The sequence below is a fragment of the Superficieibacter sp. genome (genome assembly GCF_032071645.1).
Taxonomy (GTDB): Bacteria; Pseudomonadota; Gammaproteobacteria; order Enterobacterales; family Enterobacteriaceae; genus Superficieibacter.
On record NZ_DAMAPU010000001.1, the window covers coordinates 257,916 to 713,646 of the forward strand.

Annotated in this window: 443 protein-coding genes, 13 pseudogenes, 1 riboswitch and 1 other annotated feature (1 of these 458 running past the window's edge); of the genes and pseudogenes, 250 read left to right on the plus strand and 206 right to left on the minus strand. The window is 54.8% G+C overall.

What is annotated here, in order from left to right:
• Positions 1–531 precede the first annotated feature (531 nt).
• The 5 genes from flhB to RT197_RS01400 all read left to right on the plus strand — a co-directional run bounded on the left by flhB (position 532) and on the right by RT197_RS01400 (position 7,133).
• Positions 532–1,680: a flagellar biosynthesis protein FlhB gene (gene flhB / locus RT197_RS01380; RefSeq protein WP_312946516.1), complete on the plus strand. Its 1,149-nt coding sequence runs from the start codon at positions 532–534 to the stop codon at positions 1,678–1,680.
• Positions 1,673–3,751, plus strand: coding sequence for a flagellar biosynthesis protein FlhA (gene flhA, locus RT197_RS01385; RefSeq protein WP_312946518.1), 2,079 nt, complete (start codon positions 1,673–1,675; stop codon positions 3,749–3,751). Before flhB ends, flhA begins: the two co-directional genes overlap by 8 nt.
• Positions 3,751–4,143 (plus strand): flagellar protein FlhE, encoded by a 393-nt coding sequence (locus RT197_RS01390; RefSeq protein ID WP_312946519.1) that lies wholly within the window; start codon positions 3,751–3,753, stop codon positions 4,141–4,143. Before flhA ends, RT197_RS01390 begins: the two co-directional genes overlap by 1 nt.
• Before the next feature lie 262 nt (positions 4,144–4,405).
• On the plus strand, positions 4,406–5,989 hold the full coding sequence (locus RT197_RS01395) for an MFS transporter (RefSeq protein WP_312946521.1): 1,584 nt from the start codon (positions 4,406–4,408) through the stop codon (positions 5,987–5,989).
• Between the two features lie 4 nt (positions 5,990–5,993).
• A complete protein-coding gene (locus tag RT197_RS01400; RefSeq protein WP_312946523.1) occupies positions 5,994–7,133 on the plus strand; it encodes a glycoside hydrolase family 88 protein in 1,140 nt (379 codons plus the stop codon).
• Positions 7,134–7,740: 607 nt separating this feature from the next.
• On the opposite strand, the gene argS is transcribed toward RT197_RS01400, so the two are convergent.
• Entirely contained in the window at positions 7,741–9,474 is a 1,734-nt protein-coding gene (argS, locus tag RT197_RS01405) for an arginine--tRNA ligase (protein ID WP_312947557.1), read from the minus strand.
• A gap of 192 nt (positions 9,475–9,666) precedes the next feature.
• Here argS and RT197_RS01410 point away from each other — a divergent pair, with 192 nt between their 5' ends.
• The 3 genes from RT197_RS01410 to cutC are packed head-to-tail and all read left to right on the plus strand — an operon-like array spanning position 9,667 to position 11,669.
• Complete coding sequence (locus RT197_RS01410; RefSeq protein ID WP_312946524.1) at positions 9,667–10,239, plus strand: VOC family protein; 573 nt, start codon at positions 9,667–9,669, stop codon at positions 10,237–10,239.
• A 41-nt stretch (positions 10,240–10,280) separates the two neighbouring features.
• Positions 10,281–10,907: a DUF2238 domain-containing protein gene (locus tag RT197_RS01415; RefSeq protein ID WP_312946526.1), complete on the plus strand. Its 627-nt coding sequence runs from the start codon at positions 10,281–10,283 to the stop codon at positions 10,905–10,907.
• Positions 10,908–10,919: 12 nt separating this feature from the next.
• The gene (gene cutC / locus RT197_RS01420) at positions 10,920–11,669 is read left to right on the plus strand and encodes a copper homeostasis protein CutC (RefSeq protein WP_312946528.1); all 750 of its coding nucleotides are present in this window, start codon (positions 10,920–10,922) and stop codon (positions 11,667–11,669) included.
• Between the two features lie 81 nt (positions 11,670–11,750).
• On the opposite strand, the gene cmoB is transcribed toward cutC, so the two are convergent.
• From cmoB to RT197_RS01445, 5 genes are read right to left on the minus strand one after another with little or no spacing between them, the layout of a single operon-like run.
• Complete coding sequence (gene cmoB, locus RT197_RS01425) at positions 11,751–12,722, minus strand: tRNA 5-methoxyuridine(34)/uridine 5-oxyacetic acid(34) synthase CmoB (protein WP_312946529.1); 972 nt, start codon at positions 12,720–12,722, stop codon at positions 11,751–11,753.
• Positions 12,719–13,462, minus strand: a complete 744-nt coding sequence (gene cmoA / locus RT197_RS01430) for a carboxy-S-adenosyl-L-methionine synthase CmoA (RefSeq protein WP_312946531.1) — start codon at positions 13,460–13,462, stop codon at positions 12,719–12,721. The genes cmoB and cmoA overlap by 4 nt, the downstream gene beginning before the upstream one ends.
• 41 nt (positions 13,463–13,503) lie before the next feature.
• Positions 13,504–13,899, minus strand: coding sequence for an MAPEG family protein (locus RT197_RS01435; RefSeq protein ID WP_312946532.1), 396 nt, complete (start codon positions 13,897–13,899; stop codon positions 13,504–13,506).
• 52 nt (positions 13,900–13,951) lie between these two features.
• Entirely contained in the window at positions 13,952–14,770 is an 819-nt protein-coding gene (locus RT197_RS01440; RefSeq protein WP_312946534.1) for a DUF72 domain-containing protein, read from the minus strand.
• The gene (locus RT197_RS01445) at positions 14,767–15,333 is read right to left on the minus strand and encodes a hydrolase (RefSeq protein WP_312946536.1); all 567 of its coding nucleotides are present in this window, start codon (positions 15,331–15,333) and stop codon (positions 14,767–14,769) included. Before RT197_RS01445 ends, RT197_RS01440 begins: the two co-directional genes overlap by 4 nt.
• 252 nt (positions 15,334–15,585) lie before the next feature.
• On the opposite strand from RT197_RS01445, the gene aspS reads away from it, so the two are divergent.
• Genes aspS through ruvC form a run of 4 tightly spaced genes read left to right on the plus strand, consistent with a single transcriptional unit; the run spans position 15,586 to position 19,136 of the window.
• On the plus strand, positions 15,586–17,364 hold the full coding sequence (aspS, locus tag RT197_RS01450) for an aspartate--tRNA ligase (RefSeq protein ID WP_312946539.1): 1,779 nt from the start codon (positions 15,586–15,588) through the stop codon (positions 17,362–17,364).
• A 1-nt stretch (position 17,365) separates the two neighbouring features.
• The gene (nudB, locus tag RT197_RS01455; protein WP_312946541.1) at positions 17,366–17,809 is read left to right on the plus strand and encodes a dihydroneopterin triphosphate diphosphatase; all 444 of its coding nucleotides are present in this window, start codon (positions 17,366–17,368) and stop codon (positions 17,807–17,809) included.
• Between the two features lie 28 nt (positions 17,810–17,837).
• Entirely contained in the window at positions 17,838–18,578 is a 741-nt protein-coding gene (locus RT197_RS01460; protein ID WP_312946544.1) for a YebC/PmpR family DNA-binding transcriptional regulator, read from the plus strand.
• Between the two features lie 36 nt (positions 18,579–18,614).
• On the plus strand, positions 18,615–19,136 hold the full coding sequence (gene ruvC / locus RT197_RS01465; RefSeq protein WP_015964021.1) for a crossover junction endodeoxyribonuclease RuvC: 522 nt from the start codon (positions 18,615–18,617) through the stop codon (positions 19,134–19,136).
• A 4-nt stretch (positions 19,137–19,140) separates the two neighbouring features.
• On the opposite strand, the pseudogene RT197_RS01470 reads toward ruvC, so the two are convergent.
• Positions 19,141–19,433: pseudogene (locus RT197_RS01470) on the minus strand (YiiX/YebB-like N1pC/P60 family cysteine hydrolase); the annotation flags it as partial.
• A gap of 27 nt (positions 19,434–19,460) precedes the next feature.
• Here RT197_RS01470 and RT197_RS01475 point away from each other — a divergent pair.
• From RT197_RS01475 to ruvB, 3 genes are all read left to right on the plus strand, one after another.
• On the plus strand, positions 19,461–20,231 hold the full coding sequence (locus RT197_RS01475; RefSeq protein WP_312946546.1) for a hypothetical protein: 771 nt from the start codon (positions 19,461–19,463) through the stop codon (positions 20,229–20,231).
• 183 nt (positions 20,232–20,414) lie between these two features.
• The gene (gene ruvA / locus RT197_RS01480) at positions 20,415–21,026 is read left to right on the plus strand and encodes a Holliday junction branch migration protein RuvA (RefSeq protein ID WP_312946549.1); all 612 of its coding nucleotides are present in this window, start codon (positions 20,415–20,417) and stop codon (positions 21,024–21,026) included.
• An 8-nt stretch (positions 21,027–21,034) separates the two neighbouring features.
• A complete protein-coding gene (gene ruvB / locus RT197_RS01485; protein ID WP_312946550.1) occupies positions 21,035–22,045 on the plus strand; it encodes a Holliday junction branch migration DNA helicase RuvB in 1,011 nt (336 codons plus the stop codon).
• A gap of 48 nt (positions 22,046–22,093) precedes the next feature.
• Here the strand turns inward: ruvB and znuB are convergent, their stop codons facing one another.
• Both znuB and znuC read right to left on the minus strand, forming a co-directional pair.
• Positions 22,094–22,879 carry a zinc ABC transporter permease subunit ZnuB gene (gene znuB, locus RT197_RS01490; protein WP_312946553.1) on the minus strand — a complete coding sequence of 262 codons (786 nt, stop codon included), beginning with the start codon at positions 22,877–22,879 and terminating at the stop codon, positions 22,094–22,096.
• Positions 22,876–23,631 (minus strand): zinc ABC transporter ATP-binding protein ZnuC, encoded by a 756-nt coding sequence (gene znuC / locus RT197_RS01495; RefSeq protein WP_312946555.1) that lies wholly within the window; start codon positions 23,629–23,631, stop codon positions 22,876–22,878. The genes znuB and znuC overlap by 4 nt, the downstream gene beginning before the upstream one ends.
• A 77-nt stretch (positions 23,632–23,708) precedes the next feature.
• Here znuC and znuA point away from each other — a divergent pair, with 77 nt between their 5' ends.
• From znuA to lpxM, 3 genes are all read left to right on the plus strand, one after another.
• Entirely contained in the window at positions 23,709–24,653 is a 945-nt protein-coding gene (gene znuA, locus RT197_RS01500; RefSeq protein ID WP_312946558.1) for a zinc ABC transporter substrate-binding protein ZnuA, read from the plus strand.
• Between the two features lie 15 nt (positions 24,654–24,668).
• Positions 24,669–25,988, plus strand: a complete 1,320-nt coding sequence (gene mepM / locus RT197_RS01505) for a murein DD-endopeptidase MepM (protein ID WP_312946560.1) — start codon at positions 24,669–24,671, stop codon at positions 25,986–25,988.
• Positions 25,989–26,108: 120 nt separating this feature from the next.
• Complete coding sequence (gene lpxM / locus RT197_RS01510) at positions 26,109–27,080, plus strand: lauroyl-Kdo(2)-lipid IV(A) myristoyltransferase (RefSeq protein ID WP_312946562.1); 972 nt, start codon at positions 26,109–26,111, stop codon at positions 27,078–27,080.
• A gap of 98 nt (positions 27,081–27,178) precedes the next feature.
• Here the strand turns inward: lpxM and pyk are convergent, their stop codons facing one another.
• Entirely contained in the window at positions 27,179–28,621 is a 1,443-nt protein-coding gene (gene pyk, locus RT197_RS01515; protein ID WP_312946565.1) for a pyruvate kinase, read from the minus strand.
• Positions 28,622–28,726: 105 nt separating this feature from the next.
• On the minus strand, positions 28,727–29,617 hold the full coding sequence (locus RT197_RS01520; protein ID WP_312946567.1) for a MurR/RpiR family transcriptional regulator: 891 nt from the start codon (positions 29,615–29,617) through the stop codon (positions 28,727–28,729).
• Between the two features lie 358 nt (positions 29,618–29,975).
• Between RT197_RS01520 and zwf the strand changes: the two genes are divergently transcribed.
• The 3 genes from zwf to kdgA all read left to right on the plus strand — a co-directional run bounded on the left by zwf (position 29,976) and on the right by kdgA (position 34,162).
• Positions 29,976–31,451 carry a glucose-6-phosphate dehydrogenase gene (gene zwf, locus RT197_RS01530; protein WP_312946570.1) on the plus strand — a complete coding sequence of 492 codons (1,476 nt, stop codon included), beginning with the start codon at positions 29,976–29,978 and terminating at the stop codon, positions 31,449–31,451.
• Positions 31,452–31,669: 218 nt separating this feature from the next.
• A complete protein-coding gene (gene edd / locus RT197_RS01535; protein WP_312946573.1) occupies positions 31,670–33,481 on the plus strand; it encodes a phosphogluconate dehydratase in 1,812 nt (603 codons plus the stop codon).
• A 39-nt stretch (positions 33,482–33,520) separates the two neighbouring features.
• The gene (gene kdgA, locus RT197_RS01540) at positions 33,521–34,162 is read left to right on the plus strand and encodes a bifunctional 4-hydroxy-2-oxoglutarate aldolase/2-dehydro-3-deoxy-phosphogluconate aldolase (RefSeq protein WP_312946575.1); all 642 of its coding nucleotides are present in this window, start codon (positions 33,521–33,523) and stop codon (positions 34,160–34,162) included.
• Positions 34,163–34,213: 51 nt separating this feature from the next.
• On the opposite strand, the gene purT is transcribed toward kdgA, so the two are convergent.
• Positions 34,214–35,392: a formate-dependent phosphoribosylglycinamide formyltransferase gene (gene purT, locus RT197_RS01545; protein WP_312946578.1), complete on the minus strand. Its 1,179-nt coding sequence runs from the start codon at positions 35,390–35,392 to the stop codon at positions 34,214–34,216.
• 140 nt (positions 35,393–35,532) lie between these two features.
• On the opposite strand from purT, the gene RT197_RS01550 reads away from it, so the two are divergent.
• The 4 genes from RT197_RS01550 to ptrB all read left to right on the plus strand — a co-directional run bounded on the left by RT197_RS01550 (position 35,533) and on the right by ptrB (position 39,169).
• Positions 35,533–35,820: a YebG family protein gene (locus RT197_RS01550; protein ID WP_312946581.1), complete on the plus strand. Its 288-nt coding sequence runs from the start codon at positions 35,533–35,535 to the stop codon at positions 35,818–35,820.
• Positions 35,821–35,899: 79 nt separating this feature from the next.
• On the plus strand, positions 35,900–36,259 hold the full coding sequence (gene yebF, locus RT197_RS01555; protein ID WP_312946584.1) for a protein YebF: 360 nt from the start codon (positions 35,900–35,902) through the stop codon (positions 36,257–36,259).
• A gap of 96 nt (positions 36,260–36,355) precedes the next feature.
• Positions 36,356–37,021 carry a tellurite resistance TerB family protein gene (locus RT197_RS01560; protein ID WP_312946586.1) on the plus strand — a complete coding sequence of 222 codons (666 nt, stop codon included), beginning with the start codon at positions 36,356–36,358 and terminating at the stop codon, positions 37,019–37,021.
• An 87-nt stretch (positions 37,022–37,108) separates the two neighbouring features.
• The gene (gene ptrB, locus RT197_RS01565) at positions 37,109–39,169 is read left to right on the plus strand and encodes an oligopeptidase B (RefSeq protein WP_312946588.1); all 2,061 of its coding nucleotides are present in this window, start codon (positions 37,109–37,111) and stop codon (positions 39,167–39,169) included.
• Here ptrB and exoX read toward each other — a convergent pair.
• Entirely contained in the window at positions 39,166–39,828 is a 663-nt protein-coding gene (exoX, locus tag RT197_RS01570) for an exodeoxyribonuclease X (protein WP_312946589.1), read from the minus strand. The two genes, ptrB and exoX, sit on opposite strands and share 4 nt — an antisense overlap.
• Positions 39,829–39,861: 33 nt before the next feature.
• Positions 39,862–40,092 carry a DNA polymerase III subunit theta gene (locus tag RT197_RS01575; RefSeq protein WP_312946592.1) on the minus strand — a complete coding sequence of 77 codons (231 nt, stop codon included), beginning with the start codon at positions 40,090–40,092 and terminating at the stop codon, positions 39,862–39,864.
• 136 nt (positions 40,093–40,228) lie between these two features.
• Here RT197_RS01575 and yobA point away from each other — a divergent pair, with 136 nt between their 5' ends.
• The 3 genes from yobA to RT197_RS01590 are packed head-to-tail and all read left to right on the plus strand — an operon-like array spanning position 40,229 to position 41,833.
• Positions 40,229–40,603 carry a CopC domain-containing protein YobA gene (gene yobA, locus RT197_RS01580; RefSeq protein WP_312946594.1) on the plus strand — a complete coding sequence of 125 codons (375 nt, stop codon included), beginning with the start codon at positions 40,229–40,231 and terminating at the stop codon, positions 40,601–40,603.
• Between the two features lies 1 nt (position 40,604).
• A complete protein-coding gene (gene copD, locus RT197_RS01585; RefSeq protein WP_312946597.1) occupies positions 40,605–41,474 on the plus strand; it encodes a copper homeostasis membrane protein CopD in 870 nt (289 codons plus the stop codon).
• A gap of 17 nt (positions 41,475–41,491) precedes the next feature.
• A complete protein-coding gene (locus tag RT197_RS01590) occupies positions 41,492–41,833 on the plus strand; it encodes a YebY family protein (protein ID WP_312946598.1) in 342 nt (113 codons plus the stop codon).
• Positions 41,834–42,234: 401 nt separating this feature from the next.
• Here RT197_RS01590 and RT197_RS01595 read toward each other — a convergent pair whose 3' ends face one another.
• The 6 genes from RT197_RS01595 to yebS form a co-directional block, all read right to left on the minus strand.
• Positions 42,235–42,420, minus strand: a complete 186-nt coding sequence (locus tag RT197_RS01595; RefSeq protein ID WP_312946600.1) for a hypothetical protein — start codon at positions 42,418–42,420, stop codon at positions 42,235–42,237.
• Between the two features lie 121 nt (positions 42,421–42,541).
• The gene (locus RT197_RS01600; protein ID WP_312946602.1) at positions 42,542–42,733 is read right to left on the minus strand and encodes a YebW family protein; all 192 of its coding nucleotides are present in this window, start codon (positions 42,731–42,733) and stop codon (positions 42,542–42,544) included.
• A 105-nt stretch (positions 42,734–42,838) separates the two neighbouring features.
• Entirely contained in the window at positions 42,839–43,078 is a 240-nt protein-coding gene (locus tag RT197_RS01605; protein ID WP_312946605.1) for a YebV family protein, read from the minus strand.
• Positions 43,079–43,192: 114 nt separating this feature from the next.
• Positions 43,193–44,629 (minus strand): 16S rRNA (cytosine(1407)-C(5))-methyltransferase RsmF, encoded by a 1,437-nt coding sequence (gene rsmF, locus RT197_RS01610; RefSeq protein ID WP_312946608.1) that lies wholly within the window; start codon positions 44,627–44,629, stop codon positions 43,193–43,195.
• Between the two features lie 75 nt (positions 44,630–44,704).
• Positions 44,705–47,338: an MlaD family protein gene (locus RT197_RS01615; protein ID WP_312946611.1), complete on the minus strand. Its 2,634-nt coding sequence runs from the start codon at positions 47,336–47,338 to the stop codon at positions 44,705–44,707.
• Positions 47,307–48,590: a membrane integrity lipid transport subunit YebS gene (yebS, locus tag RT197_RS01620; protein WP_312946613.1), complete on the minus strand. Its 1,284-nt coding sequence runs from the start codon at positions 48,588–48,590 to the stop codon at positions 47,307–47,309. The genes RT197_RS01615 and yebS overlap by 32 nt, the downstream gene beginning before the upstream one ends.
• Before the next feature lie 144 nt (positions 48,591–48,734).
• On the opposite strand from yebS, the gene RT197_RS01625 reads away from it, so the two are divergent.
• The 4 genes from RT197_RS01625 (at position 48,735) to htpX (ending at position 53,158) form a co-directional block, all read left to right on the plus strand.
• Positions 48,735–49,232, plus strand: coding sequence for a GAF domain-containing protein (locus RT197_RS01625; RefSeq protein WP_312946615.1), 498 nt, complete (start codon positions 48,735–48,737; stop codon positions 49,230–49,232).
• 98 nt (positions 49,233–49,330) lie between these two features.
• Positions 49,331–50,017: an RNA chaperone ProQ gene (proQ, locus tag RT197_RS01630; RefSeq protein ID WP_312946617.1), complete on the plus strand. Its 687-nt coding sequence runs from the start codon at positions 49,331–49,333 to the stop codon at positions 50,015–50,017.
• A 19-nt stretch (positions 50,018–50,036) separates the two neighbouring features.
• Complete coding sequence (gene prc, locus RT197_RS01635; RefSeq protein ID WP_312946618.1) at positions 50,037–52,085, plus strand: carboxy terminal-processing peptidase; 2,049 nt, start codon at positions 50,037–50,039, stop codon at positions 52,083–52,085.
• 191 nt (positions 52,086–52,276) lie between these two features.
• Complete coding sequence (gene htpX / locus RT197_RS01640) at positions 52,277–53,158, plus strand: protease HtpX (RefSeq protein WP_312946620.1); 882 nt, start codon at positions 52,277–52,279, stop codon at positions 53,156–53,158.
• Between the two features lie 44 nt (positions 53,159–53,202).
• Here the strand turns inward: htpX and RT197_RS01645 are convergent, their stop codons facing one another.
• Entirely contained in the window at positions 53,203–54,576 is a 1,374-nt protein-coding gene (locus tag RT197_RS01645) for an MFS transporter (RefSeq protein ID WP_312946622.1), read from the minus strand.
• Between the two features lie 178 nt (positions 54,577–54,754).
• On the opposite strand from RT197_RS01645, the gene kdgR reads away from it, so the two are divergent.
• Positions 54,755–55,546 (plus strand): DNA-binding transcriptional regulator KdgR, encoded by a 792-nt coding sequence (gene kdgR, locus RT197_RS01650; RefSeq protein ID WP_312946623.1) that lies wholly within the window; start codon positions 54,755–54,757, stop codon positions 55,544–55,546.
• A 34-nt stretch (positions 55,547–55,580) separates the two neighbouring features.
• On the opposite strand, the gene RT197_RS01655 is transcribed toward kdgR, so the two are convergent.
• Entirely contained in the window at positions 55,581–55,817 is a 237-nt protein-coding gene (locus RT197_RS01655; protein ID WP_312946627.1) for a YobH family protein, read from the minus strand.
• 160 nt (positions 55,818–55,977) lie between these two features.
• On the opposite strand from RT197_RS01655, the gene mgrB reads away from it, so the two are divergent.
• From mgrB to rlmA, 6 genes and pseudogenes are all read left to right on the plus strand, one after another.
• Positions 55,978–56,121 carry a PhoP/PhoQ regulator MgrB gene (gene mgrB, locus RT197_RS01660; protein ID WP_312946629.1) on the plus strand — a complete coding sequence of 48 codons (144 nt, stop codon included), beginning with the start codon at positions 55,978–55,980 and terminating at the stop codon, positions 56,119–56,121.
• A 72-nt stretch (positions 56,122–56,193) separates the two neighbouring features.
• Positions 56,194–56,481, plus strand: a complete 288-nt coding sequence (locus RT197_RS01665) for a YebO family protein (RefSeq protein ID WP_312946632.1) — start codon at positions 56,194–56,196, stop codon at positions 56,479–56,481.
• Positions 56,482–57,120: 639 nt separating this feature from the next.
• Positions 57,121–57,264: pseudogene (locus tag RT197_RS01670) on the plus strand (DUF2627 domain-containing protein).
• Positions 57,265–57,276: 12 nt separating this feature from the next.
• On the plus strand, positions 57,277–57,486 hold the full coding sequence (gene cspE / locus RT197_RS01675) for a transcription antiterminator/RNA stability regulator CspE (RefSeq protein WP_001062678.1): 210 nt from the start codon (positions 57,277–57,279) through the stop codon (positions 57,484–57,486).
• A 217-nt stretch (positions 57,487–57,703) separates the two neighbouring features.
• Positions 57,704–59,449 (plus strand): peptidoglycan glycosyltransferase FtsI, encoded by a 1,746-nt coding sequence (ftsI, locus tag RT197_RS01680; protein WP_409529664.1) that lies wholly within the window; start codon positions 57,704–57,706, stop codon positions 59,447–59,449.
• 61 nt (positions 59,450–59,510) lie between these two features.
• Positions 59,511–60,305, plus strand: a complete 795-nt coding sequence (gene rlmA / locus RT197_RS01685; protein WP_312946649.1) for a 23S rRNA (guanine(745)-N(1))-methyltransferase — start codon at positions 59,511–59,513, stop codon at positions 60,303–60,305.
• Here the strand turns inward: rlmA and mntP are convergent.
• The 5 genes from mntP to manX form a co-directional block, all read right to left on the minus strand.
• Positions 60,302–60,865, minus strand: a complete 564-nt coding sequence (mntP, locus tag RT197_RS01690; protein WP_312946651.1) for a manganese efflux pump MntP — start codon at positions 60,863–60,865, stop codon at positions 60,302–60,304. The two genes, rlmA and mntP, sit on opposite strands and share 4 nt — an antisense overlap.
• 46 nt (positions 60,866–60,911) lie before the next feature.
• Positions 60,912–61,045: riboswitch (yybP-ykoY riboswitch) on the minus strand.
• 200 nt (positions 61,046–61,245) lie between these two features.
• Entirely contained in the window at positions 61,246–61,701 is a 456-nt protein-coding gene (locus tag RT197_RS01695) for a DUF986 family protein (RefSeq protein ID WP_312946654.1), read from the minus strand.
• A 53-nt stretch (positions 61,702–61,754) separates the two neighbouring features.
• Complete coding sequence (locus RT197_RS01700; protein ID WP_312946656.1) at positions 61,755–62,606, minus strand: PTS mannose transporter subunit IID; 852 nt, start codon at positions 62,604–62,606, stop codon at positions 61,755–61,757.
• Positions 62,607–62,618: 12 nt separating this feature from the next.
• Positions 62,619–63,419: a PTS mannose/fructose/sorbose transporter subunit IIC gene (locus RT197_RS01705; protein WP_312946657.1), complete on the minus strand. Its 801-nt coding sequence runs from the start codon at positions 63,417–63,419 to the stop codon at positions 62,619–62,621.
• Between the two features lie 62 nt (positions 63,420–63,481).
• Positions 63,482–64,450 (minus strand): PTS mannose transporter subunit IIAB, encoded by a 969-nt coding sequence (gene manX, locus RT197_RS01710; protein ID WP_312946658.1) that lies wholly within the window; start codon positions 64,448–64,450, stop codon positions 63,482–63,484.
• A gap of 436 nt (positions 64,451–64,886) precedes the next feature.
• On the opposite strand from manX, the gene yoaE reads away from it, so the two are divergent.
• Entirely contained in the window at positions 64,887–66,452 is a 1,566-nt protein-coding gene (gene yoaE, locus RT197_RS01715; RefSeq protein WP_312946660.1) for a CNNM family cation transport protein YoaE, read from the plus strand.
• Here yoaE and RT197_RS01720 read toward each other — a convergent pair.
• The 4 genes from RT197_RS01720 to pabB all read right to left on the minus strand — a co-directional run bounded on the left by RT197_RS01720 (position 66,449) and on the right by pabB (position 71,646).
• A complete protein-coding gene (locus tag RT197_RS01720; protein WP_312946661.1) occupies positions 66,449–68,047 on the minus strand; it encodes an EAL domain-containing protein in 1,599 nt (532 codons plus the stop codon). The genes yoaE and RT197_RS01720 overlap by 4 nt on opposite strands.
• 128 nt (positions 68,048–68,175) lie before the next feature.
• A complete protein-coding gene (gene sdaA, locus RT197_RS01725) occupies positions 68,176–69,540 on the minus strand; it encodes an L-serine ammonia-lyase (protein WP_312946662.1) in 1,365 nt (454 codons plus the stop codon).
• 162 nt (positions 69,541–69,702) lie between these two features.
• The gene (locus RT197_RS01730; protein ID WP_312946663.1) at positions 69,703–70,281 is read right to left on the minus strand and encodes a CoA pyrophosphatase; all 579 of its coding nucleotides are present in this window, start codon (positions 70,279–70,281) and stop codon (positions 69,703–69,705) included.
• 3 nt (positions 70,282–70,284) lie between these two features.
• Entirely contained in the window at positions 70,285–71,646 is a 1,362-nt protein-coding gene (gene pabB, locus RT197_RS01735) for an aminodeoxychorismate synthase component 1 (protein WP_312946665.1), read from the minus strand.
• Between the two features lie 75 nt (positions 71,647–71,721).
• Here pabB and RT197_RS01740 point away from each other — a divergent pair, with 75 nt between their 5' ends.
• The gene (locus RT197_RS01740) at positions 71,722–71,904 is read left to right on the plus strand and encodes a YoaH family protein (RefSeq protein WP_312946666.1); all 183 of its coding nucleotides are present in this window, start codon (positions 71,722–71,724) and stop codon (positions 71,902–71,904) included.
• A 335-nt stretch (positions 71,905–72,239) separates the two neighbouring features.
• On the opposite strand, the gene RT197_RS01745 is transcribed toward RT197_RS01740, so the two are convergent.
• Positions 72,240–72,584, minus strand: coding sequence for a RidA family protein (locus tag RT197_RS01745; RefSeq protein WP_312946668.1), 345 nt, complete (start codon positions 72,582–72,584; stop codon positions 72,240–72,242).
• A 129-nt stretch (positions 72,585–72,713) separates the two neighbouring features.
• On the opposite strand from RT197_RS01745, the gene RT197_RS01750 reads away from it, so the two are divergent.
• From RT197_RS01750 to rnd, 5 genes are all read left to right on the plus strand, one after another.
• Positions 72,714–74,624 (plus strand): ATP-dependent DNA helicase, encoded by a 1,911-nt coding sequence (locus RT197_RS01750; protein WP_312946670.1) that lies wholly within the window; start codon positions 72,714–72,716, stop codon positions 74,622–74,624.
• Between the two features lie 64 nt (positions 74,625–74,688).
• Positions 74,689–75,384 carry a tRNA (adenosine(37)-N6)-threonylcarbamoyltransferase complex dimerization subunit type 1 TsaB gene (tsaB, locus tag RT197_RS01755; protein ID WP_312946672.1) on the plus strand — a complete coding sequence of 232 codons (696 nt, stop codon included), beginning with the start codon at positions 74,689–74,691 and terminating at the stop codon, positions 75,382–75,384.
• Positions 75,385–75,421: 37 nt separating this feature from the next.
• Positions 75,422–75,997 carry a Slp family lipoprotein gene (locus RT197_RS01760; RefSeq protein WP_312946675.1) on the plus strand — a complete coding sequence of 192 codons (576 nt, stop codon included), beginning with the start codon at positions 75,422–75,424 and terminating at the stop codon, positions 75,995–75,997.
• A gap of 205 nt (positions 75,998–76,202) precedes the next feature.
• Positions 76,203–77,888, plus strand: coding sequence for a long-chain-fatty-acid--CoA ligase FadD (gene fadD / locus RT197_RS01765; protein ID WP_312946676.1), 1,686 nt, complete (start codon positions 76,203–76,205; stop codon positions 77,886–77,888).
• A 70-nt stretch (positions 77,889–77,958) separates the two neighbouring features.
• A complete protein-coding gene (rnd, locus tag RT197_RS01770) occupies positions 77,959–79,095 on the plus strand; it encodes a ribonuclease D (RefSeq protein WP_312946677.1) in 1,137 nt (378 codons plus the stop codon).
• A 43-nt stretch (positions 79,096–79,138) separates the two neighbouring features.
• Here rnd and minE read toward each other — a convergent pair whose 3' ends face one another.
• The 3 genes from minE to minC are packed head-to-tail and all read right to left on the minus strand — an operon-like array spanning position 79,139 to position 80,942.
• The gene (gene minE, locus RT197_RS01775; RefSeq protein ID WP_049840897.1) at positions 79,139–79,405 is read right to left on the minus strand and encodes a cell division topological specificity factor MinE; all 267 of its coding nucleotides are present in this window, start codon (positions 79,403–79,405) and stop codon (positions 79,139–79,141) included.
• A 3-nt stretch (positions 79,406–79,408) separates the two neighbouring features.
• Positions 79,409–80,221 carry a septum site-determining protein MinD gene (gene minD / locus RT197_RS01780; RefSeq protein ID WP_312946680.1) on the minus strand — a complete coding sequence of 271 codons (813 nt, stop codon included), beginning with the start codon at positions 80,219–80,221 and terminating at the stop codon, positions 79,409–79,411.
• A gap of 22 nt (positions 80,222–80,243) precedes the next feature.
• Positions 80,244–80,942 (minus strand): septum site-determining protein MinC, encoded by a 699-nt coding sequence (gene minC / locus RT197_RS01785; protein ID WP_312946682.1) that lies wholly within the window; start codon positions 80,940–80,942, stop codon positions 80,244–80,246.
• A 125-nt stretch (positions 80,943–81,067) separates the two neighbouring features.
• Between minC and RT197_RS01790 the strand changes: the two genes are divergently transcribed.
• From RT197_RS01790 to RT197_RS01800, 3 genes are all read left to right on the plus strand, one after another.
• Positions 81,068–81,343: a YcgL domain-containing protein gene (locus RT197_RS01790; RefSeq protein WP_312946684.1), complete on the plus strand. Its 276-nt coding sequence runs from the start codon at positions 81,068–81,070 to the stop codon at positions 81,341–81,343.
• A gap of 36 nt (positions 81,344–81,379) precedes the next feature.
• On the plus strand, positions 81,380–82,039 hold the full coding sequence (locus RT197_RS01795; RefSeq protein WP_312946686.1) for a fumarylacetoacetate hydrolase family protein: 660 nt from the start codon (positions 81,380–81,382) through the stop codon (positions 82,037–82,039).
• A 94-nt stretch (positions 82,040–82,133) separates the two neighbouring features.
• Positions 82,134–82,580: a YcgN family cysteine cluster protein gene (locus tag RT197_RS01800; protein WP_312946687.1), complete on the plus strand. Its 447-nt coding sequence runs from the start codon at positions 82,134–82,136 to the stop codon at positions 82,578–82,580.
• 99 nt (positions 82,581–82,679) lie between these two features.
• On the opposite strand, the gene RT197_RS01805 is transcribed toward RT197_RS01800, so the two are convergent.
• Positions 82,680–83,174: a GNAT family N-acetyltransferase gene (locus RT197_RS01805; protein ID WP_312946688.1), complete on the minus strand. Its 495-nt coding sequence runs from the start codon at positions 83,172–83,174 to the stop codon at positions 82,680–82,682.
• Between the two features lie 112 nt (positions 83,175–83,286).
• Here RT197_RS01805 and RT197_RS01810 point away from each other — a divergent pair, with 112 nt between their 5' ends.
• Positions 83,287–83,877, plus strand: a complete 591-nt coding sequence (locus RT197_RS01810) for a DJ-1/PfpI family protein (RefSeq protein WP_312946689.1) — start codon at positions 83,287–83,289, stop codon at positions 83,875–83,877.
• A 7-nt stretch (positions 83,878–83,884) separates the two neighbouring features.
• On the opposite strand, the gene RT197_RS01815 is transcribed toward RT197_RS01810, so the two are convergent.
• Genes RT197_RS01815 through RT197_RS01825 form a run of 3 tightly spaced genes read right to left on the minus strand, consistent with a single transcriptional unit; the run spans position 83,885 to position 84,707 of the window.
• Positions 83,885–84,415, minus strand: a complete 531-nt coding sequence (locus RT197_RS01815) for a GNAT family N-acetyltransferase (protein WP_312946691.1) — start codon at positions 84,413–84,415, stop codon at positions 83,885–83,887.
• 12 nt (positions 84,416–84,427) lie between these two features.
• A complete protein-coding gene (locus RT197_RS01820) occupies positions 84,428–84,526 on the minus strand; it encodes a YoaK family small membrane protein (RefSeq protein ID WP_312946695.1) in 99 nt (32 codons plus the stop codon).
• 25 nt (positions 84,527–84,551) lie between these two features.
• Positions 84,552–84,707 (minus strand): hypothetical protein, encoded by a 156-nt coding sequence (locus tag RT197_RS01825; protein ID WP_312946697.1) that lies wholly within the window; start codon positions 84,705–84,707, stop codon positions 84,552–84,554.
• Positions 84,708–85,269: 562 nt separating this feature from the next.
• Between RT197_RS01825 and RT197_RS01830 the strand changes: the two genes are divergently transcribed.
• Both RT197_RS01830 and RT197_RS01835 read left to right on the plus strand, forming a co-directional pair.
• Positions 85,270–85,605 (plus strand): hypothetical protein, encoded by a 336-nt coding sequence (locus tag RT197_RS01830; RefSeq protein WP_312946699.1) that lies wholly within the window; start codon positions 85,270–85,272, stop codon positions 85,603–85,605.
• Between the two features lie 142 nt (positions 85,606–85,747).
• On the plus strand, positions 85,748–85,888 hold the full coding sequence (locus RT197_RS01835; protein ID WP_312946701.1) for a hypothetical protein: 141 nt from the start codon (positions 85,748–85,750) through the stop codon (positions 85,886–85,888).
• A gap of 700 nt (positions 85,889–86,588) precedes the next feature.
• Here the strand turns inward: RT197_RS01835 and RT197_RS01840 are convergent.
• Together RT197_RS01840 and RT197_RS01845 are read right to left on the minus strand one after the other, a co-directional pair.
• Entirely contained in the window at positions 86,589–87,098 is a 510-nt protein-coding gene (locus tag RT197_RS01840) for a ferritin-like domain-containing protein (RefSeq protein ID WP_312946703.1), read from the minus strand.
• A gap of 208 nt (positions 87,099–87,306) precedes the next feature.
• Positions 87,307–87,486: a KGG domain-containing protein gene (locus tag RT197_RS01845; RefSeq protein ID WP_312946704.1), complete on the minus strand. Its 180-nt coding sequence runs from the start codon at positions 87,484–87,486 to the stop codon at positions 87,307–87,309.
• 442 nt (positions 87,487–87,928) lie between these two features.
• Between RT197_RS01845 and RT197_RS01850 the strand changes: the two genes are divergently transcribed.
• The 3 genes from RT197_RS01850 (at position 87,929) to umuC (ending at position 89,927) form a co-directional block, all read left to right on the plus strand.
• Positions 87,929–88,114: a hypothetical protein gene (locus RT197_RS01850; RefSeq protein WP_312946705.1), complete on the plus strand. Its 186-nt coding sequence runs from the start codon at positions 87,929–87,931 to the stop codon at positions 88,112–88,114.
• A gap of 125 nt (positions 88,115–88,239) precedes the next feature.
• Entirely contained in the window at positions 88,240–88,659 is a 420-nt protein-coding gene (locus RT197_RS01855) for a translesion error-prone DNA polymerase V autoproteolytic subunit (protein WP_312946706.1), read from the plus strand.
• Between the two features lie 2 nt (positions 88,660–88,661).
• Positions 88,662–89,927 (plus strand): translesion error-prone DNA polymerase V subunit UmuC, encoded by a 1,266-nt coding sequence (gene umuC, locus RT197_RS01860; protein ID WP_312947559.1) that lies wholly within the window; start codon positions 88,662–88,664, stop codon positions 89,925–89,927.
• 40 nt (positions 89,928–89,967) lie between these two features.
• Here the strand turns inward: umuC and dsbB are convergent, their stop codons facing one another.
• A complete protein-coding gene (gene dsbB, locus RT197_RS01865; protein WP_312946709.1) occupies positions 89,968–90,498 on the minus strand; it encodes a disulfide bond formation protein DsbB in 531 nt (176 codons plus the stop codon).
• Between the two features lie 284 nt (positions 90,499–90,782).
• Here dsbB and fadR point away from each other — a divergent pair, with 284 nt between their 5' ends.
• Entirely contained in the window at positions 90,783–91,502 is a 720-nt protein-coding gene (fadR, locus tag RT197_RS01870; RefSeq protein WP_312946711.1) for a fatty acid metabolism transcriptional regulator FadR, read from the plus strand.
• 54 nt (positions 91,503–91,556) lie between these two features.
• Here fadR and RT197_RS01875 read toward each other — a convergent pair whose 3' ends face one another.
• The 8 genes from RT197_RS01875 to rluE all read right to left on the minus strand — a co-directional run bounded on the left by RT197_RS01875 (position 91,557) and on the right by rluE (position 99,424).
• A complete protein-coding gene (locus RT197_RS01875; RefSeq protein ID WP_312946712.1) occupies positions 91,557–92,678 on the minus strand; it encodes a cupin domain-containing protein in 1,122 nt (373 codons plus the stop codon).
• Positions 92,679–92,764: 86 nt separating this feature from the next.
• A complete protein-coding gene (gene phoQ / locus RT197_RS01880; protein ID WP_312946714.1) occupies positions 92,765–94,231 on the minus strand; it encodes a two-component system sensor histidine kinase PhoQ in 1,467 nt (488 codons plus the stop codon).
• Positions 94,228–94,902 (minus strand): two-component system response regulator PhoP, encoded by a 675-nt coding sequence (gene phoP / locus RT197_RS01885; RefSeq protein WP_312946715.1) that lies wholly within the window; start codon positions 94,900–94,902, stop codon positions 94,228–94,230. Before phoP ends, phoQ begins: the two co-directional genes overlap by 4 nt.
• Before the next feature lie 114 nt (positions 94,903–95,016).
• The gene (gene purB, locus RT197_RS01890; RefSeq protein ID WP_312946717.1) at positions 95,017–96,387 is read right to left on the minus strand and encodes an adenylosuccinate lyase; all 1,371 of its coding nucleotides are present in this window, start codon (positions 96,385–96,387) and stop codon (positions 95,017–95,019) included.
• A 3-nt stretch (positions 96,388–96,390) separates the two neighbouring features.
• Positions 96,391–97,032, minus strand: coding sequence for a high frequency lysogenization protein HflD (gene hflD / locus RT197_RS01895; RefSeq protein ID WP_312946720.1), 642 nt, complete (start codon positions 97,030–97,032; stop codon positions 96,391–96,393).
• 57 nt (positions 97,033–97,089) lie between these two features.
• Positions 97,090–98,196, minus strand: a complete 1,107-nt coding sequence (gene mnmA / locus RT197_RS01900; RefSeq protein WP_312946722.1) for a tRNA 2-thiouridine(34) synthase MnmA — start codon at positions 98,194–98,196, stop codon at positions 97,090–97,092.
• A gap of 38 nt (positions 98,197–98,234) precedes the next feature.
• Complete coding sequence (locus RT197_RS01905) at positions 98,235–98,711, minus strand: NUDIX hydrolase (protein ID WP_312946725.1); 477 nt, start codon at positions 98,709–98,711, stop codon at positions 98,235–98,237.
• 59 nt (positions 98,712–98,770) lie between these two features.
• On the minus strand, positions 98,771–99,424 hold the full coding sequence (gene rluE / locus RT197_RS01910; RefSeq protein WP_312946728.1) for a 23S rRNA pseudouridine(2457) synthase RluE: 654 nt from the start codon (positions 99,422–99,424) through the stop codon (positions 98,771–98,773).
• Positions 99,425–99,540: 116 nt separating this feature from the next.
• On the opposite strand from rluE, the gene icd reads away from it, so the two are divergent.
• From icd to RT197_RS21960, 6 genes are all read left to right on the plus strand, one after another.
• A complete protein-coding gene (gene icd, locus RT197_RS01915; protein WP_312946729.1) occupies positions 99,541–100,791 on the plus strand; it encodes an NADP-dependent isocitrate dehydrogenase in 1,251 nt (416 codons plus the stop codon).
• A 220-nt stretch (positions 100,792–101,011) separates the two neighbouring features.
• A complete protein-coding gene (locus RT197_RS01920; protein WP_312946731.1) occupies positions 101,012–101,479 on the plus strand; it encodes a hypothetical protein in 468 nt (155 codons plus the stop codon).
• 358 nt (positions 101,480–101,837) lie between these two features.
• Positions 101,838–103,661 (plus strand): hypothetical protein, encoded by a 1,824-nt coding sequence (locus RT197_RS01925; protein WP_312946732.1) that lies wholly within the window; start codon positions 101,838–101,840, stop codon positions 103,659–103,661.
• 843 nt (positions 103,662–104,504) lie between these two features.
• Entirely contained in the window at positions 104,505–104,858 is a 354-nt protein-coding gene (locus tag RT197_RS01930; protein ID WP_312946735.1) for a cupin domain-containing protein, read from the plus strand.
• Positions 104,859–104,975: 117 nt separating this feature from the next.
• Positions 104,976–105,236, plus strand: a complete 261-nt coding sequence (locus tag RT197_RS01935) for a DUF2534 family protein (RefSeq protein ID WP_312946737.1) — start codon at positions 104,976–104,978, stop codon at positions 105,234–105,236.
• 240 nt (positions 105,237–105,476) lie between these two features.
• On the plus strand, positions 105,477–105,638 hold the full coding sequence (locus RT197_RS21960; protein WP_409529665.1) for a four-helix bundle copper-binding protein: 162 nt from the start codon (positions 105,477–105,479) through the stop codon (positions 105,636–105,638).
• A gap of 44 nt (positions 105,639–105,682) precedes the next feature.
• Here the strand turns inward: RT197_RS21960 and RT197_RS01945 are convergent, their stop codons facing one another.
• Positions 105,683–106,348, minus strand: a complete 666-nt coding sequence (locus tag RT197_RS01945; protein WP_312946742.1) for an epoxyqueuosine reductase QueH — start codon at positions 106,346–106,348, stop codon at positions 105,683–105,685.
• Positions 106,349–106,593: 245 nt separating this feature from the next.
• Between RT197_RS01945 and RT197_RS01950 the strand changes: the two genes are divergently transcribed.
• Complete coding sequence (locus tag RT197_RS01950; RefSeq protein ID WP_312946745.1) at positions 106,594–106,815, plus strand: cold-shock protein; 222 nt, start codon at positions 106,594–106,596, stop codon at positions 106,813–106,815.
• A gap of 44 nt (positions 106,816–106,859) precedes the next feature.
• Here RT197_RS01950 and yoaJ read toward each other — a convergent pair whose 3' ends face one another.
• Complete coding sequence (gene yoaJ, locus RT197_RS21965) at positions 106,860–106,934, minus strand: protein YoaJ (RefSeq protein ID WP_409529674.1); 75 nt, start codon at positions 106,932–106,934, stop codon at positions 106,860–106,862.
• 70 nt (positions 106,935–107,004) lie between these two features.
• Positions 107,005–108,021: a sensor domain-containing diguanylate cyclase gene (locus tag RT197_RS01955; RefSeq protein WP_312946747.1), complete on the minus strand. Its 1,017-nt coding sequence runs from the start codon at positions 108,019–108,021 to the stop codon at positions 107,005–107,007.
• A gap of 292 nt (positions 108,022–108,313) precedes the next feature.
• Between RT197_RS01955 and RT197_RS01960 the strand changes: the two genes are divergently transcribed.
• Positions 108,314–108,547, plus strand: a complete 234-nt coding sequence (locus RT197_RS01960; protein WP_312946750.1) for a DUF333 domain-containing protein — start codon at positions 108,314–108,316, stop codon at positions 108,545–108,547.
• 57 nt (positions 108,548–108,604) lie between these two features.
• Here the strand turns inward: RT197_RS01960 and RT197_RS01965 are convergent, their stop codons facing one another.
• Positions 108,605–109,114: a DUF523 domain-containing protein gene (locus tag RT197_RS01965; protein ID WP_312946753.1), complete on the minus strand. Its 510-nt coding sequence runs from the start codon at positions 109,112–109,114 to the stop codon at positions 108,605–108,607.
• 177 nt (positions 109,115–109,291) lie between these two features.
• On the opposite strand from RT197_RS01965, the gene RT197_RS01970 reads away from it, so the two are divergent.
• A complete protein-coding gene (locus RT197_RS01970; protein ID WP_312946755.1) occupies positions 109,292–109,996 on the plus strand; it encodes a CTP synthase in 705 nt (234 codons plus the stop codon).
• Here RT197_RS01970 and RT197_RS01975 read toward each other — a convergent pair.
• The 4 genes from RT197_RS01975 to yeaG form a co-directional block, all read right to left on the minus strand.
• Positions 109,993–111,183 (minus strand): CynX/NimT family MFS transporter, encoded by a 1,191-nt coding sequence (locus tag RT197_RS01975; RefSeq protein ID WP_312946758.1) that lies wholly within the window; start codon positions 111,181–111,183, stop codon positions 109,993–109,995. The two genes, RT197_RS01970 and RT197_RS01975, sit on opposite strands and share 4 nt — an antisense overlap.
• 27 nt (positions 111,184–111,210) lie before the next feature.
• On the minus strand, positions 111,211–111,657 hold the full coding sequence (locus RT197_RS01980; protein WP_312946760.1) for a DUF441 domain-containing protein: 447 nt from the start codon (positions 111,655–111,657) through the stop codon (positions 111,211–111,213).
• A gap of 290 nt (positions 111,658–111,947) precedes the next feature.
• Positions 111,948–113,225, minus strand: coding sequence for a YeaH/YhbH family protein (locus RT197_RS01985; protein WP_312946763.1), 1,278 nt, complete (start codon positions 113,223–113,225; stop codon positions 111,948–111,950).
• A 107-nt stretch (positions 113,226–113,332) separates the two neighbouring features.
• Positions 113,333–115,267: a protein kinase YeaG gene (gene yeaG / locus RT197_RS01990; protein WP_312946766.1), complete on the minus strand. Its 1,935-nt coding sequence runs from the start codon at positions 115,265–115,267 to the stop codon at positions 113,333–113,335.
• A gap of 432 nt (positions 115,268–115,699) precedes the next feature.
• On the opposite strand from yeaG, the gene RT197_RS01995 reads away from it, so the two are divergent.
• Entirely contained in the window at positions 115,700–116,446 is a 747-nt protein-coding gene (locus tag RT197_RS01995) for a MipA/OmpV family protein (protein ID WP_312946769.1), read from the plus strand.
• Positions 116,447–116,540: 94 nt separating this feature from the next.
• A complete protein-coding gene (locus RT197_RS02000) occupies positions 116,541–117,395 on the plus strand; it encodes an aldo/keto reductase (protein ID WP_312946772.1) in 855 nt (284 codons plus the stop codon).
• A 38-nt stretch (positions 117,396–117,433) separates the two neighbouring features.
• Here the strand turns inward: RT197_RS02000 and RT197_RS02005 are convergent, their stop codons facing one another.
• Together RT197_RS02005 and gapA are read right to left on the minus strand one after the other, a co-directional pair.
• Entirely contained in the window at positions 117,434–118,318 is an 885-nt protein-coding gene (locus RT197_RS02005; protein ID WP_312946774.1) for a D-hexose-6-phosphate mutarotase, read from the minus strand.
• A gap of 74 nt (positions 118,319–118,392) precedes the next feature.
• Complete coding sequence (gapA, locus tag RT197_RS02010) at positions 118,393–119,388, minus strand: glyceraldehyde-3-phosphate dehydrogenase (RefSeq protein WP_312946776.1); 996 nt, start codon at positions 119,386–119,388, stop codon at positions 118,393–118,395.
• Between the two features lie 341 nt (positions 119,389–119,729).
• On the opposite strand from gapA, the gene msrB reads away from it, so the two are divergent.
• Complete coding sequence (gene msrB, locus RT197_RS02015) at positions 119,730–120,143, plus strand: peptide-methionine (R)-S-oxide reductase MsrB (RefSeq protein WP_312946779.1); 414 nt, start codon at positions 119,730–119,732, stop codon at positions 120,141–120,143.
• 42 nt (positions 120,144–120,185) lie between these two features.
• Positions 120,186–120,461: a YeaC family protein gene (locus tag RT197_RS02020; RefSeq protein ID WP_312946781.1), complete on the plus strand. Its 276-nt coding sequence runs from the start codon at positions 120,186–120,188 to the stop codon at positions 120,459–120,461.
• Between the two features lie 48 nt (positions 120,462–120,509).
• On the opposite strand, the gene yajD is transcribed toward RT197_RS02020, so the two are convergent.
• From yajD to sppA, 3 genes are all read right to left on the minus strand, one after another.
• Complete coding sequence (yajD, locus tag RT197_RS02025) at positions 120,510–120,854, minus strand: HNH nuclease YajD (RefSeq protein WP_312946783.1); 345 nt, start codon at positions 120,852–120,854, stop codon at positions 120,510–120,512.
• Positions 120,855–121,058: 204 nt separating this feature from the next.
• Complete coding sequence (gene ansA / locus RT197_RS02030; RefSeq protein ID WP_312946785.1) at positions 121,059–122,075, minus strand: asparaginase; 1,017 nt, start codon at positions 122,073–122,075, stop codon at positions 121,059–121,061.
• A 51-nt stretch (positions 122,076–122,126) separates the two neighbouring features.
• Positions 122,127–123,980, minus strand: a complete 1,854-nt coding sequence (gene sppA, locus RT197_RS02035; RefSeq protein WP_312946788.1) for a signal peptide peptidase SppA — start codon at positions 123,978–123,980, stop codon at positions 122,127–122,129.
• 168 nt (positions 123,981–124,148) lie between these two features.
• On the opposite strand from sppA, the gene RT197_RS02040 reads away from it, so the two are divergent.
• From RT197_RS02040 to RT197_RS02055, 4 genes are all read left to right on the plus strand, one after another.
• Positions 124,149–124,700 carry an NAD(P)H nitroreductase gene (locus tag RT197_RS02040; RefSeq protein WP_312946791.1) on the plus strand — a complete coding sequence of 184 codons (552 nt, stop codon included), beginning with the start codon at positions 124,149–124,151 and terminating at the stop codon, positions 124,698–124,700.
• A 116-nt stretch (positions 124,701–124,816) separates the two neighbouring features.
• Complete coding sequence (gene selD / locus RT197_RS02045; protein WP_312946794.1) at positions 124,817–125,860, plus strand: selenide, water dikinase SelD; 1,044 nt, start codon at positions 124,817–124,819, stop codon at positions 125,858–125,860.
• Between the two features lie 4 nt (positions 125,861–125,864).
• Positions 125,865–127,802, plus strand: coding sequence for a DNA topoisomerase III (locus RT197_RS02050; RefSeq protein ID WP_312946797.1), 1,938 nt, complete (start codon positions 125,865–125,867; stop codon positions 127,800–127,802).
• 111 nt (positions 127,803–127,913) lie between these two features.
• Complete coding sequence (locus RT197_RS02055) at positions 127,914–128,723, plus strand: hypothetical protein (protein WP_312946799.1); 810 nt, start codon at positions 127,914–127,916, stop codon at positions 128,721–128,723.
• A gap of 40 nt (positions 128,724–128,763) precedes the next feature.
• Here RT197_RS02055 and gdhA read toward each other — a convergent pair whose 3' ends face one another.
• A complete protein-coding gene (gene gdhA, locus RT197_RS02060; RefSeq protein ID WP_312946801.1) occupies positions 128,764–130,107 on the minus strand; it encodes an NADP-specific glutamate dehydrogenase in 1,344 nt (447 codons plus the stop codon).
• 225 nt (positions 130,108–130,332) lie between these two features.
• Between gdhA and RT197_RS02065 the strand changes: the two genes are divergently transcribed.
• On the plus strand, positions 130,333–130,608 hold the full coding sequence (locus tag RT197_RS02065; protein ID WP_312946803.1) for a DUF1496 domain-containing protein: 276 nt from the start codon (positions 130,333–130,335) through the stop codon (positions 130,606–130,608).
• Here the strand turns inward: RT197_RS02065 and RT197_RS02070 are convergent.
• Together RT197_RS02070 and xthA are read right to left on the minus strand one after the other, a co-directional pair.
• Positions 130,568–130,981 carry a pyrimidine (deoxy)nucleoside triphosphate diphosphatase gene (locus RT197_RS02070; RefSeq protein ID WP_312946805.1) on the minus strand — a complete coding sequence of 138 codons (414 nt, stop codon included), beginning with the start codon at positions 130,979–130,981 and terminating at the stop codon, positions 130,568–130,570. The genes RT197_RS02065 and RT197_RS02070 overlap by 41 nt on opposite strands.
• Positions 130,982–130,985: 4 nt before the next feature.
• Positions 130,986–131,789: an exodeoxyribonuclease III gene (gene xthA, locus RT197_RS02075; RefSeq protein WP_312946807.1), complete on the minus strand. Its 804-nt coding sequence runs from the start codon at positions 131,787–131,789 to the stop codon at positions 130,986–130,988.
• A 423-nt stretch (positions 131,790–132,212) separates the two neighbouring features.
• On the opposite strand from xthA, the gene RT197_RS02080 reads away from it, so the two are divergent.
• The 7 genes from RT197_RS02080 to ves all read left to right on the plus strand — a co-directional run bounded on the left by RT197_RS02080 (position 132,213) and on the right by ves (position 139,933).
• Complete coding sequence (locus RT197_RS02080) at positions 132,213–133,433, plus strand: aspartate aminotransferase family protein (protein WP_312946810.1); 1,221 nt, start codon at positions 132,213–132,215, stop codon at positions 133,431–133,433.
• On the plus strand, positions 133,430–134,464 hold the full coding sequence (astA, locus tag RT197_RS02085) for an arginine N-succinyltransferase (RefSeq protein ID WP_312946813.1): 1,035 nt from the start codon (positions 133,430–133,432) through the stop codon (positions 134,462–134,464). Before RT197_RS02080 ends, astA begins: the two co-directional genes overlap by 4 nt.
• Entirely contained in the window at positions 134,461–135,939 is a 1,479-nt protein-coding gene (gene astD, locus RT197_RS02090; protein ID WP_312946815.1) for a succinylglutamate-semialdehyde dehydrogenase, read from the plus strand. Before astA ends, astD begins: the two co-directional genes overlap by 4 nt.
• Entirely contained in the window at positions 135,936–137,261 is a 1,326-nt protein-coding gene (gene astB, locus RT197_RS02095; RefSeq protein ID WP_312946817.1) for an N-succinylarginine dihydrolase, read from the plus strand. The genes astD and astB overlap by 4 nt, the downstream gene beginning before the upstream one ends.
• A 10-nt stretch (positions 137,262–137,271) precedes the next feature.
• The gene (astE, locus tag RT197_RS02100) at positions 137,272–138,243 is read left to right on the plus strand and encodes a succinylglutamate desuccinylase (RefSeq protein WP_312946819.1); all 972 of its coding nucleotides are present in this window, start codon (positions 137,272–137,274) and stop codon (positions 138,241–138,243) included.
• Positions 138,244–138,553: 310 nt separating this feature from the next.
• Positions 138,554–139,075: an ATP-independent periplasmic protein-refolding chaperone Spy gene (gene spy, locus RT197_RS02105; protein WP_312946821.1), complete on the plus strand. Its 522-nt coding sequence runs from the start codon at positions 138,554–138,556 to the stop codon at positions 139,073–139,075.
• A 300-nt stretch (positions 139,076–139,375) separates the two neighbouring features.
• Positions 139,376–139,933: an environmental stress-induced protein Ves gene (gene ves, locus RT197_RS02110; protein WP_312946824.1), complete on the plus strand. Its 558-nt coding sequence runs from the start codon at positions 139,376–139,378 to the stop codon at positions 139,931–139,933.
• Here ves and cho read toward each other — a convergent pair.
• Positions 139,919–140,788, minus strand: coding sequence for an excinuclease Cho (cho, locus tag RT197_RS02115; protein WP_312946825.1), 870 nt, complete (start codon positions 140,786–140,788; stop codon positions 139,919–139,921). The genes ves and cho overlap by 15 nt on opposite strands.
• A 114-nt stretch (positions 140,789–140,902) precedes the next feature.
• Positions 140,903–141,730, minus strand: coding sequence for an ammonia-dependent NAD(+) synthetase (gene nadE / locus RT197_RS02120; protein ID WP_312946826.1), 828 nt, complete (start codon positions 141,728–141,730; stop codon positions 140,903–140,905).
• Between the two features lie 230 nt (positions 141,731–141,960).
• Here nadE and osmE point away from each other — a divergent pair, with 230 nt between their 5' ends.
• The 7 genes from osmE (at position 141,961) to chbG (ending at position 147,821) form a co-directional block, all read left to right on the plus strand.
• A complete protein-coding gene (gene osmE / locus RT197_RS02125) occupies positions 141,961–142,302 on the plus strand; it encodes an osmotically-inducible lipoprotein OsmE (protein ID WP_312946827.1) in 342 nt (113 codons plus the stop codon).
• Between the two features lie 287 nt (positions 142,303–142,589).
• On the plus strand, positions 142,590–142,910 hold the full coding sequence (locus RT197_RS02130; protein ID WP_312946828.1) for a PTS sugar transporter subunit IIB: 321 nt from the start codon (positions 142,590–142,592) through the stop codon (positions 142,908–142,910).
• 80 nt (positions 142,911–142,990) lie between these two features.
• Positions 142,991–144,349, plus strand: a complete 1,359-nt coding sequence (gene chbC, locus RT197_RS02135) for a PTS N,N'-diacetylchitobiose transporter subunit IIC (RefSeq protein ID WP_312946830.1) — start codon at positions 142,991–142,993, stop codon at positions 144,347–144,349.
• Positions 144,350–144,398: 49 nt separating this feature from the next.
• Positions 144,399–144,746: a PTS N,N'-diacetylchitobiose transporter subunit IIA gene (gene chbA, locus RT197_RS02140; RefSeq protein WP_312946832.1), complete on the plus strand. Its 348-nt coding sequence runs from the start codon at positions 144,399–144,401 to the stop codon at positions 144,744–144,746.
• 34 nt (positions 144,747–144,780) lie between these two features.
• A complete protein-coding gene (chbR, locus tag RT197_RS02145) occupies positions 144,781–145,593 on the plus strand; it encodes a transcriptional regulator ChbR (RefSeq protein ID WP_312946834.1) in 813 nt (270 codons plus the stop codon).
• 103 nt (positions 145,594–145,696) lie between these two features.
• Entirely contained in the window at positions 145,697–147,046 is a 1,350-nt protein-coding gene (locus RT197_RS02150; protein WP_312946836.1) for a 6-phospho-beta-glucosidase, read from the plus strand.
• 16 nt (positions 147,047–147,062) lie between these two features.
• Entirely contained in the window at positions 147,063–147,821 is a 759-nt protein-coding gene (gene chbG / locus RT197_RS02155) for a chitin disaccharide deacetylase (RefSeq protein ID WP_312946837.1), read from the plus strand.
• 51 nt (positions 147,822–147,872) lie between these two features.
• Here chbG and katE read toward each other — a convergent pair whose 3' ends face one another.
• Positions 147,873–150,131, minus strand: coding sequence for a catalase HPII (gene katE, locus RT197_RS02160; protein ID WP_312946839.1), 2,259 nt, complete (start codon positions 150,129–150,131; stop codon positions 147,873–147,875).
• A 246-nt stretch (positions 150,132–150,377) separates the two neighbouring features.
• Between katE and cedA the strand changes: the two genes are divergently transcribed.
• Positions 150,378–150,620 (plus strand): cell division activator CedA, encoded by a 243-nt coding sequence (gene cedA / locus RT197_RS02165; RefSeq protein ID WP_312946840.1) that lies wholly within the window; start codon positions 150,378–150,380, stop codon positions 150,618–150,620.
• Between the two features lie 41 nt (positions 150,621–150,661).
• Here cedA and RT197_RS02170 read toward each other — a convergent pair whose 3' ends face one another.
• The 3 genes from RT197_RS02170 to hxpB all read right to left on the minus strand — a co-directional run bounded on the left by RT197_RS02170 (position 150,662) and on the right by hxpB (position 153,590).
• Positions 150,662–152,053 carry an L-cystine transporter gene (locus RT197_RS02170; protein WP_312946842.1) on the minus strand — a complete coding sequence of 464 codons (1,392 nt, stop codon included), beginning with the start codon at positions 152,051–152,053 and terminating at the stop codon, positions 150,662–150,664.
• 128 nt (positions 152,054–152,181) lie between these two features.
• Positions 152,182–152,772, minus strand: coding sequence for a metal-dependent hydrolase (locus RT197_RS02175; protein WP_312946844.1), 591 nt, complete (start codon positions 152,770–152,772; stop codon positions 152,182–152,184).
• A gap of 149 nt (positions 152,773–152,921) precedes the next feature.
• Complete coding sequence (hxpB, locus tag RT197_RS02180) at positions 152,922–153,590, minus strand: hexitol phosphatase HxpB (RefSeq protein WP_312946846.1); 669 nt, start codon at positions 153,588–153,590, stop codon at positions 152,922–152,924.
• Between the two features lie 147 nt (positions 153,591–153,737).
• Between hxpB and RT197_RS02185 the strand changes: the two genes are divergently transcribed.
• Positions 153,738–154,274, plus strand: a complete 537-nt coding sequence (locus RT197_RS02185) for a YniB family protein (protein WP_312946847.1) — start codon at positions 153,738–153,740, stop codon at positions 154,272–154,274.
• Between the two features lie 33 nt (positions 154,275–154,307).
• Here the strand turns inward: RT197_RS02185 and yciA are convergent, their stop codons facing one another.
• Positions 154,308–154,706, minus strand: a complete 399-nt coding sequence (gene yciA / locus RT197_RS02190) for an acyl-CoA thioester hydrolase YciA (RefSeq protein ID WP_312946849.1) — start codon at positions 154,704–154,706, stop codon at positions 154,308–154,310.
• Positions 154,707–154,896: 190 nt separating this feature from the next.
• Between yciA and RT197_RS02195 the strand changes: the two genes are divergently transcribed.
• From RT197_RS02195 to RT197_RS02210, 4 genes are read left to right on the plus strand one after another with little or no spacing between them, the layout of a single operon-like run.
• Positions 154,897–155,895: a LacI family DNA-binding transcriptional regulator gene (locus RT197_RS02195; protein WP_312946850.1), complete on the plus strand. Its 999-nt coding sequence runs from the start codon at positions 154,897–154,899 to the stop codon at positions 155,893–155,895.
• Between the two features lie 47 nt (positions 155,896–155,942).
• Positions 155,943–157,652: an alpha-glucosidase gene (locus RT197_RS02200; protein WP_312946852.1), complete on the plus strand. Its 1,710-nt coding sequence runs from the start codon at positions 155,943–155,945 to the stop codon at positions 157,650–157,652.
• A complete protein-coding gene (locus tag RT197_RS02205; RefSeq protein WP_312946853.1) occupies positions 157,624–157,905 on the plus strand; it encodes a glucose PTS transporter subunit EIIB in 282 nt (93 codons plus the stop codon). Before RT197_RS02200 ends, RT197_RS02205 begins: the two co-directional genes overlap by 29 nt.
• Positions 157,906–157,953: 48 nt before the next feature.
• A complete protein-coding gene (locus RT197_RS02210) occupies positions 157,954–159,051 on the plus strand; it encodes a PTS transporter subunit EIIC (protein ID WP_312946855.1) in 1,098 nt (365 codons plus the stop codon).
• An 84-nt stretch (positions 159,052–159,135) separates the two neighbouring features.
• Here the strand turns inward: RT197_RS02210 and RT197_RS02215 are convergent, their stop codons facing one another.
• The 3 genes from RT197_RS02215 to RT197_RS02225 are packed head-to-tail and all read right to left on the minus strand — an operon-like array spanning position 159,136 to position 160,893.
• Complete coding sequence (locus RT197_RS02215) at positions 159,136–159,675, minus strand: septation protein A (protein ID WP_312946856.1); 540 nt, start codon at positions 159,673–159,675, stop codon at positions 159,136–159,138.
• 44 nt (positions 159,676–159,719) lie between these two features.
• A complete protein-coding gene (locus tag RT197_RS02220) occupies positions 159,720–160,463 on the minus strand; it encodes a YciC family protein (protein WP_312946857.1) in 744 nt (247 codons plus the stop codon).
• A 25-nt stretch (positions 160,464–160,488) separates the two neighbouring features.
• Positions 160,489–160,893 (minus strand): YkgJ family cysteine cluster protein, encoded by a 405-nt coding sequence (locus RT197_RS02225; RefSeq protein WP_312946858.1) that lies wholly within the window; start codon positions 160,891–160,893, stop codon positions 160,489–160,491.
• 270 nt (positions 160,894–161,163) lie between these two features.
• Here RT197_RS02225 and ompW point away from each other — a divergent pair, with 270 nt between their 5' ends.
• Both ompW and RT197_RS02235 read left to right on the plus strand, forming a co-directional pair.
• On the plus strand, positions 161,164–161,799 hold the full coding sequence (gene ompW / locus RT197_RS02230) for an outer membrane protein OmpW (RefSeq protein ID WP_312946859.1): 636 nt from the start codon (positions 161,164–161,166) through the stop codon (positions 161,797–161,799).
• Positions 161,800–161,973: 174 nt separating this feature from the next.
• The gene (locus tag RT197_RS02235; protein WP_312946860.1) at positions 161,974–162,606 is read left to right on the plus strand and encodes a hypothetical protein; all 633 of its coding nucleotides are present in this window, start codon (positions 161,974–161,976) and stop codon (positions 162,604–162,606) included.
• Positions 162,607–162,754: 148 nt separating this feature from the next.
• Here RT197_RS02235 and RT197_RS02240 read toward each other — a convergent pair whose 3' ends face one another.
• On the minus strand, positions 162,755–163,690 hold the full coding sequence (locus RT197_RS02240) for a zinc-binding alcohol dehydrogenase family protein (RefSeq protein WP_312946861.1): 936 nt from the start codon (positions 163,688–163,690) through the stop codon (positions 162,755–162,757).
• Between the two features lie 77 nt (positions 163,691–163,767).
• Between RT197_RS02240 and RT197_RS02245 the strand changes: the two genes are divergently transcribed.
• A complete protein-coding gene (locus RT197_RS02245; protein WP_312946862.1) occupies positions 163,768–164,223 on the plus strand; it encodes a MarR family transcriptional regulator in 456 nt (151 codons plus the stop codon).
• Positions 164,224–164,252: 29 nt separating this feature from the next.
• On the opposite strand, the gene trpA is transcribed toward RT197_RS02245, so the two are convergent.
• From trpA to RT197_RS02270, 5 genes are read right to left on the minus strand one after another with little or no spacing between them, the layout of a single operon-like run.
• Positions 164,253–165,062 carry a tryptophan synthase subunit alpha gene (gene trpA, locus RT197_RS02250; protein ID WP_312946863.1) on the minus strand — a complete coding sequence of 270 codons (810 nt, stop codon included), beginning with the start codon at positions 165,060–165,062 and terminating at the stop codon, positions 164,253–164,255.
• Positions 165,062–166,255, minus strand: a complete 1,194-nt coding sequence (trpB, locus tag RT197_RS02255; RefSeq protein WP_312946864.1) for a tryptophan synthase subunit beta — start codon at positions 166,253–166,255, stop codon at positions 165,062–165,064. The genes trpA and trpB overlap by 1 nt, the downstream gene beginning before the upstream one ends.
• A 10-nt stretch (positions 166,256–166,265) precedes the next feature.
• The gene (gene trpCF / locus RT197_RS02260) at positions 166,266–167,624 is read right to left on the minus strand and encodes a bifunctional indole-3-glycerol-phosphate synthase TrpC/phosphoribosylanthranilate isomerase TrpF (RefSeq protein ID WP_312946865.1); all 1,359 of its coding nucleotides are present in this window, start codon (positions 167,622–167,624) and stop codon (positions 166,266–166,268) included.
• 3 nt (positions 167,625–167,627) lie between these two features.
• Complete coding sequence (gene trpD, locus RT197_RS02265; RefSeq protein ID WP_312946867.1) at positions 167,628–169,223, minus strand: bifunctional anthranilate synthase glutamate amidotransferase component TrpG/anthranilate phosphoribosyltransferase TrpD; 1,596 nt, start codon at positions 169,221–169,223, stop codon at positions 167,628–167,630.
• Entirely contained in the window at positions 169,223–170,785 is a 1,563-nt protein-coding gene (locus tag RT197_RS02270) for an anthranilate synthase component 1 (protein WP_312946869.1), read from the minus strand. The genes trpD and RT197_RS02270 overlap by 1 nt, the downstream gene beginning before the upstream one ends.
• A gap of 22 nt (positions 170,786–170,807) precedes the next feature.
• Positions 170,808–170,902, minus strand: a sequence feature (Trp leader region).
• Positions 170,903–171,020: 118 nt separating this feature from the next.
• Here RT197_RS02270 and rnm point away from each other — a divergent pair.
• From rnm to rluB, 8 genes are all read left to right on the plus strand, one after another.
• Positions 171,021–171,929, plus strand: a complete 909-nt coding sequence (gene rnm / locus RT197_RS02275; RefSeq protein ID WP_312947561.1) for an RNase RNM — start codon at positions 171,021–171,023, stop codon at positions 171,927–171,929.
• A 9-nt stretch (positions 171,930–171,938) separates the two neighbouring features.
• Positions 171,939–172,559, plus strand: a complete 621-nt coding sequence (locus RT197_RS02280) for an L-threonylcarbamoyladenylate synthase (RefSeq protein WP_312946870.1) — start codon at positions 171,939–171,941, stop codon at positions 172,557–172,559.
• Between the two features lie 248 nt (positions 172,560–172,807).
• Positions 172,808–173,269, plus strand: a complete 462-nt coding sequence (locus RT197_RS02285; RefSeq protein WP_312946871.1) for a PTS sugar transporter subunit IIA — start codon at positions 172,808–172,810, stop codon at positions 173,267–173,269.
• Positions 173,266–173,604, plus strand: a complete 339-nt coding sequence (locus tag RT197_RS02290; RefSeq protein ID WP_312946872.1) for a fructose PTS transporter subunit IIB — start codon at positions 173,266–173,268, stop codon at positions 173,602–173,604. The genes RT197_RS02285 and RT197_RS02290 overlap by 4 nt, the downstream gene beginning before the upstream one ends.
• Positions 173,601–174,698 (plus strand): PTS fructose transporter subunit IIC, encoded by a 1,098-nt coding sequence (locus tag RT197_RS02295; protein WP_312946873.1) that lies wholly within the window; start codon positions 173,601–173,603, stop codon positions 174,696–174,698. The genes RT197_RS02290 and RT197_RS02295 overlap by 4 nt, the downstream gene beginning before the upstream one ends.
• Positions 174,699–174,718: 20 nt before the next feature.
• On the plus strand, positions 174,719–177,349 hold the full coding sequence (mngB, locus tag RT197_RS02300; protein WP_312946874.1) for a mannosylglycerate hydrolase: 2,631 nt from the start codon (positions 174,719–174,721) through the stop codon (positions 177,347–177,349).
• 4 nt (positions 177,350–177,353) lie between these two features.
• A complete protein-coding gene (locus RT197_RS02305; protein WP_312946875.1) occupies positions 177,354–179,261 on the plus strand; it encodes a PRD domain-containing protein in 1,908 nt (635 codons plus the stop codon).
• 177 nt (positions 179,262–179,438) lie between these two features.
• On the plus strand, positions 179,439–180,314 hold the full coding sequence (gene rluB, locus RT197_RS02310) for a 23S rRNA pseudouridine(2605) synthase RluB (protein ID WP_312946876.1): 876 nt from the start codon (positions 179,439–179,441) through the stop codon (positions 180,312–180,314).
• Positions 180,315–180,350: 36 nt separating this feature from the next.
• On the opposite strand, the gene cobO is transcribed toward rluB, so the two are convergent.
• A complete protein-coding gene (gene cobO / locus RT197_RS02315) occupies positions 180,351–180,941 on the minus strand; it encodes a cob(I)yrinic acid a,c-diamide adenosyltransferase (RefSeq protein ID WP_312946877.1) in 591 nt (196 codons plus the stop codon).
• Entirely contained in the window at positions 180,938–181,699 is a 762-nt protein-coding gene (locus RT197_RS02320; protein WP_312946878.1) for a YciK family oxidoreductase, read from the minus strand. Before RT197_RS02320 ends, cobO begins: the two co-directional genes overlap by 4 nt.
• Before the next feature lie 243 nt (positions 181,700–181,942).
• On the opposite strand from RT197_RS02320, the gene sohB reads away from it, so the two are divergent.
• Positions 181,943–182,989 carry a protease SohB gene (gene sohB, locus RT197_RS02325; RefSeq protein WP_312946879.1) on the plus strand — a complete coding sequence of 349 codons (1,047 nt, stop codon included), beginning with the start codon at positions 181,943–181,945 and terminating at the stop codon, positions 182,987–182,989.
• A gap of 56 nt (positions 182,990–183,045) precedes the next feature.
• On the opposite strand, the gene RT197_RS02330 is transcribed toward sohB, so the two are convergent.
• Positions 183,046–183,294, minus strand: a complete 249-nt coding sequence (locus tag RT197_RS02330; protein ID WP_312946880.1) for a YciN family protein — start codon at positions 183,292–183,294, stop codon at positions 183,046–183,048.
• A gap of 389 nt (positions 183,295–183,683) precedes the next feature.
• Between RT197_RS02330 and topA the strand changes: the two genes are divergently transcribed.
• The 5 genes from topA (at position 183,684) to acnA (ending at position 190,928) form a co-directional block, all read left to right on the plus strand.
• Positions 183,684–186,281 carry a type I DNA topoisomerase gene (gene topA / locus RT197_RS02335; RefSeq protein ID WP_312946882.1) on the plus strand — a complete coding sequence of 866 codons (2,598 nt, stop codon included), beginning with the start codon at positions 183,684–183,686 and terminating at the stop codon, positions 186,279–186,281.
• Between the two features lie 187 nt (positions 186,282–186,468).
• Positions 186,469–187,443, plus strand: a complete 975-nt coding sequence (gene cysB, locus RT197_RS02340) for an HTH-type transcriptional regulator CysB (RefSeq protein WP_312946884.1) — start codon at positions 186,469–186,471, stop codon at positions 187,441–187,443.
• A gap of 299 nt (positions 187,444–187,742) precedes the next feature.
• Positions 187,743–187,871, plus strand: coding sequence for a YmiA family putative membrane protein (locus RT197_RS02345; protein ID WP_409529666.1), 129 nt, complete (start codon positions 187,743–187,745; stop codon positions 187,869–187,871).
• Between the two features lie 114 nt (positions 187,872–187,985).
• Positions 187,986–188,081: a small membrane protein YmiC gene (gene ymiC / locus RT197_RS02350; protein ID WP_312947563.1), complete on the plus strand. Its 96-nt coding sequence runs from the start codon at positions 187,986–187,988 to the stop codon at positions 188,079–188,081.
• 171 nt (positions 188,082–188,252) lie between these two features.
• On the plus strand, positions 188,253–190,928 hold the full coding sequence (acnA, locus tag RT197_RS02355; RefSeq protein WP_312946888.1) for an aconitate hydratase AcnA: 2,676 nt from the start codon (positions 188,253–188,255) through the stop codon (positions 190,926–190,928).
• 59 nt (positions 190,929–190,987) lie between these two features.
• On the opposite strand, the gene ribA is transcribed toward acnA, so the two are convergent.
• Positions 190,988–191,578, minus strand: a complete 591-nt coding sequence (ribA, locus tag RT197_RS02360) for a GTP cyclohydrolase II (RefSeq protein ID WP_312946890.1) — start codon at positions 191,576–191,578, stop codon at positions 190,988–190,990.
• A gap of 183 nt (positions 191,579–191,761) precedes the next feature.
• Here ribA and pgpB point away from each other — a divergent pair, with 183 nt between their 5' ends.
• The 5 genes from pgpB to yciH all read left to right on the plus strand — a co-directional run bounded on the left by pgpB (position 191,762) and on the right by yciH (position 195,465).
• Positions 191,762–192,526, plus strand: coding sequence for a phosphatidylglycerophosphatase B (pgpB, locus tag RT197_RS02365; protein WP_312946892.1), 765 nt, complete (start codon positions 191,762–191,764; stop codon positions 192,524–192,526).
• 208 nt (positions 192,527–192,734) lie between these two features.
• A complete protein-coding gene (locus tag RT197_RS02370; protein ID WP_312946894.1) occupies positions 192,735–193,043 on the plus strand; it encodes a LapA family protein in 309 nt (102 codons plus the stop codon).
• A 6-nt stretch (positions 193,044–193,049) separates the two neighbouring features.
• On the plus strand, positions 193,050–194,219 hold the full coding sequence (gene lapB / locus RT197_RS02375) for a lipopolysaccharide assembly protein LapB (protein WP_312946895.1): 1,170 nt from the start codon (positions 193,050–193,052) through the stop codon (positions 194,217–194,219).
• Between the two features lie 182 nt (positions 194,220–194,401).
• The gene (pyrF, locus tag RT197_RS02380; protein WP_312946896.1) at positions 194,402–195,139 is read left to right on the plus strand and encodes an orotidine-5'-phosphate decarboxylase; all 738 of its coding nucleotides are present in this window, start codon (positions 194,402–194,404) and stop codon (positions 195,137–195,139) included.
• The gene (gene yciH / locus RT197_RS02385; RefSeq protein WP_312946898.1) at positions 195,139–195,465 is read left to right on the plus strand and encodes a stress response translation initiation inhibitor YciH; all 327 of its coding nucleotides are present in this window, start codon (positions 195,139–195,141) and stop codon (positions 195,463–195,465) included. Before pyrF ends, yciH begins: the two co-directional genes overlap by 1 nt.
• A 90-nt stretch (positions 195,466–195,555) precedes the next feature.
• Here yciH and osmB read toward each other — a convergent pair whose 3' ends face one another.
• The 7 genes from osmB to fabI form a co-directional block, all read right to left on the minus strand.
• A complete protein-coding gene (gene osmB / locus RT197_RS02390) occupies positions 195,556–195,774 on the minus strand; it encodes an osmotically-inducible lipoprotein OsmB (protein ID WP_103750783.1) in 219 nt (72 codons plus the stop codon).
• 253 nt (positions 195,775–196,027) lie between these two features.
• Complete coding sequence (locus RT197_RS02395; protein WP_312946900.1) at positions 196,028–196,777, minus strand: DNA-binding transcriptional regulator YciT; 750 nt, start codon at positions 196,775–196,777, stop codon at positions 196,028–196,030.
• Between the two features lie 51 nt (positions 196,778–196,828).
• Complete coding sequence (locus RT197_RS02400) at positions 196,829–197,011, minus strand: hypothetical protein (RefSeq protein WP_312946902.1); 183 nt, start codon at positions 197,009–197,011, stop codon at positions 196,829–196,831.
• Between the two features lie 152 nt (positions 197,012–197,163).
• Complete coding sequence (gene pdeR, locus RT197_RS02405) at positions 197,164–199,155, minus strand: cyclic di-GMP phosphodiesterase (protein WP_312946904.1); 1,992 nt, start codon at positions 199,153–199,155, stop codon at positions 197,164–197,166.
• A 201-nt stretch (positions 199,156–199,356) separates the two neighbouring features.
• Positions 199,357–201,291: an exoribonuclease II gene (locus RT197_RS02410; protein WP_312946906.1), complete on the minus strand. Its 1,935-nt coding sequence runs from the start codon at positions 201,289–201,291 to the stop codon at positions 199,357–199,359.
• A gap of 84 nt (positions 201,292–201,375) precedes the next feature.
• Positions 201,376–202,524, minus strand: coding sequence for a CMD domain-containing protein (locus RT197_RS02415; protein WP_312946908.1), 1,149 nt, complete (start codon positions 202,522–202,524; stop codon positions 201,376–201,378).
• A 188-nt stretch (positions 202,525–202,712) separates the two neighbouring features.
• On the minus strand, positions 202,713–203,501 hold the full coding sequence (gene fabI / locus RT197_RS02420; RefSeq protein ID WP_312946910.1) for an enoyl-ACP reductase FabI: 789 nt from the start codon (positions 203,499–203,501) through the stop codon (positions 202,713–202,715).
• A gap of 299 nt (positions 203,502–203,800) precedes the next feature.
• Between fabI and RT197_RS02425 the strand changes: the two genes are divergently transcribed.
• Positions 203,801–205,909 (plus strand): ADP-ribosylglycohydrolase family protein, encoded by a 2,109-nt coding sequence (locus tag RT197_RS02425; protein ID WP_312946911.1) that lies wholly within the window; start codon positions 203,801–203,803, stop codon positions 205,907–205,909.
• A 36-nt stretch (positions 205,910–205,945) separates the two neighbouring features.
• Here the strand turns inward: RT197_RS02425 and sapF are convergent, their stop codons facing one another.
• The 6 genes from sapF to pspF form a co-directional block, all read right to left on the minus strand.
• Positions 205,946–206,752 carry a peptide ABC transporter ATP-binding protein SapF gene (sapF, locus tag RT197_RS02430; protein ID WP_312946912.1) on the minus strand — a complete coding sequence of 269 codons (807 nt, stop codon included), beginning with the start codon at positions 206,750–206,752 and terminating at the stop codon, positions 205,946–205,948.
• Between the two features lies 1 nt (position 206,753).
• Positions 206,754–207,746, minus strand: a complete 993-nt coding sequence (gene sapD, locus RT197_RS02435) for a putrescine export ABC transporter ATP-binding protein SapD (RefSeq protein ID WP_312946913.1) — start codon at positions 207,744–207,746, stop codon at positions 206,754–206,756.
• The gene (gene sapC, locus RT197_RS02440) at positions 207,746–208,636 is read right to left on the minus strand and encodes a putrescine export ABC transporter permease SapC (protein WP_312946914.1); all 891 of its coding nucleotides are present in this window, start codon (positions 208,634–208,636) and stop codon (positions 207,746–207,748) included. Before sapC ends, sapD begins: the two co-directional genes overlap by 1 nt.
• Complete coding sequence (sapB, locus tag RT197_RS02445) at positions 208,623–209,588, minus strand: putrescine export ABC transporter permease SapB (protein WP_312946916.1); 966 nt, start codon at positions 209,586–209,588, stop codon at positions 208,623–208,625. Before sapB ends, sapC begins: the two co-directional genes overlap by 14 nt.
• Entirely contained in the window at positions 209,585–211,219 is a 1,635-nt protein-coding gene (sapA, locus tag RT197_RS02450; protein ID WP_312946918.1) for an ABC transporter substrate-binding protein SapA, read from the minus strand. Before sapA ends, sapB begins: the two co-directional genes overlap by 4 nt.
• 102 nt (positions 211,220–211,321) lie before the next feature.
• Positions 211,322–212,308, minus strand: coding sequence for a phage shock protein operon transcriptional activator (gene pspF / locus RT197_RS02455; RefSeq protein ID WP_312946920.1), 987 nt, complete (start codon positions 212,306–212,308; stop codon positions 211,322–211,324).
• A 170-nt stretch (positions 212,309–212,478) separates the two neighbouring features.
• Here pspF and pspA point away from each other — a divergent pair, with 170 nt between their 5' ends.
• The 15 genes from pspA (at position 212,479) to RT197_RS02530 (ending at position 226,872) form a co-directional block, all read left to right on the plus strand.
• Positions 212,479–213,147 carry a phage shock protein PspA gene (gene pspA / locus RT197_RS02460; protein ID WP_312946922.1) on the plus strand — a complete coding sequence of 223 codons (669 nt, stop codon included), beginning with the start codon at positions 212,479–212,481 and terminating at the stop codon, positions 213,145–213,147.
• 52 nt (positions 213,148–213,199) lie between these two features.
• On the plus strand, positions 213,200–213,424 hold the full coding sequence (pspB, locus tag RT197_RS02465) for an envelope stress response membrane protein PspB (RefSeq protein WP_312946924.1): 225 nt from the start codon (positions 213,200–213,202) through the stop codon (positions 213,422–213,424).
• Positions 213,424–213,783: an envelope stress response membrane protein PspC gene (gene pspC, locus RT197_RS02470; protein WP_312946925.1), complete on the plus strand. Its 360-nt coding sequence runs from the start codon at positions 213,424–213,426 to the stop codon at positions 213,781–213,783. Before pspB ends, pspC begins: the two co-directional genes overlap by 1 nt.
• 16 nt (positions 213,784–213,799) lie before the next feature.
• Entirely contained in the window at positions 213,800–214,036 is a 237-nt protein-coding gene (pspD, locus tag RT197_RS02475; protein ID WP_312946926.1) for a phage shock protein PspD, read from the plus strand.
• Between the two features lie 183 nt (positions 214,037–214,219).
• Positions 214,220–215,905, plus strand: coding sequence for a sugar phosphorylase (locus RT197_RS02480; RefSeq protein ID WP_312946927.1), 1,686 nt, complete (start codon positions 214,220–214,222; stop codon positions 215,903–215,905).
• An 11-nt stretch (positions 215,906–215,916) separates the two neighbouring features.
• A complete protein-coding gene (locus tag RT197_RS02485) occupies positions 215,917–217,209 on the plus strand; it encodes an ABC transporter substrate-binding protein (protein WP_312946928.1) in 1,293 nt (430 codons plus the stop codon).
• A 20-nt stretch (positions 217,210–217,229) separates the two neighbouring features.
• On the plus strand, positions 217,230–218,111 hold the full coding sequence (locus tag RT197_RS02490; RefSeq protein WP_312946930.1) for a sugar ABC transporter permease: 882 nt from the start codon (positions 217,230–217,232) through the stop codon (positions 218,109–218,111).
• Positions 218,098–218,940 carry a carbohydrate ABC transporter permease gene (locus RT197_RS02495; protein WP_312946931.1) on the plus strand — a complete coding sequence of 281 codons (843 nt, stop codon included), beginning with the start codon at positions 218,098–218,100 and terminating at the stop codon, positions 218,938–218,940. Before RT197_RS02490 ends, RT197_RS02495 begins: the two co-directional genes overlap by 14 nt.
• Before the next feature lie 26 nt (positions 218,941–218,966).
• Complete coding sequence (locus tag RT197_RS02500) at positions 218,967–220,019, plus strand: zinc-binding alcohol dehydrogenase (RefSeq protein WP_312946932.1); 1,053 nt, start codon at positions 218,967–218,969, stop codon at positions 220,017–220,019.
• Between the two features lie 17 nt (positions 220,020–220,036).
• On the plus strand, positions 220,037–220,825 hold the full coding sequence (locus RT197_RS02505; RefSeq protein ID WP_312946934.1) for a sugar phosphate isomerase/epimerase family protein: 789 nt from the start codon (positions 220,037–220,039) through the stop codon (positions 220,823–220,825).
• A gap of 10 nt (positions 220,826–220,835) precedes the next feature.
• The gene (locus RT197_RS02510) at positions 220,836–221,891 is read left to right on the plus strand and encodes a Gfo/Idh/MocA family oxidoreductase (protein ID WP_312946936.1); all 1,056 of its coding nucleotides are present in this window, start codon (positions 220,836–220,838) and stop codon (positions 221,889–221,891) included.
• On the plus strand, positions 221,888–224,158 hold the full coding sequence (locus RT197_RS02515; protein ID WP_312946938.1) for a glycoside hydrolase family 65 protein: 2,271 nt from the start codon (positions 221,888–221,890) through the stop codon (positions 224,156–224,158). Before RT197_RS02510 ends, RT197_RS02515 begins: the two co-directional genes overlap by 4 nt.
• Positions 224,155–224,814, plus strand: coding sequence for a beta-phosphoglucomutase (pgmB, locus tag RT197_RS02520; RefSeq protein WP_312946939.1), 660 nt, complete (start codon positions 224,155–224,157; stop codon positions 224,812–224,814). The genes RT197_RS02515 and pgmB overlap by 4 nt, the downstream gene beginning before the upstream one ends.
• A 13-nt stretch (positions 224,815–224,827) precedes the next feature.
• Positions 224,828–225,910 (plus strand): ABC transporter ATP-binding protein, encoded by a 1,083-nt coding sequence (locus RT197_RS02525; RefSeq protein ID WP_312946940.1) that lies wholly within the window; start codon positions 224,828–224,830, stop codon positions 225,908–225,910.
• Between the two features lie 59 nt (positions 225,911–225,969).
• Positions 225,970–226,872, plus strand: a complete 903-nt coding sequence (locus RT197_RS02530; protein WP_312946942.1) for an OmpG family monomeric porin — start codon at positions 225,970–225,972, stop codon at positions 226,870–226,872.
• Positions 226,873–226,913: 41 nt separating this feature from the next.
• On the opposite strand, the gene RT197_RS02535 is transcribed toward RT197_RS02530, so the two are convergent.
• Entirely contained in the window at positions 226,914–227,924 is a 1,011-nt protein-coding gene (locus tag RT197_RS02535; RefSeq protein WP_312946943.1) for a LacI family DNA-binding transcriptional regulator, read from the minus strand.
• A 134-nt stretch (positions 227,925–228,058) separates the two neighbouring features.
• On the opposite strand from RT197_RS02535, the gene RT197_RS02540 reads away from it, so the two are divergent.
• The 3 genes from RT197_RS02540 (at position 228,059) to tyrR (ending at position 232,179) form a co-directional block, all read left to right on the plus strand.
• Positions 228,059–229,456 (plus strand): YcjX family protein, encoded by a 1,398-nt coding sequence (locus RT197_RS02540; protein ID WP_312946945.1) that lies wholly within the window; start codon positions 228,059–228,061, stop codon positions 229,454–229,456.
• Complete coding sequence (locus tag RT197_RS02545; RefSeq protein ID WP_312946946.1) at positions 229,453–230,517, plus strand: YcjF family protein; 1,065 nt, start codon at positions 229,453–229,455, stop codon at positions 230,515–230,517. The genes RT197_RS02540 and RT197_RS02545 overlap by 4 nt, the downstream gene beginning before the upstream one ends.
• Before the next feature lie 120 nt (positions 230,518–230,637).
• A complete protein-coding gene (gene tyrR, locus RT197_RS02550) occupies positions 230,638–232,179 on the plus strand; it encodes a transcriptional regulator TyrR (RefSeq protein ID WP_312946948.1) in 1,542 nt (513 codons plus the stop codon).
• 41 nt (positions 232,180–232,220) lie between these two features.
• Here tyrR and tpx read toward each other — a convergent pair whose 3' ends face one another.
• Positions 232,221–232,727, minus strand: coding sequence for a thiol peroxidase (tpx, locus tag RT197_RS02555; protein WP_312946950.1), 507 nt, complete (start codon positions 232,725–232,727; stop codon positions 232,221–232,223).
• A 101-nt stretch (positions 232,728–232,828) separates the two neighbouring features.
• Between tpx and ycjG the strand changes: the two genes are divergently transcribed.
• A complete protein-coding gene (ycjG, locus tag RT197_RS02560; protein ID WP_312946952.1) occupies positions 232,829–233,779 on the plus strand; it encodes an L-Ala-D/L-Glu epimerase in 951 nt (316 codons plus the stop codon).
• On the opposite strand, the gene mpaA is transcribed toward ycjG, so the two are convergent.
• The gene (mpaA, locus tag RT197_RS02565) at positions 233,770–234,483 is read right to left on the minus strand and encodes a murein tripeptide amidase MpaA (RefSeq protein ID WP_312946953.1); all 714 of its coding nucleotides are present in this window, start codon (positions 234,481–234,483) and stop codon (positions 233,770–233,772) included. The two genes, ycjG and mpaA, sit on opposite strands and share 10 nt — an antisense overlap.
• A 145-nt stretch (positions 234,484–234,628) precedes the next feature.
• Between mpaA and RT197_RS02570 the strand changes: the two genes are divergently transcribed.
• The gene (locus tag RT197_RS02570) at positions 234,629–236,245 is read left to right on the plus strand and encodes a peptide ABC transporter substrate-binding protein (RefSeq protein WP_312946955.1); all 1,617 of its coding nucleotides are present in this window, start codon (positions 234,629–234,631) and stop codon (positions 236,243–236,245) included.
• Positions 236,246–236,294: 49 nt separating this feature from the next.
• On the opposite strand, the gene RT197_RS02575 is transcribed toward RT197_RS02570, so the two are convergent.
• The 4 genes from RT197_RS02575 to RT197_RS02590 form a co-directional block, all read right to left on the minus strand.
• Positions 236,295–237,314 (minus strand): YsnF/AvaK domain-containing protein, encoded by a 1,020-nt coding sequence (locus RT197_RS02575; RefSeq protein WP_312946957.1) that lies wholly within the window; start codon positions 237,312–237,314, stop codon positions 236,295–236,297.
• 34 nt (positions 237,315–237,348) lie between these two features.
• Positions 237,349–237,756, minus strand: a complete 408-nt coding sequence (locus RT197_RS02580; RefSeq protein ID WP_312946959.1) for a YsnF/AvaK domain-containing protein — start codon at positions 237,754–237,756, stop codon at positions 237,349–237,351.
• Between the two features lie 452 nt (positions 237,757–238,208).
• On the minus strand, positions 238,209–238,436 hold the full coding sequence (locus RT197_RS02585) for a YgdI/YgdR family lipoprotein (RefSeq protein WP_312946961.1): 228 nt from the start codon (positions 238,434–238,436) through the stop codon (positions 238,209–238,211).
• A 98-nt stretch (positions 238,437–238,534) separates the two neighbouring features.
• On the minus strand, positions 238,535–240,658 hold the full coding sequence (locus tag RT197_RS02590; RefSeq protein ID WP_312946962.1) for an EAL domain-containing protein: 2,124 nt from the start codon (positions 240,656–240,658) through the stop codon (positions 238,535–238,537).
• 440 nt (positions 240,659–241,098) lie between these two features.
• Here RT197_RS02590 and RT197_RS02595 point away from each other — a divergent pair, with 440 nt between their 5' ends.
• From RT197_RS02595 to dbpA, 4 genes are all read left to right on the plus strand, one after another.
• Positions 241,099–242,235: a methyl-accepting chemotaxis protein gene (locus tag RT197_RS02595; protein WP_312946963.1), complete on the plus strand. Its 1,137-nt coding sequence runs from the start codon at positions 241,099–241,101 to the stop codon at positions 242,233–242,235.
• Between the two features lie 92 nt (positions 242,236–242,327).
• A complete protein-coding gene (gene zntB / locus RT197_RS02600) occupies positions 242,328–243,311 on the plus strand; it encodes a zinc transporter ZntB (protein WP_312946964.1) in 984 nt (327 codons plus the stop codon).
• A gap of 275 nt (positions 243,312–243,586) precedes the next feature.
• The gene (locus RT197_RS02605) at positions 243,587–243,769 is read left to right on the plus strand and encodes a hypothetical protein (RefSeq protein WP_312946965.1); all 183 of its coding nucleotides are present in this window, start codon (positions 243,587–243,589) and stop codon (positions 243,767–243,769) included.
• Between the two features lie 27 nt (positions 243,770–243,796).
• Complete coding sequence (gene dbpA / locus RT197_RS02610) at positions 243,797–245,170, plus strand: ATP-dependent RNA helicase DbpA (RefSeq protein ID WP_312946966.1); 1,374 nt, start codon at positions 243,797–243,799, stop codon at positions 245,168–245,170.
• A gap of 39 nt (positions 245,171–245,209) precedes the next feature.
• On the opposite strand, the gene ttcA is transcribed toward dbpA, so the two are convergent.
• Both ttcA and RT197_RS02620 read right to left on the minus strand, forming a co-directional pair.
• Complete coding sequence (gene ttcA / locus RT197_RS02615) at positions 245,210–246,142, minus strand: tRNA 2-thiocytidine(32) synthetase TtcA (protein ID WP_312946968.1); 933 nt, start codon at positions 246,140–246,142, stop codon at positions 245,210–245,212.
• Positions 246,143–246,191: 49 nt separating this feature from the next.
• Positions 246,192–246,650: pseudogene (locus RT197_RS02620) on the minus strand (tyrosine-type recombinase/integrase); the annotation flags it as partial.
• Positions 246,651–246,655: 5 nt separating this feature from the next.
• Between RT197_RS02620 and RT197_RS21970 the strand changes: the two are divergent.
• The 5 genes and pseudogenes from RT197_RS21970 to RT197_RS02640 all read left to right on the plus strand — a co-directional run.
• Positions 246,656–246,769, plus strand: a pseudogene (locus RT197_RS21970) (phage replication protein); the annotation flags it as partial.
• Positions 246,727–247,176 carry a hypothetical protein gene (locus tag RT197_RS21975; RefSeq protein ID WP_409529667.1) on the plus strand — a complete coding sequence of 150 codons (450 nt, stop codon included), beginning with the start codon at positions 246,727–246,729 and terminating at the stop codon, positions 247,174–247,176. The pseudogene RT197_RS21970 and the gene RT197_RS21975, both read left to right, overlap by 43 nt.
• On the plus strand, positions 247,157–247,366 hold the full coding sequence (locus RT197_RS02630; RefSeq protein ID WP_312946969.1) for a hypothetical protein: 210 nt from the start codon (positions 247,157–247,159) through the stop codon (positions 247,364–247,366). Before RT197_RS21975 ends, RT197_RS02630 begins: the two co-directional genes overlap by 20 nt.
• Positions 247,367–247,973: 607 nt before the next feature.
• On the plus strand, positions 247,974–248,135 hold the full coding sequence (locus RT197_RS02635; protein WP_312946971.1) for a hypothetical protein: 162 nt from the start codon (positions 247,974–247,976) through the stop codon (positions 248,133–248,135).
• A gap of 498 nt (positions 248,136–248,633) precedes the next feature.
• A complete protein-coding gene (locus RT197_RS02640; RefSeq protein ID WP_312946973.1) occupies positions 248,634–249,359 on the plus strand; it encodes a hypothetical protein in 726 nt (241 codons plus the stop codon).
• Between the two features lie 617 nt (positions 249,360–249,976).
• Here RT197_RS02640 and RT197_RS02645 read toward each other — a convergent pair.
• The 5 genes from RT197_RS02645 to nifJ all read right to left on the minus strand — a co-directional run bounded on the left by RT197_RS02645 (position 249,977) and on the right by nifJ (position 256,237).
• Positions 249,977–250,294, minus strand: a complete 318-nt coding sequence (locus RT197_RS02645) for a DUF2623 family protein (RefSeq protein ID WP_312946974.1) — start codon at positions 250,292–250,294, stop codon at positions 249,977–249,979.
• A gap of 106 nt (positions 250,295–250,400) precedes the next feature.
• The gene (uspF, locus tag RT197_RS02650; RefSeq protein ID WP_312946976.1) at positions 250,401–250,835 is read right to left on the minus strand and encodes a universal stress protein UspF; all 435 of its coding nucleotides are present in this window, start codon (positions 250,833–250,835) and stop codon (positions 250,401–250,403) included.
• Positions 250,836–250,920: 85 nt separating this feature from the next.
• The gene (locus RT197_RS02655) at positions 250,921–251,139 is read right to left on the minus strand and encodes a KTSC domain-containing protein (RefSeq protein WP_312946977.1); all 219 of its coding nucleotides are present in this window, start codon (positions 251,137–251,139) and stop codon (positions 250,921–250,923) included.
• Positions 251,140–251,260: 121 nt separating this feature from the next.
• Positions 251,261–252,373, minus strand: coding sequence for a porin OmpC (ompC, locus tag RT197_RS02660; protein WP_312946978.1), 1,113 nt, complete (start codon positions 252,371–252,373; stop codon positions 251,261–251,263).
• A gap of 348 nt (positions 252,374–252,721) precedes the next feature.
• Positions 252,722–256,237, minus strand: a complete 3,516-nt coding sequence (gene nifJ, locus RT197_RS02665) for a pyruvate:ferredoxin (flavodoxin) oxidoreductase (protein WP_312946980.1) — start codon at positions 256,235–256,237, stop codon at positions 252,722–252,724.
• A gap of 355 nt (positions 256,238–256,592) precedes the next feature.
• Here nifJ and RT197_RS02670 point away from each other — a divergent pair, with 355 nt between their 5' ends.
• Positions 256,593–256,862, plus strand: coding sequence for a DUF333 domain-containing protein (locus tag RT197_RS02670; protein WP_312946981.1), 270 nt, complete (start codon positions 256,593–256,595; stop codon positions 256,860–256,862).
• Here RT197_RS02670 and hslJ read toward each other — a convergent pair.
• The 3 genes from hslJ to RT197_RS02685 form a co-directional block, all read right to left on the minus strand.
• Positions 256,859–257,296 (minus strand): heat shock protein HslJ, encoded by a 438-nt coding sequence (gene hslJ / locus RT197_RS02675; RefSeq protein WP_312946983.1) that lies wholly within the window; start codon positions 257,294–257,296, stop codon positions 256,859–256,861. The two genes, RT197_RS02670 and hslJ, sit on opposite strands and share 4 nt — an antisense overlap.
• A gap of 107 nt (positions 257,297–257,403) precedes the next feature.
• A complete protein-coding gene (locus tag RT197_RS02680) occupies positions 257,404–258,393 on the minus strand; it encodes a 2-hydroxyacid dehydrogenase (RefSeq protein ID WP_312946984.1) in 990 nt (329 codons plus the stop codon).
• A 129-nt stretch (positions 258,394–258,522) separates the two neighbouring features.
• Positions 258,523–260,328, minus strand: coding sequence for an EAL domain-containing protein (locus tag RT197_RS02685; RefSeq protein WP_312946986.1), 1,806 nt, complete (start codon positions 260,326–260,328; stop codon positions 258,523–258,525).
• 290 nt (positions 260,329–260,618) lie between these two features.
• Here RT197_RS02685 and RT197_RS02690 point away from each other — a divergent pair, with 290 nt between their 5' ends.
• The 9 genes from RT197_RS02690 to RT197_RS02730 all read left to right on the plus strand — a co-directional run bounded on the left by RT197_RS02690 (position 260,619) and on the right by RT197_RS02730 (position 269,523).
• Positions 260,619–263,252 carry a YdbH family protein gene (locus tag RT197_RS02690; protein WP_312946987.1) on the plus strand — a complete coding sequence of 878 codons (2,634 nt, stop codon included), beginning with the start codon at positions 260,619–260,621 and terminating at the stop codon, positions 263,250–263,252.
• A gap of 2 nt (positions 263,253–263,254) precedes the next feature.
• On the plus strand, positions 263,255–263,446 hold the full coding sequence (locus RT197_RS02695) for a YnbE family lipoprotein (RefSeq protein WP_312947565.1): 192 nt from the start codon (positions 263,255–263,257) through the stop codon (positions 263,444–263,446).
• 7 nt (positions 263,447–263,453) lie between these two features.
• Entirely contained in the window at positions 263,454–263,777 is a 324-nt protein-coding gene (locus RT197_RS02700; RefSeq protein WP_312946988.1) for a YdbL family protein, read from the plus strand.
• Between the two features lie 191 nt (positions 263,778–263,968).
• Positions 263,969–264,571: a CDP-alcohol phosphatidyltransferase family protein gene (locus RT197_RS02705; RefSeq protein ID WP_312947566.1), complete on the plus strand. Its 603-nt coding sequence runs from the start codon at positions 263,969–263,971 to the stop codon at positions 264,569–264,571.
• The gene (locus tag RT197_RS02710; protein ID WP_312946989.1) at positions 264,568–265,485 is read left to right on the plus strand and encodes a phosphatidate cytidylyltransferase; all 918 of its coding nucleotides are present in this window, start codon (positions 264,568–264,570) and stop codon (positions 265,483–265,485) included. Before RT197_RS02705 ends, RT197_RS02710 begins: the two co-directional genes overlap by 4 nt.
• A gap of 4 nt (positions 265,486–265,489) precedes the next feature.
• Positions 265,490–266,146, plus strand: a complete 657-nt coding sequence (locus tag RT197_RS02715; protein ID WP_312946991.1) for a lysophospholipid acyltransferase family protein — start codon at positions 265,490–265,492, stop codon at positions 266,144–266,146.
• Positions 266,124–267,878 (plus strand): bifunctional alpha/beta hydrolase/class I SAM-dependent methyltransferase, encoded by a 1,755-nt coding sequence (locus RT197_RS02720; RefSeq protein WP_312946993.1) that lies wholly within the window; start codon positions 266,124–266,126, stop codon positions 267,876–267,878. Before RT197_RS02715 ends, RT197_RS02720 begins: the two co-directional genes overlap by 23 nt.
• A complete protein-coding gene (locus RT197_RS02725; protein ID WP_312947567.1) occupies positions 267,878–269,155 on the plus strand; it encodes a phosphatase PAP2/dual specificity phosphatase family protein in 1,278 nt (425 codons plus the stop codon). Before RT197_RS02720 ends, RT197_RS02725 begins: the two co-directional genes overlap by 1 nt.
• Positions 269,131–269,523 carry a hypothetical protein gene (locus RT197_RS02730; protein ID WP_312946994.1) on the plus strand — a complete coding sequence of 131 codons (393 nt, stop codon included), beginning with the start codon at positions 269,131–269,133 and terminating at the stop codon, positions 269,521–269,523. Before RT197_RS02725 ends, RT197_RS02730 begins: the two co-directional genes overlap by 25 nt.
• Positions 269,524–269,581: 58 nt before the next feature.
• Here RT197_RS02730 and azoR read toward each other — a convergent pair whose 3' ends face one another.
• Complete coding sequence (azoR, locus tag RT197_RS02735) at positions 269,582–270,187, minus strand: FMN-dependent NADH-azoreductase (protein ID WP_312946996.1); 606 nt, start codon at positions 270,185–270,187, stop codon at positions 269,582–269,584.
• A gap of 203 nt (positions 270,188–270,390) precedes the next feature.
• Between azoR and hrpA the strand changes: the two genes are divergently transcribed.
• Positions 270,391–274,293, plus strand: coding sequence for an ATP-dependent RNA helicase HrpA (hrpA, locus tag RT197_RS02740; protein ID WP_312946998.1), 3,903 nt, complete (start codon positions 270,391–270,393; stop codon positions 274,291–274,293).
• Between the two features lie 132 nt (positions 274,294–274,425).
• Positions 274,426–275,016 (plus strand): GNAT family N-acetyltransferase, encoded by a 591-nt coding sequence (locus RT197_RS02745; RefSeq protein ID WP_312947000.1) that lies wholly within the window; start codon positions 274,426–274,428, stop codon positions 275,014–275,016.
• Between the two features lie 27 nt (positions 275,017–275,043).
• On the opposite strand, the pseudogene RT197_RS02750 reads toward RT197_RS02745, so the two are convergent.
• The 4 genes and pseudogenes from RT197_RS02750 to RT197_RS02765 form a co-directional block, all read right to left on the minus strand.
• Positions 275,044–275,358 (minus strand): annotated as a pseudogene (locus RT197_RS02750) (type VI secretion system baseplate subunit TssG); the annotation flags it as partial.
• Positions 275,359–275,468: 110 nt separating this feature from the next.
• Complete coding sequence (locus RT197_RS02755; protein ID WP_312947002.1) at positions 275,469–276,845, minus strand: efflux transporter outer membrane subunit; 1,377 nt, start codon at positions 276,843–276,845, stop codon at positions 275,469–275,471.
• Positions 276,842–277,924 carry an HlyD family secretion protein gene (locus RT197_RS02760; RefSeq protein ID WP_312947004.1) on the minus strand — a complete coding sequence of 361 codons (1,083 nt, stop codon included), beginning with the start codon at positions 277,922–277,924 and terminating at the stop codon, positions 276,842–276,844. The genes RT197_RS02755 and RT197_RS02760 overlap by 4 nt, the downstream gene beginning before the upstream one ends.
• A gap of 19 nt (positions 277,925–277,943) precedes the next feature.
• A complete protein-coding gene (locus RT197_RS02765) occupies positions 277,944–279,596 on the minus strand; it encodes an MFS transporter (protein ID WP_409529668.1) in 1,653 nt (550 codons plus the stop codon).
• Positions 279,597–279,803: 207 nt separating this feature from the next.
• Between RT197_RS02765 and RT197_RS02770 the strand changes: the two genes are divergently transcribed.
• Positions 279,804–280,592, plus strand: a complete 789-nt coding sequence (locus RT197_RS02770) for a YdcF family protein (RefSeq protein WP_312947006.1) — start codon at positions 279,804–279,806, stop codon at positions 280,590–280,592.
• Between the two features lie 60 nt (positions 280,593–280,652).
• Here the strand turns inward: RT197_RS02770 and RT197_RS02775 are convergent, their stop codons facing one another.
• Positions 280,653–281,543 carry an alpha/beta hydrolase gene (locus tag RT197_RS02775; RefSeq protein ID WP_409529675.1) on the minus strand — a complete coding sequence of 297 codons (891 nt, stop codon included), beginning with the start codon at positions 281,541–281,543 and terminating at the stop codon, positions 280,653–280,655.
• A 232-nt stretch (positions 281,544–281,775) separates the two neighbouring features.
• Here RT197_RS02775 and cybB point away from each other — a divergent pair, with 232 nt between their 5' ends.
• From cybB to RT197_RS02805, 6 genes are all read left to right on the plus strand, one after another.
• The gene (gene cybB, locus RT197_RS02780; RefSeq protein ID WP_312947008.1) at positions 281,776–282,306 is read left to right on the plus strand and encodes a cytochrome b561; all 531 of its coding nucleotides are present in this window, start codon (positions 281,776–281,778) and stop codon (positions 282,304–282,306) included.
• A 182-nt stretch (positions 282,307–282,488) separates the two neighbouring features.
• Positions 282,489–283,790 (plus strand): MFS transporter, encoded by a 1,302-nt coding sequence (locus tag RT197_RS02785; protein WP_312947009.1) that lies wholly within the window; start codon positions 282,489–282,491, stop codon positions 283,788–283,790.
• 97 nt (positions 283,791–283,887) lie between these two features.
• Positions 283,888–284,085, plus strand: a complete 198-nt coding sequence (locus tag RT197_RS02790; RefSeq protein ID WP_312947011.1) for a hypothetical protein — start codon at positions 283,888–283,890, stop codon at positions 284,083–284,085.
• A 130-nt stretch (positions 284,086–284,215) separates the two neighbouring features.
• Entirely contained in the window at positions 284,216–284,491 is a 276-nt protein-coding gene (locus tag RT197_RS02795) for a metal/formaldehyde-sensitive transcriptional repressor (RefSeq protein WP_312947012.1), read from the plus strand.
• A 32-nt stretch (positions 284,492–284,523) separates the two neighbouring features.
• Complete coding sequence (locus RT197_RS02800) at positions 284,524–285,642, plus strand: S-(hydroxymethyl)glutathione dehydrogenase/class III alcohol dehydrogenase (protein ID WP_312947015.1); 1,119 nt, start codon at positions 284,524–284,526, stop codon at positions 285,640–285,642.
• A 152-nt stretch (positions 285,643–285,794) separates the two neighbouring features.
• Positions 285,795–287,486: a methyl-accepting chemotaxis protein gene (locus tag RT197_RS02805; protein ID WP_312947017.1), complete on the plus strand. Its 1,692-nt coding sequence runs from the start codon at positions 285,795–285,797 to the stop codon at positions 287,484–287,486.
• Positions 287,487–287,595: 109 nt separating this feature from the next.
• Here RT197_RS02805 and RT197_RS02810 read toward each other — a convergent pair whose 3' ends face one another.
• On the minus strand, positions 287,596–288,519 hold the full coding sequence (locus RT197_RS02810; protein ID WP_312947019.1) for a LysR substrate-binding domain-containing protein: 924 nt from the start codon (positions 288,517–288,519) through the stop codon (positions 287,596–287,598).
• Positions 288,520–288,842: 323 nt separating this feature from the next.
• Between RT197_RS02810 and RT197_RS02815 the strand changes: the two genes are divergently transcribed.
• The 3 genes from RT197_RS02815 (at position 288,843) to rimL (ending at position 292,692) form a co-directional block, all read left to right on the plus strand.
• On the plus strand, positions 288,843–290,186 hold the full coding sequence (locus RT197_RS02815; protein WP_312947021.1) for a VOC family protein: 1,344 nt from the start codon (positions 288,843–288,845) through the stop codon (positions 290,184–290,186).
• 238 nt (positions 290,187–290,424) lie between these two features.
• Positions 290,425–292,080, plus strand: a complete 1,656-nt coding sequence (locus RT197_RS02820) for a glucan biosynthesis protein (protein ID WP_312947024.1) — start codon at positions 290,425–290,427, stop codon at positions 292,078–292,080.
• Positions 292,081–292,134: 54 nt separating this feature from the next.
• Complete coding sequence (gene rimL / locus RT197_RS02825) at positions 292,135–292,692, plus strand: 50S ribosomal protein L7/L12-serine acetyltransferase (RefSeq protein WP_312947026.1); 558 nt, start codon at positions 292,135–292,137, stop codon at positions 292,690–292,692.
• On the opposite strand, the gene ydcK is transcribed toward rimL, so the two are convergent.
• Positions 292,684–293,664: a YdcK family protein gene (ydcK, locus tag RT197_RS02830; protein ID WP_312947028.1), complete on the minus strand. Its 981-nt coding sequence runs from the start codon at positions 293,662–293,664 to the stop codon at positions 292,684–292,686. The genes rimL and ydcK overlap by 9 nt on opposite strands.
• A gap of 78 nt (positions 293,665–293,742) precedes the next feature.
• Here ydcK and RT197_RS02835 point away from each other — a divergent pair.
• Together RT197_RS02835 and tehB are read left to right on the plus strand one after the other, a co-directional pair.
• A pseudogene (locus RT197_RS02835) lies at positions 293,743–293,982 on the plus strand (VapC toxin family PIN domain ribonuclease); the annotation flags it as partial.
• A gap of 30 nt (positions 293,983–294,012) precedes the next feature.
• Positions 294,013–294,609: a tellurite resistance methyltransferase TehB gene (gene tehB / locus RT197_RS02840; protein WP_312947029.1), complete on the plus strand. Its 597-nt coding sequence runs from the start codon at positions 294,013–294,015 to the stop codon at positions 294,607–294,609.
• On the opposite strand, the gene pepT is transcribed toward tehB, so the two are convergent.
• Complete coding sequence (gene pepT / locus RT197_RS02845; RefSeq protein ID WP_312947031.1) at positions 294,606–295,835, minus strand: peptidase T; 1,230 nt, start codon at positions 295,833–295,835, stop codon at positions 294,606–294,608. The two genes, tehB and pepT, sit on opposite strands and share 4 nt — an antisense overlap.
• A 118-nt stretch (positions 295,836–295,953) precedes the next feature.
• On the opposite strand from pepT, the gene RT197_RS02850 reads away from it, so the two are divergent.
• The 13 genes from RT197_RS02850 (at position 295,954) to RT197_RS02910 (ending at position 308,566) form a co-directional block, all read left to right on the plus strand.
• A complete protein-coding gene (locus RT197_RS02850) occupies positions 295,954–297,546 on the plus strand; it encodes an ABC transporter substrate-binding protein (RefSeq protein WP_312947032.1) in 1,593 nt (530 codons plus the stop codon).
• A 140-nt stretch (positions 297,547–297,686) separates the two neighbouring features.
• Positions 297,687–300,293 carry a sigma 54-interacting transcriptional regulator gene (locus RT197_RS02855; RefSeq protein ID WP_312947033.1) on the plus strand — a complete coding sequence of 869 codons (2,607 nt, stop codon included), beginning with the start codon at positions 297,687–297,689 and terminating at the stop codon, positions 300,291–300,293.
• Between the two features lie 112 nt (positions 300,294–300,405).
• A complete protein-coding gene (locus RT197_RS02860) occupies positions 300,406–301,212 on the plus strand; it encodes a sorbitol-6-phosphate dehydrogenase subunit (RefSeq protein WP_409529669.1) in 807 nt (268 codons plus the stop codon).
• Positions 301,213–301,235: 23 nt separating this feature from the next.
• Positions 301,236–301,658, plus strand: coding sequence for a PTS sugar transporter subunit IIA (locus tag RT197_RS02865; protein WP_312947035.1), 423 nt, complete (start codon positions 301,236–301,238; stop codon positions 301,656–301,658).
• Positions 301,651–302,148 (plus strand): PTS sugar transporter subunit IIB, encoded by a 498-nt coding sequence (locus RT197_RS02870; protein WP_312947036.1) that lies wholly within the window; start codon positions 301,651–301,653, stop codon positions 302,146–302,148. Before RT197_RS02865 ends, RT197_RS02870 begins: the two co-directional genes overlap by 8 nt.
• A 2-nt stretch (positions 302,149–302,150) precedes the next feature.
• On the plus strand, positions 302,151–302,888 hold the full coding sequence (locus RT197_RS02875; RefSeq protein WP_312947037.1) for a PTS sugar transporter subunit IIC: 738 nt from the start codon (positions 302,151–302,153) through the stop codon (positions 302,886–302,888).
• Positions 302,889–302,897: 9 nt separating this feature from the next.
• Positions 302,898–303,713 carry a PTS system mannose/fructose/sorbose family transporter subunit IID gene (locus tag RT197_RS02880; protein WP_312947039.1) on the plus strand — a complete coding sequence of 272 codons (816 nt, stop codon included), beginning with the start codon at positions 302,898–302,900 and terminating at the stop codon, positions 303,711–303,713.
• Between the two features lie 12 nt (positions 303,714–303,725).
• A complete protein-coding gene (locus tag RT197_RS02885; RefSeq protein WP_312947040.1) occupies positions 303,726–304,865 on the plus strand; it encodes a hypothetical protein in 1,140 nt (379 codons plus the stop codon).
• A gap of 24 nt (positions 304,866–304,889) precedes the next feature.
• On the plus strand, positions 304,890–305,528 hold the full coding sequence (dhaL, locus tag RT197_RS02890; RefSeq protein ID WP_312947042.1) for a dihydroxyacetone kinase subunit DhaL: 639 nt from the start codon (positions 304,890–304,892) through the stop codon (positions 305,526–305,528).
• A complete protein-coding gene (locus tag RT197_RS02895; protein WP_312947043.1) occupies positions 305,512–306,519 on the plus strand; it encodes a dihydroxyacetone kinase subunit DhaK in 1,008 nt (335 codons plus the stop codon). The genes dhaL and RT197_RS02895 overlap by 17 nt, the downstream gene beginning before the upstream one ends.
• Positions 306,520–306,536: 17 nt before the next feature.
• Positions 306,537–307,169: a 3-hexulose-6-phosphate synthase gene (hxlA, locus tag RT197_RS02900; RefSeq protein WP_312947045.1), complete on the plus strand. Its 633-nt coding sequence runs from the start codon at positions 306,537–306,539 to the stop codon at positions 307,167–307,169.
• Positions 307,170–307,176: 7 nt separating this feature from the next.
• Entirely contained in the window at positions 307,177–307,743 is a 567-nt protein-coding gene (hxlB, locus tag RT197_RS02905) for a 6-phospho-3-hexuloisomerase (RefSeq protein WP_312947046.1), read from the plus strand.
• Positions 307,744–307,900: 157 nt separating this feature from the next.
• Positions 307,901–308,566, plus strand: a complete 666-nt coding sequence (locus RT197_RS02910) for a DUF3313 domain-containing protein (RefSeq protein WP_312947048.1) — start codon at positions 307,901–307,903, stop codon at positions 308,564–308,566.
• Between the two features lie 405 nt (positions 308,567–308,971).
• Here the strand turns inward: RT197_RS02910 and RT197_RS02915 are convergent, their stop codons facing one another.
• Positions 308,972–309,877, minus strand: a complete 906-nt coding sequence (locus RT197_RS02915) for a DMT family transporter (protein ID WP_312947050.1) — start codon at positions 309,875–309,877, stop codon at positions 308,972–308,974.
• Positions 309,878–310,062: 185 nt separating this feature from the next.
• On the opposite strand from RT197_RS02915, the gene RT197_RS02920 reads away from it, so the two are divergent.
• Positions 310,063–310,938: an AraC family transcriptional regulator gene (locus RT197_RS02920; RefSeq protein WP_312947052.1), complete on the plus strand. Its 876-nt coding sequence runs from the start codon at positions 310,063–310,065 to the stop codon at positions 310,936–310,938.
• Here the strand turns inward: RT197_RS02920 and RT197_RS02925 are convergent.
• Complete coding sequence (locus RT197_RS02925; protein WP_312947054.1) at positions 310,915–312,081, minus strand: benzoate/H(+) symporter BenE family transporter; 1,167 nt, start codon at positions 312,079–312,081, stop codon at positions 310,915–310,917. The two genes, RT197_RS02920 and RT197_RS02925, sit on opposite strands and share 24 nt — an antisense overlap.
• A 93-nt stretch (positions 312,082–312,174) precedes the next feature.
• Here RT197_RS02925 and RT197_RS02930 point away from each other — a divergent pair, with 93 nt between their 5' ends.
• Both RT197_RS02930 and RT197_RS02935 read left to right on the plus strand, forming a co-directional pair.
• A complete protein-coding gene (locus tag RT197_RS02930; protein ID WP_312947055.1) occupies positions 312,175–312,702 on the plus strand; it encodes an XRE family transcriptional regulator in 528 nt (175 codons plus the stop codon).
• 73 nt (positions 312,703–312,775) lie between these two features.
• Complete coding sequence (locus RT197_RS02935; RefSeq protein ID WP_312947056.1) at positions 312,776–314,743, plus strand: U32 family peptidase; 1,968 nt, start codon at positions 312,776–312,778, stop codon at positions 314,741–314,743.
• Positions 314,744–315,048: 305 nt separating this feature from the next.
• Here the strand turns inward: RT197_RS02935 and RT197_RS02940 are convergent, their stop codons facing one another.
• The 3 genes from RT197_RS02940 to RT197_RS02950 are packed head-to-tail and all read right to left on the minus strand — an operon-like array spanning position 315,049 to position 317,578.
• Complete coding sequence (locus RT197_RS02940; RefSeq protein ID WP_312947058.1) at positions 315,049–315,168, minus strand: DUF2474 domain-containing protein; 120 nt, start codon at positions 315,166–315,168, stop codon at positions 315,049–315,051.
• Complete coding sequence (gene cydB / locus RT197_RS02945; protein WP_312947571.1) at positions 315,168–316,178, minus strand: cytochrome d ubiquinol oxidase subunit II; 1,011 nt, start codon at positions 316,176–316,178, stop codon at positions 315,168–315,170. The genes RT197_RS02940 and cydB overlap by 1 nt, the downstream gene beginning before the upstream one ends.
• Positions 316,178–317,578, minus strand: a complete 1,401-nt coding sequence (locus tag RT197_RS02950; RefSeq protein ID WP_312947060.1) for a cytochrome ubiquinol oxidase subunit I — start codon at positions 317,576–317,578, stop codon at positions 316,178–316,180. Before RT197_RS02950 ends, cydB begins: the two co-directional genes overlap by 1 nt.
• 168 nt (positions 317,579–317,746) lie before the next feature.
• Between RT197_RS02950 and RT197_RS02955 the strand changes: the two genes are divergently transcribed.
• The 4 genes from RT197_RS02955 to RT197_RS02970 all read left to right on the plus strand — a co-directional run bounded on the left by RT197_RS02955 (position 317,747) and on the right by RT197_RS02970 (position 321,823).
• Positions 317,747–319,156 carry a PLP-dependent aminotransferase family protein gene (locus RT197_RS02955; protein ID WP_312947573.1) on the plus strand — a complete coding sequence of 470 codons (1,410 nt, stop codon included), beginning with the start codon at positions 317,747–317,749 and terminating at the stop codon, positions 319,154–319,156.
• Positions 319,157–319,334: 178 nt separating this feature from the next.
• Positions 319,335–320,759: an aminobutyraldehyde dehydrogenase gene (gene patD, locus RT197_RS02960; RefSeq protein ID WP_312947063.1), complete on the plus strand. Its 1,425-nt coding sequence runs from the start codon at positions 319,335–319,337 to the stop codon at positions 320,757–320,759.
• Positions 320,760–320,848: 89 nt separating this feature from the next.
• Positions 320,849–321,367 carry a hypothetical protein gene (locus RT197_RS02965; protein WP_312947065.1) on the plus strand — a complete coding sequence of 173 codons (519 nt, stop codon included), beginning with the start codon at positions 320,849–320,851 and terminating at the stop codon, positions 321,365–321,367.
• A 9-nt stretch (positions 321,368–321,376) separates the two neighbouring features.
• Positions 321,377–321,823, plus strand: coding sequence for a YetF domain-containing protein (locus tag RT197_RS02970; RefSeq protein WP_312947067.1), 447 nt, complete (start codon positions 321,377–321,379; stop codon positions 321,821–321,823).
• 62 nt (positions 321,824–321,885) lie between these two features.
• On the opposite strand, the gene yncL is transcribed toward RT197_RS02970, so the two are convergent.
• Positions 321,886–321,981: a stress response membrane protein YncL gene (gene yncL / locus RT197_RS02975; RefSeq protein WP_312947069.1), complete on the minus strand. Its 96-nt coding sequence runs from the start codon at positions 321,979–321,981 to the stop codon at positions 321,886–321,888.
• 189 nt (positions 321,982–322,170) lie between these two features.
• Here yncL and RT197_RS02980 point away from each other — a divergent pair, with 189 nt between their 5' ends.
• The gene (locus RT197_RS02980; RefSeq protein ID WP_312947072.1) at positions 322,171–322,344 is read left to right on the plus strand and encodes a GhoT/OrtT family toxin; all 174 of its coding nucleotides are present in this window, start codon (positions 322,171–322,173) and stop codon (positions 322,342–322,344) included.
• 29 nt (positions 322,345–322,373) lie between these two features.
• Here the strand turns inward: RT197_RS02980 and RT197_RS02985 are convergent, their stop codons facing one another.
• Genes RT197_RS02985 through RT197_RS02995 form a run of 3 tightly spaced genes read right to left on the minus strand, consistent with a single transcriptional unit; the run spans position 322,374 to position 328,751 of the window.
• On the minus strand, positions 322,374–324,494 hold the full coding sequence (locus RT197_RS02985; RefSeq protein WP_312947073.1) for a virulence factor SrfC family protein: 2,121 nt from the start codon (positions 324,492–324,494) through the stop codon (positions 322,374–322,376).
• A complete protein-coding gene (locus RT197_RS02990) occupies positions 324,491–327,460 on the minus strand; it encodes a virulence factor SrfB (RefSeq protein WP_312947074.1) in 2,970 nt (989 codons plus the stop codon). The genes RT197_RS02985 and RT197_RS02990 overlap by 4 nt, the downstream gene beginning before the upstream one ends.
• A gap of 4 nt (positions 327,461–327,464) precedes the next feature.
• Entirely contained in the window at positions 327,465–328,751 is a 1,287-nt protein-coding gene (locus RT197_RS02995) for an SrfA family protein (RefSeq protein WP_312947075.1), read from the minus strand.
• A gap of 261 nt (positions 328,752–329,012) precedes the next feature.
• Between RT197_RS02995 and RT197_RS03000 the strand changes: the two genes are divergently transcribed.
• Both RT197_RS03000 and RT197_RS03005 read left to right on the plus strand, forming a co-directional pair.
• Positions 329,013–330,611, plus strand: a complete 1,599-nt coding sequence (locus tag RT197_RS03000) for an ABC transporter substrate-binding protein (protein WP_312947076.1) — start codon at positions 329,013–329,015, stop codon at positions 330,609–330,611.
• Between the two features lie 17 nt (positions 330,612–330,628).
• Positions 330,629–330,862 carry a DUF2526 family protein gene (locus RT197_RS03005; protein ID WP_312947077.1) on the plus strand — a complete coding sequence of 78 codons (234 nt, stop codon included), beginning with the start codon at positions 330,629–330,631 and terminating at the stop codon, positions 330,860–330,862.
• Between the two features lie 4 nt (positions 330,863–330,866).
• Here RT197_RS03005 and RT197_RS03010 read toward each other — a convergent pair whose 3' ends face one another.
• Together RT197_RS03010 and RT197_RS03015 are read right to left on the minus strand one after the other, a co-directional pair.
• Positions 330,867–331,316: a DMT family transporter gene (locus RT197_RS03010; protein ID WP_312947079.1), complete on the minus strand. Its 450-nt coding sequence runs from the start codon at positions 331,314–331,316 to the stop codon at positions 330,867–330,869.
• Positions 331,313–331,831: an N-acetyltransferase family protein gene (locus tag RT197_RS03015; protein WP_312947080.1), complete on the minus strand. Its 519-nt coding sequence runs from the start codon at positions 331,829–331,831 to the stop codon at positions 331,313–331,315. The genes RT197_RS03010 and RT197_RS03015 overlap by 4 nt, the downstream gene beginning before the upstream one ends.
• Positions 331,832–331,998: 167 nt before the next feature.
• Between RT197_RS03015 and RT197_RS03020 the strand changes: the two genes are divergently transcribed.
• The 3 genes from RT197_RS03020 to RT197_RS03030 all read left to right on the plus strand — a co-directional run bounded on the left by RT197_RS03020 (position 331,999) and on the right by RT197_RS03030 (position 336,005).
• Positions 331,999–333,036, plus strand: a complete 1,038-nt coding sequence (locus tag RT197_RS03020; RefSeq protein WP_312947081.1) for an NADP-dependent oxidoreductase — start codon at positions 331,999–332,001, stop codon at positions 333,034–333,036.
• Between the two features lie 260 nt (positions 333,037–333,296).
• Positions 333,297–333,956 (plus strand): GntR family transcriptional regulator, encoded by a 660-nt coding sequence (locus RT197_RS03025; protein WP_312947083.1) that lies wholly within the window; start codon positions 333,297–333,299, stop codon positions 333,954–333,956.
• Positions 333,957–334,094: 138 nt separating this feature from the next.
• On the plus strand, positions 334,095–336,005 hold the full coding sequence (locus RT197_RS03030) for a methyl-accepting chemotaxis protein (RefSeq protein WP_312947084.1): 1,911 nt from the start codon (positions 334,095–334,097) through the stop codon (positions 336,003–336,005).
• A gap of 42 nt (positions 336,006–336,047) precedes the next feature.
• On the opposite strand, the gene pqqU is transcribed toward RT197_RS03030, so the two are convergent.
• Positions 336,048–338,159 (minus strand): TonB-dependent receptor PqqU, encoded by a 2,112-nt coding sequence (gene pqqU, locus RT197_RS03035; protein ID WP_312947085.1) that lies wholly within the window; start codon positions 338,157–338,159, stop codon positions 336,048–336,050.
• A 257-nt stretch (positions 338,160–338,416) separates the two neighbouring features.
• Here pqqU and RT197_RS03040 point away from each other — a divergent pair, with 257 nt between their 5' ends.
• The gene (locus tag RT197_RS03040) at positions 338,417–339,478 is read left to right on the plus strand and encodes a YncE family protein (RefSeq protein WP_312947086.1); all 1,062 of its coding nucleotides are present in this window, start codon (positions 338,417–338,419) and stop codon (positions 339,476–339,478) included.
• 164 nt (positions 339,479–339,642) lie between these two features.
• Here the strand turns inward: RT197_RS03040 and ansP are convergent, their stop codons facing one another.
• Both ansP and RT197_RS03050 read right to left on the minus strand, forming a co-directional pair.
• Complete coding sequence (gene ansP, locus RT197_RS03045) at positions 339,643–341,133, minus strand: L-asparagine permease (RefSeq protein WP_312947087.1); 1,491 nt, start codon at positions 341,131–341,133, stop codon at positions 339,643–339,645.
• 170 nt (positions 341,134–341,303) lie between these two features.
• The gene (locus RT197_RS03050; RefSeq protein WP_312947088.1) at positions 341,304–342,839 is read right to left on the minus strand and encodes a PAS domain-containing methyl-accepting chemotaxis protein; all 1,536 of its coding nucleotides are present in this window, start codon (positions 342,837–342,839) and stop codon (positions 341,304–341,306) included.
• A 455-nt stretch (positions 342,840–343,294) separates the two neighbouring features.
• Between RT197_RS03050 and RT197_RS03055 the strand changes: the two are divergent.
• Positions 343,295–343,399 (plus strand): annotated as a pseudogene (locus RT197_RS03055) (alkane 1-monooxygenase); the annotation flags it as partial.
• Between the two features lie 23 nt (positions 343,400–343,422).
• A complete protein-coding gene (locus RT197_RS03060) occupies positions 343,423–344,544 on the plus strand; it encodes an amidohydrolase (RefSeq protein WP_312947089.1) in 1,122 nt (373 codons plus the stop codon).
• A 63-nt stretch (positions 344,545–344,607) separates the two neighbouring features.
• Here RT197_RS03060 and RT197_RS03065 read toward each other — a convergent pair whose 3' ends face one another.
• Both RT197_RS03065 and RT197_RS03070 read right to left on the minus strand, forming a co-directional pair.
• On the minus strand, positions 344,608–345,918 hold the full coding sequence (locus tag RT197_RS03065) for an MFS transporter (protein WP_312947090.1): 1,311 nt from the start codon (positions 345,916–345,918) through the stop codon (positions 344,608–344,610).
• 77 nt (positions 345,919–345,995) lie between these two features.
• Positions 345,996–347,192 carry an L-talarate/galactarate dehydratase gene (locus RT197_RS03070; RefSeq protein WP_312947092.1) on the minus strand — a complete coding sequence of 399 codons (1,197 nt, stop codon included), beginning with the start codon at positions 347,190–347,192 and terminating at the stop codon, positions 345,996–345,998.
• Between the two features lie 317 nt (positions 347,193–347,509).
• Here RT197_RS03070 and RT197_RS03075 point away from each other — a divergent pair, with 317 nt between their 5' ends.
• The 3 genes from RT197_RS03075 to nhoA all read left to right on the plus strand — a co-directional run bounded on the left by RT197_RS03075 (position 347,510) and on the right by nhoA (position 349,738).
• Positions 347,510–348,514, plus strand: a complete 1,005-nt coding sequence (locus tag RT197_RS03075) for a LacI family DNA-binding transcriptional regulator (RefSeq protein ID WP_312947094.1) — start codon at positions 347,510–347,512, stop codon at positions 348,512–348,514.
• A gap of 60 nt (positions 348,515–348,574) precedes the next feature.
• On the plus strand, positions 348,575–348,802 hold the full coding sequence (gene pptA / locus RT197_RS03080) for a tautomerase PptA (RefSeq protein WP_312947095.1): 228 nt from the start codon (positions 348,575–348,577) through the stop codon (positions 348,800–348,802).
• Positions 348,803–348,892: 90 nt separating this feature from the next.
• Positions 348,893–349,738, plus strand: a complete 846-nt coding sequence (nhoA, locus tag RT197_RS03085; RefSeq protein ID WP_312947097.1) for an N-hydroxyarylamine O-acetyltransferase — start codon at positions 348,893–348,895, stop codon at positions 349,736–349,738.
• Positions 349,739–349,741: 3 nt separating this feature from the next.
• On the opposite strand, the gene RT197_RS03090 is transcribed toward nhoA, so the two are convergent.
• Entirely contained in the window at positions 349,742–350,317 is a 576-nt protein-coding gene (locus RT197_RS03090) for a TetR family transcriptional regulator (RefSeq protein WP_312947098.1), read from the minus strand.
• Between the two features lie 120 nt (positions 350,318–350,437).
• Here RT197_RS03090 and RT197_RS03095 point away from each other — a divergent pair, with 120 nt between their 5' ends.
• The gene (locus tag RT197_RS03095) at positions 350,438–351,937 is read left to right on the plus strand and encodes a SmvA family efflux MFS transporter (RefSeq protein WP_312947100.1); all 1,500 of its coding nucleotides are present in this window, start codon (positions 350,438–350,440) and stop codon (positions 351,935–351,937) included.
• 61 nt (positions 351,938–351,998) lie between these two features.
• Here RT197_RS03095 and RT197_RS03100 read toward each other — a convergent pair whose 3' ends face one another.
• Together RT197_RS03100 and RT197_RS03105 are read right to left on the minus strand one after the other, a co-directional pair.
• The gene (locus RT197_RS03100) at positions 351,999–352,415 is read right to left on the minus strand and encodes a helix-turn-helix domain-containing protein (protein ID WP_312947102.1); all 417 of its coding nucleotides are present in this window, start codon (positions 352,413–352,415) and stop codon (positions 351,999–352,001) included.
• 312 nt (positions 352,416–352,727) lie between these two features.
• Positions 352,728–354,425, minus strand: a complete 1,698-nt coding sequence (locus tag RT197_RS03105) for an NAD-dependent malic enzyme (RefSeq protein WP_312947103.1) — start codon at positions 354,423–354,425, stop codon at positions 352,728–352,730.
• 447 nt (positions 354,426–354,872) lie between these two features.
• Here RT197_RS03105 and RT197_RS03110 point away from each other — a divergent pair, with 447 nt between their 5' ends.
• Entirely contained in the window at positions 354,873–356,096 is a 1,224-nt protein-coding gene (locus RT197_RS03110; RefSeq protein WP_312947104.1) for a hypothetical protein, read from the plus strand.
• A gap of 385 nt (positions 356,097–356,481) precedes the next feature.
• Here RT197_RS03110 and sra read toward each other — a convergent pair whose 3' ends face one another.
• Positions 356,482–356,622, minus strand: a complete 141-nt coding sequence (gene sra, locus RT197_RS03115; protein ID WP_312947106.1) for a stationary-phase-induced ribosome-associated protein — start codon at positions 356,620–356,622, stop codon at positions 356,482–356,484.
• A 229-nt stretch (positions 356,623–356,851) separates the two neighbouring features.
• Here sra and RT197_RS03120 point away from each other — a divergent pair, with 229 nt between their 5' ends.
• Positions 356,852–357,283 (plus strand): OsmC family protein, encoded by a 432-nt coding sequence (locus RT197_RS03120; RefSeq protein ID WP_312947107.1) that lies wholly within the window; start codon positions 356,852–356,854, stop codon positions 357,281–357,283.
• A gap of 34 nt (positions 357,284–357,317) precedes the next feature.
• Here the strand turns inward: RT197_RS03120 and RT197_RS03125 are convergent, their stop codons facing one another.
• Both RT197_RS03125 and RT197_RS03130 read right to left on the minus strand, forming a co-directional pair.
• Complete coding sequence (locus RT197_RS03125; protein ID WP_312947108.1) at positions 357,318–358,097, minus strand: hypothetical protein; 780 nt, start codon at positions 358,095–358,097, stop codon at positions 357,318–357,320.
• Between the two features lies 1 nt (position 358,098).
• Complete coding sequence (locus RT197_RS03130) at positions 358,099–358,293, minus strand: hypothetical protein (RefSeq protein WP_312947110.1); 195 nt, start codon at positions 358,291–358,293, stop codon at positions 358,099–358,101.
• Positions 358,294–358,496: 203 nt separating this feature from the next.
• Here RT197_RS03130 and RT197_RS03135 point away from each other — a divergent pair, with 203 nt between their 5' ends.
• Positions 358,497–359,684, plus strand: coding sequence for a zinc-dependent alcohol dehydrogenase (locus RT197_RS03135; protein ID WP_312947112.1), 1,188 nt, complete (start codon positions 358,497–358,499; stop codon positions 359,682–359,684).
• Between the two features lie 45 nt (positions 359,685–359,729).
• Here RT197_RS03135 and RT197_RS03140 read toward each other — a convergent pair whose 3' ends face one another.
• The 12 genes from RT197_RS03140 to RT197_RS03195 form a co-directional block, all read right to left on the minus strand.
• The gene (locus tag RT197_RS03140; RefSeq protein WP_312947113.1) at positions 359,730–361,229 is read right to left on the minus strand and encodes a protein kinase domain-containing protein; all 1,500 of its coding nucleotides are present in this window, start codon (positions 361,227–361,229) and stop codon (positions 359,730–359,732) included.
• Positions 361,230–361,257: 28 nt separating this feature from the next.
• Positions 361,258–362,835 (minus strand): protein phosphatase 2C domain-containing protein, encoded by a 1,578-nt coding sequence (locus RT197_RS03145; RefSeq protein ID WP_312947115.1) that lies wholly within the window; start codon positions 362,833–362,835, stop codon positions 361,258–361,260.
• A 5-nt stretch (positions 362,836–362,840) separates the two neighbouring features.
• On the minus strand, positions 362,841–363,875 hold the full coding sequence (locus RT197_RS03150; RefSeq protein WP_312947116.1) for a TerY-C metal binding domain-containing protein: 1,035 nt from the start codon (positions 363,873–363,875) through the stop codon (positions 362,841–362,843).
• Between the two features lie 45 nt (positions 363,876–363,920).
• Positions 363,921–364,559 carry a VWA domain-containing protein gene (locus tag RT197_RS03155; protein WP_312947117.1) on the minus strand — a complete coding sequence of 213 codons (639 nt, stop codon included), beginning with the start codon at positions 364,557–364,559 and terminating at the stop codon, positions 363,921–363,923.
• On the minus strand, positions 364,559–365,200 hold the full coding sequence (locus tag RT197_RS03160; RefSeq protein ID WP_312947118.1) for a TerD family protein: 642 nt from the start codon (positions 365,198–365,200) through the stop codon (positions 364,559–364,561). Before RT197_RS03160 ends, RT197_RS03155 begins: the two co-directional genes overlap by 1 nt.
• A 19-nt stretch (positions 365,201–365,219) precedes the next feature.
• On the minus strand, positions 365,220–365,858 hold the full coding sequence (locus tag RT197_RS03165; protein WP_312947120.1) for a VWA domain-containing protein: 639 nt from the start codon (positions 365,856–365,858) through the stop codon (positions 365,220–365,222).
• Positions 365,859–366,023: 165 nt separating this feature from the next.
• The gene (locus tag RT197_RS03170; RefSeq protein ID WP_312947122.1) at positions 366,024–366,491 is read right to left on the minus strand and encodes a tellurium resistance protein TerW; all 468 of its coding nucleotides are present in this window, start codon (positions 366,489–366,491) and stop codon (positions 366,024–366,026) included.
• Positions 366,492–366,505: 14 nt separating this feature from the next.
• A complete protein-coding gene (locus tag RT197_RS03175; RefSeq protein ID WP_312947123.1) occupies positions 366,506–367,459 on the minus strand; it encodes an HpcH/HpaI aldolase/citrate lyase family protein in 954 nt (317 codons plus the stop codon).
• Entirely contained in the window at positions 367,459–368,532 is a 1,074-nt protein-coding gene (locus RT197_RS03180) for a cysteine protease StiP family protein (protein WP_312947124.1), read from the minus strand. The genes RT197_RS03175 and RT197_RS03180 overlap by 1 nt, the downstream gene beginning before the upstream one ends.
• Positions 368,522–369,307: a hypothetical protein gene (locus RT197_RS03185; RefSeq protein WP_312947126.1), complete on the minus strand. Its 786-nt coding sequence runs from the start codon at positions 369,305–369,307 to the stop codon at positions 368,522–368,524. Before RT197_RS03185 ends, RT197_RS03180 begins: the two co-directional genes overlap by 11 nt.
• Entirely contained in the window at positions 369,300–370,442 is a 1,143-nt protein-coding gene (locus RT197_RS03190) for a phosphoribosyltransferase domain-containing protein (protein WP_312947127.1), read from the minus strand. Before RT197_RS03190 ends, RT197_RS03185 begins: the two co-directional genes overlap by 8 nt.
• A gap of 25 nt (positions 370,443–370,467) precedes the next feature.
• Positions 370,468–371,529 carry an ATP-grasp domain-containing protein gene (locus RT197_RS03195; RefSeq protein ID WP_312947128.1) on the minus strand — a complete coding sequence of 354 codons (1,062 nt, stop codon included), beginning with the start codon at positions 371,527–371,529 and terminating at the stop codon, positions 370,468–370,470.
• Between the two features lie 325 nt (positions 371,530–371,854).
• Between RT197_RS03195 and RT197_RS03200 the strand changes: the two genes are divergently transcribed.
• The 7 genes from RT197_RS03200 to RT197_RS03230 all read left to right on the plus strand — a co-directional run bounded on the left by RT197_RS03200 (position 371,855) and on the right by RT197_RS03230 (position 377,777).
• Positions 371,855–372,436 (plus strand): TerD family protein, encoded by a 582-nt coding sequence (locus RT197_RS03200; RefSeq protein WP_312947130.1) that lies wholly within the window; start codon positions 371,855–371,857, stop codon positions 372,434–372,436.
• On the plus strand, positions 372,436–373,608 hold the full coding sequence (locus RT197_RS03205) for a TerD family protein (RefSeq protein WP_312947131.1): 1,173 nt from the start codon (positions 372,436–372,438) through the stop codon (positions 373,606–373,608). The genes RT197_RS03200 and RT197_RS03205 overlap by 1 nt, the downstream gene beginning before the upstream one ends.
• Positions 373,609–373,630: 22 nt before the next feature.
• Positions 373,631–374,086: a tellurite resistance TerB family protein gene (locus RT197_RS03210; protein WP_312947133.1), complete on the plus strand. Its 456-nt coding sequence runs from the start codon at positions 373,631–373,633 to the stop codon at positions 374,084–374,086.
• 22 nt (positions 374,087–374,108) lie between these two features.
• Positions 374,109–375,137, plus strand: coding sequence for a TerC/Alx family metal homeostasis membrane protein (locus tag RT197_RS03215; RefSeq protein ID WP_312947135.1), 1,029 nt, complete (start codon positions 374,109–374,111; stop codon positions 375,135–375,137).
• 54 nt (positions 375,138–375,191) lie between these two features.
• On the plus strand, positions 375,192–375,770 hold the full coding sequence (gene terD, locus RT197_RS03220; RefSeq protein WP_312947136.1) for a tellurium resistance membrane protein TerD: 579 nt from the start codon (positions 375,192–375,194) through the stop codon (positions 375,768–375,770).
• Between the two features lie 66 nt (positions 375,771–375,836).
• Positions 375,837–376,412 (plus strand): TerD family protein, encoded by a 576-nt coding sequence (locus tag RT197_RS03225; protein WP_312947138.1) that lies wholly within the window; start codon positions 375,837–375,839, stop codon positions 376,410–376,412.
• Between the two features lie 120 nt (positions 376,413–376,532).
• Positions 376,533–377,777 carry a VWA domain-containing protein gene (locus tag RT197_RS03230; protein ID WP_312947140.1) on the plus strand — a complete coding sequence of 415 codons (1,245 nt, stop codon included), beginning with the start codon at positions 376,533–376,535 and terminating at the stop codon, positions 377,775–377,777.
• Between the two features lie 41 nt (positions 377,778–377,818).
• Here RT197_RS03230 and RT197_RS03235 read toward each other — a convergent pair whose 3' ends face one another.
• From RT197_RS03235 to ycgZ, 4 genes are all read right to left on the minus strand, one after another.
• Positions 377,819–378,481, minus strand: a complete 663-nt coding sequence (locus RT197_RS03235) for an HAD family hydrolase (protein ID WP_312947141.1) — start codon at positions 378,479–378,481, stop codon at positions 377,819–377,821.
• 136 nt (positions 378,482–378,617) lie between these two features.
• A complete protein-coding gene (locus RT197_RS03240) occupies positions 378,618–378,896 on the minus strand; it encodes a biofilm development regulator YmgB/AriR family protein (protein WP_312947142.1) in 279 nt (92 codons plus the stop codon).
• A gap of 36 nt (positions 378,897–378,932) precedes the next feature.
• On the minus strand, positions 378,933–379,232 hold the full coding sequence (locus RT197_RS03245) for a hypothetical protein (protein ID WP_312947143.1): 300 nt from the start codon (positions 379,230–379,232) through the stop codon (positions 378,933–378,935).
• Positions 379,233–379,388: 156 nt separating this feature from the next.
• Positions 379,389–379,628, minus strand: coding sequence for a regulatory protein YcgZ (gene ycgZ / locus RT197_RS03250; RefSeq protein ID WP_312947144.1), 240 nt, complete (start codon positions 379,626–379,628; stop codon positions 379,389–379,391).
• Positions 379,629–379,965: 337 nt separating this feature from the next.
• On the opposite strand from ycgZ, the gene RT197_RS03255 reads away from it, so the two are divergent.
• A complete protein-coding gene (locus RT197_RS03255) occupies positions 379,966–381,183 on the plus strand; it encodes a diguanylate phosphodiesterase (protein ID WP_312947146.1) in 1,218 nt (405 codons plus the stop codon).
• A 223-nt stretch (positions 381,184–381,406) separates the two neighbouring features.
• Positions 381,407–382,138, plus strand: coding sequence for a MerR family transcriptional regulator (locus RT197_RS03260; RefSeq protein WP_312947148.1), 732 nt, complete (start codon positions 381,407–381,409; stop codon positions 382,136–382,138).
• 8 nt (positions 382,139–382,146) lie between these two features.
• Here RT197_RS03260 and RT197_RS03265 read toward each other — a convergent pair whose 3' ends face one another.
• The 5 genes and pseudogenes from RT197_RS03265 to RT197_RS21980 form a co-directional block, all read right to left on the minus strand.
• The gene (locus RT197_RS03265; protein ID WP_312947149.1) at positions 382,147–383,475 is read right to left on the minus strand and encodes a glycoside hydrolase family 10 protein; all 1,329 of its coding nucleotides are present in this window, start codon (positions 383,473–383,475) and stop codon (positions 382,147–382,149) included.
• 1,214 nt (positions 383,476–384,689) lie between these two features.
• Positions 384,690–385,808 (minus strand): annotated as a pseudogene (locus RT197_RS03270) (DUF2345 domain-containing protein); the annotation flags it as partial.
• Positions 385,799–386,566 (minus strand): annotated as a pseudogene (locus tag RT197_RS03275) (RHS repeat protein); the annotation flags it as partial. The pseudogenes RT197_RS03275 and RT197_RS03270, both read right to left, overlap by 10 nt.
• Positions 386,567–386,670: 104 nt before the next feature.
• Positions 386,671–387,060: a M15 family metallopeptidase gene (locus RT197_RS03280; RefSeq protein WP_312947151.1), complete on the minus strand. Its 390-nt coding sequence runs from the start codon at positions 387,058–387,060 to the stop codon at positions 386,671–386,673.
• A gap of 8 nt (positions 387,061–387,068) precedes the next feature.
• Entirely contained in the window at positions 387,069–387,329 is a 261-nt protein-coding gene (locus RT197_RS21980; protein ID WP_409529670.1) for a phage holin family protein, read from the minus strand.
• Positions 387,330–387,608: 279 nt separating this feature from the next.
• Between RT197_RS21980 and RT197_RS03285 the strand changes: the two genes are divergently transcribed.
• The 3 genes from RT197_RS03285 (at position 387,609) to RT197_RS03295 (ending at position 391,073) form a co-directional block, all read left to right on the plus strand.
• Positions 387,609–388,463 (plus strand): LysR family transcriptional regulator, encoded by an 855-nt coding sequence (locus tag RT197_RS03285; protein WP_312947153.1) that lies wholly within the window; start codon positions 387,609–387,611, stop codon positions 388,461–388,463.
• 987 nt (positions 388,464–389,450) lie between these two features.
• Positions 389,451–390,323, plus strand: a complete 873-nt coding sequence (locus RT197_RS03290) for a YadA-like family protein (protein WP_312947154.1) — start codon at positions 389,451–389,453, stop codon at positions 390,321–390,323.
• A 327-nt stretch (positions 390,324–390,650) separates the two neighbouring features.
• Complete coding sequence (locus tag RT197_RS03295) at positions 390,651–391,073, plus strand: hypothetical protein (RefSeq protein WP_312947156.1); 423 nt, start codon at positions 390,651–390,653, stop codon at positions 391,071–391,073.
• Between the two features lie 38 nt (positions 391,074–391,111).
• Here RT197_RS03295 and RT197_RS03300 read toward each other — a convergent pair whose 3' ends face one another.
• Both RT197_RS03300 and RT197_RS03305 read right to left on the minus strand, forming a co-directional pair.
• Positions 391,112–391,696: a YrbL family protein gene (locus RT197_RS03300; RefSeq protein ID WP_312947575.1), complete on the minus strand. Its 585-nt coding sequence runs from the start codon at positions 391,694–391,696 to the stop codon at positions 391,112–391,114.
• Between the two features lie 182 nt (positions 391,697–391,878).
• Positions 391,879–392,115: a DUF2171 domain-containing protein gene (locus tag RT197_RS03305; protein WP_312947158.1), complete on the minus strand. Its 237-nt coding sequence runs from the start codon at positions 392,113–392,115 to the stop codon at positions 391,879–391,881.
• Between the two features lie 116 nt (positions 392,116–392,231).
• Between RT197_RS03305 and RT197_RS03310 the strand changes: the two genes are divergently transcribed.
• Positions 392,232–392,423, plus strand: a complete 192-nt coding sequence (locus tag RT197_RS03310) for a hypothetical protein (RefSeq protein ID WP_312947160.1) — start codon at positions 392,232–392,234, stop codon at positions 392,421–392,423.
• On the opposite strand, the gene RT197_RS03315 is transcribed toward RT197_RS03310, so the two are convergent.
• Complete coding sequence (locus RT197_RS03315) at positions 392,407–393,267, minus strand: aldo/keto reductase family oxidoreductase (RefSeq protein WP_312947161.1); 861 nt, start codon at positions 393,265–393,267, stop codon at positions 392,407–392,409. The genes RT197_RS03310 and RT197_RS03315 overlap by 17 nt on opposite strands.
• A gap of 105 nt (positions 393,268–393,372) precedes the next feature.
• Between RT197_RS03315 and RT197_RS03320 the strand changes: the two genes are divergently transcribed.
• Positions 393,373–394,269 carry a LysR family transcriptional regulator gene (locus RT197_RS03320; RefSeq protein ID WP_312947163.1) on the plus strand — a complete coding sequence of 299 codons (897 nt, stop codon included), beginning with the start codon at positions 393,373–393,375 and terminating at the stop codon, positions 394,267–394,269.
• 14 nt (positions 394,270–394,283) lie between these two features.
• Here the strand turns inward: RT197_RS03320 and RT197_RS03325 are convergent, their stop codons facing one another.
• From RT197_RS03325 to sad, 11 genes and pseudogenes are all read right to left on the minus strand, one after another.
• Positions 394,284–394,991: a phage antirepressor KilAC domain-containing protein gene (locus RT197_RS03325; RefSeq protein WP_312947165.1), complete on the minus strand. Its 708-nt coding sequence runs from the start codon at positions 394,989–394,991 to the stop codon at positions 394,284–394,286.
• A gap of 99 nt (positions 394,992–395,090) precedes the next feature.
• A complete protein-coding gene (locus RT197_RS03330) occupies positions 395,091–395,555 on the minus strand; it encodes an NUDIX domain-containing protein (RefSeq protein WP_312947167.1) in 465 nt (154 codons plus the stop codon).
• Complete coding sequence (locus RT197_RS03335; protein ID WP_312947169.1) at positions 395,552–395,785, minus strand: DUF1272 domain-containing protein; 234 nt, start codon at positions 395,783–395,785, stop codon at positions 395,552–395,554. Before RT197_RS03335 ends, RT197_RS03330 begins: the two co-directional genes overlap by 4 nt.
• 15 nt (positions 395,786–395,800) lie before the next feature.
• The gene (locus tag RT197_RS03340; RefSeq protein ID WP_312947172.1) at positions 395,801–396,715 is read right to left on the minus strand and encodes a bestrophin family protein; all 915 of its coding nucleotides are present in this window, start codon (positions 396,713–396,715) and stop codon (positions 395,801–395,803) included.
• A 192-nt stretch (positions 396,716–396,907) separates the two neighbouring features.
• On the minus strand, positions 396,908–398,359 hold the full coding sequence (locus tag RT197_RS03345) for a tagaturonate reductase (RefSeq protein WP_312947174.1): 1,452 nt from the start codon (positions 398,357–398,359) through the stop codon (positions 396,908–396,910).
• Positions 398,360–398,610: 251 nt separating this feature from the next.
• On the minus strand, positions 398,611–399,579 hold the full coding sequence (locus RT197_RS03350) for a sensor domain-containing diguanylate cyclase (RefSeq protein WP_312947176.1): 969 nt from the start codon (positions 399,577–399,579) through the stop codon (positions 398,611–398,613).
• 52 nt (positions 399,580–399,631) lie between these two features.
• Positions 399,632–400,625: pseudogene (locus RT197_RS03355) on the minus strand (diguanylate cyclase).
• A gap of 183 nt (positions 400,626–400,808) precedes the next feature.
• A complete protein-coding gene (locus RT197_RS03360) occupies positions 400,809–401,171 on the minus strand; it encodes a DUF4186 domain-containing protein (protein WP_312947177.1) in 363 nt (120 codons plus the stop codon).
• Positions 401,171–402,097: a glutaminase B gene (glsB, locus tag RT197_RS03365; RefSeq protein WP_312947179.1), complete on the minus strand. Its 927-nt coding sequence runs from the start codon at positions 402,095–402,097 to the stop codon at positions 401,171–401,173. The genes RT197_RS03360 and glsB overlap by 1 nt, the downstream gene beginning before the upstream one ends.
• A gap of 62 nt (positions 402,098–402,159) precedes the next feature.
• Complete coding sequence (locus tag RT197_RS03370; RefSeq protein ID WP_312947181.1) at positions 402,160–403,749, minus strand: methyl-accepting chemotaxis protein; 1,590 nt, start codon at positions 403,747–403,749, stop codon at positions 402,160–402,162.
• A gap of 81 nt (positions 403,750–403,830) precedes the next feature.
• Entirely contained in the window at positions 403,831–405,213 is a 1,383-nt protein-coding gene (sad, locus tag RT197_RS03375; RefSeq protein WP_312947182.1) for a succinate-semialdehyde dehydrogenase, read from the minus strand.
• 106 nt (positions 405,214–405,319) lie between these two features.
• Here sad and ptrR point away from each other — a divergent pair, with 106 nt between their 5' ends.
• The 6 genes from ptrR (at position 405,320) to marB (ending at position 409,945) form a co-directional block, all read left to right on the plus strand.
• Positions 405,320–406,183 carry a putrescine utilization regulator PtrR gene (ptrR, locus tag RT197_RS03380; RefSeq protein ID WP_312947183.1) on the plus strand — a complete coding sequence of 288 codons (864 nt, stop codon included), beginning with the start codon at positions 405,320–405,322 and terminating at the stop codon, positions 406,181–406,183.
• Between the two features lie 87 nt (positions 406,184–406,270).
• Complete coding sequence (locus RT197_RS03385) at positions 406,271–407,215, plus strand: L-lactate dehydrogenase (protein ID WP_312947184.1); 945 nt, start codon at positions 406,271–406,273, stop codon at positions 407,213–407,215.
• Between the two features lie 222 nt (positions 407,216–407,437).
• Entirely contained in the window at positions 407,438–408,628 is a 1,191-nt protein-coding gene (locus tag RT197_RS03390; protein WP_312947185.1) for a sugar transporter, read from the plus strand.
• A gap of 243 nt (positions 408,629–408,871) precedes the next feature.
• Positions 408,872–409,306 carry a multiple antibiotic resistance transcriptional regulator MarR gene (marR, locus tag RT197_RS03395; RefSeq protein WP_312947187.1) on the plus strand — a complete coding sequence of 145 codons (435 nt, stop codon included), beginning with the start codon at positions 408,872–408,874 and terminating at the stop codon, positions 409,304–409,306.
• Between the two features lie 18 nt (positions 409,307–409,324).
• Positions 409,325–409,708 (plus strand): MDR efflux pump AcrAB transcriptional activator MarA, encoded by a 384-nt coding sequence (gene marA / locus RT197_RS03400; protein WP_312947189.1) that lies wholly within the window; start codon positions 409,325–409,327, stop codon positions 409,706–409,708.
• Between the two features lie 30 nt (positions 409,709–409,738).
• Complete coding sequence (marB, locus tag RT197_RS03405) at positions 409,739–409,945, plus strand: multiple antibiotic resistance protein MarB (protein ID WP_312947191.1); 207 nt, start codon at positions 409,739–409,741, stop codon at positions 409,943–409,945.
• 43 nt (positions 409,946–409,988) lie between these two features.
• Here the strand turns inward: marB and eamA are convergent, their stop codons facing one another.
• Positions 409,989–410,888, minus strand: coding sequence for an O-acetylserine/cysteine exporter (gene eamA, locus RT197_RS03410; protein WP_312947194.1), 900 nt, complete (start codon positions 410,886–410,888; stop codon positions 409,989–409,991).
• A gap of 181 nt (positions 410,889–411,069) precedes the next feature.
• Between eamA and ydeE the strand changes: the two genes are divergently transcribed.
• Positions 411,070–412,260 (plus strand): efflux MFS transporter YdeE, encoded by a 1,191-nt coding sequence (gene ydeE, locus RT197_RS03415; RefSeq protein WP_312947577.1) that lies wholly within the window; start codon positions 411,070–411,072, stop codon positions 412,258–412,260.
• A 223-nt stretch (positions 412,261–412,483) separates the two neighbouring features.
• Positions 412,484–412,549, plus strand: a pseudogene (locus RT197_RS03420) (Hok/Gef family protein); the annotation flags it as partial.
• A 78-nt stretch (positions 412,550–412,627) separates the two neighbouring features.
• Here the strand turns inward: RT197_RS03420 and urtE are convergent.
• From urtE to RT197_RS03455, 7 genes are all read right to left on the minus strand, one after another.
• Positions 412,628–413,326 (minus strand): urea ABC transporter ATP-binding subunit UrtE, encoded by a 699-nt coding sequence (gene urtE, locus RT197_RS03425; RefSeq protein WP_312947197.1) that lies wholly within the window; start codon positions 413,324–413,326, stop codon positions 412,628–412,630.
• 9 nt (positions 413,327–413,335) lie between these two features.
• Positions 413,336–414,133, minus strand: coding sequence for an urea ABC transporter ATP-binding protein UrtD (urtD, locus tag RT197_RS03430; RefSeq protein ID WP_312947200.1), 798 nt, complete (start codon positions 414,131–414,133; stop codon positions 413,336–413,338).
• Positions 414,133–415,206: an urea ABC transporter permease subunit UrtC gene (gene urtC, locus RT197_RS03435; RefSeq protein WP_312947203.1), complete on the minus strand. Its 1,074-nt coding sequence runs from the start codon at positions 415,204–415,206 to the stop codon at positions 414,133–414,135. Before urtC ends, urtD begins: the two co-directional genes overlap by 1 nt.
• Positions 415,206–416,780 (minus strand): urea ABC transporter permease subunit UrtB, encoded by a 1,575-nt coding sequence (gene urtB / locus RT197_RS03440; RefSeq protein WP_312947579.1) that lies wholly within the window; start codon positions 416,778–416,780, stop codon positions 415,206–415,208. The genes urtC and urtB overlap by 1 nt, the downstream gene beginning before the upstream one ends.
• A gap of 47 nt (positions 416,781–416,827) precedes the next feature.
• Positions 416,828–418,099 carry an urea ABC transporter substrate-binding protein gene (gene urtA, locus RT197_RS03445; protein WP_312947206.1) on the minus strand — a complete coding sequence of 424 codons (1,272 nt, stop codon included), beginning with the start codon at positions 418,097–418,099 and terminating at the stop codon, positions 416,828–416,830.
• 184 nt (positions 418,100–418,283) lie between these two features.
• Positions 418,284–419,387: a cobalamin-independent methionine synthase II family protein gene (locus RT197_RS03450; protein WP_312947209.1), complete on the minus strand. Its 1,104-nt coding sequence runs from the start codon at positions 419,385–419,387 to the stop codon at positions 418,284–418,286.
• A gap of 154 nt (positions 419,388–419,541) precedes the next feature.
• Positions 419,542–419,946 carry a rhodanese-like domain-containing protein gene (locus RT197_RS03455; protein ID WP_312947212.1) on the minus strand — a complete coding sequence of 135 codons (405 nt, stop codon included), beginning with the start codon at positions 419,944–419,946 and terminating at the stop codon, positions 419,542–419,544.
• 68 nt (positions 419,947–420,014) lie between these two features.
• On the opposite strand from RT197_RS03455, the gene ftrA reads away from it, so the two are divergent.
• A complete protein-coding gene (gene ftrA, locus RT197_RS03460; RefSeq protein WP_312947213.1) occupies positions 420,015–421,040 on the plus strand; it encodes a transcriptional regulator FtrA in 1,026 nt (341 codons plus the stop codon).
• Here ftrA and RT197_RS03465 read toward each other — a convergent pair.
• Positions 421,037–421,303 (minus strand): hypothetical protein, encoded by a 267-nt coding sequence (locus tag RT197_RS03465; protein ID WP_312947216.1) that lies wholly within the window; start codon positions 421,301–421,303, stop codon positions 421,037–421,039. The genes ftrA and RT197_RS03465 overlap by 4 nt on opposite strands.
• Positions 421,304–421,655: 352 nt before the next feature.
• On the opposite strand from RT197_RS03465, the gene RT197_RS03470 reads away from it, so the two are divergent.
• Positions 421,656–421,898: a biofilm development regulator YmgB/AriR family protein gene (locus RT197_RS03470; RefSeq protein WP_312947218.1), complete on the plus strand. Its 243-nt coding sequence runs from the start codon at positions 421,656–421,658 to the stop codon at positions 421,896–421,898.
• Positions 421,899–421,952: 54 nt separating this feature from the next.
• Here the strand turns inward: RT197_RS03470 and dcp are convergent, their stop codons facing one another.
• Entirely contained in the window at positions 421,953–424,004 is a 2,052-nt protein-coding gene (gene dcp / locus RT197_RS03475) for a peptidyl-dipeptidase Dcp (RefSeq protein WP_312947220.1), read from the minus strand.
• A gap of 297 nt (positions 424,005–424,301) precedes the next feature.
• Here dcp and ydfG point away from each other — a divergent pair, with 297 nt between their 5' ends.
• Together ydfG and RT197_RS03485 are read left to right on the plus strand one after the other, a co-directional pair.
• The gene (ydfG, locus tag RT197_RS03480) at positions 424,302–425,048 is read left to right on the plus strand and encodes a bifunctional NADP-dependent 3-hydroxy acid dehydrogenase/3-hydroxypropionate dehydrogenase YdfG (RefSeq protein WP_312947223.1); all 747 of its coding nucleotides are present in this window, start codon (positions 424,302–424,304) and stop codon (positions 425,046–425,048) included.
• Positions 425,049–425,134: 86 nt separating this feature from the next.
• Positions 425,135–425,821, plus strand: coding sequence for a GntR family transcriptional regulator (locus tag RT197_RS03485; protein WP_312947225.1), 687 nt, complete (start codon positions 425,135–425,137; stop codon positions 425,819–425,821).
• Positions 425,822–425,860: 39 nt separating this feature from the next.
• Here RT197_RS03485 and RT197_RS03490 read toward each other — a convergent pair whose 3' ends face one another.
• The 5 genes from RT197_RS03490 to RT197_RS03510 form a co-directional block, all read right to left on the minus strand.
• Positions 425,861–427,324, minus strand: a complete 1,464-nt coding sequence (locus RT197_RS03490) for a fructuronate reductase (protein WP_312947228.1) — start codon at positions 427,322–427,324, stop codon at positions 425,861–425,863.
• 156 nt (positions 427,325–427,480) lie between these two features.
• On the minus strand, positions 427,481–428,857 hold the full coding sequence (locus RT197_RS03495; RefSeq protein WP_312947231.1) for an MFS transporter: 1,377 nt from the start codon (positions 428,855–428,857) through the stop codon (positions 427,481–427,483).
• 51 nt (positions 428,858–428,908) lie between these two features.
• Positions 428,909–429,928, minus strand: a complete 1,020-nt coding sequence (locus RT197_RS03500) for a Zn-dependent oxidoreductase (RefSeq protein WP_312947233.1) — start codon at positions 429,926–429,928, stop codon at positions 428,909–428,911.
• An 11-nt stretch (positions 429,929–429,939) separates the two neighbouring features.
• Complete coding sequence (gene rspA / locus RT197_RS03505; protein ID WP_312947236.1) at positions 429,940–431,154, minus strand: starvation-sensing protein RspA; 1,215 nt, start codon at positions 431,152–431,154, stop codon at positions 429,940–429,942.
• Positions 431,155–431,262: 108 nt separating this feature from the next.
• On the minus strand, positions 431,263–431,589 hold the full coding sequence (locus RT197_RS03510; protein WP_312947237.1) for a YnfA family protein: 327 nt from the start codon (positions 431,587–431,589) through the stop codon (positions 431,263–431,265).
• A 154-nt stretch (positions 431,590–431,743) separates the two neighbouring features.
• Between RT197_RS03510 and RT197_RS03515 the strand changes: the two genes are divergently transcribed.
• Both RT197_RS03515 and speG read left to right on the plus strand, forming a co-directional pair.
• A complete protein-coding gene (locus RT197_RS03515; RefSeq protein ID WP_312947238.1) occupies positions 431,744–432,091 on the plus strand; it encodes a DUF1283 family protein in 348 nt (115 codons plus the stop codon).
• A 27-nt stretch (positions 432,092–432,118) separates the two neighbouring features.
• The gene (gene speG / locus RT197_RS03520; RefSeq protein WP_312947241.1) at positions 432,119–432,673 is read left to right on the plus strand and encodes a spermidine N1-acetyltransferase; all 555 of its coding nucleotides are present in this window, start codon (positions 432,119–432,121) and stop codon (positions 432,671–432,673) included.
• Positions 432,674–432,687: 14 nt separating this feature from the next.
• Here the strand turns inward: speG and RT197_RS03525 are convergent, their stop codons facing one another.
• Positions 432,688–433,398: a YnfC family lipoprotein gene (locus RT197_RS03525; protein ID WP_312947243.1), complete on the minus strand. Its 711-nt coding sequence runs from the start codon at positions 433,396–433,398 to the stop codon at positions 432,688–432,690.
• Between the two features lie 103 nt (positions 433,399–433,501).
• Here RT197_RS03525 and RT197_RS03530 point away from each other — a divergent pair, with 103 nt between their 5' ends.
• From RT197_RS03530 to RT197_RS03575, 10 genes and pseudogenes are all read left to right on the plus strand, one after another.
• Complete coding sequence (locus tag RT197_RS03530; protein ID WP_312947245.1) at positions 433,502–433,804, plus strand: DUF1161 domain-containing protein; 303 nt, start codon at positions 433,502–433,504, stop codon at positions 433,802–433,804.
• Between the two features lie 194 nt (positions 433,805–433,998).
• Complete coding sequence (ynfE, locus tag RT197_RS03535) at positions 433,999–436,434, plus strand: selenate/tellurate reductase subunit YnfE (RefSeq protein WP_312947247.1); 2,436 nt, start codon at positions 433,999–434,001, stop codon at positions 436,432–436,434.
• 10 nt (positions 436,435–436,444) lie between these two features.
• A complete protein-coding gene (locus RT197_RS03540; RefSeq protein WP_312947249.1) occupies positions 436,445–437,065 on the plus strand; it encodes a DMSO/selenate family reductase complex B subunit in 621 nt (206 codons plus the stop codon).
• A gap of 1 nt (position 437,066) precedes the next feature.
• Positions 437,067–437,924 carry a dimethyl sulfoxide reductase anchor subunit family protein gene (locus tag RT197_RS03545; protein ID WP_312947251.1) on the plus strand — a complete coding sequence of 286 codons (858 nt, stop codon included), beginning with the start codon at positions 437,067–437,069 and terminating at the stop codon, positions 437,922–437,924.
• Between the two features lie 45 nt (positions 437,925–437,969).
• A complete protein-coding gene (gene dmsD / locus RT197_RS03550) occupies positions 437,970–438,578 on the plus strand; it encodes a Tat proofreading chaperone DmsD (protein ID WP_312947253.1) in 609 nt (202 codons plus the stop codon).
• A gap of 297 nt (positions 438,579–438,875) precedes the next feature.
• On the plus strand, positions 438,876–439,589 hold the full coding sequence (osmY, locus tag RT197_RS03555) for an osmoprotectant ABC transporter permease OsmY (protein WP_312947256.1): 714 nt from the start codon (positions 438,876–438,878) through the stop codon (positions 439,587–439,589).
• 19 nt (positions 439,590–439,608) lie between these two features.
• The gene (gene osmX, locus RT197_RS03560; RefSeq protein WP_312947258.1) at positions 439,609–440,511 is read left to right on the plus strand and encodes an osmoprotectant ABC transporter substrate-binding protein OsmX; all 903 of its coding nucleotides are present in this window, start codon (positions 439,609–439,611) and stop codon (positions 440,509–440,511) included.
• A 9-nt stretch (positions 440,512–440,520) separates the two neighbouring features.
• Positions 440,521–441,168: an osmoprotectant ABC transporter permease OsmW gene (gene osmW, locus RT197_RS03565; protein ID WP_312947261.1), complete on the plus strand. Its 648-nt coding sequence runs from the start codon at positions 440,521–440,523 to the stop codon at positions 441,166–441,168.
• On the plus strand, positions 441,168–442,316 hold the full coding sequence (gene osmV, locus RT197_RS03570) for an osmoprotectant ABC transporter ATP-binding protein OsmV (protein ID WP_312947262.1): 1,149 nt from the start codon (positions 441,168–441,170) through the stop codon (positions 442,314–442,316). Before osmW ends, osmV begins: the two co-directional genes overlap by 1 nt.
• 98 nt (positions 442,317–442,414) lie before the next feature.
• Positions 442,415–442,568: pseudogene (locus RT197_RS03575) on the plus strand (voltage-gated ClC-type chloride channel ClcB); the annotation flags it as partial.
• Here RT197_RS03575 and bioD read toward each other — a convergent pair.
• From bioD to RT197_RS03590, 3 genes are all read right to left on the minus strand, one after another.
• Positions 442,521–443,216, minus strand: coding sequence for a dethiobiotin synthase (bioD, locus tag RT197_RS03580; protein ID WP_312947265.1), 696 nt, complete (start codon positions 443,214–443,216; stop codon positions 442,521–442,523). The pseudogene RT197_RS03575 and the gene bioD overlap by 48 nt on opposite strands.
• A 128-nt stretch (positions 443,217–443,344) precedes the next feature.
• A complete protein-coding gene (gene mlc, locus RT197_RS03585; protein ID WP_312947268.1) occupies positions 443,345–444,565 on the minus strand; it encodes a sugar metabolism global transcriptional regulator Mlc in 1,221 nt (406 codons plus the stop codon).
• A gap of 113 nt (positions 444,566–444,678) precedes the next feature.
• On the minus strand, positions 444,679–445,581 hold the full coding sequence (locus RT197_RS03590; RefSeq protein WP_312947271.1) for a LysR family transcriptional regulator: 903 nt from the start codon (positions 445,579–445,581) through the stop codon (positions 444,679–444,681).
• Positions 445,582–445,709: 128 nt separating this feature from the next.
• Here RT197_RS03590 and RT197_RS03595 point away from each other — a divergent pair, with 128 nt between their 5' ends.
• From RT197_RS03595 to RT197_RS03605, 3 genes and pseudogenes are all read left to right on the plus strand, one after another.
• On the plus strand, positions 445,710–446,960 hold the full coding sequence (locus RT197_RS03595) for an MFS transporter (protein ID WP_312947274.1): 1,251 nt from the start codon (positions 445,710–445,712) through the stop codon (positions 446,958–446,960).
• 129 nt (positions 446,961–447,089) lie between these two features.
• A pseudogene (asr, locus tag RT197_RS03600) lies at positions 447,090–447,422 on the plus strand (acid resistance repetitive basic protein Asr); the annotation flags it as partial.
• A 258-nt stretch (positions 447,423–447,680) separates the two neighbouring features.
• Complete coding sequence (locus RT197_RS03605; RefSeq protein WP_312947277.1) at positions 447,681–448,487, plus strand: serine protease; 807 nt, start codon at positions 447,681–447,683, stop codon at positions 448,485–448,487.
• A 3-nt stretch (positions 448,488–448,490) separates the two neighbouring features.
• Here the strand turns inward: RT197_RS03605 and mdtI are convergent, their stop codons facing one another.
• From mdtI to smrA, 3 genes are all read right to left on the minus strand, one after another.
• Entirely contained in the window at positions 448,491–448,820 is a 330-nt protein-coding gene (gene mdtI, locus RT197_RS03610; protein WP_312947280.1) for a multidrug/spermidine efflux SMR transporter subunit MdtI, read from the minus strand.
• Positions 448,807–449,154, minus strand: a complete 348-nt coding sequence (mdtJ, locus tag RT197_RS03615; RefSeq protein ID WP_312947282.1) for a multidrug/spermidine efflux SMR transporter subunit MdtJ — start codon at positions 449,152–449,154, stop codon at positions 448,807–448,809. Before mdtJ ends, mdtI begins: the two co-directional genes overlap by 14 nt.
• Before the next feature lie 383 nt (positions 449,155–449,537).
• Positions 449,538–450,104, minus strand: coding sequence for a DNA endonuclease SmrA (smrA, locus tag RT197_RS03620; RefSeq protein ID WP_312947284.1), 567 nt, complete (start codon positions 450,102–450,104; stop codon positions 449,538–449,540).
• Positions 450,105–450,641: 537 nt separating this feature from the next.
• Here smrA and ogt point away from each other — a divergent pair.
• From ogt to uspE, 3 genes are all read left to right on the plus strand, one after another.
• A complete protein-coding gene (gene ogt, locus RT197_RS03625) occupies positions 450,642–451,157 on the plus strand; it encodes a methylated-DNA--[protein]-cysteine S-methyltransferase (protein WP_312947287.1) in 516 nt (171 codons plus the stop codon).
• Between the two features lie 196 nt (positions 451,158–451,353).
• The gene (gene fnr, locus RT197_RS03630; RefSeq protein ID WP_312947581.1) at positions 451,354–452,106 is read left to right on the plus strand and encodes a fumarate/nitrate reduction transcriptional regulator Fnr; all 753 of its coding nucleotides are present in this window, start codon (positions 451,354–451,356) and stop codon (positions 452,104–452,106) included.
• A 141-nt stretch (positions 452,107–452,247) separates the two neighbouring features.
• Entirely contained in the window at positions 452,248–453,198 is a 951-nt protein-coding gene (uspE, locus tag RT197_RS03635; RefSeq protein ID WP_312947289.1) for a universal stress protein UspE, read from the plus strand.
• Positions 453,199–453,261: 63 nt separating this feature from the next.
• Here uspE and pntB read toward each other — a convergent pair whose 3' ends face one another.
• Together pntB and pntA are read right to left on the minus strand one after the other, a co-directional pair.
• The gene (gene pntB / locus RT197_RS03640; protein WP_312947292.1) at positions 453,262–454,650 is read right to left on the minus strand and encodes a Re/Si-specific NAD(P)(+) transhydrogenase subunit beta; all 1,389 of its coding nucleotides are present in this window, start codon (positions 454,648–454,650) and stop codon (positions 453,262–453,264) included.
• A gap of 10 nt (positions 454,651–454,660) precedes the next feature.
• Positions 454,661–455,731: the 3' portion of a Re/Si-specific NAD(P)(+) transhydrogenase subunit alpha gene (pntA, locus tag RT197_RS03645; RefSeq protein WP_312947293.1), read on the minus strand. 459 nt of this gene lie beyond the right edge of the window; only the last 1,071 of its 1,530 coding nucleotides appear in the window; its start codon lies off the right edge, out of view; it ends in the stop codon at positions 454,661–454,663.

Consider the following 455,731-nt stretch of genomic DNA (forward strand, 5'->3'; position numbering starts at 1 on the left):
GAGTTCGTGGTAACGCCCGGTTTTCTTCGTCTCCACCAGGACCGGGTTCGTGGTTGCGTCCGGCACCTGTTTTCTCCCTCTCCCTCGAGGGAGAGGGCGGGGAGAGGGGGAGCGTCTGGCCTCCTTGCCTCACGTGAACGCCCTCACCCTGACCCTCTCCCCCGGGGAGAGGGAACCGCCCGCGTTCGTGGTGATGCCGGGTGTCGGCTTTTTGCCAGGGTACAGAGTGGTACAGAGTTAAGCCCGGCACCTGTTTTCTCCCTCTCCCTGAGGGAGAGGGCGGGGAGAGGGGGAGCGTCTGTCCTCCTTGTCTCACGTAAACGCCCTCACCCTGACCCTCTCCCCCGGGAGAGGGAACAGACCGAGTTCGTGGTGATGTCCGGTGTCAGTTTTTCGCAGAATACACACCAACCGTTACATCCAACCCCCATCGAACGCGATAAATCCGACCATTTTTAGGCGTTAATCCGCCCATGACAGCGGCTTACTTTTGGCATCATGCTCCCGACGGAACTGTAATGAGAGTATTGCGTGGCAGAAGATAGCGACGACAAAACAGAAGCCCCCACACCCCACCGACTTGAAAAAGCGCGAGAAGAAGGGCAGATCCCCCGATCCCGTGAGCTAACCTCGCTGCTGATTTTACTGGTCGGCGTGTGCGTCATCTGGATGGGCGGCGAGTCGCTGGCACGCAAGCTGGCGAGCCTGCTGTCGTCCGGGCTGCGCTTCGATCACAGCATCATTAACGATCCCAACCTGATCCTTGGGCAGATTATTCGCCTGATCCGCGAGGCTATGCTTGGGCTTCTGCCGCTGATTGTCGGCGTAGTGCTGGTCGCGCTGGTGGCACCGGTGATGCTCGGCGGGCTGGTGTTCAGCGGCAAATCGCTGGCGTTCAAATTCGACAAACTCAATCCGCTGCCCGGCATCAAAAAAATGTTTTCCGCACAGTCGGTGGCGGAACTGGTTAAGGCGCTGCTGAAATCGGTACTGGTCGGCAGCGTGACCGGTTTTTATCTCTGGTCGCACTGGCCGGATATGATGCATCTGATCAGCCAGTCGCCGCTGACGGCGATGGGCAACGCGCTCAATCTGGTCGGTCTGTGTACGCTGCTGGTGGCGCTGGGCGTGATCCCGATGGTGGGCTTTGACGTCTTCTGGCAAATCTACAGTCACGTCAAAAAACTGCGCATGTCGCGGCAGGATATCCGCGATGAGTTTAAGCAAAGCGAGGGCGACCCGCACGTCAAGGGACGCATTCGCCAGATGCAGCGTGCTGCCGCCCGGCGACGGATGATGGCGGATGTGCCAAAGGCCGATGTCATCGTCACCAACCCGACGCATTATTCCGTGGCGTTGCAGTATGACGAAAAGAAGATGAGCGCACCGAAAGTGGTGGCCAAGGGCGCGGGACTGGTGGCGCTGCGCATCCGCGAAATCGCCGCCGAACATCGCGTTCCGGTACTGGAGGCTCCGCCGCTGGCGCGTGCGCTGTACCGGCACGCAGAAATTGGTCAGCAGATCCCCGGTCAGCTTTATGCGGCGGTGGCGGAAGTGCTGGCGTGGGTCTGGCAGCTTAAACGCTGGCGGCTGGCGGGTGGGCAGCGCCCGCAAAAACCTGAAAATCTTCCGGTGCCTGAGGCGCTGGATTTTATGAATGAGAAGGACACTGATGGCTAACCTGGTAGCAATGTTACGTCTGCCCAACAACCTGAAATCCACCCAATGGCAGGTGCTGGCCGGACCGGTGCTGATTTTACTGATCCTGTCGATGATGGTGCTGCCGCTTCCGGCCTTCGTCCTCGATATGCTGTTTACCTTTAACATTGCGCTGTCGATTATGGTGCTGCTGGTGGCGATGTTTACCCAGCGCACGCTGGAATTTGCCGCCTTCCCGACCATTCTGCTGTTTACCACCCTGCTGCGCCTCGCGCTGAACGTGGCCTCTACGCGTATTATTCTGATGGACGGGCATACCGGCGCGGCGGCGGCGGGTAAAGTGGTTGAAGCCTTCGGCCATTTTCTCGTCGGCGGTAATTTTGCCATCGGTATCGTGGTGTTTATCATCCTGGTGATCATCAACTTTATGGTTATCACCAAGGGCGCGGGGCGTATCGCCGAAGTGGGCGCGCGCTTTGTGCTGGACGGGATGCCGGGCAAGCAGATGGCGATTGACGCCGACCTCAACGCCGGACTTATTGGCGAAGATGAGGCGAAAAAGCGCCGCTCAGAAGTCACTCAGGAAGCGGACTTCTACGGCTCAATGGACGGGGCAAGTAAGTTCGTGCGCGGCGATGCGGTCGCGGGCATCCTGATCATGGTGATTAACGTCATTGGCGGACTACTGGTCGGCGTTCTCCAGCACGGCTTGCCGATGGCAAAAGCGGCGGAATCCTACACCCTGCTGACCATCGGTGACGGTCTGGTCGCGCAAATCCCGGCGCTGGTGATCTCCACGGCGGCGGGGGTTATCGTTACCCGCGTCAGCACCGAGCAGGACGTCGGCGAACAGATGGTGACGCAGCTTTTCAATAACCCGCGCGTGATGCTGCTTAGCGCAGGCGTGCTGGGGTTACTGGGGCTGGTGCCGGGAATGCCGAACTTTGTATTCCTGCTGTTTACGGCGGCTTTACTGGGGCTGGCCTGGTGGAGCCGGGGTCGCGAGACAAACGTCGTCGCCGAGCCGCAACCGGTCAGAATGCCGGAAAACACCCAGGCCGCAGAAGCCACGTGGAGCGATGTCCAGCTTGAAGATACGCTGGGAATGGAAGTCGGCTACCGGCTGATCCCGATGGTGGATTTCCAGCAGGATGGCGAACTGCTGGGGCGCATTCGCAGCATCCGCAAAAAAATCGCCCAGGATCTTGGCTTTCTCCCGCCGGTGGTGCATATCCGCGACAATATGGATCTCTCCCCGGCACGCTATCGCATTTTGATGAAGGGCGTCGAAATTGGCAGCGGCGAAGCTTATCCGGGGCGCTGGCTGGCGATTAACCCCGGCACCGCAGCCGGTACGCTGCCGGGTGAGCAGACCGTCGATCCGGCTTTCGGCCTGGCGGCCATCTGGATTGAGAGCGCGTTGAAAGAGCAGGCGCAGATCCAGGGATTCACCGTCGTTGAGGCCAGTACCGTGGTGGCGACACATCTTAATCATCTGATTAGCCAGTTTGCCGCCGAGCTGTTCGGGCGTCAGGAAGCGCAGCAACTGCTGGAGCGCGTGACCCAGGAAATGCCGAAGCTGACGGAAGACCTGGTGCCGGGCGTGGTGACGCTGACCACCCTGCATAAAGTGCTGCAAAATCTGCTCGAAGAAAAAGTGCCGATCCGCGATATGCGCACCATTCTGGAGACGCTGGCGGAGCACGCGCCGGTTCAGAACGATCCGCATGAGCTGACGGCGGTGGTACGCGTGGCGCTGGGTCGGGCGATCACCCAGCAATGGTTCCCCGGCAGCGGTGAAGTTCAGGTGATTGGCCTTGACACGCCGCTGGAGCGTCTGCTGTTGCAGGCGTTGCAGGGCGGCGGCGGGCTGGAGCCGGGACTGGCAGACCGCCTGCTGGCGCAGACTCAGGAAGCGCTGGCGCGTCAGGAAATGCTGGGCGCGCCGCCGGTGCTGCTGGTGAATCACGCGCTGCGTCCGTTGCTGTCGCGCTTCCTGCGCCGCAGCCTGCCGCAGCTGATTGTGCTGTCGAATATGGAACTGTCGGATAACCGTAACATCCGCATGACCGCCACGATCGGAGGCAAATAATGCGCGCGCTACTGTGGCTGATGCTGCTGCCATTCGGTGCGATGGCGGCGGGCGAGGGGGCGTGGCAGGCCAGCGGACGCGGCGTGACGCTGAATCACCGGGGCGTTGCCGCTTCGTCTGCACCGCTGGCCTCGTCGCAGGCGGTGAGCGGCCTGATCACCCTCGTCGCCTGGCGTTATGAACTGAACGGCCCGACGCCTGCCGGGCTTAACGTGCGCCTGTGTTCACAAACCCGCTGCGTGCCGCTGGATGGGCAAAGCGGTACGACCTGGGGTTTACAGGGCGTACCGGCGGTGGAACCGCTGCGTTTTGTCTGGGATGTGCCCGGCGGTGGACGTCTGCTTCCGGCGCTGAATGTTCGTCGTAATCAGGTGATCGTCAACTACCGCTAATCGCTCTCTTTTTCACCGGCTGTCAGGAAAAACTGATGGCTGGCTCGCATTTTTGACCCCTCCTTTTGATACAAGAGAAACGCTGTTTTATAAATCAGTGAGGTTCGTAGCGCGACTCTTTGCAATTTTGCCATCTGAGGGACGGGCATGGCAAAAACGGAAAGGAATCTCTTTCTGCATACTCTTACTGTAGCCGTGTAATAACTCCCTTTGGCGAAGCCAAATTGCCGGGGGTATCCCAAAATAAAAACAGGGTACGGCAATGAAAACACGTAAACCAGGACTCGCAAACTATCTGGCCTATGGATCGGGCGATTTCCTCGGCGCAGGGACGACCGCGCTCACCGCCGCATGGCTACTGTATTTTTACACCACCTTCTGCGGCTTATCGCCGATTGAAGCCACGTTTATTTTTGCCACCGCAAGGGTACTTGATGCGGTGGTCAGCCCGCTGATGGGCTTTTTGACCGATAACTTCGGCTCTACCTGGCTCGGCAAGCGCTTTGGCCGCCGTAAATTTTTCATTCTGCTCGGCATTCCCTGTGTCTTCAGCTATTCGCTGATGTGGGTCGGGGAGATGAGCTTCTGGTACTACCTGCTGACCTATCTGGTGTTTGACGTGGTGTACACCATGATCCTCGTGCCGTATGAAACGCTGGTGCCGGAGATGACCGACGATTTCAAACAGAAAACCAAATTTTCCGGCGCGCGCATTTCCATGGCGCAGATGTCAGCGATCCTCGCCTCCTTCCTGCCGGGCGTGCTGCTGGCGATTTTCGGCAAAGATAACCCGGTGTCATTCTTCTACGCCAGCCTGGTTTTCTCGGTGCTGTGCGCCATTATGCTCACCCTGGTGTGGTGCTATACCTGGGAGCGTCCGCGCGAAGAGTGGACCGAAGCGGCGCTGCGGGCAGAAGAAGAAAAACGTCATCTCACCCTGGGTCAAAGCCTGCGCCGTCTGGTGACAGAGCTTTCCTCCACCCTGCGAATCAAAATCTTCCGTCAGCATCTGGGGATGTATCTCGGCGGTTATATTGCCCAGGATGTTTTCAACGCGGTATTTACCTACTACGTGGTGTTTGTGCTGATGCAGGAAGCCTCGCTGGCTTCCAACCTGCTGGGCACGATGGCGATCTGCCAGTTCCTTGCGGTGATTGCGATGATCCCGCTGTGCATCCGTTTTGGACCGGCTCCCTCCTACCGGATGGTGGTGGTGCTGTTTGGTCTGGCGTCTGTTTCCTATGCGGTGCTGTATTACGCGGGCTTAAGCGACGTCTACGCGCTGCTGCTGTTGATTTCCGCTATCGCCGGGCTGGGACGCGGTGGCATCAACTATGTACCGTGGAATACCTATACATACATCGCTGACGTCGATGAAGTGATCACCGGCCAGCGCCGCGAAGGCATTTTCGCCGGGATCATGACGCTGACGCGTAAGGCGTCGCAGGCCGGGGCGGTCATGCTGGTGGGCATCATCATGCAGATGTCCGGTTTTGTCTCCGGGCAAAAAACGCAGCCGCCTGAAGTCAGCCACACCATTCTGATGATTTTAAGCTTCGGCACCATTGCGGTACTGGCCTGCGGCTTCCTGGTGTCACTGCGCTTTAAACTGAATCTCCATACGCACAGCGTGCTGCGTGAGGAGACGGCGAAGATGCGCGAGGCCGGACATGCGATCCCGGAAAGCGTGACTCCGGCAGCCCGTGCCACGGTTGAGATGCTGGCGGGTATGCCTTACGAGTCGCTGTGGGGAAATAACAATATTGGTTATCTCAATCGTAATAAACCCGCTGCGCGGCCGCTCAGTCAGGGTGCTCCATTGAATTCGACATATAACAGAGGTTAAGGATATGAAGGTTTGGCCTGTCAAACACAGCGCATTGCTACGTCAGCCGGAGCGTTTTATCAGCAAAGAAGCGCTTCAGACGCTGATTAAGAAAGTGACGCATAATCTGGTCAATATTCACGATGACAGCGGCGAGTTTCTGCTGCGGCTTGACGACGGGCGGGTAATCGATACCAAAGGCTGGGCCGGGTGGGAATGGACGCACGGCATCGGTCTGTACGGCATCTGGCAGTATTATCAACAGACCGGCGATGTGCAGATGCGCGACATCATAGACAGCTGGTTTGCCGACCGCTTTGCGGAAGGCGCGACCACCAAAAACGTCAATACGATGGCTCCCTTTCTGACGCTGGCTTATCGGTATGAAGAGAGTCGCAATCCGGCGTACCTGCCGTGGCTGGAAAGCTGGGCTGAGTGGGCGATGAACGAAATGCCGCGCACCGATCATGGCGGTATGCAGCACATTACGCTGGCCGAAGAGAATCATCAGCAGATGTGGGACGACACGCTGATGATGACCGTGTTGCCGCTGGCAAAAATCGGCAAACTGCTGGATCGCCCGGATTATGTTGAAGAGGCGACCTATCAGTTCCTGCTGCACGTGCAAAATCTGCTGGATCGGCAAACCGGCCTGTGGTTCCACGGCTGGAGCTATGAGGGGCACCATAACTTTGCCAGTGCCCGCTGGGCGCGCGGTAATAGCTGGCTGACCATCGTCATCCCCGACTTCCTCGAACTGCTTAACCTGCCGGAGCAAAGCGCGGTGCGCCGTTATCTGGTGCAGGTGCTGAATGCGCAAATCGCCGCACTGGCGAAATGTCAGGATGACAGCGGCCTGTGGCATACCCTGCTTGACGATCCGCATTCCTATCTGGAAGCCTCGGCAACCGCAGGTTTTGCCTACGGCATTCTGAAAGCGGTGCGCAAACGCTACGTCGGCCCTGACTATGCGGAAATCGCCGAAAAAGCGATTAAAGGGATTGTGGCGCATATTTCAGCGGAAGGAGAACTGCTGCAAACTTCCTTCGGCACCGGAATGGGTTCAGACCTTGAGTTCTATCGGCAGATCCCGCTGACCTCAATGCCCTACGGTCAGGCAATGGCAAACTTGTGCCTGACAGAGTATTTGCGGAAGTATTTTTAATCTGGCTCGCTATACCTGATGGCGCTGTGCTTGCCGGTCATGGAGGGGAACACCTTCCGTCCGTGCAGGCGCAGCGCTATTTTATTTTCCGCCTGCCGTACCGTCCTGTTGATCCTGTGCAAGCAGGAATATAAATCATTCTTGATTAATAAATTTATGTGATGTGGCGTGCCTGGTTATGTGAAAAACAATCACTGCCAATGTTATATATGTTTATATTTTGACTGTGGAGTGTTCTATTTTTCGCTTTAATCTTAATTATTTTGAAGGTGGTGGAATTTGGTTTGGCGAAGGGCCATTGTGTTGTGGTTTAGGTATGGGCGTCAGGGATAAAGTATTAACGCTGGCAGACATTTTTTCAGATGCCTTGCGATAAAGTGAAAATAAAAACTAAAGTCGCAAGTTATGCTGCTGATGCGTTTGACTGGAAAATAACAGAGGTTAACCAGGATTATATTTTGGTGGAGAATGGCGAAAATGTTATGCGGTTGAAAAATTCCTGCGAGCGATTATTTTAACCAATATCTTCATGTCAGTTTGTACTGTTACGCGAAGCATAAAAAACGGTGCCCTCGGGCACCGTATTTGATTTAGTGAAAGCGCGGTATTACATCCGTTCTACCGTCTCAATCCCCAGCATCTCCAGCCCCAGCTTCAGGGTTTTCGCCGTCAGCAGCGCCAGTTTAAGGCGGCTGTTACGCACGTCTTCGCTTTCGGCGGTGAGGATCGGGCAGTGCTCGTAGAAACCGGAGAACAGACCGGCCAGGTCGTACAGGTAGGCGCACATTACGTGTGGCGTGCCTTCGCGAGCCACCACGGTCACCGTTTCTTCAAATTGCAGCAGGCGGGCGGCGAGCTGGGCTTCGCGATCTTCGCTGATTTTCACCTGCGTATTCAGCAGCGCCTGCTCGTCGATTTCGGCTTTACGGAACACGGAGAGCACGCGGGTGTAGGCATACTGCATGTACGGCGCGGTGTTGCCTTCGAAGGCCAGCATGTTGTCCCAGTCGAAGATGTAGTCAGTGGTGCGGTTTTTGGACAGGTCGGCGTATTTAACCGCGCCGATCCCCACTGCATTCGCCAGCTTTTCCAGCTCGTCAGCAGGCATATCCGGGTTCTTTTCGGCCACCAGGCGACGGGCGCGTTCCAGCGCTTCATCCAGCAGGTCGGACAGTTTTACCGTGCCACCGGCACGGGTTTTGAACGGTTTACCGTCTTTGCCGAGCATCATGCCGAACATATGGTGTTCCAGCGGCACAGATTCCGGGACGTAACCGGCTTTACGCACGATGGTCCACGCCTGCATCAGGTGCTGGTGCTGACGGGAATCGATATAGTACAGCACGCGATCGGCCTTCAGCGTTTCATAACGGTATTTGGCACAGGCGATGTCAGTGGTAGTGTACAGATAGCCGCCATCCTTTTTCTGGATGATGACGCCCATCGGTTCACCTTCTTTGTTTTTGTACTCGTCGAGGAAAACGACGGTCGCGCCTTCGCTCTCAACCGCCAGCCCTTTGGCTTTCAGATCGGCGACGATGCCCGGCAGCATAGGGTTGTACAGGCTTTCACCCATGACGTCATCACGGGTTAACGTGACGTTCAGACGCTGATAGGCGATCTGGTTCTGCGACATGGTGATGTCAACCAGCTTGCGCCACATCTCACGGCAGTATTCGTCGCCGCCCTGCAATTTCACGACGTAGCCGCGCGCGCGCGCCGCAAATTCCTCGTCTTCGTCGTAATGTTTTTTGGCATCGCGATAAAAGGCTTCGAGATCGGCCAGCGCCATTTCGCCCGCGTTTTCCTGCTGCTGTTTTTCCAGATAGGCGATTAACATACCGAACTGCGTACCCCAGTCGCCGACATGGTTGGCGCGGATCACGTTATGGCCGAGGAATTCCTGGGTGCGTACCGCTGCATCGCCGATGATGGTGGAGCGTAAGTGCCCCACGTGCATCTCTTTCGCTACGTTAGGCGCAGAATAGTCGATAACGATGGTCTGCTTTTCTGGCGTTGCCACGCCAAGACGGTCAGAGTTCAGCGCGTCGTCCACCAGGACTGCAAGGAAAGTGGGGTCGAGAAAGATATTGATAAAGCCCGGCCCGGCGATTTCCGTCTTGCTGGCGATACCGTTAAGATCCAGATGAGTCAGTACCTGCTCTGCCAGTTGTCGCGGTGCCATGCCCAGTTTTTTAGCGACCGCCATGACACCGTTGGCCTGATAATCGCCGAACTGCACTTTTGCCGACTGACGAACCTGCGGTTCGCAATCTGCGGGTGCGCCTGCCGCGATTAAAGCCTGACTGACTTTTTCTGAGAGAAGAGCCTGAATATTCACCGGAATACCTTTCGTTGGTGGCGATGCGTGAAGTTGTAAACCGTGCAGCGCCGACATGATAAAAATGAGCTCGCCATTATACTGCATTTGCTTCTGAGCGTCAGCATTGTGCCACGCTGAGGTAATCAACATTTGGTTAGCAGGCGCGGTCAGGGTAAATTAACGCTTTGCATTTTACTTCAGGCACTGAGCATGACCCACTGGCAGACAATCGAAGAATTACAGGATATTACGGCAGATTTACCGCGTTTTGCCGGAGCGCTGGCTGCACTCAGCGCGCGGCTGGGGCTGGATGTCGCGCCGCTGGAGGCCGATCACATTTCGCTGCGCTGCCATCAAAACACGACGGCAGAACGCTGGCGGCGTGGATTTGAACAGTGCGCGCAACTGCTGTCAGAAAATCAGATCAACGGCAGGCCCATTTGCCTCTACAAACTGAATACGCCGCTGGTGGTCGGGCACTGGCATTTCTCAGTGGTGGAACTGCCGTGGCCCGGCGAAAAGCGTTATCCGCATGAGGGCTGGGAGCATATTGAAATTGTCCTGCCCGGCGATCCGCAAACGCTGAACGCGCGGGCGCTGGCGCTGCTTTCCGATGACGGCCTTAGCCAGCCGGGGATCGTCGTTAAAACCAGTTCGCCGAAAGGTGAACACGAGCGCCTGCCGAATCCGACGCTGGCGGTGAGCGACGGCAGCGTGACGATTAAATTTCATCCGTGGTCGATTGAAGACATCGTTGCCAGCGAAATGTCGTCTGGCGCGTAACTGGCGGGGCGGTTTAACTTTTTTATGCAAATGGAAATCCTATGACCGTAAAAACTTTGTGGCTGAGGTCCGGCGCGCTATTTCTGTTATTACTCATTATTTATACCGGTGTGGCGACGCAGGACCGGGCAACGTGGCTGATGGAAGTGACGCCAGTGCTAATCATCATTCCGCTGCTCCTGCTGACCCGGCGCCGCTATCCGCTAACGCCGCTGCTGTATACCCTGATTTTTTTCCACGCCATTATTTTGATCGTCGGGGGCATGTATACCTATGCCAAAGTGCCTGTTGGCTTTGACGTGCAGAACTGGCTTGATCTCAGCCGTAATCCTTACGACAAACTGGGGCACTTTTTCCAGGGGCTGGTGCCAGCGCTGGCGGCGCGGGAAATTTTGCTGCGCGGGCGCATTGTGCGCGGCCATAAAATGCTGGCGTTTATCGTTTGCTGCATTGCGCTGGCGATAAGCGCCACTTACGAACTGATTGAATGGTGGGCCGCGCTGGCGATGGGGCAGGGCGCGGATGATTTTCTCGGCACCCAGGGCGACCCCTGGGACACCCAGTCGGACATGTTTTGTGCGCTGCTGGGCGCAATAACGACGGTCGTGGCGATCGGTGGTTGGCACAGCCGCCAGCTTCTGCGGCATCGGCTTATCGTACAGGGATAAAGGAGAGGACGTATGGCGCTACTGGAAATTTGTTGTTACAGCCTGGAGTGTGCGCTTGCCGCACAACGCTTCGGTGCGGATCGTATTGAGCTTTGCGCCGCGCCGCTGGAAGGTGGACTGACGCCTTCATACGGGGTGCTGAAATCGGTGCGCCAGCAGGTCACGCTGCCGGTGCACCCTATCATTCGTCCACGCGGCGGGGATTTTTGCTACAGCGACGGCGAGTTCAGCGCCATGCTGGAAGACGTTCGCACCGTCCGCGAGCTGGGTTTTCCGGGACTGGTGATCGGCATTCTCAGTGAAGACGGGCAGGTTGATATGCCGAGAATGCGCCAGATAATGGCGGCGGCGGGCGATCTGGCTGTCACTTTTCATCGTGCATTTGATATGTGCCAGGATCCACACGAAGCCTTTGATAACCTTGCAGAACTTGGGGTTGCTCGCATCCTGACCTCGGGCCAGCAGCCCAGTGCGGTAAAAGGAGTTTCATTAATTGCGGAACTTATTGCCCGGTCCCGTGTTCCAATCATTATGGCAGGTGCTGGCGTTCGCGCCGACAACCTCGAAACGATCCTTAACGCGGGGGTGGAAGAGGTCCACAGCTCCGCAGGCCAGTGGGTTCCCTCCCCAATGCGCTACCGTAATCCAGGACTCTCCATGTCGACGGACCCGAATGCCGATGAATATCTTCGTTACGCGGTTAACGGGGCATCGGTGGTGGAAATGAAAGCGATCGTCGCGCGTTTCCGCTCGTCGCATTAACGATTTTTACCGCGCATCATGTCGCCCATATGATGCTTGCTTGTACCAGGCCCCTGCATTTACAGGGGCCTTTTTTTATCCTCAGGGCTTGCGGGCGATCAGCACCGCACGCTGCGGAGCCGGATAGCCCTCAACGGTTTTGCTGCTGTCAGCAGGATCGAGAAATTCCGCCAGCGATTCGGTGATCATCCAGTCGGTGCGCCGCTGCTCCTCGGTGGTGGTTACGCTGACATCGGCGATGCGAACATCCACAAAGCCGCATTTCTCCAGCCAGTTTTTCAGCGCCAGCGCCGAGGGAATAAACCAGACGTTGCGCATCTGGGCGTAGCGGTCGCCCGGCACCAGCACCGTATTTTCATCGCCCTCAACCACCAGCGTTTCAAGCACCAGTTCGCCGTCTTTGACCAGTTGGTCTTTTAGCTGCCACAGATGTTCCAGCGGCGAACGACGGTGATACAGTACGCCCATCGAAAAGACGGTATCGAATGCCTTCAGCGCCGGAAGCTGCTCAATGCCCAGCGGCAGCAGGTGCGCGCGCTGGTCATTGCCGATGAGCTTGCGTACCGCCTCAAACTGGCATAAAAACAGGTGCGTCGGATCGATGCCGACCGCCATTTGCGCCCCCGCGCCAATCATCCGCCACAGGTGATAACCGCTACCGCAGCCGACGTCCAGGATGGTGCGACCGCTCAGATCGGACAGGTGCGGCAGCACGCGATCCCATTTCCAGTCGGAACGCCATTCGGTGTCGATATCCACGCCGTACAGGGAAAACGGCCCCTTGCGCCACGGCATCAGATTGCGCAGCAGGGTGTCAATTCGGGTTACATGACCGGGACTGAGCGGAATTTCGCTTTCAGCGCTGACGCCGTGCAGTAAATCCAGACGATACGGCTTCAGTTCCGGCAGAAATTCCACCGCGTTTGACCACTGTTTAAACAGGCCGTGCTGCGACTCACGCTGCCAGGCGGCGATTTGCGCGGGCAGCGTTTCCAGCCAGTGTGCCAGCGGGCCTTTAGCGATTTGCTGATAAAAATTGCCGAACTCGATCATGCCGCCGCTCCTGCTTTCAGCGCGACCAGCGAGCCGAAGTTAAAGCACTGGAACCACAGTTCGCTGTGATCGAAGCCGGCTGCGCGCAGGCGCGCTTTATGGGTTTCTACCGAGTCGGTCAGCATCACGTTTTCCAGCATGCTGCGCTTCTGGCTGATCTCCAGTTCGCTGTAACCATTGGCACGCTTGAAGTCGTGATGCATGTTAAACAGCAGTTCGCCCACGTCGGCATCTTCAAAGCTGAATTTTTCCGATAGCACCAGCGCGCCGCCGGGATTCAGTCCCTGATAAATGTTGTCCAGCAATGCCTGACGCTCCGGGGGAGCCAGAAATTGCAGGGTAAAATTCAGCACCACCATGGAGGCGTTTTCAATTTTGACGTTACGAATGTCACCTTCAATGACCTCAACCGGCGTCGGCGCTTTATAGGCATCAAGATGGCGGCGGCAGCGTTCGATCATCGCCGGAGAGTTATCAATAGCAATGATTTTGCAGCCTGGATGCGCGATATTGCGGCGGATGGAAAGCGTGGCGGCACCAAGCGAACAGCCCAAATCGTACACCTGGGTTCCAGGCTGAACGAAGCGTTCGGCGAGCATACCGATCATCGAGATAATATTGGAGTAACCGGGTACCGAGCGCTGGATCATATCCGGGAAGACTTCGGCTACCCGCTCATCAAAGGTCCAGTCACCGAGGCTGGCGATAGGCGCAGAAAAAAGCGTGTCGCGGTCAGACATAACGTTAAAACCTAAAAATAAAAAAAGTGGCGTATTGTGCGCTAATGCAGGGTGAAAACCAACTCCCACGGCATATACCAGATATTGGCCAGCACCATCAGCACCAGCGCACACCAGGTGGCGCTCAGGCCGGAGCGTTTCCAGCGACCGAGCCGCTGGTGCAGACCGTAATAATGCATCAGGCGTCCGGCAAGCAGCAGCAGGCCGCAAACGTGGACCATCCAGGTTTCCGCGCCGTTCATTTCCATAAACAGCAGTAAGACCAGCGCGATGGGAATATATTCCAGAGCGTTACTTTGAATGCGGATAGCGCTTTGCAGCTCGCTAAAACCGCCGTCACCATAAGAAACGCGATATTGCATACGCAGACGGGCGACATCAAACGAGAACTTGATGAGCAGCAATGCACCCAGCACGGCATACAGCGCGCTTACCATACACATTTCCTTTCAGGCTGGCATGGCGCACAGTCTATGTCAGGTAATGTCATCAGAAAAGAGAAGATTGTTGCGGAATATCAGGAGCCTCACCCAGCGCGGGGATTGCCGCACGCAGCGCAGGCCAGAGGGTATCGACCAGTTCAGGCGCATGGGCAATATCCGGGGTGTGCAAAAACAGCCACGGCGTGGTGGTCTGTTCCCACTGCGGCAGCAGTTTCAGCCACACGTCAAACAGCGCCTGATTTTGCGCCATATCATCACTGCCGATAAACCGCACCATCGGCTGATTGCCGGTGATCACCGCATGGACCGGGACTTTGGGCTTCATGCTTTGCGCTTTAATCACCGCTTCACTGTGCGGCAGGGCGCTGTGCACCGGGCGGCTGTCGAGGATCACCCGATTGACGTTGCGCTGATGAAGACCCCGGTTGAGCTGCTGTTCGGCATCACCTTTGGCGAAAAATTCAGGATGACGAACTTCAACCCCATAGGTGAACGTCGCGGGCAACGTATCCAGAAAATGCCACAGGGCAGGGAGATCCTGCGGACCGAACGTGGCCGGAAGCTGAAGCCAGTATTGGCCGATGCGATCCGCCAGCGGTGACAGACGGCTAAAAAACGCCTGCGTCAGATCGTCGCAATGGCGCAGCGCCGCCTGATGGGAAATGGTCGCCGGAAACTTAAAGCAGAAGCGAAAAGCGTCATGGGTCTGCTCGCGCCAGCGCTCGACGATTTCCGCTTTCGGCAGTGCGTAGAGCGTGGTATTGCCCTCCACGCAGTTAAAATGGCGGGCGTAATCTTCAAGGCTGGTAATTCCCAGTCGTCCCCATTTAGGGTGCGACCACTGCGGCAGACCAATGTAAATCATAATGCGTTTAAAACGTCCTCTGTGCGGCGCACTCGTCCAATGCGCGGGAAAATGTGCGTCATACTGCCCTGATGCTGTTCGGCAGTCGCGGCGCTACAGGCATCTTCCACCACTACCAGGTTAAAACCCAGCTCCCAGGCGTTACGGGCCGTGGATTCCACGCCAATATTGGTAGAGATCCCACAAAGAATAATAGTCTCAATTCCGCGACGGCGCAGTTGCAGCTCCAGATCGGTGCCGTAAAACGCGCCCCACTGCCGCTTGATGACGTTAATATCGCTGCTTTGATGACCAAGCGCCTGCGGATAGTGCCACCAGTTTTCAGGAAGCTGCCCGCCGCCAGTCTGCGCGTCGACCGGTTGCTTAAGCGCTTCGGCAAAATCCGCTGTCCAGCCCACGCGTACCAGTATCACCGGCGCGCCGCGTTCACGGCACTTTGACGCCAGACGCGCGGCGCGCTCAACCACGTCATTTGCCGCATGAGGCCCGCCAGTAAAGGGCAGAATGCCTTCCTGTAAGTCGATGACTACCAGCGCCGTTTTTTTCGCATTCAGTTCCAGCATGTTTATTCCCGTTTTTATGACGTTAGTCGCTAACCATACCCTGCCCGCGTCACAAAATTTGTTAATTTTTGTGAGAATACGCAATAACCGGCCAGCAAACAGGCTTCCGGCGTCTATCGGGCTTATCGCCGGGCAGAAATTCCAGTATAATAGCCCCCTTTTTTCATCCAGTTGTACATTCAGCTAAAGCTGCGACAGTATTGCCTGCAAGGCAGGTGACAATCCGCCTGCGGCTAAGTTAAGGGATATCTCATGCGTACAGAATATTGCGGACAGCTACGACTGTCCCACGTGGGGCAGCAGGTGACTCTGTGTGGTTGGGTCAACCGTCGTCGCGATCTAGGCAGCCTGATCTTTATCGATATGCGCGACCGCGAAGGCATTGTTCAGGTCTTCTTCGATCCCGATCGTGACGAAGCCTTCAAGCTGGCCTCTGAACTGCGTAATGAGTTCTGCATTAAAATCACCGGCACCGTGCGTGCGCGTGACGAAAAAAACACCAACAAAGAGATGGCGACCGGCGAAGTTGAAGTTTTCGCAACTGACCTGACCATCATCAACCGTTCAGAATCACTGCCGCTCGACTCTAATCATGTCAACACCGAAGAAGCGCGCCTGAAGTACCGCTACCTGGATCTGCGTCGCCCGGAAATGGCCCAGCGCCTGAAAACCCGCGCGAAGATCACAAGCCTGGTGCGCCGCTTTATGGACGACCACGGCTTCCTCGACATCGAAACCCCGATGCTGACCAAAGCCACGCCGGAAGGCGCGCGCGATTACCTCGTGCCTTCGCGCGTTCATAAAGGCAAATTCTACGCGCTGCCGCAGTCCCCGCAGTTGTTCAAACAGCTGCTGATGATGTCCGGTTTTGACCGCTATTATCAGATCGTTAAATGCTTCCGCGATGAAGACTTACGCGCTGACCGCCAGCCGGAATTTACCCAGATCGACGTAGAGACCTCTTTCATGACCGCACCGCAGGTGCGCGAAGTGATGGAAGCGCTGGTGCGCAATTTGTGGCAGGAAGTGAAGGGCGTGGATCTGGGCGATTTCCCAATCATGACCTTCGCTGAAGCTGAGCGCCGTTACGGTTCAGATAAACCGGATCTGCGTAACCCGATGGAGCTGGTTGACGTTGCCGATCTGCTGAAAGCGGTTGAGTTCGCAGTGTTTGCTGGTCCGGCTAACGATCCGAAAGGCCGCGTTGCCGCGCTGCGCGTGCCGGGCGGTGCCTCTTTAAGCCGTAAGCAAATCGACGACTACGGTAACTTCATTAAGATCTACGGCGCGAAAGGGCTGGCTTACATCAAAGTCACCGAGCGGGCGAAAGGTCTGGAAGGCATTAACAGTCCGGTCGCGAAATTCCTCAATGCGGAAATCGTTGACGCTATTCTTGAGCGTACCGGTGCGCAGGATGGCGATATGATTTTCTTCGGCGCGGATCATAAGAAAGTGGTTGCTGACGCGCTGGGCGCGCTGCGTCTGAAGCTGGGTAAAGACCTGAATCTGACGGATGAGTCCAAATGGGCACCGCTGTGGGTTATCGACTTCCCGATGTTTGAAGACGACGGTGAAGGCGGCCTGACCGCGATGCACCACCCGTTCACCTCGCCGAAAGACATGTCCGCCGCTGAACTGAAAGCCGCGCCGGAAGACGCGGTTGCCAACGCCTACGATATGGTGATCAACGGCTACGAAGTGGGCGGCGGTTCGGTGCGTATTCACAGCGGTGAAATGCAGCAAACCGTGTTTGGCATTCTTGGCATTAACGAGCAGGAGCAGCGCGAGAAATTCGGCTTCCTGCTGGACGCGCTGAAATACGGTACTCCGCCGCACGCGGGCCTGGCGTTTGGCCTGGATCGTCTGACCATGCTGCTGACCGGCACCGATAATATCCGTGACGTTATCGCGTTCCCGAAAACCACCGCCGCTGCCTGCCTGATGACCGAAGCACCGAGCTTCGCCAATCCGGCCTCGCTGGGCGAGCTGGGGATTCAGGTTATCGCTAAAGAGAAGCCGGAGAATCAGTAACATGCCGTATAAGCGTCCCGTCTCGGTGCTGGTGGTGATTTATGCCCAGGATACGAAACGGGTGCTGATGTTACAGCGACGCGACGATCCTGAGTTCTGGCAGTCGGTTACCGGCAGCCTGGAGGAAGGAGAAACTGCGTTGCAGGCCGCCGTGCGTGAAGTACATGAAGAGGTCACGATTGATGTTGCGTCTGAGCATCTGACCCTAATCGACTGTCAGCGCACGGTGGAGTTTGAAATTTTTTCGCATTTACGTCATCGCTATGCGCCGGGCATAGAGCGCAATACGGAATCCTGGTTCTGTCTTGCGCTCCCGTCTGAGCGGGAAATCGTGTTCACTGAACATCTGACCTACCGCTGGGTTGATGCGGCGGATGCCGCCGGATTAACCAAGTCCTGGAGCAACCGGCAGGCGATTGAAGAATTTGTTATTAACGCTGCCTGAGAAGGCAAAGCCATTCGGAGATATTTTTATGGCAGGTCATAGTAAATGGGCCAACACCAAACACCGCAAGGCTGCGCAGGATTCCAAGCGCGGTAAAATCTTCACTAAAATCATTCGCGAGCTGGTCACGGCAGCGCGTCTGGGCGGCGGTGATATCGGTGCTAACCCGCGTCTGCGTGCGGCGGTAGATAAAGCCCTGTCCAACAACATGACTCGCGACACCCTCAACCGCGCAATTGCACGCGGCGTGGGCGGTGATGAAGGCGCGAACATGGAAACCATCATTTATGAAGGTTACGGTCCTGGCGGCACGGCGGTGATGGTGGAATGCCTGTCTGACAACCGCAACCGTACCGTTGCCGAAGTGCGTCACGCCTTCAGCAAAACCGGTGGCAACCTCGGCACCGACGGTTCCGTAGCTTACCTGTTCAGCAAGAAAGGCGTGATTTCCTTCGAGAAAGGCGACGAAGACGCAATTATGGAAGCGGCGCTGGAAGCCGGTGCTGAAGACGTTGTGACCTACGACGATGGCGCAATTGACGTGTACACCGCCTGGGAAGATATGGGTGCCGTGCGTGACGCGCTGGAAGCGGCTGGCCTGAAAGCCGATGAAGCCGAAGTGTCGATGATCCCGTCCACCAAAGCCGATATGGATGCCGAAACTGCGCCGAAACTGCTGCGCCTGATCGACTTGCTGGAAGACTGCGACGACGTGCAGGAAGTTTATCATAACGGCGAGATCTCCGACGAGGTCGCGGCGACTCTGTAATGGTGTCGTCAAACGCCTGCGGGCAGGGGGCATAACGTGTCAATTATTCTCGGTATTGACCCCGGTTCGCGCATTACCGGCTACGGTGTGATCCGTCAGGTGGGCAGGCAACTGACCTATCTCGGCAGTGGATGCATTCGTACTAAAGTCGATGATTTACCGTCGCGGTTAAAGCTGATTTATGCGGGCGTATCGGAAATCATCACCCAGTTCCAGCCGGATTTTTTCGCCATCGAACAGGTGTTTATGGCGAAAAATGCCGACTCGGCGCTGAAGCTGGGGCAGGCGCGTGGTGTCGCCATTGTCGCCGCCGTTAATCAGGATCTGCCGGTATTCGAATACGCGGCGCGTCAGGTTAAGCAAACCGTCGTCGGCATCGGCAGCGCAGAAAAAAGCCAGGTGCAGCATATGGTGCGCACGCTGCTGAAGCTGCCTGCTAATCCGCAGGCGGACGCCGCCGATGCGCTGGCGATTGCCATCACCCACTGTCACGTCAGCCAGAACGCGATGCAAATGAGCGAGTCGCGGTTGAATCTGGCGCGGGGACGGCTGCGTTGAATGACACCGCCCCGGCTTTTTCAGGCAGGGGCGTTTTTATTCCATTCGCGGTGACTAAAGTTAATCGGGGATGATGCCACAGGCTGGCGGCGTTACGGTTTTCCGATCCTACGGAATCGATCCTGAAAATCCGAATTTCCAGAACGTCAGTTTTGCATCCGGGTTGTTAAGCAGAAGATGTTCAAAGGTTTGAATATCGCCAATTGAAGTACACAGCGCCTCTTTATAAATATCGAACACAAACTTTGAGCAAAACTGGCGGGATGAGTCGTATTTAAAGTCGGTGTGATACAGCTTATAACATCATGGAGCAACAGCATTAATATGAATTCCGGCATCCTGACCTCGATATTTTATGCATTGCTGCTGATTTCAGGCGTCTGGGCTGTCCTTAACTATTTTAATGTCCTCAAAAAGCCGCTCGCCGTATTTTATGTCTTGCTAATGATATTCACCGGCTATGCCGTAGTGATGGAATATCACTACCATCGCCAGAGCATCACCACGACCGCCGACGTCTCGGCAATACGCTACACCAGCAGCGCCGAGCGCAGGATGACCGACACCTGTAACCATTTTCGCGGCAGAACCAACTGCGCCGCGCTTTATGACTATGACCTGACCTGGCGGGTGGGCGACAAAACCTGGACGTACCACGTTAAGGATAAACGCGTGCCGCCTGGCAGCGTGATGTGCATGAACGTCGTTAAAGATAAACCCGCCGTGGCTAAGCCGTGCGAAAATATCTTTTTTAACGTCAGCCCGCTGCCGGTTGTCATCGCGATTTGGGCAATCAGCGCATTTATCTTTTTGACGTTGCTTCTTTACCGTTTTAAACAGCGGCGGATGGCGGTGCCTTCAGCCGTAAACTTATACCGCGTATATAACACCTCCAGGCAGCTATTGCTGGAAACGGAAAAGCGGGAGGAGGCTTTACAGTTTATAAGTCGCGGTTATCGTATTCGGAAACACGTTAAAACGACAGAACACATAACGTCCGGGCGGGGGAATAACCCGATCAACTGTATGCACTATTATGTCCGTCCACGAAAGGCGCGCAGGAAAATGGGACCCGGCGCAAGTAACGACGGGTGACTTGTGCGCCGCTTTCGTGCCCGTCCGAATGATGCCACCACCGGCATGGATCGCCTGTCAGCGCTACATTCCGCCAGCGCACCGCACCACTAAAACATTTTAATTTCATCACTCGCTGGATATCTATCCAGCCTTTTTTTATGATACAGCCTTCATCTTCAGATCTTTACGCAGGAGCGTTACGTGATAGGCAGACTCAGAGGCATCATTCTCGAAAAACAACCCCCGCTGGTACTGCTGGAAACGGGCGGCGTCGGCTATGAAGTGCATATGCCGATGACCTGCTTCTATGAGCTGCCGGACGCCGGACAGGAAGCCATCGTCTTCACTCACTTTGTGGTGCGCGAAGACGCGCAACTGCTGTACGGGTTTAACAACAAACAGGAGCGCACCCTGTTTAAAGAGCTGATTAAAACCAATGGCGTTGGGCCAAAGCTGGCGCTGGCAATTCTGTCCGGCATGTCAGCGCAGCAGTTTGTGAATGCGGTTGAGCGCGAAGATCCTGCCGCGCTGGTCAAACTGCCGGGCATCGGTAAAAAAACCGCCGAGCGCCTGATTGTGGAAATGAAAGACCGCTTTAAGGGTTTACACGGCGATCTGTTTACACCAGCCGCCGATCTGGTGTTAACCTCTCCGGCAAGCCCGACCAACGACGATGCGGAGCAGGAAGCCGTTGCTGCGCTGGTGGCACTGGGCTATAAACCACAGGAAGCCAGCCGGATGATCAGCAAAATTGTTCGTCCGGGTGCCAACAGTGAAACATTAATACGTGAAGCGCTTCGCGCCGCGTTGTGAGGTAGAGGATGATTGAAGCAGACCGCCTGATCTCAGCAGGCAGTACCCTTGTTGAAGACGTTGCGGATCGCGCTATTCGTCCCAAACTGCTGGCAGAATACATTGGTCAGCCGCAGGTGCGCTCGCAGATGGAGATCTTCATTCAGGCCGCGAAGCTGCGCGGTGAGGCGCTGGATCACCTGCTGATTTTTGGTCCGCCGGGGCTGGGTAAAACCACGCTTGCCAACATCGTGGCGAATGAAATGGGCGTTAATCTGCGCACCACTTCTGGCCCGGTGCTGGAGAAGGCGGGCGATCTGGCCGCGATGCTGACCAACCTTGAGCCGCACGACGTGCTGTTCATCGATGAAATCCACCGTTTATCGCCGGTAGTAGAGGAAGTGCTCTATCCGGCGATGGAAGATTATCAGCTTGATATCATGATTGGCGAAGGGCCAGCCGCGCGCTCAATCAAAATCGACCTGCCGCCGTTTACCCTGATTGGTGCGACCACCCGCGCAGGATCGCTGACCTCACCGCTGCGCGACCGTTTCGGCATTGTGCAGCGGCTTGAGTTTTATCAGGTGCCGGATTTGCAGTATATCGTCAGCCGAAGCGCGCGTTTTATGGGGCTGGAGATGAGCGAAGAGGGCGCGCTGGAAGTGGCTCGCCGGGCGCGCGGTACGCCGCGTATTGCCAATCGCCTGCTGCGCCGGGTGCGTGATTTTTCCGAAGTGCGTCACGACGGCACCATTTCACTGGACATTGCTTCACAGGCGCTGGATATGCTGAACGTGGATGCGGAAGGCTTCGACTATATGGACCGCAAGCTGCTGCTGGCGGTACTGGATAAGTTCTTTGGTGGCCCGGTGGGGCTGGATAACCTCGCGGCGGCCATCGGCGAAGAGCGCGAAACGATTGAAGATGTGCTGGAGCCGTATCTGATCCAGCAGGGCTTTTTACAGCGCACGCCGCGCGGACGAATGGCGACGGTCAGAGCGTGGGATCACTTTGGCATTACGCCGCCGGAAATGCCGTAAGGAATTCGTTCCCCGGTGAAGCCAGCACCACCGGGGAAACGGCGCACATCACTGCGCCGTTCTTTTCATCATACTGAAGACAAACATCAGCGCCGCGCACAGCACCACTGACGGTCCGGCTGGCGTATCGTAGAAGGCGGAGAAGGTCAGGCCGCCGGTGACGGCAATCATTCCCACTCCCACCGCCACACCTGCCATTTGCTCCGGCGTGCGGGCAAAGCGGCGGGCGGTTGCCGCCGGAATAATCAGCAGCGAAGTGATAATCAGCGCACCAACAAACTTCATCGCCACGCCAATGGTCAGAGCCGTAACCAGCATCAGCAGCAGCTTAACCCGCTGGAGTTTTACCCCGTCCACAAATGCCAGATCCGCGCTGATAGTCATTGATAACAGATTGCGCCACTGCCAGAGCAGGATCGCCAGTACCACCAGCACGCCCAGCGCAATAGCGATCAGATCGGCCGGCGTCACCGCCAGCAGGTCGCCAAACAGATACGCCATTAAATCGACGCGAATATTCGACATCAGGCTGACCACCACCAGCCCCAGCGACAGCGCGCTGTGCGCCATAATGCCGAGCAGGGTATCCACCGCCAGATGCGGGCGCTTTTCCAGCCACACCAGCCCCGCTGCCAGCAGCAGCGTGACCACGATCACCGCATAAAACGGATTCACATCCAGTAATAAACCAAACGCCACGCCGAGCAGGGAGGCGTGCGCCAGCGTGTCGCCAAAGTAGGACATCCGTCGCCAGACCACGAACGAGCCAAGCGGACCCGCCGCGCAGGCCAGCATGATCCCGGCCAGCCAGCCGGGCAGTAGAAGTTCAATCATGAGTTTCCATTCCCCCGGCGCAGGATTATGCGGCCCTGTAAATCATGGCGATGGTTATGATGATGGCGGTAAATACCAAGCTGTTCAGCGCCGCGCGGCCCGAACATGGAGATAAATTCCGGGTGCAGAGAGACCACTTCCGGCGTGCCGGAGCAGCAAATATGCTGGTTCAGGCACAGCACTTCGTCGGTTTTCGCCATTACCAGATGCAGATCGTGCGACACCATCAGTACCGCGCAGTTTAGCTCCTGGCGCAGCTGATTGATCAAATCGTAAAGCGCGACCTGACCGTTGACGTCCACCCCCTGGGTCGGTTCATCAAGCACCAGCAGTTGCGGACGGTTGAGCAGAGCGCGGGCCAGCAGCACGCGCTGGGTTTCACCGCCGGAAAGTTTTTGCATCGGCGCGTCAATCAGATGCCCGGCCTGCACGCGCTTCAGCGCAGGCAGGATATCGTCTTTACGGGTGCCGGGACGCAGACGCATAAAGCGGCTTACCGTCAGCGGAAGCGTGGCATCAAGATGCAATTTTTGCGGCACATAGCCGATGCGCAGATTACCGTCCCGCTTGATGTGCCCGCTATCGGGTGCTACCAGACCCAGCACCACGCGGACCAGCGTAGATTTACCCGCGCCATTAGGCCCCAGCAGGGTAAGGATTTTCCCGCTCTTCAGCTGGAGCGAGATATCCGACAGCACGCGGCGCTGACCGAAGGAGATGGAGACATTGTCGAGGGTTACAAGATTTGTCATGTCAATTAAAGGTTGCACAAGATGATGAATGTTATAATATCACATTTCACTCATCCATTACGATTATAAGTCGCATTATGTTACATAAAAATACGTTTCTTTTCGCTGCTTTATCCGTTGCACTTTGGGGTGGCGTAGCACAACGTGCTGACGCTGCGGTTGTCGCGTCGATTAAACCGCTGGGATTCATCGCTTCTGCCATTGCGGACGGGGTGACAGACACCCAGGTACTGCTGCCGGACGGGGCTTCGGAACACGATTATTCCCTGCGTCCCTCCGATGTAAAACGCTTAAAAAACGCGGACTTAGTGGTATGGATCGGCCCGGATATGGAAGCCTTTATGACCAAATCCGTACAGGCAACGCCGGACGCAAAAAAAGTTACCATCGCCGAGCTGGCAAAGGTGAAGCCGCTGCTGCAGAAAGGCGGTGACGATGATGAAGATGAGCATCATCACGATCACGATGAGGGCGAAAATAGTGACCATCATCACCATCACGGGGATTATAACATGCATCTCTGGTTGTCCCCGGAGATCGCTCAGGCCAGTGCGGTTGCAATCCATCAAAAATTAGTTGAACTTATGCCGCAAAGTCGAGCCAAACTTGACGCCAACCTGCAGGAATTCGAGGCGCATCTCGCCGCAACCGATAAGCAGGTGGGTACAGAGCTGGCACCGTTGAAGGGTAAAGGTTATTTCGTGTTCCATGATGCTTATGGCTACTACGAAAAACACTATGGGCTGACCCCGCTTGGCCATTTTACCGTTAATCCCGAAATTCAACCCGGTGCGCAGCGTTTACATGAAATCAGAACACAGTTGGTTGAGCAAAAAGCAACCTGCGTTTTTGCTGAGCCACAGTTCAGGCCAGCGGTCGTTGAAGCTGTCGCACGAGGAACATCCGTTCGTATGGGAACGCTGGATCCTCTGGGAACCAGTATTGCGTTGGGCAAAGAAAGTTACGCCCAGTTCCTGACCCAACTTGCGAACCAGTATTCGAGCTGCCTGAAAGGAGATTAACGAGGAAGTGAATACGTGCAACAGATAGCCCGCTCTGTCGCCCTGGCATTTAATAATCTGCCACGACCTCACCGCGTCATGCTGGGGTCGCTTACTGTTCTCACTTTAGCGGTCGCCGTCTGGCGGCCCTATGTTTATCACCCCGAATCTGCACCGATCGTCAAAGTCATTGAGCTTGAAAAAAGCGAAGTGCGATCGCTGCTGCCTGAAGCCAGTGAACCTATCGATCAGGCTCCCCAGGAAGATGAAGCCATCCCCCAGGATGAGCTGGATGATAAAATCGGTAATGAGTCCGGCGTCCATGAATATGTGGTCTCCACCGGCGATACCTTAAGCAGTGTCTTAAATCAGTACGGTATTGATATGGGTGATATCACCCAACTTGCCGCTGCCGATAAAGAGCTGCGTAATTTAAAAATCGGCCAGCAGCTTTCCTGGACACTCACCGATGCCGGTGACCTGCAACGTCTGACCTGGGAAATGTCCCGCCGTGAAACCCGCACCTATGACCGTGTTGAAAACGGTTTTAAGATGAGTAGCGAGTTACAGCAGGGCGAGTGGGTGAACAACAGTCTTAAAGGCACCGTCGGCTCTGGTTTTATCGCCAGCGCGAAAGAGGCGGGCCTGAGCAGCGGTGAAGTCAGCTCTGTCATCAAAGCGATGCAGTGGCAGATGGATTTCCGCAAAATGAAGAAAGGCGACAAGTTTGCGGTGCTGATGTCCCGTGAAATGCTGGACGGCAAACGCGAACAAAGCCAGCTTTTAGGCGTGCGCTTAAGCCTCGACGGAAAAGACTATTACGCAATCCGCGCTGAAGACGGCAAATTCTATGACCGTAACGGTACGGGGCTGGCAAAAGGCTTCCTGCGCTTCCCGACATCGCGCCAGTTCCGCGTCTCGTCTAACTTTAATCCGCGTCGTCTGAATCCGGTGACGGGTCGTGTGGCTCCGCATCGCGGCGTTGACTTTGCCATGCCGCAGGGGACGCCGGTACTCGCGGTCGGCGACGGTGAAGTGGTAGTTGCCAAACGCAGCGGCGCGGCGGGCTACTATGTCGCCCTCCGTCACGGGCGCACCTATACCACCCGTTATATGCACCTGCGTAAGCTGCTGGTGAAACCGGGGCAGAAAATTAAACGTGGCGATCGCATTGCGCTTTCCGGTAATACCGGGCGCTCGACCGGACCGCATCTGCACTATGAAGTGTGGATCAACCAGCAGGCGGTAAACCCGCTGACGGCGAAGTTGCCGCGCACCGAAGGGTTAACCGGCTCCGATCGCACCGATTATCTGGCGCAGGTGAAAGAGGTTATTCCGCAACTGCGCTTCGATTAAAAAGCAGTCGTTCAAAGCCGGTGACGCAAGCGCACCGGCTTTTTCTTTTGTGCCCTCCGCGTGGCCTCGCTACACTAAGAGATTATTTCTGACCGCCATTTGTCTCATTCTGGAACTTGCATGGAACCTAAGAAAAACAATAGCGAATTTATTCCACAATTTGAGAACCGCTTCCTTCATCCGCGCTACTGGGGCACGTGGCTCGGCGTTTTTGCTTTTGCGGGCCTTTCGCTGACGCCGCCTGCGTTTCGCGATCCGCTGCTGGGCAAACTGGGGCGGATGGTGGGCAGAATGGGCAAGAGCGCTCGCCGCCGTGCGCAGATTAACCTGCTGTATTGCTTCCCGGAAAAGAGCGAGGCGCAACGCGAGGCCATTATTGATCGTATGTATGCCACCGCCCCGCAGGCGATGGTGCTGATGGCAGAGCTGGCACTGCGTTCGCCTGAAAAGGTTAAGAATCGCATTAAATGGCAGGGGCGCGACATCATTGATGAGATGCTGCGCAATAATGAAAAAGTGATCTTGCTGGTGCCGCACGGCTGGGCCGTGGATATTCCGGCGATGCTGATGGCATCGCAGGGGCAGCCGATGGCGGCGATGTTCCATAATCAGGGTAATCCGGTTTTTGATTACGTGTGGAATAAAGTTCGCCGTCGTTTTGGCGGTCGCTTGCATCCGCGTAACGATGGCGTTAAGCCCTTCATTCAGTCGGTGCGTCAGGGTTACTGGGGATATTACCTCCCCGATCAGGATCATGGCCCGGAGCAGAGTGAATTCGTCGACTTTTTTGGCACCTATAAGGCAACACTGCCCGCCGTGGGTCGCCTGATGAAAATCTGCCGGGCGCGCGTCGTGCCGCTGTTCCCGGTGTACGACAGCAAAATGCATTGCCTGACCATTCACGTCCGTCCGCCGATGGACGATCTGCTGACCGCGGATGACGTCACCCTGGCCCGTCGGATGAACGAAGAGGTGGAACAGCTGGTGGGGCCGAACCCGGAACAGTACACTTGGATATTAAAGCTGCTGAAGACCCGTAAGCCGGGTGAAATCGAACCGTATAAGCGCAAAGAGCTGTATCGGAAGAAATAGTACGGCCTCATCGTGCAGTGACGACGAATGCGCAGTAAGGCAGGGATGGGGACGGATTGCGCGGTGCGAAGCCCGGCAGCGCCGGGCTTCAGTTTACGTTACTGCACGGTCAGAATACGGGTGGTATTGGTGGTGCCGATGGTGCTCATCACATCACCCTGGGTGACGATGACCAGATCGCCCGTCACCAGATAACCTTTATCCCGCAGCAGGTTTACCGCATCGGTTGCCGCCACTACGCCGTCGTTAGCGCTGTCAAAATAAACCGGCGTCACGCCGCGATACAGCGCGGTCAGATTCAGGGTGCGCTCATGGCGCGACATCGCGAAAATCGGCAGACCGGAGCTGATTCGGGACGTCATCAGCGCTGTGCGCCCAGATTCGGTCATCGAGATAATCGCCGTCACGCCTTTGGTGTGGTTTGCCGCGTACATGGCCGACATCGCAATCGCTTCTTCCACGTTATCGAATTCGACATCCAGACGGTGTTTGGACACGTTGATACTCGGGATTTTTTCAGCGCCCAGGCACACGCGGGCCATCGCCGCGACGGTTTCCGCCGGGTACTGGCCTGCCGCTGTTTCCGCAGACAGCATAACGGCATCGGTCCCGTCGAGCACGGCGTTCGCCACGTCCATCACTTCCGCACGGGTTGGCATCGGATTGGTGATCATCGATTCCATCATCTGGGTGGCGGTAATTACTGCGCGATTGAGTTTACGGGCGCGGCGGATCAGCGCTTTCTGAATACCCACCAGTTCGGGATCGCCGATTTCAACGCCGAGATCGCCGCGCGCAACCATCACCACGTCGGAGGCAAGAATAATGTCATCCATGGCGTCCTGGGTCGCGACCGCTTCTGCACGCTCAACTTTAGAGACGATTTTCGCATCGCACCCAGCGTCGCGCGCCAGGCGACGGGCGTAGTTCAGATCTTCGCCGCAGCGCGGGAAGGAGACCGCCAGATAATCAACGCCAATTTCTGCGGCGGTGAGGATGTCCGCTTTGTCTTTCTCGGTCAGCGCTTCCGCTGAAAGGCCGCCGCCCAGTTTATTGATGCCTTTATTGTTAGAAAGCGGGCCGCCGACGGTGACTTCGGTAAAGACTTTCAGTCCCTGAACTTCCAGCACCTTCAACTGCACGCGACCATCGTCGAGCAGCAGGATATCGCCAGGGACCACGTCGGAAGGAAGACCTTTGTAGTCAATCCCCACTTTTTCTTTGTCGCCTTCCCCTTTACCGAGGTTGGCATCCAGCAGGAATTTATCGCCGATATTGAGGAAAACTTTGCCTTCTTTGAAGGTGGAAACGCGGATCTTCGGTCCCTGTAAATCGCCGAGAATGGCGACGTGGCGGCCAAGTTTGGCTGCAATTTCACGCACTTTATCCGCGCGTAATTTATGGTCTTCAGGGGTTCCGTGAGAGAAATTCATCCGCACTACGTTGGCTCCTGCGGCGATAACTTTTTCGAGGTTATTATCGCGATCGGTAGCCGGGCCTAAGGTGGTAACGATTTTCGTTCTGCGAAGCCTTCTGGACATGTAATACTCCGTTGACTGAATCAATTTTGGTGTTGTCTGAACAGGAATTCGGCTGTTCTGCAATGGAAACACCACTGCATGAACTTAACCGAATGATGAAATAAGTTACAGCTTTGTTATCGTTTTCTTGGGGTGGTCCCCATAAACGTGCAGGGCTTTATCAAAACGCGATTCTTTTAACGCTTCTTTGACACGCTTCAAGTTATCTCTGAATTTTGCTCCGCGACGCAAAGTAAATCCGATTGCCAGCACGTCAATAACGGTGAGCTGGGCCAGCCGGGAAACCATCGGCATATAAATGTCGGTATCTTCCGGCACGTCAAGGGTGATGGCCAGCGTGGCTTCCTGCGCCAGCGGCGTTCCCGGCGAGGTAATGGCGATCACCATCGCATCGTTTTCACGCGCCAGCTGCGCCAGTTCGACCAGCGTTTTGGTGCGCCCGGTGTGAGAAATCAGCACAACCACATCATCATCGCTACAATTCATACAGCTCATCCGTTGCAGCACGATGTCATCGGTGTACACCACCGGCACGTTAAAGCGGAAAAATTTATTCATCGCATCGTGGGCGACGGCGGCGGAAGAACCAAGGCCGAAGAAGGCGATTTTTTTCGCCTGGGTTAACAGGTCCACCGCGCGGTTAACCGCGGCCATATCCAGCGACTGCCGGACGTGATCGAGGCTGGCCATCGCCGACTCAAAGATTTTGCCGGTGTAGGCCTCAACGCTGTCGTCTTCATCGACGTTGCGGTTCACGTAAGGCGTGCCGTTCGCCAGGCTCTGCGCCAGATGCAGCTTGAAGTCGGGAAAGCCGCGCGTGTCGAGGCTGCGACAAAAGCGGTTAACGGTGGGTTCGCTGACGCCCGCTTCGACGGCCAGTGCCGCGATGCTGGAATGGATGGCCTGGGCAGGCGTGGCAAGAATGACTTCCGCCACTTTGCGCTCGGATTTGCTAAGGTGTTCCAGCTGGGACTGGATTTTTTCCAGCATATTCATTGTTTACTGTGCGCTCACGGTGATAAACGATCGACTAACAGATAAAATCGTTGTGCGTTTTAGCAAGAATATACTCCCGTACTCGCAGGAAGAGTGCAGAAGGGCGGCAAAATGATGTTGTTTTTTTTCATTACATGATCAGAGTCGGATTTTACAGCCTCCGATTCGGGCAAAAGTATCAGTGAAATTAGCAAGATGCCTGAAGGTATGGGCGGTGATTTTCCCAAACATGCCTTTTTGCAGGCGCACATAGGGTGCGAGGGTTTCAGGATATTCGTAAACACAGTACAGTGCAGTGTAACAAAATTACAAATATAGCCTGGCACAAGTACCAGGATATTCAATTGAGGAGAATGACATGGCGGTAACGCAAACGGCTCACGCATGTGATTTGGTCATATTCGGTGCAAAAGGTGACCTGGCACGGCGTAAGCTACTGCCTTCCCTGTACCAGCTTGAGAAAGCCGGTCAGATCCATGATGACACCCGTATTCTGGGTGTCGGTCGCGCGGACTGGGATAAAAATGCCTATACCAAAGTGGTTCGCGAGGCGCTTGAAACTTTCATGAAGGAAAAAATTGATGAAGGTTTGTGGGATAAGCTCAGCGCGCGTCTGGATTTTTGTACCCTCGACGTGAACGATACCGCCGCTTTTTCCCGACTGGGTAAAATGCTGGACCAGGAAAATCGCGTCACGATTAACTACTTTGCCATGCCGCCGGATACCTTCGGCGCTATCTGTAAAGGTCTCGGCAAGGCCAAACTGAACGCCAAGCCCGCGCGGGTGGTGATGGAAAAACCGCTCGGCACCTCGCTGGACACGTCGCGTGAAATCAACGATCAGGTGGGCGAGTATTTTGAAGAGTGTCAGGTGTATCGCATCGACCATTATCTGGGTAAAGAAACGGTACTCAACCTGCTGGCGCTGCGTTTCGCCAACTCGCTGTTCGTCAATAACTGGGATAACCGCACCATCGATCACGTGGAAATTACCGTGGCGGAAGAGGTGGGCATTGAAGGGCGCTGGGGCTATTTTGACCAGGCAGGCCAGATGCGCGATATGATCCAGAACCACCTGCTGCAAATTCTCTGCATGATTGCGATGTCGCCGCCTGCCGATCTGAGCGCCGATAACATTCGCGACGAAAAAGTAAAAGTGCTGAAATCCCTGCGCCGCATTAACCGCACCAACGTGCGCGAAAAAACCGTGCGCGGTCAGTACACCGCCGGGTTTGCCCAGGGCAAGAAAGTGCCGGGCTATCTGGAAGAAGAGGGCGCAAATAAATCCAGCAATACCGAAACTTTCGTGGCGATCCGCGTCGATCTCGATAACTGGCGCTGGGCGGGCGTGCCTTTCTACCTGCGCACCGGCAAGCGTTTGCCGACCAAGTGCTCGGAAGTCGTGGTGTACTTCAAAAACCCGGAACTGAATCTGTTTAAAGAGTCCTGGCAGGAGCTGCCGCAGAACAAGCTGACCATTCGTTTACAGCCGGATGAGGGCGTGGATATCCAGATCCTTAATAAAGTGCCGGGGCTGGATCACAAGCACAATCTGCAAACCACTAAGCTGGACCTGAGCTACTCGGAAACCTTCAATGAGACGCACCTGGCCGATGCCTACGAGCGTCTGCTGTTGGAAACCATGCGCGGCATTCAGGCGCTGTTTGTGCGCCGCGATGAGGTTGAGGAAGCCTGGAAATGGGTCGATTCCATTACTGAGGCCTGGGCTGCCGATCAGGACGCGCCAAAGCCTTATCAGGCAGGCACCTGGGGGCCGGTGGCGTCGGTGGCAATGATCACCCGCGACGGCCGTTCGTGGAACGAGTTTGAGTAATCCGAATGGGTTATTTTACCGGTAACATGATCTAACACAGATTGTCGTGTTATTTTCTGTAATTTACGCCCTGCGTGGATTTCCCCGCAGGGCTTTTTTTATTACACTAGCGTCAGTATCTTACCTCTTGGCTGCGTAAACCCTGCCGATACGCTGTTTTTAGCTGGCGATAATCCGCGTTCACACGCAGCGAACAAAATTAACGTTAAGGAGCTTTTATGAATCCTGATTTGTTACGGGTAACAAAACGCATTGTTGAACGTTCGCGTGAAACCCGGACCGCTTACCTCGCCCGTATTGAGTCCGCCAAAAGCAGCACCGTTCACCGCTCCACGCTTGCCTGCGGCAATCTGGCGCACGGCTTTGCCGCCTGCCAGCCGGATGACAAAGCGTCCTTAAAAAGTATGCTGCGCAATAATATTGCGATTATTACCTCTTATAACGACATGCTCTCTGCCCATCAGCCTTACGAACATTATCCTGAGATCATCCGTAAAGCGCTGCATCAGGCCAATGCCGTGGGGCAGGTAGCAGGCGGGGTTCCGGCAATGTGTGACGGTGTCACGCAGGGGCAGGACGGCATGGAGCTGTCGCTGTTAAGCCGCGAAATCATCGCCATGTCTGCGGCGGTGGGACTTTCGCACAATATGTTTGACGGCGCGCTGTGGCTTGGCGTCTGCGACAAAATCGTCCCCGGACTGGCGATGGCAGCGCTTTCCTTCGGCCATTTGCCGTCCGTTTTTGTGCCGTCAGGTCCAATGTCCAGCGGACTGCCAAATAAAGAAAAAGTGCGCATTCGCCAGCTGTATGCTGAAGGCAAAGTGGACCGTATGGCACTGCTGGAATCGGAGGCGGCGTCCTATCACGCTCCCGGCACCTGTACCTTTTACGGTACCGCTAACACCAATCAGATGGTGATTGAATTTATGGGGATGCAGTTGCCCGGCTCCTCTTTCATTCAGCCGGATGCGCCGCTGCGCGAAGCGTTAACCGCCGCTGCCGCACGTCAGGTGACGCGTCTGACCAGTAACGGCACCGAGTGGATGCCGCTTGGCAAAATGATCGACGAAAAAGTGGTGGTCAACGGTATCGTGGCGCTGCTGGCTACCGGCGGCTCGACCAACCACACCATGCACCTGGTGGCGATGGCGCGCGCGGCGGGGATCCTGATTAACTGGGATGACTTCTCCGATCTCTCAGACATCGTGCCGCTGATGGCGCGTCTGTATCCTAACGGCCCGGCGGATATCAACCACTTCCAGGCAGCGGGCGGCGTACCGGTGCTGGTGCGCGAGTTGCTGAAAGGCGGCCTGCTGCACGAAGACGTTAACACCGTCGCAGGCTTTGGGCTGTCGCGTTACACCCTTGAGCCGTGGCTGAACAACGGCGAGCTGGAATGGCGCGACGGGGCGGAAGCCTCGCTGGACAGCAGCATTATCGCGTCGATGGATAAACCGTTCTCCCGGCACGGCGGCACCAAAGTGCTGAGCGGCAATCTGGGCCGGGCGGTGATGAAAACCTCCGCCGTACCGGTGGAAAATCAGGTTATCGAAGCGCCTGCGGTGGTTTTTGAAAGCCAGCACGACGTGCTGCCCGCCTTTGAAGCCGGGCTGCTTGACCGGGATTGCGTGGTGGTGGTCCGTCATCAGGGGCCAAAAGCGAACGGGATGCCAGAATTACATAAACTTATGCCGCCACTTGGTGTATTATTGGACCGCTGTTTCAAAATTGCGTTGGTGACTGACGGACGACTCTCCGGCGCATCAGGCAAAGTACCGTCGGCGATCCATGTGACGCCGGAAGCGTATGACGGCGGGCTGCTGGCAAAAGTGTGCGATGGTGACATCATTCGCGTCAACGGGCAGACGGGCGAGTTAACGCTGCTGGTGGATGAAAAGGAACTTGCCGCCCGACAGCCGCATATCCCCGATCTGAGCGCCATGCGCGTGGGCACGGGACGTGAACTGTTTGGCGCACTGCGTGAAAAGCTTTCTGGTGCTGAGCAGGGCGCAACCTGCATCACTTTTTAAGATGACAAATTTGTAGATCTGGCGAGAGAAAAAACTCTGATGAAAAACTGGAAAACAAGTGCAGAAGCAATCCTGACCACTGGCCCGGTTGTACCGGTTATCGTGGTGAACAAACTGGAACACGCCGTCCCGATGGCGAAAGCGCTGGTTGCTGGCGGCGTGCGCGTGCTGGAAGTAACGCTGCGCACCGCCTGTGCGATGGATGCTATCCGCGCCATCGCCAAAGAAGTGCCGGAAGCGATTATTGGTGCCGGTACGGTGCTGAATGCGCAGCAGTTGGCGGAAGTAACCGAAGCGGGCGCGCAGTTTGCTATCAGCCCAGGCCTGACCGAGCCACTGCTGAAAGCGGCAACCGCAGGCACGATCCCGCTGATCCCAGGCATCAGCACCGTTTCTGAACTGATGCTGGGGCTGGACTACGGTCTGAAAGAATTTAAATTCTTCCCGGCGGAGGCGAACGGCGGGACCAAAGCATTGCAGGCGATTGCCGGTCCATTCTCGCAGGTGCGTTTCTGCCCGACCGGCGGCATTTCTCCGGCGAACTACCGTGATTACCTGGCGCTGAAAAGCGTGCTGTGTATTGGCGGCTCCTGGCTGGTTCCGGCGGATGCGCTGGAAGCCGGAGACTACGATCGTATCACCACGCTGGCACGTGAAGCGGTGGCGGGTGCGCAGCAGTAACTGAACGGCAGAAATAAAGCCCGGTAAGCGCAGATCGCTACCGGGCTTTTTTTATCCAGAAACCTTAATGCTGGCCGCAGCCTCTTTCGCCCGCTGCACGGCATGTTCCACGCTATCACCCGTGGCTAATGTGACGCCCAACCGCCGCGTCCCGTCGATTTCCGGCTTGCCAAATAAACGCACCTGTAACCCGGCACCCGTTGCGGCCTCAATATGACTGAACGTCACGTTCTGGCTGGTCAACTGCGGCAGGATGACCACCGAAGCCGCCGGACCGTACTGGCGAATAGCGCCGACCGGCAGACCGAGAAACGCGCGCACGTGGAGGGCAAACTCCGACAGATCCTGAGAAATCAGCGTGACCATGCCGGTGTCATGCGGACGCGGTGAAACTTCACTGAAGACCACGTCATCGCCACAAATGAACAGCTCCACGCCGAAAAGCCCGTAACCGCCAAGCGCCAGCACCACCTCACGTGCAATCGTCTGCGCGCGCTCCAGCGCCAGCGCACTCATCTGCTGCGGCTGCCATGATTCGCGATAGTCGCCATCCTCCTGACGATGACCTACCGGCGCACAGAAATGCACGCCGTCGGCGGCGCTGACGGTCAGCAGGGTAATTTCGAAATCAAAATTCACCACCCCTTCGACGATCACCCGGCCCGCGCCCGCACGTCCACCCTGCTGGGCGTACTGCCAGGCGTCCCCAAGCTGCTCTTCCCGGCGGATAAAACTCTGCCCTTTACCGGAGGAACTCATCACCGGCTTCACAATGCAGGGCAGGCCGATGGCGGCGACAGCCTGGCGAAAGCTTTCTTCGCTATCCGCAAAGCGGTATGGGGAGGTGGGCAGTTTCAGGGTCTCCGCCGCCAGACGACGAATGCCTTCGCGGTTCATCGTTAGTTGCGTGGCTCTGGCGCAGGGCACCACTTTTTGCCCGGCCTGTTCAAGTTCCAGCAGCATATCGGTCGCAATGGCTTCAATTTCCGGCACGATATAATCCGGCTTTTCCGCTGCCACCAGCGCTTTTAGCGCCTGACCGTCAAGCATGTTGATAACGTGCGCGCGATGGGCGACGTGCATCGCCGGGGCGTCGGCGTAGCGGTCAACGGCGATCACCTCCAGCCCCAGCCGCTGGCATTCAATCGCGACCTCTTTGCCCAGTTCGCCGGAACCTAACAGCATCACGCGGGTTGCTGCCGGCCGCAGCGCAGTACCTAATACAATCATCACATTTTCCCTTCAGATCACCTGCGCGCAGTATAAACGAAAACGTTTGCGCCTGTCTTTGCTGACGTGATTACTGAAGTTTGATTTCGGTAAATCGCAGTGGTATACTGTATAAAATTACAGTGATATGGGGCTGCAAAATGGCGGTTGAAGTTAAATACGTTGTGATCCGTGAAGGTGAGGAAAAAATGTCTTTTGCCAGCAAAAAGGAAGCCGATGCTTACGACAAAATGCTCGATCTGGCGGAAGTGCTGGGTACGTGGCTGGGTCAGTCTCCGGTTGCGCTGGACGACGAGCAGCGCGAAGCCATGGCAATGTGGATCGCCGAGCAAAAAGACGTTTTGGGTAATGTGCTGAAGGCAGGAAAAATGCCTTCGCCGAAAGCCGTGGCGGACGACGCGCCCGCGAAGCGCACCAAAGCCGCCTGACCGTGACTTGCGCTCCTGCCGTTTTGTACCATGCTTTTTCTGAAACCCACGTTAAGCGTTGGGTAATAAGGAGAACATGATGAACAAAACAGGAGCGCTTTTCTGTTTATTGCTGCTGGCGGGTAGCGCATCGGTACAGGCTGTCAGTCAGGATCCGCATTCGAAAACGGTCAAATTTCCCCATTGCCTGAAGCTTGACGCTGACGGTATTGCGGCGAGCGTTAAACGTGACTATCAGCAAAACCGCATCGTGCGCTGGGCGGAAGACCGACAGAAAATCGGTCAGGCCGACCCGGTGGTCTGGGTGGACAGCAATGAAGTGGTTGGCAACAAAGGGAAATGGAAAGTACCGTTGACCGTGCGCGGTAAAAGCGCCGATATTCGCTACCTCGTTCAGGTTGACTGCGCGGCGGGCAGCGCCAGCTATCAGCAACAATAAGCGGCAATACTTTGCGCACCTTTTGCCGTTTTGACACTTTCTGACGTCCCCTCGCTTACTCTGTTTTTTACATTATCAGAGTGAGGGTACATCTCTATGGCAAGCTGGCTTAATCAATTGCAGTCTCTTCTGGCGCAAAAAGGCGCATCCGCCTCTTCCGGCGCTTCGCACGGGCAGGGGCTAAGTAAACTGCTCTCGCCCGGCGCGCTCGGTGGACTGGCGGGTCTGCTGGTCGCCAATAAATCCTCGCGTAAACTGCTCTCAAAATATGGCACCGGCGCGCTACTGGCTGGCGGTGGCGCGGTGGCAGGCACCGTACTATGGAACAAATACAAAGACAAAATTCGTCAGGCGCATCAGGGTGAGCCGCAGTTTGGTCAGCAGCAGACGCCGCTGGATCTACGTACCGAACGGCTGATTCTGGCGCTGGTCTTCGCCGCCAAAAGCGATGGGCATATCGACGATCGCGAACGCGCTGCCATTGAGCAGCAACTGCGCGAAGCGGGCGTGGAAGAGCAGGGCAGAGCGCTGGTGGCGCAGGCCATCGAACAGCCTCTCGACCCGCAGCGGCTGGCAGAGGGCGTGCGTAATGAGGAAGAAGCGCTGGAGCTTTATTTCCTCAGCTGCGCAGCGATTGACGTCGATCACTTTATGGAACGTAGCTACCTTAGCGCCCTCGGCGACGCATTAAAAATTCCGCAGGATGTTCGCGATGGCGTCGAGCAGGATCTAAAGCAGCAAAAACAGGCGCTTCCTGAGTAAATCGTGCGGAAAGTCATCACGTTTCGCTTGCATCGCTGGCGACTTTTGCCAACCTTATAGGATGTCATAAGCAAAAGAAGTCGCGATATGCCACCAAAAGCCAGACGTATTCCTCATACCATGACGCTGCACAACGATACGCGCACCGATCCCTACTACTGGCTGCGGGACGATACGCGCTCGCAGCCGGACGTGCTGGACTATCTCCAGCAGGAAAACAGTTACGGTCATCAGGTGATGTCTTCCCAGCACGATCTTCAGGATCGCATCCTTGCCGAGATCGTGGGGCGTATTCCGCAGCGTGAAGTTTCCGCACCCTGGACCAGAAACGGTTATCGTTACCGGCATATTTATGAGCCGGGCTGCGAGTATGCGATTTATCAGCGCCAGTCGGTGATGCTGGCGGAATGGGATGAATGGGAGCTGCTGCTCGACGCTAACAAACGCGCCGCGCACAGTGAGTTTTATACGCTTGGTGGGATGGCGGTATCGCCGGATAACACCATTATGGCGCTGGCGGAAGATTATCTTTCCCGCCGTCAGTACGGGCTGCGCCTGCGTAATCTGCAAAGCGGGAACTGGTATCCTGAACTGCTGGATAACGTCTCGCCAGATTTCGTCTGGGGTAATGACTCGCAAACCCTGTACTACGTGCGTAAACACCCGGTTACGCTGTTGCCGTACCAGGTCTGGCGGCACCGGGTAGGAACCTCCTCGGCGGCGGACGAACTGATCTACGAAGAGCGGGACGAAACCTTTTACGTCGGGCTGCATAAAACCACCTCCCAGCATTTCGTGGTGATTTTCCTTTCCAGCGCCACCACCAGCGAGGTGCTGTTGCTGGATGCGGCACTGGCGGATGCGGAGCCAATGCCTTTCCTGCCGCGTCGTAAAGATCACGAATACAGCGTCGATCACTATCAGCATAAATTTTATATTCGCTCGAACCGCGACGGCAAAAACTTTGGCCTGTACCGCAGCCATGTGCGTAATGAACAGCAGTGGGAAGTGCTGATCCCGGCGCGGGCAGATATCATGCTGGAAGGCTTTACCCTGTTTACCGACTGGCTGGTGGTGGAAGAGCGCCAGCGGGGGCTGACCAGCCTGCGCCAGATCAACCGTAAAACCCGCGAAGTGACCGGTATCGCCTTCGACGATCCGGCTTACGTGACCTGGCTGGCGTATAACCCGGAACCGGAAACCTCCCGCCTGCGTTACGGCTATTCTTCCATGACCACCCCGGATACCCTCTTTGAGCTGGATATGGACACCGGCGAGCGCCAGGTGCTGAAGCAGACCGAAGTGGCGGGTTTTGACAGCAGCCTGTATCGCAGTGAGCATCTGTGGATTGTCGCCCGCGACGGCACGGAAGTGCCGGTGTCGCTGGTTTACCACCGTCAGCATTTTCGTCGCGGCAAGAATCCGCTGCTGGTGTACGGCTACGGCTCCTACGGCTCCAGTATGGACGCCGATTTCAGCAGCAGTCGCCTGAGCCTGTTGGACCGGGGCTTTGTGTTTGCGATTGCTCACGTGCGCGGCGGGGGCGAACTGGGCCAGCAATGGTATGAAGACGGCAAATTCCTGAAAAAGAAAAACACGTTCACTGATTATCTCGACGTCTGCGATGCGTTACTGGCCCAGGGCTATGGCGATCCACGCTATTGCTTCGGCATGGGCGGCAGCGCGGGCGGGATGCTCATGGGCGCGGCAATTAATCTGCGCCCGGATCTGTTCCACGGCGTCATCGCCCAGGTGCCGTTTGTGGATGTCGTCACCACCATGCTGGACGAGTCGATCCCGCTGACCACCGGGGAATTTGAAGAATGGGGCAATCCGAAAGATGAAACCTACTATCACTACATGAAAAGCTACAGCCCCTATGACAATGTTGAAGCTAAAGCCTATCCGCATCTGCTGGTAACCACCGGCCTGCACGACTCGCAGGTGCAGTACTGGGAGCCTGCCAAATGGGTCGCCCGGCTGCGCGAGCTGAAGACCGATAAAAATCTGCTGCTGCTCTGTACCGATATGGATTCCGGGCACGGCGGGAAATCGGGGCGTTTTAAGAGCTATGAAGGTGTCGCCATGGAGTTCACCTTCTTAATTGCCCTCGCGCAGGGGACGCTGCCCGGCAACGCGAAGGTTTAGGCTTTGTCGAGGTAGTGCTTCAGGGTCAGGCGCATTTCCGGGCTCATCCGGTCGAGATTATTGAACAGCCAGCGTAAATAGCCGGGGTCACGCTCGGCAACTTCGGCGACCGGCTTACCGCGATATTTCCCGAAGCTGAAGGTTGAGATCAGACCGGGACGTCCGGTCACTTCCAGCATTTCTTCAGGCGTCCAGCCGGAGGTGTTCATGATGTCGATTAACAGCGCGGCGGTAATGTAGCAATCATACAGCGCCCGGTGATGATGCAGCCCGGCGGGCGTCTGCACCGAAAGATTCCGCGACTTATACAGCCCGATATTGCTGTACTTAATGCCCGGCCACAGGCGGCGGGCCATTTTCATGGTGCAAATCCACTCGCCGTGCATTTCAGGCAGCACCCGGCGGTCAAAACTGGCGTTATGCGCGACGTACCACTGACTTCCCTGATAAAACGGCAGCACTTCCTCAATCCACGGCTGATTTGCAACCATCGCTTCTGTGATCCGATGGATGGCCATCGCCTGCGGGCTAATGGGGCGATCCGGGCGCACCAGATGGCTCATGGGATTGGTGATTTTACCGTCCACCACGTCCACCGAGGCGATTTCAACCACGCCTCCCTGGAGGTCGCAGGTTTCGGTATCAATAACGCGTAGCATGGCGTGCTCCTGAAGTAAGACGAATAATCACGCTTATTTAATTTTGGGTTCGTAGGGCAAGCGTGACAGATTAACCGAGGCCAGCCGATGGGCAATTAACCGTTCGCGAAACCAGTCGCGCAGATGTTCGGGCTGCTCCCGCTCCACCACTTCGGCGACGATCGGCATATTGTACCGCTCTTTAAACGCGACGGAGGCCGCCGCCAGATCGACATTCACTTTGTCCATTTCCTGCTGGGAAAGTTTGGCCAGATTGGTGTGCATTGCTATCTCCTCTTACAAACAGGCAGAAGGTACTAAGAGTGCCGCAGAATAACAAGCCCGGCGATGACTATTCTCGACTAAGGCATTATACAGCGTTATTCTTTACGGTGATTACATAACAAAAAGGAATGATTTCATGGCGTTCATTGCCCCTTCTGCACGCGGCGCGTTGCTTTTACTGACCGCATTAATGACGACACCTGCCGCATTCGCCCATGCCCATCTTCAGCATCAGTATCCCGCCGCCGACGCGCAAGTCACCGCCGCACCTCAGGCGCTGACCCTGAATTTTTCCGAAGGCGTTGAAGCTAATTTCAGTGGCCTCACCCTCACCGGACCTGCGGGAGCGTCAATCGCCACCGGTAAGGCAAAACGTAATGAAAAAGATAATACCCAGCTTATTGTGCCGCTTAATCAGCCGTTAAAGCCCGGCAAGTATACCGTCGACTGGCATGTGGTTTCTGTCGATGGGCATAAGACGCAGGGGCAGTATCATTTTAGCGTGAAGTAAGATGCTGGACGTTGCATGGACAGGACTGCGATTTTTGCATTTTGCCGCGCTGATTGCGCTGGCGGGCGGCGTGTTTTTCGCCGTCTGGCTGGCGCGTGAACCGCTGCGCTCTGAGCTGGCAAACCGCTTTTGCCGCCCGTTACGCCTGTGTGCCGCGCTTAACGCGCTGACTGCATTACTGCTATTAATGGTGCAGGGCGGAATGATGGCCGGTGGCTGGCCTGACGTCTGGCGACCGCAAGTGTGGCTGGCGGTGATTGGCACGCAGTTCGGCAATGTCTGGCTCTGGCAAATCGTACTTACCTGGGTTTCGCTGATCCTCGTCTGGCTCAGATCGCGTCATCAGCTTGCGGTGCTGTTAATCCTGCTCGGCGCGCAGCTGGTTATGCAGGCCAGCGTCGGCCATTCGGCAATGCATTACGGTGTAATGGGCGCTATACAACGGGCCAATCAGGCCGTGCATCTGATTTGCGGATCGATCTGGCTGGGTGGCCTGCTGCCGTTTCTTTACTGCCTGCGGCTGATCCATGGCCGCTGGCGGCAATCGGTCATTAAAACGTTGCTGCGCTTTTCGCGCTACGGGCATTTTGCCGTCGCCGGGGTGCTGCTCACGGGCATTAATAACGCATGGCTGATTCAGGGGCGCTTAATCAGTGCCTCTCCGTGGGGGCGTGCGCTGTTGTTGAAATGTGCGCTTGTTGCGCTGATGGTGGCAATTGCGCTGGTGAACCGTTATGTTCTGGTTCCACGTATGAGTTCGGACGGCGAACGGGCGCAACGATTTTTAATTCGCATGACGCAAGCAGAAACGATCCTCGGCGCGCTGGTGCTGGCGACGGTAAGTCTGTTTGCTACCTGGGAGCCTTTCTGATTAACCTGGCTAATTCTATGAAAAAAATAGTGATCTCTGCTTTATTACTGACAACGTCTGCCACCGCGCTGGCAGCGCCCGGCCTGATTACCGTCAGTCGCTTTGATATTGGTAAAGATAAATGGGCGTTTGACCGGGAAGAGGTGATGCTGACCTGTCGTCCGGGAAATGCGCTGGTGGTGATTAATCCCTCAACGCTGGTGCAGTACCCGCTTAATGACATCGCGCAGCAGCAAATCGCGGCGGGCAAGATGAGCGGACAACCGCTGAGTGTGATCCAGATTGACGATCCTAAGCACCCGGGGCAAAAAATGAGCCTTGAGCCGTTTATTGAACGCGCGCAGAAGCTTTGCCAGTAGCTAAAAATAGCAGGCTGATTTCCAATAAAAAACCGCAGGCTTATCTCAATGAAAAGCTGCGGTTTTTTTACTTTTTGACCTGAATGTCAGGAAATATTTCTGGTCACTTTTGCATCAGACTGGAAAACCTGGCACGGTCAACTATTCTTATAAGGCATGGCGACTAAGCCTGCATTAATGCCAACTTTTAGCGCACGGCTCTCTCCCAAGAGCCATTTCCCTGGACCGAATACAGGAATCGTATTCGGTCTCTTTTTATCTGACTTCGATAAAAGCAGAGAGCTGAACGTTAAGCCTGATATCCATCACGGCTCAAAATTCGCTTTAAACCATACCATAGTCAGCCCCTCCGCCGTCCAGGTATTTTTGTATTTATTTTCGCCACTGTGAATTGCGCCAGGTTACAGCGAACTGATAATGGCGTCGAGGATTTCCTCGCTGGACGTGTTGTTTAGCAGGGCTAAACTCTTTGCCAGTTCGTCAAGGGTATTGCCAGAAATACGCTCGCCAACGACAGGCTGGGCGAAGAAGACCCCTTCAGACAACCCGATGTCGTATGCGGTATATTCCAGATAAATTCTTTCCATAATCAGCTTCTTATAGTGTGATTTTGTTATGACCACACGAATTGTTACAGAAACCAAAGACTATCTGAAGCTACCAAAAATGTCAGCCTGTTTAAGCGTGGCTTAACTAACGGGGGAGGGGTTAAAAATCGCTGTACTCCTGTGCCGGACGCCAGAAGCCATCAATGAACTCTTCGACCGGATAGCACCCGCCGTGGCGCAGGCGCTGATCGCGCATGGCGACCATGCATTGCTGCTCGGTATTGTAAACATCGACGACAATGTCATCACAGCCGCCATCGAGATAACAGATAAACAATACCAGTGCGTACATCCTGCCCTCAGAACCACAAAACCTGAGTTAATTGTAGGGGATGAAACGGTGCGGGGGAAATTTACGTCAATAAATAACCCGCCTCGTGGACGGGTTCATTGTGGGTCAGGCAAGACGCATCACCCAGGAATCAGTTTGTTGGTCATAATGTTCGCGATAAAGGACGGAATGCTCGCCATCAAGGATAGCCGGAACGCTGGTGTCGGCATCCCAGGCGTCGAGCTGCATACATAAATCCGGGTCTGATTTGCAGGGGATCACTAACGTTCGTTCACCCTGATTTTCACCCTTAAGTTCGGCATCTTCAATCTCGAAAGCACCGATGCGTACGTTGGTTTTCGTCATATTGCTCTCCGTTGATCCGCTAAAATGTGGTACGACCAGTTTAGCCGCCCATCTTTTAGCGTAGTCAACGCAGATAAAATAGCCAGTCAGAAGATGCTTAATCTTTGCGTGCCGTCACGCCTTGTGGGTGAACAGCCGTCCATCGCGAACCAGCTCGCGCGGGTAGCTATTTTTCAGCCGTGAGCCGACTTTTTTCGCCAGCCCCAGTGTGAAGCCCTGAAACGTCACCAGTACATCGTCAGTCACCGGCGGATGCTCCGGGTAAATGTCCCGGCCGCGATACCACTCTTCCGCCTCGTGCGGCGTCAGTTCGAAGGCCAGCGTCTCGCTTTGCGCCAGTGCAATCACCGCTTCGTGCTGCCAGCGATAGCCTTTGTTATGACTTTCGGCAAGCCTGATGCCGATGCGCGAAAAGCGTACCTGGCCCAGCAGAGATTCAATACTGGCCGGGAACAGCCAGATTTCTTTGTCGCGCTGCCACAGGGTGTGTGTCTCATCCCATTGCAGGCCCACACTACGGGCGGCGCTGATGAGCTGCGCGGCGTCGCGTCCTTTCATCGGCGTAAACGGGAATTTGCCCATTTTGTAGCCCGGCGCGGGAAGGGGATCGACGCTCGCCGTTTTGCGCAGCCGGGCAACGAAGAAACCCTCGCAGTCAAAAATTTGTGGGAAGACATGCAGAAAACCCTCTGCGGTCAGCGCCTCGCTCGCCTGGGGAAAAAGCGTACCCAGAGGGAGAGTTTCAACCGCCTGCGGGAAGCGAGCCAGCAGCCACTGCACCACCTCTTCATTCTCTTCCCGGTTCAGCGTGCAGGTGGAGTAAACCAGCGTGCCGCCAGGCCGCAGGGCATGGAACGCGCTTTCAATCAGTTCCCGCTGGGTGGCGGCAATGTGCTGATTGCTTTCCAGCGACCAGTTTTTAAGCGCATCGGGATCTTTGCGCACCACGCCTTCACCGGAGCAGGGGGCGTCCAGCAGGATCGCGTCAAATGCTTCCGGTAGCGCCGCGCCGAAAACGCGACCGTCAAAGTGGGTCAGCGCGACGTTGCTGATACCGCAGCGGCTGATATTGGCATGTAAGACTTTTACCCGGCTGGCGGAAAATTCGTTGGCGAGGATCGCGCCCTGATTGTGCATCCGCGCGGCAATTTGGGTGGTTTTAGAGCCGGGAGCCGCTGCAACGTCCATCACCCGCTGCAGCGCAGCGCCATCAGCGAAAAGCGCCGCCACCGGCAGCATGGAACTGGCTTCCTGAATATAAAACAGTCCGCTTAAATGTTCGGCGGTACTGCCGAGCGGGAAAGCGTCTTCATCTTCACGTTCGATCCAGAAACCCTCTTCACACCACGGCACGGGCGTAAGCTGCCAGCCGTAAGGGGCTACCAGCGCCAGAAAATCGTCCACGGTGATTTTGAGCGTATTGACCCGGATGCTGCGCCGCAACGGGCGCTGGCAGGCGGCAATAAACGCTTCAAAAGAGAGATGCGCAGGCATGGCTGCACGCATTTGCGCTAAAAATTCATCGGGAAGGAAAACAGAGCTGTCAGCCACGGCGTGCACCACAGAAAAAAACGGGTGCGCAGTGTACCACATTCGCTCCGGCGCAGGCACGCCGGAGCGTCAGGTTTAACGTGGCAGGGCGGTTCCCCACTGACGCCACTCTTTCGGTTCGCTTTCCTGCAACAGGAAATGTTTCCCGACCTGGGCTTTTGGTGCCAGCGGCGTTCCCGGCGGCGTGGCAAAGGCAATGCCGCCGCGAATGAACTGGTTAAAGGTTCCGGTTTTCACCAGTCCGCCGGTAATGCCGAAGTCCAGCGTATAGCCGGAAGCCAGCCAGAAGACCGAGTTATTACGCACCAGATGCTGATAGCGTTTGCTGATCCGCAGATCGATCATGATCCGGTCCGAGAGCGAGCCGAGCGTCATTCCGGTCACCGTGCCGACTTCAATCCCCCGGAACAGCACCGGCGTACCGATATTCAGCGCACCAGCTTCCGGCGCTTCCACCACGATGCTCAGGCCGTCAAGATAGCGTGAGTCGGTGATGGTCGCCGCCTGTAGCTCAAACTCGCGGCGGGCGTTACCTTGCCCCGGTTCGACGTTGATATAGGGTTGCAGGATGGTGTCCAGATGCTCAACGCCCGCCGCCGAAATTTGCGGCGTGACCACCGAGAAACGCGTTCCCGCGCGGGCGAAGGTCTGCATATATTCCGGGTACAGCACCGCTTTCGCCTGCACTTCGTTGCGCGAAGTGATCAGATCCAGCTTTTGCACCTGACCGATATCAATGCCCAGATAGCGAATAGGCATTCCGGCGGCCAGCTTGCCCGCGTCAAACGCGTGCAGGGTGATTTGCCCGCCAACTGCGCGCGCTTCGGTTTCTGAGGCGTAGAGGATGCGTTTATCACTCTGACGCTGGCTGCCGCCCGCGCCGCTGAGATTATCAAAGCTGATCGCGCCTTTCAGCGCGCGGGAAAGCGGAGACGCCTGTACCGTCAGACCGCTGCCGTTAAGCTGCACTTTCGCGCCGCCTTCCGCCCAGAACACACTGTCTTTCGTCAGCAGGTTGCGGTACTCCGGCTTGATATGCAGCTCAATATCAAACGCATTGGCGCGCGGACGCACGGTGATCACTTCACCCACTTCAAATTTACGATACAGCACCACGGAGCCGGGCTGAACGTCCGGCAGGGTGCTGGCGCTCAGAGTGAGGGTGGTCGTGGGGAGATCGCTTAAGCTGTTTTCCAGCGCTTTTTCCAGGTTGGCGTACAGCGGGTAGCTCGATTTCATCTCGCCTTTATTCCCCGGCAGGATACGCACGCCGCCGCTGATCCATTCACTGGCGCTGGCCCCAAGAAACTCCACGCCGTCAAGACCGACTTTGACATCGACCCGGCTGTTGACCACAAATTTGCTGTCGCCGTGTACCAAATCGCGGTATTGCGGATCGACCGCCACCGAAAACGATACGCCTTTCGCAGAAAGTTTACGCTCCAGCACCTGACCAATCTGCACGCCGTGCAGGATCAGCGGCTGACCGGTATCAATGCCGTAACTTTCCGGCGCGGTCAGGGTGAGCGTCAACACGCCCGGCTCCTGAAGCAGCGTTTTATTGGCGGGTAGCACCACAAAATGATCGCGCGGCGCACCTTCGCCCGGCACCAGTTCAAAGGTATTCCCGGTCAGCAGCGAGCTGACGCTGGCGTTGTCCAGCGACAGTTTCGGGCTGCGCAGCTCAATGCGCGTGTTTTCGCGCAGCAGGTTGACCACGCTGGGATCGACGGTCATTTCACCGCTCACCGCGCCGCCGGGATTAAGGGTGATTTTGCTCAGTTCCCCGACTTCAAGACCCTGATACATCAACCGCGTCGATCCGGCTTTCAGCCCGGCACCGCCCGGCAGGTCAAGCTTGATCAGCACGCCGCGCTGGCTATGGGCTAAATCCTCATACAGGCCAAACTCATCGTTTTGCGCGGCGGGTTTGGACTCCTCCGGGGAGTCGAAGGCAATGGCCCCGTTGACCAGCGCCGCCAGGCTTTCCAGCTTAATATCTGCGCCGCTGAAATCGATGTCCGCTTTGACGCCGGAAACGTTCCAGAAACGACTGCCTTTTTTCACCAGATTGGTAAAGCGGCGCTCGATCAGAACGTCCACGGTGACGCCTTCATTGTTGGGATTGATAGAGTAGTCGTAGACGCGGCCCACCGGGATTTTGCGAAAATACACCAGCGACCCACTGTTTAGCGAGCCTAAATCGGGGGCGTGCAGATGGATCATCAGCTCGCCGTTATTCAGGCGATATTTAGGCTGGGTATCCAGCGCCACAAAATGATCTTCCGGCTCGCCTTTACCCGGCATCATGCCGATGTAGTTACCGCCGACCAGCGCATCCAGACCGGAAACGCCCGCCAGTGAAGCCTTCGGCGTAATAAGCCAGAACTGGGTTTCACTGCGCAGCGCATCTTTCATGTCGCTTTTGATGCTGGCTTTAACTTCGATTTTTTTCAGGTCATCGCTTAAGCGAATTTCCTGAACCGTGCCGATTTCAACCCCCTGATAACGTACCGGAGTGCGTCCCGCCACGATGCCATCGGCAGACATAAAATCGATAGTGACGGTGGTGCCCCGATCTTCATAACTATTCCAGATTAACCAGCCCGCAATCAGCAAGGCGATAACCGGGAGTAACCAGAAAGGCGAAATGCGTCGTTTTGTTTTAATTCGCGCTTCAGTCGGTGAAGCGGGCGTTTCCTGACTCATGTGCATCCCAAAGTAAGCGGCTGTCCAGCCATTCAACAGCAAGAATAGTCAAAATTACCGCTGCGCCGAAATAAAACGCAGCTGGCCCCATCGTAAATGCCAGTAGCTGATCGCGATTAATCAGCGACATTGTTAACGAAATGACAAACAAATCCAGCATTGACCAGCGGCCGATCCAGATCACCATGCGCAGCAGGTTAATGCGCAGGCGCAGCCCCGTTTTCCATTGAAAGTGAATGCTAAGAAGTAGTGTAAACAGCACAATAACTTTGGTAAATGGCACCAGAATACTGGCGATAAACACCACTGCGGCCACGGCAATATTACTGCTCGCCAGCGAAAGGATACCGGAGAAGATGGTGTCTTCCTGCCGTGCGCCATTGATGTAAATAATTGAGATAGGCAGCAGGTTAGCAGGCAACAAAAAGATTAGCGAGGCGATTAGCGCGGCCCAGCATTTTTGTATACTCTGACGCCGCCGATGGCGCAGCGGAATATGGCAGCGCGGGCAGCGACCGCGCTCGTCCGGCAGGCCAGTGAAGTGGCAGCCGAGGCAGACGCGCAGGTTATCATGCGGGCGCATGGCGGGGCGAACCGGATAAAAACGCTCCCAGAGCTGCTCAACGTTGAGGTGAATAAGCGTCAAAATGCTCAGTAGCATCAGCGATACAAAAGCAAACAGCCCAATGCCCGGCTGGATGAAGGCGTAATCCTGCACTTTGATCGCCGCCACGCCGATGCCCACCAGGTAAATATCCAGCATCACCCATTCGCGCAGTTTATCCAGCATCAGCAACACCGGGCGCAGATTCATCCCCAGCACGTTGCCGAGCCACAGATAAGCAATAGCGCCGACCAGCACCAGCGGGGCGGCGATGGTACAGAATAAAACCATCGCGGCGGTAATGGGATCGCCCATTTCCAGCATCTGCCAGATGCCCTGGAGAACGTTAGCGTCAATGCGGATGCCGAGTAAATACACACGCAGCAGCGGCTCGCTCCAGGCAAACGGCATCAGCAGCAGCATGGCAATTGCCATCGCCCCTAATCGCGTCAGAGACCAGTCCCGGCCATCGCGGATTTTAGCCTCGCACTGCGGGCAGTACGCGCTCTGATGCGATTTCATGACCGGCAGCAGAAACAGCGTGTCGCACTGCGGGCAACGCTCGTACTGCGCGTGGGGCAGCGGGTCGCTAACCGAATGGACAATAATTTTTTTTGTTGGCGTTATGGTGTGTGTTTTGAGTGCCATTTATTGAGTACAGGAATGAATATATAAAACTATCTTAACTCATGAATGGGATTCACCTTGAGCCGAAAGGCATTTAATGCTTATTTTATAGAGCTTACAGCCGGGCAAGGATTCGGTAGTCAGGTAAACACAATTGGTTGGATAATGAACAAAACAGAATTTTACGCGGATTTAAACCGCGATTTTCAGGCATTGATGGCAGGTGAAACCAGTTTTTTAGCTATTCTCTCCAACACCAGCGCGCTGCTTTTCGAGCGACTGGAGGGCGTGAACTGGGCTGGTTTTTATTTACTGGAAGGCGACACCCTGGTGCTCGGCCCTTTCCAGGGAAAAATCGCCTGTGTGCGCATTCCGGTAGGGCGCGGGGTTTGTGGGACGGCGGTCGCGGAAAATCGCGTTCAGCGTGTTGAAGATGTTCACGCGTTCGCCGGACATATCGCCTGTGACGCCGCCAGCAATGCGGAAATCGTGCTGCCGCTGAATGTACAAAATCAGACAATCGGCGTACTGGATATCGACAGCACCGTCTTCTCCCGCTTTACCGGCGAGGATGAACAGGGGCTGCGTGAACTGGTCGGGCAACTTGAGAAGCTGCTTGCGGCCAGTGATTATCAAAAATTCTTTGCTCTCAAAGCAGGATAATCAACGGATAACGTAGCAATTACCGATGGCGTCATTATAATGACGCCTGTTCATGCCTGCGGGCTTGTTGGCTACGTCCGTTGTAATCAGGAAATTTCATGGAAAATCAACCTAAGTTGAATAGTAGTAAAGAAGTTATCGCGTTTCTGGCCGAGCGTTTTCCCCAGTGCTTCAGCGCTGAAGGCGAAGCGCGTCCGCTCAAAATCGGCATTTTTCAGGATCTGGTCGCGCGCGTTGAAGGTGAAATGAACCTCAGCAAGACCCAGCTTCGTTCCGCCCTGCGTCTTTACACCTCCAGCTGGCGCTACCTGTACGGCATCAAAGCGGGCGCATCCCGTGTCGATCTCGACGGCAATGCCTGCGGCGAACTCGACGAGCAGCACGTCCAGCACGCCCGTCAGCAGCTTGAAGAAGCTAAAGCGCGCGTGCAGGCCCAGCGTGCCGAACAGCAGGCGAAAAAACGCGAAGCTGCGGGCGAAGGCCAGCAGGCCGCTGATGCACCTCGTCGCGAGCGTAAGCCGCGTCCGCCAGTGCGTCGTAAAGAGGGGGGTGAAAACAAACCTCGTGCCGCAAAACCTGCCGCGAAAGCCCAGCCTGCCGCTCGTGAAGAGCATCATACGCCGGTTTCGGATCTGTCCGCGCTGACCGTGGGCCAGTCCCTGAAGGTTAAAGCCGGTAATAACGCCATGGATGCCACCATTCTGGAAATCACCAAAGATGGCGTTCGTGTACAGCTGACTTCTGGTATGTCAATGATTGTACGCGCAGAACACCTGGTGTTCTGAAACGGAGGCCGGGCCTGGCATGAACAAATTTTTTAAGCTCACTGTCATCGCTGGCCTGCTGTTTACAGCAGGGCACGCGTTTGCAGTGGACGATATTACCCGTGTTGAGCAGATCCCCGTTCTTAAGGAAGAAGCCCAGCACTCTACGGTCAGCGAACGCGTTACCTCGCGTTTTACCCGTTCACATTATCGTCAGTTCGATCTGGATAACGCCTTCTCCGCAAAAATCTTCGATCGTTACCTGAATCTGCTCGACTATAGCCATAACGTTCTGCTGGCCAGCGATGTAGAACAGTTTGCCAGTAAGAAGACCACGCTTGGCGACGAGCTGCGTTCCGGCAAGCTGGACGTCTTCTACGAGTTGTATAACCTCAGTCAGAAACGCCGCTTCGAACGCTTCCAGTACGCGTTAAAAGTGCTGGAGCGGCCGATGGATTTCACCGGCAACGACACCTTCGACCTCGATCGCAGCAAATCGCCGTGGCCGAAAGACGAAGCCGAGCTGAACGCGCTGTGGGACGGCAAGGTCAAGTATGACGAGCTGAGCCTGAAGCTGACCGGTAAAGACGAAAAAGAGATCCGCGAGACGCTGAATCGCCGCTATAAGTTTGCGATCCGTCGTCTGGCGCAGTCTAACAGCGAAGACGTTTTCTCCCTGGCGATGACGGCCTTTGCCCACGAAATCGATCCCCACACCAACTACCTTTCCCCGCGTAACACCGAGCAGTTCAATACCGAAATGAGCCTGTCGCTCGAAGGGATTGGTGCGGTGCTGCAAATGGATGACGACTACACCGTGATTAACTCCATGGTGGCGGGCGGTCCGGCGGCGAAAAGCAAAGCCATCGCCGTGGGCGACCGCATTGTCGGCGTGGGTCAGGTCGGTCAGAGCATGGTCGATGTGATTGGCTGGCGTCTGGATGACGTGGTCGCACTGATTAAAGGGCCGAAAGGCAGCAAAGTGCGCCTCGAAGTGCTTCCTGCCGGGAAGGGGACCAAAACGCGCATTATTACCCTGACCCGCGAGCGTATCCGCCTCGAAGACCGTGCGGTCAAGATGTCGGTGAAAAACGTCGGTAAAGAGAAAGTGGGCGTGCTGGATATTCCAGGTTTCTACGTTGGCCTGACGGATGACGTCAAAGTGCAACTCCAGAAGCTGGAAAAACAGAACGTCAGCAGCGTGATTATCGATCTGCGTACCAACGGCGGCGGCGCGCTGACGGAAGCGGTTTCGCTCTCCGGGCTGTTTATTCCGTCCGGTCCGGTGGTGCAGGTGCGTGATAACAACGGCAAAGTGCGTGAAGACAGCGACACTGACGGCGTGGTGTATTACAAAGGCCCGTTGGTGGTGCTGGTCGATCGCTTCAGCGCCTCGGCGTCTGAAATCTTCGCCGCCGCCATGCAGGACTATGGCCGCGCGCTGATTGTCGGTGAACCGACTTTCGGTAAAGGCACCGTGCAGCAGTACCGTTCGCTGAACCGGATTTATGACCAGATGCTGCGTCCTGAATGGCCTGCGCTCGGCTCCGTCCAGTACACCATTCAGAAGTTTTACCGCGTTAACGGCGGCAGTACCCAGCGTAAGGGCGTAACGCCGGATATCATCATGCCAACCGGCAATGAAGAGACCGAAACGGGCGAGAAATTCGAGGATAACGCGCTGCCCTGGGATAGCATCAACGCGGCGACGTTCGTTAAATCTGGCGATCTGACCCCGTTCGGAGCGACGCTGTTAAAAGATCACAACGCGCGTATCGCCGACGATCACGAGTTCCAGTACATCATCAAGGATATTGCCCGTTTCAACGCGCTGAAAGCGAAGCGAAACTCCATCTCTCTGAACTACGCCCAGCGTGAGAAAGAGAATGCCGAAGATGATGCGACACGCCTGGCGCGGATTAACGATCGCTTCAAGCGTGAAGGGAAACCGTTGCTGAAAAAACTCGACGATTTGCCGAAGGATTATCAGGAGCCGGATCCGTATCTGGATGAAACGGTGCATATTGCGGTTGACCTTGCTCATCTGCAAAAAGATAAACCAGCCGAAGAACCGGCGAAAAGCAAATAACACCTCCACAGGCACAAGCAATCGTGCCTGTTTTTTTACATCTGCAACTCTGCGTCAGTAACTCCTTTCAAAATGTAAAGTTGTGTTTTTCTCATGACTTAGCGCCGTTTCGCGCTTGAAAATGCCGTCAATGCCCCTACGATGTGGATAGCGCATAGTGCGTTTTGTTAAATCGAGGTAAATAGAAAATTATGATGCGAATCGCGCTTTTCCTGCTGACCAACCTTGCCGTCATGGTGGTGTTTGGGCTGGTGCTAAGCCTGACAGGAATTCAGTCGAGCAGTATGACCGGCCTGCTGATCATGGCCCTGCTGTTTGGTTTTGGTGGTTCGATCGTTTCGCTGATGATGTCGAAATGGATGGCCCTGAAGTCCGTCGGAGGCGAAGTTATTGAGCAGCCGCGTAATGATACCGAGCGCTGGCTGATGCAAACCGTGGCTAACCAGGCGAAGCAGGCGGGTATTGCTATGCCGCAGGTGGCGGTCTACCACGCGCCGGATATCAACGCTTTTGCGACCGGCGCACGCCGTGACGCTTCGCTGGTGGCGGTGAGTACCGGGCTGCTGCAAAACATGAGCCGTGACGAGGCCGAGGCGGTTATCGCCCATGAAATCAGCCACATCGCTAACGGCGATATGGTGACGATGACCCTGATTCAGGGCGTGGTGAACACCTTCGTGATCTTCATTTCCCGTATTATCGCCCAGATTGCCGCAGGCTTTCTTGGCGGCAACCGGGAGGAAGGCGAGGGTGGCAACGGCAATCCGCTGATCTACTTTGCGGTAGCGATGGTACTGGAACTGGTGTTCGGTATTCTTGCCAGCATGATCACTATGTGGTTCTCCCGCCATCGTGAATTTCATGCCGATGCAGGCTCGGCCCGCCTGGTTGGACGCGAGAAGATGATCGCTGCCCTGCAACGCCTGAAAACCAGCTACGAGCCGCAGGAGGCGAGTACGATGATGGCTTTCTGCATTAACGGCAAAGCGAAGTCGTTCAGCGAACTGTTTATGACTCACCCGCCGCTGGATAAACGTATCGAAGCGCTGCGCAGCGGCGAATACCTGAAGTAATCTGGCAGATAAAAAATCCCGGTCTTTTTTTGACCGGGATTTTTTTACGCCTGTGTCCGGGGCTGGGTCACGCGTAATCCGCTGACGATGGCCGCCAGGGTTGCCAGCGTTCCGGCGAGCAGCAGCGAGGTATGAGTGCCGCCGTTGCCAAAGAGATTAAACATCAGTGCCACCAGCGCGGCTCCGATGCTTTGTCCCAGTAGCCGGGCGGTGCCAAGCATTCCGCTGGCTCCGCCGCTGCGCTGGCGCGGCGCGGAAGAGATGATGGTATGGTTATTCGGGGACTGGAACAGGCCAAATCCGGCACCACAGAGGATCATCGGCCAGATGATATTCCAGTCGGACGGAGAGGCGGGTAATAATGCGAGGCCAAACAACCCGCAGGCCATGACGATCATGCCCACGGCCCCCAGCAGTCCGGCATGAACCCGTTCAATTAGATACCCGGCCAGCGGAGCCATCACCATCGTTGCCAGCGGCCACGGTGTCAGCAGCAGCCCGGTTTCCACCTCGCTGCGCCCGATGATCGATTGCAGGTAAAAGGGCAGCGAAACCATTGCCAGCATTTGCGCGCAGAACGAGCAAAGGGAGGTGCAGATGGACAAAGAAAAAATCGGGATACGCAGCAGATCGACCGGCAGGAGCGGGACCGGCAGACGCAGTTGCCGCCGGATGAAGAAATACCCTACCACCAGCATTACCGCCGCTTCAGCGGCCACCAGCGTCGTAGACTGGCCCTGTGCGAATCCGCTCAGGGCGGTAATCAGCAGGCCAAACGTCAGCGCATTCATGATCGCGCTCGGCAGATCAAAACGCGGTATTGAGGTGCGGGCACCGTTGGGTGGCAGATAGCGTATCGCCAGGACCAGCGAGATAATCCCCAGCGGCACATTGATTAAAAAAAGCCACTGCCATGAGGCAACGGAAAGGATCGCCGCCGCGATAGTCGGACTTGCCGCAGATGAAACCGCGACCACAAAGGAGTTGATCCCCATCCCACGCCCCAGTTGCTGCGGCGGATAGATCAGGCGGATCAGCGCCGTATTGACGCTCATCAGTGCCGCCCCGCCGAAGCCCTGCGCCACGCGGGCCAGCGTCAGCGTAAACAGAGAATCTGACAGCGCGCAGGCCAGCGAAGCGCAGGTGAAAATGACCAGCCCGCATTTGTACACTCGCCGATAACCGAACATATCCCCCAGAAACGCCAGCGATAACAGCGTCACTACAATGGCAATTTGATAGGCGTTGACGATCCAGATAGACGCGGCGGGGGAGGCGTTAAGGTCCGCTGCAATAGTGGGTAGCGCGACGTTTGCGATAGCGCCATCAAGCACCGCCATCGCGATACCAAGAATGATGGTCGCAATAGCGCCATAGCGCCGGGCGGCGGGAAGACCTTCAGGAAGCGTATTTGTCATAGTGAGATGCAGTGCAGCAGCAAAATTATTATTTGGGAAATAATTTTAGCACTGATAATTCCGCCATCGCTCGCAGATTTGTAACGAAGTGGCAGAAGAATCGTTGCGACGGGGAGGGCGTGAATTTATAATAAAAACTCGTTCTGATTTTTATAAAACAAACGCTATGAGGTGATAAATGGCACTCGCAGATTTGGACAAGCAGCCAGATTCTGTCTCATCTGTACTGAAGGTTTTTGGCATCCTGCAGGCGCTGGGTGAAGAGCGTGAAATTGGGATTACCGAGCTGTCACAGCGCGTCATGATGTCGAAAAGCACCGTTTATCGCTTTTTGCAGACCATGAAATCACTTGGCTACGTGGCCCAGGAAGGGGAATCAGAAAAATATTCGCTGACGCTTAAGCTTTTTGAGCTGGGCGCGCGCGCGCTGCAAAACATCGATCTGATCCGCAGCGCGGATATCCAGATGCGCGAACTGTCACGTCTGACAAAAGAAACCATCCACCTGGGCGCGCTGGATGAAGACAGCATCGTCTACATCCACAAAATCGACTCCATGTACAACCTGCGCATGTATTCGCGCATTGGTCGTCGCAATCCGCTTTACAGCACCGCAATTGGTAAAGTTTTGCTGGCGTGGCGCGATCGCGAGGAAGTGAAACAGATCCTCGACGGCGTGGAATATAAACGCAGCACCGCGCGCACCATCGGCAGTACCGACGAGCTGATGACGCTGCTGGATGTGGTCAAAGAGCAGGGCTATGGTGAAGATAACGAAGAGCAGGAAGAAGGGTTACGCTGCATCGGCGTTCCGGTTTTTGACCGCTTTGGGGTGGTGATTGCCGGGCTGAGTATCTCTTTCCCGACGCTGCGTTTTTCCGAAGAACGCCTGCATGAATACGTCGCTATGCTGCACACTGCCGCGCGTAAAATCTCCGAACAAATGGGCTATAACGACTACCCGTTCTGATCCAGCCAACGCCGCCTGCGGGCGGCGTATTACCTCAGTGCTCAATCACCGTATCGCTTTTGCGCAGTAATGGGCAGTTGTTCACCCCCACGATGCCGCTATCGGAGTGAATGTACTGAGCCGTACTGGTGCCGCGCGCCGTGACGTATTTACACTGAATGCCAAGACCCGCTGCGTTGACATCGCTACCTATCAGCACGCCGTAGCCGCTGAGCAATAAACCAATCCACACCAGTGCCAGTAACATCACTATGCGTATGATAATCCGCATGATTACTCCTTTTTAACTTTAAATATTGTCGTTAGACTACAGGCGCAAAATATCCGGGCAAGGCGAAAATTCCCGAAATGGGAATAATTTCGCCAGTTAACGCCCTGTTTAACATCTGCATGTTAACCTGGTCGCATAAGGTGATGATTCGGAGTATGGAGTGAAAAAATTTCGTTGGCTGATCCTGATTGGGGCAATCGTCGTCGGCTTGCTCATCTGGACCCAAATGCTCAACGTCCTGTGCGATGAGGATGTTCAGTTCTTCAGCGGCATTTGCGCTGTAAACAAATTTATCCCATGGTAAGCATTTTTTGCATCAATGATTTCCTTCCTGCCCGTGAGTGGTAAGATAGCGTGTTTCTTTTGAGGTGGTGAAATGAATGATTTAATGAGTACCGGGGTGCTTAATCTGGCCTCACTGCTGGTGTCTCTGGTCGTACTGGTCGTCGGCCTGGTTCTGTGGTTTTTTGTTAACCGCGCCAGTTCGCGTACCAACGAACAGATTGAGCTGCTTGAAGCACTGCTCGAACAGCAAAAACGACAGAATGCGCTGCTGCGCAGACTGTGTGAAGCGAACGAGCCTGATAAACCGGACGCGCCGGTTAAGCCGCAAGAATTAGCCAAAGATGATGACGATTTCATTCGTCTGGTCGCCGAGCGCTAATCTCTCCTGCCCGGTGATAAGTATTATTGTTGCCGGGTACTGCACCTTTTGGGTGCGCCTTTCCAATATCTGCGGATTCTGATGCGGGCTATAACAGCGCCAGACGTCACGCTGTCTGTCGCAGACGCATAAACATAATAACCCCCACGCTTTATTCATTAAGAAAGAGCTTATATCCATCGAAACGTTTTTATTGCCTCCTGACGAGGCGCTGAGAACGGAGTTTCATTATTTTGGTGCAGATGACAGTAGTATTTAAATCGTATTAATTACTGGTTAAAACTTTCACCATTGGGTGACTAATTTTATCACTGATGAATAGGTGACTATGATTTTTTACGCATAACTATGCACAAAATCATCTAAGTTGCAGATATTGACTGCAAGATCAACATCCTGCCTTTACAGCCAGTCATGGCTGTACTACCGCATAAAAGCCCGGCGGAGCAGGGTATGCCGCCATTAAGCCGTAAGCGGAACGACCTTTTTCCTGCGGCTAAAAAAGCGCATAAAATGCGATTGCGTTAAAAAATCCCGATTAAATATGTGCGACAGATCGCCACCCGTTTAAAAATGGCTTGCCATAATTTACGTTGTATGTGATAACACATTTGGGTTAAACGAGGTACAGTTCTGTTTATGTGTGGCATTTTCAGTAAAGAAGTCCTGAGTAAACACGTTGCGTTGAATACCGCTTCTCTGCCGAACCTTATATTAGTGCCTCATGCAGTAATGTCTCAGTTTTATCTATGTAAGAGCCTGCGGGCGAAGAAAACTTTCTAAGGAATTTTGCAAATGGCGAAGATCAAAGGTCAAGTTAAGTGGTTCAACGAATCTAAAGGTTTTGGTTTCATTACTCCTGCTGACGGCAGCAAAGATGTGTTTGTACACTTCTCTGCGATCCAGGGTAACGGCTTCAAAACTCTGGCTGAAGGCCAGAACGTTGAGTTTGAAATTCAGGACGGTCAGAAAGGCCCGGCTGCTGTTAACGTAACCGCAATCTGAATCGAACACCACTGATCTTGTCGCGCTCAGGCGCTCACTTTCAGCTTTAAAGCCTCGCAAATGCGGGGCTTTTTTATGGGGATTTTTCAAAGTATTGCAGTTACCCGCCGCTGGTCGTGTTTTGTTGCAAAACGACATCATATTTCGCACCGCTCTCTCCGCCTGACAGGTATTCTCCATGCAGATCAATGCGTTGTGATGAATGTATGGAGAAAGAGTGCAAAACAGAAGCGTTAAACCGGAGAATCATTTTACAGCGCTGCGTTTTGGCCTGATCTGCGTGGGCATTTTGGGATGCTTCGCCGTACTGCTGGTGCGAGTAGGCTGGCTACAAATCGTCGAGCCGGAAAAGCTGGTGCGCCAGGAAGATATGCGCTCGCTGCGTGAAATACCGTCGGAAACGCCGCGCGGGATGATCGTTGACCGCCACGGGCGTCCGCTGGCGGTGAGCGTACCGGTCAGCGCCATATGGGCCGATCCTTACACCCTGCTGCAAAAAGGCGGACCGGGAAACGATGCGCGCTGGCAGGGGCTGGCTTCGCTGCTGCACATGCCGCTGCCCACGCTGGCGCAACGGATCACTGAACATCCGCGCTCCCGCTTTCTGTACCTCGCCCGTCAGGTCGATCCGCAGCAGGCAGCCTGGGTCGCCAGGCTGAATCTGCCGGGGATAAATTTGCGCCAGGAGTCGCGACGTTTTTACCCGGCGGGCCACGTTGCCGCTAACCTGCTTGGCTTTACCAACGTGGACGGGCAGGGCATTGAAGGCGTGGAAAAGAGTTTTAACGCCCAGCTTACCGGTAAGCCCGGCGTGCGGCTGGTGCGGCGGGATCGACACGGGCAGGTTATTGAAAATCTGACCGAAGTGACGCCTGTTCCGGCGCATAACCTGCAACTCAGCATTGATGAACGGCTGCAGGCCGTTACGGAAGACGCGCTGGATAACGCCGTGCGCTGGAATAAAGCCCAGTCGGGCGCGGCGGTGCTGATCAAAATTGATACTGGCGAAATTCTCTCTATGGCCAGTTTCCCCGACTACAATCCGAATAATCGTGACAATGCGACGCTGGACGATTTTCGCAACCGGGCGATCAGCGATACCTTCGAACCCGGTTCGACGGTCAAACCGCTGGTGATTATGACCGCGCTCCAGCAGGGCATTGTGCAGCCGGGCAGCGTGGTGGACACCCATCCTTATAGCCTGGACGGTCATCGCATCCGCGACGTCGGTTATTATCCTGAACTGACCCTGACCGGCATTTTGCAGAAATCGAGCGATACCGGCGTTTCCCGCCTGTCGCTGGCAATGCCCATTCAGCATCTGCTGGATACCTACAGGAATTTTGGTTTTGGCGAACCCACCGGGCTGGGGCTGACCGGGGAAAGCCGGGGGCTGATGCCGCAGCGGCGCTACTGGGGACAACTCGATCGGGCGACGTTTTCCTTTGGCTATGGCCTGATGGTTACGCCACTACAACTGGCGCATGTCTATGCCACTATCGGCGGTTTCGGCGTGGAAAAACCGTTATCTATTACCCGCATCGATCCCCCGGTGATGGGTAAACGCGTGATGCCGGAAGAAATTGTCCATCAGGTAGAACATATGATGGAAAGCGTGGCGCTGCCTGGCGGCGGCGGTACTAAAGCCGCCGTACGCGATTACCGGGTGGCGGTGAAGACTGGCACGGCGAAAAAAATCGGTGATGACGGCAAGTATGTTGATAAATATGTGGCTTATACCGCAGGCGTCGCGCCCGCCAGCCATCCGCGTTATGCGCTGGTGGTGGTGATTAACGATCCGCAGAACGGCCGCTATTATGGCGGGGCGGTTTCTGCTCCCGTCTTCAGTCAGATCATGGGGGACGTGCTGCGCCTTGAAAACGTCATGCCGGACGGCATGGCCCCGGACTCAAAAAACCTTCTGGTGATGCACGCGGCGTCGGATAGCTCCCCCGCGCTGTAATGATTTCCCCGCAGGGCGATAAGCGTTACACTTTCGCCCTCAAATTTTTCCCGGAGTCGTCATGTCCTACAGTTGCCCGCTTTGTCACGCCCCGTTAACCCGGCAGGAAAATAGCTATCTTTGTCCGCAGCAACACCGCTTCGACCGGGCGAAAGAGGGCTATGTTAATTTGCTGCCGGTTCAGCATAAACGGTCACGCGATCCGGGAGACAGCGCGCAGATGATGCAGGCCCGCCGGGCTTTTTTGGACGCCGGACACTATCAGCCGTTGCGCGATAAACTGGTAACGAAACTGCGCGCTGTCGCGCCCTCCGCCCTGCTGGATATTGGCTGTGGTGAAGGTTATTACACGCACGCTTTTGCCGACATCGCCGACGAAACCTGGGGGCTGGATGTGGCAAAAGCGGCGATCCGTCCGGCGGCAAAGCGTTATCCACAGGTCAATTTCTGCGTGGCATCCAGCCAGCGGCTACCGTTTAACGCCGACAGCATGGACGCCGTGGTGCGTATTTATGCCCCCTGCAATCCCCAGGAGTTGGCAAGAGTGGTGAAACCCGGCGGCTGGGTATTTACGGTGACGCCAGGGCCACGGCATCTGATGGAGTTAAAAGGAATGATCTATGCGCAGATCCAGTTGCATGAGGAGAGTCATGAGCAACTGCCCGGTTTTATCCTTCAGGAGCATGACTCGCTGGACTACACCATGACGCTAACGGGAGCAGAAGCGGTAGCATTATTACAGATGACGCCGTTTGCCTGGCGGGCAAAACCGTCAGTGTGGGAAACGTTAGCGGCGCAGGAAGTGTTTCACTGCCAGACCGATTTTAGCCTTCACTGCTGGCAGCGGGAGCGTTAACCGGCGTAGTGGCTCCAGAGGATTTGTACACCAATACCTATCAGCACGATGCCGCCAAGAATTTCAGCCCGTTTGCCGAGCAGCGGGCCAATAAAGCGACCGAGCATCATTCCGATGGTGGACATCACAAAGGTGGCGCAGCCAATCGCCAGCGCGGTGGTGACGATGCTGACCTGTAAAAAAGCGAGGCCGACACCCACCGCCATTGCGTCAAGGCTGGTGGCGATCGCGGTCGTCACCAGCAGCCAGAAGCCGTGACGATGCGGCGGCTCCAGCGCGTCGTCATTACCCCGGCAGCCTTCAAGCACCATCCGACAACCAAGAAACAGCAGCAGGAAAAAGGCGATCCAGTGGTTCCATTCGAGGACGAACTGGGTGGCGAGCATCCCCAGCCCCCAGCCAATCAGCGGCGTCAGGGTTTCGACCGCGCCAAAAATCAGACCGGTTCGCAGGGCTTCAGAGAATTTAGGTTTTTTGAGGGTGGCACCTTTGCCGATTGAAGCGGCGAAAGCGTCCATCGACATGCCAAGAGCAAGAAGGATAGTGGCAGATAAATTCATAACAGCGTCCTGACCGGGATCCATATAACACATCACTGCCCCCAGCAAATAGCAGTTGATGCGCCTATGGTCTCGCCTGACCGCCGTCTGGCGATCCGTACGTGCCACGTTTTGCAACGAGTATGTTGACACGTACATTTCCGGGAATAAGGAAATTGGCTACTCCCCAATGACGGGCGCAACCTTAACATATTTATTTAATATAAGACAATAACAAATACGCGCTATTCCGCTATCTTGTTGATAACGATTTTCATTTGCTTTTTGGAGTAAATAAAACGTTAATAACACCAGGTGTATTGATCAAGAAATATAGCCGTGGCTATATATTAATAACCTTATTAACCCGGTAATATAGCAACGGCTATGAATGTAACATATTAATTAACAACAAGTAATTTATAAATCTTTTCCAGATCGTCGATATTTCGCACTCTGACCAGCAGGCGACGCTGCTCTAATTGCATCACCAGAACGCCGTCTTCCGATAAATTCATCTCTTTAATACGGTTATATTCTATCCATGCATTGGTGAAGAAAAAGCCCTGTTTTTTGAACACAATCTTCGGCGTGCGGATCCAGAACAGATATAAACCCATTAATGCCAGCGCACTTAATAACCATGTGGTTAATATTGCACCCTGGCTGGTGACGTTGTTGTAGATAAGGATCGCCACCAGACCGACAAAAATCACGCTATCTACCCGGCTGCGGCGCAGCAGCGGGATGGCAAGCAGGGTGGGACCGTTACGGCGAGGCATGATGAACTGATCGTAAATGGCAAACGCCAGCAGCAGGGCGATAAACAGTATCAGCACGATATCGGTAAGGGCCATTGATTTTCCTCAAAAAAAAGCCGGGGGCAAGCCCCCGGCGGATAACAAATTTATTACAGGCCCAGCAGACCGATAGCATAACCCGCGATACCGATGACGAAGAAGCCAACGATGATCCACAGTGGGTTAACTTTCTTACGCAGCAGCCACATACAGGCGAAGGTCAGCAGCAGCGGGACCAGGCCCGGCATCAGCTGATCGAGAATGGTCTGTACGGTGGTGACGTTTTCTTTACCGGTCTGGTCGGTAATACGCGATACCACCAGCGGAATATTAACGTGCGTCCACTTGTTGACCAGTGCCCCCATGACAAACAGGCCGAGGATTGACGCCCCCTCAGTCAGTTTTTGCAGGAAGCCGCCGCCCATATCTTTAACGATATCGATACCTTTGCGGTAGCCGTAAGCCACGCCATAGTAACGCGTTGCCAGACGTACCACGTTAAACAGGATGAAGAACAGCAGTGGCCCCAGCAGGCTGCCGCTCATCGCGATACCCGCGCCGAGTGCCGCAAATACCGGACGCACCGTACCCCAGAAGATCGGGTCGCCCACGCCTGCCAGCGGTCCCATCAGGCCGACTTTGATACCGTTGATGGCACCATCGTCGATCTCTGCGCCGTTAGCACGCTGCTCTTCCATCGCCAGCGTAACGCCGAGTACCGGTGCTGCAACGTAAGGATGGGTGTTAAAGAACTCCAGGTGACGTTTAATCGCCTGACGACGCGCTTCGTTGTTCTCCGGGTACAGGCGTTTGATCGCCGGAACCATTGAGAAGCAGAAGCCCAGCGCCTGCATACGTTCGAAGTTCCATGACCCCTGGAACAGGTTCGAACGCAGGAACACGCCGCGAATATCGCCCGGGGTGAGTTTTTTCTCAGTGATAATTTTTTTGGTCTCAACCATTTCGCTCACCTGTTAGTCCAGTTCGTTATCAAGATCGTTAGCGCCAGCAGCCGGAGCAGCTGTACCTACAGAGCGGTTGTATTTCGGGCTGAGCTGAATATACAGAACCGCCATAACAGCACCAATCACACCCAGCGCAACCAGGTTGAAGTTGGTGAAAGCCGCAGTAACGAAGCCCAGATAGAAGAACGGCATCAGATAGCCCGCACGCATCATGTTGATGACCATGGCGTAACCAACTACCACAATCATGCCGCCAGCGATGTTCAGACCGCTGGTCACCACTTCAGGAATGGCGTTCAGCATGTTCTGTACTTCGCTGGTGCCTACAGACACCGCAACAATCACAGCCGGGATAGCGATACGCATAGCCTGTAAGAACAGGGACGAAACGTGGATCCAGGACAGCGCCGTCAGGTTGCCGTTATCAGCCGCCTTATCCGCTGCGTGCTGGAAAGCCACGGTGATGGTACGCACGATGATGGTCAATACCTGGCCTGCTGCGGCCAGCGGGATAGCCAGTGCGATACCGGAACCAATGCCCTGATGACCCGCGATAACCAGAATGGTAGAAATGATGGACGCCAGCGCCGCATCAGGTGCAACTGCCGCACCGATGTTCATCCAGCCGAGAGCGATCATTTCCAGAGTACCACCGATAATAATACCGGTTTTCATATCCCCAAGAACGATACCCACGAGGGTACATGCGACCAGCGGGCGGTGAAACTGAAATTCATCCAGTATCGACTCCATACCCGCGATACACGCTACGATGAACACCAGCACAATCTGAAGAATGGTAATCTCCATTGTACTTCTCCTATAAACGTAAGACTTAAAGTGTGAAAACTGAGTGATATCAGCGCAACGCGTTATTTCCCGATTTTGCCGATCAGATCCATCATTTTCAGTTTCGGATCGTTGGAAACTTTACGGACTTCCAGTTCAATACCGCGATCGTTCAGTTGCCTGAACGCGGCGATATCTTTTTCATCCACCGAAACGGCGTTATTTACCTGTGTTTTACCCTGCCGGAATGCCATGCCGCCGATGTTGACGGTGGTGATTTTCACGCCGCCCTCAACAAGACGTTCTACATCAGTCGGGTTAGTGAACAGCAGCATGACGCGCTCGCCCGCATATTTCGGGTTGTTATAAACGCGGATCATTTTATCAACGTCCACCACATGCGCGGTGACGCCCGGAGGAGCAACCTGCGTCAGCAGCGTTTTACGCACTGTATCAGCGGCCACTTCGTCGCTGACCACAATAATGCGGCGCACGTTGGTTTCTTTCGTCCAGCGGGTAGCAACCTGACCATGGATCAGACGGTCATCGATACGCGCCAGGCCAATGGTCATATAGTCATTGGGACCCATCGGTTTTACCGGTGCTGCGGCGCGTGGCGCGGCGGCAATCGGAGCAGGGGCCGCTTTTTCAACCGGTTGCGCTTTCAGCGCCTTAACGCCTTCACGACCGGTTTCCACCGCCAGAGCCACCAGTTCATCGAACGTCGGATTATCATCACGACCCATCAACGTTTCGACCAGCATCGGAATGTTGACGCCCGCAATGACTTCATAGTGCTCTTTATCGACGACAATGCGGCTGGCAGCGTTAAACGGACTGCCTCCCCATGTATCGACGAGAAACAGCACGCCTTTGCTGGTATCCAGCTTTGTGAGCTGAGCGTTGTACTTCTCGATCAGCGTTTCTGCGTTTTCGCCTGGGACAAAGTCAATCCAGCCGACGTTTTCCTGCTCGCCCAACAGCATTTCTGCTGTTTTGAGCAGTTGTTCTGCAGCCCAACCATGTGTACCAATTACAATAGCAATCGTCACTTGCTACCTCCTTTATTATCGTTAATACATCGACGGATGCATTTGTGAACCGTTCTGTTACATTGAATCGATTCAGATCGCTTTCTGGCCCTAAAATGGTTACTACAATGAATTATTTTAGTTAGTAAAAAAATAAATAATGTGATGAAGATCCGTAATTTAAATTTATAAGCATATTAATTTCGCGGCACAAAAAATCGCACAGAATGCAAAGACAGGTAAATCTTTGCCAAAGATTATTTTTGTCTGTTATGTTTACATTTCGTTTAACATCACAGGAGAACAGGGCAGTTGCCCGCCGTATGGACCGTCACCGACGCCTTTCCACGCCAGAGTACATTCGTACTCCTGATGCTTTTCCCATCACCCTTTCCGTCATTGTTACGCCTGAAGTAACCCAGGCGATGACGACGCACGCCGTTAGCAGGAGCTGACCATGGAATTCTTAATGGATCCTTCAATCTGGATCGGTCTCTTAACGCTTGTCGTTCTTGAGATCGTGCTCGGTATTGATAACCTCGTCTTCATTGCGATCCTCGCTGATAAACTGCCGCCGAAACAGCGTGACAAAGCCCGTTTGATCGGTCTGTCGCTGGCGCTGGTGATGCGACTTGGGCTGCTGTCGGTGATCTCCTGGATGGTCACGCTGACCAAACCCCTTTTCAGCGTCTGGGATTACGCCTTCTCCGGGCGCGATCTGATCATGCTGCTGGGGGGGATATTCCTGCTGTTTAAGGCCACGACCGAACTGCACGAACGGCTGGAAAATCGCCAGCACGATGACGGCCACGGCAAAGGTTACGCCAGCTTTTGGGTGGTGGTGCTTCAAATTGTAGTCCTTGATGCGGTTTTTTCACTCGATGCGGTGATCACGGCCGTCGGGATGGTAAATCACCTGCCGGTAATGATGGCGGCGGTGGTGATTGCAATGGCGGTGATGCTGCTGGCCTCGAAGCCGCTGACAAACTTTGTTAACCAGCATCCAACGGTCGTGGTGTTGTGTCTGAGCTTCCTACTGATGATTGGCTTAAGCCTTGTGGCAGAAGGGTTCGGCTTCCATATCCCGAAAGGCTATCTGTACGCGGCGATTGGCTTCTCGATCATTATCGAATTTTTCAACCAAGTGGCGCGACGCAATTTTATTCGCCATCAGTCCACGCTGCCGTTGCGCGCGCGTACCGCTGACGCCATTTTGCGTCTGATGGGCGGGCGTAAACGCACCAGCCCGGCCAATGAAACGGACAGCCATACCAACGTGCCGATCCCGGAAGGGGCGTTTGCCGATGAAGAACGCTACATGATTAACGGCGTGTTGACGCTGGCGTCCCGCTCGCTGCGCAGCATTATGACGCCGCGCGGGGACATTAGCTGGGTGGATGCCAACCTGAGCCGCGACGAAATCCGTCAGCAACTGCTGTCCTCTCCGCACAGCCTGTTCCCGGTATGCCGGGGCGAACTGGATGAAGTGATTGGTATTGTGCGGGCAAAAGAGCTGCTGGTGGCACTGGAAGCGGGTGAAGACGTGGCGGCGATGGCGTCGTCCTCTCCGGCGATTGTGGTGCCGGAGACGCTGGACCCCATCAACCTGCTGGGCGTACTGCGCCGCGCACGCGGTAGCTTTGTGATTGTCACCAACGAGTTCGGGGTGGTGCAGGGGCTGGTGACGCCGCTTGACGTACTGGAAGCCATTGCCGGTGAATTCCCTGACGCCGACGAAACGCCGGAAATCGTCTCCGATGGCGACGGCTGGCTGGTCAAAGGCGGCACCGATCTCCACGCCTTACAGCATGCGCTGGGGCTGGATAACCTGGTGAATGATGATGAAGACGTCGCCACGGTCGCTGGTCTGGTCATCGCGGTGAACGGTCATATTCCGCGGGTGGGGGAGGTGATCGAACTGGCTCCGCTGCAAATCACCATCGTCAAAGCGAACGACTATCGTGTGGACCTGGTTCGCGTCATTAAAGAAGCCTCCGTTCACGACGATGAGCCGGACGCTTAACGCAACGGAATAATCGGCCTGGGATGGCGATTTTGTCGCAGGGCTGGCGGAGACGATTCCGCCAGCCACTGTGGAAATTCATTGATAGGCATCGGACGCGCATATAAATATCCCTGTAACAATTGCACTCCGTGGTGACGCAGGTAAACCGCCTGCGGCTCTGTTTCCACCCCTTCCGCCACCAGTTCGATGCGCAGGCGCTTTCCGAGCGCAATAATCATATCCGTCACCGTTGAATTTACCGCATCAGTGCCAATCGCGGCAGTAAACGATTTGTCGATTTTCAGCACGTCCGGGCGCAGTTTTTCCAGCCAGGAAAGAGAGCTGTTGCCGGTGCCGAAATCATCAATCGCCAGCTTCACCTCTTTACGATGCAGCTCCCGCACCAGCCGGTAATCCACATCTTCCAGCGCATCGCGCTCGGTCAGTTCCACCACCAGCTGCTGCTTCGGATGCATGTTAAACCAGTAGCGGTTGAGATCTTTTAACAAAATACCGCGCCGCAAATGGCTGGCGGCGACGTTAATCCCGATATGAAAACCGCTGGTGGCCGGAAAGAGCGCCAGATTGCGCGCGGTTTCAGCGATCACGTAGCGGGTAAGCGGGATAATCAGATTGTGGTCTTCAGCGATGGGTATAAACACATCCGGCGAAATCCAGCCCTGCCGGGGATTATTCCAGCGCAGGAGAATTTCTACGCCGGTACACTGGCGCGAGCGGGCATCCAGCAGCGGCTGACAAAAAATCTCAAACTCGTGGGCGGCGATGCCCAGATTGATTTCCCACGTAAAGCTCATCCGGCCCGCCGTCGCGAGCCAGGCAATCCACGCCAGCAGAGTGCTGAGGATCAGTGCCAGTGGGAGCTGGCTGGGCAGATCGCGCAGTGCCAGCATCGTTGCGCCGGGGGTGCTGACATTAATCGTAAAAGGGAAATTCGCCGAGGCGAGGCGGTAAAGCGGGTGATCCTGATCTTCGGGTAGACGCTCGACCACGCCCACGCCTTCAATATAATGACGGTCGCCCAGCGTCAGGCTGAGTGCCGAAATTAACGGCGCGCGCGGGCTAAGGATCAGGCTACTGAGCAGTTCGATATTAATGCTCTCCATCACCCCATCCTCGCCATCGGCCGAGACGGGATACCATTGCAGCATAATCGGCGAACCTTTTAGCAGCGACTGATCGGTGGAAAGCAGCAGACGGTCTTCGCTGGCAGGCAGAGCAGGCTGGAGCTGATTAACCGGCACATCGCGCTCGCCGAAAATACTGGAACAGTACAGAATGCCGGATTTTACCAGCGCAATGGAGCGAACGGTTTGCAGCATCGCCGCTTTTTTACGGATAAGCGGCTGCGCTTCACTACAGGGCAGACCAACCAGACTCATCGTCTCGCTGCGCCCGTTTTCCAGCGGCAAAAGAATTCTGTCCAGAGTGGCGACGGCCTGCGCGGCAGCTTCCTGAATGCGTTCCTGATTAAGGCTACGCTGCGAAATAAATCGTATCCCTAAGGTCAGGCTAAGCGTAATCAGCGCCACGATGGTACTGACGATAATGCGCTTACGCCGATAATTGACGATGATCCGCTGTGCTGTTTGCATGGCTGGTTTTTATCAATCTCGTATAACTGACGTTGTGCCAACGGTACAATAAAATTGTAGTGCGGAAAGGAGGAGGCGACGAGAATATAGCGGGAATTGCCCACCGGTTAAGGTGGGCAGAAGAGAAATTAGTCACACTGAACTTTAATTGCCAGGCCCCCGCGCGAGGTTTCGCGGTATTTGGCGTTCATGTCTTTACCCGTTTCATACATCGTCTCAATGACTTTATCCAGCGACACGCGCGGCTCGCTGGTGCGGCGCATCGCCATGCGCGCCGAGTTAATCGCTTTGACCGAGGCGATAGCGTTACGCTCAATGCACGGCACCTGCACCTGACCGGCAACCGGATCGCAGGTTAAGCCGAGATTGTGCTCCATGCCAATTTCTGCGGCTACGCACACCTGCTCCGGGCTGGCACCCAGCAGTTCCGCAAGACCCGCTGCGGCCATTGAGCAGGCGACACCCACTTCTCCCTGACAGCCCACTTCGGCACCGGAAATAGAGGCGTTCATTTTATACAGCGCACCAATTGCGCCCGCCGCGAGGAAATAGCGAATATAAATATCCGGGCTGACCGATTCAATAAAGTGATCGTAGTAGGCCAGTACCGCCGGAACAATTCCGCACGCGCCGTTGGTTGGCGCGGTGACGACGCGGCCGCCTGCGGCGTTCTCTTCATTGACCGCCAGCGCAAACATATTCACCCAGTCGATGACGATCATCGGATCGTTGGACAGTTTGTCGCTGGACACCAGCATCCGGCGCAGGGCAGGCGCGCGACGCGGCACGCGCAGCGGACCCGGCAGCACGCCTTCAGTATTCAGACCGCGATCGATACAGGCGCGCATGGTCTGCCAGACGTCGGCAAAATATTCTTCAATTTCTTTTTTGCTGTGCAGCGCCAGTTCGTTCTGCATCACCATGCCGGACAGCGACAGGCCGGTTTCTTTGCAGTAGCCCAGCATCTCTTTGGCGGATTTAAACGGATACGGCACGCTAACGTCGCCGCTGGCGTCGTTGCCAAAATGCTCTTCATCGACGATAAAACCGCCGCCGATGGAGTAATACGTTTTGCTGTAGATTTCTTTATCGCCGTTCCACGCGTGGATCACCATGCCGTTTTCGTGCAGCGGCAGGTTTTCACTGTGAAAACGCATCCCGTCGCCGTGCGGGAAATCCACTTCATGGCTGCCCTGGGCCAGCAGCAGGCGACCGCGCGTTTCAACATCGCGGATAAACGCCGGGATACCGTCAATATCTACCGTGGCAGGCAGATTACCCGCCAGACCCATAATAATGGCGATATCGGTATGGTGTCCTTTGCCGGTTAACGACAGCGAGCCGTAGACGTCAACCGCCACGCGGGTGACGCTTGTCAGCAGATCTTTCTCCACCAGATCATCGACGAACTGTTTCCCGGCCTTCATTGGCCCTACGGTGTGGGAAGAGGAGGGACCAATCCCCACTTTAAACATGTCGAATAGACTAATCACGGTATGTACTCCAGACAGGGTTACTGAACGTCAGTAACGATGTAAAAATTGCGCTTAGTGTAAGAGGGAACGCGGCATTCAGCGCGATTATTCACATGAATTAAACTAATGTATAACCGCTGTTTTACTAATGATGGCGAAACCCTGCTGCGCTAACTGTAGTCAGGATTTAAATCCCACTTGTAGCGCCAGCTCACGAATAATGCCTGCGGTCATCCCCCAGACAAAATAATGCTGATACCAGGAAAGCCAGACCCGGTGAGAATTCCCGCGTCGGTGTATATCCAGCGGATGATAGCGTCCCAGCCGCAGCGCCTCCGCCAGCGGCATTTCAAACACGGCGGCCACTTCGTCTTCACTGGCGTGATAGGGTAAATCTGGCGGAATAATGCCGACCACCGGCGTCACCTGGAAACCGGTTACGCTGTCGACGGGCGGCAGGACGCCGATGACGTCTACCCGCTCCGGGGGAATGGCGACCTCTTCCTGCGCTTCCCGCAGCGCGGCGGCAATCAGCGAGGCATCGCTGGCATCTACCGCGCCGCCGGGGAAAGCGACCTGCCCGGCGTGCTTGCGCAGGTGCGATGAACGTTTGGTGAGCAGCAGCCCCGGCTGCGTACGCCGGACGATGGGGATCAGCACAGCCGCCTGACGGGTGTTCAGTCCGGTGTGATTCGCCTGCGGGCGTAAAAGCTGAAAGCGCGAAAGAAAATCATCAAGGGTGAGATTGTGGGCATCCAACGATCAGCTCTCCAGTTGCTGCAAGATACGATTAACTTTATCAAACGTTTCCTGATATTCCGCCTGTTCCTCGCTATCAGCAACAATCCCGCCGCCCGCTGAACAATAAAGCTGGCCGTCGTGCGCGGTTAGCGTGCGAATGGTGATGCTGGTGTCCATATTTCCGCACAGGCTGAGATAGCCGATGCTGCCGCACCAGGCATTACGGCGCTGTGGCTCCAGTTCGTCGATAATCTCCATCGCCCGCACTTTGGGCGCGCCGGTAATCGAACCGCCGGGAAACGCGGCGCGCAGCAGGTCGCTGGCGTGCAGCGCCTCCGGCAGGCGAGCGGTAATGGTGCTGACCAGATGATGCACCGCCGGGAACGGCTCTACCACAAACAATTCCGGCACTTTTACGGAACCGGGCACGGCAACGCGGCCGATATCATTACGCATTAAATCGACAATCATTAAATTCTCGGCGCGATCTTTGGCGGAATGCGCGAGCTTCGTCGCCTGCTGTGCGTCAAGATGCGGATCGTCCAGGCGCGGCAGGGTGCCTTTAATGGGGCGGGTCTGGATCTCTGTGTGGCGCAGCTGAATAAACCGCTCCGGTGACAGACTGATCACCGCGCTGCGATTAAGGCGCAAAAACGCGCTAAACGGCGCTTTATTGGCGGCGTTTAGCTGGCAGAACGCGCTCCACTCATCGCCGCTGTAGCGCGCCTGAAAACGCTGCGCCAGATTGACCTGGTAGCAGTCGCCGCTGTGCAGATATTCCTGTACCTGGCGGAACTTCTCGCCGTACTCTGCGCGGCTCATATTGGACTGCCAGGCAGACGTCAGGCGGAAGGAGCGTGCCTCAGCCGCCTGCTGCCCGTTCAGCCAGGTCAGCCGCTGATGGGCGTCGGCGTGGCTTACCAGTACGACCCGCTGGCGACGATGATCGACAATCAGCGCCCAGTCATAAAGACCGACCGCCATGTCCGGCAGGTCAATATCCGCGCTGGCGCGGGCGGGGAGTTTTTCAAAGCGTCGCCCTAAATCATAGCCAAACAGCCCCAGCGCACCGCCCTGAAACGGCAGATCGTCATTCGCCGTCGTCGGCAGATCCAGCGCCCGTAACGCATCATGCACCAGTTGCAGCGGATCGGCTGCGGACTGATGCTGCCCGTCGGCGTTTATTATCGTGGTCAGGGTGCCGCGCGTGGTCAGGGTGGTGCGCGGATCGGCGACCAGAATATCAAACCGGCTGTGCGGATGATCGGCATAGCCGGAGTGCAGCAGCATTGCCCACGGCAAGTGGCTGAGGGGACGGAAGTAATGTTCGGCAGCGTCCTGACGCCATGGTAAACTTAGAACGGTGGGAGATTGCGTGTTCATCGATCCTGACTCGTTGCTGGCTAAGCGCCAGGCAGCATGAAATAATTAGCGCCAATAATGTAGCAGGAGTGTGTCATGTTTGCAGGTTTACCTTCGCTCAGCCATGAGCAGCAGCAGAAAGCTGTCGAGCGTATCCAGGACCTGATGTCGCAGGGCATGAGTAGCGGTGAGGCAATTACCAAAGTGGCGAATGAACTGCGCGCCAGCCACACCGGCGAACGTATCGTCGCCCTTTTTGAGGATGACGAAGACGAATAACTAGCCGGGGGGCTTATGACAGTCATTATGCCAGCCAGCGTTGTCCATATTCTTCAGGCCGCCGTGCAGTCTGGCGCAATGGTGCCTTCGTGCCATTACCCGCAGCCGGAACAGTGAGCCGACTGGCAAAGTGGCTTTCGCTATCACGGCGTGACGGGCGAAGATCTTACCGCCAGCCGGGATGGTACGTCATTGCGCTTAATGGTTTTGACGATCCCTTTTTTATCGATCTTTGATGATAAAGACCGGGCAACGGGCTTCGTTGCTCGCCTGGATGACGTTAGCGATAAATACTCCGCTGTCATAGCCGTTACCGCGCTATAACAGCGAAGGATTTACACCGCGGCGATAATTTTGATCTCAATTTTATACTGCGGCTTCATCAGCGTTGCCTGCACCGTGCAACGTACCGGGGCGTGGCCCGCCACTACCCACGCATCCCACGCCTTATTCATGGCGGCGAAATCAGCTGCATCGGCCAAAAAAAGCGTTGCATCAAGAATTTTGCTTTTGTCACTGCCCTGTTTTGCCAGCACCGCGTCAATCTGCGCCAGCGTATTGGCGGTTTGCTCGAAAGCATCAGCATCCAGATTTTCCGGCACGCCGGTGTAGTAGAGAGTGTGATTGTGGATCACCACATCAGACCAGCGGGCTTCGGCATCAATTCGGGTAATGGTCATTGTTTTTCCTTTCAAAACGTCCAGATATCTCCCCTAAGACTGCCATATTGTCGCGGCTGCGTCATCTCTTCGACTGGCTAAACCCCACGCACCCTGACATAATCACTGGCGATTTAACCAGGGGGTAGCGTGACGGACGATTTTGCAACAGACGGCCAGTTAGCCAAAGCCATACCGGGCTTTAAACCGCGTGAGCCGCAGCGTCAGATGGCGGTGGCGGTCGCCGAGGCGATTGAAAAAACGCAGCCGCTGGTGGTGGAGGCGGGCACCGGAACGGGTAAAACCTATGCGTACCTCGCGCCTGCGCTGCGAGCCAATAAAAAGGTGATTATCTCTACCGGCTCGAAAGCGTTGCAGGATCAGCTCTACAGCCGCGATCTCCCCACCGTCTCGAAGGCGCTGGGCTTCAGCGGCAAGCTGGCGCTGCTGAAAGGGCGCTCAAACTACCTCTGCCTTGAACGGCTGGAGCAGCAGGCGCTGGCGGGCGGAGACTTGCCGGTCCAGACGCTAAGCGACGTGATCCTGCTGCGCTCGTGGGCCAATAACACCATTGATGGTGATATCAGCACCTGCGCCAGCGTAGCCGAAGACTCGCAGGCCTGGCCGCTGGTCACCAGCACTAACGATAACTGTCTGGGCAGCGACTGCCCGCTGTATAAAGACTGCTTCGTGGTGAAAGCGCGTAAAAAAGCGATGGATGCCGACGTGGTTGTGGTGAACCATCACCTCTTTCTTGCCGATATGGTGGTGAAAGACAGCGGCTTCGGTGAACTGATCCCCGAAGCCGACGTGATGATTTTCGATGAAGCGCATCAGCTTCCTGATATTGCCAGCCAGTATTTTGGTCAGTCGCTCTCCAGCCGTCAGCTTCTGGACCTGGCGAAAGATATCAGCATTGCTTACCGGACCGAGGTTAAAGACACCCAGCAACTGCAAAAATGTGCCGACCGGTTGGCGCAAAGTGCGCAGGATTTTCGTCTGCAACTTGGCGAGCCGGGTTATCGTGGCAACCTGCGCGAGCTGCTGGCGGATGCCAGTATTCAGCGCGCGCTGCTGCTGCTTGATGATGCGCTGGAGCTTTGCTATGACGTCGCCAAACTGTCGCTTGGCCGCTCTGCGCTGCTGGATGCGGCGTTTGAACGTGCCACCCTGTACCGCGCCCGCCTCAAGCGGCTTAAAGAATTTAACCAGCCCGGCTACAGCTACTGGTATGAATGCAACTCCCGCCATTTTACCCTCGCCCTGACGCCATTGACGGTGGCGGATAAATTCAAAGAGGTCATGGCGCAGAAGCCGGGAAGCTGGATTTTTACCTCGGCAACCCTGTCAGTGAACGACGATCTCCGCCACTTCACCACCCGGCTTGGCATTGATGAAGCGCATTCGCTGCTGCTTCCCAGCCCGTTCGACTATGCGAATCAGGCGCTGCTTTGCGTTCCGCGCAATCTGCCGTTGGCTAATCAGCCCGGCGCGGCGCGTCAGCTGGCGGCGATGCTCAAACCGATGATTGAAGCGAATAACGGCCGCTGTTTTATGCTCTGCACCTCACACGCCATGATGCGCGATCTGGCGGAACAGTTTCGCGCCACTATGACGTTGCCGGTGCTGCTTCAGGGCGAAACCAGTAAAGGCCAGCTGCTTCAGCAGTTCGTCAGTGCGGGCAACGCGCTGCTGGTGGCGACCAGCAGTTTCTGGGAAGGTGTTGACGTGCGCGGCGACACCCTGTCGCTGGTGATTATTGATAAACTGCCGTTCACCTCCCCGGACGATCCGCTGCTGAAGGCGCGGATGGAAGACTGCCGTCTGCGCGGCGGCGATCCCTTCGATGAAGTCCAGCTACCGGATGCGGTGATCACCCTGAAGCAGGGCGTCGGACGCCTGATCCGCGATGTTGACGATCGCGGCGTGCTGGTGATCTGCGATAACCGGCTGGTCATGCGTCCCTACGGCGCGGTTTTTCTCGCCAGTTTGCCGCCGACGCCGCGTACCCGTGATATCGCGCGGGCGGTCCGTTTTCTTGCCGTCCCGCCCGCGCGGTAATTTATGACTGACTATGATAAAATACGCCTAATTTATTGATCTTGAGTGTAAGAGCGCGATCCCCATGCGAATTCTGGCTATTGATACCGCAACCGAGGCCTGTTCCGTTGCCCTGTTGAATGACGGTAAAACCGGTGCCCATTTTGAACTGTGCCCACGTGAACACACCCAGCGGATTTTACCGCTTGTCCAGCAGCAGCTTAGCGAAGGCGGCGTCAGGCTCGCCGATCTGGACGCGCTGGCGTTTGGGCGCGGGCCGGGCAGTTTTACCGGCGTGCGTATTGGCATCGGTATTGCGCAGGGGCTGGCGCTGGGTGCCAGCCTGCCGATGATTGGCGTCTCGACGCTGATGACGATGGCGCAGGGCGCCTGGCGTAAAACCGGGGCCACGCGCGTGCTGGCTGCCATTGATGCCCGAATGGGCGAAGTGTACTGGGCGGAATATCAGCGTGATGCAGACGGCGTGTGGCACGGCGAAGAAACGGAAGCGGTGCTTAAGCCTGACGCGGTTACCGCGCGGCTGCAACAGCTGACCGGAAGCTGGGCCACCGTCGGCACCGGCTGGGGAGCCTGGCCGGATATGGCGCAGGGCACTGCGGTGACGCTCACCGACGGCGACGTTCAGCTTCCCGCTGCCGAAGATATGCTGCCGCTCGCCAGCCAGCTTCTCGCCCGTCAGCAGACCGTTCCGCCGGAAGAGGCTGAACCCATTTATTTACGTAACGAAGTGGCCTGGAAGAAACTTCCTGGCCGGGAATGAATCTTACTAAGTAAGATTCAGTTGAAGAGGTTGCATCATGGCGGTTCAAAAACAGATTGTACGCTGGATAATCGCAGGGGCGATGGCGGGGGCATTAAGCGGGTGCGTTACCGTCCCGGATGCCATTAAAGGCTCCAGCCCCACTCCGCAGCAGGATCTGGTGCGGGTGATGAATGCGCCACAGCTGTATGTGGGTCAGGAGGCACGCTTCGGTGGGAAAGTCGTGGGCATTGAGAATCAGCAGGGCAAAACCCGACTGGAAATTGCCACCGTCCCGCTGGATGACGGCGCGCGACCGGTGCTCGGCGAGCCTTCACGCGGGCGTATTTATGCCAACGTCAACGGCTTCCTCGATCCGGTTGATTTCCGCAACCAGCTGGTCACCGTCGTCGGGCCGATTACCGGCACGGTGGAAGGTAAAGTCGGTAATACCGGCTACACCTATCTGGTCATGCAGGTGAACGGCTATAAGCGCTGGCGGGTCACGCAGCAGGTGATGTTACCGCCGCAACCTATCGATCCGTGGTTCTGGGGACCGCATCCCTGGGCCTATGGTTATGGCGGCTGGTACAATCCCGGACCCGCACAGGTTCAGAGCGTGGTAGTCGAGTAATCCATTGTATTATAAGCAAAAGAAACAGCGGCCGGTCCGCTGTTTTTGCGTTAAGTTCGTGGATAATAAAAATAAATAGTGACGCGCTTCGCAACCTGAATTCTGGCTGATTAATAAACTGGTACGCTGAGTTAATATAATGTTAACGCAATGTTTATTGTCAGGGGTTGAGATGACGCAAAATTCTGGTTTTAGAGGTGATGCATTGAAAAAGGTTTGGCTAAACCGCTATCCCGCTGATGTCCCGGCGGAGATCAACCCCGACCGTTATCACTCCCTGATCGAACTGTTTGAACATTCTGTCAGACGCTACGCCGATCAGCCTGCTTTCGTCAATATGGGGGAGGTGATGACCTTCCGCAAGCTCGAAGAGCGCAGCCGGGCCTTCGCCGCCTGGCTACAGCAGGGCTTAGGCATGAAAAAGGGCGACCGCGTTGCGCTGATGATGCCCAACCTGCTGCAATATCCGGTGGCGCTGTTCGGCATTCTTCGCGCCGGAATGACGGTTGTTAACGTTAACCCTCTGTATACCCCTCGTGAACTTGAGCATCAGCTTAATGACAGCGGGGCGACGGCGATTGTCATCGTCTCTAACTTTGCCCACACCCTGGAAAAAGTGGTTAAAAAAACCCAGGTGCAGCACGTTATTCTGACCCGCATGGGGGATCAACTTTCTCCCACCAAAGGCACACTGGTTAACTTTGTGGTCAAGTACGTCAAACGGCTGGTGCCGAAGTATCACCTGCCGGATGCGATATCCTTTCGCAGCGCGCTGCATAACGGCTACCGGATGCAGTACGTGAAGCCGGAGCTGGTCCCGGAAGATCTGGCCTTCCTGCAATACACCGGCGGCACGACCGGCGTGGCGAAAGGCGCAATGCTGACCCACCGCAATATGCTGGCGAATCTGGAGCAGGTCAACGCCACCTACGGGCCGCTGCTGCATCGCGGTACTGAGCTGGTGATCACCGCGCTGCCGCTGTATCACATTTTTGCGCTGACCATGAACTGCCTGCTGTTTATTGAGCTTGGCGGGCAAAACGTCCTCATCACCAACCCGCGCGATATTCCCGGTCTGGTGAAAGAGCTGGCGAAATACCCGTTCACCGCCATGACCGGCGTCAACACGCTGTTCAATGCGCTACTGAATAACAAAGACTTCCAGCAGCTTGATTTCTCGACGCTGCACCTTTCGGCGGGCGGCGGAATGCCGGTTCAGCAGGCGGTGGCAGATCGCTGGGTCAAGCTGACCGGGCAGTATCTGCTGGAAGGCTACGGCCTGACGGAGTGCTCGCCGCTGGTGAGCGTTAACCCGCATGATATTGACTATCACAGCGGCAGCATTGGCCTGCCGGTACCGTCTACCGAAGTGAAGCTGGTGGACGATGACGACAACGAGGTTGCGCCTGGCGCACCGGGCGAGCTGTGCATTAAAGGCCCGCAGGTGATGCTGGGCTACTGGCAGCGCCCGGATGCCACCGATGAAATCATTAAAGACGGCTGGCTGCATACCGGCGATATCGCGGTGATGGATGAAGAAGGCTTCCTGCGGATTGTCGATCGCAAAAAAGATATGATCCTCGTCTCCGGCTTTAACGTCTATCCGAACGAAATCGAAGATGTGGTGATGCAGCACCCCGGCGTGCTGGAAGTGGCGGCGGTAGGGGTGCCTTCCGGCAGCAGCGGCGAAGCGGTGAAGATTTTTGTGGTCAAGAAAGAGGCCTCGCTGAGCGAAGATTCGTTAATCGCCTTTTGCCGCCGTCAACTGACTGGCTACAAGGTGCCGAAACAGGTAGAGTTCCGTGACGAACTGCCGAAATCGAACGTCGGTAAAATTTTGCGACGAGAACTGCGTGACGAAGCGCGTGCTAAAGTGGACAATAAAGCCTGAGCCATTGAGTAAGTCGCCAGACGCCGGTTAACCCGGCGTTTTTTATGGGCGCAAGTAAAGAGAAAATGATTTGAATTACCAGATGATCACCACCAACGAGGCGCTGTCTGCCCTGTGCGAAGAAGCGCGCAGTGCCACGGCTATTGCGCTGGACACCGAGTTTGTCCGCACCCGTACCTATTATCCGCAACTGGGTTTACTTCAGCTGTTTGACGGTCAACGCGTGGCGCTCATCGATCCGCTGGGCATCACCGACTGGTCGCCGATGCAGGAACTGCTGCTAAATCGTGACGTCACCAAATATCTCCACGCCGGTAGCGAAGATCTCGAGGTCTTTCAGCATGAATTCGGCGTGATGCCGCAGCCGTTTATCGATACCCAGATCCTCGCCGCATTCTGCGGTCGGCCGATGTCCTGGGGGTTTGCTTCTATGGTTGAGGAGTTCACCGGGCTGAAGCTCGACAAGAGCGAATCCCGCACCGACTGGCTGGCGCGTCCGCTTACCGAGCGCCAGTGTGACTATGCCGCGGCCGACGTCTGGTATCTGCTGCCGATTGCCCATAAGCTGCTGGCTGAAACCGACCAGGCAGGCTGGCTTTCAGCCGCGCTGGACGAATGCGAGCTGATGAAAAATCGCCGTCAGGAGATCCTCAACCCTGACGAGGCGTGGCGTGAAATTACCAACGCCTGGCAGCTGCGTACCCGCCAACTGGCCTGTCTGCAACTGCTGGCTGCCTGGCGGTTGCGCAAAGCGCGCGATCGCGATATGGCGGTTAACTTTGTCGTGCGCGAAGAGAATCTGTGGGCGGTGGCGCGTTATCTGCCGGGGAGTCTGGGCGAGCTGGACAGCATCGGTCTTTCCGGTAGCGAAATTCGCTTCCACGGCAAAACGCTGTTAAGCCTGGTTGAGAAAGCGCAGGCGCTGGCGGAAGATCAACTGCCTGAACCGCTACTGAACCTGATGGATATGCCTGGCTATCGTAAAATCTTTAAAGAGATCAAAGCGGTGGTGCAGGAGATCAGCGCGGTTAAAAATCTCAGCGCAGAGCTGCTGGCGTCACGCAGGCAGATCAATCAGCTGCTTAACTGGCACTGGGATCTGAAAACCTCCACCATGATGCCCGAACTGATTTCCGGCTGGCGTGGCGCGTTGATGAGCGAACCGCTGAAGGCGCTGCTGGCGAACTACCCGCGCAGCGAGAGCTAAGAAGGGACTACCGGGCGGAGCAACGCCGCCCGGCAGGATGCGGCTACTTTGACTCTTCCGCTTCAGGCAGAGTGACGTTCAGTTCCAGAATGGAGATATCATCCCCTTTCTGTTCCAGTTGCACGGTGACCATTTCAGGGTCGATCTGCACATAACGGCAAATCACTTCCAGAATATCGCGTTTAAGCTGCGGCAGGTAATGTGGCTCGGCGTCGCTACGACGACGTTCCGCAACAATAATCTGTAATCGCTCTTTAGCGATGTTAGCCGTATTCTTTTTCCGTGACAGAAAAAAGTCGAGTAATGCCATAACTTATCCTCCGAACAGGCGCTTGAGGAAACCTTTCTTCTCTTCTTCGACGAAGCGGAAAGAGCGTTCTTCTCCCAACAGGCGGTCTACCGTATCAGCGTATGCTTTGCCCGCATCTGAAATGGTGTCCAGAATGACAGGCTCCCCCTGGTTGGAAGCGCGCAGGACGGACTGGTCTTCCGGGATCACGCCAACCAGCTTGATGCGCAGGATCTCCAGTACGTCTTCCATGCTTAACATATCACCTCTGTTAACGCGCCCTGGGTTATAACGGGTCAGCAGCAGATGTTCTTTGATCGGTTCATCACCATTTTCTGCCCGGCGAGATTTAGAGGCGAGAATACCGAGAATGCGATCGGAGTCGCGCACCGATGACACTTCCGGGTTAGTGGTAATGATCGCTTCATCAGCGAAGTAGAGCGCCATCAGAGCACCGGTTTCGATCCCTGCCGGAGAGTCGCAGACGATGAAATCAAACTCCATCGCTTTCAGCTCTTCGAGCACTTTTTCCACGCCTTCGCGGGTCAACGCGTCTTTATCACGGGTTTGCGACGCCGGGAGAATATAGAGGTTTTCCGTGCGCTTATCTTTGATCATGGCCTGATTCAGCGTCGCGTCACCCTGAATCACGTTAACGAAGTCGTACACCACACGGCGTTCGCAGCCCATGATTAAATCAAGGTTACGTAAGCCGATATCGAAATCGATAACGATGGTTTTTTTACCCTTCTGGGCCAAACCTGTAGCGATGGCCGCGCTGGAGGTGGTCTTGCCCACGCCCCCTTTACCCGATGTAACTACAATAATGCGTGCCATAAAAATTCCTTGTTAAAAGGGATTAATTTAAGGGTTCGATCGACAAAGCATCATTCGCCAGACGTAAACGCGCGGCTTTGCCATAAAATTCGGCCGGGATTTGATCGCTCAGCCAGTACTCACCCGCGATGGATATCAATTCCGCCGTCAGGTGCGTACAAAATATTTGTGCTTCTTTATCACCGCTGGCACCTGCGAGGACGCGGCCTCTCATCATGCCATAAACGTGGATATTTCCATCGGCAATTAATTCTGCGCCTGCGCTGACGTGACTGGTTACAATCAAATCACATTGCGGTGCGTAGACGCGCTGGCCAGAACGCACCGGAACGTCAATTAATCGCGTTTTTGTGATGGGCGTCACCGCCGCTGGTGGTGCCTGCTCTTCAACAGGGGCAGGGCGAACGACTTTTTCTTTACCTTCAGTTAGTAAAGGAAAGCCTGCTCTGTCAATTTCTGCTTTCAGGGCAGGGTCCTTACAACCGCTCACGCCGATAATTCGCAGGCCCGTTGCAGCGATGGCTTTCTGAATGGATAACCAGTCGACGGGTGCCGTAAGCGTACTCACATTCACCACAACGGGGGCATGACGTAAAAACGCCGGTGCCTGAGCGATTTTGTCTTCTAACGCCTGACGAATAACTTCCGGCTTTGCCTCATGCAAATGAACCACTGATAAGGTGAAACTACTTCCTTTAAGTTCGATTGGCGTGTTTGACATCCTGGCCTTACTCAATTTGCTTTTTACCATCCCCGAGATGGGATGATATTCCGAAGACTCTCTGGCATGTTATAGTCACTATTATATTGAGGCAAGTCACCTTCCCGTTAATTCAGAGCAAAAGTATGTTTTGTGTGATCTACAGAAGTACCCGACGCGAGCAAACCTATCTTTATGTCGAAAAAAGGGACGATTTTTCGCGCGTCCCGGCCGAGCTGATGGCAGGGTTTGGCAAGCCGCAGCTGGCTATGCTCCTGCCGCTCGACGGCCGCAAGCAACTGGTGAGCGCGGATCTGGAGAAAGTGAAACAGGCGTTAACTGAGCAGGGCTATTATTTGCAGCTTCCGCCGCCACCTGAGAATCTACTTAAGCAGCATCTGGCGGAATCCGACAAAAAATAACCTCCATCGAATATTTGATTAACTACAGGGGAAAGCATGTATCAGCATCATAACTGGCAGGGCGCTCTGCTGGACTACCCGGTTAGCAAAGTCGTCTGCGTAGGCAGTAATTACGCGAAACACATTAAAGAGATGGGCAGTGCAACGCCGGAAGAACCGGTTCTGTTCATCAAGCCGGAAACGGCGCTGTGTGATATTCACCAGCCGCTGGCGCTGCTGGCAGGACATGGTTCGGTGCATCATGAGGTTGAGCTGGCGGTACTGATCGGCGCGACGCTGCGCCAGGCGTCAGAAGAACACGTCGCCCAGGCGATTGCCGGTTACGGCGTAGCGCTCGACCTTACCCTGCGCGACGTACAGGGCAAAATGAAAAAAGCAGGGCAGCCGTGGGAAAAAGCGAAAGGTTTCGATAACTCCTGCCCGATTTCCGGTTTTATCCCGGTAAGCGAATTCAGCGGCGATCCGCAGGCGACCTCGCTGGGGCTGAAAGTGAACGGCCAGGTGCGTCAGCAGGGCAACACGGCGGATATGATCCACAAAATCGTGCCGCTTATCGCCTATATGACGCGCTTCTTCACCCTGAAAGCGGGCGACATCATTCTGACCGGCACCCCGGACGGCGTTGGCCCGCTGCAAAGCGGCGATGAGCTGGAAGTGAATTTCGACGGCAAAACGCTGACCACCCGCGTACTGTAACTCTCGCTTGCCGCCTTATCCTGGCGGCAAAACTTGCATCCGGGTGCCAGAGTGGTTATAAGGTGCCCCCTGGATCTCAATCGTGGACGTCTTTATGAGCAATTTACCCTTCTGGCAGTGCAAAACCCTCGACGAAATGACCGACGCAGAGTGGGAATCGCTCTGTGACGGCTGTGGTCAGTGCTGCCTGCATAAGCTGATGGACGAAGACACCGATGAGATTTACTTCACTAACGTTGCCTGCCGCCAGCTGAATATCAAAACCTGCCAGTGCCGCAACTACGAGCGCCGTTTTGAGTACGAGCCGGATTGCATCAAGCTGACCCGCGAAAACCTGCCCACCTTTGAATGGTTGCCGCACACCTGCGCTTACCGGCTGCTGGCGGAAGGAAAAGATCTTCCGCGCTGGCACCCTCTGTTAACCGGTTCGAAAGCGGCGATGCACGGCGAGCGCATTTCTGTACGGCATATCGCGGTGCGCGAATCCGACGTTCTCGATTGGCAGGACCACATCCTTAATAAGCCGGACTGGGCGCAGTGACGGGTTGAAAAGACAGAATGACCTCTCATTCTTATATATCTGAATCCGCGTCCCGTTTTTTTCACTGGGGCGCTTTTGGCTATTCTTCAGGGGGCTGGCTTACAGCAGCTTATTCATATTAATTCCGGTGACGCTAAAGCCATTCGCGGAATAAAGATGCCTGGCGTGCTCATTACCTTGCGCCACTCTGAGTTTCATCTGGGTAAAACCTTCCTGGGAGAGTTTATTCTCCAGCGCTTTCATTGCGGCACCGCCAAACCCTTTATTTCTGGAAGCTTCAAACAGATAAAAATCATTAATATAGACAGACTTCAGCACCGTGTCTGCTTTATACCAGATATACCCGACATGATGTTCGGTGTCGTCCTGCTGAAACATAATACAGAGTACGATCTGATCCGGCGTTCTTTCCGCGTCGGGAAAACTTTGTTCCACATCCCGGATGGCCTGCGCCCGCGCGTCCGGTTCAGAAAGACGGTAGTTGGTGACGATCTCAGCGGTATAATCTTCGATAAAATACGTCACAAAAGGCGCGAATTCATTTTTTTCGATCGGCCTTAATGTTATTCCCTGCGCCACACGTAATTTATTCATACTTCCCTCATACATTAATGGTATTTTTCCAGCGTCGCCGGGCAGAATATCATTACCGCACCGGTGTGCAACTGCCAAAAAGTGTATTGCGCCTTAACAGAAGGAAAAACGTATGACCCTGGCTATTGTTTCTGTACTGCTGTTTGATGATTTTGAAACGCTGGATGCAATGGGACCCGTCGAGGTTTTTGGCTGCTTACCGCAATGCCAGCTGCGTTTTTTATCGCGCCACGGTGGAGAGGTGAGAAGTTCACAGGGCGTGATGGTTCAAACCGACATAGCGGATGCCGCGCATTATGAGGCGTTACTGATCCCCGGCGGGCAGGGGACACGTCCCTTGTCCGGGGATGTCGACTGGCTGAGGTGGTTACAGCACCTTGTGGAACGCTCCACGCTCTGTATGAGCGTCTGTACCGGCTCCGCACTTCTGGCCCGCACGCCCTTGCTGGATGGCCTCAAAGCCACCAGCAACAAGCGCGCATTCGATTGGGTGACGTCGCTGAATGACCGTGTCATCTGGCAGCACCGGGCGCGCTGGGTGCAGGACGGCAAGTTTTATACCTCGTCCGGCATCAGCGCGGGGATCGATATGGCTCTACAGGTGGTGGCGGATTTGCGGGGACGCGAGCAGGCGCTGGATATCGCCGGAAGGATGGAATACCTGTGGAATGAAGAGGCGGGTAACGATCCATTTGCGCGTTGATAAAGCGTTAGCGCTTATTCCACTGCTGTTGCGTCAGTCGGTACACCAGGCTCGGTTCTGCGTCGGCGATGTCATTAACCGTGCCGGTTTTGATCAGGCCTGATTTTTCCAGCACCCGCCGGGAGGCGTAGTGCAGGGGCCTGACAACGGCGGTGATCTCCTGCAGGCCGCAGGTGGTAAAGGCGTGCCGTAAGGCAAAATCGCAAAATTCGCTGGCTACCCCTTTACCCCAGGCTTCCGGTGCCAGCCGATAGCCGAGGTTTAGCACCGGTATGCCCTCCAGCTCCCGCGGCGAGATCCCGGCAAAGCCGATAATACGTGCGGGCGCATCGCGCCAGGCAATCGACCAGTGCCCGTAGCCATACTGCTGATATTCCTCAATCCATGCGTGCAGTTTCTGCTGCGCAAACGCCAGACTCGGCCAGGGACCGGCAGGATTAAATGTATGAGTTTGCGGGTCGCCATAGATGCGATAAAGATCGTCAGCATCCTCAGGCGTTAAGGCGCTTAGCCGCAGGCGGGCGGTGGTTAACGTCATAAAAACAATCCGTCAGGAGCCTGGCGTGGCGTAGCCGCCTACCACAAACCAGGTTAAAAACGCCACGGCGACGACAAACACCATCACCGGGAAAAGGATGCCAATTCTCATAAAGCCTCTGTGCCAGTGTGTAAGATTACTGCGCCATAGCGATAACGGCGTTGACCATTGATGATGCCAGAAATACGCCACCGAGAATAAACCATACCGGCTTACGCAGCGTAGCGGCCAACGTCAGAAAAACCACTGAAACGACCAGAAATGGGATCGCAATAATCGCAAACGTGGACATTATCTTCTCCAGGTAAAATCAAAGCGCTATAACCAGGCTTATCTTTAATATCAGATTAATCTATAAAGATAATGTTTTAGCATAGAGACGCGCCGTTCGGCAAGCTACCTTTAATTGCCTGAAATCGCCTGCGCGCTTGTGCAGGCAGCATTTTAGCGCATTCTCTCCGGCTTTTGTTTTCCCTTCAAATGAAACAATGCGCCGCTTTGTTTTACTGGCTTAGTTAAAGGCGAGCACATTATGCTTAAAAAAGGTATTGGACGTTTACCTGAAAATCAATTTACAATGCCAAAGTTATATGCGGCTTACTAAAAGCGTGCTAAATAACGTATTGAAAAGTTAGATATTTCTTAAAAATGCGTCTCTGTAGTGAGTTATTTTAAACGGGTAATACTACTAACCCGTTGTTCTGGAAACTGTATTTAATTTTTAACAGCTATTGTCGTGCTCTTGCAATGAAATACATTTATTTGCCTTTCGTGCGCTTCTAAAAAAAGCGCCGCAAAAAAAATGTAGTATTGAGTTCCCTTTTAAAAGCAACTCATAACATCGGGAGAGAATTATGACAGAGAAACACATTGACGATACTCGGTGCCCTTCATGTAATGAGCTGATTGCCGCCGACGCCGAGGCTTGTGAACATTGCCATGCGCATAAAATAAATAACTATGTTTCACGAGAGGCGCGTTTAAAAATAAGATTGCTGGCCTCCATCGTAGCGGCGGTGCTGCTGCTTGTTTTTTTACTGTCAGCGGCGTTTACGGACCATACGTGGCTTCTTGGCGTGGTGGGTCTGCTGTTATCGCTGGCGGTCTGGCTTAGCATTTATAAAGCGCTGACGGAGCGCGAGAAGAAGAAAAATGTCACCGTCTGGAAAAGGCGCACGCTGACCTGGTAAGTAAGGCGCTCAATGAGCGCCTTACTTTTTTGGGTCGCCGCGGGATGCGCCGCTTAATCCTCTGGAACAGTGAAACATTGCCTTGTTAAAACGTATCTTTTCTTCCAGGCTTAACGGACTGAACGCGAAAAGAGGAAATAAGATGACAGAGCGCAACACGCAAGACCCACGTAAGAAAGAAGACGATCGTCCGGTTACTGGCAGTCCGAAAGAGCATGGTGAAGTTCCGCGCACGCGCGATAGCAGCCAGGACCACAAACAAGATCCCTACAAAAATAAGTAATCTTCTTCCCCTTCAGGTACCGCCACCGGGTACCTGAAGTTAATTCAGCGCTATCTTTATTGTAATGAATATAATGATATCGTCGTATCCCTGATAATTACGTCTGGCGATACCTTCAGCGAATTGATGCTTATTCAGGCAAAAAAATTAATTATATTGGTTATTGATTTTTGGATTGCCCTCTAAGCACGCAGTGCTAAAAATAACAGTAATGAAATCTATATTATTTCGCCCACTGGCCCCGTCGCCATGGATTGGTAGTTAGTTGGAATATTCCGCGGGGTCAGTCCAACCCATTTCGTTAAATAGTTCTGCTGATTTCAGATTTTACATTTAGCCTGTTATCCCGACAACACTCACTACCTCTAAGAAATAATTATATTCTTTTCATCTATTGCAATGCTAACTATCCTTCCAGGCACCAGAGGCAAGCGATCCAGAGTTGATTGATATTTATACAATTGATCGGTTATGGCGATCAATATTATTGTTTTGATTGATAATATATTTTATATGCGTAAGATTTGTCCTGACTCTGCTCTTTTTGCCAACACCAGGCAGCAGGGTTGGTTTAGCGGGTATGAGGCCACACACCCGGTGGCTCCTGTGATGTGGTTTTCTGTCAGGCTCACTAAATCTCATAAATAAAGGTCACGCATCTGCGTGACCTTTTCTCTTTGTCCGGGGTGAACCCAGGGGATTACTTCTTAGCTTCAACGCCCGGTGTTTCGGAACGTAGCAAAAACTGTTGCGTGACGTCCGGTAGGTGATCGAGCGCCCATTTCGCCATCGCTTCTTCTTCCGCGAGAATGGTTTTAAATACCGCCACGCCTTCGCTGTCGCCCACTTTTTCAGCGGCGGCAATCAGCGAGGTATAGCAGGCAATTTCAAACTGCTCGAACACATAGCTGCTGATAGCGCCCTTTACGATTTCATCAGAGGTAAAGACACCGCCAACCGACTGACCAAAGGCGGTCATTTTACTCATCGAATCTTTAACGACTGAACGCGAGATATTATTACGCTCAATGACGCCTTCCAGCAGAGTAATTTGATGTTTTGTTTCGGCAAGGTGTTGTTCAATGCGCGCACGCAGGTCTGGATAATTATCGATTCTGCCGGACATCGACTCCAGCATAGATTCAGCCTGTTTTTCCATAGCGTGGGCGTCACGTAGCCAGTCATGATAATTCTCTTGATGAGTAGCCATGAGTATTCTCCGAGTAAATTTAATTTACCGTACAGACAGTGCAAATATAATTGGGTGTATATCACATGCTTAACACAACAAGCAAAATTGCCGAAGAAAGTGGATAAGTGGGGGATGTGGCGAGCCAGTGATGGCTCGCCAATAAAGCCATAGTCATTATGTACTTTTTAATCGTAATTACGGTTAATTAATGATCGGCATCACCGGATTATTTTTTACCCCCGCTGCTCTGTCCGCCTTTTTTACCTGCTTCAGAGGCTTTCTGCGGATCGTCTTTAAAGTTACCGCCGCTACCGCCGCCGCTGCTTTGTCCGCCTTTACGACCAGCGTCGGAGGCCTTATCACGATCTTGTGCAAAATTACCGGAACCACCACGATGTTCAGCCATAATATATCTCCACTGTACGTTATGTTACACACATAATCGATACTGATGACGCATATCGACTGCTTTCAGTATTTAAATTTAGTCCAAAAAACACTCGCGTCAAACTTTAATAAAAATTAAATTACCGCTTCGTTTGTTTCACTATTACCGTTTCGCTGAGCGAAAATTACAATTAATAACTCTATGAAAAGGTTTGATGTTTTTTGAATTCTGGTGGTTTCTTTCAGGGAGAATAATATTTTTAGCCGATGAAACCCTGTGTGTTGCTTACTTTTGCTTACAGCTTGATTTTTTTATCCCTCGTTAAGTGCAGATGCTCCTGAAGGTAATTTATGTGATCGACTTCCTTAATAAAGGTTAAAAAGAGGACTTTTCTCTTAATAAATCATAAGATTTGCCTATGCTTTGAACAGAGCAGTTTAAATTCAACAGGATAGATAAGATGAACTGGATTTTTTATCTCGGCAGGTGGTATCAGGTCACCCAGGTTTATGAAGGCCGTGAGTATCGTCTGACTATTCCTGGCGAACGAACTTTTTTGATCATGTCGCGGGCGGGCCTCGAAAAAGCGCTACGCAGCTACTATGGCTTGCGCCAGAAGCACCACGGGCAAGCGCCGCCGGTTTAAAAGGGTTGTACCGATCCTGGCTGCTGGTTTTTCAGTGCAGCAAATTAATAGTTATTCTCTGACTTGATCTCAACGGCAACTCAAATTACTGTTTATATATACAGTAATAATTTGAGGTGTTAATTTTGATGTTTATTCAACCAGCGGAACTCCGTCCGGTAGTCTTGCTGCCTCTGTTTAGTGACCTTGTACAGTGCGGTTTTCCGTCACCGGCACAGGACTACGTGGAGCAGCGCATCGACCTCAATGAACTGATGATCCATCATCCCAGCGCCACGTATTTTGTGCGGGCTTCCGGCGATTCGATGATTGAAGGCGGCATTAGCGACGGCGATCTGCTGATTGTTGACAGCTCAAGAACGGCGGAGCATGGCGATATTGTCATCGCCTCGGTTGCAGGGGAATTTACCGTCAAGCAGCTCCAGCTTCGCCCTTCAATCCGCTTAAATCCCCTGAACAAAGCGTATTCGCCGATCCTGATTGGCAGCGATGAAGGGCTGGAAATCTTCGGTGTCGTCACTTACATCGTGAAAGCGGCGTGCTGACGATGTTTGCGCTGGTTGATGTTAATTCCTTTTATGCCAGCTGTGAAACCGTATTCCGTCCCGATCTGAAAGGCTGGCCGATCGTCGTTTTGTCGAATAACGACGGCTGCGTGATTGCCCGCAGTCAGGAGGCGAAAGCGCTGGGCATTACCATGGGCGAACCGTATTTCAAGCAGAGAGCGCTCTTCCAGCAGCACGGCGTGGCGGTGTTCAGCAGCAACTATGAACTGTACGCCGATATGAGCCACCGGGTGATGTCGATTCTTGAAGAGCTGACGCCCGGCATCGAAATTTACAGCATTGACGAAGCCTTTTGTGATTTGACCGGCGTGGCTAACTGCCGCAACCTGGAAGAATTTGGCCGCGACGTGCGCGCTATTTTGCTCCAGCGCACTCACCTGAACGTCGGTGTTGGTATTGCTCCCACCAAAACGCTGGCGAAGCTGGCGAATCACGCAGCTAAAAAATGGCCGCAGACAAAAGGCGTGGTCGATCTGTCTAACGTTGATCGCCAGCGCAGGCTGATGGCGCAGTTACCGGTTGATGATGTCTGGGGGGTAGGCAGGCGGATCGCCAAAAAGCTTGACGTCATGGGGATTAAAAACGTCCTGCAACTGGCAGACTGTGATATCCGTTTTATCCGCAAGCATTTCAGCGTGATCCTGGAAAGAACGGTACGCGAACTCCGGGGCGAGTCCTGCCTGCAAATGGATGAATTTATCCCGGATAAACAGGAGATCATGTGCTCGCGCTCCTTTGGCGAGCGCCTGAGCGACTATCCCTCAATGCGCGAAGCGGTATGCAGCTATGCCTCGCGCGCGGCAGAAAGAATGCGCGGGCAGCATCAATACTGCCGTTTTATTTCGGTATTCATCAAAACCTCTCCTTTTGACCCTTATCCCGCCCGCTATGAAAATAGCGCGTCGATACGCATTCACATCCCCACTCAGGACACGCGCGACGTCACTGAGGGCGCGATAAAGTGTCTGGACGCTATCTGGCGCGACGGGCATCGCTACCAAAAAGCGGGCGTGATGCTCAGCGATTTCTTCAGTCAGGGCGTGGTACAACTCAACCTGTTTGACAGTAACGTGCCGCGCGCCAATAGCGCGGCGCTGATGAGCGTGCTGGACGCGCTGAATGCAAAACGGGGACAGGGGACGCTCTATTTTGCCGGGCAGGGCATTGAGCAACAGTGGCAGATGAAGCGGGAAATGCTTTCGCCGCGCTACACGACGCGCTTTTCCGATTTACTGGTGGTGCGCTAAGAAAAAGCCCGGCATTGAGCCGGGCCTGGAAGCGGCGGGATTAGCGACCGAACAGATCGCGTTTTTTCGGTCTGAAGGGCTGAGCAATCACCACCAGCACAGCCACGACAAGATAAGCCGCGAAAATACCGAGCAGCCACTGCGGCATTTCCAGCGTCAGGAACGACCACTGACGTTCGGCACAGTCGCCGGAAGCGACGAAAACCTGAGGGAGCCATTTATCCAGCGGCAGCCAGCCGGGGAAGCGCGCGGCAAAATCACAGGTCATAAAGGGCGAAGGATGAAGCTGGATCATGGTATGTTCCCACGCCAGCTGTAAACCGCGCCATGCGCTGTACAGCCAGATCACCAGCGCAACGTAGCGCAGCGGCGTTTTTGGCGCGATCGCCCCCACCAGCCCCGCGCCCATCACGCCAAACAGCGCACAGCGTTCGTAAATACACAGCACGCAGGGCTTTAGCAACATAACGTGCTGGAACCACAGCGCCACCATTTCCAGCGCAAGGGCTGTCAGCGCCATCAGTAACCACGCCCCGCGACCCCGCGAGCACTGGTTTAAAAATCGCAACATAATCTTTTCCCTGGAACTTGCTAAGAGAGCGCAGTGTAAACGAAATCATTTCAGACGCCACTAGCCTGCAAGAAAATATTCATTAAACGCGTGTTTATCATGCGGAAAGTCAAACCTGACGATAAAGCCGCCAGCGGCACTCAGAAACCGTCGTCGGATGCTTATACATAAATGATAAAAATGAAACGGCGATCCCTTTTTAATTGATTCTCCGTGCTATCTGACCGGGAAGCGCTCTGGTATGATGAGTCAACGTTGCAACGCTGAGTAATGGAAATATCACTATGGTAATTAAGGCGCAAAGCCCGGCGGGTTTCGCTGAAGAGTACATTATTGAAAGCATCTGGAACAGCCGCTTTCCTCCTGGCTCTATTCTTCCTGCTGAACGCGAACTCTCGGAACTTATCGGCGTCACGCGCACAACTTTACGTGAGGTTTTGCAACGTCTGGCGCGTGATGGCTGGCTGACCATCCAACACGGCAAACCGACGAAGGTGAATAACTTCTGGGAAACGTCCGGGTTGAATATCCTTGAAACGCTGGCGCGTCTCGATCACGAAAGCGTTCCGCAACTGATCGACAACCTGCTTTCCGTGCGTACTAATATCTCGACGATTTTTATTCGTACCGCCTTCCGTCAGCACCCTGAACGGGCGCTGGAGGTGCTGAACAGCACCCGCGAGGTGGAAGATCACGCTGATGCCTTTGCCGAGCTGGACTATAACATTTTTCGCGGGCTGGCCTTTGCGTCGGGCAATCCGATTTACGGGCTGATCCTCAACGGCATGAAAGGGCTGTACACCCGCATCGGTCGTCACTATTTTGCCAATCCCGAAGCGCGCAGCCTGGCGCTGGGGTTCTACCACCGGCTGGTGGAGATTTGTGAGAAAAGCCTGCACGATCAGGTTTACGACACGGTGCGTCGCTACGGTCGCGAAAGTGGTGAGATCTGGCACCGGATGCAAAAGACGCTGCCGGGCGATCTGGCGATTCAGGGGCGGTAAACGCAAAACAGGCCGGGCAGCGTTATGCCGCCCGGCATTGATTGATATTAACGCTTAATCTTCAAAGAACCAGTAGCCGCTATTCACCAGCGCAGCCAGCATGGCGAGGAACGACGGATCTTCCAGCGCATCGCCAAACAGCGTCTCGTTGAGCACGATATGGCTGGCTAACGCTTCCAGTGCCGGACGGTGAGGGGAGTCGATCTTCTCGCCGTTAGCAAATACCTCATCCCCAATGCGCAGCACGCGCAGGCCACCCAGACGCACCAGCTTGTCGCCCTGTTTGAGCGCATCGTAAATCTCATCCGGCTGATACGGCGGCTCCGGCGGGGCAATATCCAGCTCGTGGCGGGCCTGGGTAATAAATTCGCCGAACCACTGATTGAAATGCCCCGGTTCATTAAGCAGATCCAGCATCATACCGCGCAGTTTATCCAGTTCCTGCGGGAGAATATCGGCCGGATGCTCGCGGGACGGGATATCCGGGTCACTGTAGCGGAAGCTGCCCAGTTCACGCTGAAGCACGTAGTCGGCAAAACCGCTGATCAGTTCCCGGGCGTTAGGCGCATGGAAACCGACCGAATAGTTCATCGAATTCTCCAGCGAATAACCCTCGTGCGGGAATCCGGGTGGAATATAGAGAATATCGCCCGGCTCCAGCTCTTCGTCGATAATCGCTTCAAACGGATCGACCTGAAGTAAATCAGGATGCGGGCAGTGCTGTTTCATCGGCACTTTTTCGCCCACGCGCCAGCGGCGGCGGCCCATGCCCTGAATAATAAATACGTCGTACTGATCGAGATGCGGGCCAACGCCGCCGCCCGGCACGGAGAAGGAGATCATTAAATCATCCACCCGCCAGTCAGGAAGCGCGCGGAACGGACGCATTAGCGCCGCCGTCGGTTCATGCCACTGATTCACCGCCTGCACCAGCAGGGACCAGTCGTTTTCACCGAGGTGATCGTAGCTTTCAAAAGGACCGTGGCTGAGCTGCCATTTACCGTCCTGATGACTCACCAGGCGGCTATCGACTTCGCTTTCCATCGCCAGGCCAGCCAGTTCGTCGGGAGAGAGAGGGTCAACAAAATCGGTGAAACCCCGTTTCAGCACCACCGGGCGTTTTTGCCAGTAGCGCTCAATAAAATCGGGCCAGTTTAATGCTAATTGATAATCCATAATAGTTTCCCGCAGGCTCGTGACTGAAGGGGATTATAACGGATGGCGGCCAGGAACGATGCAGGCGGGGAAAGAAAAAAGCGCCGTCAGCTCTCTTTGCTGTCAGGGTGCTGGCGACCAAAAATCACCTCCATGCGCGCGCCGCCGAGCAGGCTTTCTCCGGTCAGAATACTGCCGTTGTACTGCTCGACAATTTCTCTGGCGACGGAAAGCCCTACGCCCTGACCGGGCCGGAGCGTATCAATACGCTGCCCGCGATCGAAAACCAGTTCGCGTTTGCTCTGCGGAATACCCGGTCCATCATCTTCAATAATGATATGCAGATGGTTGTCGGTCTGGCGGGCGGAAATCTCGACGAACTCCAGACAGTATTTGCAGGCGTTATCCAGCACGTTGCCGGTCACTTCCATAAAGTCGTTTTTCTCGCCGACAAAACTGATTTCCGGGGAGATATCCAGCGTAATGCTGACGCCTTTGCGCTGGTAAACTTTGTTCATTGCCGAGCTAAGATTATCAAGCAGCGAGGCGACCGGGTGCAGTTCGCGGCTCAGCATGACATTGCCGCCGCGCATACTGGCGCGATGCAGGTAGTAACCAATTTGCTGGGAAATGCGGCTGATCTGATCCAGCATTAATGGCTCGGCATCGGCAACGCTGATCTTATCGCCGCGCAGCGAGCGCAGGGTGCTTTGCAGTACCGCCAGCGGTGTTTTCAGGCTGTGGGTGAGATCGGTGAGGGTGGTCCGGTATTTGTCGTAGCGTTCGCGTTCGCTTTTCAGCAGCTGGTTAAGATTGTTTACCAGGCTGGTCAGTTCGCGGGTGGTTTCCGGGTTGAGCGCCTCGCGGTGGTGCTCTTCAAGTTCGCGCACTTCCTTCGCCAGCGCCTCGATAGGCCGCAGGCTCCACCAGGCGGCGAGCCACAGCAGCGGGATCACCAGCAGGAAATTGGCAATCAGCACATACAAAAACCAGTTCCAGACCATGTAAGAGCTTTTCAGCTCAACAGGGATGGTGTCGATAATGACAATGGTTAATGGCGGCATTCTGGCGGTGGCAGGGTAGAGGTTAACCGCCACAGAGTGAGTCATTTCGTAATCGGGATCTTCATCCCGACGCAGTTCATTAAGCCTTTGCTGAACGTCATTATCGTCATGCAGCAGCATACTGCTAAAATCGATATCGGCTTCAATCTCCTGAAAACCGTTGCTCTTTAGCCACTCGGGGCGAATGCGCTTAACCAGCCAGGGAACGTCACGCTGCGACCACAGCAGCCGCCCGTCAGCATCATAAATCAGCGCGATGGACGGACTTTGCTGGGCCAGATTATCGGGAAGGTCGATGTCCAGAGCGCCGTTTTCCCATTTTGCGAGGGTATAAAATAAATTACTCTCGCCGCGCAGCAGGCGGTAAGTCGTTTTGTCGAAGCTGACGCTGTAGCCCACCAGCGCCACCATGCCGTAAGCCAGCGACAGGATCAGCACCACCGCCGCCGTCGCCAGCAGAAAACGTCCGCGTAAAGAGAGCGGCCAGAAATGGCGCAGCAATCGATTCATGCCGGAAGTTCGAACCGATAACCCTGGCCGCGCACGGTGGTAATCACCTCGTGCGGGTAGCGATGCTGAATTTTTTTGCGCAGGCGACCCATTAAGACATCAATCGTATGGCTTTCACGCAGTTCGGCGTCCGGGTACAGTTGCAGCATGAGCGCATCTTTGCTGACCACTTTGCCATGATTACGGATCAGCGTTTCCATAATGGTATATTCAAAGGCGGTAAGCTTAATGGCTTCCTCGCTGACCGAAAGCTCGCGGCGGGAAAGATCCAACTGAAACGGCGGCATGGAAATCACCTGCGAGGCCAGCCCGCTATTACGCCGCAGCAGCGCCTGCATTCGTGCCGCCACTTCTTCGATGTGAAACGGTTTGGTGACGTAATCATCGGCCCCCGCGCTCAGCACTTCGACTTTATCCTGCCAGCCTTCACGCGCGGTCAGCACCAGCAGCGGGAGAGAGATATTATGGCCGCGCCAGCGACGGATCAGCGATAAACCGTCTTCATCCGGCAGCCCCAGATCCACAATCGCAATATCCGGGAGATGCTCGCCGAGATAATAATCCGCCTCTTTTGCATCTTCGGCAGCATCGACCTGATGACCCAGCTCCTGAAGCTGAACTTTAAGATGGTGACGCAGCAGGGGGTTATCTTCCACAACGAGTACGCGCATGTCTCTTTCCTCACATAAAGATCGGTAACAGTTTAACGCACAGAGATAAATAATGATTCAACCAGCGGGCAGTAACGCCCTCTTTTCTGACAGAAAAGAGGGCGGAAAGGGAGATTATTTCAGTTCATCGACCATCGTGACGGCGCGGCCAATATAGTTGGCTGGCGTCATCGCTTTCAGGCGCGTTTTTTCTTCTTCCGGCAATGCAAGACCGTCAATAAACTGCTTCATGCCTTCCGCATCCACGCGCTTGCCGCGTGTCAGCTCTTTCAGTTTTTCATACGGTTTTTCAATGCCGTAACGGCGCATCACGGTCTGAATCGGTTCGGCCAGCACTTCCCAGTTATGATCCAGTTCATCGAGCAGGCGTTCGCGGTTCACTTCCAGTTTGCTGACACCCTTCAGGGTGGACTGATAGGCGATCAGCGCATAGCCTACGCCCACGCCGAGGTTACGCAGGACGGTGGAGTCGGTGAGGTCACGCTGCCAGCGGGAAACCGGCAGTTTGCTTGCCAGGTGCTGTAGCACTGCATTAGAAAGCCCCAGATTGCCTTCGGAGTTTTCAAAGTCGATGGGGTTTACTTTATGCGGCATGGTGGACGAGCCGATTTCGCCGGCAATGGTTTTCTGTTTGAAATGGTTCAGCGCCACATAGCCCCAGATATCGCGGTCGAAATCAATGAGGATGGTGTTGAAACGCGCGATGCAATCAAACAGCTCGGCAATGTAATCGTGCGGTTCGATTTGCGTGGTGTACGGGTTCCACTGGATGCCCAGCGAGGTGACGAACTCTTCGCTGAACCGGTGCCAGTCAACTTCCGGGTAAGCGGCAATATGGGCATTGTAGTTGCCGACCGCGCCGTTAATTTTGCCGAGGATCTCAACCTGAGCAAGCTGGCGGTACTGACGCTCCATACGATACGCGACGTTTGCCATCTCTTTACCCAGCGTTGACGGTGTCGCGGGCTGACCGTGCGTGCGTGACAGCAGGGGAATATCGCGGTACTGGACGGCGAGATCCTGAACGGCATCAATGATCTTGCGCCAGTAAGGCAGGATCACCTCTTCGCGAGCGGTTTTCAGCATCAGCGCGTGGGAAAGGTTATTGATATCTTCAGAGGTGCAGGCGAAGTGAATGAATTCTGAAACCGCGTGCAGTTCCGCGACGTCAGCCACTTTCTCTTTCAGGAAATATTCAACGGCCTTCACATCATGATTGGTGGTGCGCTCAATGGTTTTAATACGTGCCGCATCGGCCTCGCTAAATTCCGCGACGATTTTATCAAGGAAACCGTTTGCGTCGGCAGCAAATGAAGGAACTTCCTTAATCGCTGCGTGCGCGGCCAGCTTTTGCAGCCAGCGAACTTCAACCTGAACGCGAAATTTCAGCAAACCGTATTCGCTGAAAATAGCGCGCAGCGCGCTGACTTTATCGCCATAGCGTCCATCGACAGGGGAAACGGCGGTCAGTGAGGATAATTCCATAAATCACAACTCCGGGGTTAGATGAGCGAGAATATGTTTGGCCTGGGTAAGCAGGCGATTGCGGGAAAACATGAGTTGCAGGCGGCTGCCGCCAACCTGATGCCACAGCACTGCGGCGCGAATACCGGCCAGAAGGGCCGAGCGGACTTTAGCCTGCACCTGCGGGCTTTGCAGCACAGCAGGGGAGCCAGTCACCTGGATGCGCGGACCCAGCGGACTGATCACATCAACATAAATGCCTTCCATCGCGCTAAGCAGGGTTTCAGACTGCAAATCAAAATGGTCGAGCTGGCGCTGTAAACCGGAAATGCTGGTGCCCAGTTTATCCATCGCGCCGCGTGCGGCGTTAAGCTTCCGCTCCAGCACCATCAGGCTGAGGGTATAACGGGTGAGTTCAGCGTTTAGCCCCTGACGGCTGCTGGCGTTCAGCACGCCGAGCAGGGTTTCCAGGCCGAGGCGCAAATTGGCTTCGCTGCCCCCGAACACGCCAAGCGTTGAGTCCGGGTTGAGGTCAATGATGCTGTTCAGCGAAACGTGCAGGGCGTCGCTATCGCAATGACCCTGATGCGCCAGTTGTTGCACCAGACGGGCTGACTGGCAAATGCCCGCCAGCGCCAGGGTGATGTCATAATAGTTCTTCGCCACACTCACTCCTTGTTTATACCCGCGTATACGATGGGCATAACGAAATCATTGCTGAAATTAAAGCGGCAGCGGCAGGCGCTGCTCAATAATACCGCCGCCGAGGCAAACCTCGTCCTGATAAAAGACCGCAGACTGGCCCGGCGTTACCGCAGAGACCGGCTCGTCGAAGCGAACCTCAATACGGTCTGCATCCAGCGCGGTGACGGTGCAGGGGATATCAGTCTGACGGTAGCGGGTTTTCACCGTACAGCGCACGGTGCCGGTCAGCGGCAGACGGTCAACCCAGTGCAGTTGTTGGGCGATCAGGCCGACCGACATCAGGCGCGGATGCTCATGACCCTGCGCGACCACCAGCACGTTGTTTTCAACGTCTTTATCAACGACGTACCACGGGTCTTCGCTACCTTCTTTGGTGCCGCCGATCCCCAGCCCTTTGCGCTGTCCGAGCGTGTGATACATCAGCCCCTGATGCTGACCGATTTCTTCACCGTCAACGGTGATGATTTTTCCCGGCTGGGCGGGAAGATAGCGGCCGAGAAACTCGCGGAATTTACGCTCGCCGATAAAGCAGATGCCGGTCGAGTCCTTTTTCTTCGCGGTGATCAGGTCCAGTTCTTCGGCGATTTTACGCACCTGCGGCTTTTCCAGTTCGCCGACCGGGAACAGGCTTTGCGCGATCTGCTCATGGCCCAGCGTGTAGAGGAAATAGCTTTGATCTTTGTTGCCATCCAGCCCGCGCAGCAGGCGGCTTTTGCCGTCAACGTCGGCGCGGCGCACGTAGTGACCGGTCGCGATATAGTCCGCGCCCAGATCTTCAGCGGCAAATTCGAGAAAGGCCTTAAACTTGATTTCTTTATTGCACAGAATGTCCGGGTTTGGCGTCCGGCCTGCTTTGTACTCTTCGAGAAAATGCTCGAAGACGTTATCCCAGTATTCTGCGGCAAAATTGACGGTATGCAGTTCAATGCCGAGTTTGTCACAGACCGCCTGCGCATCTGCCAGATCGGCGGCTGCAGTGCAATATTCCTCGCCGTCATCTTCTTCCCAGTTCTTCATGAACAGGCCTTCCACGTGATAGCCCTGTTGCAGGAGCAGGTACGCAGAAACGGAAGAATCGACACCGCCGGACATACCGACGATCACTTTTTTTGGGCTTTCAGACATAGGAATACTCACAACATTGAACTTCAGGGCGGCGTATTTTAGCACGCGCCCCCTGACTTGACACCCTCTGTAAACGGCCAGTTAAATTCACCGATCAGCGCCAGCGGATATTTTTGCCCGTTTTGCCAGCTATGAATACTCTCCGCCACCAGCGGCGAGCGCAGGTTACGGGCCTGTAAAATCTCGTCCGCGCTGACCCACAGACAGCGGTCAATATCGCTATCGTGCGGTTCGGTGGCGCATATTTTGTTAAGTTCGATGGCGAACAGAAAGCGTAAAAACGGCGTTTTATCAGGCGCGATCCACTGATGCAGGCGGATAAAATGCTGCGGCTCAGCCACGATCCCGGTCTCTTCCCACAGCTCGCGCTTTGCCGCCTGTACCAGAGTTTCATCGGCTTCCAGATGGCCAGCGGGCTGGTTCCACAGCGCTTTGCCGTTGATTGTTTCTTCGACGACTAAAAACTTGTCTTCTGCATGAACGATGCAGGCGACGGTGACGTGAGGTTTGAACATGGTTATTCCTTCGTTTTCAAAGCAAAGATAATTTCGCACTTTTCATGCGTGGCATATGCTTATTGGCTTGCTTCCCGCCACTCGCCGTTCGCCAGTCCGTCCAGGGTATAGTCGCCCGTGGCATAGCGGATCAGCCGCAGCGTTGGGTAACCGACGTGGGCGGTCATGCGTCGTACCTGTCGATTTCGCCCTTCGTAAAGGGTGATTTTCAGCCATGAAGTCGGAATCGATTTCCGTTCGCGGATCGGCGGATTGCGTGGCCATAACCATTCCGGTTCACTCACCCGCTCAACGCCTGCGGGCAGGGTAGGACCATCGTTGAGCGTGACACCGTCACGCAATGCGGCCAGCGCTTCGGACGTCGGCTCGCCTTCAACCTGAACATAATAGATTTTCCCGGTACGTTTGCCCGGCTGGGTCAGACGTGCCTGCAAAGCGCCATCGCTGGTCAGTACCAGCAGCCCTTCGCTATCGCGATCCAGTCGTCCCGCCGCGTAAACGCCACTGACCGGAATAAAATCCTTCAGCGTGCGGCGTCCCGCTTCGTCAGTAAACTGCGGCAGCACATCATAAGGTTTATTAAACAGGATTGTCCGCTGCGGCAGGTTTTCCCGTCGACTTCTGGCATCTTGTTGTGAGCTGAATCGCTTAAGGCGGTGATTTGTAAAAGAAGTTTTGCGCATAGTATTTTCATAGGTTATCAATTGCCGCATTATAGCGTAATGATCAATGCCTTTCATGGAACCAAACTATCAGGTAGTATTGAACGGCTTATTACAAATCATTAACAAAAATCAGTAACAACCAGAAGCGCTCGAAGGAGAGGTGAATGGAAAGCAAAGTAGTTGTTCCGGCGGAAGGTAGTAAAATCACCCTGCAAAACGGCAAGCTGAACGTTCCGAATAACCCGATTATCCCCTTCATTGAAGGTGATGGTATCGGTGTTGACGTCACGCCAGCGATGCTGAAAGTGGTCGATGCCGCTGTTGAAAAAGCCTATAAAGGCGAGCGTAAGATCTCCTGGATGGAGATTTATACCGGTGAAAAATCTACCCAGGTTTATGGCCAGGACGTCTGGCTGCCCCCTGAAACGCTTGATCTGATCCGCGAGTATCGCGTTGCCATCAAAGGCCCGCTGACCACCCCGGTCGGTGGCGGTATTCGCTCTCTGAACGTGGCCCTGCGCCAGGAATTAGACCTCTACGTCTGCCTGCGTCCGGTACGTTATTACCAGGGCACGCCAAGCCCGGTAAAACACCCTGAACTGACCGATATGGTTATCTTCCGTGAAAACTCCGAAGATATTTACGCCGGTATTGAGTGGAAAGCTGACTCTGCCGAAGCAGAAAAGGTCATCAAGTTCCTGCGTGAAGAAATGGGCGTGAAAAAAATCCGCTTCCCGGAGCATTGCGGTATTGGTATCAAACCCTGCTCTGAAGAAGGCACCAAACGCCTGGTGCGCGCGGCTATCGAATATGCTATCACCAACGATCGCGATTCGTTAACCCTGGTCCATAAAGGCAACATCATGAAGTTCACCGAAGGCGCGTTCAAAGACTGGGGCTACCAGCTTGCGCGTGAAGAGTTCGGCGGCGAACTGATTGACGGCGGCCCGTGGCTGAAAATCAAAAACCCGAAAACCGGCAAAGATATCATCGTTAAAGATGTGATCGCCGATGCGTTCCTCCAGCAGATCCTGCTGCGTCCGGCTGAATACGACGTTATTGCCTGTATGAACCTCAATGGCGACTATATTTCCGACGCGCTGGCCGCTCAGGTTGGTGGTATCGGGATTGCGCCAGGGGCTAACATTGGTGACGAGTGCGCGCTGTTTGAAGCCACGCACGGTACCGCACCGAAATATGCCGGTCAGGATAAAGTTAACCCTGGCTCTATCATCCTCTCCGCCGAGATGATGCTGCGTCATATGGAATGGTTCGAAGCCGCAGACCTGATCGTTAAAGGCACCGAAGGCGCAATCGCCGCGAAGACCGTGACCTATGACTTTGAGCGTCTGATGGAAGGCGCTAAGCTGCTGAAATGTTCAGAGTTTGGCGACGCGATCATCGAGAATATGTAATTAGTCACGCGGGTTAGTGGAGAACGGGAGCCGAATGGCTCCCGTTTTTTATTGGCAGGTAAAATTTTGGCCTTAAACCATGCCGTATAAATCGTCATGCAACACACCACTTTTAGTAGTTATGACGGTTTTATCGTTCAGAAATCTGGGCGGTCATTTACATTTACAGACGAATACCAGATAGTGATGCCGGTTAAGATTAATCTCATCTGGTGACAATGTGGCTAAGAAATTTACTGCGTTATTTATAGTATTGATGGTTTCAGGATGTGCGACCCAGAAACAACAAATGCCCTATGAAAATTATCAAAAAATTGCCTTATACGAAGTCGCCGCTGACAAATGCGTTGCGCTGGGTTTTATGGATGTTCAGACTGCCGCTACAGCTAAGAATTTCCTGGCGCGTGACCTGAATAGCTGGAGCTATGATCCCATGCTATATCAAAACGCATACGCTGAAAAAGTGAAAATGGCTGACGCCACGCCTCCGCAAAAAGCGCAGTGCGATTCATATGCCGTAGGGATTGCACAACGCCAGCAGAACGAGCAAACGGCCTATCAGCAACAACAGTTAGCGGCTCAGCAACAGCAGGCTTATAGCCAGACAATGCAGGCTATTCAAAACTCCACGCCTAAAACGACTTACTGCAATAAGATCGGTTGGCAGACGGTGTGTAATACCTACTAGAATATTTACCATTTTAGTAAGCGCTTATTAAACGCCACCTGACTATGGTTATGTTGGGTGGCAGCATACCCTGAAAAGTTTAAACCATTTAATAATCAAACTTCCCCTTGAGGCTTGCTTACTGGATGTTTTCAGGCGCGCTCTATTTTTACAGGGCGCCAGGATAGATGAAAAGGACAGGAGAGCATGACATTTTGTCAGCAGAGAGGCTAATAGTCTATTTTCGTTGGTAATTAGAAACAGGTGTTGTTTGCCTTTTCTTTCTACACTACTAATATTTGTAGAAGGCGTAATACGATCCCTTATTTTTTTAGGAGATCGCAATTTCTTATGTGTTATGAAAAGGAAATAAATACTTATGAATGAAAAAATATTATATGTGATCAATGATTTTGAAGCTATTAAAACGCTTTCCGGCATTGATACCAATATTATCAGGACTCGAGGTCACCACATCTTCGGTGTAGGTTCAGCCTTGTATCAGAAAGATGCTTCAACCGGTATCCCTTCATCGGGTGATGAATCAAAAGTTTTTGATGCTGACGGAAATGGCTGGACTCTCGATCAAGGGCAAATAATTGATGCTAAAATGTTTGGATTGGTAGGGTTTGGGGATAACCAAACGGATGAAACTTCAGCATTTATAAAAATGCTGACCTATTCTTCAAATCATGGGATAAAAGTGAGTGTGCCAGAAGGAGAGTATGGCTACTATCTTTTGGGTGAAGTTCACGTTCCTGATAATACTTATGTGGAGTTTTCCCCTCAGGCAGTGATTAAAGCCAGGGACGATCTGCGGCAAACATTTAAAAATACCGTTCCTTTCGAAGTATTATTCAGATTTAGTGACACCAAAGGTGCTAACTGGCATTGCAATCGCGCCAGAATGTACTATGACAAAAGTAAATACTCTGGTGAACATAATCATATTTTTATGTTTGACGGCGCTTCAGACTTGTTTATCCATGATCCATTTTGTCAGGATGCTGGCGGTGATGGTTTTTATGTTGGTGGACGTTTTTCCACGGCTAAGCACTGCACTAATATTCACTTGTTCCGTCCGTACTCATCGCAGGCCCGCAGAAATAATCTGTCAGTTACATCGTGCGATGGCCTTTTCGTCTACAGCTATGATTTTCGTTCCGCAGGGATAAACGGAGGGAACCCTTCCGGCCCTTGTGCAGGTATTGACGTTGAACCAGAGACTTATACAGATGCGCTGCGGGTAAGGTTTTATGATGGCAGGACACAAGACAATCTGCGGCAGGGTATGGTTTTTGCTATGACGAAATTGCCAGAGGGTGTCATTGTCGATATACAGGTAGAAAATCCGTACTCATATAGTGACAGTAGAGGGTTTGAGTTTACACGTCTGAAGGCTATTCACAATGGTGTTATCAGGCTGGTAGCGCCAGTTGCAGAAAAGAGCCGGTATGCGTCGTTTCATAGTATAAACAGTTCAGCTACAGGAATTCTTTGTGAAATAATCTGCCCACTGGCGGTGGATCCATCAATATCGACTGATGCACAGAATGGAGGTGGAGCCGCATACTACTTCAATAATTTCAATGATGCGTCACCGGAAGAAATATATCCGCAAAAATTTGGTGGTATAAGACTGGTTAGTCCTGCTATAAAATATATGGCAGCTACGTCCAGACCTAATTATTGTGTAAGGGTTAATATAACCTCATCTACGATAAATGAAGTGGAGAATATTCAGGCTGATAATATCGAGATAAAAGCTCCTCTTTTTAAAAGAAGTGATTATGCGGTTGATTGCTTAAATGTCACTGTACCTTCTGGATTGAATTATAATCCTGTGCTTAATATTATTTTTGATTCAGAATATGATTACAGGAAAGATAATGTTGGCAATGGATTTAATGCCAGAAGCTACCCCAGCGGATACTTTACAAACTATGGATCCACCCAGAACATTACAATCAATCTGAATGATGCCGTTCCGGGAAGAACTTATAAATTTCTGGTACTGATGGCAATGCCATTCATCGTGAATCCTGGCGGAGAAAATGTTCTCCCGGCTATCAGTGCGAACACAGGAAATCAGCGGCTAATTTCTAATGTAGTAGGTTCTCGGCTTGAATTGTTGTGCGAAGATATAGGTGGTACCGCAACTTGGATCATAAAATCCATGACAGGCACATGGAACGTTGCATAACATCGAAAGATGAAGTAATTAAAACCAACCTCTTACGGTTGGTTTTTTATAAGTTAGATAAAGGTACGGCTATGTCAATGATCTGAAGTTCCTAATGTGATTTTCCATAGACCGCGATAACCCTCACAGATCCAGCCACCGTACATAACTTTATTTTTACATGTGCCATAAGGGGTTGCGGTACAGTTATCGTTTCCTTTCAGGGTATATACACCCGGTGAATCTTCATAGTCACTGTAAACAAATTCACCGTATTCGGTTAGGTATGTAACAGATATTATTTTACCATCTATACTTACTTTACATGGATGATCAATCTTGGGTTAATCATCCATATAAAGTGTATGCATCAGGCATTTATCGAATATGGGTATATAAAATACTCAAATAAGTTGTTGAGGTGGTTATCAAACTTATACGATTCACTGCAAAAAAAGCCAGTAAGTATAGTATCAGAAAATTGTCTTAATAGTGAAATATAAATTATTAACTAATATAATAAATGTGTTGTGGTTTTTCTTCAAGTAGTGAAAAAGCCATTACCGCGTCATATGCCTCTTATGAAGGTGGAAGCTGAGCAGGAGCGTCTGGCATATCTGGTAAGCTTAAACTCGTTGAGCTACAGATACACGACCGGTGGAACAACTGGTTGCGTCAGGACGACTCAACTCCCCCGATGCTGCCCAAACCCAAATTCGCCACGGCTCCATAAATTCACCCAGATGTTTCATGAGCCAAGCGTCCTGTGAGGCGCTTTGTGGGTACGGTCATTAGTGCGCCTGTCAGTGCCGTGCTGAAGATATTTCTCCCACGGGAATAACTTAGCGTAAATTTGGATTTGCCATGTCGCCTGTTTACGCTATTGATAAGGTTTATCGCAAGGGAGATAAACCTATGACTGGCGGTTCGTTAGCAGCGCTGGCAGAAAAGTTGCCGGAGATCTGGACATCGACTTTATTAGGCAAAGTCAGTAACGCAAATATTAAACTCATTAGAATGGGCGGTGAAGGGATACCGGAAGAGTATCACAAGGATTTCAACGAACTGCTGGTGGTGATAGCCGGTGAGATGACGCTCATCGTTGACGGGAAAACCGCAAATCTTACGACCGGCGACTTTTACCTGATTGAGAAGAATGCAAAACATCGGGTACCAGCGGGAAGCTATGGTACGCTATTACTGATAGATGCCGAATAACGATGTCTGGTGGGGAATGCGGTTAAAATCCGCCACATTTTTACGCTGATTGGGGTTGGTCCTTGGCGCGTAGCATAGACATCCCTGACCAGCTATCACATAAGCCGGAGAATGACCATGTTGCAAAAACTACGTACCCCCGAAGGTAAAAAATTTCTTATCGCGGTGGCTATTGTTTTTGTGGTTGCGGTGACGATTATCGCCAAAGCCACCTTCCAGGGCGTAGAAGATCAGTATGATTTGCCGATGGCCAGCTGGCCGGTGTCACTGTTTATTATGCAGGGCGCATGGGTAGCCATTTACAGTATCATTTTTACCGTTCTCGGCTCGCTGCCCTTTGGGTTTTACTTCCTGGGACCCAAGGATGACCGGGGATAAAAAGCATTCGACTGGCTAACTGTCCATATTTGTGCAGACTTAATGACTCCACTCAAAGAAAACTTGAGGTGAGTTATGGATCAGGATGCCCTTAAATGTATTGAGTTATGCTACAAATGCGCGGCAATGTGTGATTTTTGTGCCGCTTCCTGTCTCAGAGACGAAGATCCCGGCAGGATGACCGAATGTATTCGTCTTGCTGTCCAGAGCGCGGGGATCTGTCGGCTCACAGCCCAGTTTATGAGTCTTGAGAGTCCCTATTTTAAGCAGTTGTGCCGCATCTGCGTGGATATCTGTAAATCTTGTGCCGAAGAGTGCGCTAAACATCAGAACGATCATTGCCAGCGCTGCGCAAAAACCTGCCGATACTGCGCCGACGCCTGCCTGAGAATGGTGGCGTAAATCCCTTCAACGCGGGGGCGCTGGCTCAACCAGCTGCCCCGGTGTCAGTCTTTGTTTTCCACTTCATCTGCGCCGTAGTAGAGCTTGCCTGACTGGATAAGCGGTCTGCCCTGCGCTTTGCGATGCAGGTTTGAGTCACGCAGCGAGTAGACGCATCCACAATACTCCTGCTGATAAAACTGCTCGCGCTTGCTGATTTCAATCATCCGCGCCGAGCCACCCTGTTTGCGCCAGTTGTAGTCCCAGTATTTCAGGCCGTAGAGGGCGGCAGCACGCTGTCCGCAGTCGTTGATCTGCTGCATATTTTTCCAGCGCGATATGCCCAGTGAACTGCTGATGATCCTGAAGCCGTGCTCTGCGGCATAAAGCGCGGTGCGCTCAAAACGCATGTCAAAGCACATTGTGCAGCGCACCCCACGCTCTGGCTCCCATTCCATCCCTTTGGCCCGCGCGAACCAGTTATCGGTGTCGTAATCGGCATCGACGAAGGGCACGCCGTGCTTTTCGGCAAAGCGGATGTTTTCGTTTTTACGCAACAGGTATTCTTTCTGCGGATGAATATTCGGATTGTAGAAAAAGATGGTGTAGTCAATCCCGGAAGCCTGGATTGCCTCCATGACTTCGCCTGAGCAGGGCGCACAGCAGGAGTGCAGCAGCAGCCGCGTTTCGTTGTCGGGCAGGGTGAGAAGGGGACGGGTAAATTCTGGCATACGTGACCTGTAATGCTGACGACATTTACCTTTAGTTTAACAATAAATGCACTGTTTTTTAACTCTGATGCCCGCGCGACGCGGCAGGGAAAATAGTGCTTGTCAGAAAATGTTATTCGTGCGTTAATGGAATGTCGGTTTGATACACAGACACAAGTACAGGCAGTTTACTAAAGTAGTTCTCACACAGATACCCTCTCTTTGAGTCTCCATTTGAAGCTTCGTTTCGCATCTGTATTCAAACCATGAATGCCATTTGGCGCTTATGTAAGGAAAGAGCTTTGAAAATACAATTCAGATGCCCGGCGTGTCACGGGTCGCAGTACAGAACGTCGCACTTTGACGTCACAGAAAAAAATCGTTTCGGTGCAAAATGCATTTTTTGTAAAACCGCAATGATCACCGGCGATGGTCTTGATGTTCCGATCATGACTCATGCCCCAAAACTGGCGGAGTACCGCCGTTAATCAGTGAGCCGGACGTGCTACCGCGTCCGGTTAAGCCCGCCGCTTCACCACCAGCCCAGCTGAGTTCCCGCCACCGCAACTACCGCCACAATCAGCATGATAATCGTCGTTTTTTTCATCAATTTAGTCCCTTCATTCGTCAATTAAACATACACCAGCGCTATAGTAACGAAACTGCCGCCAGGATGCTCAGTCGATGTGAAAAAATGTGGCGTGCCGCCGATCCCTTTTCTCCTGATACATCGCGGCATCCGCTTCACGCAGCGCGCTGTCCGCATCACGGTTAAAAGGATCTGCTTCTATCACGCCAATGCTGGCACCGGGATAAAACAGCGTGATCCCGTCAAGGTGATAAACGCCCTGAATCTGCTGGTGTAACGCGGCCTTAAACGCCTGGGGAGAAGCGGCCTGCGGCGAGCCTAAGCGGGCAACCAGAAATTCATCGCCGCCCAGTCGCCCTGTGATTTCATCGTCTTCCTGCCGGGCAGTAAGCCGCTTGCCCACGCCGATCAGAAAATCATCGCCGGTCTGATGACCATAGCGGTCATTAATCAGTTTGAAATCATTCAGGTCGATAAATGCCAGCACCACGTTGCAGTGCAGATGCCGCGCCAGCGAAAACAGGCTGGACAGTTTTTCAAACAGCGCCCGGCGGTTAGGTAACCCGGTGAGCGCGTCGGTGTAGGAGTGCGCTACCAGCGCTGCATTCGCTTCTTTCAGTTGCTCGACCAGCGATTCCCGTTCGATATGATGGGCGATCAGGCTGGCAAACAGCTCAAGGATTTGTTCCCCGCGCTCGCTGAGCGAATGCGAAGTGTCACTGGCCGCGCAGAGCGTTCCGTACAGGGAACCGTCGGTGAGGTGGATCGGCGTGCTGAGATAGGTTTTGATACCCAGATTTCGTGCCGCGTGGCAGTCTTTCCAGTGCTCATCAACCTCATTACTGAAAAAGCAGCGCTCGTCCAGCGCCCGTTTACAGAGCGTTTCATTCCACGGCACTGCCAGCCCTTCAGGTATCTGCATTTTCCGGCTGTTACGCGCGTACAGGATATGCTGCAAATGCGCTTCGTTATCAATGCGCGTCAGCCAGGTTGACTCCATTTCGGTAACAAGTTCCAGCATTTCCAGCAGGTGACGGACGAGACTTTCCAGAGTGTGATCTTTTGCCAGCGTTTGCGACACACGGGCGAGGATGAGGTCTGACATGTCAATAACAACTCCCATGCGCAACCCGAAGACTTACGCATGTTATGCGGGTTTTTTACTCGATTCAGGCATAGTAAAACATGGCTGGAGAAAATTTGATATATTCCGTTTGGCGGGAGAAATCCACGGAAAAAAAGCCCCGTAGCGAACAGCGGGGCAAAAGTTGTTGATTATGGAATGATTTGTTCTCCGGTCATGGAGAGAACAGGTCTACACTACGCTAAAAAGAAGCAGGCAAAATGAAGAAATCATGGAGATCACCTGCTAATTCCAGGTATATAAGGAAAAACTAATGACGAAATTATTCTGGCTGATATTACCGTTAACGCTGGCGGGCTGCGCAAAAGAGTCACCCGCGCCAGCAAAAGCAGGAATGGCAAACCCGGCGGCGGTCTGGTGTGTTGAAAAAGGCGGAACTCGCGTGCCGGTGCAAAGTCCGCAGGGCGTGCGCACCGAGTGCCGTTTCAGCGACGGGCAGGTATTCGATGAGTGGGAGCTGTGGCGGCGCGATCACCCCGCGCGTTGAATGCACTTTTCCCGTACGCGGTAGCCGTTGTGGGGATCAGCTTCATCATGAACGCGTTTACACTGGATCATCCTGCTCCTCGCTCTGCTCCATCCATTTAATCAGCGCCGGGATCTGCTGTTCGGAAAAAACCGCAATGCCATGTTCGCGCAGCAGCGCGGCGGCAACGCCCGTTCCCGGCCTGCGGGTGCCACTGAATCTGCCATCATAGATAAACTGACTGCCGCAGGTCGGGCTGCCGTCGGTGAGCAGCGCGGCACCGCACTGTCCGGTTATGGCGGCGTTAAGCGCCAGCCACGCCGCCAGCTGATAGTGTGCCGTAACATCCTGCCCGGTACTTTCAACGATCCGCGCCCGCCCGCGCATAACGTCGCTGCCATCTGCCGCCACGATTTCCGCCGCAGGGCGAGGCGTCTCAAGACCTGCCGCCAGTTCCGGGCAGTGGATCACCACGCGTCCCGCACGCTGCCAGCGTTCAAGCCGGGCCGTGAGGTTGGCTTTCTGGCTGCCATTGTAGCGGACGTTAAATCCCATCAGGCAGGCGCTGACCAGTAATTTATTCTTCATTGCGTTGCCAACGTTTTTGGGCTGGAATCGATAAGGGTAATGGATCTTACGGGCAGATGACAGCGCGGGCTGCGCATTGCACCTGCCAGAATTAAGAGATTGCCTTCAGGATGGAAGATCGCTAGTCTGAGGTTCCTTATGCCGTCCTTTTTCAGCTCAGACATAAGGTAAACTCTCATGGAAAACCCCTCCCAAACCTCTCTGCGTGTTGCGCTCATCGGCGATTACAATGCCGATGTTATTGCCCATCAGGCGATCCCGCTGGCCATTGATGACGCTGCCGCCGTACTGGATCTGGCCGTGGAATATCACTGGCTGGCGACCCGCGATGTAACCAGCGAAGACGATCTGGCAGGCTTTGACGCCCTCTGGCTGGTGCCCGCCAGCCCGTATGAAAATATCGACGGCGCGTTTACGGCGGTACGCTATGCACGACAAAACGCCATTCCGTTTCTCGGCACCTGCGGCGGCTTCCAGCACGCGATCCTCGAATATGCGCGGAACGTTATGGGCTGGGAAGATGCCGCTCATGCGGAGATCGACAGCGCCGGGCGAATGGTGATTACGCCGCTGGCCTGCTCGCTGGTGGAAAAAAGCGCGGTGATTGAGATCCGTGCCAGCACGCATCTCTCGCGGGCCTACGGTAAAGAGAGCATTGAAGAGGGCTATCACTGCAACTACGGAGTTGCCGCTGACTTTGCCCTGGCGCTGGAAAAAGAACCGTTGCACGTCACCGGCTGGGATGAGGACGGGGAGATCAGAGCCATCGAACTCGTCACCCACCCGTTTTTTGTGGCAACGCTCTTTCAGCACGAGCGAAATGCGCTGGCCGGACGCCCGGCACCGCTGGTGCAGGCGTGGCTGTACGCCGCCAGTCACTAATCGACGTTAATTTCCCGGTCGCGTCCGGCGCAGGCACCAAATACCGCCATGACTACGGAGAGCAGTGCGCAGGCCAGCAGCGGCAGATGCCAGTCGCCGCTGGCGTCGTGGATTTTACCCATCAGCGGTGGACCGCAGGCGGCAAGCAAATAACCGACTGCCTGCGCCATCCCGGACAGTGCGGCAGCCTGATGCGCCGAGCGGGCGCGCAGGCCGATAAACGTCAGGCCAAGGATCATCGTTGCGCCGGTGCCAAATCCAAACAGCAGCGTCCACAGGACCGCGCTCTGCGGGAAGAACCAGTATCCCGCTGCGCTGACCGCGCACATTAGCGCTGTCAGTGCGGCAATCCCGCGCTGGTCTTTGAGTTTGTAGAGGATCAGGGGGATCGCCAGACCGGGGACGGCGGTCGCCAACTGGAGCAGGCCATGCAGCGATCCGGCCTGCGCCTCGCTGTAGCCCTGACCGATCAAAATTGCCGGAAGCCAGCCGATAATCACATAGTAAATCAGCGAGTTAATCCCTAAAAACAGCGTGACCTGCCAGGCCAGCGGCGAGCGCCAGATGCCACGATTGTGCTGCATCCGTGAAGAGGTTAAGTTCGCCGCCTGCTGCTGACGACGACACTGCGGAAGCCAGAGCAGGAAAGCCAGCAGCGGAAAGGCCATCAGCATCAGCAGCGCGCCGCGCCAGCCGAACCCGCTTAGCGCCAGCGGCACGACCAGAGCTGAACCCAGCCCCGCCGCCGCACCCATCGTCAGCGAATACGCCCCGGTCATTTTCGCTACGTGCTGCGAGAAATCACGTTTGATTAATCCCGGCAGCAGGACGTTGCCCAGCGCAATCCCGCAGCCAATAATGGTGGTCCCGGTAAATAAAAACAGCGATGAGGGCAGCGAGCGTACGGCGATCCCGGCGCAGATTAACAGCATGGCGGCAAACAGGCTGCGCTCCATACCAAAGCGGCGCGCCACGCCCGCCGCCAGCGGTGATACCAGGCCAAACGCCAGCAGCGGCAGGGTGGTCAACATCCCGGTCTGCGCGGTGCTCAGCCCGTATTCAGCGCGAATGGCGTCCAGTAGCGGAGCCGCCCCGGTAAAGGTGACTCGCAGGGTGGTGGCAATCATCAGAATGCCGATAATTAACAAAATACCGCGTCGGCCAGACGCGGGAATAGCAGAAGTCATAATTTTCTCATTACCTGAAACAAAAGTTTACTGCTTGCCGATCACCAGCGAAACCAGCCCTGCGGCAATCAACGGACCTACCGGTACGCCACGGAACAACGCCACGCCGAGAACCGTTCCGACCAGCAGCCCGGCCACCAGTTGTGGCTGGCTGCCCATCAGCGTCACCCCGCGTCCGCCCAGCCAGGAAACGAAGATCCCGACGGCGATAGCCAACAGCGATTTCCAGTTGACGAAAGAGTGCAGCAGGGTGGAAGGCGGCAGTGAACCGCTGGCGACAGGCGCCATCACGCCGATGGTCAGAATAATAATCCCCACCGTCAGCCCCTGTTTTTCAATCCATGGGAAAAAGGTACTCAGCGGCGTAACCCGGACAATAATCAGTACCAGAACAGAAACGGCGACGGTGGTGTTATGACTGACAAAGCCCAGCGCTGCCAGTCCGAGCAGGATCAGCAGAGTGACATCAAACATCGTATTTTCCTTGCCTTGAAATGATAAGCAGACTTATTTTACGCAGATAATGCAGGGTAAGCAGGTTTTTTTATCCCGATGCGCCAGAAAAAATTGTAATGAAAATCATCTGCTTATCGAGTGTTCTGCCATTTGGTGAGAGAGTGTGGCGTTGAAGGGGTGAAGATAATGATCCTGAAGAAGGCAGACCGGATGCTTTTCACACGCATTCTCAGCAACACCCTGTGCGCCAGAACCGCGTTTTTCAAATAAAAAAATACCCCGGTACACGGGCACCGGGGTGATGAAGGTTAATCGCTGGTCACGCTTTGTTTATGAAACAGCTCGCGGAACACCGGATAAATATCTTCCTGTTCGCGGATGTGCTGGATCGCAAAGTTATCAAAGGTCGCCTGCAAATTTTCATATTCGCGCCACAGCGTTTGATGCGCGCGACGGGTGATTTCGATGTAGCTGTAGTAACGCACCACTGGCAGGATCTTCTTCGCCAGAATCTCATGACACAGCGGTGAGTCATCGGCCCAGTTGTCGCCATCCGAGGCCTGCGCGGCGTAAATATTCCACTGGGCAGGATCGTAACGCTCCTTCACGACTTCATCCATCAGCTTCAGGGCGCTGGAAACGATGGTGCCGCCAGTTTCCTGCGAGTAGAAAAACTCATGCTCGTCCACCTCTTTGGCCTGGGTATGGTGACGGATATATACCACATCCACGTTTTTATAGGTCCGGCTCAGGAACAGATACAGCAGAATATAAAAGCGTTTCGCCATATCTTTGGTGGCCTGATCCATTGAGCCGGAAACGTCCATCAGACAGAACATCACCGCCTGGCTGGAAGGCTCCGGGCGTTTTTCGTAGTTCTTGTAGCGCAGGTCAAAGGTGTCAATAAACGGCACGCGCTCGATTTTCGCCCGCAGTTCGGCGATCTCCTTACGCAGGCGCTCCTCTTCCAGCAACTGCACCGGCTCGCTGTTAGCCATGAGATCCAGACAGGCTTCCAGCTCCTTCAGCTCGCGGCGTTTCCCGGCGGTCATCGCCGTGCGGCGGGCCAGCGAATTTTGCAGCGAGCGAACCACGCTGATATTGGCGGGTACACCGTTAGAGGTATATCCGGCGCGATGAGTTTTGTACTCGTTCATCTGGCGGTGCTGGTTTTTCTTCAGATTGGGTAGCGCCAGATCTTCAAACAGCAGATCCAGATACTCATCTTTGGAAATCTGAAAGACAAACTCATCCTGACCTTCGCCGTCCTGACCTGCCTGACCCTGACCGCTGCCAGATCCGCCGCCGCCCTGTGGACGCTCAATGCGGTCGTTCTGCACAAAATGGTCATTACCCGGATGCACGCGGCTACGCTCGCCGCCGCGCCCCTGATGGAACATCGGTTCGTTGATATCGCCAGCAGGAATGGAGACCGATTCTCCACTGTCCACGTCGGTCACCGAACGCTTATTGATGGCTTCGGAAATCGACTGTTTAATCTGTGCCTTGTAACGGCGTAAAAAGCGCTGGCGATTCACCGCGCTCTTATTTTTGCCGTTCAGTCGTCGGTCAATGAACCAGGTCATATGCCCCCCGTACTGCTTCTGCCAACTATGTGCAGCGTCCGTAACGGCCAGCCCGTCAGACGCTGTCGATACAGGCCCGGTCAGCGCAAGGCGACCGGGCATTTATTTTATGATGATTTACGCACACGCAGATACCATTCGCACAGCAGGCGCACCTGTTTGCGGGTGTAGCCTTTTTCCATCATGCGATCGACAAAATCGTCGTGTTTTTTCTGCTCGTCGGTGGAGGTTTTCGCGTTAAACGAGATCACCGGCAGCAGCTCTTCGGTATTGGAGAACATTTTCTTCTCAATGACCGTGCGCAGCTTCTCATAGCTGGTCCAGTTCGGATTGCGTCCGCTGTTATTCGCTCTGGCACGCAGCACAAAGTTGACGATTTCATTACGGAAGTCTTTCGGGTTGCTGATCCCGGCAGGCTTCTCGATTTTTTCCAGCTCGGCGTTAAGCGACTCGCGGTCAAACAGCTGACCGGTATCCGGGTCGCGATATTCCTGATCCTGGATCCAGAAATCCGCATAGGTGACATAACGGTCGAAAATGTTCTGTCCGTATTCGGAATAGGATTCAAGGTAGGCGGTCTGGATCTCTTTGCCGATAAACTCGGCGTATTTCGGGATCAGATAACCTTTCAGGAACTCCAGATAGCGCTCTGCCAGCTCCTGCGGGAACTGCTCACGCTCAATCTGCTGTTCCAGCACGTAGAACAGATGAACCGGGTTGGCCGCTACTTCCGCGTGGTCAAAGTTAAACACCCGCGACAGGATCTTAAACGCAAAGCGCGTCGAGAGACCGTTCATGCCTTCATCAACACCGGCGTAGTCGCGATACTCCTGATAGGATTTCGCTTTCGGATCGGTATCTTTCAGGCTTTCACCGTCATACACGCGCATTTTCGAGTAAGCGCTGGAGTTTTCCGGCTCTTTCAGACGCGAAAGAATGGTGAAGCGGGCCAGCGTTTCCAGGGTGCCGGGCGCGCACGGTGCCTGCGCCAGTTCGCTGTGATTCAGCAGCTTCTCGTAAATTTTGATCTCTTCGGAGATCCGCAGGCAGTAAGGCACTTTGACAATGTAAACACGGTCAAGGAACGCCTCATTGTTCTTGTTATTACGGAAGGTCACCCATTCCGATTCGTTGGAGTGGGCAAGGATAATCCCGTTAAACGGCAGGGCGGAAATCCCCTCAGTACCGTTGTAGTTACCCTCCTGGGTGGCGGTCAGCAGCGGATGCAGCACCTTGATTGGCGCTTTAAACATCTCGACGAATTCCATGACCCCCTGGTTGGCGCGGCACAGAGCGCCAGAATAGCCGTAGGCGTCAGGATCGTTCTGCGCGTGGTTCTCCAGTTTGCGGATGTCCACTTTACCCACCAGCGCCGAAATATCCTGGTTGTTCTCATCGCCAGGTTCGGTTTTGGCAATCGCAATCTGTTCGAGAATGGAAGGCCAGACCTTCACGACGCGGAATTTGGTGATATCACCGCCAAACTCATGCAGACGTTTTGCCGCCCACGGCGACATGATCGTGCCGAGATAGCGACGCGGAATGCCGTATTCTTTGTCGAGAATTTGCGCGTCTTCCTGCGGATTAAACAGGCACAGCGGATGATCGTTGACCGGGCTGCGTTCGCCGTTGGCGCTCAGCACGTAAATCGGCACCCGCTGCATCAGCGCTTTCAGCCGTTCCGCCAGCGAAGATTTACCGCCGCCGACCGGCCCCAGCAAATACAGGATCTGTTTCTTCTCTTCCAGGCCCTGAGCCGCATGTTTCAGGTACGAAACAATTTGCTCAATGGCCTCTTCCATTCCGTAAAACTCCTCAAAGGCCGGGTAGCGTGCGATGACCCGGTTCGAAAAGAGACGAGATAGCCGTGGTTCCTGAGCAGTATCAACCATCACTGGCTCACCGATTGCCGTCAATAGCCGCTCCGCCGCGTTGGCGTAAGCGCTACGATCCTGGCGGCAAATAGTAAGAAATTCCTGCAGTGTGAACTCTTCGTCCTTGGCAGCTTCATAACGCTGGCGGTAGTGATCGAATATATTCATGGCATGCCGTCCTTTCGTTTTTAGCACAGGTAAAGAGCCGTTCATATGAATAGTAGAGGCTCCCGGAAGAGGTAGGCTGAACGACGCTCGTTCACACTCCAGCAACCATTATGCCAGGTTAGAGGAGGCCAGAAGATAGCGTGCCCGGCGATACACCTTCTAAATAAAGCGTAGATGGCATTTGAAAAACTTGCATGCGAGCCAGCACTAATTTCAATGACATATCAACGACTCATCAGGAAAAAAATTATGCCGCTGTTCTTTATTCGCTGACGGGTCATGCTGGTGTAAAAAAACGGTAATCCTTTTGCCATATCTGCAAAACAGAGTAATAAGTTTGTCTAAGTAAGTATCTTGTAAATTACTTGGGATGTCGGTAAAGGGCGGTTACACTCCATCAGCGGATAATTTGACTACGGGAAAGAGTGAATTGTGACTAAATTCAAACTTCTGGCACTTGGTGTGCTTATTGCTTCTTCGGCCTCAGTTGCCCAGGCGGCTGGCCCCTGGACGGTGGGTGCAGGTGTGGGCGTCGTACAGAACCCCTACAAACAATACGATGATGATGTCTATCCAGTACCGGTTGTAGCCTATGAAGGCGATGATTTCTGGTTCCGTGGGCTCGGCGGGGGTTACTACCTGTGGAATGACACCACCGATAAACTTTCTGTGACGGCCTATTACTCGCCGCTGCATTTTAAGCCTCATGACAGCGACAATAACCAGTTACGCCAGCTCGATCGCCGTCGCTCAACGGTGATGGCCGGTCTGACCTACGTGCATAACACGCCATACGGCTTCCTGCGCACCACGCTGGCCGGGGATACGCTGGATAACAGCAACGGCATTACCTGGGATCTGGCCTGGTTATATCGCTACACCAGCGACCGCTGGCATATCACGCCCGGCATTGGGGTAGAGTGGAGCAGCGAGAATCAGAACGAATACTACTACGGTGTTTCCGGTAAAGAGGCACGTCGTAGCGGTCTGAACAGCTACGATCCTAACAGTAGCTGGAATCCGTATGCGGAACTGGCGGTCAGCTACAGCCTGACCGATAACTGGAACATTTACGGTTCTGGTCGCTATACGCGCCTGTCGGATGAAGTCACCGATAGCCCGATGGTGGACAAGTCCTGGTCAGGCGTATTCTCAACCGGCGTGACCTACACTTTCTAATCGGGCATTTAAACAGGGCATTTCATGCAATAAAACAGAGCGCTTGCGCTCTGTTTTGCATTACGGTAGTGCAGTAAACGTCTCAGGAGGAGTTATGACAGATAAAGTTATTCAGTTCAGTCATCAGGCCACGCTTCCTGCCATTGGTCAGGGGACGTGGTATATGGGCGAAAGCCGCAGCCAGCGCAGCACGGAAGTGGCGGCGCTACGGGCTGGCGTCGAGCAGGGACTGACGCTTATCGACACCGCAGAAATGTACGCTGACGGTGGGGCGGAAGAAGTGGTCGGCGAGGCGCTGAAGGGGATCCGCGATAACGTTTTTCTGGTGTCCAAAGTGTACCCGTGGAATGCCGGAGGCAAAAAAGCAATTGCCGCCTGCGAAGCCAGCCTGCGACGGCTGGGCACTGACCATCTTGATCTTTACCTTCTGCACTGGCGCGGCAATTATGCCCTGGAAGAGACGGTAGAGGTCATGGAGACGCTGATCGCGCAGGGTAAAATTGCCCGCTGGGGCGTGTCTAATCTCGACTATGACGATTTACAGGAACTGTGGCAGGTTGAGGGTGGCGAGCAGTGCGCAACCAATCAGGTGCTTTACCATCTGGCCTCGCGCGGAATTGAATATGATTTACTGCCGTGGTGCCAGCAACAGTCGCTGCCGGTGATGGCCTATTGTCCGCTCGCTCAGGCCGGACGTCTGCGTAGCGGTTTACTCAATAACAGTACGGTGACGGAGATTGCCCGTGCGCATAACGCCACCGCCGCGCAAATTTTGCTGGCATGGGTGATTAGTCATCAGGGCGTGATGGCAATCCCGAAAGCGTCAAGCGTGGCGCACGTTGAAGAAAATGCCGCTGCGTTAAAGATTGATTTAAGCGCGGACCAGTTGGCGAAGCTGGATAAGGCGTTCCCGGCGCCACAGCGCAAAATGCCACTCGACGTGGTGTAACGGATAAAGCGCCCGGATAAGGGCGCTTTGCAACGGACTTAGCGTTTCGCGACGCGAATAGTTTGCGCCAGGCGAGACGGTTTCTCTTCGCTGGTTTTCTGCGCGGTGGTGGCGCAGGCCGTTTCCACGCAAACAAACGTTTTATAACCGTCGTCCGGCATATCGCCCATGCTCGCGGACAGCGCCGGGCCTGGGTTCCAGCCCACCACATCGCAATGGTGATGATGGATCACTTCGATGCTGCGATTCAGCGCCGCGTCATGGATCACGCTGCACGCTTCCGGGTGGGTATACACGCGGTCGGTACGATCCGGGAAAGTCTGCACGCCATCCGCCAGCTCGCCCTGCCGGGCATCATTCACTTTGTCGATATAGCTGTTGCCAAGACCGCTCACTTTCACCGCGCTGATATCGCCCACGTTGAAATAGGTATGCAGGGCGGAAGTGGTTTCGAACTCGCCGTGCGCTTCCAGTTCGATTTCGCAGGTTTTACCCAGCTTGAAGCGCGCATACAGCGTGAAGTCATGCGGCCAGAATTTGCGCGATTCATCGCTGCTCTGCAATTCAAACGTCAGCACGACGCCATTATCATCTTCATTGTGCGCTTTCAGCGTCCAGGGCAGGTTACGTGCAAAGCCGTGAGAGGGCAGACCCTGCTGCGCAGCAGGTCCGAACCACGGCCAGCACACCGGCACGCCGCCGCGCAGCGCTACGCCGGTTTTAAACGGCGTGTTGCCGCTCAGCCACAGCACTTCTTCTTCGCCTGCGGGTTTCCAGGAGAGCAGATGAGCGCCCTGTAAGGCGAAGGACGCTTTAACCTGCGGATGATCGACAACAATGACATCCAGCTCATCAAGCTGACGTTGGGAAAGAACCGGGGTGATCTGTTCGACTACAGGTAAAGCAAAAATTTTATTAATCATTGAGTGCAATCCTCTGTCTTCAAAACAAAAAAAGAGCGACCGAAGTCGCTCTTTTGGATGAGTGTCTCATCTGCTTATTTGGAGATGTGAGCAATCAGGTCCAGAACTTTGTTGGAGTAACCGGTTTCGTTGTCGTACCAGGAAACCAGTTTCACGAAGTTGTCGTTCAGTGCGATACCGGCTTTAGCATCGAACACGGAAGTGCAAACTTCGCCGTTGAAATCGGTAGAAACAACGTCGTCTTCGGTGTAACCCAGAACGCCTTTCATGTCGCCTTCAGAAGCGGCTTTGATGGCTTTCTTGATTTCTTCGTAAGAGGCTGCTTTTTCCAGACGAACGGTCAGGTCAACAACGGATACGTTCGGAGTCGGAACGCGGAACGCCATACCAGTCAGTTTGCCATTCAGTTCTGGCAGTACTTTACCTACAGCTTTAGCAGCGCCGGTAGAGGACGGGATGATGTTCTGGGAAGCGCCACGGCCGCCGCGCCAGTCTTTGTGAGACGGGCCATCAACGGTTTTCTGCGTTGCGGTAGTCGCGTGAACAGTGGTCATCAGACCTTCGATGATGCCGAAGTTGTCGTTGATAACTTTAGCCAGCGGTGCCAGGCAGTTGGTGGTGCAGGATGCGTTAGAAACGATGTCCTGGCCTTCGTATTTGTCAAAGTTAGCGCCTTTAACAAACATCGGGGTGTTGTCTTTGGACGGGCCAGTCAGAACAACTTTTTTCGCGCCAGCAGTGATGTGCTTACGAGCAGTTTCGTCGGTCAGGAAGATACCGGTAGCTTCAGCAACAACGTCAACGCCGATTTCGTTCCATTTCAGGTTAGCCGGGTCTTTTTCAGCGGTAACACGGATGGTTTTACCGTTAACAACCAGGTGGCCGTCTTTCACTTCTACGGTACCGTTGAAACGGCCGTGAGTGGAGTCATATTTCAGCATGTACGCCATGTACTCAGCGTCCAGGAGATCGTTGATACCAACGATTTCGATGTCAGAACGTTCCTGAGCAGCACGGAAAACAATGCGACCGATACGGCCAAAACCGTTGATACCTACTTTGATAGTCATATATTCCACCAGCTATTTGTTAGTGAATAAAAGGTTGCCTGTAAAATTACAAAAACCTTACGCAGCGTCAAGCGGAATCGTGTCAATCATTGCGACAAATCAATCCTCTGCCTAACCTTTGGACGACTGACCCGTTCCACTTTTCCTTTGGGCTGAAAACCACATATGGGCTGCGCCCGGAATTTTAAAGGGCTACCCGCAGAAAAATGTGAGTAACGTCACAATTTTCGGGGTGGCTTTGCACAACGGATAAGTTTAGAACAAATAGCGGGACTATGATGTTAATGTTTTGTTAGAATAGGCTTATAAATGTAAGTGCGACTACAGCGAGATGTATGAAAATGGCTAACAAACCATCACCAGAAACCCTGAAAAAAACGCTGAGCGAAATGCAATTTTATGTGACGCAAAATCATGGTACTGAGCCGCCGTTTACCGGTCAGTTACTGCACAATAAGCGCGAAGGCGTTTACCATTGTCTGGTTTGCGACGCGCCGTTGTTCAATTCGCAATCAAAATACGAGTCCGGCTGTGGCTGGCCAAGCTTTTATGAGCCAGTCAGTGAAGAGGCGGTGCGCTCGCTGAACGATTACTCCCACGGGATGCAACGCATTGAAATTCGATGTGGAAATTGCGATGCCCACCTCGGACACGTCTTCCCGGATGGCCCGCAGCCCACCGGTGAACGCTTCTGCGTGAACTCGGCCTCTCTGAGTTTTACCGATGATGATAACGGCGAGCAAATCAAAGGCTGAAAAATCGATTCAGCAAATTATTCCATTGGCAGGAGCAACAGCGTGGAGCTTGAGACGCTTATTGAGAGTATGACGCCGGAAGTTTATCAACGTCTGGCAACCGCAGTGGAAACAGGCAAATGGCCTGATGGGGTGGCGCTGACGCCTGAACAGAAAGAGAACAGCCTGCAACTGGTGATGCTCTGGCAGGCACGGCATAACACTGACGCTCAGCATATGACCATTGATACGCGCGGGCAGATGGTGATGAAAAGCAAGCAGCAGCTGAAAGAGGATTTCGGCATCGCGCCCCGGTCGATTGCCACCTTCAAATCCTGATCCTTTCTGGCCCGGTAAACTGATGTTGTCGGGCCATCGTTAACGTTCTTATTTTTTGTTCATCATCGCTTTCAGATCGGCGAAGGGATTATATTTCGCTGCGCCCACGCTATCCTGCGCATCTTCTCCGGCGACCACCGTCGTCCCATACATATCCGCTTCGGTATATTTTGAATGCTCGTGGTCGTGGCAATACAGACACAGCATTTCCCAGTTACTGCCATCTTCCGGGTTGTTGGAATGATCGTGATCGATATGATGCACCGTCAGCTCGCGCAGATTTGAATACACAAACTCACGGCTACAACGCCCGCACACCCACGGAAATAGCTTAAGCGCTTTCTCGCGGTAGCCGGATTCCAGCCGGGCATAGTTTTTAGGGATAAATGCCATGATAAAAAACCTCACAAAAAGTTAATTACGCCTATGGTAGCAGGCATTCCCGCGCCGCTGTTAATGCAATTACGTGAAAAAACAGTCGGCCGATTTTCGGTTGGCACCATCCGCCTGAACCCGCACAATAATCGGCGGGCCGGCGTGGCTGCTTGCGCATGGGGGAAGGGCGAAAGGGTTAAAACGGCCCTGACGGGCCGACGGTTATTCGTCCGGCGTCAGTTCACCGCGCAGATTCTGCATCATGGCAGTGCGGATGGCGTCCGGGGTTAAATTCTGGCTTAGCAGATAGTGCAGCTTGGTCAGGGTCGCTTCCACCGTCATATCAAAACCGCTAATCACGCCAGCGTGTGCCAGAGCATTGCCGGTGGCATAGCCGCCCATATTGACCTTGCCCGACATGCACTGCGTCAGGTTAATGACGACGATCCCGCGCTGGCTGGCGTCCGCCAGTTCCTCAAGAAACTCACCGTTCTGCGGGGCATTGCCCACGCCGTACGAACGCAGAATCAGCGCTTTCACCGGCTGGCGCAGGAAATTGCGCACCACGTCGGCTGAAATGCCCGGATAAATCGTCACCACCCCGATGGGCTGCGGTGTAATAGGGTGCACGAGCAGCTCGCCGGTGCCCTGTGGGGCGGGCGGTGTACCGAGGCGGCGAATATGAATACCCGCTTCCAGCAAAGGTTGCAGATTGGGCGAGGCGAAGGCGTTAAAACCGTCGGCGTGGGCTTTAGTGGTGCGATTGCCGCGATACAGTTGGTTATTGAAAAACAGCGTCACTTCGTTGATAGGGTAATTCGCCGCCACGTATAACGCATTCAGCAAATTTATCTGTCCGTCGGAGCGCAGTTCTGCCAGCGGGATTTGTGACCCTGTCACAATCACCGGTTTGCCAAGATTCTCCAGCATGAACGAGAGCGCCGAGGCGGTATAGGCCATGGTGTCGGTGCCGTGCAGGATTACGAAGCCGTCATAGTCGTCGTAATGCGCCTTAATATCTTCGGCGATATGCTGCCAGTCCTGCGGCGTCATATCCGAAGAGTCCATCAGCGGCTGATATTCATGGATTGTAAACTGCGGCATTTCCTGGCGATGGAACTCTGGCATCTGGGCCAGTTGCTGCTGAAGATGACCGGAAACAGGAATGTAACCCTGGTCGGAACGCTGCATCCCGATGGTGCCGCCGGTATAGGCGACGTAAATGGATTTCTTTTGCATGATAGTTTCTTAGGGTGAAAAGCTCCCCTCCGCAGGCGGAGGGGAAACACTTTAGCGAATATTCGCGCAGGTCAGGCAAAACGCATAGCGGTTTTGCGGATCGTTAAAGGCGGCAAGCTTATCACTTTCTTCCTTCACGACGCTTGCGGCTCCGGCCAGCGATGCGGGCAGATAAGCCTGCATCGCCTGCGGCAGACTGACACGCGCCGAGGCGAATACGCTGTCTACCACCATGTTGAGGAAGCCAGGTTCTTCAACCAGATAATCCAGCTGCCACTGCTTCAGCTTCGCCAGTTCAGCGGCCTTCTTCACCGCGTCGTCAAAGTCACCAAGGCTGTCAACAAGGCCATTGTTTTTTGCATCCTGACCGGTCCAGACGTGGCCCTGGGCGATTTTATCAATCTGATCCGGCGTGCTCTTACGGGCCGCCGCGACCAGTGAGATAAAGCGCTGATAGCCATTCTCAATGCTAAGCTGCATGATCTGCTGAACTTCCGGCGGCAGGGTTTTGGTAATCGAAACGTCTGCCAGCGGAGAGGTCGCCACGCCGTCGGTGTGGACACCGATGGAATCAAGGCTGTTCTCCACGGTATTGATCACGCCGAAAATACCAATCGAGCCGGTAAGGGTGCTGGGGTTGGCAACGATGTAGTTCGCTGGCGTAGAAATCCAGTAACCGCCGGAGGCTGCCATGCCGCCCATCGAAACCACAATCGGCTTGCCAGCGGATTTCGCCGCCGCCAGTTCCGAGCGGATCACTTCAGAGGCGCTGACGCTGCCGCCAGGGCTGTTCACGCGCAGAACGATGGCTTTGATGTCCGGGTCAAGACGCGCTTCGCGGATCTGCGCAGCGGTAGTATCACCGCCGACGTTGCCCTGGGTTGCTTCGCCGTCCATGATCGCGCCATTGGCGAAGATCACCGCAATTTTGCCACCCTGCCGGGCGGGTTTTTTCAGCGCATAGTCGTACATGCTGATGGCGCTGTAATCCTTCTCTTTATCACTCCAGCCAAACTGTTTGGTTAACGCTTTTTCCACATCGGCGCTGGAGCCAAGCGCATCAACCAGTTTGCTATCCAGCGCATATTTCGCCGTATCGCCACCGGTTTTACGCAGGCCGTCGAGCACGGCCTGCGCGCCGGGGAAGACCTGCTGCGGGGTGATCTGCCGGTTTGCGGCAATGGCTGAGAGATAGTTTTGCCACAGTTCGCCGATCCAGCGGCTGTCCGCTTCACGCGCCGCAGGCGACATGTCATCACGAATAAACGGTTCTACCGCTGATTTATATGTGCCGACGCGGAAAACGTGGGTCGAGACTTTCAGCTTATCAAGCAGGGATTTGTAATACAGGCCGTTGGTGGCAAAGCCGTGCAGATCGACGGTGCCCTGCGGCGAAAGCCAGATTTTATTGGCGAAGCTGGCCAGGTAATACTGCCCCTGGGTGTAGCTGTCGCCCACGGCAACCACCGGTTTGCCGCTGTCGCGGAATTCGCGCAGCGCTTTACCGATGTACTGCATTGAAGGCTGATCGGCCCCGACGAAATTTTTCAGGTCCAGCACGATACCGGTGATATTGCGATCTTCTTGCGCCTGACGAATGGCATGAACGATCTCAAACAGCGAGTTTTCCTGCAAACGATCGGTATTGGCACCCAGCAACTGACGCGTCACCGCGCTCACTTTACTGGTCGGAGAAGGGTTATCCACCACCACGCCGGTAATATCGAGCAGCAGCGCCCCACGCTGGCTGTTCTCTTCCGCACTGCTGCTCAGCTGTAACCAGATGCCTGCGCAGACCAGCAGCAGGAAAATAAAAATGACGTTAAAGACGAGCTGGCGAACAAAATTCAGTATCCGCCATGTCCATTTAAAAAAACCGGCTATAAAACGCCCGAGGGTTCTCATGCAATCTCCCTGACCAAACTGGAATGAAAAATTTGCCGTTAGGGCAAAATCGTGTGGCTATCCTAAATATCCCGCCGTCTCTTGTCAGCAGGAATCGCTGTCGGCGCTGTAACAAAAAGCCCTTACATGTTAATTTTGTGAAAAATTAACAGAGACAGGAGTTAATTAATGGACGCACTTGAACTGCTCGTCAATCGCCGTAGCGCTTCACGGCTCACTGAACCCGCTCCGGCCGGGGAACAGCTGGAAAATATTTTACGCGCCGGGATCCGCGCACCGGATCACGGCACGCTGCAACCGTGGCGGTTTTTTATCGTGGAAGGAGAAGGCCGCCAGCGTTTTAGCGAACTGCTGGAGAAAGGCGCGGTTGAGGCCGGATCGGACGCCAAAGCGATCGACAAAGCGCGCAATGCACCGTTTCGCGCTCCGATGATCATCGCGGTGGTGGCGAAATGTGAAGAGCACCATAAAGTGCCGCGCTGGGAGCAGGAGATGTCCGCAGGCTGCGCGGTGATGGCGATGCAGATGGCGGCGCTCGCCCAGGGCTTTAACGGCATCTGGCGCAGCGGTCCGCTGACCGACAGCCCGGTGGTGCGGGAAGGGCTGGAATGCCGGGCGCAGGATAAAATCGTCGGCTTTCTGTATCTGGGGACGCCGCAGCTGAAGGCATCCACCACGATTGAACTGGCCGATACAGCGCCTTTTGTCCGCTATTTCTGAACCCGGCGCGAAAACCGTCTGGATTATGAGCGAAAGCGGCGTAATTCAGACGGTATTACTTATCACTGCCCGCTTCTGGCGCTACCATAGCGGCAGTGCAAAGACAGGAGATGTCCATGAGCGAGCAAGCTATCCGTTTAACCCAGTACAGCCACGGAGCGGGTTGCGGTTGTAAAATTTCCCCTAAAGTGCTGGAAACCATCCTGCACAGCGAACAGGCAAAATTTATCGATCCTCACCTGCTGGTCGGTAATGAAACCCGCGACGACGCGGCGGTTTACGACTTAGGTAATGGCACTTCCGTCATCAGCACCACCGATTTCTTTATGCCGATTGTCGATAACCCTTTCGACTTTGGCCGTATTGCGGCGACGAACGCCATCAGCGATATCTTCGCGATGGGCGGCAAGCCGATTATGGCGATTGCGATCCTCGGCTGGCCGCTCGATAAACTGGCCCCGGAAATTGCCCGCGAGGTCATTGAAGGTGGTCGCTATGCCTGCCAGCAGGCGGGAATTGCGCTGGCGGGCGGTCACTCCATTGACGCGCCGGAACCGATTTTCGGGCTGGCGGTGACCGGCATTGTGCCAACCGAACGGGTGAAGAAAAACAGCACCGCCGAAGCCGGATGCAAACTCTATCTCACCAAGCCGCTGGGGATTGGCGTGCTGACCACCGCTGAGAAAAAATCGCTGCTCAAACCTGAGCATCAGGGGCTGGCGACGGAAGTGATGTGCCGGATGAACCTCGCCGGAGCCGCGTTCGCTAATCTTGAGTGTGTGAAAGCCATGACCGACGTCACCGGATTCGGCCTGCTCGGCCACCTGAGCGAAATGTGCCAGGGCGCGGGCGTGCAGGCGCAGGTCAACTTTGAAAGCGTGCCAAAACTGCCGGGCGTGGAAGAGTATATCCTGCTCGGCGCGGTGCCGGGCGGCACCGGGCGGAACTTTGCCAGCTACGGACACTTAATGGGAGCAATGCCGGAAGCGTGGCGCGATCTGCTCTGCGATCCGCAAACCTCCGGCGGCTTACTGCTTGCCGTGACGCCGGAAGGCGAAGCTGAGGTGCAGGCGACCGCCGCCGAATTCGGCATCAGCCTGAGCGCCATTGGTGAACTGGTACGCGCGCGAGCGGGACGACCCATGATCGAGATCCGTTAATTTTATGCGGCTGTTTATTGCGGAAAAACCCAGTCTGGGCCGGGCGATTGCCGATGTGCTCCCCAAACCGCATCGCAAGGGCGATGGCTTTATCGAATGCGGAAACGGGCAGGTGGTCACCTGGTGCATCGGGCATCTTCTGGAGCAGGCCCAGCCCGATGCCTATGACGAACGCTATGCGCGCTGGAATCTGGCCGATCTACCTATCGTCCCGGAAAAATGGCAGCTTCAGCCGAGAGCCTCGGTAACCAAACAGCTCAACGTGATCAAACGTTTTCTGCATGAAGCGGAAGAAGTGATCCACGCCGGTGACCCGGATCGCGAAGGGCAACTGCTGGTGGATGAAGTGCTGGACTATTTGCAGCTTGCCGCCGACAAACGTCAGAAGGTCCAGCGCTGCCTGATTAACGATCTCAACCCGCAGGCGGTAGAACGTGCCATTTCACGTCTGCGCGCCAACAGCGAGTTTATCCCGCTGTGCGTTTCGGCGCTGGCGCGGGCGCGTGCCGACTGGCTGTACGGGATCAACATGACCCGCGCTTACACCATTCTTGGACGTAACGCGGGCTATCAGGGCGTGCTGTCGGTGGGGCGCGTACAAACGCCGGTGCTGGGGCTGGTGGTGCGTCGTGACGAAGAAATTGAAAACTTCGTTGCCAAAGACTTTTTCGATGTCAAAGCGCATATCGTTACGCCCAAAGACGAACGTTTTACCGCGCTGTGGCAGCCGAGCGAAGCCTGCGAACCGTACCAGGATGAAGAAGGGCGGCTGCTGCATCGTCCGCTGGCGGATCACGTGGTCAGCCGCATTGCCGGGCAACCCGCGATCGTCACCTCGTATAATGATAAACGGGAATCAGAACCCGCGCCGCTGCCGTTTTCGCTCTCTTCGCTGCAAATTGAGGCCGCCAGGCGCTTTAATCTGAGCGCGCAAAACGTGCTGGATATTTGTCAGAAGCTGTATGAAACCCATAAGCTGATTACCTACCCGCGTTCGGACTGCCGTTATTTGCCGGAAGAACATTTCGCCGGGCGTCAGGCGGTGATGAATGCGATCGGCGTCCACGCCGCCGATTTGCTGCCGCAGCCTGCCGTCGACCCCGATCGGCGCAACCGCTGCTGGGATGATAAAAAAGTGGATGCTCACCACGCCATCATTCCCACGGCCCGCAGTTCGTCTGTCAATCTCAACGATAACGAAGCTAAAGTGTACAGCCTGATTGCCCGCCAGTATCTGATGCAGTTTTGCCCGGATGCGGTATTCCGTAAATGCGTAATCGAGCTGGACATTGCCAACGGCAAATTTGTCGCCAAAGCGCGTTTTCTGGCCGATGCGGGCTGGCGGGCGCTGCTCGGCAGCAAAGAGCGCGACGAAGAAAACGACGGCACCCCGCTACCGGTGGTGGCAAAAGGCGATGAACTGCTGTGCGAGAAGGGGGAAGTGGTGGAGCGGCAAACCCAGCCGCCGCGCCATTTCACCGACGCCACGCTGCTTTCAGCGATGACCGGGATCGCCCGTTTCGTGCAGGACAAAGACCTGAAAAAGATCCTCCGCGCTACCGACGGTCTGGGAACGGAAGCGACCCGCGCCGGGATTATCGAACTGCTGTTTAAGCGCAGCTTTCTCCATAAGCAGGGGCGCTATATCCACTCGACCGAGGCGGGAAGGGCGCTGATCCACTCCCTGCCAGAGATGGCGGCACGGCCAGACATGACCGCGCACTGGGAATCGGTACTGACGCAGATCAGCGAAAAACAGTGCCGCTATCAGGATTTTATGCAGCCGCTGGTCGGCACTCTCCACGACCTGATCCATCAGGCGCGTAGCACGCCGGTCCGCCAGTTCCGGGGCATCCTCGCGCCGGGATCGGATAAAAAGAAAACCTTCCGCAAACGCAGCGCGAAAAAAAGCGCCGCGCCGGACAGCCGCCTGCCATCTTAATATATTCCGAAAAACGTCTTTGATGCCGACTGGCACAAAGGCGTTTTTTTTAATCCTGATACTATTCGCGCCCTTAAGCCTTAAGGGGTAAATAAAAATCGGGTTAATATCATGGATAGAAAACACATTCTGGCGGCATTTCTCTTTATTTCTGCTTATTCACAGGCCACCATTGACGCCGGTATTCATAATCACTCTTTTCGGCGGGCAACCTTACAGGAAACCACCTGGCTGTATCAGCAGACCGCACTTCAGGCCGTCAGCTGTGCCGAATTGTGGGTCGCCAGCGAAATCCCTGCCGTAACGCGATATAACGTGTCGCCGGTGTTAATGACCTTTTCCGCCCGCCCGCTCTTTCCGCAGGGAAGAATAATCTGTCAGGTGACGATGAATAAGAGTGCGGCGGACACGCTCGATTTTTATGCCCGTGAAGAAGGCTATCTGGGCACCACGCGCTATGAGCTCACCCACACCGGCGTGAATGCCGACGGCTACATTGGCGACAGCGAAAATGGCTGGCACTTCGCCTGTGAAACCCGCGAGAACGTCGATGCCAGCGAGTCGGATTTTCATGGCTGCTTTATTAACGAAAATAATCTTTATATTCAGAAAGTGCCGGAATTAACCGCGCTGGATGTGCCGGGAGGATATTTAATTAGCGTCGGTAAGATGCGCTTTAATCCAATTTCGCAACTGCATATCGGTAAATCTGAATTTATTACCGCCGCCGATTTCCCCTTTATCTATGGCGAGAATGCGGCAAAAGCGATAGCGAAGCTTGAGAATAACGCCAGGGTGAGCTGGACCTGGGGAGAGTTAACGTCGGGACGGGTGAGAACCAGCACGCTTTCGCCTTCCAGTGTAGCGATTGCCGGGTCAGCGGTGGAGATGCTGGATCGCGCATGGGCGCGTTATCAGTAATAAAAATACCGCGCCCCGGATTTAACGGGGCGCGGTAGCGTTAAATCACGCCCTGCGCCAGCATCGCATCGGCAACTTTGACGAAGCCCGCGACGTTTGCGCCGCGGACATAATGAGTTTGTTTGCCTTCGCCGCCGTAATTCACGCAGGCTTCATGGATATCCAGCATGATGTGATGCAAACGGGCATCCACTTTCTCCGCTTTCCAGCCGAGACGCGCCGCGTTCTGCGCCATCTCCAGCCCTGACGTTGCCACGCCGCCTGCGTTAGCCGCTTTGCCCGGCGCGAACAGCACGCCCGCGTCAAGGAACAGATCGGTGGCTTCAATTGTGGTCGGCATATTCGCCCCTTCAGCCACCGCTTTCACGCCGTTGGCGATCAGCTGACGGGCAGCATCAACGTCCAGCTCGTTTTGGGTGGCGCACGGCAGGGCGATATCAACCGGCACGTTCCACGGCTGCTGGCCTTCAAGATAGGTCAGGCCAAATTCTTTGGCGTAGGCCGCTACTCGTCCGTCACGGCTGGCTTTAATTTCCACCAGTCGCGCCAGTTTTTCGGGGGTAAATCCGGCCTCATCTACCACTGTACCGCTGGAGTCAGAGGCGGTGATCACCCGCGCGCCCAGCGACATCGCTTTCTCAATGGCATACTGCGCCACGTTGCCGGAGCCAGAAACAGCAACGCGCATCCCTTCAAAGCCCAGGCCGTGGCGCTTCAGCATGGCGTTGGTAAAGTAAACCAGCCCGTAACCGGTAGCTTCCGGGCGGATCAGGCTACCGCCAAAGGAAAGCCCTTTACCGGTAAACACGCAGGCGGTGTTATTGGAGAGTTTTTTCATCATCCCGGTCATAAAGCCGACTTCACGACCGCCCACGCCAATATCACCCGCCGGAACGTCGGTGTCCGCGCCCAGGTGACGATATAATTCGGTCATCAGCGCCTGGCAAAAACGCATCACTTCGCCATCGCTTTTCCCTTTCGGATCGAAATCGCTGCCGCCTTTACCACCGCCCATTGGCAGGGTGGTGAGGGCATTTTTAAAAGTCTGCTCAAAGCCGAGGAATTTCAGGATCGACAGGTTAACGGTCGGGTGGAAGCGCATCCCGCCTTTGAACGGGCCGATAGCCGAACTGAACTGCACGCGCCACGCGCGGTTTACCTGTACCTGGTTGCGGTCATCGACCCAGGCGACGCGGAACTGGATCACGCGTTCAGGTTCAACCAGCCTTTCCAGCAGTGAAAGCTGACGATAGCGAGGGTTTTGTTCGAGGAAAGGCCAGAGTGTTGTCATAACTTCACGTACGGCCTGAGCGAATTCTTTTTGCTCTGGGTCGCGCTGCTGTACGCGGGCGAGGAAACTTTCCAGAGAGCGTGTCTGATCCATAGATATAAGAGCCTCTTATGATGTGTTGGGTTGTATTTATTATGATTGCGGTAAGAACGTGACCGCTTTTTCGACTATAACATTCGCCACCGTGCGCTTTGCAAGGAAAAATTCCCTCATGGCAGAAATTTATAATAGTGCCCGCGTCATAATAAAATGTGATGGCAGAACTTTTATCTGGTTTTGGTTATAGTAAGGAATAAATACATTCAGGAATTAAATAATATGAAGGCTATTATCATCGCCGCTATTTTTACCCTCGGCTGCGGCAGTGCGCTGGCGGAAAGGAACATTCAACCGGATGTCGACGTTAACGTGCCGCCGGAGGTGTTCAGTTCCGGCGGACAACGCGCCCAGCCGTGCCAGCAGTGCTGCGTGTATGAAGACCGTAATTATTCGGAGGGTGCGGTGGTAAACGCCGATGGCATCTTATTGCAATGCCAGCGGGATGAAAAAACAATCAGCACTCATCCGCTGGTGTGGCGGCGCGTAAAAGCATAAAGGCGTCCAGCAGGGGAATATCCGCCGGAGCCAGCGGATATTCCCGCGCCCCGGCAGGCGTACACCAGACCAGCGCGCTGTGACAGTGTGCGACCGGCTCGCCGCTAAACGCCACCACTTCCCAGGCATGAAGATGGATCAACCGCCCCGATACTTCGCGTGAATGGCTGGCGATGTAGCGGGCAGGCCGGGCGTCGATACCCAGCTCCTCGCGCAGTTCACGGATCAGCGCCTGCGCCTGGCTTTCTCCCACTTCCACTTTCCCCCCGGCGAACTCCCATAAGCCGGGCTGATCGCCAGAGGGCGGGCGCTGGGCCAGCAGGATATGACCTTTTTTTTCGATAATCGCCGCGACCACATCAATTTCGATCATGTTGTTAACCAAACGTGGCCCACACCGGTGCGTGATCGGAGGGTTTTTCCATGCTGCGGATCTCGTAATCAATGCCGGTTTCTTTACAGCGTTCGGCCAGCAGGGTACTAGCCAGCAGCAGATCGATACGTAGTCCCCGGTTTTCATCAAAGCCGCGCGAGCGATAATCAAACCATGAGAACTGGTCAGCGGTGTGCGGGTTGGCCTGGCGGAAGGTATCGACCAGCCCCCAGTCCAGCAGGCGCTGCATCCACTCGCGCTCTTCCGGCAGGAAAGAACACTTGCCGGTGCGCAGCCAGCGTTTGCGGCTGTCTTCGCCAATGCCGATATCCAGATCGCCAGGGCTGATATTCATATCACCCATAATCAGCACCGGATTCTCTTTTTTCAGTTCATTTTCCAGCAACTGTTGCAGGTTTTGATAGAACTGCGCTTTTGCCGGGAACTTCACCGGATGGTCGCGGCTCTCACCCTGCGGGAAATAGCCGTTGATCACCGTAATATTGCCCAGCGGAGAAGGCACTTCGGCAATAATAATGCGGCGCTGGGCCTCTTCATCATCATTCGGAAAACCGCGACGCACGGCTACCGGCGTCTCTTTGGTCAACAGCGCAACGCCATAATGACCTTTTTGCCCATGGTAAAAAACGTTATAGCCGAGCTTCGCCACCTCTTCGAGGGGGAACATATCGTCATGAACTTTGGTCTCCTGCAAACCAATCACATCTGGCTGATGCTTTTCGACAATCGCTGCAAGCTGATGTGGGCGGGCGCGCAGGCCGTTGATATTAAAAGAGACAAATTTCATAGTCGCTGCCACTTTGCAAAATGAGTAGACCGGGGATGGTAGCAGAATTTGCCGCACGTTGCTGCCGTTACATTCTGTTTACCACAGGCGGTGCAATCTCCGCCCTTTATCGGTGCGCGTTGCCCCGTTTGCGGGCGTTAAACTACGAGAAATTTCGCAGACGATCACATTTCCAGAATTATATTTTCCACATGAATAATATTTCTGATTAATGCGCTGCAAATGCCGCTTTTAACATATTTATTCACTTTATATGCAAATAATATGAATAGCGACGGGCTGTAAGCCATTGATATTACGTTTGACCCTCCGTTTTATGCATTTTTTCTGCTGGCTGGCACGATGCGTGCAATCTACATTTACAGCGCTAATGCTCATAAATTTAACATTTTTTAAACCTTTTATTTACCGGATGAGGTCGCTATGTCCCAGTCAGTTACGCGCAATAATTTTGATGAATGGATGATGCCCGTTTATGCCCCGGCGGCGTTTATTCCGGTACGCGGCGAAGGATCGCGGCTGTGGGATCAAATGGGTAACGAGTACATCGATTTTGCGGGCGGTATCGCGGTCAACGCGCTGGGCCATGCGCATCCGGCGCTGAACCGGGTGCTGCTGGAGCAAGCGGGTAAATTCTGGCATACCGGAAACGGCTATACCAACGAGCCGGTGTTGCGGCTGGCGAAACGGCTGATTGACGCCACCTTTGCCGACCGGGTGTTCTTCTGTAACTCCGGCGCGGAAGCGAACGAAGCGGCGCTGAAGCTGGCGCGTAAATATGCCCACGACCGATTTGGCAGCGGAAAAAGTGGCATTATCGCTTTCAGCAATGCCTTTCATGGCCGCACGCTGTTTACCGTAACGGCAGGCGGGCAGTCCGCTTACTCGCAGGATTTTGCTCCGCTGCCGCCGGATATTCGTCATGCCACCTTTAACAATCTGGACTCGGTGCGCGACCTGATCGACGACCAGACCTGCGCGGTGATCGTCGAGCCAATACAGGGCGAGGGCGGCGTAGTGCCAGCCGAGCCTGACTTTCTGCGCGGGCTGCGCGAACTTTGCGATCGTCATCATGCCCTGCTGATTTTTGATGAAGTCCAGTCCGGCGTCGGACGGACCGGTGAACTGTATGCCTATATGCATTATGGGGTGACGCCCGATCTGCTGACCACCGCCAAAGCGCTGGGCGGCGGCTTCCCGATTGGCGCACTGCTCGCCCGCGAAGACTGCGCCAGCGTAATGACCGTGGGCACGCACGGCACCACCTATGGCGGTAATCCGCTGGCGAGCGCGGTCGCCGGGGAGGTGCTGACGATGATCAATCGCGAAGAGGTATTAAACGGCGTCAAGCAGCGCCATCAGTGGTTTACCGAGCGGTTGCAGGCCATTGCTCAGCAAACCGGCCTGTTCAGCGAAATTCGTGGGCTGGGGCTGCTGATCGGCTGCGTGCTCAGTCCACAGTGGGCCGGAAAAGCCAAAGAGCTCAGCAAGCTCGCCGCTGAAGAAGGGCTGATGGTACTGATCGCGGGCGGCAACGTGGTGCGTTTTGCCCCGGCGCTCATTATTAGTGAAGAAGAGATCACTACCGGCCTCGACCGTTTCAGCCGTGCCTGCGAACGCTTTGTTTCTGGAGGTTCATCATGATGATTATTCGCGCGGTCACGCATGACGACCTGACCGCGCTGGTGGCGCTGGCGGGCAAAACCGGTGGCGGTCTGACCTCGCTGCCCGCCGATGAAAAGACCCTGAGCGCGCGTATCGAACGGTCGTGTAAAACCTGGGAAGGGACGATTGAACAGGGCGATCAGGGCTATGTGTTTGTGCTGGAAGATACCGACAGCGGCGTGGTGGCAGGGATTTGCGCTATCGAGGTGGCGGTGGGATTGAACGATCCCTGGTACAACTACCGGGTAGGCACGCTGGTTCACGCCTCCAAAGAGTTAAACGTCTATAACGCGCTGCCCACCTTATTTTTAAGCAACGACCATACCGGCAGCAGCGAACTCTGTACGCTGTTTCTCGATCCCGACTGGCGCAAGGGCGGCAACGGCTATCTTTTATCGAAATCGCGCTTTCTGTTTATGGCGGCGTTTCGCGACCGCTTCAATGAAAAAGTGGTCGCCGAAATGCGCGGCGTGATTGACGAGCACGGCTATTCACCGTTCTGGGAAAGCCTTGGCAAGCGCTTTTTTTCGATGGAATTTTCCCGCGCCGACTACCTGTGCGGCACCGGGCAAAAAGCATTTATCGCTGAGCTGATGCCGAAACATCCCATCTATACCGATTTTCTTTCTGAAGAAGCCCGCGCGGTGATTGGCGAAGTGCATCCGCAAACGGCTCCGGCGCGGGCGGTACTGGAGAAAGAAGGATTTCGCTACCGTCAGTACATCGATATCTTTGACGGCGGCCCGACGCTGGAATGCGATATCGACCGCGTGCGCGCCATCCGCAAAAGCCGCCTGGTGGAGGTAGCGGAAGGCCAGCCAGCGGCGCAGGCGCTTCCGTTGTGCCTGGTGGCAAACGAACAATATCACCACTTTCGCGCGATGCTGATCGAGGCCGATCCCCACTGTGAGCGGCTGGTATTAACGGCAGCGCAGCTTGATGCCCTGAAATGTCATGCCGGGGATCGAGTCCGGCTGGTGCGCCTTTGCGCAGAGGAGAAAAAATCATGAGCCAGTGGATTAATGGCGACTGGATCACCGGTCGCGGCGAGCGTCGGGTAAAAACCAATCCTGTTACGGGCGAGGCCGTCTGGCACGGTTACGATGCCGATGCAGAGCAGGTCGCGCAGGCAGGCGAGGCGGCGCGCGGCGCGTTTCCCGGCTGGGCGAAGCAACCCTTTAGCGTCCGCCAGGCCATCGTCGAAAAATTTGCCTCGCTGCTGGAGAGTCATAAAGATGAACTGACCGCCACTATCGCCAGGGAAACCGGCAAGCCACGCTGGGAAGCGGCCACCGAAGTGGCGGCGATGATCAATAAAATCACCATTTCGGTCAAATCGTACCATGCCCGCACCGGCGAGCAGCATACCGATATGCCGGACGGTGCCGCGACGCTGCGCCACCGTCCACACGGCGTGCTGGCGGTGTTTGGCCCCTATAATTTTCCGGGGCATCTGCCAAACGGGCACATCGTCCCGGCACTGCTGGCGGGAAATACGGTGATCTTTAAACCGAGCGAGTTAACGCCTGCCAGCGGTGAAGCGGTGGTGCGCTTATGGGAGCAGTCCGGTCTGCCCGCCGGGGTGCTGAATCTGGTGCAGGGCGGGCGCGACACCGGCGCGGCGCTAAGCCAGCTTTCTGCCATCGACGGGCTGCTGTTTACCGGCAGTTCGGCCACCGGGGCACAGTTGCATCAGCAACTGGCGGGGCAGCCGGAGAAAATCCTCGCGCTGGAGATGGGCGGTAACAACCCGCTGATCGTCGATGCGCCGCCGGATATCGACGCGGCGGTGCATCTGACCATTCAGTCTGCTTTTATCACCGCCGGGCAGCGCTGCACCTGCGCCCGTCGCCTGCTGGTGAAACGGGGCGCAGAGGGTGACCGTTTCCTTAGCCGACTGGTGGCGGTCGCGCGTCGGCTGACGCCCGCCGCGTGGGACGCCGATCCCGCACCGTTTATGGGCGGGCTGATTTCGGAGCAGGCGGCGCAGAAGGTGCATCAGGCGTGGCAGGAGCATGTACGTAACGGGGGCGTGACGCTGCTGGAGCCGCGCCTGCTTCAGGCGGGCACGTCGCTGCTGACGCCGGGAATTATCGATTTAACCGAAGCGCATGACGTCGCGGACGAAGAAGTGTTCGGGCCGCTACTGGGCGTCTGGCGCTACGATGATTTTGACCAGGCCATCGCGCTGGCAAACGCCACCCGCTACGGGCTGGCAAGCGGGCTGATCTCCGCCGAACGGGAAAAATTTGAGCGGCTGCTGCTGGAGGCGCGGGCGGGGATCGTCAACTGGAACAAACCGCTGACCGGAGCGGCGAGTACCGCTCCGTTTGGCGGCACCGGCGCGTCCGGCAATCATCGCCCCGGCGCGTGGTACGCCGCCGATTACTGCGCATGGCCGATGGCAAGCCTTGAGTCCGCTTCGCTCGCCATGCCCGCTACCCTGAGTCCGGGGCTGAATTTTGATGGTGAGGAGCAGCCATGAACGCGCAGGAAGTGAATTTTGACGGACTGGTAGGGCCGACGCATCACTATGCCGGGCTGTCGTTTGGTAATGAGGCTTCGACCAGCCACCGTTTTCAGCTCTCCAATCCCCGGCTGGCGGCGAAGCAGGGGCTGCTGAAAATGAAGGCGCTGGCGGATGCCGGATTTTGTCAGGCGTTGATCCCGCCGCAGGAGCGCCCGAATGTCGCGGTGCTGCGCCAGTCAGGATTCACCGGCCGCGACGAGCAGGTCATCGAGAAAGCGGCAGCGCAGGCTCCCTGGCTGCTGTCGGCGGTCAGTTCAGCCTCTTCAATGTGGGTCGCAAACGCCGCGACGGTGTGCCCCTCTGCCGATGCGCTTGACGGGCGGGTGCATCTGACGGTAGCCAACCTGAACAACAAATTTCACCGCGCCAGCGAAGCGCCAACCACAGAAGCCTTACTGACGGCGATTTTTACCGATCGTTCCCGCTTTACTGTTCATCCGGCGCTGCCGCAGGTGGCGCTGTTCGGTGACGAGGGGGCGGCCAACCATAACCGTCTCGGCGGTGCGTATGGTCAGCCCGGCGTGCAGCTTTTCGTTTACGGACGCGAAGAGGGTGGCGCGCCACGACCGGAGCGTTACCCGGCGCGTCAGACCCTGGAAGCGAGCCAGGCGGTGGCGCGGCTGAATCAGGTCAACCCGCGCCAGCTCATCTTTGCCCGGCAAAATCCGGCGGTCATCGACCGGGGCGTTTTTCATAATGACGTTATTGCCGTCAGCAACCGACAGGTTCTGTTCTGTCATGAAGACGCGTTTGCTGACCAGCCCGCGCTGATGGCGAATTTGCGCCAGCTGGTGCCGGGATTTATGCCGATTCAGGTATCCGCCCGCGATGTCACTGTGGATGAAGCGGTGGCGACTTATCTCTTCAACAGTCAGCTTCTCAGCAAAGCGGACGGTTCCATGCTGCTGGTGCTGCCGCTGGAATCGCAGCAGCACCCGCGCGTCTGGCGCTATCTGAATCGTTTGCTGGAAGAAGACAATCCGATTAGCGAACTGCGGGTGTTTGATTTGCGTGAAAGTATGGCCAACGGCGGCGGCCCGGCCTGCCTGCGCCTGCGGGTAGTGCTGAATGAAGAGGAATTACGTGGGGTTAATCCGGCGGTGATGATGACGGAGACGCTGTTCAATACGCTGAACAACTGGGTGGATCGCTATTACCGCGACCGGCTGGTGCAGGCCGATCTCGCCGACCCGCAGCTTTTGCGCGAAGGGCGCGAGGCGCTGGATAGCCTGACGCAGATCCTCCATCTTGGTTCGGTCTATCCTTTCCAGCGCTGAAGGAGGTGAAATGAGGCATTTTCTGCAACTGACGCTTTCTGCGGCGACGCCACCTGTCACCAGCGGCGAGACGCTGCATTTCCACTGGCGCTGGCACAGCGAAGGGGTACTGGAGCTGACGCCGCACACGCCAGTGTCGCAGGCGCTGGTGCTCTCTACCGGCATTCACGGTAACGAAACCGCACCGGTGGAGATGCTGGATACGCTGCTTGGCGCACTGTTCGCCGGGGACATCGTCCTGCGCTGGCGGCTGCTGCTGGTGCTCGGCAATCCCGCCGCGCTGCGTGCCGGAACGCGCTATTTGCACAGCGATCTCAACCGGATGTTTGGCGGACGCTGGCAGCAGTTTGCGGCCAGCAATGAAACGGCGCGCGCCGCTGAACTGGAAAGTCAGGTCGCGCGCTTTTTTCAGCAGGATGACGTCAGCTGCTGCTGGCATCTGGATCTGCATACCGCCATTCGCGGATCGCATCATCTGCGTTTTGGCGTGCTGCCCGCGCGTGCGCAACCGTGGGATGACGACTTTTTGCATTGGCTGGGCAGCGCCGGACTGGAAGCGCTGGTTTTCCATCAGCATCCCGGCGGCACCTTCAGTCATTTCAGTAGCGAGCGCTTTTCCGCGCTGTCCTGCACTCTGGAATTAGGTAAAGCCTTGCCGTTTGGCGAAAACGATCTGTCGCAGTTTGCCGCCACCGCGCAGGCACTGGCGCAACTGCTGGCGGGAGAGGCGAGCCTGCCTGCTGAAAGGGAGCCGCTGCGCTATCGGGTCGTCCAGCAACTGACCCGCCACGATGACCGTTTCACGCTGCATATGTCGGCGCAGACGCTTAACTTCACGGCTTTTGCGCCGGGTACGCTGCTGGCGGAGGACGCCGGGCGGCGCTGGCAGGTGGGGAGCCAGGAAGAATACGTGCTGTTTCCTAATCCCGCCGTTGCGCCGGGTTTACGCGCCGGGCTAATGTTACAACGCATCGATAAATAAAATGAACGCCGCCAGAAAGCATGTTTTTCTGGCGGTGACAATGCTAGTACAGACTTATCTTAGTATAATGCTTTATTATTAGTCGCCGCTGATTTATACTTCTGCTTAATCTCTTCTTAATCAATGGATTATGTATTTTTGTTATCACTCTCCATTGTTTATCCTTATTTTCTTCATAATTGACGATTAAACGATTTTTATACTTTCAATGCTTTACTCTTGCCCCGATTTATTGACGATAAACGCGTTATAGTGAATATCGTCAACACGGCAAACACGCCGAAAGAATAACTGAAGTAAGGAAAAAATTATGCGTAAATTAACTGCTCTGTTTGTTGCCTCTACCCTCGCTTTTGGCGCGACCAATCTGGCCTTCGCGGCGAATACCAGCGAAACGACAGCCCACGCCAATGACACCACAACGCACACCACGGCAACCACGACCGAACACAGCGCGCCGGTGCACAAAGGCCCACGGGGGCCGCATCATGACATGATGCTGAAAGGTCTGAACCTGACCGATGCCCAGAAACAACAGGTGCGCGAAATTATGAAAGCGCAGCATGACCAAATGAAACGTCCGCCGCTGGAAGAACGCCGCGCGATGCACGATCTGGTCGCCAGCGACACCTTTGACAAGGCCAAAGCCGAAGCGCAGATCGACAAAATGGCGGCACAGCACAAAGCCGGGATGCTGGCACACCTGGAAGCCCAGAACAAAATCTACAACATTCTGACCCCGGAACAGAAAAAGCAGTTTAATGCCAATTTTGAGAAGCGTCTGACAGAACGTCCTGCGCCAGAAGGTAAAATGGCACCGTCGGCTGAATAATCCAGTCGCCAACATTCAAGACCGCCGGTCTTGCCCACCGCCAGCATCTGGCTCTGGGCAGGCCCGGCGGTTTTTCATTTTAATGCTTGCCTCCCGCCACCGACACGGTATTCTGCTGAAGCGGATCGCCGGTTATTAACTTAATAATCACAGTGTTAGGAATTTTCTTGCCCGCACCTGCACGCTGATGTTAAGACCCGCCGCTCCGCTGCCGATAATTCATCAACAGAAATAACAATAATCACCGCCACCCCTTTGCCGTGGCGTTGCGGCACGCCCTGTGCCATTTCAGGAGTGATGATGGAATATTTTGATATGCGCAAAATGCCGGTGAATTTGTGGCGTAACGGTGCCGGTGAAACCCGCGAGTTATGCTGCTTTCCTCCGGCAACCCGCGACTTTAACTGGCGGGCCAGTATTGCCTCAATTGCGGCGAACGGCGAATTTGCCACGATGGACGGTATGGATCGGGTGATTACCCTGCTGGAGGGTGGAGAAGTCACGCTGGATGGCGGAAACGCGTTTCGTCATACCCTGCGCCGCTTTCAGCCTTTTCGTTTTGCCGGGGAACAGACGGTGCGCGTCCAGCTCACCGAAGGGCATATGTCGATGGATTTGAATGTGATCACCCGCCGCGATCGCTGTCGGGCAAAGGTGCGGGTCGCGGATCGGACATTCACCACCTTTGGCTCGCGCGGCGGGATGGTGTTTGTCTTAAGCGGGGCATGGCAGCTCGGCGATAAGCTACTTACCGCCGAGCAGGGCGCTTACTGGCAGGAAGGGTGCCACACCCTGCGGCTGCTGAAGACCGAAGGACAGTTGCTGTTCAGCGAAATTACCTGGCTACCGGGGCATTAATTCACTGATTTCGTACTGGCCTGCGATCAGCGGACGGCAAAGAATTTTGTAGCCGTCCTGATCGAACCCGGCGGGGGCGCGCAGTAGCTGTGAGGCCTCGTCGGGACTATTGACCGATCCCAGCCACAGCCAGTTATCAATAATATGATACTGGGTCATATCCGGGCCGCTCTCTTTCATCGCGATCGGGCCTTTCCACGGCCAGCACACCACCTGAAGCCGCTCCAGCGCCTGGCGCAAACGTGAGTTATGCGCCTCCACACTTTCGTTGCCGCAGCAGGCACCGGCGCAGCGGCGCAGCGCGGCGCGAAAACAGGCGCGACCGCGGCTTACCGCTTCCAGACCGAGCAATCCGTAACAAAGCTTGTGCTCATCGGCAATGGTTTGCAGCGCCCCCAGCGCGGCGCGGCGGTTGGCAAACAGGCCAAATAACCCCGGCTGGCGCGAGAAATCCACTTCGCGGGCGTAAACCACTTCCGGTTTCCCCTCCGCCAGCAACAGCGAGCAAAGCTGGCGATTGCGACGCAGACGCTTATTAAACAGCGGCTGCTGCTCTTTGATCATTTGCGCTTCCAGCAGCAGCGCGCCCACTTCACCCGCCGTGCGCATCCAGGTGATGCGTCGCGACTGACGCAGCATGGACGCTTCAGCCGGGGTGCGCAGATGAGAAAGCACGCGGCTGCGAATATTGATGCTCTTACCGATGTACAGCGGCATCGCTTCGCTTTCACCGTGAAAAAAATATACGCCGGGCAGTTTGGGCAAAGCCTCCAGCCAGGGACGTAAATGTTCGGGATATTCATAAATTGCCGCCGCTTCGAAATCGAGACGCGGGGCTGAGGGACGCCTGGCCACATTAGCTCCTGATACTGTTTACTCATACAGTATAGCAAGATAAATCTGGCGAAAAAAGAGGCGGAAAACAGACGCAGAAAGCAGACGCCGGGCGACCGCCCGGCGTACAGGGCGTTATTTTTTCCAGAAATCATCAAATACGGTGATGGGTGGACGGCGCTTGTGCTCGGTTTTCAGATACCAGCCCTCGATGATACGCGCGGTGCCTTCGTCCAGCGTTTTGCCTTCCAGATAGTTGTCGATATCTTCGTAGGTCACGCCCAGGGCCACTTCATCCGGCAGAGACGGGCGGTCGTCTTCCAGATCGGCCGTCGGCAGTTTCTTATACAGATGTTCCGGGCAGCCAAGGCTTGCCAGCAGTTGTTTGCCCTGACGCTTATTCAGGCGGAACAGCGGGTTGATGTCAGTGCCGCCGTCGCCGTACTTGGTGAAGAAACCGGTCAGGGCTTCCGCCGCATGATCGGTGCCCACCACCACGCCTTTGGTCATCCCGGCGATGCTGTACTGGGCTTTCATACGCTCACGGGCTTTTTCATTACCGCGCACGAAATCGCTAAGCTCGATACCCGCATCACGCAGCGCCTGCTCGCTCGCCAGCACCGCGCCTTTAATATTGACCGTCAAAACGCGATCCGGCTGGATGAATTTGATAGCATCCTGGCAATCCTGTTCATCGGCCTGGACGCCGTAGGGCAGGCGCACAGCGATAAACTGTAAGTCAGGATCGCCGCCTTCATCGCGCAGTTCATTAATGGCGGTCTGGCTTAGCTTACCGGCGAGTGTGGAATCCTGGCCGCCGCTAATGCCCAGCACCAGCGTTTTCAAAAACGGGTGTGCTTTTAAGTAAGATTTGAGGAAATCCACGCTGCGGCGAATTTCTTCATCCGCATTAATCTGTGGTTTTGCGCCAAGCGCCTGAATAATCTCTTGCTGCAGAGCCATATAACCCCTCCGTAAGTAAATTCTGTTTACAGGAACATCCTTTAAACCTACCTCTTCGGCAGTAAAACGACAAGAAATGGACGGCTATACGGCGTCAATTGTTGCATTTTCGGCCTCATCCGCTGTTTTTTAAGGATATTTCCGAAAGACGCAGGATTTTTGCTAACGGGTTGAAAAAATCGCATATGTATTCCAGGCTTATAACACGCTGATAAACAAGAGGACGGAATATGAATAAGAATGTGGCAGGAATTTTAAGTGCAGCGGCAGTTCTGACGATGTTGGCAGGGTGTACGGCATATGATCGTACCAAGGACCAGTTCACACAGCCGGTAGTAAAAGACATTAAGAAAGGGATGACACGTGCGCAGGTGCAGCAGATTGCCGGTCGTCCATCTTCTGAAGTCTCGATGATCCACGCTCGCGGTACATGCCAGACCTACATCCTGGGTCAACGTAATGGCAAAGCTGAAACGTATTTTGTTGCGCTGGATGATGCTGGTCGCGTGCTTAACTCAGGCTATCAGACCTGTGCTGAGTACGACACTGACCCGCAGGCTCCGAAGCAGTAATTTCGCAGTATAAGCCTGAGATCTAACAAAAGCCGACCCCTGCGTCGGCTTTTGTTTGCCTGTCGGATCTTTTTTCATTGCGCGAATTATTTTGGCCAAAATGTGAGGTGAGTCAAAACGCCAGGTCAAAGAGAGACAATTTGCGCATCTTATGCATTATCGCCCCCTCCCCGAATCTCGTATACTTAGCCCAGCTACAAACAATATCATTTAGAATTGCTACCAATGGCAGGGTGAGACTATTTCATCACCGCTGAATATCTGTTCGTAAAATTATGGAGGGTTTTATGGAAAAGAAAAAAATCTATTTATTTTGTTCTGCGGGGATGTCTACCTCTCTGTTAGTATCAAAAATGCGCGCTCAGGCTGAAAAATACGAAGTGCCGGTTGTTATTGAAGCATTCCCGGAATCGCTGGCCGCTGAAAAAGGCCCGGAAGCGGATGCCATTTTACTGGGGCCACAAATTGCGTATCTCTTAGCCGATATTAAACAACTGCTTCCTGGTAAACCGATCGAAGTTATTGACTCTATTCTGTACGGTAAAGTTGATGGTCTTGGCGTTCTCAAATCTGCGGTTGCAGCTATTAAAAAATCAGCATCACATTAATTTTATTTATTTTCCCGTCAAAGAGTAATTTCATATTTCATCGCCGCAATAGTAAATTGCGGCATTACAGGATGCTATTTATGAGCAGAGCAATAGATTCGCTTGAAAGGGTACTTTTGCCCTTTGCGGTGAAATTAGGTAAACAGGTGCATGTCAATGCCATTAAAAACGGTTTTATCCGTTTAATGCCATTAACGCTTGCGGGCGCAATGTTTGTCCTGATTAATAACGTATTCTTAAGTTTTGGTGAGGGATCTTTCTTTTTCTCGCTGGGGGTGCGTCTCGACGCTTCCACCATTCAAACCTTAGACGGCTTTAAAGTGATTGGCGGCAGCGTATATAACGGTACGCTGGGTATTATGTCGTTAATGACGCCGTTCTTTATTGGCATGGCGCTGGGGGAAGAGCGCAAGGTTGACCCGCTGGCCGCAGGCTTACTTTCCATCGCCGCTTTTATGACCGTCACGCCGTTTAGCGTCGGTGAAGCCTATGCCGTGGGCGCAAACTGGCTCGGCGGGCAAAACATTATCTCCGGGATCATCATTGGCCTGGTCGTGCCCGAAATCTTCACTTTTATCGTGCGCCGCAACTGGGTGATCAAATTGCCGGACAGCGTGCCGACCTCGGTATCACGCTCTTTCTCCGCGCTGATCCCCGGCTTTATTATTCTGCTGATCATGGGCTTTGTGGCGTGGGGGCTGTCGCTGGCGAGCAGTAACTTCCACCAGATCATCATGGATTCCGTCTCCACACCGCTGGCGTCCATGGGCAGCGTGGTCGGATGGGCCTACGTGATTTTCAACGCCCTGCTGTGGTTCTTCGGCGTCCACGGCGGTCTGGCGTTAACCGCGCTCAACAGCGGTATTCTCGGCCCGTGGGGGATGGAGAATATGGCGACCTACACCCAGTACGGTTCGGTGGATGCGGCCATTGCTGCCGGTAAGACCTTCCATTTCTGGACCGGACCGATGCTGGAGTCCTATATTTTCCTCGGCGGTACTGGTGCGACTCTCGGCCTGATCCTCGCCATCTTTATTGCTTCACGTCGCCCTGACCATCGTCAGGTGGCAAAACTGGCGCTGCCGTCAGGTCTGTTTAACATCAACGAACCGATTCTGTTTGGGATGCCGATCATCATGAACCCGCTGATGATGATCCCGTTCATTCTTATCCAGCCCATTCTGGCGTGTATTACGCTTGCGGCCTATGCGGTAGGCTTCATTCCGCCTTCCACCAACTTTGCGCCGTGGACCATGCCGCCGGGACTGGGTGCCTTCTTTAACTCCAACGGCAGCATTGGCGCGCTGATCCTGGCCTTGTTTAACCTCGGTGTGGCAACGATGTTCTATCTGCCTTTCGTCATCATTTCCAACAAAGCACAGGTCGTGATTGAGGAAGAAGAGAGCGAAGAAGACATCAGAAACGCCCTGTCATTTTAATTTTCAGCGTAGCGGGCAGCGTCCCGCTACTGATTTAAAGGAGGAAAATATGTTTGATTTAGACAATATCGCTGAGGCCGACAGCGCCGCCGATGAGCTGGAAGAAGTGGTGATGGGGCTGATTATTAACTCCGGCTCCGCCCGCAGTCAGGCTTACGCCGCCCTGAAAAAAGCCAAAGCGGGTGATTTTGTCGCGGCCCAGGAGCTGATGGCGCAGTCTAAAATCGCGCTTAATGAAGCGCACCGCGTCCAGACCCAGCTGATTGAAAGCGACCAGGGGCAGGGGAAAATGAAAGTCAGCCTGGTGCTGGTGCATGCCCAGGACCATTTAATGACCTCAATGCTGGCTCGCGAACTGATCGCCGAAATCATTGAGCTGCATGAAAAAATGCACTAGCTTAACGACAGGCCACGGACAACGGGAGAGTGCGATGGAAATCAAAACGGTACGCGCCAGTCAATTCCTGAACAGTCAGGACTTCCACATGTTCATTTTTGACAAAGTGGAAAGCGTAAGCGGTTTGCATCAGCACGATTACTACGAGTTTACCCTTGTCCTGACTGGCAGTTGCTATCAGGAAATCAACGGCAGGCGCGTCCTGCTGGAGCGGGGCGATTTTGTGTTTATCCCCATCGGCTCGCATCACCAGACCTTTTACGAGTTTGGCATGACGCGCATTTTAAATATGGGGATCAGCCGTGCCTTTTTTGATGAGCATTACCTGTATCTGCTGCCGTTCTGTTTTGTGGCCTCACAAAAATATCACGTAAAAAAAGAGTTTCTCAGCTATATCGAATCGGTCATTGCCTCACTTAATTTTCGTGACAACGAATTCGATGAGTTTAATAAGCTGCTGACGTTCTATATTGTAAACCGCCTGCAACATTATAAAGAGCAGGTGGAAGATGATGATGTTCCTGTCTGGCTTCGGCGCACGGTGCGAGAGATGCATGATAAAGCGATGTTTGGCGAAAATGCGCTGGAGAAAATGATTGCGATCTCCGGGAAAAGCCAGGCCTATCTCACGCGTTCAACGCAGAAGTTTTACAATAAAACGCCCGTGCAAATCATTAATGAAATTCGCATTAATTTTTGCAAAAAGCAGCTTGAGACAACGAACTTTTCCGTGGCCGATATCGCTTATGAGTCAGGATACAGCAGTCCGGGCATTTTTATTAAGACGTTTAAAAAGCTGACGTCTTTTACGCCTGGGTCATATCGCAAAAAGCATCACAGCGGATAATATTTTTTCGCTGAATATCCGTTTGGATTTAATAATATTGCAATGGACTATGGGCCTGGTGAATTATTTCACCACGGCTACCATTAACTGTACTGGAGTTGACATGAAAAAATTAAAAGTTGTCACCATTGGCGGTGGCAGTAGTTATACCCCGGAATTACTCGAAGGTTTTATTAAGCGCCATGCTGAATTACCGGTCAGCGAATTATGGCTGGTGGATATTGAGGAAGGTCAGGAAAAACTGGATATCATTTATAACCTGTGCCAGCGGATGGTGGAAAAAGCCGGGGTGCCGCTGAAAGTGTATAAAACGCTGGATCGCCGCGAGGCATTGCAGGGCGCTGATTTCGTCACCACCCAGTTCCGCGTAGGTCAACTTAAGGCCCGTGAAAAAGATGAGCGCATTCCGCTTAGCCACGGCTATCTCGGCCAGGAAACCAACGGCGCTGGCGGCCTGTTTAAAGGGATGCGCACTATTCCGGTTATTTTCGACATTATTAATGATGTTGAGGAAATCTGCCCGAACGCGTGGGTGATTAACTTCACCAACCCGGCTGGCATGGTGACCGAAGCGGTTTATCGTCACACCAACTTTAAACGCTTTATCGGCGTGTGCAACGTGCCCATCGGCATGAAAATGTTTGTACGCGACGTGCTAAAGCTTGAAGAGAGCGACGACCTGTCTATCGATCTCTTTGGCCTGAACCATATGGTGTTCCTGAAAGATGTGCTGGTGAACGGCAAATCCCGTTTTGATGAGCTGATTGACGGCGTGGCATCCGGCACTCTGACCGCCAGTTCGGTTAAAAATATCTTCAGCCTGCCGTTTAATGAAGGGCTGATTCGCTCGCTAAGACTGCTGCCGTGCTCTTACCTGCTGTACTACTTTAAGCATAAAGAGATGCTGGCGATTGAAATGGGCGAATTCTACAAGGGCGGAGCGCGTGCGCAGGTGGTACAGAAGCTGGAGAAACAGCTTTTTGAACTGTATAAAGATCCCAATCTGAATATCAAACCGAAAGAACTTGAGCAGCGCGGCGGCGCATATTACTCCGATGCGGCCTGTGAAGTGATCAACGCTATTTATAATGATAAGCAAACCGAGCACTACATCAATATTCCGCACAAAGGAAGCGTGCAGAATATCCCGCAGGACTGGACGGTAGAAATGACCTGTCTGCTGGGCCGCGAAGGTGCGACGCCGCATCCGCGCATTACCCATTTTGATGAAAATGTGCTGGGTTTGATCCATTCCATTAAGTGCTTCGAAATTGCCGCGAGCAGGGCGGCGCTGAGCGGGGAATTTAACGATGCGCTGCTGGCGCTGACGCTGAACCCGCTGATGCCGTCTGATAGTGATGCCGAAGTGCTGGTGCGCGAACTGCTGCTGGCGCACCAGGAACATCTGCCCCGGTTCGCTAAAGCTATTGCCGGATTTAATCAACCGCATTAAGGAAAGGAGGCGGATTGTGCAACGTTTATTGATCGTTAACGCTGATGACTTTGGTCTGAGTAAAGGCGTGAACTACGGCATCATTGACGCCGTGCGTGAAGGGGTGGTGACGTCAACCACCGCAATGATGAATGCCACCGCTATTGAGCACGCCGCGCGTCTGAGCGCTGAAACGCCGCAACTGGGGGTGGGGCTACACTTTGTGCTGAGCTTTGGTCGCCCGCTGACCGCGATGCCGTCGCTGACCCGCGACGGCATGTTGGGCAAGTGGATCTGGGAAGTCGCAGAGCAGGGCAAACTGGATCTTGACGAGGTTAAGGGCGAGCTGAATGCGCAATATCAGCGTTTTCTGCAGGTTTTTGGCCGCTCGCCGACGCATATCGACGGCCATCACCATGTGCATCTGATCCCACAGGTTTATCCGCTGGTGGCGCAGTTTGCCCATGAGAAGGGTCTGCCGATCCGCATCGACCGTGAGGTGGTGGCGGAAAGAAATATCACCCTGAGCGACGAGCGCAGCAGCGACGGTTTTGCCAGCAATTTCTATGCGGAAAATGTCTCCGCAGCGTTTTTTCTCGACATACTCGATCGGTCCATTGCCCGTGGCGATAAATCGCTGGAACTGATGTGCCATCCGGGGCTGGTCGATAAGCCGTTGCAGGCGAGCAAATATTGCTTCCCGCGTCTGGAAGAACTGGACGTGCTGACGTCAGAGACGCTGAAAGCCGCCATTGCCGAACGAGGTTTCAGACTGGGTCACTTTAGCGACCTGTAAAAAAAACCGCAGCGCCAGAAGCGCTGCGGTTTTGTTGATGCCGGATCCCGGTTACGCCGGAATAGCCGAAATCTTACTGGAGCGTGACCAGACACGGTGCGCCGCCAGCAGTGTAATCAGCTCCTGTACCGTTGACGACGAAAGGCTGTCACCTTCAACAATACCTTCTTCGCCCTGCGCATCGACGTTCAGCACCGTTTTGAACTGCCGTGCATCGCCCGCCAGCACAATCGGTTTCAGATGTTTATACGCTTCCAGCAGATAGTAAATCGCATCGCCGCTGTCTTTCAGGCTCGACAAATCACCGCCCGGAACCACGACCGCATCCACGGTCAGGGAAGGCGCACCGGCGAAGGTGGCCATCACGTTCAGCGCCGTACCGTCATCGGCAGCAATCTCGCCCATCCGGGAATACAGCAGTTTGGCATGTACGCCCTCCGCCTTCAGCCCTTTCAGCAGTTCAAGCAGGTCGCTGGCGCTGGTTTTCTCGTTCAGCAGAACGCCCACCACGCGGCCTTTCACGCTGCCGCCGGGAATGGCGTACAGGCTCAGGGACGGATCTTTCTTCAGGCCGTTTACGTCCGGCGGCGGGGTAATCGCGAGTTGTTCATCCGTCAGCACAATCCCCAGATTATCGGCAACGCCCTGCGCCAGTTTCAGGTCGATACGCGCCAGATGATCCACCACGCGCTCGCGAATATACGGGCGGCTCACTTTCGAAAGTTCAAAGCTATAAGCGTCGATAATATGCTGCTGTTCTACCGGCGTCTGGCTGTTCCAGAACAGGCGCGGATGCGAATAATATTCGCCGAATGACGGGCTGCGCTCGCGCACTTTATTGCCGTCCACCCGCTCCTGATAGCTTTCGAAACCGCCGCGTTTAGGGGCCGGTGGCGTTTCGCGCGGCCAGTTATCGTTAATCGAGTTCGGCTCGTAGTTGGCCGGGTTGGTGTCGATATCCATCCGGTGCATCCCGTCACGCTGGAAATTATGATACGGGCAGGTCGGGCGGTTAATCGGAATTTCATGGAAGTTTGGTCCGCCGAGGCGGCTGATTTGCGTATCGGTATACGAGAACAGACGACCCTGTAGCAGCGGATCGTTGGTGAAATCCAGCCCCGGCACGATGTGCCCTGGGTGGAACGCGACCTGTTCGTTTTCCGCAAAGAAGTTATCCGGGTTACGATTGAGGACCATTTTGCCGACCAGTTGTACCGGCACCAGTTCTTCCGGGATCAGCTTGGTCGGATCGAGCAGGTCGAAGTCGAATTTGAATTCATCTTCTTCCGGGATCAGCTGGAAGCCCAGCTCAAATTCCGGGAAATCGCCCGCTTCAATGGCTTCCCACAGTTCACGGCGATGGAAATCCGGGTCACGTCCGGTCAGTTTTTGCGACTCATCCCACACCATCGACGCTTTACCCGCCACCGGTTTCCAGTGGAAGCGAACAAAAGTGGCTTTGCCTTCAGCGTTAATCAGGCGGAAAGTATGAATGCCAAAACCTTCCATCGTGCGCAGGCTGCGCGGCAGGCCGCGATCGGACATCGCCCAAATCACGTTGTGCAGCGTTTCCGGTTGCAGGGAGACATAATCCCAGAAAGTGTCGTGCGCAGAACCGCCCTGCGGGATCGCCCAGTGTGGCTCCGGTTTCACCGCGTGAACAAAGTCGGGGAACTTATGCGCATCCTGAATGAAAAACACCGGCGTGTTGTTGCCGACTAAATCAAAGATGCCTTCTTCAGTATAAAATTTGGTAGCAAAGCCGCGAATATCGCGCACGGTATCCGCCGAGCCAGCGCCGCCCTGAACGGTCGAAAAACGCACGAAAACCGGCGTTTTCTTTTCCGGGTCGCTTAAGAAATCGGCTTTGGTAATATCGCTCAAATCTTTATACGGCTGGAAGTAGCCGTGCGCCGCCGAGCCACGCGCGTGGACGATACGCTCCGGGATACGCTCGTGGTCGAAATGGGTGATTTTCTCACGCAGGATAAAATCTTCCAGCAGCGTGGGGCCACGCGATCCGGCGCGCAGCGAATTTTGATCGTTGGCGATTTTAACGCCCTGGTTTGTGGTCAGCGCTTCGTCTTCGCTGCCTTTACGAAATGCGCCCAGCGCGGTGAGTTTTTCGCTTTCGGTGTCCGGTGCCTTCAGGCTGCCCGGCGCGGTCGGCTGTGCGCCTGGCGGGGTGGGAACCGGATCGGGGCGATGGGAGCCATCTTCGGGAGCCAGTGAGTCCAGCCCTGGCTGTGCTTCTCTCTCATCATGGACTGGCGAAGTATGCGTTTTACTTTTTTTATGATCCTGCGACATTGCACTCGTCTCCTGTTTTCATTGCTGAAAAGGTCGTTGCTAATTTAAAAAGCCCTTCTAACTATAGAACAATCTGGCGGACGGGCAGGGGAAGCAGGCAAGATGACATCCTTCAGGCGGTTTTTGCGCTCGTTTGCCGCCCTGATACGCTTTTACAAAGAGCAAAGCACACCCGACGCGACGCGCGGGGGGCATTTCGGCTATCATAGGAGTGTGTTTGTGTACTGCTTAGTGAATTAACTTTTTATGAAAACGCTTCGACAACAAAATCGCCCTGTCATCAGCTACGTACCTCGAATCGAGCCTGCGCCGCCGGAACATGCGGTCAAAATGGAGGGTTTTCAGGACGTCTGGCTGCTGCGCGGTAAGTATGTGGCTTTCGTGATGATGGGCGAAGAGTTTCGCCGCTCGCAGGCGTTCAGCGTGCCGGAATCGGCCCAGCGCTGGGCAACGCAAATGCGTCAGGAAGGCGATATCGCTGGCGAGTAAGTGAAAGGAGCCGGGAAGCGAACGCCTCCCGGCAAGCGCGATTAACGATGAGCCAGTTCGGCTTCGTCTTCGCTCTCAAGAATGGTTTTATCGGTCTGTTTCAGCCACTGGCTGGTCAGCGTCCCGGCGGTCATGGAACCGCTAACGTTCAGCGCGGTACGGCCCATATCGATCAGCGGCTCCACGGAGATCAGCAGCGCGACCAGGGTAACCGGCAGGCCCATCGCGGGCAGGACAATCAGCGCGGCAAACGTCGCACCGCCACCAACGCCCGCCACACCGGCAGAGCTCACCGTCACAATACCCACCAGAGTAGCAATCCACACCGGATCCAGCGGGTTAATGCCTACCGTCGGGGCAACCATCACCGCCAGCATTGCCGGATACAGCCCGGCACAGCCGTTCTGACCAATGGTGGCGCCAAAAGAAGCGGCAAAGCTGGCGATAGATTCCGGTACGCCGAGACGGCGCGTCTGGGCTTCCACGTTCAGCGGAATGCTGGCCGCGCTGGAACGGCTGGTGAACGCAAAGGTCAGCACCGGCCAGACCTTGCGGAAATATTTCAGCGGGCTGATACCGTTAACGCCCAGCAGAATGCCGTGGACCACAAACATGATCCCCAGCCCCAGATAAGAGGCAATAACGAAGCTGCCGAGCTTGATGATGTCCTGAAGGTTGGAGCCAGCGACCACTTTGGTCATCAGCGCCAGCACCCCGTAAGGCGTGACCTGCATCACCAGACGCACCAGCTTCATCACCCAGCTTTGCAGGGTGTCGATAGCGGTCAGTACGCGCTGCCCTTTTTCCACGTCATCTTTCAGCAGTTTCAGCGCCGCCACGCCGAGGAACGCGGCAAAGATCACCACGCTGATGATAGAGGTCGGGCTGGCCCCGGTCAGATCGGCAAACGGGTTTTTCGGTACAAAAGAGAGGATTAACTGCGGCACGGTTAAATCGGCGATTTTGCCCGCGTAGTTAGTCTCAATCGCGTTCAGGCGAGCCGTTTCGGCTGCGCCCTGCACCAGACCTTCGGCAGAAAGACCGAACAGATTGGTCACCAGAACCCCAACCAGCGCGGCAATCAGAGTGGTAAACAGCAGGGTGCCAATGGTCAGCACGCTGATTTTACCCAGCTGGGCGGCATTATGCAGACGCGCCACCGCACTTAGAATAGAGGCGAACACCAGCGGCATGACGATCATTTGCAGCAGTTGCACATAGCCGTTGCCGACGATGTTAAACCACTGAATGGAGCTTTTCAGCACCGGGCTTTCGTCGCCGTAAATAAATTGCAGCGCCAGCCCGAAGACCACCCCCAGTACCAGACCTGCCAGCACTTTTTTTGCCAGACTCCACTGTTTATGACGGGTTTGCCCCAGCACAAATAGCAAAATCACGAACACGATAATGTTCGCCACTAATGGAAAATTCATCCCCGTTCTCCTTTATATGGTGGTCGACGTATCATCGCCGACTCGGATGGCGCAAGAGTAGCAGAAGTGTGATGTTGGTCTTATATCCAAATGGAATGGTTTATGCCTTAAATGAAATAAGCGGGCGTTTAATGCCCAAATTGCTGATTAATCAGACGGTAAAAGCTGGTTTGCAGAGAATTGATCATGCTGGAGGACCAGCGCACGGCGCTGTTGTCCGGCAGATTTTGCGGCATCCAGATAGCCCAGGCGAACAGCGCCATGCACAGCACGCGTTCAAGCTGGTTGCCTTTGCGCGGCGCGAGAAGCGGCAGCCGGAAACGCCAGCGGCAGGGCCACAACAGCGGAACCCCGGCGGGGGTGAGCATATCAGCAAGGATATGGCTTAAGTAACCCAGCACCAGACCCTGCACCGCGTCAGCCGGGATCACCCAACTTTCCGGGATTTTCAGATAGCACAGCGTCAGCCCGATAAATACCGCCAGCAGACTGTGGGTAAAGCCCCGGTGCCCGAAAGCTCTGGCGACCGGCCGGGAAATCCATCTCAGCCGCTGACCAAGAAAGGACTGCGGATGATCAATATCAGGCAGCAGGCAGGTGAGGATTGCGGAGGGAACAATGTGCCACCAGTCCCCCTGCGCAAGCACAGGCGTAAGCTCGGCGTTTTTGGCAAACACCGCGCAGGCAATAGAAAAAAGGAGGTGGCCTTCCGCCGTCATGATTAAGGTAAAACTCGCTAAACTGTCAATTCATCCAGTATAGGGTTTTTATACAGTAGGCGAAAGAGGTGACGTTGTAACTCTTTGTCACAAATGTCAGGAAAATAACCAGTAATGACGGGCATTCAGGAGACGAATGCCCGCAACATTTAACCCCGCAGGTGTGCGGCGGTCAGATCGCGCAACGACGACAGTTTGACGTTGGCGAGCGCATAGCGTGCATCGTGCTGATCTTCAGCGGCGGGAACGACAATGGAGCGCATTCTGGCGGCTTTGGTGGCAATCATGCCGTTCACCGAATCCTCCAGGGTGACGCAGGTCAGGGGATCAACCCCCAGCTTCGCCGCACAGTCAAGGTAGACCTGCGGATGCGGCTTGCTGTACGGCAGACGTTCTGCCGAAGCCAGCGCGTCAAAGTCATCGCGCAGGCCAAACATAGTGAGGACGTTTTCCAGCATGTGCAGCGGCGACGCTGACGCCAGCCCGACTTTCAGCCCTTCAGCCTTGCACAGCGCAACGGCTTCCCGCACGCCAGGCAGCAGCGGACGGGCATCGTCCACCAGGTTCATGGTGCGGCTGATAATGCGTTGAGTGACTTCATCCCGACCTGGACCATTCCACGGTTGCTGGGCGTACCACAGTTCCACCACCATATCGATGCGCAGGCCCAGCAAATCAGGCAGCTCGTTGCGGCGGCTGATATCCACGCCCAGGCTTTCCATCACCTCCAGTTCGGCTCGATCCCACAAGGGTTCCGAGTCGATAAGTAAACCATCCATATCAAAAATTGCGGCGAGAATTTGACGCGAAGCTGCCATGGCACTCCTCCTCTGGAGTCAGAACACAAATGAAAATATCGAGATCAATGCCGTTGTTATAGCATATCCGCCTTAAAATTCGGGCGAAGATTGGCGGCAGCAGGTAGAATTAGCTGCGATAACAAAGCGTCTCAATGAGGGGAATCCATGACGTATCAACAAGCTGGACGCATCGCCATCCTGAAACGGATCGCGGGTTGGGTGATTTTCATTCCCGCTGTCGTTTCCACGCTCATTTCAGTTCTGAAATTTATGTATGCGCACAGCGAAAAGCAGGCGGGCATCAACGCCGTCATGCTGGACTTCGCGCATGTGATGATTGAAATGATGCGTTTCAATACGCCGTTTCTCAATTTTTTCTGGTACAACTCGCCGCAGCCGGAGTTTCAGCACGGGGTAAACGTGTCGTTCTGGATCATTTTCGCGCTGATTTTTGTCGGGCTGGCGTTACAGTCATCCGGCGCGCGCATGAGCCGCCAGGCGCGCTTCCTGCGTGAAGGGGTTCAGGATCAAATGATCCTTGAGAATGCAAAGGGCGCAGACGGCATGACCCGCGAGCAAATTGAGTCGCGCATTGTTGTGCCGCGCCATACTATTTTCCTGCAAATCGTGCCGCTGTACGTCATGCCGGTAGTAGTGCTGATTATCGGTTATTTCTTCTTTTCGCTGCTGGGCTTTATTTAAGCGAGTGCGCCCGGCGCAGTGCCGGGCGATGCGTTACGCGGCGGGCAGGGGTCTTGGCTTGCCTTCGTTATCGACCGCCACATAAATAAACAACGCCTCGGTCGCTTTATAACGCTGGCCGATGGGCTCAGACGACACCTTCTTCACCCAGACTTCAACGTTAATCGTAATTGACGTATTACCTTTCTTCACGCAGCGCGCGTAGCAGCACACCACATCACCGACCGCCACCGGGCGCAAAAACGTCATGCCGTCCACGCGCACGGTGACGACCCGCCCCTGGGCAATTTCTTTTGCCTGAATCGCGCCGCCCATATCCATTTGCGACATCAGCCAGCCGCCAAAAATATCACCATTCGCATTGGTGTCTGCTGGCATCGCCAGGGTGCGAAGCACCAGTTCGCCCTGCGGGGCATCGTTTGCAGTTGTCATGCTTTTTCCGGTTTCACATTATCGATATCAGGCGAATGCTACTACGAAAGGGAAGGGCTGAGAATGGGCTGACCATGACGCGGGTGGAAATGCCAGCTGTGAAGGCGATCAAATTTTTCTCTGTGCGAGTTGACGAAATACTTTCATCGGCCTATTTTGGCGGCATGTGATAACGATTTCATATGATCTTATGGCAACCATCAAAGATGTGGCGTTAAAAGCCGGACTCTCGGTGACGACAGTGTCCCGCTTTCTCAATCAGCATCCTTATATCTCCGAAGATAAAAAGGAAAAAATTCTTGCGGCGATGAAGGCGCTTGATTACGAACCCAGCACCGTGGCGCAGCAAATGCGCGGCGTGAAAACGCATCGTATCGGCGTGCTGATTTCCCGCATCACCAACCCGTTTTTTGCCAGCCTCGTGGATGCGATGGAAGTTACCGCCCGTAAAAATGGCTATTCGGTGCTTATTGTGCAAAACCATGACAGCGTCGGTGAAGAAAAAAATTGCCTCGACCTGCTTAAGAAAAAAATTATCGACGGGTTAATACTGTGCGCGGTGGAGAATGATAAAAATATCATCGAAACCTATCAAAAATATGGCCCGATCCTGCTGTGTAATACCAGCATCAAAGAAACAACCTTGCCAGTGGTGCGGGTCGATGACCAGGACGCTACCTGGCGCGCCATCAATTATTTAATCGGCAAAGGCTATTCGAAAATAGCGTATTCCACAGGCGGTAATTTTGATGAGCACGGTCACGGTAAACGCAGAAACCGGGGCTTTACAGAAGCCATGAAATCCTGCGGTCTCGTGATTAAAGAAGACTGGCTGTTTCGCCACAGGCATACCTGGGCCGATGGCGTCGCGCTGGGTGAGCATATTTACGCTTTGCCCGCCACAGAGCGTCCCGATGCCGTATTTGCTGGCAGTGACGAAGTCGCCTGTGGCCTTATTTCCGGCCTGACCTCGCGGGGGATCGCGGTTCCACAAGAGATTGCAGTCATGGGCTTTGATAACCTGCCGCTGGCAGAAATGGTCACTATCCCGCTGACGACCGTCGCCCAGCCGATTGAACAGCTTGGACGGATCTCCGTGGAATATCTGCTGGCGCAGATCGGCGGTCAGCATTATCACTATGACGAGGCATTACTCAGATCTGATTTAATTATCAGGCAGTCAGCATAAAATTTTTTTAACTCAATATGGTATCGATTTCATAAGCGGAGGTTGACGTGCAAATACAGCAGGACGCGCAGGCAGTGGAGTGGTGGAAGGAAGCAGTGGTATATCAAATTTACCCCAAAAGTTTTTATGACAGTAACAATGATGGCACCGGCGATATTCGGGGCATCATTGAAAAACTCCCTTATTTACACGAGTTAGGGATCAGCATGATATGGCTTTCGCCGTTTTATCAGTCGCCAATGGCGGATAATGGCTATGATATTTCCGACTATTTTGCCGTCAATGCCGACCTCGGCGAAATGCGTGATATTGATGAACTGATTACCCGTGCCAAAAATTACGGCATTCACATAATGATCGATCTGGTCGTTAATCACACCAGCGATGAGCATCCCTGGTTTCGCGAGGCGGTAAATAACCCGCAATCGCCATACCGCAATTATTATATTTTTAAAGCGGGTAAAAACGGCGGCGCGCCAAATAACTGGCGCTCGCTGTTCGGCGGCAGCGCGTGGCAGAAATTACCTGATGAAGACAACTACTACCTGCATGTATTTCATCAAAAGCAGCCGGATCTGAACTGGGAAAATCCGGCGCTCAGGGAAGATATTTATGCGATGGTCAACTGGTGGCTTGCTAAAGGAATTGCGGGTTTCAGAATTGATGCAATTACGTTTATCAAAAAAGATCGTGACTTTAGTTCCTGCCCTGCGGACGGTAGCGATGGCCTGGTGTCCATTAAGGTGAAATCCAGAAACCGCCCCGGTATTGAAACCTTCCTCCACGAACTGAAAGCCAAAACATTCGATCGCTTCCGCTGCGTGACCGTCGGCGAAGCGCCGGGTGTGCCTTTTGACCAGTACGCTAACTATATTGGCGCGGAAGGCTACTTTAATATGATTTTTGATTTCCACGCTGCGGATATTGATGTTGAAAATGGATCGGAGTGGTTCAGACGGCATAACTGGACGGTGGATGAATTTCGCCGGACGCTGTTTGCCAGCCAGCAGGCGTTTGTCCGCGCCGGGTGGGGTACCACCTTTATTGAGAACCACGACCAGCCGCGTGCGCTATCAAAACTGATTAAAGACGTCAGATATCAAAATGCCACGGGCGCAAAGGCACTGGCAGCAATGTACTTTTTCATGTTCGGCACGCCGTTTATTTATCAGGGTCAGGAACTGAGAATGGCAAATTTCTGCCGCCAGGACATCAGCGAATTCGATGATGTTTCAAGCATTGATAATTATCACCGCTCGCTGGCCGAAGGCTTCACTGCGCCACAAGCGATGCATTTTGTTAACCAGCGTTCCAGAGATAATGCCCGCACGCCGTTTCACTGGGCGGACACCCTCAATGCCGGTTTTAACACAGGCGCGACGCCGTGGCTGGCGTTTTCGTCAGCGGATTATACCGTCAATGCCGCAAGCCAGTTAAATGATGCCGATTCGGTCTTTTCATTTTATAAAAAAATGATCCGCTTACGTAATAAATGCTGGCCGGAAACGCTGATTTATGGCGAATTTATTCCATTAGATTTCCCGGATGAAAATATCATTGCCTATGAAAGAAAAAGCCGTACCGACCGTTTTATTTCGATCACCAACCTGAGTAATAAAACGATACCCTTTATTTTGCCACAGGGAGATGTCTTGCTTAATAACTACGATTGCCTTACCTCCGAAATACAACCCTACCAAACCATTTTTATAAAAGGACATTTTAAAAATGAACAAATTCAGAGAGATTGCCGTTGAAATTGTCAGCATCGTCGGGCGTGATAACATTATCTCGGGTACCCATTGCGCGACCCGACTGCGACTACAGGTAAAAGACCGGGAAATAATTGATGACGATAAAATCCGCCAGATCCGCGACGTAAAGGGCGTATTTTATAATGCAGGGCAATACCAGATAATACTGGGCAGCGGTCTGGTTAATAAAGTCTACCAGGAATTTGTGGCGGAATATCAGGTCAGCGAAGTCAGTAAAGATGAAATGACCCGCTAGGCCAGCGGAAGGTTACAGCGAGGCATTCGAAATTTATCGGATGTGTTTGTGTCGATCATTCCCGGACTGGGGGCGACAGGGCTGTTTCTCGGTCTGAAAGGCGTTATTTTCAACGATACCGTTCTCGCCTGGTTTGGCAGTACGCCTGAGGATGTTCCTCTTTATGTGCGGACGCTGTCCACGGTGCTGTGTGATACGGCATTTGCTTTTCTTGCCGCATTTATTTGCTGGTCAACGTTTAAAAAATTTGGCGGAACGCCCATTCTCGGCTTTCTGGTAGGCTTAATGCTGGTGTCACCGGCGTTGCCAAATGCCTATGATGTGGCGTCGGGCAATGTGGTGCCGATTTATATGTTTGGTTTTATCCCGCTGGTCGGCTATCAGGGATCGGTTTTAACGGCGCTGATCACCGGCATTATCGGCACCCGGCTGGAAATTTTCTTCAGGAAGATTATGCCTGAGTCAATGGACCTGATATTTACGCCTTTTGTGGTCATCCTGTGCTCGGTGGGCATTGCGTTACTGGTGCTCGGGCCGCTGGTCCATGGATTTGAATATTACGCCATTATCGCATTCAAGCATTTCCTGTCGCTGCCGGCGGGGATCGGCGGCTTTCTGATTGGCTTTATCTACCCGATAGCCGTCATGACCGGTATGCACCATATGTTTATCATGATTGAAACCTCGCTGATTGCCAGCACAGGTTTTAATCCGTTAATTACCGTTTGCGCGATGTACGGTTTTGCCAACGCGGCGGTCTGCCTGGCGATTTCCATTAAATCTCATGATGCCGCGTTCAAAACGTCGGGGATCTCGGCGACCGCCACCCAGTTGCTCGGCATTTCCGAACCTGCGCTTTTTGGCGTGGTCATGCGCACCGGTGAACGCGCGCTGGGGATCATGATACTCAGCTCGGCGCTGGGCGGAATGCTGCTCTCGCTGTTATCGATTAAAGCGAACTCCTACGGTCTGGCGGTGCTGTTATCACCGCTGATGTATATCTATGACCGCTACCAGCTTATCGGCTACGTCTGTGTAGGAATAATTGTGTTTATCTTCGCTTTTGCCTTAACCACGCTGTTGATCAATCCGAACAAGATGACACAGCGTGCCCGCAAACAGCCGCTGAAAAACGCGGTGGCTTAAGGGAGAAGGAAATCTGGCGGGCTGTGAAGGATGAAATGACCAGGGAGGATAACAACGGCCCGTGGAAGGGCCGTTGTCTGACGTTTAGCGTTTATCATCCTGCGGCAGATGCCGGAAGATATACAGCCCGCTTAACAGCGTGAATACCAGCGTCAGCCCCGACAGGCCAAAGACCTTAAAGTTGACCCAGATATTTTGCGGCAGCCAGAAAGCGATGTAGATATTTGCCAGCCCGCAGAGGATGAAAAACAGCGCCCAGGCGATGTTAAGCCGGGACCACACCGGGGCGGGAAGCGTAAGTTCTTTGCCCAGCATGCGTTGGATCAGTGGCTTTTTCATCACCCACTGGCTGAACAACAGCGCGCCAGCGAACAGGGCGTAGATCACCGTGACCTTCCACTTAATAAATTCGTCATTGTGGAAGAACAGGGTCAGGCCACCGAACACCGCTACCAGCGCGAAGGTGATCAGCGCCATTTTCTCAACCCGGCGATAGCGCAGCCAGCTGTAAATCAGCACTACGGCAGTGGCGACGATCAGCGCCGTCGTCGCCATATAAATATCGTACAGTTTGTAAAAAACAAAGAAGACGACCAGTGGTAAAAAATCCAGAAACTGCTTCATTCTACGATTCCATATGGGTAACGCCCGGCGTGCGGGCGTCAGGGTTAATGGCGGATAAGCATATACAGGCGGAACAGGTAAACCAGCAGCATCGCAGAGATCAGATTGCTGAGGGTATTCGCGACAATGGCACCCACCACCGGCGTCAGCACGGCAAAATGCGACGCCATCATCAGCAGCAGCGTTTTTGCCATCAGCCAGCAAACGATCGCCGGGGCGACCAGTCGCATATTCGCCCATGCCAGGCGCATACTCGCCCGCATTGAGGCAAACACACCCATTTTATCCTGCACCATCATCACCGGGGCGAAGGCCAGCACAATCGCCAGTAGCACGCCCGGTACGATCACCAGCATCACGCCTATCTGCACCAGAAAAGTGGTTAACAGAATGAGCAGGAACAGTTTAGGCAGCACCGGTGCGCTGGCGCCGATTGCGCGCAGGGCGCTGACGCGATGTCCGGCAGAAATAAGCTGGATCAACAGCAGCATACCGCCTGCGAGGATGGCATTGCCGATAAGCCCGGAAAAGGTGGAAACCGCCGAGGCGCGCAGCAAAACCTGCTGCTGTTCCGGCGACATATTCTGCACCATTTCAAACAATCCCACGTTACCGGCAAGATTGTCGCCTTCGGTCAGAACGGAAAGCTGCTCATCACTCGGTGAAAAAGCATGGCCAAGCACCACCGTGATAAATGCGCACAATAAAGCAATCAGCAAAATGATAATGAACTGATTACGAAAAAAATTACCCGTGTCACGGTAAACGGACTTCGCCGTGATAGACATGCACTCTCCTTGAGTATTGCAGGTGTTATTCAACGGGCGATTGTACCCTGGATAAGTCATCAGTGGCAGCATCAGGAAGAGTAAGTAACCGTCTGTCTTTGTAAAGGGGCGGTAAGCCGTAATGTGCCCGCGCGCGCTCGCAGGCGTCATTAATAAGGCCTGCTTCGCCAGATTGCGCAAATTCCCGGCAGGTCGAAGGACGACAGGTGTACACCGAACAGCTCACCTGGCTACCAGGGGTTCCCTGAAGAGCAATACAGCGGGGATTTTTTTGATTAGTCCCGCTCATGCAGCGAATAAAAGGGGAAACCGCCTCGGTGAGCGCGGCGGGGACCGGACCGCCAGCGTCATCGCCCTCGGCCCAGTAAAAAGAAACACGGAAAAATGCACAACAGGCACCGCACGTCATGCACGAATTATTCTCGCTCATCACACACCTGAAAACGCACCAAACTGAGATGCAAAATAAATTAGGCCTGTGCTGACCCTTCCGCAAGAGGGGGAACGAAGAATATTTTTGCGGGTCAATTATTCCAAAATTGATGTAGTTAGGTTCTTGTTGCTGCTCGCTAAAGCGCGAAAATTAATCCAGATCAATAAAGGTTAAATTTCCCGCTTAAATGTGATCTAAGTTGGATCACTTTTACTTCTATGTAGGTATATTTGCCCCGCCTTATAAAACCATAACGAAGGAGTGGGTATGAAAAAGTTGGCAGTGGCATCGTTAATTTTAAGCAGTTTCTCCGGGAGTCTCTGGGCGCACGAAGCGGGTGAGTTCTTCATTCGTGCGGGGTCGGCGACGGCGCGCCCCACGGAAGGTTCTGATAACGTGCTGGGCAGCCTGGGCGGGTTTAATGTTGATAACAATACCCAACTGGGACTGACATTTACTTATATGGCGACGGATAATGTCGGCGTGGAACTGCTGGCGGCAACGCCGTTTCGCCATAAAGTCGGCACCGGCCCGACGGGTGATATCGCTACCGTGCATCACCTGCCGCCGTCGCTGATGGCGCAGTGGTATTTTGGTGATGCCAACAGTAAAGTGCGTCCGTATGTCGGCGCTGGCGTAAATTACACCACCTTTTTTGATGAAAGCTTTAACGATACCGGCAAAGCGGCAGGGTTATCCGATCTGAGCCTGAAAGATTCCTGGGGCGCTGCGGGGCAGGTAGGTCTGGATTACCTGATTAACCGCGACTGGCTGATTAATATGTCGGTCTGGTATATGGATATTGATACTGAAGTGAAATTTAAAGCGGGCGGCGTACAGCAGAATGTGGATACCCGCCTCGATCCGTGGGTGTTTATGTTCTCTGCGGGTTATCGTTTTTAATTCTTTGTTACAAACTGGTCGCCAGCGGCCAGTTTCCTTCTCTGATCATGCTTTGAGGTAATCCTTGAGCCCTTTTTATGACAAGGGCAATCCAACTGGCACACTTTGATAATGCGCAATTGCCAGGAATGTATATTATCGCCGTTTAAGTATTTCTTAAGAAATGACGATATTATGACATTGAAAACGCAATTTTCCGCAGCGGCATTTTTTCTGATCCTGCTGGCGGTCCTGTTTCCCTTTACAGCGGATATGCACGTGCCGCTGCTTCATGGCGAGCTGGTGGAGTGGATCGAAAATGGTCAGGCGCTGTGGCTGCTATTCGGCGCGATTTTCACCGCTGTATATATAAAGCCGCTGTCGCTGCAAAACGGCGCGAAACAATTCTGGCTCTGGGCCGTGGTCTGGTGGCTGGTGCTGTTAGGAAGAAGTACCAGCTGGGGGCGGGTCTATTTTCCTGACGATCCCAAACTGCTGTTCAGAGCGATTTCAGTGGTGCTGATTGCCGCGCTGGTGCTGCCGGTTATATTTTCTTCCATCCTGCGTAAAGAAATTATCCGCAAACTGCGCACCGTGGAGCTTCCGCTGTGGATGGCGCTGGTGGTGGTGATCACCTTCCTGATTTCTGATTCCGTCGAGCATCACCGGATGCTGGCCCCGCTGTTTATGCACAGCAAGAAGTATCAGGATTTAATCGAAGAGCTGTATGAAATTCCTTTCATGGTAGGACTGTTCTTTATTACCTGGGATCTGATGAAAAGCGAAAAACAGGTGGCGGAACTGACCGTCGCCCCGGCGAACCGATAAAAAAAAGCCCGCCAAAAGGCGGGCAAGTCATACTGGAAGCAATGTGAGCAATGTCGTACCGAATACCCGAGTGTTTTGCTCAACTATTCGGTAGTGAGAAAGATAATCTTTATCATCTTCAGAATCAACCCCTTCTTTTATGCGGATGCTACGGAATTAAAAACACCGTGCGTTTTTTGCTGTCATCCCGCGGCCAGGCGGCTGCCACGTCAGAGAGCGGCGCGGGAGTTGTGGCAATCGTTAGCCCGGCGGGCATCGCCGCCTGCAACATTGCATTGGTTGCAGCCATTAATTCCGCCATCGATAAACTGCCAATACCGCTGCCCATTAACTGGATGGCGGATGAACGCAGCACCGCACCGGGCAGGCGGATGTCGCTCCCGGCAAGCGCACCGACCTGCACATAGCGCAGCGGGCGGGGGCCGTGGCTGGCCAGGGTTTGCAGGATCTGCTCTGCGCTTTCGCCCCACAAATAGTCAATCACCACGTCAATCCCTGCCGCTGCCTGTTCCGCCAGCCGTGGCTGAAACTCTGCTGTCTGCAAAAGCAGGGAAACATCAGCGCCGCACTGCTCCAGCGCCGGTGAGTGACGCCCGGTAGCGATAATTTTGCCCGCGCCCAGATAACGGGCGATTTGCACCGCCAGCCTGCCCGCGCTGCCGGTTGCACCGTTGATCAGCACCGTCTCACCGCGCTGCAATCCGGCGCGGTTAACCAGCGAAGCCCAGGCGGACATACCGGGATTGCCCAGCGCCGCCGCATCCACGGAAGACAGCGCCGGCGGCAGCGGCAGGCAATTTTCACGCGGTACCCGCGTCCACTCCGCCATGCTGCCCCACGGTGCGACCGGCATCGCAAACCAGACGCGCTCTCCTGTTTCAGTCAGCCCGACGCCGTCGATCCCGGCCACAAAGGGTTCGCCGCTGCTGAAGCTGTAATGCCTGCCAGCGGCGCGGCTTTTAACCACATGGCTAATCGCCGACGCCTGTACCTGGATCAGTTGTGACGTCTCGTCCGCTTCGGGGCAGGGAAAATCTGCATACACCGGTCCCTGGGCGGGATCGTAAACCACGGCTGCTTTCATAAATATTCCTCTGTGAAGTGGATATGTGTAAAATGCACATATCCGATAGCGGGACTATACACCTTAGAGAAATTTATATGCAAGATGCACATAAAAAATATGATATCCGGGATTTTCACGGTGCGCTGCTCGATATCATCAGTGTGATGAATCATCCGCTGCGCGATGAAAACCTGCTGCGGGAAGCCAGCGTGAAGCTGGACCAGGCACTTTTCCCGCTGCTGGTGGCTATCGATCGCTACGGTCCGGGCGGAGTGGTGGAGCTGGCAGACCGGCTGGGACGCGATTACACCACCGTCAGCCGTCAGGTTAAACGTCTGGAAGCGCTGGCGCTGGCGCAGAAACAGCCTGGTGAGAAGGATCGCCGGGTGAGCGTGGTGACGGTTGCGCCGCAGGGGAAAATCCTGATCGATAAAATTAATCAGGCCCGCGAGCGATTGATGAATCAGATTTTTGCTGACTGGACGCCGGATGACGTAGAAACACTTTTTCGGCTGGTGCGCAAATATGCGCAGAGCGTGAAGGGCGAGTAACCGCCCGGCGCGGGGCCGGGCAGTGGGGATCAGGCGCGCAGCGTTGCGGCCTTCATGTTTTGCACAAATGCTTTCAGTTCCGCCAGCATGTTAGCGTGATCGTTAAGATTGTTTTCGATGATCCTGACGATAGCCGAACCGGAAATCGCGCCCGCTGCGCCCGCGTCAATGGCTGACGCGACCTGTTCAGGCGCAGAGATACCAAAGCCCTGCAACGGTGGCGCAGCATGGTACTCGGTCAGTTTTTCGACCAGGTGATGCAGCGGCAGGGCGGCGCGATTTTCCGCACCGGTGACGCCCGCACGCGACAGCAGATAGGTATAACCGCGACCATATGAAGCGATCTGGCGCAGCAGTTCGTCATCGGCATTCGGCGGACAGATAAAAATCGGCGCAACGTTGTGACGCATCGCCGCCTGGCGGAACGGTGCGGACTCTTCAATCGGCACATCCGCCACCAGCACCGAATCCACGCCCACTTTTTCACACTGCGCATAGAAATCATCAATACCTTTGCTGAATACCAGGTTGGCGTACATCAGCAGGCCAATCGGAATATCCGGGTATTTTTGCCGAATGGTCGCCAGCATCTCAAAGCACTGGCCCGGCGTGACGCCTGCGGCAAACGCGCGCAGGGTGGCGTTCTGAATGGTCGGACCATCCGCCAGCGGATCGGAGAACGGAATACCCAGCTCCAGCGCATCGGCACCGGCTGCAACCAGGGTGTCGATAATTTTCAGCGACTGTTCCGGGGACGGATCGCCAAGGGTGACGAACGGCACGAAGGCACCTTCCTTGCGATCTTTCAGTCTGGTAAATAACGGGTCATAGCGTTCCATCAGATTTCCCCTCGCGCTTTCAGAATGTCATGTACGGTAAAAATGTCTTTGTCGCCGCGCCCGGAAAGATTCACCACCAGCAACTGCTCTTTTTCAGGATCTTCGCGCATCATTTTCAACGCGTGGGCGAGGGCGTGAGACGATTCCAGCGCCGGAATAATACCTTCCTCGCGACAGAGAATTTTGAACGCATCCAGCGCTTCGTCATCGGTAATCGACACATAGTCTGCGCGCCCGGTGCTGTTCAGATAAGCGTGCTGCGGGCCGACGGACGGGAAATCCAGCCCGGCAGAAATAGAGTAAGATTCTTCGATTTGCCCGTCTTCAGTCTGCATCATCGGCGATTTCATGCCGAAGTAGATGCCCACGCGACCGTGTTTCAGCGGTGCGCCGTGCTCACCGCTTTCAATGCCGTGACCGGCTGGCTCAACACCAATCAGCCCGACGCTGGTTTCTTCGATAAAATCGGCAAACATGCCGATGGCGTTGGAACCGCCGCCGACGCAGGCGATCACCGCATCCGGCAGGCGACCCTCTTTTTCACGGATCTGCACTTTGGTTTCTTCACCGATCATGCGCTGGAATTCACGCACGATAGTCGGGAAGGGGTGCGGACCCGCCGCCGTGCCGAGCATATAGTGGGCGTTATCATAGCTGCCGGACCAGTCGCGCAGCGCCTCGTTACAGGCATCTTTCAGCGTCGCCGAACCGCTGTATACCGGTATCACTTCGGCACCCATCAGGCGCATACGGAACACGTTCGGCGACTGACGCTCAACGTCTTTAGCCCCCATATAGATGCGGCATTTTAGCCCCAGCAGTGCGCTGGCGAGTGCCGACGCCACGCCGTGCTGACCCGCGCCGGTCTCGGCGATGATTTCGGTCTTGCCCATGCGTTTTGCCAGCAGCGCCTGACCGAGCACCTGGTTGGTTTTGTGCGCGCCGCCATGGAGCAAATCTTCACGTTTGAGATACAACGTGGTGCGGGTGCCCGCCGTAATGTTCTGGCATTTGGTCAGCGCGGTAGGACGACCGGCGTAGTTTTTCAGCAAATCGGTGAACCGGGCCTGAAACTCGGGATCTTTCTGCGCGCTGACGAAGGCTTCTTCCAGCTGGCGCAGCGCAGGCATCAGGATTTGCGGTACGTACATACCACCAAACTCACCAAAATAGGGATTTAATAATGTTGTCATTGTCGCTTCCTTAATATGCGCGCAGCGTCCGAAACACCGAGGCCAGTTTCCCGGCATCTTTAATTCCCGGTGCAGACTCTACGCCAGAATTGAAATCAAGCCCGGCACAGCCGGTATCGGCTGCGGCGACGCAGTTGTCAGGGCCAAGTCCACCCGCCAGTAAAACGTGACTTAAGTCCTGACCTTCCAGCAGCGACCAGTTGAATTGCTGACCGCTTCCGCCCTGTCCGTTGTCGAAGACGTATTTGTCCACATGCACCAGCGTGCGGGCAGGCAGCGTTACGCCTACGCTTAACGCTTTCCAGATCTGCACGGAGTCGGGTAGCTGTACGCGCAGGGCGTTAATATAAGACTGATCTTCCGCACCGTGTAACTGCACGGCGGTCAGATGCAGCGCTTCGGCGGTAGCAGCAACGGTGGCGATATCCGCATCGCGGAACACGCCAACATAGCGCAGCGGTGCGCCTGCCATCACTTCCCGCGCCTGCGCTTCGTTCACCGCGCGCGGGGAGGCTGGCACGAAAATCAGCCCGCCGTAACTGGCTCCGGCGTCAAAGGCAGCGCGGGCGTCTTCGGCGCGGGTCAGGCCGCAGACTTTGTTTTCTCCCAGCAGCACCCGCAGTACGGCGGCGTTAAGATCGTCATGTGACATCAGCGCCGAGCCAATCAGAAAACCGTTGGCAAAGCGGCTAAGCTCGCGGACCTGGGCGTAAGTGTTAATCCCGGATTCGCTGATCACCGTCACGCCGTGACCGAGACGCGGTGCCAGTTCACGGGTACGGTTGAGATCGATAGACAGATCCCGCAGGTCGCGGTTGTTGATGCCGACCACTTTGGCCTCAAGCGCGATAGCGCGCTCCAGTTCTTCTTCATTACTCACCTCCGTCAGCACGCCCATATTCAGGCTATGGGCGACGGCGGAAAGCTGGCGGTACTGGTCATCGTCCAGCACCGAGAGCATCAGCAGGCAGGCGTCGGCCTGATAGTGACGTGCGAGGTAAATCTGGTAAGGATCGACGATGAAATCCTTACATAGAATCGGTTGCGGGGCGATGCCGCTGACGATGGGCAGAAAATCAAAACTGCCCTGAAAATATTTCTCGTCGGTCAGCACTGAAATCGCCGAGGCATGATGTTTGTACACTTCGGCAATGCGAGCCGGGTCAAAATCATCGCGGATGGTGCCTTTTGACGGCGACGCTTTTTTACATTCCAGAATAAACGCGGTGCGTGCGCCCTGGAGCGCACCATAGAAATCGCGCTGGCTGGGCAGCACCTCATTCTGAAAGCTGGCCAGCGGCTGGTGTTGTTTGCGGTTTGCTACCCATATCGTCTTGTCGGCGACGATTTTCGCTAAAACGGTCTGCATTATTTATCCTCTCGCCGCTAAGGCGGTAACACAATCGTAGGCCGCGCCGCTGCGCAGGACGCCGAGCACTTTCCGGGCGTTGGCGTGCAGGTCTTCTTCACCGTGCAGACGCATTAACATCGCGACGTTGGCGGCGACCGCAGCTTCATGGGCCGGCTCTCCTTTACCTTGTAGTAAGCGTGTTAAAATGTCACGGTTTTCTTCCGGCGTGCCGCCCGCCAGCTCCTGCTGATGATAGGGCGTCAGGCCAAAATCGTCGGCGGTAAGCTGATAATTTTTGATTTCGCCGTTGTGCAGTTCTGCCACCACCGTCGGCGCGTGCAGGGAAACTTCATCCATGCCGCCGCTGTGAACCACCGCCGCCCGCTGATAGCCCAGCACCCGCAGGGTTTCGGCAATGGGCAACACCAGTTCCGGGCTGTAGACGCCAATCAGCGCCAGCGGCGGATGCGCCGGGTTAATTAACGGCCCCAGCACGTTAAACAGGGTGCGGGTTTTCAACTGCTGGCGCACCGGCATGGCGTGGCGGAAACCGGTATGATATTTCGGCGCGAACAGGAAGCAGACGCCCAGTTCATCCAGCGCCAGGCGGGATTTGTCGGCATTCATCTCCAGATTAATCCCGAACGCGGCCAGTAAATCTGACGATCCCGACTTGCTCGAAACGCTGCGGTTGCCGTGCTTCGCCACCTTCAGGCCACAGGCAGCGGCGACAAATGCGCTGGCGGTGGAGATGTTAATACTGTTGCTGCCGTCGCCGCCGGTGCCGACGATATCAGCGAATAAATAGTCCGGGCGCGGGAACGGCGCGGCGTTCTCCAGCAGGGCGGTGGCGGCTCCGGCAATTTCATTCGGATGCTCGCCGCGCACTTTCATACTCACCAGCGCGGCCGCCAGCTGTTCCGGCTTCAGTTCGCCGCGTACTACCGCAGAAAAGAGCTGATGGCTTTCCTGCTGGCTGAGCGTCTGTGCCTGGTACAGTTTTTCCAGCACCGGTTGCAGGGTGTTGGTCTGTTCCAGTTTCTGGATAGCCCAGGCAAGGGTTTGTTCCAGCAGACGTGCGCCCTGGGTGGTGAGAATCGATTCCGGGTGGAACTGGAAACCGCAGACGCGATCCGCATCGTGACGCACCGCCATGACCATGCCGTTAAAATGAGCGTTGATGGTTAATCCGGCAGGCACGTTGCTGCCGACCAGCGAATGATAGCGCGCAACGGGAAGCGGATTCGGCAGGCCCGCAAACATCGCCTGACCGTCATGCTCAATGCTGGACGCTTTACCGTGGAGAATTTCCCCCGCCTGACCGACATAACCGCCGTAGGCTTCGACAATCGCCTGATGACCCAGACAGATGCCGATGATCGGCAGCTTGCCGCGCATCCGGGTCAGCAGTTCCGGCATACAGCCTGCTTCGCTCGGCGCGCCAGGGCCGGGGGAGAGCATCAGCACCGGGTTGTCCATCGTCGCCAGGCGTTCGATCAGGGTTTGCGCCGGGACATGATTGCGATAAATCACTACGTTGTGCCCGCTGGCCCGCAGCTGATCCGCCAGGTTGTAAGTAAAGGAATCAATGTTATCAAGCAGCAGAATGTCAGCCATCAGAAAATCTCCTGTGCGTGATGGGCGGTGGCAATAGCGCGCAGCACCGCGCGGGCTTTATTTCGGGTTTCATCGGCTTCGGACTGTGGCACGGAATCCAGCACCACGCCTGCGCCCGCCTGAACGGTCGCCACGCCGTTCTCAACGAAGGCTGAGCGGATCACAATGCAGGTATCGAGGTCGCCGTGGGCGGTAAAGTAACCCACCGCGCCGCCGTAGCTGCCGCGTCTTTTGCCTTCGGCAGCGGCGATGAGCTGCATGGCGCGAACTTTCGGCGCGCCGCTAAGGGTGCCCATATTCATGCAGGCGCGGTAGGCGTGCAGGGCGTCGAGGTCATGACGGAGTTCACCGACCACTCTGGAAACGAGGTGCATAACGAACGAGTAGCGGTCGACTTTGGTTAAGTCCGCCACGTAGCGGCTGCCCGGCGTGCAGATCCGCGCCAGGTCGTTGCGCGCCAGATCCACCAGCATTAAATGTTCCGACAATTCTTTGTGGTCGGTGCGCATTTCCAGCTCAATGCGGCTGTCGAGATCGCGATCCAGCGAGCCGTCAGCCCGGCGACCGCGCGGACGCGTTCCGGCAATCGGGTAGATTTCAATCTGCCGGGAAACGGCGTCATATTTCAGCGAGCTTTCCGGCGATGCACCGAACAGGGTGAAGTCGTTGTCCTGCATAAAGAACATATACGGGCTGGGGTTGCTTTTCTTCAGCACGTCGTAGGCCGCCAGCGGTGACGGGCAGGGCAATGAGAACTGGCGGGAAGGCACCACCTGGAAAATTTCACCGGCGCGAATCGCTTTCTGCATCTGACGCACCACCGCGCCGAATTCATCATCGCTCTGATTACAGACGCTGCGCATGTGGGTAACGGGTTCAACCGGCAGCGGCAGCGGCGGCTCGCCAAGCTGCTGGCGGAGCTGCGCAATGCGCTGGCTTAAGCGCTGCTTTTCATCTTCCAGCGGCGTAAACAGGCTGCACTGGATGCGCGTTTTTTGGCTCTGATGGTCGATCACCAGCAGCGTTTCTGCCAGATAGAAGCAGTAATCCGGGCAGGCGGTGTCGCTGGCAAGCTGGGGTAAATCCTCAAAACCGGACACCAGGTCGTAGGCGAACAGGCCGCCAAAGAACATCGCTTCGCGCTCTGCCTGCGGCACGTTGACCCGTTCCTGAATCAGGCGGAAGGCGTCGAACACCGACAGTGAGCAGAGGCGGGCGTCTTCATCCAGCAGCGTGCTGACCGGCGGAAAGCGCAGCACGCGGGCGTTTTCCTGACGCTCATTTTCGACGCCTGCGGGCAGGGCGGCATCGAGCAGCGGCAGCAGCGCCGCGCCGTTAGCGGTCAGTGCGTTAATAGTGACAGTGTCACCTAATGCCGAGATGCGCAGCGCGCTGTCTACCAGCAGCAGGCTTTTTAAATCGTCTTTGCTGTCGATATCTGCCGATTCCAGCAGCAGCGTGGCGGGACGCTTCGCGCAAAGCTGATGGAACAGCGCAGTAGGATCTTCGCGATACAGCGCATCGCTGGTCAGCAGTTCAAGAATGGGTTTTGACGTTTGCATTTTATTCTCATCTGTTCTGTTCAAAAAAAAGCCCGCTCGGTGGCGGGCCAGGTATCTGTTTGCGAAGTGCAGACGCGATGACACCGCCCGTTAACAGGGAGCGCGCCAACCATCGTGCAGAGAAAAATGTGCCTTCATTTCAGATACCTCATCAGAGTGAACTTTCGTACTAGTTAACTAGTTCATGAAAATAAAGTCAAGCCCTCGTTTCAGAAAATCCACTTCAGCCGTTATGATGGTTCGCCGAACCTGTATATACCCAACCGGAGCCGTTTTGAGCGATCCCCAGTACGCGATTATTTACGACCTGCACAGCCATACCACTGCCTCTGACGGTATGCTTTCCCCCGAAGAATTAGTCCATCGCGCCGTGCAGATGCGCATTGGTACGCTGGCGATTACCGATCACGACAGCGTTGACGCCATTCCGGCAGCGCAGGCGGAAATTGCCCGCGCCGGGCTGGGACTGGATCTCATCACCGGCGTTGAAATCTCGACCGTCTGGGAAAATCATGAAATTCATATTGTCGGGCTGAATATTGATATTTCCCATCCTGAGATGATCGCCTTTCTGGCGGAGCAAAAGGAACGTCGTCAGCAGCGCGCGCGGCTTATCGCTGAGCGGCTGGAAAAAGCGCATATTCCCGGCGCATGGGAAGGCGCGTTAAAACTGGCGGCGGGCGGAGCGGTCACGCGCGGCCATTTCGCCCGGTTCCTGGTCGGGGCGGGGAAAGCCAGCAATATGGCGGACGTATTCAAAAAATACCTCGCCCGAGGGAAAACCGGATACGTTCCTCCGCAGTGGTGTACAATAGATCAAGCTATTGATGTGATTCATCATTCTGGCGGCAAGGCCGTGATTGCCCATCCAGGGCGTTACGATCTCAGCGCCAAGTGGCTGAAAAGACTGCTGGCTTACTTCGCCGAACGCGGCGGAGACGCGATGGAAGTCGCCCAGTGTCAGCAGGGTCCTAATGAACGCACGCAGCTTGCGGCTTATGCCCGCCAGTTTGGGCTTCTGGCCTCGCAGGGATCGGATTTTCACCAGCCCTGTTCGTGGATAGAACTGGGCCGCAAACTCTGGCTGCCTGCCGGGGTTGAAGGCGTGTGGCAGTTGTGGGAACAGCCGCAGAACACCGATTGAGAGGGAAGTATGAGTCAGTTTTTTTATATCCACCCGGATAACCCGCAGCCGCGTCTGATTAATCAGGCGGTGGAAATCGTCCGCAAAGGCGGCGTCATTGTCTACCCGACCGATTCCGGCTACGCGCTGGGCTGCAAGATCGAAGACAAAGGCGCGATGGAGCGCATCTGCCGCATCCGTCATTTGCCGGACGGTCACAACTTTACCCTGATGTGCCGCGATTTGTCGGAGCTGTCGACCTATTCGTTTGTTGATAACGTCGCTTTCCGCCTGATCAAAAACAACACGCCGGGGAATTACACTTTCATCCTGAAAGGTACGAAAGAGGTGCCGCGCCGCCTGTTGCAGGAGAAGCGTAAAACTATCGGCCTGCGCGTGCCGTCTAACCCAATCGCGGTGGCGCTGCTGGAAACGCTCGGCGAGCCGATGCTCTCCACCTCGCTGATGCTGCCGGGCAGCGACTTTACCGAGTCCGACCCGGAAGAAATCAAAGACCGGCTGGAGAAGCTGGTGGATTTGATTATTCACGGCGGCTACCTTGGTCAGCAGCCGACGACGGTTATCGATCTCACCGATGATTCGCCGGTCGTTCTGCGCGAAGGCGTGGGCGACGTTAAGCCTTTCTTATAATCTCTGCGGCAGCGCCTCACCGCTGCCGTTTCTCTCCTGCTTTCCCCTTTCTGCACGTCACCCCAGCGCTGGTTTTTTGATATCTCTCACAGAGTTGCGTGGATATTTGAGCTAATTCACTCTTTTGCCCCCTTACCAACAATTCATTTCCAGAAAGCGGGGAAAACGCTTGTCAGAACCGCAAAGGAAAACGGTTTAGTCTGTGGATCACTTCAAATGACAGACGATGCACAGGGAGATATCCGCTCATGCTCATTGCCCGGCAAAACATTTTTCTCAATCAGACCTTCAGCAACAAAAAAGAGATCTTTCAGTTTCTCGCCCGCCATGCGGTGGCGCAGGGCTGGGCGACCGACGCCGATAAAATAGAGGCCGACTTCTGGGCGCGTGAAAACCAGTATTCCACCGGCTTCGAAAACCAGATTGCGATACCCCACGCCAAAACCGCCAACGTCGCGCGGGCAGGGGTGATTTTAATTCGGCTGCGCCAGCCCATTGACTGGGAAAGTCTCGACGCACTACCGGTGCAGATTATTTTCGGCCTGTTGGTGCCGGAGAGCGGGGCCAAAGTGCTGCATCTGAAAATTATTAATAGCCTCGCCAGTCAAATTGTTGATGACGAATTCAGGGAAAAGCTCTTCGCGGCAAAAGATGAAGAAGAGCTATTTCAGTTTATGCAGTTACGAATTTCAGTTCAGGAGGAAGCATGAATATCGTTGGAGTCACCTCATGTATTGCGGGTCTGGCGCATACGCCCATGGCGGCAAAATCGCTGGAGAAAGAGGGCGCACGGCTGGGGCATTCGGTAAAAATCGAACAGCAGGGCGCGATGGGGATGCTGAATAAAATTACCCGGGAGGAGGTTGCGGCGGCGGATTTCGTCATTATTGCCGCTGACCGGGCGATTGAAGAAGAGGAACGCTTTCACGGCAAAGTCATTATTCGGGTCAAAATTGGTCAATGCGTCGGGCATGCGGCGGAAGTGATTATGAAATGCGTGGCGGCAGTGGACGCGCGTAATAACGCAGGGAAGAGCGGATCATGAACAAAATGCTGAATGACGTTAAGAACCATCTGATGACCGGTATTTCCTACGCGCTGCCGATTATTATTGCCGGTTCGCTGATGGTGGCGGTGGCAAAAATTATTGGCCTGATGTTTGGCGAATCTAATCTGGACGCTTTTGCCGACAGTGAAGGAATGAAACACTGGCTGTATCTGACCCAGGATATCGGTTTTAAAATTATCGGCCTGATGAATTATGTTCTCGGTGCCTACGTTGCCTTTTCCATTGCCGGAAAAAAAGGGCTGGCTGCCGGTTTCACCGCCGGGCTTATCGCTTCTCTGACCGGATCGGGATTTTTAGGCGCGATCCTCGGCGGTCTGCTGGCCGGTTATTCCTCCGAATGGGTGGCGCGGAAAATTCGCATTGAAGGCTCGGCGGCAAGCTCCGTCCCGCTGATTATTCTGCCCTTTATTACCGTCGGGCTTCAGGTGCTGGTGATGCGCCTGCTGCTGGGTGATGCGCTTAGCTGGATCAACCTCGCGCTGATGGCCTGGGTGCAAAGCATGACCGAGGATGGCACCAGCACGGTGGTGCTGGCAGCCGTACTCGGCGGCATGATCTGCTTCGACCTCGGCGGACCGGTGAACAAAGCGGCGTGGGGCACCGCCAACGTGCTGTTTCTCAGCGGCGTTTACCTGCCTGCCATTCTGGTTAACGTGGCGATTATCATTCCGCCGCTTGGCTATGCGGCTGCGCGTTTCCTGCGCCCCGGCAATTTCAGCCAGACACTAAAAGAGGCGGGAAATGGTGGGGTGATCATGGGCATCCTCGGCATATCAGAGGGCGCTATCCCGTTTACCCTCAAAAACCCGGCGCGGCTGATCCCGCTTAACGTGCTGGCGGGCGTGCTCGGTGCGGTTTGCGTCGCGCTGTTTAAAGCTTATCCGATTATGCCGCCGCTCGGCGGTCTGTACGGCGGTTTCACCGTTGGTCATCCATGGGCTTATTTTATCGGCGCGTTAGTCGGCACCGTCGTTATTGCGCTGGGCGCCAACCTGCTGGTCAATTTTAACGATGACGAAACCGCCGCCCCACAGAGCGCGGTTGACGATATTGAAATCCGATTCGATTAATTTCCCGGCGAGGCAGCATCATGAAGAATAAAACGGTTCATTTATATAGCCATACCCACTGGGATCAGGAGTGGTATTTCACCTCGTCACGTTCGCGGGTTTATCTTTTTAATCATGTGAAAAACGTCATTCGCGTTCTTGATAACAATCCTGATTTTCCGTGCTATCTGCTGGATGCGCAGACCGCGCTGGTGGAAAGTTATTTACAGTGGGCACCAGAAGACCGGGACATTTTATGCCGGTTGATCGCCGAAAAACGCCTGCTGACCGGCCCGTGGTATACGCAAACCGACCAGTTAGTGATCCACCAGGAGTCGGTGGTGCGCAATCTCTACTATGGCATTACGTTAAGCGAGGCGCTGGGCGGCGCGATGATGCTCGGCTATGTGCCGGACTGTTTTGGCCTCGGCGGTAATATGCCGCAGATTTACCGACAGTTCGGCATCCGCCATGCGCTGTTCTGGCGGGGAATTGCCGACAACACGCTGCATGAAACCGAGTTTTACTGGCGCGGCGATAACGGCGAGCAGGTCTTCGCCGTGCAGATGCCCTGGGGCTACCACTACGGCGGGCTGCTGGATGAAACGCCTGCCAGTATGAAAGCGTTTCTCGATCAAAAAATGGCACCTGTTGAGGCGCGCAGTCAGCGTGCGCACTTGCTGTATCCGCACGGTTTTGATCAGGCTCCGATCCGCGAAAACCTGCCGCAATTAGTCGCGCAGTTCAATGCCTGTGACGACCAGCGCCACTATCAGATCGCCAGTCCGCTGGCGTTCGTGCAGACGCTGGAAGAAGAGGCGGTGGATGCGTCGGTGTTGCATGGCGAGTTGACCGAAGCCAAACACTCGCGCATTCATAAAACGATCTTTTCCTGCCGGGCCGATCTCAAGCAGATGAATAACGACATCGAAGCGCTGCTGGTCAACACCCTTGAGCCCGTGCTGGCGATTGGCCGCAGTCTGGGACTGGAGTATCCCGCGCGGATCGTCGCCGATATCTGGAAGCTGATGTTTTATAACGCCGCGCATGACAGCATCGGCGGCTGCAACAGCGATGAAACCAACCGGGATATTGCTGCCCGCTACCGTCAGGCCGGGGATTTAGCCCGTAACCTGCTGGAGATGCAAACCCGGCTGATCAGCATTCGCATCCCGCGAGCGCATGATTTTACCTTCACGGTGTTTAATCCGCTGACCCACCCGGCATCGCCGCAGATCACCTTTGAGGCATGGCTGCCCGGCATTCCGTTTACCCTCCGCGATGGCGCTGGCAACGCGCTGCCGTATGTGATCGAGGCGCAACGGGACCTGACGGAATACGTGCTTAATCAGACTATCCGCCTCGATCCCGGCAAGCCCTGGCACAAACCGGAGAAAGTGTACCGCACGCGGCTGAGAGTCGGCAGCAGCACGCTTCCGGCGCTGGGCTATACCCGCTGGCATCTGGCGTTTGATGGCGACGGCGCAAGCCCGATCGCGACCGATACCGAAGGCCACATTGACAACGCCTTTTATCACATTGTGGTTGAGGATGACGGGCTGCTGACCATCCTCCACAAGGCCAGCGGTAAACGTTATTCGCGACAGATGCGCTTTGTGGAAAACGGCGATGACGGGGATTCGTACAATTACTCGCCGCCGCGCCAGGACATGCGGGTTTCATCCGACGGTTGCCTGGTGAGCCAGTCGCGGCAGAGCGACGACTTACAGCAGTCTCTGCATCTTGAGTACCTGCTGACAGTGCCGAAAAACCTGGAGGAGAGGGCGCAGGGGCTGGCATCGGCGGCGCTGCGGCTGGCGGTCACGGTAACGTTGCAAACGGACGATGCGATCCGCTTCGAGGTCAGCGTGGATAACACCGTCTTAAGCCACCGTCTGTGCGTCCATTTTGCCACCGATATCATGGCCAGCGTTTCCTGCGCGGATCAGCTTTTCGGTGCGATAACGCGCCCGGTTGCCCGCCGTGCATCGCTGGCGGTCTGGGAGCGCGAAAAATGGCAGGAAAAACCGATTGCCATTGAGCCGATGCAGAGCTTTGTGAACTTACATGACCATGATCACGGCATTAGCCTTCACACCAACGGCGTGCGCGAGTATGAAATTGTCGGCGATCATTTCGATACCCTCTCCCTGACCCTGTTCCGCACCTTCGGCTTTATGGGCAAACAGGATCTGCTGTTCCGGCCGGGACGCGCGTCGGGGGAGACGGTAGTCGAAACCCCGGATGCTCAGCTCCCGGGCAGGCTCACGTTCTCTTTTGCCTGGCGAAGCTGGAGTGGCAGTTTTGATGGCTCACAGTCGGCGCGGATCTCCAAAAACCTACTCACCGCTTTCCCGGTTTACCAGGACAGCGACTTCCTGAATGGTCGGCTGCGCTTTTGCCTGAGTGATGAAGAGCGTCACTTCCCGCGCCAGCACAGCCTGATCGATCTGCCGTCACAGGCCAGCGATGCGCTGGTCAGCGTGGTGAAATGCGCGGAGCGGGGGGCGGGCTATATCTTCCGCTTTTACAATCCCACGCTCAGTTCCACCGTGCAAATCCCGGCCTTTGCCAACGGTCGCAACGTGATGCTGGACGAGCAAACGCCGATGCCGAAAAGGGAGGCGCTTCAGCCAGCGGATCTCCAGACGCTGTATGTCGAAATAGGGTGAAAACATGAGACTGTTTCACTACAAACGGATCAGGGACATTTTTCTGCGGATCGCGGAAGGTAACGTGACGCAGGCGTCTCTGGCGCGGGAAATGGAGGTTTCAACGCGCACTATTCGCAGCGATCTCAAAGAGATTAGCGAACTTCTTTCCGCTTCAGGTAACCGTCTCATTCACGATCGTAAAAAGGGCGTACAAATTCAGGTAGATAATGCGCCAGGGCTGGCGCATTTACTGGACGTGGCGCGCCAGCCGTGGAAGGAAATACGCACTGCCGCCGCCCGGCGTCACGCGCTGCTGACGGCGCTGCTGGCGCATACGCAGGGGGTATCGCTGGCGGTGCTGGAGGCCGAGTGGTATATCAGCATCTACAGTCTGCGTAATGATATCGCGTTGCTGAAGCGCCATTTTAGCCTGTACGACATCGCAATCATTGCCGACGGCGGGGACAGTTTTCGTCTGCAGGGCAGCGAAATTGCCCTGCGCCGCTGCCTGTACGAACACCTGCTAAGCGTCAGGGAAACTGAGGACGAGTTTCAGATCCTGTTTCATCCTCTTCTCTGCGTGCAGGAGATGAAACACGCCGTTAGCCAGTATCTTACCCGGCACGGCTTTGCGTTCAGCGATGTGAATCTGCGGTTTTTCACGCTGGTGTGCGCCATTGCCTGCGAGCGAATTCGGCACGGGCACTGGCTGTTTGACTTTGAATTCACGCTTGCCGAACCGGTATGGCGCAGCACCGCCAGCGAACTCATTTCTCATCTGATGCCTGAAATCCAGACCGCCTCGGTGAGCGGTGAAGTCGACTACCTGGCAATGCATCTGGCCGCATTCTGCCCGGTGCTGCCGCCCGGCATACAGGAAGCGGGCTTGTACGATACCGAAATGGCGGTGATGAACCATTTTCTCAGCTATGTCAGCACCGCCTGGTATTGCGAAGTCAGCTACGATGCGGTGACGAGGAAAAATCTTCTCGACCATATCAAAGCCATGCGGATCAGAATTAACAACGGTATCCGCATTATTAATCCGCTGATCGGTCAGATTAAACGCCACTATCCGTTAATGTATGAGATGACCCTCGCGGCCTTCAGTGAGATGGAGCATCTATTCACCAGTAGCGTCAACGATGATGAAATAGGTTATCTGGTGATGCATATCGGGGCGATCCTTGACGCGCCGGACTCTGGCGCGGCGAACCACATGACCGCGCTTATCGTCAGCGATCAGGGACTGGCCGCCACGCGGGTGGTCTGCCAGAAAATCATTAAGGTCTATCCCGACCTGTTAATTTCGCAATGTCTTTCTGTTGAGCAATACAATGCCATGGCGGAAATTAACGAAAACATTGTTATTAGCATGGCTTCCATAGCGGAGAAAAATCGTCGGGTGATCAGTCTGACGCCCCTGCCGCAGCGCTGGGAGTTAGAAAAAATAAAATATTATTTAATCACCGACAATACTTCGCCCGCCACCATGCTTAATTATTTCTCGCAGGAGCATTTCTTTATATTGCCGGGAACGGAAAATACTAAAGAATCGGTTATCAACCTGCTGGCGTTGCACCTGCGAATAAAGGGCAGGGTGGACGAAAACTATCTGCAATCGGTGCTGGAGCGGGAGTCGTATGCCTCCACCCTGCTGGACGATAAACTGGCGATCCCGCACCCGCTGGGGCTGCTGGCGCTCAGCACGATGGTGACGGTGGCGATATTTCCTGAAGGGATCGAATGGGACCCCGGCAAGACGGTGAAGCTGGTTTTTATGCTGGCAATTAGCGAAGATGCGTTTATTGACAGTATGCATATTTATGATTATTTGACCAATATTCTGGATAACGACGTTATTGACACCTTAAGCAAAAGTCAGAGCTATGCCGAATTTATGGCGATTTCAAAAAAGTATTTTTTATAACGCGGAGGGCAGAATAATTAATTGTCCGAGCGTGGCCCGGTGCTTGCGAATAAAAGAGGTTACAATGCGGGGAAAAGTGCGTATAATAGCAGCCACTAAATCATGCTAATTCATTGATTTTAAAAGACTTTAACTCTCCAGTCGACGCCTGGGAAGGCGACACCTAAAGGAAGCTCCATGAGCGAAAAACTACAGAAAGTGCTGGCACGCGCTGGCCACGGCTCCCGTCGTGAAATTGAATCCATTATTGAAGCAGGCCGCGTTAGCGTTGACGGTAAAATCGCCACGCTGGGCGACCGCGTAGAAGTGACCCCCGCGTTAAAAATCCGCCTCGACGGACATCTGATTTCGGTGAAAGAATCCGCCGAGCAAATCTGTCGCGTGCTGGCCTATTACAAACCGGAAGGCGAACTCTGTACCCGTAACGACCCGGAAGGGCGTCCAACCGTATTTGACCGTCTGCCAAAACTGCGCGGCGCGCGCTGGATTGCCGTCGGTCGTCTGGACGTTAACACCTGCGGTCTGATGCTGTTCACCACCGATGGCGAACTGGCAAACCGTCTGATGCATCCCAGCCGTGAAGTTGAACGTGAGTACGCGGTACGCGTGTTTGGTCAGGTTGACGAAGCGAAAGTGCGCGATCTGGGGCGCGGCGTGCAGCTGGAAGACGGCCCGGCAGCGTTCAAAACCATCAAATTCAGCGGCGGCGAAGGGATTAACCAGTGGTACAACGTCACCCTGACCGAAGGCCGCAACCGTGAAGTGCGTCGCCTGTGGGAAGCGGTAGGCGTGCAGGTTAGCCGCCTGATCCGCGTGCGCTACGGTGATATTCCGCTGCCGAAAGGCCTGCCGCGCGGCGGCTGGACCGAACTGGGCCTGCCGCAGACTAACTACCTGCGTGAGCTGGTTGGCCTGAAGCCGGAAACCGAATCAAAAGTGGCGGTAGAAAAAGATCGTCGTAAGATGAAAGCGAATCAGATCCGCCGTGCGGTGAAACGCCATACTCAGGTGGGCGGCGGTCGTCGCTCCGGTGGTGGTCGCAGCAACGGTTAAGTTCGTATGGCCCGGCGCTTGCCGGGCCAGTCTTTTTTAATAATCAATTCCCCTCTGCGCTTTAATCCCCGCCTCAAACGCGTGCTTTACCGGACGGAGTTCGCTGACCGTATCCGCCAGATCGAGGATCTCCCGATGACAGCCGCGACCGGTAATAATCACCGTCTGGTTAACCGGGCGCGAGTTCAGCGCCGTCAGAACGTCCGCCAGCGGCAGATAATCATAAGCCACCATATACGTCAGTTCATCAAGCAGCACCATATCGAGCGAGTCATCCGCCAGCATCCGCCGGGCGTGCTGCCAGACATCGAGACAGGCAGCGGTATCGGCGGCGCGATCCTGGGTATCCCAGGTAAAACCGGTCGCCATCACCTGAAATTCCACCCCGTGCGGCTCCAGTAAATTACGTTCGCCGTTAGGCCACGTTCCTTTTATAAACTGAATGACGCCGACTTTTTTACCGTGTCCTACCGCGCGGGTCGCGGTGCCAAACGCTGCCGTGGTTTTGCCTTTGCCGTTGCCAGTGAAAACGATGACGATCCCGCGCTCGTCCTGGGCGGCGGCTACGCGGGCATCCACCTGTTCTTTGACTCGCTGCTGGCGCTGCTGATAACGTTCGTCGCTCATTGTGCCATCCCCGGTTTGCGCCCCGGCTGGGCGTCAAAGGTCATACCGGTTTTACGACGGCTGTCGTCGCCCATCAGCCATAGATAGAGCGGCATAATGTCAGCGGGCGTTTTCAGTTTTGACGGATCTTCGGTCGGGAAGGCGCTGGCGCGCATTCCGGTACGGGTGCCGCCGGGATTGATACAGTTCACCCGCAGTGGATGATTCTGATACTCCTCCGCCAGCACCTGCATCATGCCTTCGGTGGCGAATTTGGACACGGCATAAGCGCCCCAGCGGGCGCGACCCTGACGACCGACGCTGGAGGAGGTGAACACCAGCGAGCCGGATTCAGAACGCAGTAATAAAGGAAGAAGTGCCTGGGTCAGCAGAAACGTGCCGTTAACGTTAACCTGCATCACCTGCTGCCAGACCTCTGGCCGCTGTTCGCTCATCGGCACTACATCGCCAAGCAGGCCCGCGTTATGCAGCACGCCATCGAGCCGGGGGAAGTTGACGGCAATCTTCTGGGCAAGATGCGCGCAATCCTGCGCGGTGCAGGTCAGCAGGTCGAGAGTAAACCAGGCCGCAGGCAGACCCCCCTCCGTCGCAATGGCATCCGCCACGGCGCGCAGCTTGTTATCGTCGCGACCAAGTAAAATTACGCTGGCCCCGTAGCGGGAATAGGTAAGCGCCGCTTCGCGACCAATCCCGTCGCTGGCTCCGGTTACAAGAATAATGCGGTTTTGTAGTAAATCGCGTTGGGGCTGGTAATGCACGGCGTCTTCTCCTGTGATCCGGGCGACCACGGCAAACGGTAAAAAAGGGTTTATGCCCTAAAAAGCACGCGAATTCAATCAGCCAGCCGGAGAGCGTGCCGGGCCATTCATACTTTGCAACGATTTCATGCTGTTGCAAAAGTTTCTGAAGCGCCCTCGCAGCGTTAACGTCTGCCAGAGACGAGGCGGAAAGGGTGTTGTACACTGGTTCCAGACGTAAGCGATGTTAACCAAGGTGGAAGCGTGGAATTACTCTCTCAATATGGTCTGTTCCTGGCAAAAATCGTCACGCTGGTCGTGGCGATAGCCATTATTGCGGTACTGATTGTTAATCTGAAGCAGCGGAAGCGTCAACGCGGCGAACTCACCGTGACGAATCTGAGTGAGCAGTACAAAGAAATGCAGGAAAACATGGCGGCAGCCATTCTGGATGAACACCAGCAAAAGCTGTGGCACAAAACGCACAAGAAAAAGTTAAAGCAGGAGGCGAAAGCGGCAAAGGCGAAAGCGAAGCTGGGGGAGAGCAACGCGCCGCACAAACCGCGCGTCTGGGTACTGGATTTCAAAGGCAGTATGGACGCGCATGAAGTTAACGCGCTGCGTGAAGAGATCACTGCTGTGCTGGCGGTGGTGAAACCGCAGGATCAGGTGGTTGTGCGGCTGGAAAGCCCCGGCGGGGTGGTTCATGGCTACGGGCTGGCGGCATCGCAGCTCCAGCGCATTCGCGAGCGCAACGTTCCGCTCACCGTCGCGGTAGATAAAGTGGCTGCCAGCGGCGGCTATATGATGGCCTGCGTGGCGGATAAAATCGTTTCCGCGCCGTTCGCCATTATCGGCTCCATCGGCGTGGTGGCCCAGGTGCCGAACTTCAATCGTTTCCTGAAAAACAAAGATATCGACATCGAGCTGCACACCGCCGGGCAGTATAAGCGGACCCTGACGCTGCTTGGAGAAAACACCGAGGAGGGGCGGCAGAAATTCCGCGAAGATCTCAACGAAACGCATCTGCTGTTTAAAGATTTTGTTAAGCAAATGCGCCCGACGCTGGATATCGACCAGGTGGCGACCGGTGAACACTGGTACGGCACCCAGGCCCTGCACAACGGCCTGATTGATGCCATCAGCACCAGCGACGAACTGCTGCTGGGGTTGATGGACGGGCGCGACGTGCTGAATGTGCGCTATCTGCAACGTAAAAAATTGCTGGATCGCGTGACCGGTAGCGCGGCGGAAAGTGCGGATCGTCTGCTGCTGCGCTGGTGGCAGCGTGGCCAAAAACCGCTGATGTAACCTGAAAATAGCGGGCCGGGTGGACGACGCGCACCCGGCCCCTTAACCCTGCAGGACTAATCGATCAGGTGATATTTCTCGGACAGTACGTGGGCCAGATGTTTAAACATATTAAACACCGCCGTACTTTTCGGCGTCGGTAATCCCTGTTCATCGAGATAATATTCGCCGCTAAACACCAGTACACCGTTACGTTGGGTGACGCCAGTGGCCTCAATACCGGCCATCGTATCTTCGTGGTCACGAATAAGTTTATTCGCTTCAAGCAGCAGCGTCTGACGATCGATAGGTTGGGTTTCACTCATCTTTTTTTACTCCTCAGGCAAACTGGCAATAGTCTACGTCGTGCGCGGCTCGCGGGCAAATATTCCCCCAGAAAAACAGGGGTATCGGTGATGCGGTCAGGTGGCGGGATTTGCTTTTGCATGCTAATAAAGTTGCGTAACGAATTTTATCAGGTACAGTGAGACCCTTTCGATAATCTGGCAACAGATTTGCTTGACATTCGACCGAAAGTTCGTCGTGCTATATCACCGCAGCTTAGAAAAGCGAAGCACTGCAACCACCTGCATCAGGTTTGGTATGCGGGGTTGATCTCTGTTGCACCTGCCGCAATATCAACGGCACGTCGTCAGCACAACGTGAATCAACGTGCGATGTATTCCTGGAAGAATCAAATTAGGTAAAGGTGAATATGGGTAAAGCTCTCGTTATCGTTGAGTCCCCGGCAAAAGCCAAAACGATCAATAAGTATCTGGGTAATGATTACGTGGTTAAGTCCAGCGTAGGTCATATCCGCGATTTGCCGACCAGTGGCTCAGCCGCCAAAAAGAGCGCTGACTCTGCCTCCACCAAAACGGCCAAAAAGCCCAAAAAGGATGAACGCGGCGCTCTCGTCAACCGCATGGGGATCGACCCGTGGCATAACTGGGAAGCACAGTACGAAGTGCTGCCCGGCAAAGAAAAGGTTGTCGCAGAACTTAAACAACTGGCTGAAAAAGCCGATCATATCTATCTCGCAACCGACCTTGACCGCGAAGGGGAAGCCATTGCCTGGCACCTGCGGGAAGTGATCGGTGGAGATGACAAACGCTACAGTCGCGTAGTGTTTAACGAAATTACCAAAAACGCGATCCAACAGGCTTTTGAAAAGCCGGGCGAACTGAATATCGATCGCGTTAACGCTCAGCAGGCGCGTCGTTTTATGGACCGCGTGGTGGGCTATATGGTTTCTCCGCTGCTGTGGAAAAAGATCGCCCGTGGTCTGTCTGCCGGACGCGTCCAGTCCGTTGCGGTACGTCTGGTGGTCGAGCGCGAGCGCGAAATCAAAGCCTTTGTCCCGGAAGAATTCTGGGAAGTGGATGCCAATGTTGCCACGCCGGGCGGCGATTCTCTGCCGTTGCAGGTGACGCATCAGAACGATAAACCGTTCCGTCCGGTCAATCGCGAAACCACGATGGCGGCGGTCAGCCAGCTGGAAAAAGCGCGCTACAGCGTCCTTGAGCGCGAAGACAAACCGACCAGCAGCAAGCCGGGCGCACCGTTTATTACCTCCACGCTGCAACAGGCGGCGAGTACCCGTCTGGGCTATGGCGTGAAGAAGACCATGATGCTGGCGCAGCGTTTGTATGAAGCAGGCCACATCACCTATATGCGTACCGACTCGACGAACTTAAGTCAGGACGCGGTCAGCATGGTGCGCGGTTATATCAGCGAGCAGTTCGGTAAAAAATACCTGCCTGCCGATGCCAATCAGTACGCCAGCAAAGATAACTCGCAGGAAGCGCACGAAGCGATTCGTCCTTCCGACGTGGCAGTCGAAGCCGACGCGCTGAAAGATATGGAAACTGACGCGCAGAAACTGTATCAGCTTATCTGGCGGCAGTTTGTGGCCTGTCAGATGACGCCTGCGCAGTATGATTCCACCACCCTGACGGTAAAAGCGGGCGATTTCCGCCTGAAAGCACGCGGTCGGATCCTGCGTTTTGACGGCTGGACCAAAGTCATGCCGGCACTGCGTAAGGGCGATGAAGATCGCATTCTGCCAGCGGTGAATCAGGGCGATGAACTGTCGCTGATTGATCTCGTTCCGGCGCAGCACTTTACCAAGCCGCCTGCGCGCTTCAGCGAAGCGTCGCTGGTCAAAGAACTGGAAAAACGCGGCATTGGCCGCCCGTCCACCTATGCGTCGATCATTTCGACCATTCAGGACCGTGGCTATGTGCGGGTTGAAAGCCGTCGTTTCTATGCCGAAAAAATGGGCGAAATCGTGACTGATCGCCTGAAAGATAATTTCCGCGAACTGATGAATTTCGACTTTACCGCGCAGATGGAAGACCGTCTGGATGAGGTGGCCCGCCACGAAGCCGAATGGCAGAAGGTGCTGGATATTTTCTTTGCCGAGTTCAGCGAACAGCTCGAGACGGCAGAAAAAGATCCGGCCGAAGGCGGTATGCAGCCTAACCAGATGGTGCTGACCAGCATCGACTGCCCGACCTGCGGTCGCAAAATGGGCATTCGTACCGCCAGCACGGGCGTGTTCCTCGGCTGTTCTGGCTATGCCCTGCCGCCGAAAGAGCGTTGCAAAACCACCATTAATCTGGTGCCGGAAAACGAAGTGCTCAACGTGCTGGAAGGCGACGACGCTGAAACCAACGCGCTGCGGGCCAAACATCGCTGCCAGAAATGCGGCACCGCGATGGACAGCTACCTGATCGATCCGAAACGCAAACTGCACGTCTGCGGTAATAACCCGACCTGTGACGGTTACGAAATCGAAGAGGGTGAGTTCCGCATTAAGGGGTATGACGGCCCGATCGTCGAATGCGAAAAATGTGGTTCTGAAATGCACCTGAAAATGGGGCGTTTTGGTAAGTACATGGCCTGTACGAACGACGATTGCAAAAACACGCGTAAGATCCTGCGCAATGGTGACGTTGCGCCGCCGAAAGAAGATCCGGTGCCGCTGCCGGAACTGCCGTGTGAAAAATCGGACGCTTATTTCGTTCTGCGTGACGGGGCGGCTGGCGTGTTCCTGGCGGCCAATACGTTCCCGAAATCGCGTGAAACCCGCGCGCCGCAGGTGGAAGAACTGTACCGCTTCCGCGATCGTCTGCCGGAGAAACTGCGTTATCTGGCCGATGCGCCACAGCAGGACCCTGAAGGCAACAAAACCGTTGTTCGCTTTAGTCGCAAAACGAAACAGCAGTACGTTGCGGCGGAAAAAGACGGTAAAGCGACCGGTTGGTCCGCTTTCTTCATCGACGGTAAGTGGGTGGAAGGTAAGAAATAATTCTTCCTGACATTCACCGTTCTTAATAAAAAAGGGCCGATTAGCGGCCCTTTTTGCTTTTGGTTATTATTTTTTAATCATATCTATACAGAGTAGCTATAAATGATATAGTGGTTATAGTTAACCCTTTTTTTAGTCTTAAATCGTCTTAAGCGATGGACCTCTGCGTTCAAACGGATGGCGCGTCATGAAATTACAACAGCTTCGCTATATCGTTGAAGTGGTCAACCACAATCTCAACGTCTCTTCGACGGCGGAAGGGCTTTATACCTCACAGCCGGGGATCAGTAAGCAGGTCCGTATGCTGGAGGACGAACTGGGGATCCAGATCTTCGCCCGCAGCGGTAAACATCTCACCCAGGTTACGCCAGCCGGGCAGGAAATTATCCGCATTGCCCGTGAAGTGCTGTCAAAAGTGGATGCTATTAAATCGGTCGCTGGTGAGCACACCTGGCCGGATAAAGGCTCGCTGTACGTGGCGACGACCCATACCCAGGCGCGTTACGCTTTGCCTGGCGTCATCAAGGGATTTATCGAGCGTTATCCGCGCGTGTCCCTGCATATGCATCAGGGATCGCCCACCCAGATCGCCGAAGCTGTGTCGAAAGGCAACGCCGATTTTGCCATTGCCACCGAAGCGCTGCATCTGTATGACGATTTAGTCATGCTGCCGTGCTATCACTGGAATCGTTCGATTGTGGTCACCCCGGAGCATCCGCTGGCGGCCAAATCATCGGTCACCATTGAAGAGCTGGCCCAGTATCCGCTGGTGACGTACACCTTCGGCTTCACCGGCCGTTCAGAACTGGATACCGCGTTTAACCGTGCCGGTCTGACGCCGCGCATCGTCTTTACCGCCACCGATGCCGACGTGATTAAAACTTACGTGCGTCTGGGGCTGGGAGTAGGGGTGATTGCCAGCATGGCGGTGGACCCTGTTGCCGACCCCGATCTGGTACGGCTCGACGCGCACGGCGTGTTCAGCCACAGCACCACTAAAATCGGTTTTCGCCGCAGCACGTTCCTGCGCAGCTATATGTATGACTTTATTCAGCGCTTTGCGCCGCATCTGACCCGCGACGTGGTGGATACGGCCGTTGCCCTGCGCTCGAATGAAGATATCGAAGAGATGTTTAAAGATATCAAACTGCCGGAAAAATAATCTGACCGTCCGCGGCCTCTTATCAGGGGCCGCATTTATCACTCCCCTCAAATACCCGCTTTATCTACACGGTCTTTCTGCCATTAAATCGTCATAAAGTAGAAACAAATCTGCCGATGCGCCAGTTTGCTATTTCGATTATTTATTTCAGGTCAAAAGATTGAATAATTACATGGACCCGACCCCTAAATTCACTGGATTTTTTAGCCATTTTTGATTAGGATTTATCTCAATTACGATTGTTCAGGCCAATTGTTGGTGCAGAAATGATAAGTAGTGCCGATTTTACGAGGTTAGTAATGTCATCTGGACGCGAGCAGCCGAAGAGAGACCCGGAGCTAAAACGCAAAGCGTGGCGCGCCGTATTCGTGGGTTCGGCGCTGTTCTGGGTCGCACTGGCGCTACTGGTGTGGAAATTCTGGGGCTGATCGCAACGCCCTGAATGTGCGTCTTACGTTAAATTATAAAAATATACACCACAGCAATATAAGCCCTGGCGCCAACGCCAGGGGCACGAAATAACTTTTACGGTGTGAAAGATGATGCAAAATAGTGAAGCAAAATACTGGTCGTGGCTGGGAGCACTTTCTTTCTCTCTGCTCTTCTGGGCGCAACTGGCCTGGATGCTGACTCACTAATCTGATAAAACCCGACCTTCGCGTCGGGTTTTTTATTGTTACCTTACCTGCCATTTCCCCGCATTTATCAATTCGAGTTGTTATCAAAACGTTACGACATGTTTGTGTTATCTTTAATGCAGACCCTGGGAAAGATCAGGGTATCGCATTCCCTGTCATAAAGGAGGAGCTATGTCGTTAACCCTACGCGAAGCCAGTAAGGATACATTAGAGTTAGAAAATAAAACCTGGCATTACTACAGTTTGCCGCTGGCTGCGAAAGAACTTGGAGACATTTCACGTTTACCCAAGTCATTGAAAGTGTTACTGGAAAACCTTCTGCGCTGGCAGGATGAGGATTCCGTCACGTCAGAAGATATTCATGCCCTGGCTGAATGGCTGAAAACCGGTCATGCCGACCGTGAGATTGCCTGGCGTCCGGCGAGGGTACTGATGCAGGATTTTACCGGCGTGCCTGCGGTGGTCGATCTGGCGGCCATGCGTGAAGCCGTTAAACGTCTTGGCGGCGATACAGCCAAAGTTAACCCGCTTTCCCCCGTCGATTTAGTGATTGACCACTCCGTGACCGTCGATCATTTCGGCGATGATGACGCCTTTGGTGAAAACGTGCGTCTGGAAATGGAACGCAACCATGAGCGCTATGTTTTCCTGCGCTGGGGCCAGCAGGCATTCAGCCGTTTCAGCGTGGTGCCGCCGGGGACTGGCATTTGCCACCAGGTCAACCTGGAGTATCTCGGCAAAGCGGTGTGGAGCGAATTACAGGATAAAGAGTGGGTGGCTTATCCCGATTCGCTGGTGGGCACCGATTCGCACACCACGATGATCAACGGCCTGGGGGTACTCGGCTGGGGCGTGGGCGGTATTGAAGCGGAAGCGGCGATGCTGGGCCAGCCGGTGTCGATGCTGATCCCGGACGTGGTCGGTTTCAAATTAACCGGCAAGCTGAATGAAGGCATTACCGCGACCGATCTGGTGTTAACCGTCACCCAGATGCTGCGTAAGCACGGCGTGGTTGGTAAGTTTGTTGAATTTTATGGCGATGGTCTGGACTCGCTGCCGCTGGCGGACCGGGCGACCATCGCCAATATGGCCCCGGAATATGGCGCAACCTGCGGCTTTTTCCCGATCGATGCGGTTACGCTGGAATATATGCGTCTGAGCGGACGCAGCGATGAGCAGGTGGCGCTGGTCGAAGCCTATGCCAAAGCTCAGGGGATGTGGCGTAATACCGGCGACGAACCGGTATTCACCAGCACACTGGAACTGGATATGGCGGACGTTGAAGCCAGCCTTGCCGGACCGAAACGTCCTCAGGATCGCGTGGCGCTGGGTAAAGTGCCTGAAGCGTTTGCCGCCAGCGCCGAGCTGGAAATCAATACCTCGCACAAAGACCGCCAGTCGGTGGAATATACCCTGAACGGGCGTCAGTATCAGTTGCCTGACGGCGCGGTTGCGATTGCTGCCATCACTTCCTGTACCAACACCTCCAATCCCAGCGTGCTGATGGCAGCGGGGTTGTTGGCGAAAAAAGCGGTCAAGCTGGGGCTTAAACGTCAGCCGTGGGTGAAAGCGTCGCTTGCGCCTGGCTCGAAAGTGGTTTCGGATTACCTCGCGCACGCGCGCCTGACGCCGTATCTTGACTCGCTGGGCTTTAATCTGGTTGGCTACGGTTGCACCACCTGTATCGGCAACTCCGGCCCGCTGCCGGAACCGATCGAAGTGGCGATTAAAAAAGGCGATCTGACCGTGGGGGCGGTGCTGTCCGGTAACCGTAACTTTGAAGGCCGTATCCATCCGCTGATTAAAACCAACTGGCTGGCCTCGCCGCCGCTGGTCGTCGCCTACGCGCTGGCCGGTAATATGAATGTCAATCTGACCACCGATCCGCTGGGGCACGACCAAAAAGGCGATCCGGTGTATCTCAAAGATATTTGGCCGACCGGGCGCGAAATCGCCCGCGCGGTGGAGCAGGTTTCCACCGAAATGTTCCGCAAAGAGTATGCGGAAGTGTTTGAAGGCACACCGGAGTGGAAAGCCATTGAGGTGGATCGCTCTGATACCTACGGCTGGCAGAGTGACTCCACCTATATTCGTCTTTCTCCCTTCTTTGAAGATATGGAAGCCGAGCCGAAACCGGTTGAAGATATTCACGGCGCGCGCATTCTGGCGATGCTCGGTGATTCGGTCACCACCGACCATATCTCTCCGGCGGGGAATATTAAGCCAGACAGCCCGGCGGGACGGTACTTGCTCAACCACGGCGTCGAGCGGCGCGAATTCAACTCTTACGGTTCGCGGCGCGGTAATCACGAAGTGATGATGCGCGGGACATTCGCGAACATCCGCATTCGCAACGAAATGGTGCCGGGTGTGGAAGGCGGGATGACGCGCCATCTGCCGGGAACGGAAGTGATCTCCATTTATGACGCGGCAATGCGCTATCAGCAGGAAGGCACGCCGCTGGCGGTGATTGCCGGGAAAGAATACGGTTCAGGCTCCAGCCGCGACTGGGCGGCAAAAGGCCCGCGCCTGCTGGGTATTCGCGTGGTGATTGCCGAGTCGTTTGAGCGAATCCACCGCTCCAACCTGATCGGTATGGGGATCTTACCGCTGGAATTCCCGCAGGGCGTGACCCGCAAAACGCTGGGGCTGACCGGGGAAGAGCGCATTGACGTTGTCGATCTGCATAATTTGCGTCCGGGGGCGGATATTCCGGTGAATCTGACCCGCGCCGACGGCTCAACGGAGGTGATTCAGTGCCGCTGCCGTATTGATACCGCCACCGAGCTGACCTATTACCAGAACGACGGTATTTTGCACTATGTGATCCGCAATATGTTGCATTGATGGCTTCAGCGCGTCAGGAAAGGCACCCTCTCCAGCGGGAGAGGGTTCGCGAGAGGGGGTCATTTGCCCAGCAGATGACCCATTTTTTCGGCTTTGGTATCGAGGTAGTGTTCGTTTTTGGGATTGCGCCCGACGATCAGCGGCACGCGCTCCACGATGTTAATTCCGGCTTCGGTCAGCACTTCAACTTTCAGCGGGTTATTGGTCAGCAGACGGACTTCATCCACGCCCAGCAGTTTGAACATATCGGCACATAGCGTGAAGTCGCGCTCATCGGCGGCAAAACCCAGTTGGTGGTTGGCTTCAACCGTGTCGTAACCCTGATCCTGAAGGGCATAGGCGCGGATTTTATTCAGCAGCCCAATATTACGGCCTTCCTGACGATGATAAAGCAGCACACCGCGACCTTCCTCCGCAATGTGGGACAGCGCCGCTTCAAGCTGGAAGCCGCAGTCACAGCGTAAACTGAAAAGGGCGTCACCGGTCAGGCATTCGGAATGCACGCGCGCGAGAACCGGGGTCGGCCCGGAAATATCGCCATAAACCAGGGCTACGTGATCCTGTCCGGTTGCCAGTTCTTCAAATCCCACCATCAGGAAATCGCCCCAGGGGGTTGGCAGTTTGGCTTCTGCCACACGTTTAAGCTGCATGTGATTCTCCAGAGTATGCGGGCACGCATTGTGCCTTCTGTATGTGGCTATTTTGCCACAATGTTTTCAACTTCTCCTAATAACCGGGATTTGAGCGCACATTAAGCGAACAGCGATGCGTTGAGTGCCGCATCGCTGAAATTCAGTTATGATTTGAGAGGCCATATTTAAAAAGGAAAAACTATGTTTTCTATCGCCAGGCGTACTTCAGCAGGCGCAGCCTTACTTCTTATCATGCCTGTTGCGGTATGGATTTCCGGGTGGCGATGGGAGCCAGGAATGGATAGCTGGTGGCTAAAATCACTTTACTGGGTGACCGAAACGGTGACGCAACCCTGGGGGATCATCACTCACGTCGTGCTTTGCGGCTGGTTTCTCTGGTGCCTGCGCTTTCGTCTGCGCCCGGCGATTATGCTGTTCGCGATTCTGGGCGGCGCAATTCTTGTTGGGCAGGGGGCAAAATCGTGGGTAAAGCAGCAGGTGCAGGAGCCGCGTCCTTTCGTCCTCTGGCTGGAAAAATCTCATCATATTCCGGTGGATGAGTTCTACACTTTACAACGTAAGGAGCGCGGGCATCTGGTCAAGGAGCTGCTGACCGAAGAGGATCATATCCCGAAATTTTTACGTAAACACTGGCAAAAAGAGACCGGATTTGCTTTTCCGTCAGGCCATACGCTGTTTGCTGCTAGCTGGGCTTTGCTGGGTGTAGGGCTGCTCTGGCCGCGTCGGCGTCGGGTCACTATTGCAGTGTTGCTGGTGTGGGCAACGGCGGTGATGGGCAGCCGGATGCTGCTGGGAATGCACTGGCCGCGCGATCTGGTGGTCGCGACGCTGATATCCTGGCTGCTGGTGACTTTCGCCGTCTGGCTGGCGCAGCGCATCTGTGGTCCACTGACGCCGCCAGGGGAAGAAGCGCGGGATATCCGGGAACGCGAGCAGAAACGCTAGCCGGGGTTGAAATTCTATCCGATCGCCCTTAAATCCAGCGAGGGCGTGACGCTTTTCCATTTCGTCTGTAGCACGAAAATGGTACTTTATAAGGCTGGACGAGCCAGGTTGAATACGATTTATACACCGCATCATCAAAGCGTTCGCGATGTGACTTGTTTTTCTTGATGTTGTGTATTTACGCTCACGCCACATAACGGGAAGTAATGTGAAATATTTACTCATTTTCTTATTGGTATTCGCGATTTTCGTCATCTCCGTCACGTTAGGTGCGCAAAATGACCAGGTCGTGACGTTCAATTATCTGCTGGCGCAGGGCGATTTCCGCATCTCCACGCTGCTTGCAACCCTGTTTGCTGCGGGCTTCGCTATCGGCTGGTTAATCTGCGGCCTGTTCTGGCTGCGCCTTCGCGTTTCGCTGATGTATGCACAACGGAAAATTAAACGGCTGGAAAGCCAGAATACGCTGGTTACGCCAGAGCCAACAGATCCGGGCGTTCCGGTCGTGAAGGAATAAACATTTATGCTGGAGTTGTTGTTTCTGCTTTTACCCGTTGCGGCTGCCTATGGGTGGTACATGGGGCGCAGAAGTGCACAACAGACCAAACAGGAAGAAGCGAGTCGCCTGTCGCGTGATTACGTCACCGGCGTCAACTTCCTGTTAAGCAACCAACAGGATAAGGCGGTGGATCTGTTCCTCGATATGTTGAAAGAGGATACCGGCACCGTCGAGGCCCATCTCACCCTCGGAAACCTGTTTCGCTCTCGCGGCGAAGTCGATCGCGCCATTCGTATTCACCAGACGCTGATGGAAAGCGCCTCGTTGACCTACGATCAGCGCCTCCTGGCGGTACAGCAGCTTGGCCGTGACTATATGGCGGCGGGCATGTACGACCGCGCCGAAGATATGTTCAGCCAACTGGTGGATGAAACCGATTTCCGCGTCAGCGCGCTTCAGCAACTGCTGCAAATTGCCCAGGCGACCAGCGACTGGCAAAAAGCTATTGAAGTGGCAGAGCGGCTGGTGAAGCTCGGCAAAGAAAAGCATCGCGGTGAAATTGCTCATTTCTACTGTGAACTGGCGCTCCAGCAGATGGGCAACGATGACATGGACAAAGCCATGTCGCTGCTGAAAAAAGGGGCGGCGGCCGATCGTAACAGCGCGCGGATCTCCATCATGATGGGTCGTGTACTGATGGCGAAAGGTGACTACGCAAAGGCGGTAGAAAGCCTGCTGCGGGTGATCGACCAGGACAAAGAACTGGTCAGCGAAACACTGGATATGCTGCAAACCTGCTATCAGCAACTGGGTAAAAATGATGAATGGGCGGATTTTTTACGCCGCTGCGTGGAAGAAAACGTCGGCGCTACAGCGGAACTGATGCTGGCAAATATCGTCGAGCAGCGTGAAGGGCAGGAGAATGCGCAGGTCTATATTACCCGCCAGCTCCAGCAGCATCCGACAATGCGCGTGTTCCATAAGCTGATGGACTACCACCTTAATGAAGCGGAAGAAGGGCGGGCAAAAGAGAGCCTGATGGTACTGCGCGATATGGTCGGCGAGCAGGTGCGCAGCAAACCGCGCTTCCGCTGTCAGAAGTGTGGTTTTACCGCCTATACGCTGTACTGGCACTGCCCGTCGTGCCGCGCCTGGTCAACCGTGAAGCCAATTCGCGGCCTTGACGGACAATAATTAAAAAAAACGCCGCTTTAGTTACAACATCCTAATGAATGAGTTCTCACCCTGACGCAGACCACCGGGAAACTTCGCCTGGCAGGGGAAAATGCAACCTGTCAATTTCTCGCTTTCGCGGGTAGAATGCTCGCCGTTTACCTTTTTTGCGCCCCAGCGCGCCATCATCAGAAGGTTCGGTCATGACGTCTTCAGCTATATCCTCTGTACGCCCAACGACACATTCTCCCATTGTGGTTGCCCTTGATTATGATAACCGCGATAACGCGCTGGCCTTTGTGGACCGTATCGATCCGCAGGATTGCCGCCTGAAGGTCGGGAAAGAAATGTTTACCCGCTACGGGCCACAGCTGGTGCGCGATCTTCAGCAGCGTGGCTTTGGCGTCTTTCTGGATCTGAAATTTCATGATATTCCGAACACCACCGCCCGCGCGGTAGCCGCCGCCGCAGATCTCGGCGTGTGGATGGTGAACGTACACGCGACGGGTGGGGCGCGGATGATGAACGCCGCGCGTGAGGCGCTGGTGCCGTTTGGTGATGATGCGCCGCTGCTGATTGCGGTGACCGTACTGACCAGTATGGAAAGTAGCGATCTCGCCGACCTTGGCGTGACGTTGTCACCTTCTGATTATGCTGCGCAGCTTGCCCGTCTGACGCAGCAGTGTGGTCTGGATGGCGTGGTCTGTTCCGCTCAGGAAGCCGTGCGCTTTAAGCAGGAGCTGGGGAGCGCGTTTAAACTGATTACGCCAGGTATTCGTCCGGCCGGGAGTGAAGCGGGCGATCAGCGACGCATTATGACGCCGGAGCAGGCGCAGGCCGCTGGCGTCGATTACATGGTGATCGGTCGCCCAATTACCCAGTCCGCCGACCCGCTCCTGACCTTACGTACCCTCAACGCAGCCCTGCATAAGGAGGCATAATGAACGATTCCAGTTCACGTCTGGTGTATTCCACAGAGACCGGGCGTATTCACGAACCTGACGTTGCGCCAGAGCGTCCGAAAGGCGACGGCATTGTGCGCATTCAGCGCCAGACCAGCGGACGGAAAGGTAAGGGCGTCTGCCTGATCACCGGCATTGATGGCGATGATGCCACCCTGACCAAACTGGCTGCGGAGCTGAAAAAGAAATGCGGCTGCGGAGGCGCAGTGAAAGACGGGGTCATCGAGATCCAGGGCGATAAACGCGACCTGATAAAATCTCTGCTCGAAGCAAAAGGAATGAAAGTCAAACTGGCGGGTGGTTAAATAAAATCGAGCCACGGAATAACCGTGGCTCGAAGAGTTTGTGCATTATTTAGCGATAAATAACGCATTCCTGAAATGTTCAGGAGAAGGTTATTTGCTCACCTGGTGACCGATTACACCACCAACCGCAGCGCCGCCCAGCGTACCCAGCGCGCTACCGTCAGACAGCACCGCACCACCGATAGCACCCGCACCCGCACCCAGTGCGGTATTACGGTCGCGTTTAGACCAGTTAGAACAGGCGCTCAGAGACATTGCCAGAGTGACGGCCAGAACAGCAGCTGCCATTTTTTTACTCGTTAAGTTCATCATACCTTCTCCTGAATAATTGATTCATGGAAGAATTTCCCTATAAGTATAGCTGGTCGCTATCTTATTGGAGGCGTCCATGAGTATTGTTGTGCAGGTGTAAAAAAATCACGCAGGTGATAGTTCTGGCCTGTCGTTTCGTTAAGGTAATTTTAGGTCTTTCCCTTTGAACAGACAGGTAAAAACTCTTAATTAAATGCCAGGATAAATCTCAGAGAAGAGCACCAGCCCGCTATGAAGCGGGCCAGTAAGATCAGGAATGATTCACGATATCTATTTTAATACGCGACTGCTTAAGCGTAAGCGCGAATTCTTCGCGTAAAGCGCCGTCGGTAATGATGTGATTCAACGCGCTGGCCGGGCTAAACGGATAGGGATGAACGGCGCCAAATTTGCTGCTATCGGTGAGGATAATGGTCTCGCACCCTTTTTCCAGAATACAGTTCACCACGTCAACGCGCATCATGTCGCGGCCGGTAAAACCGGTTTGCGGCTGCCAGCCATCAATGCCGATAAACGCTTTAGTAAAATGCACGTCTCGCGCATAAAAGCGGGTCAGCGGGCCAACCATACTCTCGCTTTTTTTCTGATAAATACCGCCGAGTAAAATCACTTCACCGGGGCTGTCTTTTAACAAATGGGCGATGTAGCTACTTACCGTCACAATAGTGGTTGCTTTGGTCTCCGCGAGGTGCCGGGCGAGTAAGGCATTACAACTGCCGTTTTCAATAAAAACGGTTTCGCCCGGCTCAACCAGCGTGGCGGCAAATTCCGCAATTTTTTGCTTAATAGAAAAATTATCGAGCATCCGCGTTTCGACATTATCGCTGTCCAGCGGTACCGCGAAACCGTGCTGACGGCGTAAATAGCTTTGCTTTTCCAGCGTCGTTAAATCCTGGCGGATAGTGACTTCAGAAACTTTACAGATTTTCGCCAGTTCAACCACGCTCATGCGCCCGTTGTCGGTCACCATCTGAATAATATTATGCTGTCGGGGATTCATAGTCGTAACGTCACGTCCCTTGTCATTTAAGATGTCACGAGCGGCCCGGTATCAGATTTCCCAGGGCGACTTCGGCTTGCCGGGTTCAGCAGGGCGTTCGTGGTCCGCTTGCTCAAGCAGTTCAGCCTTAAGGATTTCGAGATTATGGATAGCAGAGTGGTAATCGCCAGCGACCAGAATATCCAGCACGGTATCAATGCGCTGTGCCAAAATGTGCGGGTTGAGGTTGGACACGTTGTTATCCTTTGATCGAAAATTGAAGGCATTCAATCATCCTAAAATTAGCGATAAAAGAGAAGTAAAAAATAAGCAATTGAAAATAGCGCCAGTGCAAAAGCCGCGGTTGCGGCACGATGCAGCAACCTGCTGGTTTTTATGGCAATCAATTAATGGCTGGTGCGCGACTGATATTCGCGATACCACTGCTCGAAAACGTCCGCTGGCATCGGACGGGCAAATAAAAATCCCTGCCGTTCATTAACGCCGTTGCGGGTTAAAAAGGCATCCTCTTTTTTGGTTTCCACGCCTTCCGCAATAACCCGCAGATGAAGCGCCTGGGCAAAGGCAATAATGGCCCTGACCAGCGATTGCGAAACCGCCTGCTTATGGACATCGCGCACAAAGCTCTGATCGAGCTTAATGGCATTGATCGGAAAACGCGCCAGCTGGGAGAGAGACGAATACCCGGTGCCAAAATCATCCAGATGGATTTGCGCCCCAAGCTGGCTAAATTGCTGGATCAATGACTGCGCCTGCTCGGCATTATCAATCAGACAGCTTTCGGTCAGTTCGACGTCAATCGGGCAATCGTCAAAATGGAATTCTTTCAGCACCTGGGTTAAATCGCTAAAAATAGTCTGGTCAGCAAGCTGGCGGGCGGAGACGTTGACCGCAACGCGCAACTGAATGCCTTCATCACGCCATTTTGCGACCTGGCGTACCACTTCCATCATCACCCAGCGACCGAGCGGGACGATCAGCCCGGACTCCTCCGCATAGGCAATGAACTCCTGCGGCGGGATCAGCCCGCGCTCCGGTGATTGCCAACGCACCAGCGCTTCGAGGCTATGCACCTCGCCATCCCAGTCTATTTTCGGCTGATAGTGAATATGAAGTTGCAGCTTTTCCAGCGCTTTACGCAGGTTGGTGTCCAGCCATAAATATTCAAACACCCGCTGATTCATTTCCGGTGCGAATACGCAGAATTTGCCGCGCCCGTTTTCTTTGGCGGTGTACATAGCGGTGTCGGCATTGCGGATCACGCTCTCGCGATCTTCACCGTGCTGCGGCGCAATGGCGATCCCCAGCGAACAGCTGGTATATACCTCAATCAGACCAATACGGAAAGGCTGCTGAAGCTGTTGCAGAATGCGCGAAGACATCGCTTCCAGCTTGCTTTGCGTGGTCTGCGGGGCAAGCACAATAAACTCATCCCCGCCGAGACGGGCGAGGACCTGCTCCTCTTCCAGACAGCTTAAAATCGCCAGCGATACGGCCTGAAGCAGACGATCGCCAAACATATGACCATAGGCATCGTTTATTTTTTTGAAGTTATCGAGATCCAAATAAACGATGCCTACCTGATTTTCGCCCCGGCTGTCGATGGCATCGGAAATCAGTTCCTGAATCGCATTGCGATTGGGTAAACCGGTCACCGTATCAGTATTAGCCAGCACCCGTAAATGCTCCTGCGCGCGCCGTTCTTCGGTAATATCCGTACCCGAACAGATCAAAAATATTTCGTTTTTACCGCTGCCGCTGTGGACGAATTTATTGCGAAAAAGAAACAGCCGCTGCCCTTTGCGGGTGTTGATCCAGCGTTCCACTTCATAGGAGCTGCCATTAGTAAAAAAATCGTTGATATATTCTCTGGAGGCGTTGGCTTCGCCCGGCGTCATAAATAAATTGAAAATACTCTGACCAATCACTTCATGTTCTTTTTTCCCGGCATACTCCTCGCTAAGTCGGTTAAAGCGCTGAATATTGCCGTGACGATCGAGAATAACGATAACGGAATTGGCTTCGGAAACCACCTGTTCGGCAAAGGAGAGGCTTTGCGCCAGGTCGCGGGCGACCGACGAGGTATCATTCCAGGCGGAGGTTGTTCCGGCCCATTCATCGGCGCTGATCTTGCGGCCCACTAAATGGATCGGCACTTCGCATTCATAGATATTCAGCGTCATTTTCAGGCTGGAGGTGATAACGCTTAGCTCGCGGATCCGCGCCGCCTGTTCGGGGGTGAGGGTGACGATCTGGGTCAGGGAAGCGCCTTCATTCGGCGTGAGAAAAAGCGTGTTGCTGTTGGCTTTAAAGCGCCATCGCGGGCTGCTGCTTCCTGTGTAACGGTACAGTAAATTATTTTCCGGCTCGTCTTTCATACCCTCTCCGCACAATAAATATGTCCTGATTAAGCGTATTTATGCCTGCACCGATTTGCGTCGTACTCTTTATTGTGAACGCTTTTACTGTTTTTGGCGGGAATTATTAAAAAAATGGCGGGGGAGTCGCATTCAGGAAGTGAATATAAAAACGGCCCCGCGTTTTCACGCGGGGCCGTTATGTTTTACTCACGGTGGTTATCAGACGGCGGGACGTGCGATAACGCTGCGCGTTTCCAGACGCACTTCTGCGATGGTGACATCAATCACTTCAGTGACTTTATAGGCCACTTCACCTTTGATTTGCACTGTACCGCTTTCCTGGCTGCATACCAGTTCATCGCGAACGGCGTGCAGGAATGGGGCCGGAATAAAGGCTACCGCGCCGTTATCGACCAGGCGCACGCGCATGCCACCCCGGCTGACATCAATGATTTCAGCGGCGAAACGGGTATCCGTTCCGGCTTTATCTTTCAGGAAACGGGCGTACAGCCAGTCGCCGACATCACGCTCGGCCATCCGGTTAAGACGACGGCGCTCCGTCATTTGCACGGTCACCTCTGCCTGCGGACGCGGGGTGGTTTCCCCTTTGATTACCGCTTTCAGCAGGCGATGGTTAATCATATCGCCATACTTACGGATCGGTGAGGTCCACGTCGCGTAGGCTTCAAGCCCTAAACCAAAATGCGGTCCCGGTTCGGTGCTGATTTCAGCATAGGACTGAAAACGGCGAATGCGGCTGTCGAGGAAACCGGTCGGCTGTGCATCCAGTTCGCGGCGCAGTTTGCAGAAACCGTCAAGGGTCAGCACCTCTGCGGTATCGACATGCATACCGTGGGTTTTCAGCAGGGCGGCAAGCTGTTCGCTGTTGGCAGGATCGAAGCCGGTATGAACGTTGTAAATGCCAAAGCCGAGCTTATCGCGCAGCACGCGGGCAGCGCAGATATTGGCGGCAATCATTGACTCTTCAACGATACGGTTAGCGATCCGGCGCGGTTCGGCGACAATATCCAGCACCTCGCCTTTTTCGCCCAGCACAAAGCGGTAGTCGGGGCGATCTTTAAACACCAGCGCGTGGGTATGACGCCATTCGCTGCGGCTTAAGCAAATGCGGTTGAGCAGCGTGATTTGCTGTGCAATGTTGTCAGTTTGCGGCTGCCAGCGGTTGTTGCCTTCCAGCCAGTCGGAAACGTCGTCGTAGGCCAGCTTAGCTTTGGATTCGATGGTGGCGGCGAAGAATTCGATGTTTTCTTCGATTGCGCCTTCGGCATCAATGATCATTCGGCAGGCCAGCACCGGACGCACTTCCTGCGGACGCAGCGAGCAAAGATTGTCGGAAAGCTCACGCGGCAGCATCGGGATGTTAAAACCCGGCAGATAGTTGGTGAACGCGCGAACTTTGGCGGCATCATCCAGCTTACTGCCTTCGGCGATCCACGCGGTGGGATCGGCAATCGCGACGGTCAGTTGCAGTTTGCCATCAGGCAGTTCTTCGGCAAACAGCGCATCGTCCATATCTTCCGTACTGGCGCTATCGATAGTCACGAAGTCCAGCGCGGTCAGGTCGCGACGCGCCAGCGCTTCATCAAGCATCGCCGCAGCCGTACCTTCCGGCGCTTCTTTTTCCAGATTATGCCGTGCCAGCGTTACCCACCACGGCACAAAGTGGTCGTCACCGAAGGTAATAAACTGGGTCAGTTCGGCATAAAAACTGCGATCGCCCTTAAGCGGATGGCGGCGCATTTCGGCAACCGCCCAGTCACCGTCCTGAAAATCATGCTCCACGCCGCGCGCGGCGCGGCAGGGAATGGCATCTTTCAGCAACGGATGATCGGGAATAATGGCAAGACGGTCGTCTTTACGTTGTACTTTGCCCACGAAGCGGGTCAGGAAAGGCTCGACCAGCTCTTCCGGCTCGGCGCTTTCACGATCTTTCTCGCTGTGGATCACGGCGATCACCCGGTCGCCGTGCATCACTTTTTTCATCTGCGGCGGCGGAATAAAATAGCTTTTTTGCGCATCGACTTCGAGGAAGCCAAAGCCCTTTTCCGTGGCTTTAACGACCCCTTCAGCACGCGGGGTCTGGGAATGTAGTTGCTGTTTAAGCTGCGCAAGCAGCGGGTTATCCTGAAGCATAATGATGTATTTTCGTGGCCTAAGAGCGGCTGACAGTTTTACGCGATTCTCACCTTTCCTACAAGCGCTGTTTAAGCCTTTCCCCTACTCGATGTCCGGTCGAACGCTTTCTCCCAGCGCAATGTGCAGACGATCCAGCCAGCCGCAAAATCCACTCCACGCGAGCAGGTTCACCGCCTGCTGAACAGAAAGCCCCTTTTCCGTGAGCGGGGTAAAGTGCGCGGCGCTAAAGCGATCCGGCGAACGGGTGAGTAACTGTACGGCCTGAACAATTGCGCGCTCGACAGGGCGATCCTGGCTCCACGCCTGAAGCGCGTCCGCATCCTGACGCAGCAGCACTGCGAACCCGGAATCATTAGCGTATTCGTTGAAACGGCTTGCGCTGCCATTAATGCGGGCGCTCAGAAGCGCGACCAGAGGTGTCCAGGTGTCAGACGGAAGGGCGGTGAGAATGTTGCCGGTGGCCTCCAGCGCGGGACAATCATACACCAGCAGCGGGGCCAGCCCCGCCAGCGCCGGTAGCGACTGCCATTTTGTCAGCATCGATTCTTGCTCCACGCTGGCAAAACGCGGCTCTGCGCTGCGGATCGTTGTCTGCCAGCGTGCTTCAGGGTCGGCGAAGCGATCGGCATCCGCATCTTCCTGCACCGGCATTCCGGGGATCCATCGTGCCGGATGCGCAAGCACTGCCTGGAACGTTGCCAGCACCCGCGCCTGAAAGCCGACAAAGCCAATAATCTGGTTAATCAGCACAATGTCGGGCAGCGTCAGGCCCACGTCTTCAAGCTGGGTTCTCGCCTGCGACGTAATCACCGCGGGTGAACTGGCAAGCTGGCGGGCGTACTGGGTGATTTGCGCCAGTCGGTGATTGCTTTCCCGCGAAGAGTCCGGGCCGGGCAGCGGCGCAAGCCGCGCGGCGTAATGGTTGCAAAGCCGCTGAACGCCGAAGACCTGGGCCACGGTTAACGCCGTGCTCAGGCGGTCATAGGCGCTGAACGTTTTGAGGCGACTGACCGCAACCTCATCGGGGAACAGGCGTGATGCCAGCGCCCGCGCCGGGGCGATCCATGTTTCACTGGCGGCAAGCAGGGATTCTGGCAGGGCGATTTCAAGCAGGAAGCGGTCTTCAACGTGAGCGGCTTCAGGGACTAACGGCAGGACTTCCGCCGGACAGGTACTGGACTGGGTCTCATGATACCAGTGGCTTTTGCCGGAAACGCGGCGTTGCTCCATGGGCTTTCCTTGATCTGAAGGTGGCGAACCGTATAACACAGACGGAACGTTTTAACCTGGATATCCTGGCTTAAGCCTGTAAGAGGATGAAAGAATGAAGCGTGATATTTAATAGCGGAACGGAATATAGCGGGAGAGAAGCGTTACAGGCCGGGCAACATGGCGTTACCCGGCGCGGTCAGCAAGACTTATTTCAGTTCCAGCTCGTTCATTGCCGCGATGCTGAAACCGCCGTCAACGTGAACGACTTCACCGGAAATACCGGCGGAGAGGTTAGAGCACAGGAAGGCCGCAGAGTTGCCGACGTCTTCGATGGTAACGGTACGACGGATCGGCGTGACCGCTTCGCAGTGTGCCAGCATTTTACGGAAATCTTTGATCCCGGAAGCTGCCAGGGTGCGGATCGGACCGGCGGAGATGGCGTTAACGCGCACCCCATCCGGGCCCATTGCATTGGCCATATAACGCACGTTTGCTTCCAGCGACGCTTTCGCCAGGCCCATTACGTTGTAGTTAGGGATTGCACGCTCTGCGCCCAGGTAAGACAGGGTCAGCAGCGCAGAATCCGGGTTCAGCATTTCACGGCAGGCTTTTGCCAGCGCGACAAAACTGTAGGCGCTGATGTCGTGCGCAATTTTGAAGCCTTCGCGGGTCACGGCATTGACGTAATCGCCGTCCAGCTGATCGCCCGGCGCAAAGCCGATGGAGTGAACAAAACCGTCGAATTTCGGCCAGCTTTTCGCCAGCTCGCTGAACAGTGCGTTAATGCTTTCGTCTTCAGCTACGTCACACGGCAGCACGATGCTGGAACCCAGATCGGCGGCAAAGCCTTCCACGCGACTTTTCAGTTTGTCGTTCTGGTAGGTGAAAGCCAGCTCTGCGCCTTCACGATGCATAGCCTGTGCGATACCCCAGGCGATGGAAAGTTTGCTGGCGACGCCAGTGATCAGAATGCGCTTACCGGTAAGAAAACCCATAGCTTTTAATCCTTAGTTGGTTATTTTTGCCTATAAATCAGGCGGTTTGTCGCTTAAGTAAGCAGTACGAAACCTAAACGGTCATTATAAGCTACTCCGCAGAATGAGGCTATACCCGGCTCAGAGCTTCACCTAACATCGGATCAGTTCACCATAATGCGAAAGTGCGAGGGATCTCTCTGTTTTGAAAAAAGGAACACTCATTGTACGGTCTTTGATTGACCCGGCGCGTCCATCCCCCTATTAAACGTGCTGCGACGCACAGCGCGCATTAAATGAATGTGAAAGGGAAGGGGAAGATGGATTTACCAGTAGATTATTACGAACGGGTATACGCAGGCGTTTTGGGGAAATTAATCGGCGTTTATCTGGGGCGGCCTTTTGAAGGCTGGACTTATCAGAGGATCATGCAGGAACTGGGTCCGATTAATGATTATGTTCACCAGCGGTTTAACCGTCCGCTGGTGGTCACAGACGATGATGTGGCGGGCACGTTTACCTTTATTCGCGCCCTCGAAGATTATGGCTTGCCCAACCAGTTAACCGCAGAGCAGGTGGGCCACTGCTGGCTGAACTATATCATCGATAAACGCACCATTTTGTGGTGGGGCGGCAACGGTAATTCTACCGAGCATACCGCGTGGCTGAATCTGAAGAAGGGTATCCCCGCGCCGCTGAGCGGCGCGATTGCCACCAACGGCAAAACCATCGCCGAGCAAATCGGCGCGCAGATTTTTATCGACGGCTGGGCGCTGGTGGCGCCAGGTCAACCCGCGCTGGCGGCGTCGCTGGCGCAAAAAGCGGCCAGCGTCAGTCACGATGGTGAATCGGTGTATGCGGCGATGCTGTGGGCGGCGATGGAGGCGCAGGCGTTTGTCTGTCAGGATATTGAGCAACTGCTGACGACCGGGCTGGCGCTGATCCCGCCTGACTGTGATATCGCCCTGATGATCGCCGACATCCGCCGCTGGCGGCAGGAAGATAACGACTGGCATCTCACCCGCCAGCGTATTGAAGATCATTACGGCTATCAAAAATATCCCAGCAATTGCCACATCATACCTAATCATGCCCTGATGATTATGGCGATGCTGTATGCGCCGGATGACTTCCAGCAGGCGCAGTGCATTATTAACACCTCCGGCTGGGACACCGACTGCAACGCGGGTAACGTGGGCTGCTTGTCCGGCATTATGCTGGGGCTGAGCGGCATCAATGCCGGACCGGACTGGCGGGGACCGCTGGCGGACCGGATGCTAATTTCTTCTGCTGAAGGCGGCTTTTCCATCAACAACGCCGTGCGCATCACCGACTATCTGGTGGCGCTGGGGCACAAAGTCGCCGGGCAGCAACCGCCCGTCCCGCCGAAAAACGGCGCGCAGTATCATTTCTCGCTTCCCGGCAGCGTGCAGGGCTTTCGCTGGCAGGCGGAAGATAACGCTGCGGACGTTGCAGTCGGCAATATCGTTTACAGTGGCAAACGCTGTTTAAGCCTGCGCTATGCCGGGCTGGCCGCCGAAAGCCAGGCACGAGTCATGACGCCGACCTTCGCGCCGCCGGAAATTGTCGAAATGCACTCCTATGATTTGATGGCCACGCCGCTGATTTACCCCGGACAGCGGCTACAGGCGGCGGTGATCGCGCCGTCAGACAACCCCCAGCCGGTTAACGTGCGGCTGTGTCTGCGCGTCTATGACGAAGACAGCCAGCTGGTCGCTCACTATGGCGCACCGCAAGTATTTAACGCGGGTGATGAAACCACGCTCTGCCTTGATATTCCTGACTTCCACGGTCAGCCCGTTGCCGAAGTCGGTATTGCGCTGAAGGCCGTCATCGGCACCGCCAGCGGCCAGATCCTCATCGACTGGCTGCGCTGGGACGGCACGCCCACCTTAACGCTCAGCAAACCGCAGGGCGAGAGCGATTTCTGGTGGCGCTCGTGGGTTAACGGTGTGGATCTGGTTTCCCGCCATTACGCCGGACGTATCCGCATTTCGAAAGAATACGACGAGGGATTACTCATCCACGGCACCCGTCAGTGGCAGGATTACCGGGTACAGAGCACGATAACGCTGCACCTTGGCGAGTACGGCGGGTTGGCGTTCCGCGTGCAGGGAATGCGACGTTATTACGCCGTGCAGATCACCTGCGACAGGAAGTGCCAGCTGGTTCGCGTGCGTGATAATGCGCGTACCGTGCTCGCAGAGCAGGCGATCGGTGACATTTATGAACGGGAAATCGTGCTGGATGTGTTGGCTGAGGGAAGTTTAATCACCGCCACGGTCGATGGCATGACATTACAGGCGCAGGATGCTGGCCGGGATCGGCTGGCTGATGGCGGCGCAGGACTGATGATCTGTGCCGGGGCGCTTTCAACGGACGCCATTCACATCACCCCGGTTCGCTAAAAATGAAGAAGGCGGGGGACTCCCGCCTTCTGTCAATTACCGATCCCTGCGCCACGCATCCGCCGTCAGCGCTTCGCCAAAATGTCCGGCGATTAAGCGACGGGTCAAATCATGAAGCGGGGCGGCCAGCACATCCGCCGTGCTGCCGCGCTCAACGACCTCACCCTGATGCATCACCAACACCTGATCGCTGATATGCTTCATCATGCCCAGATGCTGGGTCACGTAAATATAAGAAATGCCCTGTTTTTCCTGCAATTCCAGCAGCAGATTGATGAGCTGCGAGCGCATCGACATATCCAGCGAGGCCAGCGCTTCATCAGCAATAATGACCTTCGGGCGCAGGATCAGCGCCCGCGCCAGCCCCAGACGCTGCTTCTGTCCCGGCGCCAGCATATGCGGATAATAGCTGACGTGATCGGGCAGCAGACCGACCATCCGCATGGTTTCGATGATTTGCGTGCGTCGCTGCTCCGGTTCGAGATCGGTATTCAGGCGCAGCGGAAAATCGAGAATTTGCGAGATCCGCTGGCGCGGGTTCAGCGAGGTCGACGGGTCCTGAAAAATCATGCGGATCCGCTGGCTGCGAAAAGAATAATCACCAAAATGCAGCGGGTGATCGTCGATTAACAGTTCGCCCGTCGTTGGCTCAATCATCCCCGCCAGCATTTTCGCCAGCGTGGATTTGCCAGAGCCGTTCTCACCGATGATCGCCAGCGTCTGCTTCTCGCGCAGGGTAAAACTCAGGGGCTTTACCGCTTCGACCGTCTGGCGATGAAACCAGCCAGTGCGGTAGCGGAACGTTTTGCTGAGATTGCGCACTTCCAGCAGAGTCTCAACCATCTCACTCTTTCTCCATATTCAGCGGAAAATGACAGGCGTACAGATGGTTTTTAGCCCCTGTCAGACGCGGCGTTTCAATGCATTTACGCTGTGCGTAAGGGCAGCGGGGACCGAGGCGGCAGCCAATCGGCAAATGCTCCAGCAACGGGATCGCTCCCGGCATGGTATTAAGACGGCTTTTGTGCGGCATCGCGCTACCGAAATCGGGGATCGCGCGGATCAGCGCCTGGGTATAAGGATGATGCGGGGTGGTGATCAGATCCTCGCTCGGCGCAGTTTCTACCGTTTGTCCGCAGTACATCACGTTGATTTTATCGGCCCATTTGCTCAGCATTTGCAGGTCATGGCTAATCAGCAGAATGGTAGTGTTGTTATTTTGATTCAGCCGACTTAGCAGGCGGAAGATTTGCGCCTGGGTGGTTGGCTCCATCGCATTCGTGGGTTCATCGGCAATCAGCAGGCGCGGCTGATTTGCCAGCGCGATGGCAATCATCACCTTCTGGCATTCGCCGTCCGTCAGCTCATAAGGAAAGCTGCGTAGCACGTCTTTATGATCTTTAATGCCCACCCGGTGCAGCAGCTCGGTAGCGCGCCGTTTGCGCCAGCCCACGCGCTGCCACCAGCGGCCTTTGAAGGTCCAGCGAGGAATATTTTGCATCAGCTGGCGACCAATGCGCTCAGAGGGATCGAGGCACGATTGCGGTTCCTGAAAAATCATCGACACGTTATGACCGACCAGCTTGCGCCGCTCACGCACCGACAGACGCAGCAGATCGATATCGTCAAAGCGCATACGGTCAGCCGTTACCCGCCAGTTGTCTTTGGTCACGCCACAAATCGCTTTGGCGATCAGGCTTTTCCCGGAGCCGGACTCGCCGACCAGCCCGCGAATTTCACCCTCGGCAAGCGTCATACTGACGCGATCAACCGCTTTCACCCAGCCTTCGCCGGTTTTGAATTCGATGGTCAGATTGCGAATGTCCAGTAGCGGCATTATTCCACCCCCGCGTTAATCGCCCGGCGCAGGCCGTCGCCCAGCAGGTTGATCAGCAGCACGCTAAGCATGATTGCCGCGCCCGGCAGCATGACCGTCCACGGAGCCACGTAAATCAACTCCAGCGCGTCGCCAAGCATCGCGCCCCATTCCGGCGAGGGCAATTGCGCGCCAAGGTCGAGAAAACCAAGCGCGGCAATATCCAGAATCGCCATCGACAGCGCGCGGGTAATCTCCGTCACCATTCCGGCGGTGATATTCGGCAGTATCGCAAACCATAAAATATTCATTGTGGTCGCCCCGTCGAGCCGTGCGGCCACCACATACTCTTTTTCCAGCTCGTCATGCACCAGGCTGTATACCGAGCGAACCATACGCGGAAGAAGCGCCAGCCAGACGGCGAACATCGCATGTGAAAGATGCGGACCGGCAAACGCCACAACGATAATGGCCAACAGTAGCGACGGGAGAGAGAGCAGGGTGTCGAGAATATGATTCAGCGCCGCAGAGCGCAGGCCGTGAGTTGACCCGGCTACCACGCCCAGCACCATCCCGCAGAGGGTGGCGGCAAAAGTGACCAACAGCGCGCCGCCCACCGTTGGCGCTGCGCCGCTCAGCAGGCGGCTAAGCACGTCGCGGCCTAAATCGTCGGTGCCGAGGAAAAAGGAAACCTCGCCATAACGTGACCACGACGGCGGCAGCAGTTGATAGCCTAAAAATTGCTGGTTGATACCGTAGGGCGCAAACCAGTGGCCGAAAATACACAGCAACAGCAGTGCGCCACAACCGTACAGGCCGATCATGGCGGTGGTATCGCTATAAAATTTGCGCCACGCGGTGCGCAGCGTGCCGGGCGAGCGCTTTTCGCTATAAACGCTATCGTAAGGCATACCATTCCTTATGTTTCAGAGGGTTAGCCATAGCACCCAAAATATCAGATATCACATTAACAATAATGACCAGCGCGCCGATCACCATTACGCCTGCCGAAATCGCCGCGTAGTCCTGCTGGCGGATGGCGTTGATCAGCCAGCGCCCCAGCCCCGGCCAGCTAAACACCACTTCAGTGATCATCGCCAGCGTCAGCATGGTGGAGAATTGCAGGCCAAGACGCGGGATCACCGGTGGCAGGGCGTTATGCAGAACGTGGCGGCGCAGAATGGTGCGCCGTGACACGCCCCGCGTCGCAGCGGCTTTGATATAGTTCTGGTCAAAGACTTCAATGGTGCTGATGCGCATCAGGCGGATCACCTCGGTGGTCGGCGCGACCGCCAGGGTCAGCACCGGCAGAACCATATGCCGCAGGGCGCTCACGATCATTTCATCGCGCCACGGCGAATCAGACAGCCAGGCGTCAATGATGGCGAAGCCGGTCACGCTTTTGACTTCATAGAGCAGATCGAAGCGACCAGAAACCGGTAGCCAGCCGAGGGTCAGCGAGAAAAACAGCGTCAGCAGCAGCGCCAGCCAGAATACCGGAATGGAAAAGCCCAGCAGCGCCAGCGCGCTAATCAGATTGTCCTGCCATTTGTTACGGGTGATCCCCGCCAGCATGCCGACCGGAATGCCGACCAGCAGCGCAAAGCCGAAGGCGAGAATGCACAGCTCCATGGTGGCCGGAAACACCTCTTTTAACTGTTCAGAAATAAGCTGCCCGTTAATGCTGGAAACGCCAAAATCCCAGTGCAGAATACCGCTGAACCAGAACACCCACGCATTCCACAGCGACGCGCCCTGTAACGGCGCGTGGGGCGTAAAATAGCTCAGGCTGAAGCCGATAAAGGTCAATAAAAACAGCGTAACCAGCAACAGCAGCAGGCGGCGCAGGGTAAAAATAATCATGGTTTTTGCCCCTCTTCTTTTTCCCGCGAGACGCCAGCAAAAGAGGCGTTGCCAAACGGACTGAGCACCAGCCCTTTCATATCATAACGGTAGGCCTGAAGACGCAGCGACGAGGCCAGCGGTAACACCGGGAGCTGCGTGGCCAGAATATTTTGCGCCTCGTTGTAGGCATCAATACGCGACGCCAGCTGCTGCGAGGAGAGCGCTTTCAGCAGGACAGTATCAAATTCGCGATTACACCAGTGCGCGTAGTTGGTTTGCGAATTTATCGCCGCGCAGCTGAGCAGCGGGCGGAAGAAACTGTCCGGGTCATTACTGTCGGTCGCCCAGCCCGCGAGGGTCAGATCGTGGCTCATATCCATCAGCCGCGCTTCCTGAAAACGCCCCTCAACCGGCACGATATTCACTTTCACGCCGATATGCTCCATGTCAGCCTGAATCAGCTCCGCCATTTTTAGCGGGCTGGGGTTCCAGGCCTGGGAAGAGGTGGGGACCCATAGCTGAAGCGACAGATTTTCCAGTCCCAGCGCTTTAAGCTGCTGACGCGCCTTTTCGGGATTGTACTCGGTGATTTTCGCGTCGCTGTCATACGCCCACGACGCGCGCGGCAGGATCGACGCGGCGGTTTCGGCGGTGCCGTAATAAATGGACTGCATCAGCCGCTCGTTGTTAATCGCCAGCGCCAGCGCGTGACGCACCGCCGGATTATTCAGCGGGGCTTTATTGGTATTAAACGCCAGATAAGCGATATTCATGCCGGGGCGCAGGGTCAGCCGCAGGCGCGGATCGTCGCGCAGAATAGAGAGCTGGCTGGCGGCGGGCCAGGCGAGCACATCGCATTCTCCGGTCAACAGTCGCGAAAGACGTCCGGTGCCACCGGAACCGAGATCGACCACCACCTGCGGCATCAACGGCTCACCGCGCCAGAAATGGGGATGACGCTGCAAACGAATATACTGCCCGGCGCGATATTCATTGAGCTGATAGGGGCCGGTGCCGACCGGCTGGCGGTCGAGCAGTTCCTGATGGTCGGCTTTCGTCAGATCCGCTGCATATTCCGCCGACATGACCGACGCATAGTGCGTGGCCAGATGCCAGAGGAAAGAGGCGTCCGGGCGGGTCAGGCGAAATTCGACGGTGCGGTTATCCAGCTTGCGCACGCTTTCTACCGTATCGGCAAATTGCAGGCTGTCGAAGTAGGGAAATGCGCTGCCGTTAACGTTGTGCCAGGGATGATTGCGGTTAAAGATGCGCTGGAAGGTGAAAACCACGTCGTCCGCATTCAGCGTGCGGGTTGGTTTAAACCAGTCGGTAGTCTGAAACGCGACGCCTTCACGCAGGTGGAAACGGTAGGTCGCGCCGTTATCCAGCACTTCCCAGCGTTCAGCCAGTTCAGGCACCAGCCGGTAAGTATAAGGATCGACATCCAACAGCCGATCGTAAAGCTGGTCGGCGAGGGTATCCACAATCAGCCCGCTGCCCGCTTTTTGCGGATTAAAAGTGCTCACCTGCCCGTTCACGCAATAGACAAAACCGCTATCACGGATATCGGCAAGGGGCTTGGGGGCGGCATGAGCCAGGCCATAAAACAGGCCGACTGCCGCCACCAGAGAGGACAAAACCAGGCGCATAATTTTCAGGGTTTTCAGATTCGATCTGCAAAGTGTATCGCACTTACGGCGGCTGCGTAAAAATGTCTGCGGCAATTGCGCTAAATGTCGCCAGTTCAGGCGTTAAACGGCCTGAATCTGATGTTTTTTGAGCAGGGCGCGCAGCTGATGGTAGGTCAGACCCAGTAATTCAGCCGCTCGCTTTTGATTAAACCTCGCCTGATGCAGGCTTTTATTCAGCAGATCCCGCTCAAGATGATGCTGATACTGGCGAAGATCCAGCGGCAGCGCGGGGAGGGCGTCGGGCGTCGGCTCCTGCGGCGCGGACGGGGTAATGTCGCGCTGGAACGGATCGATAATAATGTCATCCAGCGGCGTTTCACTGCTGCCGTGGCGGTAGACTGAACGCTCGACCACATTTTTTAACTCGCGAATATTACCGGGCCAGCGATGGGCCAGCAGCGTGTCGCTGGCCCGCCTCGTAAACCCCGGAAACAGCGGCAGGCCGATTTCCCGGCACATCTGGATCGCGAAATGGTTCGCCATCAGCATGATATCGCTCTGCCGCTCGCGAAGCGGGGGAAGCTGGACCACATCAAACGCCAGCCGATCCAGCAAATCGGCGCGGAAAGCGCCTTTATTCACCATTTCTGGCAGATCGGCGTTGGTGGCGCAGACCAGCCGCACGTTGACCTGCAATGGCTGGCTGCCGCCCACGCGCTCCAGTTCACCGTATTCGATCACCCGTAATAATTTTTCCTGCACCATCATCGGCGCGGTGGCCAGTTCGTCAAGGAACAGCGTGCCGCCGTCAGCGCGTTCGAAACGTCCGGGATGACGCTTTTGCGCCCCGGTGAACGCGCCCGCTTCATGACCAAACAGCTCCGAATCGAGCAGGTTTTCGTTCAGCGCAGCGCAGTTCAGCGAAATAAACGGTCCCTGCCAGCGGGAGGAGAGGAAGTGCAGGCGGCTGGCGATCAGCTCTTTCCCGGTACCGCGCTCGCCGATGATCAACACCGGCTTGTTTAGCGGCGCGAGGCGTGAAACCTGCTCCAGCACGTCAATAAAGTTATTCGCTTCGCCCAGCAGGTTATCTTTGTATTCAGCCATGATGAAATTCACCACATATTAGCGTTATTCATCATTTAACTTTATGGTGCGATCGGTGAAAAAGCAATCACCATCTTTAAAATCAATAAGATATAAAACTGGCACGGCAGTTGCAATATTCCAGCAGCAGGGCACCGCCCGAATAATGAACATGAGTGAGGATTTTAATTATGGGTATTTTTTCTCGTTTTGCCGATATCGTGAATGCCAACATCAACACGTTGCTGGAAAAAGCGGAAGATCCGCAGAAGCTGGTGCGCCTGATGATTCAGGAAATGGAAGACACGCTGGTTGAAGTTCGCTCCACCTCCGCCCGTTCGCTGGCAGAGAAAAAGCAGCTGACCCGCCGCATTGAGCTTGCCACCGCGCAGCAGCATGAATGGCAGGAAAAAGCCGAACTGGCGCTGCGTAAAGATAAAGACGATCTGGCCCGCGCCGCGCTGATTGAAAAACAGAAGCTGACCGACCTGATTGCAACGCTGGAGCACGAATCCACGCTGGTGGATGAGACGCTGACCCGCATGAAAAAAGAGATTGGCGAGCTGGAAAACAAACTCAGCGAAACCCGTGCCCGCCAGCAGGCACTGACCCTGCGTCACCAGGCGGCAAGCTCCTCCCGCGACGTGCGTCGCCAGCTTGACAGCGGTAAGATTGACGAAGCCATGGCGCGTTTTGAATCCTTTGAGCGCCGTATTGACCATATGGAAGCGGAAGCCGAAAGCCACAATTTCGGTAAACAGCGCACGCTGGATCAGCAGTTTTCCGAGCTGAAAGCGGATGACGAAATCAGCGAGCAGCTGGCGGCACTGAAAGCCAGAATGAAGCAGGATAACCAATAATAATCTGGCGGCACCCGAGCGTGCCGCCGCTCAGACCCTGTAAGGAGAACACATGAGCGCGCTATTTCTTGCCATACCCCTGACCTTATTTGTGTTGTTTGTCCTGCCGATCTGGCTGTGGCTACACTACAACAATCGCTCGCGTAGCCAGACGCTTTCGCAAAACGAGCAGCAGCATCTGGTGCAGTTAACCGACGAGGCTAAACGGATGCGCGAGCGCATTCAGGCGCTGGAAGCTATTCTTGATGCAGAGCACCCGAACTGGAGGGATCGCTAATGGCCGGCATTGATTTGAACAAAAAATTGTGGCGCATCCCGCAGCAGGGAATGGTGAAAGGGGTGTGCGCCGGGCTGGCGCAGTATCTGGACGTGCCGGTCAAACTGGTGCGACTGATTACCGTGCTGGCGATGGTCTTCGGCCTGTTCTTTATTGTGGTCGTGGCCTACATCATTCTGACCTTTGTCCTCGATCCGATGCCGGAAGGGGCGAATGAGGGTGATATTCCCCCCACCAGCCGCGAATTGCTGGATGCGGTGGATCAGGAACTGGCAGCGGGTGAGCAGCGTCTGCGCGACATGGAGCGCTACGTCACGTCTGATACCTTTTCATTACGCAGCCGCTTCCGTCAGCTTTAATGACAACGAGGTACTGATGAACACGAAATGGCAAAAAGCAGGAACCAAAATGAAACCCGGTCTGAAAATTGCCGGTAAGCTGGTCCTGCTGACTGCGCTGCGCTACGGTCCCGCCGGGGTGGCGGGCTGGGCGATAAAATCCGTCGCCCGTCGCCCGCTAAAAATGCTGCTGGCGTTGGCGCTGGAGCCGCTATTGAACCACGCGGCGAAAAAAGTCTCTCGCCGTTACAATAAACCGCAGGAACCCCGGTGACCGTTCTGGTCACCGCAACAACCTTTGCACAATTTCCCGCCAAATTTGCGTTAGCTCACAAATCACAATTTTAGACGACTAAAAATCTTTTTTTGACCCTCCAGAGACCGGCTCACGGATTGACAGTTAAATTCCTCTGGAGTAGTCTCACTTTCCGTGGGACCGCTACCATGGGAAAAAGAAATGAAGGAAATAATTAATAAATTGTTAACCGATGTTTATGGCGAAAAATTTACGTCAGCGCACCGGGAAACATTATTTGATGCTCTTAATCGTACCCGTTCATTAATATCGCAGCAGCGTAAGCAGGCATGGGACGAAAGTGATGTGGTATTAATTACCTACGCCGACCAGTTTCACCACGCTGCCGCAAAACCTCTTCCGGTATTTAATCAATTTTATAATAAATGGTTTAAATCCGTATTTTCACACGTCCATTTGCTTCCTTTTTATCCATGGTCATCTGATGATGGATTTTCGGTCATCGATTATCATCGCGTGGACCCGGAAAGCGGGGACTGGGATGATGTCGCGGAATTAAAAACTCAGGCAAAATTAATGTTCGATTTTGTCTGCAACCATATGTCTGCGAAAAGCGAATGGTTTAACCGGTATTTACAGCAGGCTCCAGGTTACGAAAACTTTTTTATTGCCATGGACCCGGCGACGGATTTATCGGCGGTAACGCGCCCGCGTGCGCTGCCGTTGCTGTCACCGTTCACCCTGGCCGATGGTTCAGTACGCCATCTCTGGACCACCTTCAGTGAAGACCAGATCGATCTTAACTACGCCTGCCCGGAAGTCCTGCTGGCGATGGTGGATGTCCTGCTGCACTATCTGGTGCAGGGCGCCGACTACGTGCGTCTGGATGCGGTCGGGTTTATGTGGAAAACGCCCGGCACCAGCTGTATTCATCTGCCTGAAACCCACCAGTTAATCAAACTGTTCCGCGCCATCGCCGATGACGTCGCGCCAGGCACTGCGATCATCACCGAAACTAATGTTCCGCACCGGGACAATATTGCCTACCTGGGCAATGGGCAGGACGAAGCCCACATGGTTTATCAGTTCTCTCTGCCGCCGCTGGTGCTTCACGCAGTACAGCGTCAGGATGCTGGCGCACTGTGTGGCTGGGCGCAGTCGCTGACGTTACCTTCCGACAATACCACGTGGTTCAACTTCCTTGCCTCGCATGACGGCATCGGCCTGAATCCGCTGCGTGGCATTTTGCCGGAAGAAGAAATATTGCAGATGGTGGAGCAGCTCCAGCAGCAAGGCGCGCTGGTGAACTGGAAAAACAACCCGGACGGCAGCCGTAGCCCGTATGAGCTTAACGTCACCTACATGGATGCGCTAAGCCACCGCGAGGCCAGCGACGACGAGCGGCTGGCGCGCTTTGTCCTCGCCCATGCGATTTTGCTCAGCTTCCCCGGCGTACCGGCGGTTTATATTCAAAGTATTCTCGGCTCACGCAATGACTATGCGGGCGTCGAAAAACTGGGATACAACCGCGCTATTAACCGCCAGAAATATAATGATCTGGACATCGAACAGCAATTATCCACATCGGATTCACTGCGTAGCCGGGTTTATCATCGCCTGTCCCAGTTGATTGCGCTGCGTCGGCAGAATAAAGCGTTCCATCCGCAGAGCCAGTTTGCTATTTCAACGCTGAATCCCAGCGTAATGTTAATTACCCGTACCGCTAATAATGGCGAACAAATTACGGCGTTATTTAATATCAGCGAAAATGAACAGCATGTTGCAGTAAACGTTCAGGGCGGATTTGATTTAATCAGTCAACAAGCTGTTATGGAAAATCAGGTTACGCTGCGCCCGTGGCAGGTTGCCTGGATTAAAAAACAATAAAGGAACACCTTATGAAAACATCAAAAATAGCGCTGCTGGCAGCGCTGGTTTCCTGCACGCTGATTTCCGGTTGCAAGGATGATGAAAAGGCCAATGTCGCCATTGAATTTATGCATTCTTCTGTCGAACAGGAGCGCCAGGCGGTTATTACCCAGCTTATTGAGAAATTTGAAAAGGAAAACCCTGGCATTACCGTTAAGCAAGTGCCGGTAGAAGAAGACGCCTATAACACCAAAATAATTACCCTGGCGCGCACCGGCGCTTTGCCGGAAGTGATCGAAACCAGCCACGACTACGCCAAAGTCATGGACAAAGAGCAACTGATCGACCGTAAAGCGATTGGCAATGTGATTGCGGCAGTAGGGGAAGACCAGTTCTATGACGGCGTACTGCGCATCGTGCGCACTGAAGACGGCACCGCATGGACGGGTGTCCCGATCAGCGCCTGGCTTCAGGGCATCTGGTATAAAAAAGACGTCCTGGCAAACGCGGGCATTGAAGAACCGCATAACTGGCAGCAGTTGCTGGATGCCGCACAAAAGTTAAGCAATCCGGCGCAGAAAAAATACGGTATCGCGCTGCCGACGGCAGAAAGCGTGATGACCGAGCAGGCGTTCTCCCAGTTTGCGCTTTCAAATCAGGCCAACGTGTTTGACGCCAGCGGCGCGATCACTCTTAACACGCCTGACATGCAGCAGGCGCTGGAGCTGTATCGCCAACTGGCTGTCACCACCATGCCCGGCTCTAACGACGTTATGGAAATAAAAGATGCGTTCATGAACGGCTCTGCGCCGATGGCCATCTACTCCACCTACATCCTGCCTGCGGTGTTTAAAGAAGGCGATCCGGCCACGCTCGGCTTTATGGTGCCAACGGAAAAATCTGCGGCCGTATTTGGCACGATCACTTCTCTGACCATCAGCAACGGTCAGTCCGAAGAAGAAACGGCGGCGGCGGAGAAATTTGTCTCCTTTATGGAAAAAGCCGACAACGCGTCTGGCTGGGTCATGATGTCACCGGGCGCGGCGTTCCCGGCAACCAAATCGGTGGTGGATACCGCGCAGTGGAAAGAAAACGACGTGATCAAAGCCTTTGGCAGCTTGCCTGAGCAGCTCATCGCGCAGTATCCGCATATGCAGGTGTTCGGCGCGGTAGGGGACAAAAACTTCACTCGCATGGGGGACGTCACTGGCTCCGGGGTGATCAGTTCGCTGGTCCACAACGTCACCGTCGGTAAAACCGATTTACCGCAATCGCTTAAAGAGAGTCAGGCCCGGCTGGACGATCTGGTGAAACAACGTTAATGACCAGGATGGAAAGTTGTATGAAAGGGTGGTTTTCAGGTCGTTCGGATATGCCTTTTGCCATGATGCTACTGGCCCCCAGCTTACTGCTGCTGGGTGGCCTGGTCGCCTGGCCGATGATATCTAATATAGAAATCAGTTTCTTACGCTTGCCGCTTAACCCGCGCATCAGCTCGACGTTTGTCGGACTGGATAACTACATCCGCATTCTTGGTGATGCCAATTTCTGGCACTCGCTGTGGATGACGGTCTGGTATACCGCGCTGGTAGTACTGGGCAGCACCGCGCTGGGACTGGGCGTGGCGATCTTTTTCAATCGTGAGTTCCGCCTGCGTAAAACCGCGCGCTCGCTGGTCATTTTGTCCTACGTGACCCCGTCGATATCGCTGGTATTCGCGTGGAAATATATGTTCAACAACGGCTACGGCATTGTGAATTATCTCGGCGTGGACGTGCTGCATATTTACGATCAGGCTCCGCTGTGGTTCGACAATCCCGGCAGCAGCTTCTTTCTGGTGGTGCTGTTCGCCATCTGGCGTTACTTCCCGTATGCCTTTATTTCCTTTCTGGCGATATTGCAGACCGTGGATAAATCGCTGTATGAAGCGGCGGAAATGGACGGGGCTAACGCCTGGCAGCGTTTTATGATCGTGACGCTGCCCGCCATTATGCCGGTGCTGGCGACGGTGGTGACGCTGCGTACCATCTGGATGTTCTACATGTTTGCGGACGTGTATCTGCTCACCACCAAAGTCGACATTCTTGGCGTGTATCTCTACAAAACCGCGTTCGCCTTTAACGATTTGGGCAAAGCGGCGGCGATCTCAGTCGTGCTGTTCGTCATTATTTTTGCGGTCATTTTACTGACCAGGAAGCGGGTAAATCTCAATGGCAACAAATAAACGTACCCTGTCCCGTATTGGCTTTTACGTCGGACTGGCGGTGTTTCTTATCATCACGCTGTTTCCGTTTTTCGTGATGCTAATGACCTCGTTCAAAGGGGCGAAAGAAGCCATTTCCCTGCATCCGACGCTGCTGCCGCAGCACTGGACGCTGGAACATTACATCGACATTTTTAACCCGCTGATTTTTCCGTTTGTGAATTATTTCCGCAACAGCATGGTGGTGTCGATTTCGTCATCGGTGATAGCGGTCTTTCTCGGCACGCTGGGCGCGTATGCCTTGTCCCGCCTGCGCTTTAAGGGCCGGATGACCATCAACGCCAGCTTTTACACGGTGTATATGTTCTCCGGCATTCTGCTGGTGGTGCCGCTGTTCAAAATCATCACCGCGCTTGGGATCTACGACACCGAAATGGCACTGATCATTACCATGGTCACCCAGACGCTGCCGACGGCGGTCTTCATGCTGAAAAGCTACTTCGACACCATCCCGGATGAGATCGAAGAAGCGGCGATGATGGATGGCCTCAATCGGTTGCAAATCATCTTTCGCATCACCGTCCCGCTGGCGATTTCCGGGCTGGTATCGGTCTTCGTCTACTGCTTTATGGTGGCGTGGAACGATTACCTGTTTGCCTCGATCTTCCTCTCCAGCGCCAGCAATTTCACCCTGCCGGTCGGTCTGAACACGCTGTTCAGCACCCCGGATTATATCTGGGGCCGAATGATGGCGGCGTCGCTGGTTACGGCATTGCCGGTGGTGATCATGTATGCGCTTTCTGAACGTTTTATCAAAAGTGGTTTGACCGCCGGTGGCGTTAAGGGCTAAGGCGGCCAGTTTAAAAGGATATGGAAATGAAAAAGCTTGTAGCAACAGAGCCGCGCGTTGCGGCGCTGGTAGAGTACCAGGATCGGGCCGTCGAGGCTCACGAAGTTAAAATCCGCGTGATGTTTGGCGCGCCGAAACACGGCACCGAAGTGGTGGATTTTCGCGGAGCCAGTCCGTTTATCGACGAAGATTTTAACGCGGAATGGCAAATGTTTATGCCGCGTGAAGAAGGGGCGGCGCGGGGTATTGAGTTCGGTAAATTCCAGCTCGGTAATATGGTGGTGGGCGAAATCATCGAAAAAGGTGACAACGTCACGGATTATGCCCTCGGCGATCGCGTGTGCTGCTACGGCCCGCTGTCCGAGACGGTGATTGTGAACGCCGTCAACAACTACAAATTGCGCAAAATGCCGGAAGGCGCGTCGTGGAAAAATGCCGTGTGCTACGACCCGGCGCAGTTCGCGATGAGCGGTGTCCGCGATGCCAACGTGCGCGTCGGTGACTTCGTGGTGGTTATCGGTCTGGGGGCCATCGGACAGATCGCTATCCAGCTGGCGAAGAAAGCGGGCGCGTCCATTGTCATTGGCGTCGATCCCATCGAACACCGCTGTGACATCGCCCGTCGTCACGGGGCCGATTACTGTATGAGTCCCATCGGCACCGACGTGGGTCTGGAGATTAAAAAAATCACCGACAAACTGGGTGCGGACGTGATCATTGAAACCAGCGGCTACCCGGATGCGTTGCAGTCAGCGCTGCGCGGGCTGGCCTACGGCGGCACCATCTCTTACGTGGCGTTTGCCAAGCCGTTCAGCGCAGGCTTTAACCTCGGTCGCGAAGCGCATTTTAACAACGCGAAAATCGTTTTCGCCCGCGCCTGTAGCGAACCCAATCCGGATTATCCGCGCTGGAACCGCAAACGTATTGAAGAAACCTGCTGGGAACTGCTGATGAACGGCTACCTGGATTGTGACGATCTGATTGAGCCGGTTGTGTCGTTTGAAACCAGCGCCGACAGCTACATGAAGTATGTCGATCGCCAGCCAGATCTGAGCATCAAAATGGGCGTAACGTTTTAAGGTTAAGGAAAACATAAATGAAAATCGGTACACAGAATCAGGCTTTTTTCCCCAACGATATTCTGGAGAAATTCCGCTATATCAAAGAAATGGGCTTCGACGGTTATGAAATTGACGGCAAACTGCTGGTCGAAAACATTGAGGCGGTGAAAGCGGCGATCAAAGAAACTGGCCTGCCGGTCACCACTGCCTGCGGCGGCTATGATGGCTGGATCGGCGATTTTATCGAAGAGCGTCGTCAGAACGGCTTGCAGCAGATCACCCGCATTCTGGAAGCGCTAAGCGAAGTCGGCGGCAAAGGCATTATTGTCCCGGCAGCGTGGGGCATGTTCACGTTTCGTCTGCCGCCGATGGTTTCTCCGCGTAGCCTTGACGGCGACCGCAAAGTGGTCAGCGATTCGCTGCGGGTACTGGATAAAGTCGCCGAGCGCACCGGCACGGTGGTGTACCTGGAGCCGCTGAATCGCTACCAGGATCATATGATCAACACTCTCGCCGATGCCCGCCGCTATATCGTGGAAAACGATCTCCGCCATGTGCAGATCATCGGTGATTTCTACCATATGAACATCGAAGAAGACGATCTGGCGAAAGCGCTGCACGATAACCGCGATTTGCTTGGTCACGTGCACATTGCCGACAACCATCGCTATCAGCCAGGCTCCGGCACGCTGAACTTCAAACAGCTGTTCGATCAGCTGCGTAGCGACAATTATCAGGGCTATGTGGTGTATGAAGGACGCGTGCGGGCGGAAGATCCGGCTGCCGCATACCGTCAGTCTCTTGCCTGGCTGCGTGACTGCTAAGAGGTTGCACGTGAAGAGTACAAAGACACCTTCTGCGCTGCGCGTCGCCATTATTGGTGCCGGGCAGGTCGCGGATAAAGTTCATGCTTCGTACTACTGCACGCGCGACGATCTGGAACTGGTGGCTGTCGCAGACAGCCGCCTTTCCCAGGCGCAGGCGCTGGCAGAAAAATACGGACAGGCGCAGGCATGGGACGATCCGCAGGCCATGCTGCGCGAGGTGCGCCCGGATATCGTCAGTATCTGTTCGCCCAACCGGTTTCACCATGAGCATGTGTTACAGGCGCTGGCGGCGGGCTGCCATGTGATGTGTGAAAAACCGCCAGCCATGACCCCGGAACAGGCGGAAGAGATGTTTCAGGCCGCCCGGCGGGCGGGCAAAGTGCTGGCCTACGATTTTCATCACCGCTTTGCTGAAGATTGCCAGTTACTCCGCCAGCAGGTGATGGACGGGCAACTGGGCGACATTTACGTGACTACCGCGCGGGCGCTACGGCGCTGCGGCGTTCCCGGCTGGGGCGTCTTTACCAATAAAGAATTACAGGGCGGCGGTCCGCTGATCGATATCGGCATTCATATGCTGGACGCGGCGATGTACGTACTCGGTTTTCCGGCGGTGAAAAAGGTCACGGCCCACAGCTTTCAGAAAATCGGCACCCGCAAAAACAGCGGCCAGTTTGGTGAATGGGACCCGTCGGTGTACACCGTTGAAGACGCGCTGTTTGGCACCGTCGAATTTCATAACGGCGGTATTCTGCGCCTCGAAACGTCATTCGCGCTGAATATCCCGGAGCAGTCAATCATGAACGTATCGTTCTGCGGTACGGATGCCGGCGCCACGCTGTTTCCGCTGCATATTTATAACGATGACGGCGGCGAGTTAAACACGTTGTTGCAGCGTGATCAGGCAGACGATCGGCGGCATCTTCGCAGCATGGAGGCGTTCATCCGTCACGTGCAGGGCGAACCGGTGATGATTGCCGACGCTGAACAGGGACGAATTATTCAGACGCTGGTAGCTGCACTGTACCAGTCTGCGCAAACAGGGAAATGTGTGGAATTATGATGAATGCCTCTACGCTTATCGAACCGTCTTTTAGCGTGCACAGCCTGAATAAATACGCGTCGTTAATGACCTCAGGCAATGGCTATCTCGGTATTCGCGCCACGCACGAAGAAGATTACACCATGCAGACGCGCGGGATGTATCTGGCGGGCCTGTACCACCGGGCGGGGAATGATGAAACGACCGAGCTGGTAAATCTGCCGGACATTATTGGCGTGCAGATTGCCCTGAACGGCGAGCCGTTCTCACTGACCGGCGGAAAGACGGAAACCTGGCAGCGCGAACTGGATTTTGCCACCGGTGAACTGCGCCGCGCGCTGGTGTGGCAGGCGGCGAACGGGGCGCGTTTTCGCATCGAAAGCCGTCGCTTCGCGTCTCTTGCTCAGCCCGAACTGGTTGCCATGCAGCTGACGCTGACGCCGCTGGATGCCTCCGCCAGCATCTCGTTTGTTACCGGCATTGATGCGACGCAAACCAACAGCGGACGCCAGCATCTCGATGAAACCCAGGTCCGGGTGTTTGGTCAGCACTATCTACAGGGAATGTATACCACCCAGAACGGCGAGGATAACGTCGCTATTTCTGCGTACTGTCACCTCAGCGCTGAAGCGCAAAGCTGTTTTTCTGCCAAAAATCGTCGCCTGCTGCAAAATAGTTCGCTGAGCGTTGCCGCCGGGCAAAGCGTGACGCTGACTAAACTTTGCTGGATAAGCCACGCGCCTGCTGGCGAGATGAGCCAGCAAACCCTCAGCGAACAGAGCTTGCGGGCGCTGGAGTCCTGCGTGGCGGAAGGGTATGAGCCGCTGTTTCAGGCATCGGTCGCAGCGTGGCACACTTTCTGGCAACGCAGCCGCGTGCAGGTGACGTCCTCCGATCCGCGCGATCAGGAAGCGCTGGATTTCGCGCTTTACCATCTGCATATCATGACCCCGAAAAACGACGAGCGCACCAGCATCGCCGCCAAAGGGCTGACCGGCGAAGGCTACAAAGGCCACGTTTTCTGGGATACGGAAGTCTTTTTACTGCCGTTTCATCTCTTCACCGCCCCAGAGACGGCGCGGCAGCTTTTACGCTACCGCTGGCATAATCTGCCTGGCGCGCGCGAAAAAGCGCGGCGCAACGGCTGGCAGGGAGCGTTGTTTCCATGGGAAAGCGCACGCAGCGGCGACGAAGAAACGCCGGAATTTGCCGCCATCAATATTCGCACCGGGGTGCGGCAAAAAGTGGCCTCGGCGCTGGCAGAACATCATCTGGTGGCTGACATCGCCTGGGCGGTGGTGGCTTACTGGCAGGCCACCGGCGACGAGCGTTTTATGGCGCAGGAAGGCTGCGAGCTGCTGCGAGAAACGGCGACCTTCTGGATCGACCGGGCAACAGACGTCGGCGGGCGGCTGGAAATTCATGACGTTATCGGCCCCGATGAATACACCGAACACGTCAACAATAACGCCTTTACTAACTATATGGCGCATGAAAACGTCGCTCAGGCGCTGCACGTTGTCCGCCGTTTCGCGCCGACAGAAACCGACTTTTTTGTTCGCGCCGAAGACTTTTTGCAGCGGCTGTGGTTACCGGAAAGCAATAGCGACGGCGTTATTGCGCAGGACGACACCTTCTTCGCCAAGCCTGCGATTGACCTGCAAAAGTACAAACGTCAGGCGGGCAAACAAACCATTCTGCTCGACTATTCGCGTGCTGAAGTCAATGAAATGCAGATCCTCAAGCAGGCGGATGTGGTGATGCTGAACTACATGCTGGCGGATCGCTTCACCCGTGACGAGTGTCTGGCCAATTTGCAGTTCTACGAACCGCGCACCATTCATGACTCCTCCCTGAGCAAAGCCATTCACGGTATTGTCGCTGCGCGCTGTGGCGATTTGGCGCAGGCATACCGCTTCTGGTGTGAAGGCACGGAAATCGATCTCGGTGACGATCCGCACAGCTGTGACGATGGCATCCACGCGGCGGCGACCGGGGCGATCTGGCTGGGCGCCATTCAGGGATTTGCCGGGCTGACGCTGCGCCAGGGTGAACTGCACATTGCGCCGCGCCTCCCCGCAGGCTGGCAAAAAATGGCTTTCCCGCTCAGCTGGCAGGGCGTTGCGCTGCAATTCACCCTGACGCCGGAGCGGTTGACCGTTCACAGCGCGTCTGACGCGGTGTTTTATTTGAACGGACACCGGCTGCGCGTAACGGGCACGCAGGACTTCTTACTGAAAGACTTTATTTTATCCACAGATGGGACCGCGCCCACGGAGGGGAAATGAAACTACAGGCCGTTATTTTTGACCTCGATGGGGTGATTACCGACACCGCGCATCTGCATTTTCACGCCTGGCGACAGGTGGCAGCCGATATCGGCATCACCATTGATGAAACCTTCAACAATAGCCTGAAGGGAATTAGCCGTGGCGAATCGCTGCGCCGGATCCTGCAACATGGCGGTCGTGAAGCGGCGTTTAACGACGCGGAGCGGGACGCGCTGGCAACGCGGAAAAATCAGATTTACGTCGAGTCTTTGCGCCAGCTGACCGCCGACTCGGTGCTGCCGGGCATTCGCGAACTGCTGCTGGAACTGCGTCAGCGCGAGATCCCGACCGGGCTGGCGTCGGTTTCGCTGAACGCGCCCACCATTATACGCACCCTGGGCATTGACGGGCTGTTGACGTTTTGTGCCGATGCCTCGCGCATCGCCCGTTCAAAACCCGACCCGGAAATCTTTCTCGCCGCCTGCGAGGGGCTGGGTGTTGATCCGCAGCAGTGCGTGGGCGTAGAAGACGCGCAGGCCGGGATCGACGCCATCAACGCCTGTGGAATGCGCTCCATCGGTATTGGTGCGGATCTGCATGACGCCGGGCTTCAACTTTTGTCCACCGATCAACTCACGTGGTCGTGCCTGTCGGCATTCTGGCACCACGCATAATAAGGAAATCACGATGGCACAACTTTCGTTGCGGCATATCCAAAAAATCTACGACAACCAGGTTCACGTCGTTAAAGACTTCAACCTGGAAATTGCAGACAAAGAATTCATTGTTTTCGTCGGTCCGTCAGGCTGCGGCAAATCGACCACTCTGCGCATGATCGCCGGGCTGGAAGAGATTAGCGACGGCGAACTGCTGATTGACGGCGTGCGGATGAACGACGTGCCTGCCAAATCGCGCAACATTGCGATGGTCTTTCAGAACTACGCGCTGTATCCGCACATGACCGTCTATGACAACATGGCGTTTGGTCTGAAGATGCAGAAAATCGATCGCGCGGTGATCGACGAGCGGGTGAACTGGGCGGCAAACGTGCTGGGGCTGCGTGACTACCTGAAGCGCAAACCTGGCGCATTGTCCGGCGGTCAGCGTCAGCGCGTAGCGCTGGGGCGGGCGATTGTTCGTGAGGCGGGGGTATTCCTGATGGATGAACCGCTTTCTAACCTCGACGCCAAACTGCGCGTGCAGATGCGGGCAGAAATCAGCAAGCTGCATCAAAAGCTGAACACCACCATGATTTACGTCACCCACGATCAAACCGAAGCTATGACGATGGCTACGCGGATCGTCATTCTGAAAGACGGGATCGTGCAGCAGGTTGGGGCACCGAAAACGGTTTATAACCAGCCTGCAAATATGTTTGTCGCCGGATTTATTGGCTCACCGGCAATGAATTTTATTCGCGGTGCGATTAACGGCAATATGTTTGTGACCGAAACGCTCAAGCTTATTATTCCTGACGATAAACTGGCGGTCCTGCATAAGCAGGGATATGAACATAAAGCGGTCGTCATGGGTATTCGCCCGGAAGATATTCACCCGTTATCGCAATCTGATAATTGCGTCAGCGCGAAAATCAGCGTGGCCGAATTAACCGGCGCAGAATTTATGCTGTATACCAGCATTGGTGGACACGAACTGGTGGTTCGCGCCGGAGCCGTCGAGGATTATCACGCGGGTGACAATATTAATATTCATTTTGATATGGCGAAAAGCCATTTCTTTGACAACGAAAGCGAAATAGCCATTCAGTGATCGTTGGGTGCCGGGTAGCCATTCCCGGCTTTTACCTCTGTTTAATAAGGATTTTAAAAATGAGCGTTCTCTTTAAAAGTGCTGCACTGGTCATGTGTGCAGGGTTTTCCTGCGCGCAGGCGGCGGAAAATAACGACTGGCATTTTAATGTCGGGGCGATGTATGAAATAGAAAACGTGGAAGGTCAGGGCGAAGATATGGACGGGCTGGCAGAGCCTTCTATTTATTTTAACGCCTCGCAGGGGCCGTGGCGTTTTTCCGTCGCCTATTATCAGGAAGGCCCGGTGGATTATAGTGAAGGCAAACGCGGCACCTGGTTTGATCGCCCGGAACTGGAAGTTCATTATCAGTTTATCGACAGCGACGATTTAAGTTTTGGCCTGACAGGCGGCTTTCGTAATTATGGTTATCATTATATTAATGAAGGCAAAGACACGGCCAATATGCAGCGCTGGAAGGTACAGCCGGACTGGAGCGTGAAACTGGCTGACGATTTACGTTTCAGCGGCTGGTTTTCAATGTATCAGTTCGTCAACGATCTGAATACTACCGGCTATGCTGACAGCCGCGTTGAAACCGAAACCGGTTTGAATTATACCTTCAATGAAACAGTGGGCCTGACCGTCAACTATTATCTTGAACGCGGGTTTAACCTTGATGACAGCCGTAATAACGGCGAGTTTTCGACCCAGGAGATCCGCGCCTACCTGCCGATTTCGTCAGGCAATGCCACGCTGACGCCGTATACCCGTATCGGGCTGGACCGCTGGTCAAACTGGGACTGGCAGGATGATATGGAACGCGAAGGGCACGACTTCAATCGTCTGGGCGCACTCTGGGCCTATGATTTCCAGAACGGGCTGTCAATGTCCCTCGAATATGCCTATGAATGGCAAAACCACGATGAAGGTGAACGCGATCGCTTCCACTATGCAGGCGTGGGCGTGAACTACGCGTTCTGATGCGCAGACTGCCCGGCGTTAACCGCCGGGCAACGTGTTTATCAGGCCAGTGACGCGGTGAGTGAAATGTGCGTTTTGACGATCACCGCTTGCGGGCTGGCTTTTCCGGCGATGCGCTTAAACAGCAGATCGCAGCCCTGCTCACCGAGCGCGCGCGTCGGCACATCAATACCGCCCGGCGGTGGCGTCAGCGTGTAGGAGAGCATTTCATTGCTGTAGCCCACCACCGCCAGCTGCTGCGGAATGGCAATATTTTTCTCTGCCGCGACACGATATAAGCTGATAATTTTCATGCTGTCGGTGGCAAAAACCGCATCGGGGATTTGCGGCTGATCTAATAATTTTCTCGCGGCGTCCAGCGCGCTTTCATGCGTATAACCCCCGTCTATAATCCACTCTTCGCGCAATGAATAATGATGGTTTTCCAGGCTCTTTTTATAGCCGTTAAGACGATCTACTGAAACATTCAGATCCAGCGGCGCATGAAGACAGGCAATGTTTTTATGCCCGCGATCGATTAACGCATCGGTGAGGGCAACGCTATCGCGGAAATTATCGGTATCGACCGAGTAAACGTGTTGATACTGTCCTTCAACTTTGCCAATGACCACCACCGGAATTTCGTATTGATCCAGTCGGGCAAAGAAAGATTCATCGGCAGGGGAACTGAGCATAATAATGCCTTTGATCATCTTCTGGCGGATCTTACTTTCGCACTTTTGTAAATCATCCGCTGAACTGTGGGACGTCTGTAAAATAACGTCAAAGCCTTCATCTTCTGCTTTTGCCGTGATAGCGTGAAGAACTTCCTGGAAAAATGGATTACCCGCCGTCGTTTTGGCTGAGCGGGTTGAAATGACCATAATGGCATCGAAGCCGGAAGAGGTAAGGGCGCGGGCGAGTTTATTCGGCTGATAGTTTAATTGTTCAATGGCCCGTAATACTTTATCCCGCGCTTCGGGAGAAATATTAGTCTGCTTATTAAGCACCCGCGAAACAGTGGATTTCGAAACGCCGGACACGCGCGCTATATCATAAATAGTGGGGGACATCCTTCAGACAGCTCCGTCATAGCGTCAATGATGACTATCTTACTGGAGATGGACCGGATTACAACAGCGGTTGATTATTAATAACCTGACCCCATTTACTATTTTCAGGGCTGACAGCCGGGAAGAGGGATGTGATGAAACGTTTTACGAATGAAATTAATGCGCTGGTCAATCGCAGCGTGGACCGTCATTTGCGGCTGGCGGTCACGGGACTGAGTCGCAGCGGGAAAACCGCATTCATCACCTCGGTCGTCAATCAATTACTCAACGTTCACGCGGGCGCGCGTCTGACGCTATTAAGCGCGGTGCGGGAAGAGCGTCTGCTGGGCGTAAAGCGCGTGCCGCAGCGCGATTTTGGCGTACCGCGTTTTACCTACGATGAAGGACTGGCCCAGCTTTACGCCACGCCGCCGATGTGGCCCACCGCTACCCGTGGCGTCAGTGAGATTAACCTCGCGCTGCGTTTTCGCTCAAAGGATTCGCTGCTGCGTCACTTTCGCGAAACCTCAACGCTGTATCTGGAAATAGTCGATTACCCCGGCGAGTGGCTGCTCGACCTGCCGATGCTGGCGCAGGATTATCTGAGCTGGTCGCGGCAGATGACCGGGCTGCTGAAGGGCCAGCGGGCGGAGTGGTCCACGCGCTGGCGCGAATGCTGTCAGGGGCTGGACCCGCTCGCGCCTGCCGATGAAAATCGTCTTGCGGAAATTGCCGCTGCCTGGACTGACTATCTGCACCAGTGCAAAAAGCAGGGGCTGCATTTTATTCAGCCGGGGCGCTTTGTGCTGCCCGGCGATATGGCGGGCGCGCCCGCGCTCCAGTTTTTCCCGTGGCCCGATGTTGATGGCGTCGGCGAAGCGACGCTGGCGCAGGCAGGTCGCCATACCAACGCCGGAATGCTGCGCGAACGCTTTCATTATTACTGCGAAAAAGTGGTGAAGGGTTTTTATAAAGACTACTTTTTGCGCTTCGATCGGCAGATTGTGCTGGTGGACTGCCTGCAACCGCTTAACAGCGGTCCGCAGGCGTTTAACGATATGCGACTGGCCCTGACGCAACTGATGCAGAGCTTTCATTACGGGCAGCGCACGTTGTTCCGTCGGCTGTTTTCGCCGGTGATCGACAAACTGCTGTTCGCCGCAACCAAAGCGGATCACGTCACCGTCGATCAGCACGCCAGTATGGTTTCGCTGTTGCAACAGCTGATTCAGGATGCGTGGCAGAACGCCGCGTTTGAAGGGATAACGATGGACTGTCTGGGGCTGGCCTCTGTGCAGGCGACGGAAGGCGGTTTAATCGACGTCGATGGCAATAAGGTGCCAGCCCTGCGCGGGCATCGTTTACAGGATGGCGCACCGCTGACGGTGTATCCGGGCGAAGTGCCTGCCCGCCTGCCGGGTCAGGCCTTCTGGCAAAGCCAGGGCTTTCAGTTTGAAGATTTTCGCCCGGCGGTGATGGACGTCGATAAACCGCTGCCGCATATTCGCCTGGATGCCGCGCTGGAATTTTTAATCGGGGATAAATTACGATGACCGAACCACTTAAACCGCGCATTGATTTCAGCGAGCCGCTGGAGGCTGAAGCGCAGGAATCTTTCAAGGCCGCCCAGCATTTCAGCCACGTTGAGGCGGAGAAATTCGCCCCGGTCGTCAGCGACGAGCTTATCACCGACGAGGGTCCGGCAGAGGCGGCCGTGGAGGCGGCTCTGCGTCCGCGTCGCAGTCTGTGGCGCAAAATGGTGATGGCGGGGCTGGCGCTGTTTGGCGCAAGCGTGGTGGGACAGGGCGTGCAGTGGACGATGAATGCCTGGCAAACGCAGGACTGGGTGGCGCTCGGCGGCTGTGCGGCGGGCGCGCTGATTATCGGTGCGGGCGTCGGCTCGCTGGCCCAGGAGTGGCGGCGGCTCTGGCGTCTGCGCCAGCGCGCGCACGAGCGTGATGAAGCGCGCGAGTTGCTTCACAGTCACGGCAGCGGGAAAGGGCGCGCGTTTTGTGAAAAACTGGCCCAGCAGGCGGGAATTGACCAGTCGCACCCGGCGCTTCAGCGCTGGTACGCCGCCATCCATGAAACACAAAACGATCGTGAAATCGTCGGCCTGTATGCGCATCTGGTTCAACCGGTACTGGACGCCCAGGCGCGGCGGGAAATTAGCCGCTCCGCCGCCGAATCGACGCTGATGATCGCGGTCAGCCCGCTGGCGCTGGTGGATATGGCGTTTATCGCCTGGCGCAATCTGCGGCTGATTAATCGTATTGCCACGCTGTATGGCATCGAACCGGGCTATTACAGCCGCCTGCGTCTGTTTCGTCTGGTGCTGCTGAACATGGCTTTTGCTGGGGCAAGCGAGCTGGTGCGCGAGGTCGGTATGGACTGGATGTCTCAGGATCTTGCCGCCCGACTGTCAACCCGCGCAGCCCAGGGCATTGGCGCGGGTCTGCTGACCGCCCGGCTGGGTATCAAGGCGATGGAACTTTGCCGCCCGCTGCCGTGGATCGACGATGACAAGCCGCGTCTGGGCGATTTTCGCCGTCAGTTGGTCGGTCAGCTTAAAGAGACGCTTCAACGTAATAAAACGCCGGAACCACCCCGCTAAATTTCCGCGCTATCCCTCATTTCTTCAATCAGCTGTCAATATTTGTTGACAGCTATCTTCCCGATTGCCTCCGCGTAGCTTATCATTCTTAGTAACGTTGACTGTTCAGGGAAAAATCCCATGCGTCTTGAAGTTTTCTGTGAAGATCGGCTTGGCCTCGCCCGTGAGCTGCTCGATCTGCTGGTGCTACGCGGCATTGACCTGCGCGGGATTGAAATCGATCCGGTTGGGCGTATTTACCTTAATTTTTCCGAGCTGGAATTTGCCTCTTTCAGCAACCTGATGGCGGAAATCCGCCGTATTGCGGGCGTGACCGATGTCCGCACCGTGCCGTGGATGCCCTCCGAGCGCGAGCATCTGGCGCTCAGCGCATTGCTGGAAGCCATGCCGGACCCGATGCTGTCGCTGGATACCAAAAGTAAAATCGAACTGGCGAACCCCGCCAGCTGCCAGCTTTTCGGCCAGGATCAGGCGCGGCTGCGCAATCACAATATTGGGCAACTGATTGGCGATTTTAACTTCCTGCGCTGGCTGGAAGGTAAGCCGGTGGACTCCCATACCGAGCACGTCGTGGTCAACGGGCAAAATTTCCTGCTGGAGATCACCCCGGTCTATCTCGACGGCGAAGACGCGCAGCGTCTGCTGACCGGCGCGGTGGTGGTTATGCGTTCCACGGTGCGGATGGGGCGACAGTTGCAAAACGTCAGTGCCCAGGACGTGAGCGCTTTTAGTCAGGTGGTTGCCGTGAGTCCCAAAATGCGCCACGTCGTGGAGCAGGCGCGCAAGCTGGCGATGCTCACCGCGCCGCTGTTGATCGTTGGCGATACCGGCACCGGAAAAGATTTGATCGCCCACGCCTGCCATCAGTCCAGCCCCCGAGCGGCAAAACCCTATCTGGCGCTGAACTGCGCATCTATCCCGGAAGATGCGGTCGAAAGTGAACTGTTTGGTCATGCCCCGGAAGGTAAGAAAGGCTTCTTTGAGCAGGCCAATGGCGGGTCGGTGTTACTGGATGAAATTGGTGAAATGTCGCCGCGAATGCAGGTCAAGCTGCTGCGCTTCCTCAACGACGGCACGTTCCGTCGGGTGGGTGAGGACCATGAAATCCACGTCGATGTGCGGGTGATTTGCGCCACCCAAAAAAATTTGCTGGAGCTGGTACAAAAAGGGCTGTTCCGCGAGGATTTATATTACCGCCTCAATGTGCTGACTCTCAACCTGCCGCCGCTGCGCGAGCGGACCCCGGACATCATGCCGTTGACCGAGCTGTTTGTCGCCCGCTTTGCCGACGAGCAGGGCATCTCGCGGCCTAAGCTGGCCTCGGATGTTAACGGTGTGCTGACCCGCTATGCCTGGCCCGGTAACGTGCGCCAGTTGAAAAATGCCGTCTACCGCGCGCTGACGCAGCTTGAGGGCTACGAGCTACGAGCGCAGGACATTTTACTGCCTGACAACGATGTCGACACGGTTGCACCGGGCGAAGAGGCGATGGAAGGTTCGCTGGACGATATTACCAGCCGCTTTGAGCGTTCGGTGCTGATCCAACTTTATCGTAACTATCCCAGCACGCGTAAACTGGCGAAACGACTCGGCGTTTCCCATACGGCGATTGCCAATAAGCTGCGTGAATATGGTTTAAGTCAGAAGAAGGGCGAAGAGTAAGTGAATACAGGCCCGGCACCTTGCGATGCCGGGCCTGTCCGTTACGCTTTCAGGGATTCCAGCGCGGCGGTGTAGTCAGGTTCATTGGTGATTTCATTCACCAGCTGGCTAAATACGACCTTGTCATTTTCATCAATAACAATCACCGCGCGGGCAGAAAGCCCCTTCAGCGCGCCTTCCGCAATGCCTACGCCGTAGGTTTCCAGAAATTCTGGATTGCGCAGCGTGGAAAGGGTGATGACGTTGCTCAGACCTTCTGCGCCACAAAAGCGGGAATGGGCGAACGGCAGATCGGCCGAGATACAAAGCACGACGGTGTTCTCCACTTCTGTGGCAAGTTGGTTAAACTTACGCACAGAGGCGGCACAAACGCCGGTATCAATGCTGGGGAAAATATTCAGCACTTTGCGTTTGCCTGCGTACTGACTCAGTGTGACGTCGGAGAGATCTTTTGCGACCAGTGTAAAGGGCTGCGCGGCCGTACCTGCCTGCGGGATAGCGCCGGAAACGGCGACCGGATTGCCCTGGAAATGCACGAGTTGTGACATGATTTTCTTCCTGTTTACATATAATTAACGCCGTCGCTAGTGTAAGACAACATGTGTTAACACAGCAATCGCTTTTAGCGCCTGGCACACGAGGATCTGCAATGAGAAGCCTGAGAGTTTATGAGGAAGCCTGGCCGCTTCATACGCCATTTGTGATTGCCCGAGGCAGCCGTAGCGAAGCTAAAGTGGTGGTTGTCGAAATTGAAGAAGATGGCGTAAAAGGCGTGGGTGAATGTACGCCGTACCCGCGCTATGGCGAGAGTATTGATTCGGTGATGGCGCAAATTATGACCATCAATGACGCATTAGAAGCCGGAGCCAGCATCGAACAACTTCAGCAGTTGCTGCCAGCGGGCGCGGCGCGTAACGCCGTGGACTGCGCGCTGTGGGATCTGGCGCGGCGCAGGGCGGGCGCGCGCCTGGTGCCCGCGCATCAAACCATTACTACCGCGCAGACCGTGGTGATCGGCACCCCGGAACAGATGGCCGCCAGCGCCTCGACGCTGTGGCAAAAGGGCGCGCGGCTGCTGAAAATCAAAATGGATAATCATCTCATCAGCGAACGCATTGTGGCTATTCGCGCCGCCGTCCCGGACGCCACGCTCATCGTGGATGCCAATGAATCCTGGGTCAGTGAAGGACTGGCGGCGCGCTGTCAGCTGCTGGCCGATCTGAATGTGGCGATGCTGGAGCAGCCGCTGCCGGTCGGGGAAGATGAATCGCTCGGTAATTTTATTCATCCGCTGCCGATTTGCGCTGATGAAAGTTGCCACACCCGCGCCAGCCTGCGCGCGCTGCGCGGGCGTTACGACATGATCAATATCAAGCTCGATAAAACCGGCGGTCTGACCGAGGCGCTGGCGCTGGCGAAAGACGCGCAGGCGCAGGGGTTTGCGCTGATGCTGGGTTGTATGCTCTGCACCTCCCGCGCGATTGCTGCGGCGCTACCGCTGGTGGATAACGTGCGTTTTGCCGACCTCGATGGCCCGACCTGGCTTGCGGTTGATGTCGAACCGTCCCTGAACTTTACCACCGGCGAGCTTCATCTCTGAGCCTGCCAGCGCAGCAGGCCGGTCATCGCGGATAAATATTTTTCGCTGGCCTCATCGTTTGAAACCGGCGGGAATTCGGCGGTAATACAGGGCAGACCGATATCGGCACACCAGCTACCAAACGAGCCGGGCGTGTCATAACCGACGCTACCCACCAGCGGAAGCCGGAAGGCGTCGGCGAGCCATTCCCCCAGCGCGGAGTGTGCCGGATCTTCAATGCAGGCCAGCGGATCGTGAAAAGAAACCACCCAGCCTGGGTGGATCTGCTGAATTAACTGGCACAGCGCCTGGGTTTCGGGTTCCGATCCGGGCGTATCCCCGGTCAGCAGCACCACATCCCGCGCCTGCGCTGCGCTGTTCCAGCGGTAAACGGTTTCTCCAGCTTTCCAGTTCGCCGCCGGAAAATTGCGGTTAAGGTCAACGCCTCTGGCATTGGCGCGTAGCCCCAACTGGCAGCCATCCGGGTTGACCGTCAGGACCACATGATGACGCCGTAACTCCGGGGCCAGCGTGCGCATGGCGCAGGAAAGGGTCACGATCGAGGCGTTTTCATCACCGTGGGTGCCTGCAATAATCAACCCGCTTTCGCGATCGGCGAGCGGTGCCGGAAACCACAGCAAGGGCGCGCCCAGCAACGAGCGACCATAATGCAAAGTACCGGGCGGAAATGCGCCGCGTTCGGAGCGGGGACGCGTGGCAGTCATCGAACACCTCATTCTGGATACTATCAGTTTATTCTCACAGTATATTAATTTACGACGCCGTCAATTTTCTGTCATAAGACGTTTGCTTTTCCTTCATGCAAAACAAATAATTAAGCCACTTTATCCTGACCTCCTGGGGAATCTTATGAAGCATCCTGTTTCAATGACCTGCTGCGCGCTGTGGTTAAGCACCCTCTCTTCTTTTTCTTTCGCGGCGGATGTTCCTCCCGGCACGGTGCTGGCGGAGAAACAAGAACTGGTGCGTCATATTAAAGATGAACCCGCCACCCTGGACCCGGCGAAGGCCGTCGGCCTGCCGGAAATTCAGGTGATCCGTGACCTGTATGAAGGGCTGGTGAATCAGAATGAGAAAGGGGAGATGGTCCCCGGCGTGGCGACGAAATGGCAGACCAGCGATAACCGCGTCTGGACGTTCACGCTGCGCGATAACGCGCAGTGGTCAGACGGCACGCCCGTCACCGCGCAGGATTTTGTCTATAGCTGGCAGCGTCTGGTCGATCCGAAAACGCTGTCTCCGTTTGCCTGGTTTGCGGCGCTTGCCGGGATCACCAACGCGCAGGCCATTATAGATGGCAAAGCGACGGTCGATAAACTCGGCGTGAGTGCCGTCGATGCCCGAACTCTGCGCGTTCAGCTCGATAAACCGCTGCCGTGGTTTACCAATCTTACCGCCAGCTTTGCGTTTTATCCGGTGAAAAAAGCTAACGTTGAAAGTGGCAAAGAATGGACCCGCCCCGGTCAGCTTATTGGCAACGGCGCATACGTACTCAAAGATCGGGTGGTCAATGAAAAGCTGGTGGTCGAGCCTAATTCGCATTACTGGGATAACAGCAATACGGTAGTTAAAAAAGTCACTTTTATTCCGATCAACCAGGAATCTGCCGCTACTAAACGTTATCTGGCGGGCGGCGTAGATATCACCGAATCCTTCCCGAAAAATTTGTATAAAAAGTTGCTTAAGGACATTCCTGGTCAGGTTTATACGCCACCCCAGCTCGGCACTTATTATTACGCTTTTAACACCCAGAAAGGGCCGACCGCCGACGCGCGGGTGCGTCTGGCGCTCAGCATGACCATTGACCGTCGCCTGATGACGGAGAAAGTGCTGGGCACCGGCGAAAAACCGGCGTGGCGTTTTACGCCGGATGTGACGGCGGGCTTCACCCCGCAGAAATTGCAAATCGAACAGATGAGCCAGGAAGAGCTGAACGCGCAGGCCAAAATGCTGCTGCAGGCGGCCGGATACGGGCCGGGGCGTCCGCTCACGCTGACGCTGCTGTATAACACTTCGGAAAACCACCAGAAAATTGCCATCGCGGTTGCCTCGATGTGGAAGAAAAATCTGGGCGTAGATGTCAAACTGCAAAATCAGGAATGGAAAACGTATATTGATTCGCGCAACACCGGCAATTTCGATGTGATCCGCGCGTCGTGGGTCGGGGATTATAACGAGCCATCGACGTTTTTATCGCTGCTGACCTCAACGCACAGCGGCAATATTTCGCGCTTTAATAATCCGGCCTATGACAAGATGATCAATCAGGCCACGCTGGAAACCACGGCGGCGGCGCGTAATGCGGACTATAACGCGGCAGAAAATATTCTGGCGGAGCAGGCACCGATTGCACCGATTTACCAGTATACCAACGGGCGCTTAATCAAACCCTGGCTGAAAGGTTATCCGATTAATAACCCGGAAGACGTCGCCTATAGCCGGACGATGTATATTATCAAGCACTGATAAAGAGCCAAAAAAAAGCCCCCACTGAGTGGGGGCGATGGGGTCAATCTTAGAACTTCTTATCATCTGAAAAACGATCGCGTTCGGCGTCCGTTTTATCGACTTCCACATCCTGACGACGCACGGTATCTTTTACCGTTTCGGTACGCTGGGTGGTCTGAGTATCTAAGCCCACTTCTTCACGAATATGCGCGGTTTTATTCACGACCGGCACTTCATGAGATTCTTCGACTTCAATGGTTTTTTCTGACCAGTCAACGTCATGCAGATACGCCGGATCGTCAACAGCAGAACGGAAGACGTTCGCATGTTGCTCGGTCAGGGAAATATCTTCGGAAACATCTTCTTCTGTGGTGTAACGGCGCAGACGAATGCGGCCATCGCTTACCCGGCGCTTGCTGATGTCGATTTCTTCTTCAGCCAGTTGCAGGGACTCACGGTTAGTATCGTTCAGGCCGTGCGTATGGGTCAGATCGCGTTCTTCAGCAAAATCACGGGTATCAGACAGGTCGTCCGTATCGGTGATTTCATCGGTACTCCCCCAGTCGCGGGTTCTTTCTGAAGCGGTGACGGTATCCGGGTCAACGGCACGCACGCCGCCGATATTCGGTGGCGTTACGCCGGTCACACCGCCAGTGCCCACGCCGGAGACCGGGTTATCAACCGGACGCACGCCGCCAATGTCGGCGCTGGTGCTGTCGACTTCGCCAAGATAATCACGATGCGTGGTCGGATCGTTGTAGCTATGCAGTGAAGAGTAGTCACTGGCGTAGGTATCAAGCAGCGCTTCGACGCGATCGGCGTCGTCTTTATCGACGCGAGCGGTTAACAGCACGCCGCCAAGCTGAATGGCTTTGTTATATTCAGTGGCGTAGTCGTCGTCAACATCGTCCCCAAATAGTCGCTGCCAGAAGCTGGGGTGACGGATTTCTTTATCCTCAACGCGTAATCTTTCACCCGAAATAATATCAATATGACTTTCCGGGATACCTTCCGCAATGAGCTTTTCTTTCGCGGCGGCTGCCTGCTGGGGTTGCTCAAAGGCGGTAACGATTTTTTCGTGAGCCATCTGAAATTCTCCTCGTGCCTGGGTTACGGGTTGATTATTCCTCATCCGTGGAAATGTCTAATTCCTGTCGTCTCAGTAAGATGCTTTCCTGAAAACTCTCTGTGGTTTGCACTTTTTTTACGTGGATCTCCTCTACCAGAACCTGACGCCGAATAATTTCCACTTCTTCTCGAATCACCGGAATGATATAAATATCACCTTCCTGACGAGCGGTGGGGATGGCATCAGGTTGAATAACTTCATTCTTTGCAATGCGATTAATTACCGCTTCTTCACGGATGAGTTCTGCTTCAACAATTTTTTCATCCGTTACCGTAGTACGGGAAATTTGCACCCGCCGATCTATCACTTTCTTTTTTGATATCTCAACGCGTTCTTCCGCTAAGGGTAACGTTTCAATTTTTTCAGTTGCTGAATAATTAATAGCATCTTTATTAGACATATGTTCTGTAAACCTGTGATTTTAAGAATGTTCTTTATGATGCTAATTAATGACTATGAATTTGTGTCGATGTATTTAAGCATAGACCAAACGGTGTTTTTCGCCGGGAAGTAATTATGTAAAAATGTTAATAACGATATTTACTGGATAACTAAGCGGTGAATAACTGCAAAATCAACGGGATTGCTAATAGAACAGGAGGATAAGCGAAGCGCTAAACGCAGCGGGTCGGGGAGTAAAAAAACTCTCAGGAACATGAAATCCAAATGTTCCTGAGAGAATGCAAAATGCATTATCATTACAAGAGAGGCTAATTTAAGTTAAAAAGAATCAAAAAGATACGCTATTAATAACTTTATCATTTTCGTGGTTTATGATTGGGTTTCTAATGAAGGGCGGGGAGGGATCGCAGGGGCGAACAGAAAAAACAGCCCCTGACGGGGCTGCAACGGTTAGTGGGGGACTTCCGCCACGTTTTTAACTTCAGATTTGTTGATCTGTTGCTTCACGCCGTTTGCGTCTTTATAACCCAGCAACCCGGTTTCGGATTCTTTCGGTTTCCCGTCACTGATAATGGTACGACCATCATTGGTATGAATCGCGTAGCTTGTACGTGTGCAGCCTGAAAGTGCAGTGGCGGCCAGCAGAACGCTAAGGGGAATAATCAAAGCCTTTTTCATATTGATCCTCGCTACTTTGTTGTTTTGTCAGAACTTGAGTATAGCAGCGTAACGACAACTTGCAGGGAGGAGGGCGAATTTGATCGCCCTGACGTCGGTTACTGATTCTTAATTTCCGGTAACAGAGCGGCGCTGAGCCCGTTATCAGAGGCCGCCAGAGGCTGCGCGGCTGTCGATGTGAAAAGTACCGAAAGTTCGTTGGCAGGAACTGGCGGAGCGAATAAGAAGCCCTGCATTAAATCGCAGCCGAGGCTTGCCAGCAGGTATTTTTGTTCCGGGGTTTCGACGCCCTGGGCGACCACATCCATATGCATGGCGTGCGCGACTTCAATAATGTTGGTCACAATCGCCATATTTTTGCCGTTAAAACGGATGTCTTTGATCAGACTACGGTTAATCTTCAACTCCTGTACCGGAAGCTCTTTGAGCAGCATGACATTGGCATAGCCGGTGCCGAAATTATCAATCGAAAGCGTGACGCCGGAACGCATAAACTCGGTGAGCACGCGAAGGCTGCGCTCCGGGTTATTCAGGGCGATGGACTCGACGATTTTAATGTTCAGTCTGGACGGCGGCACCGTGTGTTGCTCAAGCGCCGCGCAAACCCGCGCGTGAATATCCTCCTGCGCAAACTGGGTTGCCGACAGGCTGATGGATAACGTCAGTTCATCCCGGCCTTCTGTTGCCCAGCTTTGAAGCTGACGACAGGCTTGTTCAATAATCCAGTGACCGACCGGCACAATTTGCCCGTTTTTTTCCAGCGCGGGCAGAAACGCCTCCGGTAACAGAATGCCTTTATCCGGGTGACGCCAGCGCAGCAGCGCTTCAAAGCCCCGGATCTGTTCGGTGTGGGTGTGATAAATCGGCTGATACCAGAGTTCAAATTGCCCCAGCGCCAGCGCATCCAGTAAATCCTGCTGAACCTGCCCCATGCTGATAGCAGGCTGCATGGTTTGCTGATGATAAATCGCCCAGTTATTGCCCCCGTGCCGCTTAATGGTCGTCATGGCGGAATTGGCGTTGAGCCGTAGCTCGTGCAGGCTTTCACCGTGGCGAGGATAAAAAGCCACCCCCGCGCTGAGCGACATATACAATAGCTGCCCGCCTTCATAAATAGGGCGCCGCACGGCTTCGACGATGCCCGCTGTCAGTTCGGCAATTTCCGCGTCGCTGGTGTCCGGCACCAGCAAAATAAACTCATCGTTTCCCAGCCGCGCCAGCAGCATTTTCGGATTCAGGCGTGCGCTCAGCCGGTTGGCGGCTGCCATCAGCAGACGGTCGCCCGCCGCGTGACCGAGCGTATCGTTAACCTGACGGAAACGATCGATATCCATCACGATCAGCGCGAAAGTGGAGCGAATTTGCTGTGCTCTTTGCAGGCACTCCTCCAGCCGGACTTCCATCTGGATACGGTTTGCCAGCCCGGTTAACGCATCGTAGCGCGACTGCCGCTCCAGTTGCAGATTGAGTTGCTGAAGATTTTCTGCCAGCCGCGTGGTGCGGACCTGGGAATCAATCATCGAGAAGAACAGCATCATGCCAAGCAGCAGCAGAGTGGTTGCCGAAACCCAGAAAGCCAGCCCCTGCTCGCTCATTCCCCCGGCAAGACTCTCGCCATGCCCGCTGAAAGTGGCCGCTGCCATGCCGATATAGTGAACGGCGGCCACCGCCATTCCCATCACGCCAGCGGCAGCAATCCGGTTGCTCAGCGCCTGTTTATTGCGCTGTCGCAGGCTGAAGGCCAGCCACAGGGCGCTACCGGAAGCCAGCAGGGCGACGAGAATGGACAGCACAATAAGCGTTTTGCTCCAGCTAATCGTCCCTGGCATTAACAGCGCCGACATGCCGGTATAATGCATGGTTATCACACCCGCGCTAAGAATTGCGCTCGCCAGCAGCCATCGTTTGGGAGCCAGGGTGTTGCCTGACGCCGCAATATTGATAGCAGCAATGGCACAAATGACGGCGACCAGCAGAGAAATGAGGGTGAGCGAAAAATCGTAATACACCGGCATGGTCATTTTCATCGCCAGCATACCGATAAAATGCATTGACCAGATGCCGATGCCCAGCGTGGCACCCGCAGAAACGCGCCAGAAAAAAGCGATTTTCCGTGCCGAGGAGGTAATTTTGGCGGCGCAGTCCAGCGCCACGAAGGACGCAATGAAAGCGACAATGAAGGAGACGCCGATCAAAATCGGGTCCCATGTAACGAGCACCATCAATGCAATCCACTGTGTAAACGCGATAGCTATAATTTAGCAGTAAAATTGAGTATTTAGCTAATGAATCAATCGCCGCCAAAAAAATATTTTTCCGCCGTTTACCAACGGCTTAGCGACGGTTGGGACGTATTTAAAACCCGCTTCCCGCAGCGACTTATTTAAAAGTAAGAAATAGCGCGCTGGCAGCGTAATTGTCCCGACATATAATTAAATGTGGGGTTATTATATAATATATCCTGACTATGACCTGCGGATGTTATATCAGATGGCGGAGTTTCATTCTGCCGGGCGATGGACTACATCTGCTAAATTTCAACCTAAGTGAAATTTATCTTGTTTTACTGCAAACAATGTTGGCGTGCTAAATAGTAGTGAAAGTTAATTTCGACGGTGCTATAACCTTATTACCATTGTCTGGTATCCCAGCGAGTCTGATCATGATAAAAAATGTCAGTGTGCGAACTTTTATTCTGCTATTCCTCGTTACTCTTTTTATCATCGTTGATGGTGTGGTTGCGTTAATATCCCGCGATCTCTTTTTATTAATGTTATTAAATATATTCTGGTTAACCGCCTGTTTTTTACTGTGGACGTATCTGACCCGCTATCTGGTTTCGCCGATCAACACCGTGAAACACAGCATTGAGGAAGTAACTGGCGGAAATCTATCGGTTTCTATTCCTGAATTTGGCAACAACTGCGCCGGACGGTTAATCCCCGGCATCAACAGCCTTTCCGCGAGTATATCGTCGCTGGTCGCAGAGATCCGTCGCTCTTCGCTTACCGCAATGAACTTATCGGAGCAACTGGCGGCCCGCAGCGCGGAATTATCGGTCAAAACCGAGCAGCAGTCCGCGTCACTTATTGAAACGTCTGCCAGCATGGAGCAAATTGCGGCAGGCACCCAGAATAATGCCGAAAATACGCGGCTGGCGAGCCAGCGGGCGAATCAGGCTAGTGAATGTGCGCGCCGGGGTGGGAAATTAATGACGGGTGTCGCCACCAATATGCAATCAATTACCGACTGCGCCAGGCAAATGGGCGAAATTATCACTCTGATTGATGGCATCGCCTTCCAGACGAATATCCTCGCCCTCAATGCTGCCGTGGAAGCGGCACGCGCAGGGGAGCATGGAAAAGGATTTGCGGTGGTGGCCGGAGAGGTCAGAAATTTGGCGCACCGTAGCGCTGAAGCCGCGAAAAATATTAAAAGCCTGATCGGTGTGACCAGCGAGAATGTCAGTCAGGGATCGGCCATTGTTGGCGAGGCGGAGAGCAACATGCAGGAAATCGTCGCCAGTGCGAGCGTGCTTAGCGATCTGGTGGAGCAAATCGCGGTTTCTACCAGCCAGCAGGAGCAGGGCATCAGGCAGATCACCCAGGCGCTCAGTGAACTGGAAAAAGTGACCCAAAGTAATGTCGGCGTAGTCGAGGAACTGGCCGGATCGTCCGAGGTGCTTCAGCGTCAGGTGGTCGATTTGCAGGCGCGCACCCGCGATTTTCGCCTTAATGAACAGCAAGAAAGCAGCGCTGCCGTGGTAAGCCTGACATCCCATTACCGGCACTCATTTTAAGACTTTACCCGCAGAATATGCCTTCGCATACAGTTGCTTAACCGCCACACATGGCTAGACTAACTGCAACTGAGACGAATTTAGGAGGCGCTGTGGACGTCTTAAAGGGATCGGATGTCAATGTACCGGATGCGGTATTTGCCTGGCAACTCGACGGTAAGGGCGGGGTAAAACCGCTGCAAAATGGCGATACTATTGATGAGCAGCACCCTTGCTGGCTGCATCTTAATTATACCCATCCCGACAGCGCACAGTGGTTATCCACCACGCCGCTGCTGCCCAACAACGTGCGTGACGCGCTGGCGGGCGAAAGTATGCGCCCGCGAGTGAGTCGCTTAGGTGAGGGGACGCTCATCACTCTGCGCTGCATTAACGGCAGCAACGATGAGCGTCCCGATCAACTGGTGGCCATGCGTCTTTATATGAACGAGCGGATGATCGTTTCAACGCGTCAGCGCAAGGTGCTGGCGCTGGATGATGTGGTCAGCGATTTACAGGAGGGCACCGGCCCCACCGATTGTGGCGGCTGGCTGGTGGACGTCTGCGATGCCCTGACCGAACATGCCAGCGAGTTTATTGAGCAGTTGCACGACCGGATTATCGATCTGGAAGATAACCTCCTCGACCAGCAAATTCCGCCGCGCGGTTTTCTGGCACTGCTGCGCAAGCAGCTTATAGTGATGCGCCGCTATATGGCTCCGCAGCGCGATGTGTTTGCCCGCCTTGCCAGTGAAAGATTTCCGTGGATGAACGACGATCAGCGGCGGCGAATGCAGGATATTGCCGAACGGCTGGGACGCGGACTGGATGAAATCGATGCCTGTATCTCGCGCACGGCGGTGATGACCGATGAGATTACACAAATCACCCAGGAATCGCTGTCGCGCAGAACCTACACCATGTCTTTGATGGCAATGGTTTTTCTGCCGAGCACCTTTTTGACCGGCCTGTTTGGGGTCAATCTCGGCGGTATTCCTGGCGGCAACTGGCACTATGGTTTCGCCACCTTTTGCATCATGTTAGTTATCTTAATTGGCGGTGTTACCTGGTGGTTACATCGCAGTAAATGGCTGTAAATTTTAACTTTTTTAACATAAATTGAACATAAAAACGCCATTTTAATTGAGCGAGGTCAATAAAGCCGCTACCCATTCAGTGCAATATGACTCTCGCAGGTGAATGCAACGTCAAGCGATGGGCGTTGCGCTCCATATTGTCTTACTTCCTTTTTTGAATTACTGCATAGCACAATTGATTCGTACGACGCCGACTTAGATTAGTCGGCTTTTTTTTGCCTCCTGCGCGCCAGCATCTACCCTTAAAGAGGTGTTCCGTAACCGAGGAGTCAAAAATGTCGAGTCTCGCGCTGTTATTTCTTACCCCGTCGTGGCAATCCGACCCGGTGCCTACCGATCCTGTACCCGTTCCCGATCCAATCCCACGTCCGCAACCGATGCCGGACCCGCCGCCGGATGAAGTACCGATTAAATTGTCGCATCAGAGCCGCAGATCTGCGAGGATACGCGCCTGCTGAATGCCTCTTTTAAAATGAGATAAGATTGTGACCGCTTTTTCTACGCTGAATGTTTTGCCTGCCGCCCAGCTCGATAACCTCAACGAGCTGGGCTATCTTTCCATGACGCCGGTTCAGGCGGCGGCGTTGCCCGCGATCCTTGACGGCAAAGATGTCAGAGTGCAGGCCAAAACCGGCAGCGGAAAAACGGCGGCGTTCGGACTGGGGCTGCTGCAACACATTGATGCCAGCCGCTTCCAGACGCAGTCGCTGGTGCTGTGTCCGACCCGCGAACTGGCGGATCAGGTGGCCGGTGAACTGCGTCGACTGGCGCGCTTTATGCCGAATATCAAAATTCTCACCCTTTGCGGCGGCCAGCCTTTTGGCGCGCAGCGCGATTCGCTCCAGCATGCGCCGCACATTATTGTTGCCACCCCAGGCCGTTTGCTCGATCACCTGCAAAAAAACACCGTCACCCTCGACCAGTTGCAAACGCTGGTGATGGATGAAGCGGACAGAATGCTGGATATGGGTTTCAGCGATGCCATTGACGAGGTGATCCGTCACGCGCCCGCCGCCCGCCAGACGCTGCTGTTCTCCGCCACCTGGCCGGAGGCGATTGCCGCCATCAGCGGTCGGGTTCAGCGCGATCCGGTGACCATTGAAATTGACAGCGTGGATGCGCTGCCTGCCGTAGAGCAACAATTCTTTGAAGTCTCCCGCAATGGCAAGATCACGCTGCTGCAAAAGCTGCTTAGCCAGCATCGCCCGGCGTCGTGCGTGGTGTTCTGTAATACCAAAAAAGATTGTCAGGCAGTGTGTGATGCGCTGAATGAATCCGGACAGAGCACCCTGGCGCTGCACGGCGATCTCGAACAGCGCGACCGCGACCAAACGCTGGTGCGTTTTGCCAATGGCAGTGCGCGGGTGCTGGTCGCCACCGATGTGGCGGCGCGCGGGCTGGATATTAAATCGCTTGAGCTGGTGATCAACTACGAACTGGCCTGGGACCCGGAAGTTCACGTCCACCGTATTGGTCGCACCGCGCGCGCGGGTAACAGCGGGCTGGCGATCAGCCTCTGCGCCCCGGAAGAAGCCCAGCGGGCGAATATTCTTTCTGAAATGCTGAATCTCCGCCTCAGCTGGCTGAACGGACCATCGGGCGTGGCGATCGTGCCGCTGGAGGCGGAAATGGTGACGCTGTGCATTGACGGCGGCAAAAAAGCCAAAATGCGGGCAGGGGACGTGCTGGGCGCGCTGACCGGAGACATGGGACTGACCGGCGCAGACATCGGCAAGATTGACGTTCACCCGGCGCACGTTTATGTGGCGGTGCGCGAGAACGTGGCGCGTCAGGCGTGGAAACAGTTGCAGAATGGCAAAATTAAAGGCAAATCCGTTCGCGTGCGCTTACTGAAATAAACGTCCGGCGCTCAGGCATTCCTGCCTGAGCGCAATCAATCACTTCACTTCAACGACGTTCAGACGCAGTTCATCCAGTGGCGTATCTTCTTCCGGCTGCCAGCCCGCAGGTTGCAGCGGGATCTCTTCGCGGTCAAACGCCAAATCGCCACCGTCTACCACTGCTGAACCGTGGTGGATACCTTTGAAATCGAAAAGGTTAGTGTCGCTCAGGTGCGAAGGAACCACGTTCTGCATTGCGCTGAACATGGTTTCGATGCGTCCCGGATAGCGTTTGTCCCAGTCGCGGAGCATATCGGCAATCACCTGGCGTTGCAGATTTGGCTGCGAGCCGCACAGGTTGCACGGAATAATCGGGAAGCCTTTCGCCTCCGAGAAACGCACGATATCTTTCTCGCGGCAGTAGGCCAGCGGGCGGATCACAATGTGCTTACCGTCATCGCTCATCAGCTTCGGCGGCATCCCTTTCATTTTTCCGCCGTAGAACATGTTGAGGAACAGGGTTTGCAGAATATCATCGCGATGATGGCCCAGCGCGATTTTGGTTGCCCCCAGCTCGGTCGCCGTGCGGTACAAAATACCGCGACGCAGGCGCGAGCACAGTGAACAGGTCGTTTTACCTTCCGGGATCTTCTCTTTTACAATCCCGTAAGTATTTTCTTCGACAATTTTGTACTCAACGCCCAGCTGTTGCAGATACTCCGGCAAAATATGTTCCGGGAAGCCAGGCTGTTTCTGATCGAGATTCACCGCCACCAGCGAGAAATTCACCGGCGCGCTTTGCTGAAGATTACGCAGGATCTCCAGCATGGTGTAGCTGTCCTTGCCTCCGGACAGGCACACCATAATGCGATCGCCTTCTTCAATCATATTGAAATCAGCAATGGCTTCGCCCACGTTACGGCGCAAGCGCTTTTGCAGCTTGTTTAAGTTGTACTGTTCTTTCTTTGTAATATCTTGATTAGATTGCATTTATTCTTTACTCAAATATCAATTGGGGCACCAGTGGGGCAAAATGCTTTTAAAGCGCCAGCTTCGTATTCAGCATTGCCACCTGTTCGCTGTTCATTTCTTCTATCCATGTTGCATAGATTTCATACACCATCTGCGCATTTTCGTGCCCCATCGGATTAGCAATAAAAGACGGGTTAGCGCCTGCTGACAATAACCAGCACGCGAAAGTGTGCCGTGTATGGTACGGATTGCGGCGACGAATGCCAGCACGTTTTACCGCAGCGTTCCATCGGCGCCCAATACTGCCCAGCGAGTAGTAGGGTTTCTGGATCTCATTCAACATCCCTGGCATAAAAACGAAATGTACATTTTGCTGTTCAGTCAGCCCATATTCACGATGGTAATACGTGATTTCAGTTTTGGGGAATAGCGCAGTAAGTTCACGCTGGGATATCAGTACGTCCATGGCTGGCTGCAGTAAGTTTATTGTCCGAAATCCAGCATCTGTTTTGGGCGGGGCGAACACAGTTCGTGGCGTGGTGCCGGGAGGGAAGAGGGCCGCTGGGCATCGGTGTTGCCGATGTTATGGCTGAATACTGGGAGTGGCAAAAACGAGTATTCCGCTATCCCACCAGCGAGCACTGTCCGTGGCGGAAACCCTGCTGTACCACATTTGCATCGAACTGCGCCACCGCAGCACCGAAGGCCAGCTCAGCTGCCAGGAGCTGGAACGGGAAGCTGCCAACATCCTGCATACGTGGGAAAAACGGGTTGCTGGCGGCAAGCCTGTCCCGCCCGTTCGCCGTGCGCTGGCAGCACCGACACAGGCAGAAATTCTGAAAGCTATTGACCAGCTTGAACGTGCTGCTACAGCCTCCCGACGTTTGAGGTATGAAAACCCCGAGCTATGGTCTAAACTTTACCTTCTTGACTACGATATGCTTTACTTTCTCTTTGAAGAGCCACTAGCTAATTTTATTGAACTTAGTGAAACTCTTCGTAAAAATCCCTCAAAAAGCGAGGAGGTTTTGCGTGCAATTGAGAATCTTTAGGCTGATCAGAAAAGTGCTTTCTGAGATATCCGGCGCGTTAGTCATTAGCGGCGTAGTGATTGGCATTTTTATCGCAATATTTGCGAATGAGGGGGCAATGCGCATCATCGCACCAATCCTGGTCTTTGTCGTGGGTGTGGGGCTTTACTGGTTAGCCTGGATTATCTCAGCAAAAGAAGATCGTAATTAGCTTTCAAACCCTTCAATCATTCAAGCAGTTATGTAAGCTATAAAATGATAAATACCTTATAGTTATGGCTTACATAGCTTTTTAGCATTTTCATTTTTGGCATACTGTACCATACGTATGGTAACCATTCAGCTGAGGTGTTGAAATCCCCACGATTAACGATTAACGATTAACGATTAACGATTAACGATTAACGATTAACGATGTATCGTTTACTTCAGATAAGGTTTTATCACCCGCTCGGGGCAGGGATGGCTCTATTTAGAATGATATCTGGCGGGTTTGTTACTCGCTGCTACCAAACTAACATTGATTCATCGTATCAGGAAAAAGACGTGGGCTTCCTCGTCGCTTCCATGCCTCAGTTCATTAAACACAGCACCGAGTATTATTCACCGGTAACACCACCAGTTTATATATTTTTCGACTGGGCTTTTAAAGCCTGGGGGTCAAAATTAACACTTTTGCCCATTCAGGATTATCAGTCTGGCTCTGACGTCGGAACTTCATTCGAATTCAGAGACTGCTTTTACATTAACGCTTCCATTTACGACACAGGATAGACAACGACCTGATTGAGGTCAGTCCTGAATGTGTTGAGGGTAAAGTGCTGAAAGAAGGGGAGGAACTGGATCCGCTGAAAGCCTACAGCCTGGACACAGTTGCGATGCTGGCAAAAATGACGCTGGCGATGCAGGCGCAGCAGGAGATGATCACTGACCTGCAAAAAACAGTTAACGATTTGAAAGCTAAACTGGTTTCTCAGTAATTTCCACACCTCCCCACCCACTGTTTTTAAGATAACTTAGTAACGCGCTGCGAATTAATAGCCGCCGCCATAGTGATCTACTTTTGTTTAAAAATTACTGTATATATGCACAGCAATAAGAAGAGGAGAATAATAATGCCTCGCAGATATGAGATTGACAGCGCGTTCAGAGTTGCCGTTATGAAAAAACCAAAAGGATTTTATGGTTGCGCTCTGACGATTTTATCCGCGAATTGCGGATAAGAAACTGGCATTTTACGCAAGCGGAAGCGAACAAATGGATAGAATGTTACCAGCTTGATTTCGTTGATAAGACGCCTGACTTTAGCGAAAACAGGTTCTGGATCCTGCGTAATATGGGGAGGGTTCATTGATACAGGAAAACGGGACTCAAAGGCGGGTATGATTAGAAGGGGATGATTAGAATTAGTAGGTTGAAGACGTAAGCGATATTAATTTAAGCTATCCTCATACGATGATTTACTTAGGGATTTTGTTATGTCATTGACCAGACAACTTAAATGGTGCTGGGCTGTCACGCTTATCGTTACGCTACTGGGTGGGTGTGTTCCTTATCCCAGGGAAAGGCCTGGCTATATCGATCTTTGCGAAAGCGAACATACATTCAGCGTTGATAGCCCTGGTGGGAAGCAAGAAATCTTTCTTGAAACCTATCTCTACGATCATGCGATCCCGGGTAGATATATGCCTGAAAAGCGTGGACACTTTACTATTCCCCATGTTCAAGGACCCGAAGCGGAACCAGAGTTCTATGTTCAATTAATTGCCTATAACAAAGGTCGCCAGCGACTTTCGCACCCAGGAAGCAAGGGGCTGCCACCTCTTCCTGTCATACTTGATACTCGCCAGGCTTATATCGATCTGGGTGATGGGAAACACCGTAGCGCCCGGCCAGAAGTTTTTCTTGGAACCCGATCATTCCCTTATGATTTTCCAGAGGATAATATGGAGTTTGCCAGACCTTCACCTTATGACATCAATAGTGATGAGGTGCACCGCAATGTACCCAGAATTACTAATAATGACGACTATGGTTCAGCGTATGTTGTTTTTAAAATTTATAACAAATATGCGAACACCCATTGGTCAATACATCTCGGCGAGCTGGAAGTTGCAGGACAGAAAGTCACTGTACCCCCGCTTAAACTTTGCTATCAACCGACATTAAAGTGGATCGGTATTGAACCGCTAATGCGCCCATAAACAATAATAATGTACGTGTAGTAGTCTGCTCCCGGTTGATTTACATAGGTTATAGATGAGCGTACGTTTCTGGCATATCGCAGACAAGCTGTTTTTACCATCACACCTGAGTAGCCTGCGACAGGCTGAAGCCTATTGTTTGCTCGCTGAACAAGCAGGGCGAGGAACGCTGTATTTTTCCGGACAGGGCACCAAACAGGCTGGTATATAAAGCGAGAGGTGCCTCCTCTTAGACTAACCGTGTAAATGTTTGTTCTGAGATGCCCTGGGGCATAAATGGGGCAAACCGGACTGAAAAACCCACCCGGGACATGAAATAGGGCAGTTAAAATGTTGGTTGGTGTGGCTTAATGAAGATAATGTAACGATTTAAGTGTTTGTTTTTATTAGAGTTAATATAAAATCAATAACTTGATATCATTATCGCTGCTTGTTTAAGTTGTACTGTTCTTTCTTACTTACGTCCTGATTCTGACTCATCTAATCGCTACTCAATGATTGAAGGCGCAGCCGGTAACCAGCCCGGCTATCTATGGCGTGTATGGTACGGATTACGGCGACGAATGCCAGCGGCTTGAAAGGATAAATTATCAGGAACCAGAATAAAGGGGCGGGGATTAACCGCGCATCGCCGGATAACGGGTCGCGCTAAGGGTTTCCTGGTATCCCTGCCGGAAGTAATGCAGATTTTCATCGGAGCCGAATTCGGTAAAAAACTCCATCATAATGACTTTATCCAGCTGATACTGGCGCGTTAACACCCCGGCCTGCCACGCGGCGAGATCGCGTTCGCCGCTTTGCTCCTGCAACTGATGGCAGTAGCCGATGATATAACCGCGCTTGTAATCACTCTGCTGAAGGCTGAAATCGGCGATTTTACGCGGATGCTGACCCTTCAGGCCATCAACGATCCCCGTACCAAACTGATTGCTCATGGACACCTCAAATCTCGCTATATAAACCATTATATAACGATGAGCTGGAATGTCTCTACCCCAAAATAAGTAAAAAGCCCGCAGGATCGCTGCGGGCCTGAAAGCATTAACGTACTACCAGTACCGAACACTCGGCGTGACGCACCACGGCGGCAGCATTGGAGCCAAGCAGCCAGGTGGACATATCGGGGCGGTGGGAGGCGAGAATAATCAGATCGGCAGAAAGCGTTTTCGCCAGATCGAGGATCTTATCTTTTGGCGAGCCTTCCGCAATATGCGTCTGCTTGCGATCTTCAGGAAGGTTAAAGCGGGTCACTATCTCGTGGAGTTTACTGAGTGCTTCCTGCTGAAGTTCATCCAGCGAAGGCACCTGGGTTGACTGGGCCATCCCCAGCGAAGCGTAATAAGGGAAAGTGGGCACCACGGTCAGGAAATGAACGCTGGCATCGTCCTGACTCGCCTGTAATTCGACGTGAGAAATAACGCGTTGCGCTAAATCTGATTCAGAGACATCTATGGGGACAAGAATTGTTCTGCTCATAATCCTCTCCTCTTGTGTACCTGCTTAAAGTTTAGTCAAAGGCCAGACTAAAGGCACAATAAAGGAGGGTAAAGTTATGTCTGTATTAACGCCCGTTGAGTTTTCGCTCTGGATATTTGCCTTTGATCACCCCATCGAAAAACCGGCCCTTAGAGACTACGCTGAGAAAATCACGAAAAATACGTGCCGGAACGCCGCGATATTGAAATGTTCCACTATCGCGAAAACAGATTTCCAGAGTGGCCGTTTTATCATCATAAGCAATGGAAGCAATTCTGGATGATTTAACGGGATGATGTTCCATGACGCGCATCCTCTACAACTTATCAATTATGAGGATATCATCTATCACGCCGGGGCATTCACGCAACTAATAATAAAACAGAAGGAGGAAATAGCCCGCCGTTGCCAGCGGGCCAGCGGGATTAGAACTGGTAAACCATACCCAGCGCTACGATGTCATCGGTCGCGATGTCATTGTTCGCGTAGAAGCTGTCGTCTTCGTCCAGCAGGTTGATTTTGTAATCAGCGTAGGTGGAGAAGTTTTTGTTGAAGTAGTAGGTTGCGCCCACTTCTGCGTATTTCACCAGGTCTTTGCTGCTGTCCGCGTTGCCATCAAGATCGCGGCCTTTGGACATCAGGAAGGACAGAGACGGACGCAGACCGAAGTCAAACTGATACTGCGCCGTCATTTCGAAGTTCTGGGTTTCGTTCGCCACGCCAGCATCGCCGTATGGCGTCATGTTGCGGGTTTCGGAATACATCGCTGCCAGGTACAGGTTGTTGGCATCGTATTTCGTACCCAGGGTCCACGCATCCGCGTTCTCGCCGCCTGCCACTTTACCGCCAGCGTCTACCTGATCGTTGGTACGGTCAGAAGAGCTGTAAGCCGCACCCAGGCTGAAGCCCATACCGGAATCCCAGGTGGTGGAAATGCCGACACCGTCACCGTTTTCGTTACGCAGGTCGCGGCCGTTATTGGTGCCTTCCTGGTTATTGTTGCCGGATTCGTTGTTACCCTGGTATTGCAGCGCCAGGTTCAGACCGTCTACCAGACCGAAGAAATCGGTATTACGCAGGGTTGCCACGCCGTTTGCGCGACCGGTCATGAAGTTGTCAGTGGTGGTGTAAGAATCACCGCCAAATTCTGGCAGCATATCGGTCCAGCCTTCAACGTCGTACAGCACGCCATAGTTACGGCCATAATCGAAGGAGCCATAGTTGCCGAATTTAATACCGGCAAAGGCCAGACGGGTCCAGGCATTAGAGCCCTGGGCTTCAGTGGTATTTGCCTGAACGTTATATTCCCACTGGCCGTAACCGGTCAGCTGGTCGGAAATCTGAGTTTCGCCTTTAAAACCAAAACGCACATAGGTTTGATCGCCATCGGCATTCTGGTTGTCAGAAAAATAATGCAGACCGTCTACTTTACCGTAAACATCTACTTTATTGCCGTCTTTATTATAAATTTCTGCGGCATTTGCTGCGCCTGCGATTAAGAGCGCAGGGATCATGAGGGCCAGTACTTTTCTTTTCATTAAAATAATCCTTTAGATGTTTTTATGCACTTGCTTCCGGTGAAGGAAGTGAACACATGCTAAAGGAGACTATTATGAGATGGTAAATATCAATTGTTACCCGATAAGTAAAATCTTAAACATATAATTCAATGGTTACAGTGATAAGTCTGGTGAATGAATTGTATTAAAGCATACAAAATAAAAATTATACAGGGCGAATTCCGTGCCGTATGATTACGCCGTTATATGCCTTTATTGTCACATTTTTATTTATCCAGGTTACTTGCTTGTCAGGTACAAGGTTTATTTATGACAAGCCCGAATATGAATTCGGGCTTTTTTTTTATCTTCTGATTAACCGGCGCGTTACTCGGCGGGTGCTTTCCCGGCGAGTTGCGCCAGGAAGTCATAACGCTTCTGCAAATCGGCAGCGGCGTCTTTCCACAGCTGTTCCGCCACCTCCGGCTGCTGCGCATTCAGACGGCGGAAGCGCTGCTCGTTAAGAAGCGTTTCTGCTAGCGCATCTGACGGCGGACGCGAATCCAGCGCCAGCGGCACCTTACCTTCATCAGCGCGACGCGGATCGAAGCGGTACAGCGGCCAGAAACCGGTCGTGGTGAGCTGGCGCATCTGATCGTGGCTGAGCGCCAGATCGTAGCCGTGCTCTTCACACGGGCTGTAGGCGATAATCAGCGACGGACCCGGATAGGCCTCCGCTTCCTGAATCGCTTTCACCGTCTGGTTCAACTGCGCCCCCAGCGAAATCTGCGCGACGTAAACATGCCCGTACATCATCATGCTGACGCCGAGATCTTTACGCGCCTTACGCTTACCGTGCTCGCCAAATTTAGTAACCGCGCCGAGCGGGGTGGCTTTCGAGGCCTGACCGCCGGTGTTGGAATAGCACTGGGTATCAAGCACCAGGATGTTGACGTTTTCAGTCAGGCTAAGGACATGATCCAGCCCGCCAAAACCGATGTCATACGCCCAGCCATCGCCGCCAATCAGCCAGATCGATTTCTCGACCAGCGCGTCGGCGTCGGTCAGCAGCTGTTCGGTTCCTTCCACGCCCTGAAGATGCTGGCGCAACGCTGCCACCTGTTCGCGGCGCACGTCCGGCGTGGCGTCGGCGTGCAGCGCTGCATTCAGTTCTTCCGGGATCTTATCCGCGACGCTGTCCAGCAGACGCATCACGCGCTGGCGATGCTGATCAACCGACAGACGGAAGCCCAGGCCAAATTCGGCGTTATCTTCAAACAGCGAGTTCGCCCATGCCGGACCGCGCCCGTTGGCATCGGTGGTGTACGGCGTGGACGGCAGGTTCCCGCCATAAATGGAGGAACAGCCGGTGGCGTTGGCGATCATCATTCGGTCGCCATAAAGCTGGGTCAGCAGCTTAATGTACGGCGTTTCACCACAGCCGGAGCAGGCACCGGAATATTCAAACAGCGGGGTGATCAGCTGTGAGGTGCGAATATCAATACGTTCCAGCTTGCTGCGATCGATTTCCGGCAGGCTGAGGAAGAAGTCATAATTCACTTTCTCTTCTTCAACATGCTCAAGGCGTGACATCATATTGATGGCCTTGATTTCCGGGTTCTGGCGATCTTTGGCCGGACAGACTTCCACGCACAGGTTACAGCCGGTGCAGTCTTCCGGGGCGACCTGCAGCACATATTTCTGACCGCGCATATCGCGCGATTTCACATCCAGCGATTGCAGAGCGTCCGGGGAATCCGCCATCGCTTCAGGCGACACCACTTTCGCGCGGATCGCCGAGTGCGGGCAGGCAGCCACGCAGTGGTTACACTGGGTACAAATTTCCGGCTTCCAGATGGGGATCTCTTCCGCAATATTGCGCTTTTCCCACTGGGTGGTGCCGACCGGCCAGGTGCCGTCCGGCGGCAGGGCGGACACTGGCAGCGCATCGCCAAGACCCGCTAACATCGCGGCGGTGACGGTTTTCACGAAGTCCGGTGCGGCGTCCGAAACCACCGGGGGACGGCTGGCGCTGTTAACATCGACCGCTTCCAGCGCCACTTCCGCCAGCGATTCACGCGACATTGCCAGCGCCTGCCAGTTACGCTCCACCAGCTCCTGGCCTTTACTGCTGTAGCTTTTGGCGATGGCTCCCTGCAAAGCGGTGAGCGCAGTGTCGCCCGGTAAAATATTCGTGAGGTGGAAGAAGGCCATCTGCATCACGGTATTAATGCGCGCGCCCAGCCCACATTCGCGGGCGATTTTCGCCGCGTTCACCACGTAAAAACGGGCTTTTTTCTGATTCAGCACCGCCTGAACTTCCTGCGGCAGGCGTGACCAGACCTCATCCGCCGGGTACGGGGTATTCAGCAGGAAAATACCGCCGGGCTTCAGCCGCTCCGCCATCTGATATTTATCGATAAACTGCAACTGGTGGCAGCCGACAAAATCCGCGTGGGAGATCAAATACGCCGAGCGAATAGGGTGCTCGCTGACGCGCAGATGCGATACCGTCAGGCCGCCCGCTTTTTTCGAGTCGTAGACGAAATAGCCCTGCGCATACCACGGCGTGGCATTACCGATAATCTTGATGTTGTTTTTGGTGGCCGAGACGCTGCCGTCGCTGCCCAGACCGTAAAACAGCGCTTCCAGTTTCGCTTCCGCAGGCAGGGAGTTTTCCGGCAACGGCAGTGAAAGGTTGGTCACGTCATCGTAAATTCCGACCGTAAAGCGTGGCTTCGGTTTAGCGGCGTTAAGTTCGTTGAACACCGCCAGCACGCACTCCGGGCCAAACTCTTTCGACGAAAGACCGTAGCGCCCGCCGATGACGCGCGGCAGCGTTTCGCGATCGCCGCGATTAAACGCTTCGGCCAGCGCGGTCATCACGTCCAGATACAGCGGCTCTGCGTGGGCGCCCGGCTCTTTGGTGCGATCCAGCACGGCGACGGAACGTGCGCTTTCCGGCAGCACGCTCAGCAGATGTTCAGCCGAGAAGGGGCGATACAGGCGCACTTTCAGCACGCCGACTTTCTCACCGCGCGTCAGCAGGTCATCAACCACCTCTTCACAGGTGCCGATCGCCGATCCCATCAGCACAATGACCCGTTCTGCCTGCGGATGGCCGTAATATTCAAACGGCTGATACTCGCGGCCGGTGGCTCCGGCGAAGGCTTGCATCGCTTCGTCAACGTGCTGGTAGACGGCGTTGTACCACGGGTTAGTGGCTTCACGGGACTGGAAGTACGTATCCGGGTTGGCCGAGGTGCCACGGATCACCGGATGCTCAGGATTCAGCGCGCGTGCGCGATGCGCGTCAATTTCCGCCTGCGGCAGCAGGCTGCGGATGGTATCGTCGGACAGCGGCACGATTTTATTAATTTCGTGCGAGGTGCGGAAACCATCAAAGAAGTGAATGAATGGCACGCGGGATTTCAGCGTGGCGATATGCGAGATCAGCGCAAAATCCTGCGCTTCCTGCACGTTTGCTGCGCACAGCATGGCGCAGCCGGTCTGACGCACGGCCATCACATCGGAGTGATCGCCAAAAATGGAAAGCGCGTGCGTGGCGACGGTGCGTGCCGCGACGTGCAGGACAAACGGCGTAAGTTGTCCCGCCAGCTTATACAGCGTCGGGATCATCAGCAGCAGGCCCTGCGAAGAGGTAAAGGAGGTGGACAGCGCGCCGGTCTGTAGCGCTCCGTGAACGGCACCAATGGCCCCCGCCTCGGACTGCATTTCAACCACGCGCGGCACATCGCCCCACACGTTTTTTAACCCATTTCCCGCCCAGGCATCGGCCTGTTCAGCCATTGTTGAACTGGGGGTAATTGGGTAAATGGCGATAACTTCACTGGTTCGGAACGCCACAGAGGCGGCCGCGCCATTACCGTCAATAGTGATCATAGGACCTCTTACATTGCTCAGAATAAGAGCCCGGGGATTTGCCATGCTGTTCAAGCCAGTGATGTCAGATGCGCCAGACTCTAAAAATTCAAAAAGGACGGTGAATCCTGAAAATATCTTCACATTATAGGACTTTCCTGTATCCCATAGAAGTTATGCCGTTATCAGGTGCACAAAATGATACAGCGCAGGAGAAATCATTTTGCCGCGATTAAATTGCCAGAAAATGTTTCCGCGCCCGCAAATGCGCATTTCGTCTCTCGACGAATAGCGTCAGGGTGCATATTATGCTCTGGCTGCGCCCGCGAATAAGCGAGGTGGCGACCTGTTTTGGCCTAACTAAAGGGGAGAGAAAATGCGAGCAGCTTTTTTTATCGGATGTGCCGCGCTGGTGTTATCGGCGTGCAGCAGCAATGAGCCTGTCCAGCAGGCGACGGCAGCGCACGTAGCGCCAGGTCTTCAGGCGGCGATGTCCAGCTCAGGTCAGGCCAACTGTGCAATGATCGGCGGATCGATGTCCGTCGCCCGTCAGCTGGATGGAACGAGTTCCGGCATGTGCGCGTTGCCCAACGGCAAACGTTGCAGCGAGCAGTCCCTTGCCAGCGGCACCTGCGGAAATTATTAACTCGCTCCGTTGACGCGTTTAAATACCAGCGTTTGATCCGCCGTTGCCAGCGTCAGCTGATCGCCGGTCAGGTCCACCTGCGCGCCGCTGTTAAGCATGGCGGTCAGGGTATGATCCAGAGAATTCAGTTGCGGATCGCTGCACATCATCCGCGTCATCGCCATATCTTTAACCGTGAGTTCACCTGCGGACATCTTGCCTGCGCCCGTAAAGCGGTTGCACATACTGCCTGATACCTGGACGCGCTCCAGCACGTCCGCTTTTTCACCAAAATTCAGCTCCAGCGGTTTATCACTTTTCGTGACGGGTTCGCCGTTGGCAGTCTCCAGCACAAAACGCTGCTGCTGCAATTTCTCGGCGGTGACCGAAGTGTCTTTATCGGTCACGCAGCCCGCCAGCAATAGCGCGCACATCAGCGCAAGCGTTTTCTTCATTTTCAGTTTCCTGCAATTATGACTTAATAAGAAAGGATTTTAGGGATATTACACAGGCAGTCATCGGGGATATTCTGAAAGTGCTCCCCACGCGGGGGAGCCTTTTATCACACGAGGGCATTCGGGCAGGATTCATTCTGTTCAAGCTGACGTAAATTTTGCAGCGTGGTTTCCGAAATACTGATTAACGCCTCTGCGGTCAGAAATGCCTGATGGCCGGTAAACAGCACGTTATGGCAGGCAGAAAGACGGCGGAATACGTCATCCTGGATCACGTCATTCGATTTATCTTCAAAGAACAGATCGCGTTCATTTTCATAAACGTCCATTCCCAGCGCGCCAATTTTTTGCGTCTTGAGTGCTTCAATTGCCGCCTGGGAGTCAATCAGCCCGCCACGGCTGGTATTGATGATCATGACCCCGTTTTTCATCCGCTCAAAAGCGCTGTGATCCAGCAGATGATAGTTTTCCGGCGTCATCGGACAGTGCAGGGAAATCACATCCGAGCGGGAGAGCAGGGTATTTAAATCCACGTACTCCACGCCCAGCTCCAGCGCCCCGGCGTTGGGATAAGGATCGACCGCCAGCAGCTTCATGCCAAACCCTTTCAGAATGCGCAGCGCCGCAAGGCCGATTTTCCCGGTGCCAATCACCCCGGCAGTTTTGCCGTGCATGGTAAAACCGGTTAGCCCCTCTAATGAGAAATTCGCGTCGCGGGTACGCTGGTAAGCGCGATGGATGCGGCGGTTGAGGGTCATCATCATCCCGATGGCGTGCTCCGCCACTGCTTCAGGCGAATAGGCAGGAACGCGGACGACGCGCAGACCCAACTCTTTCGCCGCGTCCAGATCGACGTTATTAAATCCGGCACAGCGCAGGGCAATAAACTTAACGCCGTGCTTTTTTAACTCCTCAAGCACCGGACGGCTGGCGTCATCGTTAACGAAAATGCACACGCCTTCACAGCCATTAGCCGTTTTCGCGGTTTTTTCCGTCAGCAGGAAGTCGAAGAATTCCAGTTCAAAGCCATAAGCGTCGTTAACCTGTTGCAGATACTTTTTATCGTACTGTTTGGTACTGTAAACGGCGAGTTTCATAAGACTTTCTCCAGTGATTTTCTGTGATCACAGTAGCATTTTTAAAATAAACAGACAATTTATAAAAAATAATTGAAGAGGCAGGGATAAATAAAGTGTAGGTCCAAAAAGGCAGGCAGGACGCCGCCGCTAGCGTCCGGTCGGTAACTGAAGTTTTTGCAATGTCGTATTGTTTTCGAGCCACTCAAGGAACTCTGCGGGCGGAATGGGACGGGAGAAATAGTAGCCCTGCGCTTCATCACAGCCAAAGTTCTTCAACATTAGCGCGGTATCCCGATCTTCCACCCCTTCCGCCAGCACAATGTAATCCAGCTCTTTTAACATCACAATGACGTTGCGGGCGATGATCCGGCTACCTGCATCGGTCATAATCTGGCTAATCAGCGAGCGATCGAGCTTGATAATATCGACCGGAATGCGGCGTAAATAATTAATATTGCTGTTACCCGCACCGAAATCATCCAGCAGGATGATAAATCCTACCGACTTCAGAATATCCAGCTCGTTCAGGGCGGCGGGGCTTTCCAGCATTTTTTCCGTTTCAAGACACTCAATGCGGATATCCGCTGGCGTCAGACCCGCGCTGACAATCTGCCGGGTGAGGTTTAAGGAAAAACCGGCGCTGGAGAAATCGCTTACCGTGACGTTAATGGATATCGGAATGGTTACGCCAGCGGCGCGCCATGCCTGAAGCTGGGCGATCGCCTGATGGATCACCCATTGGGTAATTTCTCCCATCAGGCTGGTGCGTTCAGCGATCGCCACGATGGTTGATGGAGGAATATTGCCAAGCGTTGGATGCTCCCAGCGTAGCAACGCTTCTGCGCCCTCGGTTTTCCCGCTGCGCAAGGAAATCTTGGGTTGATAGACCAGATAAAGCTGATCTTCCGTTTTCAGCGCCTCGCCCAAATCATAGAGCAGGCGGAAATCGTAATTGCGTTTGTCATCCATCACCGGATCGAAAGCGAGAATGGCCGCATTCTGGCGAATGGCTTCGTGCAGAGCGCTGACGGTTTTGCGCATCACGTCCTGAGCGTTCACCACGCGAGGGTCGAAGGTAAAATATCCGGCATGCATACTCAATGAAATCTCAATATCGCCGGTAATTTTGGCCTGAGTCGCCGGGAAACCCGCCGCTTTCTCAATCAGTGGTTGCGCCAGTTCTTCTTTGACCAGCAGGGCATAGCGTCCGGTCGCAAAAGCGTAAAGCGGAACGGCCACGGGCAGATCGAGACGAATGCGCACCAGCGGGCCGAAGTTTTGCAGCATCTTCTCGACGGCCGCCAGACCCAGATAACGCGATAATTCATAGGCCCGGTAAATATCAATACACTCAAAGATAATGAGCGTCCAGGCCTGCGCCTGTGGCATAAAGGAAAGGCTACCGAGCTCTTCCACCAGGCTTTGCCGGTTGGGAAGCGAGGTCAGCGGATCGATGCGCCCAACCGAATACCAGGATTCAAGCCAGGCGCTGGCGAGGTGGGTCAGTTGTAAAAACTGTTCAATGTGTTTGGGCGAAGGGGTATGAGCGCGGGGATCGCAGACGCACAGCGTTCCCAGCACGAAGTTATCACGGGTTTGCAACGGGGCCGCTGCATAGAAAACGACCAGACCCTTTTGCACCAGCGGATGATTCACAAAACGCGGATCGTTACGCGTGTCCGGGCAAATGATTGGCTGGCAGGTACTCACCGCATGTTTGCACATGGTTTTTTCGACCGGCAGCTTTTCCGGCACGGAATCAAGATTGTGGGCGTATTTAATGTACTGGTATTTATCGTCAAAAATGGTGACGAAACAGCCGGAAACGCCCATCAGATCGCTGGCAAGCCTGGCGAATTCCCCCAGCGTACGATCCCGTGGCGCGTCATCCTTGCGGAGCAGTTCTAAAGCAGCCAGTTTACTGATGTCATTTTCATTCAACCCTGAGAACATGCTCACGCTCCTGCAGGTAAGATAAGACTATCTTTGCCAGCCACAATGAGAAACCTTAACAAGATAATGACATAAAGATGATGTATAAACAGCGAGCTTGTCACTATGTCTTATCAAAATAAACAATATTTGTCTCCTTGTCGGGCAGCATCCGGGAAAAATGGGCGTCGCGGATTATACTGAAGTCTGCACGGCGACTTTCTGCCTGCGGCTTCATCTCAGGTAATAAACATGCCACAATGATCGGCGTATGCCGCTAAAAACTCGAATAATCAGGATATTAACCGCCCATGAAGGGTAGATACAAAGCCGCACTCGCACTGCTTTTATTGCTGATCCTCCTGCCGCTGACGCTGCTGCTTACGCTCGGGTGGTGGGTGCCTAAGCTCGCGGGTATCTGGCTTCCGGCGGGCACGCGCGTGGCGCTGGAAGAGGGACTGAGCCTGAACCGTCACGCGCTGCACATTCCCGATTTACGTTATCTGGTGGGTGACTGTGAACTGGCCCATTTGAAAGGCGGTGAACTTTCGCATCCCAGCCGCTGGCAACTGAACGTGGCGGAACTGGATATCGATTCCGTCTGCCTGAGTAAACTCCCGCAAAGTGAAGCCTCTTCCGCCGCGCCGCGCACCCTGGCGGAATGGCAATCGCTGCTGCCTTATAGCTGGATTAACATCGATCGCCTGACTTTTTCCCCCTGGCAAAAATGGCAGGGAAAACTTTCCCTCGGCGTCACTCCGGCGCGTCAGACCCTTACCTATCAGGGCGACGAGGTGACGTTTGCCGCCGAACTGCGCGGTCAGGCGCTGGTGGTTAAAACGTTTGAACTGCATTTGCTGGCGGATCAACCACCGCTGGCGCTAAGCGGAGAATTTGTCCTGCCGCTGGTGCCGGGCGGGCTGCCGGTTAACGGTCACGCCAGCGCCTCATTGCAGGTGCCGCAGATCGCCGCGCCGGTGGATCTCGAACTGGAATGGCGCGACCGCGAAGGGCAGTTGATCGTCATGGCCCGCGATACCCCGGACCCGCTGCTGGACCTGCCCTGGCAGATGACGCCGGATCAATTCACTATCAGCGATGGTCGCTGGTTCTGGCCGTATCAGGCATTTCCGCTGAGCGGACGTCTGGGCGTGAAGGTCGAAAACTGGCGGCAGGGTCTGGCAAACGCGCTGATTTCCGGTCGCATGAACGTGCTGACCTCCGGTAAAGCGGGGAAAGGCAATGCGGTGCTTAACTTTGGTCCGGGGAAACTCGATCCCGAAAACAGCGATATGCCGCTGCAACTGACCGGCGAGGCGAAGCACGACGATCTGATTTTTTACGCCGTTTTGCCCGCCCATCTGTCGGGGCGGCTGGACGATCCCCGGCTGGCCTTTCAGCCTGGCGCGCTACTGCGTTCACGCGGGCGGGTGATCAACTCGCTGAACCTCGATGAAATTCGCTGGCCGCTGGCGGGCGTTAAAGTGGCCCGCGACGGCATTGAAGGGCGTCTACAGGCTATTTTGCGCGCCCACGAACCGACAACCGGCGACCTGGTGCTGCATCTTGACGGCAAGGCTCAGGCATTTCTGCCGGACAAAGGACGCTGGCAGTGGCGTTACTGGGGCGATGGCTCGTTTACGCCGATGCAGGCTCGCTGGGACGTTGCCGGAACCGGCGAATGGCACGATCGACGCATTGTCCTGAATACGCTCTCCACCGGGTTTAATCAACTGCGCTATGGCAGTATGCAGATGAGCCAGCCCCGTCTGACCCTCGATAAACCGATTATCTGGCTCCGGGACCCACAGCAGCCGCAATTTAGCGGGGCGCTGTCGCTGGATGCGCAAGCCACTACTTTCAGCGGCGGCAGCGTGCTCCCGCCTTCGACCCTCAAATTTAGCGTGCAGGGCAGTGACCCGACGCTGTTTCAGTTCAAAGGCGATCTGCACGCGCAGGCCATTGGGCCGGTGCGGGTCAACGGTCGCTGGGACGGCGAGCGGTTACGCGGTCAGGCGTGGTGGCCGCAGCAGCCGCTCAACGTTTTCCAGCCGCTGATCCCGGCGGACTGGAAGCTGGATCTGCGCGAAGGCGAACTGTACGCACAAATCGCTTTCTCTGCCGCCGCCGGGCAGGGCTTTAGCGCGGGCGGGCATGGGGTAGTGAAAAACGGCAGTGCGTGGATGCCCGACAACAAAATCAACGGCGTCGATTTTATCCTGCCATTCCGCTATTCCGATGAGAGCTGGCAGCTTGGCACCCGGGGGCCGGTTTCATTACGCATTGCAGAAATCGTCAACCAGGTGACGGCGAAAAATGTGACCGCAGATTTACAGGGACGCTGGCCGTGGAGTGAAAAATCGCCGCTGGTATTAAGCGATGTCAGCGTTGATATCCTTGGCGGCAAAGTGACCATGCAGCAGTTGCGGATGCCGCAGCACGATCCGGCCCTGCTGCGGGTGCAGAATATCTCGTCAAGCGAGCTTATCAGCGCTGTGAATCCTAAACAGTTCACTCTGTCCGGCCCGGTCAGCGGGGCATTACCGCTGTGGCTGGAGAATGAAAAGTGGATCATTCACGACGGCTGGCTCACCAATCCCGGCCCGCTCACTTTGCGCATCGACAAAGACACGGCGGATGCCGTAGTCAAAGATAACATTGCTGCAGGCGCGGCTATCAACTGGCTACGCTATATGGAAATCTCCCGTTCATGGACCAAAATCAACGTCGATAATCTGGGCGTACTCGATATGCAGGCGGCTATCACCGGGATCAGCCGGGTCGACGGTAAAAGTAACACCGTCAATCTAAACTATACCCATCAGGAGAATATTTTTACCCTGTGGCGCAGCCTGCGCTTTGGCGATAATTTACAAACATGGCTGGAGCAAAACACGACGCTGCCTGCGCAAGGCTGCCAACAAAGCAAGGAATGTGAGGAATAATGATGAAAAACGCAATCGCGCTGCTCCCGCTACTGGCGACCACCTTGCTTGCAGGCTGCACGCCCCGAATCGAGGTGGCTGCGCCGAAAGAGCCGATTACCATCAATATGAACGTCAAAATCGAGCATGAGATCCACATCAAAGTCGATAAGGACGTGGAAAGCCTGCTGAAATCGCGCAGCGATCTGTTCTGAGGTGATGATGAAACCGACATTAAAACGGCTGCTTCTGGCGCTGGCGTTAATCAGCAACAGCGCGCTGGCGCTCACGCTGAACGAAGCCCGGACGCAGGGGCGGGTGGGTGAAACCTTTAACGGCTATATCGCTCCGCTACAGCAGGACCCGCAGACCCTGGCGCTGGTGAAACAAATTAATCAGGCCCGCAGCGAAAGCTATCAACAACTGGCGGATCGCAATAACCTGCCGGTGGATGAAGTGGCGAAACTGGCGGGGCAGAAACTGGTGCAGCGGGCGCAGCCGGGAGAATACGTTCAGGGAATTAACGGTAAATGGCTGCGTAAATAACCCCGGATAACGCGGCCGTCGGGTAATCCCGGTGGCTGAGCGTCAGCTAATGTAGAGCTTTCGCCCGACCCCGAATTATGACGGGCATAACCACTTCGGCGAAAAACGATAGTACTGTAAAGAAAACGCTTTTAAGATCGGTGTCTGAGGCCGTATGTTGGCATTATCCGCGTTCAGGAAGGGAATTTATGATCACGCTATACCAGATAAAACCTCGGTTTCAGGGGCTGCTACGCCCATTGCTGCGTCGTCTGCACCGCGCAGGGGTCAGTGCTAATCAGATCACGCTCGCGGCGCTGGCGCTTTCTGTTATCGCAGGCGGCGTGCTGATGGTGCTGAAAACGCCGTTGGCCTTCGCGATCCTGCCGGGAGTGCTGTTTATTCGTATGGCGCTGAACGCGCTGGACGGCATGATGGCGCGGGAATACCACCAGCAAACGCGGCTGGGGGCGATCCTCAACGAACTGGGCGACGTGCTTTCCGATGTGGCGCTGTATCTGCCGTTTCTGTTTCTGCCGGGCAGCCATCCGGCGCTGGTGCTGACCTTCCTGTTTTTCACGGTGCTCAGCGAATTTTGCGGCGTGCTGGCGCAATCCATCAACGGCGTGCGTAGCTACGCCGGGCCGCTGGGGAAAAGCGACCGGGCGCTGGCGTTTGGCGCGTGGGGACTGGCGATTGCCATCTGGCCGCAACTCCTTGCCTGGAATAATCTCGTCTGGGGCGCGGCAATGCTGCTGCTGGTCTGGACTCTCATCAACCGCTGCCGTAGCGTGCTCCGGGAGCAGGCATCATGACCCGACTCCATCTGTCCCTGGCGGTGGTTTTCTCACTGCTGATCGTCGCAACGCTTATCAATCTGCTGCTGATCTGGCTGAAGCCGCAAAAAGACTGGCGCGAACTCACTCTGCGCATCCGCACCTGGTGGGCGATCATCATTTTGTTCTCGCTGGCGCTGGTCAGCCCGCGCTGGCTGGCGATCACTTTCTTCGCGCTGGTCAGTTTTATCGCCCTGAAAGAGTATCTGACTCTGGTTTCCTCTCGCGCCACCGACCGGATGCCGCTGCTGTGGATGTTCCTCGCGATCCCGATTAACTACTGGCTGGTCGGCATTGGCTGGTACGGCATGTTTATCGTTTTTATTCCGGTGTATGCCTTCCTGTTTTTACCCGCCCGCATGGTGCTGACCGGCAATACCCAGGGCTTTCTGCGCAGCGCCTCCCAGCTCCACTGGGGATTAATGACCACCGTTTTTGCCTTCGGTCACGTCGCCTGTTTACTGGTGCTGCCGGGTAACGACGCCCATACCGGCGCATTGCTGGTGCTGTTCCTGGTAGGGCTGACCGAATTCAACGATATCGCCCAGTATTTATGGGGCAAATCGCTGGGGCGCATTAAGGTGACGCCTTCGGTGAGCCCGAACAAAACGCTGGCCGGGCTGATCGGCGGCATTGCCAGCACCGCGCTGGCAGCGTTGTTTCTCGGCCCGCTGCTGACGCCAATGAGCTGGGGTATGGCGCTGATTGCTGGCGCGATCATCGGTATCACCGGCTTTTGTGGCGACGTGGTGATGTCAGCGGTGAAACGCGATCTCGGCGTCAAAGATAGCGGCACGCTGTTGCCCGGACACGGCGGCATTCTCGACCGGCTGGATTCCCTGATTTTTACCGCGCCGGTCTTCTTCCATTTTATCCGTTACTTTTATTACTAAGCCTATGGCCAAAAAAACGCTCCGCTTCCTGTTCACTCTGTGTATTGTCTGGCCGGTGATTTGGCTATGGCTTGGTCTGCGGGTAAAGCATCGTGAGCGCCTGCCGCAAAGCGGTCCGGCCATCATCGTCGCCAATCACAATAGCCACATGGATGTCTTCGCGCTGCTGTCACTTTTTTCGCTGCGTCTCCAGCAGCGGGTGCATCCGGTGGCGGCAGCAGACTATTTTCTGCGTAATAAATGGCTGGCGTGGTTCACGCTGCATATTCTGAATATTATTCCGGTCGTGCGTAACGGCGGGGAGGCCGATCCGCTGGCGGGCTGCGAAAAGGCGCTGCGGGATAATAAAATCCTGATCCTGTTCCCGGAAGGCACGCGCGGCGAGCCGGGTAAACTGGCGGCGCTGAAGCCCGGCATCTGGCATCTGGTTCAGCGAATGCCGGAAGTGCCGGTTATTCCGGTCTGGCTGTCAGGAACGGAAAGGGTAATGGCGAAGGGCAACCGCATCCCGCTGCCACTCTTTATTGATGCAAACGTCGGCGAAAAGGTCAGCTGGATTGCCGACAAACACGCTTACACGGAAAGTCTGTTGCAGCACTTTCTCCATCTGCAATCCCATCTGGAAGGGCAACATAATCATGAACACACTCCGCACGCCTGAAGAAAAAAGTTTTCTGACCAGCGATAACCACGCGCTGTTTTACCGTCACTGGCCCGCGTTAAATGAAACCGTGCCGCGCCGGGTTATCGTCCTTTTTCACCGTGGGCACGAGCACTCCGGGCGCTTACAGCACATCGTCGATGAGCTGGCGATGCCGGATACCGCTTTTTATGCCTGGGACGCGCGCGGGCATGGCAAAACGGAGGGGCCGCGTGGCTACAGCCCGTCGCTGGCCCGCTCGGTGCAGGACGTCGATGAGTTTGTCCGCTTCGCTGCCGCCGATAGCCAGCTGGCGCTGGAAGATGTTGTGGTCGTGGCGCAAAGCGTGGGCGCAGTGCTGGTCGCCGCCTGGGTTCATGACTATGCTCCCGTTTTACGCGGTCTGGTGCTGGCGTCCCCGGCCTTCAAAGTCAAACTTTACGTGCCGTTTGCCCGTGCCGGGCTGGGGCTGATGCAAAAAATTCGCGGCCTGTTTTACGTTAACTCTTACGTGAAGGGCAAATATCTGACCCACGATCCGGCGCGGGTGGAGAGCTTTAATCACGATCCGCTGATTGCCCGCGCCATTGCGGTCAATATTTTGCTCGATCTGTATAAAACCTCCGAACGGCTGGTCAGCGACGCGGCCGCCATCGTCGTCCCGACCCAGCTACTGATTTCCGGCGAAGATTTCGTGGTGCATCGCCAGCCGCAAATCGATTTCTACCAGCGCCTGCGCAGCCCGCTGAAAGAGGTGCATATTTTGCCGGGGTTTTATCACGACACGCTGGGTGAAAAAGATCGCCATCTGGCGTTTGCCAAAATGCGCGACTTTATTGATGCCCTGTACGCCGCACCGCCGCAGCGTTTTGACTATCGCGATGAGGACCGTCACAGCCCCGGCGCCGATGCCTGGCGCATCCTGCACGGCGGTCCTGAGCCTTACTCCATTGACGATTTCTCTTACCGGGCACTGCGCTACGGCATGAAAGCGCTCGGCACCCAGTCAGCCGGGGTGCGCCTCGGTTTTGACACCGGTTTCGATTCCGGCAGCACGCTGGATTACGTCTATCGCAACCAGCCGCAGGGCAGCAGCGCGCTGGGGCGGCTGATTGACAAAAATTACCTGAACAGCATCGGCTGGCAGGGGATCCGTCAGCGCAAGCTGCATCTGGATACGCTGATCAAAAAGGCGGTCGGTCGTCTGGTCGCGGAAGGAAAACCGGTGCGGGTGGTGGATATTGCCGCCGGACACGGGCGCTACGTGCTGGACGCGCTTCAGGGCAATCCGGCGGTAAACGAAATTCTGCTGCGCGATTACAGCGAGCTGAACGTGAGCAAAGGCCAGCAGATGATTAGCGAACGCGGGATGGCAGAGGTGGCGCGATTTGAGCGCGGCGACGCTTTTAACCGCGACGAGCTGGCGGCGCTCGATCCCGCGCCGACGCTGGGCATTGTATCCGGCCTATATGAATTGTTCCCGGAAAACGCGCTGGTCCGGGCATCGCTGGCGGGGCTGGCAGAGGCGATCCCTGCGGGCGGCCTGCTGATTTATACCGGGCAGCCCTGGCATCCCCAACTTAAAACGATCGCCTGGTCTTTAACCAGTCATAAAGACGGCAAGCCGTGGGTGATGCGCGTGCGCAGCCAGGGAGAAATGGACGCGCTGGTTTACGAGGCCGGGTTTGATAAATGCGCGCAGCTGATCGACCAGTGGGGCATCTTCACCGTGTCGCTGGCGGTGCGGCGTTGATGATTGCCCGCGACCGTAAAATTCTGCTTCAGGGAGTGGGCTGGCTGGCGCTGCTGGGACCGTTTTTCTTCCTCACTTACGGGCAGGTTAACGTTTTCACCGCCAGCCGCAGCGACGTGGGCAGCATGGTGTTTAGCTGGGAGCATTACATCCCGTTCATTCCGCTGAGCATTATCCCTTACTGGAGCCTGGATCTGCTCTACGGACTGTCGCTGTTTTGCTGCGCCACGCTCGGTGAACAGCGGCGGTTGGCTTGCAGACTGCTGCTGGCGTCGCTGCTCGCCTGCCTCGGATTTCTGCTCTACCCGCTGCGTTTCACCTTTACCCGGCCGCAGGTTGACGGCGCGGCAGGCTGGCTGTTCAGTCAGCTTGAACAGTTCGATCTGCCGTACAATCAGTCGCCGTCGCTGCATATCATTTTATGCTGGATTATCTGGTGGCATTTTCATAAACGGCTTTCCGGCGGCGGGCAAAAACTGTGCGACGGCTGGTTTTTACTGATTGCGCTGTCGGTCGTGACCACCTGGCAGCATCACGTCATTGATATTCTCAGCGGGCTGGCGGTAGGGATGCTGATAAGCTGGATTGTTCCCGATCAGGGCACATGGCGCTGGCGACGTGCGGATAGCGGGCGAAAAACGCTGGCGCTGCGCTATTTCGTCGGCGCGTTGGTGTGCCTGATCACCCCCTGGCTGTGGTGGCCCGCGCTGTCGTTGCTGATCGTGGCGCTGGGCTATGCCGGGCTGGGTGTGGCGGCGATGCAAAAAAATGCCAGCGGGCGCATCACGCCTGCCGCGTACTGGTTGCTGCTTCCATGGCGGCTGGGAACGCAGCTTTCCGCCCGCTGGTTTACCCGTCATTTAGCGCCCGTCACCCTGGTCGTTGACGGCGTGTATCTCGGCTGTTATCCGCGCGCCGCCACCGATCAGCACGCGGTGCTCGATCTCACCTGTGAATTTCCCCGCCCGGCATCAAGCGTCCGCCAGTATTATGCCTGTGTACCCATGCTGGATTTGGTGGTGCCGGAAAGCGCCCAACTGGCGCAGGCGGTAGAGCTACTGGAACAGCTACGCACCGGGCACGGCTCGGTGCTGGTCCACTGTTCGCTGGGGCTTTCCCGCAGCGCGCTGGTGGTCGCGGCCTGGCTGCTGCACTACGGTCATGTGCAAACCGTTGATGAGGCGGTCGTCCTGCTTCGGGCGCGTCGGCAGCAGGTGGTGTTAAAACCGTTTCATCTGGAGACCTTGCAGCAATGGCAGAAAATCGTGACAACGTAACGCGAAGAGCAATTATGATCCGTTCGCTCTCCAGCTGGCGCTTCTTTCTGCCGCTCGGCAGCCTGCCGCTGGTGTGGGCGCTGGTGTTTGCTTCCCGCAGCGGGCTGCCTGTTTTGCTGGTGCTGAACGTCGGTTACATCGCATATGGTTGCTGGCGGCTGTGGCTGGATGCGGGCTATTTTCGCCTGCTCAGTGAGGAAAATTCTCCGGCCGCAGGCGAAGCGCTGGCGTTTATCTGGCAGCGCGAGCGCCTGAAAACGCTGACCTTACAGGAAAGAGAACAGGGCGCGCGGCGTCAGCTCCACCGGACGCTACTGGCAACGGTGCTGGCGTGGGGGATCTGGATAATCGGCCTGATGAGTTTTTGATTTATCGGGGACGGGAACGTGAAAACCCTCCCGCCAGAGGCGGCGGAAGGGAGAGATCTCAGGCAGCAACCAGGCTGTCAATCGCTGCTTTTGCTTCGGTCTGCGCTTTTTCAGCCACTTCCGGGCCGTAAGCGATACCTTCCGCGAAGACAAAGTTCACGTCGGTAATACCGATAAAGCCGAGGAACAGCGTCAGGTACGGGGCAACCAGATCGGTTGGGGTATCTTTGTGAATACCGCCACGGCTGGAGAGGATCACCGCACGTTTACCGGTCACCAGACCTTCCGGCCCTTTTTCGGTATAGCGGAACGTCACGCCTGCCCGCGCCACCAGGTCAAAGTAGTTCTTCAACTGGGTCGGGATATTAAAGTTGTACATCGGGGCGTTGATAACAACCACGTCATGCGCCTGCAATTCAGCAATCAGCTCATCGGAAAGCGCCAGCGCTTCCTGCTGACGTGGCGTCAGCGGCGCATCGCTCGGACGCAGCGCGCCAACCAGTTCACCATCCAGAACCGGAACAGGGTTTGCCGCCAGATCGCGAACGGTCACTTCATCACCCGGATGTTTCGCGATCCATTGCTCGACAAAATAGTCAGAGAGCTGACCAGACTGCGAATACCCTGCCAGAATGCTCGATTTGAGAACCAATACTTTGCTCATGGGTGTTTCCTTTTATGTGTTTGAAGGGGATAGATAGCCCGCTACTTGTTGACACTCTATTCACAATTCCGCTGCAGTGATAGCGCAATATATCGAATTCTATGTTCGATTTTTTTGAATAAGGCGGGTAAACCGGCAATGTGGTACTCTATAGCCATCATAAAAGTAAATTATTTTTTGGCCGCTAACGGCCCGATAACACGATGACAGAACAACAGAAATTGACGCCTGCGCAGCTCTACGATCGGCTTGACGCCCTGATGCTGCGCGATAAACAGCGCTTCGCCAAACGTCTGCACGGCGCGAAGAAGGTTAAAAATCCTGAAGCTCAGCAGGGCATTCTCAACGGCCTGGCGGCTGAAATGTTTCAGGCGGCAGAAAAAGTGGCGCAGCGCGTCGCGTCGCGCCCTGAAATCACCTACCCGGAAAACCTGCCAGTCAGCCAGAAAAAACAGGACATCCTCGACGCCATTCGCGACCACCAGGTGGTGATCGTCGCCGGGGAAACCGGCTCCGGTAAAACCACCCAGCTACCCAAAATTTGCATGGAGCTGGGACGCGGGGTGAAAGGGCTGATTGGTCATACCCAGCCGCGTCGTCTGGCGGCGCGCACAGTGGCAAACCGTATTGCCGAAGAGCTGCAAACCGAGCCGGGCGGCTGCGTGGGCTATAAAGTCCGCTTTAGCGATCGCGTCAGCGACAATACGATGGTCAAGCTGATGACCGACGGTATTCTGCTGGCGGAGATCCAGCAGGACCGCCTGCTGATGCAGTACGACACCATCATCATTGATGAAGCACACGAGCGCAGCCTGAACATCGACTTCCTGCTCGGCTATCTGCGCGAGTTGCTGCCGAAGCGCCCGGATCTGAAAGTCATTATCACCTCCGCTACCATCGACCCGGAACGTTTCTCGCGCCATTTTAATCACGCGCCAATTATTGAAGTGTCCGGGCGCACTTATCCGGTAGAAGTGCGCTATCGCCCGATTGTCGAAGAGGCAGACGACACCGAACGCGATCAGCTTCAGGCGATTTTCGATGCGGTGGATGAACTGGGCCGCGAAAGCGCGGGCGATATTCTGATCTTTATGAGCGGCGAGCGTGAAATTCGCGACACCGCCGACGCGTTAAACAAGCTCAACCTGCGCCACACCGAGGTGTTGCCACTGTATGCGCGTCTGTCAAACAGTGAACAGAACCGGGTCTTCCAGGGGCACAGCGGGCGGCGCATCGTGCTGGCAACCAACGTCGCTGAAACCTCGCTCACCGTGCCGGGCATTAAATACGTTATCGATCCGGGCACCGCGCGCATCAGCCGCTACAGCTTCCGTACCAAAGTCCAGCGCCTGCCGATTGAGCCGGTTTCCCAGGCCTCCGCCAACCAGCGTAAAGGCCGCTGCGGGCGCGTCTCGGAAGGGATCTGTATTCGCCTGTATTCGGAAGACGATTTCCTCTCGCGCCCGGAATTCACCGACCCGGAAATTCTGCGTACCAATCTCGCGTCGGTCATTTTGCAGATGACCGCGCTGGGGCTGGGCGACATCGCCGCATTCCCGTTTGTGGAGGCGCCGGACAAACGCAACATTCAGGACGGCGTGCGCCTGCTGGAAGAGCTGGGCGCGATCACCACCGACGAGCAGCAGACCGCCTATAAGCTCACCGCTCAGGGCCGCCAGCTTTCGCAACTTCCCGTCGATCCGCGTCTGGCGCGAATGGTGCTGGAGGCGCAGAAACACGGCTGCGTGCGCGAGGCGATGATTATCACCTCGGCGCTCTCCATCCAGGACCCGCGCGAACGCCCGATGGACAAACAGCAGGCGTCGGATGAAAAACATCGTCGCTTCCACGATAAAGAGTCCGACTTCCTCGCCTTCGTGAATTTGTGGAATTATCTCGGCGAGCAGCAAAAAGCGCTGTCATCGAACGCCTTCCGCCGTCTTTGCCGCACCGATTTCCTCAACTATTTGCGGGTGCGCGAGTGGCAGGATATCTACACCCAACTGCGCCAGGTCGTAAAAGAATTAGGCATTCCGGTTAACAGCGAACCGGCAGAGTATCGCGAAATTCACGTCGCGCTGCTGACCGGTCTGCTGTCGCATATCGGTATGAAAGATGCGGATAAACAGGAATATACCGGCGCGCGCAACGCTCGCTTCTCCATCTTCCCCGGCTCTGGCCTGTTCAAAAAGCCGCCCAAATGGACGATGGTGGCGGAACTGGTGGAAACCAGCCGCCTGTGGGGACGCATCGCCGCCCGTATCGACCCCGAGTGGGTGGAGCCGGTGGCGCAGCATTTGATCAAACGCTCTTACAGCGAGCCGCACTGGGAGCGGGCGCAGGGCGCGGTCATGGCGACCGAAAAAGTGACCGTCTACGGTCTGCCAATTGTGGCCGCGCGTAAAATCAATTACAGCCAGATCGACCTGGCGCTGTGCCGGGAGCTGTTCATCCGCCACGCGCTGGTTGAGGGCGACTGGCAGACCCGTCACGCCTTCTTCCGCGACAACCTGAAGCTGCGTGCCGAAGTGGAAGAGCTGGAGCATAAATCCCGCCGCCGCGACATCCTGGTCGATGACGAAACGCTGTTTGAGTTTTACGACCAGCGGATCAGCGTCGATGCCATTTCCGCCCGCCATTTCGATAGCTGGTGGAAAAAAGTCAGCCGCGAGACGCCGGACCTGCTCAATTTTGAAAAGAGCATGTTGATCAAAGAGGGCGCGGAGTCGATCAGCAAGCTCGACTACCCGAACTTCTGGCATCAGGGCAACCTCAAGCTGCGGCTGAGCTATCAGTTTGAGCCGGGCGCAGATGCCGATGGCGTCACCGTGCATATCCCGCTGCCGCTGCTAAACCAGGTCGAAGAGGCTGGATTTGAATGGCAGATCCCCGGCCTGCGCCGCGAGCTTATTATTGCGCTGATCAAATCGCTACCGAAGCCGGTGCGCCGTAACTTTGTGCCTGCGCCGAACTATGCTGAAGCCTTCTTAGGCCGCGTCACGCCGCTGGAACTGCCGCTGCTGGAAGCGCTGGAGCGCGAACTGCGGCGGATGACCGGCCACACCATCGACCGCGACGACTGGCACTGGGATCAGGTGCCCGATCACCTGAAAATCACCTTCCGGGTGGTGGATGATAAAAACAAGAAGTTGCAGGAAGGCCGTTCGTTGCAGGATCTGAAGGACGGGCTGAAAGGCAAAGTGCAGGAGACGCTCTCCGCCGTGGCGGACGACGGCATCGAGCAAAGCGGGCTGCATATCTGGAGTTTCGGCACGCTTGCCGAAAGCTACGAGCAAAAACGTGGCAACTACAAAGTCAAAGCCTGGCCTGCGCTGGTGGATGAGCGCGACAGCGTGGCGATCAGGCTGTTCGACAATCCGCTGGAGCAACAACAGGCGATGTGGCGCGGCCTGCGGCGTTTGCTGCTGCTCAACATTCCGTCGCCAATCAAATATCTGCATGAGAAACTGCCGAACAAAGCCAAGCTGGGCCTCTACTTTAACCCGTATGGCAAGGTGCTGGATCTGATCGACGACTGCATCTCCTGCGGCGTGGACAAGCTGATCGACGAAGCGGGCGGCCCGGTGTGGACCGAAGAGGGCTTTGCGCGACTGCATGAAAAAGTCCGCGCTGAACTCAACGACACGGTGGTTGAAATCGCTAAACAGGTCGAGCAAATTCTCACCGCCGTCTTCACCATCAACAAGCGGCTGAAAGGGCGCGTGGATATGACGATGGCGCTGGGGCTGTCCGACATCAAAGCGCAGATGAACGGACTGGTGTATCGCGGCTTCGTCACCGGCAACGGTTTTAAACGGCTCGGCGACACCCTGCGCTATTTACACGCTATCGAAAAACGGCTGGAAAAGCTGGCGGTCGACCCGCACCGCGACCGGGCGCAGATGCTGAAAGTGGAAAGCGTCCAGCAGGCGTGGCAGCAGTGGATCAACAAACTGCCGCCCGCCCGCCGCGATGATGACGATGTGAAGGAGATCCGCTGGATGATCGAAGAACTGCGGGTGAGTTATTTTGCCCAGCAACTGGGTACGCCGTACCCGATTTCCGATAAGCGGATTTTGCAGGCGATGGAGCAGATTAGCGGTTAGCGCTTCACGCTAAGCCCGGCGGATATTAACCGCCGGGCTTTTTTACCGTCCCGGGACAGGTGATGGCTGAAAATCGCCTTTGCCGGGCAATAATAACCCCATCACGATCAACACATTGATAGCCACAGCCCCATGACAACACTTTCCCTTATTACCGACAGACTGATACTCCGCCCGCAAACCATCGACGATTTTGCGGTCTGGTATCCCATGTATGCCGACCCGACTATTTTCCACCTGTCCGGCACGCCCGGCTTTACGGCAGAAGAGGCCTGGAACCGATTGTTAAGAAATGTCGGTCACTGGGCGGCGTTTGGCTATGGCATTTTTGCCGTCTTTCAAAAATCCGACGGGCGCTTTCTGGGGGAAACCGGGCTGGCGAATTTTCATCGCGGTATCGGTGCGGATTTCGATCCTCACGCAGAGGCATCATGGGTTATTTCCCCTGACGCCCAGCATAAAGGCGTGGCAAAAGAAGCCGCGAGCGCCGCACATCGGTGGTTTGCGCAGACGTATCACCCCACACAAACGGTGTGCCTGATCGCCAAAAATAACCTCGCATCGATCCGCGTTGCTGAGCATGTGGGTTATCGGGTTTACGATCGATGCGGGTACAAAGGCGTGGAGTGTTTGAAACTGGTCTGTTCATCTTCCGAATCATCCCGGTTGCTGGAAAGCGCTAACCGGGATGATTTTCTGGCACTAAATACAATACGGAAATAATACTGCCGGGCGTCGGGACGGTCGTTATTATCCTCTGATCCGTATCGTCACACCGGGATTCTGCGGTGACTCACTAATAAAGCGGGTTCGCCCCGGCCCGGATAATATTCCGGCACAGGCCAACTGGCTGTGGCAAATATTCAGCCGTTCACGTACCCGCGAGTGACCCAGTCCGATAAGCGCATACATCCGCTGCGAAATATCATCCGTGCCACCATGACGAAAACAGGCCATCTCATCCAGATAATAACCCGGTAATGGCGATGAACTGCCGGACAGCCCCAAAAAGCGGGTAGTCATCACATATCCCTCGGCCGCATTTTTTTCCAGCGATTCAATATCACGCCGCGAAAATGGACGGTTTCCCGATCCGGGGGCGCGCCCTCATATTGGTGGTCCGGTCAGTGGATCCGGGATAAAAATATCCTGATCGGCCTCCATCATTAAACGCCTCACGCCCCCCAGCCGCCGCCGAGCGCGCGATAAAGATCAATCTGCGCCTGCAACAGGCTGTTTTTCACCTGCACCACGTTCAGTTGGGTGGAAAACAGTGTGCGCTGGGCGTCCAGCTCGTCGAGGAAGGAAGAGTAGCCGTTACGATAGCGGTTTTGCGCAATGCGTAGGGTTTCGCGCGCGACCGACTCCTGACCTTGTAATTCCTGCAACTGTTCCTGCAAACGGGCGATGGCATCCAGACTGTCGTTGACCTCTTTGAAGGCGTTACGCACGGTATTTTCATAGCTGTACAGCGCCTGATTGCGCTGCGACATCGACACGTCCACCTGCGCGTTAAGCGCCTGGCGGTTTAACAGCGGGGCAAGAATACTTCCGCCCACGCTCCAGAGTTGAAGCGGGTTATCCAGCAGGCCGGGGAGGGTGCGATCCTGCACCGAGCCGGTGGCGGTAAGATTGAGCGACGGCAGAAGCTGCGCGCGTGACACGGCGAGGGCGGCATCGGCGGCCACCAGTTGCCGTTCAGCCTGCACCACATCCGGGCGGCGATTCAGCAGCGACGACGGCAGTTGCGATGGGATCGCCAGCGGCGTCAGTCCGTCGAACGTCCCGCCGCGCGCAACGCTTTGCGGATTTGCGCCGAGCAACAGGCTAAGCGCGTTTTCCTGTTCAGCAATCTGGTGGCGAATTTGCGGGATCTGCGCGCGGGTGCCGCGCAGTTCGGAATCGGCCTGCATCAACTCCAGACGCGAACTGTAGCCGGTGGCAAACTGCCGCTGTGCCAGGCGGTACGAGGCTTCGCGCGCCTCCAGCGTCGCCCGGGTCACGGTTAACTGCTCATCAAGAGAAAGCAGGGTGACATAGCCTGAAGCGACCGACGCGGCAATGGTCAGGTCCGCGGCAGCGGCGGCGGCTTTTTGGGCCTCAAGCGTGGCTTCGGCGGCGTCGGTCGCGCTGCGGTTTGCGCCCCAGATATCAACATCATAGCTGAGGCTGAGATTGCCCTTATACAGCGTGCTGTAGACCGGCTGCCCGGTGGCGGCCGACTGTGAACGTGCGCGGTTTCCGCTGAATCCCGCATCCAGCGTCGGGAACAAATCGCCCTGGCTGGCATAGACCCGCGCCTGATATTCATTCACCCGTTCGCGGGCGATAAGCACGTCAGTATTGAATTGCAGCGCCCGATCCACATAGCGATTCAGCGCGCTATCATGAAAATTGCGCCACCAGATGCCTTCGGTCGGGCTGGCTGGCCCGATATTTTGCCGCCACTGCTCCGGGATTTGCAGGGCAGGTTTGGCAGGTTGCACATCGACCGACTGACAGGCGGTGAGCAGCAGAGCCGTCAGCAGCAGCGCGAGAGGATGACGTCTCATTGGCGATCCTCGCGGGTATCAATATGCACCTGCACCGACATCCCCGGACGCAGAAGCGCGATCTCTTCGGGTTTGCCCAGAACCTCAATCCGCACCGGAATGCGCTGGGCAATCTTCACAAAGTTACCGGTGGCGTTATCGGGTGAAATAGCGCTGAATTCCACGCCCGTGGCCGGAGAAATACTCTGTACCCGTCCTTTAAAGGCGCGGTTATTTAGCGCATCGACGCTGAACTGCACCGGCTGACCAATGCGGATCTCCGCCAGCTGCGTCTCTTTCACATTGGCAATCACCCAGTGCTGCGCGGGAACCAGCGAAGTGAGATGCGTCCCGGCGGCGACATATGCCCCCAGCCGAACGGCGATCTGCCCAAGCTGACCGTCCTGCGGAGCGATAATTTTGGTGTTTTGCAGATCGATTTGCGCCAGCTCCAGCGCGGCTTTCGCATTTTCAACGTCTGCCTCCAGCGAAGCGCGATTGACAATCGTGGTTTGCAGATCCTGACGCGACATCTCAAGCGTGGCCTGCGCCTGAGCAATATCCGCGCTGCCCTGCGCGGCGCTGGCAAGTGCGGCATCACGCTCGCGAATGGACAGCGAGCCATCGGCGGTTAAATCCTTCACCCGTTTCAGGTCCGCCTGGGTTTTCAGATTCTGCGCCCGTGCATTTTGCAGCGCCGCCTGATTGCGGGCGATCACCGCTTCAGCGCTTTTCCGCTGCTGGAGATTATTGTTCAACGCGGCGATTTTCATATTTAGCTGAGCCTGGGCCTGGTGAACGCGCTGCTGATAAATACGATCGTCGATTTGCATCAGCACGTCGCCGCGTTTCACCTGCACAAAATCCTGTACCGCAACGTGGGTGATATAGCCGTTAACCTGCGGGCTGATAAAGGTAGTTTGCCCGCGCACGTAGGCGTTATCGGTGAACTGAGTATGACGGGTGAAAGGCGGAAGCTGCCAGGCGTAAAGGATCGCCAGTACCCCGACAATACCAATCGCTGCGGCGGCAAAAATCGACACTACCCGCACATTACTGCGCGTATTCGCCCGCTCTTTGGCGACATCCTGCTGACTCATAACATCTCCTGAAATCGCATTATTTTGTTCCCGTTGCCTGTTTCAAACCGATGCGTGCGGTGATCCGCAGGCGTAAAAGCCGCCAGAAAATCCACAGCATGGTCACCGCCGCAATCGCTGCGGTCAGCAAATACGTATCGTTATACGCCAGAATCGTCGCTTGCAGGGTGGAGGCATTCTGCAACTGCACCCCCGCCTGTACGCTGAGCAAATCGCTGTCGCCAATCAGGTTTTTGTACATCTGAGTGTAGAGCTGAAGTCGTTCATTCACCTGCGGGTTGAGGGTCGTGAGCTGATCCGCCAGCAGGCTGGAGTGATATTTTTCTCGCCAGGTCTGAAAGGTGCCGAGGATCGCCGAACCCAGCAGGCCGCCAATGTTCTGGCTCATGCCAAATAAAACGGAAAAACTGACCAGATTGCGCGGATCGGCAATCACGCCGCCGATGCCCGCCAGCATCGCCGGGGCGAGGAAAAAGGCGCTGCCGAAGCCGAGCAGGAACTGGCTGAACATCAGCTGATTCGGGCGGGTCAGGATGGTGGAGTGGCTGTCGAGCCACGAGGCGACAATCATCAGCGCCAGCGAGGTTACAATGGGCCACGCCAGTCGCTGCGGTTTTATGGTCAGGCAACTGGCGATAATCCCGCAGACGATCCCGGCGAAAATCGATAGCGCCAGCCCGGTCATCTGTTCATTTTGCAGTCCGACATACTGTAGCCAGCCGATGACGCCGGTGTTTTGTTCCGCCAGCACGATGCGGATCAGCAGCATGATCAGGCCGAGGCGCAGGATACTGCCGCTTGAAAGCCAGCGGGTATTTAACAGCGGGTTTTGCCGGCTATGCTCAAATACAATGGCAGAGATAATCAGCACCAGCGAGCCTGCCAGCGCCCAGCCAATCCACGGTGTCTCAAACCACCATTCCAGCCGCCCCAGCGAGAGCACCGCGCAGAGCAGGGCCATGCCGGGAGCCAGCAGGATAAAGGTAATAAAGTCTTTCTTTTCGAAAACTTTGCGCCGGTCTCCGGGAGGCAGCTTGAGCAGAATCACGCAGGCCAGCGAAATCAGCGCCAGCCCCAGTTCAAAGAAATACAGCCCGCGCCATTCGTCGAGCTGGAGCAGATCGGTTGAAAACAGCCGCGCCAGCGGGATCGCCAGCGACGATCCGGTGATGCCAATGGTCAGCGCCTTCAGCCGGTGACGGGCGGGCCATGCCTGAATCTGATAATAAATGCCGAGCGAACTGAGCGCCGCCGCCACCATACCGTGCGCCGCGCGGACCATCAGCGCCGAGCTTAAGTCGTTGACCAGCAGATGGAAAAACGTCACCAGCACATACAGCACCAGAAACCCTTCGGTAAACGCGCGCAGGCCAAACTGCTGGCGAAATTTTACCAGCAGCAGGTTGATGGAGACGTTAGTCATCACGTAAACCGCAGGCAGCCAGGCGATTTCCGTTGACCAGGCGGCAAAGGTTCCCTGCAAGTTTTGCAGGTTAGCCGTCACCACTGCATTTCCCAGCGCCCCGGTCAGGCACACCAGCAGCCCGACGATCCCGTAGGCAATGCGTTTTGGCGTGCTGTGCAGCGGCGTTGAAGGAGAACCCAACAGCATGGGTTTCTCATGGGGTGCCCATTCGCGCGGGGCGTAGGGGTCACGTTGTGGCAGGCGCATTATGATTTTTCACCTTGTTGTAATTATCTTTAGCACCCGGGCAGGCTCTAAGTTTATAACCGGCTTTATTCATAATTCAAGTGAATGGGTTATGCCAGATGTGCCGGTTAAGGGGACAACAGGGTAAAATAGCGCTTTAAGATAGATCCGCTGGGACGCGACGTGACAAATGCTACGCTCCAGGGAGTCTTAGCAAGGAGAAAGTGAATGACAGCTATTTTTCCACAACTTCCCGACATCACGCTCAGTGCAGCCAATCAGCTTGGTGAGTGGCTGGCGCAGAACGAAACGGTCGATCGGGATAGCGATCTGATCGTACTGGCGGGTAATGCGGTGATCCCTACCATCGACGCGGCCTGCGAGCTGGCGGCGGCACAGAGCTGCCCGCTGTTAATCAGCGGCGGCATCGGTCATTCCACGACGTTCCTTTACGCGGCGGTTGCCCGTCATCCTCGTTATAACAAGGTGCAAACTACCGGGCGCAGCGAAGCCGGGATCCTCGGCGAAATCGCCAGGGATTTCTGGAACATTGCCCCCGAGCGCATTCTGCTGGAAACCAAATCCACCAACTGCGGTGAGAACGCCCGTTTTACCCGCCAGATGCTGGAAGTGACCGGCATTCCTTGTACAAAAGGGGTGGTGGTTCAGGACCCGACCATGCAACGCCGCACGATGGCGACGTTTGCTCACGTCTGGCAGGATGTGGCGACCGCTCCGCGCTGGCAGAGTTTTCCGGGCATCGTGGCGCGGCTGGTCAACAGCGACGATGGCCTGACGTTTGCGGATAAAGAGCGGGGCATGTGGCCGCCGGAACGCTATCTGTCACTGATCCTCGGTGAAATCCCGCGCCTGCGTGACGACGCGCAGGGCTATGGTCCCAACGGCAAAGGATTCATCACTCACGTCAATATTCCGGCGGAAATCGAGCGCGCGTGGCAGATCCTGCGGGACGATGCGCTGCTCAACGAGGCGCTGAAAAGCCGTTCATTGCTGTAACCCGTCGCCCGTTTACCGCTAAACGGGCGTCTCTTTCGCTGCCTTTGCCGCGTTAAGGCTTCAGACTTTAGTCTCGATCCAGTTCATCATCAGTTCCGGCCAGACGGACACCGGCAGCCCCTGGGCATCGCGAATGCCAAAACCATGCTTGCCCTGCTCAAATAAATGCATTTCTACCGGCACGCCAAGCCGTCGCAGGGCGCTGAACATCACCACGCTGTTTTCCACTTTGACCGCCGGATCGTCCACTGCGTGAAGCAAAAACGTGGGCGGGGTGCGGGCGTCTGCACGCTGCTCCAGCGAAAAATGGGCGATCTGCCCGGCGTCGGGTTCCGGGCCAACCAGCGCCTGCCGCGATGCCGGATGGTCGATCTCCTCGTGCATGGAAATCACCGGGTAGACCAGCGCCATAAAATCCGGGCGCGCCGACAGCCGATCGATATCATCCAGCGGTTCATATACCTGCTCCGCATAGCGAGTGCCTGCACTGGCGGCGACGTGCCCCCCGGCGGAAAAGCCCAGCACGCCGATGCGGTCCGCATCCAGTTGCCACTCCGCGGCGCGGGCGCGCAGGGTACGCAGCGCGCGCTGTACGTCCGCCAGAGGCGCGCTGGCCCCTTCGGCATGGCCATCATCGGGCATCCGGTAGGTCATCACAAACAGGGTATAGCCGCGCGCGTTGAAAAACGGGGCCAGCGCGCTGCCTTCTTTATCCAGCACGACACGCTTATAAGAGCCGCCCGGCGTGACCAGAATGCCGATGCCGTTAGGCTCAGCAGGCGCGTAAACCACGATTTGCGGTGCACGCACCCCGGTGACAGAGCGATCGAAGGCGGAGTTTCCGGTATGGTTCTCCTCCAGCACGAACTGCGCACGGCTGGTCGCCGCGCCCGGCGCTTCCCCCTGCGGCCAGACGGGAAAGATCCCCGCTTTGCGTGTGGCTTCAGCCATCAATTGCACTAAATCGTCGGGTCGAATGGACATCATGTCGTTTCTCCTGTGAAGGTAAAAAGAGGTTATAGCACAGTGCGACGCGCAAAAAGTGATGCCCGCCCGCAAATGAACCTATGTTTCATTCTTGCCACGCCGGGGCGTAATCTCCGCACAATACGCAAGTAATTAATGAATTTTTAACGAAAAATCGCTATCCTGGCATCTTTGTATTCATATTCAGGACACTCTGATGGGCAACAAATATTCCGGCGTGCAAATCGCCATTCACTGGCTGGTTTTTCTGTTGGTCGTGGTGGCTTACTGCGCGATGGAATTTCGCGGCTTTGCGCCGCGCAGTTATCGGCTGTGGTTCAACATGGTTCATGTTTCCTGCGGTATCAGCGTGCTGGTGCTGATGGTGGCGCGTCTGGGGCTGCGGCTGAAATATCCTGCGCCGCCAATTGTGCCTAAGCCTAAACCGTGGATGACCGGGATGGCGCATCTCGGCCATCTGGTGATCTACCTGCTGTTTATCATCCTGCCGATCCTCGGCCTGATCATGATGTACAACCGGGGCCACCCGTGGATGGCGTTTGGCGTGGTGATGCCGTTTGCCAGCGAAGCGAATTTTGACGTGGTCGATGTGGTGAAAAAGTACCACATTCTGCTGGCGACGCTGGGCTACTGGGTTATTGGCCTGCACGCGCTGGCCTCGCTGCTGCACCATTATTTGTGGAAAGACAACACGTTGTTACGGATGATGCCGAAAAAGCGCTCCTGAAACGCAAATCATTGACCCCGCGCTGGCGGGGTTTTTTACGTCAGCCGCCATGAAAATGTGATCCCCGCGGGCTTTCTGGCGACCGGATTTGCGAGGCGTCACATTTTCACCTCCCGACGATGGGCAAAAATCCACCATCCGGTGTACATGTATATCTATAATAGAAACACTTTGAGGTGGTGATGAGCACAATAATTAAAGATCGCCCAATAAGCACCGACCGTAAACTGCGCAAAGTGCTGCTGGCAACCGGCGTCGGACACTTCGTGGAATGGTTCGATTTTGGTCTTTACGGCACGCTGGCGGCGATTATCGGCCTGCAATTTTTCCATGCGGGCGATCCGGGCGTGGCGTTGCTTTCCTCGTTTGCCGTTTTTGGTGCCGGTTTTATCATGCGCCCGCTCGGCGGCCTGTATTTCGGATCGCTCGGGGACCGGGTAGGGCGGCAAAAAGTGCTGGCGACGGTGATCCTGCTGACTTCCGGGGCGACCTTTGTGATGGGACTGCTGCCGACTTACCATCAAATTGGCATCGGCGCGGCTATCCTGCTGGTGATCACCCGGCTGATCCAGGGCTTTGCGGCGGGCGGCGAGAGTTCCGGCGCAACCACTTATCTTGCAGAATATGCCCCGGTCGCCCGACGAGGCTACTTCACCTGCTGGATCGACAACTTCGGCTTCATGGCGTTTGTCGCCGGTTCCGGGCTGGTTTTCCTGCTCACCGCCTTCCTCGGCGACAGCGCCATGAACGACTGGGGCTGGCGCATTCCGTTTTTGATTGCCGGGCCGCTGGGCTGGATCGGCCTGTACCTGCGCCAGCATCTGGAGGATTCACCGGAATACCGGGCGGTGGCGGAAAGCGGCAAAACCGAATCCGCACCGCTGCGTGCCGCCGTCACCAAAGCGTGGGGCGCGCTGTTATTTTGCGTCGGTTTTGTGGTGTTGAAAGCAGTAGGGCACTGGACCCTGCAAACCTTTATGCCGAGCTACCTGGCCACCGAACTGCATTTTTCCCGTCTGAACGCCTACGCCATCACCACCATTGGCCTGTTCGCCATCGCTATCATGGTGCCGTTTATGGGGTATCTGTCCGACCGCTTCGGACGCAAACCGCTGATGCTGGCAGGCTGCGCGGGTTTTATTTTATTCAGTTATCCGGCGATGATGGTCATGGCGCAGGGCGATGTGCTTTCCGCCGTGCTCGCCATGTTAATGCTGGGCGCGTTTATCGCCGCCTTTGACGGTGCCTGTAGCGCAGCGATGGCTGAGCTTTTCCCGACCAGCGTGCGCTACGGTGGCCTCTCCATCGCCTATAACTTCGCCGTCGCCTTCTTTGGCGGCATCACGCCGTGGTTCTCGGTCTGGCTGATTACCACCACCGGGGATAAATTCTCTCCGGCCTGGTACATCATGGGTGCGGCGCTGATTACGTTCTTGACAGTGTTACGGGCAAAAGAAACCGCGGGGCAACCGCTGAAAAGATAGGACCGGAAGGACGCAGCGGCAACTGGAAAATCCCGCAGGATCGACCACACTTAGTCGTAGTTATCTTTGTTAATCTCGCTGATTTTAAAGAGGAACTATGAATAAATTATTTATTGCCGCTGTGCTGGTCACGCTGACTGCCTGCTCGCAAACCACCTATTCCGACGCCACCCGTTCTGATAAGCCCGCCGCAGAAAATGCGCCCCCCGCACCCGCCACCAAAGTCACCACCGCAGGCGGCGGATGCGTGGACTCAACCGGTGCACCGTCTTCCTGCCCGACGCCGGGGTTGTAAACTTTTTCACAACGCAGCGGCTGGGACCGCTGCATTCTGTGCTTTTGGGTTGCCTTAAGACGCTGGAGTTTACATTCGCGTCACTTACAATTAGTATACCCCCCTATAGTATTCACACCACGGAGTTCCCATGCCGCAGTCACCTGAAGATAAAAAACGGGCGCTTACCCGCGTCAGACGTATTCGCGGGCAGGTCGATGCGCTTGAGAGGGCGCTGGAGTCCGGCGAGCCGTGCATTGCCATCCTGCAACAGATTGCGGCGATCCGGGGGGCGGCGAATGGACTCATGGGCGAGATGGTCGAAATTCACCTCAAAGATGAGCTGGTCAGCGGCGAAACCTCGCCCGATCAGCGCGCGGTGCGGATGACAGAAATCGGTCATTTGCTGCGCTCTTATCTAAAATAAACAGTTAACATCGCAACATGGGAAGAAAGAATATGAAATCGCGTGCAGCAGTTGCATTTGGCCCCGGCAAGCCGCTGGAAATTGTCGAGATTGACGTCGCGCCGCCGAAGAAAGGCGAAGTGCTGGTCAAAATTACCCATACCGGCGTATGCCACACCGATGCCTTTACGTTGTCCGGCGACGACCCGGAAGGCGTATTCCCGGCGGTGCTGGGCCATGAAGGCGGCGGCGTGGTGGTTGAAGTGGGCGAAGGCGTTACCAGCCTGAAGCCGGGCGATCACGTTATTCCGCTATACACCGCCGAATGTGGCGAGTGTAAATTCTGTAAATCCGGCAAGACCAATCTCTGCCAGGCGGTACGGGCGACCCAGGGTAAAGGCTTAATGCCGGACGGCACCACCCGTTTTTCCTACAACGGCGAGCCGATTTATCACTACATGGGCACCAGCACCTTCAGCGAATACACCGTCTGCGCTGAAATCTCGCTGGCGAAAGTGAATCCGCAGGCACCGCTGGACAAAGTTTGTCTGCTGGGCTGCGGCGTGACCACCGGCATCGGTGCGGTTCACAACACCGCAAAAGTGAAAGAGGGCGATACCGTTGCCATCTTTGGTCTGGGCGGCATCGGTCTTGCGGCGATCCAGGGCGCGGTACAGGCGAAAGCCGGGCGCATTCTGGCGATCGACACTAACCCGGAGAAATTCAAACTGGCGCAGGAGATGGGCGCGACCGACGTCATTAACCCGAAAGACTACGACCGCCCGATTCAGGAGGTGATTGTGGAACTGACCGACGGCGGCGTTGATTACAGCTTTGAATGCATCGGCAACGTTAATGTGATGCGCGCGGCGCTGGAATGCTGTCATAAAGGCTGGGGTGAAAGCGTCATCATCGGCGTTGCCGGAGCCGGGCAGGAAATCAGTACCCGTCCGTTCCAGCTGGTGACCGGGCGCGTGTGGCGCGGTTCAGCATTTGGCGGCGTGAAAGGGCGCTCACAGTTGCCGGGCATGGTTGAAGATGCCATGGCGGGCAGAATCAAGCTCGATCCGTTCATCACCCATCGCCTGCCGCTGGCGCAAATCAACGAAGCCTTTGACCTGATGCACGAAGGCAAATCCATCCGCACGGTTATCCATTTCGGCGATAACTGATTCATCTGCCAGCGGTTCCTGCCGCTGGCCTTAGTGCAAATGTTGTGAAGTGTGACCGGGTTATCGCTTTTAGCGGTAATCCATTGCGCTTAAATGCCGATGACTATCAGACGGGCGTGTTTGTACGCTTCTTTATATGAGAGTCGATAGCCATGGACAATAATACAGCGCCGTCACCTGCGCAAAAGCTGAGCTTTTTACACCATATCCGCCTCGTTCCCCTGTTTTCCTCGATCCTCGGCGGCATTCTTGTGCTGTTTGCCCTGAGCGCAGGATTAGCGGGCTACTTTTTAATGCAGGCCGACCGCGATCAAAAAGACGTCACCGAAGAAATCCAGGTGCGGATGGGGCTTTCCAACAGCTCTAATAATCTGCGCACCGCGCGGATCAGCCTGATCCATGCCGGGGCCGCCAGCCGTATTGCCGAAATGGATGACATGAAGGCCAATATCGCCGAGGCCGAAAAACGCATTAAGCAGGCGCAGGACGGTTTCAGGCTCTATATGGATCGCGCCTATAAAACGCCCGCCGACGAAGCCCTTGATGCCACGCTCAACACCGACTTTGCCGCCTATATTAAAGGGATGCAGCCGATGCTCAAATTTGCCAAAAACGGCATGTTTGAAGCCATCATCAATCATGAAAATGAACAGGCCCGCCCGCTGGACAATACCTACAACGAAGTGCTGCTGAAGGCCATCCAGTTGCGCACCGAGCGGGCCAATACCCTGCGCGAGCAGGCGCATCAGCGCAGCCAGTTGGGGATGCTGTTTATGGCCGGTGCCTTTGCTATTGCGCTGGTGCTGACCCTGCTGACCTTTGTGGTGCTGCGCCGCACGGTGATCTCACCGCTTCAGCGTGCCGCCGGGCGGATTGAAAAAATCGCGGCGGGGGATTTAACGGTCGCGGATGAAATCAGCGGACGCAGTGAAATCGGTCATTTAAGCCGTGACCTGCAAAAAATGCAGCATTCGCTGGTCAGCACTGTCGGCACAGTGCGCCAGGGTGCGGAGGAGATTTATCGCGGGACCAGCGAGATTTCAGCGGGCAATACCGATCTCTCTGCACGTACCGAGGAACAGGCCGCCGCCATTGAGCAGACCGCTGCCAGCATGGAACAGCTCACCGCCACGGTGAAACAGAACGCCGAAAACGCCCATCATGCCAGTAAACTGGCGGAAGATGCTTCCGGCAAAGCCAGCCGGGGCGGGCAGATTGTTTCCGGCGTCGTCACCACGATGGGCAATATTTCCGCCAGCTCGAAAAAAATCTCCGAAATTACCGCCGTGATTAACAGCATTGCTTTCCAGACCAACATTCTGGCGCTCAACGCCGCTGTCGAAGCCGCCCGCGCGGGCGAGCAGGGCCGTGGGTTTGCGGTGGTCGCCAGCGAAGTCCGCACCCTGGCCAGCCGCAGCGCCCAGGCCGCGAAAGAGATCGAAGGGCTGATCAGCGAATCGGTCACCCTGATCGAACGCGGTTCCGGGGAAGTGGTTGCCGCAGGCGGGACGATGAAAGAAATCGTCGAAGCGGTGAAGCGCGTCACCGATATCATGCTGGAAATCGCGGCTGCTTCCGACGAGCAGAGCCGGGGCATTACCCAGGTCAGCCAGGCGATCAGCGAAATGGACAACGTCACCCAGCAGAACGCCGCGCTGGTGGAGGAGGCGTCGGCCTCTGCCGCCTCGCTGGAAGAGCAGGCGGCACGGCTCACCGAGGCCGTCGGCGCGTTCCGTCTGCAACAGGCCGCTGCCGCTCGCCCTGCCGTAAGCGCCGCGCCCGCGCCGGTATTTACCTCTTCACGCCCGGCGGTCGTCTCCGGCGACAACTGGGAAACCTTCTGATCGACGCTGACCGGAAAGGGGCTTTGCGCCTCTTTCCGGCGGCTGCCTGGGTTTTGCAGGGGAAACGTCAATTTAAACCAATGCGGGAAGGTATTAAAACCTGAAACCGTTATTCCGGCAGCGTTCTGCGGATCGCGCCCAGCAGCGTTTGCGCGCCCGCCGACAGGTTCGCATCGATGCGGGTCAGTATGCCAATCGGCTCTCCCGCCCCCAGCGTCGTTACCGGCAGCGCAACCAGCGTGCCGAGGCGCAAATCATCCTTCACCGCGCCGGACGGCACAAACCACACGTAGTTATAATCCACGGTCAACTGGCGCGAGAGCGAGGCGGATAAGGTTTCGATGCACCCGGCTGGCATCTTGCAGCCCTGACTTTGCAGCAGTTCTTCTGCATTCTGCCGTGGCGTGGTGCCGCGCGGGGACACCACCACCGGCCATTCCAGCACCCGGCTAAAGGTGATGGTCTGTTGCAGAAGAGGGTGATCGGGGCGTACCACCAGCTTCAGCGACTCAAGAAACAGCAGTTCGTAATTCAGCCCGCTCATCAGTTCGGGATCGGACATCCGCCCGATGCCTAAATCGATCTCTCCCGATTTCAGCGCCGCCAGCAGCATCGGGTTACTCATGGTGGCGACCTGAAGCGTGATGTCTTTTTGCTGTTTGTGAAACTGGCCGATGACCGCCGGGAGAATACCCAGCGCGGCGGTGGGCAGCGCGCCAATCCGCACGATGTCGTTGTTTATGCCCTCTTTGCGGGTCAGCGACTGCCCGGCGGTGTTTAACGCATCCAGCACTTTTACCGCGTGCGTCAGAAACTGTTCGCCGATCAGCGTAAGCTGCGCGCCGAGCCGCCCGCGCTCGAACAGCCGCACACCGGTCAGTTGCTCAAGCTCGTTAAGCGTCTTTGACAGTGCAGGCTGGCTGAGGTTGAGCGTTTCAGCCGCGCGCCCCAGCGTTCCCTGTTGCGCGACAGCGACGAAAGTATGTAAGTGGCGCAGGCGAATGCGCTGATTAAAAAGCCCGTTTTTTTCCATAGCCAGATGTTTAAAACACAGCGGCACGGGTGACAAGTAAACTTATTTAATTTTGATAACTTGCTAGCAAAATTTCATTAACATTTAATTTTTGGGGACATGATGTGAATTACCCTGTAAATCAGCGGATTGTCCTTTAAGACTTTTTGCATAGGTTAATTTTAAGTAAAAGCTGGCGCGATTTTCCATAAGCAGCGGTCATGAAAAGCTGAATAATCTGCTGAGTTAAGGAAGATCGGCGGCGATCACAAATCGTAAATTCTTCCCACACGAATGAAAGCGCTTTTCTACACTCCAGAGAGTATTCACTGGAGGCAGACATCATGGCGAACACCATCACGGCTGATGAGATTCGGGAACAATTTTCGCAGGCTATGTCGGCAATGTACCAGCAGGAAGTTCCCCAGTACGGGACGTTACTGGAGCTGGTCGCAGATGTGAATCTGGCGGTGCTGGAAAACAATCCGCGCCTGCATGAACAGCTGGCAAACGCCGACGAGCTGGCACGATTAAACGTCGAGCGCCACGGGGCAATTCGCGTCGGCACCGCCCAGGAACTGGCGACGCTGCGGCGGATGTTCGCCATTATGGGCATGTTTCCGGTCAGCTATTATGATTTGTCGCAGGCGGGCGTGCCGGTCCACTCCACGGCTTTTCGCCCGACTGAGGATGAGGCGCTGGCCCGCAATCCGTTTCGCATTTTTACCTCGTTATTGCGCCCCGAATTGATTGACGACAGCCGCCTGCGCGAAAGGGCGATGGCGACCCTGGTGCTGCGTGATATTTTTACACCCCGCTGCCGGGCGCTGATGGATCTTTATGAGCAGCAGGGCGCATTTACCGTGACGCAGGGCGCGGAATTTGTCCGTGAAGCGCTGGAAACGTTCCGCTGGCATCGCCATGCCACGGTAGATGAAGAAACCTATCACGCCTTAAACCAGCAGCATCGATTGATTGCCGATGTGGTCTGCTTCCCTGGCTGCCATATCAATCATTTGACCCCGCGCACGCTGGACATTGACCGGGTGCAGGCGCTGATGCCGGAATGCGGCATCGAACCGAAATTCCTGATTGAAGGCCCGCCCCGGCGCGAAGTGCCGATCCTGCTGCGGCAAACCAGCTTTAAAGCGCTGGAAGAGCCGGTGCTGTTTGCGGGCAGCCATCAGGGAACCCACACCGCGCGATTTGGCGAAATTGAACAGCGCGGGGTAGCGCTGACACCGAAAGGGCGGGCGCTGTATGACCAGCTACTCGGCGAGGCGGGAACCGGTAAAGATAACCTGACCCACCAGTTGCATTTGCAGGACGTCTTTAAGCGCTTCCCCGACAGCGATATTTTCCTGCGGCGTCAGGGGCTGGCCTACTATCGTTATCGCCTGACCCCGGCGGGAGAAGCGCACCGCCAGGCCATTCATCCCGGCGACGATCCGCAGCCGCTGATCGAGCGCGGCTGGCTGGTGGCGCAGCCCATCATCTACGAGGATTTTTTACCGGTCAGCGCCGCCGGGATTTTTCAGTCCAATCTGGGCAATGAAACCCAGGCCCGCCGCCACGGTAACGCCTCGCGCGAAGCCTTTGAGCAGGCGCTCGGCTGCCCGGTGCTCGATGAATTCACCCTCTATCAGCAGGCGGAAGACCGAAGCAGGCGGCGCTGCGGTCTCCTCTGAGCAGAAAAAATCCCCGTGTTCTGACTAAAACGGGGATTTTTTAAACATAACTTTACCCGCGATTCAGGCTAATCTCCTCGACAACATAAATTTTCCGCCTGGCGCAGATTTTCCGCGCGCAACAATTGGTTTATCAATGAAATTTGTCTAAAGTGGGCGCTTTCGGACGCGCTCTGACTTGCTGCGTTAATGAGCAACGGCGGGGTCCATTTTGCTGACCTAAGGACGTTTTCCAGGCATGAATCGCAGAAGATTTCTAAAAACTTCAATGGCTGCCGCCGCCGTGTGCGGTACGTCAGGAATATCGGCGCTATTCTCCCGCGCGGCATTCGCGGAAGAGTCGGATATCGCCGACGGCCAGACCCAACCCTTCGACTTTGCTTCGCTGCAATCCAGGGCGCGCGATCTGGCTAAGCAGCCGTGGGTCGGGGCGCCGCGCCCGCTGCCCGATACGCTGGCGACCCTCACGCCGCAGGCTTACAACAGCATTCAGTATGACGCGGCGCATTCGCTGTGGAACAATATCGATGGCCGCCAGCTTGACGTGCAGTTTTTCCATGTCGGCATGGGGTTTCGCCGCCGGGTGCGGATGTTCTCGCTCGATGCCGCCAGCCAGCGAGCGCGCGAGATTCACTTCCGCCCGGAGCTGTTCCGCTATAACGATGCGGGCGTTGATACCCGCCAACTGGTCGGGCAGACCGATCTTGGCTTCGCGGGTTTCCGCGCGTTTAAAGCACCCGAACTGGCGCGGCGCGATATCGTCTCCTTCCTCGGTGCCAGCTATTTCCGTGCGGTAGACAGCACTTATCAGTACGGCCTTTCCGCCCGTGGGCTGGCGGTGAATACCTTCACCGATTCGCTGGAAGAGTTCCCGGACTTCACTTCGTTCTGGTTTGAAACCGTCAAGCCCGGCGCTACCACCTTTACCGTCTATGCGCTGCTCGACAGCGCCAGCGTTACCGGCGCTTATAAATTCGTGATCCACTGCGAAGAAAGCCAGGTGATTATGGATGTGGAGAATCACATCTATGCGCGTAAAGATATCAAACAGCTCGGCATCGCGCCGATGACCAGCATGTTCAGCTGCGGCAACAACGAGCGCCGGATGTGCGACACGCTGCATCCGCAAATTCATGACTCCGACCGTCTTGCCATGTGGCTGGGCAACGGCGAGTGGATTTGCCGCCCGCTGAATAACCCGCAAAAACTCCAGTTTAACGCCTACGTCGATACCAACCCGAAAGGCTTCGGGCTGCTGCAACTGGATCGCGATTTCTCGCATTACCAGGACGTGATGGGCTGGTACAACAAACGTCCCAGCCTGTGGGTCGAGCCGCGCAACAAGTGGGGCAAAGGGGCGGTCAGCCTGATGGAGATCCCGACCACCGGCGAAACGCTGGATAACATCGTCTGCTTCTGGCAGCCGGAAAAACCGGTGCGGGCGGGCGACGATCTGGATTTCAAATACCGCCTCTACTGGAGCGCGCAGCCGCCGGTTCGCTCTCCGCTGGCGCGGGTACTGGCAACGCGCACCGGCATGGGCGCATTCCCGGAGGGCTGGGCACCGGGCGAGCACTTCCCGGAAAAATGGGCGCGCCGCTTTGCGATTGATTTTGTGGGCGGCGATCTGAAAGCCGCTGCGCCGAAAGGCATTGAGCCGGTGATCACCCTCTCCAGCGGCGAGGCGAAGCAGGTAGAAATTCTGTACGTCGAGCCGTTTGATGGTTATCGCATTCTGTTCGACTGGTATCCGACCTCCGACGCCACCGATCCGGTCGATATGCGGATGTTCCTGCGCTGCCAGGGTGATGCGATCAGCGAAACCTGGCTGTATCAGTATTTCCCCCCCGCGCCTGATAAGCGTAATTACGTTGATGACCGCGTGATGCGCTAACGTTTTACTCCGCCGGGTCTGATGTCCAGGCCCGGCCCGCTTCTGGAGCAGGATATGTCCGCTGAATCCATCGATATTATCCCGGTCAACGACGCCCTCACGCTGCGGGCGGTCGATGAAGGTTTTGTCAGCGCCCTGTACGCGCTGGTGCAAAAAAACAAAGACTGGCTGCAAGGCTCGCTGAACTGGCCGCAAACGGTAAATGACGAAAGTGATACCCGCAAAAATGTGCAGGGTAACGTGATGCTGCACCAGCGCGGCTACGCCAAAATGTATCTTATTTTTGCGCAGGAAACGCTGATCGGCGTGATCTCCTTTAACCTGATCGAGCCGCTGAATAAAACGGCTTATATCGGCTACTGGCTGGATCAAGACCAGCAGGGGAAGGGGGTGATGTCGCAGGCGTTACAGGCGCTGATGGCGCATTACGTGGCGCGCGGAGAACTGCGCCGCTTCGTGATTAAATGCCGGGTTGCCAACACCGCGAGCAATGAACTCGCCCGCCGCAATGGTTTCACTCTTGAAGGCTGTCTGAAGCAGGCGGAATTTCTCAACGGCAGCTATGACGATCAGAATATCTACGCCCGCATTGTTGACCCGGATTCAGAGTAACCCCGCCAGCGGCGTGCGCGTAATGCGCTGCGCGCCGTTAATCACTTTATGGTCGCGCAGGTGCAGCACGTCGCCTGCGAAGGCTTCTACCACCGCGTCATCGGTCAGTTCAATAAAGTGCTCAATAATCACGTCGCCGCTGATGCGCGCTCGCCCCTGAATCACCACGTTATCGTCGATCAGGATCGGCCCGCCGCGTAGCTGCGCGTCTCCGCCAACCAGCACGTGATGTTTCAGCACGCAATTCCCTTCCACTCGCGCATTTTCCGCCACCTGAGCGCTGTAGCGCAGGGTGGGGATCGCATCTTCTTCCGTCCCGGCAATCAACTGCGCGTGCCCGTAGACCTTCGCGCAGTCGCATACCCAGACGTTATTTTCTTCATTACCTTCGAGCACAGCAAAATCAAACACTTCCGCCCGATGTTCAATAAACGCATGCCTGACGATGGCATCGCCATAAATCTGCGCCTGATGGACGATGCGCGAGGCCACCACTGTAGCGCGGTCGTAAATGTGCAGACATTGATCGCGTTCCAGCGTCAGTCCCCGTACCGCAACAATTTCGCTGTTGTGCAAAACTCGCGCGTCGCCGGAAATTTCACACTCACCGCGCACCGTCGACTGCTGAATGGTGACGTTGTCACGTATGGCGGCGCGATGGGAAACCTGCGCCGCATCCAGCCACGCATTGCCGTCAATGGTTGCCCCGTGGCTGACCACGCAGCACTGGGTCAGGCGGGCGTTGCCGCTCACTTTCGCTTCGGCAAACACCGCGCTGTTCACATCATAAATCCAGCAGTCTCCCGCCTGGCTTAACGCCTCTTCATTCTCCACCCAGCCGCCTTCGCTGCCCGCCGTGACATCGGCAAAATCGCGCAGGGCAATAAGCTGGTACAGCGTCACCCGGTGGTTTTCGCCCTGGTCCTGATAGCTATAAACGCGTGATTCCTCGCTAAGGCGGTACTTTTGCATGTTCATCTCCCGGATCGGCCTTTGATAAAAATAGCAGAGGTGTTGGAACATGGCGGACGGTGAGATAAGCTGGGTTTGGCTTCTCCGCGTCATGCTGCGCTGGTGGAAGCCTTCAGCCGCCGTCTGGATGCTATTCTGCCCTGGGATCGCGCGGCGGTGGATGCCACCACCGACATCAAAATCGCCCTGGCTGCCGCCGGTACGCCGGTCGGCAATAATGACTGCGCCATTGCGGTGGGCGCGGTGGTGGTGACGAATAACACGCACGAGTTTCAGCGTGTCCCCGGACTGCTGCTGGAAGACTGGGTAAATCCTTAACACTTCGCTGCAAAACCCTCAGGAAAAATCATGACCATCCGCGATGAGAATTACTTTACTGAAAAATACGGTTTAACCCGTACCCATTCCGACGTTATAGACGCTGCCCGCCATATGCAGCCGGGTAAAACCCTGGATTTAGGCTGCGGCAACGGGCGTAACAGCCTGTGGCTGGCGGCGAACGGCTATGAGGTAACGGCGTGGGATCGCAATCCGGCGAGCATTAATAATCTGGAAACCATCCGTGCGGCAGAAGGGCTGGAAAATCTGCATCCGGCGCTGGCCGATCTGAATACGCTCACCTTCGATGGCGAGTACGATTTTATTCTCTCCACCGTGGTGATGATGTTTCTGGAGGCTAAAACCATTCCCGGACTGATTGCCAATATGCAGCGTTGCACCAAATCCGGCGGCCATAATCTGATTGTGGCGGCGATGGATACCGGGGATTACCCCTGCACGGTGGGCTTTCCGTTTACCTTTAAAGAGGGGGAACTGCGCGATTATTATGCGGGCTGGGACGTGATTAAATACAATGAAGACGTCGGCGAGCTGCACCGCACCGACGCCGACGGAAACCGTATTAAGCTGCGTTTTGCCACACTGCTGGCGCGTAAACCGGCTTAACGAGCGGCCAGCAGGCAGAGCTGAAGCGCCACGTTGTACGAGGCCTCGAAGGATTTCAGCGGCAGAAACTCAAATTTTGAGTGGAAATTATGCGCGCCGGTGAAAAAATTCGGGGTCAGCAAACCTTTGGCGGAGAGCGCTGCGCCGTCGGTGCCGCCGCGCATCGGTGTGGGCTTCGGCGTGATCCCCAGCGTTTCCATGGCGCTGAAGATTAAATCCACCGCCCGGCGATCTTCACCCATAGCGTTGCTGATGTTGCTGTAGATATCGCTAATCGTAAATTCAACCTTCGCCGTCGGATGGCGCGCGGCGATCAGCCGGGCGACCTCGCCAATCTGCGCTTTGCGCCGGGCAAAGCTGTCCTGGTCGAAATCGCGAATGCTAGCCTGCAACACCGCATAGCTCTGTACCGCTTCCATGCCGTTAAACCAGACGTAGCCTTCGCGGTCGGCGGTGTGCTCCGGCGTTTGCTGGCGGTCAAATTCGTTAATAAAATCACAGGCCATCAGCAGCGGGTTTACCAGCACGCCTTTGGCGGACATCGGGTGCGCGGTGACGCCGGTAAAACGAATTTCTGCCGACGCGGCGTTAAAATTCTCATACACCACTTCGCCCAGCTCGCAGCAGTCAATGGTCCAGGCGAAATCTACCGCAAAGCGTTGCAGATCCAGCGCTTTCGCCCCGCGTAATCCGACCTCTTCATCCGGCACAAACGCTACCACGATATCGCCGTGGCGGTGCTCTGCCGTCAGGTTTTCCAGCAGCGTCATCACCACCGTCACCGCCGCTTTATTGTCCGCGCCGAGCACGCTGGTGCCGTCGCTAAAAATAATTTCTTCACCCGGATACGCCAGAATTTCAGGATGCTCATCGACCCGTAGCCAGATGTCCTTTTGCGCGTTAAGGCAGAGATCTTCACCAGTAAAACGCAGGATCTGCGGATGAATATCCGGTGACAGTCCCACATCCACCGTGTCGATGTGGGTAATAAAGCCCACGCGCGGTGCGCCGGGCACATTGCCCTTTTTCACGGCGGTCACCGTGGCGTGCTCGTCAATCACGATATCTTCCAGACCAAACTGCACCAGCTCTGCTGCCAGCGCCCGCGCCATCTCGTGTTGACCGGGCGTGGTGGGCAGGCTGATCCCCGCCGGATCGCTCTGGCTGCTGATGGCAAGATAGCGGAAGAAGCGTTGGGTTAATTGACTGGCTAACGGCGAAGACATGGTTTTTCCTTCTTTATTTGAGTTATCAGGTGCTTGCAAAACGTTTTTAATGGTATTTATGAGTCAGCAAACGACATGCACGTCATCCGCCACAGACTCAAGAAAACAGGAAAAAGTGATGAAAAGCAAATTATCAACCCTTGCTCTGGCACTGGCTGCGCTGGCGGTTAGCTCCACCGTTGCGGCGAAAACGCTGGTTTATTGTTCAGAAGGATCGCCGGAAAACTTCAACCCGCAACTTTACACTTCCGGCACAAGCGTGGATGCCAGCGCTGTCCCGGTTTATAACCGGCTGGTGGATTTTAAAGTCGGCACCACGCAACTGGTGCCGAGCCTCGCAGAACGCTGGGAGGTCAGCGAAGATGGCAAAACCTATACCTTCCATCTGCGCAAGGGCGTGAAATTTCAGAGCAACAAATACTTTACCCCGACGCGCGACTTTAATGCCGATGACGTGATCTTCTCATTTATGCGCCAGAAAGATCCCAACAATCCGTATCACAAAGTCTCTGGCGGTACGTACTCCAACTTTGAAAGCCTTGAATTCGGCACGCTGATCACCGGCATTGATAAAGTCGATGACTACACGGTGCGCTTTAACCTTGCGCACCCGGAAGCACCGTTTGTCGCCGATCTGGGCTGGTATTTTGCCTCGATCCTCTCCGCCGAATACGCCGACGCGATGCTGAAAGCCGGGACGCCGGAGCGGGTGGATATGCAGCCGATTGGCACCGGGCCGTTCAAACTGGCACAGTATCAAAAGGATTCGCGCATTCTGTACACGGCGTTTGCGCAATACTGGGGCGGCAAGGCCAAACTGGATCGCCTCGTCTTCAGCATTACCCCGGATGCGTCGGTGCGCTTTGCCAAGCTTGAGAAAAACGAGTGCCAGGTACTGCCGTTCCCTAATCCGGCAGATTTACCGCGTATGAAAGCCAACCCGGACATCAATCTGATGAGCAAAGCGGGGCTGAATACCGGCTTCCTCGCCTTCAACACCCAGAAAGCGCCGCTGGATAACGTCAAAGTGCGTCAGGCACTGGCGCTGGCAATCAACAAACCGGCGATTATTGATGCCGTATTCCAGGGCACCGGCACCGCCGCCAAAAACATCCTGCCGCCGGGCGTCTGGAGCGCGGACAGCGAACTGAAGGATTACGACTACGATCCGGCCAAAGCCAAAGCGCTGCTGAAAGAGGCCGGTTTTGCTAACGGCATGACCATCGACCTGTGGGCGATGCCGGTACAGCGCCCGTATAACCCGAATGCTAAACGGATGGCGGAGATGATCCAGGCGGACTGGGCAAACGTGGGCGTGAAGGCGAAAATCGTGACCTTTGAGTGGGGCGAATATCTGAACCGCGTCAAAAGCGGCGAGCATCAGGCGGCCTTAATGGGCTGGACCACCGCCACCGGCGACCCGGATAACTTCTTCGGCCCGCTGTTTACCTGCACCTCCGCCAACGGCGGCTCCAACTCGGCGAAGTGGTGCTATAAGCCGTTTGATAAGATCATCGCCGAAGCCAAAACGATCACCGATCAGGACAAACGCACCGCTTTGTACAAAGAGGCGCAGCAAATGATGCATGACCAGATGCCCGCCGTGATGATTGCCCACTCGACCATTTTTGAGCCGGTACGCAAAAACGTCAGCGGCTATGAGATCGACCCGTTCGGGAAACACATTTTCTATCAGGTAGATGTGAAATAACCCCTTCGCCGGGTAAGTTCTTTACCCGGCGCATTCCGCGAAAATGTGAGCCAGGTTGGTTTCACGCTGCTCTGCGCTTGCTAAAGCGCTTTTTAAGCAACATGGTTCCCACAGCGCTTAAGGATACGTAATGGTGGACTATGTCAGCGAAAGAAGATCTTTATCATAAACTCGACGCCGCCTGGCGCACGCCGCTAAGCGGTTTTACCACTCTGGACTGCGAGCATTTTACCTCCGCCAGCCGCAGCGTGATCAGCCTTTACCTTAATCAACTTTGCGACGATGGCTATCTGCGCAAAGAGAACACCCGCCCGGTGCGCTTCTGGCTGACCGAAAAACGGATGGCGCAAAGCGAGCAAGACGGCGCGACGGTATTCCGTTCGCTGATTGGCGCGACCGGTAGCCTGAAAACCGCCGTCGAACTGTGCGTCGCGGCGGTCAATTACCCGGACGGCGGGCTGCCGGTGCTGATCACCGGCGAAAGCGGAGTGGGGAAAAGCTATCTGGCCCAGCTTCTGCATCAGTACGCCTGCGAAAACGGGGCAATCGCTCCCACCGGGAAGCTGATCGAACTCAACTGCGCCGATTACGCCAATAACCCGGAACTGCTGTCGGGGGCGCTGTTTGGTTATGTCAAAGGTGCATTTACCGGTGCCGAACGCAATAAAACTGGCCTGCTGGATGAGGCCGACGGCGGGTTTTTATTTCTTGATGAAGTCCACCGCCTGTCGGCGGAAAATCAGGAAAAGCTGTTTCTGTTTATGGACAAAGGCTATTTTTACCGCCTCGGCGACAGCCGCCAGCCTTGTCAGGCCCGCGTGCGCTGCGTATTTGCCACCACCGAAAATACCGAAAACGTGTTGCTGACCACCTTTCGCCGCCGTATTCCCGTCACCGTGATGCTGCCGTCGTGGGATTCGCGCCCGTTTATGGAACAGCTTTCGCTGATCTCGCGCTTTTTCTCCCACGAAGCCAAACGTTTTCGCCAGGATATTCACGTAGAAAGTGCGCTGATCCACCAGCTCATCACCACCCCGGTGCAGGGTAATATTGGCGAACTGAAAAATCATATCAAGGTGTTGTGCGCCTCGGCGTCGGCGCGGCGCGGCAGCCAGGGGATCTGTATCGATAGCCCGTCGGGCAGGCATAACGAGCAGGACCGCATCACCTTCAGTGCGGAAGAGGCGGACTATGCCACGCTATTTTCGGCCTCGCTCAACGCCGGACAGGGCGAAAACCTGGTGGAAAACTTTTGTCGCACCGGCAACGTGCCGCTGTTAATTCGCAAGCTGGAGGAACAATCCGGCACATCGATGGCCCAGCGCTTTTATCAGGGCACGCTGTGGCAGTTGACCAAAGAGACGCTGGCGGAGTTTAACGATTTAACCGGGATTTCCGTCGGCCCGGTGATGGAAAAAGCGGTTTTTCACTGTCTCCAGTGGTCGCTCAATGAACCGGTCAGCGGCGAGAGGGTGACCTATCTCAACGGCATCACCGCCTGGACCCCGCTGCGCGCGCGCCTGCTGGCCCAGGAGTGTATCGCGCTGTTTGAGAAAAAATTCCCGCCGGAGCAAATCAGTCTGATGGAGCCGCTGCTCACCGCCATTTTCTGCCATCAGGTCGAACCCGAACCGCTGATCCAGGGCATTATCGTTTCCCACGGCGCGTCTACCGCGTCCAGCATCGCCGGAACCGCCAACAAACTGCTGGGCGGCTTTTATCTGAAAGCCTTTGATATGCCGCTGTCGGTCAATACCCGGGGAATTATTGCCCGGCTGAAGGAGTGGATCATCCGCCTTGAGGGGCAGAACGGGATGATTATTCTGGTCGATATGGGATCGCTTCAGGATATCTACAGCGAAATTAAACTGCATATTCAGGGCGACCTGCTGGTGATGAACAACGTCAGTACTGCCATGGCGCTGGATATTGCCGGTAAGATCCAGCATAAACTGGCGATGAAAGAGATCGTTGACGGCATTAAAGGCGCGTGGGAGGTCGAGGCGCGTTATTACTCCGGCATCGTGCAGGGCAATAAAATTATTATTTCCTGTATCTCCGGCGAAGGTGTGGCCCGGCAGATCCAGGAAATTGCCCGTCGCCACATCCGCGATGAGTCGATTGATATCGTGACCATGGAATACGATGACCTGAAATGGAAATTAACCAAGGCCGACAGTGCCCTGTACGGCACGCGGCTGCTCATCACCACCACCGAAATTGATGCCGGTTATCTTCCGCAAATTAATACCCGCAGGCTGATAGGTGAAAAACCGGATTTATTATGGAAAAACTATTTCGCGCAGATTATGCCGATGCAGGATATGGAGCGGATGGTCGATGAGATCGTTATTCTGTTTACGCTTGAAGGGGTGGCAAATCATCTCTCGTTCCTGAATCCACGGGTGATTATCGACGAAGTGGAAAACGTGGTGAAGTTTTTCGAGCTGACCTACGGCATCCATTTCGAAAGTTATCTGCGAATTAATTTGTTTATGCACCTCGCGGCGATGATAGAGCGGCTGCTCACGCATGACGGGCTGGCGCACCGCGATGAGTTCGATCTCACCGCCGATCAGCAGGCGTTTATGGCGCTGGTGCCGGAAGCCTTCCGCACGCTAATCAATAAATACCGGATTGCGCTCACCACCACCGAAGCGCTGATGATTTATGAACTGATGGAGCCGTGGATCACCATCGCGCCGAACGATTCTCTAGTGTTGAAAGAAAGCAGCGGCAGTGTTTAAACCGGCATAACGGCTGCACACAATTCCTAAAGCCATGATAAATAATAGAAAATAAATCTGGCACGCTATTTGTATTAATCCCGTTGAGAATGGCTTAACGGAGGAAATGCAGATGGCGTCAACACAGTGGATTTCACTGGAGCAGAAAATCATCGTCGTGACCGGGGGCAGTTCCGGCATTGGTGAAAAAATCGCCCTTGGCCTGGCGCAGAACAACGCGCGGGTGGTAGTGGCGGACGTGCAATTACCGGCCACGGACCAGCAAATTCCCGGCGTGGATTATCAGCGCTGCGACATTACCCAGCGCCAGCATGTACGCGACTTAGTGAACGGGGTCGTGCAACGCTACGGACGCCTTGACGGGCTGGTTAACAATGCGGCGGTCAACCGGGCGCGGCTGCTGGTGGACTATTACGGTCAGGCTCCCGAATACGAACTCAGCGACGATGATTTTGATTTCATGGTCAACATTAATCAAAAAGGCCCCTTTATTTGTGCCCAGGAAAGCGCGCGGCAGATGATCCCGCAGCGGTCCGGGGTGATTATTAATATTCTCTCCGAAGCCGGAATTGAAGGTTCAAAAGGGCAAAGCTGCTACGCGGCAACCAAGGCCGCCGTCCATGGATTTACCCTGTCATGGGCGAAGGAGCTGGGCGCGTTTGGCATTCGGGTGGTGGGCGTCGCACCGGGGATTAACGAGCCTACGCCAATGGGCAACATGACGCACCGCAAGGCGCTGGCCTACACGCGCGGAGTGGATGAGAGTGATATCAACGACGATTACAGTCAAAAAATCCCCCTCGGACGGCCAGGAAAACTCACCGAAATCGCCGATTTGGTGATCTGGCTGGCCTCGGATAAAGCCAGCTATATCACCGGAACGACGATCAATATCACCGGAGGAAAGTCTCGCGGTTAACTTTATCTACTGCAGGATTATTTATGGATCACAAAAATATGCCGCCCTGGCTGGTGGTCATCTCACACGGCAATTTTGGTAAGGAACTGGTCAACAGTTGCGAGATGATCTTAGGGAAAATGGACAATATCCACTGTTTTTCGCTGGAGCCGGGAATGGCCCCGGAACAACTGCTGGAGGATGTTACCGCGCTGGTGGACGCCGCGCCGCAAAACGTCATTATTTTTACCGATATTTATGCCGGTACGCCGTCGAACGTGGCAACCATATTCGCCAGGCGCAAAGGGTATCCGGTTATTTGCGGGATGAACCTGCCTATGCTGATTGAAGCCGAAATGCAGCGGCATGATGTCGCCTTTGAAGAGCTTGTTGAAAAAATTATTGATGCTGGCAGTCACAGCATTAAGAACATCACCTCAATTACCCACGGTAGAGAGTATGAATAATATAAAACTCGTTCGAATCGACTTTCGCCTTATTCACGGCCAGGTTATTACCAAATGGCGAAATATTGTTGCCGCCACCGAGATCATCATCGTTGACGATAAACTGTCGAAAGACAGTTTCCTCGCCGATATCTACGTGATGGCCGCGCCGCCGGGCGTGGCGGTGCATGTCTTATCGGAAGCGGCGTTTCTGGCGGCAAAAGCAGCGGGGGATTACAGCAACGGCAAAAGCAATATTTTGCTGCTGTTTAAATCCATTGGCAATCTGCGTCATTTAGTTGAGCAGGAAGTGATCTTTCCGGCAGTACAAATTGGTGGGCTGGGCGGCGGCGTCAATCGCCGAAGCGTGGTGAACGGTATTTCCATCGACGATCAGGATTTACAGGATCTGAAATTTATTCAGGGACGCGGCACCGACGTTTATTTTCAGGTGACGCCTGAAGAAGTCAAATTAACGCTGGATAAAGCAATTGCCCGGCTGGAGGGATAATCATGGTTGAAATCGCAATTTTCACCGGCATCTGGTACTGGATTTGTAAAACGGATATTGGTTACGCCATTACCCACGCTATTCGTCAGCCGCTGTTTTCCTCGGTCATTATTGGCCTGATTATGGGTGATGTTACCCAGGCGGTGATTATCGGCGCGGCGATCCAGATCCTCTATATTGGTCTGGTGGCGGCGGGATCGAATCTTCCGGCGGACGATTGCCTTGCCGGGCTGATTGCCATCCCGCTGGCGCTTAACACCGGGCTGTCGCCGACGCTGGCGATTGCCATCGCGGTGCCGGTAGGGGTGATGGGCGTGTTTCTCGACCAGTTCAGGAAAACCGTCAACGCGGTATTCGTCCACATGGCGGATAAATACGCGGAAGAGGGCAACGTCCGGCAGATCAAGCTGTGCGCGGTGGTCTGGCCGACGGTGCTCGGATTCTTCATCCGTTTTCCGGTGCCGTTCCTCGCCAACATGTACGGCAAAGACAGCATTAACGCCTTTTTAACCAGCGTGCCGGAGTGGTTGATCCACGGCTTTAGCGTGGCTGGCGGTTTACTGCCCGCGCTGGGCTTCGCGCTGACCATTTTTGTCATCGGTAAAAAAGCGCTGCTGCCGTGGTTTTTCATCGGTTATTTCATCGTCCAGTTCAGCGGCATTCCGGTCTTCGGCGCAGCCATTTTTGGCTTAAGCGCGGTGCTGCTTATCTCTTATTACCAGAACCACAAAGAAGCGTAAGGAGCTGACATGGAAAACAAACTGATTACTGAAAAAGACGTCAAAAATAGCTGGCTCTATTATTACATCGTCGCGGAAATGGGGATTTCCTACGAGCGACTGCAGGCGCTGGGCTTCACCACCGCCATTCTGCCGATCCTGCAAAAGCTCTACCCGGACCCGGAAGACTTAAAACAGGCGATCAAACGCCACCTGGTGTTTTACAACACCGAGGCGGTGTACGGTGCGCCGATCAACGGCATCGTGATTGCCATGGAAGAGCAGAAAGCGAACGGCGCGGACATCGACGATGACACCATCACCGGGATCAAAACCGGGCTGATGGGGCCGATGGCCGGGATTGGCGACTCCATCGACTGGGCGACGCTGAAACCGATTATCTTCGGCCTGGCGGTGACGCTCTCCACCAACGGCAGCGTGCTGGGCGCGTTTTTCCTGCTGCTGCTGCCGCTGATCCAGATTATCGTCGGGCGTAAGCTGGCGGCGTATGGGTATCGGGCAGGACAGGCGTCGATCCGCGAAATTCTCCATTCGGGGCATATTCGCACCCTGATCACCGGCGCGAGCACGCTCGGTCTGTTTATGATGGGGGCGCTGTCTTCCACCTATGTGAAATTAAGCACCCCGCTGGAGTTAAGTTTTGGCTCGCAGAATAAACCCTTTGTGCTCCAGCAGGTCATCGACAATATTGTTCCCGGAATATTGCCGCTGCTGGCGGTGTTCGGTATTTACTGGTGGCTGCTGAAACGCAACCAGAATTTTACCATCATCATGGTGCTGATTATTGCCATCTCAATTATCGGCGCATTCCTCGGCATATTTTAATGGAGCGTAAGTATGCAGGCTTTACATTTTGGTGCAGGGAGTATCGGTCGGGGTTTTATTGGTGATTTGCTTAATGAGTCCGGTTATGACATTACCTTTGTCGATACTAACCACGCGCTTAATCAGCAAATGAACCAGCAGCACGGCTATGCGATTTATATTATTGAACAGAATTATCAGCAAAAATTTATTCCGCTGCGTGAGGCGCTTTCGCCGCTGGAACAACCAGAGGCGGTGATCCAGCGCTGCGTGGAGGCGGATCTGATCACCACGGCGGTATGGGCGGATAATCTGCCGAAAATCGCGCCGCTGCTGCTGGCCGGACTCCGGGCGCGCCAGCAGGCGGGGAAAGAGAAAATCAACGTCATCGTCTGTGAAAACGCGCTGTTTAACGGGCAGATCTTACGCCGGGAGTGCATCCGGCTGGGCGAGGAGAATATCGACCAGCTGGCGGCTTTCCCGGATACCGCCGTGGATCGGATGGTACTCACCACCAGCCGCGACGGGGAGAGCGTTATTGACGTTGGTGTCGATCGCGAGCTGGTCATTGACCGGTGCGCGCTGTGCGATGCCGATGCGCAGCCGCTCCTGGGTGCGATCTACACCGATAATTTGCAGAAATATCTGGAGCGCAAACTTTATATTATCAACGGCGGTCACGCATGGGCCGGGTTTGTCGGGTATCTGCGCGGCTATCGCACGATGCAGCCCATTTTTGCCGAGCCTGCGCTGGTGGCGGAAATCAAACAAAGTATGCGCGAAACCGCCCGGCTGCTGCACCACAAGTACGCTTTTTCGCTGGCGGAACTGGACGAGTATATCGGGTTCGTGATTAACCGCTTTTGTACGCCAGGCGTGGTGGATACCGTCCAGCGGGTATGCCGTTCGCCGATCCGCAAACTGGCGGCGGGGGATCGGCTCACCGGACCCTGTGAACAGGCCGAGGCCGCAGGCTTGCCGAATGAATATTTAATTAAGGGCATAGCCGCCGCGCTGCATTATTTCGACCCTGAAGATGAGCAGAGCGTAATATTACAAACGTATATTGCCGAAAATACTGTCAGCCAGGCCATTACGCACTTTACCGGTATTAAAGAGAATACCCGGCTGCACGCGCGTATTTTATTTCATTATGCCGGGTTAATGTCCTGAACTGACTTAAACACAGAGGTATTTATGTCTTTTACCAATAAAGACGGGCTATCTGTTGCCCAAAAAATGGTTGAGACCATTCAACAACATAAAGCCTGGCTTAGCGAAATTGATGGCGCGGCCGGCGACGGCGATCACGGGATCAATATGAGCAAGGGATTTACTCTCGCGCAAAACAAAATGACCCCGGATATGACCATGAGCGAAGCCTTTCTGCTGATAAGCCAGGTGCTGATGGAAGAGATCGGCGGATCGATGGGGCCATTGTACGGCATCTGGTTTCGCGGCTTAAGCCGTGAATCTGCCGGGCATGAGGTGATTGACGACGCGCGGCTGCGGGCGATGTTTGCCACGGCGCTGGCGGATCTGCAAACCCTCACCAGCGCAGCGCCCGGCGATAAAACGCTGCTTGACGCGCTGATCCCGGCAACCGATGCGCTGGTGACGGGCAAGGGCGTCAGCAGCATGAAGCAGGCGGCGCAAGCCGGTTTCGACGCCACTCGCCAGATGTTTCCGCGCGTCGGTCGCGCCAGTCGGGTAGGCGAGCGCAGCGTCGGCCATCCCGATGCGGGCGCAGGCTCCTGTCTGCTTCTGCTGACCGCTTTCGCAGACCAGGTACTGACCTTAACCCATAAGGAGGCCCCTCATGCAGCGGCTGATTAACCATCCTGACGAGGTTGTGGACGATATGCTGGCCGGTTTTCTGCGTGTACATGGCGATGCTGTCCAGGCCAGCGCCGCCAATCCCAGAGTGATCTTCAAAAAACATCTTGCCGATCGGCCCGCGCGCGTCGGGCTGGTCAGCGGCGGCGGTAGCGGTCATGAACCGGCGTTTGTCGGCTATCTGGGTGACGGGCTGCTGGATGCCGTGGCGGTGGGCGAAGTGTTCTCGTCCCCTGGCCCTGGCGCGTTTCTGGAAGCGATTCGCGGGGCGGATCGCGGTAACGGCGTCGCCTGCCTGTTCGGCAACTATGCGGGCGACTCAATGAACATGCAGATGGCGGTTACCCGCGCCGCAGAAGAGGGGCGGCGCGTCGCCATCGTTAAAGCGCGGGACGATATTGCCTCCGCGCCGAAAAGCGAGGCGCAAAAGCGTCACGGCATCGCGGGCGGCGTGCTGATGTGGAAAACCGCAGGCGCGGTGGCAAAACGCGGCGGCACCCTGGATGAGGTGATCGCCATCGCCGAGAAAACCGCCACCCGCACCCGCAGCGTCTGCGTGGGACTGTCGCCATGTACCATTCCGGCGGTCGGCAAGCCCAATTTTACCATCGATCCCGGGCACTACGAGTTTGGTATCGGGCATCACGGCGAGGCCGGGCAGTATGTCGCTTCGCTTGTGGACGCACAGAGCATTGCGCAGGCGATGGTTGCCGCCCTGCTGGAAGACTTTGGCCCGCAGGCCGCAGGCGGTGAATTTGCCGTCATGGTATCCGGGCTGGGGGCGACGCCGCTGATGGAGCAGTACCTGATGGCGGGCCATATCCACGACGCGCTGCAAGAGGCGGGACGCGCGGTCTGGCGCAGCTACGTGGGCGATTACGTGACTTCGCTGGATATGAACGGCCTGTGCCTGACTCTTCTGCAACTTGATGACGACCTGAAAGACCTTCTCTCATTCCCATCCTCCGCGCTGGGACTGGCATCTTTGTAAGCAAAAAGGAACTCAAAATGAAACTGCAACTGGCTCTTGATGAACTGCCGATGGAAGAGGCGCTGGCGCTGGCAGAAAAGCTGCGCGAGTACGTCGATATTATTGAAATTGGCACGCCGTTCGTGATCGGCGAAGGGATGAACGCGGTGCGCCAGTTCCGCCAGCGTTTCCCGGAAAAAGAAATTCTCTCCGATGAGAAAATCATGGACGGCGGCTATTTCGAAAGCAAGCTGGCCTTCGATGCGGGCGCGGATTACGTCACCGCGCTGGGCGTCACCGACATTCTCACCGTGCAGGCGTGTCTGCGGGCGTCTGATGAGGCGGGGCGTCATCTGGTCATCGATATGATTTGTGTGGATGATTTGCCCGCCCGCATCGCTGCGCTGGAAGCGGCGGGGGTTAAACATCTCGCCGTGCATACCGGGGCCGATCAGCAGGCGGCGGGGCGGCAGCCAATTGAAGATTTGCGGCTGATGAAACAGCACGCCACCCGCGCGCAGATTTCGGTGGCGGGGGGGATCAACAGTAAAACCATCCACCAGTACGTGGCGCTGAAACCAGATGTGATTATTGTCGGCTCGGCGATTACCCGCGCCCCGGACCCGCTGGAAGAAGCGCGTCTGATTAAAACCGCCATGCAGGCCCTTTAAGGAGGATATGATGGAAAAATGTCGACATCTTCAGGCGATCCTGGAAGAACTGGTGGCCGATGCGCAGCACGTTGACGGGAAAGCCGTGGCGGCGCTCGGCGAGGCGATTGCGCGCGCGAAGCGGGTCTTCGTCGCGGGTGCCGGGCGATCCGGCTTTGCGGCACGGGCGTTTTCCAACCGGCTGATGCATCTTGGCTATCAGGTCTGGTTTGTTGGCGAGCCGACCACACCGTCCATTCAGCAGGGCGATTTGCTGATCGTTGGCTCCGGCTCTGGCGAAACCGCCAGCCTGGTGACGATGGCGCAAAAAGCGCACAAGCAGGGGGCGGAAATTGCCACGCTGACCATCTACCCGGATCACACCATTGGTCAACTGGCCAGCACGGTGATCCGCATTCCCGGCATTACCGCCAAAAGTGAGGATGCCTCAACGAAAGCGGCGACCGTCCAGCCGACCGGCTCGTCCTTTGAGCAGCTAAGCTGGCTGATCTACGACAGTGTGGTCATTGCGCTGAAAGAGAAAACTGCGCAAACCGATGCGCAAATGTTCAGCCGCCACGCCAATCTGGAATAAAGCACAATGCGCCGGGGCTGCAACCGGCTGCCCCGGCGCATTAATATAATCTGAATCCACGACGCCAGCCCCCGGCGGACACTCTTTTTGTCACAACGTGCGATATGATTTTTTGCTATAACTTAAGAAGTTAGCTCCCTATCTCAGGAAATCATTCATGCGTACTCACTCTTTTTTTAAAATTGCGACCCTGTGCGGTCTGCTGGCATTAACCGGCTGCGCGTCAAAAGTGGCTGAACCGGAAAAATATTCAGGCTTTTTAAACGATTATTCCGGTCTTCAGGAAACCACCACGGCCACCGGTAAACCGGTGCTGCGCTGGGTGGCGGCGGATTTTAACCCTGCTAATTACGACAGCATCGATTACCGTCCGGTGACTTACTACCCGATCCCGAAACCGACCACCCAGGTGGGTAAAGACGTCCTCGACGGGCTGCTAACCTATACCAACACTAAGCTGAAAGCCGCCATCGCCGAACGCAAGCCGCTGGTGACGACGCCGGGGCCGCGCTCATTGATCTTCCGTGGCGCGATTACCGGGGTGGATACCAGCAAAGAAGGTCTGCAATTCTATGAAGTTGTCCCGGTCGCGCTGGTCGTCGCGGGAACGCAGATGGCGACCGGCCACCGCACGATGGACACCCATCTCTATTTTGAAGGCGAGCTGATTGACGCCACCACTAACAAACCGGTGGTGAAAGTGGTCCGTAAGGGCGCGGGCGATGAGCTGGCGAACGAAAACACCCCGATGACCGTTGATACGCTGAAACAGGTTATTGATGATATGGCGACCGACGCCACGATGTTTGACGTCAGTAAATAACTTTCTTAAAACCCGGAGCGGGTTTCCTCACCATCCGTGGCACGCACAACTCCCTCTCCCTCAAGGGAGAGGGAACATTCCGGCGTCGTTATTCGCTTTGTCATCAATACTCAGGCAGAGTCATTTACATCAACTCATCCGTGGCACGCACAACTCCCTCTCCCTCAAGGGAGAGGGAACATTCCGGCGTCGTTATTCGGTTTGTCATCAATACTCAGGCAGCGTCATTTACATCAACTTATCCGTGGCACGCACAACTCCCTCTCCCTCGAGGGAGAGGGCTGGGGTGAGGGGGATTGCGGGTACAAAGTTTCCCCTCTGCCTGACCCTCCCCAAAGGGAAAGAAAACCGCCCGAGTTCGTGGTACCGGCTGACACCAGCCCAAACCCTGCCGGGTTTTAGTCTTCAGGCATGACGTTGTAACTTTATCCATTGCCGCATATTCAGCGGCCTGGCAAACATCACCAGGTTACCGGTCAAAATCAGCACCAGTCCCAGTACCGCATTGATGTGCCACACATACCCTTCATAAAACGTTGAAATGCTTAACGCCACCAGCGGAAAGAGCAGCGTGCTGTACGCGGCATTGCCTGCGCCAATGCGTCCGACCAGGGTAAAATATGCGCCGAAGCCAATCACCGAGCCAAACAGCGCCAGATAGAGCAGCGCGCCGAGATAGCTTAGCGTCCAGTCAGGGGTAAAGCTGTCGCCGCGTACCAGCGCAACGCTCCCCATCAGCAGCGTACCCCACATCATCGCCCACGTATTGGTGGTCATCGTCTCAAGACCACGCCGCTGGTGGCGCAGGCTTATCATATTGCCGAGCGAAAAACCGTAGGTACCGAGCAAAGAAAGCCCGATCCCGGACAGCAGCGTGCGGCTAAGATCGGCAGCCGTCAGATCCTGCCAGAACAGGGTAACGATCCCCAGCAAACCCAGCGCCGCGGCGGCAAAAAAGCGGCGCGGCGGTTTTTGCCGGAAGAACAGAAAACTGTTCAGCGCGTTAAACAGCACCGCCATGGAAAATATCACCGACTCCAGTCCGGTATTAATCCACCCGGCGGCGGTATAAAAGCACCAGAAATTAAAGCCGAAAACGCAACCGCCCTGAAGCAGGCAAAATAACTGATCGCGCGCGCCGAGCCAGCGCAGGCGGCGGGTCAGACTCAGCACGATCAGCAGCGTCAGACTGGCGACGGCAAAACGCCAGAAAATAGACACCGGCGCTGCAACGTCGCCCTGCTGAAGAAAAATAGCAATCCACGTGGTGCCCCAAATCACCACCACCAGCCCGTAAAGTAGCGCGTTCATCAATATTTCTCCGTTCAGACATCAGGAATGCACTATCTCCCGGCCGTCATCCCCGCGCTTGTACCGTCCTGCGCCGGACTTGCAAAATCTTGCGCTTTTTTTACCGCCAGCGGTGAGGAGGGGTGGAATCGCGCTGCGCCGATCCCTAGACTGGAATAATGTTCCCACAAAGGTTGTCTTCAGCGATGGCAGAAACTTACGGTGCGTTTGAAAATCTTCGCAATCACAAAGCGGTGTTACACGATACCGTCGCGCTGAACTCTGGCATTCGTCTGGCGGCGTGGTCGAATAAACGCGATAACATTACCCAGTATTGCGATCATCACACCCTGAGTCTGTACGTTGCCGACGGCTACGAGAGCTACCATAAAACCGCGGGCGGCTGGAAAAACGGCGGCGGGCCGGACCGCTTTTGCCTGATGCCGAAAGAGAGCGAATCAAGCTGGGATATCCGCGACGATCTCTCCTTTGTGCATCTTTACTGCACCGACGCCCACCTGCGCGATATCGGCGAGAAAATCTGGGATAAAAGCCCGCACTCCTTCACTCTTGATGAGAAAACCTTCGGTAGCGATCCGCAAATCACCACCGTTTACCGTCATTTTTTGCTTGGTCATAGCTGGCGCGAGCAGGCAAATCAGATGATGCTCAGCACCGCCTCGACGCTGCTGCTGACCCACCTGATTCAGCATTACAGCAATACGCACTGGCAGTTGCCTGCGGTCAAGGGCGGGCTTGCGCCGTCGGTGCTGCGAAATATTGTGGCATGGATCGAAGAACATCTTGCCCAGCCGATGACGCTGGGCGATCTGGCCCAGGTGGCGGCGCTGAGCGAATATCACTTTGCGCGGATGTTTCGCCAGTCGATGCAAATGGCTCCGCATCAGTATGTCATGCAGCGGCGGATGGAAAGGGCGCTGCAGATGGTGCGCGACACCTCTGCGCCACTGACCGACATCGCGCTGGCCTGCGGATTCAGCTCCGCCAGCCATTTCAGCAATCGCTTTAAAAGCGTGACCGGGATGACGCCCTCGCGCCTACGCGCGGCGCAGGCGCGATAGCAGCACGTAGCACAGGCTGCCCAGCAGCAATCCCCAGAAAGCCGAACCGATCCCCGCCAGGGTAATGCCGCTGGCGGTCAGCAAAAAGGTCAGCGTCGCCGCATCGCGCTCGTTCTCATTGGCCAGCGCCCGGTACAGGCTACCGGAAAGCGTACTGAGCAGCGCCAGCCCCGCCAGCATCTGCACCCACGCCCCCGGGAGCGCGGCGATGAGTCCACTGACAGAACCGCCAGCCACTCCCGCCAGAAGATAAAACCCGCCCGCGGCGGCGGCGGCGAGCCAGCGCTTGTCTTTTTGCGGATGCGCATCCGGGCTTTGGCAAATGGCGGCGGTAATGGCGGCAATGCAGATCGAGAATACGCCAAACGGTGCAAGCAGCAGTGCCAGGCCACCGGTAACGATCATCAGAGGGGAGACGGCAATACGGTAGCCCGCCGCCTGCATCGTGGCGATCCCCGGCGCATTTTGTGATGCCATTGTGACCAGAAAAAGCGGCAGGCCGACGCTGATCAACGTGGATAGCGTAAAGTGCGGGGTGATAAATACCGGTGAGGCCAGCGAAAAACTCACGCCATTTGTGACAACGTCACCTCTGCACCCGGCGACCAGCAAGCCGCACACCAGCGCGGCGATAATTGCATAGCGCGGCGCGGCAACGCGCGCCATCAGCCACGCCAGTCCCATGCTGCCGCAAAGCAGCAGATTCTCCGGCAGCGGCGTGAAAATTTGCAGGCCAAAGCGCAGCAAAATGCCCGCCAGCATCGCCGCAGCCAGCGACGGAGGGATAATGTTCATCAGGCGGGCGAACAGGCCGGTCACGCCGCACAGCACGATCAGGGCATTGGCAAAAATAAAAATGCCAATCGCCTCGTTAATCGTCACCCCTTGCAGACCCGTTACCAGCAGCGCCGCACCGGGCGTTGACCACGCGGTCAGCACCGGCACCCGATGCCAGAGCGTCAGGGCGAGGGTGCTGATCCCCATTCCCAGCCCCAGGGCGGTCATCCAGCCCGCGATTTGCGACGCGCTGGCTCCGGCCACCTGCGCGGCCTGCCAGATTATCGCCGCCGAGCTGGCGTAGCCGACCAGAACCGCAATAAACCCAGCCAGCAGTGAAGAAAAGGGAATGAACGACGCGCGCATCAGGCTTCCTTGTGCGTTATAACGTCCGACAAATCTAGCACTGTGCGCTATAGCGGACAAGTGGTAAACTTTTCATCCATTGCAGGAGGGATTATGGATATTGCAGATCATCTGGCGACCACGCTCAAAGCACTGCGCCAGCAGCGCGGCTGGAGTCTTTCCCGCCTCGCGGACGAAACGGGCGTGTCTAAAGCGATGCTGGGGCAAATTGAGCGCCACGAGTCCAGTCCGACGGTGGCGACGCTGTGGAAAATCGCCACCGGGCTGAATGTGCCTTTTACCTTATTTATCGTGCCGCAACAGGCCGGGGCGCGTGCGGTTTACGATCCCCAGCAACAGGCGATGGTGATCACCCCGTTATTTCCGTATGACGAGGCGCTGCGCTTCGATCATCTCTCCATCACCCTTGCCCCCGGCGCATTCAGCGAGTCCACGCCGCATGAAAAAGGGGTCATTGAGCATGTGGTGGTGATCAGCGGCAGCCTGGAGCTGCGCACTGAGGATCAGTGGCAGACCATCACCGCCAACCATGGCGTGCGTTTCGCGGGCGACCAGCCGCACGCTTACCGCAACAGCCGCGATGAAACGGTCCTTTTCCATTCTTTGATCCATTACGCGTAAAACCCATTCCGCAAACAGGGTCTTCTGACTACAATAGCCGTCATTTTTCTTTAACGCGGATAATGACGTCTGAATGCGCCTGCAACCTCACTACCTTGAACTGTTAAGCCCCGCCCGCGATACCACCATTGCCCGCGAGGCCATTCTGCACGGCGCAGACGCCGTTTATATCGGCGGCCCCGGTTTTGGCGCGCGGCACAATGCCAGCAACTCGCTGGCCGACATTGCTCAACTGGTGCCGTTTGCGCATCGCTACGGCGCAAAGGTGTTCATCACCCTCAATACCATTCTCCACGACAACGAACTGGAGCCGGCGCAAAAGCTGATTACCGATCTCTGGCAGGCCGGAGTAGACGCGTTGATCGTGCAGGACATGGGCATTCTGGAGCTGGACATTCCGCCGATAGAGCTACATGCCAGCACCCAGTGCGATATTCGCAGCGTGGAAAAAGCCAAATTTCTCGGCGATGTTGGTTTCAGCCAGATCGTGCTGGCGCGCGAACTCAACCTGAAGCAAATCAGCGCCATTCATGACGCCACCGATGCCTCGCTTGAGTTTTTTATTCACGGCGCGCTGTGTGTGGCCTATTCCGGGCAGTGCTATATTTCTCACGCCCAAACCGGACGCAGCGCCAATCGGGGCGACTGTTCGCAGGCCTGCCGTCTGCCGTATACACTTAAGGATGACCAGGGCCGGGTGGTGGCGTATGAAAAACATCTGCTGTCGATGAAAGACAACGATCAGAGCGCCAACCTGCTGGCGCTGATCGACGCGGGCGTGCGCTCCTTCAAAATTGAAGGGCGCTATAAAGACATGAGCTATGTAAAAAACATCACCGCCCATTACCGGCAGAAACTGGACGCCATTCTGGAGCAGCGCTGCGATCTGGCGCGTGCTTCCGCCGGGCGGACGACGCACAGCTTTATTCCCTCGACCGACAAAACTTTTCATCGCGGCAGCACCGATTATTTCGTTAACCAGCGGCAGGGCGATATCGGCGCGTTTGATTCGCCGAAGTTTATCGGCCTGCCCATCGGGGAAGTGCTGAAGGTGGCAAAAGATCACCTGGAGGTGACGACCGGGGAAACGCTGGCGAATGGCGACGGCCTGAACGTGATGATCAAGCGCGAGGTTGTCGGCTTTCGCGCCAATACCGTTGAAAAGCTGGCGGCGGACCGCTGGCGCATCTGGCCCAATGAAATGCCGGGCGAGATGCTGACCCTGCGCCCGCATCATCCGCTGAACCGTAATCTCGATCACCACTGGCAGCAGGCGCTGCTGAAAACCTCCAGCGAACGGCGCATTGCGCTGGACATTGAACTGGGCGGCTGGCAGGAGCAGTTGATCCTGACGCTGACCAGCGAGGATGGCTTTAGCGTGACCCACACGCTGGAGGGGATGTTTGAGGAAACGAATAATCCGCAAAAAGCGCAGGCCAGTCTCGAAGAGGGACTGGGAAAGCTGGGGCAGACGCTTTATTACGCGCGCAATATCGCCATCGCGCTGCCGGGGGCGCTGTTCGTCGCCAGCAGCCAGCTTAATCAGCTCCGGCGCGAAGCGGTCGAACGGTTGGACGAGGCACGGCTGGCGGGCTATCAGCGCGGACAGCGCAAAGCGGTAGCCCGGCCCGCGCCGGTGTTTCCAGAGGCGCAGCTGAGTTTCCTGGCGAATGTCTATAACCAGAAAGCCCGCGCTTTTTACCAGCGCTATGGCGTCACGCTGATTGACGCGGCCTACGAAGCGCATCAGGAAAAAGGTGACGTGCCGGTGATGATCACCAAACACTGCCTGCGCTTTGCCTTTAATCTGTGCCCGAAACAGGCCAAAGGCGTGACCGGGGTGAAGGGCGGGCGCACCACGCCGATGCAACTGGTGCAGGGGGACGAAGTGCTGACGCTGAAATTTGACTGCAAGCCTTGCGAAATGCATGTGATCGGCAAAATCAAAAACCACATTCTGAAAATGCCGCTGGCGGGCAGCGTGGTTGGGGCGGTCAGCCCGCAGGAATGGGTAAAAACCCTGCCAAAACGCCGGAGGTAATGGCCGCTGGCGTGATTGGGAGAGGGAAGGGACAATGTACCGGCAATTCCCCCTCACCCCGGCCCTCTCCCCGGGGGAGAGGGAGAAAACCGAAGCCGGACGTCACCCCGCACTCGGTCAGTTAGGGAGAAAAGCGACGCCGGACGTCACCCCGCACTCGGTCAGTTAGGGAGAAAACTGACGCCGGACGTCACCCCGCGCCCGGTCAGTTAGGGAGAAAACCGACACCGGACGTCACCCCGCACTCGGTCAGTTCCCTCTCCCTCCGGGAGAGGGTCAGGGAGAGGGAAAAATCCACCTGGCGCTTAGTGAGATTTAAAACCGGCCGCCGACATCAACAGGCGGAAGAACATGCCGACCAGCGCCAGGGCCAGCACGCTGCCGCCCCAGATGATCGCCAGCCAGAACAGGCGTTTCAGCAACATCAGTGATACCCCTCCCCGTGGCGGACCTTGCCGCGGAAAACGTAGTAGCTCCAGAACGTATAGCCCAGAATCACCGGAATGATCAGCAGCGCGCCCACCAGCATAAAGCCCTGGCTCTGCGGCGGTGCCGCCGCCTGCCACAGGGTGATGGAGGGCGGAATAATATGCGGCCAGATGCTGATCCCAAGCCCGCTAAAGCCGAGGAAAATCAGCCCCAGCGTCAGCAGGAAAGGCCGGGTGTGACTATGGGGATTATTCAGGCAGCGCCACTGCCAGAAACTCAGCGCCAGCACCAGCAGCGGGACCGGCAGCAGGAAAAACAGATTTGGCAGGCTAAACCAGCGATCGGCAATCGCCGGATGGGTCAGCGGCGTCCACAGGCTGATTATTGCAATCACTACCAGCAGCGCCAGCAGCAGCCGCTTGCCGACAAAGCGCATCCGGTCCTGCAAGGGATTGCTGCTTTTCATCACCAGCCAGGTTGCGCCGAGCAGCGCATAGGCAATGACCAGCCCCAGACCGCAGAACAGGTTAAACGCGGTCAGCCAGTCCAGCGCGCCGCCGCTGTAGCTGCGCCCGCTGACCTGAAAACCGTTAATCACCGCGCCCACCGCCACGCCCTGGCTAAACGTTGCCAGAATCGAACCGCTCAGAAATGCCTTGTCCCAGAACGGACGATGCGACGGCGTGGCTTTAAAGCGGAATTCAAAGGCCACGCCGCGAAAGATAAGGCCGATCAGCATCAGGGTCAGCGGGATCGTCAGCGCATCAATAATCACCGCATACGCCAGCGGAAACGCGCCGAACAGTCCCGCACCGCCCAGCACCAGCCAGGTTTCGTTGCCGTCCCACACCGGCGCGACGCTGTTGACCATCACGTCGCGGTCTTCAGCATCCCGGGTGGCGGGAAAAAGAATGCCGATGCCGAGGTCGAAGCCGTCCATCACGATATACATCAGGGTGGCGAAGACGATAATCACAAACCAGATCACAGAGAGATCGAGACCAATCACACTTTCTCCTTCGTATCAAACTCTTCGCCCGCAGCGGAGAGCGGACGGGCAGGCGTGCCGTGGGTCGGCAGCTCGTCGAACGGCTGCGGGCCTTTTTTGATCATGCTGACCATATAGGCATAGCCGACGCCAAACACCGAGGTATAGACCACAAAGAACGCCAGCAATGTCAGGCTCATGTGCAGCTCGCCGTGGGCAGAAACCGCATCGGCCGTGCGCTGGTAGCCATACACCACCCACGGCTGGCGACCAACTTCGGTCGTCACCCATCCGGCGAGGATCGCCACCAGCCCGGCTGGCCCCATCCATAACGCGAAGTGATGGAAAGGCCGCGAGCGATAAAGCCGGTGCTTATAGCGCAGCCACAGCGACAGCACGCCCATCAGCATCATCAGCAGCCCCATCGCCACCATAATGCGGAACGACCAGAACACGATGGTCGAATTGGGCCGATCCTCTTTCGGATAGTCTTTCAGCGCAGGCACCTGTTTATCGAAACTGTGGGTCAGGATCAGGCTGCCCAGCGCGGGGATCTCCAGACCGTAGCGGGTCCGCTCCTGCTCCATATCCGGCAGGCCAAACAGCAGCAGCGGGGTGGCTTCGCCGGGGCGATTCTCCCAGTGCCCTTCAATCGCCGCGATTTTTGCGGGCTGATGCTCAAGCGTATTCAGCCCGTGCATATCGCCGATCATTGCCTGAATGGGGGCAACGATCAGCGCCATCCATAGCGCCATGGAAAACATCGTGCGGATAGCGGGCGTGTCGTTACCGCGCAGCAGATGCCAGGCCGCCGACGCGCCGACAAACAGCGCGCTGCTGAGAAATGCCGCGATGGTCATATGCAGCAGCCGGTAGGGAAAAGACGGGTTAAAAATCACCGCAAACCAGTCTACCGGGATCACCTGGCCGTTGACGATTTCAAAGCCCTGCGGCGTGTGCATCCAGCTATTTGATGCGAGGATCCAGAACGTCGAAACAATAGTGCCGAGCGCCACCATGCAGGTGGCAAAAAAATGCAGGCCGGGGCCGACTTTGGTCCAGCCAAACAGCATTACGCCGAGGAATCCGGCTTCCAGGAAGAAGGCGGTCAGCACTTCATAGGTCAGCAGCGGCCCGGTAATACTGCCCGCGAACTCAGAAAAACCGCTCCAGTTGGTGCCGAACTGGTAAGCCATCACCAGCCCGGAAACCACGCCCATACCGAAGTTAACGGCAAAAATTTTGAGCCAGAAATGGTACAGCGTCCGCCATACCGGATTTTTGGTCTTCAGCCATAACCCTTCCAGCACCGCCAGATAACTCGCCAGACCGATAGTGATGGCCGGAAAAATAATGTGGAAGGAAACCGTAAAGGCGAACTGAATTCTGGCCAGGTGAAACGCATCGAGACCAAACATGGACTACCCCGAAACAAACGATGGATGATCATAGGGTAGTCATAGCAAGCGGCAACTGTCAGACACAGATCCGTTCTTTTTATTTATAACAGTTGCTGAAAATGTTTTATTTTTCGCTAACTGATATAATTTATGCTCAACATTTCACCTTATGGCTTAGCATTTGCGATGAAAAAGTATCAGCGTCTGGCGCAGCAAATTAATGAACAAATCGATCTCGGCGTCTGGCAGCCCGGCGACCGTTTGCCCTCCCTGCGTGAACAGGTGGTGAGCAGCGGGATGAGTTTTATGACCGTCAGCCACGCCTATCAGATGCTGGAAAGCCAGGGGCGGATTCTGGCCCGTCCGCAATCGGGATACTACGTCGCCCCGCGCGCGGTAACTAAACAGTCCGCGCCGCCTGCGCAGGTGATGAGCGATGAAGCAGTGGACATCAACACCTATATCTTTGAGGTGTTGCAGGCCAGCCGGGAAGCGTCAGTGCTGCCGTTTGCCTCCGCCTTTCCCGATCCGCATCTGTTCCCGCTGCGCCAGCTTAACCGTTCGCTGGCGCAGGTCAGTAAAACCGCCAGCGCCATGAGCGTGATTGAGAATCTGCCGCCGGGGAATCGCGAACTGCGGCACGCCATCGCCCGCCGCTATGCGTTGCAGGGGATCCCGGTCTCCCCCGACGAAATCGTCATCACCGCCGGGGCGCTGGAGGCGCTGAATCTGAGCCTGCAAGCGGTAACGCAGCCGGGTGACTGGGTGATTGTCGAAAACCCATGCTTTTACGGGGCGCTTCAGGCGCTGGAGCGGCTACGGCTGAAGGCGCTGTCGGTGGCGAGCGACGTGAAAGAGGGCATCGATCTCGACGCGTTGGCCAGGGCGCTAAAAGAGTATCCGGTGAAAGCCTGCTGGCTGATGACCAACAGCCAGAATCCGCTGGGTTTTACCCTCAGCGCCGGGAAAAAGGCGCGGCTGGTGGCGCTGCTGGCGGAGCATAACGTGGTGCTGATTGAAGATGACGTTTACAGCGAACTGTATTTTGGCCGCGAAAAACCGCTGCCCGCCAAAGCCTGGGATCGGCACGACCGGGTGCTGCACTGCTCGTCGTTTTCAAAGTGCCTGGTTCCCGGTTTTCGCATCGGCTGGGTGGCGGCGGGCAGGCACGCCCAGCGCATTCAGCATTTGCAACTGATGAGCACGCTGTCGACCAGTTCCCCGATGCAGCTTGCGCTGGTGGATTATTTGTCCACGCGCCGCTACGACACCCATTTGCGCAGGCTGCGCCGCCAGCTTGCCGAGCGCAAACACCTCGCCTGGCAGTCGATGCTGCGTTATTTCCCGGCGGAGGTGAAAATCCACCATAACGACAGCGGCTATTTTTTATGGCTGGAACTGCCTGCCAGCCTAGACGCGGGCGAGCTTGGCGAGCGGGCGCTGGCGCACCAGATCAGCATCGCGCCGGGAAAAATGTTCTCCACATCCAACGCCTGGCGGCCTTTTTTCCGCTTCAATACCTCCTGGGGCTGGGGCGAAAAAGAAGAGCAGGCGGTGCGCACCCTGGGCGAACTGATCCGCCAGATGATGCGCTGACGTCTGCACTTCAACCGTGCATCTCTGTTCAGTAATGTGGCGGCGGTAACATTCTGCGCGCCGCTCATTCTGCCGTTGCCATCTATCCTTTTAAGTATTACGCGGTAGCCTGATACCTGGCACGCTTGCTGCAACGGATCAGGCGAAGGGGACCGATCAATCTGAACAGGACAACACTATGCAACAGTATTTACTGATAAATGGCGAACTGGTGGCGGGTGAAGGCGAGAAGCAGACGGTGTACAACCCGGCCACCGGCGAGGCGCTGCTGGAGATTGCCGAAGCGTCGGCGGCACAGGTTGATGCGGCAGTGAATGCCGCCGCGCAAGCGTTTGATGGCTGGGGGCAGACCACGCCAAAAGTCCGCGCCGGGTGCCTGCTTGAACTGGCCGATGTCATTGAACAGAATGCCGAAAGACTCGCCCGACTGGAGTCGCAAAACTGCGGTAAGCCGCTGCACTGCGTGCTGGGGGATGAGATCCCGGCGGTGGTGGACGTATTCCGCTTCTTTGCCGGGGCCGCCCGCTGTCTGAATGGTCTGGCGGCCGGGGAGTATCTGGAAGGACATACCTCGATGATCCGCCGCGACCCGGTAGGTGTGGTGGCCTCGATTGCGCCGTGGAACTATCCGCTGATGATGGCGGCGTGGAAACTGGCTCCGGCGCTGGCCGCTGGCAACTGCGTGGTGATCAAACCGTCGGAAATCACGCCGCTGACCGCGCTGGCCCTGGCGGAGCTGGCAAAAGATATTTTCCCGGCGGGGGTGCTGAACGTCCTGTTCGGACGTGGCAAAACGGTGGGCGATCCGCTGACCGGCCATGAAAAAGTGCGGATGGTATCGCTGACCGGCTCGATTGCCACCGGGCAGCATATCATCAGCCATACCGCCTCATCGGTAAAACGCACCCATATGGAGCTGGGCGGGAAAGCGCCGGTGATCGTCTTTGACGATGCCGACCTCGACGCGGTGGTGGAAGGCGTGCGTACCTTTGGCTATTACAATGCCGGGCAGGACTGTACCGCCGCCTGCCGGATCTACGCTCAGAAGGGCATTTATGATGCGCTGGTCGAAAAGCTGGGCGCGGCGGTGGCCAGTCTGAAGATCGGCCCGCCGGAAGAGGAAACCACTGAACTGGGGCCGCTAAGTTCGCAGGCGCATCTGGATCGGGTCAGCGAGGCGGTGGAAAAGGCCAAAGCACTGGGCCACATCCGGGTGGTTGCCGGCGGCAGTAAAGCGGAAGGCAAAGGCTATTACTTCCAGCCAACGCTGCTGGCGGGAGCCAGGCAGGAAGACGAAATTGTACAGCGCGAAGTGTTTGGCCCGGTGGTCAGCGTCACCGCCTTTGACGATGAAGATCAGGTGCTGGCGTGGGCCAACGATTCGCAGTACGGCCTGGCCTCGTCAGTCTGGACCCGCGATGTCGGGCGCGCGCACCGCCTCAGCGCCCGCCTGCAATACGGCTGCACCTGGGTTAACACGCACTTTATGCTGGTCAGCGAAATGCCCCACGGCGGGCAAAAACTTTCCGGCTATGGCAAAGATATGTCGCTGTACGGGCTGGAAGATTACACCGTCGTGCGCCATGTGATGATCAAGCATTAATCCTCCCGGACGAGGCGAAAAAAAGCGCCTCGTCCACCTGCCGGTAAGCCATACTTTGATTATCCCCGGACATGTTAACAGGATGATCGATGCGCAAAGATAGCTCAATAGTCCATGATGATGCTCGCCAGCCGGTTCAGGAACACGATGGCTGGCTGCGTTTTGAAGCGGGTTGTCGCACAGTGGGTTTCTGGGTGCTATTGGTGATCCTCACCGCCGGCATTGGCGGGCTGTTTTCCAGCGGTATTTTCAGCAGCACCCACGCCACCAGCGCCAGACAGGGCGTGACCGTCGAATATGAACGTTTTGGCAGGCTGACCAGCGATATGTACGTGAAGGCGATTGCCCGCAGCGAGCCGGGAGGCGGTTTCACCCTGACCCTCGGCGGCGACCTGATGCAGCGTTATGAAATCCGCACCCTGCAACCGCAGCCACTGCGCGCGCTCAGCCAGGGGAATACGTTGATCCTTGAATTTCCCGCCGCAGGCGGGCCGGGCGAGCACAGCGTCTGGATTGGCCTTCAGCCGCTTAAACCGGGAACCAGCCACAACGCTATTACCGTCAATAAAAATGAAACCGTGACCTTCTCACAATTTATTTATCCGTAGGGAAATAAGATGGACATGATAATCAGAGCGGTGGCGATTTATCTGGTGCTGCTGGTGGTGTTTAAAATTGCAGGCAGGCGCACGCTATTACAGATGACCTCGTTCGACCTTATTTTGTTATTGATCATCAGTGAGGCCACCCAGCAGGCGCTGTTGGGCAACGACTTTTCCGTCACCGGCGCGGCCTTAACAATCATCACCTTAATCGTGGTGGACATGCTGTTCAGTATGATTAAAAAGTATATTTCCGGGGCGGAGTCGATGATCGACGGCACGCCGGTCATCCTGGTCGAAAACGGGGAATTACTGCGCGATAAAATGCGCCTGGCAGATATTTCCTGCGATGACATTATGGCGTCGGCCCGTAACAATCAGGGCGTTTATAAGCTGTCGGATATTAAATTCGCGATACTCGAACGCAACGGGCATATTTCTATTATTACCCATGATGAATAAAGAGGATAAACGCCCGGCGTATAAACCCCGCCGGGCGTCCTGTCACTGAGGTGACAAATTCATCAGACAAACCATCCAAAACGCAACGAAAGCAGGCTGAAAAGTCCCAGCGCAGCAAAGACGTTAATCATCACCACAGTCTTATCCGAAACTTCCATAACGTTACCTCAAAAGTTTGACCCCAATGGTAGATTGCGCGCGAAAACGGCGACTACACTATCCGCAGTCCTGACGGGCGCAGATTTGATTCTAGTTTGAGTTTGGGAAATTGCGCCAGAAAAACTTGATGTAGATCAAAAAAAGAGGCATATTGCGCGGCGTTTTTCTCCAGGGAGGAGACAATTTCAATGACGTTTTACCAAAAAATGCTGGTTTTTTACGCGGTGATGGGCGCGATTTGCGCGCTGATTACCTGGTTTCTGACCAAAGAAAGCCGTCGCGTTCGCCTGCTGGCGGCGCTGCTGGTTGGGGCAACCTGGCCGTTCAGCTTTCCGCTGGCACTGCTGCTATCGCTTTTCTGATACCGCCCGGCAGCCTTCGCCGGGCCGGATTAGTTAAGCCATTCACGTAATTGCTGACGGTCCGCGGCAGAAAGCGCCTGCGCAGGCTGATAGCCTTTATTTTCCGTGGCGCGGGTATACAGCGCAACCAGCCAGTCATACACATAGCGGGTGGCGGCGTGTACCGGCTGCTCCGGCAACTGATTTAACCGCGCACTGCCAGAGATTTCGCCCCCGGCAAACACTGCGCTGCCTCCGGCGATGCGGCTGGCCGGACGTTGCGGCGGCGGCACATCGCTGTAGCCAAGCCAGGCAATAAAATTGCCGATAAGCGTTTGCAAGCGGGCGGCACAGACGTGACCCTGTAACGTTTCTGCCTGTAAGCGGGCGGACAAATCCAGTCGGTAGCTGGTGACGATCAGGCATTCCGCCAGTTGTTGCAGGATAAGCCCGTTGAGGCCAAAACGCCGGGCGTTTTCCGGGCGGCGGCTCCACTGGCGCAGATGTTTTACCCACATCGCATGAGCCAGATGTCCGACGTTGCGGGACGGACTCTGCGCATCGGCCTGTTCATCCGGGCGGGAAAAGAGATCGATACCCTGATCAAACAGGCCGGTCACTTTCTCCTCGCGCGGCGTCGGTGCCTGCCAGATGGCCTCGAACAGACTCAGATCCGGCAGCATCCCGTCCAGTAATTCACCGTGGGCGGCGGCATGAAGCTGTAACTCTCTGACCATCGCCTCGGCGTTTTCCTCCGGTTGCAGACAGGGGCGCATCAGCTCGTTAAGCCGCTGCTGATATCGCTGATCCAGTTTCTCCAGTCGGGCCGCACGCAGCGCGGGGGCGGTGGCCTGCGCCAGCCATTCCCGCAGGCGCTGCACGCTCCCGCTATCCAGCGCCTGAAGTGTTCCCCAGCGCTGGCCCGGATTACCCAGCAACTGCTGGACCGCTTCATCCAGATTGCGCTTGTGGCTAAAACGATCGTCCTGCGGGGTAATTGCCCACACCAGACCGGGCAGCGCGCTTTCCTGTTCCGGCTGGGTTTCATCAACCCACTGACGCAGCGCTTTCGCCATCACCGGCGTTTGCGCGCGCTCACGGGTGGCGTTACATATCACCAGCACGTCAGGCTCCAGATGCTGACGGTAGCGATCGAGCAGCCAGCCGCATTTGCTCTGCCACAGTGCCGGATGAGAAGACGCGGCAGAAGCAGGAATATCAAGAATATCCACATTCTCCAGCGCGCCGCTTTCCAGCGGCAGGATCAGCTCGCAGGTCAGCAGCGACAGCGTATCGACTGGCAGGCTAATCGCATTGCGTAATTGATTATCCGTCCACGGATGCACCACGACCTCATCGGCACAGGCGCTGTCCACGGTCAAAAATCCGTCGGCGGGCAGGGCAAACTGATCGACCAGTAAACTCAGCGGTGCCGCCAGTTCGCGGGCATGCCCCGTCAGATGCAGAACGTGCGCCAGCGCCAGCCACTGATGCGTCAGCTCCTGCTGTTCGCCCCACAGCAGCGACCAGGCGCTGGCTCGGGCGCTTAGATCCAGCGACGGCAGCAGATGGGCGAACTGATACCACAGCGAATCATCAATGTGCTGTCGGGCAGCCGGAACCTGACTGCGCCAGAATCGGGCGATTGCCGCAACGTCAGCGGCGTCCAGCCCCGGCACGCTTTGCGGCTGGCGCAGCGCTTTCCAGGCGTGAAGACGCGCTTCGATAACCGGGCGATCCACCGCCCGTAAATCCCCCTGCGCCCGGGCGTGAGCAATAAAAAGCTGCACCAGTTCCGCTTCTGAGATCAGCCGCAGGCGCAGCGGAAAATCATCGTCCGGTATGGCAGCACCTGGACTGAAACGCAGCGCCATCCGCGTTGCCTGATGCCCCGGATTGATATGGGTAAACCAGTCGAGGGTTTTACTGCCGACCGGGACGGACAAACGCCCGTTATCGCGGCCCAGCGCCGAAAGCAGATACGCCTTCGCGGCCTGGGACTGACCGTACAGACCGATGCTGGCCTGCGCGTTTTGCGTCTGCGCCAGCGCGCGGGATTGCGCCATCAGCGACGCGATGCCTGCCAGCAGGGCATCGGCATCGTTATCCAGCATCGGGCTGCGCTTGCGGGCCTCTTCGATCCACGCACTCACTGACGTTAAGTGATTCATTTGAGGTAAATGCTCCCGCTATCAATCCAGTAGTGGCTGCCGCTGTGACGGCGGTCGGCCAGGGTATTCAGTTTCAGGGTCAGCGCATCGGCGGCAACCGGGGTGCCGTCCTGAAGCCAGGCATCGCTGAGGATAAACGCTTCCGGCCCCTGCGTTTTACTGCCGCCGGTCAGTTGCAGACGCACATTCAGCACCCCGTCACCGGCGATGGCTTTCGCCAGCTCCGGCGAATTAATGCTCAGCGTGTACAGCGGCGTGGCGGGCCAGCGGGCATTTGCCAGTTGGCGGAAGCCGAGAGTGACATTGCCGCGCAGCGGGAAATGCAGACGGGCATCCAGCTTGCTGCCGCCTTTATCCAGATCGATATCGTGATACCAGACGTTTTCATCGCGCAGGGTGTTGACGGTGTTGTCCAGCACGCCCAGGTAGCGGACCGTCGAATACGCGCCGATATCCGCCGCCTTAAAGTTAAAGCGCGGCAGGCGCAGATCCAGCGCCAGACTACAGAGCATCGCGCCGACGGCAGCGGTGGATTTGGGGTTGCCAATCCGTCCCTGCTGGCTGAACGGATACCATTCGTGAACCGGATAGCGATCCAGCCACACCATCCGGTTAACCGGCACGGGCTGAAGATGGCGGATCAGCGCCTGTACGCCGGGCAGACAGCCCGGACGCCCGGTGATCAGCAGCACGTCGCAGGTATAGTGCGAAATCGCTTCGCAGACCGCGTGCAGCGGGGCGCTCAGGGTAAACTCACCCGCCAGCATCGCCCGCTGTAGCGCACGGAAATTCACCTCGATCGGCACCGCCAGAATATCGAACTCCGGCGATCCGGCGGGCAGCGCGTGCTCAATCGCCTGGGTGAGATAATTCATGACGTTACGACCCGGCGGCTGATCCAGCAGTTCGCCAAACGTGGCGTGCAGTCCGGCCAGCGGATCGTGGATATCGCTCTGCTCCCACGCCGACAGAATGGCATGGCCTACCGGCATAAACAGTTGCAGAGTGGTTTGCTGGCGCAATACCGCCTGGGTGTCGATGCGCCCGGAGTCGCCAAACAGCGTTGCCATCAGCGCGGCCGCGTCGATCATCCCCGATTTTTGCAGCGCGGTTTGCAGGGCGGGCAGAATGTAGCGCTGAATAATATCCAGCAGTACGTCATCGCCCGCGACCTTAAAGCCTTCGCGAAACAGCAATTGCGGGGTGATTTTGACATTGCTGCCGGTACCGTCATCAAGCTGATAATGGGTGATCGCCATATCGGTGGTGCCGCCGCCAATATCAATGGATGCGACCCGCAGCGCCCGCTGGTCAGCGTGAGCACGGTCAGGTCTGGCGCGGGAGGCAAAAAAGGTTTCGGTCTGCCCGCCGTAATGGGAAATCGCTTCGTTGTACAGCCATACCAGTTGCCCACAGCTGGCTTCGTCCCATTCCATCTGAATTGCCGGAACCGGCACGCGGCTTTTATCCTGCTGTTTCTGGCTGACAAAATCCTCGTCCTGCGGATGCCAGCCCATCGCTTTCCACACCAGGGCGATGGCTTCAAACATCCGGCGGCGGAAAATTTCCCGCTCCTGTTTCGGCATCGCCGACGGCAGGGTAAGAATAATGGTGCGTAGCTGGCGCGGTGAAGCGGGGAAGCCCAGCCGCAGGCGGGTTGCCGCGCTGTTGATTTGCCCCAGCGCCTGCGCCAGTAGCTCACACAGCATATGCGTCATCAGGGTGCTGCGGCTGTACTGCGGCGAAAATACCGGCAGGCGCTCGTCCTGCGGCAGAGTAAACAGCGGCTGACCATCATCGTTCATCAGATTCATCAGCGGGAAGGCGGTCGCCAGCGGCTCGCGCTGGGTTTTGGCGTTCATCTGGCTGAAGCGCCAGTCCTGAAGTACCGGCGATTCATCCCACAGATAGCGGCGCGGACTGGAGATGCCACTGTTGCCTTCGGTGCCCAGCCGCTGCATCGCCAGCTTGCGCGCTTCATCACCGACGCGAACAATCGACGGCCAGACGAACGCGTCCTCACGCCCGCTTTCAACCGAAAAGTGCTGCTTGCCAAAGCGCGCTTCGGAAAACTCCAGCCGACTGGTAAACAGCGGCTCGTTAAGAAATTGCGGCTCGCTTAAGGAGCGCACCTGAAGCTCCGCCGTCTGGCGCAGGCCGTCGTTGGCATCGCCGTGATCTTCGATAATCACCCCGCAGGTATGGGTATTGCCGACGTCGAGGATCAAATCCACCGGGATCGCCGGGGTGCTGAGGGTGGCTGTCACCAGCTTGACTTCCGGCACGCTTAGCTGCTCGCCAAGCAGCGCCAGCAGGTTCAGCCAGTGTCCCTGATATTCGAAGCTGCGCAGCGCCTGGGTGACAGCCTGCTCGCTGCGTTTTTCATGGCGGGTGACATAGTGGGTGAATACTTCGCGCAGCCAGCCGTCAATCCACGTCTGGTCGAGAAAATCTGCCAGTTCGTCATCGCGCCACGCCAGCGCAAAGCGGGTGCCGTTGAGCAGATCGTTTTCCACGGGGGCCAGCGCAGCGGGCGAATGCTCGCTGATTTGGGTATCCAGCGCCAGAGTGATGCGGTGGGTATTACCGGAACTGTCCGGCTCGGCGAGGGCGCGAATTTGCATCCGGCCCCAGTTGTCCGGGCCTTCAACGAAAGTGCGCGGCGGATTAAAACGTAAAAAGGGCAGCGGCAGCCAGACGCCGTCCAGCAGGGCCAGCGACTGCGTCAGCGGCAGAGTGCTTTCCGGCTTGACCACTTCCGGCTGCGCGCCATCGCGACCGGGCAGCGTGTAACGGTTGTGCACCACGTCATAATCCAGACGCAGCAGCGGGCCGTTGGCCGTTTTGCGCACGAAGCGCCCGCTTTGCAGGGTGTCCTGCGGCGTCAGGCCAAAATCAAGAAACTGTACGCCACTGTTGGCGATTAACGTGACGCTCTGTTTGTAATCGCAGAGATTTACCAGCATGGGATCAGGCACCTATTTTTCGAAACGTCAGCGGGACGATTTGGTTCGCGTCAAAGCGGGCGAGGCACTCGGCAACGTCGCTGGCCCCCGCTTTGCAGGTGATTTCCGGCATCGGATAGCGGGAGCCGTCGCTACAGCGCGCGTGGCCCCGGCTTTTGATCATCAGCTCGCCGCTTTGATGCAGGCCGGAGAAAATGTCCGCCCGGCATACCACGCTGTCGCCGTGCACCAGTCGGGCGGTGCCTTTATTGTTCTGGATCTGAAACCGCAGCGACGGCGCTTTGCCAGTCGCCGGGTCCTGAATGGCCATCTGTACCTGCCAGTTACCGTTAAGAAAACGGGTCAGCCCGGCTTTTACCTGCCCGGCGTCCATCACCAGCGACTCTTTCGGGATGGCGGCAATCACCAGCGGGGCTTTAACGGCAGGTTTAATCACGTCAGCCTGATGCAGCGGCAACGCGGCGCTGATGTCCGGTAACGGGGCGCGCGGCGTGGCGGTCTGCGCCACCGGTTCAGCAACCTCTGGCGCGGGCTTTGGCAAAAAGAACGGTGCGGCGACCACGGCAACCAGCACGGCGGCGATGGATAACGTCCACAGCGGGAAACGACGCGGTGCTCTGGCGGCGGGCGCGGGCGGCACGACGGCAGGCTGTTCCGGGGCTGCGGGTTCCGGGGCTGCGGGTTCCGGTTCGGCAACCAGGGGTAGCGGCGGCGGGGTGTAGAGCGGTTCGTCGGCCTGGCTGAAGCTGACGTCCATCGGCGGCGGGTCCTCTTCCATCGGCAGCGGCAGGATCACCGGCTCCGGGATTTCTTCGTGGCGCAGACAATCAAGCACATCGTCGCGGGCGCTTTCGTTGAGATTGACGAAGCCCCAGAAGGTGATCACCGGTTTACCGTTGACCAGATAAAGATGGTTTTCCCCGGGAAATTGCAGCGCTTTTTCCAGCAGAGAGCCAAACAGTTGCTGGGCGGTTTTCCCGGATTGCAGGCATTTGCGGCTGAGCGTCGCGGCCCCGTCAAGGGTGGTTTCAAGGTAGCGCAGGGCGCGACGGCGGGTTTCCTCTTCCGCGGCTTTCCAGGCAACCGGCTGGCCTTCAATCGGCGAATACCAGTTCACCCGGTCGCCGTCATCATTGACCTGCGGGATCGCCAGGCATTCCACCAGCGCCTGCTGTTTGCGCAGGCGCAGGGTTTCACGAATTTGCAGCGCTGAATCAAATACCGCCTGTCCGCCGCCGCCAACCGCCTGAAAATCGTCCAAATCGCCACTGCGTAAAAGAGTTTTTGCCACGTTCTCATCTCATAGACTTCTTCACGCCTCTACTTTACGCAACGCGCGGCAGAATAAACGGTGGAAGAGAGGCTAAAATGGCTTAATTCTCGTGGCATTGGCGCAGGCGCGGGCAACCTGCAAATTTCGTCGCCGTAAAAGCTCACAAAAACAGCGAAAACAACTGCTTTAGCATAACCTGATAGTGATTTGTTATTTGCCAGTTGCCGGACGCTATGCTGTTATTAAGCTCCATATAATAAATTCGAAAGGCTTATAACCATGGCAATGGGAAAATCTCTGCTCGCGCTGGCGCTGAGCGCGCTATTACCGACAGGCGCGGCGTGGGCAGCAAATAACGATACGCTCATTTACTGTTCCGAAGCGTCCCCGGAATCCTTCAACCCGCAAATCGCCAGCTCCGGCCCGACCTTCGTCGCCAGTTCGCAGGTGCTGTATAACCGCCTGATTAACTTCGACCGCGAGAAAAATACGCCGATCCCGTCGCTGGCAACCGAATGGAAAATCTCTCCTGACGGCAAAACCTATACTTTTACTCTGCGTCAGGGCGTTAAATTCAACAGCAACAAATTCTTCAAACCGACCCGCGATTTTAATGCCGACGACGTGATTTTTTCGGTGATGCGTCAGAAAGACCCTAAGCATCCGTACCATAATGTGTCGCAGGGCAATTACGAATATTTCAACGACGTGGGGCTGGATAAACTGATCGTCGACGTGAAAAAAATCGATGATTACCACGTTCAGTTTGTCCTCAGTGAACCGAATGCCGCATTTCTTGCCGACTGGGGAATGGATTTTGCCTCGATTCTTTCCGCTGAATACGCCGACGCGATGCTGAAAAAAGGCACCCCGGAAAACGTCGATACCTGGCCGATCGGCACTGGCCCTTACGCGCTGCAACAGTACAAAGTCGATTCGCTGATCCGTTATATCGCCAATCCGAACTACTGGGACGGAGATGTGCCGACGAAGCACCTGATCTTCTCCATTACCCCGAACGTGGAAACGCGACTGGCGAAACTGCAAACCAACGAGTGCCAGATTATTCCTGCCCCGTCGCCGGTCCAGTTTGATGCCATCAAAAAGAATAAAGATCTGACGCTGCACTCCGTTGATGCGCTGAACGTCGGCTATCTGGCGTTTAACACCGGGAAAAAACCGTTTGATAACGTGCTGGTGCGTCAGGCGTTGAATTACGCCACCGACAAAGAAGCGATTATCAACGCCGTGTTTATGGGGTCCGGCACCGTTGCCAAATCGCCGATCCCGCCGAATATGCTGGGCTTCAATAAAGACCTGAAAGATTATGGCTACGATGTGCAGAAGGCGAAGGATCTGCTGAAGCAGGCCGGGCTGGAGAAAGGCTTCGAGGCAACGCTGTGGTCGATGCCGGTACAGCGTCCTTATAACCCGAACTCGCGCCGCATTGCGGAGATGATCCAGAGCGACTGGGCGAAAGTCGGCGTGAAGGCCAAAATCGTTTCTTACGAGTGGGGCGAGTACCTCTCCGGGATGCGCAAAGGCGAGCACGACACCGCGCTGTTTGGCTGGATGTCCGATAACGGCGATCCGGATAACTTTGCCGATGTGCTGCTGGGCTGCAACAGTATTAAAACCGGCTCCAACGCCGCGCGCTGGTGCGATAAGGGCTATAACGATCTGGTCCAGAAAGCCCGGCTGACCAGTGTGCCGGACGACCGCGCGAAATTGTACGGCCAGGCGCAGGAGATTTTCTATCAGCAGGCACCGTGGATCGCGCTGGCAAACGGTAAGACGTTTTATGCCACCCGCAGCAACGTGACCGGTTACAGTGTCAGCCTGATGGGCAGTGATTTCTCAAAAGCGAAACTGAACTAAAGACGAAAGGAGGAAGTATGTCGCACCTGGATGACGTTCGCGCCCGCGTGGCCGCAACGATTGCGGAAAGCGTGATTAGCCATATGAACGAGCTGCTGGTTGAACTGAGCGAAGACCGCGAGCTGAGCCGTGAAGATCGCTATACCGAGCAGCAGCGGCTACGTAACGCCATTGCGCATCATGGGCAACAGCATAAGGAAGTGCAGGAAGCGCGCCGCGAAACGTTGACCAAAGGCGGCACGATCCTGTAAGTCTTCAGAACTGGCGTCTGGCAATCAGCCAGGCGCCGATCACCAGTAATACCGCGCCGCATACCGGGCCAACCAGTGCCCGCCACGCCAGACCGTGACTTCTGACAATATCCAGCACCAGACCGCCGATAAGCTGGCTGGCAACCAGTACTGCAATGGTGGTCGCCGCGCCGACATACTGATAACCGCTGATGCTGGCGAAAACAAAAAACGACCCCAGCAGGCCGGGGATCACCGTCCACCAGCGCACGTTCGCCGCCAGCTCGTGAAAGCCAGCAAAGCCGTATTTAATCAGCAGAATGCTGACAAACAGCACGATGCCCACCAGCGAGTTAAGCAGCATGGCGATAAGAATGGTGGAAGAGGACTGGGTGATGCGCACCATCAGGGTGTTTTGCACCACCAGCCCGATGCCCGCCGCAACCAGAAAGGCGAGGGTAAGGGTCTGATTCATGCGCGGGCGTCCGGCTCGCTGCGCTGGTCAAGCTGAAGCTGCATAAACGTCAGATCCAGCCAGCGCCCGAATTTCATGCCCACCTGCGGCATTTGCGCGGTGGTGACAAAGCCTAATTTGCCGTGCAGATGTAACGACGCCTGATTTTGCGACTCAATGCCCGCAATCATGACATGTTTACCGATGCGCTGCGCTTCAACGATCAACTGACGCAGCAGTGCTTCGCCGAGTCCTTTACCCTGGTGATCCGGGTGAACGTAGACCGAATGCTCCACCGTAAGACGGAAGCCGTCAAACGCGCGCCAGTCGCCGAACGAGGCGTAACCGGTGACCACGCCGTTTTCCTCGCTCACCAGCACCGGATAACCCGCGATTTTGCGAGCCTCATACCACGCAATGCGGTTATCGGTATCGACGGTTTTATCGTTCCAGATAGCCGCCGTATGCAGCACCGCATGGTTATAAATTTCGGCAATGGCCGCGCAGTCGTCCTGACAGGCGTAACGAAGAGACATGATTAACCTCAAGAAATTAATTCACAAACAGAGCGTTATTATTACAACAGCGGGCGCGTGGTTGTCGTTACTTTTTTGCCGGAATCGCCTTAAAGCGGCAGAAAGTGAAGCGCTGTCAGGCAGGGCGATCTAGTATTCAACAAGGTGTAAACCATAAGGAGTGCTTAATGAGTCAACAACCGCAACGTAATCGCCGCTGGGTTCTGGCATCCCGTCCGCACGGCGCGCCGGTCGCCGAAAACTTCCGCCTGGAAGAGAACGAAGTCGCCGCGCCGGGCGAGGGGCAGCTTCTGCTGCGCACGGTGTATCTGTCGCTCGACCCGTATATGCGTGGGCGCATGAGCGACCAGCCTTCCTATTCGCCGCCGGTCGAGATTGGCGCAGTGATGGTCGGCGGCACCGTCAGCCGCGTTGAACAGTCGAATCATCCTGATTTTGCCGAGGGCGACTGGGTGCTGGGCTACAGCGGCTGGCAGAAATATGACCTTTCTGACGGTAAAGGACTGGTGAAACTCGACGCCAGTCTGAAGCATCCGTCATGGGCGCTGGGCATTCTTGGGATGCCAGGCTTTACCGCGTATATGGGGCTGCTGGATATCGGGCAGCCGAAGGACGGCGAGACGCTGGTGGTGGCTGCTGCCACCGGGCCGGTGGGCGCTACCGTCGGGCAAATTGGCAAACTGAAAGGCTGCCGGGTTGTCGGCGTGGCGGGCGGCAGCGAGAAGTGCCGTTATGCGGTTGAGGTGCTGGGATTTGATGCCTGTCTCGATCATCGCGCCGACGATTTCGCCGACCAGTTAGCCGCTGCCTGTCCTGACGGTATCGATATTTACTACGAAAACGTCGGCGGCAAAGTGTTTGACGCCGTGCTGCCGCTGTTCAACACCTCCGCCCGTGTGCCGGTCTGCGGTCTGGTAAGTGGTTACAACGCCACCGATCTGCCGGAAGGGCCGGATCGCCTGTCGCTGCTGATGGGGACCATCCTTAAAAAGCGGATGCGCGTGCAGGGCTTTATCATCGCCCAGGACTACGGTCATCGCCTGGATGAGTTTCGCCAGCAAATGGGCAAGTGGGTGAACACGGGTAAAATCCACTACCGCGAAGAAATCACTGACGGGCTGGAAAACGCGCCGCAAACCTTCTTTGGTTTGCTGCAAGGCAAAAATTTTGGCAAAGTTGTTATCCGCGTCTCGCCTGAAGAATAATATTCTTCAGGTGGCAGAAAAACTGTCGAATATTTTCGTGCAAATTTTTGCAAAACGTATTTAATTAAAGAGAGCCGGGCAATGTGGACGACATGTTGTCCGGCTTAAATTCTTAATAACATAATTGATAATCATTGGCAGTTACCATTGCATTTTATTTCCAACACCAGAACGCGACACGGATATACGTTTTGTGAGGGGCAACCGCAGGGTTGTGCCCGCCTAATTGACTTAAGTAATGATGGCAACAGGAAATACAAATGCTTGATCTGGAGAAAGCCCACCGCATGAGTCTTACCATGCAGGTGGAAGTAAGTCTGAAGAGTGCATTGATCATTGGTGCGTTGAAACCCGGTGCGCGACTGATAACTAAGGAGATTGCGAATCAGCTGGGGACCAGTATCACTCCTGTGCGTGAAGCGTTGCTGCGTCTGGTCTCTTCCGGCGCGCTGACAGCCACACCAGCGCAGGCTTTTCTGGTACCGCAGCTTACCCTTGAGCGTTATGATGAAATTAATCACATTCGTAAAAACCTGGAAGGCATGGCCGCCGCAATGGCTGCCGCCCAGGTGACGTCGGAAAATATCAGGGAACTCCGCCATTTGTGCGAGGCGTTCGTTGAACATCGCCAGGCGGGGAACGTTGAACAGGCGCTGCGCGCGCATCATAAATTCCGTTTCCGGCTGTACGAATACGCAAAAATGCCGACGCTGTATGCGCTTATTGAGCAGCTATGGATCAGAATCGGGCCAGGATTTAATTATCTTTATCCGCAGCCGGAGAATATATCCTCCAGTCAGTTTGACTATCAGGATCTCATTCTGGCGCTCGAACATAAAGATAATGAGGCCAGTTCTGATGCCGTATGTCGGGCGATTGATGAAGGCGTTTCGCTGGTGAAGAACCAGTATTTGCGTTAAAAGAAAATATTATGTGATCTCGCTCCCGTTATGCGGGAGCGAATACGTTTTTATTCGTATCCTGCTGAATTAAGCGAAAACCCTGCCGATAACAAGGAATGCATTACGTTTGTCACTTTGTTATCCAGGGAGTTCGGAATGTCCGGTTTTCGCCAACGATTACGTAATATTACCATCAGTAAAAAACTCGCCACCGGCTTTGGGGTGGTGCTCTTGCTGGTTGCCGTCGCCACGACGCTTAGCGTCATCCGCTTTCGTGAGATCCGCGACGTTTACGAAAAAACCAACCTTATCTACAACATCAATATCGAAGTGTTCCAGGCCAAAATCAATCGCCTGAAGTATTTCTACAGCAGCGACAGCAAATCCGGGCAGGTGATGGCGGACTACGTGAACCATGCGGCGCAACTGACCGCATCGGCACAGGCGCTGGAGTGGACGGCGCAGGAGAAAGCCGTTATCGACAGGATGGCCGGGCATCTGGAAGAATTCAAAACCAGCGTTGCCGCAATGCAAAAATCCACCACCACGCTGGTCGGCCTGCGTTCTGCGCTGGAGGCGACCGGCAATGAGGATCTCCAGTCCCGTTATACCGCCCTGATGCGCACGCCGCTGGAAGACGCCACCCTGAGCTACCAGCTTTACGACGCGCTGTTTGCGATGGGTAATTTACGCGACCGCGCGCTGGCGCTGCGTTTTAACGCCAGCCCCGACGCGCGTGACGCGCTGGATAAACAGTCGGCAGCGACGCAAAGCGTGGTGCAAACGCTACTGCCGCTACTGCCGGAAGAGGCGCAAACCCAGTTGCGTTCCCTGTGGGATGAAAGCACCAGCTACCGCGATAACAGCCTGTTTTACTATCAGTCGGTACAGGATCTGCGTGCGGCAGAAGACAATGTCAAAACGGCAGGCGATCGTGCCAGCGCCGCCATTAAAGACATTATCGCGCTGGTGAAAACGCATAACGACAGCCTTGCCAATACCTCGTCCACCATCGCCGCGCTGGTCGGGCTTATCGCCATTCTGCTGGGCATTGCGGTTTCCTGGTGGGTGACGCGGCAAATCACCCGTCCGGTACGCGAGAATCTTCAGCTTGCCGAACGCATTGCCAGCGGCGACCTGAGCGCCACCATTCAGGCACGCAGCAATGATGAATTCGGCAAACTCACCGCCGCGATGGGGGTGATGAACGATAAGCTACGGGCGATGATTGGCGAGGTGCGTTACAGTGTCACGCGCGTTACCAGCGCCGCGTCGGAAATAGCCGACGGCAATACCGATCTTTCATCACGCACGGAACAGCAGGCCGCCGCCGTGGTACAGACCGCCGCCAGCATGGAGCAACTGACCGCCACGGTGAAAAACAACGCCGATAACGCGCGTCATGCCAGTAAACTTGCCGCCGAAGCCTCGCAGACTGCGAGCCAGGGCGGCAACGTGATGCGCGATATGGTCGCCACCATGGGCGATATCAACACCAGTTCGCGGAAAATCGCCGACATTACCGCTGTGATTAACAGCATCGCCTTCCAGACCAATATTCTGGCGCTCAACGCGGCGGTGGAAGCCGCGCGTGCCGGCGAGCAGGGGCGCGGTTTTGCGGTGGTCGCCAGCGAAGTGCGCAGCCTTTCCCAGCGCAGCTCGCAGGCCGCAAAAGATATCGAGCATCTGATTGCCGAATCGGTGTCACGTATTGATACCGGCAGCAATCTGGTCGCCAAAGCCGGACAGACGATGGAGCAGGTGGTGCATTCTGTCACCCGCGTGAACGATATTATGGGCGAGATTTCTTCCGCTTCGGAAGAACAGAGCCGGGGCATTGAGCAGATTGCCCGCGCGGTGTCGGAGCTGGACAGTACCACCCAGCAAAATGCGACGCTGGTTAACGCCTCATCGCTGGCGGCGGGATCGCTGGAAGAGCAGGCGCGGGTGCTGGAGGAACTGGTGACCGCGTTTCGTCTGGACGACAGCGCCCGCGTAGCACGCGCTGCGCGTCAGTCGGTGACGGCGGCGGGTGCGGTACCGCAAGCGAACTGGACAACGTTCTGATATTCCCTCCCGGTGGCAGGCGTCGCCGGGAGTTTTTTCACCTCAGAACTGCCAGCCGACCGATAATCCCACTCCGTAGTTACGTCCCGGCGCCGGTTCGTAGTAGCGACCGTTAGATTCGTTGACGATCACCGAGCCGGCATACTCGCGGTCAAACAGGTTATCCACCCGCCCGAAGATATCCATCATCCAGTGTCCATAGTTGAATTTATAGCCGGTATTCAGTCCGACTACGGTCCATGACGGCGCTTTGGCGCTGTTTTCGTCGTCGGCCATGATATCGCTCAGGTAGCGAATATCGCTGCCCGCGTACCAGCCCGATTCCGGTTCATAGCCCAGTGAGGCGAAACCCATATTGCGCGCGATACCCGGCATCCGGTTGCCGTTACAGTCGTTTGCACCGCAGACGTTACTGCGGTAGGTCGCATCCAGCCAGGTCCAGGAAGCCTTCGCCCGCCAGTTTTCGGCGAACTGCTGATCCAGCGCCAGTTCCGCCCCCTGACGACGGGTTTTCCCGGCGTTTTTGTAGCTGGTGCGTCCGCCGCTGCTGGCGTCCACCACAATTTCATCGTCGGTGTCGGTCTGGAACAGCGCGGCGGTGAGCAGGCCGTTGCCGATGCGGGTTTTGCTGCCGATTTCCACGGTGTCATTGGTGGAAGGCTTAAGATTAAAATTCAGGCCGCTCTGGTTATCGGAACGGTAGGATAATTCGTTGATGGTGGGCGTTTCAAAACCGCGCCCGGCGGAGAGATAGAGGTTCCATGCGTCGGTCACCGCGTATTTTAACGAGCCTGCCGGAAGCCATTTGTGGTAGCTGGCGTCGCCGCTGTCATCGCCGTTGGCGGGGGTGACGTAATGATCGTTGGAGTCAAACCACACCGAACTGTAACGCACGCCCGCATCCAGCGACCACTGCTCGCTTAACTGCCAGCTCGTTTGCAGATAGGGATCGAGGTTCCACATCAGGTTGCGTTCGTCGCGGCGCAGCGCGCCTTTTTCGCCATAGTCCGGCGCGCCGTTGACCATCACAAAGTTCTCGTAGCCTTTGCGATTTTCGCTCATATTTTCGTAATCCAGCCCGGTGGTGAAGGTGACCGGCACCCCCAGCTCACCGCGATGGGTCCAGCGGGTATCAATGCCCTGATAGTTACGGCTCAGGTTGATCACCCCGCCCGCATGACCAGGATTAAGCTGCGGCGCACGCGGAATGGACTGGTACTGAGTGGTTTCACGTTCGCCCGCGTACATCATCACGCTGAGATCGTCATTTTGGCTAAGCTGGCGCTCATAGCGCAGCCCGGCCTGCGTCTGCCGGGTGTCTTTGCGGGTATTATACTGATCGCCGCGCGGCGACTGACGCGGATCGGCGCGCCATTCCGCCTGACTTAAACCGCCCGCGTCGTTGGCGGTGATGTCCACGCTATTAAGCAGCAGGGTGAGCTTGCTGACGTCATCAATCCGCACGCCCAGTTTCGCATTGCCGAGATTTTTACGCGCGCCGCTGTGATCGCGATAGCCGTGGGTGGCAAAGCGGCTGCCTGAGACGGTGTAGTCAACGTCGCCTGGCTGGGTGCCGTCGCCCACGGCGCCGGTGGCTTTCAGGCCGTAGCGCCAGCTACCGTAGCTGCCGTAATAGCTGCTGGCTTCAATGGTGGCGGGCTGTTCGCCGGTCTGGGTGGTGATATTCATCACCCCGCCGGAGGAGTTGCCGTACAGCGCCGAGAACGGGCCGCGCAGCACGTCCACGCTTTCCACACTGTTGATATCAATATTTGAGGTTTGTCCCTGACCGTCCGGCATGGTGGCAGGGATGCCGTCCACATACAGCCGCAGGCCGCGCACGCCGAAGGTGGAGCGCGCGCCAAATCCGCGAATCGACAATTGCAGATCCTGCGCGTAGTTCTGCCGATTCTGTACCTGCAAACCGGGCACCGCGCCGAGCGATTCTGAAAGATTGACTCGCGGCGCGGCATGGCGCATTTCGTCCCCGTTAACCACGCTGACGGCGGCGGGGGTATCCAGCTCAGATACCGCGTGCGGGGTGGCGGTGACGATTAACGTTCCGTCCTGCGCCGCAACGGCGAAGGCGGGCAGGAGAATGGCAGGGAGCAGCAGCGCCGGAAGCGCAGCCTGACGAACACGCAGGATTTTCATTAAAGGGCTCTTTACAGCAAAAAAAAGAATTTACGCCGTTATGTTAATTCTTTTGTAAATATTTGAAAATCAAAACGGCACATTAGGTTAAGTGTAAGTATACGAAGGAAATCACTTTTTGGCGGAAAGCGGAAAATTAACGCTCCACATTCATCAGAATAATGATTACTATTCTCATTTATAACAGGGTGTAACCATGATTACGCCCGTGGAAGCCTGTGTAGCGGTAATCATTTTGCTCATCAAAGGGAGTCGTCATGTCTTTACGTCATCTGTCCGCGCCGCGTCTGCGCCGTTCATTGCTGTTAACGTCTCTGCTGCTGGCCGGAAGCTTCAACCTCCACGCCGCTGAAGAACTGCTGCGCAAACCTGTTGCTAAAGGCGCGTATGAAATGGCCGTCAGCCCGCAGGAAAATGCGCTGTGGGTCGCCACCGTGCAAAGCCGTAAAACGGATAAGGGCGGGGTGATTTACCGTCTCGATCCGACCACCCTGGACATCACCCAGGCCATTCACAGCGATCTCAAACCGTTCGGTGCCGCCATTGATAATCAGAGCCAGACGCTGTGGTTAGGTAATACCACTGACGGCGCGGTCACGGCGGTGGATGCGAAAACCGGCGAGGTCAAAGGCCGCGTGGTGCTGGATGCCCGCAAACGCATGGAAACGTTCCGTCCGCTTCAGCCGCGCGAGCTGGTGGCCGATGAAACCACCAACACCGTGTATATCACTGGCCTCGGTAAAGAGAGCGTGGTCTGGGTGGTGGATGGGAAAACGCTGAAGCTGAAAACCACCATTACCAGTACTGGCGCGATGGGCACCGGGCTGGCGCTGGATGCGGCGGCGAAACGTCTGTACGTTACCAATGCCGATGGCGAGCTGATTACCATCGATACGGGCACGAATAAAATCCTCAGCCGTAAGAAACTGCTCGACGATGGCAAAGAGCATATGTTGCTCAACATCAGCCTCGACGTAAAAGGTCAGCGCGCGTTTATTACCGACTCAAAACAGCCGCAGGTGCTGGTGGTCGATACCCGTGATGGCAAGGTCACTGCGAAGATCGACGCCCCGGAATCGCTGGCGGTGCTGTTTAACCCGGCGCGTAACGAAGCCTATGTGACCCACCGGAAGGCCGGTCAGGTCAGCGTGATCGATGGCAAAACCAATAAGGTCGTCAAAACGTTCGCCACGCCGACCTTCCCGAACAGCCTGGCGCTGTCTGCCGATGGTCAGACGCTGTATGTGACGGTGAAGCAGGAATCGACCCGCGAGAAAGAAGCGACCCAGCCGGATGATGTGATCCGCATCGCGCTGTAAGAGAGAGCCCGGCGCTAACCCGGTGGGCTGAAGGGGGAGCCGCAGCACATACTTTCCCCCTGTCTCTCCGGGGAGAGGAACTGTCCGGGTTGGTAGTGACGAAAGAAAGGCGGTATCACGATCAAAAAATGCCAGTCAGTTAAGCCACTGACTGGCATGAGTGCTTAGTGAGAGGTTTTTTCCTTCAGGATGACGTCGCTGACCGGCTGATGGTCAGGGGCCAGACGGTGAATTTCCTGCACCCGCTTACGCACGCCAAACCAGCCCGCGACCAGCAGGACCGCAATCAGCGGAATCGAGCCGATGGTGTATGTCCCGTTCGGGTAGTCGAAGGCCATCAGAACCAGCACGCTGAACAGAAACAGCAGCGTCAGCCATGAGGTGATCGGTGCGCCGGGCATTTTAAAGCCGACGGCCGGGGTTTTACCTTCTTTAATGGCCTGGCGCAGTTTCATCTGACAAACCACGATAAACGCCCAGGATGCGATGATGCCCAGCGAAGCGACGTTGAGGACGATCTCAAACACCTGCGACGGAACCAGGTAGTTAAGAAACACGCCGATCACGTAAATGCCGAGCGTTGCCAGAATGCCCGCGTAAGGGACGTGCTGACGGCTCATCTTCGACATAAATTTCGGCGCGGATCCGCCCATCGACATCGAGCGCAGAATACGTCCGGTGCTGTACAGGCCAGAGTTTAAGCTCGACAGCGCGGCGGTGAGCACCACGATATTCATAATGCTGCCGATGTATGGCATCCCCAGCTTCGAGAAGAAGGTCACGAACGGGCTTTGCCCAGCCTGGTAGGCATTCCACGGCAGCAGCAGTACCAGCAGAACCACCGAGCCAACGTAGAACAGGCCGATACGCCAGATCACGCTGTTAATGGCTTTGGGCACCATCGTCTGCGGATCTTTGCATTCGCCAGCCGCCGTGCCGACCAGTTCGATAGAGGCGAAGGCAAATACCACGCCCTGAACCAGCACCAGCGCGGGCAGCAAACCGTGCGGGAAGAAGCCGCCGTTATCGGTGATCAAATGAAAGCCGGTGCTGCCGCCGTCGAGCGGTTTACCGCTGCCGAGAAAGACGGTGCCGACCACCAGAAAGACCACGATAGCCAGCACTTTGATCAGCGCAAACCAGAACTCCATTTCGGCGAACCATTTAACGCCGATCATGTTCATGGTGCCAACAATCGCCAGCGCGCCGAGGGCAAAGACCCATTGCGGGACATCGCCAAACGCGCCCCAGTAGTGCATATACAGCGCCACGGCGGTGATATCGACAATGCCGGTCATCGCCCAGTTGATGAAGTACATCCAGCCCGCCACGAAAGCGGCTTTTTCACCGAGAAACTCACGGGCGTAGGAGACGAAACTGCCGCTGGAAGGGCGGTGTAAGACCAGTTCACCCAGCGCGCGTAAGATAAAAAACGAGAAGATCCCGCAGACCAGATAGACGATCGCCAGCGACGGCCCCGCCATCTGTAACCGCGCACCGGCCCCTAAAAACAGACCGGTGCCGATTGCGCCGCCGATGGCGATCATCTGCACCTGACGGTTGCCCATCGCTTTGTGGTATCCCTCTTCGTGCGAGTTCAACCAGCGGCGTTTGGCAGCATGTTGCTCCGCCGCAGTATGGCTACTTTTGTTCATGCATTTTCCTGTTTTACCTGTCTGAATGTGCTGATGTCGCCCGCGAGGTAAAAACCTGGCCTGACGACATGCCGTCAGGCTTTTCTCATTATTCTGAAGAAGAGATAAAATCTGACATGGCGAAGCATCCTACACTCATCCTGGCAAGAGCGTAAAGTGCGGATGAATGACTAACCGCCGAAGACCTGAATCGCCTGGTGCAGGCGCGACGTGCGGGTGGTCAGCTCTTCCGCCGCTTCGCTGGCCCGGCCCACCATCACCGCATTATCCTGGGTCATAATGCCGATGCGGGAGAGGGATTCGTTGATCAGATTCAGCGCCAGCATTTGCTCCTGGGTGGCGTGGCCCATTTCGGTGATCCGCGAAGCCATTTGCAGCACGTTGTCGATCATCGCCCGCAGATGCGTTTCGGTTCGCGCCACCATATCCACGCCGCTGTGAACGTTGGCGACGTTTTTCTCGATCAGCGTTTTGATTTCTTTGGCGGCGGTGGCGGAATGCTGCGCCAGATGCCTTACCTCGGCGGCCACCACCGCAAAACCGCGCCCGGAGGTGCCCGCTCTGGCCGCTTCAACCGCTGCGTTGAGCGCCAGAATGTTGGTCTGGAAAGCGATGCTGTCGATGACCGCAATAATATCGACGATTTGCACGTGATCGTGCGAGATGGTATGCATCATCTCCAGGGTGCGTTTCATGATGCTGCCGCTTTCGGTGGCGCTGGCGCTGGTGTTTTCGGCCATGGTCATGGTTTCACGGGCGGTTTCTGCGGTTTGCTCGACGGCGCTGGCAATTTCCTCGACTGCCGCCGCCGTCTGCTGCAAATCGGCGGCGGTTTCTTCCGAGCGGCGATGCAGCGCCACGCCCTGGTCGCTGACCCGCTGGCTGATTTGTCCAATCCCGGCGATTTGCGTGCTGACGTCATCCACCAGCGAATTAAGATTTAATCCCGACTGATTCACCAGCCGCATCATCATGCCTATTTCATCCACCCGGTCAAAATGGAAATAGTCGGTTTTGCGCCCGGAGACGATTTTCTGCATCTGGTTAACGATTTTCTTAAGTGGCTGACTCAGCTGATACTTAAGATAAATAGCCAGTAAAATAAAAAGCAACATGATAAGTGCGGACTGGCCTGCGTTATTTAAGGAACTATTGATCACCGCTAATGCCAGAATAGCCGCCGCAAGCAGGGAGACATTAATCCGGCTCGCCACGCTGAGTTTTTTAAATAATGATAAAAAAGAAAACAGGCCACGACGGACCAGCACGCCTTTATAAAAACGAAAGCTGGTTAAACGCTGGCGATTGATCTGCTGGTAAAGCGCGTCGCTGGCGTTTATTTCCTCACGGGTGGGAACATTGCGCACCGAGATATAACCGCGTAACCGATCGTCATGCCATACTGGCGTAACATTTGCGCGAACCCAGTAATGATCCCCGTTCTGGCGGCGATTTTTAACCAGCCCGGTCCAGCTTTCCCCTTGCTGAATGGTAAACCACATATCGGCAAAGGCGGCGGGGGGCATGTCAGGATGGCGGATCAGATTATGCGGCTCGCCGATAAGCTGGGCATCACGAAAGCCACTGGCCTGAATAAACGCTGAGTTGGCGTAAGTAATATGGCTGTGTATATCCGTCGTCGACATTAAGGTCGCGTCGGCGTTGAGTAAATACTCATTTTGTGTAACAGGAGTGTTACTCTTCATTGATAACTCCCTGATGAATAAAAACAGAAAGGGGTAATGCGCCCGTTCCTGGTGAGGGCGTCGTTTTTATAAAGATATATTCTTCAACGGCTGCATTCTCTACTAAACCCGGCGGGGCGGAAAGAGGCAGTGCTAAATATTTTCTGTCGCTTAACTGCCGCATTGTCATTACAGGGTCACACAGTCAAAAAAATAATCCCACAGGCGGTGTCTTGTCGTGACTTAAATAAAATCCACGCTGTGATTTATTTTCCATAGCGCAATTGCTGGTGAATTCTGATGGCCGGGGATTTAGCGCATCCGACACCTCATTTAAGCGTGGCTTAACCTTTGGAACAGCGAAACGGCGGGCGCGCATATTCAATTTTCAGCAGTGCAAATGTAAATAAATTGTTTCTCATATGCCCAGAAGGTTTTTAATAATGCAGAGATGTTAATAAAAATGAGAGTGCAACATGTCCTGGCGACTCAGTATGCTGGATAAAAACCCGATTACGGACGGTGAAACCGTCATCCAGGCGCTGGCAAAAACGTTAACACCGGCGCAACAAGCGCAGGCGCAAAACGTCGGGGAGGTACTGCCATGAGTTTCGCCCAGCAGTTAATCGACTGGCGGCGCGAGTTGCATCAGTACCCGGAGCTGTCGCTGGAAGAGGTGGCGACCACCGGCCGCCTGCGCGACTGGTTGCAAAGCGGGCATATTCGCCTGCTGCCCTACGATCTGAAAACCGGGGTGGTAGCGGAAATTGGCGCGGGGGAGAAGGTGATAGCGCTGCGGGCGGATATCGATGCCCTGCCGATTGAAGAAGCCACCAGGCTGCCGTTTCGCTCGCGCAATGCGGGAGTGATGCATGCCTGCGGTCATGACGTTCACAGTAGCGTCATGCTCGGTGCGGCGCTGCTGCTGAAGGAAAGAGAACAGCAGTTGCCTGGCCGGGTACGGATTTTATTTCAGCCAGCGGAAGAGAATTTCGGCGGCGCGAAAGCGCTGATCCGCGCTGGCGTGCTGGACGGCGTTTCTGCCATTTTTGGGATGCATAACGAGCCGGGGCTGCCGGTGGGGCATTTCGCCACCCGTGGCGGGGCGTTTTATGCCAACGTGGATCGTTTTGTCATCCGCGTCACCGGAAAGGGCGCGCACGCCGCCAGGCCGCACGAAGGCCGCGATGCGATCCTGCTCGCCAGCCAGTTAGTGACCGCCCTGCAAAGCGTCGCCAGTCGCGAGGTGAATTCTCTGGATTCGGTGGTGCTCAGCGTGACACGCATTCAGGGCGGCAATACCTGGAACGTGCTGCCGGAAAGCGTCGAGCTGGAAGGCACTCTGCGCACCCATCAGGTGGCGGTTCAGCAGCGCGTTAAAAAACGGGTCAGTGAAATCGCCGCCGGATTTGCCCAGGCCTTTGGCGCACAAATCGACGTTACCTGGTACGCCGGGCCGACGGCGCTGGTCAACGATGAGCGCTGGACCGCCTTCGCCTTTGAAGAAGCGCAGCGTGCCGGTTATCAGACTGAACATGCCGAACTGCATATGGGCGGTGAAGACTTCGCCGTTTATCTCCAGCATATTCCCGGCGCGTTCGTCAGCATTGGCAGCGCCAGTGAATTTGGCCTGCACCATCCGGCGTTCGACCCGGACGAAGCGTTAATCGCCCCCGCCGCGTACTATTTCGCCGGGCTGGCAGAACGTGCCTTACAGCAGGCGTAAAAAAACGCTGTTCCGAAGGAGTACGGTTTCGGAACAGCGTGGCGAAAGTCCGCCATATCAGGATCATGCCGCCGATGGCGTCAGCGTAATACGATCTAACGGGCCGACAATAAACAGGTAGGAGAACAACCCGATCAGCCCCATTGAACCCACGTACAAAATGGCGTAATCAAACGAATGGGTGTTGGCGATAATCACCCCAATCACCAGTGGCGTGATGATGCTCGCCATATTTCCGCACATGTTGAACACGCCGCCCGCAATGCCGAGCACTTCTTTTGGCGAGGTATCGCTCAGCACGCACCAGCCAAGATTGCCAAAGCCTTTCGCAAAAAACGCGAGACTCATTGCGCCAATCACCACCACTTCTGACGAGGTGTAATTGGCGAGAACAATCACGCAGGAAAGCAGCATTCCGCAGATCACCGGGAATTTGCGGGCGGTGGTCAGGCTGTAGCCACGTCGTAGCAGCCAGTCGGAGAAGACACCGCCCAGCAGCCCGCCGATAAACCCGGCGATAGCCGGAATACTGGCGACAAAGCCCACCTTGAGGATCGACATCCCTTTGGCTTCATACAAATAGGTGGGAAACCAGGTCAGGAAAAACCAGGTAATAGAGGTGACACAGAACTGGCCGATATACACGCCGATCATCATCCGGTTGACGCAAACGCTTTTGATTTGCGCGAGGGTCAGTTTGGGCTGGTCTTTTTTGGTGCCCAGTTCCGGCTCACCGCCGCCTGCGCGAATATAATCCATCTCCTGCTGGTTAATTTTCGGGTGATTCAGGGGATCGCGCACTTTAATCAGCCAGAATATCCCCAGCACCACGCCGATAGCGCCAATATAATAAAACACATAGTGCCAGCTCAGGTTATGCAGAATAATAGTCATCAGCGGTGTAATAATACCGAGCGAAATATACTGCGCTGCCTGATAAACCGACGTGACAAAGCCGCGCTCTTTATTCGGAAACCACTGCACGCTCAGGCGACTGTTCGCCGGAAACGCCGGAGCTTCGATAGCTCCCATCATCAGGCGCAAAATCACCAGTACAATCAGCGGGCTGGCAAACAGATAAATCGTGCCCTGGAACATGGTGATCAGTGACCAGGCAATGAGTGCAATGCCGTAGACCATCCGTGAACCGTATTTATCCAGCAGCCAGCCGCCGGGTATTTGCATGATGACGTAGGAAATACCAAATACCGAAAAAGCCAGTCCTAAATCTTCTGCGTCGAAGCCTAATTCTTTACTCATAATCGGCGCGACGACAGAGAGCGTCGCGCGGTCGGCGTAATTAAATACGGTAGCCAGAAATAAAAAAATAAGAATGCCGTAACGCACTCGGGTGCGTTTTATCATGGTCTTCATTGCCAACTCCTTAACAGGGTTGAATTCTTATGCTGTAGGGTAGTGTAAGGGCGGGAGGTTGCCTCCCGCCGGGAGTATCAGGGACGTTTGCCGAATTCACAGGTGAGCTGCGTCCAGCGGCGGGCCTGCTCACTGATCGTAAAGCCGAGGCCGTGGCGTTCAGAGATCCACATCCTCCCGTCGCGCAGTTCCAGTTGCTCGTTGAACAGCGGATTCAGCCATTCGAAATGCTCCAGCCACGGCTCCAGGGGGTAGGCGGCGGAAAGATGCAGGTGAACTTCCATCGCGAAGTGCGGAGCCAGCTTGCGCCCGTGTTTGGCGGCCAAATCCATAATTTTCAGGAATGGGGAGATCCCGCCGACGCGCGGCGCATCCGGCTGCACGTAGTCGCTGGCGTTGCCGAGGATCAGCTGTTCATGCTCGCGGAAGCTGGTGAGCATTTCGCCGGTAGCAATTGGCGTATCCAGCGCGGCGGCGAGCTGGGCGTGGCCTTCCACGTCATAGGCGTCAAGCGGCTCTTCGATCCAGATCAGGTTGAACTGTTCCATTTTGCGCCCCATGCGGATCGCCGTTTCGCGGTCCCATTGCTGGTTGGCATCCACCATCAGCGGGAAATCATCGCCCAGTTCTTTACGCACGGCGGTCAGACGACGGATATCTTCGGCGGTGTTCGGCTGGCCGACCTTCAGCTTGATGCCGCCGATGCCGTTTTCCTGGGAGATGACCACATTCTTCAGCACCTGATCCAGCGGGGTGTGCAGAAATCCGCCGGAGGTGTTGTAGCACTGCACCGAGTCGCGGTGTGAGCCAAGCAGTTTTGCCAGCGGCAGGCCCGCGCGTTTCGCTTTCATGTCCCACAGCGCGATGTCGAGAGGGGAGATGGCCTGCACCGCCATACCGCTGCGGCCCACCGACGCGCCCGCCCACAGCAGCTTGCTGTAGATTTTATCGATATCGTTCGGATCTTCTCCCAGCAGGTTATCGGCGATTTCTTTGGCATGGGCGTAGATCCCCTGGCCACCCGCGCGTTTGGAATAGCTGAAACCAACGCCTTCAAAGCCGTCGCGGCTGCGGATTTCAGCGATGATGATCGCTACTTCGGTCAGTGGTTTCTGCCGTCCGGTGAGGACTTTCGCATCGCTGACCGGGGTCGCCAGCGGCAGGAAGGCGAGGGACAGTTTTACCCATTCAATACGGTCGCCGGTTTCAGCAGCGGTTTTGACACCGCTAACATGAGCGTAGGAGACGGCATCAGAGTTGGCGCTTAGGGTCATTTTTTTCTCCTGGGTGAATTAAAATGTTTGCGCTAACATTTGTATATCCAGCCCGTAAAAATGACTACTGGCGCGCTGCATTTATGGACAGTCGATCACAATTAGCGGTGAAAACCGACGTAATTTTGCAGAGCAGGTCACGATCCAAATCTCTTTGGTATAATGCCCAACCATCAATGATAGCGATAACATTTACCAGGTTTTGAGCGAAGTTAACGTGTTGATTTTATGCCTGAAAACGGTCGGTGTCTGGTAATGGGACGGTGCATCATCAATAATGCGCTGAATAAAACAATAATCTGTGAAAGGGCTTTGTCGTGAAAAGTGTGAAACCGACGCGCGCACCCACGCTTGAGGATGTGGCTCGTACTGCTGGCCTTTCCTCAATGACGGTCAGCCGCGCGCTGAATACGCCCGGCCTGGTGCGTCCGAAAACGGTCGAGAAGGTGCTCCAGGCGGTGCGGGTAACGGGGTACATTCCCAATGCCCTGGCGGGAGGGCTGGCCTCGCGGCGCAGTCGGCTGATTGCGGTGGTGGTTCCGCAAATTAATAACAATATGTTCGTCGATACTATTCAGACCCTGAGCGATACCCTTGCCCTGCGCGGTTATCATATGCTGCTGTGTGTGGCCGGATACACCCAGCACAACGAATCTGAACTGGTTTCAACGCTGCTCTCCCGCCGCCCGGATGGGGTGGTGCTGACCGGTATTCATCACTCGCCGGAACTGAAGAAAATTATTCTTAATGCGGCGATCCCGGTGGTCGAAATCTGGGATTTAACGCCCACGCCACTGGATATGCTGGTGGGGTTTTCCCACGAGAAGATCGGCGCGGCAACCGGGGAATACCTGTACCGCAAAGGCTATCGTCGCCCCGGATTACTCTGGACCGCCGACCGCCGTGCGGAACAGCGCCGCCATGGACTGTGCGATGTGCTGAACCGCTATGGTATCGGCGAGCCTGCACAGGTTGATGTCCCGCTTCCCGCCTCGCTGGCGCTGGGGCGCAGCGGTCTGACGGCGCTGCTGGCGCAGGGCGAATATGACGTGATTGTTTGCAGCTCGGATACCCTCGCGCAGGGGGCTATTATGGAAGCTGAAAGCCGGGGAATGCGCATCAATGGGGATCTGGCGGTGATGGGCTTTGGCGATCTGGATTTTGCCGCCAGCAACCGACCGTCAATCACCACCGTCAGCGTAGACCGACGGGCGATTGGTTGCCAGGCGGCGACGCTGCTGGCAGATCGTATTGAGGGCCATCCGGTGGCGGAAAGCATTGTCGATATTGGCTTTCAGTTAATTGAGCGCGAGTCGGCGTAATGGTAAATGCCTGGCTGCTGGCTATGCTAAGGTTTCATTTCAATCACTCTGGAGCACACTATGCCGCACGTTGATATTAAATGTTTTCCCCGTGAGCTGACCGATGAACAAAAATCCGCGCTGGCGGCGGATATCACCGCCGCGATTGTTCGTCATCTGCAAAGTAAAGAAGGGTCGATCAGCATTGCGCTGAATCAGGTCGAACCAGAGGCGTGGCAGCAGGTCTGGAACAGTGAAATTGCGCCGCAAATGGATGAGCTGATCAAAAAGCCTGAGTACAAGATGTAACCCCCTGTCTGTAGATTCGGATGGCACAAAATCGCCCATGGGCCGCAGAATTCAGGCTATAAAAGAATAAACCTGTGACAGGAGCCAGCAATGACCCCGTTTTTACGCGCGTACCTGTCCCGGCTGGACTGGGACGGATCGCCTGAAGCCAATATTGAAACCCTGCGGGCGCTGCATTTGCGGCACAACTGCACCATTCCGTTCGAAAATCTGGATGTCCTGCTGCCCGGCGAGATCCAGCTTGATGAGCAATCGCTGGAAGATAAACTGATTACTGCCCGACGTGGCGGCTACTGCTTTGAACAAAATGGCCTGTTTGAGCGGGCGCTGACCGAGGCGGGCTTTCGCGTGCGGAGTTTGCTGGGGCGGGTGATCCTGACGCATCCACCGCAGATGCCGCCGCGTACTCACCGACTGCTGCTGGTGACGCTGGAAGGGGAAGCGTGGATCGCCGACGTCGGCTTCGGCAGTCAGACGCTGACCGCGCCGATTCGGCTGGTGGCGGATGTCGAGCAGAAGACGCCACACGGTCGCTACCGATTACAGCGTCAGGACGAGAGCTGGATCTTACAGTTCTGGCATCATCAGCGCTGGGAGTCGATGTACCGCTTTGATTTAAGCGAACAGTTTCAGTCTGATTTTATGATGGGCAATTTCTGGTCCGCCCACTGGCCGCAATCGCATTTTTTGCATCATCTGCTGATGTGCCGTCATTTGCCGGACGGCGGTAAACTGACGCTGACCAATTTTCACTTCACCCACTGGCAGGATGAGCAAGTCGTTGAGCAGACCACGCTGCCGGATGTGGCGGCGCTGTACGCGGTGCTTCAGGAGCGCTTTGCGCTGGGCGTCAGCGATCCGCGCTATGGTTTCAGTGAGCAGGCGCTGGCAGAGGTGATGGCCGGTTTTGATACCCATCCGCAGGCGGGTAAGTAGCGATTAACCTAGTTCCAGCGCAATGACTCTCGTCAGATGGCTTTCAAAGGCCGTCTGATCGAGTTTTGCCATGCCGAGGACGTAAATCCCGTCCAGCCCGCAGACCAGCGATATCAGTCGCCAGGCGATGTTTTCCGCGCTGTCGGTAACAGTAAATTCTCCTGCTTCCCGGCCCCGGTTGATGATTTTGACCGTCTCGTCATGCCACATTTCCATCGTCAGAATGTAGGCACCCTTAATATCACCCTCTTTGGCGGCAAGGATTTGCGCCTCGCGCCACAGGCGAATGTAGCTTTCAAAACGCGGATCGTTGCTGCCGAGCATAGACTGCAACTGTTCTCGAAAGCTGGCTCCCTGTTGCAGGACGTCCACATCAAGCAGAGCGCGGATCAGACGAATAAACGCCAGCGATTTTAATTCCCCGCCGGAAGTAAAGTGATGATGGACCTGGCCGGTCGCCACGCCCGCTTCACTGGCAATGCGCCGCACCGTCATGGCGGTAAATCCTTCATCCAGCGCCACGCGCATGGCCGCCTGTAAAATATGCTCCCGCCGTTCTTCGCGATTAAGGTAACTCATGATGTTTGTCCCTGAAGGTTGTGCTGAAAACAGCATATCAAAAAGCTGGACAAGTGTTCAGCTTTCCGTAGGATCGGCAGTGTTGGACAAGTGTCCAGTTTCTAATTTGAGGATGAAGGTATGTTTCGGCAGTGGCTGACGTTAATGATTATCGTGCTGGTTTATATTCCGGTGGCAATTGATGTCACGGTCCTGCATGTGGCTGCGCCGACGCTCAGCGTGACGCTGGGTGCAAGCGGCAACCAGATATTGTGGATCATTGATATTTATTCGCTGGTGATGGCGGGGCTGGTGCTGCCGATGGGGGCGCTCGGCGACCGGATCGGTTTTAAGCGTCTGTTGATGAGCGGCAGCGCGCTGTTTGGTCTGGCGTCTGTGCTGGCCGCGTTTGCCTCCAGCGCAGAGTGGCTGATTGCCACCAGGGTTATCCTTGCGGCAGGAGCCGCGATGATCCTGCCTGCGACCCTGGCCGGGATCCGTAATACCTTTGCTCACGCCCGCGAGCGTAACATTGCGCTGGGCGTCTGGGCCGCCGTGGGGTCGGGCGGGGCGGCATTCGGTCCGCTTATCGGCGGGATGGTGCTGGCGCATTTTCACTGGAGCGCGATATTTCTGATCAACGTGCCGATTATAGTGACCGTGCTGATGCTGATTGCCTGTTTTGTCCCGCGCCAGCAGGGGCGGCGCGAGCAGCCGCTGAACCTGCTGCAGGCGCTGGTGCTGATCACCGCGATCCTGCTGCTGGTCTACGGCGTTAAAACCGGGATTAAAGGCACCCAGTCGGTGTGGACGACGCTGGCTATCGTACTGCCGGGCGCGGCGCTGCTGACCCTGTTCGTCCGTCTTCAGCTTCAGGCTCCCCAGCCGATGATTGATATGCGCCTGTTTACCCACCGGGTTATTCTCAGCGGCGTGGTGATGGCGATGACGGCAATGATCGCGCTGGTCGGTTTTGAACTGCTGATGGCACAGGAGTTGCAGTTTGTTCACGGCATGACGCCATTTGCTGCCGGTCTGTTTATGCTGCCGGTCATGCTGGCCAGCGGTTTTAGCGGGCCGATTGCCGGAATGCTGGTTTCACGGCTTGGGCTGCGCTATGTGGCGACCGGCGGAATGATGCTGAGTGCGCTGAGCTTTCTGGGGCTGTCGATGACTGACTTTGCCACCCGGCCGTGGCAGGCGTGGATCCTGATGGCGCTGCTGGGATTCAGCGCTGCCAGCGCGTTGCTGGCTTCCACCTCGGCGATTATGGCCGCCGCACCTGAAGAGAAAGCGGCAGCGGCGGGGGCTATTGAGACGATGGCCTATGAACTGGGCGCAGGGCTTGGGATCGCGCTGTTCGGGGTGCTTTTAAGCCATAGCTACGCGAACGCGATTAGCCTGCCTGTCGGACTGCCGGTGGAGCAGGCGGCACAGGCGACGTCTTCCATCAGCGAGGCGATCCAGCTTGCCACCACGCTTGATGAGAGTTCCGCGCAGACGCTGATTTCCGCGGCCAGAAGCGCGTTTATTACCTCGCACAGCGTGGCGTTAAGCAGCGCCGGACTGATGCTGCTGCTGTTAGCCGCCGGGATCTGGTTTGGTCTGGCAAAAGTGACGACCGTGCGCGAGTCACGCTAGCGGATTGCCGATGTTTTTTGAGTGGCAGACGGCCTCGTCTGTAAAGGGCGGGGCCGGGGAATCAATCAATAAAAAGAGCAGGGGAGACGCCAAAACGGGCAGCGAGTTTTTTGATGTGCGTAAGGGTGAGTTGTCGCTCACCGCGTAAAACGCGCGAAACCATCGATTTACTGCCTATTTCGTGTTGAAAATCAGACAGCGTCAGGCCGTGTTGATCGATGAGCGTCCGCAAGATGGCCAGGGCAGAGGGGACTTCGGCCATTTCTTTTTGAAAGTGAGCCACTGCGGGCAAGCTATCTTCATAGCTTTTGATTTTACTGGTAATAATTTCCATCAGCGGGCTGGTGGGATCGTTGAGCAGGAGGTACTCCACCAGAAGCAGCGCATCCTCATAATCTTTCTGCTGGGTACTGCCCGCTAACAAAGGCACGGCTCGTTTTAAGGCTTCTGTCGCTTTTAGTGCATCGGCTACAACCATTTTACTTTTCCTTTTGTACGATTTTTGGCGACAAACTCATCGTATTCTCGATGGCTGAATACATGGCGAACATGACCTTCTGTTGCCATTGTGTCAACATTGTACTCTTTGACATAGCGTAAAAACAATCGCTATTCACCACAATGAACATCATCGAAAGGCTGAAGCTGGCTCGCAAAGGCCAGGGCAGAAATCGCTATTTAGTTACAACATACAATATGCTTTGTTATAAATATCAAACTCAACCCACAATAGAAAAAGATGTCTGGCAGATATAGCTGGTGGCTCCTGCGAGCCGCCAGCTTAGATGAATTAAATCGACGTGCGACGATAGCTGCGGTATTCCGCGCGCCAGAAGTTATCGTCAATGGACTGGAGCAGGGCTTCTGCGGACGTCGTCACTGCGACGCCTTCCTGCTGGGCGACTTTACCCACCGCAAAGGCGATGGCGCGGGAAACCGCCTGGATATCTTTCAGCTCCGGGAGCACCAGACCTTCGCCATTATTGACCAGCGGTGAATAGCTGGCCAGCGTTTCGCTGGCGGACATCAGCATTTCGTCGGTGATCCGCGTTGCGCCGGAAGCAATGACGCCAAGCCCGATACCAGGGAAAATATAGGCATTGTTACACTGCGCAATCGGGTAGGTTTTATCCTTCCAGACCACCGGGGCAAACGGGCTACCGGTAGCAACCAGCGCACTGCCTTCGGTCCAGGCAATGATATCCTGCGGGGTGGCTTCAACCCGCGAGGTTGGGTTTGACAGCGGCATGACGATGGGATGCGCGCAGTGCTTATGCATTTCGCGAATGATTTCTTCGGTAAACAGCCCGGTTTGCCCCGATACGCCGATCAGGATGTCGGGTTTAACATTGCGCACTACGTCAAGCAGCGACAGCGCTTCGTTTTCCGTGTCCCAGCCCTGCAAGTTTTCGCTTTTCTGCGCCAGTCGGGTCTGGAAGGGGAGCAGGTTGGGCATTTTAGTGGTCAGCAGACCGAAACGGTCGACCATAAACACGCGCTCGCGAGCGGCTTCTTCGCTGAGTCCTTCACGCTGGATCTGGGCAACGATTTGCTCGGCAATGCCGCAGCCAGCGGAGCCTGCACCAAGAAAAACAATTTTCTGTTCGCTAAGCTGGCTGCCCGCGCCCCGGCTGGCGGCGATTAGCGTGCCAACGGTCACGGCCGCCGTTCCCTGAATGTCATCGTTAAAGCAGCAAATTTCATCCCGGTAACGGGTCAGCAGCGGCATCGCATTTTTCTGCGCGAAGTCTTCAAACTGCAACAGTACATCCGGCCAGCGGTTCTTCACCGCCTGAATAAAGTCATCAACGAACGCATAATATTCGTCGTCGGTAATGCGCGAATGACGCCAGCCCATATACAGCGGGTCATTAAGCAACTGCTGATTGTTGGTGCCGACATCCAGCACCACCGGCAGGGTATAGGCCGGACTGATCCCGCCACAGGCGGTGTAAAGTGACAGTTTGCCGATAGGAATACCCATCCCGCCGATGCCCTGGTCGCCAAGACCCAAAATGCGCTCGCCATCAGTCACCACGATCACTTTGATATTGTGGTTAGGCACGTTTTGCAGGATGTCGTCCATGTTGTGGCGGTTCTGCCAGGAGATAAACACGCCGCGCGCGCGACGGTAAATTTCAGAGAAGCGCTCACAGGCCGCCCCGACCGTTGGGGTATAAATGACCGGCATCATTTCATCCAGATGGTTTTCGACCAGCCGGTAGAACAGGGTTTCATTGGTATCCTGAATGTTACGCAGGTAGATGTGCTTGTCGATTTCGGTTTTGAATCCCTGATACTGCAACCAAGCGCGCTCGGCCTGTTCTTCAATGGTTTCAACCACTTCCGGCAGCAGCCCCAGCAAATTGAAGTTGCTGCGCTCTTCTGCGCTGAACGCGCTGCCTTTATTGAGAAGAGGGAATTCGAGCAGGACCGGCCCGGCGTAAGGAATATAAAGAGAACGGGTTTTTTTGTGCTTCAGTAACATCTTACTCACTCCTGAGTCATCACTACAGGCGAACGCGTCGATGCGCACGGCCTGACGAGTATGGCGGCAGCCAGAGTATAAGGTAAATGTTAATGGAATTGTTGGTGGCGGTGATATTTAGGCTTCATTTGTAACAAAACACCCTCTTCAGGGCGAAGATGGGGTCTGACGCTCAGTGGAATGAGAACTCACGTTAAGCAATGTTTTCTTCCTCTGACGCCTCTTTTAATGGTCGCCGATGCCCTTTGGTCGCCAGTTTTGCCAGCGTTAAGGAATAATGGCCGGGCATAATGATATGCCCGTGGCACGGCAATATCCTCATCACAAAAACGATAAGGTAAAAAATGGCCAGTTGTCAGTCGAATAATGAACAGTAGTCAATACATGCCTATGCGATAAATTCCTTATTCAATGAATGTAAACGTTGTTACTTAATGAGGGTAATTTATGAAAGACATTATGACACCACAGTACACGTCTGAATTCACAATTCCAGCAAGGCAGCGGGGAATTATTGTTGCACGCTTTTATGATGTTTGGGGTGATGGTTCACTTGATGGATGGCAACAACCAGTAACACCGCCTACTGTTACGTTGGATGGAAAACCTCTCAATCTTGATCTTTGGTTCTCTGCAAATAGTGTTTCTACTCCAGAGCCTGATGGATTTAATGAAGAGGATTATATTAATGGACAAAGCCAGGGTGGGTTCGATCAACACTCTCAATATTACCAGCAGTCGTTCGATGCGCTTACTCATGATGCTCAATTAGTTGTTTCTGGTAACTATCAAATTACTGGATATTTCAGTATCACCGTTTACCTGGGACTGGATGGAACTCGGTTTCAGTATGAAATGCTGGATAGAGAAATGACATCAACCCCCAGTAATTTAAATCCCTATATAGAGGGAAATCCGAGCGTAATTTTTTATTCTGAGTCCGAAGGACATAATAAGAAAGAAGAGAGTATTATTTATAACCAACAGATTAATCGCATTGATAAACGAGAGGGGGAGGTGTTATTCTTTCGGGCCGATGCAGTGCGTTCCGCCACCGGGTTCTCTGACGAAATGGCTGCCGATGGATGTAGCAAGGGATACCTGTCAGCGACAAAAGACGATCCAAACAATCAACAAGTGTTGATTTTAAGAATTAAGATGCCAACAACGTTTATTGGAAGTGCCACACCTGATTTAACCTTCGGTCGCTATCAATGCAGACAAGTCAGCGTGAGTGCAAACATAGAATCTACAGCCAGTGTTGACCCTCTTCTTGATTTCTGGACGGTTAGCAGCCGAATGTTAAATGAATATGTTGATAATGATGGCTATGCTTACGTCTTCTTTGCACCAACGTATTTTACTGAACAGCTGGTGAAAGAACAGGGGGTTCCTTCAAGAACACCACCCGTTATGACATGGGGTAATTATAAAGGCTATCTGTTAGGTGACCCGAACTATGCTGTTGTGATTAGGTATCGAGACCCTGCTTCGGATTGGGAGGGAAACCCACAAAATGCAGTATGCTATTTGTCCCCACAATATAATCAGCCCGTCACTGTAGATGAGTTAGGCGTGTTTTTACCAGAGTTATTTGGGGATACGATGGCGAATTTCTTGAATGGAAAAATTGGTGCGGTAATTTCCGATCGATCCTGGCCGGTAGAATAAAACTATAATGGAATTAGACGGGAAGTAGCATTAAAAAAACAGGGAGCGACCATTCCCTGTTTTTTTAATGCTGGCTCGCAAAGGCAAGGGCAAAAAGCATTATTTAGTTACAACATGCAATTAGCCTTATTATAAATATCAAACTCAACCCACAGCAGAAAAAAAGTCTCGCAGATAATGCGGGTAGCCCCTGCGAGCCGCCAGATTAGATGAATGAGATCAACGTGGCACGATAGCTCCGGGAACGAGGTCGGGTATGGCGGCAGCCAGAGTATAAGGTAGATGTTAATGGAATTGTTGGTGGCGGTGATATTTAGGCTTCATTTGTAACAAAACACCATCTTCAGAGCGAAGATGGTGCGATACGGCATTTCAGTGAGGGAATTTATTCAGTGCGGCGTTTGCGGCCAGTGGCATGAGAGTGTGAAACCTGCGTTTCATGATCGCCTTCAACCAAAATTTTCTTCTGGTTTGAGAGTCGATAATTCAGCCCAAGAATATGACGTGCCTGACGGTTCGATTTCATTCTTACTCCTTAATCCAGTAATGGTGTTCAAGGACAAGCCCGATGCTAATGCTAAGTCGGACGAAATGTTACCCTTAAGTTCAGTCCGCACCGCGAACTGACTTTTAAGCATTAACCAGGATGCCGGATTTGGCAATTTTTTCGCCGCTTTTAGGAACACTCTCCTTTGTGCCGCAAACTTTCTGTCGCGGCCTATACTTGATGACTCGACAGCAAAAAGGAGTCAACTATGACGATTCATAAGAAAGGTCAGGCACACTGGGAAGGGGACATCAAACGCGGTAAGGGCACCGTCTCTACCGAAAGCGGCGTGCTGAATCAAAGCCCTTACGGTTTTAATACCCGTTTTGAAGGTGAAAAAGGGACCAACCCTGAAGAGCTGATCGGCGCAGCTCATGCGGCCTGTTTCTCAATGGCCCTGTCTCTGATGCTGGGTGATGAAGGCTATACCGCAGAATCTATTGATACCGTCGCGGACGTGTCGCTGGATAAGAAAGATGGCGGTTTCGCCATTACTAAAGTGGCGCTCCAGAGCAAAGTCTCCGTGCCGCAAATTGAGGCGTCAGCTTTTGATGCCATTATTCAGAAAGCCAAAGCGGGCTGCCCGGTTTCACAGCTCCTGAATGCAGAAATTACGCTGGATTATCAGCTTAACGCCTGATTCGTATTTCGCCCGCGTCCTGCGGGCGATTTCCCTAATCCTCTTTAAACATCTCACTCTCTTTACGCATTCCCAGCGCCAGCGTGTGTGAGGGATCGAATAATGACAGGCTCTCCACCTGCTCAATCAGAATCACCTTACGAAAATCCAGCGCCGACTGCGGCTCGGAGGTTAGCGTGATGTCGTGCTTAGCATACCAGGCGCTGTAGTTGTGTTCAGCGGTAAACTCAAAGGTTTCGCTGTCGCGATAGCCGCTCAGCATGGGGATGATCACGATGTTGCTGGCATTGCTGCCATCAAAGGTGGCCGCATGGACCATGCCCATATAAATGCGCTGCGATCTCAGGGTCAGCCAGACCAGTTGCCCGCTCTCCATACACTGGTAAAGCAGACCTTCGAGGCTATTGCCCCTGGAAAGGTATTTGTAGAGTTCGACGCGTCCTTTACTGTCGAGCCGGGCGCTCATCGCCCAGTTAGATCGGTAAAGGCAGAAAACAATCGAAAATGCCAGCATCAGTACCACCGGCGCCTGGATACCTAAAAAACTCCAGTTCATAAAGACCATTTGCAGCCGATGTTCTTCCGGCCCAAACCAGGCGGGCAGGGCATTCATGGTGACAGAAGCGATCAGCAGCAGAAGCCACAAAATGCCGGTGGCGATAATACCCTGTAAAACAAAAATACAGCCGTAAAGGGCGACAAGAAAATAGACATCCCAACCAAAAGTGCGTTTGAACTTTAAGCGGGTGGAAAGATCCCGGCTGCTGTACCAGTACCCACAGACCATCAGGACCATAAAAATCGCTGTTCCCATTTCAGGCCCTTTTCAGTGAGTTAACGTGTCGGGCAAAATCTTCCTGCACCGCGCGACAGCGGATATTGACCGTGGCGTTGCCATCGTCGTCAATTAAAATACGCTCGCCATCTTCAATGGATTCTTCGATATCGTGATGATTAATCACCTGTAAGAATTTTTCGGGACTGGTAAAAAGTGAACGAAACAATCGCATAGATATAACCTCCTGAACTCAGTATAGAAACTACGGGTGAAACAGAGGGCACATTCATGGGTAAACGGATAATTCTGAACTTCAGCCGCTCACAGAATGTTCTTAGTCGCGTGAATATCAGTGTTTAACGCGGCTGACGCCTTGCAGTTTACCCTCCGGCAACTAGATTTAAATCTTCCCGCCCATTTCCCCCGGAGTGAAATATGAGAGCATTGACGTACCACGGTCCGCATAAAGTGAGTGTCGATACCCATCCCGATCCGATTATTGAAGCCAGCGACGATATTATTTTACGCGTGACCGCCACGGCGATTTGTGGCTCGGATTTGCATCTTTATCGCGGAAAAATTCCGGGTACTGGTCATGGCGATATTTTTGGTCATGAATTTATGGGCGAGGTGGTCGAAACAGGTAAAGATGTCACGGCTGTCAGTCGTGGCGACCGGGTAGTCATCCCCTTTGTGATTGCCTGCGGCAACTGTTTTTTCTGTCAGCTTGAGCAGTTTTCCGCCTGCGAAACCACCAATAGCGGCAAAGGCGCAGCGCTGAACCGCAAAACCATCACTCCGCCAGCGGCATTATTTGGCTACAGCAAATTATACGGCGGCGTACCCGGCGGACAGGCAGAATATGTTCGGGTGCCAAAAGCCAATACCGGTCCGTTTAAAGTCCCGCGCGTTCTCTCTGATGATAAAGTGCTCTTTTTAACGGATATATTACCGACTGCCTGGCAGGCGGTGAAAAATGCAGAGGTAAAAAAAGGCTCCAGCGTTGCCATATTTGGTGCCGGTCCGGTCGGTTTATTATCCGCCGCCTGCGCGCGTTATTTAGGCGCAGAGAAAATATTTATGATCGACCATCATGATTATCGCCTTGAATTTGCCCGCCAGTGCTACGGCGTTATCCCGATTAATTTCGATAAAAATGACGATCCGGCGGCGTGGATTATTGAAAATACCGATAACCATCGCGGTGTCGATGCGGTGATTGATGCCGTTGGGTTTGAGGCAAAAGGGAGCCTGACCGAAACCGTGCTGAGCAATCTCAAAATTGAGGGGAGCAGCGGGAAAGCGCTAAGGCAGTGTATCGCTGCCGTTCGCCGTGGCGGTATCGTCAGCGTTCCGGGCGTTTACGCCGGTTTCATTCACGGATTCCTGTTCGGTGACGCGTTCGATAAAGGCTTAACGTTCAAAATGGGCCAGACCCACGTTCATGCTTATCTGCCTGAACTGCTGAAACTGATTGAAGAGGGGCTGCTGCGACCGGAAGAGATAGTCACTCACCATCTGCCGCTTGAAGAGGCGGCGAAAGGCTATGAGATCTTCGAGAAACGCCAGGAAGATTGCCGGAAGGTCATTCTGGTGCCGGGCATTGCGTCAGCGACACCGTAAACAACGTCGCGCCGGGTGACAGATGCCGCCACCCGGCGCGATCGTTTAGTTAGACACCAGCTGTACCACCACCAGCCTGCCGCCTTCCTCCGTTGACAGCACAAACTGCGTTCCGTCCTCCAGCGCCAGCTTGTCGCCGATACCGATAGATCGCTTATCCGGCAGCGACATCAGACCGTTAATGCCTTCGTTCACCAGCCACCACGTATCGTTATGAAAGACAAAATAGCCGACGCGCTTTTTCTGCGCATCGGTGGTGCGCTCGTTGGGCGCGATCAGGCGATTCACATGCCAGGCAAAAAGTGACTGCCCGCTCCAGACCATCAGACGATGATCGTCCGGTCTGAAGCTGCCCGCCTTGCGCGAGGAATAGAGATTAAGGATCGGCAGTTTGCCTTTATAAGGCGTACCGCAATACGGGCATACCGGCGTGGTTTTCCCTGAAAAAACATACCATTTTTGCTCGCAGGTGGGATTCTGGCAGGGCTGAACCAAATCCACAGTTTTCACCAGCGCGTTTTCCCACTCATCCGCCGTCGGGCGGCGCTGCGGATCGTGCAGACCTTCAATAAAAGCCCGGTCGAAAAGCGGGGTCAGGTACGGTCCCATAATGGTATAGGGGATCTTCGCCGGATCGGCCCACGGTAAGGCAGAAGGGGACACCTGATTGAGTTTTACCGCATTGCTGCGATCCAGCGGATGCTCAATAAACAGCGCTTTTTCGCCCATCGACAGTGATTCATCACGCATTTCATCGTCAAAGTCATGAATTTTCCCGCCGCGTAGCGGGTGACGATAAAACAGGTACATATAGATCAGCACCGACAGCGCATGGCGATCGGTCAGGATGCTGGGGAAAACCCGGCGCGGATCGTCTTTGTCCATCTGGCTGGTTTTCACCACTTCCGGCGCAATAAAATCCGGCGTACCGACCACGTCAGGCGGGAATTTTCCCGGCACCACCAGCCCGTCAACGTCAATAATACACGCATGCCCCTGTTCGGGATCGATGAGCACGTTTTTATAGCTCAGGTCGCTATGGCACAAACCAGCTGCGTGCATCCGCCGCACTGCACGGCTTAACAGCAGACAGACTTTCAGGTAGTTAAGGATGTTGCCTTTTTCACGCGGATCGAGGAATTTATTCTGGTTATTCGCGCTGGCGAACCATTTGCCTTCTTTTTCCCGTCCGCGAATGCCGAGAAAATCGTTATTTTTGGAGCCATATTTGAAAAAAAAGTGGCTCTGATAGGTCGGCACCACGATACCGGTTTTACCCTGGTATTCGACGACGCTTTCCGGCCAGCAAAACAGACCTTTCCAGTATTCGCCGCCGGTTTGCTCAAAAATGTTTTGCCGATAGCGCCCGGTGATCATATCGATACGTTCGCGCGCCTGTTCGTTCTGCGGTTTTTTATAAAAAGCCACCACGTAGGATTTATCGGGCGAAAAATAAACATCTTTCATTGAACCGGAGCCAATGATTTCGTCAACATACTGGACGGTTTTTCCGTCTCTGGTTGTACAGGTAATAATGTTTGCCATAGTCAATTACCGCCGTATTTTCTGCTGCTTACCATGAAACGATAATCGTGCGATCGTCATGGTTGCCCGGAGAAAAGAAGTTCAGCCATTCCGCCAGATTTTCAGCGGCGCTATCCGCATCGTTGAGGCAGGGGGCCAGCTCCGCAATGAGCGCATCCCATTTTTGCGGATTTTGTAGCCCGTTATCCGTTTCAAAGCGGGGATCGGACACGCCATCGGTCATTAACACTAAATGGGAAATGTCCTGCCAGCGGCCAATGATGATCCGCTTGCTGAATTCGGGATCCTGCACCGCTTCCGCATCAAGAAAACGGGTTTGCCCGGCATATTCACCGCTGTCCGGCGTACCGAGCACGCGGACTTTTCCCGCCGGGCCATAGGCCGCAATAGCACCATCGCCGAGCCAGAATGAGGCGGCAAAAAGCTCATCGCCTTCGCGGAATGAAACCACCGCCAGCAGAGTAGTGGCATAGGATTTGGTTTTTTCATCGGTAATAATGGCTTCGTTGTGAATATTATTCACTGCCAGCACGGATGCCTGACGATACAGGTGGTAAAAGCCTTCCCATACCTGCCGTTGATTTTCCGTGTTCCATTGCAGAATTTGTTTTTTGAGGTCGAGTCCTTTTTCGCCTTTTAACTGGCTGACCAGATAATTGCCGGCCGTTTCGGTGGCAATCCGCGATCCCTGACGCGAGTTTTTGGCGCTGCCTGCGCCGTCGGCTACCAGCATCACGCTCCAGCCGCTGTCCGGGAGCCAGTTTACATACAGGTCGTCGTCGCGGAAGGAGCCGACGTGGGCATGAGATCGTCCCCGGCGACTTGCGGCCGCAATATTTACGCCGGGCTGTCTGATGAGCTGATGCTCAACATTTTTTTTGTAATAGCGATCGTCTTCCGGTGGGTCAATATTCTTCCACAGCGAACGTGGGTCCGGGTTGACAATAAACGTTGCCGTCGTCGAACCCGAAGGGTGCGCTTCGCTGGCCCACACGACCGTGACCTCAAAATCGCCGCTTTGGGTCGGGATGCCGGACAAATTACCGGTGGCCGGATCGAACGTCAGACCCACCGGGGAGGCAAAGACAACATCTTTCACCTGCGCCGCTGCGCCGTTATCAAGGGCGATGTCGACCGGAGAATCAAAGGGCGCACCGACGCGGGCGTTAGCGATGACGATGCGTGCGCCGGGCGTGGGGGCATGGGGCTGCGCGGCGGCAGCGGGGATTTGTCCTGGCTTAAGCACGGTGTTTTGATCCTGAAGGGGCGGTTGTGGCGCGTCATCGTTGAGGTTTTCATAAGGCATTTTCTGCCATTCTTCTGCCTCCTGACCGCTCTGCGGGGGATTTTCTTCCGGCTGCTGCGGGCTGGTTTCGGGTGGTTGATCGGGTTGATCGACGTCCGCCGGGGGCGGATCAGCTTCGGCGACAGGGGGCGTGGTTTCTTGTTGATTTGCAATGTGCAGAGTCACTGTGTCAACCAGCGCTGCGATCTGCCTGTGGATTTCGGCATTTTCGCCCAGTTGGGCCAGCGCCTCTTCGGAACTGGCCAGTCCTTTCTCTTCGAGGATCAGCGCCAGCAGTTTTTGTTCCAGATCGGTTTCCATCGTTTTTACCCCCGGCCCCGGTCAACGTCAAAATCGCCATCGGCACAGTCCTGGAAGGAAAGCGCTTTGTCGCACCACGGGCAAATCACATCATCCGGGCCATTAATACATAGCAGTTTACCGCAGCTACAAAGGGCAAAAGCGCTGGCGTTCCCGCAGTGCGGGCAGCCCGGTACGCCGTGGAGTTCGCTGGTATTCACCTGCATAAATGAGGCGGAATTATCGCTCCACGCGAAATAATCTTCATCGATGGGATAGCAGCCCGCAATATTGAAGCCGTTGATGTTTAAATCGAAATTCAGTCCGGAAAGGCGGGTATTCGGGCGCTCGTATTTAATCAGGTAAGGTCGCCGTGATTGACTGCACCGTCCCGCCAGGGTGACGCAATTTTCATCATACTTCTGTGATAACACGTCTTTGGTCAGCCTGACGAGGTAATCCGTCTGCTCCGCAGGCGGTGATTCTTCCCCGACGCTGCGGCTGTGGGCGGTAACGGAGGCGCTGATCCATTTGATAAAACGGGCAAAGTCGCCTTCCTGGGCCTCGGTAAAGTGGAAGACGTTTTGCGTCAGCTGGCGCAGGATGTTCAGGTCGGCGGACGGGCCGAGACCAACGGCGATCAGGTTGACCTTGCGCGCGTAATGCTCTTTCCAGCGTTTAATCTCTGCTGCCGCATCGTCAGTGGGGCGCCCGTCGGTCAGCAGGTAAACCACCGGCTTCCAGTCGCCTTTCCCTTCAGCGGTCGTTTTACGCACCTGAGTGTCAATCTGAGTCGCCAGCTCACGCAGCGCCGCACCCAGACAGGTGCCGCTGCCCACTGGCAGCCTTGGCGGGTAGAATGACAGCACGTCGTGCAGCGGCACGATGGTTCTGGCGATACCAGCAAAAGCAATGACTGAAATAAACGCCGTTTCCAGCGCGTGGGGATCTCTTCTCAGGTCGTTGACGATCATTTGCAGCCCGTCATTCATTTTTTTCAGATTGTCGCCAATCATGGACTCTGAGCAGTCCAGAACAAAAAAAACCGGAAGTCTTCTCATCAAAATCACCTCGTCGGGCAACGCTCACAGAACGTTGCCCTGCGATTACAGCACCAGCTGAATTTCTGGCGGAGGAGGGGGCAGAGTATCCGTGCCTGACGTAATGCCCGCGCTGCTGCTGCCCGATGACACGCTTGCCGACACCCATTTGAAGAAACCGGCGAAGGCGTTTGAATCGAGCGTTTCCAGCGCGACAACGTTATCCGTCAACTGCTTCAGATGCTCATGGCGAGCTTTCGGCCCCACGGCGCAGGCAATGATCGAGCCAAACGCACGTTTTTTGACTTCTTTGATCGCTTCGCCATAAGCCCAGGCGTCGGAAGGCGTGCCGTCGGTCATTAAGAAAACCAGCGGTCGCCAGTCCCCTTTTTGATCGCCATCGGACCGACGGACGTCTCGGTCAACGCAGGCGACGAGCTTCTCCAGCGCGGCACCGGTAAAGGTTCCCCCGGCGCTGGGCACCACGATATCGGTAAACTGAAAGTTCTCCAGTGCGGAAAGCGGGACGTGCTCACGCGCTTCGTTGTCAAAGGTGATGATGGAAACGTACACGCTTTCCAGCGCGTAAGGATCCTGACGTAGCGCGCTTAACATCGCCTGAACACCAACATTCACCGCATGAATAGACTCACCGCGCATGGAACCGGAGGTATCGATCAGCAGATAAACGGGAAGTCTTCTCATCAGATATAACTCTTCAAATGCGTGACAAAAGTATCGGATTCTGACGGCTCACCGATCGCGTTGAGCTTCCAGCCGGTTGGTTCGCGGACCAGTTCGGCGAAGAGCATCGAGCGCTGGTTATTAAACGATGCGCCGCCGGAGAGATCGAAACGCGCCATTTCGATATTGCGCGCGTCTACCGCCCGGATAAAGGCGTTCTGCACCTTGCCAAAATGCTGTTGCAGGCGCTCGCCATTATATATTTGCACAATGAAAATGATTTTTTCATATTTTGGATCCAGCGCATTGAGCTTAACGATGATTTGCTCATCGTCGCCATCGCCCGCCCCGGTGCGGTTATCGCCGGTCAGCCAGATGTTGCCGGATTTATGTCGCAGGCTGTTGAAGAAAATAATATCGCCGTTGACCAGCGTCGGTTTGCCGTTCTCAACATCGCCTAAATCGGTCACTTTACCCTGGGCATTGCAGAGAAAGGCGACAACGTCGAGATCGTATTCCGCTTCTTTTTTACCGAAGACGCTGCCGAGAAACCCTTTTTTCTCTTCGTTGATATCCCATCCCAGGCCGATGGTGACGGAAGAAAGATCGTGTTCGTTTTTGCGCAGGCTGACGCCTTGCCCTTTGCTTAAGCTGACTGACATAGCATCTCCTTATTAATATTTAAAGAACGACGTTAACTTCGGGCGGCGGTGGGGGTAAATCATCCAGGCCAATCACTTCTTTTTTGCCGGACTCCACCTTCTGGCTACCGACAGAAATGCTCGCGGAAACCCATTTGAAGAAGGCTTTGATCGTGGAGGAATCGGCGGTATCCAACTGGAGCACGATTTCGGTGATCTCCTGCAAGACTTTGGTCTCCGCAGAATGTCCCGCGGCGCAGGCCACGACCACGCCGGTCCTTGCCGCTTTGAAATCGTTGACGCCTTTACGCCAGTCGTCGGTTGGCGATCCATCGGTCATGATGAATACCAGCGGCCGCCAGTCTCCTTTGGTTTCGGCAGTCGTTTTCTGCACTTCGCGGGCAATGCTGCTTGCCGCGAGCGAAAGCGCTTCACCCAGCGCGGTGGTCCCGCTGGCGGTTAAGTCTGGCAGTTTAAAGCTGAGTAAATCGGTGAGCGGAACGGCCTGGCGTGCGGAGGAATCGAAGGTAATAACAGAAATATAAGCGGTTTCAAGCGCGTAGGGGTCCTGCTTTAAGGTGGTAAGCAGGGTCTGTACACCATTTTTCACCGCCTCGATGGGTTCGCCGTTCATAGAACCGGAGGTATCGAGAAGTAGATAAACCGGAAGTCTTCTCATGCGTTTCTCCTGCTGATTTTGGGTAGGAATTCAGAGGTTCATCGGTTAAACACGACTAAAATACATTATTCTTTTAAGGACTTATCAGCGAGTTTTTTATTGTGATTTTGGTACCAAAAATGGGAGCTTGTCTGTAACGCCGGTTACGGACAAGCTAAAGGATCGCTATTTAGCCGTACGGGTTTGTTCCTCCACCAGCACGGTAAAGGCTTTTTCCAGCAGTATTTCCATCGCTTCGCTACGCGTTTTGTTATGCGTAAAAGCAAATCGCTCAACCTTACGCAGGACGCTCATCCGCAGCGAGAGTGACACCGCCATCTTTTTTTCTTTGTCGAGATCCACCCAACTGGACGACTCAACGGTTTTCAGCTCCGCGTTGGCGCTCAGCGATTCTGCCATTCGGCGCAGCGTTTTTTTATCGAGCGTACCAAAATGGGTGATCTGGTAGGCATGAATCGCCTTACTGTATTTAATTTCTGACGAGTAGGAATCACGCAGTTCTTTCAGCGCTCGGGTCAGTGTGGGTTCAGAGCATTCAAGGGTCTCAAGGATTTTACTTGCGGACACGGGCTTGCCCGTACCTAACAACGTGGCAAGTTTAAATACTCTTTCCTGGCGGGAGCTAAGTAACATTTTCTGCGTTTACCTCAGTTTTGCTGCGACAGGGGAACGCGAACAATTCCGCCATTACTGCGATCGCTGATGCCATAGACCTGCGCGCGCTCAAGAATGCCGGAAGCCCATCGGCGATGGGTCGCCGGTTCGCACATCGCGCCCTGCGATTTAAACACCGCCTGGGACGAGTTGATGATCCGTAGCGCGTCGGCGTAATCGTTATCTGAAACCTGCAGTGCCTTTTCAATTTTAGCGATTTGGTTAGGGTGGATCGCCGTTTTCCCCACCAGGCCATGCGCCATGTCGAGGGCCAGTTCACGATCCATAATTTCGTGATCGTCAATGTGTTCGCAGACGGGAGCGGTAAGGGCGAAATTACGGGTGGCAAACACCGCGACCAGCATTTTAATCACGTAGCCCATCGGGCCATCGTATAGCGTCAGGTTACGCGGACGGCGCAGGGATACCACGTTCATCAGATCGTTGCCGCCGATACGCAGGGCAATAATTCGCTGATAGCAGGGGTGATTCAGCAGAGTAGTCGCCAGCTCGCGCATTTGCTCAACGTCGAACACTTCTGCTGTCTCAAGCGTAGGCATCATGCACAGGTGGGTGTTCTGAATAAACCGCCACCATTCCGGTAACGAGGCGAGGGTGAATTTAGGCAGCACCAGTCCGTCGATCGGGCTAAGATCCAGCGTTTCGGTAAACCATGCGCCCATCTGAATATCACGCGGACGAATGAAAACCAGCGGCCAGTGAGAGCTGCCGTCCGTTGCTTTGGCTTTTGCCAGTTCGTCGAGCAGGACGGTGAGATTCCTGAGCGCAAGCGGAATATCTTCTTCACTGACGGCATCTTCCAGGCAAATCACCAGCGAGCGCAGACCTTCCACTTTGACGTTAAGAATGGTTTCGGCGATATCCGTGCGGGTCGCGGGCATATACAGCGTCGCGCCCAGATTCCAGGGTGAGAGTCGTTTTATCATCAAAGCACCTTTTTAATGATCGTAACGGCACGATATTGCCCGATATCATCACCCACTTCGGCGATGGTAATGCCTTTGTCCCGCGCCAGCGCGACAAGCAATGCAACATCAGGGTCGTTAACTGTTCTTACAAATACGTGATCGGGCACGCGGCGTAGCACCGCGCGGGTGGCTTCAGCAATGCCGGGTTTGATCCGATTGATGCTGTCAACCTGATAGCGGTTTGCCAGCAGGCTAATCACCCGGTCGCTTTTTGCGATAAGTGCGGGTTTGTGCGCGTTATCCCGCGAAAGCGGCGGCACTTCCGGGAGGTGTTTACGCTCGCGGGCCACGGTATCGACCAGCATCTGGCTACATTCAAACTGCGCAAGATGATCGCAGTGGACGCAGCCGTGAAAACCGTCGGTTGTCCAGATGGAGCGGGAGATCAGACCGGAAACGGGCGCACCCATGATGCCAAAAGGGATCAGCCAGTCATCATCGCTGGCCGACAGCCAGGCGCGACCGCAGGGGTCGGCCAGTACCACCAGCCGGGGCTGCGCAGGGTAGCCAGGACGATCTTTCAGCGATTTAATTAACTGCCCGGTAATGGCACCTTTTCCGGTCCAGCCGTCCACAAACACGATACCTTCGGTGCCGTGACGTGCTTCGATCCAGTCCAGCGCGGCGGTATCAATCCCGCGATCGCGAATGATGCTGATCCCATAATGCCAGGAGGTTTTACCCATATCCCGCAGCGCCTGCTGCAACATTACGCCCAGCGGCACGCCTGCGCGCACCAGGCTTGCCAGTATGATGGGCGTATCGCCAAACTGTTCGGCGAGGGCGTTTGCCAGTTGCTGGACTTCTCTGGCCAGACGCGCCGCACCCTGATCCAGCGAACGGCGGAACAGATCCAGATGCCAGGCGGTTGGCTCCGGCTCCTGGCTGAGCATTTCCGAATAGTGTTTTTTCCCGGACTGAATGTACTCTTCTTTTAACTCTACCGGCGTCATTTCCATTTCGACCGGCTGAAGCAGGAACTGAACGTCTTCTGGCTGATAGGAGCCGGAAAAAGGTGCGTTATGAGGCATGGTCGATCCCTCCAAACAAGGTATCCGTGATGGCTTGCGCAAACTGGCTTTGTTGAGGAACGCCGTACCAGGTGCATAATTTCATAAAACGGTGATCGCTTAAGCTGTCACCCAGGCCGAAAACCGGGAAAACGCCGCGCTCTGCCCGCAGCTTTTGCAGTAGCCAGTCGACGGCCAGACCTTTTTCTACCGGATCGGGCAGCCATGCAATGTTGTTGCTGTTGCGATGAATGTAAAAACCGGCAGTGGAGAAGATTGTTTCGATTTCATCGCCAATGGCATTAAGTTCATCCAGCCGCGTGCTGTCGCGGTGTTTCATCACCAGATAAACCGGCACGTTGCCATACTCATAGTTCAGTCGCGCCCAGGCGTTAATGCCGCGCGCATCCATCAGCTCGGTGATTTGACGCTGCATAGAGAGCAATTTTTCTTCGTAGGGCTTCAGGCTGTTCAGCATATGCGTCTGCCAGTCGGCATCCGGCGTGCCGTCGGCGTTGAGGATCACTGCCCCGTGGGTCGTCACCGCCCAGGAATGAAAAGGGATCTGCACGCGGGAAATTTCTTCAGTGCCTCTTGCCGTGACCGGGATTAGCTCGGCGTGTTCCAGCAACCAGTCAACCATCATCGCCTGTTCTTCGGTCATAAAGCTGCGCGGTTGCAGGCTGCGATCCAGTGCCCCGGTGCGGAAAGGCTCCAGGTCCAGCTCGTTGACCATTTTCCGCCGGGTCTGAAACAGCGTGTCGTCAAGGTCGGAAAGGAAAACGGGTTTATTCATAGGTAATAATCTCAACGGTGCCAGCAACGTTATTCAGACCAGCAAGAAGTGAAGGATCGACGCTTTCGGCGGGCGTTTCCGTGCAGAGTAAAATGCGATCGAAAGCCTGATGGACGACGTTGTAAACGAAGTTAGGAATGCCGAGGCCATAGTTGTCAGTAAATGCCAGCGCAGACTGGATTGCAAAGCCGGTGGCGATGGGGGAGCGGGTCGTGGAGCTGTATTTGACGTCAGCACCCAGCGCTTCCAGTCGTTCGGCGAGTAAAAACGGTTCCCAGACAAATTCGCTGGTTCCGAGCACCAGAATTTTTTCGCCAGCACAGGCTGTGACGTTTAATCCCAGATCCGCCGCTGCCGCGACCATGCCCAGCCGTCCCCACGTTTGTTTGCCGGAGATGTTGACGCTACCGGAGGCGGTCACGTTAACCTGCGGCATAACCGGAACGGGCGCATCGGGGAAGGGTTCCCAGCACCAGTCGCCACTGACCAGGGACAGGTTGTGCACGGGCAGCGGGCAGCCTTCGGCCAGCGCGTCGCGGCTCCAGTCGGTGAGAGTTACGGTGATAACGCGCTCCAGGGCTGTAAGGCCGCCGTCGTGACGCAGCGCCGCCAGCAGATTAATAAACGTATTGCCGGTCGTGGCTTCATCATCAATCAGCACCACCGTACGCGCTTCGCGAACGCGGCGGCGCATCTCCGGGTCATGGGGCAGGTAGAGCAGATGATCGGTGGCGTGGCTGTGCGCTTCTTTAAATTCACACAGCAGCTCACCCTCAACCGGATGGCGCGTGGAAGTCAGAAATACCGGGTCCGGGCAGCGGGTTCTTAATTCATCAAACACGCCTGCACCAAGCCCGACCGCCGTTTCGGCCATGCCGATAAATAACACCGGACCGGGGATGCCAGTAGGAAACTGCTCACTTAATTGACGAAATACGGAACGCATAACGGCAGGCGACACCGGAATGTGGCGGCCCAGCACTTTACTGACGAACAAAAACGCTCTTTTCGGGTTGCGTCGTTCTGCGATGTCAAATAATGACTCAAGGGAAACCTCTCCCTTATGACGGGTGACACTAATTGTGCCGCTGGTAAGAGTACGACGATAAACATTGTCGTCGTGAATAGTCGTCATAGAGACACTTCCTGAATTCAGTAGGTTAGACACCGGTATTGAGTTTGTTTGCTAATACGTGGTCATAGGCCACTACGTCCGTGACAGAACGCACTACCGCCGGGCTAAAGCTGCTGCGCGCCAGCGCCTGGACTTCATCTGCGGTCAACTGGCCGAGCTTAAACGCGGCATATAATCCTGCAAGGTTAACTCCGCTGTGCCGGGTGTAGCCGATGCCCCCGGACGGGCGCATATTGATTTCGAGAAGAAGCGGTTTGCCGCTGGCATCATTGCGCGTCTGCACGTTAACCAGCCCGTCAGCGTTCATCGCCTGCGCGCAGGCCTGCGCCAGCGCCCAGGCGTCACCCGTATTTTCCAGATACTGAAGCGCATCTTCTTTACGCCGTCCGACAGCGGCAAGCACGTTGCCGTGGTCAACCAGCATATCGACGGAATATTCAGGGCCGGGCAGGTAAGGCATGACGACCTGCGGCTCGAACGATCTCGCTGCTTCACACGCTGCAATATATTGTTCCGTGTTAACCCGGCGGCGCTCAGGATAGTTAAAGACCGTCATTGGCGAGACGGTGTCATCAAACCGCCAGAATCCCATGCCATAAATGCCTTTGACGGGTTTGATACACGGCGCTTCAAAAGGCGTACTGGCGAGCAGTTGTTTGAGTTCGCCCACTGTCGAGACGCGAAGTGAGGGAACGACCGGCAGTCCTTTGCTTTCCATGAACTGGGCAAAGGCGACTTTGTCATCGGCCAGGTCAATAGTATCAACGCTAATCGCACCGGTCGTCAGGGCAACGCCAAGGGCTTCAATGGCCTGGCGATGAGTTTCAAACCAGCGGCCATTACGTCCGGCATGAATGACATCGATCCCGTGCTCTTTGACTATAGCCGTAATAAAGGCCAGCCGCTGACTCTCATCCTGCGGTTCGATCAGCGAAAAATGCGCCACGGATAAAATTTCGTTTCTTTCATGACGATGGGATGCATAGATTGTGATTTCACGCCCCCCGTTATGGGAAAAATCATTTACACTTTGAATGATATTTCGTTGGGAAGAGAGACCTTCCGTCAGCCATATTTTGGTTTTCATTGTTTTGCTATTTTCCTGGTGAGGTCTGGTAAGAGGCAATTTTAATGAGTCTATGGGGGCACTATTTTCATGTCAATCATAATATGATTTTTAATTTTAACGCATTCATGTGATCTATAACCGACCAGGAAATCATTAAAAAACCACTATAAATAAGGGGGGTTGAAAATATTAATTATTCAAAAACAGCGAGTTAACCAACCATGAGGTAAGTTTGTGTAAAAATCATCTTGTGACAGAACTACATCATGATATGATTTTTTGCACGCACGATGCTTTCTCATATTCACCTAATGCTTTACTCAATGCAGGTTAAGGAAAATATATGGTCTCGTTAAGTAAAAATCAGACGGTCTCGCTTAGTAAAGAATCCTCTTCTCTTAGCCAGCTTAAGTTTGGGCTGGGCTGGGATCCAATTAAGAAAAAAGGTTTATTTGGCAGTCTGCTTGGCGGTTCTGGCTCTATTGATTTGGACGCCAGCTGTATTCTCCTCGACGCGAAAGGCAATAAATTAGATACCATCTGGTTTCGCGAGCTTAAATCGCGCTGCGGCTCCGTTATTCACAGCGGTGATAACTTAACGGGTGAGGGGGACGGTGATGATGAAACCATTAGCGTTAATCTGACCCAGCTTTCGCCGCAGGTTGAATTCCTGGCGTTTACGGTGAACAGTTTCCGTGGTCAGACCTTCAACGAAGTGCAGAACGCCTTCTGCCGCGTGGTCGATCAGAACAATAAAGAACTGGCTAAATACGTGCTTTCTGAGCAGGGTAGCCATACCGGGATCGTCATTGCCTCTTTACGCCGTAATGGGGGAACCTGGGACTTTACCGCTCTGGGCAATGCCTGCCGTGGGCGCACGATTGACGAAATGCTGCCAGAGGTTGTGGCTACGGTGGTGCGCTAATGAATCTGACGCCAGGGGGCAACGCCCCTGTTCCAGCCGGAGAGTTGCGGGTTCGTATTCTCTCTGGTTCAGCGGTCGATACCTCTTCTTTCCGTCTGTTTGCTGACGGTAAAGTGAAGGGCGATGCGGATATGGTCTTTTACGGCCAGACCCGCAATGACGACAATACTATTAGCCTGGTGAATGAAGGGAATGACACCACTTTTGTGGTTTCCCTGAATAACCTGAAATCTGATGTGCAAAAAGTCGCGTTCACGGTGACCTGTGAAGGCAATCAGAAGGTGTCCAGTCTCGGTAATCTGGCTATCCAGGTTGAGCATTCGGGGTCCGTGATCGTCAATGGTACTGTTGATCTTAACGGTCGTCAGGAAGCGGCGCTGATCCTGGGTGAGTTTTATCGACGCAATGGCGAATGGAAATTCCGCTTTATCTCCCAGGGCTTTAACGGTGGGCTTAAGCCGCTGGCTGAACATTTTGGCGTGGATATTGCCGATAACCCGGCACCAACGCCAACCCCGACGCCAACACCTGCACCCGTGCCGCCACCGGCTCCGGCCGCTAATAAAATCAGCCTGAGCAAAGTTTCTTTAACCAAAGAAAAACCAGCGATCAGTCTCGCCAAAAAAGACAACTTCGGTGAAATACGCATTAACCTTAACTGGCACCGTGGCAGTAAGTCTTCCGGCTTGCTGGGCATGTTTGGTGGAGATAAGGGCGTCGATCTCGATTTAGGTGCCTTCATCGCGCTGCGCGACGGTCCCAAAACGGTGGTTCAGGCGCTGGGCAATGCTTTCGGCTCGTACCATTCTGAACCTTACGTCCAGCTTCAGGGCGACGACCGTACCGGGGATGTCAGCGATGGCGAGTGGATCCACATCAACGGCCGCGAATGGCAGAACATTCGTGAGGTGCTGATTTACGCCTTTATTTATCAGGGCGCGCCAAGCTGGGACAAGACCGACGGTGTTGTCACCTTACATGTGCCGGAACAGCCGCCGATCGAAACTCGCCTGACTGAAGGCGATAACAAACGAACCTTATGTGCGATAGCGCGTCTGATTAATGAGAATGGTGCGATCAAAATCGAACGTATCAATCAGTTCTTTAAAGGGCAACAGGAGATGGACCGCGCGTTCGGTTGGGGCTTTCGCTGGTCTTCTGGTTCCAAATAATACTGTTAATGAGGATAGGGTGATGAGTTTTTTTAATAAAGTGAAAGGCGCGTTTAATAACAGCCGCGAAGAGTTGACCAAACAGGTCAGCCGTTTCAAAAACAAAAAATTTATGCAGGGGACGGTCGCTGTCTGCGCGCGGATCGCGGTTGCCAGCGATGGCGTCAGCGCCGAAGAAAAACAGAAAATGATGGGTTTTCTGCGTTCCTCCGAAGAGTTAAAGGTTTTTGATACCAATGAGGTCATCGAGTTCTTTAATAAACTGATTTCAAGTTTCGATTTCGATATGGAAATCGGCAAAGGCGAAACGATGAAACATATTCTGGCATTAAAGGATCAGCCAGAAGCAGCACAGCTTGCTATTCGCGTGGGGATTGCCGTCGGTAAGAGCGACGGTAATTTTGATGAGGATGAGCAAAAAGCTGTACGTGAAATTGCAATTGCATTGGGTTTCGACCCTGCCGAATTTGGCCTCTGATATCATCCGCAAAGGGTAAAACATGGTTTCTACACATATTGGATTTCCGGCTGAAACTGTCATTGTGTTTGTCGCACTGTCAGTCGGAGCCATTTTTATTGACCTTTTTATGCATCGCCATGATAAGCCCATTTCGCTGAAAAGCGCGGCACTGTGGTCTGTATTCTGGGTTATCGTTGCAATGGCATTCGCCGGTTTTCTCTACGTTCACCACGGCGCAGAAGTCGCCAGCCTGTTCGTAACCGGTTATGCGCTTGAAAAAGTCCTCTCCGTTGACAACCTGTTTGTCATGATGGCGATTTTCTCCTGGTTCTCAGTGCCGGATCGTTACCGTCACCGGGTACTGTACTGGGGGATTATCGGTGCGATTGTCTTCAGGGGCATTTTCGTTGCCATCGGTACAGGGCTGCTGTCGTTAGGGCCATACGTTGAACTGGTCTTCGCCGTGGTCGTCGCATGGACTGCCGTAATGATGCTCAAAAGCGGCGGTGATGAAGATGAAGTGGAAGACTATTCCCAGCATCTCGCCTACCGGATGGTCAGACGATTTTTCCCGCTGTGGCCAAAACTTTCCGGGCACGCATTTTTGCTGACCCAGAAAGAAGTCGATGCCGAACTGGCGAAGCCGGAAAACAAAGATATTGTTGTCGGTCGGGTGAAAAAAGCCGCGCTATATGCAACCCCGCTGATGCTCTGCGTCGCGGTAGTGGAACTGTCTGACGTGATGTTTGCCTTCGACTCCGTTCCGGCAATTATCGCGGTCAGCCGTGAACCGCTGATTGTTTACAGCGCCATGATGTTCGCCATCCTTGGCCTGCGTACGCTTTACTTTGTACTTGAAGCGCTGAAGCAGTACCTGACGCATCTGGAAAAAGCGGTCATCGTCCTGCTGTTCTTTATTGCCGCAAAACTGGGCCTTAATGCGACAGATCATATCTGGCATCATGGCTACAGCCTTTCTGCCACGACCAGTCTGATTGTTGTTCTGGTGGTGCTGGCAATTGGGATCGTGGCAAGCATCATGTTCCCGGACAAGTCTGATGCAGAATAACGCGCATCTCTGTTTGATTGATAACCTGAAAATTTAACCTGTGAGGATTCATTTATGAGCGTTTCTCTATCTAAAGGCGGTAACGTATCCCTGAGCAAAGCCGCGCCATCAATGAAAAATGTACTGATCGGTCTTGGCTGGGATGCACGCTCTACTGACGGTCAGGATTTTGACCTCGACGCATCGGCATTCCTGCTGGGTCAAAATGGCAAGGTACGCGGTGATGCCGACTTTATTTTCTACAACAACCTTAAATCGGCAGATGGCTCCGTTACCCATACCGGTGATAACCGTACCGGTGAAGGCGATGGTGATGATGAATCGCTGATTGTGAAACTGGACAGCGTTCCGGCAGACGTTGATAAGATCATCTTTGTGGTCACTATCCACGACGCACAGGCACGTCGTCAGAGTTTTGGTCAGGTTTCCGGCGCGTTCATCCGTCTGGTCAATAATGACAATCAGACTGAAGTCGCGCGCTACGATCTGACCGAAGATGCCTCTACCGAAACCGCAATGCTGTTTGGCGAACTGTATCGTCATAACGCGGAATGGAAATTCCGTGCGGTCGGTCAGGGTTATGCCGGTGGTCTGGCATCCGTTTGTGCCCAGTACGGCATCAACGCATCCTGATATCTCTCTTTCTCTACCGGAGCTGCATAACGCAGCACCGCAACTCATTAAAAGCAGGAGCTAAAAATGGCAGTTTCTCTCGTAAAAGGCGGTAACGTATCCCTTACTAAAGAAGCACCTACCATGAATATTGCCATGGTCGGTCTTGGATGGGATGCCCGTGTTACCGATGGCCAGGATTTCGACCTTGACGCCTCCGTGTTCCTGGTTGGCGAAGACGGTAAAGTCCTTTCCGATGGTCATTTTGTTTTCTTTAATAACAAAGTCAGTCCGTGTGGCGCGGTAGAGCACCAGGGCGATAACCGCACTGGCGCAGGTGACGGTGACGACGAGTCAGTGAAAATCGAATTGGCGAAAGTTGACGCTAACGTCAAAAAACTGGTTTTTGCCGTCACTATCTATGAAGCCGAAAGCCGTAAGCAAAACTTCGGCATGGTCAGCAACAGCTTCATGCGCGTTTACAACAACGATAACGGCACTGAAATTGCCCGCTTCGACCTGTCTGAAGATGCTTCCACCGAAACCGCGATGATTTTCGGCGAACTGTATCGCAACGGTAACGAGTGGAAATTCAAGGCGGTAGGGCAAGGCTTTGCCGGTGGCCTGGGTGCGCTGGCATCCCAGCACGGTGTGAATATCTGAGTGTTCAAAACCCCGGTTCTGCCGGGGTTTTTTTATCCGGTATGTAAAAAAGATCGCGGTTTCCGACCGTTATGTTTTTTGCCGATCGCACTCCGACTGATAAGCCATAAGGATGAATATATGCAACTTCAGGCAGGTCAAAATCTCATCATCGCCCCCTCCAGTTTTACGCTGACGTTAAATTATCAGACCTCCACGACCTTCAGCAGCGAAGTCGATCCTTCTGCTTTTTTGCTTGATGCCAGCGGTAAGGTGGCCCGGGACGAAGACTTTATCTTTTTTAATAACCTGAGTTCGCCGGAAGGCGCGGTGCGGATGCAGACCTCCGCGCAGGGCGCGCAGTTTCATATCCGCCTGGCTGATATCCCCGTGCGGATCCAAAAAATCGCCCTGACGATGGTGATTGAGGGTAAAGATACTCTCGGCCAGCTTAGTCGACTTTCTCTGGGGGCAGATGACGTTGCCCAGTTCAACGTGGACATCGCGGGTCGCCAGGAAAAAGCGCTGATTGTGGCCGAAATCTACCGCTATCAGGGGCAGTGGAAACTGAAGGCTATCGGCCAGGGATTTAACGGCGGGCTTGAGCCGCTGGCGGTGCATTACGGAGTGGACGTCGCCGCGCCGTCGTCAACGCCAGCCCCGGAGCCTGCGAAAATCAGCCTTGAAAAGAAAGTGCAGGAAAAAGCCCCGCAGCTGGTCAGCCTTGCTAAAAACGCCACCGTCAGCCTCAGCAAACATAAACTGCAATCCATGCAGGCGAGGGTGGCATTTGTGCTGGATGCCTCTGGCTCAATGAAAGGACAGTTCAGTAAAGGCAATGTGCAGGCGGTGCTCGACCGGATCGCCGTTCTTGCCGTTCAGTTCGATGACGACGGGGCAATGGATGTCTGGGGATTTGCCCAACGGCATAAAAAATACCCGGATGTAACGCTGGATAACCTGAAGGGCTATATCGCGCAAATCCAGTCATCCGCGTCGCGATCTATGTGGGAAAATCTGCCGGAGCTGGGCGGTGTCAATAACGAGCCACCGGTGATGAATGAGATTGTCGATTTCTACCAGGACACCACGTTACCCGTGTATGTGGTTTTTATTACCGACGGTGGCATCAGCAAAACCCGCGAGATTAAAGAAGCGATTAGCCGCTCGGCGCATTATCCCATTTTCTGGAAATTTGTCGGCCTCGGTGGTTCGAATTACGGCATCCTGGAAAAACTGGATACTTTTAACGAGAGAAATGTCGATAACAGTCATTTCTTTGCCATCGACGACTTCAGGAAGATGAACGATGAGACGTTGTACGATCGGCTGCTTGAAGAATTTAAAGACTGGCATGATGCGGCCAAATCATTAAATATCATTTAATAAAACGCCCCGAAAGGGGCGTTTTATTATGTACAGCGCTATTAGTTCAGGCGGCTGCCTTTAAGCATTTGCAGGGGCGATTTTCTACGGCTCCATGCCGGATGAAAATGCCGCCAGTGAGCGTCTCTGGCGGCAGTCAGGAGTTCATAATCGCCGCGCGTGTCGCCCCAGGCGCGCAGATGATACTGGCTCAGGGAACCGTAGACGCTTTCAAGGCGGTTAATTTTCTGGATGCAGCGACAATTATGACCGCTGATCCTGCCGGTAAGTTTACCGTCTATCACTTCGAGCTGGGTGCCGATTAGTTTTACGCCAAGCTTCCTGGCAAACGGCTGAAGCACCAGTTCAGGTGAGGCGGAGCACAGGGTAACTTCGGCGCCGGAAACACGTTCGTTTGCTACCGCCAGCAGGCCGCTGGCGCGCATCAGCTTTTCCCAGTAAAGTTGGCAAAATTTCTCTGCTTTCTCGCGCAGCCACTGCTCATCAATGTCGGTCAGAAAGGTAGTGATCAGCACTTCTTTTAACTCGTCGCGCGTTAACTTACGGCGCATACAGCGAAGCGTCGGCAGCGTCATTTTCATCACTTTGCGGATGAAATAGCGATTACCAAAAGCAAAGCGCAGGAAAGGGACGAAGCTGTCATGACGCGTGAGGGTTCCATCAAAATCAAATACCGACAGAACGTTTACGGGCGTGGTTTCCATAACTGAATTTAACTCTCAATGATCTCTTACATTTATCAGAGGTCCGCTTCGGTGCCGCGAACCTCAGGCGCATGTCAGCATCATCTCAAATTATGCTGGCGCGATCATTTGTTAAATAGAAAAAATGTGGCGGTGATTAAAGATCGTCAATGGTGTGGTCGACAATGATTTCCAGGGTTTTGCGAAGGATATCGCCAGTTACCACATCATCGGTACGTTCAACCATGTGAATCAACTGAAGGATGATCGCTTTATTGGTCAACTGACCACCGGAAGCAAGAATGATGCGAATGGCGCTACCAAGCATCGCAGCTTCATCCGCCAGTTTATCACCGGCGGTGCGGAAATACTGAGACAGAGCGGTATTCGGCAGTTCGGGATATGCTGCTGATTCTTCTTGCAATGCCTGACTCATAAAATAACTCCGCTGTTAAAAGGTATCTGTTGGCTGTTAATGTTTTTTTCTGTTGCTTGTCGGCTGGCGATTGCCAAATAACTGATGGACGTTATCGCTGTCCCATTTCCCTGATTCGTTGGCCGCATGACGACGTGCTTCTGACGAATTACGGGTAACTTCAGCGATCACACGGGCAATAATATCCTGCCGCTGATAGTTTGAAGCACTCGCTTCCATGGATTGCAGGCGCATCACCAGAGCCTGAAGGTTAATCGGGCTGTTTTCGGTGAGGAGCGATAACACAGCTTCTCCGATGATTTCGTCTGTTAATTGCTCAATTTCACTTCTTTTCATAACTGCATCTCTGGTTGCCGCACGGTTCAGAAGCAGAACGCGGCAGGAAGTCATTTTTCTGGTCGAAGAGGCGAGCTGGATGCTGCCTGGCCTGTTAAAACAGGCGAAATAACTTCTGCCAGAATTGACTCGAATCACCCATCATCTATTGCTTACTCAACGGTCAAATAACAGACCAATCAGGGTATGGTAGTGGCTTTCCTCTTCAGGATCGGATGCCAGCTCCAGTCGGCTAAGCAATTTCGTACAGATGGCCTTACGGTTCAGACTGCGACCGTCCAAAAGAATTTCCCGAACAATCTCGCCCAGCGTTTCCTGTTGTGTCGGCAGGGCGGCTTTATTGAAATAACGGGCAATGGCATTAGCTGTATCTGGAACATAACCGTTCTGACGCATATGTCACTCCTGGATAATTAAGAATTTACTAACTGTGTGAACAAAGTTATACAAAATCATCAAACTTGTACATAGCTAATTGTACAAGTTAGCATAAATTTTTCAGAATCTTAATTATTAGTTAATATTTTCATAAGGTTACAATGCTAAGCAGCCTAAGATTATTTTCGCAAATGCTGTACAAGGTTCATAAATTGACAGGACGTTAAGAGCCAGGCTGGCGAAAAAAAACGTGCCTTATGTAAAATCGATGTGACACTAAAGTGAGAGAATACAAGATCTAAAGACCAGTTTCTGTTAATGTGACTGCTCATAAACTCGTCTCTTTGGAACCTTCATGCTCACCACCATTATTTACCGCAGCCATATGTGCGATGACGTTCCAGTGAAGCTACTGGAAGACATGGTCGCTGCGGCAAACGAAAAAAATAGTCAAAATGGCGTCACCGGGATCTTACTCTTTAACGGCACGCATTTTTTCCAGTTACTTGAAGGCCCGGAAGAGACAATCTTCCCTATTTATCATCATATCTGTGAAGATGACCGCCACTACAATGTGGTCGAGCTGATGTGCGATTACTCACCGTCACGGCGGTTTGGTAAGGCCGGGATGGAGCTTTTCGATCTGCGGGAGTATGACAGAGACGAGGTACTCCAGTCCGTACTGGACAAAGGCACCTCTAAATACCAGCTCACCTACGATGACCGCGCGCTGCAGTTTTTCCGTACCTTTGTTGAAGCGAGAGAAAAAGAGAATTATTTTGAAATTCCTTCCGGTGATACCTGGGATTTCATTTCTGACGATAATGCCGTTCGTCCGGCCTTAGCCATTGATGGCAGTGATAATTGTACATTTGCTTTTCAGCCAATCATCGATCCACTCGCCCAGGAAATTGTTTCATTTGAAGCGTTGTTGCGCACGCCCGCAGGCGGGTCGCCGCAGGCCTGGTTTGAAGGGCTGACCGGTGATGCGACGTATGAGGCCGATCTGAAAAGTAAAAAAGTGGCGTTTGCAATGGCGCGCGGGCTACAGATTGGTGAGCAGAGTCTAACGGTTAATTTGTTGCCGATGACGCTGGTTAAAGTCCCCAATGCGGTGCAGTTTCTGTTGCAGGAGATTGAGACCAACGGGCTAATCCCGGAACAGATCATCGTTGATTTCACTGAAAGCGAGATTATTTCCCGGCTTGATGAATTCACCGATGCGGTCAGGCAGTTGAAAGCCGCAGGCATTCGGGTTGCTATCGACCACTTCGGCGCGGGCTTCGCCGGGCTTTTACTGCTGGCACAGTTTCAGCCAGACCGCATTAAAATCACCCGCGATCTGATTAAAGACGTGCATAAAAGCGGCCCCCGACAGGCAATCGTGCAGGCGATTATCAAATGTTGTACCTCGCTTGAAATCCTCGTTTCGGCGGTCGGCGTTGAGAAGGCGGAAGAGTGGATGTGGCTGGAATCGGCGGGCATTTCATTGTTCCAGGGTCACCTTTTTGCCCGCCCGGAATTAGCGGGTATCCCTGCTGTCGCCTGGCCGGAAAAGAAAACCGGCCTGTAGTTTTGCCCACAGCGTGCTGATAAAAAATCGGCACGCGCTCCTGATTTTCCCCGTCTCGCTGTACACCATTCAACTCGCTTACTACATCCCGATTATATCCTGATAAAAAATATGCTTATTAAACAATAGGTTTAAGCTTGTACAATTTAAAGAATATTGTACAAGCATTTTTTCTTAGTTCGTTTTAAACTTGTACATATGAGTTAAAAGGATGAGAAGATGAATGGCCTTTTACAGTATTGGTGATGTCGCCGAACGATGTGGAATCAATCCCGTCACGCTGCGTGCATGGCAGCGTCGTTATGGATTGCTCAAACCACAGCGCAGCACCGGTGGGCATCGCCAGTTTGATGAAGACGACATTCTGCGTATTAAAGAAATTAAACGCTGGGTTGATAGCGGCGTTCCGGTCGGGAAGGTCAAAGCATTGCTGGAAGATAATATAGTTGAAGCGCCTGATACATGGGTGTCTCTTCAGGAAGAGATGATGGCGGTGCTAAGACATGTGCATCCGGCCAGCCTGCGCAGCAAGATTCAGGAAATAGGGCGCGAGCATTCTGCGGCAGCCCTTATCGATCACATTTTTGTGCCGGTGCGTCAACGCCTTAGCCTTGATCAAAACACCGCCCGAACGATGTGCAGTTTGCTGGATGGCATTCTGATAGATTATGCGGTGCTAAGCCTTGCTGCGTCCCGTCAAAATCCAGGCAAAGAGGCGCTGCTGATGGGGTGGGGCAGTGACGATCACACCCGGCTGTGGCTCGAGGCCTGGCGTCTCTCCCAGCAGGGCTGGCACATTACCGTGCTGGCCGAAGCGCTGGAATCGCCGCGCCCGGAAATGTTTCCCGGTCAGCATATTTTTTTATGGACGGGAAAGGGGTTATCCCGGCGTCAGCAGGAGCAGCTGACGCACTGGCAGGAGCAGGGGTTTGCCGTCGCGTTTCACAACGCATAACCTGATGTCTACTGATTACCCCATCGACCTTTCAAATAGCTTACGGCTTTTCTGGTCTGGGGTTGATCGAGATAGCCTTCACGAAATAAAATCGTACCGTTAATCTGCGGTACGGCCTCATTAAGATCGAGTTGCTTTTTCAATTCCGGTACGCCGCCGTCAACCATCCAGTCCGGTTCATTTTTCGCAGGCTCGCCGATTTTATACAGAGCAATGCCAATATAGAGCCGCGTATTGGTGGGCTTCACCACATCTGCCCACCATTTTGCCAGCACATCGTAACGCGCGGCGCTGCGAGAAAAGGGCCAGTAAATCTGCGGCGCAATATAATCCAGCAGACCGTCCTGCACCCAGCGGCGAGTATCGGCATAGGATTCATCATAAGCAGCCGCGCCGCGTGTGTCTGAACCGGCGGGATCAGAAGAGCGATTACGCCATACGCCAGCGGGACTCACGCCAAATTCAACGCCTGGATTTAACTGTTTGATTGTTCTGGAAACTTGTTCGATAAGCAGCTGCGTATTGTTACGTCGCCAGTCGGCTTTGGAAGCGAATCCCTGACCATATTGACTGAACGTTCCGGCATCATTCAGCGCAGAACCGGGCGTTTCGGTATAAAAATAATCGTCGAACTGCACGCCGTCTACGGGATATCGGGCCACGACTTCAGCGATGATACTGGTGATCCAATCGCGCGCCTCCGGGATGCCAGGATCGAGCACAAAGCGATCGCCAGCGGTGCGGATCCAGTCACGATGCAGCACGAAAACGCTGGCCGGATGTAATGACAGCGTGTTATTCAGCTCGCGAATTGTTCCCGGTTTTGTATTAACCGACACGCGGTAGGGATTAAACCAGGCGTGAACTTTCATCCCGCGTTTGTGCGCTTCATCCAGCATAAACTGAAGCGGGTCATAACCCGGATCTTCACCAATTTTGCCGGTCAGCATATCTGACCAGGGTAAAATTTTAGACGGCCACAGGGCGGTACCGTCAGGCTTGACCTGAAAGAAGACGGTATTGATACCGAGGCTTTGCAAATGATCCAGCTTGTTACGCAGCGCATTTTGCTGTTGGCTGATCCGGCTGGCGGCGCTGCCGCCATTAACTGACGTCAGCGGTGGCCAGTCGAGTCGGGACACGGTCGTTAACCAAACGCCGCGCACGGGTTCATTGTTACGTACCGGTTTATCCGGCAGTGGCTGTTTAGCCACCGGTGGAAGCGGCGTCACCAGCGTTTTCGGTGGTTTAGACGTGCAACTGGCAAGAAGAAGCGCACAGCCAACTAATGCACTTAACCGTTTACCCGGATGGGCGTGAGAAAAATGAGCAGGCATGTGGAGTCCGGTAATTTCAGGTTGTTATTGTCAGAGGGGCCAGGGAAGGTTACAAGAAAGACGGGACGCCAGCAATGGCGCAGCGATATGAAATCGTATTTAACATAATATACATTATGCGCACCAGTGAGCCAGAGCGTTTTTTCTGACTGTTTCGACGTATCACAACACCCGCTCATAAAACCCGCCTTTGGTTTCCATGGAGATGAGAACTTACTTCTCCGTAACGGAAAACACTGAATCTATACCTTTCTTATAATTCGCATGTCTGATTTTCTAAAAAATAATTCATCAGCGCCTTCATCCGGTGCGACAGCAACGGAAAAATGTGGTTTCCCGGTATTTACTTTCTCATTCATTATATTTTTACGGTATGTCAGCACTGTTCCAATATATCCATGAACTTCTCCAACAAACTCCGGGAAATACTCATTAAACTCACCAATGAAAGCATCAAGAAAGCAAGGCTCTTCACCCTGGACCAGTTCTGTTATCCTGCCAAGATGAAACGCCTGCGTCAGTTCATCAGCAGTGTTCCCTTCCGGTCTCTTACCTGCACCACTCCAGCAAAAATCAAGTTTGATAATTGCATCAATTGGAAGTTGCATTTTTTTCATTTGCGGAATTATTTCTAGTGGATATTTATAAGAACGTAATTTTGCATAGGGTGAAGGCGCCAACCCATCATCTCCTGCATCGCCATGACCAAGAACATGAACAATTGTCGCATTGTCGCCAGGTTCAAAGTGATATTTTTCGTACGACATGTGGAAGGTTTTGAACTCTTTATAATAATGTTCTACCTCATTCATGCTATGAGTTCTTCCTGATTCATTCATTTTTACAAGAGTAATTTCTTTAATCAACTCCTCTTCTTCATTTAGCTGATTGTAAAATTGTTCTTTCTGCTTCTCACTTACAAAGACTATATAATAATCGTTTTCACTGTCGATAAATTTGGCAAGGGAATCGTAGAGCAGAACATTTGTGTCGAATGTAAAAGGAGAATACAGATAACGTTTCACTGACCCCAATTTCTTTTTATCAGGGGACTCTGCCGGGTTAACCATTGCACTCGCATAGCTCTCATTTTGAGAGGCTGTCCCGGATGATTTGATCATCTCAGCACTATTTTTTTGTGGTAATGGAAGTGATGAGGAATCTAAATCCTGAGATTTCAAGGTAACCGGAGCGGTTTTTTTCTGTACTGTCATTGGCATTTCTTGCGCAGTCCCTTTAAATGAGCGCTTCACCTTGCGCATATACGACGCTGTCGTACCGTACTCGACCTTCCCGGCCTCAAGTCGCAGATAGCTTCCGCCACCGATCAGCGTGATACGTTTTTTCCCGGCAAAGGAGATGTCACTCGCTGAACTCAGCGTCAGTTTCTTCTCTGCAAACAACCGCATACTGGCATTTTGCGCCTGCACATCTACTGGCCCTTCCCCGGATTTCAGGCTCAGCTGACCGGTGCGGGCAAAAAGCCCCAGTTTCTCCCCGGCCAGCGCCGTCAGATTGCCCATTGTTCCCACGCTGATATCGCCCCCGGCGTTGACGGCCACGTTTTTCGCGGCTGACATTTGCAGATGCTCCCCGCTGGTCAGGGCCATCCCTTCGGGAGCTGAAAACAGAAGGGATTCGTTCAGCGGTTTCAGCCGCTGCTCAAACATCTCTATCTGGCTGTCAACATCCGCTTTCAGCGCCTGCGCCTTTTCTGCGGCCATCTCCAGCTGCTGCAGTTGCTGATTAAGCCTGTCGATTTCCTTCAGCGCGGCATCCCTGTCCAGAGCCTCACCCTGCGCTTTCGCCTGGGCGTCCGCAGCGACAAAGAGTCCCTTCCCTGCTCTCAGGGTTCCCCACTCATCGGTGCGCAGCTCGGTGCCTTTACCGCGAAGCTGCCCCTTGCTGTCCACCAGGTGCCCGCTGCTGAGCTGCGTCTTGCCGTATTCCGTGGCGAGTTTGATGTGCTCTTCACCACGCTTGTCCTCCATCCTCAGCTTATTGTTCGCCGGCGTTCGCAGCACGTTGCGGGTGTGGTTGTCACGGGTGACGTGGTCGGGATGTCCGGAGTCGTGCAGCGCACAGGCAATGTACGGCAGATCAATATCGCCATTGCTGTAGGCAATCGCCACTTCGGTCCCGTCGATGAGCGGCGTATGCCAGCCCAGCGTTTCACCGGCATAGGGTTTCGCCATCCGCAGCCACAGATAGCTGTAACCCGGCTCCGTCCCCTCCCGGTCAAAATTCAGTTTCACCCGGTAGCGCCCCTGCTCGTCCAGGTGAGCATAGATATTATTCTTCTCACGACTCTCGACTCGTGCCGGAAGCGTACCCGCTGCAGGTTGCCTTTTGCATCGGTAGAGGTCAGCACCGCGCCAGTGGCATCCGCCGTGCTCAGGGTGGTGTATGTTTCGCTATCCAGCCGGTCATTCCAGGCAGAGATCTTTTCTCCCTGCCAGTCGGCCACCACACCTGGATTATCTGCGTCCTTCAGCAGGCGGCGGGTGACGGAGAGCGGCACGCCGGTAAGCGCCAGGCTGTCAGTCTGCACCAGACCGGCGGTGTCGTAGCGGCTGACACACTGTCCGGCCAGATTCCGGGCCTTATCCGCATCACTGTTGTCAGAATAGACGAAGCGTTCCGTAATGTGCGACACGCCGTCCGGGGTCTGCTCCGTCAGGCTCAGTGGACGCCCGGGTCCTGAACTGTCCTCATACTGCCAGATGCGGGTCACTGCCTGACGTTTGTCCTCCGTGCCGTCGTCAGCGGTGCAAATATTGCTGACTGCAATGACCGGACGTCCGGCAATGTCGTTAAGAACGACGGTGGTGCCGTTATCTACTCCCTGCGAGCGCAGGACGCTGCCCGCCAGGTCCATGATATACGTGAAGTTCGCCCGTCTGGCGTCATGCAGTCGCGGGTCGGCACTTTGTGTCAGGAAGCCGCGGACATCGTAATGGTGGCGGGTGATACGATCATTCGTAACATCCGGGGTGTCGGGGTGTCTGTGGTACGCAATGTCGCGCACCGTCAGGCCACGGTTATCAAGAACCGTAACCGTCGGGGTTTTACTGAACAACGATGTGTTCATGGTGTTCTCCTGTCCAGGTGTGCAGCAGCCGGTCTGGCTACCTCGGGTAATGTGGGTCAAAATCGCTGCTGATTGCGAGTCGGGGGCGATTGCCTCTTCTGCTGTTACAATCCGTGAGTACGCCAGGGCAACTGAAAATGAGCACCGTCTTTGAACGTTTTCCAGTCCCCTCCCCATTCCACAGGAATACCTGTAATTTCTGACGCTTTCCTGAAAGCACTGGCGATCATTTCATAATATTTGAAGTCCCAACTTCCTGAGGGAACAGGATAAGCAAAGACATCAATGGCATGACCTGACAAATGACGGCTGTTCATCGTCTGCGATTTCCCTTGATTAAAAAGTTGCTTCTGCCTCTCAATAGTCCGTAGTCCCTCCGTAATACCAAAGTCAACGCTGGTCAGATCCAGCGCAAGATTTGCAAGAACGACCATGTCCGGGTTCACTCCTGATAACCTCTCTTTACTTCTTTTGCTAAAAACAAAACCTTCCATGAAGCCTCTCACTTAATCTTTTCATTACCTGATTGATATAGATACATACACAGAGCCATATTAATGAAAGCCTCAGGCCATACAATTAATTCATTGTTATTGAGTAATAAACAATAAATTTCTAAAGCACATGCCACTGTCAGCATCCACATCAACAATCCCGTCAAGATACAATTCTTAACATCAATTCGTTGAAACAGCATCACCCTCAGTACAATGATAAGACATATCAGAATATTCAGTTCTTTTGAATATGACAAATAGCCCATTTATTACCTCTCTTGCTATAAAAAGCGAAAGTAGAAAATGTCTTATTTGGTTTTATGCGACATAGCGTCAGCAATCGAACGGCTGTCACAGTATGCTGCGAGATCAGGATTTTAAGCGCTCCAGGTGCCCATGTCTCGTCAAAAAATGATTACCAAACTATCAGAAAATGAACATCTTTTATGATGGGTTCATTCATCATCAATTATGAATGGTTTTTTATAGCAGACATCCTTACTCACACTCATCAGGACTACAAGTAACCACGATACGGGTAAAAAATGAGCATATTTACTTCTAAAAAAATGATGTATTTTATTACAACCATGCAAGAAAGAAATTACTCTCGCGCTGCGGAGAAATTATATATTACTCGCTCGCCACTGACAAAAATAATCAGTGAAATGGAGGCGTTACTTGGGCATAAATTGTTTACAAGAAAACACAATGAACTGGAACCAACACAATTTGCTAATGAGCTATTTTCAAAAATCAATGGCACTTATACCTATCTCAGAGAGGTCGAAGAGTATTTCATCAGTTTAGCAAAAGCGCAGCCACAAAATTTCATATTCGATTACAGCGTCCCGCATCCTGTTTATGAACACATTACTTCTGCCTTAAATTCGGAGTTAACCTACTCTGCCTGTAGCAGAAGATATATCACCGCCGAAGATTTCGGGACGATGAACAACTTCAGACAGGATGTTTTCATTTCATTGAGAGAAATCAGGGTATTACCCGGTATTCATGTGGAGAAATGGCAACATGATGGCTTCGTCCTCGTTTATGGCAATAATCTAAGTAATAAAAAATCATCTCCGGCTATAGCTATTTATAAAGACAAATACACCCAAACGTTTCGGACAGCACTCCAATATTACCTTCGCGAAAAATATTCCATTGATGATGTCATGGAGCATAACTTCGATATTGTAAAATTGCTATACTGTATAAGAACAGAAAAATGCCATACCATTATGCCGTTAAAAATGGCATCTGCATACAAGAATCAGGGTCTGTGTTTGCAGCCTCTTCCGGAGATACCTCGGACTGTGTACCTCTATTCTGCAGGTAATAAGGTTGACAAAGAAAAAATTGACACATTAAAAAAAGCAATCAGCTTCTATCTTTAAGGGATTAGTCGATACTATTTTTCAGTATAACTGGACGCTCTGGAGTATACCTGAGGCCATAGATAGATCTGCCCTTTAGTATAAGCATAGTTCGGGAGGTAATTTTAATTGTAATAAAGGCAGACTGAGATCAGGAGACTGTAATTAACATTGTGAAATTGTCTTTTTTTGATGATTTTACAGCAACAACGGAGACAGAAAAATTAAGTAACTGCTTATTTTTGGATGTTGAAAAACGCAATGATCGTTATCTTCGGCACGTAAATTATCGCCTTTTGCATAACAAGTCCGACTTTACAGGGCAGCGAAACAATACGTTTTTTCTTTGCAAATAAGAATCAATAACCAATAAAAATGTTGCAAACAAGTTTGTTGTATTGTGAATAAAGTGTTTTATGACATAAAAAAATTTGAGGACTTTGTAACAGAACATATCGAATTTTGAATGCGGACTTAGCTGAAAAGGAAGAGACGCTGCGTACAGGGTGCGCCGCGACTACGTTTTACGGAGAGATATGACATTTAAATAGGTATGAGGCTTAATTCGTGATGCGCATAAACTAATGGCAATCTTCCAACACCAGCCTTACAATCAATGCCAATCTCCCAGGTGTTATAACATATCACACCTGGGAGATCTTTTTTTGGCAATGATTAAATGGTTAGCGACCAGATAATCATCTTGTAAAAAACCGTAGTGATACAGGTTAGCGGCCTGAAAACTACTTATTACCAATCGTTTTTTACTAATCGTTTACAACATTGTAGAGTTTATCAAACAAGATGCAGAAATCAATAATTGCTACCGTGATTACGGCGAGCGTCGCATTTTATGCAACTTCTGCTTTGGCAGATCAAATTACTGATACGTTTTCTCAGCATTTTATAAACAATCAGACCACCCAAAATGACTGGGATAATCTTTCTTATCAACATCAGTCAGAAATTGCTAATACCCGCCCAGGTATTGCGAGTTACTATGGCGGCGTGAATAGCCGTAAAGGTATGGCAACCCCTTCCATCACCGGGCAATCTTATCGCAATGAAATTAAGGAAGCGCAAACGTCTGTTCCACCGATGGCAACGCCTCCGGAACAGCAGACTGTCGCACCGCCCATGCTCAACCAGCTCACGCCGAAGATCCCCACCGCGCCGCAGCAACTGACCCCACAGCTGACCCCGGTCGCCCGTGCTCAGCTCACGCCGCAGATTCCCACCGCGACGCAGCAGCAGACCCCACAGCTGACCCCGGTCGCCCGTGCTCAGCTCACGCCGCAGATCCCCACCGCCCCGCAGCAGCAGACGCCACAGCAGGCGTCAGTAGCTCAGGAACAAACTACCGGCCCGGCCTCCCAGGCAACGGTTTCCTCGCCTGTCGTTGCTCAAAACGCCCCCTCGGAAGCCCAGCAAACGGCTAAACGCGCTGAAGCGACCAGCTTATTTGCGCAATCACGCGCGGACCAGGCTCTTGCAAATGCTCAGGCTAATCGTCAGGCGCTTAACGATGAATCGGCGCACGTCGCGGCTAACTCCCAGCGTATTGCTGACCAGAACGCGCATTTGTCCGCTCTGGAACAGTCCACCAATAGCAAATTTGCGGGTCTCAATAAAGAAGTCGATAAAAACCGCGAGCGGGCTTCAGCCGGTATTGCGGGCGTCGCCGCGATGGCCAATATTCCGCAGGTTATTCAGGGGCAAAACTTCAGTATTGGCGCAGGACTGGGAAGTTCTGACAGCGAAAGCGCTATTGCTGTGGGTCTCTCCAGCCGTGTAAGCGAGCATGTGGTGGTGAAAAGCTCTGTATCAGATGATTCACAACATAACTTTGTATTTGGCAGCGGCATTAGCTACGGCTGGTAATTTCCCGCCATTAGTTAAATCTCAGACACTGGCTACTGGATTTTCCACCTGACCAAAGGTGGATTTTCAGGTTCTTATTAAGGCCATCAATGATGAAAAGCCGTAAATACCGCCGATATACAGAAATTTTTCTGATCATAACGGGCGTGTTAACCGCGTTTTGGGTGCTGGCAATGATGATATTTACCTTCATCACCGGCGTTGCGCTGACCCTGACGCGATAAACATCATCAGTCCGAAATGAACGACGATGAAACAAAATATCTGCTACGGCCGCGCAATAGCGCGTTTACAGTAAAAACAATTCCAACTTTTCGGGAGATTTAAATGAAAAAATTCACCATCATCGCAATTTTGTTGACGTTAGCAGGTTGCTCCTCCCCGGAGCAGCGAATGACGGAATGTGAATCGAAGGGCATTTCTAAAGATACCTGCTATCTGGCTGAACAGAACCGGCAGGCCACGGCCCGCGCAGCCATCCTGGGTGCCAGTGAATCGGCAGCGCTTCAACATGCGCAGGCGGCAAAATACAAGCCTGGCACGATGCAGCCAATCCATGTTAAAAAGTTTGACATTGATTTTAAACGTAGCCGCGACGGCTTTGCCTGGATTAATGAAAAGCTGGCTGCAAATGATGAAAATACCGCTGATGCCTCTACTTATTCAGCCGGTCTTTATACGGTGATCGTTTACAAAAATGGTCGAATCGTTGCCATGAAAGAGGGTCAGTTATTAGGACGGATGAAGTAGTCAACCAGTAAAGGGGTTTAACGTAACCCCTTTACAATTTAAATTACGCCCTGCTCTTCCTTCTGGACTCGCTCTAAATCCCGCAGCATTCTCCTCAGGCATTTAACCTTATTTTTCGCGCGAATTGCGCCAGAAAGTTTGCTGAGTTGCAGAAACGTTTTATCACCGAAGCCATCGATGATCTTGAAACGATACTCCTGACGCGCGTTGTCCCAGGCATAAACGATATTTTTGCAATGGAGAGAATTGAAGATCACCTTCGTGTCGACAAACCAGGCCAGGAGCGCATTTAACTTACGGTACTTTTCTGCATCCAGCTCATTCGCCGAGGCAAGGCTGTAGAGGGTTCTCGCAAGTTTCCCGGAGTGATCGCACTCTTTAACGATGACCTGCCCTGGCCCTTTGCTGGTCTCAACCCGCCCTTTGATGGTCTGAATGTAAAGCGCATCTGTTTTGTCATGCGGCTGACATTCTTTCATTTCCCGCAGGACTTCACGCTGTTTGCTTTTGTATTTAGGAATACCAGAGATGACGACTTTAACGAGCAGCTGCTTATCTTCGGGATGCTGAAAAACGTAACGATCGTTACCTTTGGCCAGTAAATCATCATCGGTTAACACCATCTTCTGCATGATAAATTTGACTCTTTCAGGGCGGCGAAATCAGGGTGAAATCAGTATAGGCAACAAACATCAACACAGCGTAAATAGCCCGACTGAATGTTTAGAAAGTAATCAACACGCTCTTTTTTAGATACAAAAAAGCCCCTGTGCGGGGCTTCTTTATTATGCGAGTGACGACGCGGTTACGCCTCTTGCCACCCGGCAAAGACCTCTTTCTGGTCTTTGTTGAGGATCACTTTGTTATCCTCAACCTTATCTACCCAGGATAGCGGGATGTAATGGTGTTTACCGCCGGACTCCGGGTCACTTTTGGCAAGTTTGATTCGGTCCTGATCGTCAAGGTGATCCACAACGCCGACATGACTGCCGCAACTGGCTACAACCTGAGCATGGTTTTTAATTTCGCTTTTATTCGTCATAATGTACCTTCTGTTGGTTGTTATTTATGTAACCTGTTAAAGGGTAGACGATAAAAACAGAGTTGCACGGCATATTAGCATTTTGAAACAAATTGCCAATTCCTGATTTATAGACTATGGATGCACAGACTTCTGGCGGGAAATATATTTCTGTTTCTGGAGGACGTATTTTAATGAAAGTGACATCTTATAAAGAAATAACCATTCATATTATTAAAGCAGGAGAAAATATTCGCCTGTGGCGGGAGGGCAGAAAATGCAGGCGGGTTGCCCCGCCCTGCACCGGTAAACTTACGCCAGAGCGTTAAGTTCGTCGATTAATTCAGGTGACAAAGTCAGCTCGGCGGCGGCCAGATTTTCACGCAGGTGCGCGACCGACCCCGTCCCCGGAATTAACAGGATGTTCTCCGAGCGCTGGAGCAGAAAAGCGAGCGCCAGCTGCATCGGCGTAGCCTGGTGTTGTTTCGCCAGTTCGTTAAGCCGCGTTGACTGAATGGGCGTGAAGCCGCCAAGCGGGAAGAACGGTACGTAGGGAATGCCTTCGGCAGCCAGCGCGTCAATCATCGCATCATCATGGCGATGCACGAGGTTGTAATGATTTTGCACACAGACGATGTTACAGATCTTTTTCGCTTCCTCAATCTGAGTCATCGTCACGTTGCTTAAACCGATATGGCGAATCAGTCCTTCCTGTTGCAGCTCTGCCAGCACGCTCAGGGGGGCTTCAAGCGATCCCTCTTCCGGCGCATGAGTGCCAAACATCAGGCGCAGGTTGATGACTTCTATCTGCTCAATGCCCAGATTGGTGAGGTTACTTTCAACCGCCTGACGCAGCTCTGGCGCAGAGAATGCGGGCAGCCAGTTGGCTTTATCATCGCGGCGCGCGCCGATTTTGCTGACGATCACCAGGTCGTCCGGGTATGGCGCTAACGCTTCACGAATGATTTTGTTAGTCACATACGGACCATAGAAATCGCTGGTATCAATATGATTGACGCCGGAGGCAATCGCTTCGCGCAGCACTTCATGCGCGGCCTCGATGTTTTTCGGCGGCCCAAACACGCCAGGACCGGCTAACTGCATAGCGCCGTAACCGATGCGTTTAACCTGACGATCGCCGAGCTGGTAAGTATCAGAATGTCTGGTGTGCATTATGGTGTGATCCTTATTCATTTGATGAAAACAAACAATAGACTCTTATCCCTGCGCTGATAATACGGCACAATCAGGATAGGGTGTACGAAAAAGCGAACAAATATGAAAAGCGACCTGAATGATTTGAAAGCATTTATTGCCGTGGCGCAGGCAGGCGGGTTTCGCAGCGGGGCGAAAGAATCCGGGGCCAGCGCGTCGGGCTACAGCGAAGCGATCCGGCGACTGGAGATAAAAACGGGCGTCAGGCTTTTGCACCGCACGACCCGCAGCGTCGTGCCGACAGAGGCGGGCCAGTTGCTGTTATCCCGCCTGCTGCCCGCGCTGGGAGAAGTGGAAGCCGCGCTTGATTCGGTTAATCAGTTTCGGGACAAACCGGTCGGTACGTTAAAACTTAACGTGCCGATGAGCGCCGCACGGCTGGTGCTTCCTGCCATTATCCCCGGATTTTTGGCCGCCTACCCCGACGTGCAGCTTGAAATTGTGACCGAAGAGAGTTTTGTCGATATTTTTGCCGCAGGCTGCGACGCCGGGATCCGTTACGATGAGCGGCTGGAGCAGGATATGATCGCCGTTCCGGTTGGCGCAAGGATCCAGCGTTTCGCGCTGGCCGCCTCGCCAGGCTATCTGCAAAAGCATGGCTGTCCAAAGCATCCGCAGGAACTTATGCAGCACGCCTGCATTCGCGGGCGTTTTCCCGGTGGCAATCTGGCGGTGTGGGAGTTCGAAAAAGAGGGAGAGCTATTGCGGATTGATGCCAGCGGCCCGCTGATCGTGCGCATTGGTGGCGCGGTCGATCTGGGCGTGGACGCCGCCGCTGCCGACTGCGGCCTGGTATATCTGTTTGAAGAGTGGTTACAGCCGAGGTTTATCAGCGGAGAGCTGGTGCCAGTGCTGGAAGACTGGTGGCCCGCTTTTTCCGGGCCATTTCTTTATTACTCCGGCAGGCGCTTTGTTCCGGCGAGTTTGCGGGCGTTTATTGATTACATCAAAGCTATTTAAACGCCCGCAGGATATTACGCCGCCGCATTTTTTGACTGCATCGTCAGGTAGCTCGCCCACAGGCTGGCCACCCATTTCACCCCTTTGGCGGTGAAGCGCGCCTGCGAAAAGGTGTGCTGGTTCTCACCCACGCCGGATCTCAGGGTAAAATAACCTGCCTGCGCGTGATGATGATGCGGGGTTAGCGTCCCGCCCACGCGGTACATAATATTGCGCTCGAGCAAAAACTGACGGAATTCCGGCTCTTTTGCCTTAAGCATTTTGCACAGCTGACGAAAGCCCAGGGAATCATCCACCTGTACATAGCGATCAAAAAATTCAGCCTTTGGCACCGAGAGCGCCAGCCGCTGTTCGGCGATCTGGCGCTGCTCGTATTGTTCAGCCCATGCGCGCGCAGCGGTGGCCGGGTTAGTGAAGTCTGGCAGGTTGTCCTTTTTTTCACGCTCCTGCCAGCGATCCAGCGCTTCAGCGGTGAATCCTGGTGAGAGACGTGAAACGGCAAGCAGAGAATCGCGCTTGTTCAGGAAAAACTCCTGATACGTCTCACCTTCCCGCTCATAAAGACTGACCGTCACAGGCTGGGAAAAGCGCTGCGCCGTATCCAGGCCGTTAATAATCCGTTTCACTTCGCCATGAGTTATGCCGGTCAACGTAGCGATTTCACGGCTACTCATCAGGGCAGACTGATCAAGGGAACGTTGGCTATCAAACGTAATCATCATAGGTTCACCACTCACTTACACGTAACAACACCCATGCGGGTAGTTGAAATAGTATACAATGTACTGGTTAAATATCCAGTTCTTTTTTTGAGCGATAAATCAAATATTAAGCAGATGTGTTCCCTGTACCCGTTGAAGAATGGCGAGGATATCGGTGGGATAAATCGTTTCCTGGCTGCGATACAGGGCGTCGCGATCCCACCAGTGAAAGCGTTTAATTACCCGCTGCTCGTTGGCGCTCCACAGTGCGGTGTTAATGTCGTCGCTGGTGACGTTGACCACAAAAAAGCGTTCCACAGCCAGCACCTCTTCCCCACTCGGTAAGCGCATAGAAAATGTTCTCTCTGCCACCGAACGTCCAGGGTCATCAATGCGAATCCCGGTTTCTTCATAAAGCTCGCGAACGGCGGCCTGTTCATAGGTTTCATTATCCTCAACTGCGCCACCTGGCGTTGCCCAGTAAGATTTTCCTGCCAGCGCATCATCAGAATGGGAGAAATGAAACAGCAATATCCGACCAGCGGCATCAGTGACCAGTAAACGCGATGAGGGCCGGGTTCTCATTTTATGCCCTGATAGATGCGGGTTGTTGAGGGCGGAAAAGCAGCCAGTTTTGCCGCCGGACGTATCGGCCTTCTGACCAGTTCGCCCTGGCAGTTCGGGCAGATGTGCCGGAGATAGTTCTGCGCGCACCCGGCGCAAAAAGTGCATTCAAAAGAGCAGATCATCGCTTCCGGCGAATCCGGCGGCAGGTCTTTATTACAGTGTTCACAGCCAGGTCTGAGTTCCAGCATTTTCCCCGCTCCTTTTCAGGTGAGTTGATAATTTTTATCCGGCACCTGCTTAACCGGATATTCCGTTTCGTCATTCATTTGCCGCAGGTCGATTTCCATCGCATTGCAGATGGCATCCAGCGGCAGATCGTTATTTTCCAGACCGAAGGGATCTTCCAGCTCTTCGGCCAGCGCATCGAGAGAGATAAAAGTATAGGAAATGAGCACCGAAATAAATGGCGTCATATAGTGTAAATCCACGACCAGTGCGAACGGCAGCAGGATACAAAACATATATACGGTGCGGTGCAGGATCAGCGTATAGGCAAACGGAATGGGCGTATTGGCGATGCGTTCGCACCCTGCCAGCACCGCCGACATATCATTCAGCCGATTATTGAGGCTGTGAAAAAGGATATCGGACAGCCCGCCATTACGCCGGTGCACCGCCAGCCACTCGCCCATCAGCAAAAGGATGCGGTTTGCCGGGGAATGCGCCGCCAGAACGCCGGGGAGATCGCGCGCAGAAATCAGCGGTGCAAGCGTTTCCTGCTGCGGTAAATGGCGGAGCGTCATGCGTAATGAATGGGCAAAAGCGATTTGCAGACGGACAAATTCTGCTGGCTGAACATCGCCAGGCAGCGTATTTTTGACCTCCCGCAGCAGCGAGCGCGCGGCAATCATCAACTGTCCCCAGAGCTGGCGCGCTTCGACAAATCGGGCATAGCAGGCATTGTTGCGAAAACCGAGAAAGATAGCGATCGCGACGCCCAGAATACTAAAAGGCGCAACGGTTAACTTGATGCCCAGTGACGCATACCAGGGTAACATCAGGATCACCGCGATGGAGAGCAGGAAATTGAGGAGTAGCCTTGAGAATACTTTCGATAACACCGATCCATGCCAGACAAATATGCGGGCGAACCAGTGCTGTTGCGGTCTTATGATCATTTTTTTTAGTGTTGGCAGATGAATAGCCAACAAATTAAACGTGATTGTCATCACACTTTCAAGCTGATACGGGCTTTTATTGCTGGCTGACTTTACAGGGCACAGGGGTTAAGTCTGAATTTAAAAACCTGGCAAATGTATGTTGTAACTAATGAGTATTCTAAAAAACCCGGCCACCGCCGGGTCAGATAATCAGCACAGAGGCTGCACCGCCGCACGCATTCCTTTGGCCAGAATAGCGTCTAAATCCAGCGTAACCTGTTCTGTCAGCCCAGGGATTTGGGTCAAATCCTGCTCCCAGTGATCGCTGGCGCTAAGCACCGCTTTCACCAGTTCAGACGTCGCGATTTGGTGGTCACGATGTTGCGCCCACAGTTGCTGGAAAGATTCCAGCCAGTGCGCGTCATCCTGCACCGGATACGCCACACCCTGCCGTTCACCACGGTAGAATGCAATCAGCGCCGCCAGGGCAAATGTCAGACGGGCCGGGAGCTTGCCGGAAGCTTTCTGACCTGCCAGCAACTGCGGCAGAATACGGGTGCGGTATTTGGTCATTCCGTTAAGCGCAATCGACAGCAACTGATGCTTGATGTACGGGTTACGGAAGCGCCCTGTTACCGCGCTGGCAAAAGATTCCAGTTCATCGCGCGGCAGATCCAGCACCGGGATAATTTCTTCGTAAATCGCTTTCTCAACAAATGCACAAATTTCCGTGTCATTCATTGCCTCGCCTACCGTATCCAGTCCGGCCTGGTAAGCGACCGGGACCAACGCGGTATGCGCGCCGTTAAGGATGGCAACCTTACGCTCTTTATAAGGTTTGATATCGTCAACAACCAGCACGTTGAGCGGCAGTTTATCCAGGCGCAATTCGGCGGTCAGGGATTTCGGTCCCTGGATCACGAACAGATAGAAATGCTCGGCGGTATCCAGGAAGCCGTCTTTGTAGCCCAGTTCAGCTTCAAGCTGTGCCACTTCATCACGCGGATAACCGGTAACAATACGGTCAACGAGGGTGGAACAGAAGCTGTTGGAGGCGTCCAGCCACGCGGTAAATTCCGCAGGTAGCGCCCATTCCTGCGCGTAGCGCAATACCAGTTCACGCAGCGCATCGCCGTTGTAGTCAATCAGTTCGCAAGGAATGATGATCCAGCCTTTATCCGCTGCGCCGTTAAAATGGCTAAAGCGTTCGAACAGCAGACGCGTCAGTTTGGCCGGATAGCTCACCGCCGGGGCATCGTCGAATTTATCCCCGGCGTGATAGCTGATCCCCGCCTCTGTGGTATTCGAGAAGACGAAACGGATGTCCGGGTTGTATGCCAGCTTCAGGAATTCATCATACTGCGCATAAACGCTGATTTCGCGATTGACCGAACGGATCAGGCGCGCGTCGCTCACCGCTTCGCCGTTTTCATTCAGCCCACGGATGATTGTAGTGTACAGGCCATCCTGGGTGCTTAATGAAGGCGGGAAATTGCTTTCGATGGGGCGAACGATAACCACCCCGGCATCCAGGTCCGTATTTTCATTCAGCAGATCGATCTGCCAGTCAATAAATGCGCGCAGGAAGTTGCCCTCACCAAACTGAATGATACGTTCAGGATAGTGCGCACCAGGGAAATCACGACGGTTCAGCGTTTTCACAATAGGGTCCCTTTTGATTCGTCATACAACTCGGAAGAATTGGTCCGATAACTTACCAGACTTTTAAACCAATAAAACCGTGTTTTGATCAAAACGTGACACCATAGTTAAAAAATAATTAGAGAAATTTATAAAACAGGCGGGAGGCAGTCAGGATGCAGTTCGGTATGCGGAATGCACAGGGAGAGTGATGTAGCCATTATTTTTGCTGTTAATGACCACATCAATAAGATTTTAACCCGAGCAGCAAGTCAGTTTTTCCCCCCTTCCTGCTTGTTCTTCATGGTATACATCTTTTGATCCGCCGAGTTCAGCCACTCCTGAAGCGTGGTGTTATCCTGATTAAACTCGCTTACGCCCCAGGAAAACGCCAGCTTCCACGGTTTGCCGGACGTCGCATTAAAGGCTTCCGCCTCTTCAGCAAGATGCTGCATGGCGATCCATGCGCCGTTTTCATCGGTATCCGGGAAGAGAACGGCAAACTCATCGCCGCTGTAGCGCACGGTCAAATCCGTATCGCGGAAAGAGCTTTTAAGCAGCGTGGCCATTGCTTTCAGCGCGGCGTCGCCCTCGCCATGCCCCCAGCGATCGTTAATTTTCTTGAAGCCGTCAAGATCCAGCCAGCCCAGAGTAAGCGGGACGGCACGCCGGGCCGCAGAGCGAATGGCATAGTTCGCCAGATTGTTAAACCCGCGACGATTATATAGCCCGGTCAGTTCATCGGTGGTTGCCGCGTTAATGGCTGCAAACTCGCCTTCCACAATCGCCGCCAGATCTTTAAGCATATCCAGGTCATTGTGGCTGAATGCGCGCGGCTGGCGGTCGACCAGGCAGAATGTCCCTGCGACTGCGCCGTCCGGCAAACGCAGCGGATAACCGGCATAAAAACGGACGTGCGCGTCGCCCTCGACCAGCGGATTATCAGCAAACCGATGGTCCTGAGTGGCATCCTGTACCACCAGCGGCGATTCGCTGGAAATGGCGTGTCCACAAAAAGAAATGTCACGCGGCAGCGTGGAGATCTCAATACCGTCGTGTGATTTGAAAATCAGCATGTCTTCATCCACCAGCGTCACCAGTGCGATGGGAATATCAAACAGCCGCTTTGCAAGACGCGTCAAACGGTCAAAGCGCTGTGGATCGCCAGATTCAAGAATGCCTGACTCATGCAGGGAGGCCAGACGTTGCGGTTCGTTCACAGGGATGGCCGGACTCTTCATTGCCTCTCCTTTTAAGATGAATACTTTAGTCTGTGCCGGGACGGGGTAGACGTCAGTGGGCATAGATACGATTTTTTCCTTCGCGCTTGGCCTGATAGAGGGCGTCGTCAGCGGCTTTGAGCCAGTCTGTCGCAGATGCCATCTCCTGCGTGGCGCGGGCAATGCCAATACTTAAAGTCAGCGTCAAATAACGGTCGGGCAAAACGGTCATTACCGCAACCGCTTCCATGATCCGCCCGGCAATACTTTTCGCATCTTCATACAGGGTATCGGGTAGCAGGATCACAAACTCGTCCCCGCCAAGACGCGCTGGCGTGTCGGATTTACGGGTCGCCACATGCAGAATTTGTGACACTGTCACTAAAAGCGAATCCCCCGACCTTATGACCGTAGCGATCGTTAACCTCTTTAAAGTTATCAATATCAATAAACATCAGAATCGAGCTATGGCTGGCGTGACGTAATTTCACCAGCTCAAATTCAATCCGCTGTTCGAGCAAGCGTCGGTTCGCGATATCCAGCAGCGGGTCCATCATCGCGATCCGCTCCAGTTCCCGGCTATTTTTCCGCAGCTTGCGGGCAATAGAGTCAGTCAGCACGCTCAGCGCAAAAATATAGATGGCGATCAGCGGCAGCGTCGCATACAGCGTTTTACTTGATACGGCGGGATAAAACGGCATCCCCTGCGCCAGCCAGCTAATGGCAAAAACGCTCAGCATCGCCACCGCCGCTTTACGCATCAGGGGAAAGCCACCGGCAGAAAGGCGATCGGACATCAGGATCGTCGCAATGACTACCGACGGCAGCAGGTTCACCGCCATCATGGCGATCCAGAATCCCCCCGCCGCCGCATCAAAAATCAGGTTCTGCTGTTCACATTTTAGCGGCAGCGCGGCTTTTTTTGCCCGCTGCCAGGCGATAAACGGCCAGATAAACGCGTTAGCGGCGAGCAGAAGCAGCAGCCAGAACGGACGTTGCAGTTCAATCAAAACCGAAAGAATGGGGAAAAAACAGAGAAGCGTGCCGAGCGTACGCATCAGATACATACGTCTGACAAATCTGGCTCCGGTAACCCGTTCGTTCTTAATTAACTTGTCAGATTCGTTCATGACACAATTTTCCGCTGCGTATACAGACTTATCTTATTGACGATAAAACCAGGTAGCAAGCGCTTTAGAAATTTCTCAGGAGGCGGATTAACCTCTTTTAAACCATAGCATTTATTCCGCTTAACGAGGCGGATTCATCTGACAAACCAGCCAGTGAAAAATCACCTGCACAATATATTTTTGTTGCTCTTCAGAAAGAGCCTGGTGACGGGAAATATGGTGCCACTTTTCCAGGCAGCCCCGACAGCAGGTTGCCGTCGCGTGCTGGGCAATAAACACCGGGTGTCCGCGCATGGGCGTCTGCTTGCCGTCATTGACGGGTTCGGCAGGGGCCAGACGGCTGGCAACAAAATCTGCCGCGTGGCGCTGGATCACTTCTGCGCCTTTATCGAGACAATACTGGCTTTCTTTCGCGCCCAGTCGAAAACGGGAGCGAAATGAAGACCGTGCCAGACGTGCGAAAAGAGGATTAAGATCGTCCATCAGAATACCGAATGTCCGGGCTGCTGCGTCAGCTTCTCCAGCGCCGCCACGCCCGCAATTGAATTCCCGGCGCTATCCAGTTCCGGGCTCCAGACGGCAATCGCCATTTCATGCGGTACAATCGCCACGATCCCGCCTCCCACCCCGGATTTTGCCGGAAGCCCGACCCGCCAGGCAAATTCGCCGGAACTTTGATACATACCGCTGGTTGCCATCAGCGCATTAACCTGCCGCGATTGCAGGGGAGAAATAACCGGCTGATCCAGATGGGCCGCTCTGCCCCGATCCGCCAGAAACAGAAAGGTTTGCGCCAGCTCTGCGCAGCTCATCTTCAGCGCGCAATAGTGGAAATAATTCTGCAATACGGTCGGCACGTCATTATCAAAATTGCCGAAGGATTTCATCAGCCAGGCAATGGCCGCGTTACGCGCCGAGTGATCGAACTCGGAGCGCGCCACCACGCTGTCATAGGTGATGTCCGGCGCGCCGCTCAGCCTGCGTACAATCTCCAGCATCCGCTGACGCGGCGCACTCAGGCGGCTCTGGAGCATATCGCACACCACCAGCGCGCCCGCGTTAATAAACGGATTGCGCGGCTTTCCCTGCTCCAGCTCGAGCTGCACCAGCGAATTAAACGGCTGCCCGGACGGATCTTTACCGACGCGCTGCCAGATCTCCTCCTCCCGATAATGGTCCATCGCCACAATCAGGCTCAGCACTTTTGAAATCGACTGAATGGAAAAGCGTTCGTGAGCATCTCCGGCAGCAAACTGCTGCCCGTCGACGGTGCTGATGGCGATCCCCAGTTTATGCGGACTGACCGACGCCAGCGCCGGAATGTAATCCGCCACGTTGCCCTGACCGATGAGCGGTCTGACCTCTGTAAGAATGGAATGTAGCAGTTGATGAGTGATGACCTTAGCCACCGGTTACTCCTTGTCGCAGGCCATTTTCGGCCTGCGAGTATAACAGAGCTGAATATGTGACGTCAGGCGGGAAGACGAAAACGGGTGACCGCCAGCGTCAGTTGCTGCGAGTCGTCCTGCAACTGTTGCGAGGCTCTGGATGCGCGATCAACCAGATCGCCGGTTTGCCGCGCCACCTGATTCAGTGCGTGAAGCTGGCGGGTCATCAGATGAATACTTTCACCCTGGCTTAGCGTCGCCGCGGAGATATCGCTAAGCAGAGCGCTGAGCTTGCCCACCAGCCCGGTCACCTGCTGAAGATTATCCTCCAGGCGGTTGACGGCCCGTGAACCGTCTTCAATACCCTGAAGCGAGTGATTAATCAGTTGCTGAATTGTATGCGTGGAATGGCTGCTTTTACGCGCCAGCAGCCCCACCTCTTTCGCCACCACCGCAAAGCCGCGCCCTTGTTCACCGGCGTGCGCGGCCTCAATGGCGGCATTCAGCGCCAGAATATTGGTCTGAAACGCCACGTTATCGATTATGGAGACTATCCCGCGCATTTCCGCCGAGCGGTCGACGATTTCGCGCATTGACTGATTCACCGTTTCCATCATGCGGTCGCCCCCGGCAGCAACCTGCCGCGCCTCATCCGCCCGCTGGCTGGCCTGCTGCGCATAGCCGGTATTACCTTCCACATGCGATTCCAGCGTGCTGATGTGGGTCGTAACCTCATCCAGTTCGCGGGTCTGCTTCACCGACTGCTGATACAGCGCCTGATTCCCCTCTGCCAGCCGATGAATATTTCCCACCATTGAGGCCGTGGCTTCATTCACCTGGATCACCAGCCGCTGAAGCCCGGTCTGCATCTCCCCAATGCTCGCATCCAACTGGCCGATCTCCCGGTTAAACCGACGAACCGGCGGCAACGGCGCGGAGAGATCGCCCGCCGCCAGTTGATTGATATGATTAATCAGCCGACGCAGCGGGACAATCACCCAGCGCGCCATTCCCAGCCAGACCGCAATGGCAATCACCAGCAGCGCCGCCGGGGCAAGCAGAAACAGCATCTGCAACGACGCCAGCCGGGTCATCAGCGCCTGACGCCCCTCCCCGGCCCGCTGCTCGCTGGCCTGCTGGTGGCGGGCATAGCGATCGTTAAAATCCACCTGAAATGCCTGCACCGGCACCGCGAAAAAGGCATCGATGGACTGACTTTTGCCGAGGGCGTCGGCCTGCTCTTTGATGGCCGCGTAAAACATCTGATAGCTGGTAATCAGCGCTTCATCCCGGGGTGGATTAAGCGCCTGCCAGGCAAGCCATGCTTTTTGCGAATGGACCAGCGCACGTTGCGCATCGTCAAGTAACCCGTTCCAGCTTCCTACCGAACCGGTATCGCGATCCTGCATAAACCAGACGCCCGCCCGGTTGAGCAGATCGCTGGCGGTGAGCAAGGCGACCCTGGCTTCATCCACCTTCACCTGCTGCAAATGGGTCTGCTGATTACGCAGTTCATTTTGCCGGGCGTTTTGCAGGGAGAGTGACAGCAGCAAGGAGGAGGAAATTTGCAGTGCGGAAAACAGGCCAATGATGCACAGAATTCCCGCCAGCAAACCAAACTGGCGGGGAGTAATACGCTGTACGACGCGGCGGAAAATTTGCTTTAAGTTCATCATTATCATCTTTATCAATGCGTTACGCGCGAGGATAGGAGATAAAAATGACAATGCCATGACAGCAATATGACAAACGTTCTAGCGGCGATTTTTCCACACCGTCTGCACGTTACAGAACTCATGCAGGCCAAAGTGCGACAGCTCACGGCCAAAACCGCTTTTCTTCACGCCGCCAAACGCCACTCGCGCATCGCTGGCGCTGAAGCCATTGATAAATACCCCGCCACATTCCAGTCGACGGGCAAAATATTCTGCGCTGGCGTCGCTGCCGGTCATCACGGTAGCAGACAAGCCAAATTCGCTGTCGTTAGCCAGCGCCAGGGCATGTTCAGCATCACGCGCCACGGTAATAGCAGCGACCGGGCCGAAAAGTTCCTGGCGAAACGCGGTCATCTCCGGGGTGACGTCACCCAATACCGTCGCCGGATAAAAATTACCCTCGCCCGCGACCTTCTCTCCGCCCAGCAGCAGCGTTGCGCCTTCAGCCAGCGTATCCAGTACCTGCTGATGCAGCTCATCGCGTAAATCAAACCGCGCCATGGGTCCCAGCTCGCTCTCTTCACTTGCCGGATCGCCCATGCGCAGCTTCGCCGCTGCCGCGACAAACTTCGCGGTAAAGGCCGATGCAATGCCTTCTTCAACGATAAAACGTTTCGCCGCCGCGCACACCTGTCCGGTGTTCTGATAACGTCCGGCAACCGCAGCCTGCACCGCCAGCTCCAGGTCGGCGTCATTAAGCACGATAAACGGATCGGACCCGCCCAGCTCAAGCACGCATTTTTTCAGCGCCGCTCCGGCCTGTGCGCCAATCGCTTTCCCGGCGCGAACGCTACCGGTGACGGTTACCGCGGCGATGCGCGGATCGTTTATCGCCTGGCTGACGCCATCGTTGGTCGCGTTCACCCAGCCGAAAACGCCCTCCGGCACGCCCGCTTCGCGGAAAATAGCGTCAATTAGCGCCGCGCAGCCGGAAACATTCGGCGCATGTTTCAGGAGATAACTGTTACCCGCCAACAGGATCGGCACCGCCCCGCGCAGCACCTGCCACAGCGGAAAGTTCCACGGCATCACCGCCAGAATGGCCCCCAGCGGGCGATACTCAATCGTCGCCTGGTTATCAGGCACCAGGGTGGCTTCTGCGGTCAGCATCGCCGGGCCATGTTCAGCATACCAGTCGCACAGTTCGGCAGATTTTTTCACTTCCGCCCGCGCCTGGAGAATCGGCTTGCCCATTTCCCGAACGATCGTCCGGGCCATGTCTTCAGCGTGCAGGCGCAGCACCGATCCCACTTTATGCAGCACCGCCGCCCGTGCGGCGACAGGAAAACGGCTCCACTGGCGAAAGCCCTGTTCCGCCAGGGTGATGGCGCAATCTACCTGCTGCGCCGAAGCCCAGGGTAATGATGAAAGCGGTTGTCCATTCGCCGGGTTGACAGAAACGGCGTCGTTTACTGAGTTCATAGTTTTCTCTCTGGCAGATGTGACGGGAATGCAACCATTCTGCTACACTCCTGTGTTTCTGAAAAATGAATAATCATAAGCATCTTATTCACAAAACGAGAACATCATGGATTTAACCCAGCTTGAGATGTTTAACGCCGTCGCTCGTGCAGGCAGCATCACCCAGGCGGCAGCGCAGGTACATCGCGTGCCGTCCAATCTGACGACGCGCATCCGCCAGTTAGAGGCCGATCTTGGCGTTGAGCTGTTTATCCGCGAATCGCAGCGCTTACGTCTCTCCCCGGCCGGGCACAGTTTTTTGCGCTACAGCGAGCAGATCCTCGCCCTGGTGGAAGAGGCGCGAATGGTCGTCGCCGGCGATGAGCCGCAGGGCTTATTCTCCCTCGGCTCGCTGGAAAGCACCGCCGCCGTGCGCATTCCACCGACGCTGGCCCGCTTTAACCAGCGTTATCCGAAGATCCAGTTCGATCTCGCCACCGGCCCGTCCGGGACGATGATTGACGGCGTGGTGGAAGGACGGCTGAGCGCCGCGTTTGTCGATGGACCGGTGATGCATCCGGCGCTGGAAGGAATGCCGGTGTATGAAGAGGAGATGATGATCGTTGCTCCCGCCGGACACGCGCCTGTCACCCGCGCTCGCGAAGTCAACGGCGCAAATGTGTACGCCTTTCGCGCCAACTGTTCTTACCGCCGCCATTTCGAGAGCTGGTTTAACGCTGACAAGGCCACGCCGGGGCGGATCCATGAGATGGAGTCCTATCACGGTATGCTGGCCTGTGTGATTGCGGGCGCGGGGCTGGCGTTGATCCCGCGCTCAATGCTGGAGAGCCTGCCGGGTTACGATCAGGTCGCCGCGTGGCCGCTGGCGGAAAAATGGCGCTGGCTGACGACCTGGCTGACGTGGCGGCGAGGAGGCAAAACGCGTGCGCTTGATGCGTTTATCGCGCTGCTGAATGAGGAACGGTCATAGGATTAACGTATAGATAGCGCGAATGATTGCGTGAATACCGATCGCAGCAGTAATTTTGTTATTTGCTCTCATGTGAACGGATTAACCATGAACACCAAAGCCCGTAAAGTGATGATTATCGGTTCAGGAAATGTTGGCGCATCTGCTGCTTATGCGCTGCTAAATCAGAATATTTGTGAAGAGCTGATTTTAGTCGATTTGAATCAGCCGCTGGTTGAAGGACACGTACAGGATCTCAGCGATGCCGCCGCCTATATGCCCGGCATGATGACCATATCCTGTCGCGAAGCCCGCGACTGCGCGGATGTCGATATCGCGGTGATCACCGTCTCCGGCGGTCCGCTAAAGCCGGGCCAGACGCGCCTCGACGAACTGAATAACACCGCGAAAATCGTCAAAAATATCATTCCACAAATGATGGCGGGCGGATTTAACGGCATTTTCCTGATCGCCACCAACCCCTGCGACATTATCACCTGGCAGGTATGGACGCTGTCCGGCCTGCCGCGTAATCAGGTCATCGGTACCGGCGTCTGGCTGGACACCACCCGACTGCGCCGTGCCCTCGGGCAGAAACTGGATATTGGCGCGCAAAGCATTGATGCCTTTATTCTCGGTGAACACGGCGACACCCAGTTTCCGGTCTGGTCCCACTCTTCGGTTTACGGCTCGCCGATTGGCGACGTCTGGCAGCGTCGCACCGGCGAAACGCTGGATTATGCGCAGCTAGCGGAAGACGTGCGCACGCAGGGCTTTAAGATTTACGGCGGCAAGGGCTGTACCGAATTCGGCATCGCGGGCACTATTGCCGAGATCTGCCGCAATATTTTCACCGGCAGCCACCGGGCGCTGGCCATCTCCTGCATTCTTGAGGGTGAATACGGCGTGCATAATGTGGCGATCGGCGTTCCCGCCGTGCTGGCGCAAACCGGCGTCCAGCAGGTGATTGAACTGCACCTGGCGGACGACGAGCTGGAAAAATTCCGTCATTCCGCAGCCGTGATCCAGGCGAATATCGCCCGCCTGCCGTAATGGTTCAGTCACGGAAAGCCCGGGGGAATCCGGCTTTCCGGTTTCAACCTGCTGGCGGTTAACTCGTTACACGCCGGTTATTTTCGTATTAAAAAATGTTGAGGCGATCTTAAATTTTTGACGCAGAAAATTGAGATCTGCGTCACAAAATGGTTGTATTTGCAGCAGCGATGGTTTTAAGATCGTCTTCTCTTCTTTTCTCCAACCAACCCAGACTATCTTATGACAACGAATACTGTATCACGCAAGGTCGCGTGGCTTCGTGTGGTCACGCTTGCCATCGCAGCGTTTATTTTTAATACCACCGAATTCGTGCCGGTTGGTTTGCTTTCTGATATTGCGGAAAGCTTTGGCATGGAAACGGCGCAGGTCGGGATCATGCTGACCATTTATGCCTGGGTGGTGGCGCTGATGTCGCTGCCTTTTATGCTGCTGACCAGCCAGGTTGAGCGGCGCAAACTGCTGATCGCCCTGTTCGTGCTGTTTATCGCCAGCCATGTGCTGTCGTTTCTGGCGTGGAATTTCACCACTCTGATTATCAGCCGCATCGGCATTGCCTTTGCGCACGCGGTGTTCTGGTCCATTACCGCCTCGCTGGCGATCCGCCTGGCCCCGGCCGGGAAACGGGCGCAGGCGCTGAGCCTGATTGCCACCGGCACCGCACTGGCGATGGTGCTGGGGATCCCTATCGGCCGGATCGTCGGGCAGTATTTCGGCTGGCGTACCACCTTTTTTGCGATTGGCGTCGGGGCGTTAATTACCCTGCTGTGCCTGATCAAGCTGCTGCCACCACTGCCAAGCGAGCACTCCGGCTCCCTGAAAAGTCTGCCGCTATTGTTCCGCCGTCCGGCGCTGATGAGTATTTATCTGCTGACCGTGGTCGTGGTGACGGCGCACTACACTGCTTACAGCTATATCGAACCTTTTGTTCAGACGGTTGCCGGGCTGAGCGGAAATTACGCCACCGTGCTGCTGCTGATCCTGGGCGGGTCCGGCATCCTCGGCAGCCTGCTGTTCGGTAAGCTTGGCAATCTTCATGCGTCTACCCTGATCGGTAGCGCCATCGGCCTGCTGTTTGTTTGCCTGCTGTTGCTGGTGCCCGCCGCGCGTAATGAAAACCATCTGGCGATCCTCAGCATCTTCTGGGGCGTGGCGATTATGATCATTGGGCTGGGGATGCAGGTAAAAGTGCTGGCGCTGGCCCCGGACGCCACCGACGTGGCGATGTCGCTGTTCTCCGGGATATTTAATATCGGTATTGGCGCGGGCGCGCTGCTAGGCAGCCAGGTCAGCACCCATCTGTCGATGGCTTCCATTGGCTACGTTGGCGCGGTTCCGGCGCTGGCTGCGCTCATCTGGGCTGTGATTATCTTCCGCCGCTGGCCGGTGGCGCTGGAAGAACAGCCGCATTAAGCGAGTTAAGGTGAGTCTGCTGCGGCAGGCTCACCCAATACATCATTCCAGTAAATATTTCAGCGTCATATCAAGACAACGCGAACCCCTCTCCCGCCTTTAATTCCTCTATCAACCCTGCGTCATACAAGGACTTTTCCGTCTTTTTAGCAAATCGTGGCATAAGCTTATTCATTCAGTTGACTTATGTTTGCCTGGGCAATAATATCCTCCGCAACTAAACTACTTGCCGGGGCAACCATTGTGAAAAGTTCAGGGGATCTTTTTAACGAAATCATTCCGCTTGGACGTTTGATCCATATGGTGAACCAGAAAAAAGACCGTCTGCTTAACGAATATCTCTCACCGCAGGACATCACCGCGACGCAGTTCAAGGTGCTTTGTTCCATTCGCTGCGAAGTGTGCGCGACGCCCGTTGAGCTGAAAAAAGTGCTGTCGGTCGATCTGGGTGCCCTGACCCGTATGCTTGACAGGCTGGTCTGTAAAGGCTGGATTGAGCGGCTGCCAAATCCAAATGATAAACGCGGTGTGCTGGTGCGATTAACACCGGAAGGCACCCGCATTTGTGAACAGTGTCATCAGCTTGTCGGGCAGGATCTGCATCAGGAACTCACTAAAAACTTATCGGCAGACGAAGTGGCTACTCTTGAATACCTGCTCAAGAAAGTGCTGCCGTAAACAATAAGAGGTAAGACGATGTCCAGACGTAATACTGACGCCATTACTATTCATAGCATCCTGGACTGGATTGAAGATAACCTCGAGTCCCCTCTGTCGCTGGAGAAAGTGTCAGAGCGCTCAGGCTATTCAAAATGGCACCTGCAAAGAATGTTCAAAAAAGAAACCGGGCACTCGCTGGGGCAGTACATTCGCACCCGCAAGCTGACGGAAATCGCCCAGAAGCTGAAGCAAAGCAATGAGCCTATTTTGTATCTGGCTGAACGCTACGGGTTTGAATCGCAGCAGACCCTGACGCGGACCTTTAAAAACTATTTCGACGTGCCACCGCACAAGTATCGCATTATGGATATGCCTGGCGAGGCACGCTATCTGCAACCGTTAAACCACTGTAATTGTTAATCGCCTGAATAAAGACGTATCGAGGAAATCATGAAACTGCTCGTCTCCGCCACCCTTGCATTAGCGATGCTGGCCTCCGGCCAGAGCTTTGCGGAGCAGTCCCGTCAACCGGCAGAAGGCAGCGCACGCGTTGCGATGGTTATGCCCTCCGTCCATGACGCCTCTCCGTTTGATTTTAATCATATGGGTTCGGGAAGCGATAAATCCGATGAATTAGGCGTGGCCTATTATAATTAGCGCCGCCTCTGATTCGTTTGCCCCGCCTGTGCGGGGCTTTTTTTTACCCCTGAACGATCTTAGCCCGGCGCAGACGCAGGCCGAATACATTGATGTACAGTCCCGCCATAATCAGCGCCGCGCCTGCCAGCTGTAGCATATTCAGCGTCTCACCCAACAGCAGCGCTGCGCTGGCGAGGCCGACCACCGGAACCAGCAGCGACAGCGGCGCAACGCGCCAGGTTTCATATCTCCCAAGCAGCGTCCCCCAGATGCCATACCCGACGATGGTGGCAATAAAAGCCAGGTAAATCAGCGATAAAATTGTCGTGGTATCAATGGCTAACAAACTGTGCCAGATTGTCGCCGGGCCGTCGAGAATCAGTGAGGCAACAAGAAACGGGATAACGGGGATTAATGCGCTCCACACCACCAGCGACATCACCGCCGGACGGCTTTCCAGTTGCATGATTTTCTTGTTGAAGATATTGCCGCACGCCCAGCTGAGCGCCGCCGCCAGCGTCAGCATAAAACCGAGCAGCGCAACGTGTTGCCCGTTCAGACTGGATTCAATCAGCACCAGAACGCCAAATACCGCCAGGGTGATCCCGATCAGCTGCTTGCCCTGCAACCGTTCGCCAAAGGCAAATGCCCCAAGAATGATGGTGAAAAATGCCTGCGCCTGAAGCACCAGAGACGCCAGCCCGGCTGGCATACCAAATTTGATGGCGGAGAAAAGAAACGCAAACTGCCCGAAGCTGATTGTCAGACCATAGCCCAGTAATAAGCGCATCGGGACGTTGGGACGGGCGACAAAAAAAAGCGCGGGAAATGCAACCAGTAAAAAACGTAATCCTGCCAGTAACAGCGGGGGCATATTGTGCAGGCCGACTTTGATGACCACAAAGTTAAGCCCCCAGACCACCACTACCAGCAGCGCCAGTAGCCCATCTTTACGCGTCATACCCTGCCTCTGAAATTGTTAGAATTATGTGAACCATCCCACGTTAGCGGAAAAAATCAGCCTTTAACAGATCATTATTTTTAGTAGGCACTTCTCGTATGGGCACGCACTATACAACCTTCTTATGCCGTGATATTCCTGATAAGACAAAATAATGAAACACAGCACCTCGGGCAGGAAAATGGTCTCTTCAATCAGGCGCTCTATCTACGCGCTTCTGGCATCATCATTACTTTTAACAATTGGTCGCGGTGCGACGCTGCCTTTTATGACGATTTATCTCACACGTCGTTATGCCATGAGCGTGGAGATGATTGGTTATGCGATGACTATCGCATTAACCATTGGGGTGATGTTTAGTCTGGGCTTTGGCATTCTCGCCGATAAATTCGATAAAAAGCGCTATATGCTGATCTCCGTGCTGGTATTCATCTGCGGCTTTGTGGCAATCCCGCTGGTGAATAAAGTGGCGCTGGTGGTATTTTTCTTTGCAATGATTAACTGCGCCTATTCGGTATTTTCGACCGTCATTAAAGCCTGGTTTGCCGATGTATTATCCCCTGTGGAAAAAGCGAAAATATTCTCGCTGAACTACAGCTTTTTAAATATTGGCTGGACGGTCGGCCCGCCGCTGGGCACGCTGTTGGTGATGTACAGCCTTAACTTACCCTTCTGGCTGGCGGCATTCTGTGCCGCATTCCCGCTGATCTTTATTCAGTGTTATGTCCAGCGCGTGGCGGCCAGCAGTGCCAGCGACGAAACCGTGGCGTGGTCGCCTTCAGTGCTGCTGCATGATAAGGCGCTGTTCTGGTTTACGCTCTCTGGCTTGCTGGCCTCCTTTGTCGCCGGATCTTTTGCGTCCTGTATTTCCCAGTACGTGCTGGCGGTGGCCGATAGCGACGTTGCTGAAAATGTTGTCGCCGTCGTGCTGCCGGTCAACGCCGCGCTGGTGGTTACGCTACAGTACGCCATTGGTCGTCGGTTGAACGCAAACAATCTGCGTCCGCTGATGGCGCTGGGTACGGCCTGTTTTGTGCTGGGGCTGGCGGGATTTATGTTTTCCGGTGTAAATCTGATTTTCTGGGGATTATCCGCCGCCGTGTTTACCGTGGGGGAAATTATTTATGCGCCCGGTGAATATATGCTAATTGATAACATCGCCCCGTCCGGCATGAAAGCCAGTTATTTCTCCGCCCAGGCATTAGGCTGGCTGGGTGCAGCGGCAAACCCGTTAGCCACGGGGTTGATATTAACCCACCTGCCCCACTGGTCATTATTTGTGATATTGATGGCCGCAATCGTTCTGGCCTGGCTGATGATTATTCGTGGAATGAATATTAAGCCGTGCAACAGTGCTATTCAGGTTAATTAAGCTTTGCGAGTCGCCTCGCAAGCGGTAAATAAACCCCGCAGACAGGCTGGTCAGACATTATTTCAGGGATATTATGCAGGCGGGTGCTTGAGGCTTTCCGGTCTCAGGCCTTTATCAGAGTTCGGAAAGATAAAAGCCCCAGGAGATATTTCTATCCACCTGAGGCCTACATCCGAACCAGACAACTCGGATGTTAGTCTCTTTTCTGCACGGAGGCAATAACATGCTGACGAAATACGCCCTTGTGGCAATCATCGTGCTGTGTATCACAGTGCTTGGTTTCTCGCTTACGAACCGAGAAAATAGCTAACGCGCGGGGAGCAATCCCCGCGTGCCGGTTGCCGGGTCTGGTCCTCATTGCACCCTTTTATATTGCTACCATGCCTCTGACGCCCTCGTTCTCCATATTGATACCGCGCCCTTGCTGGACAATAGCGCCCCGCGACATTAACAAATAGCTGTCCGCCAGCTCTGCGGCAAAATCATAAAACTGTTCGACCAGCAGAATGGCCATATCGCCCCGGCTGGCTAACTGACGGATCACCGCGCCGATCTCTTTAATCACCGATGGCTGTATACCTTCAGTAGGCTCATCCAGGATCAATAGCTGCGGTCGGCTGGCCAGCGCGCGGCCTATCGCCAGCTGCTGCTGCTGCCCCCCTGATAAATCACCGCCGCGCCGGTGCTTCATCTCTTTGAGTACCGGGAACAGCGCGTAAATATCCTCCGGCACGCTGCGGGCCTCGCGTGCCGGGAAGCGGGACAGCCCCATCAGCAGATTTTCTTCCACCGTCAGGCGGGGGAAGATTTCCCGCCCCTGCGGAACGTAGCCTATGCCCGCCTGTACCCGCTGGTGCGGTTTGCGGGTGGTGATGTGGCGGTCCTGCCAGATCACCGCGCCGCTGCGCGCCGGGATCAGCCCCATCAGACATTTCAGCAACGTGGTTTTGCCCACGCCGTTACGGCCTAACAGACAGGTGATCTCACCCGTTTGCGCGGTAAAACTGACGCCGCGCAAAATGTGGCTGCCACCGTAATATTGATGCAGTTCATTAACCTGTAACATGATGGCTCCTCAGCGCCCAAGATAAACGTCGATCACCTGTTCATTGGCCTGCACTTCCCGCAATGAGCCTTCTGCCAGCACCTGCCCCTGATGCAGCACGGTCACGCGGTCGGCGATGGTCTCTACAAACCCCATGTCATGCTCCACCACCATCAGCGAGTGCTTCCCCGCCAGCTGGCGAAACAGTTCGGCGGTATATTCCGTTTCCGCATCGGTCATTCCTGCGGCAGGTTCATCCAGCAGCAACAGATGCGGCTCCTGCACCAGCAGCATACCGATTTCCAGAAACTGCTTTTGCCCGTGGGATAAAAGCCCGGCACGACGATCGCGCTCGCCATGCAGGCGGAGCAGCCGCAGCGTTTCGTCAATCCGATCCTGCTGCTCGCTGTTTAAGCGTGCGCGCAGTGTCGCCAGCACGGATTTATCGGTTTTGAGCGCCAGTTCGAGGTTTTCGGCAACGGTCAGCGCTTCAAATACCGTGGGTTTCTGGAATTTCCGTCCGATCCCCCGCCGGGCAATCTCAATGGGGTCGAGCCGGGTCAGTTCCAGCGACTGGTCGTAAAGCGCGCGGCCGCTTTGTGGCCGGGTTTTTCCGGTGATCACGTCCATCAGCGTGGTTTTACCCGCGCCGTTTGGACCAATCACGCAGCGCAGTTCGCCCACGCCGATTTGCAGCGAGAGATTAGTCAGCGCCTGAAAACCATCAAAGTTCACGTTGATGTTCTCCAGCTGGAGAACCGGATCGGTGCGATCGCGAAAACGGTCGGTCGGTTGCTGGCGAGTGAAAAGACCGGCATCAGGTTGCATTACTTCTCTCCTTTTCGCAGCAGGCCAATAACGCCGCGCGGTAAAAACAGCGTGACCACAATAAATATCAATCCAAGGAAAAGTTGCCAGTATTCCGGCATCGCCACCGTAAACAGGCTTTTGGCTCCGTTCACCAGACCCGCGCCCAGCACCGGGCCGATCAGCGTGCCGCGTCCGCCGAGCGCCACCCAAATCGCTGCCTCAATGGAATTGGTCGGCGACATTTCGCCAGGATTGATAATCCCGACCTGCGGAACGTACAGCGCACCCGCCAGCCCGCAAAGCACGGCGGACAGAGTCCAGACCAGCAGTTTGAAGCCACGCGGATCGTAGCCACAGAACATCAGCCGGTTTTCGGCATCGCGCACGGCGGTGAGAACCCGCCCGAATTTACTCCGGGCCAGCGCATATCCCACGCAGAGCGACAGCATCAGCAGTAGCACCGTCGCCAGAAACAGCGCCACGCGGGTTGAGGTCGCCGCCACGGGGAATCCGAGGAGAGTGGTAAAGCCGGTGAAGCCATTGTTGCCGCCGAAGCCGGTTTCATTACGAAAAAACAGCAGCATCCCGGCGAAGGTCAGCGCCTGGGTCATGATGGAAAAATAGACCCCTTTGATTTTCGAGCGAAACGCAAAGTAACCAAACACCAGCGCCAGCAGCCCCGGCACCAGCACGATCAGCACCAGTGCCCAGGCAAAATGCTGCGTTCCCCACCAGAACCACGGTAGTTCACTCCAGGAAAGGAAGGACATAAACGCGGGCAAACCGTCGCCAGCGGCCTGGCGCATCAGATACATGCCCATCGCGTAGCCGCCGAGGGCAAAAAAGATGCCGTGACCCAGCGACAGCAATCCGGCGTAGCCCCAGACCAGATCCAGTGCCACCGCCACCACCGCGTAGCAGAGGATTTTTCCGGTCAGGGTCAGCGCCCAGGTTGAGAGCGCCAGCGGGTGATCGGCGGGCAGCAGCGCCAGAAATGGCAGGATCAACAGCGCCGCCATCAGCAGGCCGCCGACCACGCGCAGAGTGCGTGGCGCTTTCTGCGCCACCGTTAACGTTAAAGGCTGGCTCATTAATCGATGACCCTCCCTTTCAGGGCAAACAGCCCCTGCGGACGTTTCTGAATAAACAAAATGATCAGCACCAGAATGAGGATTTTGCCGAGTACCGCGCCCATTTGCGGTTCGAGAATTTTATTGAATATTCCCAGACCAAACGCCGCCGCGACGCTACCGGCAAGCTGGCCGACACCGCCCAGCACTACCACCAGGAAGGAGTCGATAATATACCCCTGACCGAGTTCCGGGCCGACATTCCCCAGTTGAGATAACGCCACGCCGCCAAGTCCGGCAATGCCGGAGCCGAGGCCAAAGGCCAGCATGTCAACGCGCCCGGTCGGCACGCCGCAGCAAGCTGCCATCGCCCGGTTTTGCGTGACCGCCCGCACATTCATGCCAAGCCGCGTTTTATTGAGGATCAGCCAGGTAAAGAACAGCACCAGCAGGACGAATCCCAGCACCACAACCCGGTTCCATGGCAGGATCAGATTCGGCAACGCCTGAATTCCGCCGGACAGCCAGCCAGGGTTTGCGACCTCAACGTTCTGGGCACCAAACAACATCCGCACCAGTTGGATCAGCATCAGGCTGATGCCCCACGTCGCCAGCAGCGTTTCCAGCGGGCGGCCGTACAAATGGCGGATAACAGTGCGCTCCAGCAACATGCCGATACCCGCCGTTACGCCAAAAGCAATCGGCAGCGCCACCAGCGGATAAAATGCCAGCCACTGCGGCGTAAGCTGGCTCATCGCCTGCTGCACCAGCCAGCTGCTGTACGCGCCCAGCATCAGCATTTCGCCGTGGGCCATATTGATGACGCCGAGCAGCCCGTAGGTGATCGCCAGTCCCAGCGCCGCCAGCAGCAGAATCGATCCCAGCGACAGTCCCATAAATGCCTGACCCAGCAGGTCGCCTAAGAGCAGCCGCTGTTTAATCTGCTTCAGGCTGTCTGCGGCGGCCTGGCGCACGCTGGCGTCAGGCTCGTTCTGCGGGTCGGTAAAGGGCACCAGCCGCGACTGGATTTCGGGATCGGTTGATTCTCCGAGCGTAATAGCCGCCGTGCGGCGCAGCGCAGCGTCCGGGCTGGCCAGTTGCAATATGGCCAGCGCGAGGGTTAATTCTTCGCGCACGCTGTCATCCGGCTCAGCTTTCGCGCGCTGCTCCAGCAATGTCAACATGGCAGGCTGGGCATCACGGCGTAATGTTTTTGCCGCGGCCCGCCTTTCTGTGACGTTGTCACTTATTATCAGATGGCTGGCAAGGGTTGCAGCCGCGAGCGTGCGCAGGCGATTGGTCAGACGTACTTTTTTAAGGTTGCCCTCTGCGGCCTTCGCCTCACCCAACGCAACCGGACGATCGCCTTGCAGCGTAAAGGCGTGGTGCTGGCTGTCGGCACTGAGGTTTTCAGCAACCAGCGCCCGTAGAAAGGGAATGCGCGCCGCCTGGGGTTTTCCGGCCCACTGCTCCAGCAGCGTAGCCTGTTGCGTCCGGCTGGCGGCCACAAAATCGTCCGCATCCGACGCCTGCGCGCTTACGGACAGTAGCCCGGTCAGGAATAATAAACCGCACAGTATGCGCATGGCGTTCATCATCATCGTCTCTCCAGAAACTGGCCCTCCCGTGGGAGGGCAAAAAATCATTGACCTGCCGTTTTTACCGGGCTTTCAGATTTTTTATCGTTTCCGGGAATGAAGGGACTCCACGGCTGGGCGCGGACCGGCTCCTCGGTTTGCCAGACCACGTTAAACTGGCCGTTATTCTCAATTTCGCCAATCATGACCGGTTTGTGCAGATGGTGATTGGTTTTATCCATGGTCAGCGTAAACCCGGACGGCGCGGCAAAAGTCTGTCCTGCCATCGCGTCACGCACCTTATCCACATCGGTGGTCCCGGCTTTTTCAACCGCCTGCGCCCACATATGCAGCCCCACCCAGGTGGCTTCCATCGGATCGTTGGTCACAACGGTATCCGCATTCGGCAGTTTGCGGGCTTTGGCCCAGGCTTTGTAATCGGCGACAAATTTCTGGTTGGTCGGATTATCAATGGATTCGAAGTAATTCCACGCCGCCAGATTGCCAACCAGCGGTTTGGTATCAATGCCGCGCAGTTCTTCTTCGCCCACCGAGAACGCCACTACCGGCACGTCGGTGGCCTTCAGCCCCTGATTCGCCAGCTCTTTATAAAAGGGAACGTTGGAATCGCCGTTAATGGTTGAAACCACGGCCGTCTTGCCGCCCGCCGAGAATTTTTTGATATTGGCGACGATGGTCTGATAATCGCTGTGGCCGAACGGGGTATACACTTCTTCGATATCTTTATCCTGCACGCCTTTTGAATGCAGGAAAGCGCGCAGGATTTTATTGGTGGTGCGCGGATACACGTAGTCAGTCCCCAGCAGGAAGAAGCGTTTTGCACTGCCGCCATCTTCGCTCATCAGATACTCCACCGCCGGAATAGCCTGCTGGTTCGGCGCCGCGCCGGTGTAAAACACGTTAGGCGACATCTCTTCACCCTCATACTGCACCGGGTAAAACAACAGCCCGTTCAGCTCTTCAAACACCGGCAAAACTGACTTACGCGAAACGGACGTCCAGCAGCCAAAGACCACCGCGACTTTATCCTGGGACAAAAGCTGGCGTGCTTTTTCAGCAAACAGCGGCCAGTTAGACGCCGGGTCAACCACCACCGGCTCCAGCTTTTTGCCCAGCACGCCACCCTTCGCATTGATTTCATCAATGGTCATCAGCGCCACGTCTTTTAACGGTGTTTCGGAAATCGCCATCGTCCCGGACAGCGAATGCATAATGCCGACTTTAATGGTATCCGCAGCATAGACGCTAAAGGTCATTCCCATGCTGACGACAGAGGCGGAGAGTGCGAAGGCTTTTAATAACGTGCGACGTTGCATAATTCACTCCTGAATATTCAAAAAACCCAGACCAAAGAATTGACTCAGGAGAGATAAGGCAAAAAGGATGCCAGGTATGAAAATGCGTGAAGATGCGGCAGGGTCGCGCAGAGAATGGAGGCAAAAGCGTTATTCTGGCACAGCGTTGCCTTATAAAAGTGCAACGCCGTACCGGGTAAAGTGATTACCAGACCTGGGCGGCAATGCCCGTCACCAGACGGACTTTGTCCCACTGCTGCTGTTCCGTCAGGGAATTACCCTCTTCCGTGGAGGCAAAACCGCACTGCGGGCTGAGGCAAATCTGTTTCAAATCCACGTATTTTGCCGCTTCCTGCAACCGGCTTTTAATCCCTTCAGGATTTTCCAGTTCGCCATTTTTAGTGGTGATCAGACCCAGCACCACCTGCTGGTGGCCCGGACGGATGAAGCGCAGTGGGGCAAAATCACCGGAGCGATCGTTATCATATTCCAGGAAGAAGGCATCAACGTTTACCGAGCCGAACAGCACTTCTGCCACCGGCTCGTAGCCGCCTTCTGAGATCCACGTTGAGCGGAAGTTGCCCCGGCAAACGTGCAGGCTGATGGTCAGATCTGCGGGTTTACCTTCCAAAGCGCGGTTCAGCACGCGGGCATAGATGTGCGCCAGTTCATCAGGATCTTCGCCGCGCTCGCGCACCTGGCGACGCTGGTCGTCCGAGCATAAATAGGCCCAGACGGTATCATCAAGCTGCAAATAGCGGCAGCCCGCCGCGTAAAAGGCATGGATCGCATCACGCCAGGTCGTTGCCAGATCGTCAAAATAGTCGGCCAGATCCGGGTAAACGCTGGCATCAATATCTTTACGTCCGCCGCGAAAATGCAGCACGCTCGGTGACGGGATGGTCATTTTTGGTTCAGCGCTGCCGCTGATGCTTTTCAGATAGCGAAAATCTTCCAGCATCGGGTGATCGCCAAAACCCAGTTTGCCGGTCACGCGCACGCCGTGGGCTTTGGTCTGCACGCCGTTAAACTGGATGCCTTTGTCGGAATCGTAACGCTCAACGCCCTGCAAGCCGTCGAAGAAATCGAAATGCCACCACGCGCGGCGGAATTCACCGTCGGTGACGACATGCAGGCCGCAGTCACACTGGTGCTGGACGACTTCGCGGATCGCTGAATCCTCCACCGCACGCAGTTGCCGGGCGGAGATCTCCCCTTTTGCCAGCTGCTGACGCGCCAGCTTAATGCTTTCCGGGCGTAAAAAACTGCCGACGATATCTGCGCGGTACGGACCATGTTGAGCTGACATACTTTCTCCTTTGCTACAGCCAGAGTAATTGCCTGTAGTGATAATTCACTTTGTGAACATCCAGACTTCTGGATGGCTATATGTCCGAAAGATGACATAATACCGCCCGCCGTGCAAAGGAGAATTTTTCATATGACGTGAATAATATTCACGTTCATGCTTCAGGAGCCACGTTAAAAGCAAAACCTTCATCCTGCCAGCCGGTCATCCCGCCCAGCATGATTTTCACCGGTCGCCCCAGCCGGGCAATATTTAGCGCGGCTTTATCCGCCCCGTTACAGTGCGGTCCGGCGCAATAAACGACAAACAGCGTCTCTTCCGGCCACTGCGCCAGGCGCTGCGCGTTGATCTCCGCATGAGGCAGATGCAGCGCGCCGGGAATATGCTGGCGGGCGAAGCTTTGCGGGCTGCCGATGGCGTGCAGCAACACAAAATCCTGCTGCCGTTGCGCCATGGCGTGGTAGACGTCCGAACAGTCGGTTTCGAAACTCAGTCGGCGGGAAAAATGGTCGGCTGCGGCGTCAGCGCTGGCGGCGGGATAACGGGTAACATCACTCATGGTATATTCTCCGGGTTTATGATACCCATTATCTCATCAAAAAAACCGTTGGAAGACCGCCCTCCGCTATGCCAGAAAACGCCCGAATTATGACAAATTGCCCGCATCATGTTGTCGCCCTGGCTTACGACGGGCTGTGTACGTTTGAATTTGGCGTGGCGGTCGAAATTTTCGGGCTGCCGCGCCCGGAATTTGGTGACGACTGGTATCAGTTTAGCGTCGCTGCCGTAGACGCCGGGGAGATGCGGGCAACGGGCGGCATTCGCCTCATGACCGATGGCGGGCTGGATCTGCTAAGCCTGGCGAATACCATCATCGTGCCTGGCTGGCGCAGCCCTGATGCGCCGGTGCCTGAGCCCCTGGTGCAAGCCTTACGCCAGGCACACGCCCGCGGCTGCCGGATGGTGTCGATTTGTTCCGGGGTATTCGTGCTGGCGGCGGCCGGGCTGCTGGCGGGCCTGAAAGCCACCACCCACTGGCGCTATACCGGGATTTTACAGCAGCGTTTTCCCGACATTCATGTGATTAACGATGTGCTGTATATCGATCAGCAGCGGGTAATGACCTCGGCGGGCAGCGCGGCGGGTATCGATCTCTGTCTGCATGTGGTGCGTGAGGATTTTGGTCTGGAGAAGGCGAACAGCGTGGCGCGTCGGCTGGTGATCCAACCACATCGCGACGGTTCGCAGGCCCAGCAGACGCAGCGCCCGGTAGCGAAGGCGCGGGAAAGCCGCTCCCTGGGCCAGCTGTTTGACTATCTTCACCAGCATCTTGCCCGGCCGCACAGTGTGGATTCACTGGCGCAACGAGCCGGAATGAGTCCCCGCACCCTGCTCCGGCGCTTTGAGGAAGCAACCGGCACCACGCCTGCCCGCTGGATTTTGCGTGAGCGCCTGCGCTGCGCCCAGGATTATCTGACCACCAGCCGCCATTCTGTTGACGCCATTGCGGAACTGACCGGATTCAGTCATGCCAGCGGGTTGCGCCACCATTTCCGCCAGCATTTCGGGGTATCGCCCGTGCAGTACCGGAAAGCGCAGAGGGAGGATAAGAGTAAAGCCGCCAGCGTCCCGGCGGCCCGGACAGAAGATTAATGACGAAGGGCTGTAAGCGTGTAGCGGAAGTCTTTGATGTCGTTATTCAGTTCAACAACCCGGATATGGCGGTTGCAGATGAACCAAATTTCATCGCGGTCGTTTGCCAGAATGTAGTAGGCATCAGAGGTTTCTGACGGGTTAAAACATCCCAACACGCGATAAGCCGTTTCACTATTAAAGCCGCTTTGTAGGGGCAGCGGGCGCGGACCATTTTCCAGCTCCTGCATCCTGACGTAGAGACCTTGTTCAAGCCATAGCATAAGCATCCTTATTTATTGTCAGTGTCGCTAAGCAGCGGGATCAAAAAAACAGCACCAGGATGGGCAGGTTTTGTTCACCGTGCATTCCCTTTCGGGAGATAATTTGAGAATAGTTGTGGTGGGGTTATTTCGCCATCGGTGGGGGCGTTTTTTTTACCGGGAGGCCGCTGTCTCTCTGACCCGATGAAAAAAGTTACAGCATTGTTATTTATTTAGATTTTTTAAAATTATTTTTGCTTTCGCATTTGTACATTTGCCGGTTTGTGACTAGTTTAAATACGTTGATTTTAAGACCACCCGCAACGTCGGGTGATCCCCACAATTATTAACTATGCACGGTGCAACATACAAAATGTCTACACAAGAAGTCGACCATAGCTCCCCGTTAGCGTTTCCTTACAGTCATGATGATGCCGGGCAAAAAGTCATTTCTGAGATTACGCAACATCTTATGTCTAAAAAAACCGTTGTGAATAATAAAGATATCATTCTGGAGCTGATTGTACGGCTGGAAACAGAATCCGATATCGTCAAACTGGACATCTACCGCAGTGCATTAGAAATGGTTGTGCTGAATACCCCTGACGATATTTAACTTAAGTCAGTCTGCGTACCCATAAAAGAACGGGCATTTGCCCGTTCTTTTATTTTAGTTAAGACCGCTTAATCCACGATTTTGTAACATCGGCTCAATGCGCGGATCGCTACCGCGCCACTGGCGATAAAGCGCTTCTAAATCTTCGCTGTTGCCGCGCGACAAAATCGCCTCGCGAAAACGCTGACCGTTCTGCGCACTTAATCCGCCCTGCTCAACAAACCACTGATAGCCATCATCCGCCAGCATCTGCGTCCACAGGTAGGCGTAATAACCCGCAGCGTAGCCGCCGCCAAAAATATGGGCAAAGTAACTACTGCGATAGCGTGGCGGCACGGCAGGTAAATCCAGGTTTTCCCGGTGAATCGCCGCGGTTTCAAAGGCGTTCACGTCGTCCGGCACTTCACTTGACGAGACGCTGTGCCAGTTCATATCCAGCAGCGCGGCGCTGAGCAACTCGGTCATTTCATAGCCTTTATTGAAATGCGCAGCGTTCAGCATTTTCTCCTGTAGCGCCTGCGGCATTGGCTCCCCGGTCTGGTGATGACGGGCATAGCGGGCAAATACCTGCGGATGCCTTGCCCAGTGCTCGTTGATTTGCGACGGGAACTCCACGAAATCGCGGGGCGTATTGGTCCCGGAAAGACTGGCATAACGCTGACGGGCAAATAAACCGTGCAGGGTATGACCGAACTCGTGGAACAGGGTAATCACATCATCCCAGGAAATCAGCGCGCTATGACCCGCCGCCGGTTTCTGGTAGTTGCAGACGTTATAAATCACCGGCCCAGTGCCGAGCAGCGTGGACTGGTCAACAAAATTGCCCATCCACGCCCCGCCGCTCTTGGATTCACGGGCAAAGAAATCGCCGTAGAACAGCGCCATGCTTTCATTATTATTGTCGAAAATCTCCCAGACGCGCACGTCGGGGTGATACACCGGAATATCATGGCGCTCAACGAAACGGATGCCGAAAAGCTGTGAGGCGGTCCAGAAAACGCCCTCCTCCAGCACCGTGTTTAATTCGAGATAAGGTTTGACGGCGGATTCGTCAAAAGCATATTTTTGCTGGCGCACCTGCCCGGCATAAAAATCCCAGTCCCATGCGCGGGCGCTAAAACCGCCGCTCTGACTGTCAATCACCTGCTGAATTTCGCTCAGTTCATGCTGCGCACGATTACGCGCGGCAGGGGTGATTTTACGCATAAACGCCAGGGCCGCATCCGGCGTTTTTGCCATCTGATCGGCAATTTTCCAGCCTGCATAGCTGCCAAAGCCCAACAGCTCGGCCTGCTTTGCCCGGACGTCAACCAGCCGCAGGATCAGCGCGCGGGTGTCATTGGCATCGTTTTTTTCCGTCCGCGACCAGCCGAGGGTAAACAGTTTTTCCCGCGTCTGGCGGTGGCTTAACGCTGCCAGCGCCGGTTGCTGGGTGGTGTTCAGCAGCGGCAGCAGCCAGCGATCCGCCAGCCCCTTTTCGCGTGCAGTGGCAGCGGCAATGGCAATTTCTTCGTCGCTAAGCCCTGCCAGCAGATGCGGATCGTCAACGACCAGCCCACCCGCTTTGTTCGCCGCCATCAGGCGTTGATTAAACTGGCTGGTCAGGGTGGCGGCCTCGGTATTTAACGCTTTCAACGCCGATTTATCCGCTTCGCCGAGGGTCGCCCCCGCCAGTACAAACTGCTGCCTGACCACCTCCACCAGCCGCAGTGATTCTGCATCCAGCCCCAGCGACTGCCGCTGCTGCCAGATCGTTTCGATACGCTGAAACAGCGCATCGTTGAGGTAAATATCGTTCGCCAGCGCCGCCAGTTCGGCGGAAAAGGCTTCGTCCAGCGCCTGAATTGTATCGTTAGTATGCGCATGTGACATCGCAAAAAAGACGCTGGTGACGCGGTTAAGTAACTGGCCGCTGCGCTCAAGGGCAACCAGCGTATTGTCGACATCGGCGGCGGCGGATTGACGGGCAATCGCCGCAACCTCTTCACGCTTTATCCGCAGCCCTTCATCAAACGCCGGGCGGTAGTGGCTGTCATCAATCTGGTCAAAAGGCGGAGCCTGCCAGGGCAAGGAACTGACGTGTAAAAACGGATTATTTTCCAGCATGATTTTCTCCAGAAGCCCGGTGGCGGTATTTCGGTCATTCGCACAAAAATAACGTGGATGCCTCGTTGATCCAATCGCAGGCGGCATTTTTTTGCCACACTTCTTCGGTTTCCTTCAATCAGGGAACACATGTTAAGGTTATATACCCTGAACAATTCACGTTGCAGGAAGGCGGCATGAGAACGAATCCCGATGAGCTTACTGTTGTAAGTGGTTCGGGTGAGTAAACGCAGTCAACGTACCTGCAACATGAAGTATAACGGGTATACAACATAAAAAGCGTTGAGGAACAGTAAGATGATTATTCTGGTAACAGGCGCAACGGCGGGTTTCGGTGAAAGCATCACTCGTCGCTTTGTTGAAAACGGGCATAAAGTCATTGCCACCGGACGTCGCGAAGAACGTTTGCAGGCGCTGAAAAAAGAACTGGGCGAGGCGATTTTTCCGCTTCAGTTAGACGTGCGCGACCGGGCGGCGATTGAAGAAAAACTGGCCTCCCTGCCCGCCGAATGGCGTGAAATCGATATTCTGGTGAACAATGCCGGACTGGCACTCGGCATGGAGCCCGCCCACAAGGCCAGCGTGGAAGACTGGGAAAACATGATCGACACCAACAATAAAGGTCTGGTGTACATGACCCGCGCGGTGCTGCCTGGCATGGTTGAGCGCAATCGCGGCCACATTATTAATCTGGGTTCCACGGCCGGAAGCTGGCCTTACGCAGGCGGCAACGTTTACGGTGCTACCAAAGCGTTTGTCCGTCAGTTCAGCCTTAACCTGCGCACCGACCTGCACGGAACGGCGCTGCGGGTGACCAATATTGAACCAGGACTGGTCGGTGGCACTGAGTTTTCCAACGTGCGTTTTAAAGGCGACGACGAGAAAGCCAGTAAAACCTATGAAAACGCCCATCCGCTCACCGCTGAAGACGTTTCAGAAGCGGTCTGGTGGGTCGCCACCCTGCCGAAACACGTCAACATTAATACCCTGGAAATGATGCCAGTCAGTCAGACCCTGGCGGGCTTAAGCGTGTACAAAGGGTAATTTATCGCCCGGTCGCAAGGCCGGGTACAGAATCATGCGAAACGGTGGTAAAGTTAGCCGGTTAACCTTTTAAAAAGTAAGAACGAATGACCTTCGAAACGCAACTGAATCCAGTACAGCCTGTTAATCAGCAGATCTATCGTATTTTACGCCGGGATATCGTCCACTGTTTGATTGCGCCCGGCACGCCGCTTTCCGAGAAAGAGATCTCAGTGCGTTTCGACGTTTCCCGTCAGCCGGTGCGCGAAGCCTTTATAAAGCTCGCGGAAAACGGTTTGATTCAGATCCGCCCGCAGCGCGGCAGCTACGTGAATAAAATTTCGCTGGCGCAGGTCCGTAATGGCTGCTTTGTACGCCAGGCCATTGAACGAGCCGTGGCCCGCCGCGCCGCCACCATGATTAATGACAATCATATTTATCAGCTTGAACAGAATCTGCATCAGCAGCGCATCGCCATTGAGCGTAAGCAGCTTAACGATTTCTTTCAGCTTGACGATGAGTTTCACCAGAAGCTGGCTCTGATTGCCGACTGCCAGCTGGCGTGGGACACCGTCGAAAACATCAAGGCGACGATCGATCGGGTGCGCTATATGAGTCTCGATCACGTTTCGCCGCCGGAAATGCTGTTGCGCCAGCATCTGGACATTTTTACGTCGCTACAACAGCGCGATGCCGATGCGGTCGAGAATGCGATGGCGCTGCATTTGCAGGAAATCAGCGGTTCCGTGGAGTTGATCCGTCAGGAAAACAGCGACTGGTTTAGTGAAGATTAAAGGCTAAGCCGGGCAGCATTGCGCCGCCCGGCCTGGTTTTTACCGCCCGGAAGCATAGTGCGCCACGGTGGCTTTCGCCCCCTGCGCCAGCAGCGACTGATACGCCTGGGTAACCTTAGCCACAAATTCACTGTTATCAGGCAACGCGGTGCCAAAGATGGCGTCAATGCCCAGCAGAGCCTGAACGCGCGCGGTTCCTTCTTCACTGGCGTTCACCGCCGCCTGAATGACATTCAGCAGCGGATCGCAGACTTCAATCGCTTCGCCCTTCTCATCCACACCGCCGACATAACGCATCCAGCCCGCGACGCCCAGCGCCAGCAAATCGAAATGACCGTTATTCGCCAGATGCCAGCGCACGGAGTCGAGCATACGCTGCGGCAGCTTCTGGCTACCGTCCATCGCGATTTGCCAGGTACGGTGACGCAGTGCCGGGTTGCTGTAGCGCTCAATCAGTAAATCCGCATAGCGGCGTAAATCAACCCCCTGAACTTTCAGCGTCGGAGCCTGTTCCTGAAGCATCAGCGCATGGGCGGCACGGCGATAATTCTCATCTTCCATACAGTCATTAATATGTTGATAGCCCGCCAGATAGCCGAGATACGCCAGGAAGGAGTGACTGCCGTTGAGCATACGCAGCTTCATTTCTTCGAAAGGAATGACGTCAGCCACCAGTTCGGCACCGGCTTTTTCCCAGGCCGGGCGACCGGCCACGAAGTTATCTTCAATCACCCACTGACGGAAAGGCTCGCAGGCCACGCCAGCCGGATCGCGCACGCCGGTCAGCTGCTCGATTTTATCCAGCGTTTCCGGCGTAACGGCGGGAACAATGCGGTCAACCATCGTGGAGGGGAACGTCACGTTCTGCTCGATCCAGTTCGCCAGATCGTCATTCAGCGCACGAGCATAGGCACATACCACGTTGCGCATGACATGACCGTTTTCCGGCATGTTGTCGCAGGACATCACGCTGAACGCTGGCAGGCCAGCGGCTTTGCGACGCGCCAGCGCTTCCACCACCACGCCGACCGCCGATTTTGGCTGCTGCGGCTGCTCCAGGTCCCCGGCGATTAACGGATGATCGAGCATCAGTTGTCCGGTGGCCGGTGAGTGGCAGTACCCTTTTTCAGTGATGGTCAGCGAGACGATAGCAATTTGCGGCTCGCACATTTTTGCCAGCACGGTTTCAAGTCCATCGACCTGCGCATGAAGCGCTTCTTTTACCACGCCCACGACACGGGCGGTCCAGGCATCGGCGGACATTTCCGCCACCGTATAAAGGTTATCCTGCTGTCTGAGATCGGCAATCTGCTGCTCGCCGCCGATAAGATTCACCTCAATATATCCCCAGTCGCTGGCGTGTTCAGACGCCAGGATATCGGCGTAAACGCCCTGATGCGCACGGTGAAAAGCGCCAAAACCGAGGTGAACAATGCGGGCGACCAGTTTACTGCGGTCGTAGCCGGGTAGCGTTGCTTTTGCCTTTAACAATCTGGTTTGCATGATAATACTCGTTTTGATAAATGAAACGGTGGTTCATTAGATTACGATGTCGCGAAAATCACTTTATGATTTGCGACAGGATTTAACGACTACCTCATCTAGAATGGTAACCAAATGTGTCAGAAGGGGCGTCATTTGACGCCCCTTCTGTCAGTTTTAACTGTAGTGGTGAACCTGAGCGGCTTTGCTGGCGTGCGTGACATCGGCGGCATCGTTAACAAGGCTTAAATCGCGATCTTTGACCTCCGGCATCAGGAACGCCGACAGCAAACCGATGAGAGAATAAATGATAACCATCGCCAGAATTGGCCACCATGAACCGGTCATGTTGCAGAAAATACCTGCCAGCACCGGCCCAAAACCCACGGCGACTAAACCCCCGGCCTCTTTGGCAATCGCCATTCGGGTAAAACGATTACGGGAGCCAAACATTTCCGCCATAGTGATATTTTCCAGTGCGAACAGACCCAGCACCGCGAAATTATGAATGACGATTAACGCCGCCATAATGACGCCGGGCTTGTAGCTGCTGTCGACAATAATTGACAGCATCGGCCACGCCAGCACAATTGCTGAGATATTCAGAATAATATAAGGCAGACGGCGACCAAATTTATCCGACAGCCAACCCAGTAACGGAATAGTGATAAAACCGATAACCGAACTGATCATTAACGCATCAGTAGGAATACTTTTATCAAACAGCAGCGTTTGTACTAAATAACCGGCAAGAAACGTCTGGATTAACCCGGAATTCCCTGCCTGACCAAATCGCAGCCCGGTAGCCAGCCAGAACGATTTGCTTTTAAACATGGCGCCTAACGTATTTTGCTGCGGATCGATTTTTGCTGGCGCATGTTCTCCATCATTGACCTTCTCGAATACCGGACTCTCTTTCAGGTTAAAACGCAGCCAGATTGCAAAGATCATTACCACGACGCTCGCCAGAAACGGCACACGCCAGCCCCATGCCAGGAGTTGTTCCCGATCGAGGACGAAAAACATCACCGCCCAGATTGCCGTTGCACTCAGCGTGCCGCAGTTTGTTCCCATCGCCACCAGTGAAGAAATGATGCCGCGCTTCCCTTTGGGCGCGTACTCAGCCAGCATGGTGCCTGCACCTGAAATTTCCGCACCCGCACCCAACCCCTGAATGATACGCAAAGTGACCAGCAGTACTGGCGCAAAAATGCCGATCTGCGCATAGGTCGGCAGTACGCCGATTAAGGTGGTACAGATCCCCATCATAGTGATGGTGATAAACAGCACCTTTTTACGCCCGATGGTGTCGCCCATTCGGCCAAAAATAAATGCGCCGATAATGCGTGCAATATATCCCGCACCATAAGTGCCCATGGCCAGAATAAGCGCCATCGCTGCAGACTGCTCCGGGAAAAATATTTCATGGAATACCAGTGCTGCGCCAAGAGAATAAAGCTGGAAATCCATAAACTCCAATGCAGTTCCCAGCCATCCTGATACGGCGGCTCTCACTAAATCTTTAGTGCTTCGTTCATGTTTAAGTTGCGTCATATTGGCTATCTCAGAGAGGTAAGATGTGTACCACGCTTCGGCTACACGGACTTATTGAGAAAACGTCAGCAAAACTTTGCAGCATTTGCGCTGATCGCGTTCAAATAAATCAATGGCGTCGGTAACGTGGTGATAGTCAAAAGTATGGGTAATGAGTTTTTCAGGGTCGATCAGCCCTTTGGTCAACCAGTCGATAACGACTGGAAATTTATTGGCATTCAAACGGGAAGAAAAAATGGATAATTCTTTTCCGGTGATCCCCTGCTGGATAATTTCACAGGGTTCACTGGAAAAACCCATAATAGCAATACGCGCCGCTGGCGATGCCAGAGAAATCGCTTCCTGCAAAATCGAAGGATGGCACGCCGCGTCGATAATCAGCGTCGGTTTAATGCCTTTCTCTTCCAGTGCTTTTTGAAGAGACTGCTGCCCGTTATTAATCGTCCAGTCGGCACCGTTTTGCTCGGCCATTGCCAGACGTTCATCGATACGGTCAGTGACGATGATCTGTTTCACGCCATACACACCTTTCAGTGCCTGAACGCAGGTAAGCCCCATTGGACCCGCGCCATAGATTAACGCGATATCATTTTTTCCGGGATTAATCTGGCCTGTGACATTGGCGGCTATCGTAAAAGGTTCGACCATCACCGCCTGGCGCGAGGTCAGCGCGTCGGGAATAGTCCATGCATTGCGTTCTGGCACCACAGCATATTGGCTGAAGCCGCCATCGCGATGCACTCCCAATACCACAAGGCTGGTGCAGACATTGGGTTTGCCAATGGTGCACGGGTAACAGTGACCACAACTGATCACCGGGTCAACCGACACCCGCTCACCCAGACGCTGCGAAGAGACACCCTCCCCGACAGCCTCAATGACGCCGAAAAACTCATGACCGATCACCCTGGGGTATTTTGCAAACGGGTTATGACCACGATAAATATGGCTGTCCGAGCCACAAATACCCGCCAGTTCAATTCTGACCCGGACCTCATCCGCCGTTGGCATGGGTAAATCACGCTCTTCAATAACCAGTTCATTGGGTTTTTTAATAACGATGCTTTTCATCTTGTTTCTCCTCACCAGTTCCACAGCGTGCCATCTTCCAGGCGGGCTACCGGTAAATACGCGGGATCGTAGGGATATTTCGCGGCCAGCTTTTCATCGAATTCAATGCCCAGACCCGGCTTATCACCTGGATGCATATAACCGTTATCAAAGGTCCAGTTGTGCGGGAAGACTTCCAGCATTTGTTCGGAGTAGCCCATATATTCCTGAACGCCGAAATTAGGCACCCACAGATCGAAATGCAGTGCGGCTGCCATGCAGATCGGAGAGAGATCGGACGGGCCATGCGAGCCGGTGCGCACCTGATACAGCGACGCAAAATCGGCAATGCGGCGCATACCGGTAATCCCGCCCGCGTGAGTGATGGTGGTGCGGATATAGTCGATAAGTTGCTCTTCAATCAGCTGTTTGCAGTCCCAGATGCTGTTAAAGACTTCGCCGACCGCCACTGGCGTCACGGTATGCTGGCGGATCAGGCGGAAGCACTCCTGATTTTCAGCAGGCGTCGGATCTTCCATCCAGAACAGCCGATAATCTTCAATGCTTTTACCAAAACGCGCGGCCTCAATCGGCGTCAGACGGTGATGCATGTCGTGCAGCAGATGCTCGTTAAAGCCGAACTTTTCACGCACGGCGGCAAACAGTTTGGGCGTAAAGTCGAGATACTTTTCAGTGGACCACAGTTGCTCTTCCGGCCACTGCCCTTTGGTGGCTGGCTCATAGGCCAGCCCTTTGCCCTTCGACATGCCGTAGGTGGTTTTCATGCCCGGTACGCCGCACTGCACACGGATCGCTTTGAAGCCCATCTCTTTGTGGCGGGCGTAGTCTTCAAGGACGTCATCAAGGGAATGTCCGGTGGTGTGGCAATACACCATGACACCTTCACGCGAAGCGCCGCCCAGCAACTGATATAACGGCATGTTGGCTGCTTTCGCTTTGATATCCCACAGCGCCATATCCACCGCTGAGATTGCCGACATCGTGACCGGCCCGCGCCGCCAGTACGCCCCTTTGTAGAAAAACTGCCAGATGTCTTCGATGCGGTGCGCGTCGCGACCAATAAGCTGCGGGCACAGGTGATCTTTCAGATAGGAGGCCACCGACAGCTCGCGTCCGTTTAACGTTGCGTCGCCCAGACCGGTAATACCGTCTTCGGTAGTAATTTTTAACGTAACAAAGTTACGGCCCGGACAGGTGACAAAAACGTCTGCGGCAATAATTTTCATTTCTGTTCCTTACATCTTTTTCGTGGGATGCAGGGAATTTACGCAACTGAACTACTACCATACAAGTATTAAGATCGAAAAAGCCGTTGTCGATCACAAAAAAGGCGCTCAGGCGCGCCCCCATCCGGCAACGATAATCAGCATGCCGCAAAGCGCCACCAGCGCGCCCAGCCAGTCATAAACGCTGAGTTTTACGCCATCGACCAGCCGCAACCATAGCAACGCGGTGCAGACGTAGACTCCGCCGTAAGCGGCGTAGACACGCCCGCTGGCAGCCGGATGCAGCGTCAACAGCCAGACGAACATCGCCAGCGCCAGCCCGGCGGGTATCAGTAACAACGGCGTAGCCCCGCGCTTCAGCCAGAGCCACGGAAGAAAGCAGCCGACGATTTCGCAAACGGCGGTAACAAAAAACAACAAGGTAATTTTAATCATTTGCCCGGTTCAGTGAGGTTTTGTTCAGACATGATACGGCATAATCAGGTTTTCCTGAGAATCCCGCGCTTTTATCGCACAGCTTGAAGGATGAAGGGTTTAGGGTAAAATCGGCTTATGGGTACTATTCCAGGTACTGAATAAAGGATCTGCAATGAAAATGACACTGAATAAACGTCTGGGCCTGACCGCTCTGCTGGCACTGGCTGCCGTGGTTTATACCGCTTCTGGTCCGGTCCATGCCGAAACCAGCAAACTGGTGATTGAATCGGGCGACAGCGCCCAAAGCCGTCAGAATGCGGCGATGGATAAAGAACAATGGAACGATACCCGCACTTTACGCCAGAAGGTCAACAAGCGTGCGGAAAAAGAGTGGGACAAAGCGGACGTTGCGTTTGACGCTGAAGATAAATGCCAGCAGAGCGCCAACGTGAATGCCTACTGGGAACCGAATACCCTGCGCTGCCTCGATCGCCGCACCGGGCGGGCAGTCAATCCGTAATTCATTATTTTGCAGGAAAGGATTCAGATGACTGACAGTGTTAAGCTCCGCCCTCTTGAGCGTGAAGATCTGCGCTTTGTGCATCAACTGGATAACAATGCCAGCGTCATGCGCTACTGGTTTGAAGAGCCGTACGAGGCTTTTGTTGAACTGTCCGATCTTTACGACAAGCATATTCACGATCAGAGTGAGCGCCGTTTTGTCGTCGTGTGCGACGGCGATAACGTCGGTCTGGTTGAGCTGGTGGAGATCAACCACGTTCACCGCCGCGCTGAGTTCCAGATTATTATCTCCCCGGAGCATCAGGGTAAAGGACTGGCGTCACGGGCCGCGAAGCTGGCGATGGACTACGGCTTTACGGTGTTAAATCTGTATAAGCTCTATTTGATCGTTGATAAAGAGAATGAGAAGGCGATTCATATTTACCGCAAGCTGGGATTCAGAATCGAAGGCGAGCTTATTCATGAATTCTTTATCAACGGTGAATATCGTAACACCATTCGCATGTGTATTTTCCAGCATGAATATCTGGAGACGCACAAGCCATCAGGTTCGACGTTGTTAAAACCTACCGCGCAGTAATCTGCGCGTCAGGGTTAATAATATTTGATTTCGTTTTTAATGGTGTATTCAATTTCCACCGGCGGGGCTGCGCTTTCGTCGGTGATCTGCAATTTGCAGGTCAGCGGATTATCATGGCGATCGTAATCGCAGGTCTGTTTTGCCCGACTGAGCGGATGATTATTCAGCAGGCTTACCGCCGTATAATTCATTTTCTTGCGCGGATCGGCGGGAGGATCGATTTCATCTTCCAGTCGTTTGTCTTTGGCGATAGTGACTTTCGCCAGCGGGTAGCCATCGGCATCGTAGCGATATTCCTTTTGCACATCCTGACCTTTCGCCGCGATGATAAAGCCCCGGTCGTTGGTATCCCAGGTCATTCCTGCTGCCGGAATTTCAGCCAGCTGGCATTTACCCTGCAGGCGCACTTTTTTCTCGTGCGTCTGGGCATCCAGATAAAAATTGGCGTCCAGAATCAGCGCCACGCCGGAGTCATTTTCGACGTCGTGCAGTTCCAGCAGATCAAAGCACCCTTCTTTTGACAGCGAGGCCGAAACCCGCTTCGCCACTTCGCCCTTATCATTGAGCAGCGTCTGGCTAAATTCTTTCACCGGTCCACGCAGTGGGTCAAAGTCAAACTCGCTGGAAAAGCCCGCCATCTCTGGGGTGAAGGCTTCAGGTGGTGCCGGGTCATCGCAGCCGGTCAGTAAGGATGCCAGAGGGAGTAATAAGAGTAATTTCTTCACGTTATCTACCTGATTCGGGATCTTTCTCAATTATAATAGCAAATACAGTCGTTTACACGGTATGTGCTATCCTTTAAATAATGTCACACCTCAGGAGACGACTATGAAGACTTCACGTTGGTTACTTGCGCTGCTGGTGGCAGCAGCAGCCCCGGCGCTGGCGGCCCCGGACTCGTGTGAGCGAGTAAAAAGTGATATCCAGCAAAAAATCATCAACAACGGCGTGCCCGAATCTGGCTTTACGCTGGCGATAGTGCCTAACGATCAGAGCGACCAGCCGGATGCGCAGGTGGTCGGTCACTGCGCCAGTGACACCTATAAAATTCTCTACACGCGCACCAGCAGCGGCAATTATCCGGTCAGCGGTGGTGCCACGCAGGACAGTCAGACCAGCGAACCGCAGTAAATAAGTAAAACCTCAATCCTGGCGTTTAAATATTGTGAGCACTATCAATTAAACGCCAGCTTTTCGACTGAAATCCCCACGTTTTTGACCAGAGATAATTTCTCTTACTCCTGAAGAGGTAGGATGCCCATCATTAGGCCGATATTAATTACGGCCGTTAACGTTTTTAAAACGATAACTATGATGGAGCAATGATGTCCAGTGTCGAAAACCAGGGCGGTATAAGCCGACGAACGCTTGTCAAATCGACGGCAATCGGTTCGCTGGCGTTGGCCGCCACAAATTTTTCATTACCTTTTGGCTTTAAACCCGCCGCCGCTGCGGTCAGGCAGGCATCGCAACCGTCAGAGAAAGTGGTCTGGGGAGCCTGTTCAGTGAACTGCGGCAGTCGCTGCGCGCTACGTCTGCATGTCCGCGATGATGAAGTTTACTGGGTCGAAACCGATAACACCGGGAACGACGTGTACGGCGATCATCAGGTCCGCGCCTGTCTGCGCGGGCGCTCTATCCGTCGGCGCATCAATCATCCTGACCGTCTTAACTACCCCATGAAGCGGGTGGGAAAACGCGGCGAAGGCAAATTTGAACGCATTAGCTGGGACGAAGCGCTGGATAGCATCAGTAACAGCTTAAAAAACGTGGTGCAGAAATACGGCAATGAAGCCGTTTATATTAATTATTCCTCCGGGATTGTCGGCGGAAATATTACCCGCTCATCGCCCTACGCTTCTCTCGTTGCCCGCCTGATGAACTGCTACGGCGGCTTTCTTAGCCATTATGGGACGTACTCGACGGCGCAAATTGCCTGCGCCATGCCTTATACCTACGGGTCGAATGAGGGCAACAGCACCTCGGATATTGAAAACTCAAAACTGGTGGTGATGTTTGGCAACAACCCTGCCGAAACGCGGATGAGCGGCGGCGGGATCACCTGGCTTCTTGAGCAGGCGCGCGAACGTTCAAACGCCAGAATGATCGTTATTGATCCGCGTTATACCGATACCGCTGCCGGACGAGAAGATGAGTGGATACCGATCCGCCCCGGCACGGATGCCGCGCTGGTAGCCGGTCTGGCATGGGTACTCATCAGCGAAAATCTGGTCGATCAGCCTTTTCTGGATCGCTACTGCGTGGGATACGATGAAAAAACGCTGCCCGCAGACGCGCCCGCAAATGGACATTACAAAGCGTATATTCTTGGGGATGGCGAAGACGGCGTTGCCAAAACGCCCACGTGGGCAGCCAGCATTACCGGTATCCCGGCCGATCGGATCATCAAACTGGCGCGGGAAATTGGCACCGCGAAACCCGCGTACATTTGTCAGGGCTGGGGACCGCAGCGTCAGGCCAATGGAGAATTAACCTCACGGGCGATTGCGATGCTGCCGATCCTGACGGGCAATGTGGGCATCAGCGGCGGGAACAGCGGCGCGCGTGAATCCACCTATACCATCACCATTGAACGGATGCCGTTACCGGATAACCCGGTGAAAACGCAAATTTCCTGCTTTAGCTGGACCGATGCCATCGACAGAGGCCCGGAAATGACTGCCCTGCGCGACGGCGTGCGTGGCAAAGATAAGCTCGACGTGCCGATTAAATTTATCTGGAACTATGCGGGGAATACAATCACCAACCAGCACTCTGATATCAACCGAACGCACGATATTTTGCAGGATGAATCCAAATGCGAAACGATCGTGGTGATTGATAATTTTATGACCTCGTCGGCGAAATATGCCGATATTCTGCTGCCGGATTTAATGACCGTTGAGCAGGAAGATATTATTCCCAACGATTACGCCGGAAATATGGGCTACCTGATCTTTATTCAGCCTGCCACCAGCGCAAAATTTGAACGCCGGTCAATTTACTGGATGATGAGCGAAGTCGCCAGACGACTGGGCAGCGGCGTTTACCAGCAGTTCACCGAAGGACGCAGTCAGCAGGATTGGCTGAAATATTTATACGCCCAGATGACAGCAAAAGATCCCCAGCTTCCGTCGTATGAGGAACTAAAAAAAATGGGGATCTATAAACGCCGGGACCCTGCCGGGCATTTTATTGCGTATAAAAAATTCCGCGACGATCCTGAAGCCAACCCGTTGAAGACGCCGTCGGGGAAAATTGAAATTTATTCCCGTCGCCTCGCGGACATTGCCGGAAGCTGGCAGCTTGAAAAAGGCGACGTCATCAGCCCCCTGCCGGTCTACGCCTCTGCCTTTGAAGGCTGGGACGATCCGCTGCGCAGCCAGTTCCCGCTCCAGCTTTTTGGTTTTCATTACAAAGCCCGTACCCACTCAAGCTACGGCAATATTGATGTGCTGAAAGCCGCCTGCCGTCAGGAGGTCTGGCTGAACCCGATCGACGCGCAGAAACGCGGTATCCGTAACGGCGATGCCGTCCGTGTATTCAACGGTCGTGGCGAAGTGCGTACCGTCGCCAAAGTGACACCGCGCATTATGCCGGGGGTCAGCGCGATGGGACAGGGCGCATGGCATGACGCCGATATGTCCGGCGACCGGGTCGATCATGGCTCCTGCATGAATACCCTCACCACCCATCGTCCCTCGCCGCTGGCGAAAGGCAACCCGCAGCATACCAATCTTGTTGAAATCGAGAAGGTCTGAGGAGGCATTGATGAGCACACAATATGGATTTTATATCGATTCCAGCCGCTGTACGGGATGCAAAACCTGCGAACTGGCCTGTAAGGATTACAAGGACTTAACGCCTGACGTCAGCTTCCGCCGCATTTATGAATACGCGGGCGGCGACTGGCAGGAGGATAACGGTACCTGGCGGCAAAATGTCTTTGCCTACTATTTATCGATTGCCTGCAACCACTGTGACGATCCGGCCTGTACCAAAGTTTGCCCCAGCGGAGCCATGCACAAACGTGACGACGGCTTCGTGATCGTCGATGAAGACATCTGCATCGGCTGCCGTTACTGCCATATGGCCTGCCCTTACGGCGCGCCGCAATATAACGCGGCAAAAGGTCATATGACGAAATGCGACGGCTGCCATGACCGCGTGATCAACGAAGGGAAAAAGCCGATCTGCGTGGAGTCCTGCCCGCTGCGGGCGCTCGATTTCGCCCCTGTCGAAGAGCTGCACAAAAAATATGGCAAACTTGCCGCCGTTGCGCCGTTACCGGGCGCGCATTTCACTCGCCCCAATCTGGTGATCAAACCTAACGCCAATACCCGCCCCTGCGGCGATGCGACAGGTTTTCTGGCAAACCCGGAGGAAGTCTGAAATGGGAAACGGATGGCATGAATGGCCACTGGTATTATTTACGGTTCTCGGGCAGTGCGTGGTCGGCGGGCTTGTTGTGGTCGGTCTGGGCTGGATGGCTTCGCAGGACGATCGCCCCGGCCAGCAGCGTATTGTCCGCAGCCTTTTTATTCTCTGGCTGGTGATGGGGATCGCCTTTCTCGCGTCGATCGCTCACTTAGGCTCGCCGCTGCGGGCCTTTAACTCGCTTAACCGTGTGGGTGAATCAGCGCTGAGTAACGAGATTGCCTGCGGCTCGCTGTTCTTTGCGGTGGGCGGACTCTGGTGGCTGGTGGCGGTGACGGGTAAAATGCCTGCGCGGGTGGGCAGGATCTGGCTGATTTTCAGCATGATTCTGGGGATCGTATTTATCTGGGCAATGACGCGGGTCTACCAGATTGATACGGTGCCGACCTGGTTTACCCCTTACACCACGCTGGGCTTTTTCCTCACCGCGCTGCTAAGCGGCCCTGTTTTTGCCGCACTGCTGCTGCGGATAGCGAAAATCCCGTTTAAGGGAACGCTGTTTGCCTCACTCAGCGTGGCCGCGCTGCTGGTGAGTGTGGCGGTGATCCTGCTACAAAGCGTGCACATTGGCGCGGTGCATAGCTCGGTACAACAGGCCAGCGCGCTGGTGCCGGATTACGCGTTACTGCAAATCTGGCGCGTCGGGTTACTGTGCGCCGGTCTGGGCTGCTGGATCTGCCCTCTGGTGCGCCGACAAACGCCGCATACGCTGGGTTTACTGGCAGGCTGGCTTTGCGTCATCGCAGGCGAGCTGCTGGGCAGGGGCATTTTTTACGGCCTGCATATGACCGTCGGTATGGCGGTCGCTGGATAAGTAACTGGCGCAGGGAAACCTGCGCTATTTTGGGAACAACATGATATGCATGAGAGTCATCAGCGCGACGCCATGGCGCTTACCGCCCGCGTTCTGGGCGCACTTTTTTATTATCCCCCGGATTCACCTGACGTCGTACCCCTGGTAGAGGCGTTCAGGTCCGGTGAATGGCGGAAGCAATTACCGTTTGCCGGGCAGTCTGAGCAACTGAACGGTTTTGCGCAGGAGAGTGATGAAACCCTGCCACAGGCGTTTCAGCGGCTTTTTGTCGGTCCGTGGGCGTTGCCCGCACCGCCATGGGGATCGGTCTGGCTCGATCGCGAAAGCGTGCTGTTCGGCGACTCGACGCTGGCGCTACGTCAGTGGATGCGCGAGAACGGCATCGCCTTTGACGCCACGCAGAATGAGCCAGAGGATCACGTTGGCACGCTGCTGTTACTGGTGGCCTGGCTAAGTGAAAACGGTCAGTCCGCACAGCGCGACCAGCTTCTGGCCTGGCACCTGCTGCCGTGGGCCGGGCGTTTTCTTTCACAGTTTGTCGAGCACGCGGCGCATCCCTTTTATCAGGCGCTGGGGCAACTGGCGCAAATCACCCTGGCACAATGGCAGGCTGATTTGCTGATCCCGGTAGCGCAAAAAACGCTTTATCGTTGATTTAACGGGCATGATTTTCATGCCCGTTCCTTTTTTCCGCGCTGTATATAACCCGCTCAACGTGACAACGTCACTTCAGGGGTGCCGTTTTTAAGATTTTTCCAGAAAAATGGGCTCAGCCGTTACGTTATAAGGCATAACCCGCTGTTATCACTTGCCTGACGTAACTATTTATTTCACTGCTTTCTGGTGCGCCTTCGATCCCCTTGCTATAGCTCTATCACCCTGCCAGACATGGCATAACAACATGCAGCCACCGGGTTGCCATAACACATGCATACAGGGAGAGGCACAGCAATGCATACAACCGCTCTTCAACGCGCCCTTTTATTTATTGCCGTTATCATCATTGTGCTGGCATTACTGGTCTGGGGAATAGGTCCCGACACCATCGCGGCGCGCAAAGTTGATTTGATTTATCTGGGTCAACAACATCTGATCCTCGTCTTCAGTTCGATGTTTCTTGCGTTACTGGTCGGCATTCCCTGCGGGATCTTACTCAGCCGCCCCGCCGCACGCGGTGTGGCTGAATACGTGATGCAGATCTTTAACGTCGGCAATACGCTGCCGCCGCTGGCGGTACTGGCACTGGCGATGGTGTTTATCGGCATTGGCGATACGCCAGCGATTATCGCCCTGTTCCTTGCCTCGCTGCTGCCGATAGTGCGTAATACCTATGCCGGACTGTGCTCGGTTCCGGCATCACTACTGGAAGCGGCAAACGGCATTGGCATGACCAAATGGCAGCGCCTGCGTCAGGTTGAGTTGCCGAATGCCTGGAGCGTCATGCTGTCCGGCATTCGGATTGCGACCGCCATCAACGTGGGCACCGCCCCGCTCGCCTTCCTTATCGGGGCCAGCAGCTACGGCGAACTGATTTTCCCCGGCATTTACCTGAATGACTTCCCGACGCTCATTCTTGGCGCAACGGCAACCGCCCTTTTTGCGCTGATCCTCGACGTTCTGCTGGCAAGTCTGGGCCGCATCCTGACGCCGCACGTCGCCCGATAACAATAATAAGGAGCGTTAAATGACGTTAAAAACCTGTTTTTTAAGCCTGATTGCCGCTGCTTCATTGATCGGCAGCCAGGCCAGCGCGGCACCGCTGGTGCTGGCGACCAAAAGTTTTACCGAGCAGCATATTCTGTCGGCGATGACCGTGCAGTATCTGCAAAAAAAGGGATTTCAGGTTCAGCCGAAAACCAATATCGCCACCGTGATTTCGCGTAATGCGATGATTAACAAACAGGTGGATATGACCTGGGAATACACAGGCACGTCGCTGATTATTTTTAACCATATCAATCAGCGCATGACCCCGCAGGAGTCTTACGAGACGGTGAAAAAGCTGGATGCAAAGCATGGTCTGGTGTGGCTTAAACCGGCTGATATGAACAACACCTATGCGTTCGCGATGCAGCGTAAACGGGCTGACGCGGAACACATTACGACCATGTCGCAGATGGTGGCGAAGATTGAACACATCCGCCGCAATGACCCGGACAACAACTGGCTGCTCGGTCTGGATCTTGAGTTCTCCGGGCGCAGCGACGGCATGAAGCCTCTCCAGCAAGCGTATCAGATGGAGCTGGATCGCCCGCAAATCCGCCAGATGGACCCCGGTCTGGTTTATAACGCCATTCGCGATGGCTTTGTCGATGCCGGGCTGGTTTACACCACCGACGGACGGGTAAAAGGCTTCGACCTGAAGGTGCTGGAAGATGATAAAGGTTTCTTCCCCAGCTACGCCGTGACGCCGGTAGTGCGTAAAGACACCCTGGACGCTAATCCGGGGCTGGAAGAAGCATTAAACACCTTGTCCAGCCAGCTTGATAATGACGCCATCACCGATATGAACGCGAAGGTGGATATCGATCATCAGTCACCTCAGCAGGTCGCTCGCGACTTCCTGCAAAGCAAAGGCCTGCTATAAGGAGCGCGCATGGATACTATTCATTATATGATTGATAACGCTGGCTTTATCTTCAGCCTCACCTTCCAGCACCTGTGGCTGGTCGGGTTGGCGGTAGGCCTGGCGATTCTCATTGGCGTCCCATTGGGGATCGTAATTGTTCGCTATAAGTGGCTGGCAACGCCGATTCTCGGTCTGGCGACCATTCTGCTGACCATTCCATCCATCGCGCTGTTTGGCCTGATGATCCCGGTATTTTCGCTGATCGGTCAGGGTATCGGCCCGCTTCCGGCCATCACCGCCGTTTTTCTTTACTCACTGTTGCCGATTGTGCGTAACACCCATACGGCGCTGGATAATCTGCCACCCGGCCTGCGTGAAGCCGGACGCGGCATTGGTATGACCTTCTGGCAGCGTTTGCGCTGGGTTGAAATTCCGATGGCGCTGCCGGTCATTTTTGGCGGTATTCGCACCGCCGTGGTCATGAACATCGGCGTGATGGCAATTGCCGCCGTGATCGGCGCGGGTGGCTTAGGCCTGTTATTACTGAACGGCATCGGCGGCAGCGATATTCGCATGCTGATTGCTGGCGCGTTGATGATTTGTCTGCTGGCGATTGTGCTGGACTGGTTACTGCATCGTCTGCAAATCGTGCTGACACCGAAGGGGATACGATAATGATAAAACTGGAAAACCTGACTAAACAATTTAAGCAAAAAAACGGCCAGATTTTTAAAGCGGTCGATAATGTGAATCTGAACGTGCCGGAAGGTGAAATGTGCGTGCTGCTCGGCCCTTCCGGCTGCGGTAAAACCACCACCCTGAAAATGATTAACCGGCTGATTGCGCCTTCTGGCGGCAAGATCCTGATTAACGGCGAGGACACCAGCGGCATGGATACCGTTACCCTGCGCCGCAATATTGGCTATGTGATCCAGCAAATTGGTCTGTTTCCCAATATGACCATTGAGGAAAATATAACCGTCGTTCCGCGTATGCTCGGCTGGGATAAAGCCCGCTATAAAAGCCGCGCGGAAGAGCTGATGGATATGGTTGCGCTGGACCCGAAGAAATTTCTTCATCGCTACCCGAAAGAGATGTCCGGCGGACAGCAGCAGCGCATCGGCGTGATCCGCGCTCTGGCGGCCGATCCGCCGGTCCTGCTGATGGATGAACCTTTCGGCGCGGTAGACCCGATCAACCGCGAGGTGATCCAGAACCAGTTCCTGGAGATGCAGCGTAAGCTGAAGAAGACGGTGATGCTGGTCAGCCACGATATTGATGAGGCGCTTAAGCTGGGCGATCGTATCGCGGTATTCCGCCAGGGGCGCATTGTGCAGTGCGCCAGCCCGGACGAGCTACTGGCAAAACCGGCGAATGAATTTGTCGGCTCTTTTGTCGGTCAGGACCGCACCCTGAAACGTCTGCTGCTGGTTTCGGCGGGGGATGTGACGGATCAGCAGCCTACCCTTACCGTCCGCCGCTCAACGCCCGCCCTGGAAGCGTTCGCCATGATGGACGATAACGACATCCGCGCGATCACCGTCGTGGATGAGGATGGCAAGCCGCTGGGCTTTATTAAACGCCGCGAAGCGCGCAATGCGCCGGGCACCAGCGCTGACCTGCTTCACCCGTTCCGCGTTACCGGCAAGGCGGAAGATAACCTGCGCGTGGTGCTGTCTAAGCTGTATGAGAGCAATACCAGCTGGATGCCAATCGTGGACGAAGACGGACGCTACAGCGGTGAAATTTCCCAGGACTATATCGCCGATTATCTCAGTTCCGGGCGCACCCGCCGGGCACTGAATATTCACAGCGACAGTTGATGTGATAAGCCTCCCGATTGGTTGCGCTCGGGAGGCTTTTTGATCGCCCTGACGCCTCAGCGATATTTCGACGCCTGTTATTTGCTGTGGTTATTGGTGTGCCGATCATGTCTGCGCTGATGGTTTGTGAAATGACCGGGCAATGTGCGTTATTACCCGGTTTGCTGCTGGCCTGGCATGGTGGCGTCGATTTTGTCGCGGACCTTACGCCAGGGCTCCCTCTACCGCCAGCACATCGCCGAGCATCGCTAAATTAATGTACTGCGCCAGGTCGCGCTGTTCCGCTCTCGGCAGGTAAGGCAGCTCGCCAATCAGCGGCGCGGGAAGTTTTTTACTCAGCACGTCAATAATTTCAGCGTAATGCGCCAGCCCAGGGTTGATACGATTAGCGACCCAGCCCAGCAGCGGCAGGCCGTCGTTGGCAATCGCCTGCGCCGTCAGCAGCGCGTGGTTGATGCAGCCTTCCTGAATACCGACCACTAACAGCACCGGAAGCTGTTCCTGAACGACCCATTCTGAGAGTGGACGCAAATCGTTCATCAGGCTGCGCCAGCCGCCTGTGCCTTCGACCACTACGTGATCGACCTGCCGGGAAAGCGTTGCCAGACCTTCCGAAAGCCGGGAATAGTTAATCGGCGAGCTGTGCGCCACGCTGCTTTCTTCTTCACTCAGCGCGATAGGGTTGATCGCCTCATAGGGCAGCGCTAGCGTTGAAACGCTTTGCAGCACCAGAGCATCTTTGTTGCGTAGTCCCTCTGGCGTCTCTTTGCTCCCCTTCGCAACGGGTTTGTAACCCGCCACGCTTTTTCCGCCAGCAGCCATCGCCTGCAACAGCGCACGGGAAACCACTGTTTTTCCGACAGCGGTATCAGTACCGGTAATAAAGAAACGCTTAAGCATGATTCACTCCACTGTTGAATCGGGTAAATATCATTCTGATTTATAGATCACGGTGGAGAAAGTCTAAGTGAAGATGTCAACCGCCAGTTTGAGATAGCGCAATTTTTTAGGTTATCAGTGAATATTAGTTAACCTTGTAAAAGCCGAATCAGTAACGATCCGTTATACATCGCGTCTTTGACCAGCGCGGCACCCGCCATTGTTCCCTGATTAGAGAACTGGGTGCTCTCAACGGAAATCTGCTTGCTGTATGCCGGGAGCGCCTGCTGACGAATACAATCGGCGATGGCCGGAAAGAGGATGTCAGACGCCTGGTTGAACGGCGAACCGATTAAGATTTTTTGTGGATTAAATAAATTTACCATGATGGCGATAATCCGCCCGACGTGAGTACCGACGCCACTGATGATGTCTTTTGCCAGCAAATCGCCCTGCTGCGCGGCTTCGCACAGTGAGGCAACGCTCAGAGGCTGCTGATGCAGCATGGAGCTCATGGACTGGCTCATCCGCACCTGCGCCAGTTCCAGCACGCTTTCAATGCTGGCGATGGTTTCAAGACAGCCATGATTCCCGCAGTAGCAGCGCTTGCCCCAGGGATCGACCTGGGTATGACCGATCTCAACCAGGCTGCTGCTTCCGGCGTGGAGCAGGCGGCCATCGGTGATCACCCCTGCGCCGACATTGTGATCGATAACTACCTGAATCACATCCCGCGCCCCGCGCGACGCGCCGAACAGCAGTTCCGCCATGGTCCACGCGCTGATATCGTGCTGGATGTACACGGGCACACCGGTATGATTTTCCAGGGTTTCACCCAGCGGCATGTCCTTGACGTCTTCATAAAAAGGCATCCGGTGGACAATGCCATTCTCGGTGTCAATAATTCCGGGTAACGTAATGGCGATCGCGGTCAGGCGTTCAAGTTTGTGCTGATGGCGGATAAAAAACTGATCGATATGAGTGATGATCCGCGTTAAAAGCGGTTCAGGATCGTCGAGGGGAAGCGCCAGTTCCTCTTCTGCCACCCGTTTGCTGCTTAAATCACGAAGGGCAATCTGCACGGTGCCGCGATTAATGCGCAGGGATAGATAATGCCAGGCCTCGGTTTCGACCATCAACCCGACAGCGGGACGGCCACGACTGCCCGGATCCTGAATTTCCGTTTCCTGCACCAGATGCGCTTCCAGCATTTCACGGACAATTTTGGTAATACTGGCGGGTGCGAGCTGTGCGAGACGCGAAAGGTCAATGCGCGATACCGGGCCAAGCTGATCAATCAGACGATAAACCGCTCCTGCATTGGTCTGCTTAATTTGATCGATGTGTCCTGGCTGACTCTCGGCTACCACCGCTGACTCCCTTTATTTTCGCGCTTCGAAATAATCTGCGGGCTATGGTGAAACACTTCAATGGCTGGCGTCAACTTTTTACTTAGCCTTGTGATTTACCGCACATTTTTTCGCTATTTTCGTGCTTTTGCACCAGTTAATAATTGATCTCTGAAATGAATTGCGGCCTGACTAAGCTGACGATGGCCAGCCCAGACCAGCCACATTTCCGAAACGGCATCTTTCTCTTTTATCGGCAACCAGCGCATTTCATCAAGCTGCACCCGCCTGAATGACGCTGGTAAAATGGAAACCCCCAGCCCCGCCGCAACCAGACCAATTATGGTCATCGCCTCGCCCACTTCCTGGGTTATCACCGGCGTTAAACCATACCGGCGCATCAATCCAAGAATATCGTCATAAAGGCCGGTGCCGACGTGCGGATCAAAAAAGACAAACGGCTCCTGCGCCAGCTCTGCCAGGCTGACGGCGGCCTGTTGGGCGAGCGGATGATCGCGGTGAATCATCGCCAGCAACGGCTCATGCAAAATGACCTGCGCGTTGAGGGTGTCGGGGAGTTGGGTGTTACGCATCAGGCCGAGATCCAGTTCGCCGTCATTGAGCGGCGCGATTTGCTCGCGGGTGTTTGTCTCCCGCGTCTGAATATGCACGTCAGGGTAACGCTGGCGGAATGACGATAGCGTATCGGACACGGATTTAATAAACGGTGCGGAAGAGGTAAAACCAATCCGTAATTCTCCGGTTTCGCCGTGGTGCAGACGGGTTGCACGCAGCGCGGCGTCATCAACCAGCAGCAGGATCTGGCGGCTGTCCGCTAAAAACTGTTTCCCCGCCGCCGTCAGGCTGACGCTGCGATTGGTGCGGTTAAACAAGCGCGCGCCGATGTGCTGCTCCAGCATCTGAATTTGCTGGCTCAGCGGCGGCTGGGAAATATTCAGCCGCGCAGCGGCACGACCAAAATGCAGTTCTTCCGCTACGGCTATAAAATAGCGCAGATGTCGCAGCTCAATATTCATATTTTAAAAGTATCATTTAAGATTATTAATATATTAGACAGAATATTTACATTTTTCTACCCTTAATAAGCGCCTGAAGGGTCAGGCATTTCACTTTCTTACACATTGTTTTACGCAAGGATCTTCCATTGAGCCGTACAACCACCGTCGCCGCCGATCCGCGCAGTGACGTAGCCGTGAATCCCGCAGCCCGGCCGGGCAAATTTATCCAGCGCGGCACCCGCCCGTTTATCCGGGTAACGTTAGCCCTATTTTCTGCCGGGCTGGCGACCTTTGCCCTGCTCTACTGCGTGCAGCCTATTTTGCCGGTGTTATCCCAGGAGTTCGCCGTCTCGCCTGCCAGCAGCAGTATTTCACTTTCGGTGGCAACGGCGATGCTGGCGGTGGGTCTGCTGTTTACCGGTCCGCTTTCAGATGCCATAGGCCGCAAAAAGGTGATGGTGACGGCGCTGCTGCTTGCATCGTGCTGTACGTTGCTTTCGACCATGATGACCAGCTGGCACGGCATTTTAATTATGCGCGCGCTGACCGGTCTGTCGCTAAGCGGCGTGGCGGCCGTGGGTATGACTTATCTGAGCGAGGAGATCCATCCCAGCTTCGTGGCGTTTTCGATGGGGCTGTATATCAGCGGCAATTCTATCGGCGGGATGAGTGGACGCCTGCTTAGCGGAGTGCTCACCGACTTTTTTAACTGGCGCATCGCGCTGGGATTTATCGGCTGTTTTGCGCTGGCCGCCGCGATTATGTTCTGGAAAATTCTCCCCGAATCACAGCATTTTCGCCCTTCTTCGCTGCGCCCCAGAACGCTGCTGATCAACTTTCGCCTGCACTGGCGCGACCGGGGCCTGCCGCTGCTGTTTGTCGAGGGATTCCTGTTGATGGGATCGTTCGTGACGCTGTTTAACTATATTGGCTACCGGTTGATGCTGTCCCCGTGGTCGCTAAGCCAGGCGGTAGTGGGATTATTATCGGTGGCCTATCTGACCGGAACATGGAGTTCGCCAAAAGCGGGCGCGATGACGGTCCGTTATGGTCGCGGCCCGGTGATGCTTTTCGCCACCGGCGTGATGCTGTGCGGTTTGTTACTGACGCTCTTTACCCCCCTGTGGCTGATTTTTACCGGGATGCTGTTATTTTCTGCGGGCTTTTTTGCCGCGCATTCTGTCGCCAGTAGCTGGATTGGCCCGCGCGCCCGCCGGGCACGGGGTCAGGCCTCGTCGCTGTATCTCTTCAGCTACTATCTGGGTTCCAGTCTTGCCGGGACGCTGGGCGGCGTATTCTGGCACCGTTTTGGCTGGAACGGCGTGGGAGGTTTTATCGCGCTGATGCTGGTGGCGGCATTACTGACCGGCACCGTTCTGCACCGTCGTTTGCGCTGATCCCGTGTTTGTACAAACGGTTACACGCCGAAACCAAACACTCACGGAAAGGCTGATTCTTCAGGGATATAGTTCTTTCAACGGCCCCGCAGTGGGGTTGAATGAAAAAACCAATTCGAGGATATCAGAATGAAAAAAGTATTAGCTCTGGTTGTTGCCGCTGCTATGGGACTGTCTTCCGCTGCCTTCGCTGCTGATACCACCAGCACCACTCAGGCTCCGGCTGCTTCTGCGACCACCAGCCACGCCGCACCAGCGAAAACAACTCACCATAAAAAACATAAGAAAGACGCTGCAAAACCTGCTGCCGACCAGAAAGCCCAGGCCGCTAAAAAACACAAAAAAGCGGTAAAACAGGACGCGGCTAAACCTGCGGCTACCCAGAAAGCGCAGGCGGCGAAGAAACACAAAAAAGCCGTTAAGCACAGCGCAACGGCGACCAAACCGGCAGCTCAGCCTGCTGCATAAGTCCGGCAGCTGAACAGGCTTTTATGATAAACAGGCGCTGATGCAGCGCCTTTTTTATGGAGAGCAGAATGTTGCGTCGTTACCGATTTGAGGTCATTCTCATTACATTAATTTTTTGCGCGCTGATCGCCACGCATCTCTTTTTGAATTAATGTAGCACGCTGATTTTGCTCCCACTTTCTTCGCGTCCCGTCTATAGTTATCTCATTGGGTTCACTTTTAATAATCATAATTACCCCGTCTGAGAGTCATATGCTTAAAATTGTTGTGCCAGTGCTGGGATCGCTATTGTGCTCTTTTGGGGTTCATGCCGATGACAGCATGAGTGCGAAAGATATTAAGACCCTTTTTTTTAATCACGATGATCGAACGCGGGTGGAAACACCTGCCGAAGCGCCGTGGGATGCAATTGGTCAGCTTGAAACCGCCAGCGGCAATTTATGTACTGCCACGCTTATTTCCCCGCACCTGGCGCTGACCGCCGGGCATTGTTTGCTGACGCCTCCGCGCGGCAAAGCGGATAAAGCCATTGCCCTGCGTTTTATCTCGCAAAAAGGGCTGTGGCGCTACGAAATTCATGGCATTGAAGGCCGGGTCGATCCCTCGCTCGGTAAACGCCTCACCCCGGATGGCGATGGCTGGATTGTTCCCCCCGCCGCTGCCGCCTGGGATTTCGGCCTGATCGTGCTGCGTTATCCGCCGTCGGGCATTACGCCGATCCCGCTGTTTGCCGGAAGCAAAGCGGATTTATCCGCCGCGCTTAAGGCCGTTGACCGCAAAGTCACGCAGTCGGGCTATCCGGTGGATCACCTCGACGATCTGTACAGCCATCAGGACTGCCTCGTTACCGGCTGGGCGCAGAACGCCGTGCTTTCCCATCAGTGCGATACGTTGCCGGGAGACAGCGGTTCGCCGCTGATGATTAAAACCGATGACGGCTGGCGGCTGATTGCGGTGCAAAGCTCCGCCCCGGGGGCGAAAGATCGCTGGCGGGCCGATAACCGCGCCATTGCGGTTACCGGCTTTAGCGACAAACTCGACGCGCTGGCGAGTGAGTAGCCGTCAGGCGAATTTAATCAGCACCATGCCGACTAACAGTAACAGCAGCCCCGCCCAGCCCTTGCGATTCAGGCGTTGATTAAATAGGATCCAGCCTGCGGCGAGGGTGGCGACAATACCAAAACCACCCCACAGCGCATAGGCGACGGACAGGTCGATGCCCTTCACCGCCTGGGAAAGTGCGCTAAATGCCGCCAGCACGGAGAGTAACGAGAATGCTCCCCATAATTTACGCCGGAAGCCGTCGGAAAGTTTCAGAAAAATATTGGCGATGATTTCAAGCACAATGGCTCCGGCCAGCCAGAGGCCGTGACTCCATTCAAACGGCTGCATGGACGCGCTCCTTCTTTCCGGTGCCGGATTTGATCAGCACAATCCCCGACACCAGCGTCACCAGTCCGATTATTTTCATTACTGACAGGATTTCATCGAACAGCAGAACGCTGCATAAGGTGATCAGCAAAATACCGATACCTTCCCAGAGCGCATACGCCACGCCCAGCGCAATTTTTTTAACCGCAAACGACAGTAAAATATAAGAGATGGCGATCATCACCAGCATTAAAATAAAACCGCCATGGCCCCCGGTAACGCTCGACCATTTCATCGCCAGCGTGCCGGTTATTTCGGCGACGATCGCCAGCGCTAATAATAGCCAGTAAAACATTTTTCTTCTCCTGCATGAGAATACAGTCCGCCGCGACAGATAAAAATATCTGCCGACAGATAAAAATCATTCAACCGCGCCAGGCGCAGCGTTAAGCAGAAAGAAGAAGACTAAAGCGCCGAGCGCCAGTGCTGCTCGTCAGAGTAAAGACAGAGAGTAGAGGAAAGAAAAGTCAGACGTGATAATGGGGTACTGAACTGATTGTCCATAATATTACAATTATCCGCCGGTTGCTTCTCTTCGTGGCGGCTATAAATTGTCCTCGGTAGTTTAACTACGCGGATTTTATACCATGCCGCCGGGTCACAGAGGGTGTTATTTGCAGTTCTTTACCGATAAATACAGAAGAATGACCTGAACGAGGGCGTCGTTCAGGTCTGCATTCAGCGGCTGCGCTTGGCGTGCCGCTCCCAGTTTTCCAGCTTTGCCTCGCTGGATTTACGCAGCGCAACGTAGCAGGCACCGCTGCCGCCGTGATGCGGCGCGGCAACGCAAAACGCCTGTACGTCATTGAATTCAGTCAGCCAGCGGGCCAGATAGCTGCGGATAATATTCGCATGGGCATTATCGTCCCGCCCTTTTCCATGGACGATGAGTAAGTTACGCAGCCCCTGCCGGGACGCGCCGGTAATAAAGGCAAACAGCTTCTGCCGACATTGCTCGACCGGCTGGCGAAGTAGATTCAGGCTGGCCTGCTGCCCGTATTTTCCCAGACGCAGTTTTTCCAGCACGCCGTTTTGCAGCCCCTCCCGCTTAAATTCGAGAGGCGTTTCCAGCGGGACGATATCCAAAAAGCCGGTAGTGAGAAAATTATCCAGTTGCAGCATATCCGGGCGTTCCGGGCGCTTACGGGTATGGCGATCGGCAGACCATTTAGCGTCATGACATCGCTTCAACGGCTGGACATCCTTCACGGCGTCAAGAAACAGCGATTTGTCGTCAAGGTTCATTTTTTGTCCTCCGGCTAACTCTACGCCATGACTATAGCTTCGGGTCAGGACATCCTCAATGCAATTTACACTCTTCGTAACGAAACTATTACCGTGATAAACAATTTAATCAGACTTAATCGTAATTAACCACTGATAATATATTGATCAAACTTAACGATATGTGAAATATATCACTCGATAATGCTGGCAATTAAGCGGTGAATTGCTATACCTTTAACTACCCACAAAAGGAAAATCCGTGGGAAACATTAAGGATAGAAAATGTCAATTCTCTGGAGTCTGTTGGATGTCGGCAGACTCTGTTTTTTTAGACTAGCCATTGCGCACTATTTCTGCTGATAACAGCAAATTAATTTCCCTGCCATTTAATTCTCTTCAATATATAAATAATCTTAACGTATCAGGCGGCGCGTTTTTTAACCATCGGGCACCAAAAAATGAATAATTTCCCCGATGCCGGCACATAATGCAAAACGCTTGCTTCGCCGCGCAAAGATGCACATTATTTACCTTTTCGGATCTCAGGAGCAAATAATGCTGACGCTGTTACAGGACAAAATAGCTACCCCATTAGGCCCGCTATGGGTGATCAGCGATGAACAGTTTTGTCTGCGGGCCGTTGAGTGGGAGGAGCATAGCGCACGAATGGAATTACTTCTCGATCTCCACTATCGCCAGCAGGGATATTGCCGGGTCGATGCCGTCAATCCGGGCGGATTAAGCCAAAAACTGGCGGACTATTTTGCGGGGGATCTCAGCGTTATTGATTCGTTGCCTACCGAAACGGCAGGCACACCTTTTCAGCGCCAGGTGTGGAAAGCGTTGCGCGATATTCCCTGCGGTCAGGTCATGCATTACGGTCAGCTTGCCGAGCACCTGGGGCGCGCCGGGGCAGCCAGAGCCGTTGGCACCGCGAATGGCTCCAACCCAATCAGCATCGTCGTACCCTGCCACCGGGTGATTGGCCGTAACGGCACTATGACCGGCTATGCGGGCGGCGTGGAGCGCAAAGAGTGGCTTTTACGTCATGAAGGCTACCTGCTGCTTTGATTAAACGTGCGCAGTTTCAGCGGGGAACTCGTCTTTACGATCAGCGACATGCCGCTTAACCCTAGCGATATCAAGGACATGAAACTGGCGCTGGCGGGGTCATTTCATTATTAGGCTGATGGGGATGTCGCAGGGTTACTTGCATACAAAAAAGATGATAAAATTGACCAATATCAATAACGGCCTGAGCAGACCTATGATCCCGGAAAAGCGAATTATACGACGCATTCAGTCTGGCGGTTGTGCTATCCATTGTCAGGATTGCAGTATTAGCCAGCTTTGCATCCCTTTCACGCTGAATGAGCATGAGCTTGATCAGCTCGATAATATTATCGAGCGTAAAAAGCCCATCCAGAAAAGCCAGACGTTGTTTAAAGCGGGTGATGAACTGAAATCGCTGTATGCAATCCGTTCCGGCACCATCAAAAGCTACACCATCACCGAACAGGGTGATGAGCAGATCACCGGGTTTCATCTGGCGGGCGATCTGGTCGGCTTTGATGCCATCGGCACGGGGCATCATCCGAGCTTTGCCCAGGCGCTTGAAACCTCAATGGTATGTGAGATCCCGTTTGAGACGCTGGACGACCTGTCAGGCAAAATGCCTAACCTGCGTCAGCAAATGATGCGTCTGATGAGCGGTGAAATCAAAGGCGATCAGGACATGATCCTGCTGCTCTCCAAGAAAAACGCGGAAGAGCGCCTGGCAGCGTTTATCTACAATCTGTCACGTCGTTTTGCCCAGCGGGGCTTCTCGCCGCGCGAGTTTCGTCTGACCATGACCCGTGGCGATATCGGTAACTATCTCGGCCTGACGGTTGAGACGATCAGCCGTCTGCTGGGACGTTTCCAGAAAAACGGTATGCTGGCGGTAAAAGGCAAATACATCACCATCGAAAACAACGATATTCTGGCGCAGCTTGCCGGTCACAGCCGTAATATCGCCTGATCCCGCTTCTTTTCTCTCCTTCGCCAGAGGTTACATTTCTCTGATTTATTGATCTGGCGAAGGTTATCCCCCTGTTTCATTTTCATCAGATGGGTTATCTTGTAGTTACAGACTGTGGCGACAGTTGTAAGGAGACCCACTATGGCAAAATATCAAAATATGCTGGTCGCTATCGATCCTAACCAGGACGATCAACCTGCACTACGACGAGCTGTTTATTTGCATCAACGGATTGGTGGCCGCATCAAAGCTTTCCTGCCGATCTATGACTTTTCCTACGAGATGACCACCCTCTTGTCCCCTGATGAGCGTACCGCTATGCGTCAGGGCGTCATCAGCCAACGTAGCGCATGGATACGTGAGCAGGCGAAATTTTATCTGGATGCCGGTGTGCCTGTTGACATCAAAGTGGTCTGGCACAATCGTCCATTTGAAGCGATTATTCAGGAAGTGATTAGCGGCGGGCATGACCTGCTGCTGAAAATGACCCACCAGCACGACAAACTCGAATCCGTGATTTTTACCCCGACCGACTGGCATCTGCTGCGCAAATGCCCCTGCCCGGTATGGATGGTGAAAGATCAGCCGTGGCCGGAAGGCGGTAAAGCGCTGGTGGCGGTTAACCTCGCCAGCGAAGAGGAATATCATAATTCGCTGAATGAAAAACTGGTCAAAGAGACGTTAAGTCTTGCAGAGCATGTAAATCATACAGAAGTTCACCTCGGCGGAGCGTATCCGGTCACGCCAATCAACATTGCCATTGAACTGCCTGATTTTGATCCCAGCGTGTATAACGACGCCATTCGCGGTCAGCATTTGCTGGCGATGAAAGCGCTGCGGCAGAAATTCAGTATCAGCGAAAATATGACTCACGTGGAGAAAGGCTTACCTGAAGAGGTGATCCCCGATCTGGCGGAGCATTTACAGGCCGGGATTGTGGTGCTGGGTACGGTCGGGCGCACCGGCCTTTCCGCCGCTTTCCTGGGGAACACGGCGGAACAGGTGATCGACCATCTGCGCTGCGACCTGTTAGTGATTAAGCCAGACCAGTTCCAGACGCCCGTTGAGCTGGATGACGACGAAGACGATTAAGTGCAAGCCATAAAAAAAGCCGCTCCTTGAGAGCGGCTTTTTTGTATCACCGACGCGCGGTTATCAGAGCGCTTTCAGGATCGCATCCACGCTGGCTTTGGCATCGCCAAACAGCATTTGGGTATTATCCTTGAAGAACAGCGGGTTCTGTACCCCGGCGTAACCGGTGTTCATCGAACGTTTAAACACAATCACGTTCTGCGCTTTCCATACTTCCAGCACCGGCATTCCGGCGATGGGGCTACGCGGATCGTCCTGCGCCGCCGGGTTGACCGTATCATTCGCGCCGATGACCAGCACGGTGTCGGTATCGATGAAATCATCGTTGATTTCATCCATTTCCAGCACGATGTCGTAAGGCACTTTCGCCTCCGCCAGCAGTACGTTCATATGGCCCGGCAAACGACCGGCAACCGGGTGAATACCAAAGCGAACTTTGATCCCCCGCGCACGCAGTTTTTCGGTAATTTCAGCGACCGGATATTGTGCCTGCGCCACCGCCATCCCGTAACCGGGAGTGATGATCACCGTTTGCGAGCCTTTCAGCATTTCAGCGGTTTCTTCAGCAGTGATTTCACGGTGCTCGCCCACTTCGGCATCACTACCGTCGGAAGTTCCATCAGTACCGAAGCCGCCCGCGATCACGCTGATAAACGAACGGTTCATCGCCTTACACATAATGTAAGACAGGATGGCCCCGGACGAACCGACCAGCGCACCGGTAACGATCAGCAGGTCGTTGCTGAGCATAAAGCCCGCCGCCGCCGCTGCCCAACCGGAGTAGGAGTTCAGCATTGATACCACAACCGGCATATCGGCACCGCCGATGGAGGCGACAAGATGCCAGCCGAAGGCCAGCGCGATGAGGGTCATGACCAGCAGCGCCAGCGCCTGTAATACCGCGCTGTCAGTGCGGACGAATACCACCAGCAGTACAAAGGAAACAACCAGCGCCGCCAGATTCATCTTGTGGCGATTCGGCAGCATCAGCGGTTTTGAGGAGATCTTACCGCGCAGTTTGCCGAAGGCGACCAGAGAACCGGTAAAGGTCACCGCACCGATAAAGATGCCGAGGAACACTTCAGTCAAATGAATGCCAGCCAGAATCCCCTCTACGTCAGATCCGTGATCCAGATAGCTGTTAAAGCCTACCAGTACCGCTGCCAGACCAACGAAGCTGTGCAGAATAGCAACCAGTTCCGGCATTTCGGTCATTTCGACTTTCTTCGCCAAATGAATACCAATCGCGCCACCAATGACCATCGCGACGATGATCCACACTACGTTGCCGGTATCCGGGCCAAAAATGGTTGCAATCAGCGCGATCGCCATCCCGGCAATACCGAAGGTATTCCCCTGACGCGAGGTTTCATGCTTTGACAACCCGGCCAGACTGAAAATAAACAGGATCGCGGCAACAATGTATGCAGCTGTAACTAATCCTCCAGACATGTGTTACCCCTTAGTTCTTCCGGAACATTTTCAGCATACGCTGAGTCACGGTGAAACCACCGAAAATGTTAATGCTGGCAATTAACACGGCGATGAAGCTGAAAAAGCTGACCCAACCCCCGTGACCAATTTGTAATAGCGCACCCACGACGATAATCCCGGAGATGGCGTTCGTTACCGACATCAGCGGCGTATGCAGCGCGTGTGAAACGTTCCATACCACGTAGTAACCGACCACGCAGGCCAGAGCGAAGACGGTAAAGTGACCGAGGAACTCTTTCGGCGCGACGTCTGCCAGCCAGGCAAACAGGATAATCGCCAGCGCCATAATTGCGTATTTACGCATTGGCGAAGCGGGTTTTTCCGGCTCTTTCGGCGCTGGCGCGGCTTTCGGCGCAGCCTGTGGCTGGGCGGAAACCTGAATCGGCGGCGCGGGCCAGGTCACTTCGCCATCGCGGATCACGGTTACGCCGCGAACCACCACGTCGTCAAAATCCACGACCACGTTGCCGTCTTTTTCTTTGCATAACAGCTTCAGCAGGTTGACCAGGTTGGTACCGTAAAGCTGTGAGGATTGCGTAGGCAGACGTCCCGGAAGATCGGTGTAACCGATGATTTTCACGCCGCCCGGCGTCGTGACGATCTCGTTGGCTACCGTGTATTCACAGTTGCCGCCGTTCTGCGCCGCCAGATCCACCACCACGCTGCCGGACTTCATTGAGTCAACCATCTCGCGGGTGATGAGCTTAGGCGCGGGCTTGCCGGGAATTAACGCGGTAGTGACGATAATATCGACATCTTTAGCCTGCTGGGCGAACAGTTCCATTTCAGCCTTGATGAAGGCTTCAGACATCACTTTGGCGTAGCCGTCGCCGCTGCCGGCTTCCTCTTTAAAATCCAGTTCGAGGAATTCGGCACCCATACTCTGCACCTGCTCTTTCACTTCCGGGCGGGTGTCGAAGGCGCGCACAATAGCGCCAAGACTATTGGCTGCACCAATGGCTGCCAGACCCGCAACCCCGGCCCCGATCACCATCACTTTAGCCGGAGGCACTTTACCTGCGGCGGTGATTTGCCCGGT

Excerpts from the sequence above, each read along its gene's own strand:
- flhA (WP_312946518.1), top strand. The coding sequence starts at position 1,673 with ATGGCTAACCTGGTAGCAATGTTACGTCTGCCCAACAACCTGAAATCC.
- RT197_RS01390 (WP_312946519.1), top strand. The coding sequence starts at position 3,751 with ATGCGCGCGCTACTGTGGCTGATGCTGCTGCCATTCGGTGCGATGGCG.
- RT197_RS01395 (WP_312946521.1), top strand. The coding sequence starts at position 4,406 with ATGAAAACACGTAAACCAGGACTCGCAAACTATCTGGCCTATGGATCG.
- RT197_RS01400 (WP_312946523.1), top strand. The coding sequence starts at position 5,994 with ATGAAGGTTTGGCCTGTCAAACACAGCGCATTGCTACGTCAGCCGGAG.
- RT197_RS01410 (WP_312946524.1), top strand. The coding sequence starts at position 9,667 with ATGACCCACTGGCAGACAATCGAAGAATTACAGGATATTACGGCAGAT.
- RT197_RS01415 (WP_312946526.1), top strand. The coding sequence starts at position 10,281 with ATGACCGTAAAAACTTTGTGGCTGAGGTCCGGCGCGCTATTTCTGTTA.
- cutC (WP_312946528.1), top strand. The coding sequence starts at position 10,920 with ATGGCGCTACTGGAAATTTGTTGTTACAGCCTGGAGTGTGCGCTTGCC.
- cmoB (WP_312946529.1), bottom strand. The coding sequence starts at position 12,722 with ATGATCGAGTTCGGCAATTTTTATCAGCAAATCGCTAAAGGCCCGCTG.
- cmoA (WP_312946531.1), bottom strand. The coding sequence starts at position 13,462 with ATGTCTGACCGCGACACGCTTTTTTCTGCGCCTATCGCCAGCCTCGGT.
- RT197_RS01435 (WP_312946532.1), bottom strand. The coding sequence starts at position 13,899 with ATGGTAAGCGCGCTGTATGCCGTGCTGGGTGCATTGCTGCTCATCAAG.
- RT197_RS01440 (WP_312946534.1), bottom strand. The coding sequence starts at position 14,770 with ATGATTTACATTGGTCTGCCGCAGTGGTCGCACCCTAAATGGGGACGA.
- RT197_RS01445 (WP_312946536.1), bottom strand. The coding sequence starts at position 15,333 with ATGCTGGAACTGAATGCGAAAAAAACGGCGCTGGTAGTCATCGACTTA.
- aspS (WP_312946539.1), top strand. The coding sequence starts at position 15,586 with ATGCGTACAGAATATTGCGGACAGCTACGACTGTCCCACGTGGGGCAG.
- nudB (WP_312946541.1), top strand. The coding sequence starts at position 17,366 with ATGCCGTATAAGCGTCCCGTCTCGGTGCTGGTGGTGATTTATGCCCAG.
- RT197_RS01460 (WP_312946544.1), top strand. The coding sequence starts at position 17,838 with ATGGCAGGTCATAGTAAATGGGCCAACACCAAACACCGCAAGGCTGCG.
- RT197_RS01475 (WP_312946546.1), top strand. The coding sequence starts at position 19,461 with ATGAATTCCGGCATCCTGACCTCGATATTTTATGCATTGCTGCTGATT.
- ruvB (WP_312946550.1), top strand. The coding sequence starts at position 21,035 with ATGATTGAAGCAGACCGCCTGATCTCAGCAGGCAGTACCCTTGTTGAA.
- znuB (WP_312946553.1), bottom strand. The coding sequence starts at position 22,879 with ATGATTGAACTTCTACTGCCCGGCTGGCTGGCCGGGATCATGCTGGCC.
- znuC (WP_312946555.1), bottom strand. The coding sequence starts at position 23,631 with ATGACAAATCTTGTAACCCTCGACAATGTCTCCATCTCCTTCGGTCAG.
- znuA (WP_312946558.1), top strand. The coding sequence starts at position 23,709 with ATGTTACATAAAAATACGTTTCTTTTCGCTGCTTTATCCGTTGCACTT.
- lpxM (WP_312946562.1), top strand. The coding sequence starts at position 26,109 with ATGGAACCTAAGAAAAACAATAGCGAATTTATTCCACAATTTGAGAAC.
- pyk (WP_312946565.1), bottom strand. The coding sequence starts at position 28,621 with ATGTCCAGAAGGCTTCGCAGAACGAAAATCGTTACCACCTTAGGCCCG.
- RT197_RS01520 (WP_312946567.1), bottom strand. The coding sequence starts at position 29,617 with ATGAATATGCTGGAAAAAATCCAGTCCCAGCTGGAACACCTTAGCAAA.
- zwf (WP_312946570.1), top strand. The coding sequence starts at position 29,976 with ATGGCGGTAACGCAAACGGCTCACGCATGTGATTTGGTCATATTCGGT.
- edd (WP_312946573.1), top strand. The coding sequence starts at position 31,670 with ATGAATCCTGATTTGTTACGGGTAACAAAACGCATTGTTGAACGTTCG.
- kdgA (WP_312946575.1), top strand. The coding sequence starts at position 33,521 with ATGAAAAACTGGAAAACAAGTGCAGAAGCAATCCTGACCACTGGCCCG.
- purT (WP_312946578.1), bottom strand. The coding sequence starts at position 35,392 with ATGATTGTATTAGGTACTGCGCTGCGGCCGGCAGCAACCCGCGTGATG.
- RT197_RS01550 (WP_312946581.1), top strand. The coding sequence starts at position 35,533 with ATGGCGGTTGAAGTTAAATACGTTGTGATCCGTGAAGGTGAGGAAAAA.
- yebF (WP_312946584.1), top strand. The coding sequence starts at position 35,900 with ATGAACAAAACAGGAGCGCTTTTCTGTTTATTGCTGCTGGCGGGTAGC.
- RT197_RS01560 (WP_312946586.1), top strand. The coding sequence starts at position 36,356 with ATGGCAAGCTGGCTTAATCAATTGCAGTCTCTTCTGGCGCAAAAAGGC.
- ptrB (WP_312946588.1), top strand. The coding sequence starts at position 37,109 with ATGCCACCAAAAGCCAGACGTATTCCTCATACCATGACGCTGCACAAC.
- exoX (WP_312946589.1), bottom strand. The coding sequence starts at position 39,828 with ATGCTACGCGTTATTGATACCGAAACCTGCGACCTCCAGGGAGGCGTG.
- RT197_RS01575 (WP_312946592.1), bottom strand. The coding sequence starts at position 40,092 with ATGCACACCAATCTGGCCAAACTTTCCCAGCAGGAAATGGACAAAGTG.
- yobA (WP_312946594.1), top strand. The coding sequence starts at position 40,229 with ATGGCGTTCATTGCCCCTTCTGCACGCGGCGCGTTGCTTTTACTGACC.
- copD (WP_312946597.1), top strand. The coding sequence starts at position 40,605 with ATGCTGGACGTTGCATGGACAGGACTGCGATTTTTGCATTTTGCCGCG.
- RT197_RS01590 (WP_312946598.1), top strand. The coding sequence starts at position 41,492 with ATGAAAAAAATAGTGATCTCTGCTTTATTACTGACAACGTCTGCCACC.
- RT197_RS01595 (WP_312946600.1), bottom strand. The coding sequence starts at position 42,420 with ATGGAAAGAATTTATCTGGAATATACCGCATACGACATCGGGTTGTCT.
- RT197_RS01600 (WP_312946602.1), bottom strand. The coding sequence starts at position 42,733 with ATGTACGCACTGGTATTGTTTATCTGTTATCTCGATGGCGGCTGTGAT.
- RT197_RS01605 (WP_312946605.1), bottom strand. The coding sequence starts at position 43,078 with ATGACGAAAACCAACGTACGCATCGGTGCTTTCGAGATTGAAGATGCC.
- RT197_RS01615 (WP_312946611.1), bottom strand. The coding sequence starts at position 47,338 with ATGAGTCAGGAAACGCCCGCTTCACCGACTGAAGCGCGAATTAAAACA.
- yebS (WP_312946613.1), bottom strand. The coding sequence starts at position 48,590 with ATGGCACTCAAAACACACACCATAACGCCAACAAAAAAAATTATTGTC.
- RT197_RS01625 (WP_312946615.1), top strand. The coding sequence starts at position 48,735 with ATGAACAAAACAGAATTTTACGCGGATTTAAACCGCGATTTTCAGGCA.
- proQ (WP_312946617.1), top strand. The coding sequence starts at position 49,331 with ATGGAAAATCAACCTAAGTTGAATAGTAGTAAAGAAGTTATCGCGTTT.
- prc (WP_312946618.1), top strand. The coding sequence starts at position 50,037 with ATGAACAAATTTTTTAAGCTCACTGTCATCGCTGGCCTGCTGTTTACA.
- htpX (WP_312946620.1), top strand. The coding sequence starts at position 52,277 with ATGATGCGAATCGCGCTTTTCCTGCTGACCAACCTTGCCGTCATGGTG.
- RT197_RS01645 (WP_312946622.1), bottom strand. The coding sequence starts at position 54,576 with ATGACAAATACGCTTCCTGAAGGTCTTCCCGCCGCCCGGCGCTATGGC.
- kdgR (WP_312946623.1), top strand. The coding sequence starts at position 54,755 with ATGGCACTCGCAGATTTGGACAAGCAGCCAGATTCTGTCTCATCTGTA.
- RT197_RS01655 (WP_312946627.1), bottom strand. The coding sequence starts at position 55,817 with ATGCGGATTATCATACGCATAGTGATGTTACTGGCACTGGTGTGGATT.
- RT197_RS01665 (WP_312946632.1), top strand. The coding sequence starts at position 56,194 with ATGAATGATTTAATGAGTACCGGGGTGCTTAATCTGGCCTCACTGCTG.
- cspE (WP_001062678.1), top strand. The coding sequence starts at position 57,277 with ATGGCGAAGATCAAAGGTCAAGTTAAGTGGTTCAACGAATCTAAAGGT.
- rlmA (WP_312946649.1), top strand. The coding sequence starts at position 59,511 with ATGTCCTACAGTTGCCCGCTTTGTCACGCCCCGTTAACCCGGCAGGAA.
- mntP (WP_312946651.1), bottom strand. The coding sequence starts at position 60,865 with ATGAATTTATCTGCCACTATCCTTCTTGCTCTTGGCATGTCGATGGAC.
- RT197_RS01695 (WP_312946654.1), bottom strand. The coding sequence starts at position 61,701 with ATGGCCCTTACCGATATCGTGCTGATACTGTTTATCGCCCTGCTGCTG.
- RT197_RS01700 (WP_312946656.1), bottom strand. The coding sequence starts at position 62,606 with ATGGTTGAGACCAAAAAAATTATCACTGAGAAAAAACTCACCCCGGGC.
- RT197_RS01705 (WP_312946657.1), bottom strand. The coding sequence starts at position 63,419 with ATGGAGATTACCATTCTTCAGATTGTGCTGGTGTTCATCGTAGCGTGT.
- yoaE (WP_312946660.1), top strand. The coding sequence starts at position 64,887 with ATGGAATTCTTAATGGATCCTTCAATCTGGATCGGTCTCTTAACGCTT.
- RT197_RS01720 (WP_312946661.1), bottom strand. The coding sequence starts at position 68,047 with ATGCAAACAGCACAGCGGATCATCGTCAATTATCGGCGTAAGCGCATT.
- pabB (WP_312946665.1), bottom strand. The coding sequence starts at position 71,646 with ATGAACACGCAATCTCCCACCGTTCTAAGTTTACCATGGCGTCAGGAC.
- RT197_RS01740 (WP_312946666.1), top strand. The coding sequence starts at position 71,722 with ATGTTTGCAGGTTTACCTTCGCTCAGCCATGAGCAGCAGCAGAAAGCT.
- RT197_RS01745 (WP_312946668.1), bottom strand. The coding sequence starts at position 72,584 with ATGACCATTACCCGAATTGATGCCGAAGCCCGCTGGTCTGATGTGGTG.
- tsaB (WP_312946672.1), top strand. The coding sequence starts at position 74,689 with ATGCGAATTCTGGCTATTGATACCGCAACCGAGGCCTGTTCCGTTGCC.
- RT197_RS01760 (WP_312946675.1), top strand. The coding sequence starts at position 75,422 with ATGGCGGTTCAAAAACAGATTGTACGCTGGATAATCGCAGGGGCGATG.
- minE (WP_049840897.1), bottom strand. The coding sequence starts at position 79,405 with ATGGCATTACTCGACTTTTTTCTGTCACGGAAAAAGAATACGGCTAAC.
- minD (WP_312946680.1), bottom strand. The coding sequence starts at position 80,221 with ATGGCACGCATTATTGTAGTTACATCGGGTAAAGGGGGCGTGGGCAAG.
- minC (WP_312946682.1), bottom strand. The coding sequence starts at position 80,942 with ATGTCAAACACGCCAATCGAACTTAAAGGAAGTAGTTTCACCTTATCA.
- RT197_RS01790 (WP_312946684.1), top strand. The coding sequence starts at position 81,068 with ATGTTTTGTGTGATCTACAGAAGTACCCGACGCGAGCAAACCTATCTT.
- RT197_RS01795 (WP_312946686.1), top strand. The coding sequence starts at position 81,380 with ATGTATCAGCATCATAACTGGCAGGGCGCTCTGCTGGACTACCCGGTT.
- RT197_RS01800 (WP_312946687.1), top strand. The coding sequence starts at position 82,134 with ATGAGCAATTTACCCTTCTGGCAGTGCAAAACCCTCGACGAAATGACC.
- RT197_RS01805 (WP_312946688.1), bottom strand. The coding sequence starts at position 83,174 with ATGAATAAATTACGTGTGGCGCAGGGAATAACATTAAGGCCGATCGAA.
- RT197_RS01810 (WP_312946689.1), top strand. The coding sequence starts at position 83,287 with ATGACCCTGGCTATTGTTTCTGTACTGCTGTTTGATGATTTTGAAACG.
- RT197_RS01815 (WP_312946691.1), bottom strand. The coding sequence starts at position 84,415 with ATGACGTTAACCACCGCCCGCCTGCGGCTAAGCGCCTTAACGCCTGAG.
- RT197_RS01820 (WP_312946695.1), bottom strand. The coding sequence starts at position 84,526 with ATGAGAATTGGCATCCTTTTCCCGGTGATGGTGTTTGTCGTCGCCGTG.
- RT197_RS01825 (WP_312946697.1), bottom strand. The coding sequence starts at position 84,707 with ATGTCCACGTTTGCGATTATTGCGATCCCATTTCTGGTCGTTTCAGTG.
- RT197_RS01830 (WP_312946699.1), top strand. The coding sequence starts at position 85,270 with ATGACAGAGAAACACATTGACGATACTCGGTGCCCTTCATGTAATGAG.
- RT197_RS01835 (WP_312946701.1), top strand. The coding sequence starts at position 85,748 with ATGACAGAGCGCAACACGCAAGACCCACGTAAGAAAGAAGACGATCGT.
- RT197_RS01840 (WP_312946703.1), bottom strand. The coding sequence starts at position 87,098 with ATGGCTACTCATCAAGAGAATTATCATGACTGGCTACGTGACGCCCAC.
- RT197_RS01845 (WP_312946704.1), bottom strand. The coding sequence starts at position 87,486 with ATGGCTGAACATCGTGGTGGTTCCGGTAATTTTGCACAAGATCGTGAT.
- RT197_RS01850 (WP_312946705.1), top strand. The coding sequence starts at position 87,929 with ATGAACTGGATTTTTTATCTCGGCAGGTGGTATCAGGTCACCCAGGTT.
- umuC (WP_312947559.1), top strand. The coding sequence starts at position 88,662 with ATGTTTGCGCTGGTTGATGTTAATTCCTTTTATGCCAGCTGTGAAACC.
- dsbB (WP_312946709.1), bottom strand. The coding sequence starts at position 90,498 with ATGTTGCGATTTTTAAACCAGTGCTCGCGGGGTCGCGGGGCGTGGTTA.
- fadR (WP_312946711.1), top strand. The coding sequence starts at position 90,783 with ATGGTAATTAAGGCGCAAAGCCCGGCGGGTTTCGCTGAAGAGTACATT.
- RT197_RS01875 (WP_312946712.1), bottom strand. The coding sequence starts at position 92,678 with ATGGATTATCAATTAGCATTAAACTGGCCCGATTTTATTGAGCGCTAC.
- phoQ (WP_312946714.1), bottom strand. The coding sequence starts at position 94,231 with ATGAATCGATTGCTGCGCCATTTCTGGCCGCTCTCTTTACGCGGACGT.
- phoP (WP_312946715.1), bottom strand. The coding sequence starts at position 94,902 with ATGCGCGTACTCGTTGTGGAAGATAACCCCCTGCTGCGTCACCATCTT.
- purB (WP_312946717.1), bottom strand. The coding sequence starts at position 96,387 with ATGGAATTATCCTCACTGACCGCCGTTTCCCCTGTCGATGGACGCTAT.
- mnmA (WP_312946722.1), bottom strand. The coding sequence starts at position 98,196 with ATGTCTGAAAGCCCAAAAAAAGTGATCGTCGGTATGTCCGGCGGTGTC.
- RT197_RS01905 (WP_312946725.1), bottom strand. The coding sequence starts at position 98,711 with ATGTTCAAACCTCACGTCACCGTCGCCTGCATCGTTCATGCAGAAGAC.
- rluE (WP_312946728.1), bottom strand. The coding sequence starts at position 99,424 with ATGCGGCAATTGATAACCTATGAAAATACTATGCGCAAAACTTCTTTT.
- icd (WP_312946729.1), top strand. The coding sequence starts at position 99,541 with ATGGAAAGCAAAGTAGTTGTTCCGGCGGAAGGTAGTAAAATCACCCTG.
- RT197_RS01925 (WP_312946732.1), top strand. The coding sequence starts at position 101,838 with ATGAATGAAAAAATATTATATGTGATCAATGATTTTGAAGCTATTAAA.
- RT197_RS01930 (WP_312946735.1), top strand. The coding sequence starts at position 104,505 with ATGTCGCCTGTTTACGCTATTGATAAGGTTTATCGCAAGGGAGATAAA.
- RT197_RS01935 (WP_312946737.1), top strand. The coding sequence starts at position 104,976 with ATGTTGCAAAAACTACGTACCCCCGAAGGTAAAAAATTTCTTATCGCG.
- RT197_RS21960 (WP_409529665.1), top strand. The coding sequence starts at position 105,477 with ATGAGTCTTGAGAGTCCCTATTTTAAGCAGTTGTGCCGCATCTGCGTG.
- RT197_RS01945 (WP_312946742.1), bottom strand. The coding sequence starts at position 106,348 with ATGCCAGAATTTACCCGTCCCCTTCTCACCCTGCCCGACAACGAAACG.
- RT197_RS01950 (WP_312946745.1), top strand. The coding sequence starts at position 106,594 with ATGAATGCCATTTGGCGCTTATGTAAGGAAAGAGCTTTGAAAATACAA.
- RT197_RS01955 (WP_312946747.1), bottom strand. The coding sequence starts at position 108,021 with ATGTCAGACCTCATCCTCGCCCGTGTGTCGCAAACGCTGGCAAAAGAT.
- RT197_RS01960 (WP_312946750.1), top strand. The coding sequence starts at position 108,314 with ATGACGAAATTATTCTGGCTGATATTACCGTTAACGCTGGCGGGCTGC.
- RT197_RS01965 (WP_312946753.1), bottom strand. The coding sequence starts at position 109,114 with ATGAAGAATAAATTACTGGTCAGCGCCTGCCTGATGGGATTTAACGTC.
- RT197_RS01970 (WP_312946755.1), top strand. The coding sequence starts at position 109,292 with ATGGAAAACCCCTCCCAAACCTCTCTGCGTGTTGCGCTCATCGGCGAT.
- RT197_RS01975 (WP_312946758.1), bottom strand. The coding sequence starts at position 111,183 with ATGACTTCTGCTATTCCCGCGTCTGGCCGACGCGGTATTTTGTTAATT.
- RT197_RS01980 (WP_312946760.1), bottom strand. The coding sequence starts at position 111,657 with ATGTTTGATGTCACTCTGCTGATCCTGCTCGGACTGGCAGCGCTGGGC.
- RT197_RS01985 (WP_312946763.1), bottom strand. The coding sequence starts at position 113,225 with ATGACCTGGTTCATTGACCGACGACTGAACGGCAAAAATAAGAGCGCG.
- yeaG (WP_312946766.1), bottom strand. The coding sequence starts at position 115,267 with ATGAATATATTCGATCACTACCGCCAGCGTTATGAAGCTGCCAAGGAC.
- RT197_RS02000 (WP_312946772.1), top strand. The coding sequence starts at position 116,541 with ATGACAGATAAAGTTATTCAGTTCAGTCATCAGGCCACGCTTCCTGCC.
- RT197_RS02005 (WP_312946774.1), bottom strand. The coding sequence starts at position 118,318 with ATGATTAATAAAATTTTTGCTTTACCTGTAGTCGAACAGATCACCCCG.
- gapA (WP_312946776.1), bottom strand. The coding sequence starts at position 119,388 with ATGACTATCAAAGTAGGTATCAACGGTTTTGGCCGTATCGGTCGCATT.
- msrB (WP_312946779.1), top strand. The coding sequence starts at position 119,730 with ATGGCTAACAAACCATCACCAGAAACCCTGAAAAAAACGCTGAGCGAA.
- yajD (WP_312946783.1), bottom strand. The coding sequence starts at position 120,854 with ATGGCATTTATCCCTAAAAACTATGCCCGGCTGGAATCCGGCTACCGC.
- ansA (WP_312946785.1), bottom strand. The coding sequence starts at position 122,075 with ATGCAAAAGAAATCCATTTACGTCGCCTATACCGGCGGCACCATCGGG.
- sppA (WP_312946788.1), bottom strand. The coding sequence starts at position 123,980 with ATGAGAACCCTCGGGCGTTTTATAGCCGGTTTTTTTAAATGGACATGG.
- RT197_RS02040 (WP_312946791.1), top strand. The coding sequence starts at position 124,149 with ATGGACGCACTTGAACTGCTCGTCAATCGCCGTAGCGCTTCACGGCTC.
- selD (WP_312946794.1), top strand. The coding sequence starts at position 124,817 with ATGAGCGAGCAAGCTATCCGTTTAACCCAGTACAGCCACGGAGCGGGT.
- RT197_RS02050 (WP_312946797.1), top strand. The coding sequence starts at position 125,865 with ATGCGGCTGTTTATTGCGGAAAAACCCAGTCTGGGCCGGGCGATTGCC.
- RT197_RS02055 (WP_312946799.1), top strand. The coding sequence starts at position 127,914 with ATGGATAGAAAACACATTCTGGCGGCATTTCTCTTTATTTCTGCTTAT.
- gdhA (WP_312946801.1), bottom strand. The coding sequence starts at position 130,107 with ATGGATCAGACACGCTCTCTGGAAAGTTTCCTCGCCCGCGTACAGCAG.
- RT197_RS02065 (WP_312946803.1), top strand. The coding sequence starts at position 130,333 with ATGAAGGCTATTATCATCGCCGCTATTTTTACCCTCGGCTGCGGCAGT.
- RT197_RS02070 (WP_312946805.1), bottom strand. The coding sequence starts at position 130,981 with ATGATCGAAATTGATGTGGTCGCGGCGATTATCGAAAAAAAAGGTCAT.
- xthA (WP_312946807.1), bottom strand. The coding sequence starts at position 131,789 with ATGAAATTTGTCTCTTTTAATATCAACGGCCTGCGCGCCCGCCCACAT.
- RT197_RS02080 (WP_312946810.1), top strand. The coding sequence starts at position 132,213 with ATGTCCCAGTCAGTTACGCGCAATAATTTTGATGAATGGATGATGCCC.
- astA (WP_312946813.1), top strand. The coding sequence starts at position 133,430 with ATGATGATTATTCGCGCGGTCACGCATGACGACCTGACCGCGCTGGTG.
- astD (WP_312946815.1), top strand. The coding sequence starts at position 134,461 with ATGAGCCAGTGGATTAATGGCGACTGGATCACCGGTCGCGGCGAGCGT.
- astB (WP_312946817.1), top strand. The coding sequence starts at position 135,936 with ATGAACGCGCAGGAAGTGAATTTTGACGGACTGGTAGGGCCGACGCAT.
- astE (WP_312946819.1), top strand. The coding sequence starts at position 137,272 with ATGAGGCATTTTCTGCAACTGACGCTTTCTGCGGCGACGCCACCTGTC.
- spy (WP_312946821.1), top strand. The coding sequence starts at position 138,554 with ATGCGTAAATTAACTGCTCTGTTTGTTGCCTCTACCCTCGCTTTTGGC.
- ves (WP_312946824.1), top strand. The coding sequence starts at position 139,376 with ATGGAATATTTTGATATGCGCAAAATGCCGGTGAATTTGTGGCGTAAC.
- nadE (WP_312946826.1), bottom strand. The coding sequence starts at position 141,730 with ATGGCTCTGCAGCAAGAGATTATTCAGGCGCTTGGCGCAAAACCACAG.
- osmE (WP_312946827.1), top strand. The coding sequence starts at position 141,961 with ATGAATAAGAATGTGGCAGGAATTTTAAGTGCAGCGGCAGTTCTGACG.
- RT197_RS02130 (WP_312946828.1), top strand. The coding sequence starts at position 142,590 with ATGGAAAAGAAAAAAATCTATTTATTTTGTTCTGCGGGGATGTCTACC.
- chbC (WP_312946830.1), top strand. The coding sequence starts at position 142,991 with ATGAGCAGAGCAATAGATTCGCTTGAAAGGGTACTTTTGCCCTTTGCG.
- chbA (WP_312946832.1), top strand. The coding sequence starts at position 144,399 with ATGTTTGATTTAGACAATATCGCTGAGGCCGACAGCGCCGCCGATGAG.
- chbR (WP_312946834.1), top strand. The coding sequence starts at position 144,781 with ATGGAAATCAAAACGGTACGCGCCAGTCAATTCCTGAACAGTCAGGAC.
- RT197_RS02150 (WP_312946836.1), top strand. The coding sequence starts at position 145,697 with ATGAAAAAATTAAAAGTTGTCACCATTGGCGGTGGCAGTAGTTATACC.
- katE (WP_312946839.1), bottom strand. The coding sequence starts at position 150,131 with ATGTCGCAGGATCATAAAAAAAGTAAAACGCATACTTCGCCAGTCCAT.
- cedA (WP_312946840.1), top strand. The coding sequence starts at position 150,378 with ATGAAAACGCTTCGACAACAAAATCGCCCTGTCATCAGCTACGTACCT.
- RT197_RS02170 (WP_312946842.1), bottom strand. The coding sequence starts at position 152,053 with ATGAATTTTCCATTAGTGGCGAACATTATCGTGTTCGTGATTTTGCTA.
- RT197_RS02175 (WP_312946844.1), bottom strand. The coding sequence starts at position 152,772 with ATGACGGCGGAAGGCCACCTCCTTTTTTCTATTGCCTGCGCGGTGTTT.
- hxpB (WP_312946846.1), bottom strand. The coding sequence starts at position 153,590 with ATGGCAGCTTCGCGTCAAATTCTCGCCGCAATTTTTGATATGGATGGT.
- RT197_RS02185 (WP_312946847.1), top strand. The coding sequence starts at position 153,738 with ATGACGTATCAACAAGCTGGACGCATCGCCATCCTGAAACGGATCGCG.
- yciA (WP_312946849.1), bottom strand. The coding sequence starts at position 154,706 with ATGACAACTGCAAACGATGCCCCGCAGGGCGAACTGGTGCTTCGCACC.
- RT197_RS02195 (WP_312946850.1), top strand. The coding sequence starts at position 154,897 with ATGGCAACCATCAAAGATGTGGCGTTAAAAGCCGGACTCTCGGTGACG.
- RT197_RS02205 (WP_312946853.1), top strand. The coding sequence starts at position 157,624 with ATGAACAAATTCAGAGAGATTGCCGTTGAAATTGTCAGCATCGTCGGG.
- RT197_RS02215 (WP_312946856.1), bottom strand. The coding sequence starts at position 159,675 with ATGAAGCAGTTTCTGGATTTTTTACCACTGGTCGTCTTCTTTGTTTTT.
- RT197_RS02220 (WP_312946857.1), bottom strand. The coding sequence starts at position 160,463 with ATGTCTATCACGGCGAAGTCCGTTTACCGTGACACGGGTAATTTTTTT.
- RT197_RS02225 (WP_312946858.1), bottom strand. The coding sequence starts at position 160,893 with ATGAGCGAGAATAATTCGTGCATGACGTGCGGTGCCTGTTGTGCATTT.
- ompW (WP_312946859.1), top strand. The coding sequence starts at position 161,164 with ATGAAAAAGTTGGCAGTGGCATCGTTAATTTTAAGCAGTTTCTCCGGG.
- RT197_RS02235 (WP_312946860.1), top strand. The coding sequence starts at position 161,974 with ATGACATTGAAAACGCAATTTTCCGCAGCGGCATTTTTTCTGATCCTG.
- RT197_RS02240 (WP_312946861.1), bottom strand. The coding sequence starts at position 163,690 with ATGAAAGCAGCCGTGGTTTACGATCCCGCCCAGGGACCGGTGTATGCA.
- RT197_RS02245 (WP_312946862.1), top strand. The coding sequence starts at position 163,768 with ATGCAAGATGCACATAAAAAATATGATATCCGGGATTTTCACGGTGCG.
- trpA (WP_312946863.1), bottom strand. The coding sequence starts at position 165,062 with ATGGAACGCTATGACCCGTTATTTACCAGACTGAAAGATCGCAAGGAA.
- trpB (WP_312946864.1), bottom strand. The coding sequence starts at position 166,255 with ATGACAACATTATTAAATCCCTATTTTGGTGAGTTTGGTGGTATGTAC.
- trpCF (WP_312946865.1), bottom strand. The coding sequence starts at position 167,624 with ATGCAGACCGTTTTAGCGAAAATCGTCGCCGACAAGACGATATGGGTA.
- trpD (WP_312946867.1), bottom strand. The coding sequence starts at position 169,223 with ATGGCTGACATTCTGCTGCTTGATAACATTGATTCCTTTACTTACAAC.
- RT197_RS02270 (WP_312946869.1), bottom strand. The coding sequence starts at position 170,785 with ATGCAAACGTCAAAACCCATTCTTGAACTGCTGACCAGCGATGCGCTG.
- rnm (WP_312947561.1), top strand. The coding sequence starts at position 171,021 with ATGGTTCGCCGAACCTGTATATACCCAACCGGAGCCGTTTTGAGCGAT.
- RT197_RS02280 (WP_312946870.1), top strand. The coding sequence starts at position 171,939 with ATGAGTCAGTTTTTTTATATCCACCCGGATAACCCGCAGCCGCGTCTG.
- RT197_RS02285 (WP_312946871.1), top strand. The coding sequence starts at position 172,808 with ATGCTCATTGCCCGGCAAAACATTTTTCTCAATCAGACCTTCAGCAAC.
- RT197_RS02290 (WP_312946872.1), top strand. The coding sequence starts at position 173,266 with ATGAATATCGTTGGAGTCACCTCATGTATTGCGGGTCTGGCGCATACG.
- RT197_RS02295 (WP_312946873.1), top strand. The coding sequence starts at position 173,601 with ATGAACAAAATGCTGAATGACGTTAAGAACCATCTGATGACCGGTATT.
- mngB (WP_312946874.1), top strand. The coding sequence starts at position 174,719 with ATGAAGAATAAAACGGTTCATTTATATAGCCATACCCACTGGGATCAG.
- RT197_RS02305 (WP_312946875.1), top strand. The coding sequence starts at position 177,354 with ATGAGACTGTTTCACTACAAACGGATCAGGGACATTTTTCTGCGGATC.
- rluB (WP_312946876.1), top strand. The coding sequence starts at position 179,439 with ATGAGCGAAAAACTACAGAAAGTGCTGGCACGCGCTGGCCACGGCTCC.
- cobO (WP_312946877.1), bottom strand. The coding sequence starts at position 180,941 with ATGAGCGACGAACGTTATCAGCAGCGCCAGCAGCGAGTCAAAGAACAG.
- RT197_RS02330 (WP_312946880.1), bottom strand. The coding sequence starts at position 183,294 with ATGAGTGAAACCCAACCTATCGATCGTCAGACGCTGCTGCTTGAAGCG.
- topA (WP_312946882.1), top strand. The coding sequence starts at position 183,684 with ATGGGTAAAGCTCTCGTTATCGTTGAGTCCCCGGCAAAAGCCAAAACG.
- cysB (WP_312946884.1), top strand. The coding sequence starts at position 186,469 with ATGAAATTACAACAGCTTCGCTATATCGTTGAAGTGGTCAACCACAAT.
- RT197_RS02345 (WP_409529666.1), top strand. The coding sequence starts at position 187,743 with ATGTCATCTGGACGCGAGCAGCCGAAGAGAGACCCGGAGCTAAAACGC.
- ymiC (WP_312947563.1), top strand. The coding sequence starts at position 187,986 with ATGCAAAATAGTGAAGCAAAATACTGGTCGTGGCTGGGAGCACTTTCT.
- acnA (WP_312946888.1), top strand. The coding sequence starts at position 188,253 with ATGTCGTTAACCCTACGCGAAGCCAGTAAGGATACATTAGAGTTAGAA.
- ribA (WP_312946890.1), bottom strand. The coding sequence starts at position 191,578 with ATGCAGCTTAAACGTGTGGCAGAAGCCAAACTGCCAACCCCCTGGGGC.
- pgpB (WP_312946892.1), top strand. The coding sequence starts at position 191,762 with ATGTTTTCTATCGCCAGGCGTACTTCAGCAGGCGCAGCCTTACTTCTT.
- lapB (WP_312946895.1), top strand. The coding sequence starts at position 193,050 with ATGCTGGAGTTGTTGTTTCTGCTTTTACCCGTTGCGGCTGCCTATGGG.
- pyrF (WP_312946896.1), top strand. The coding sequence starts at position 194,402 with ATGACGTCTTCAGCTATATCCTCTGTACGCCCAACGACACATTCTCCC.
- yciH (WP_312946898.1), top strand. The coding sequence starts at position 195,139 with ATGAACGATTCCAGTTCACGTCTGGTGTATTCCACAGAGACCGGGCGT.
- osmB (WP_103750783.1), bottom strand. The coding sequence starts at position 195,774 with ATGAACTTAACGAGTAAAAAAATGGCAGCTGCTGTTCTGGCCGTCACT.
- RT197_RS02395 (WP_312946900.1), bottom strand. The coding sequence starts at position 196,777 with ATGAATCCCCGACAGCATAATATTATTCAGATGGTGACCGACAACGGG.
- pdeR (WP_312946904.1), bottom strand. The coding sequence starts at position 199,155 with ATGAAAGACGAGCCGGAAAATAATTTACTGTACCGTTACACAGGAAGC.
- RT197_RS02410 (WP_312946906.1), bottom strand. The coding sequence starts at position 201,291 with ATGCTTCAGGATAACCCGCTGCTTGCGCAGCTTAAACAGCAACTACAT.
- RT197_RS02415 (WP_312946908.1), bottom strand. The coding sequence starts at position 202,524 with ATGGAGCAACGCCGCGTTTCCGGCAAAAGCCACTGGTATCATGAGACC.
- fabI (WP_312946910.1), bottom strand. The coding sequence starts at position 203,501 with ATGGGTTTTCTTACCGGTAAGCGCATTCTGATCACTGGCGTCGCCAGC.
- RT197_RS02425 (WP_312946911.1), top strand. The coding sequence starts at position 203,801 with ATGGATTTACCAGTAGATTATTACGAACGGGTATACGCAGGCGTTTTG.
- sapF (WP_312946912.1), bottom strand. The coding sequence starts at position 206,752 with ATGGTTGAGACTCTGCTGGAAGTGCGCAATCTCAGCAAAACGTTCCGC.
- sapD (WP_312946913.1), bottom strand. The coding sequence starts at position 207,746 with ATGCCGCTACTGGACATTCGCAATCTGACCATCGAATTCAAAACCGGC.
- sapC (WP_312946914.1), bottom strand. The coding sequence starts at position 208,636 with ATGCCTTACGATAGCGTTTATAGCGAAAAGCGCTCGCCCGGCACGCTG.
- sapB (WP_312946916.1), bottom strand. The coding sequence starts at position 209,588 with ATGATTATTTTTACCCTGCGCCGCCTGCTGCTGTTGCTGGTTACGCTG.
- sapA (WP_312946918.1), bottom strand. The coding sequence starts at position 211,219 with ATGCGCCTGGTTTTGTCCTCTCTGGTGGCGGCAGTCGGCCTGTTTTAT.
- pspF (WP_312946920.1), bottom strand. The coding sequence starts at position 212,308 with ATGGCTGAATACAAAGATAACCTGCTGGGCGAAGCGAATAACTTTATT.
- pspA (WP_312946922.1), top strand. The coding sequence starts at position 212,479 with ATGGGTATTTTTTCTCGTTTTGCCGATATCGTGAATGCCAACATCAAC.
- pspB (WP_312946924.1), top strand. The coding sequence starts at position 213,200 with ATGAGCGCGCTATTTCTTGCCATACCCCTGACCTTATTTGTGTTGTTT.
- pspC (WP_312946925.1), top strand. The coding sequence starts at position 213,424 with ATGGCCGGCATTGATTTGAACAAAAAATTGTGGCGCATCCCGCAGCAG.
- pspD (WP_312946926.1), top strand. The coding sequence starts at position 213,800 with ATGAACACGAAATGGCAAAAAGCAGGAACCAAAATGAAACCCGGTCTG.
- RT197_RS02480 (WP_312946927.1), top strand. The coding sequence starts at position 214,220 with ATGAAGGAAATAATTAATAAATTGTTAACCGATGTTTATGGCGAAAAA.
- RT197_RS02485 (WP_312946928.1), top strand. The coding sequence starts at position 215,917 with ATGAAAACATCAAAAATAGCGCTGCTGGCAGCGCTGGTTTCCTGCACG.
- RT197_RS02490 (WP_312946930.1), top strand. The coding sequence starts at position 217,230 with ATGAAAGGGTGGTTTTCAGGTCGTTCGGATATGCCTTTTGCCATGATG.
- RT197_RS02495 (WP_312946931.1), top strand. The coding sequence starts at position 218,098 with ATGGCAACAAATAAACGTACCCTGTCCCGTATTGGCTTTTACGTCGGA.
- RT197_RS02500 (WP_312946932.1), top strand. The coding sequence starts at position 218,967 with ATGAAAAAGCTTGTAGCAACAGAGCCGCGCGTTGCGGCGCTGGTAGAG.
- RT197_RS02505 (WP_312946934.1), top strand. The coding sequence starts at position 220,037 with ATGAAAATCGGTACACAGAATCAGGCTTTTTTCCCCAACGATATTCTG.
- RT197_RS02515 (WP_312946938.1), top strand. The coding sequence starts at position 221,888 with ATGATGAATGCCTCTACGCTTATCGAACCGTCTTTTAGCGTGCACAGC.
- pgmB (WP_312946939.1), top strand. The coding sequence starts at position 224,155 with ATGAAACTACAGGCCGTTATTTTTGACCTCGATGGGGTGATTACCGAC.
- RT197_RS02525 (WP_312946940.1), top strand. The coding sequence starts at position 224,828 with ATGGCACAACTTTCGTTGCGGCATATCCAAAAAATCTACGACAACCAG.
- RT197_RS02530 (WP_312946942.1), top strand. The coding sequence starts at position 225,970 with ATGAGCGTTCTCTTTAAAAGTGCTGCACTGGTCATGTGTGCAGGGTTT.
- RT197_RS02535 (WP_312946943.1), bottom strand. The coding sequence starts at position 227,924 with ATGTCCCCCACTATTTATGATATAGCGCGCGTGTCCGGCGTTTCGAAA.
- RT197_RS02540 (WP_312946945.1), top strand. The coding sequence starts at position 228,059 with ATGAAACGTTTTACGAATGAAATTAATGCGCTGGTCAATCGCAGCGTG.
- RT197_RS02545 (WP_312946946.1), top strand. The coding sequence starts at position 229,453 with ATGACCGAACCACTTAAACCGCGCATTGATTTCAGCGAGCCGCTGGAG.
- tyrR (WP_312946948.1), top strand. The coding sequence starts at position 230,638 with ATGCGTCTTGAAGTTTTCTGTGAAGATCGGCTTGGCCTCGCCCGTGAG.
- tpx (WP_312946950.1), bottom strand. The coding sequence starts at position 232,727 with ATGTCACAACTCGTGCATTTCCAGGGCAATCCGGTCGCCGTTTCCGGC.
- ycjG (WP_312946952.1), top strand. The coding sequence starts at position 232,829 with ATGAGAAGCCTGAGAGTTTATGAGGAAGCCTGGCCGCTTCATACGCCA.
- mpaA (WP_312946953.1), bottom strand. The coding sequence starts at position 234,483 with ATGACTGCCACGCGTCCCCGCTCCGAACGCGGCGCATTTCCGCCCGGT.
- RT197_RS02570 (WP_312946955.1), top strand. The coding sequence starts at position 234,629 with ATGAAGCATCCTGTTTCAATGACCTGCTGCGCGCTGTGGTTAAGCACC.
- RT197_RS02575 (WP_312946957.1), bottom strand. The coding sequence starts at position 237,314 with ATGGCTCACGAAAAAATCGTTACCGCCTTTGAGCAACCCCAGCAGGCA.
- RT197_RS02580 (WP_312946959.1), bottom strand. The coding sequence starts at position 237,756 with ATGTCTAATAAAGATGCTATTAATTATTCAGCAACTGAAAAAATTGAA.
- RT197_RS02585 (WP_312946961.1), bottom strand. The coding sequence starts at position 238,436 with ATGAAAAAGGCTTTGATTATTCCCCTTAGCGTTCTGCTGGCCGCCACT.
- RT197_RS02590 (WP_312946962.1), bottom strand. The coding sequence starts at position 240,658 with ATGGTGCTCGTTACATGGGACCCGATTTTGATCGGCGTCTCCTTCATT.
- RT197_RS02595 (WP_312946963.1), top strand. The coding sequence starts at position 241,099 with ATGATAAAAAATGTCAGTGTGCGAACTTTTATTCTGCTATTCCTCGTT.
- RT197_RS02605 (WP_312946965.1), top strand. The coding sequence starts at position 243,587 with ATGTCGAGTCTCGCGCTGTTATTTCTTACCCCGTCGTGGCAATCCGAC.
- ttcA (WP_312946968.1), bottom strand. The coding sequence starts at position 246,142 with ATGCAATCTAATCAAGATATTACAAAGAAAGAACAGTACAACTTAAAC.
- RT197_RS02640 (WP_312946973.1), top strand. The coding sequence starts at position 248,634 with ATGTCATTGACCAGACAACTTAAATGGTGCTGGGCTGTCACGCTTATC.
- RT197_RS02645 (WP_312946974.1), bottom strand. The coding sequence starts at position 250,294 with ATGAGCAATCAGTTTGGTACGGGGATCGTTGATGGCCTGAAGGGTCAG.
- uspF (WP_312946976.1), bottom strand. The coding sequence starts at position 250,835 with ATGAGCAGAACAATTCTTGTCCCCATAGATGTCTCTGAATCAGATTTA.
- RT197_RS02655 (WP_312946977.1), bottom strand. The coding sequence starts at position 251,139 with ATGGAACATCATCCCGTTAAATCATCCAGAATTGCTTCCATTGCTTAT.
- ompC (WP_312946978.1), bottom strand. The coding sequence starts at position 252,373 with ATGAAAAGAAAAGTACTGGCCCTCATGATCCCTGCGCTCTTAATCGCA.
- nifJ (WP_312946980.1), bottom strand. The coding sequence starts at position 256,237 with ATGATCACTATTGACGGTAATGGCGCGGCCGCCTCTGTGGCGTTCCGA.
- RT197_RS02670 (WP_312946981.1), top strand. The coding sequence starts at position 256,593 with ATGCGAGCAGCTTTTTTTATCGGATGTGCCGCGCTGGTGTTATCGGCG.
- hslJ (WP_312946983.1), bottom strand. The coding sequence starts at position 257,296 with ATGAAGAAAACGCTTGCGCTGATGTGCGCGCTATTGCTGGCGGGCTGC.
- RT197_RS02680 (WP_312946984.1), bottom strand. The coding sequence starts at position 258,393 with ATGAAACTCGCCGTTTACAGTACCAAACAGTACGATAAAAAGTATCTG.
- RT197_RS02685 (WP_312946986.1), bottom strand. The coding sequence starts at position 260,328 with ATGTTCTCAGGGTTGAATGAAAATGACATCAGTAAACTGGCTGCTTTA.
- RT197_RS02690 (WP_312946987.1), top strand. The coding sequence starts at position 260,619 with ATGAAGGGTAGATACAAAGCCGCACTCGCACTGCTTTTATTGCTGATC.
- RT197_RS02695 (WP_312947565.1), top strand. The coding sequence starts at position 263,255 with ATGAAAAACGCAATCGCGCTGCTCCCGCTACTGGCGACCACCTTGCTT.
- RT197_RS02700 (WP_312946988.1), top strand. The coding sequence starts at position 263,454 with ATGAAACCGACATTAAAACGGCTGCTTCTGGCGCTGGCGTTAATCAGC.
- RT197_RS02710 (WP_312946989.1), top strand. The coding sequence starts at position 264,568 with ATGACCCGACTCCATCTGTCCCTGGCGGTGGTTTTCTCACTGCTGATC.
- RT197_RS02715 (WP_312946991.1), top strand. The coding sequence starts at position 265,490 with ATGGCCAAAAAAACGCTCCGCTTCCTGTTCACTCTGTGTATTGTCTGG.
- RT197_RS02720 (WP_312946993.1), top strand. The coding sequence starts at position 266,124 with ATGAACACACTCCGCACGCCTGAAGAAAAAAGTTTTCTGACCAGCGAT.
- RT197_RS02725 (WP_312947567.1), top strand. The coding sequence starts at position 267,878 with ATGATTGCCCGCGACCGTAAAATTCTGCTTCAGGGAGTGGGCTGGCTG.
- RT197_RS02730 (WP_312946994.1), top strand. The coding sequence starts at position 269,131 with ATGGCAGAAAATCGTGACAACGTAACGCGAAGAGCAATTATGATCCGT.
- azoR (WP_312946996.1), bottom strand. The coding sequence starts at position 270,187 with ATGAGCAAAGTATTGGTTCTCAAATCGAGCATTCTGGCAGGGTATTCG.
- hrpA (WP_312946998.1), top strand. The coding sequence starts at position 270,391 with ATGACAGAACAACAGAAATTGACGCCTGCGCAGCTCTACGATCGGCTT.
- RT197_RS02745 (WP_312947000.1), top strand. The coding sequence starts at position 274,426 with ATGACAACACTTTCCCTTATTACCGACAGACTGATACTCCGCCCGCAA.
- RT197_RS02755 (WP_312947002.1), bottom strand. The coding sequence starts at position 276,845 with ATGAGACGTCATCCTCTCGCGCTGCTGCTGACGGCTCTGCTGCTCACC.
- RT197_RS02760 (WP_312947004.1), bottom strand. The coding sequence starts at position 277,924 with ATGAGTCAGCAGGATGTCGCCAAAGAGCGGGCGAATACGCGCAGTAAT.
- RT197_RS02765 (WP_409529668.1), bottom strand. The coding sequence starts at position 279,596 with ATGCGCCTGCCACAACGTGACCCCTACGCCCCGCGCGAATGGGCACCC.
- RT197_RS02770 (WP_312947006.1), top strand. The coding sequence starts at position 279,804 with ATGACAGCTATTTTTCCACAACTTCCCGACATCACGCTCAGTGCAGCC.
- RT197_RS02775 (WP_409529675.1), bottom strand. The coding sequence starts at position 281,543 with ATGGCTGAAGCCACACGCAAAGCGGGGATCTTTCCCGTCTGGCCGCAG.
- cybB (WP_312947008.1), top strand. The coding sequence starts at position 281,776 with ATGGGCAACAAATATTCCGGCGTGCAAATCGCCATTCACTGGCTGGTT.
- RT197_RS02785 (WP_312947009.1), top strand. The coding sequence starts at position 282,489 with ATGAGCACAATAATTAAAGATCGCCCAATAAGCACCGACCGTAAACTG.
- RT197_RS02790 (WP_312947011.1), top strand. The coding sequence starts at position 283,888 with ATGAATAAATTATTTATTGCCGCTGTGCTGGTCACGCTGACTGCCTGC.
- RT197_RS02795 (WP_312947012.1), top strand. The coding sequence starts at position 284,216 with ATGCCGCAGTCACCTGAAGATAAAAAACGGGCGCTTACCCGCGTCAGA.
- RT197_RS02800 (WP_312947015.1), top strand. The coding sequence starts at position 284,524 with ATGAAATCGCGTGCAGCAGTTGCATTTGGCCCCGGCAAGCCGCTGGAA.
- RT197_RS02805 (WP_312947017.1), top strand. The coding sequence starts at position 285,795 with ATGGACAATAATACAGCGCCGTCACCTGCGCAAAAGCTGAGCTTTTTA.
- RT197_RS02810 (WP_312947019.1), bottom strand. The coding sequence starts at position 288,519 with ATGGAAAAAAACGGGCTTTTTAATCAGCGCATTCGCCTGCGCCACTTA.
- RT197_RS02815 (WP_312947021.1), top strand. The coding sequence starts at position 288,843 with ATGGCGAACACCATCACGGCTGATGAGATTCGGGAACAATTTTCGCAG.
- RT197_RS02820 (WP_312947024.1), top strand. The coding sequence starts at position 290,425 with ATGAATCGCAGAAGATTTCTAAAAACTTCAATGGCTGCCGCCGCCGTG.
- rimL (WP_312947026.1), top strand. The coding sequence starts at position 292,135 with ATGTCCGCTGAATCCATCGATATTATCCCGGTCAACGACGCCCTCACG.
- ydcK (WP_312947028.1), bottom strand. The coding sequence starts at position 293,664 with ATGCAAAAGTACCGCCTTAGCGAGGAATCACGCGTTTATAGCTATCAG.
- tehB (WP_312947029.1), top strand. The coding sequence starts at position 294,013 with ATGACCATCCGCGATGAGAATTACTTTACTGAAAAATACGGTTTAACC.
- pepT (WP_312947031.1), bottom strand. The coding sequence starts at position 295,835 with ATGTCTTCGCCGTTAGCCAGTCAATTAACCCAACGCTTCTTCCGCTAT.
- RT197_RS02850 (WP_312947032.1), top strand. The coding sequence starts at position 295,954 with ATGAAAAGCAAATTATCAACCCTTGCTCTGGCACTGGCTGCGCTGGCG.
- RT197_RS02855 (WP_312947033.1), top strand. The coding sequence starts at position 297,687 with ATGTCAGCGAAAGAAGATCTTTATCATAAACTCGACGCCGCCTGGCGC.
- RT197_RS02860 (WP_409529669.1), top strand. The coding sequence starts at position 300,406 with ATGGCGTCAACACAGTGGATTTCACTGGAGCAGAAAATCATCGTCGTG.
- RT197_RS02865 (WP_312947035.1), top strand. The coding sequence starts at position 301,236 with ATGGATCACAAAAATATGCCGCCCTGGCTGGTGGTCATCTCACACGGC.
- RT197_RS02870 (WP_312947036.1), top strand. The coding sequence starts at position 301,651 with ATGAATAATATAAAACTCGTTCGAATCGACTTTCGCCTTATTCACGGC.
- RT197_RS02875 (WP_312947037.1), top strand. The coding sequence starts at position 302,151 with ATGGTTGAAATCGCAATTTTCACCGGCATCTGGTACTGGATTTGTAAA.
- RT197_RS02880 (WP_312947039.1), top strand. The coding sequence starts at position 302,898 with ATGGAAAACAAACTGATTACTGAAAAAGACGTCAAAAATAGCTGGCTC.
- RT197_RS02885 (WP_312947040.1), top strand. The coding sequence starts at position 303,726 with ATGCAGGCTTTACATTTTGGTGCAGGGAGTATCGGTCGGGGTTTTATT.
- dhaL (WP_312947042.1), top strand. The coding sequence starts at position 304,890 with ATGTCTTTTACCAATAAAGACGGGCTATCTGTTGCCCAAAAAATGGTT.
- RT197_RS02895 (WP_312947043.1), top strand. The coding sequence starts at position 305,512 with ATGCAGCGGCTGATTAACCATCCTGACGAGGTTGTGGACGATATGCTG.
- hxlA (WP_312947045.1), top strand. The coding sequence starts at position 306,537 with ATGAAACTGCAACTGGCTCTTGATGAACTGCCGATGGAAGAGGCGCTG.
- hxlB (WP_312947046.1), top strand. The coding sequence starts at position 307,177 with ATGATGGAAAAATGTCGACATCTTCAGGCGATCCTGGAAGAACTGGTG.
- RT197_RS02910 (WP_312947048.1), top strand. The coding sequence starts at position 307,901 with ATGCGTACTCACTCTTTTTTTAAAATTGCGACCCTGTGCGGTCTGCTG.
- RT197_RS02915 (WP_312947050.1), bottom strand. The coding sequence starts at position 309,877 with ATGAACGCGCTACTTTACGGGCTGGTGGTGGTGATTTGGGGCACCACG.
- RT197_RS02920 (WP_312947052.1), top strand. The coding sequence starts at position 310,063 with ATGGCAGAAACTTACGGTGCGTTTGAAAATCTTCGCAATCACAAAGCG.
- RT197_RS02925 (WP_312947054.1), bottom strand. The coding sequence starts at position 312,081 with ATGCGCGCGTCGTTCATTCCCTTTTCTTCACTGCTGGCTGGGTTTATT.
- RT197_RS02930 (WP_312947055.1), top strand. The coding sequence starts at position 312,175 with ATGGATATTGCAGATCATCTGGCGACCACGCTCAAAGCACTGCGCCAG.
- RT197_RS02935 (WP_312947056.1), top strand. The coding sequence starts at position 312,776 with ATGCGCCTGCAACCTCACTACCTTGAACTGTTAAGCCCCGCCCGCGAT.
- RT197_RS02940 (WP_312947058.1), bottom strand. The coding sequence starts at position 315,168 with ATGTTGCTGAAACGCCTGTTCTGGCTGGCGATCATCTGGGGCGGCAGC.
- RT197_RS02950 (WP_312947060.1), bottom strand. The coding sequence starts at position 317,578 with ATGTTTGGTCTCGATGCGTTTCACCTGGCCAGAATTCAGTTCGCCTTT.
- RT197_RS02955 (WP_312947573.1), top strand. The coding sequence starts at position 317,747 with ATGAAAAAGTATCAGCGTCTGGCGCAGCAAATTAATGAACAAATCGAT.
- patD (WP_312947063.1), top strand. The coding sequence starts at position 319,335 with ATGCAACAGTATTTACTGATAAATGGCGAACTGGTGGCGGGTGAAGGC.
- RT197_RS02965 (WP_312947065.1), top strand. The coding sequence starts at position 320,849 with ATGCGCAAAGATAGCTCAATAGTCCATGATGATGCTCGCCAGCCGGTT.
- RT197_RS02970 (WP_312947067.1), top strand. The coding sequence starts at position 321,377 with ATGGACATGATAATCAGAGCGGTGGCGATTTATCTGGTGCTGCTGGTG.
- yncL (WP_312947069.1), bottom strand. The coding sequence starts at position 321,981 with ATGGAAGTTTCGGATAAGACTGTGGTGATGATTAACGTCTTTGCTGCG.
- RT197_RS02980 (WP_312947072.1), top strand. The coding sequence starts at position 322,171 with ATGACGTTTTACCAAAAAATGCTGGTTTTTTACGCGGTGATGGGCGCG.
- RT197_RS02985 (WP_312947073.1), bottom strand. The coding sequence starts at position 324,494 with ATGAATCACTTAACGTCAGTGAGTGCGTGGATCGAAGAGGCCCGCAAG.
- RT197_RS02990 (WP_312947074.1), bottom strand. The coding sequence starts at position 327,460 with ATGCTGGTAAATCTCTGCGATTACAAACAGAGCGTCACGTTAATCGCC.
- RT197_RS03000 (WP_312947076.1), top strand. The coding sequence starts at position 329,013 with ATGGCAATGGGAAAATCTCTGCTCGCGCTGGCGCTGAGCGCGCTATTA.
- RT197_RS03005 (WP_312947077.1), top strand. The coding sequence starts at position 330,629 with ATGTCGCACCTGGATGACGTTCGCGCCCGCGTGGCCGCAACGATTGCG.
- RT197_RS03010 (WP_312947079.1), bottom strand. The coding sequence starts at position 331,316 with ATGAATCAGACCCTTACCCTCGCCTTTCTGGTTGCGGCGGGCATCGGG.
- RT197_RS03015 (WP_312947080.1), bottom strand. The coding sequence starts at position 331,831 with ATGTCTCTTCGTTACGCCTGTCAGGACGACTGCGCGGCCATTGCCGAA.
- RT197_RS03020 (WP_312947081.1), top strand. The coding sequence starts at position 331,999 with ATGAGTCAACAACCGCAACGTAATCGCCGCTGGGTTCTGGCATCCCGT.
- RT197_RS03025 (WP_312947083.1), top strand. The coding sequence starts at position 333,297 with ATGCTTGATCTGGAGAAAGCCCACCGCATGAGTCTTACCATGCAGGTG.
- RT197_RS03030 (WP_312947084.1), top strand. The coding sequence starts at position 334,095 with ATGTCCGGTTTTCGCCAACGATTACGTAATATTACCATCAGTAAAAAA.
- pqqU (WP_312947085.1), bottom strand. The coding sequence starts at position 338,159 with ATGAAAATCCTGCGTGTTCGTCAGGCTGCGCTTCCGGCGCTGCTGCTC.
- RT197_RS03040 (WP_312947086.1), top strand. The coding sequence starts at position 338,417 with ATGTCTTTACGTCATCTGTCCGCGCCGCGTCTGCGCCGTTCATTGCTG.
- ansP (WP_312947087.1), bottom strand. The coding sequence starts at position 341,133 with ATGAACAAAAGTAGCCATACTGCGGCGGAGCAACATGCTGCCAAACGC.
- RT197_RS03050 (WP_312947088.1), bottom strand. The coding sequence starts at position 342,839 with ATGAAGAGTAACACTCCTGTTACACAAAATGAGTATTTACTCAACGCC.
- RT197_RS03060 (WP_312947089.1), top strand. The coding sequence starts at position 343,423 with ATGAGTTTCGCCCAGCAGTTAATCGACTGGCGGCGCGAGTTGCATCAG.
- RT197_RS03065 (WP_312947090.1), bottom strand. The coding sequence starts at position 345,918 with ATGAAGACCATGATAAAACGCACCCGAGTGCGTTACGGCATTCTTATT.
- RT197_RS03070 (WP_312947092.1), bottom strand. The coding sequence starts at position 347,192 with ATGACCCTAAGCGCCAACTCTGATGCCGTCTCCTACGCTCATGTTAGC.
- pptA (WP_312947095.1), top strand. The coding sequence starts at position 348,575 with ATGCCGCACGTTGATATTAAATGTTTTCCCCGTGAGCTGACCGATGAA.
- nhoA (WP_312947097.1), top strand. The coding sequence starts at position 348,893 with ATGACCCCGTTTTTACGCGCGTACCTGTCCCGGCTGGACTGGGACGGA.
- RT197_RS03090 (WP_312947098.1), bottom strand. The coding sequence starts at position 350,317 with ATGAGTTACCTTAATCGCGAAGAACGGCGGGAGCATATTTTACAGGCG.
- RT197_RS03095 (WP_312947100.1), top strand. The coding sequence starts at position 350,438 with ATGTTTCGGCAGTGGCTGACGTTAATGATTATCGTGCTGGTTTATATT.
- RT197_RS03100 (WP_312947102.1), bottom strand. The coding sequence starts at position 352,415 with ATGGTTGTAGCCGATGCACTAAAAGCGACAGAAGCCTTAAAACGAGCC.
- RT197_RS03105 (WP_312947103.1), bottom strand. The coding sequence starts at position 354,425 with ATGTTACTGAAGCACAAAAAAACCCGTTCTCTTTATATTCCTTACGCC.
- RT197_RS03110 (WP_312947104.1), top strand. The coding sequence starts at position 354,873 with ATGAAAGACATTATGACACCACAGTACACGTCTGAATTCACAATTCCA.
- sra (WP_312947106.1), bottom strand. The coding sequence starts at position 356,622 with ATGAAATCGAACCGTCAGGCACGTCATATTCTTGGGCTGAATTATCGA.
- RT197_RS03120 (WP_312947107.1), top strand. The coding sequence starts at position 356,852 with ATGACGATTCATAAGAAAGGTCAGGCACACTGGGAAGGGGACATCAAA.
- RT197_RS03125 (WP_312947108.1), bottom strand. The coding sequence starts at position 358,097 with ATGGGAACAGCGATTTTTATGGTCCTGATGGTCTGTGGGTACTGGTAC.
- RT197_RS03130 (WP_312947110.1), bottom strand. The coding sequence starts at position 358,293 with ATGCGATTGTTTCGTTCACTTTTTACCAGTCCCGAAAAATTCTTACAG.
- RT197_RS03135 (WP_312947112.1), top strand. The coding sequence starts at position 358,497 with ATGAGAGCATTGACGTACCACGGTCCGCATAAAGTGAGTGTCGATACC.
- RT197_RS03140 (WP_312947113.1), bottom strand. The coding sequence starts at position 361,229 with ATGGCAAACATTATTACCTGTACAACCAGAGACGGAAAAACCGTCCAG.
- RT197_RS03145 (WP_312947115.1), bottom strand. The coding sequence starts at position 362,835 with ATGGAAACCGATCTGGAACAAAAACTGCTGGCGCTGATCCTCGAAGAG.
- RT197_RS03150 (WP_312947116.1), bottom strand. The coding sequence starts at position 363,875 with ATGAGAAGACTTCCGGTTTTTTTTGTTCTGGACTGCTCAGAGTCCATG.
- RT197_RS03155 (WP_312947117.1), bottom strand. The coding sequence starts at position 364,559 with ATGAGAAGACTTCCCGTTTATCTGCTGATCGATACCTCCGGTTCCATG.
- RT197_RS03160 (WP_312947118.1), bottom strand. The coding sequence starts at position 365,200 with ATGTCAGTCAGCTTAAGCAAAGGGCAAGGCGTCAGCCTGCGCAAAAAC.
- RT197_RS03165 (WP_312947120.1), bottom strand. The coding sequence starts at position 365,858 with ATGAGAAGACTTCCGGTTTATCTACTTCTCGATACCTCCGGTTCTATG.
- RT197_RS03170 (WP_312947122.1), bottom strand. The coding sequence starts at position 366,491 with ATGTTACTTAGCTCCCGCCAGGAAAGAGTATTTAAACTTGCCACGTTG.
- RT197_RS03175 (WP_312947123.1), bottom strand. The coding sequence starts at position 367,459 with ATGATAAAACGACTCTCACCCTGGAATCTGGGCGCGACGCTGTATATG.
- RT197_RS03180 (WP_312947124.1), bottom strand. The coding sequence starts at position 368,532 with ATGCCTCATAACGCACCTTTTTCCGGCTCCTATCAGCCAGAAGACGTT.
- RT197_RS03185 (WP_312947126.1), bottom strand. The coding sequence starts at position 369,307 with ATGAATAAACCCGTTTTCCTTTCCGACCTTGACGACACGCTGTTTCAG.
- RT197_RS03190 (WP_312947127.1), bottom strand. The coding sequence starts at position 370,442 with ATGACGACTATTCACGACGACAATGTTTATCGTCGTACTCTTACCAGC.
- RT197_RS03195 (WP_312947128.1), bottom strand. The coding sequence starts at position 371,529 with ATGAAAACCAAAATATGGCTGACGGAAGGTCTCTCTTCCCAACGAAAT.
- RT197_RS03200 (WP_312947130.1), top strand. The coding sequence starts at position 371,855 with ATGGTCTCGTTAAGTAAAAATCAGACGGTCTCGCTTAGTAAAGAATCC.
- RT197_RS03205 (WP_312947131.1), top strand. The coding sequence starts at position 372,436 with ATGAATCTGACGCCAGGGGGCAACGCCCCTGTTCCAGCCGGAGAGTTG.
- RT197_RS03210 (WP_312947133.1), top strand. The coding sequence starts at position 373,631 with ATGAGTTTTTTTAATAAAGTGAAAGGCGCGTTTAATAACAGCCGCGAA.
- RT197_RS03215 (WP_312947135.1), top strand. The coding sequence starts at position 374,109 with ATGGTTTCTACACATATTGGATTTCCGGCTGAAACTGTCATTGTGTTT.
- terD (WP_312947136.1), top strand. The coding sequence starts at position 375,192 with ATGAGCGTTTCTCTATCTAAAGGCGGTAACGTATCCCTGAGCAAAGCC.
- RT197_RS03225 (WP_312947138.1), top strand. The coding sequence starts at position 375,837 with ATGGCAGTTTCTCTCGTAAAAGGCGGTAACGTATCCCTTACTAAAGAA.
- RT197_RS03230 (WP_312947140.1), top strand. The coding sequence starts at position 376,533 with ATGCAACTTCAGGCAGGTCAAAATCTCATCATCGCCCCCTCCAGTTTT.
- RT197_RS03235 (WP_312947141.1), bottom strand. The coding sequence starts at position 378,481 with ATGGAAACCACGCCCGTAAACGTTCTGTCGGTATTTGATTTTGATGGA.
- RT197_RS03240 (WP_312947142.1), bottom strand. The coding sequence starts at position 378,896 with ATGAGTCAGGCATTGCAAGAAGAATCAGCAGCATATCCCGAACTGCCG.
- RT197_RS03245 (WP_312947143.1), bottom strand. The coding sequence starts at position 379,232 with ATGAAAAGAAGTGAAATTGAGCAATTAACAGACGAAATCATCGGAGAA.
- ycgZ (WP_312947144.1), bottom strand. The coding sequence starts at position 379,628 with ATGCGTCAGAACGGTTATGTTCCAGATACAGCTAATGCCATTGCCCGT.
- RT197_RS03255 (WP_312947146.1), top strand. The coding sequence starts at position 379,966 with ATGCTCACCACCATTATTTACCGCAGCCATATGTGCGATGACGTTCCA.
- RT197_RS03260 (WP_312947148.1), top strand. The coding sequence starts at position 381,407 with ATGGCCTTTTACAGTATTGGTGATGTCGCCGAACGATGTGGAATCAAT.
- RT197_RS03265 (WP_312947149.1), bottom strand. The coding sequence starts at position 383,475 with ATGCCTGCTCATTTTTCTCACGCCCATCCGGGTAAACGGTTAAGTGCA.
- RT197_RS03280 (WP_312947151.1), bottom strand. The coding sequence starts at position 387,060 with ATGGAAGGTTTTGTTTTTAGCAAAAGAAGTAAAGAGAGGTTATCAGGA.
- RT197_RS21980 (WP_409529670.1), bottom strand. The coding sequence starts at position 387,329 with ATGGGCTATTTGTCATATTCAAAAGAACTGAATATTCTGATATGTCTT.
- RT197_RS03285 (WP_312947153.1), top strand. The coding sequence starts at position 387,609 with ATGAGCATATTTACTTCTAAAAAAATGATGTATTTTATTACAACCATG.
- RT197_RS03295 (WP_312947156.1), top strand. The coding sequence starts at position 390,651 with ATGAAAAAATTCACCATCATCGCAATTTTGTTGACGTTAGCAGGTTGC.
- RT197_RS03300 (WP_312947575.1), bottom strand. The coding sequence starts at position 391,696 with ATGGTGTTAACCGATGATGATTTACTGGCCAAAGGTAACGATCGTTAC.
- RT197_RS03305 (WP_312947158.1), bottom strand. The coding sequence starts at position 392,115 with ATGACGAATAAAAGCGAAATTAAAAACCATGCTCAGGTTGTAGCCAGT.
- RT197_RS03310 (WP_312947160.1), top strand. The coding sequence starts at position 392,232 with ATGGATGCACAGACTTCTGGCGGGAAATATATTTCTGTTTCTGGAGGA.
- RT197_RS03315 (WP_312947161.1), bottom strand. The coding sequence starts at position 393,267 with ATGCACACCAGACATTCTGATACTTACCAGCTCGGCGATCGTCAGGTT.
- RT197_RS03320 (WP_312947163.1), top strand. The coding sequence starts at position 393,373 with ATGAAAAGCGACCTGAATGATTTGAAAGCATTTATTGCCGTGGCGCAG.
- RT197_RS03325 (WP_312947165.1), bottom strand. The coding sequence starts at position 394,991 with ATGATGATTACGTTTGATAGCCAACGTTCCCTTGATCAGTCTGCCCTG.
- RT197_RS03330 (WP_312947167.1), bottom strand. The coding sequence starts at position 395,555 with ATGAGAACCCGGCCCTCATCGCGTTTACTGGTCACTGATGCCGCTGGT.
- RT197_RS03335 (WP_312947169.1), bottom strand. The coding sequence starts at position 395,785 with ATGCTGGAACTCAGACCTGGCTGTGAACACTGTAATAAAGACCTGCCG.
- RT197_RS03340 (WP_312947172.1), bottom strand. The coding sequence starts at position 396,715 with ATGATCATAAGACCGCAACAGCACTGGTTCGCCCGCATATTTGTCTGG.
- RT197_RS03350 (WP_312947176.1), bottom strand. The coding sequence starts at position 399,579 with ATGAAGAGTCCGGCCATCCCTGTGAACGAACCGCAACGTCTGGCCTCC.
- RT197_RS03360 (WP_312947177.1), bottom strand. The coding sequence starts at position 401,171 with ATGGACGATCTTAATCCTCTTTTCGCACGTCTGGCACGGTCTTCATTT.
- RT197_RS03370 (WP_312947181.1), bottom strand. The coding sequence starts at position 403,749 with ATGAACTTAAAGCAAATTTTCCGCCGCGTCGTACAGCGTATTACTCCC.
- sad (WP_312947182.1), bottom strand. The coding sequence starts at position 405,213 with ATGAACTCAGTAAACGACGCCGTTTCTGTCAACCCGGCGAATGGACAA.
- ptrR (WP_312947183.1), top strand. The coding sequence starts at position 405,320 with ATGGATTTAACCCAGCTTGAGATGTTTAACGCCGTCGCTCGTGCAGGC.
- RT197_RS03385 (WP_312947184.1), top strand. The coding sequence starts at position 406,271 with ATGAACACCAAAGCCCGTAAAGTGATGATTATCGGTTCAGGAAATGTT.
- RT197_RS03390 (WP_312947185.1), top strand. The coding sequence starts at position 407,438 with ATGACAACGAATACTGTATCACGCAAGGTCGCGTGGCTTCGTGTGGTC.
- marA (WP_312947189.1), top strand. The coding sequence starts at position 409,325 with ATGTCCAGACGTAATACTGACGCCATTACTATTCATAGCATCCTGGAC.
- marB (WP_312947191.1), top strand. The coding sequence starts at position 409,739 with ATGAAACTGCTCGTCTCCGCCACCCTTGCATTAGCGATGCTGGCCTCC.
- eamA (WP_312947194.1), bottom strand. The coding sequence starts at position 410,888 with ATGACGCGTAAAGATGGGCTACTGGCGCTGCTGGTAGTGGTGGTCTGG.
- ydeE (WP_312947577.1), top strand. The coding sequence starts at position 411,070 with ATGGTCTCTTCAATCAGGCGCTCTATCTACGCGCTTCTGGCATCATCA.
- urtE (WP_312947197.1), bottom strand. The coding sequence starts at position 413,326 with ATGTTACAGGTTAATGAACTGCATCAATATTACGGTGGCAGCCACATT.
- urtD (WP_312947200.1), bottom strand. The coding sequence starts at position 414,133 with ATGCAACCTGATGCCGGTCTTTTCACTCGCCAGCAACCGACCGACCGT.
- urtC (WP_312947203.1), bottom strand. The coding sequence starts at position 415,206 with ATGAGCCAGCCTTTAACGTTAACGGTGGCGCAGAAAGCGCCACGCACT.
- urtB (WP_312947579.1), bottom strand. The coding sequence starts at position 416,780 with ATGAACGCCATGCGCATACTGTGCGGTTTATTATTCCTGACCGGGCTA.
- urtA (WP_312947206.1), bottom strand. The coding sequence starts at position 418,099 with ATGCAACGTCGCACGTTATTAAAAGCCTTCGCACTCTCCGCCTCTGTC.
- RT197_RS03450 (WP_312947209.1), bottom strand. The coding sequence starts at position 419,387 with ATGTCAGCTCAACATGGTCCGTACCGCGCAGATATCGTCGGCAGTTTT.
- RT197_RS03455 (WP_312947212.1), bottom strand. The coding sequence starts at position 419,946 with ATGAGTGATGTTACCCGTTATCCCGCCGCCAGCGCTGACGCCGCAGCC.
- ftrA (WP_312947213.1), top strand. The coding sequence starts at position 420,015 with ATGCCAGAAAACGCCCGAATTATGACAAATTGCCCGCATCATGTTGTC.
- RT197_RS03465 (WP_312947216.1), bottom strand. The coding sequence starts at position 421,303 with ATGCTATGGCTTGAACAAGGTCTCTACGTCAGGATGCAGGAGCTGGAA.
- RT197_RS03470 (WP_312947218.1), top strand. The coding sequence starts at position 421,656 with ATGTCTACACAAGAAGTCGACCATAGCTCCCCGTTAGCGTTTCCTTAC.
- dcp (WP_312947220.1), bottom strand. The coding sequence starts at position 424,004 with ATGCTGGAAAATAATCCGTTTTTACACGTCAGTTCCTTGCCCTGGCAG.
- ydfG (WP_312947223.1), top strand. The coding sequence starts at position 424,302 with ATGATTATTCTGGTAACAGGCGCAACGGCGGGTTTCGGTGAAAGCATC.
- RT197_RS03485 (WP_312947225.1), top strand. The coding sequence starts at position 425,135 with ATGACCTTCGAAACGCAACTGAATCCAGTACAGCCTGTTAATCAGCAG.
- RT197_RS03490 (WP_312947228.1), bottom strand. The coding sequence starts at position 427,324 with ATGCAAACCAGATTGTTAAAGGCAAAAGCAACGCTACCCGGCTACGAC.
- RT197_RS03495 (WP_312947231.1), bottom strand. The coding sequence starts at position 428,857 with ATGACGCAACTTAAACATGAACGAAGCACTAAAGATTTAGTGAGAGCC.
- RT197_RS03500 (WP_312947233.1), bottom strand. The coding sequence starts at position 429,928 with ATGAAAAGCATCGTTATTAAAAAACCCAATGAACTGGTTATTGAAGAG.
- rspA (WP_312947236.1), bottom strand. The coding sequence starts at position 431,154 with ATGAAAATTATTGCCGCAGACGTTTTTGTCACCTGTCCGGGCCGTAAC.
- RT197_RS03510 (WP_312947237.1), bottom strand. The coding sequence starts at position 431,589 with ATGATTAAAATTACCTTGTTGTTTTTTGTTACCGCCGTTTGCGAAATC.
- RT197_RS03515 (WP_312947238.1), top strand. The coding sequence starts at position 431,744 with ATGAAAATGACACTGAATAAACGTCTGGGCCTGACCGCTCTGCTGGCA.
- speG (WP_312947241.1), top strand. The coding sequence starts at position 432,119 with ATGACTGACAGTGTTAAGCTCCGCCCTCTTGAGCGTGAAGATCTGCGC.
- RT197_RS03530 (WP_312947245.1), top strand. The coding sequence starts at position 433,502 with ATGAAGACTTCACGTTGGTTACTTGCGCTGCTGGTGGCAGCAGCAGCC.
- ynfE (WP_312947247.1), top strand. The coding sequence starts at position 433,999 with ATGTCCAGTGTCGAAAACCAGGGCGGTATAAGCCGACGAACGCTTGTC.
- RT197_RS03540 (WP_312947249.1), top strand. The coding sequence starts at position 436,445 with ATGAGCACACAATATGGATTTTATATCGATTCCAGCCGCTGTACGGGA.
- RT197_RS03545 (WP_312947251.1), top strand. The coding sequence starts at position 437,067 with ATGGGAAACGGATGGCATGAATGGCCACTGGTATTATTTACGGTTCTC.
- dmsD (WP_312947253.1), top strand. The coding sequence starts at position 437,970 with ATGCATGAGAGTCATCAGCGCGACGCCATGGCGCTTACCGCCCGCGTT.
- osmY (WP_312947256.1), top strand. The coding sequence starts at position 438,876 with ATGCATACAACCGCTCTTCAACGCGCCCTTTTATTTATTGCCGTTATC.
- osmX (WP_312947258.1), top strand. The coding sequence starts at position 439,609 with ATGACGTTAAAAACCTGTTTTTTAAGCCTGATTGCCGCTGCTTCATTG.
- osmW (WP_312947261.1), top strand. The coding sequence starts at position 440,521 with ATGGATACTATTCATTATATGATTGATAACGCTGGCTTTATCTTCAGC.
- osmV (WP_312947262.1), top strand. The coding sequence starts at position 441,168 with ATGATAAAACTGGAAAACCTGACTAAACAATTTAAGCAAAAAAACGGC.
- bioD (WP_312947265.1), bottom strand. The coding sequence starts at position 443,216 with ATGCTTAAGCGTTTCTTTATTACCGGTACTGATACCGCTGTCGGAAAA.
- RT197_RS03590 (WP_312947271.1), bottom strand. The coding sequence starts at position 445,581 with ATGAATATTGAGCTGCGACATCTGCGCTATTTTATAGCCGTAGCGGAA.
- RT197_RS03605 (WP_312947277.1), top strand. The coding sequence starts at position 447,681 with ATGCTTAAAATTGTTGTGCCAGTGCTGGGATCGCTATTGTGCTCTTTT.
- mdtI (WP_312947280.1), bottom strand. The coding sequence starts at position 448,820 with ATGCAGCCGTTTGAATGGAGTCACGGCCTCTGGCTGGCCGGAGCCATT.
- mdtJ (WP_312947282.1), bottom strand. The coding sequence starts at position 449,154 with ATGTTTTACTGGCTATTATTAGCGCTGGCGATCGTCGCCGAAATAACC.
- smrA (WP_312947284.1), bottom strand. The coding sequence starts at position 450,104 with ATGAACCTTGACGACAAATCGCTGTTTCTTGACGCCGTGAAGGATGTC.
- ogt (WP_312947287.1), top strand. The coding sequence starts at position 450,642 with ATGCTGACGCTGTTACAGGACAAAATAGCTACCCCATTAGGCCCGCTA.
- fnr (WP_312947581.1), top strand. The coding sequence starts at position 451,354 with ATGATCCCGGAAAAGCGAATTATACGACGCATTCAGTCTGGCGGTTGT.
- uspE (WP_312947289.1), top strand. The coding sequence starts at position 452,248 with ATGGCAAAATATCAAAATATGCTGGTCGCTATCGATCCTAACCAGGAC.
- pntB (WP_312947292.1), bottom strand. The coding sequence starts at position 454,650 with ATGTCTGGAGGATTAGTTACAGCTGCATACATTGTTGCCGCGATCCTG.